The sequence below is a fragment of the Rhodanobacter sp. K2T2 genome (assembly GCF_013408815.1).
GTDB lineage: Bacteria > Pseudomonadota > Gammaproteobacteria > Xanthomonadales > Rhodanobacteraceae > Rhodanobacter.
Genome location: NZ_JACCCA010000004.1, coordinates 1 through 383,001, shown reverse-complemented (window position 1 = coordinate 383,001; position 383,001 = coordinate 1). Strand labels below are relative to the sequence as shown.

Sequence of the window (383,001 nt, the reverse complement as noted above, 5' to 3'; positions counted from 1 at the left end):
AGCGCGATCGCCGCCGTGTGGGAGGAACTGCTCGGGGTCACTCGCGTCGGTCGCCGCGATCACTTCTTCGAGCTTGGTGGCCATTCGCTCTTGGCGATTACCGTGGTCGATCGTCTGCGTCGGCTTGGATACGCTCTGGATGTGCGCGATGTTTTCGCCGCACCCGTTCTCGGCGATCTCGCTGCCATCAAGGGACGCGATGGCACGGTCGTCGTGCCGCCGCAACGCATTCCGGCGGATTGCGAACGCATCGTGCCGGACATGCTTCCGCTGATAGATCTGAACCAGGACGACATCGACCAGATCGCGCGACATGTGCCGGGTGGCATGACGAACATCCAGGACATCTATGCACTATCGCCATTACAGGACGGCATTCTGTTCCACCACATGCTCGCCGACGCTGGTGATCCCTACCTTCTCACCACGACAATGTCGTTCCCGAATCGGGAACTGCTGCAACGCTTCTTGCTAGCCGTCCAGCATGTCATCGATCGGCACGACATCCTGCGCACTGCATTCCTGTGGCATGGGCTTTCTCATCCTGCGCAGGTTGTCCTTCGCAGCGCTCAACTCAACGTCAGAGAGATCGAGCTGGATTCGGCCGATGGTCCCGTGGCTGAGCAGTTGGCCGAGCGCTTCGATCCGCGCCGCGAGTGCCTCGATCTCGGCAAGGCGCCGTTGCTCGACTTCATCGTGGCGCACGATGCCGATGGCGACCGGTGGGTGGTTATCCAACGGCTTCATCATCTCATCGGTGACCATTCCACCCTCGACGTGCTGCGTGATGAAGTTCATGCGATTCTTCGTGGCCGAACCGGCGATCTGGCTATGCCCGTGCCATTCCGGGACTTGGTGGCCTATGCACGGCTTGGCGAGCCGGACGAATCGCACGAGGCGTATTTCTCGCGCATCCTCGGTGATGTGCACGAGCCGACACTCGCCTTCGATCTGGCTGACGTGCAACAACAGGGTGGTGGCATCGAAGAGTTTCGACAGGCATTGCCGGCATCGCTCAACAACGCACTGCGGCATGCTGCACGACGTCTCGGCGTAAGCGTTGCGAGCCTGTGCCATCTCGCGTGGGCGCATATTCTGTCCAACACCAGTCATCGTGATGACGTGGTATTCGGCACAGTGTTGTTTGGTCGCTCGCTCGGTGGCGAAGGTATCGACCGTGCGGTCGGTTTATTCATCAACACGTTGCCGTTCCGCCTTGATGTCGGTAAGCGCGACCTGGCCAGCGCCGCACGTGACACCCACGACCGGCTTACCCAGCTGATCGAGCACGAGCACGCGTCACTCGCGCTTGCTCAGCGTTGCAGCGGAGTCGTGGCACCGATGCCGCTGTTCAATTCGGTGCTCAACTACCGGCACAACGAGGCGCCGATCGAGCTCAACGACGGTCATATATCGAACGCGACGCATCCGATGGCTGGCGTGAAGGTGCTCAGCGACGAGGTGAGAAACAATTACCCGTTGACCATGTCCGTCGAGGACTTCGGTGACAGCCTCGCTTTGACGGCACTCGTATCGTCGAGTCTGTCGGGTCAGCACATCTGCAGTTATATGCAGTGCGCACTCGAGAAGCTAGCCGAGGCCATCGAGGGCGGCGATCGCGTCGTCTCGCCTTACCGTCTGGATATCGTGCCAGCCACCGAGCGCGCACTTATCGCCGCATGGAACACGACCGCGCGCGTGTTCCCGACAGCCTGCCTGGGCGAGCTTTTCGAGCAACAGGTCCGGCGCACACCGGCGGCGATCGCGATCCAGGCCGACGGCGTGGCGTTGAGTTATGCCGCGCTCAATGCCCAGGCCAATCGGCTGGCTCATCGTCTGGTTCGCCTCGGCGTCGGCCCGGATCGACGGGTCGCCATCTGCACCGGTCGTAGTGTCGCCATGGCGGTCGCCATGCTGGCCGTGCTCAAGGCCGGCGGTGCTTACGTGCCGCTCGATCCGGTCTATTCCTCCGACCGGCTGGGACGGATTCTCGGGGATGCCGCAGCCTCGGTACTGCTGCTCGACGCCGACGGTCGCCATGCCTTGGGCGGCGTTGTCGCCACGCAGACACACGTACTCGCCCTCGACGAACTACCCAACGCATGGGCAGACGAGCCCGAGAGCGACCTGCACATCGACGGACTGACGCCGGATCACCTGGCCTACGTGATCTATACCTCCGGTTCCACCGGCGAGCCCAAAGGCGTGATGGTCGAACACCGTTCGGTGGTCAACTTCTGGGCCGCCATCCGCGGGCCGATCTATCCCGACGACGACACCGCCTTGCGCGTGGCCTGGAATGCCTCGTTCTCGTTCGACATGTCGATCAAGGCCTTCAGCCAGTTGCTGTCCGGGCACACCGTCGTGTTGCTGCCGCAAGCCGTGCGCGTCTCCGCACCCGCCCTGCTGGCCTTCCTGCGCGACGAACGGATCGATGCCTTTGATACCACGCCCTCGCAGCTGCGTGGCCTGCTCGCCGAAGGGCTGCTCACCCTGAGCGACCGCCCCCGTCGCGTGCTGCTAGGCGGCGAGCCGATCGATGCGGCCATGTGGTCCCAGTTGGCCACGGCACCCTGGTTGCAGGCATACAACATGTACGGTCCGACCGAGTGCACGGTCGACGTCACGATTACCGCGATCCGCGACCCCCACGGCCCCGTGCATATCGGCCGGCCGCTGGCCAACATGCGCGTCCACCTGCGCGATGCACAAGGCCGGGACGTTCCGCTTGGCGTGGCCGGCGAAATCTACGTGGCCGGTATCGGCATGGCGCGCGGCTACTTCGACCGTCCGGCGCTGACCGCCGAACGGTTCATCGCCGATCCGCTGGACGCGGCCGGCCGCCTGTACCGCACCGGCGACCGCGGTCGTTACCTGCCGGACGGCCGCATCCAATACCTGGGCCGTCACGACGACCAGGTCAAGGTTCGCGGCTTCCGCATCGAACTGGGCGAAATCGAAGCCCGCCTGAGCGAGCACGGCGCCGTTCACGAGGCGACCGTCCTGGCCCAGGCCGATGCGCAGGGCGACACCCGCCTGATTGCCTATGTGATTCCGGCGTCCGCGCAGACCGTCTCGGCCGCGTCGTTACGTGACCACCTGGCCGCGCGCCTGCCTGAGTATATGGTGCCGTCTGCCTTCGTCAGCGTGGAACGCTGGCCGCTCACCCGCAATGGCAAGCTCGATCGTCGGGCATTACCGGCACCGGATGAACGGGCCTTTGCCAACCGCGATTACGAGCCGCCGCGCGGTGCGGTCGAAACGGCCATCGCGAGTCTCTGGTCGGAGTTGCTGGGTGTCGAGCGGATCGGGCGCAACGATCATTTCTTCGAACTCGGCGGGCATTCGCTTAGCGTGGTCCAGCTGATGGTCAAGGTGCGCAAGCGTTTTGCAATCGAGCTGGCTATGCGCGACATGTTCGCCAATCCGACCTTGCGTGCTTTCGCGATTCTTGTCGGGACCCGGATCGTCAAGCCGGCCACGACGAATATCGTGCCGATTCGTACGGCCGGCTCGGCACCGCCGATTTTTCTGGTGCACCCGGGGGGGGGCGGTATCGACTACGTTCGCTTGCTCGCACCGTGGATTCGCGTCGATGTGCCTGTCTATGGCATAGAAGCTGACGGCATGCTTCCGTGGCAGACAGGCTATGCGTCGGTCGAGGAAATGGCCGCGTCCTATGTGGCCGGCATCAAGCAGGTTGCGCCATCGGGCCCTTACCGGATTGCCGGATGGTCGGCGGGTGGCGTCATCGCCTACGACATGGCCAGGCAATTGTCTGACGGTGGCGACGAGGTTGGCTTCCTCGGTCTCATCGATACGACTTTCCCCTCGGCGGACACGACGGCGAGACCGCCGTTCGATCCGCGCAGCGAAGTCATCACGTTGCTATCCCGTCTCGTCGACAGCAAGCGCTTGGCCGAGATCGTCGCCCACACCGATGCGATGAGTTTCCCCGAACTGGTCGCCTATGTGTATACGCAACAGGATATTCGTCTGGCCGATGGCAGTGCGTTGCCAGTGTTCGACGAGGAAACGCTGCGATCGCTGCTACAAGCTCGACATGCCATTGTCGATGCCGTCAGCGAGTACGCACCCGCGCCTACGACGGAGAAAATTCATTTCTTCGAAGCGGTCGAGAACACCCATCCCAGCTCGCATGCATGGGTAGAGCATCACAGGGAGAACATCGAGGTGATCGCCGTGTCGGGGAACCATCTCAGCATGATGGACGATCCCGCTCATCTAGCTTTCCTCGGTGCATCGCTCTCCGAAGGATTGGATCAATCGACACTTCAACGCGTCTGACACGACAGCTTTGCCTTTAGACAGATTTCGGAGCCTACCCATGTTGGATATCACGCCGCTTTTCCCCGAACACACTGGCCCGATCCTGGCCAGGCCCACGCAGGGGCGTCTATCGTTACTCGATATTGTGGTCCCTCAGCGCGACAACTTTCGATCTCGGCTGACCGAGCATGGCGCCATTTTGTTTCGCGGCTTTCGTGTCGACGATGTTTCCGATTTCCATGCCCTCGTGGACGGGCTGACCTCGGATCATATGCGTTACATCTACCGGTCGACACCACGCAGCGTCGTGACCGATCGCGTATCCACGGCGACCAGTTATCCCGCGCAACTTGAAATTCCCTTGCACAACGAAAATTCGTACAGCGACAACTGGCCTCTGACGGTGGCATTTTGCTGCACGAAGCCGGCGGTCGAAGGAGGCGAGACGCCGGTAGCCTGCATGCGCGACGTGACCCGGGACATTGGGTCGGCGCTACTGAATAAATTTCAGGAGCTGGGTGTCGAGTACATAAGGCATTACCACCAGGGAGTCGATCTGCCTTGGCAAGATGTTTTCCAGACAACCGACAAAGGCGAACTCCAAAATTATTGCGACAGCAACGGCATTTCGACCGAATGGCTCGACGGCGACCTTCTGCGCACGGTAAGTCGTGCTCAGGGAGCCGCCGAGCATCCGGGAACCGGTGACCGGGTTTTTTTCAACCAGGCACATCTTTTCCACGTATCGAGCCTGGGTCAGGGGCATGCGGAAGCACTCACTGAATTATTCGGGCTCGACCGTCTTCCTCGCCATGCTCGTTTCGGCGACGGAAGCGAGATATCCGCGGAGGAACTTGCCCGGATAAATGATGCATTCCGAAAAAACACACTTGCCTTTCCATGGCAGACCGGCGATGTCCTGTGGGTCGACAACATGCAATACGCCCACGGCCGTCGACCGTTCAAGGGTGAGCGCGCGGTGTTCGCGTCGTTGATGGAGCCCTACCACCCGAAGCTCGCCGAGGCTGCTGCTTGAGTACCTCAGGACAGGACGCCAAGGTCACGGCGCGCACACCTGCCACATCGATCGACGCGTTGATTCCACTTCACTCCACTCACAGCCGTGCCGTGCCGGTAATCTGCATACCTGGCGCGGGAGCGAGCGTTACTTCGTTCATGCCGTTCGCCTCGGCAATCGGACACCAGCGGCCGACCTTCGGGTTACAGCCGTTGGGCATCGGTCCGGGCGAGACGCCGTGTGAATCGGTAGAAGACGCAGCCTCCTATCACCTGGATGCAATTTGCCGTATCGCTTCTCGCCCATTCCACTTAGTTGGTCACTCGCATGGCGGGCGCGTTGCTTTCGAACTTGCGGTGCGGCTACAGGCCGAAGGTATCAACCCGGCATCGCTCACCCTCATCGACTCGGAAGCTCCAGATCCTGTGGGGACGGAGAACCTCTCGCTGGATGAGGCCGCCATCCGCGGCGAGTTCGTCCACGTTTTCGAAAAAATCCATGCGATAGAACTTCCACTATCGCCCGGGATACACGCGTCGACCGATCGCGAAACTTTTCTATCTGCATTGCATGGATTGCTTGTTGCGCATGGAAGGTTGCCGGCACGAAGCGCCAGTTCGCTGCTCTTGGGGCCACTGGCTACGTTCGCCGCGGCAAGACGCGCGCGCTATCGGCCCACGCGAGTCTTCGAGGGAATACTTCGGCTCGTGCAGGTGCGTGATGTGGACCTCACTCTCGACGACGACCTCGCTCAACGCAATGCGTATGTCGAGGAGTGGGCAAAGCACGCACGAGATACCGATGTATGGCACGGGCCGGGTGATCATTTTTCGATCCTCCAGCAACCGCAAATCAAAACCATGGCCTGCTGGTGGCATGACGGCTTAAAGTCTTAAGGGAGTATTGGTTCTATGTTTGCCTACTACGTAGGAATAGCAGTCAGGAACTTGCGACGAAGCTGGGGGCTGACTCTGCTCATGGTCTTGGCCATTGGTCTCGGGGTTGCCGCTTCAGTGACCACTTTCGCGGTATTTCGCGCGGTATCCGGCGATCCGGTACCCGACAAGTCGTCGCAATTGTTCGTACCCTTGTTCGACATGTGGGGGCCGCGCAATGGCGTTGCGCGCAAGGACCCACCTGACGCGCTCGATTACTTCGATGCGATGAACTTGATGCGCGACCATCGCGCATCGCGCCAGTCGGCCATCTATCCCATCCAGCCCGCGCTCGCTCCAGCGGATAGCAATCACCATTCCAAGAATATAGACGGCAATGCTGTTTACAGCGAGTTCTTTCCGATGGCCGAAGTGCCGTTGCGCTTTGGCAATGGATGGTCAGATAACGATGATCGCCAGCATGCTACGGTCGCGGTCATCAGCTCGGCGTTGAACGACGAACTTTTTGCCGGAAAAAACAGTGTGGGACGCACGATAAATATCGCCGGAAAGGATTTTCGTGTCGTCGGCGTGCTCGATAACTGGAATCCGCAGCCGCGTTTTTACGATGTGCACAACAGCGGCGGCTTCACGACACAGAAGGTCGATATCCTGGTGCCGTTCCAGACAGCCATTACGGCAGGCATCAAGAATACCGGCAACACGAACTGCAACAGTGCGATGAATAGCGCCGGCTTCGATGGCCTCATCCAGTCCAACTGTGTCTGGATCTCATACATGGTCGAGCTGCGCGACGCTTCGGCCGTGCAGGCATTTCGCGGCTACCTCGATGACTACGTGAATCTGCAGAACCGGGCAGGACGTTTCCATTGGAAATCCGACACCCGTTTGATGGGCTTGCGCGAATGGTTGGAGTTCGAAGAGGTTGCACCGAGCGATACCCACTTGTCCTTGTTGGTCGCCATCGGCCTGCTCGCTGTCTGCATCATCAATACCACCGGCCTATTGCTGGCCAAGTTCATGCGTCGTCGCGGTGAGGTCGGCATACGTCGGGCCTTGGGCGCCACGAAGCGTTCGGTCTATCTCCAGTTCGTCACCGAAGCTTCGTTGGTAGGGCTTTCCGGTGGCGTATTCGGGCTGGCTCTGACCGCGCTCGGCGTCGCTGGTGTGCATGCGTTGTTACCGAAAGACATCGCTTCGCTGGCACATCTCGATGCAGGCCTACTCGGCCTTTGCCTCCTGACAGCCGTTGTCGCAACGACACTCGCAGGTCTTTTCCCGGCAGCCCGCGCGTCTGCCGTGCAGCCGGCTCTCCAGTTGAAGATGGACTGAGATAAGTTTGACTATGAAACTACATCCCATTATTGCGGCCATGCGTCGGCAGTACGCCGGCGCCATACTTATCGCTCTGCAGATTGCGCTGACCCTGGCCATCGTCTGCAATGCCATGTTCATCATCGCCCAGCGAGTCTCTCGGATCGATCGTCCGACCGGACTGCAGGAAGATGGCTTGTATTGGGTCACTCAGCAGTGGGTACTTCCGGCCGCCGACGATCCGACGAAAAAGACCGCTCAGCTCGATGCCATGCAGGTCGAAGACATGGCCGCACTTCGGCGGATTCCTGGGGTGACCTCGGTCGCATCGGTAAACACATTGCCGTTACTCAATTCGAGCCGCGACGGTGGCGTCGCATTAGAGCCCAATCAAGCGAGCCCACTGGCACGAACGGTCTACTATTACGGTGACGAAAACATGCTGTCGACGCTTGGCGCGCACCTGGTCGAGGGCAGGGAATTCACCAGTGGCGACGTTTTGCATGAAGCTGCGCAGGCAAGCCATACACCATCGGTGGTGATCATCACCAAGGAACTGGCTAAGAGCGTATTCGGCGAATCGAGTGCGCTGGGTAAATCCATCTACCTCGACGGATCGGGCTCGCCATCCCGTATCGTCGGAATCATTGACCGGCTCCAGGTATCCACCACGCATAGTTGGGCTGATACGTTTACCTATCACTCCACCCTCGTGCCGGTCCGGCTGAGTGACGATAGCAGTACTTATGCGGTTCGTACCACGCCCCAAGCATTGGACAAGGCGATACGAGCTACCGCATCAACCCTCTACGGCGTGAGCAGTGCACGGGTTATCGCAGAAGACGGCATTCGTTCGTACGCGGCTATTCGCGAAGATGCTTATCGTGCCGATATGGGCATGGCGATTCTGATGGCCTCCATCTGCGCGATTCTGCTTGCCGTCACCGCTGCCGGCATCGTCGGACTGACGAGTTTCTGGGTAGCGCAGCGAGGTCGACAGATCGGTATTCGACGCGCGCTGGGTGCCCGAAAAATCGACATCTTCCAGCACTTCCATCTCGAAAACTTGTTTATATCGAGCGTCGGCGCCGTCGTTGGAATCGTCGTCGCGTTCGCACTCAATGCTTGGCTTATTGAACACTATGAGATGCGGCGTATTCCGATTGCCTTCGTGTTGTTGGCCTCGCTGCTGGTTGTCGCCACGGGGCAATTCGCTGTGTTCGTCCCTGCGCGTCGAGCATCGAAAATTACGCCGATGGCGGCCATGTCCAACCGCACGAACTGAATCTGCCGCGATTGCTGAAATCGACACTAAGGAATATTCGAATGAATCAGAGCAATTTTGATGTGGGGTGTGCAACGTCGGGAATTTCTGCATGAACCCTCTCCACATTGGTTCGCATGACAGACGTCCGTGGCTCGCGTTATCCGGGATCGCCGTGTTGGCTATCGTTGTCTGGCTTCTCCTGGGCCCTTTCGATACGGTCGCCTTGGTTCCCGCCAATGTTCAGAGCGAAGTGTTTTCTGCCGAGAGGGCGCTCGATTTCGCGCACACCGTCATGCCCGACGAGGTGCCGCATCCGCTGGGCAGCAAGGCAAATGCCGCGATTCGCCAACGGACTATCGCAGCGTTCAATCGGCTCGGTTATTCCACACAGGATCTGAGTCGTCCCATTTGCGAATTCAGGTACGACGGCGCGCGCTGCGCCATCGTGCATAACATCGTTGCGCGCCTTCTCGCCAAAGACCAGTCCGCGCGTCCGGTGCTTCTCACTGCGCACTACGATTCGGTTCCTGCGGGGCCAGGCGTGGCGGACGACATGTCGAACGTTGGTGCGCTACTGGAAATTGCACGGCTCCACGCCATCGGGGCGTTGAAGGTGCCGCTGATTTTCCTGCTGACGGATGGCGAAGAACCGGGAACTCTCGGTGCCAAGGCTGCATCAGAAATGGGCATCGACGCAGATCACGTGACGCTCGATCTCAATCTCGAGGCGCGGGGAACTGAAGGGCCGTCCATCATGTTCGAGGCCGGTCCGGCAAGCGGCGAGCTAGTGGATGCATTCCTGCGGAACGTGCGTCCGATCAACACGGCTTCTTACATTTCGTCAATTTACCAACTGCTTCCCAATGACACCGACTATTCGGTGTTCAAGAAGGTTGGCATGCATGGCCTCAATTTTGCCTTCGGTGGCGGTCTTTCGCGTTACCACACGCCTCGCGACGACTTCGCTCATCTCAGCTTGGCCAGCATGCAATTGCAGGGTGCTGCCGTGGTGGGCACCCTACGCGGCTTGACGGATAAACACGGTGACGTGTCGCCTCTCGCTTTACCGGGTTTCGTCGATCTGTCGCATGCGTTTGTCGTTCGCTGGCCGGCGTCATGGACCTGGCCTCTTGTGGCGTTGTGCGTCGTGTTTGCCGTGCTGGGCTTGGCGATATTGTTTTACACGAAGCGCCTGCGCTATCGCGAATGGTTGGGATCGACCGCGAAGATGATCTTCTCCGCCGCCATCGCTTTGGCCCTCGTGGACGGCGTCATGATGTTGCTGCGGATAACGACCGGCACACCAACGCCTTGGCTGGCGCATACGTCCATCACCTGGGCTGCCGTCTTTGGCGTAGCGTTATTCGTGGTGTTCATGTTTTGGCGCGTTCGCGAGAGCAGGGATGCGGTGCGTGCCATGGCGGGGCTGGTCACGTTTCAACTGCTTGGCTTGATTGCGCTTACGAGTTTGAACGCGGGGCTCAGCGCGTTGCTGCTGGTACAGACGATAGTCATGGCTGCTGGCTTGATAGCCTTGGCGCGCGCTCGAAGCGAGGTGGTGCGTGATTTGGTTTTCCTTTCCAGTTGGATAGTCTCGTGCTTGGTTTTTGTTCCGGCGACTCGACTTTTCACCATGATGCTGTCACCGGATGAGGCGGCGATCGCGGCCGTGCCCTCGGTACTCATGATGTGTGCCAGCGTGCTCGTCTTCGGGCGGATGTTTGCCGGACGAATGCGCATGATTGCCCTCGCCATTATAGGTCTGGCTTCCGTTGGCGCGTTGGTCTTTGTGATGATGGCGCCGCACGAGACGGTCAACGATCCAATGGAGGCCAACGTGTATCAGGTGGACGATGTAACCGCCGGAAAGTCATGGATTGCGAACGGGTCGTCGAGTCATCCCTTGCTGACAACGCTATCGGCGGCCGCACGCTTTTCCCATGCCGTGCAAGCGCCATGGCCTCGAATGCTGTTGAATGCCCGCTACATATCACCCTTGTCGGCACCGCATTCAGCGGCTCCTATGATGGATGGCTGCGGAACGAGACCTGTCGATGCGGATGCCTATGCCCAGTGTGTGCACTGGGTGGCCGCATCAGGATACGACGAGCTGACAATGACCGTAGGAGCGGGCCACGGAATCACGACATTGCGTTTTAGCGGTCAAGACTTCCCAGTCGACGCCAAGCTCAGGCAACGCGGCATGTCGATTCATTTCCTCGGGACGGAGGCAGCAGATCAGCCTGTAGAGCTAATAATCGATAGAGCGGCGGCCACCCGCGAAATCATACTATCGGGAACCCGTTACAACTTGTCGGGGAGAGCGTTAGAGATCGCTTCGCTGCGAACCGCCGCACAAGTGCCAACGCAGGAGGGCGACAAGACAATCGTATACGTGCGTCAGTCGCTCGACGGATTTGTTGGAAGAAAATGAATCGAAAGCGTACCCATGATTCGCTAGTGCTTATTGGCCTAGTCTGAACACTGTTATCGAGTCACACGGCGCCGAAGACGGAATTTCTAGCACACCATGAGAAACCGAAATAGCAGAGAATTGCCGAAACGACTAAGATCTGAGAGCGCTTGAACTGCTAGCGCAATCGAAATATGACAGTAACCGTGACGGTAGGTCGATTTTAGAAACGTTTGGAAACCGCGTAGCACAAGGCTTTTTGACCTTGTGCGAAGCACCCATATCAAAAGCTAAAACTCATACGAAAGATTTTTTAGCTGACGCTGACAGAGACAGCTGATTTCACCCTTATAAGTAGCGTCCAAGGTCATCCAGCAAGTTTGGAGGCATTTCTGGGGCACAGATACTGCCGCCGATCTTACCGATGCTTGCATATCAATGCTTTGTGCGACGAGTTTGGATCCGACCGGGAGCATGCCGACTTCTCGGTATGTCTCACCAAGTCTCAACATCCACAAAGCCGCCACTATGCGGGCGTTGCCGTTTTGTCGTCATGGTTTAGGCCTGTCGACAACGGATATTCGACATTTAGGCTGATACCTTTTTGAAAACGCATCGTTCGATGCACATTAGAAGTAAAAATCGATGATGAGCGCATGGATGGCACAATGCTTATATTGACCCGCGTTATTGGCGAATCCCTGATCATTGGCGATGACATCGTCGTGACCGTGTTGGGCATCCGGGACAGTCAGATCCGTTTGGGTATTTCGGCTCCCAAACATATATCGGTACATCGAGAAGAAATCTACAAACGCATTGAGCGTGAGCGAAGGCCGATGCGCGATGAATTGGATCGTCTCCCCGAGCCGTCGTCCTCGGCTGTTCTCTCGGCGCCGTCTGCGCGTGATGTCACGCAGATACCAGTGACGTCTCGCGGCCGCCGGCCACCGTCCAAGTAACGTTATCCCACCGACGTGGCGTGACATGCGTGCATCCGTCGGCGCAACACGACAACGGGCGTGCGACGACGGACGGATTCAACTACGAAGTGCGCCTCGGTTGAAAGAAGCATCGAAAATTTGTTGTGGCGTGCGCAATCCCAACCGCTTGCGCGGTCGCTAGTCGAGCTTGTCTCCATCGCCTGGATATCGACGTCGGAGTAAGCGCTCAGATCGCTACGCTTGGGCAGGTGCCGCCGGACCAAATCATTGGTATTTTCGTGGCTGCCGTGCTGCAGGATGCGTAGGGTTAGGCGAAGTAGCTTTTGGCGTGCAGGGCGATATCGATCACCGTATGCTTGACGAATTCACTGCCTTTGTCCCTGGTCAGGTATGCACGCGAGTCTGCACGGCATGCAGAGCATGGACGACGGCGCGTATGACCGTGTCGCCTCACCGTTGGGTACACGGCGCATCCACAGCAGGGTGGGCCGAGTCTGTTGTGCAAGCCGCTTTTTGCGGACGGCTCGTTTGTACGTGCCCCGAGCGGCGGATTCTTCCCATGCGACATGGAGCGCGCGGTCGCGCCGGGTACCGCGCTCAAGTATTGGTATCGTCGGCCGTTGACTAACGAAGCGTGTCGACGGGTCTCTGGCGTGGCATCGGCGAGCGGCAAATGCGGTGGCGGTTAGTTAGGGCCGGGTTGCTGCAGCGGAGGATGCGGCGGCCTATGGGGATTGAGCGGAGGCCCGCATCGGGGCGTAAAACATGGCAGGAATCTGGAAGCGACTGTTTACGAGCGATGGGCCGCAGGTCCGATCGGTCGTCGTGGCGGCAAAGAGCGGTGCCTCAGCATCGAGTGCTTCAACCTCCAGCATCGACCTGGCGACGGTGCCAGAGGCTCCGGCTCTTGACGGTGCCGACATCGACGACCGCTTTTATCGCCTGATCCTGGGCATGGCCGACTCGACGGTCACCGATATGCGCCTGCCGGAAGTGGCGATGCTCAAGCGGCTCGACAAGCTGTGCGGCGCGGATCGCTTCGACATCGCCAGTTTGCCGCGATTGCCTGCGATATTGCCGCAGCTTTTGCGTCTGCTCAAAAGTGAGCAGGCCGATGGCATCGGGATCGCCCGACTGATCGGACGTGATCCCGTATTGGTAGGCGAAGTGATGCGCGTGACCCAGAGCGCGCATTTCCGCACGCTCAAGCCGATCGTGAGTTTGCAGCACGCCGTCGTGCTGCTGGGCCATGACGGCCTGCGTACGATGGTGACGCTGCACGTGATGAAGCCGATCCTGCAGGGCAGTGCCGGTATGCTCGGCCATTCGGCCGGCCAACTCTTGTGGGATCACGCCGAGCAGTGCGCGCATGCCGGGATGTTTCTGGCGAAAGGTCACAGCGACCCGTTCGAAACGTATCTTGCCGGTATCGTCAGCCATGCCGGTTTCGGCGCGATGATCCGCTTACTCGACCAGGAAGTTTCGCCCACACTCGGTGCTTTCAGTGCGGAGTTTCTCAGCAGCTGCGTGAGGATAGGCAATTATCTGTCCCTGCGTGCCGCGCTGCATTGGGAGTTGCCGGCCAACGTTATCGAGGCATTGCGCGAGCGCATGGAGGCGCGCAGCCAGCCGCCGTGCAGTGGGCTCGGCAAGGTGCTGCTGGCAGCCGATCACCTGGCGATGCTGCAACTGCTCAGTCTCAATGGCCGGATCGAGCGTGGAACGCCGCTGGTCAAGGAGCGGGTCGACGGCCTGTCGGCGGTGCACGTGGAACGGGCGCGAAGCGATTTGTGGCGCCGCTTTGGTTCGTCCGACGGCTTTGGCCGGTAAACCGCGAGCCCGCATTCGCGCGCAGTGGAAATATGTGTGGCCTGCGGCGATGCGCGCCGCTTGCGGCACGATAGCCCTGGGGCTCTCAGTACGCTTGCCGGTTGGCGAAGTTGTAGACCTGATCCGCCCACTGCGTGGATTCGAGATAAATCGCGGACATTCGTTCGATGTCCTGCGGCTGCGTGTCGGTGGCGCCCAGCTCGCCGGCTTCCCATAGATAGATCTGTCGCAGAGGTACCGCGAATGGGCCGCGATTTTCCACCAAGGCTTCGTGGATTTCCGGAGCCAGCGGTAGATGGCTCAGCAAGAACGTCATCGGAGCGCACATGAGTGTGTCCAGCAGCGAGAGCAAGCCGGCCATGAAGGCCATGTCCCGAAAATGGACCGGCATGTCCTGCGAGAGCTTTTCGCACATGTGGGCGCGAATCAATGCTGCGCGCAACAGCTCCGGCGGCCGGTCGTCCATGCCGCCCAGCGCCATGGTGTAGATCCAGTTGCGCATACGCGCTACACCGAAGAAGATCGCTGCCTGCTGAATCGATTTGAGCTGACGCGGCAGCGCAAAATAGGCCGAATTGACGCAGCCGAGCAGTTTGTAACTCAGTACGGCATCCTCGCGGATAATCTCGCCCAGTTCCACCGGCCCGGGATTGTTTTCCTGCAGCGCCTTCATCAGGCGCAGAAGGTTTAACCGGCTCGCGGTGAGCACCGGCAGGTCGAACTGCTCGGGCAGTAGCAGGTAGCGCCCCTGGATGCCCTGCACTGGCAGGTTTTCGCAACGGCTGTAGATCTCGGGGTCGTCGACGAAGCCGGCAATCACGTTCAGCCCGCGCGCATGCAGCTCGGCGCTGCGTAAAGCCAGGGCCTTCGCATCGATGGCACCCGCGTCCAGCCGCACCCAGGTGGCCATGGCCAGCAGCGGCTCCAGATTGCCGTAGGGCCGCTCTGCCTTGGCGTCCAGTTCGCAGAGGTCGAGCATGAGCGCGCAGCCGCGATCGGCCAATTGCTGCAGACGTGGAACCAGATCCACATCGGCGATGCTGACAGGGTCCACGATGATGCCCAGCCGCGGATGCTGAGCCAGCACGTCGGTCTGCTCCATCAGCAAATCGCGCGACAGGCGAACGAAGGCGCGATTGCCGCGCACGAGCTGCCCCATCCCACCATCGGTGATGGCGGCAAGCAGTCGGCGCATCAGCGTCGCTTCGGCATCGACCCCCAGTTCCTCGCGATGAAACAGCAGCTCATAGGCGACCAGTTGCCCGCGGTGGTCCAGCATGGGACTGCGCACGATCGGCAGCGGCATGTCGACGTCGAGCGTGCCGGCATCATCGTGGCGATGCGTATTGGCGGGAGTTGAGCTCATGATCTTTCGTCAGCTCGGGCAAATGCTTTGTCGTTGCCAATGATCGGCAAACGAGGGTCGCGGCCGTCGCACGAGTGGTACCGCACGGCTCAGGCTTCGGCCAAAGGCAACGAACGGTGTCCGATATGCAAGGTTCCGCTATGACCGTAGATACCGCTGTCGGAACCATTTCCGGTCAATACGGAAAGCGCCCGGCGCACTTGCAAGAGCCGCTGCCCGACCAGGGCACCGTTGCGCTGGTTCTTGTCCCGGCAGGCGGTGAGATTCTTGAGCAGCTCGCTCCATGCCGGGTCGACCGTTCGCGCCGTCTGTGCGGATGCGGCGCTCAAGTGCAGCCGCTCCGCATCGAGCTGCTCAAGTCTGCGAGTCAGCATCTGCTTGGCTTCGCCGGAGCGATTCAGGGCTTCGGCATCGGCCTGGATCAGCGCCTCGCGTTCTTCATCGAGCACCAGAATCAGCTGCATCGTGGCTGCCCGCATGTCGGCCACGATGGCCTGCAGGGCGCTGTCGAGTTCGGCCTGCAGAGGAGGGGTCATGATGTGCCGTTGATCTGGCTTTCGATCGACGCGAGACGGTCGGCGATCTTGCCGGCGTCGACATGATAACTGCCGTTGGTCAGCGCCTTGCGAATCTGCTCGACTTTGGCCGTATCGACCGGGCTCTGCGCGCTCACGCTGGTCGCCTGATGCAGCGCGTGGGCCGAGTCGGTCAGCTTGATGCTGTCATCGGACTGTGGCGCGGCGGAGCCGCTGGTGCTGGCGCTGCCGGTCTGATTGCTGGCGCTTCCTTGGCTGGTCGTCGCCTGCGGCAGAACGGGCAATCCGTTGGATGAAATGGTCGTGTTCATAGGTCTTAGGATTCTCTTGTGCGTTGAGCCCTGTAGTGAGCTTATCGGCATCAGCGTTGGAAACTTTAAGGTCGCCGATCCGACGCGGGTATTCGGTCCATTGCCACTTTAGGGTAATGCCTTCACTTCGCCTGCGGCCAGCACCACGCCAGGCACGATCAGCCCCGAATGCCCGTTGCGTACGCGCAGGCGCGTTCCGGTGTCGCCGCCGTCCAGCGCCTGGCCTGTGGTGCGCACTTCGATACCGTCGAGCTGGGCGATCAGTTCCACTTGATCGCCCGCCCGCACCATCTCGCGACCGTTCAGCTGTCCGGGCTGGAGCACGGTGCCTGGGCTCAACGGACGCGCCAGCGAACGGCCAGCCACCTGATCGAGGCTCTCGACATAGCCGTAGCCCAACCGAGTGACGTCGCGTTCTTCGCTATGCACATCGCCGGCACCGACGCTGTCCCCGCGCGCCAGGGGCCGGGTGGTGACCAGCACCTGCCGGTAAACCTGCATCTGGACCGGTACGCGGATAGTCCAGCCTGCTTGGGTCGGGCAGCTCACCGACACCGCCACGCGCGAACTGACCTGCGGACCCGTGGGCAGGCGCGCCAGCAACGGCTGCGGACAGGGCGCAAGCCGCAACCGCGGGTTCAGCGGCTGCGGCACGATGACGAGTCGCGTGCCGGCTTTGTCGTATTGCGTGCGCACCGCCTGCTCGGCGACGGTGCGCACGTCGGAAGAAGACATATCCGCGCCGCGCGCCGCGCCGTTCGCCGTCATGGCCAAGACCCATAAAAGAGTGATCAGCCGCGGTCGGGTCATGGTCGATCGTCCGCCAGCATGCTGGCCAGGTGGGTATTCAGGGCTTCTCGCTCGCCTTCGAAGACTCTCGACAATTGGGCGGCCTGATCCAGCTGGCCGCTGCCCAGCAATTCGAGAAAGGCGTTGCCCTGTTCGTGCAGCCGAGCCGCGGATTCACGCAAGCTCTGGCTTGCCGGATGGTTGTCGTGTCGTGCCGCCAGCCGCCCCAGGCTGCGTTGAAGCGCATCGGTATCGAACCAACGGCGGTCCAGAGCGGTGGGTTCCTGCAGCGCCAGCTCCATGCCATGGCGCAGCCCCTGCACGGATTCGCGCACGGTCAGGCTGAGGCTGGCTAGGTCATTGCCGCTTTCGCTTTCGAGCCAGCTCAGGCACAACCGATGCGCCAGCACGGCGGCGCGGTTGAGCCCGTCGCCATGACGACGTACCTCGTTGGCGCGGCGCTGAAGTGCGCCAAGCGATGCCTGGATGGTGGTGGTACGCACCTGCAGGCCGTCCTGATTTTCGCGCAGCGTTTGCACGCGGCCGCGCGCCGTCTGCAGCGCTTCCTTACCCTGCTGCAGCTGGATTTCAGCCGCGCCGATGCTGCTTTGCGCACGCTCCAGCCGCTGCAGTCCGGCTTGCACATCGGTATCCATATGCAACGAGAATTCGCCGATGGCGCCGGTCACGCTTTCGATTTCGGCCGTGGCCAGCGCCGTCTTTTCGGCCAGCTGCTTGACCTCGTCGGCGACAACGGCGAACCCACGCCCGGCTTCGCCAGCGCGAGCCGCCTCGATCGCCGCGTTCAGCGCAACCAGGTTGGTTTGATGAGCGATCTCCTGCACGTTGGTCGTCAAGGCGCGAATCTGGGCGACCTGTTTGGTGAGGTGGCTCTGGTTGTGATTCATCGCCGACAGTGCGCTGCGCAGCAGCCTCAGCTGACCATTCAATTCGCCGACCGTGGTCCGGCTGCATTCGTCGGCCACGCCAGCCGCATCGAGATTGCCCTGCACCTGCTGCAGCGCGGCGGTGATGCCGGCGCTGCCATCCGTCAAACGGCCGACGCTATCGCGGCATTCGCTCGCCGACTGTTCCAGTGAGGCTTGTTCGCGCTGGAGCGCCTGCGCGTTGGTCAGCACAAGACTCTGCTGTTCCAGCGATTGCAGCGCGACGGAGGCGGGTGGACGGGGTGCCAGCTTTGCCAGCAGCGGCGCCAGTGCGCGGGCCGCGGAGGGATGCTTGAGGCTTAGCGCGGTCACCTGCGCCTCGTTTCCGGCGAGTGCGGCTTGCGTCAGGGCGGCCAGATGCTGGCTGAAGATCAGGCTCATAAGCAAAGCAATTCCTAAAGGTCGTGCACCAGAGATCGTCTGGAAGCGCAGAAACTTGAGCAAGCAAAGCACATGCCATGGTCGAGCGGATGAGCGGCGAGGCAACCCGCAGGGCCGGGTCTGTGTGCCCCCTTCCTGCGTCATCGCTCGGTCGTGGTCTCTCGTTCTTCCTTGGCCTGCGCGCCAACAGTTCCCGGCGCGGGCCACGCGGAGACGTTGAACAGGCTCTAAAGATTCGTCCGAAATACGGCAGCGCCGCGGAGAACAGCCACCATCACTGCGCTCAAGTCTGTGCTCAGCGCGGCCGATAGCCGTAGATAGGCCGCGCGGTAAAACGTGGCCCAGCATCTTCGAGGATTCGTATGGCTGCCGCACCGCTGTTGGAAAGCGTGGAAAACCACACCCGGCTGGCCGGACACAATCGGGTGGCGATGCTGCTGTTTCGTCTCGGCGATACTCAGCTGTTCGGCATCAACGTGTTCAAAGTGCGCGAGGTATTGCGCAAGCCGCCGCTGGAGCGATTGCCCAGTATGCACGACCTTCTGGCGGGCAGCTGTGACTATCGGGGCAAGACCATTCCAGTGATCGATCTGGGGCTGGCGATGGGTTATCCGCCGTTGACTGCGATGGACTGCGCCCATCTCGTGGTCACTGAATTCAGTCGCTCGGTACAGGGCTTTCTCGTAGCCGACTTCCAGCGCATCGTGCACTGCAGGGGTGAGGCTCTGGAAGCGCCATCTTCTACCCTGGGCTTTGGCAATCGAGTGAGTGCGGTGACTCGCATCGACGGCCAGCTGATGGCGGTTATCGATGTGGAGCAGGTGCTGGTAAGCATCGACGATCCGGTGATCGAGATATCGAGCCGCCTGCAGCAGGCAGCCGAAGAGACGTCGAAACGGCCGCATCGCATACTTGTCGTGGACGATTCGCTCGTGGCGCGGCAGCGTTTGCTCAGCATCTTCCGCCAGATGCACCTGGATTGCGTCGTCGCCTTCGACGGTCGTGAAGGTCTCGATCGCCTGATCCAAGAAGCGGATGCGCCTGACGGGCAAGGCATCGACCTGGTGGTTTCCGACATCGAAATGCCATGCATGGACGGCTATGCGCTGACACGGGCCATTCGCGAATCTCCTGCCCTGCGAGGGATCAAGGTGGTGCTGCACAGTTCCCTCAGTGGAGTGTTCAACGAATCCATCGTGCGTGACGTGGGTGCGGATCGCTTCATCGCCAAATTTCAACCGGATCTGCTGGCGCAGACAGTACTGGAGCTGTTGACCACGTCAACAAATTGACGCCGGTTCATCGAATCGGACAGCGTCGGGATTTCGTCTCGAACCGTCGGCATACCGTCGCCATCGTGGGTGAGGCGGGCGGCTGCACGCGTCTGACAGGGGCGTAGACCGCCGCCCTGCGCGGCTTTATCGGGATGGCATGCAATTTGCTCCTGACTTCCGGGCGACCATCGCCGCGGGAGTTTGCCCATGACCATCACCACCGACAGCGTGTTCGGACTCAATGCGCCGGCGCTCGAGCTGTGGCAGCGTCGATCCGAAGTGCTGGCCTCCAATCTGGCCAATGCGGATACGCCTAGTTACCAGGCGCGCGACGTCGATTTCCGCGCCGCTCTAAAGCAAGCCGGTGGCGAGTCCGACCAGCTCGCGATGAGCACGCCTAGCGCGGGACAGATGGATGCGAGCAGCGCCAGCGCCGACGCGCTCAAGTATCGCGTCCCCATGCAGCCCAGCATGGATGGCAACACCGTCGACACCCAGGTCGAACAATCCGCCTTCGCGTCGAACACCGTTCACTATCAGGCCAGTCTGAGCTTCATCAATGCCACCATTCAGACGCTGCGCCTGGCCATCACCGGAGGTACCAGCTGATGTCGCTCATGAAGATTTTCGATACCGCCGGATCCGGCATGGCAGCGCAGTCGCTGCGGCTCAATACGGTGGCCAGCAACTTGGCCAACGCCGACAGCGTCAGCAACAGTCCCGACTCGGCCTATCGCGCAAAAGAACTCTTGTTCGCGCCGATGCAGAGCGCGTCGGCGGGCTCGGTCGCACAGGATGCCAGCGAAGGCACCAACGGCGTGCGCATGCTCGGCGTTACCGAAAGCCAGCAGCCGGTTTCGTCGCGCTACGAGCCGGGCAATCCCATGGCCGATGCCAACGGCACCGTGTACGGCAGCAACGTCAACCCGATCGACGAGCTGGTCAACATGATTTCGGCATCGCGCTCGTACCAGAACAACGTTGAAGTGATGAACAGCGCCAAGCAATTGGCGATCAAGACGATCGAACTTGGCAGCTAATCAGAGGAATCATCGGTGACCATCGGTAGCGTTTCATCCACCAACCCCAGCTCGCTCAGCCTGACCGGCAGTACGGCGACGACGCCCACGTCGGGTTCGCAGCTCACTCAGGCGGACTTTCTCAAGCTGATGACCGCGCAGCTGCAGGCGCAGGACCCCACCAGCCCGATGGACAACTCGCAGTTCGCCTCCCAGCTGGCGCAGTTCAGCCAGCTGTCGGCGACGCAGGATCTCGACACGAACGTGCAGTCGCTGAGTAGTTCGCTGGGCACGTCGATGCAGACCTCGCAGGTGCTCAGTTCGGCCAACCTGGTGGGTCGTCAGGTGATGGTGCCCTCGAGCACGGCGGCCTACAGCGGCACGGCAGCCGTCAAGGGCGCGGTCAATGTCGCCAACGCCGGCGATATCCAGGTGCAGATTACCGATAGCACCGGCACCGTGGTGCGCTCGATCGATCTGGGTACGCAGCAGGTCGGGCTGGCCAACTTCAGCTGGGATGGCAAGGACAACAACGGCAATGCCGTCGCCGCCGGTAGCTACGCGCTGTCGGCAAACAATTCGGGAAGCACGACGGCGCTGACGACCTACGTTTCTGCCGCCGTCACCGGTGTGGGGTACGCGGGTAGCGCGGGTACGTATTTGCAGGTAGCGGGAATCGGCGGCGTTCCGCTGAGTCAGATCGCACAGATCAACTGATCGCGGCACCACCTTAATCACTTTTCGGAGAAACCAGCATGGCTCTCAATCAAGCGCTCAGCGGCATCGTCGCCGCTCAATCCGATCTCAACGTCATCTCCAACAACATCGCCAACGCCGGGACCACCGGCTTCAAGGGCTCGCGCGCGGAATTCGCCGATGTATTCTCGGTGACCGGGCTCAACCTCGCCGCTACAGCGGTCGGCAGCGGTGCGCGGCTGACCGATGTGGAGCAGCAGTTCACCCAGGGCGACATCCAGACCACCAACAACAGCCTGGATCTGGCGATCAGCGGCAATGGATTCTTCGCGGTCAACAACGGCGACGGCGTCTCCTACACGCGCAACGGCGATTTTCACCAGGACGCGACCACGGGCTTCGTGGAAACCCAGGATGGCTCGCGCCTGCAGGTCTACGCGCCCAACGGCGCCGGCGGTTTCGATACCAGTTCGCTGACCAACCTGCAGCTCAACACCGCGCAAAGCAACGCGACGGCGACCAGCGCGATCAGCATCACGGCGAACCTGCCGTCCAGCGCCACGGTTCCGACCAATACGCCGTTCAACCCGAGCGATTCGACGACGTATAACAATGCCACGTCGCTGACGGTTTACGACTCGCAGGGCGGTTCGCACCAGGCCACGGTCTATTACGCCAAGACCGGCAACAACACGTGGAACGCGAACCTGTATATCGACGGCGCCAGCGCAGGAACCCAGGCGATCACGTTCAATACCTCCGGCCAGCTGGCCACGCCGGCCAGCGGCAATCTGTCGTTCACGCCGACCCAGCCGACCAACGGCGCCACGTTTCCGGCCAACATGACGGTCAACCTGTCCAACACGACCCAGTTCGGTACGGCGTACTCGGCAGGATCGACCAGCCAGAACGGTTTCCAGGCCGGCACGCTCTCGTCGATCAATATCGATGCCAACGGCATCGTGACAGCGTATTACTCGAACAATCAGAGCAGTCAGCTCGGCCAGGTAGCGATGGCCAACTTCACCAACCTGGGTGGCCTCGATCAGATCGGCAACACCAGCTGGAAGGCCAGCTCGGCCTCGGGCAGCGCCATCATGGGCACCGCCAGCACCGGCCAGTTCGGCACGATCCAGTCGGGCGCGCTGGAAAGCTCCAACACCTCCGACACCACCGCCCAGCTGGTGGACATGATCCAGGCGCAGCGCGACTACCAGGCCAATGCGCAGGTGCTCAGCACCGACAGCACGCTGGCGTCCACACTGTTCCAGGCCGTGTCCAGGTAATCGGCCGGCATGGATCGCTCTGTCTACATCTCGATGACCGGCGCCACGCAGACGCTGCAGGCGCAGGACGCGGTGAGCCACAACCTCGCCAACGCATCCACGGTCGGGTTCAAAAGCGAGCTGAGCGCTTTTCAGAGCATTCCGGTGCAGGGCGACGGCGCGGCGACGCGGATCAATGCGGTGGCTCAGGGCATCGGCGAAGACGAGTCGCAGGGTACGCCGCTGACGACCGGCCGATCGCTGGACGTCGCCGTGCGTGGTAACGGCTGGATCGCGGTGCAGGCGCCGGATGGCAGCGAGGCCTATACGCGAGCGGGCGATCTGCAGCTGACGCCCGATGGCGGGCTTACCGATGCGCGTGGCAACCCGGTGCTCGGCAACGGCGGTCCGATCAACGTGCCCAACAGCGCGCAGATCAGCATCGGCAACGACGGCACGGTATCCACCGTACCGTTGGGGCAGGGACCGAGCACGGTCGCCGAAGTGGACCGGATCAAACTGGTCACCGCCGATCCCGGTCAGCTGACCAAGGGCGGTGACGGGCTGATGCATGTCGCCGGCGGCGGTCAGGCGACCGCCGATCCCAGCGTGCTGCTGACGCCGGGAGCGCTCGAAGGCAGCAACGTCAACGCCTCGTCGGAGCTGGTCAAGATGATCTCGCTGTCGCGCCAATACGAAATGCAGGTGCGATCGATCAAGACGGCCGAGGACGATTCGGACGCCAGCACCAAACTATTGCAGACGAGCTGACCGCGGTCGCCTCGTCCCCATGCACTCGGAGTAAGCCATGTTTTCCTCTCTCTGGATCGCCAAGACAGGTCTCGACGCGCAGCAGACGCGGATGGACGTGATCTCGAACAACCTGGCCAACGCCAGCACCACCGCGTTCAAGACCTCGCGTCCGTCGTTCCAGGATCTGATGTATCAGAACGATGGCCAGCCCGGCGGCCAGACCACCGAGCAGACGCAGTCGCCATCGGGTCTGTTGCTGGGCACCGGCGTGAAGGTCGCCGGCAGCGAAAAGCTGTTTACCCAGGGCGCGATTTCGCAGACCGGCAACTCGCTCGACGTGGCGATCCAGGGCCGCGGCTTCATCCAGGTGAGTCTGCCCGACGGCACCGTCGCCTATACGCGAGACGGCTCGCTGCATCAGGACAATACGGGCCAGATCGTCACGGCCGACGGCTATCCGCTGTCGCCGGCGATCACGCTGCCCAGCAACGTGCAGAGTCTGACGATCGGTACCGACGGTACCGTCACGGCCACCACCAACGGCTCCACCACGCCGGCCACTGTCGGCACGATCCAGCTGGCCGACTTCATCAATCCGGCGGGCCTGCAGGCCATGGGACAGAACCTTTATCTCGAAACGGCGTCCAGCGGCACGGCGCAAACCGGCCAGGCCGGCGTCAACGGCATGGGTACGCTGGCGCAAGGTTCGCTGGAGTCCTCCAATACCAATGTGGTCGAGGAAATGGTCAACATGATCGAAGCGCAGCGCACTTACGAAATGAATTCCAAGTCGATCAGCGCCGTCGACGACATGTTGCAGTTCGCCATCAATAAAACCTGAGTTCCCGTCATGTCGCGCCTGCCTATCTTATTCACTCGTTTCCTCATGGTCGTGGCTCTGGCCGCGCTGGCTGGCTGCGTCATGGAGCCGACCCATCCGGACGATGGCAATTGGGCGGCGACGCCGCCGCCGGCACCGCCGCCGGCGACCCAGGCCGACGGCGCGATCTATCACGACATGCAGAACATGGAACTGTTCACCGATGCGCGCGCGCATCGCATCGGCGACATCCTCACCATCAATCTGGTCGAGAGCACGCAGGCCAGCAAGAAATCCGAAACCAGCACCGGCAAGACGGACAAGAGCACGATCGGTGCGCCGACCATCCTCGGGCAGTCGCTCAGCATCGGCGGCAAGACCGCGGACACCAGCACCAATGCGGCGCGCAGCTTCGACGGCACCGGCAGCAGTACGCAGAGCAACCAGCTCAGCGGCGCGCTGACGGTGACCGTGGCACAGCGCCTGTCCAACGGCAATCTGCTGGTGCGCGGCGAAAAGTGGCTGACCATCAATCAGGGCCAGGAACTGGTGCGTATTTCGGGCATCGTGCGCGCGCAGGACATCGAACAGGACAACTCGGTCTCCTCTACCCGCGTGGCCGACGCGCGCATTGCCTACACCGGACGAGGCACCCTGGCCGATGCCAACACGCAAGGCTGGCTGTCGCGCTTCTTCAATTCCAAGTGGATGCCTTACTGATGAACACAACGTTCCGTCGGCGGCGGTTCTCCGCTCGCATCAGTATGGCCACCGGCCTGCTGCTTGGGCTGTTCTGCGCGCCGCTGGCGCATGCGGACAAGGTGCGTGATCTGGTCGAAGTGGCCGGGGTGCGCAGCAATCAGCTGATCGGCTACGGGCTGGTGGTGGGTCTGGACGGCACGGGCGATCAGACCACGCAGGCGCCATTCACCACGCAGAGCCTGGAGAACATGCTCAAGCAGTTCGGTGTCTCGGTCCCGGCGACGGTACAGCCGCAGCTGAAAAATGTGGCGGCGGTGACGATCACGGCCCAGCTGCCGCCGTTCGCCAAGCCGGGTCAGACCATCGATATCACGGTGGCGTCGATCGGCAACGCCAAGAGTATCCGCGGCGGCGAACTGCTGATGACGCCGCTGCGCGGCGCGGACGGCGGCGTCTATGCGATGGCGCAGGGCAGCGTGGTCGTCGGCGGCGTCAGCGCGCAGGGTAAAAGCGGTTCCAGCGTGCAGATCAATATTTCCGCCAGCGGGCGCATACCCAACGGCGCGATGGTGGAACGCAGCGTGGCCTCGTCGTTCGGCAGCGGCGGCGATCTGATTCTCAACTTGAATACGTCGGACTACACCACCTCGGCGCGTATCGCCGAGGCGATCAATCGCTCGTACGGTGCAGGTACGGCGCATCCGCTGGACGGTGGCTCGGTCGCCGTGCGTGGGCCGCTCGATCCGGGTCAGCGCGTGGCCTGGCTGGGCGCGATCGAATCCCTGGATGTGCAGCCTGGCGATGCGCCGGCGCGGGTGGTGGTCAATTCGCGCACCGGCACGGTCGTGATCGGCTCGGATGTGCGGGTGACGGCGGCTGCCGTCGCCCACGGTGCAATCCAGGTCAGCATCAGCGAACAGCCGCAGGTCAGTCAGCCCAATCCCTTGAGCGGCGGCCAGACCGCGATCGTGCCGAACAGCACCGTATCCGTCAGCGAAGACGGCGCGCACATGTTCAAGTTCGGCCCCGGCGTCAGCCTCGATTCGATCGTGCGCGCGGTGAATCAGGTCGGCGCGACGCCGAGCGATCTGATATCGATTCTGGAAGCGCTGAAGCAGGCCGGAGCGCTGCATGCCGATCTGGTGGTGATCTGATGGCAGGCGCGGGCGACGTCGGTGCGCAGACGCTAAGTACTTGGACCAATCTATCCGGGTTCAATGCGTTGCGTCAGCAGGCGCAGACCGACAGCAAGTCGACCCTGCCGGCGGTCGCCAAGCAGTTCGAGTCGATTTTCACGCAGATGATGCTCAAGTCGATGCGCGCGGCCAGCTTCGGCGATTCGCTGTTCGACAGTCAGGCCGGCGACGAGTGGCGGGACATGTTCGATCAGCAGCTGTCGCTCGATCTTTCCCAACACGGCAAGGGTCTGGGCATCGCCGACATGCTGCTGCGTCAGCTCGGCGGCAAGGATGCGCAGAGTGCGCAGGCAGCGCACGCGCCGGGCGATCCGGCCGCGGCAGGTCTCGTCGATGGCTGGCGTCAGCGTCTTTACGAAGTGGCCGATGCGACGCGTTCGGCGGGACGTACGCTGCTTTCGTGGCTGCCGGCCGACGCCGAGGAATTCGTGCGCGAACTCGCCCCGCAGGCCAGCATCGTGGCCAAGCAGCTCGGCCTCTCGGTGCGAACCGTACTGGCCCAGGCCGCGCTGGAAACGCAGTGGGGCAAGCACATGCCGAAGCATCCCGACGGCAGCAGCAGTTTCAATCTGTTCGGCATCAAGGCCGGCAGCAGCTGGGATGGCGAACGCGTCAACGTGCCGACACTCGAATACGAAGGCGGGGTCGCTGTGCGCAAGCAGGCACAGTTCCGCAGTTACCGCTCGTCGGCCGACTCGCTGGCCGATTTTGCCGACCTGATCAACAACAACCCACGCTATGCGCAGGCTCGCGGTCACGGCGACGACGTGGTCGGATACGCCCAGGCGTTGCTTGAAGGCGGCTATGCGACCGATCCAGGGTATGTGTCGAAGGTGGCATCGATCGCCAACAGTCCGATGATGCGTCAGGCGCTCGATGCGCTCAAGAAAGCCGTCCCGTTGCCGACACCGTGATAGGTCACGAGTTCATTTCAGGGCGCCGGTACGCCACAGATTTTGGTTCTAGAGGGAAGTCGTGATGTCGAACATGCTCAGCAATGGCATCTCCGGATTGAATGCGGCGCAGGTCGCATTGAGCACCGTGAGCAACAACATCGCCAATGCGGGCACCACCGGTTACAGCCGCCAAAGCGTGCAGCAGGTCGAGAGCATTGCGCCGAGCAACGGCAAGTACACGATCGGCAGCGGCGTCGATGTCGTCGGCGTGCAGCGCGCCTACAGCCAATACCTCACCGGCGCGCTCTGGAGCAGCAATTCCAGCCTGCAGGCGGCCACCACCGCCAGCGGACTGACCACCACGTTGAACAGCCTGCTCAGCAACAGCGGCAACCTGCAGAGTTCGCTGGACACGTTTTACGGCGGTTTCAGCAGCGTGGCCAGCTCGCCAGGGTCTAGCGCGGCACGTCAGGCGCTGCTCGGCAATGCTTCGTCGTTGGCGACGGTTTACAACACGCTTGGTCAACAGCTCAGTCAACAGCGCACGCAGGTCAACAGCCAGATCGGCGACGCCGTTGCCAGCATCAATACAGTGAGTCAGCAGATCGCCACACTCAACGGTCAGATCACCGTCGCCAGCATCAACGGTACGCCGAACGATCTGCTGGACCAGCGCGACACTCTGGTGCAGCAGTTGACGGGCTTGACCGGCGCGTCCGCGGTGACCGAGGGCAATGGTTCGATCAGCATCTACACTTCGGCGGGGCAAACCCTGGTGAGCGGCACGCAATCGTATGCGCTGTCGACCAAGAGCAATCCGTACGATCCGACCACGACGGACGTGGTGGACAGCGCGGGCAATGACATTACCTCGCAGCTCAGCGGCGGCTCGCTGGGTGCCTTGATCAACTATCGCGACACCACGCTGGTGGCGGCGCAGAATCAGTTGGGCCAGTCGGCCGTGGCACTGGCGGACAGTGTCAATCAGCAACAGGCACAGGGTCTGGATCTCAACGGTAAACAGGGTCAGGCGATTTTCAGCGTCGGCAGCCCCGGCGTGCTGCCTTCCAGCAGCAACTCCTCCGGCGGCGCTACTGTTGCCGCGTCGGTGACGGATGTGTCGCAGCTGACCAGCTCGGACTACGTGCTTCGCTATACCGGTGCAGGTACCGGCACCAATGGCTGGAGCCTGGCCACGACCGGCGGCCAGAGCGTGTCGTTGACGGCCAACGCCGATGGCTCGCTATCCGGCGCGGGGCTGACCTTCAATACCTCGGGCACTGCGCAGGTGGGCGACAGCTACGAAATTCAGCCGACCCGCAACGCCGCCAGCACGCTGGCCGTCAGCCTGACCGACCCGAACGGCGTGGCGGCTGCGGCCGCACTGACGGCCACCGCGACAAAAACCAATACGGGTACCGGCGTGCCCGGTGCCGTCAGCGTCACCGATGCCAACAACGCCAACCTGCTGGCCGGCGCCAAGATTACTTTCGGCGCCGGCAACAGCTACAGCATTACCGATGGCAAGGGCAATACCACGTCGGGTACCTATGCAGCGGGACAACCGATCAGCGCGGACGGCTGGAGCCTCAGTCTGAGTGGGACGCCCGCCAGCGGCGACAGCTTCAGCGTGGCGGCGAATACCAACGGGCTCAACGACAGCACCAACGCGCTCGCGCTCGCCGGTCTGGCCGACGTCGGCATTCTCAATGGCGGCAAGACGTCGATCGTGCAGAGTTACGCCAACCTCACGACGCAGATCGGCACGGCAGGCAGCCAGGCGAATGCCGATCTGACCACGCAGACCAGCCTGTACAACCAGGCGCTGGGTAATCAGCAGAGCCTCTCGGGCGTCAACCTCAATGAAGAGGCGGCCAACCTGGTGAAATTCCAGCAGGCCTATCAGGCATCGGCGCAGGTGATTTCCACGGCGCAGTCGATCTTTTCCAGTCTTATCACGGCCATTCAGGCGTAATCGCGATGATCCGTATCTCTACCAGCTGGACGTACCAGCAGTCGCTGAACACGATGCTCAGTCAGCAGAGCGCGCTGGCGGATACGCAGAATCAAGTCAGCAGCGGCAAGCGCATCGGTGTGGCCTCCGACGATCCTGCTGGCGCGGCACAGGTGGTGACACTTGGACATATTCTTGCCGACAACACGCAGTATTCGAGCAATATCGACAGTGCCAATACGCGGCTCTCGACCGAAGCCAACGCGCTCGATTCGGTCACCAGCCTGCTCAACAACGCCAATGACCTCGGCCTGCAGGCGATCAACGGCGCGTTGAGCGCCAGCGATCGCAACGGTATAGCCACGCAGCTGGTGCAAATCCGTAATGCGATGGTGCAGTTGGCGAATACCACCGATGCCAACGGCGCCGCCCTGTTCGCCGGGACCAGCACCACCAGCTCGGCATTTACCCTCAACGCCAGCGGCAGCGTGACTTACAACGGCAACGACGCGCAGTCCTTCAGCGCGGTTGGCGCGGGCGATCAGGTGGCGAATGCCGATCCGGGAAGCGCGATATTCATGAATGTCCCCGCAGGCAATGGCTCTTTCGTGGCCAGCGCCAGTGCATTCAATACCGGTACGCTGGTGGTCGGCGCCAACAGTGTCAGCAGCGCCAGCGATTGGAGCGCGGCCAGCGCGGCCGGGCCGGTCAACGACACCATTACCTTCGGTGCCAACGGCAGCTACGCCGTTACCGATGCCAGCGGCAATCCGGTCAACGACGCCAGCGGCAACCCGATTACCGGCACCTATCAGGACGGCGACTCCATCGAGGTCAACGGCGCCTCGATCACCATGAGCGGCGTACCGGCTGCCGGCGACAAGGTCAGCCTGACGTCGGACAGCGCGCAGAACACGCAGGACGTGTTCAGCACGCTCAACAACATGATCAACGCGTTGCAGAGCGGTGCGAGCACCACCGCCTTGAACAACACGCTCAATCGCCAGCTGGAGTCGCTCAACCAGGCGATGAACAACGTCACCACGACACAGGTGTCGATCGGAGGCCGTCTCGATACCTTGCAACAGCAGCAGACCAGCTACGCCAACCTCAACGTGACCTACCAGAGCGCGCTGTCCGATGTGCAGAACGTCGACATGGCGACCGCTATCAGCAACCTCTCGCTGCAGTCGACGGCCCTGCAGGCTTCGCAGCAGGTATTCGCCAAAGTCCAGTCGCTGAGCCTGTTCAACTACATCCAGGGTTGAGCACCGCACACTGTTTGAAAAGCGTCGGTCGCGCGGCGCCTTGGCTATGGGCGTGTCATTGCCTGCCGTAAACGCCTTCCAACGCGACGACCGCCGTGTTGACGCGTTGTATGCCGGCTGATTGCAGCAGCGAGCTTTCGCGTATGTCGCCGACAATGGCGCTGACTTGCGAGACGGATGCCAGGATCTCGGTCATCGCGTCGCCGGCGCAATCCACCAGATCCGATCCTTCGTTGACGCGTTCGCCGGCGGCACCGATAAGTGCGTGAATGTGGCTGGCGGCCTCCTTGCTTCGTTTCGCCAGGTTGCGCACTTCGTCGGCCACCACGGCAAAGCCTTTGCCAAGGGTACCTGCATGGGCCGCTTCGATGGCGGCATTGAGCGAAAGCAGATTGGTCTGAAAGCATATCGAATCGATGAGTTCGGCCATGTCGTTGACCGACTTCATGCTTTCCTCGATGGTTTGCATGGTGCGCATCACATCGCGCACGACCGTGTTGCCGTGCTCGGCCACCTGTCGAGCTCCGCTGGCCATATCGTTGGCTTGAACCGCTTTTTGCGCGTTGTTCAAAACCGTCGTCGACAGTCCGACCACTTCGGCCTGCAGCGTGTGCGCGGCGAGCGTCTGCGGCGTAATGTCGGTCGCGTATTTGATGACTTTCAAGGGCCGGCCGCTGGCGTCGAGAATCGGGTTGTAAGTGGCCTGAATCCATACCACGCGGCCATTCTTGCCAAGCCTGCGATACACCGCGGCGTCGTGGACGCCATGACGCAGCCGCTCCCAGAACTCCCGGTAGGCCGGCGAGCGGCTTTCCGTCGCATCCACGAAAAGGCGATGATGTTGTCCGACCACGTCGGCCAGGTCGTATCCCATCGTGCGCAGGAAGTTGTCGTTGGCATGCAGAATCGTGCCGTCCAGGGCAAACTCGATGACGCCCTGCGCGCGGTCTATGGCTTGCAGACGTCCATCCATATCGGCCGCCATGACGCGATCGACGGTGACATCGGTGGCGAACTTCACCACGCTCGTTATGCGCCCGTGGCGATCGAATGTGGGGTTGTAGGACGACTGCAGCCAGACGTCCTGCCCCTGCTTGTGCCGGCGTCGATAAAGCCCTTTTTCGTGCCGGCCTTCGTTCAATTTTTGCCAGAATTCCACATATTCCGCGCTTGCCGCGTATTCGCTATCGACGAAAATCCGATGGTGTTTGCCCACGATCTCCGGCAGCGTGTAGCCCATCGTGGCGAGGAACAGCTCATTGGCGTGACGGATCGTGCCATCGGGCCGAAATTCGATGACGGCTTGTGTCTTGTCGATAGCGGCCAGTTTTCCGCGCATATTGCCCTGGCGCCTGCGCACGGCCTGTAAATTGAGCATTTGCCTGGAACTCCGAGTTAAACGACAAGGCAAAAGTTCGGCTGGACCAGGAAATACTTGAGCCGCCATCATCCGTGATGATTGCGGCCGCCTGCGTGGTCGTTTGTCAGCCAGGCAGCCATGCATTGCGCCAGTCGACCAGGTGCTGACCCTCGAGCATCCAGTCGCGGTGCACCGCATCGCGCAAGGCGTCGCCGGCCCTGGCGGTCGAGTCCATGTCGTCCAGGTGCATGCGGATGCCTGCCATCCAGTCCTTGTAGCGATTTTTCACGCGCGTCACCGGCAGGTCGTTGTCGTAGCAGACGATGTCGCTGCAGACGACCGGAAAACCGCAGGCGCCGTACTCGAGCAGGCGCAGACTGCTCTTGCAGGCATTGAATACGTTGTCTTCCAGCGGCGCCAGCGCGAGATCGAGATCGAGCGAGGCCAGTTTGGCCGGGTACTCCCCGATGGGGACGCCCGGGTGGAATTCGTGAACATAGGGACGAAGCTTGTCCGGGCACATCCCGAAAAAGACCCATTCCACCTCGTTGGCCAAGTCGCGCACCACATCGGCAATCAATTCCAGGTCGCCGCGATGGCTCGCTCCACCGCCCCAGCCTACCCGCGGCTTAGCGCCGATCCGTCGACGATTTTTCAGCTCGCTCCACCACCGCGGCGGCAGCCGGTTTTCCACCACGCGGATATCGGCATGAAACCCCTTGAACTGCTCGGCCAGCACGGCGGTCGATACGATGAAACGATCGACCGTGCCGATCGCCCGGCGAAGCGACTTCACCACATCTTTCGGCATGATGTTGTGGAACGCGCTCTTGACCGGGATATTGGGCAGGTAGTCGTCCAGCTCGTAGATCCGGAACGCGCGCGAAAAGTCGCGATAATTTTCCAGCAGTTTGATCTGCGTATCGGTGACCTGCCGCTGCAGCACCAGCGCCGTCGGCTGGAAACGCTCCATCGCCACCGGCAGCAGATGCTCGGCGGCCACGATGCCTTCGGCCAGTCCCTCGCGCCGCATGGCGTCGAACGGCTGGCGGACACGGTAGTGGCCGCAGCCCGTCTCGTCGGCGGCCACACAGAACAGGCGTGGCAGCAGCGGTTGCACGAACGGTTGCCACGCCGTGCTGCGCTGCTGCTCCAACTCGAAGCCGATGCCATCGATGCTCAGGTTGACGCTATAGGCGGGATCGCGCGCGAGCAGCGGCAGCCACTTGCGATACATCGCGTTCTGTTCGCCCTGGAAGCGTTTCTGTTTTGCCTCCTGCGCGGTCTTGTCGACCTTGTTCTGGCTCACGCTGCCTTCGTGCATCAACCGTGCATACGGCGTCCATACGATGAGATGGCCGGCCTGATGCACCTTCAGGCAGAAATCGACATCGTTGTAGGAGACTTTGAAATCCTGCTCGTCCAGGCCGCCCACCTCGTCGTAGATGGACTTGCGCACCATCAGGCAGGCGGCGGTAACGGCGGTGTAGTTCTGGTCGACCTGCAGCCGGTGCATGTAGCCATGCGCATCCATCGGCTGGCCGATGAACGGGTGATCGGCCGGACCGCGCAGACCGAGCACCACGCCTGCGTGCTGGATACGGCCATCGGGATAGTGCAGCTTGGCGCCGACGATACCCACCTCGGGGCGCTGCGCATGGTTGAGCAGCGCTTCGATCCAGTCCTCGTGCAGCACCGCGGTATCGTTGTTGAGGAGGATCAAGTATTCACCGCGCGCCTGCGCCGCGGCGAAATTGTTGATGGCCGAATAATTGAACGGATGCGGATAGCGCAGCACCCGCAGCTGCTCGCTGCGCAAGCCCTCGATGCCGTCCAGGTACGCGCACGCGGCCGGTTCCTCGCTGCCGTTGTCGACGATCAACAGCTCGTAGTTCGGGTAGCTCGTCTTGGCCAGCAGGCTGTCGATCAGCCCGTTGAGCATGGGCAGCTGGTCGCGGGTCGGGACGATGATCGAAACCATCGGCTGCCGCGCGTGCAGATAGCGTACGCGATTCATGCCGGATGCCGCGCCTGGCAGCATGTCGTGCTCGATATTGAGCCGCTGCAGATGCGCACTGACCACCGCGGCCGATTCCCTGCCTACCTCGGGCGAGGCCAGCCATTGCGAGAACGGCTGGCTGGCGTGATAGAGCACCTCGGCGATATGGCCGACCGCGGCCAGGTCGAAGCGCTCCACGATCCGCAGGACGAGGTCACAGTGGGCAAGCGGCCCAAAGATCGGATTCAGGCCGCCCAGTGCCAGCAGCGCCTGCCTGCTCATCGCCAGCGTGCGGCCGATATAGGGGTAACTGCGCAACAGGTCGAGGTTGAAATCGGGTTTGAACAGCGGCTGGTCGTAACCATCGCCTTGCCAGACATCTTCATCGACATAGCAGCAGGCCAGTTCCGACTGTGCGCCAATGCGATCGGCCAGCAGGAGCAGCGCGTGTTCGGCCAGCTCGTCGCCGGCGTACAGCGGCAGCAGCCATTCGGCATCGGTATCGTGTATCAGCTCGTTGAGCTGGGCGATCCCGTCATCGCGCAGAGGTTGCAGCGATACGCCATCGGCGAGGGCGGGGCTGTCGACCGACAGCACGCTTATGCCCCACGGCTGATACAGCTGCGCGCTCAGGCTGGACAGGCTGCGCTGCAGTCCGGGCATATCGCCGCTGGCATCGATCACCACCACATGGACGCTGCGCAGTCCATGACGCGCCTCTTGCAGCGACACCTGCAAGGGGCTCAACCGCATCGGTTGCAGCCACTGACGATAGGCTTCGGTAGGCGTAGGCGCGCGATGGACGATGCTGATCGCCAGCTCATTCTGGCCATTGACGACGTCACTGCGGAAATAATCGCCGTGGTGGATCGCCGTGGCCTGCGCCACATGCGTATGACTGACGCCCATTTGCAGCAGGCGCTCCCACAGATCCCAGTCGCCTGGATAGAAATACTTCCAGCAACCGGGGTTGTAGCGAAACGTCTTCAGACCGGCGTGATAAAGGCTGCCGATGCGCGAAATGACGCCGTGTACCGGTATCTCGCTACCGACCAGACCCTGCTCGCGGCCGAGGTCGTCGATAAACCGTACTTTGCTGTGCGCCCATTCACTGCGCTGGGTTTGCGCGGCGTGCAACAGGCTCGACAGGTGCTCGGGCAAGAACTCGTCATCGTCGTCGAGATGGGCGATCCAGGCGCCGCGCGCGCAGCGCAAGCCGAAGTTCATCGGTTTCGTGCCGGCGACGTACCACATCGGTCCTTTCAGCGACGGATACTTGCCGCGTCGTTTGAGATTGTGAAAATGCACGCGCGGATCGCTGTCGGCGGCATCGCGCAGCATCGCCGCCTGCGCCTCGTCCATGCGGTCGGCGACGATCAGCAGTTCCCAGTGCGGGTAATCCTGGCGCAGCACGCTGGGCAGGGTGCGCTCGATGATGATCTTCGCGCGGTTGTACGTCGGCACGATGATCGAGATCAGCGGTTGCGCGGCATACGCCGCGGCGTAGTCGGGGCTCGTGCGAATCCGCTCGAGCCGGGCAGCGTCGTTGCGGCGCAGGTACGTTTTTTCGCGCAGGCCATGCTCGTTGAAGAATTGCTGCATCAATTCGATGCGCTGTTGCGCCTGCAGCAGCTGTGCCTGCTGTATCTCCTGGATCGACGGTTGCGGTCCGCTCATGGGCAGCTCTTTGCAATGGTGATGAGATGATGCAAGGCGCTTAAGCGATGCATTGAAAAGGGTGGCTGGCCTGCAAAGCCGCCTCCTGCGCCAGAATTTGCTCGCTCGGCCGCTCGCGGATGCGCCGCGCGGGGCTGCCGACATAGATTCCCCAGGGCGCCAGATCGCGGTTGACCAGGCTGCCGGCGCCAACCACGGTGCCTTCGCCGATGCGGGTGCCGGGCAACAGCACGGTGTTGGTGCCGATCATGGCGTGACGACCGACATGGACATACGAGCGCGAGACATGCCGGAACGGTGCCGGAATCGTCGAGTTGGTCAGGCCGCCGCCAAGGAAATCATCCGAGCCGGTCAGTACCCGCACGCCCGAGGACAGCGCGCAGAAATCGCCTATGCGCAGTTCGCCACCCCCCACCAGCGAGCAGAACGAGGCGATGTGCACATGGCTGCCGATGACCGTCGGGGCCGTGGCGTAAATCATCACAAAGTCGTCGATGATCACGTTGTCGCCCAAGGTGATGAATTCGGCGCCGATGATTTTTGCGCCGGAATAAATCCGCACGTTGCGGCCGTGCTGATGCAGGCCGAGCGTGGTCGTATCAAGCAGGCTCATGCGTGTGCCATTTGCATGGATTCGGCCATGCCGCTGGCCACGCGCCGCATTTGCGCCTCGTCGATATCCACGAAGAAAGGCAGGCCGAGCAGACGTTCGGCCAGCTCGTGCGCAATGGGCAGCGGCCCGGCGGCACACCCGACGAATGCCGGGTGCCGATCCAGCGTAGGGCAATACCATTGGCGTGTTTCTATGCCGCGCGAAAGCAGTTCGGGTTGCAGATCGCGCGCGTGCTGGCCCGGCGGCAACAGCACCACCAGGATCGGGTAGATGCCGTTTTCCGCCCGGCACTGCAGGCGCAGATCGGGACAATAATGATCCAGCATGCGCTGGTAGCGGAACTGCACCGCGCGCCGCCGCTCGACCATCACCGGCCATTGATCCAGCGCGGCATGCGCCACGGCGGCATGGTATTCGCTGAGCTTGCCGTTTTCGCCGGCGACAAACACCTGGCTGCCGCGTTCCAGGTCGATCCCGAAATTGCTCAGGCGACGCACGCGCGCGGCCAGTATCCGGTCGTAGCTCACCACCAGGCCGCCTTCGCCGGCGGCCAGCGCCTTGGTGGCATGCAGGCTGAACACGACATGGCAATGTCGGCCGATGCGTTGATTGCCGTAGGCACCGGCGGCATCGATCACTACGGGTATGCCGGTGTCGAGCGTAAAGGCATCCCAGGCGTCGACATCCTGGGGATTGCCGAAAGTGGCCACCGGCATTACCGCGGCGACGCGATGGTTCGCGACATAGTCGCGGGCGGTATCGGGCGTCAGCAGCCAGCTCGATGCATCGACGTCGCCGATCAACGGCCGATAGCCGGCACGGATCACGGCGGTGGCGGTGGCGACGAAGGTGAGCGCCGGCAGCAGCACGCTGGAGCCGGGCGGCAGTTCCAGTGCCCCCAGTACGAGTTCGAGGCCGGCGGTGCCGCTGGCGGCGGTAATGACCGTCGGCGCGGTCGGCGTCGAGGCAAAGCTTGCCGCGAAGCGCTGCTCGAGCTGCACCACCAGTGGGCCGAAGTTGGTGTACCAGCGATTGGCATCGATCTGTCGCAAATAGGGCAGCAATGCATCGGCGTCGGGTAGCTGCGCCACCAATAAGGGAATCTTGCCGGGTGCGTTCACTGGCGGCATTTCCGATACGCCACGATGATGCGTTCGCATGAATCACTGCCCTGCGCTGGTTGTCGCGTGGCGATCGATGACATCGTGGCGTTCCCTTGGTTGGTCGACAGTATCGGGACCCATGCCGATGCGACGGTTTTCCGTCGCATCGGCATGGGCATGCGAAACCGTGAGCAAACATGATGCCAATCACTTGGGCGTGGATGCCGCGATGCGGTCCAGCCGCGCCGTGTTTCGCCGATAACGGTATTGATCCAGGAGGCAACGCCGAGAAAGTGGCGTTATTGAGCCATGCCATCAATAGAGCGCAGGCGGCCTTGAAATCTGCTGCTTGACATCTTGTCGCGAACTCAGGCTCTAAAGTATTTGCGGGGGATGCCGAAAAACTTACCGAGGCGGCTGGTACTCCGTTTTTGCCGGAAACCCCGCCGGAATGCGTCCAACTCGACAAACCGGCTTTCGGTTCCCAAGGAGACAATCATGTCACTGGTCATCAACACCAATATCTCTTCGCTGAATGCGCAGAACAACCTCAACAAGTCGCAGAGCGCGCTGGCAACAGCGACCGAGCGCCTCTCTTCCGGCCTGCAGATCAACAGTGCCGCCGACAACGCGGCCGGCTTCGCCATCGCCACCCGCTTTCAGACCCAGATCGGTGGTCTCTCCACGGCCAGCACGAATGCCAGCGACGCGATCAACCTGGCCCAGACGGCCGGTTCGGCGCTGACCCAGGTCACCTCCAACCTGCAGGCCATCCGCGATCTGGCGGTGCAGGCGGCCAACGGTACCTATCAGGCGTCCGATCGCGCCGCCATCAATACCGAAGTGCAGCAGCGCCTGTCGGAAATCACCCGCATCGCGAACCAGACCAGCTTCAACGGCACCAACGTGCTCAATGGTCAGGCGGGTAGCTTGTCCTTCCAGATCGGCGCCAACGTGGGCCAGACGATCGACGTAAATCTGGGCCAGGGCGTAACGACCAGCCAGGTCGGCAAGGTTTCCGAAGTGTCCACCGGCAGCCTGAGCGGCGATTTCGTCGATGCCTCCGGCAACGCGACGACGCTCGATCTTTCCAGCATCAGCCTCACCGGTGCCAACGGTGCCACCGTGACATTGTCCGGTACCGCAAGCAGCGCGCAGGACGTGGCCGATGCCATCAATGCGACGGGACTGTCCGGCGTCAGTGCGGCCGTGAACGCCAGTGGCGGCGTCAACATCTTTTCCTCCGGCACGCTGGCAGTCTCTGGCGGTGCGGCGTCTGCCTCATCGGTTGCGGGCACCGGCAGCAGCCTGACGACCTCGGCAACCTTCAATGGCGTCACCGGCAGTGGCGCGAACTCGCCCACCGTCACGGGCTCGTACACCGCGGGCAACAGCATCTCGGCAGGCGGTTCGCTGCAGGGCGGCGACGTGCTTACGGTAGACGATGCCAATGCCTTGATCTCGCGCGTCGATGCCGCGCTGACCACGGTGAGCAATTTCTCCAGCACGCTGGGCGCGATCCAGAATCGCTTCCAGTCCACCATCTCCACGCTGAGTGCGCAGTCGACCAACCTGCAATCCTCACAAAGCTCGATTCAGGACGCGAACTTTGCCCAGGAAACGGCCAATCTGAGCAAGGCTCAGGTGCTTCAGCAGGCGGGTATCTCGGTGCTGGCCACGGCCAATTCGCAGCCGCAGCAAGTGCTGAAACTGCTCCAGTAACAGCTGTGACCCGGCCATGGCGCGACGCCATGGCCGGGTTTTTGCTTGGGGTGTTCCGGCGGTGCGATTTCCGTCAGAAATCCCACTCGAGTGGCAGGTAAAAACTTCGCATGGCGTGGTTTTTTCCGGCTACTTGGTGATGACGGCGAATAACGCCGCAATGAACCAGAGTTCGATTTTGCGAGGCTTCCATGAGCAGCATCTCAAGTACCGGGTCGGGGCTTAGCGCGGTAACGTCGAGTACCTCGACGTCATCCACTTCGGCTACGGGAAGCGCCGCCAGCGGTGGCATCAGCGGTACCGGCCTGCTCAGTTCGCTCGGTATCGGTTCCGGGCTGAACGTGACCGCGATCATCACGGCGCTGGTCAACGCCAAACAGGCCGGCCCGCAGGCGCAGATTGCCGCGCAGACCCAGCAGGACCAGAACCAGATCGCCGGTCTTACCGGGCTGAGCACGGCCTTGAGCGCCTTGCAATCGGCCTTGGCCGAGCTGACCTCCAGTACGACTTACAGCACCTATAGCGCCAGCCTCGGCACCGCTACCGTGGGGACGGCGTCGACGCTGCCCAATGCCACGGCCGGCACCTACAACCTCAACGTTTCCGCGCTGGCCAGCGCGCAGAAGCGGCTGAGCGGCGCGCAAAGCAGTTCCACGCCGGTCGGCAGCGGCACGCTGAACATCACGGTTGGCGCCAACACGCTGAACTTGGCGGTGTCGTCGACCGATACCCTGAGCAGCATCGCGACGTCGATCAACAACGCTACCAACAACCCCGGCGTGTCGGCCAGCGTCGTCGTCGGCGTGAACGGGTCGCAGCTGGTGTTGACCTCGACCAAGACCGGCGTGGCCAACGGGTTCAGTATCAGTGCCAACGCCACCAGCAGCAGCGGCCTGACGAGCCTGGCCAATTCGCTCAATACGCCCGGCAGCAACGAGGCCAGCGATGCGAAGCTCACCATCGACGGTGTCGCGGTCAGCAGCGCGTCCAATGCGGTCAGCGGCGCCTTGACCGGCGTGACGATCAATCTGGCCGCTACCGGCACGTCGACGCTGACCGTCGCGCAGAACACCGCGCCGATCAGCTCCGCGGTGAATGATCTGGTCAGCGCATACAACAGCTATACCAGCATGGTCGGTACGCTGAGCAGCTACGACACCAGCACCGGCGCGGCCGGCGTGCTGCTGGGCGACAGCACGCTGGCATCGATCCAGCGGCAGATTTCGGGCATCGTGGGCGGCACGGTCGGCAACAACAGCATCGGATCGCTGGCCAATCTGGGCGTTACCCGCAATGCCGACGGTACGATATCGCTAGACAGCAACAAGCTCGCGACGGCCCTCAGCAATCCCAGCGCGGTGCAGAATCTGTTCGCCAGCACGAACGGCATCGCCACCAAGCTCAGCAGCGCCATCAACGGCTATACGAGCAGCGATGGCATTCTGCAGACCCGCATCAATGGCCTCAACACCGACCTGACCAATCAGCAATCGCTGACGACGGCGCTCAATGCGCGCATGGCGGTCTACCAGCAGCAGCTAACGGCGCAGTATACGGCGCTCGATACGCTGATTTCCTCGCTCAACAACACCAGCACCTTTCTGACCCAGTCGCTGGCTTCGTTGAACAGTACCAGCAGCAACAGCAAGAACTGACTTTCTAAGGAAGCGCCATGAGTTACGCCATGATGCGAAGCGCAGGCTCGCTGTATCGCCAGACCAGCGCGCAAGGCAGCGTCGAGGGTGCCGACCGTCACCAGCTGATCGGCATGCTGCTCGATGGTCTGGTGGACCGGGTCAATCAGGCACGCGGTCATATCCTGCATCGGGACATACCGGCCAAGGGCCAGAGCTTTTCCAAGGCCATCGCCATCCTGACCGAGCTGCGGGAGAGCCTCGATCACACCGTGGAGCCATCGTTGACCGGTCGGCTCGATGGCCTCTACGACTACGTGACTCGTCGCCTGCTGTTCGCGCAGCTGAACGATGACCTGGGGGCGCTGGATGAATGTCAGCGCTTGATCGCGCCCATTCGCGAAGGATGGCAGAGCATTCGCAGCGACTTTCTTGCTCAGCAGGCATCGACGCCGGTGGCATCTCGATGAGCGATATCGCATACGCTGGGCTGCAAAGGGCGTTGGAGATTACCTTGCAAATGCTTGCCGCCGCCGCCGACGGGCAGTGGCAGCAGGTGGTCGAATTGGACGCCGAGCGCCAGCCATGCATCCGGCAGCAGCGTCACGACCCTCGTAGCCGCGAACTGCTGACGACGCTTCACCAGCACAACGAAGATCTCCTGAAGCGTGCGGATGCCGCGCGCGATACGCTGGAAAGTGAACTGAGCCGGCATAAGTACAACCATCACGCCTTGAGCGTATATATCGCCTCGTCTGGCTGAATAACGAACGGAAGGTATTCGCTGAATGCGCATCGGTCAGAACCTGCGCCGCAGCAATGCACCTTTCGATCGGTTGCAGCAGGGTCGGTTCATGGGCAGCGGCAGGAGGGGTGGATGCAAGACACGAAATGGCAGGAATTCTCGCAGCGGATGGCCTACGAGGGCAGTTTGCATGTGAAGGTGGAGCCGCTGGATAGCTCCCCGGATCTTTTGGCGGGCTACAACGAGCGGAATCTGCACGTGCTGCGGGCGCTGGCGTCGCTGGATGAGCGGCGGGTGGACGGCGGCAGCGAGGACGACAATCCGCTGATGCAGGAACTGCTGCGCATGGACAGCAAGATCAACGTCCTGATGGAAGTGGTCAATCGGCTGCTGATCCCGATCGCGCAGCTGCCGGCGCAGCGCACCATCCGTTTCAACGCGCTCGGCATCGTCGTGCCGCAGGATGCATTGCCGGCGGCCGAACAGTTGCTATTGGTCTGCCTGCATTTCGACGCCTGCCGTGCTTTACCGCTCGAACTGCCGGGATCGTTGCACTGTCGGCTCGATGACGGTTCAGCCTATATCGCCTTCATTGAACCCAGTGAGATGGTCGCGGATGGGTTGGAAAGGTTCGTTTTTCGTCACCACCGACGAAAAGTGGCAGAGGCCCGCGCCACGGCGATGTGAAAACGCTATTCCTGGCGGCCTAAAAAATGTGACCGGTATCACTTATCCGGGGTCTGGTGGCAAAAATTTTGACGCAACTGTTTTATCCGCCGCTTTTGTAAGTTTCTGTGCATTTCCTTTGACGCTCTTATGCTTGGGTTCCCATCGCCGATCCATGGGCACTTCATGCGCCGTCTTTTTGCGATCGTCGATAGCTTCATGTCGCCTCTTCACATGTCGAGCTGAACCGACGAGAAAAATCTTGGCCTGGTTCTTGCTGATAGACCCTTGCAGGTGTCGCGATGGATCGTTGACGCTCTAGGGGGCAACACGGTTCGGGATCGTTCCGTGTTCGTTCGGCGGTATGGAAGTCGGGTTTTTGATTATGCAAAAAGGCAGTTTTCTGGTGATGGAGCGCGATGATGCACGCGCCGTCAGTATCGTTTCAGCATTGCAATTTCTGGGCTACTACGCGGAACGGTGGGATCCAGCTCGCGAGATTGATTTGGCGCAGGATGACTGGCGCTTCATCTATCTCGGTAGTTTCCTTGACGAAGAGGAAGGGCGTCACGCGCTGGGGGAGCTGCGAAAGCGCAGCGACAGCCTGCTGGCGCTGGTTTGCGCCGATGTTCCGCACACCATTTCGCTGGTCGCGCCGGGGGCGGGCTTTACGGGGCGGATGGAATTGTTGGAATTTCCGCTGCGCTATGAGCGTCTGTCGGAGGCTATTCGCAGTTTGCAGACGTCCCAACCGCTGGTGCCGGCTCCGGCAAGCCAGTTGCTGGTGGGCGGATCGGCCGCGATGGGCAGGGTCAACGCCTTGATTCGCCAGGTCGCACCGTTCGACTCGAATGTGCTGGTGCTGGGTGAATCCGGTACGGGCAAGGAAATGGCCGCACGCAGCGTCCACGATTGCTCGCTGCGTCGCGACAAGCCCTTTATCGCAGTCAACTGCGGCGCCATTCCGGCCGAATTGCTCGAGAGCGAATTGTTCGGCCACGAAAAGGGCTCCTTCACTGGCGCGATCAGCGCACGCAAGGGACGCTTCGAACTGGCCGAGGGCGGCACTCTTTTCCTGGACGAGATCGGCGATATGAGCCTGCCCATGCAGGTCAAGCTGTTGCGCGTCCTGCAGGAACGGGTTTACGAGCGCGTGGGCGGCACGCGTACGCTGCGTACCAACGTTCGCATCATCGCGGCGACGCATCGCAATCTCGAGCAGGCCATAGTCGATGGGCGATTCCGGGAAGATCTCTATTATCGGCTAAGCGTTTTTCCGCTGGAAATGCCTTCGTTGCATCAGCATCTGGAAGACCTGCCCATGCTGATCGCCGAATTCAATCAGCGGCTTTTGCGACGAGGCCTGGTCGGCGTTCGTTTCAGTAGCAGCGCGCTGCAGGCGCTGCGCCAATATCGCTGGCCGGGTAATGTGCGTGAGCTTTCGAACCTGGTGGAGCGGTTGGCGATTCTCTACCCGCAAAGTGAAGTGCGTGCCGCCGACCTGCCGGAAAAATATCGCGGCGCACAGTCCGCCGAAGACGCCGGTGGCATGGCCGCAACGGCGTGGGTGGACATGGTCATGCCATCGGCATTGGCCAGTTCCAGCATGTCATCCGATACCGACATGCTGCTGCCTGAGGGAGGCGTGGATCTCAAAGACCATCTGGCGGACATCGAAGTGGGGTTGATAAGGCAGGCACTGGATGTCACCGATGGCGTAGTGGCGCGCGCGGCAAAACTGTTGCGTATGCAGCGCACGACGCTGGTAGAGAAGTTGCGCAAATACGGCTTGCAGGCCAACGCGCTTGCGCCGTAACCCGCTTTCGTCGCGTGGCATGGCTTGTGCTTTAACACTCTCAATCACGGTCTAGCGTTGGAAAACCGACATGAGCCAAATTGACGTCAATAGCGTTCTCCTGCAGCTGCGGCAGCTTGGCAGTCAGGCGACGTCCATGGCATCGGAGACGCCGATCGGGACGGCAGGAAACGCCGTCGCCGGCGTCGGCGGGCTCGACTTCGGCTCGCTGCTCAAGCAGTCGATTTCGGCCGTGGCGGATAGTCAGTCCGCCGCGCAGTCGCAGGTCAACGCGTTCGAGCGCGGGGACGCCGGGTCGGACATCGGACGCACCGTCATTGCCGGTCAGAAAGCCGATCTTTCTTTTCGTGCCCTGGTGCAAGTGCGCAACAAGCTTACTGATGCCTACACCAACATCATGAACATGCCGGTCTGACTCCGGATCATCCCCTGACGCTCATGCGTCATCACGATTAGAGTATTCATGGCCGACAACGCCATCACATCGTCAGGAAACGGCTCGCGCCTGGACCCGCTGAAAAGCCTGCTGCGCAACCCGGCGACTCGGCTGCTCATGCTGTTGTTCGGTGTCGCTGCCGCCGTGGCGTTTGGCGTGGCCATCGTGCTGTGGTCTCGTGGTCCCAACTATGCCCTGCTTTACGCCGGGCTCGATCCGAAGGATGCGTCCAGCGTCACGCAGGCGCTGCAGGCCAGCAACACGCCCTACAAGTTGGGTGCCGACGGCGCCTCTATCTCTGTCCCTGCCGAAACGATCGCCGACACGCGGATTCGATTGGCCGGCCAGGGGTTGCCGCAGGGCAGCACCGCTGGCGGCGTCATGCCGGCCAGCGATTCGCCGTTCGGCATGAGCGATCTTGCCGAAAGCACGCGTTACCAGCAGATGCTCGAAACCGATCTCGGTAGCACCATTGCCGGCTTGCAGTTCGTGCGAGCGGCACGCGTCCATCTGGCTTTGCCGAAGACTTCGGCATTCATTCGCGACAACCGGCCGGCCAGCGCATCGGTACTGCTGACGCTTTATCCCGGCCGCCAACTCGACAGCAGCCAGATAACCGCGATCGTGCATCTGGTGTCGGCCAGCGTTCCCGATCTCGATCCGGCGCAGGTATCGGTGGTCGACCAGCAGGGCGCGCTGCTTACCGTAAGCGATCCAGACAGCCCAGGCGCCGTGGGCGACATGCGTCTACGCCTGGCTACGCGCATGGAGAACAGCTACGCGCAGCGCATCGAAACGCTGCTTACACCGCTGGTCGGCGCCGGGCGCGTCCGCGCTCAGGTGCATGCCGATCTCGATTTCAGCCAGACCGAAAAAGCCACCGAAAGTTACGACAGCGCCAATCCGGCGGTGCGCAGCGAGCAGACCAGCAGCGAGCAGAAGCGCGACGACGCAGGTGGCGCCATCGCTGGCGCGTTGAGCAATCAGCCGCCCAATGGCGCACCTCAGCCGACCGCGGCCAAGCCCAATGCCGGCACCAATGCCAATGCCAAGGCGGGCGCGGCAGCTACTGCACAGGCTTCCACGCCCAGCGAAACCTCGTCGAGTTCGACGCGCAATTACGAGTTGGGCCGCACCGTCAGCCACGTCAGCGATCCCGCCGGCCGACTGGTGCGATTGTCCGTTGCCGTGGTGGTCGACAACAAGGCGGCACTCGACGGCAAGGGCAAGAGCGTGCCGTTCGCAGCGCAGGATCTTCAGCACCTCACCGACCTGGCCAAGAATGCCGTCGGTTTCGATGCGAAGCGCGGCGACACGGTCAGCGTGATCAATCAGGCATTTACCGAGACGCCGGCGGATGCGGCGCCCTTCGTTCAGCCGTTCTGGGAGCGCCCGGGCATGATGGATCTGATCAAGCAGGGCGCCGGTATTCTTGTCGCCCTGCTGATTGCCTTCGGCCTGCTGCGCCCCCTGCTCAAGGGTCTGATGCGGGCGCCCGAACCGCTACCGGCGCTGGCCGGACCGCTACCCACGGTTTCGGTGCGCATCGGCGATGACGATCGCATGGACGAGCGCGATGATCCTGTGCGCATCAGCTCGCCGCAGATTCAGTCGATGGCCTACGAACAGAAGATCGGCCAGGCCCGCAAGTTGGTCCAGGAAAATCCAAAACAGGTAGCGCAAGTAGTCATGAACTGGGTAGGCGACGATGGCAGCTGAGTCGATCGATCTTGGGGGCGCTCAGCGCGCCGCGATTCTTCTACTCACGCTGGGTGAGCAGGACGCGGCGGAAGTTCTCAAGCACCTCAGTGCGCGCGAGGTGCAGGCGGTAGGCAGCGCGATGGCCACGCTGACGAACGTGTCGCGCGAACAGGTCGAAAACGTGCTCGGCCGTCTGAACGATGACATTGGTCGGCAGACCTCGCTGGGCATCGGCACCGAGGAATACATTCGCAAGATGCTGGTCAGTGCCCTGGGCGAAACCAAGGCCGGCAGTTTGATCGACCGTATTCTTCTGGGTCGTTCGGCCAAGGGTCTGGAGTCGCTGAAGTGGATGGAAAGTCGGGCCATTGCCGAAATGATCGGCATGGAACATCCGCAGATCATTGCGCTGGTGCTTGCTCATCTGGAGCCCGATCAGGCCGCCGAAGTGATCGGTTATCTGCCCACGCGCACGCGTAGCGACGCGGTCATGCGCATTGCCAATCTCGACGGTGTGCAGCCGCATGCGCTCAATGAGCTGGACGAGATCATGGAGCGTCAGTTTTCCGGCAACTCGAACAAGCTGAAGTCGTCCAGCGTTGGTGGCCTGAAGGCAGCGGCGGATATCCTCAATGCCATGGAAACGAGCCGCGAAACGGAGTTGATGGCGGCGATCCGCAGTCAGGACGCCACGCTTGTCGGCCGTATCGAGGAGTTGATGTTCGTCTTCGAAGATCTCGCCGATCTCGACGACCGGAGCATGCAGGCCCTGCTGCGCGAAGTGCCCTCGGCCCGGCTGGTGACGGCGCTGAAAGGCGCCGAACCGGCGGTGCGCGAAAAGATCTTCGCCAACATGTCCAAGCGTGCGGCCGACATGCTGCGCGACGACCTCGAGGTCAAGGGACCGGTCAAGCTCAGCGAAGTCGATGCGGCACAAAAAGAAGTGCTCACCATCGCACGCAAAATGGCCGACGCCGGTCAGATCAGTCTCGTGGCCAACGGCGATGAGTTCGTCTGATGGCCGGCGTCGTCGGCTGCGACAAGGCGGCTGATTTCGAGCGCTGGGTGCTGCCGCAAATCGGCATCGTTCCCGCGGCGCTTGCCGCACCGGCTCCGCCACCGCAGCCGACGGTTGTCGAACTGGAGGAGATCGAGCGCGTCGCGCGGGAGGAAGGTTACGCTGCCGGTTTTGCCGAAGGCCGCGCCGCGGCCAAACAGCAGATCGACGAACAGCTGGCGCGCCTCGAGTCGCTTTGTGCCGCGGCCGCCCGTCCGCTCGATGCACTGGACGACATCACCGAACAAGAGCTTGCGCGGCTTGCCACGGTGATGGCGCGTCGTGTGGTCGGGCGCGAATTGCAGCTCGATCCGTCGCTGATCGAACTGGCCGTCCGCGAGGCGGCCGCGGCGCTGCCGTCCGCCACCCGCGAACTGCGGGTATGGGTACATCCCGACGACCTGACGTTGTTGCGCGAACTCGGCGTGACCGAGGCGACGTGGCAACTGGGCGCCAGGTCGACGCTGAGCCGTGGCGACTGCATGCTGGAAAGCGAGCGCTCGCGGCTCGATGCGCGCGTCGATACGCGTCTGGCGGCGGTCATCGACGTGGTGCTCGGCAACGATGTCGACGATGGTATCGACGAGGTGGTCGCTTGAGTCCGGCGCTGTCGCTCGAAGCACGCCGGCACCGCTGGCAGCAGCAGCTGGCGAAACGAGCCCAGCGTGCAGCCGCCAGTTCCCTGCTCACCGTTGAAGGCCGCCTGCGCCGTGTCGTCGGGCTGACCCTGGAAGCCGAAGGTTGCGAAGCGGCGCTGGGTTCGCGTTGCCTGGTCGATACCGCGGACGGTACGGTGCTGGATACCGAGGTGGTGGGCTTCACCGACGAGCGTTTGCTGTTGATGCCGGCAAGCGAGATGCACGGCGTGCTGCCGAATGCGCGCGTGCGTCCGTGTTCGCGCGCGGGCGGTTTGCCGGTGGGCGAGGCGTTGCTGGGGCGGGTCATCGGCGCCGATGGCGTACCGCTGGATGGCCTGGGCCCGGTCGAGGTCGACGAGCATGCGGCGCTCAAGCGCGCGCCGATCAATCCGATGTCGCGCAAACCGATCGATACGCCGCTGGATACCGGCGTGCGCGCGATCAATGCACTGCTTACTGTCGGCCGCGGTCAGCGTCTGGGCCTGTTCGCAGGCTCCGGCGTCGGCAAATCGACGCTGCTGGGCATGATGACGCGCTACACCGATGCCGACGTCGTCGTCGTCGGCCTGATCGGCGAGCGCGGTCGCGAGGTGAAGGAATTCGTCGAGCAGACGCTAGGCCACGAAGGGCGTGCGCGTGCGGTCATCGTCGCGGCCCCGGCCGATGCGCCGCCGCTCAAGCGACTGCGCGGCGCGCAATACGCCACCGCCATCGCCGAGTGGTTCCGCGATCGTGGCCAGCGCGTGCTGCTGCTGATGGATTCGCTCACCCGCTATGCGCAGGCGCAGCGCGAGATCGCACTGGCCATCGGCGAGCCGCCGGCGACCAAGGGCTATCCGCCGTCGGTATTCGCGCTGATGCCGGCGCTCGTCGAACGCGCCGGCAACGACGCCGAAGGACGCGGTTCGATTACCGCCTTCTATACCGTGCTGACCGAAGGCGACGACCATCGCCACGATCCGATCGCGGACGCCGCGCGGGCCATTCTCGATGGCCATATCGTGCTGTCGCGCGATCTGGCCGAAGCAGGTCACTACCCGTCCATCGATATCGAGGCGTCGATCAGCCGCGTGATGCCGGCGGTGATCGACAAGGAGCAGATGCGCGCGGCGCAGCGTTTCCGCCAGGTGTACTCGGCGTATCGCCAGCAGCGCGATCTGATCGCCGTGGGTGCCTACCAGAAAGGCGCCGATCCGCAGGTCGATCAGGCCATCGCCCTGTGGCCCCGGATACAGGCTTTTCTGCAGCAGGAAGTCGACGAGCCAATGTCGCTACGCGAGGCGCAGGAACGGTTGAAAGAACTGGTGGCCGAGGTCAGGGCATGACCCGGTCGGAGCGATTGCAGCCGGCAGTGGATCAGGCCGAACGCCGCGAGCAGGAGGCCCTGCAGCGACTTGCCGAACAGCAGCAGCGGTCGGCCTATGTGCAACAACAGCTGGACGAACTGGAACGCTACCGCAAGGAATACAGCCTCAGTGCTGGCGGTCTGACGGTCAGCGCGCTGCTCAACCGTCAACAATTTGTCGAGCGCATCGATCAGGCGATCGTCCAGCAGCGCCGAGAAGTGGAGCGGCAGCAGCAGCTGACCGAAACCACACGGCTGCAATGGCTGCAGGCGCATGCTCGTGAAAAGGCTCTGGACAGCGTGGTCGGCCGCTATCGCACGCTCGAGCGGCAGAGCGAACAGCGTCAGGAGCAGGCCGACATCGATGAACGCATGCAGCAGCGTCGGCGCCCCGCCGCCTCGACCTGAATCGCGTTTCTGCGCTGGCCTGGTTTTTGCTGCGCTCACCGGTAATCCGTCGAGCAAGAGTGCCACCGCATGAGCGCCATTCCGATAATCGCACCTCGACCCGCTCCAAGCCCGGCGAGTTCGACCACGCCGCCGTCGCCGGTCGATCAGCGTGCCGACAGCGCAACGTTCAACGCGCATCTGCAGGACGTGCAGTATCGGCAGTCGCAGGCATCCGACGGTGTCGACGCTGTGGACAGCCGCTCCTCCAGCGCCCAGTCGTCGCCAGCCAACGTGGCCAGCACGGCCAGCGCCAACGCGAACGGCAAGGCGGACCAAACAACCGACGACGATGGCGCCGACGCCGACAGTTCGGTCCCGACGGCCACTCAAGTGCTGGGGTTGATCCAGCAATCGTCGGGCGATGCCGCTGCGCCGACAACCGCGCCGACCGATGGCAAGTCGGCGGGCAAGACACCGCCCCAAGGCGCTGAGGCCAAGCCCGGGCAGCCGGCGGTGACCGGCATGCCGATGTCATCGCCGATGCCGGCGCCTGTTTCCACCAGCCAGATGGCTGCATCGTCGAACGACAGCGGCACGCCAACATCCGCTACATCACTCTCGATCACCGCTGCGGTGGCGCCGATGCCGGGCAAAGCGACCGGTGCATTCTCGGCCACGGATGATGCTGAAACGGCGTCCGCCGACGATGCCGGCGACGACAACAGCGACAGCGCCACCGTGCCTGCGGCCAGTACCGATGCTTCCGCCCAGCCCTCGGTCAACAGCCTCTTCGGCAACGCTCATAACGCACCGGTCGCAGCGGCGGATGCCACCACGCCAGTGGCTGGACCGGCACAAGACGCGGGCGACCTGGCCACCCTTCGTGGCGCGCTCGCGACGCCGGTATTGATTGCGTCCACGAGCAACAGCGCGGCGCCGCACAGCTTGAACATCTCCGCGAACGTGACCTCGCCCACTTTTTCGCAGGAGCTCGGTCAGCAGGTCAGCTGGCTCGGTGGGCAGGAGGTCAAGCAGGCGCAGATCCGTCTGAACCCGCAGGAGCTCGGCCCGCTGGACGTGAAAGTGAGCGTCGAGCACGGCCGTGTCGATGTGGTGTTTGCGGCACAGCATCCGGCGACGGTCGCGGCCGTGCAGCAAAGCCTGCAGCAGCTCAACCAGATGCTAGGCGGCCAAGGCCTGTCGTTGGGGCAGGCCACCGTCGGCCAGCACACGGCGCAGCAACAGTTCGACCATTCGCAGCGGCACGCATCGTCGGCGCCTGCGCAGGCGAACGACGTCGAACCGATCGACACCGCCGTTTCTCCGTTGTCGGCGCCGCTGGCCATCGGCCTGGTCGACGCCTTCGCCTGAGCGGGGCCGCCAGTTCGCCTTTTGCTTGGATGAAAGCTGGCTCTTACATCGACTATCGATGAGCTCGGTTTTAGCCGGCGCTCATCGGTAGCGTGCCGGTAGCAAAACGCGCCGCCTTCCGGCGAGCGATGTTGGCACGACAACGTCGTCGGATTCCGACGGAATCACCACGCCGTGGCAGTGTCTGCTTGTCGACACGCGTCAAGAAAACGTTGCTCACCGGGGCGGGCTCTCCCTAACGCCCGCCGCAGCGGCGTTCGCATCGATGGCATGGCGTTTGCTAAACGATGTCTACGAGGTCCGATCGGGATTCTCTCGTTCCTGTCGATTCGTCCATCCCGGTTTTGTTTGCAGCACAGCGTCGAGTCATTTTTCCAGAGATTGAGTTCGTTCATGGCCAACGCAGAAATTGATGAAGTCGAGTCCACCACCGTCGCCGCCAACGAGGGCGGTCGGCGCAAGAGCCGTACCAAGCTGATCATCATCGGGGGCATCGCGCTGGCCGCGCTGGTCGCAGGCGGTTTCGTATTTTTCCACATGCGGTCGGCCCCGAAAGCGGCCGGCGGCAAGGCGTCACCGGTGAAGATGGCGGCGTTATATCTGCCGCTGGATCCAGTATTCGTGGTGAATTTTCAGGACGGCGACGGCACGCGTTACCTGCAGGTCGGCGTCACCGTCATGGCGCACGATGCGGCGGTGATCCAGACCATCAAGGACAACGATCCGGTCATTCGCAATGCGCTGGTAATGCTGTTCAGCAGCCAGACGTTCGATCAGCTCAGCACCACCGCGGGCAAGCAGAAGCTGCAGTCCGAAGCCTTGGCGGCCATTCGCAAGATCGTCGACGACAAGCTCGGCGGGTCCGGAGTCGATGCGCTGTACTTCACCAGCTTCGTGATGCAGTAAGGGAGATCACGGCAATGAGCGATCTACTCTCACAGGAAGAAATCGATGCGCTGCTCAATGGCGTCGACGACGGCCACGTCGAAACCGCGAGCGACGTGCCGCCGGATCCGTCGGCGATCCTCGACTACGACTTCACTCAGCAAGACCGTATCGTGCGCGGCCGCCTGCCTACGCTGGAAATGGTCAACGATCGTTTCGCGCGGTTCTTTCGTACGTCGCTGTTCGGCGTGCTGCGCAAGACTTGCGAGGTCTCGGTGCTCGGTGTGCGGATGCTCAAGTTCAGCGAGTACGTGCAGGGTCTGGCCGTGCCGAGCAATCTCAACCTGATCAAGCTCAAGCCTCTGCGCGGCACCGGACTGGTAGTGATGGAGCCGCGGTTGGTGTTCACCGTGATCGACAATTTCTTCGGCGGCGATGGCCGGTATCACGCGCGCATCGAAGGCCGCGATTTCACGCCGACCGAAAACCGCGTTATCCAGATCCTGCTGGCGGAAGTTTTCACCGCGATGGTTGAAGCGTGGGCGCCGGTCATGGCGGTGCAGTTCGAATTTCTCAATTCCGAAATCAATCCGCAGTTCGCCAATATCGTCAGTCCGACCGAGACCGTGGTGGTGTCGCGCTTTCACATCGAACTCGATGGCGGTGGCGGGGAGATCCACCTCACGCTGCCCTACTCGATGGTGGAGCCGATCAGAACGATGCTCGATGCGGGTGTGCAGAGCGATCGGGTGGAGCGCGACGATCGCTGGATCAACAACCTGCACGAGGAAGTGATGGACGCCGAGTTGGAGATCAGCGCGCTGCTGCTGGAAACCCACATAAACATCGGCGAGTTTCTGTCGCTTCGCGTTGGCGACGTGATCCCGTTGAGCCTGCCCGAACTGACCACCGTATTTGCCGAAGATATCCCGATATTCCGCGGCCGTTACGGTCAGTCCGGCGGCCGGTACGCGGTGCGATTCAACTCCCAGGTACGTCGTCGCGAATTGCGACCCACCCTCGACTTTAGCGAAGAGAAAGCCCCATGAGTCAGAACATCGAGAGCGGCCCCAGCACGGGCAGTCCCCTTTCTCCCGGCGACGGGCGCGTTGAATTCGATGCCTTGAACGAGGCGCCTGGCGAAAGCGCCGAAGTGAGCCTGGACATGATTCTCGATGTGCCGGTAACGCTTGCCATGGAAGTGGGGCGTACGCGCATCAGCATCCGCAATCTGCTGCAACTCAACCAGGGCTCGGTCGTGGAACTCGATCGGGCTGCCGGTGAACCGCTGGACGTATTCGTCAACGGCATGCTGGTGGCGCATGGCGAGGTGGTGGTGATCAACGAGAAGTTCGGCATCCGTCTGACCGATGTGATCAGTCCGTCCGAACGCGTGCGCAAGCTGCGATGAGCATGTTGTCTGTCGCGTTGCCGGTCGCTGCGTCGAGCACGCCCGACATCGATGTCGGTGGCGAGCTGTTGCGCGTGGTACTGAGTCTGGCCGGGATCGTGCTGCTGATTTTCGTGGCCGGTTTGATGAGCCGCCGATTGCAGGCACGTCAGTTCACCGGTGGGCGACGTCTGCGCTGCCTGGAAACGCTATCGGTCGGCACCCGCGAACGCGTGCTGCTGCTGGAGGCCGATGGCAAGCGTCTGCTGATCGGCGTGGGTACGGGCGGCGTGCGAACGCTGCACGTCTATGACGGCGTGGCGCCAGCGGTGGCCGCCGAACCGACGCCCATGCCGAGCTTTGGCGAAGTGCTGGGCCGCTGGAGGCGTCGTTGATGAATCGACCCATGCTGCGCCTGTTGCTGTGTCTCTTGCTGGCCCTGCTGCCGCTGGCCGCTTCGGCCGCGCAGAGCGGCGCGATCGCGCCGGTGGCGCCGATCGCCCAGACGCCCTCATCGTCGGCTGGTATCCCGGTATTCACGGTGCAGAACGTCGGCGGTGGGCAGAACTGGAGTCTGTCGCTGCAGACGCTGGCGCTGATGACCGTGCTGACCATGTTGCCGGCCGTGCTGCTCATGATGACGTCGTTTACGCGCATCATCATCGTGCTGAGTTTTCTGCGTCAGGCGCTGGCGACACAATCGACGCCGCCCAATCAGGTGCTGCTCGGGCTGGCGTTGTTCCTGACCCTGTTCGTGATGTCGCCGGTCATCAACCACGCCTATCAGGATGGCGTCAAACCGTATATGGATCACCAGCTGGGTGCGGAGCAGGCGATCCCTCTGGCCGCGGCCCCGTTCAAGCATTTCATGCTGGATCAGACCCGCGACGCCGACCTGCAGCTGTTCACGCACCTGGCCAAGGAGAAACCCTACGCCAACAAGGAGGAGGTGCCGTTTCGCGTGGCGATGCCGGCATTTCTCACCAGTGAACTGAAAACCGCCTTTCAGATGGGTTTTCTGCTGTTCATTCCGTTTCTGATCATCGATCTGGTCGTGGCCAGCGTGCTGATGTCGATGGGTATGGCGATGGTCTCGCCAGCGATCATCTCGCTGCCGTTCAAGATCATGCTGTTCGTGCTGGTCGACGGCTGGTCCCTGCTGATCGGAACGCTTGCCGGGAGTTTCTACACATGACGCCGGAATGGGTACTGCAGTTTGGTCAGCACTCGCTTTATGTGGCGATACTTGTCGCTGCGCCGATGCTGCTTACGGCGCTGGCCGTGGGTCTGCTGGTGGGTATTATCCAGGCCGCCACGCAGATCAACGAGATGACCTTGAGCTTCATTCCCAAGCTGATGGCGATGGCGCTGGTCGGGCTGATTGCCGGTCCATGGATGCTGCGTACGCTGGTGCAATTCACCCACCAGCTGATCGTCGGCCTGCCCGACGCCATCAAATGAACAGCGTGGAGCTGGCCACGGTGATGAGCTGGCTCAACGGCATGTTGTGGGCGCTCGGTCGCGTGGGCGGCTTTTGCCTGGTGGCGCCGATCTTCGGTGCCACCGTGCTGCCGACGCGAATCCGCGTGGCGACCGTGGTTCTGCTGACCTTCGTGCTGGCGCCCTTGTCGCCGGTCCAGCGCGATATGTTCAGCGCTGCCGGCGTGGCCACGATCGCCAGTCAGATGCTGATCGGCGGCAGCGTCGGCTTTGTGCTGCAGCTGGTGTTTCAGGCGGTCTCCTACGGCGGCATCCTGGTCGGCCAAAGCATGGGCCTGGGCTTTGCCGAACTGATCAATCCCACTTCCGGCGGCAGCGTGCCTGTGCTGGGTCAGTTCTACCTGCTGCTGGTCACCTTGCTGTTTCTGGCGATGAATGGCCATTTGCAGGTCATCGCCTTGCTCGCCGACAGTTTTCGGACGCTGCCGCCGGGTGTGTCGGGGCTCAGCAACAATGCCTTGTTCGCGGTGCTAGCTGCCGGTGGCGACCTTTTTGCGGGCGCCTTTCGCGTGGCCTTGCCGGCGATGACCGCGCTGCTGCTGGTGAATATCGGCTTTGCCGCGATCAGCCGTTCGGCGCCGTCGATGAATCTTTTCGCGGTCGGTTTTCCGATCAGCATCTGCATGGGCTTCATCGCGCTGTGGCTGGCCATGCGCGGTCTGGCCAGCTCGTACGGCGCGTTGCAGAGCGCTGCGTCGGCGCTGATGCGTCAGCTGCTCGGCGGCTGAGGCGCGCGTATGGCCGAGCAGGAAAACGAAGACCGCACCGAACAGGCCTCGGAAAAACGCCTGCAGGATGCGCGCGACAAAGGCGAGGTTCCGCGTTCGCGCGATCTGGGCGGCGCCATGATCGTGCTGGCGGGAGTCACCGCACTGCTGGCCAACGGCCAGCCGATGTATCGCCATGCCCGGCAGATCTACCGGCTGGGCATGAGCTATCCGCGCGAGGCGCTGTTCACCGATAAGTTGCCGCTGCGCGTGTTGTCCGCGGCGGGACATGAGGCCATAGCGCTGCTGCTGCCCGTGCTGATGGCGACCGTGCTTGGCACCCTGGCCGCTCCGATCCTGATCGGTGGTCTGAGCTTCAGCGCGCAGGCGCTGCAGCCGAAGTTCGATCGACTCGATCCGATCGCCGGCATCGGCCGGCTGTTTTCCATGAACGGTCTGGTCGAGTTGGGCAAGTCGCTGCTGAAACTCGGCTTTATCGGCGGGGCGCTGGTCTTGCTGCTGCGACATGCCGAGTCCGCCGTGCTGGCGACCGGCACCGGCTCGGTGCGTGCCGGTATCGGCGAAATGCTCAAGCTGTTGGGACAAGCCGGACTGACGTTCGGCCTGGTGCTCGGTTTTATCGGTGGCATCGATGCACTCTGGCAGCGCTTCGATTACAACCGTCGTCATCGCATGACCAAGCAGGAAGTGCGCGACGAGCATAAAGACAGCGACGGCAGCCCGGAACTGAAGAATCGCATTCGGCAGGTGGCGCAGCAGCTCTCACGCCGCCGCATGATGCAGGAGTTGCCCAAGGCCGATGTCGTGGTGGTGAACCCGACCCACTTTGCGGTGGCGCTGAAATACGACGACAGCCGCATGCGCGCGCCGCGCGTGATCGCCAGGGGCGCCGACGTGCTGGCCCAGCAGATTCGTCTGGTGGCTGCAGCGCATCGCATCCCTCTGGTCGAAGCGCCGCCGCTGGCGCGGGCCTTGTATGCCACCACCCAGCTTGGCCAGGAGATTCCTTCGGCGCTGTACGTCGCGGTCGCGCAGATTCTTGCCTACGTCTATCAGCTGCGGCAGGCGACCGAACACGGCGACCCCATTCCGCCGCCGCCGCGACCCGAGGTCGATCCAGACTTGCAGGGCCGTTACCGCGAACCGTAACAACGCAGCACACCACCAGGGCAGCATGGCATGGCCACGACAAGCGCATTCGAAACATTCAAGCAGGTGAGCCGCCGCGGCGTCGGTGCGCCGGTGGTGATGCTGGCGATGCTGGCGATGCTGATGCTGCCGCTGCCGCCGTTCATTCTGGACATGCTTTTCAGCTTCAACATCGCGCTGTCGCTGGTCATTCTGCTGGCGGTCGTCTACGTGATGCGGCCACTCGAGTTTGCCGCGTTTCCGACGGTGGTGCTGATGGCGACACTGCTGCGGCTGGCGCTCAACATCGCCTCGACCCGCGTGGTGCTGCTGCACGGTCACGATGGTCCCGGCGCGGCAGGCAAGGTGATCGAGGCCTTCGGCGAGTTCGTGATCGGCGGGAATTTCGCGGTCGGTCTGGTGGTGTTCGCGATCCTCACCATCATCAACTTCGTGGTGATCACCAAAGGCGCCACGCGCGTGTCGGAAGTGACTGCACGCTTCACTCTGGACTCGATGCCCGGCAAGCAGATGGCGATCGACGCCGATCTCAACGCCGGCCTGTTGACCCAGGATCAGGCGCGCGATCGCCGGCAGGAGGTGCGCGAAGAAGCGGATTTCTACGGTTCGATGGACGGTGCGTCGAAATTCGTTCGCGGCGATGCCACGGCGGGCATTCTGATCCTGCTGATCAATATCGTCGGCGGCTTTTTCGTCGGCATCATGCAGCACGGTCTTTCCGCTGGCGAAGCGGCGCGTACGTATACGCTGCTGACCATCGGCGACGGTCTGGTGGCCCAGGTGCCGTCGCTGATGCTGTCGGTCGCCACGGCGGTCATCGTCACGCGCGTTTCCAAGTCGCAGGACATGGGCAAGCAGGTGATCGGCCAGGTGTTCGCACAGCCGCGCGCGCTGGCCGTGGCCGGCGTAGTGCTGCTGGTGATGGGGCTGATTCCCGGCATGCCGAATATCGCCTTCCTCATCCTGGCATCGGCATGCGGAGCCGCCGCCTGGATGATGAAGCGCCGCGACGCGGAAGCGAAAGCCGGCGTGGCCAAGGCCGCGGCCGAGGCGCTGCCGGCACCGCTGCCGGCCGAACGGCTCGAATTGGGTTGGGAGGATGTTGCCAGTGTGGACCCGGTCGGCCTGGAAGTCGGCTACAGATTGATTCCGCTGGTCGACAAGAATCAGGGCGGCGAGCTGATGGGCCGGATCAAGTCGGTGCGCCGCAAACTGTCGCAGGAGCTCGGCTTTCTGGTTTCTGCGGTCCATATTCGCGACAACCTGGATCTGGCTCCCAACACCTACCGGATCACCTTGATGGGTGTGCCGATGGGCGAGGCCGAGGTGTATACCGAGCGCTACATGGCGATCAACCCGGGCCGCGTCCATGGCACCCTGCAAGGCTTGACCACACGCGATCCGGCCTTCGGGCTGGAGGCGGTGTGGATCGAAGGCAGCCAGCGCGACCACGCGCAAAGCCTGGGTTATACGGTGGTCGACCCGGCCACGGTGATCGCGACCCACTTGTCGCATTTGCTGCAGAACCATGCGCACGAATTGCTCAGTCATCAGGATGTCCAGCAGTTGCTGGACCGCCTCGCCACGAGCGCGCCAAAGCTGGTGGAAGATCTCGTGCCCAAGCGGCTCGCGCTGGGTGTCGTGGTCAAGGTGCTGCAGAACCTGCTGGCGGAGCGGGTACCGATCCGCAACATGCGCAGCATCGTCGAGTCTTTGGCGGAGCACGCCGGGCAGAGTCAGGATCCCGGCACCTTGACGGCATCGGTACGCGTTGCGCTGGGTCGGCAGATCGTCCAGGAAATCGCCGGTTTGGGTACCGAAATTCCGGTGCTGACGCTGGCACCGGAGTTGGAACAGATTTTGCTCAGCTCTCTTTCGAGCAGCGGCGTCGGCGGTGCGGCGGTGGAACCGGGCCTGGCCGACCGTTTGCAGCAGACAGTGGCCGAGGCCGCCCAGCGTCAGGAAGTGAGTGGCGAACCGGCCGTGTTGTTGGTTCAACCGCAGCTCCGACCGTGGTTGGCCAGGTTCACTCGGCATGTGGCGCAGAACCTGCATGTGCTTGCCTATAACGAGGTGCCGGACAACCGCCGAGTCAGGCTGGTCCAGGCCCTGGGGCGTTGAGGGACGAGGTCGAACGATGGGTAACGGAGCGCGGCATGAAGTTTGAAAAAATCACGTTGAAGGCGCGAGTCGATCCATCGGCATTCGACGTTCTTAAGGCATCGCAAAGGCTGCGCCGGAGCCGTCCATGAAGATCAAGCGATTTCTTGCCGCGGACATGCGCCAGGCGATGCGTGAGGTGCGCGCGGATCAAGGCGCCGATGCGGTGATTCTTTCTACTCGCCGACTCGACGATGGCATCGAGATCATCGCGGCCATCGACTACGACGAAACGCTGGTTCGTGAGGCCGCACGGCACGGTGCACCGATGCCTGAATCCGTCGCCGGTCCCGCGACGGCCGAACGTCGTGCGCAGGTTTCGCCGCCGCCGATGCCGGTACCGCCGAGCGAACTGTCCACGCTGCAGCCGATCGTCGAACAAAACGTGCTCGAGGCGGCGCGCATGCGCGCTGAGCTGGGCGGCCTGCGCGAGTTGCTCGAACAGCAGTTGTCGAGCCTGGCCTGGAATGACATGGAGCGCCGTCGCCCGATGCGTGCGCGCGTGCTGCGCGACATGACACGCCTGGGTATCGAAACGGATGTGGCGCGGCAGTTGATCGAAGAATTGCCCGAGCAGCTGAGCGCCGATCAGGCGCGCTATTTGCCCCTGGGTCTGCTCAGCCGCAACCTGAAAGTCAGCGGCCGCGATCTGGCTGAGACCGGTGGCATTACCGCGTTGGTCGGGCCTACCGGCGTGGGCAAGACCACCACCGTCGCCAAACTCGCCGCGCGCGCGGTCATGCGCCACGGTCCGGGCAAGGTCGCGCTCATCAGCACCGATCATTACCGTATCGGGGCCGCGGCGCAGCTGGAACACTATGGGCGCCTGCTCGGCGTGCGCGTCTATTCGGCGCACGACGCCGCCAGCCTGACTAGGGCGCTGGACAGTCTGAGCGAGCATCACACCGTGCTGATCGACACCGCTGGCGTTGCCGGCAGCGACCCGCGTCTTGAACAGCAGCAGGAGGTATTGCGCCAGGCCAACGGCGACGGTCGCTTGCGTACCTGTCTGGTGCTGGCGGCGAACGCGCAGGCGTCGTCGCTGGACGATTCGGTGCGCGCCTACCTTCCGCTGCAGCCGCAGGCGTGCATCGTGACCAAGCTGGACGAAGCGCCGAGCCTGGGCGGCGTGCTGTCGGTGCTGATTCGTCACCGTCTGCCGCTGGACTGCACGACGGACGGCCAGCGTGTGCCCGAAGACATCAGCGCCGCCGATGCGCGCGTGCTGGTGTGCCGGGCCGCGCAGGTTCAGCGGCGCCTCGCTCCGGCTGTCGACGATGTGGAAATGGCCGAGCGATTCGGTCTGGCGGTGGCAAGTCTATGAACGGGGCTATTCCGGTGGATCAAGCTTGGGGTTTGCAGAATCTGTTTGCGGCACCGCCGTCGCCGCGGCCGCGCGATGCGGAAGTGCTGCATCAGGCATCCAGTCTTCGCGCGATGACGCCACCGCGGCGCCCGACACGAACGCTGACCGTAGCGGCCGGCAAGGGCGGCGTGGGCAAGACGACCGTGGCGGTCAATCTGGCCATGGCGATGTCGATGGCCGGTCGCGACGTGATGCTGCTCGATGCCGATATGAGCGTCGCCAACGTCGATGTGCAGCTGGGCCTGACGCCGTTGCGGCACGTGGGACATATGCTTGAAGGCAACTGCTCGCTGCAGGACCTGATCATCCCGGGGCCGCATGGGCTGAAAGTGGTGCCGGGCGGCTCGGGTGCACGCCAGCTGGCGCAGATGTGCAACGGCGAGCACGCGGCCGTGATCCGCGCCTTCGACGATCTGATCGTTCCGCCGGAGTACCTGGTGGTGGACACCGCCGCCGGCGTATCGGACGACGTGATGATGTTTGCGGCGGCGGCCGACGATGTGCTGGTCGTGGTGTGCGACGAACCGGCCTCGCTCACCGATGCGTACGCGTTGATCAAATTGCTCAGCCGGGATTTCGGCGTGCGGCGATTCCATATTGTCACCAACATGGTCCGGCACGCGGGCGAGGCGAGGCTTCTTTACGAGAAACTGGCTCGCGTCAGTGAGCGCTTCCTCGATGTGGCGCTCAGTTTGATGGGCGTCGTACCGCATGACGAGCGGCTGCGACAGGCGATCAAGCGCCAGGGTGCGGTAGTCGATCTGTGGCCATCCAGTCGTTCAGCCATGGGATTTAAGCAAATGGCCAGTGCGGTCGATACATGGAAAGAGCCCGTGTATCCGGATCTTGGTCGGATCGCCTTTTTCAGCGGTCAGAACGCTTCGGCAGCGGGGTGGTGAGGATGAGTGTCGCTTCGGAATACCTACAGCTACAGCGTGCGGAAGCCGATCAGCTGGTCAGGCAGCATGCGCCGCTTGTGCGTCGCATCGCCTACCACTTGATGGGGCGTCTGCCGCCCAGCGTGGATGTGGGCGATCTGGTGCAGGCCGGCATGATCGGCTTGCTGGAGGCCGCGCGCAATTTCGCCACCGATCGCTCCGCGAGCTTCGAAACCTATGCGGGTATACGAATCCGCGGCGCGATGCTCGACGAATTGCGGCGCACCGACTGGACCCCGCGATCGGTGCATCGCAAGGCCCGGGAAGTCGCCGAGGTGGTACGCAAGATAGAGAACGAGACGGGCGCAGATGCCGACGCTGCCGAGGTGATGCGGCGATTGGGCATGAGCGTCGAGGAGTATCACCAGGTGTTGGCCGATGCTGCCGGTGCCCGCTTGCTGAGCCTTACGGCGCCTGACGATGGCGACGGTGGCGAAGGCAGCGGCGCGATGGACATCGTCGACCAGAGCGGTCTGAGTCCGCAGGAGCGGATCGAGCGCAGCGGGATGCGCACGGCGCTGGCCAAGGCAATCACTACCCTGCCTGACCGCGAGCAGCTGGTGATGTCGTTGTATTACGAGCAGGAGTTGAATTTGAAGGAGATCGGTTTGGTACTGGGTGTGACCGAGTCGCGCGTGTGTCAGATCCATGGGCAGGCGCTGATCAGACTGCGTTCGCGGATGGGCGCATGGTGCGACGACGCCAGCCCGTAATGCGCCGATCAGCGCCGCTTGAATGAGGGACGTGGGAAAGAACGACGGTTGACGCGCGGCGCATGGCAAACAAAGTGGTGTGTTGGATTCGGTATCGCCTCAGGACCGACTGGTCTGTGCAGTGCCGATATCCACCGCAGGTCGTGGATTTTATGTGCTGCCTCAGTCGCCCTGGACAGGGCTAGTGGAGAGAGTGTTTGGACAAGAATATGAAAATCCTGGTGGTCGATGATTTTTCCACCATGCGCCGAATCGTTCGCAACCTCCTGGTGGAGCTCGGTTTCAGCAATCCGCTGATCCAGGAGGCCGACGATGGCGAGAATGCGCTTGCCCTAATGCGGACAACGGCATTCGACATGGTCGTCACCGACTGGAACATGCCCAACATGACTGGCATCGACCTGCTGCGCGCGATTCGCGCCGAACCCAAGTGGAAAGGATTACCGGTACTCATGGTGACCGCGGAAAACAATCGCGAGCAGATCATCGCCGCCGCTCAGGCAGGCGTGAACGGTTATATCGTCAAACCTTTCACGGCCATTACGCTTCGTGAAAAGTTGGAAAAAATCTTCGAACGGCTGGCCGCCGCAGGAGCCACGGCATGAGCGCGATCCAGTCCGACGTCATCGAAAACCTGCCGCCCGAAGTGCTGGCCTTGCTCAACAGCGAGGATGGGCTTGCCTTCGAGCAGGCGCTGGACAGGATCGTGCGAGAGCGCGAACAGCATTTGTTCCGTGCGCTGGGCCGGCTTGCCCGCGATCTTCATGGCGCCATGCGCCGCCTCGGTGGCGAGCTGACGTTCGAAGGTGTGCCGGAAAGCATGGCAGACGCACGCAAACATCTGGTGGAAGTGCTCGACATGAGCGCGAAGGCCGCCCATCGCAGTCTCGACTTCGCCGACCGCATGCGCCCGGAAGCAGTGGCGCTGTCGGCCAATGCCGCCGAAGTGCTCGACTTCGCCAAAGGCACGACCGACCCGGCCGCAGTACTGGCTCACCAGGCCATCGCCTTTGCCGAAAAATGCGGCGAAGGGCTGGATGACATGGTGATGGCGCAGTCCTGGCAGGACTTGTCCGGGCAGCGCATCAAGAAAGTGGTCAGCTTCATCGAATCGGTCGAAACCTCGCTGCTCGAGCTGGTGCGCCTGACCGGTTCCCTGGCATCGGGCGACAAGCCCGAGGCCGTGGCCAAAGTTTCCAGCCAGGACGAAGCCGATCGCCTGCTCAGCGAGTTCGGATTCTAAGGGACGCCAGCTGATGGATCCCACGCTCGACCGTGAACTACGCGACGATTTTCTGGTGGAGGCCGGCGAATTGATATTGCGGCTGGGCGAGCAGCTGATCCAGCTGGAAACCGCGCCGCTGGACCGGGAACTACTGAACGCGGTATTCCGCGTTTTCCACACGGTCAAGGGCGGCGCCGGGTTTCTGGCGATCGAACCGATGGTGCAATTGTGTCATTGCGCGGAAGAATTGCTCAACGAGGCGCGCAACGGTGCCGTGGTGCTCGGTTCGGCGCAGATGGATGCCCTGCTCGAAGCGCTGGACCAGCTCAACGGCATGATGGATGCGCTGAACGCATCGACGCCGTTGACGCCCCCGCCGATTTCGCTGCTGGATCGTTTGCGACCCGTCGCCGCGAAGCCGGACATCGGCAGCGCCCGGGTCGTGAAAGGCAGCATCCACACCGATACGGTCGAAGAGGCTTTCGAGCGCATGCTGGATCAGTTGAGCGAATCCCCATCGGCTACGGCGAGTGCGTCCGACGCGAATATCACCGAGAGCGAGTTCGAAGCGCTGCTGGACAGTCTTTACGGTACGGGCGGTGCGCCTGGGGCGGATGCTGCCGAGGTGCCGATGGCACCGGCGGCAAAAAGCAACGTGCCGTCCTCTGGCGCTGGCGTGATCGAGGCGGACGAATTCGAAGCGCTGCTCGACCAATTGCACGGAAAAGGCGTGGCGCCCGGTGTGACCGAAACGGCGGCTGCCGACCCCATGCCGGAGCCTGTTGCCACGGCGATGGTAGAGCCTCTCCCGACGGCCGCGGCCGCAAGCGCCTCGACCGCGGCGCCAGCCAAGCCGACGGCCGCCGCGGAAACCACTGTGCGCGTGGACACCGCCAAGCTCGATACGCTGCTCAATCGTGCCGGCGAGCTGGTGCTGGCGCGCAATCGGCTGTTGACCCTGGCTTCGCGCATCGACAGCGAGCCGCTGAGCGTGGCCGCCGGCGAGCTCGATCGGATTTCCAACGAGCTGCAAACCGCCGTGCTCGGCATGCGGATGCAGCCGGTGGGCCGACTGTTTCAGCGCTTTCCTCGGATCGTGCGCGACCTCGCGCGACAGCTGGGCAAAGAGATCGAACTGATCCAGGAAGGCGAGGACACGGATCTCGACCGCAGTCTGGTCGAGGCCTTGGCCGATCCGCTGGTTCATCTGCTGCGCAATGCGGTCGACCACGGTCTGGAGACGCCATCGGAGCGCGAGCGGGCCGGCAAGCCGCGCAAGGGCAGCGTGCGCCTGGCGGCGAGCCAGCGCGGCGAGCGCATCGTCATTTCGGTCAGCGACGACGGCCGCGGCATGGACCCGGAGGTGCTGCGACGCAAGGCGGTGGAGAAAGGCGTGATCGATGCCGCGCAGGCGGCGCATCTGTCCGAGGTCGAATGCTATGAATTGATTTTCCGCCCCGGTTTCAGCACGGCCGCCACGATTTCGGATATTTCCGGTCGCGGCGTGGGCATGGACGTGGTCAAGACGCGCGTGGCCGAGCTAGGCGGCACGTTGCAGGTTCGTTCGCGTCTGGGTCATGGCAGCACGCTGGAGCTGACGGTGCCGCTGACACTGGCGATCCTGCGTGTGCTGATGGTGCGCGTGGGCGACCGCTTGTTCGCGCTGCCGCTGGGCAACGTCAGCGAGGTCTTCGAGCTGAACGCGGCGCAGGACCATGCGCTGGACGGTCGTCGCGTCGTCGCCCATCGCGGTCGTGCCCTGGTGCTCGGCGACCTCGCCGGCTGGGCCGGGATCGACGATGACGCGGGCGGCCATGTGGTGGTGCTGCACGTCGGTCATCTGCATCTGGGCTGTCTGGTGCACGAGGTCATCGGTCGCGAAGACGTGATGGTCAAGCCGCTGGGGCCGCTGTTCGACGGCGTGCCCGGCGTGGCCGGCGCCACCGTGACCGGCGACGGTCAGCTCGCCCTGGTGCTCGATCTGGCGGTGCTGGCCGGGGACGGTGATCGACTGCTCCCCTCGCTGAAGGTCTCCGCCTGACATGGATCTGATCAGCATCATCGGCACCATTCTGGCGTTCGCCGTACTCATCGTGGGCGCCATCCTCAAAGGTACCGACGTATCGGCGCTTTGGAATCCGGCCGCCTTCACCATCGTTTTTGGCGGCACCATCGCGGCGATAATGCTGCACACGCAGGGGCGCGTGCTCAAGCAGGCGATGGGCATGCTGATCATGGTGTACAAGCCGCCGATGCTGCAGCCGGAAAATCTGATCAGCCGGGTGGTCGGCTGGAGCGAAATTTCCCGCCGCCAGGGCCTGCTCGGCCTCGAGCCGCAGATCGACGCCGAGTCCGACCCGTTCATTCGAAAGGGCATGCAGATGCTGGTCGACGGCAACGAACCGGAGGCCATTCGTAGCGTGCTGGAAGTCGAACTGGAAACGCGCGAACACGCGGATCTGAATGCCGCGAAAGTCTATGAAAATGCGGGAATCTATTCGCCCACGATGGGCATCATCGGCGCCGTGCTGGGCCTGATGGCGGTCATGCGCGATCTCACCGATCCTAACAAGCTCGGTCACGGCATCGCTGCGGCCTTCGTTGCGACGATCTACGGCATCAGTCTGGCCAACCTGCTGCTGCTGCCGATCGGTTCGCGCCTGAAGGCGCTGATCAACAAACAGACCCAGGTGCGAGAGATCGTCATCGAGGGACTCGTGTCGATCGCGCAGGGCGACAACCCTCGCCAGATAGAAAGCAAGCTGCAGGGCTATCTCGCATGAGACGCAAAAAAAAACACGAAGAGCACGTCAACACCGAAGCCTGGGTGATTCCCTATGCGGACCTGCTGACCCTGCTGCTTGCGCTGTTCGTGGTTTTGTATGCCATGTCGAGTGTCAACACGAGCAAATACAGAGCGCTGGCGCAGTCGATCTCCGAAGCCTTCAACGGCACGCGGCAGGTGATTCGGCCGGTGCCGTCGGGCAATTTGCCGGCGAGCGCCTCGATGCAGGCCACCGTACCGTCACCCATACCCAGCGCACCGTTGGCGCGCATTCCGCCGCCGGTACCGACGCGTGCCATGCTCGTTCCGATCAAGCCGCAGGCGCAGGCAAGCCAAGACAAACCCGGTAACGATCGACAAGATCTGGAGCGCATCCGCAGCCAGGTCGAACACGCGTTGCAGCCGCTGATCGACAAAAACATGGTGGTCGTCAGGCGCACCAACAACTGGCTGGAAATCGAAATCCGCACAGATATCCTGTTTCCCAGTGGGGTGGCAACGCTATCGCCATCGGCCAATCAGATCCTCGCCAATCTCGGCCAGATCCTTGCGCCTTTTGCCAACCCGCTGAGGGTCGAGGGCTATACCGACGATGTGCCGATCAATACGGCGCTGTATCCGTCCAACTGGGAATTGTCCGCTGCGCGCGCAGCGAGCGTGGCGCGGCTGTTCGCCGATCATGGCGTAGAGCCGGATCGACTCGGGATTGTCGGCTGGGGCCAATACCATCCGTCGGCGGACAACCTCAGCCAGGACGGCCGCAATCGCAATCGCCGTGTCTTGGTCGTCGTGTTGAGCAATCCCGAGGCGCCGACACGCTTTTACAGCCACAGCGATCAGATCAATCACACGGCGGATACCGATCCCAACGTGCCCGATGGCCGATCATCGGTTCCGATCGCCACTTCACCGCCGATAACCGCGCCCACCGCGGTGCAAGCCTCCGCTTTGTCTCCTACCGTGATGCCGCCAGCTATAGCGCCACCGCTCGTCATCGCCGGCGCAGATAGACCGGCCATGGCGACGGCGCATCTGGACGCCAAGGACTGACGCGTGGATATCTGGGCTATCGCCAATCAAAAGGGTGGGGTGGGCAAGACCACCACGACTGCCACGCTGGGCGCTTTGCTTGCGGAAGAGGGCATGCGCGTGCTGCTGGTGGATCTGGACCCGCACGCATCGTTGAGCGGGTATTTCTCACTGGAAGACCTCAGCGGCATGGGCAGCGTGTATGAGCTCTTCCGCCAACATCATCCGCCCACGATCGCCAGCCTGGCGCGGAGTACCGGACACAGTGGTCTGTGGCTGCTGCCGGCGGCGGCACCGATGGCCACGCTGGATCGTCAACTGGCCGCACACAAGGGAACCGGAAGGATTCTCGCCAATGCGCTGACCATGCTCAACAATGTATACGACTACGTGCTGCTCGACTGTCCGCCCACGCTCGGCCTGCTGATGATCAACGCGCTGGCCGCGGCGCAGCGGTTGTTGATGCCGACGCAGACCGAGGCACTTGCTCTGGACGGACTCGAGCGCATGCTGCGCAGTATGCAAATGATCGAGCGTTCGATGGGGCGCGTGCTGCCGCATTGGATCGTGCCGACCATGTACGACCTCGGCGCAGCGCACAGCCGGGTCTCACTGATGAGCTTGCGTGAGCGCTATCGGCACACGGTGACTCGACAGGTGATTGCAGTCGATCCGCAGATTTGCGAGGCAGCCGAGCACGGTCAGCCGCTGACGTGCTGGCCGGCGGCCCGGCAAAGCACCGAAAGTTACCGCGCTCTCCTGCACGAACTGCTTGCGGCCGGACGAACTTTCACGGAAGCCTCGGCATGAATGGCGACACGCTACCCGCATTCCAGGCGGTCGACGATTATCTGGACGACCTGCTCAGCGACGCGCCGTCACCGCTGCCTGCCGCCGCCGTGGAGCGGGACTCGTCATGGCCGCCGTCGACCAGCGGTTACCTCATATGCACCGCAGCCGGTGTCGTGGTCGCCATACCGATGAACCAAGTCGCCGACATCCTGCCGGCGTCTTCCGTTGAAGGCGATAAGGTGCAGGCCGACGACGGTGAAACCCGTCGATCCGTACGCGTTGTCGACCTCGCGCGCATTCTTGCCGACCATCTGCATGAGCCTGCGGCCGATATGCTGGTCGTGCTCCACGGCTGGCGCTGGGCTCTGGCCTGTCGCAGCACCGAAGAGGAAACCTCGCGCATCGCCAGTGCGGATATCGACTGGCGGGTGGCGCGCCCCGAACGCCGTCATCGCCCATGGCTTGGCGGTATGTGCAAGAACGGCCGCCGCGCGGTGCTTGATGTCGTGGCACTTCTGGATATGCTGGATCGCGACCACCGAGGTAATCCAAGCGTATGAGTCATCCCTACCATGCCGACACGATCGCGCGGCAGCCTTGGCTGGCGTTTCAGTTGGCCGGGCAGCATTACGCCGCACCGTTGAGTCACGTCAGTGAAGTCATTCACGATCATGCTCCCACGCCGGTGCCGGGCGCAGCAGACGATCTGCTGGGTATCTGCCAGTTGCGCGGCAACATCGTGCCGCTGATCGACGGCCGCCGCCGCCTCGGCCTGGATGCCGCGCCAACGGGCGATGCCGAGTCCGTGCGCATCGTGGTGTTTGCCTATGAAGGCCATCGGGTGGGTTTGCGAGTGGATGCGGTCGGCGACATCCTGCGACCGACGGCCGAGGCGATCGATGCCCCGCCGCCGAATCGATCGAAACACGACGACGATCCGGTACAGGCCGTGCTCGCCTGGCAAGGGCACTTTGTGGCGCTCCTCGATGTACCCCGACTGTGTCGGCTGGCCCCGGATTTGCACCGTGTGGCTTGAGGCAGCGTTGCTGATTTTGCTGGTGCTGTTGCAAGCCGGTTCTTTTGCGCTGCTCTGGTATCAGGGGCGCCGGTTGCGGCGCGATCTGATCACGCAGGCCAACAACGTGCCGGCCCTGTTGACGACCAGCACCCTCGGTAAGATCGAGCATCGGCTGGACGCTCTGGATGAACGCCTGCGGCGAATCGATGAGCGCAGCCGAAGCGTCACCCGCACCTTACCGCTCACTCCTGCGCCTGCGCCGACCGGCCCCGTCCAGCATGCCGTCATGCACAACTACGAATTGGCCCAGCAGTTGGCCCGGGAAGGCAGCGCGCTGGAGGTTCTGATGGAGCGTTGCGGCCTGTCGCGCAACGAAGCGGAGCTGGTTCAACGTCTCTACGCCGACCGTAGCTGACGGCGGACCCAGCCATACCGAGTCTTAGCCTTCGGTGGATGCGGCATACACGCTCGCCAGCACTGCTGCCGCCGCGTTATAGAGCAGCGGCGGCACGTCCTTGCTCATGCGCAGCGAGGTCAGCAAGGCGGCGATCTGGCCGTCATGGTGCAAGGGCAAACCCAGCGCGCGGGCGCGCTCGAGCAATGTCTCCAGTTCATCCGCATTGAGGCTTGGCGGTATCGGTGATGCCTCGGTGCCGCTGGACAGGCGAAGCACGACCTTGCGTTGCGGCGACGGTAGCAGCGGCTGATTCATGCGGTGGCCTTGAGAAACACGGCGCTGCGGCTGGCTTCTGCCTGAGGCAGGCCGGTCTGGCAGCTCAACTGATCCAGGCTCAGGCCGCTGACGGCGAGCGCCGCACGCAGGTTGTCGAACTGCTGCTCCAGCCGCGCGGTGCTCTCGCGCAGCAGGGCCCACAGTCGAACGGACAGATGCAGGCCGCGCAGCACGAGTTCGCCCTGGACCGGACCCAGCGACGGCAGATCGAGAGCGAAGCCGAGCGTCCAGTGCTGGCGTTGTTCGCTGTCGCCGTCGTGCTGCTCCAGCCTTATCTGAAGAACGTCGGCACCTTGCTCACCCTGCACCGGAATCTCGATCATCCAGGCCGGTACTTTGCTGGCCTCCAGTTGCGCCACTTCCAGCCTGGCCAGCGCGGCCTGTACATCGGTGCGCAGCCGCGGGAGGAAACTGGCGGCCTCGCTGTTGTCGGCCAGTTCGGGCGGCAGGGTCAGACGGCCTTGTGGCGTCATCCCGCGCGACTGCAGCGGCGGTGCGACGCTGCCGGCGCTATCGTCGCGCAGCGCGGGTTGATTGTTCAAAGCGTCGAGCAAGCGCAGCAGGGCACCCTTCCAGTCGCCCTGGCCGGCGCTCGCCTCATCGCCACCAGGTTGGACGAGCTGCGATTCCAGAAACAGCCCGCTGCGTTCGATCGCGCGACGCAGTCCATCGCCGGTGGCCAATTCGTCCGTCGTGCTCATGCTGTGTTCGAGCAGCGCCAGCGCATTGCGCACATAGGTGGGAAGCTGACGCAGCACCGGCCATTGTGCCAATGCGGAAACCGTGGCCAAGAGCGGAGCGTAGCCGTTCTGCTGCGGCAGTCGCTCGCGCATGGCCTGATTGACGCTGGTATCCGCAGCGGCTTGCGCCCCGATGATCTCCAGCAGCGGCTGCGGCCCCAGGCTCAGCACCCGAACCTGAAACTGCGACGGTAGCTGAGTGCCGGGCGCCTCGGCTTCGACGGTCAGCGCGCCGATTTGCAAGACGAGCAAACCCTGGTCGTTGAAACCCAGTGGACGCGCGGACAGCACGTTGCCCATGCGCCAACCTTCGGCGCTGGCACCGGCAGCGGCACCGAGCCAGGTAAGTGCGGCGACGCTAGTTGGTTGAATGATCACGCGCGGCTCCTCCGCCAGTGATCGCGTCAAGTTTCTTCTCCCCGCGATCGTCAGGAAATATCGGCCGATTTAGCAAGAACTTGAGTTTGGTCGCCGGCCATGCGCGTGGATCGATCCTAAAGCTGTGGCCGTGCCGGCCGATAAGTCCAACGCACAGACATATTCGGCGAGGTTAAGCGCGTGGGCAAGAGCAGTAGAAGCGGTGCGGCAGACTGTCCGACGGCGACGATCGAACTACCCGCCGATTGCCGTATGGCGGAACTCCCGGCGCTGCGCGAGCAGTGCCTGGCCATGCCGTCGAGCACGCTCGATGCGGCGGCTGTGACGCGTGTCGACACGGCGGCGTTGCAGCTGCTGGTGGCGGTTCATCGCGATGCGCAGACGCGTGGCGAGCATGTCGCCTGGGCCAACGTGAGCGCGCCGCTGCGCGAGGCGGCAGAACGGCTTGGCCTGACCCAGGCCCTGGTATTACCGGCTGCGATGCCAGCCTGAACTTGAGGAAAGACGATGGCAAAGATTCTTGCGGTAGACGATTCGGCTTCGATGCGCGGCATGGTGGCATTTACCCTGCGTGGGGCCGGACATGAGGTGAGCGAGGCGGAGAACGGGCAGCTTGCGCTGGATGCGGCGCGCGGCGCGCGCTTCGATCTGGTGCTGGCCGACGTCAATATGCCGGTGATGGACGGCCTCAGCATGGTGCGGGAGTTACGCACGCAGCCTGACTACAAGGGCGTGCCGATCCTGATGCTGACGACCGAATCGACGCCTGAAAAGAAAATGGAAGGCAAGGCCGCCGGCGCGACTGGCTGGCTGGTCAAACCGTTCGATCCCGAGCAGCTGCTGGCGACCGTTCGTCGCGTTCTCGGCTGAGCGGAGAACGCCATGAGCATGGTCAGTCTGGAGCAGTTCCACCAAGTCTTCTTTGAAGAAAGCCTGGAAGGTCTCGAGGCCATGGAAGCGTCGCTGCTCGCGCTGGATCAGGGCGCCGTCGATGCGGAGCTGATACACCGCATTTTTCGCGCGGCGCATTCGATCAAAGGGGGGGCGGCAACCTTCGGCTTTCCGGATATGGCCGCGTTCACCCATGAGGCCGAATCGCTGCTCGACGAGTTGCGCGACGATCGACGGGCGATCGACGGGCCGATCATCGAACTGCTGCTGCGCACGGTGGATTGTCTGCGCGGCATGTTCGATCGCGCCCAGACCGGGCAGCCGCTGGCCAATGCGGAAAGTGACGATCTTCGCCGGCAATTGGCAGCGGCCGTCGGCCGCACCGCTTCGGCCGTGCCGGGACCAACCGCTGCCGCCGCGTCGACGGCCAATGGATGGATCATCGAGTTTCGGCCGCACGCCGGCATGCTGGCCGGTGGCAACGATCCCCTGCGCCTGTTCGGCGAACTGGCCGAATTGGGCTCGCTGTCGGTCGAAGCGCAGCTCGATCGCGTGCCCGCACTGAACGCACTCGAGCCGTCCGAATGTTATCTGGGCTGGCGTCTCGAGCTGACCGGCACGGCGGGCCGGGACGCCATTGCGGCGGTGTTCGACTGGGTCGAGGGCGAATGCGATCTGCGCATCGAACCCATGAGCGCGACGGTGAGTTCGGTCGAGCCGACGCTGCCGGCCAAAGATATCGATGTGGCACCCGCGCCAACGATGCCGAGCGGCGCGCCGAAAAATACGCCGGCCAGCAGCAACGATGCCGGCTCGGTTCGCGTCGGCATCGACAAGATCGACAGCCTGATCGACCTCGTCGGCGAATTGGTGATTACGCAGGCGATGCTCGATCAGTTCCGCGAAGATTTCGATTCCACGCGACTCGCGCTGCTGCAGCAAGGCCTGGCGCAGCTGGCCCGACACACCCGCACGCTGCAGGAAAGCGTGATGGGTATACGCATGCTGCCGATCGGCTCGGTCTTCAACCGCTTTCCGCGACTGGTGCGCGATCTGAGCCAAAAACTGGGCAAGCAGGTGAAGCTGGACATGGTGGGCGAGCACACCGAGCTGGACAAAACCGTGCTCGAAAAAATCGGCGACCCGCTGGTGCATCTGGTGCGCAACGCCATCGATCACGGCTTGGAAACGCCGGAAAAACGCCGCGCGGCTGGCAAGCAGGAAAGCGGTACGCTGCGACTGGAGGCGTTTCACCGCGGCGGTTCGATCGTGGTGGAAATCGTCGACGATGGTGCCGGTCTCAACCGCGACGCCATCGTGACCAAAGCCATGCAGAAAGGTCTGATTTCGTCCGCTGACAATCTGTCCGACGATGCTGTCAACGAGCTGATTTTTCAGCCCGGCTTTTCCACGGCAGCCACCACCACCGATTTGTCGGGACGTGGCGTGGGCATGGACGTGGTACGCCGCAACGTGGTGGATCTGGGCGGCAGCGTCGCCATCGCGAGTCGTCCGGGCCACGGTACGACCTTCACCATCACGCTGCCGCTGACGCTGGCCATCATCGACGGTTTGAGCGCGGCGGTAGGCGAGGAGTGCTACATCGTGCCGCTGGTATCGATCGTCGAATCGGTACAGCTGAAAGCGGATGCCGTGCGCAGCGTGATCGGCGGCGGTGAACTGTTCCGCTTTCGCGACGCCTACCTGCCGATCGTTCGTCTGCATGAGCATTTCGGTTGCGTCGGTGCAAAACAGCAGATCGAGGATGGTCTGGTGATCGTGGTCGAAGCGGACGGCGGTCGGGTAGGCCTGTTCATCGACGGCCTGATCGGCCAACAGCAGGCGGTGGTCAAGTCGCTCGAGGCTAACTATCGCCGCATCGAAGGTATTTCCGGCGCGACCATTCTGGCCGATGGATCGGTGGCATTGATCATCGATGTCGCCGGACTGGCGCGCATGCAGTCCCGACGTCGAGCGGCGTAATACGCGCCGATCTACCGATCCCCGCTCAAGCCCGCTTCGTACCGGTCGATACATTACCCAGCGCCTGACCTTTGTTATCTGGAATGCCCATGAGTCAGTCAATTTCCGACACCAATATCACTACGCAGTACCTCACCGTCAATCTTGCCGAGGAGGAATACGGCATCGACATCCTGGCCGTGCGCGAGATCCGCGGCTGGACGCCGGTGACACGCATCCCGCAGGCTCCGCAGTACGTGCTGGGCGTGCTCAATTTGCGCGGTGCGATCGTGCCGGTGCTCGATCTGCGGCTGCGCTTCGGCCTGAGTCGCGAGGCATACAACGCCACCACGGTGACGGTGATCATCACGGTCGCCAGCAGGCTGTTCGGCATCGTCGTCGATGCGGTATCCGATGTGCTCGACATTGAAGACACGCACCTGCGTCCTGTACCCGACATGGGCACGGCGGTCGACACCGAATACCTGAAGGGTCTGACCTCGATCGGCGAGCGGATGGTCTTGCTGCTCGACGCCGACAAATTATTGCAGCCGCAGGACGTGCAGCTACTGGATACCGCGCTTAACGCGGTTGGCGATGTGAAGGCTGTGGCCTGATTGGAGTTAAGAATGAGAATGCCCTCGTTTCTACTGAAGTTTTCCCTGCGTAGCGTGCGTGCGCGCCTCTACGGGCTGGTTGCCTTGCTCAGCTTTATGCTGCTGGCCGGCGCGGCCATCGGCCTCGGATCGATGGCGCGACAGAACGACGGCACGCGACAGATCTACGAAGGTGAGATGGCGCCGACGCTGATGGTGGCCCACATAGGGACCAGCGCGCTGCAGTGTTTCATCGCGCTTGGTGAGGCCGCTAACCTGGTCGGCAAGCCGGAGCAGATTAAGCAGAAGCTGACGGATTACGATCGTCTCGAGAACGAAGGGACCGACCTGATGAAGCGGTTCTCGCTGCAGCCGAAGAGTCCGGCGGTGGCCGCGGCATTAAAGGAGTATGAATCCACCGACAAGGACATGGCCCAAGCCAAGAGCGATGTTGTCGATGCGCTGAAGCAGAACGACCCGTCGGCGCAGGATTTGCTGCAGATGGAGATGCGCCCGCTGGTGATGCAGCGTCAGCAGGCGCTGGCGAAGCTGATGGAAGCGCAGCGCGTTGAAGCCGCGGCGATTTTCCAGGCGCAGGTGAGCAGCTATCAGCGTGTCCGCATGATCACCATGGCCGCTCTGCTGATCGGTCTGCTGTTTGCGCTGGTGAGCTCGGTCATCCTGGTGCGTTCCATTGTCAATACGTTGAACTACGCGACCAGGCTGGCCGGTGAAATAGCCGAGGGCAAGCTCGGGCACGATATCCAGGTGCGCGGTACCGACGAGCTGTCGCGTCTGCTGGCCGGCCTGCGTGCCATGGACATGCGCCTGGTGGATATTGTTAACGACGTCCGTCACGGTTCCGATGAAGTCAGCACGGCGGCGCAGCAGATCGCTCGCGGCAATGACGATCTCAGCCAGCGCACGCAGGAGCAGGCGTCGAGCCTCGAGGAAACGGCGTCGTCGATGGAGGAGATGACCTCCACCGTCAAGCAGAACGCCGAAAACGCCAGTCACGCCAATCAGCTCGCACGCGGTGCCCGCGAACAGGCCGAGCGGGGCGGTGAGGTGGTATCGCAGGCGGTCACCGCCATGCGCGAGATCAACAGTTCCAGCCGCAAGATTTCCGACATCGTGAGCCTGATCGACGAGATCGCTTTCCAGACCAACCTGCTCGCGCTCAACGCGGCCGTGGAAGCCGCTCGCGCCGGCGAACAGGGTCGTGGCTTTGCGGTAGTGGCCACCGAGGTACGCAACCTGGCACAGCGCAGCGCCAGCGCCGCCAAGGAAATCAAGCTGCTGATCAACGACAGCGCCGACAAGGTGCACACCGGCACAGCGCTAGTGGATCAGTCAGGCAAGGCGCTCGCGGAGATTGTCGACAGCGTGAAGAAAGTGACCGACATCGTTGCCGAGATCGCCGCGGCGAGCCAGGAACAGTCGGCCGGTATCGACCAGGTCAACAACGCCGTGTCGCAGATGGATGAAATGACACAGCAGAACGCCGCACTGGTGGAGGAGGCGTCGGCCGCCGCGCGTGCCATGCACGAGCAGGCGAGCGAACTGACGCGTCAGGTCGGCTTCTTCCGGGTTGTGGGCGATAACGACGCGGCTGCAGTCGCCCCGCGCGTGGAGAGCAAGGTGGCTGAGATCGAAACTCAGGCGGTATTCGCGGCCGTGCGCAAGACAGCCGCACCCCGTGCCCAAGCGCCGCGCGCCGCGGAAACCGCCGACAGCGGAGCATGGAAGGAGTTCTGAACTTATGTCCGCTCGCCCGACGCCCGAGAATGCCAGCTTGACGTCGACTGCAGCCTTTGGTTTCGTGCTGGCTGACGAGGACTTCGCGTTTATCTGCAGCTTCGTCTACCAGCATTGCGGCATCGTGCTGGGGGAGCATAAGCGCCAGCTAGTTCAAGGCCGACTCGGACGCAGGCTTCGGGCGCTTCAACTGCGGGGATTCGATGCCTACGTCGAACTGCTGCGTAACGATCCGCATAGCGAACTGGGCGAGCTGGCCAGTGCGATCAGCACCAACGTCACATCGTTCTTCCGCGAGATGCATCACTACGATTTACTGGTCGACGAGCTGTTGCCGCGCTGGCTCGACGCGAAGCGTAACGGCGAGAGGCTGCGAATCTGGTCGGCCGGCTGCTCCACCGGCGAAGAGCCCTACGCCTTGGCGATGGTGCTGGCGGAGGCCTTGGAGCAAAGCGGCAAGTCGCTGGATGCGCGCATTCTGGCGACCGATCTTTCGCCGCAGGCGCTTGAAGCCGCGCGTCAGGGCGAATATATGCTCGATCGTCTTGGTGGCGTTTCCGAGGCACGTCGCCGACGCTGGTTTCTGCGCGGCGAGGGAAGCTACCAGGGTTTCGCGCGCATCCACCCGCGTTTGCGCGAACTGGTCAGCATCGAACCGTTGAATCTGCTGCATGCATGGCCCATGCGCGGTCCGTTCGACGCTATTTTCTGCCGCAACGTGGTGATCTATTTCGACAAGCCGACCAAGCAGAAACTGTTCGAGCGCTACGCTGAACTGCTTTGTCCGGGCGGCTATCTTTTCCTCGGTCATTCCGAGTCGATGCACGGCCTCAGCGACGCGTTTGACCTGGTCGGCCGAACGGTCTACCGGAAGCGCGCGGCATGAATGACTATGCGTCCGGACTGGCTGCGCTGAGAGCTGCGCCGCCGGTGATACCCGGCTTCGAGCATATGCGCCGGTTCTGGGATCCCACCCATAGCTGCATGACGGTAAAAGTCCTGCCCGGCGAGTTTTACGTCAGTGCGCAGGAAGAGATGATTTCCACAGTACTGGGCTCATGTATTTCGGCGTGCGTGCGCGACTCTCATCTGCAGATCGGCGGGATGAATCATTTCATGCTGCCCGAGCCATTGGGTGAACGCGACAGCTGGTCGTCGGCGGTAGGGCGCGCGGCGCGATATGGCAGCGATGCCATGGAACAACTGATCAACGCGATCCTCAAGGCCGGCGGACGCCGGGAGAATCTGGTGGTGAAGGTCTTTGGCGGTGGCCGGGTGCTGGCGCAGATGACCGACGTCGGGAAGCGCAATATTGCCTTCATCAGGCGCTATCTGGCGACGGAAAGCCTGCCGCTGGCGGCGGAGGATCTTGGCGATATCTACCCGCGTCAGGTGCAGTTTTTCCCCGCCAGCGGCCGCGTGCGGGTGCGTCAGCTGCGTGCGGTGCGCGACGTGGCCGTAGCCAATCGGGAAGAACATTACCTCAAGCGTTTGGCAAATGATCCGATAAAGGGAGAGGTGGAACTGTTTTAGCCAGAGCGTGGTGGTCAGGCGGCACGAGCCGATGGCGCATCAACGGGATTTCGTATCCGTCCCTGGGCGGTTTCCATCCATACAAGAAGAGAAAAACAGCAATGGAAAAAGTACGCGTCCTTGTGGTCGACGACTCCGCGCTGGTGAGGAAACTGCTGTCGGCCATGCTCGAATCCGATCCCGGTATCGAGGTGGTGGGATCGGCGGCCGATCCGCTGATTGCGCGCGACAAGATTAAGCTGCTCAACCCCGACGTACTCACGCTTGACGTGGAAATGCCGCGCATGGACGGGCTGACTTTCCTGGAAAACCTCATGCGCTTGCGGCCGATGCCGGTGGTGATGGTTTCTTCCTTGACCGAACGTGGTGCCGAAGTGACGCTGCGTGCGCTGGAACTGGGCGCGGTCGATTTCTTCACCAAGCCATCGAGCGATCTGGCCAGCAGCTTTGCCGAAAGCGCTCAGGACATTTGCGCCAAGGTGAAGCTGGCCGCCATGTCGAAACCGAGGGCCTACACTGCTGTGCAGACGTTGGACGTGCCGCCAAGGCTTTCGGCCGATGCGGTGTTGCCGCGCGTGACCACCCCGGGAAGCCGCGGTGGCAGCAGGATCATCGCCATCGGCGCGTCGACCGGCGGCACCGAAGCGATTCGCGTCGTGCTCGCTGCAATGCCGCCGGATGCGCCGCCGATCGTCATCACGCAGCATATTCCGGCGGCTTTCAGCGGCCCGTTCGCCGCGCGCATGGACCATTGCTGCGCGATGCGGGTATGCGAGGCGCGCGATGGCCAGCCGATCCAGCCTGGTCATGCTTACATCGCGCCCGGCGGCCAGCATCTGCTGGTGATCTGGGACGGCGCCAAGCACGTATGCCGGCTGCACGACGGTCCTCAGGTCAATCGTCACAAGCCGAGCGTCGATGTGCTGTTCCGTTCCATGGCGGCGAACGTCGGTGCTTCGACGGTCGCTGCGTTGCTGACCGGCATGGGCGATGACGGCGCGCGCGGATTGCTCGAACTTCGCGATGCAGGCGCACCAACGCTCGTGCAGGACGAGGCTTCGTCGGTAGTCTGGGGCATGCCTGGGGCTGCCTGGAAGATGGGCGCCGCGAACGAAATGCTGCCGCTGCAACGCATCGCTGCGCGATTGCTTTTGCTGGCCCAACAACCCACTGCCGGCGCATCGCGCGCCGTCTCCTGAAGTATCGGAATTCCTCATGTCACTGCCTAGCGCGAACTCCATTGCACGCCCTTTCATCGGTATCGCCGTCAGTGCGATGGCGCTACTCATGTGCCTGTTGTGGCATTCGCCATGGCTGGCGCCGCTGCTGATCTTCGTCATTGCTGCGGTGTGGCTGTGGGAGCACGGGCGGCTGGCCAGCAAGGCGATGACCGCGACAGCCACGGTGTCCGTGGTCGACACCACGCCCGTGCGTGAAGCGCTCGAGGACGTGCGCGGTGCGCTGGTCGACGAGCTGGGCCATGCATCGCGTGAACTGCACCAAGCGCTCGATCTGCTGCGTGACGCGGTGTCCGAGCTTGGTGGCGGATTCGACGGCCTGTCGCAAAAGACCGGTCTGCAGCAGTCTTTGCTCAAGCAGATCATCGACGTTCAGAGCGGCGGCGTTTCGGTCCAGGATTTCGCCACGCGCACCAGTGATCTGCTCGAACATTTCGTCGGTCTGATCGTGCAGCTGTCGCGCGAAAGCCTGCGCATCGTCTATCGGATCGACGGCATGTCGAAGGAAATGGACGCGGTGTTCGCGCTGCTCAAGAACGTCAACACCATTGCGGAAGAAACCAACCTGCTGGCGCTCAATGCCGCCATCGAGGCGGCGCGTGCCGGCGAGGCCGGGCGAGGCTTTGCGGTGGTCGCCGGTGAAATCCGCAATCTGGCCAGCAACTCCAATCAGTTCAACGAACAGATCGGCAGCCATGTCGAACGCGCCCGCACGGCGATGGATCAAGTACGTGGCCTGATCGGTGCGCTTGCTTCGCAGGACCTCAATGTCGCGCTGTCGGCCAAAGGCGGTATCGACGCCATGATGGCCCACGTGACGGAGAGCGACATGCGGACCAATGCCGTTACCGACCAGGCAGTGGAGATCAATCGCGGCCTGAGCAACGATGTGTCGACAACGATCCGCTCGCTGCAGTTCGAGGACATTCTCAGCCAGCTGCTCAACCAGACCCGCACTCGCCTGGTCGAGCTGCAAGGTGTGGCGGCGGAAACGACCCGCGATATCGAGGATATTGCCTGCGCTCCGATCGATGCCGGTGCGCTGGAAGAGCGTGCGCAGCGTGTGCGAACCCGGCTGGCCTTGCAGCGCGAAAAAGCCCGCCTGCGCTCCCGTGGTCCTGCCTTGCAGAGCACGATGGATGCCGGCGAAATCGAACTGTTCTGAAGGAGCCCCATCCATGAACCTCAACATCCATCACGACACCGAGCAGGATTGCCTGACCCTGCAATTCGGCGAGCATTTCGACTTCACCGTACATCGCGCGTTTCACGATGCATGCCTGGGCGATCGCAAGCCGGCGCGAAGCTACATCATGGACCTGGCCGAAGTCGACACCATGGACAGCTCCGCCCTGGGCATGCTGCTGCTGCTGCGCGAACATGCCGGCGGCGACCGCGCCGAGATTCGCATCGTCAACGCGGGGCCGACCTTGCGCGGGACGCTGCGCGTAGCGGGCTTCGACAAACTGTTTGTCCTGCACTAAGAGCCTGTTCGAAGTCTCCGCATGGCCCGCGCCGAGAACTGTTTGCCCGCAGACCAATGAAGAACGAGGGTACGCGGGGAAGCGCCATGGATGGCGCCGGCTTTGAGGAGCGAGGAGTGGACGTCGGTCCACACCGAGTAATGACGCAGGAATGGGGGTAAACAGACCCGGCCCTGGGGGTTGCCTCGCCGTGGCCGCCAGGCGGCAGCGGGCGGCTTGACTTGCCAGCCAGGCAAGCGCTGCGCCACGCACCACCACCTGACGGCTATGGCAAGGCAACGCGAGCTACGTGGAGACTTTGAACCGGCTCTAAGCCATAGGGCAATGCATGTTTATCGCGTTCGAGGCTGCTGCTGGGGCGGTTGTGTCTCGATTGCCCAAGGTCCGGCGGCGACTGCCAAGTTTGCCGGAGCGAGCGTTTGTGACCATGGCCATTCGCGCAGCCAGTCCACCACTCGGCATCCAGGTCAGGCCCGGATGCCGAGTGGCGCAAAACGCCATCGAGCCCGCGCGGCATGCCATACAACTGAAGCGACTCAGGCCGACCGGCGAAGTTCGGATGGCTTGGCGGGAGTGTGACGGGCCACCACGCATGCCGCGGTAGAGCTTCGTGGCAGGGCAGTCAAATGACGTGGCTGGCCCTGCCACCAGTCAGTTACTTACCAGGTGCGCACATCGGTGATGGCTGCCGCGTACGTCTGCATATCGGGCTGATAACGAACCAGCCTGCCCAGGTCGAAGTCGACGGACTGTCCCGGAGAGATATTCGTGGTACCGCCGGGCCAGCCCTGCTTGGTGGCGAGAACGGCACCGCTGCCACTTTTTGCATCGACGCGAACCTGGGCAGCGGCCGGCGTTGCGCAATGATTGACCAGCTTGCCCTTTAGGATCAGGTGCATGGCACCGCCCGAACCGACCGTGCCTGCCTTGAAATCCTCAATCGAGAAATCGCTGGCCGAACAGGCCGCATGAGCGGCCATGGGCGTAAACAGCATGAGGCTTGTAACAAGAAGATATTTCATGATTGGTCCTTCGGTAGCGGATATTTTTCAACGACATCTCACGCTGCTTATCGGCCAAGTGGGCGCAAACTTTAGGTTGCGGTCTCGCTCGCCGAGGGGATGGCTGCGGCCGGTAATCCGCCCCTCTTTCGGGTAAGCGAAAACCGATGATCCCGGCGCGAGGCGCGGTGAGATCGTGAACAGGCTCTAAAGCAAACGCACTCGACAGCCGATGTCTGACGGTATCGTCGAGGAGCTTCGCATGCGTGTTGCCACCGCATTCAATAAGTACGTTCAATGCCGCCGCATTTCCTGCTGCCGTCGCAGCGCCCCGGTTGTGACGGCGTCGCAGAGGACACGAAGCGCAGGCAGCCGGCTTTACGTGGAAACGTTCTCTCGGGGAATGGCTTTCGCGCGAGGCAAAAAGCTAGCCAAGCTCATTGCCTCGGTGGCTCTCTTTGGAATGATGGGTGTACTGAAGGCCGCTACGACGTCGGCGTCGTTTAGCGTCAGCATGGTCATCCTGCCTACGTGCACGGTCTCGGCGGGTGATGTGGCGCTGAAGGTCGCCTGCGTGGCGAATGGCGTCGTTCCACTGTTGGTGCTCGGCGATACTCAGCACATGCGACAAACCGTTGTTGACGACAAGACCAGAAATATCACGATTACGTATTAGGCAGTCCCGATATCTGTGAAATGGGTGCCGCCGGAAAGGGTTATTCACCAACCCGAAACGAAAAGGTCTCTTTGTATCCGCCGCGAGGCCCTACTTTGAGTAGAGGTGCCGTTGTTCACGTAAGCGGATACACAAGCAAAAAGGCGCCCGATCGGGCGCCTTTTTGCTTGCGACAGGCTTGAGCCGGGATCAGCGCTTGCCGATCTGGAAGTCCTGGTCGGCGACGGTTTTGCCGTCGAGCGAGATTTCGACCTTGTACTTGCCTTCCGGCCACAGGTCCGGGTTCTGCACCTTGAAGGTGGTGATGGCCGGGCCGTCGGTGCTGATCGACTGGGTGATATTGCTGACCAGCACGCCGGCGCCCTCGGTATAGGTCCACTTGGCGTTGAGCTTGGCGCCGCTGGTGCTGCCGTCGGTGGCGACGCTGGCGTAGATGGTCTTGTCGGTGGTGGCGAAGCTGGTGCCCGGCTTGGTCACCTGATGGTCGTTATTGACCGCGTTGCCCAGGGTCAGCTTGGAGAAGCTCAGCGGCGCGCTGGCGGCAGCGGGCGCGGGCGCGGCCGCAGGAGCAGCCGTAGCCGCTGGGGTAACCGCAGGTGCAGTGGCGGCTGCCGTGCTAGCGGCGGCGGGCTTCACGGCAGTGCTGGCTGGCGCAGGCGCCGTAGCAGCAGGTGCGGGAGCGGGTGCTGCGGTGCTGGCGGCGGCCGGAGCCGGTGCGGGCGCTTCGCTTTTACCGCAGGCGCTGAGCAGGAGCATGCTGGCGAATGTGGCGCTGATCAGCGTGGCGGAACGCGGTGAAAATGACATGGTAAGGCTCCAGGGTTGATAACGTGATGACTGACGGGCCATGGTGACGTGCCCAGTGCGGCCAGTCCAGACGAGCTATTTGGCGCAGCACGCGAGATTACCGGCCTCGATATGAAGCGCCGATTACCGAAACATACGGTGTTATTGGCGGGCGCCGCGTGAATTTGCCGGGCTGGCCGGCACGCTGCTGCGAAATGGATTGATATCCAGGCCGCCGCGGCGGGTATAGCGCGCATAGACGCTGAGCCGCTCGGGTGCGCAGCGCGTCATCACATCCACATAGATGCGCTCCACGCACTGCTCGTGGAACTCGTTGTGATTGCGGAACGAGATCAGATAGCGCAGCAGCCCGGCACGGTCGATCGGCCAGCCGCGATAGGCGATCTGCACGCTGCCCCAGTCCGGCTGGCCGGTTACCGGACAGTTCGAGCGCAGCAGGTGCGAGACCACGGTTTCTTCGACGGTCGGAGCGTCGGCGTCGACTTGCAGAAAACTGGCTTCAGGCGGTCCGTAGTGGTCGATATCGATGTGCTGGTCGTCGAGCAGATGGCCGTCCAGATCGACCACGCTGTGCCTAGCGGCGGTGATATCGTTGAGCCGCACCTGGATATCCGCGCCGGCCGCGTGCGAAAGATCGCGCGTCAGCGTCGCGGCAAGCGTCGCCGCATCGGCCACGCGCTCCTGCGCAAAGCCGTTCAGATACAGTTTGAACGACTTCGATTCGATGATGTTGGGCGATGTCGCCGGCACGCGGAACTCGGCGATGGCAACGACCGGCTTGCCGCGCGCGTCGAGCCACGACAGCTCATAGGCATTCCAGATATCGACGCCGTGAAACGGCAGCGTGTCGCCCACGCCGATTTCCGCGCGCTTTCCGGCACGCGGTATCGGAAACAGCAGGCTGGGATCGTAGCGGTCGGCGTAGACGGTGCTCTGGCCGAGCGGGGACTGTTCGGGCGTGTTCATGCCGCTCAGTTTAACGGCTTTGCCGGTGGCGCCCGACGGCGACGCCGGCAAAGCCATGCGATCGACGATGGTTACACGTTGACCATGTGCATCATCGATTCGGCATAGCGCGTGCCGACCGCGGCATCGGGCGGGAACACCGCTTCGATCGCCTTCAGCTCGGCGGCGCTGAGCTTCACGTCGAGCGCGCCGAGGTTTTCATCCAGACGCGAGCGACGTTTGGTGCCGGGGATTGCCACCACGTCGTCGCCCTGTGCCAGCACCCAGGCCAGCGCCAGCTGCGCCGGCGTGCAACCCTTGTCGTTGGCGAGCTTCTGCACCCGATCGACCAGCTCCAGGTTGTGCCTGAAGTTGTCGCCCTGGAAGCGTGGGTTGTTGCGGCGGTAGTCGTCGGCCTCGAAATCGTCCGGCGAGCGAATCGCGCCGGTGAGAAAGCCGCGGCCGAGCGGCGAGTACGCCACCAGGCTGACGCCGAGCTTGTGGCAGGCGTCGAGCATGCCGTTGCTCTGCGGGTCGCGCGTCCACAGCGAAAACTCGCTCTGCAGCGCCGTGATCGGGTGCACTGCATACGCGCGTTCGATCGTGGCGCCGGAGGCTTCGGACAGGCCCAGGTAACGCACCTTGCCCGCGCCGACCAGCTCGGCCATGGCGCCGACGGTGTCCTCGATCGGCACGCTGGTATCGACGCGGTGCTGGTAATACAGGTCGATGGTGTCCACGCCCAGCCGTTTCAGGCTGCCCTCGCACGCCTTGCGCACGTAATCGGGGTGGCCGCTGACGCCGCGCTTGGTCGGGTCGTTCTGGTCGCGCACGATGCCGAACTTGGTCGCGATGAAGGCGTCGTCGCGACGGCCCTTGATCGCCTTGCCGACCAGTTCCTCGTTGAGAAACGGGCCGTACATGTCGGCGGTGTCGAGCAGGTTGAGGCCGCGGTCGAGCGCATGCTGGATCGTGGCGATCGATTCGACATCGTCGCGGCCGCTGTAGAAATCGCTCATGCCCATGCAGCCGAGGCCGAGGGCGGAAACCTTGGGGGCCGCGTTTGCGCCGATATCTTTGCCGAGAGTGCGCTTTTGCATGGTGATGTCCTTGAATGAGAGGAGGGCGTTGGCCGAGGACGGCACCGACAGTCAGACGTACAGCCTGATCGCCCGTGCGGTCGCGGATCTGAACGCATTGTCCCCAGTAGCCTGAATTGGATAAAGGAGGGTAAATTGGTATGTCTATCCAACAAGAATCAACAATGAGGCGGTGATGGATCGTTTCGATACCATGCGCGTGTTCACCCGCATCGTGGATCTGGGCAGCTTCTCCCGCGCGGGCGACGAGCTGGGCATTCCGCGTGCCACGGTCAGCCATGCGCTGCGTCAGCTGGAGGCCCGGCTCGGTACTCAGCTGCTGATCCGCACCACGCGCAGCGTGCGCACCACGCCTGACGGTCAGGCGTATTACACCCGATGCCAGCGCCTGCTGGCGGATCTGGAGGAAACCGAATCGGTCTTCAGCCACGTGGCGGCGCAGCCGCGCGGCTCGTTGCGCATCGATCTGTCGGGGCCGCTGGGTACGGCGGTGATCGTGCCGGCGCTGGCGGATTTTCGCGCGCGCTATCCGCTGCTCGAACTCGATATCGGTGCCAGCGATCGCTACGTCGATCTCGTCCACGAGGGCGTGGACTGCGTGGTGCGCGGCGGCGAGCAGGCCGATTCGGGCTTGATCGCGCGCCGCCTCGCGGTGCTGTCGCAGGTGACCTGCGTCAGTGCGGGCTACGTCGAACAGCACGGCATGCCGCAGGCGCTCGACGAGCTGACGGCGCATCAGGCGGTGGTCTGGCGGTCGCCGACCAGTGGTCGTGCGCAGCCGCTGGATTTCACCGTGGGCGGGGAACTGCGCATCATCGATGTACCCGGCGCGGTGACAGTGAACTCCGGCGATATCTACGCGGCCAGCTGCCGAGCCGGCTTTGGCATGATCCAACTGCCGCGCTACAACGTGGCGGCCGATCTGGCAGCCGGTCGTCTGCTCGAGGTGCTGCCGCAGTATCCGCCGCCGCCGATGCCGGTGTCGGTGATGTATCCGGCGCAGCGGCAGCTGTCGCCGCGCGTACGGGTGTTTGTCGACTGGCTGGTCGAGCTGATGGCCGATCTGCGCTAGCGTCAGCCGACGCGCAAGCGGTCAGTCGATGACGATCACGCCGCGCCGCGGCGGCGCGCCACCGCAGGTAGTGTCGGTCAACGGAGCGCCCATGGCCGCCAGCACGGCGCGCTGCTCCGACACCGGTGTGCGTAGCGCGCGATCCTCGAACGTGGCCAGTTTGGCAAACACCGGCAGCGCCAGCGTGCGTGCCACTAGGCCGGCGCAGCGCGGCCAGCGTTCGGCATCGATGGTGTAGCGCACGAAACCGGCCATGCGGAAAAAGCTGGCGATACCGATATCGGCGATGGACAGTTCGCCGAAGATGAAATCGTCGGTGGGCAGGTGGGTTTCCAGGTAATCCAGCGCGGCGGGAAGATCGATGTCGCGCGCCTGCTGCACCATCGCGTCATTGGTCTTTTCGCCGAACAGATGCGGTTTGATGCCCAGCTGGTAGAACAGCTTTCCGGCGATCGCATCGCCCAGCGCCACGTCGGCGTATTCCTCCAGCCAGCGCGCCCGTGCCCGATCGGCGATATCGACGGGATAGAGCGATACCTGCGGGTGCCGATCCTCCAGGTACTGGCAGATCACGCTGGAATCGTTGAGCAGAAGATCGCCGTCGCGCATCACCGGAATGCGGCGCAGCGGGCTGAGCTACGAAAACGTGTCGTTGCCGACAAACGGCGGGATCGGATCGATGCGGTAGTCGATGCCTTTGAGTTCGAGAAACACCAGCACCTTGCGCACGTACGGCGAGATATAGCTGCCGATGATGGTCAGTGGTTCGCACATGGCGGCGCTCGGCAGATAAGGAATCGGCAGGTTGGGAGGCGACCGCGGCCTGCGTCAAGCGCCCCGGATTATTCGGCGGTCGGCAGCGGCGGGATGGCGGTTGGCGAGCCGTTGGAATCCAGCGCGATCATCACGAAGCGGCCGGTGGTGCAGACCCGTCGGTCGCCGCTGAGCGGATCCTCGGCGGTCATTTCCACCTCCACCGTCATCGAGCTGCGCCCGACCTTGACCACGCTGGCCACTAGTTCGACCAACTGACCGCTGCGCACCGGCACGCGAAAGTTCACCTCTTCCGAGCGCGCCGTCACCACCGTGCGCCGCGCATAGCGCGACGCCACGATGAACGCCGCCTTGTCCATCCATGCCAGCGCCTGGCCGCCGAACAGCGTGCCGAGGTGGTTGGTATGGTCGGGGAAGACCATCTCCATCAGGCGGGCTTCGTGGGGAATCTTGATCATGGCATTCTGCTGGTTGAGTGGACCGGACGTGGTTCGACGATGTCTCGCATTGTAGTTTGTTGCGACTGCACAAATGTGCGCCGGCATGGACCTATGGCAGGGGTAGTCGGCCGGCTTACGCGCTAGCATCGGACGATTGAGTGGCGGCGATCGCCGACCGTTCGCCGCCTGTCCTGTTTTCATCCGGAGGTTGCATGCATTCGATAGTTCGCACGTCGTGCCGAGCTGGCGCAGTGATGGTGATCCTGGCGTCGTCAGGGGTGGTGGCCGAGAGCCGCACGCTGACCGCCAACGACTATGCACAAGCCGAGCGCTTCATGAGATACAACACGGCGCCGCTGGTCGATCATTCGGTGCGGAAAGTCAGCTGGCTGGACGATGGCCACTTCTGGTATCGCGACCACGACAGCGCGGGCGATCATTTTGTGCAGATGGATGCGGCCACCGGCACGGTCACGCCGCTGTTCGATCAGGTGAAGCTGGCCGCCGCGCTGGCCAAGGTCACGGGCAAGCCGGTCGACGACAAGAATCTGCCGATCAGCGCATACAGCGTGGCGCCGGACGGTCGTCTGGATATTGCCATCAAGGACAAGCACTATCTGTGCGATGTGAAAAACAGCGGCGCCTGCGCCGAGGTGGAACCCGGCAAGAACACCGGCAGCGAGCCGGGCGTGCTGTCGCCGGACAAGAAATCCGAGGCGTTCATCCGCCATTGGAACCTGTGGCTGCGTGACGTTGCCAGCGGCAAGGAAACCCAGCTCACCACCGACGGCGTGGAGAACTTCGGCTACGCCACCGACAACGCCGGCTGGAAGCACACCGACAACGCCATTCTGGAATGGTCGCCCGACTCGACGAAGATCGCGACCTTTCAGCAGGATCAGCGCAAGACCGGCGACATGTATCTGGTGACTACCAACGTGGGCCATCCGACGCTGCTGTCGTGGAAGTATCCGCTGGCCGGCGACAAGAACGTCACCATGATCGAGCGCGTCGTCATCGACGTGCCCAGCCATAAAACCGTGCGTTTGCAACTGCCGCCGGACCAGCACCGCTCCACCCTGTGCGACGACGTCAGCTGTGGCCCGGACGGCGGCTGGGACGATGTGAAATGGGCGCCGGACAGCAAGACCCTGGCTTTCGTTTCCACCTCGCGCTACCACCAGCACGAGTGGTTCCGCATCGCCGATGCGGCCACCGGCAAGGTACGCACCGTGTTCGAAGAAACCGCCAAGACCTACTACGAGAGCGGCCTGGGCACGGCCAACTGGGCATACCTGCCGGCCACACACGAAGCGGTGTGGTTCTCCGAGCGCAGCGACTGGGGTCAGCTGTACCTGTACGACCTCGACACCGGCAAGCTCAAGCACGCCATCACCACGGGCGAGGGCAATGTCACCGAGATGCTCAAGGTCGACCCGGCCACGCGCACCGTGTGGTTCCGTGGCGTGGGCCGCACGACGGGCGTCGATCCGTATTACCAGCAGTTCTGGAAGGTCAGCCTCGACGGCGGCCAGCCGACTCTGCTGACCCCGGAAGCGGCCGACCACACGGTCGATTTCTCGCCGGACCACAAGCTGTTCGTGGATGCCTGGTCCACACCTACGGAGCCGCCGGTGACCGTACTGCGCAGCGCCGAGGACGGTCACACTGTCGCCAGCGTCGCCAAGGCGGATATCTCGCGTCTGAAGGCTGCCGGCTGGGTGCCGCCGGTGCCGATCGTCGTCAAGGCGCGCGATGGCAAGACGGATCTGTACGGCATCATGTTCAAGCCATCGCACTTCGATCCGTCGAAGAAGTACCCTGTCATCGATTACATCTACCCCGGTCCGCAGACCGGTTCGGTCGATACGCGCAGTTTCTTACCCAGTCACGGCGACAACCAGTCGCTGGCCGAACTGGGCTTTATCGTGGTGGCCATCGACGGCATGGGTACACCGTGGCGTTCGAAGTCTTTTCACGACACCTGGTTCGCCAACATGGGCGACAACACGCTGCCCGATCAGGTTGCAGGCCTGAAGGACCTGGGCAAGCGCTATCCATGGATCGACTTGGACCGCGTGGGCATCTGGGGCCACTCCGGCGGCGGCAACGCGTCTACCGATGCGATGTTCCGCTATCCGGATTTCTTCAAAGTCGGCTGGTCCGAGAGCGGCAACCACGACAACCGCAACTACGAGGACGACTGGGCCGAGAAATACCAGGGCGAGCAGATCGTCGGTGCGGACGGCAAGAGCAATTACGACGACCAGGCCAATCAGAACCTTGCGGCCAACCTCAAGGGTCATCTGATGCTGGTGCATGGCACGCTGGACGACAACGTGCCGCCTTACGAGAGCCTGCTGGTGGTCGATGCGCTGATCAAGGCCAACAAGGATTTCGACATGCTGATGATCCCCAACGTGCATCACGGCTACGGTGCGGCGACGGCATACGCCACGCGCCGGCGCTGGGACTATTTCGTGACCAACCTCGCCGGCAATACGCCGCCGAAAGAGTTCGCGCTGAAACCGACGCCGATGCCGTGATCCGCGTGTTGGGGTTCGCTTTCGCTCACTGCCAACCCACGCTCGCTGTGTAGGTTGGCAGTGAGCGAAAGCGAACCCCAACGATAACGGGCGCTATAACGCGCGAGTCCAGCAAATAAAAAACGGCGCCGAAAGCGCCGTTTTTTATTCCATCAATCCAGTGCGGACATGGCTTAGAACGTATAGCGCAAGGTCACCATCGCCGACCAGCGGGACACCACGCGGCTGGGATCGTAGAAGCCGCCGTCGTAGTAGTTCAGCTGCTGCGGCTGGTAGTTGCCGTTCTTGTCGACGGGCAGCGTATACACGTACTGACCGGCGGCATTCACGCCGCCGTAGCTGGCGAGAGTGCGGGTGGGATAGGTGCCGGTGTACTTCACCAGGCCCCAGTTCTTGTCGATCAGGTTGAGGAAGTTATAGACGTCCAAACGGATCTCGCCCTTGTTGCCCGGGAACAGGCCCGGCACTTCCTGCGAGAAACTCATGTCCAGCTGGCTGACCCACGGCGAATGCGCGCCGTTGCGGTTGGCGATCTGGCCGCGGTGATCCTTCAGGTACTTGTCGCTGGCGAGAAAATCCTGAAACTGCTGGATCGTCTGCGCCTTGGTGCCGGCCGCGTAAGCCACCTTGGGATCGTTGAGGTTCGGAATATAGACCGGGTCCCATCCGGCAATGCTGTCGCCGTTGGCATCGTTGGCGAAAATCCAGGTGTATGGATTGCCGGTGCGGCCGCTGTAGAACATCGAGACCTGGGTGCGGTAGTTGTCGAAGAAGTTGTGCTGCCAGGTCAGCGACGCCTTCAGGCTCTTGGCCACGTTGTAGTTGGAGGTGGCGCTTTCATTGTCGTTGGGATTCAGGCGCGCCACGCGCTGGTAGCCGCTGTAGGCAATCGTGTCGGTACCCGGGTCGGCGTCGGTGGCGTGATTGAAGGTGACTGCCAGGTTGCCGAACACGCTGTCGGAAAACGGCTTGCTCAACGCCAGCGTAAGGCTGTCGGACTTGCCCTTGTGCGTGTTGGTCAGCAGGGTCGACGCGGTGCTGAAGGCGCGGTTCTGGTTGGCCAGCGCATCGGCCGTGGTCGGTGCCTCGCCTGGCGTTTTCCAGAACTGCTGGCGCCCGTCCGGCAGCACGCCGGTGGGCGCGCCGAAGTTGATGGCCTGGTACAGGATGCCGTCGCGCACTTTGATGTGCTCGTACTCGGCCGAGGCGACCAGCCCCCACCACGGCAGCTCGCGATCCAGCGCCAGGCTCATCTTCCACACGGTCGGCAGGCTGAAGTTCTTCGCCACGGTATCGATCGAACCGGCGCCGCCGCCGGCCGGAATGTCCTGGCCGAACGGGTTCGGGCTGAACGGCGCGAGAGCGGGATTGAACGTGGTGTACGACCGCAGGGTGACGCCGTTGTTCTGGTACGGGTTGGTCAGCCACACCGTGGGCGGCTGCGTCTGAAACAGACCGGCGCCGCCGCGCAGCTGGGTTTTGTAATCGCTCTCGAAGGTGTAGTTGAACGACAGGCGCGGCTCGACCACGCGATTGCTGGAACCGACCGTGTAGTCGTTCGGATAGCCGAACGCCTTTTCAAACGAGGCGTTGTAATCGGGCCGGCCGCTGGAGTTGGGAATGTCCATGCGCACGCCGTACTGCAGCGAAAGCTGCGGGGTGACCTGCCAGGTGTCCTGCAGAAACGGCGTGTACTGGCTGTAGGTCCACTTGCCGGCGATATCGTCCAGCGCATAGCCGGGCGCCGGGTGGTAGAGCACGTACTTGTTGTAGTTGCCGGCCTGGAAATTGTCGATGCCCCAGAAGTTGTACACGCCGAATTCGGACTGGCCGAACAGATTGTTGATCTTGGTGCGCGACGCGTCGACGCCGGCTTTGATGGCATGGTCGCCGACGTAATACGTGCCGGCCAGGAAGAACGAGAGCTTCTTGGTATCGATGTGGTTGTAGTGACGAAACTGCTCCTCGCCCAGGTTCACCGATGGGCCTTTGCCATCCGCTTGCAGGTTGACGTTGACCGACGGCTGCTGGAACGGCGCGGTCGTGTCCTGCACGAACTTCTGGTAGCCGATCTTCGCCTCGGTGGAGAAGCTGTCGGTCCAGTCGTCGAACACGTGGGCCACGTAGTTTTCGGTGCTGATCGTCTTGGTATAGGTGTAGCTGGTCAGGCCCACGCTGTTGGCGCTGTTGCCGCCCACCGCAGGCAGCTGCTCGTCGGTTTTCTGGTAGGTGAAACTGGCGCGGTGGTTGTTGCTGATGTTCCAGTCGATCTTGCCCAGATAACGCTTGTCGTCGTACGCCAGACCGGTACTGCCGCCGAAGGTGCCGGGCGTCAGGCCGAGCTGCTTGGCCACGCCGATGATTTTCTGCAGGTCTCCGGGCGAAACCTTGTTGCTGGTCGACGCGCCGTTGCCGAGCGATTCGTCCAGCCCATTGGCGGAGTCGGCGCCGATGCCGGTGGTTTTTTCATGCTCGGCCGAGACGAAAAAGAACAGCTTGTCCTTGACGATCGGACCGCCGAGGGTGAAGCCGTAGGTCGAGTCCTTGTCGTAGCCGTTGTAGCCGTAGTTGGCGTTGTTCTTCGGCAGCCAGCCGGCGTTGCCGACCAGTTTGTTGGCGTTGCGGTAGGCGTCGTAGATCGAGCCGTGAAACTGGTTGGTGCCGCTCTTGGTGACCGCGTTGATATCGGCACCGACGGTGTCGGAGATCACGTCGAAATTCGCGGTGGAGATGTTGTACTCGGCGATCGTCTCCGGCGAGATCGGCGACTTCTGATAGGGCAGGCCGTTGGCGTTGAGGCCGAACGGATCGCCCTGGGTCACGCCGTCCACGGCAATATTGTTGTAGCGGTTGTTCTGGCCGGCGGCGGATATCGAGCCGGTGCCCTGGTCGGTCACGGTCACACGCGAGTCGAGTCGCGCCACGTCGTCGATCGATCGGTTGCCCTGCGGCGTGGCCTGCAGCTGGCGCTGTGAGATCGTGGTCGACAGGCCCTTGTTCTCCGAGGAAAAGGTCTGCGCCAGCGTCGACGCGCTCACCGTCACGGCCGACAGGTTGCTGGCCGCCTCGGCGCCCGAGCTCATGCCCAGGTTGATCGACGACGGTTGGCCGAGCTGCAGATAGACGTCGTTTTTTTCCACCGTGGCCATGCCGCTTTTGCTGACCTTGATCTCGAACGGGCCGCCCACGCGCAACCCCTGCGCGGTGTAGCGGCCTTCGGCGTCGGTGGTCACCTGCTTGGTCGTGCCCGAGGGCTGATGCACGATGTCGACCGTGGCGCCGGCCACCGGCTGCCCCTTGGCATCGAGCACGCGTCCGCTGACGCCGGACGTGGTGATGTTCTGAGCGGCCACGGGCGCCGCCGCGAGCAGCGTGGCGATGGCGAATGAAAGCAGGTTCCTGCGAATGGCGGGTGTCATCGTCAATCCTTCTGAATACGCGGGCGGATGGGAAACGCCGCTCGCACAGACGCCCGCCCGGAGGGACTGCCCGGGGGAACTGACTTGGATGACTTTCCCTTTGTTGACCGAAAACCCCGGCCTGAGTCAGGCAAGGAGCAGGTCGTCGCAGAATATTACGTGTTTTGGATGACAGTTTCACGAAAAAGCCGCCACTTCCTGCGAAGTGGCGGCTTTTCTTTCGATCTATGAATCGTGCGGGCTGCCGTTCGACACCACGTCGTGCCGCCCGCAGCGTGGTGCATCAGAACGCCATATCGAACGCCACTTCGCCCTGCACGCCGACCTGATAGGCCGAGACGCGGCGCTCGAAGAAGTTGGTCACTTCCTGCACGTCCTGCAGGTCCATGAAGTCGAATGGGTTCTTGGCGCCGTATTTCTTCGGCATGTCGAGTTGGGCGAAGCGCTGGTCGGCGCAGTATTCGAGGTACTGGCGCATGTCTTTCGCCGACAGGCCGACCACGCCACCGGAGAGCACATCGTCGGCGAACTGCGTTTCGCAGGCGATGGCGTCTTCCATCATTTCTTCGACCTGGGCCCGCATGGCGTCGTCGAACAGCTCCGGCTCCTCGTCGCGCACGGTACGCACCACGTCGAAGGCAAACGCCATGTGGCCGCTTTCGTCGCGGAACACCCAGTTGGTGCCGGCCGCCAGGCCGTGCAGCAGGCCGCGCGAACGCAGGTAATAGACATAAGCAAAGGCGGCATAGAAGAACAGCCCTTCGATGCAGGCGGCAAAGCAGATCAGGTTGAGCAGAAACTGCCGCCGATGCTCGCGCGTTTCCAGCCGCTGCAGATGCTGGATCGAGTCGATCCACTTGAAGCAGAACTCGCCCTTCTGGCGGATCGACGGGATCGTTTCGATCGCCGCGAACGCCGCGTTGCGTTCGGCCGGATCGGGGATATAGGTGTCGAGCAAGGTGAGGTAGAACTGCACGTGCAGCGACTCCTCATACAGCTGGCGCGACAGGTACATGCGCGCCTCGGGCGCATTGATGTGCTGGTAGAGATTGAGCACCAGATTGTTCGACACGATGGTGTCGCCGGTGGCGAAAAAAGCGACCAGCCGCTGGATCAGGTGGCGATCGGCTGGCGACATCTTCGTGCGCAGGTCGGAGGTGTCCATGGAGAAATCCACTTCCTCCACCGTCCAGGTGTTCTTGATCGCGTTGCGATACATCTCGTAAAACGCGGGGTAGCGCATCGGCCGCAGCGTCAGTTCAAAACCGGGGTCGAGAATCTGCGCGTTGCGGAGGGGCTGGGCTGACATGGATGGCTTCCTCTGAATAACGATGGTTGACGCGGCGTCGCGACGATCCGGCGTGGTGACGCCGGATCGCGCTCGCGCTTACTGGCAGGCTTCGCAGTACTCGGGATTTTCCAGCGAGCAGAACACCGCGGCGTTGGCCTGCGCCTGATCGTCGATGACCGGCTCGGGCGCGCTGGTCCGGCTGGCGGTGACCGTGGTCTTGGTGATCTTGGTCGCCGGTCGCGAGCGCAGGTAGTAGGTGGTCTTGATGCCGGCCTTCCAGGCGTACATGTACATCGAGCTGAGCTGGCCGATGTTGGGGTTTTCCATGAACAGGTTGAGCGACTGGCTCTGGTCGATGAAGGCGCCGCGCGCAGCGGCCAGTTCGATCAGCGCCTTCTGCGGCAGCTCCCATACGGTGCGATAGATCGCACGCAGGCGTTCGGGGATCGCGGCGATGTTCTGGATCGAACCTTCGGCCAGCTTGATCGCGTCGCGTACTTCCGGCGTCCACAATCCCAGCGCCTTCAGCTCGTCGGCCAGGTAACGGTTCACCTGCAGGAAATCGCCCGACAGCGTCTCGCGCTTGAACAGGTTGCTGACCTGCGGCTCGATGCACTCGTAGCAGCCGGCGATCGAGGCGATCGTCGCGGTCGGCGCAATCGCGATCAGCAGCGAGTTGCGCAGCCCGTGCTGCTTGATGCGCTCGCGCAGCGCGTCCCAGCGCGCGCTGTCGTGGGTCTGCGCCTGCGGCCAGTAGTCGAACTGCAGCTCGCCGCTGGCGGCGCGGCTCTCGGCAAAGCCGGGGTGCGCGCCGACCTGCGCTGCCACCTCGTTCGACATCGACAGCGCGTGGAAATAGATCTCCTCGGCGATGCGCGTGGAGAGCGCCAGCGCCTCGGGGGAATCGAACGGCAGGCGCAGCTTGAAGAACACGTCCTGCAGACCCATCACACCGAGCCCGACCGGACGCCACTTGATGTTGGCGGTGCGCGCGGTGTCGATCGGATAGAAGTTCAGATCGATCACGCGATCGAGCTGGCGCACGGCCGTGCGCACGGTGGAGGCGAGCTGTTCGAAATCGAAGGTAGGGCTACCGTCGGCCGCGTGCACCACGTGCCGCGCCAGGTTCACCGAGCCCAGATTGCACACAGCCGTCTCGGTCGCCGAGCTGACTTCCAGAATTTCGGTGCACAGGTTGGACAGGTGGATCACGTTGTCCGCTTTGGCCGTCTGATTGCTGGTGGCGTTGCAGCGGTCCTTGAAGGTCATCCAGCCGTTGCCGGTCTGCGCCAGGGTGCGCATCATGCGCGCGTAAAGCTCACGCGCCTTGACCGTTTTGACGGCCAGACCTTCGGCTTCGGCCTTCGCGTAGTGCTGTTCGAATACCGCCCCCCAACTGTCGACCAGATGCGACACGACCTTGGGATCGAACAGCGACCAATCGCCGTCTGACTCGACCCGGCGCATGAATTCGTCGGGAATCCAGTTGGCGATGTTGAGATTGTGCGCGCGGCGCGCATCGTCGCCGGTGTTGTCGCGCAGCTCGAGGAAATCCTCGATGTCGGCGTGCCACGATTCCAGGTACACGCAAGCCGCGCCCTTGCGCTTGCCGCCCTGATTCACCGCGGCGACCGAAGCATCAAGGGTTTTCAGCCACGGCAGCAGGCCGTTGGAATGGCCGTTGGTGCCCTTGATCAGCGACCCGCGCGAACGCACGCGGGTGTAGGCCAGGCCGATGCCGCCGGCGAACTTGCTGAGCTTGGCCACGTCGGCATATTTGTCGTAGATCGACTCCAGCGAATCGACCGGCGAGTCGAGCAGGTAGCACGAGCTGAGCTGCTCGTGGTTGGTGCCGGCGTTGAACAGCGTGGGCGAGCTGGCGATATATTCCAGCGAGGAGAGCAGGCGATAGAGCTCCAGCGTTTCGCCGATTTCGTTGCCGCCCAGGGCGCAGGCGATGCGCATGAAGAAATGCTGCGGCGTTTCGATCACGAAGCGCTTCTGTGGATGGCGCAGCAGGTAGCGGTCGTACACCGTGCGCAGGCCGAAATACTCGAAGCGGCGCGTGGCCAGCGGATTGATCGCATCGTTGAGCTTGCGTGCGTTCAGCGCCACAAAGTCGCGCAATCGCTCATTGAGGATGCCCAGTTCCGCACCGCGTACGATCGACTGCGAAAAGCTCTGGATCTCCTGGCCGCTCACTTCCTTGTCGATATACGCACCCAGCAGCCGCGCGGCGAGCTGGCCATATTCGGGCTCCTCGGCGGTCAGCGCGGCGGCGGTGCGGATCGACAGCTGGTCGAGTTCCTGCGTGGTGGCGCCGTCGTACAGGCCGCCGATGGTCTTCAGCGCCACACGCAGCGGATCGACGCCGTGCAGGCCTTCGGCGCTGCGGGTCACCGCGCGCACGATCTTGTTGACGTCGACGATCTCCTGGCCGCCGTTGCGCTTGGTCACGCGCATCTGGCCCGGGTTGTGCGGCGGCGTCAGCGCGAACGTTTCGTCCGAGCCTGCGGCGCCGACGCCGGCAGTCGGCGCCGTGCTGGCATGTTCGACCACGGTCGACTCGATGACCGGCGTCTCGCCGACGGGAACGTTAAAAGCATCGACGCGGGCGACGGTGCGCTCGCTGACAGCGTTTTCGAGGGGTTGCATGGCGGTGACTCCGGGCATGAAAAAATCAAACACCCGCTCCCGCGCGCAGGGCCTGCAGCAACACATTCCTTGGGCGGTCGCGGAACGAACGCCACGCGGCGTTCTCCCATCGACGCACCTCCCCACGGAAGCCGTCACTACGCACCGGGGCATGTTCGCCCCGATGTGTCGGCAGGTCTTCGGACTTGCGGACATGGATCTTGCGATCCGCCTACTTGCCCCCGCTTCCCAGCCGTGGACGACCAGTGCATGTGGAGGCGTTCGTTTCCGCTTTACCGCTGCGGGGCAGTTCCGGATTTACACCGGATTCCCTTTTAAGCCCGACCGACCCATTGTCTGGACGAGCACCGACGGACACAACATATCGGGTGAGCCGGGCGTGGTCAACCCAACAAGTTGTGGATGGTTCTGGGGATAAGTGGCGTGCGGCCAGCGCGCGGGCGGCTTGCCGACCGGCAAAATTTATTTCCGAGCCGAGCATGGCCACCGGCGCATTTGGGCCGACCCGAGTCAGCCATGCGGACGGAGATCAGAGCGCGTCGTGATCCATTTCGCCGGTGCGGATGCGGATGACCCGTTCCAGCGAGGTGACGAAGATCTTGCCGTCGCCGACCTTGCCGGTGCTGGCGGAATGCTGGATCGCTTCGAGCACGCGTTCGAGCTGATCGTCGGTGATCGCCAGCTCCATCTTGATCTTGGGCAGAAAATCGACCACGTACTCGGCGCCGCGATAAAGCTCGGTATGGCCTTTCTGTCGGCCGAAGCCTTTGACTTCCGACACCGTCACGCCCTGTACGCCGACCTCGGCCAGCGCTTCGCGCACGTCGTCCAGCTTGAACGGCTTGATGATCGCCACAACCAGTTTCATGGTATTTCCCCGTCAAGATGCGTTGGCCAAAAGCATTCGGCCCTGAAACGCGGCAGGCGGGCTGGATGCGACAAACCATTTTGCCTGCCGGGGCGTCGCTTGTCGCCTGAATAACGATGCCTGTAGGACAATCCCTACAACTTCTGGTGGAGCATCCCGATGGCAGACCCGATTTCCGTTCACCTACTATTTACTCCGACGAGCTTGAGGCGCTATCCATGATGGATAAGCAGGTTATCGACAAGATTGCCGCGCGACTTGTGTCGTTGGTACCGCCAGGATTGGCTGAGGCGCAACAGGATTTGCGGGCTAACTTCCAGGATGTTTTGGCGCAGGGATTGCGCCGCCTCGATCTAGTCACCCGCGAGGAATTCGACGTCCAGAGCCAGGTGCTTGCCCGCACCCGTGCGAAGGTCGACGAGCTGGAACGACACGTGGCCGAACTCGAGGCCGCCATCGCCGCCCGCGGAACCTAGCTGCACCAGTCTCCCGGGAGCCGCCCCCGATCCGTCACCCTCACCCCGAGAACGATCGGGGGCGGTTAGTTTTCGCTGAATCTGGAGTCGCTCGATCATGTCAGCCGGGAGCGACCCATCACTGCGCCGGCGACTCCTCGTCGCATGAGCCTTGCCACATGAGTCTTGCCGTCACCCTCAGTCGCGCCCAGGAGGGTATCGCTGCGCCGCAGGTGATGGTCGAGGTGCATCTGTCCGGCGGTCTGCCCGCCACGAATATTGTCGGCTTGCCCGAAGCGGCGGTGCGCGAGGCGCGCGATCGGGTGCGTGTGGCGATCCAGAACACCGCGTTCGAATACCCCAATCGCCGGGTGACGGTGAATCTCGCGCCGGCCGAACTGCCCAAGGACGGCGGCCGTTTCGATCTGGCCATTGCGCTCGGCATTCTGGCGGCCAGCGGGCAGGTGCCGCGCGAAAAGCTGGACGACTGCGAATTTCTCGGCGAGCTGGCGCTGACTGGCGCCCTTCGGAGCGTCTCAGGCGTCCTGCCGGCCTTGCTGCGGGCGCGCGCCCGCGGTCGCAGCGTGGTGGTGCCGCTGGAAAACGCGGCCGAAGCGGCGCTGGTGCCGGATGTCGATGTGCGCGTTGCCGCCACGCTGGCCGAAGTCTGCGGCTGGCTGCGCGGTGCGCAGGAGCTTTCGGCGCCGATCGGCACGCCGAGCAACGGCGGTGCGTATGACGGGCCCGATCTGCTCGACGTACGCGGCCAGCAGCAGGCGCGCCGCGCGCTGGAGATCACCGCGGCCGGCGGCCATCATCTGCTGCTGGTCGGTCCGCCCGGCACGGGCAAGACCATGCTGGCCGAACGCCTGCCGGGCATCCTGCCACCGCTGTCCGAATCCGAGGCGCTGGAAACCTGCGCCGTGCTCTCGGTGGCGGGGCAGCAGACCGATCTGCTGCAGTGGCGCCGCCGACCTTTTCGGGCGCCGCACCACACGGCGTCGGCGGTGGCACTAGTCGGTGGCGGCTCGTATCCGCGGCCGGGTGAAATATCGTTGGCGCACAACGGCGTGCTGTTTCTGGACGAGCTGCCGGAATTCAGCCGGCACGTGCTGGAGGTGCTGCGCGAGCCGATGGAGTCCGGGCATATCGTGATCTCGCGCGCGGCCCGGCAGTCGACCTTTCCCGCCCAGTTCCAGCTGGTGGCGGCGATGAACCCGTGCCCGTGCGGCTACGTAGGCGACCCTCGCCAGCGCTGCCACTGCACGCCGGATCAGATCCTGCGCTACCGCTCGCGTATTTCCGGTCCGCTGCTCGATCGTATCGATATCTGCGTGGAGGTGCCGCAGGTGCCGCTGGCCGATCTCGGTGGGCCGCGCAGCGGACAGGATGAAGGCTCCGCCGCGGTGCGCGAGCGTGTCTTCAAGGCGCGCCGCCAGTCGCTGATGCGCGCCGGCCGGCCGAACGCCGAAATCAGCACGCTGGAGCTGGAGCGCGATTGCGCGCTCGGGCCGGCCGAACGCCGCTGGTTCGAAACCGCGCTGGAGCGGCTGGGCCTGTCGGCCCGCGCGTATCACCGCGTGCTGCGCGTGGCGCGCACGATCGCCGATCTCGACGGTGGCGTGCCCCTGCTGGAGCGCGAGCATCTCGCCGAGGCGCTGCAATATCGGCGGTTCTAGCTTCATCGAACGCCGCGTCGTCGTCGCATTCACTGGACGCATCCACCAGTGCATGCTCCGATAGGCGCTCGCGTTCACCCAAGGACAATGAATGACTATCGAGCTCGGCCTGGTGCTTGCCGGGATGCTGATGATCGGCTTTCTGGCGCAGTGGCTCGCGTGGCGGGTGAAGCTGCCGGCGATCCTGTTTCTGCTGCTGGCCGGCATCCTGCTGGGGCCGGTCACCGGCCTGGTCAATCCGGACAAGTTGCTCGGCAGCCTGCTGTTTCCCATCGTGTCGTTGGCGGTGGCGCTGATCTTGTTCGAGGGCAGCCTGAGCCTGCGCTTTCACGAGCTGCCGGGAATCGGTCGTGCAGTGCGCGGCCTGGTCAGCTACGGCGCAGTCGTCTGCCTGCTGTTGCTCGCCCTGGCCGCGCACATCGTGGCCGGGCTGAGCTGGTCGATCGCGCTGCTGTTCGGCGCGCTGGCCTGCGTGACCGGGCCGACCGTGATCGCGCCGATGCTGCGCACGGTGCGGCCGAATGCGCGCATCGGCAACACGCTGCGTTGGGAGGGCATCGTGATCGACCCGCTGGGCGCGCTGTTCGCCGTGCTGATCTACGAGGCGATCGTATCGCGTCAGCAGGGCCATACCATCGGCATTTTTCTGGCGACCATCGGCTGCGGCATCGTGATCGGCGCGCTGGCCGCCTTCGTCATGGCGTTTCTGCTGCGCCGGCAGGCGATTCCCGAATACTTGCAGAACTTTGCCGTGCTGGCGGCCGTGCTGCTGGCTTTCAGCGTGTCCAATACGCTCACGCACGAATCCGGCCTGCTCGCGGTGACGATCATGGGCATTGCGCTGGGCAACGCGCGCGGTGTGCATATCGAGGACATACTCGATTTCAAGGAAAACCTCACCACCGTGCTGGTCTCGGTGCTCTTCATTCTGTTGGCCGCGCGACTGCACTGGCCGCTGCCGCCCGGCATGCTCGGCGCGGGCATTGCGCTGTTCGTGATCGCGCAGCTGGTGGTGCGGCCGATCACAGTCATCGTGTCGAGCATGGGCAGCGGACTGAGCTGGCGCGAGCGCGCTCTGATCGGCTGGATCGCGCCGCGCGGCATCGTGGCGGCCTCGGTATCGGCACTGTTCGCACTGCGACTCAATGCGTTGGGCGTGGCCGGCGGCGACGCGCTGGTGCCACTGGTGTTCACGCTCATCATCGGCACCGTGGTGCTGCAGAGCGCCACCGCAAGGCCACTGGCGCTGTGGCTGAAAGTCGCCGAGCCCGAGCCGCGCGGCGTGCTGATTTTCGGCTCCGACAACGTCGCGCGCACCATCGGTACGGCGATTGCCGAAGCGGGCTTTCGCGTGGTGCTGGCCGACGACGACTGGAACCAGATTCGCCAGGCGCGCATGGATGGCCTCAACACGTTCTACGGCAATCCGGCGTCGACGCACGCCGAACGCAATCTCGATCTCACCGGCATCGGTCGGTTGCTGGCCATGTCGACCCACCGCGAGCGCAATTCGCTGGCCTGCGTGCATTACCGGCAGGAGTTCGGACGTCAGAAAATCTATCGTCTGCGCAACCTCAGCCCGCAGGAAAATACCGATCGCGCCGCCTTGCCCGGCAGCCTGCTGGCACCGCCGCTGTTCGACGAGCAGATGACGCACGGACGCTTCGCCGAGATGCTCGAGCAGGGCTGGCGGGTCAAGTCGACCAAGCTCAGCGCGACCTTCGACTGGCCGCATTTCATCGAGCAATACGGCTCGCATACCGTGCTGATGTTCGGCGTCGAGGAAAAGGGTTCGCTGCAGGTCGCCTCGACCAAGCGCGAGCTGGAGCCGAAGGCCGGCTGGACGGTGATCGCGCTGGTGCCTCCTGCCGCGGAGCCGGTGAGCGACAAACTCGTCGCGGCCTGAGTGTGTCCGTAAGCAGGTAATGGAAAACGCCTCCACTACGTGAGCAGTGGAGGCGTTCTGTTTCACGTTGCAGACTGGTGCGTATCGCCCCGAATCAGGCCGCTTCGTGGTGGAACTGCGCTTCTTCGGTCGAGCCGGTCAGCGCCGTGGTGGAGGATTGACCCTGCTGGATCGCCTGGGTCACCTGGTCGAAGTAACCGGTGCCCACCTCGCGCTGATGCTTCACCGCCGTGAAGCCGCGATCGGCCGCCGCAAACTCCTTCTCCTGCAGCTCGACGAAGGCGCTCATCTGGCGGCGCGCGTAGCCGTGCGCCAGATCGAACATGCCGTAGTTGAGGCTGTGGAAGCCGGCCAGGGTGATGAACTGGAATTTGTAACCCATCTTGCCCAGTTCGATCTGATAGCTGGCGATCGTCGCGTCGTCCAGATTCTTCTTCCAGTTGAAGCTCGGCGAGCAGTTGTAGGCCAGCATCTTGCCCGGGAACTTGGCATGGATGGCCTCGGCAAACTTCCGCGCGTCGTCCAGGTTCGGCTTGCTGGTTTCGCACCAGATCAGGTCGGCGTAGGGCGCATAGGCCAGGCCTCTGCTGATCGCCTGGTCGAGGCCCGGACGCACGCGATAAAAGCCTTCGACCGTGCGCTCGCCGGTGATGAAATCCTTGTCGTTGGCATCGACGTCGGAGGTCAGCAGATCGGCCGCATCGGCGTCGGTGCGAGCCACCAGCAAGGTCGGCACGCCGCAGACGTCGGCGGCCAGGCGCGCGGCGTTGAGCTTGTCGACGGCCTCGCGGGTCGGCACCAGCACCTTGCCGCCCATGTGGCCGCACTTCTTCACCGAGGCCAACTGGTCTTCGAAATGCACGCCGGCGGCGCCCGCCTCGATCATCGCCTTCATCAGCTCGAACGCGTTCAGCACACCGCCGAAACCGGCTTCGGCATCGGCCACGATCGGCACCAGCCAGTCGGTGTCGTCCTTGCCTTCCGCGTGATGCAGCTGGTCGGCGCGCAGCAAGGTGTTGTTGATCTTCTTCACCACCAGCGGCACCGAGTTAGCCGGGTACAGCGACTGGTCGGGATACATCTCGCCGGCGACGTTGGCGTCGGCGGCCACCTGCCAGCCACTCAGGTAGATCGCCTTCAGGCCGGCCTTGACCTGCTGCATGGCCTGATTGCCGGTCAGCGCGCCCAGCGCATTGACGAAGTCTTCCTTGTGCAGTGAGGTCCACAGGCGCTCGGCGCCGCGGCGGGCCAGCGTGTGCTCGACGCCGATGGTGCCGCGCAGGCGCACCACGTCTTCGGCGGAGTAGTTGCGCTCGATGCCGGCCCAGCGGGGGTTGGTTTTCCAGTCCTGCGAGATCTGTTCAGCGGTTGGCAGTGTGTTGCTCATGACGTGCTCCATACAAAGGTGAGACGAGGACGGCTCAGGCGAGCTGTTCGTAGGCGGGCAGGGTGAGGAAATCGCCGAGCTGGTCGGCATGCGTCAGGGTGGAAATCAAGGCGGCGGCGGCCGCAGCGTGTGCGGCGCCGGGGAAATCGCTTTCGCCCACGCGGTGCGTGTGGGCAGCGAGGATCTGGTCAAACAGGGCGAAGTCGATCGGTGCGTGATCGGGAAACTCCAGGCCGCCGTGATGCAGCCACTGCCACAGCTGGGCACGGGCGATCTCGGCGGTGGCGGCGTCCTCCATCAGGTTGTGGATGGGCACGCAGCCGAGGCCGTCCATCCAGGCAGCGGTATAGCGCAGGCAGACTTCGATGTTGTTCTCGAATCCCTCGCGGCTGATCGTGCCCAGGCACGGCTCGATCAGCTGATCGCGGGTGACCTGGACGTCACTGCGCAGCACGTCGAGCTGGTTGGGCGTTGGCATGTGTTCGTCGAAGATGTCCTGCGCGACCGGCACCAGCGCCGGATGCGCGACCCAGGTGCCGTCGTGGCCCGCCTTCACTTCGCGAAGCTTGTCCGCGCGCACCTTGGCCATCGCCGCCTCGTTGGCGGCATCGTCACCCTTGATCGGAATCTGTGCGGCCATGCCGCCCATCGCGAAAGCGCCTCGGCGATGGCAGGTCTTGATCAGCAGCTCCGAATAGTTTTTCAGGAACGGCACCGTCATCAGCACCTGGCCACGCTCCGGCAGCAGGCGGTCGCGGTGACCGCGCAGCGTTTTCAGGTACGAGAAGATGTAATCCCAGCGGCCGCAGTTGAGTCCGACCACGCGGCCGCGCAGCGCGTGCAGGATCTCGTCCATCTGGAACACCGCCGGCAGCGTCTCGATCAGCACGGTGGCCTTCATCGTGCCGGTCGGCAGGTTCAGTTCGGCTTCGGCCACCGCCATCACGTCGTCCCACAGCGCGGCTTCTTCCATCGCCTCGAGCTTGGGCAGATAAAAGTACGGGCCGAGGTCGCGCTGGTGCAGTGCCCTGGCGTTGTGGAAAACATACAGACCGAAGTCGACCAGCGCGCCGGCCATGATCTCGCCGTCGACGGTGACGTGGCGCTCCGGCAGGTGCCAGCCGCGCGGACGCACGACCAGCACGGCCGGATTGTCCTTGACCGTGTACTGCTTGCCTTCCGGCGAGGTGAAGCCGATGCTGCCGTCGATCGCGTCGCGTAGATTGATCTGGCCGACCAGCTGATTGGCGAAGGTCGGCGAGGAGGAATCCTCGAAATCGGCCATGAACACCTTGGCGCCCGAGTTCAACGCATTGATGATCATCTTGCGTTCGACCGGCCCGGTGATTTCGACCCGGCGATCCTGCAGGGCGGCCGGAATCGGTGCCACGCGCCAGTCGCCGTCACGGATGGCCTTGGTGTCTTGGCGGAAATCGGGCAGGCCGCCGGCGTCATAGCCGGCCTGGCGCTCGCTCCGGGCGGCAAGCAGGTCCAGGCGACGGTTGTTGAAGCCACGATGCAGCCTGGTCAGAAACGCCAGTGCGGCCGGCGTCAGCACGCTTTCATAACCGGCCCAGTCCGCGTGAATGGCGATGGCGCCGTTATCGGCCGCGCGGATATCGATATTTTCCTTGGGGACTGCCATGACCGCACCTCGTCTTCGTGGGAGCTCCAAGCTAGGCTAAGCATCAGTGTTTGACAAAGTGAATGTTTCAATCATATGTATTAGCATTGATAATACATACGCTAACGTATTGAAGAAACGCCATGAAAAAGCCCGCTGTCGCGATGAATGAAGGGAAAACCATACGTAAGCGCACGGTAAAAAAAGCAGGCGCGGGCGACTTAGCCAACGAGCAAGGCGCGGAGCGCTTCTATTACAAGGGCAATCGCCACAAGCAGCTCAAAGCCTTTGTCGCCATGGTGAAACTGGGCTCGCTGACCCGCGCGGCCGAGTCGCTCTACCTCTCGCAGCCAACCATTACCCTTCAATTACAGGCGCTTGAACGCGAACTCGGTGCGAGCCTGGTCGAACGCCGCCGCCGCCGCATCAATCTCACCGATGCAGGCGAAGCCCTGTACGAATTGGCGCGCCCGCTGGTCGAAGGCTGGGACACGCTGGACCGCGATTTCCAGACGCGGGTGAAAGGCCTGCAGGGCGGTCGTCTGACCATCGCGGCCGGCACCTCGACCATCCAGTACCTGCTGCCCGAGCTGGTGCGGCGCTATCGCGATCGCTATCCGGCCGTGCATCTGCAGCTGGCCAACGTCACCGGCAAGGACGGCCTGGCGATGCTGCGGGCGGACGAGGCGGATTTCGCCGTCGGTTCGATGCTCGACGTCCCCAACGACATCGCGTGGGAACCGGTGCATCACTACGACCCCATGCTGATCATGCCGCTCGATCATCCGCTGGCGGCCAAGGAGAAAATCGCGCTGGAGGATCTGTCGGCCTTCGGCCTCATCCTGCCGCCGCAGCGGCTGTCGACCTATCGTCTGGTCGATCTGGTGTTTCAGCAGCGCCAGGTGCCGTATCACGTGGCGATCGAAGTGGGCGGCTGGGATGTGATCAAGGAATACGTGGCGATGGGGTTGGGCATCTCCATCGTCACCGGCATCTGCATCACCAAGGCCGATGCCGGTCGACTAGCCGTGCGCAACATGAAGCAGTATTTCCCGCAGCGCAGCTACGGTGTGGTGATCCGCAAGGGCAAATTCCTCAGCACCGAGGCGCGCGCCTTCGTCGATCTGATTCGTCCGGGCCTGCTGGCCCGCGACTATGACGAGTCGGGGCACTCCCAGCGCTGAGGATCCTGTTGAGGCTTATTCGGTGTCGCGGTATTTACCGTGATAACCACGGAACAGCGCGCGTATCGCGAGCATGTCGGCGTCGAGGTCGCCGGCCGGATAAAACGGCTGGCCGAGCGTAAAGGTCTTGCTCGGATAGTCGAAAAACACAGGCAGCACCGGCACCTTCGCCGCATAGGCAATACGCAGGAAGCCGGTTTTCCATTGCGTCACCGGTTTGCGCGTGCCCTCGGGCGTGATGCCCAGCCACATGCGCGGCTTGCGGGCAAAGCGCGCGGTCATCTGGCCGACCACGTCTGTCGCTGCGCGGCGGTCGATGGGGATACAGCCGATCGGGCGAAGAATCAGGCCAAGCGGGCTTCGCAGTACCTCGCGCTTGATCATGATGTTGACATCCACGCCGAGCGCCACCTTCATCAGCAATCCCCACACGCCGTCCCAGTAGCTGGAGTGCGGAGCGCCGATGACGATCAGCTTCGGCAGATCGGGAAACTCGCCTAGCAGGCGCCAGCCGCCGAGGTGGAGCAGTCCCCGGCACAGCCAGGGCCAGAAGCGGCTGTCGATGCGCGGTGCCTGCGGCGGCAGCGGCGGTACCGTACTCACTCGGGCGACCACTGGCGCGAGCGGTTCTGCTTGGTCTTGCCGCGCTGCTGCTTGCCGACCAGGCGGCGCTCCTTCGAGGCGCGGGTGGGTTTGGTCGCCAGGCGCTTTTTAGGCGGCACCAGCACGTCGCGAATGATTTCGACCAGCCGCTCGCGCACGTCGTCGCGGTTGCGGCCCTGATCGCGAAAGCGACGGCCCTGTATCACCAGCACGCCATCGCCGGTCAGGCGGCGATCGCGACGCGCCAGCAGGCGCTCGCGTATCGCTTCGGGCAGCGACGGCGAGTGGACGACGTCGAAGCGCAATTCGACCGCACTCTCGGTGCGGTTCACATGCTGGCCGCCCGGGCCGTCGGCGCGCAAAAAGCGCTCGACCAGCTCGGACTCCGGTACGCTGATGCTGTGGCTGACGATCAACATGCGCGGAGTTTAGCTGGCGCGCGCGTCCGCTGCCGTGGATGGATCGGGCGGCATGGCGGCCGCGTCAGTGAAATCGTGGTCGAGGGGTGGAAGCGACCAGCCGAACCGCGCCAACAGATCGCTGTATTCGCGATCCAACGCAGCGTCGATGACCATCGGCCGCCCGTCCAGCGGATGCGCAAACTGCAGTCGCCGCGCATGCAGCAGCATGCGGTGGCAGCCGAAATACTGCTTGTACAGACGGTTGTGATCGCCGCGGCCGTGCTGGCAGTCGCCGATCACCGGATGGTGGATATGCGCCAGATGCTTGCGGATCTGGCGAAAGCGCCCCGTCAGCGGCTCGGCCTGAACCAGCGCATAGCGCTGCTGCGGATAGCGGCCCAGCTCGATCGGCACCTCGATCGTCGCCAACCGCTGATAACGGGTGCTGGCCTCGCGTCGTGGCCCGGTTTCGCGCGAACCCGGCAGGGCATAGTCGATCAGCCCTTCCTCGGGTTCCGGCCAGCCGCGCACCACGGCGAGATACTGCTTGCGCACCGAGCGCCCCATGAACTGCTCGCCGAGCGCGGCGGCCATCTCACTGGAGCGGGCGATCAACAACACGCCGCTGGTGGCGCGATCGAGCCGGTGCGCAAGGTAGACGTTGCCACCGAGCTTCTCGCGCAGCCGGTCGATCAAAAATTCCTCGGCGTTGCCGACCATCTTCGACCGATGCACCGCCAGACCAGCCGGCTTGTTGACGGCGATCAGCGCGTCGTCCTGATACAGAATCTCGATCATCGACAACAATCAGCGCGAGCGCGGCCAGCCGACGGCAAAGGCGATCAGTCCGGCGATGCTCTCAAGCATGGGCGGCAGCGAGCCGTGCTGCGGCGCCAGCGTCCACAGCAGGGCTGCGCTGATCATCAGCGAGCTGCCGAGCAGGCTGCAGGCAATCAGCCGCTGCTGCTGGCGTGCGCTGTCCTGCTGCAGTTTCAGCCACTGCGGATCGGGCACGCTGCGCTGTTCGCCGCGACCGAACTGGCGCAGCGCGTCGCGCACGAGCTCGGGAAACTGCGGCGCGTCGTGCAGCCACACCGGCAGGCGTTTGCGCACTTCGCGCAACGTGCGCAGCGGACTGTAGCGTTCGCGCAGGATGCGCTTGAGCACCGGATGCGCCACAGCCCAGATGTCGATATCCGGATCGAGCAGGCGACCGACGCCTTCGATATTCAACAGGGTCTTCTGCAGCAGAATCAGCTGCGGCTGCAGGGTCAGCTCGAAGCGCTGGGCGGTGCGGAAAAGCTTTACGACGAGGTCGGCGAGCGAAATCTGCGACAGCGGCCGGGTGAAGTAGGGCTCGCACACCGTGCGAATCGCGGCCTCCAGTTCATCGATCCGCAGATTTGCCGGCATCCAGCCGGCTTCCACGTGCAGCTGCGCGATGCGCGCGTAATCGCGCTCGAACAGCGCGATGAAATTCTGCGCCAGAAAATACTGGTCGGTTTCCGGCAGCGATCCCATGATGCCGAAGTCGAGCGCGATGAAGCGTGGCTCTTCCAGCCGCGCGGGGTCAACCCAGATATTGCCCGGGTGCGCGTCGGCGTGAAAAAAATTGTCGCGAAACACCTGCTCGTAGAAAATCCGCACGCCCTTGACGGCCAGCTTCTTGCGATCGAGTCCCGCCGCGTCGATGGCCGCCACGTCGTCGGTGCTGATGCCGTAGACGCGCTCCAGCGTCAGCACGCGCTCGGCCGTCAGGTCCCAATACACGGCCGGCACGTAGAGGTCGAAACCGCTGGCGAAGTTGCGCTTGAGCAGGCTGGCGCTGGCGCCTTCGCGCTGAAGGTCGAGCTCGTTCTCGAGCATCTTCTCGACTTCGGCCACGATTTCCAGCGGGCGTATCTTGTCGGCCCTCGGATGCCAGCGCTGCGCCAGCTCGGCCAGCGAACGCAGCAGGCGCACGTCGCGCGCGATCCGTCGATCGATGCCCGGCCGCAACACTTTGACCACGACCTTGCTGCCGTCGTGCAGTGTCGCGGCATGCACTTGAGCGATTGAGGCCGAGGCCAGCGGCGTTTCATCGAAATGGCCATACAGAAGGCCAATCGACGACTTGAGTTCACGCTCGACGATGGCGCGCGCCTCGCTGCCAGGAAACGGCTCGACCCGATCCTGCAGCAGCGACAGCTCGTCGGCGATGTCCGCTGGAATCAGGTCGCGTCGCGTCGACATTACCTGGCCGGCTTTGACGAAGATTGGCCCCAGCTCGGTCATGGCCAGCCGCAGGCGTTCGCCGCGCGACAGCGGGCCAACGTCCACGCGCGGTTTGGCAGCGAGCGGACGGAAGAACTTCAGCGGATTGACGCCCTTTTCCTCGCCGACCATTTCGTCGACGCGGTACGCCAGCAAGATCGAGATGACCCGCAGCAGGCCCGGCACCACGCGCAGGGGCATCATGCGGCGTTGTCCTGCAGGCGGCGAGCCAGCCGCTGCACGCGCGATTCCAGTCGCTCGCTGCGCTCGCGCAGCGTATCCACTCCGTCGAGAAAGCCTTCGACTTCGCCCGGTGCCAGTGCGAGACGAGACTCTTCGCGCAGCCAGTCGGCGCTGTCTTCGGTCAGGTGTGCGGCGGTTTCCTTCGCGTGGGCGAGCGCCTTGCGCACGGCCTTGGCGATGGGTACGCCGAGCACATCGCCGAAGGTGCGCGCAAACGCCTCTTCGAAATCGGGCGCGAAGGCGGTAGCGAGTTTTTCAAGTCGCCTCGCCAGTTCGGCGTCACCGGCAATGTCGACCTTGCCCGGCGAAATGCCGTCATCGTCGCGTTTGAACAGCATCGCCAGCAGGCTGCCCGGCGTGGCGGCAACGCGCAGCTGGCTACCGGATGCGTTTTCGTCGGGCGGACCGACTTTCAGATGTCCATCTTCCACGGTGACGGCCAACGCGATTTCCGGTCCGCGAAGATGCAGCAATATGCGGCGACCGTTCAGCGCGATCAGCCGCTGCTGCGTATCCGGATCCAGCGACAGCGTATGGTTCAGCGCAGTTTCCAGCGCGCGGCCGGCGAGTCGGCGCAGCGGTGGCGGCAGCCAGGAGTTGGGAGTGGCGTCGGTCATCCGTCGATTGTAGCCGGCCAGCCGTGTTCAGACCTGCATCGCGCCATCGAAGCCCAGCTGCCGCCATGCTTCGTATACGGCAATGGCCACGGTGTTGGACAGGTTGAGGCTGCGGCTATCGGGGCGCATGGGCAGGCGCAGACGCCGTTCGGCGGGAATCGCTTCGAGCACCTCGGCCGGCAGCCCAGCCGTTTCGCAGCCGAACAGCAGGGCATCGCCTGCGGCAAAACGCGCGTCCACATGGGCGACCCGGCCCTTGGTGGTGAAGGCAAACACGCGTGGCTGGCCGATGGACTCAAGGCAAGTAGCAAGGTCGTCATGCACCTTGAGGCTGGCGTACTCGTGATAATCCAGCCCGGCGCGGCGCAGGCGCGCGTCGTCCAGTTCGAAGCCCAGCGGGCGGATCAGATGCAGCGCGGCGCCGGTATTCGCACACAGGCGAATCACGTTGCCGGTGTTCGGCGGAATCTCGGGACGGAAGAGGATGACTTGCAGCATCCGCCCATTATCGCTTAGCCCGACGCGTATCGCGGCTAGGCAGCATCCGACAGACTCAACCGTGCACTGCGGGGCAAACAACACCGTCGGGCTTCATCGCGCACGCGGTCGGTGCCGTCAGCAGGGCGCTGGCCACTCGATTGCCATTGGCATGCTGCAAACCCTGCGGTCGGGCATTCAACATGGCACCCATGATCAGCGCGCACACGGCGAAGCACGCAACGAACAGGCCGCGAAGCATAAAGGTTTCAAATTTCATGGCGTTTCTCCTGGGAAAAGGCCGGTTGGCCTGTACCCAGATATGGCAATCGCCGTGCCAACCGGTGCGATGGCTGCGAAGCCCCGCTGCAGCTGGCTTTTCGTGTTTTGGCATGATGCGGGGCCGTTGTCCGCGGACAGCGGACGGACGCTTCCCGAACAGAGCTCCGGACACGTTTTCGACCAACCCGAGGCGAGTGGCGCGAGCAACGAAAAGTCGGCTTGAAAAATCTGGCCGTAAGCTATTGCGGACGCATCCCCTCGCCGATAGCCTCGGCGGTCTTCATCCACGCAACAAGGAGTACGACCGTGGCACGAAAATCCCTGGCTCTCGCGATCGTCGGCCTGCTAGCTCTCGCCGGTGGCAGCATGCTTCCCGCGGCCGCATCGGCGAATAACGAGGCGGCGCTGCAAATTCCGGACATTGCTTACACCCGCTTCGTGTTGCCCAACGGCCTCACCGTGGTCGTGCATGAGGATCACAAGGCGCCCGTGGTCGCGGTTGGCATCTGGTATCACATCGGCTCGGCCGATGAGCCCGCGGGCAAGACCGGTTTTGCGCACCTGTTCGAGCACCTGATGTTTTCCGGCTCGGAGAATCACAAGGGCACCTATTTCCAGCCGTTCGAACTGGCCGGCGCCACCGACCAGAACGGCACGACCTGGTTCGATCGCACCAATTACTTTGAAACGGTGCCGACCACCGCGCTTGATATGGCGCTGTGGATGGAGTCCGATCGCATGGGTCACCTGCTTGGCGCGATCGGCCAGAAGGAGCTGGACACCCAGCGCGGCGTCGTGCAGAACGAGAAGCGGCAGGGCGAAAACCGTCCCTACGGTCGCGTGGACGAAAACATCCTAGCCAAGACCTATCCGGCCAACCATCCGTACCACCACGACACCATCGGCTCGATGAACGATCTCAATGCCGCGTCGCTGGATGACGTCAAACAGTGGTTCAAGAGCAACTACGGCGCCGCCAACACCACGCTGGTGCTGGCTGGCGACATCACCGTGGCGCAGGCAAAGCAGAAGGCGGCCGAATATTTCGGCGATATTCCGGCCGGGCCGCCCGTAGCGCGCCAGCAGCCGTGGATCACGCCGCTGGCCGCGTCGACCCGCGGCGTGCAGCACGATCACGTGGCGCAGCCGCGCATCACGCGTACCTGGGTGGTGCCGCAGCTGGGTACCGACGCGGCGATCCAGCTCAATCTCGCGTCGACCGTGCTCGGCGGCGGCAAAACTTCGCGGCTCTACCAGCGCCTCGTTTATCAGGACAAGCTGGTGGACGACGTATCCGCCAGCCTCAGCGATTTTGCGCTGGCGAATCAGTTCCAGATTCAGGCCGATGTGAAGCAGGGCGTCGACCCGGCCAGGGTCGAGGCGGTGATCGCCGAAGAGCTGAAAAAATTTCTCGCCGACGGTCCGACCCAGGACGAACTGGACCGCGCCAAAGTGGCCAGCCGTGCCAACTTCATCCGCGGCCTGGAGAAAGTGGGTGGCTTCAGCGGCAAGGCGGTGATTCTGGCGCAGGGGCAGGTGTATCGCGGTGATCCTGGCGCGTACAAAAAGGATCTGGCGCGCACCGCTGGCGCGAGCATCGCCAGCGTCAAGCAGGCGGCCGATCAGTGGCTGAGCAAGGGCGATTACGAGCTGACCGTGCTGCCGGCCGGCAAGGATTTCGATCCCGCCGTTGAAGACAGGGCTGTGGTGGGCCTGAGCGACGCCGCCAATCGCCCGGCACCGCTGCTGCCGCCGAAGCAGGCATACAGCGTGGGCAAGTCGCTGGTCGATCGCCGCAAGGGCGTGCCCGAGGTCAGCCAGTTTCCTGCGCTGAGCTTTCCCAAGCTGGAACGCGGCAAGTTGAAGAACGGTATCGAGGTGATTCTGGCCGAACGCCACACCATTCCGGTGACTCAGGTCGAGCTGCTGTTCGACAGCGGATACGCGGCGGATCAGGGCCACAAGCTTGGCACCGCCAGCTTCACCTCGACGCTGATGAACGAGAGCACCAAGGATCTCGATTCGGTCGAAATCGCCAAGCGCCGTCAGCGTCTGGGTGCCATGACCTCGGTGGGCTGCGGTTTGGACACCTGCTCCGCGTCGCTCGACACGCTTAACGATCAGCTGCAGCCATCGCTGACGCTGTTCGCCGACATCGTGCGCCATCCGGCGTTCAATAACGGCGACATCGAGCGCGTCCGCGGTCAGTGGCTGGCCGGCATCGCACAGGAAAAGACTCAGCCGATTGGCCTGGCGCTGCGCACGCTGCCGCCGCTTCTCTACGGCAGCCAGCACGCCTACGGCATTCCGTTCACCGGTACGGGCAGCGAGGCGGCGATCCGTTCGCTCACGGCGGCGGATCTGGGCACCTTTCAGCAGGACTGGCTGCGGCCGGACAACGTGAGAATCCTGGTCGCCGGCGACACCACGCTGGCCAAGATCATTCCGCAGCTCGACGCGGCCTTCGGGGACTGGAAGGCGCCCGAGTCCGCCGTGCCGAAAAAGAACGTTACCGCCGTGGCGGCGCAGCCCAAACCGCGCGTGTTTCTGATCAATCGGGCCGATGCGCCGCAGTCGCTGATTCTCGCCGGTCTGCTGGCGCCTTCGTCAAAGGCGGTCGACGATTTGGCCATCCAGACGGCCAATGGCGCCTTCGGTGGCACCTTTACCTCACGGCTCAACATGAACCTGCGCGAAGACAAACGCTGGGCCTACGGCGCACAGAGCCTGCTGATGGACGCGCAAGGCCAGCGGCCGTTCCTGTTTTACGCGCCGGTGCAGACCGACAAAACGGCCGAGTCCGCTGCCGAGGTGCTGAAGGAGGCGCGTGCGGTGATTGCCGACAAGCCGCTGACCGATGCCGAAGTCGCCAAGATCAAGGATCAAAGCATCCGCTCGCTGCCGGGCAGCTACGAAACCACCGGCGACGTGCTCGGTGCGATGCAGGGCATCGTGCTTTACGACCGACCCGATGACTACGTCCAGACGATGAAATCGCGCTTGGAAGGCATCAGCCCCGCGGCGGCCGAGACAGCGATCAAGGAGATCGTGAAACCCGACGCGATGACCTGGGTGATCGTCGGTGATCTGAAAAAAATCGAGGCGCCGGTGCGCGCGCTGAATCTGGGCGAGGTGCAGGTAATCGACGGCGATGGTCAGCCGGTGCACTGACGCAGCGTCGTTTTTCAGCGTTGATCACCCGCCACATGGTCGCCGCCGCGCGGAAGGTTGGTGCGGCGGCGATCAAGCGATATGGCGGCGTGCTAGGTTAGGATGCAGCCCGGGCGTTGAACCGCCCGGCCTTCATTCGTTGACCCATCGCGGAGCATGTCATGCGCAAGACCCTGTTGTTGCTCGTTCCGGTACTGCTGAGCGCCTGCACCTACGGCATCACGCTGGATGATGCGGCCAAGAACGTGCGTACGGTGTGGGGTGGCGATGTGTCGGGTTGCCGTGACATGGGCAAGGTCACCGTGTCCGTGCAGGATCACATTGGTCCGGTGGATCGCAACAACATCACCGTACGCGACGAGCTGGAAGTGCTGGCGCGCAATCAGGCGGCCGAGCTGCACGCCGACACCATCAAGCCGCTGGCCGATCCGACCGACGGCTCGCAGCCGTGGGGCGCCTACCAGTGCGGTTCGCGCCCGATCAACCCGCAGGCGCGTCCGCCGGCAGCGCCGAACAACGGCGCTTCGCCGCCGGGCAACGCGCAGACCTTTCCGGTCCACGGCGGCTGAAGCGCTTGTCTGCATCGTCATGCTCGGGCGGCGTGCGGCGCTGCAGGCGTGCTGCTGACCGCAGGCTTTCATGAACAAGCTGATGAAGGCGCCGCAGCGCCTGGCCAAGCGCATGCTGCCGTTTCGGCAGAAGGCGGCGTCAAAGACGCTGCTGAGCGGGCTGCCGGCGTTTGCGGTACCGGCCGATGCGATCGAGGTGCTGCCCGATCCCACAGCGTTCCGGCAGACCCTGCTGCGGCAGATTGCGCAGGCCACGCGCCGCATCCTGATCGTGGCGCTGTATCTGCAGGACGACGACGGCGGCCGCGAAGTGCTCGACGCGCTGTACGCGGCGTACGCGAAAAACCCGTCGCTGCAGATCCACATCTTCGTCGACTGGCATCGCGCGCAGCGTGGGCTGATTGGCAACGCCAAGAGCGAGGGCAACGCCGGCATGTACCGCGAGTACGCCGAGCGCTTCGGGCCGGGCGTGGCGATCTACGGCGTGCCCGTACAGAATCGCGAGCTGTTCGGCGTGCTGCATCTGAAGGGCGTGATCATCGACGATACCGTGCTCTATAGCGGCGCCAGCTTCAACGACGTCTACCTGGCCAAGCAGGGCCGCTATCGCCTCGATCGGTATCATCGGCTGCTGCATCGTGAGCTGGCCGATGCGATGGCCGGTTTCCTGCGCCGGCATTTTGTCGAAAGCGAGGCCGTGCGCCGGTTGAATGTGCCCGACGTGCCGAGCACGCGCAGCCTGTATCCGGCCATCCGCGCGTTGCGCGACGATTTGCAGGGCGCCCGCTACGATGTGCCGCACGATGTGCTGGGCCACGCGGATGTGGCGGTGACGCCGCTGCTGGGATTCGGTCGCGCGGACAACCTGCTCAACGACGTGTTGCTGGCGCTGCTGCGCGGCGCGCGTCGGCGGGTGATTCTGCTGACGCCGTATTTCAACCTGCCGCGACCGGTGCGGCTGGTGATCGGCCAGCTGCTGCGCCGCGGCTGCGAGATCCACATCATGGTCGGCGACAAGACAGCCAACGATTTCTATATTCCGCCGCCGCAGCCGTTTCGCACCATCGGCCTGTTGCCGTATCTGTACGAAAACAACCTGCGGCGCTTCGCGCGTGCGCATCGCCAGCAGATGGCCAGCGGCCAGCTGAATATTTACCTGTGGCGCGACGGCGACAACAGCTACCACCTCAAGGGCGTGTTGATCGACGACGATGTGGCCGTCATCACAGGCAACAATTTCAATCCGCGCGCGTGGGCGCTGGATCTCGAAAACGGCCTGCTGTTGCGCGACCCGGGCCACCTGCTCACGGCCAAACACGAAGCGGAATGGGCGGCATTGCGACAGCACGCCGTGCGGCTCACGGACGATCTCGCGCTGGAAAGCACGCGCAGTTACCCGGCCGAAGTGCGCAAGAATCTGAAGCGGCTCAACCGCACGCGGCTGGACCGGCTGGTCAACCGAATCATGTAAAGGTCTTTCGCTTAGCGCGTTCTCGCGTTGACCAGGCGATCCAGCCGCATGCCAAGCCAGCGATCCACGTCCGGCCATTCGTCGGCGAGGATGCTGTAGCAGACGGTGTTACGCAGCGTGCCATCGGGGCGGCGCTTGTGCGCCCGCAGTACGCCGTCGCGCTGTGCGCCCAGCCGTTCGATCGCGCGCTGCGAATCGAGGTTGCGATGGTCGGTGTGAAACTCCACGGCCACGCAGTTGACCGTTTCGAACGCATGGCGCAGCAGCAGGCGTTTGCAGGCGGTGTTGAGATGGCTTTTCTGCCAGCTTTTGGCGTACCAGGTGTAGCCGATCGCCAGCCGCGGCAGCTCCGGTGCCATGTCGTAATAGCGGCTGGTGCCGACGATCGCGCCGCTGGTTTTTTCGCGAATCGCGAACGGCAGCATCAGGCCGTCGGCGTGGCCCTTGAGCGCGGCTTCGATATAAGCGTGTGCCTTACCCGGCGCCGGCGCGCTGGTGAACCACAACTTCCACAACTCGCCATCGGCGGCGGCCGCTTCGAGTGCTCTGACGTGATCGAGGCTGAGCGGCTCGAGCGCGACGTGATCGTCCTGCAGCGTGATCGGGGCGAGTGGTGGCATCGGTAGTCCTTGAGAGAAGCCGTGCTCGAGCGAGTGCGGCGGCGACCTTATTCCGGTCATGCATCCAGGTCGGGAATCAGCTTGCTTTCGAGCCGGGCAATGCTGTCTTTCAGCAGCAGCTTGCGTTTCTTCATCCGGGTCAGCTGCAGCTCGTCGCGGCTGAGGCCGGCGGACAGCTGGTGAATCGCCGTATCGAGATCGCGATGTTCTACCCGCAATTCGGCCAACAGGTGAACGATGGCGGCGTGATCCTTGACCTGCATGGCAACGGGCAACGGCTGGGGAGTAAGCCTCCTAGTCTAGCTCCGATCGCTGACGCCGTTCGCTGCAGCGAGGGTGCAAACGGCGGTCGGCTAGAATGAGGTTAATCTTTGCGTTCAACCTGCCGCGCCACGAGTCGCCATGTCTGCTCAACCCGATACCCGCCGTTCGCCCGCCGCCGAGGCCGACAAGCTGGCACGCCGCTTGCGTCATCAGGTCGGGCAGGCGATCGGCGATTTCGGCATGATCGAAGACGGCGACAAGGTGATGGTCTGCCTGTCCGGCGGCAAGGATTCGTACACCCTGCTGGAGATGCTGCTGCAGCTGCAGGCCAAGGCCCCGGTGCGATTCGAGCTGATCGCGGTGAACCTGGACCAGAAGCAGCCGGATTTCCCCGCGCACGCGCTGCCGGATTACCTGCGCGCCCGCGGCGTGCCGTTCCACATCATCGAACAGGACACCTACAGCACGGTGACGCGGGTGATTCCGGCCGGCAAGACCATGTGCAGCCTGTGCTCGCGCCTGCGCCGCGGCGCGCTTTATACCTGGGCGGCGGCCAACGGCATCAGCAAGATCGCGCTGGGCCATCATCGCGACGATATCCTCGCCACGTTCTTTCTGAACATGTTCTATCAGGCGCAGCTGAAGGCAATGTCGCCCAAACTGCGTTCGGACGATGGCCGCCACGTGGTAATCCGCCCGCTGGCGTACTGCCGCGAGAGCGACATCGCCGACTACGCCGCGCAGCAGCAGTTTCCGATCATTCCCTGCAACCTCTGCGGTTCGCAGGAAAACCTGCAGCGCAAGGCCGTGCAGCGGATGCTGGACGAATGGGAAACGCTGCAGCCCGGCCGCAGCGAGAACGTTTTTCGCGCGCTGGGCCGCGTGTCGCCTTCGCATCTGGCCGATCGCGCGCTGTTCGATTTTTCCGCCGGGGACATGCATGCTGTGGGTTCGTCCGCGTGGAACGTCGACGCGGCGGGTGAGACGGCATTCTCGTAAGCTTGGGTGCTGACCCACCCCAGATCGATCCCATTCCCTGAGTAGAGTACGCACCGTGTCTTTTTTTGCATCCGTTGAAATGGCCCCCGGCGATCCGATCCTGGGCCTGACCGAAACTTTTGTGGCCGACGCTCGTCCGGGCAAGATCAATCTCGGCGTGGGCATTTACGTCGACGAACAGGGCCGTGTGCCACTGCTGCGTTCGGTCTATGAGGTGGAAAAAGCGCTGGCCTCGGCGGCCAAACCGCGCGGCTATCTGCCGATCGACGGCATGGCCGTGTACGACAAGCTGACCCAGCAGCAGCTGTTCGGCGCGGGATCGCCGGTGCTGGAAGCCGGGCGCGTGGTCACTGCGCAGACCGTGGGCGGTAGCGGCGCACTGCGCGTGGCGGCCGACCTGCTCAAGCAGGTGAGCGGCGCCAGCGGAAAAGTCGCCATCAGCAACCCGAGCTGGGGCAATCACCATGTGATTTTCCGCACCGCCGGTTTTCAGCTGCTCGACTACCGCTATTACGACGATGCCAGCCACGGCCTGGATTTCGCCGGCATGCTGGAGGATCTGGGCAAGCTGGAGCCGGGCACGGTAGTACTGCTGCATGCCTGCTGCCACAACCCAACCGGCGTCGACCTCGATGCGGCGCAGTGGGCGCAGACCATCGAGCTGCTGAAAGAGCGCAAGCTGCTGCCGTTCGTCGACCTGGCCTATCAGGGCTTCGACCAGGGTTTGGATGCAGATGCGACCGCCGTGCGCCTGCTGGCCGCCTCGGGCATCGAGGCGTTCGTGGTGGCCAATTCGTATTCCAAATCGTTCTCGCTCTACGGCGAGCGCGTGGGCGCGCTGTCGATGGTGGCGGCCAACCGCGACGAGGCGGCGCGCGTGCTGTCCAAGATCAAGCAGACCATTCGCGCGAATTACTCCAGTCCGTCGACCCACGGTGCGGCGCTGGTGGCCGGCGTGCTCGGCAGCGCCGAGCTGCGGGCGCAGTGGGAGCAGGAGCTGGGCGAGATGCGCGAGCGCATCCACGCGATGCGTGCCGGCATGGTCGAGCGGCTGGCCGCACACGGCGCCACGCAGTTCGCCTTTATCCCGAGCCAGGCCGGCATGTTTTCGTATTCCGGCCTGAGCAAGGCCCAGGTGCACCGCCTGCGCGACGAGTTCGCCATCTACGCGCTGGACAGCGGCCGCATCTGCGTGGCGGCGCTCAATCGCGACAATCTGGAAACCGTGGCCGCAGCGGTCGCTACCGTCAGCCGCTGAAGTCCCCGTTCGCCACCCGCCGGCGATCGTCAGGATCGCCGGGTGGCGGTGCAGCCATTTCCGCCTTCGGGCGACCATCATTCGGATATCCATGTTTTTTCGCAATCTCACGCTGTTCCGTTTTTCCCCCGCTGTTGCCGCCGATCTGAAGCGCCTCGACGAGGTGCTGGCCGAGCACCGCCTGCGCCCCTGCGGGCCGATGGAAATGTTCACCAAGGGCTTCGTGCCGCCGGTCGGGCGCGGTGAGGAGGCACCGCTGACCCATGTGGTGAAGCAGTGCACGCTGATGACCGTCGGCGGTGAGGACAAGCTGCTGCCCGCGCAGGTGATCAACGAGGAGCTTTCGCGCAAGGTGCAGAAAATCGCCGAGGAAGAAGGCCGCAAGGTCGGTGGCCGCGAGCGCAAGCGCATCAAGGAAGACCTGCTGAACGAGCTGCTGCCGCGGGCCTTCGTGCGCACCTCGCGCATGTCCAGCTACGTCGACATGAAAAACGGCTGGCTGGTGCTGGATACGTCCAGCCGCAAGTCCGCCGAGAACGCGCTGACCCAGATCCGCGAGGCGCTGGGCAGCTTTCCCGCCGTGCCGCTGGCGCCCGAAGAAGGCCCGCGCGTGCTGATGACCGACTGGCTGGCCAACGGCAATCTGCCGGCTGGCCTCACCCTCGGCGACGAATGCGAGCTGCGCGATCCGGCCACCGCCACGGGCGCCATCGCCAAGTGCCGCCGACAGGATCTGGATGCCGAGGAAGTGAAGGAGCACCTGCGCAACGGCAAGCAGGTGTTTCTGCTCGGCCTGACCTTCGACGATCGCATCAGCTTCGTACTGGGCGAGGATCTGATCATCCGCAAGCTGAAATTCCTCGACGTGGTGATGGACGAGCTGGGCGACAGCCAGCAGGACGCGCAGGCCGAAATGGACGCGAGCTTCGCCCTTTTGACGCTGGAACTGGAGCGTTTGCTGGGCAAACTCGAGGAGTGGTTTGGGCTGCCGCGCCCCGCTGATGGCTAAGAGCCTGTCCAGCATCTCCCCATGACCCGCGTTGAGTCGTGGCGAATGCCACGACTCAACCCTTCGGGCCGGGCCGGTTTGCGCCCAGGCCGGCGTCATCACTCGGTCGTGTACCGACGTACACTTCCTCCTTCTTCCTTGTCCTGAACGCAAACCGCCACCGGCGCGGGCCACGAGGAAATGATGGACAGGCTCCAACAAGAAATCCGCCCCATTTGGACGGCTAAAGCGGCATACTGGCTGTCCGGTGTGCTCGCGCGATTGGCGAAAACATCTCCGCGACAACAGCACGACGAGGCTCAAACGGGCAGCCGTATGGCGCAACATCTCGAAGGCGATTGGCTGGAACTGGCGACGGTCAGCGGCAACAGCATCATGGTGCTGAAGGCCGCCCACCCGCGCGCGCGGCGGCTGCGCCTCACCGTGACCCCCAAGGGTGCGCGGGTGTCGTATCCGTACGGCACGCATCCGGCCCAGGTCAATGCCTTTCTGCGCAGCCACGCGGAATGGCTGGAGAAAAAGCTCGCCGAGCTCAACCTCATCGTCGACCCGACTCCGCCGCTCCGGCTCGGTTACGCCACCGAGTTCCCCCTGCGCGGCGAAACGCTGACGCTGGACTGGGCCGAAGGCCCGTATCCGCGCATCGAGCCCAGCGTGACCGGCCTGACCCTGGTGATTCCGCGCCCGCATACGCGCGCGCTGCCGATCGCCCGTGGACTGCTGGCCTCCTACCTGGAAGGGCAGATGCGCCGCGACGTCTCACGTTGGCTGGCCACCTACGTGCCCTTGCTCGGCCTGGCGCCGACCGCGCTGAAAATCCGTCCGATGAAAAGCCTGTGGGGCAGCCTGGATACGCGCGACCGTATCAATCTCGATCTGGCGCTGGCCCTGGCGCCGTCGGCCGCGCTGCGCTACGTGCTGGTCCACGAGCTGTGCCACCTCAAGGTGCGCAACCACTCGGCGCGCTTCTGGGCGCAGGTGGCCAACCTCTACCCCGACTGGCAGGAGCAGCGCGACTGGCTGCGCGTCAACGGCGGCATGCTGAAGGCCGAACTCGATCGCCTGGTGGCCGACGTCGCCGACTGAGCCGGCCGTTGCTGCGTTTCCGCGGCACCGTTGCCTTCGATGCCCGTTCCGCGCACCATCCGCAGCGAATGCCGCATGTCGGCCATGCCAGCAGGGACTGATCATGCAACCATCGATTACGACATTGGCCGCTGCGGCGTGGCTGCTGTTTCTGTTTTACTGGCTTTGGAGCGCGCGGCGGGTTAAGAGTTCGGCCCGCGGCGAGCCGGTCTGGTCGCGTTTTTTCAAGTACTGGCTGCCGATCATCGTGAACCTGGTGCTGATGTTTCCGACCTCGCTGTACGAAGGCACCCTGCTGGGCACACGATTTATTCCCGACGTTTTGTGGCTGGCCGCGCTGGGTCTGCTGCTGGCCGTGGCCGGCCTGCTGTTCGCCTGCTGGGCGCGCGCCATTCTGGGCAGCAACTGGAGTGCGGTGGTGCAGGTAAAGCAGGACCACGAGCTGATCGAGCGCGGCCCCTACCGCTACGTGCGCCATCCGATCTACACGGGCCTGCTGCTGGCGCTGGTGGGTACGGCACTGCTGCTCGGCGAGTGGCGCGCCGTGCTGGGCTTCGTGATCATGTTCGTGTCGTTCTGGCGCAAGCTCAGGCTGGAGGAAACCTGGCTCAGCGAGTACTTCGGGCCGGCTTATGGCGAGTATATGCAGCGGGTCAAGGCGCTGATTCCCGGCGTGCTTTGAGCTTGCTCGGTACGAACGGACGCTCTGTTAAAGCGGCTGGAAGCCCGGTCAGGGTTTGCGCGTCTGCCGTACGTAGCGCGTGCCCAGCAGCACATCCCACAGCGGCGTGGTGACGCCGAAATTGCTGTCCGGGTGATAGTGGTGCACGTGGTGCGAACCGGCCCAGCGCCGCATCAGCGGATGCTTGAAGCGAACGTGGTGAATGGTGAAGTGGCTCAGGCCGTAGGCGATATAGCCCAGGGTGACCGCGCCCATCATCAGAAAAGCGAAGCCGACCGGCAGGATCAGCACCAGCAGGCCCGTCAGGACGAACAGCACCGCGCCAGGGAGAAAAAAGGGCAGCGAGTCGTAGCCCAGCGGCTTTTCGTGGTGAAGCTGGTGGCCCTGAGCGAACAGCGGTATGCGCGTGTGGAACATCCAGCGATGGAAGAAGTACTCCACGAAACTGAAGGCGAACAGCCCCAGCACGATCGCCGCCAGCCCTTCCATCAGGCCGCCGGTCAGGTGACGCCAGCCTTCGAAGAAGAGCATCAGGGCCAATGTTCCGTCCACAACCACCTCGGCCCAGTAATTGGTCCGCGTGGAAGACATCCGCATGACCGCATCCACGAAGGAGCGCCACAGGGTACGTCTTATCGGTGATGGCACCATGCCGTCTTCTTGCAAATACACACGCATGTCTCCGTATCGATAGTGTCATTGTCACATGTTGCTGTGCGCAAATCACAATGGCTGGCGATTTGCCGCTGATGCAAAGATAACCAGCACGACCTGACTGGAAGCGTGAATGCGGCCGCTATGAGCTGGCAGCCACTAGTGCGACAGCGCAAAACCCGTAAGGATCTGCGCCGTGGCCTCGGGCTTTTCCAGCATCGGAATATGGTTGCAGCCGTTGAGCGTGCTGCTGCTGATGGCGGCCGAATGGGTCAGACCGTCGCGCAGGCTGTCCAGCGCCGAGATATCGATAATCTTGTCGTCCCGGCACCACACGCCCAGCACCGGCATCGTGAGGTCGCCGAGCCGATTTTGCACGGCGAGATATTGCGAGGGTTCGCGCAGCTCCTTGAAATTCTGCTCGATGAACGCCCGATCGGCTTGATTGCGCTTGATCAGCACGTCGACAAAGCGGCCGGGCAGGTCCAGCGGTTTGTTCAGGGCCAGGGCAGTCATGCGCTCGAAGCCGGCGCGATCGTCGAAAATGAATGGGTCTTTGCCGGCCATGGCGTCGCGCGCAAACGCGTTCTCCTTGTATTGCAGGCCGAACGAATCGATCAGTGCCAGCTCGCTGACGTGGTCCGGGTGCTCGGCGGCATACACCCCCGCAATCGCCCCACCCAGCGAATGGCCGACCAGAATAACGCGCTGCAGCCGTAACGCCTCCACAAAGGCATCCAGCCGCGCCGCCTGGGCGTCGACGTTGTAGCTGGCGCCGACCACCCGCGTCGATTCTCCCCAGCCGGGCAGATCGGGGATGATCAGATGGAAGTGCGGCGTCAGCAGCTTGGCTACGTCCAGCCATACCTCCTTGCTGTCGCCCAGGCCGTGCAGCAGCACGATGGTCTGACCCTGGCCGCCCTCGTAATACACCCACTTCGTGTCGCCGACCTCTACCGAATGCTTGTCCAGATTTGCCGCCATCGCCTGGCGCATGAAGTTCGCCTTCATCAGCCACTGCGGCGCAAACAGATAGCTGCCGCCCAGCACGACGATCAGAATGCCCGCGATCCACCCGAGAAACTTCAGTCGCCGCAGCAGCAGGCGTTTCCACAGTGGACGGGTGGCTGGGATTGGCTTGGTCGAGGGAGGAAGAGCCATAGCAGAATTCTTTGAAGTGTTTCAGTGAATACAAACGTGTCGGTGATACGTCTCGACTGACACGAGCATATACGTGGCGCCGTTTACTTTTTAGCAGGGCTCGCTTTTGCCAGGATTCCTTCGACTGCTTGCTGGGTCAGCGGGTGATAGCCAGCCATGGCTTTCGCGTAAACCTGCTTGGCATAAGCCAGGCCCTCGGGCGTTTTCGCGAAGGCCTTGTACAGCGGCAGCGTGAGATAGAGACGTCCGATGCGGGTCATGTGTTCGGCCGCGGCGGGCCATACGTCCTTGTCGCCGGCGACGATGGCATGCACATACCAGCGCATGCCGATTTCCGCGTTGGGGGTGCCGGTGAGGTGCCAGGCGTCGTCGAGCGCTTTGATCTTCGCCAGCGCCGTGACATCGGGCAGGCGGTCGAGGAAGTACATCCACTCCTGTGTGTTCCAGCCTTTCGCGTCGAGCTTGTCGGCAGTGAGCTTGTCGGCGAGAAACGCCGCGCGCTCCGTGTCGATGGCGTCGAAGCGCGGCGAGTCGGGCAGCGGCGCGTCCTTGGGAATGCCGCTGCCGTAGACCCAGTCCTGCACCTCGGCCCAGCGCATCTTGCCCGGGTATTTGTCGATCAGATTGGGCTTCATATAGGCCAACATCTGCTCGGTGGTGATGCTCTGAAACGCGAAGTGGTCGAAGTAGCTGCGCAGGTAGGCATCGAAGTCGGCCCGGCCGAAGCGCTGCTCCAGCGTGCGCAGAAACCACGATCCCTTGTCGTAGGCGACGTCGGACAGCGCGTCGTCCGCGTCGACGCCGCGCAGGTCGGGGGTCAGCTTCTGCGCGTTGGCCGGCATGCTGCCGATGCTTTTTTCCAGCGCGCGCGCCGACAGCAGCGCCTCTTCGTCGGCCAGCGACTTGCCGTAGACGGCTTCGGTGATGCGCCCCTGCACGTAGGTGGTAAAGCCCTCATTGAGCCAGCCATCGCGCCAGGTAGCGTTGGTTACCAGATTGCCCGACCACGAATGCGCCAGCTCGTGCGAGATCACCGATGCCAGGCTCTTGTCGCCTACCACGATAGTCGGCGTGGCGAAGGTCATGTTGGCGTTTTCCATGCCGCCGAACGGGAACGACGGCGGCAGCACGATGAGGTCGTAGCGGCCCCAGCGATACGGGCCGTAGAGCCGCTCGGCCGTGGCGATCATCTTTTCGGTGTCCTCGAACTCGTGCGCCGCCTTGTGCACCATCGAGGGCTCGGCATACACCGCGCTGCGCGGGCCGGTCGCTTCGGCGGCGATGTCGCCCGCGGCAATGGCCAGCAGGTAGGACGGAATCGGATGCGGCTGGTCGAACGTGTAGTCGCCGTCGAGCGGGTGCTGCGCGTCGTTCAGCGCGCTCATCACCACGCGCACATCGCTCGTTGCCTTGATGTGGGCGTCGTAAGTGATCCGGATCGCCGGCGAATCCTGGATCGGCACCCACGAGCGCGCGTTGATCGACTCGGACTGGGAAAACATGAAGGGCAGTTTTTTGCCGGCCGTCTGCGCCGGCGTCAGCCACTGCAGGCCGGCCGCGTCGGGCGAGGTAGCGTAGACGATGCGCACACGCGTCGGATGCGTCGGCGTGGCGATGGTGAGTTTGCTGCCGAGCGCCTTGTCGCGCGGCGCCAGCGCATAGTTCAGCGGCGCGGTTTTGCCATCGGCCGAGACGGATTCGATCGAGGCGATTTTCAGATCCCGCGTGTCCAGCACCAGCGAGGGCGCCTTCGGATTTTTCCAGTCCAGTTTCAGCGTCGCCTGGCCGCTCAACTCACGCTGCGGAAAGTCGATGGTCAGATCGAGATCCAGATGCGTGACGCGGACCTGATCCGGCTGCGCGTACGAGTAGGGTTCGGCCGCCATGGCGGTCAGCGGCAACGTCGACGCCGCAACGGCAAACAGGGAAAGCAGACGCATGCAGACTCCGGAGAAAGCGAAATGCAAACGTTGAGTATGGCACTGGGGCGCTTCAGACGACTTGTGCCGAAAGGTGTGGATCGGCTGCGCGGGCGCCGCGAGAAAGCCGGGCTGTGCTTCAACGCGTTTGATCCACGCGCGAAATGCAGGGAGTGCTCCAGCGGAATGTCGAGCCATGTCGGCGACGGTGTAGTCGTCGCTGGCGATGAAGGGCCTCGTCGTCAACTGATCGTCAACAATCGCCAGCGCACGCCGTGCGGTCCGGCGCATGTTTTCGATCAATGGCGGGGACTGACTCGGTCACTGGCCGGCATTCCAGCGGGTGGGTCTTCGACTCGATTGGTTTTTGCTCGAAGCGCAGCCACTGCAACACCTTGGCTTGGTCAGCCGCATCGGTCTGCAACATGTCCCGCTGGCATCGACAAGATCGCAGGCGTTCTTGGCTAAGTAAGTGATGTCGTGGCGGTCGTGGATGGGAATGTCGAAAGTCGTGAAGCAGGTACCCATATTTTACCCGGGTGTTATTTACTTTTAATTATACCCGGGTATAATTTGCGCCTTACTAACTCGGGACATCGGCATGAGAAATGCGCTCTCGCACTCCTGGACTGGCTTTGACGGATACGACCGCATTGCATCTGGTCCGATTCACGTGGTCGCGGTGGCGGTGAAACGTGCCATCCAAAAGGGAGCTGCCGGTCCGGTACTTGTCTTTGACGACAGCAGCGGCCAGCAGATCGATATCGATACGAGGGGCACGGATGAAGAAGTCGTCGCCCGATTGGCAGACATGGGGCCGATGGATACGGGCGAAGAGACGGCAGAGTTTGGTCTCTCCGCACTTCCCACGGAACATATGGCTGGATCGTCGCTTCCGGCCGACCAACGTCGAGGACGGGGGCGACCGAAATTGGGCGTGGTGGCCCGAGAGGTGACGCTGTTACCACGCCATTGGGAATGGCTGGCGGCGCAGCCCGGCGGTACGTCCGTAGCCTTGCGCAAACTGGTCGAGGAAGCGCGGCGCGTCCATGGTCACAAGGACAAAGCTCGCAAAGCACAAGAGCGCGCCTACAGTTTCATGTCTGCGATCGCCGGAAACCTCGCCGGTTTCGAGGATGCTGCCCGAGCGCTGTTTGCGAACGATCGGCCCAAACTGGATGGATACATTGCCAGCTGGCCGCAAGATGTGCGTGACCATGTCATCCGACTCGTCTCTAGCGAAGGTACGCAGGTCGCTTCTTCAAGGCCGGATGAAAGGACAGCTGGCAAATGACGAATCCGACTTCTATCGAAGGCTATCTTGCGCCGTCACAGGAATCGGGACGCGCGTTCGGCATGCGTCAGATGACCGGAAGCGTGGTCATGCTGAATCTGCTGCGCTTTCGTGAAACGGCGGACTACTCAGCGACGCCCGGGTTGGCCCCACAAATGCCCATTACCGGAGCGGCGGCTTTCCGACGATATATAGAACACACCTTGCCCTATTTGCGCGAAACCGGGGGCGACTTGCTATTTCTCGGAGTCGGCGGCGCGTTTTTTATCGGGCCGTCAACCGAACGCTGGGACATGGCGATGCTGGTGCGGCAGCGAAGCGTCGAGTCATTTCTGGCGTTCGCCAGTCATGAAGACTACATGGCCGGCATGGGGCATCGAACCGCAGCTATCGAAGATTCGCGTCTGCTGCCGCTCTCGCAAATCGATCTGCCGTATACCAAGGAGTGATACATGACCCATCAAGTAACAGCCTTGCACGCCATGGACTCGACCGCGCCAGTTAGGCATCAGAAGGCGAGTGGCAACGTAACGATGCTGCCTCGTCATTGGGAGTGGCTGGCTCTTCAGTCACGCAGTGCAAGCGGAACACTGCGTCTATTGATCGACGACGCGCGTCGCGACCGGAACGGCGTGTACCGCGTGCAGGAATCGAAAGAGAAGTGCTATCGGTTCATGCGTGACATGGCCGGCAACCGTCCTCATTTCGAAGAGGCGATTCGGGCCTTGTTTGCAGCCAACGCTCCCATGTTCCACGAAAAAATTGCGCTATGGCCTACAGCTATCCGCGAGGAAATCGGAATACTGTCGGCGCCGATATGGGCAAGCGTTACTGAAGCGGAGAATGGGTTGTGACGGACCGGGCCAGAAGAAAAGACCTCGTCTTGGCCTACAAACTGGCGTTGCCGCGAATGGGCATCTTCTCCATCCGTAACGTGGTCACCGGCAGGATGCTGCTGGATCAAAGCAGCAATCTGACGGGGTCATTGAATCGCCATCGGATGGAGCTTCAATGGGGCGTCCACCGAAATCGGTTATTGATGGCGGACTGGCATGCGTACGGGGAAGCGCGATTCTCGTTCGAGGTGGTCGAACAAATCCATGAGCGTCACGAACCTGATTTCGATTACCGGGCGGAACTCGTGCGACGGACGGCATTCTGGAGAGCCAAGATACCTCTCGGCTCATCAGGTTCTTACCTTTGAAGTAGTTCGCGTCTCTAGCCTAAGCCAATCGCAGGCTCCGGCTCCTCATCGTAAGACGGTGCTTGGAAAGTCGACTGTCTGCCCGGGTTACAAGCAGGCATGGATCGATCGCGTTGCGCACCCGCCTATCTGCTGACACCTGGAGTGTGGGGACGGTGCAGAAAGTCATCTAGACGTATCGATCCGCCAGCCGCTCCGTCGCCCTCACCAGCTGGTCGACGATCGCCGGTTCCGATGCGGCGTGTCCGGCCAGCACGATATGCAGTTCGGCTTCGGGCCATGCCACGGCCAGGTCGCAGGCGCTTTTGACCGGGCAGATGATGTCGTAGCGGCCGTGGATGATAGTGGCAGGAATGTGGCGGATGCTGTCGACGTTGCGCAACAGCTGATCGGGCTCGAGCCAGCTGCCGTTGCGGAAGTAGTGGGCTTCGATACGCGCAAGGCTGAGTGCAACCTCGGGCGCGGCGAAGCCGGCTTCGGTCTCGGGGCTTTCGGCCAGGGTGATGCCGCCGCCTTCCCATGCGCCCCAGGCCTGCGCGGCGGCAAGCCGAACGGTTTCATCGTCCGAGGTGAGCCGGCGCCAGTAGGCTTCCAGCATGTTGCCGCGCTCGTCGGCGGGAATGGCCGCGGCGTAGCGCTGCCATTTTTCCGGCAGGATCCACGAGGCGCCGCCCTCTTCGTAGTACCAGCGAATTTCCGCCGGCCTGCACAGAAAGATGCCGCGCAGCACCAGACCGAGCGCGCGCTCGGGATGCGTCTGCGCGTACGCCAGCGCCAGCGTGGAGCCCCACGAGCCGCCGAACACTACCCAGCGTTCAATGCCGAGCTGTTCGCGGATGGTTTCGATATCGGCGACGAGGTGCCAGGTGGTGTTGTCGGTGAGATCGGCAAACGGCGTCGATTGCCCCGCGCCGCGCTGGTCGAACAGCACGATGCGGTAGCGCGCCGGATCGAAGAAGCGCCGGTGATACGTGGCCAGCCCCGCGCCCGGACCGCCGTGCAGAAACACCACGGGCAGGCCGTCGGGGTTGCCGCATTCCTCCACGCGCAGGGTATGCACGGCATCGACGGCCAGGTGCTGTGTGCGGTAGGGCTCGATCTCCGGGTACATCTCGCGCATGGTCAACATCCGGTCTCGGTCAGGTCTTTTTCGCTGTCGCGAAGTTCAGGGCGGCGGTGAGATCGCCGGGCGGTGGCCCGCCGGCGGCCACCATCGCGTTTTCGCGCACCGTCAGGCCGGGAAGTTTCTCCAGTCCGAAGCGACGGGTGATGAAGCGCGCGATCGAGCCGGTGTCGTAGATGGTGTGGTCGACGTGGCCGCGTTTGGCGAACGGCGACACCACGAGCGCGGGAATGCGCGTGCCCGGTCCCCAGCGATCGCCCTTGGGTGGCGCGACGTGATCCCACCAGCCGCCGTTTTCGTCCACCGTGATCACCACCAGCATGTTCGGCCACTGCGGGCTCTTCTGCAGCGCGTCGATCATGCGCGCGAGGTGCCGATCGCCGGCTTCGATATCGGAGGATCCCGCGTGCATGTTGAGGTTGCCCTGCGGCTTGTAGAACGTCACCGCAGGCAACTCGCCCGCGGCCACATCGACCAGGAAGCGATTGTCTGGTGCGGTCTCGCCCAGGCCACCGTCGCGCAGGTGCCGACGGCGCGCCTCGCTGCCGGGTGCCAGGCCGACAAAATAATTGAACGGCTGGTGATGCGGCTGGAAATTCGGCCGGTCCGGGTATTCGCCGAGCGGGCCGTCGCCGTGGCCGTCGAGCGCGGCCTGCCAGGCGCCGCCGTACCAGGCCCAGTCGACCGACTTCGCGGTGAGCATGTCGCCCAGATGCTTGTGTGTCTGCGGCGGGCAGGTGGCGGGATTGCTGGCATCGGCAAGCGTCGGATCATGCGGGTCGATCTTGAAACTGGGGGAGTACGGCGGCCCCATCGTGTTCACCGCCCAGAAGTCCGGCGTCAGCATATTGGGCGTCACAAACTTGGCCTTGCCGTCCATCGCGCTGGTTGGGGAATCCTCGGTCAGCTTCAGCCGATGATCGGTGACGTCGCCGCTTTCGGTCACCGCGATGCGGGCCTTGGCCACGCTCCGATCCGCGTTCGGATAGAAAGGCGGCTGCGCGGCAATCAGATACTGGTGATTGAGGAACGAGCCGCCAAACGCACCCATGAAAAAGTTGTCGCACAAGGTGTACTGCTCGGCCAGCCGCCACAGCCGAAGGTTGACCGAGCTGTCGCCGTAATGGCCCATCGGCATCGCGCCGCTGTCGCCCCAGGCGACGAAGCGATCGTTCTTGCCGCCGTTGATCTGCAGCTGGTTCTGGTAGAACGCATGGATCAGATCGCGCGTCACCAGCCCGTGCGGCAGCGGTTCGCCGTCGGGCGTGTGCAGGGCGAACGGCGCGTTGGGCAGGCCGGTGATATCGGCTTCGCCGATCTGGTAGGCGCGGTGGTTGACGACTTGCTTGTGCGGCACCAGCCCCTGCCAGATCGGCGGCAGCGTCTGCAGCACTTCGCCGTTGCGATCGCGCTGCAGATAGTCCTGCGGCTTCAATGCGCCGAGCGGTTTTTCCAGTCCCGGGAAATCGGCGAACAGATTGTTGAAGCTGCGGTTTTCCGCGTAGAGCACCACGACGGTTTGGATATGCTCGCGAAGCAGGGCGTCCAGCGCATCGTCGGGCAGCGGATGCGGTGCCGCGGCGGTACGGTCGCCGGCCTTCGCTGCACCTGCGCCTGCGAGCGCCACGCCAGCGCCCGCCATGACCAGCCCGCCAAGCAGACGGCGGCGTTGCGGGTTGGGCGGCGCCTCGTCGTTGGAAACGGGCGGTTTGTCGGTCGGTTTGTCAGTCATCGGATCGTTCGGGATGAAGCGGATTCAGGACTTCGGTACGGCCTCGTCGTAGAAGCGCGACAGGTCGGCCTTGACCTGCTTCAGCGCATTGACGTCGAAATAAATCATGTGGCCGGAAGGATAGAAACCGAATTCGATGTTCTTGCTGATCGACGGCTCCAGCCCGAGGTGGCCCAGATCGAACTGCGTCGCGTAAAACGGCGTGGCCAGATCGTAGTACCCGTTGGCCGAAAATACCTTCAGATGCGGGTTGCGACGCATGGCGCCGGCCAGGTCGGCCCCCACGTACGGCGCCTGGGTGAAGCCGTGGCCTTCCGTACGTTTCCAGTCCCAGCCGCGGTTGATCACGCCGTAGTTGTTCGGTAGGTACGGACGCTCTTCGTTGAACTTCAGCTGCTCGCTGGCGTACTGGTTGAATGCGGCTAGGTAGGCACCGGTGGCGGCATCGCTCGCGGCGTCGCCTTCGGGATTCTCCCCTGCGGCGTCAGGATCGATACCGACAAAACGGCCGTCCAGACGGCCAACTGTGCGACGCTGGTCGCGCAGCAGCTCCTTGCGGAAGCGGCTGGGATCGATGCGCAGATTGGCTTCGCGGATGTAGCTCGGCGACAGGCCGATGTACTGGCTCAACTGATTCGCCACACGGTCGGCCTCGGCCGACGTGATCGCGTCGCCCTTGGCCAGCGCCAGCGTGTAGTCGGTATTGGCGAACTGACGCACGCTGGCCAGAAAGCTGGCGATGTCGGCCGGCTTGTTGGGTACCTTGTCGTGATACCAGGCGATCGCCGCCTCGGTCGGCAGGTTGACGATAAACGCATGATCGTCGCCGGTGCTGGCCCAGACGTTGAAGTCGAGGATCGACGACATCAGCACCACGCCGTTGAACTCCATGCCCTGTTCCTGCAGCGTTTTTACCAGCACGGCCGAGCGTGTGGTGCCGTAACTTTCACCGAACAGGAATTTCGGCGAGTTCCAGCGATGGTTGGTGCTGACGTAGCGAGTGATGAATTTCGCGAACGCATCAGCGTCCTGATCGATGCCGTAGAAGTTCTTGCCCTCGGCGCCACCGACCAGCTGCGAATAGCCGGTGCCCGGTGCATCGATGAAAACCAGGTCGGTCTTGTCGAGCAGGCTGTCGTCGTTGGCGACGGTCTGATACGGCGGCGGCGGAATCGGCTGGTCGCCCTTGTTGGCCACGCGCACCGGGCCGAACGAACCCATGTGCAGCCACATGCTCGACGAGCCCGGGCCGCCGTTGTACATGAAGGTCACCGGGCGCTTGCTTGGCTTGCCGTCGTCCACGGTGTAAGCCACATAGAAAAAGCTGACCGTCGGCTTGTCCTTGTCGTCCTTGATCAGCAGCGTGCCGGCGGTGGCCTTGTAATTGATGGTGCGGCCGCCGATGCGCACGCTGTGCTTGGTCATCACGCTGCGTTCGGGCGGGATGGGCAGTGCGTCTTTCTTGCTGTCCTTGTCGCTCTGCGCCTTGGCGTCCGCGGGCTTGTCGTCGTCGGCGTGCACGGCAGTGCCTAGCGTCAGCAGCAGCGCAAGGGCGAGCGGGGCGAGAATCTTTTTATGCATGGCGATCATTCCGTGTCGATGGGTTGCGATCAGTGCGCGAGCGCGGCGCGATCGTAAAAGCCCGTCAGGTCGCTCTTCAGCTGCTTCAGGGCATCGGTATTGAGATAGATCATGTGACCCGACGGGTAATACAGAAACTGCAGGTTACCGCGCAGCGTCGGGTCGAGATTCATGTGCGCCAGATCGTATTCGGTGATGAAGAACGGCGTAGCGAAATCGTAGTAGCCGTTGACCGAGAGCACTTTCAGGCCCGGGTTGGTGCGCATGGCGTGCGCCAGATCGCCGGCCACGTAGGCCGTGGGCAGGGGGCGGCGCTGGTCGGCCGCCTTGTGCTTCCAGTCCCAATCCTTGCCGATGTCGCCGAAGGTGGGGCGATAGTCGAGGTCGCTGTGGTAGTTCAGCTGGCCGTCCAGATAGTCGTGGAATGCGCTGACGAAGGCGCCGCTGATGCCGCTGTCCGAGGCGTCGTAATCGGGGGTTTCGCCAGCCGCATCCGTGTCCATGCCGGTGAAGCGGCTGTCGTAGCGGCCCAGCGTCAGGCGCTGGTCGCGCAGCAGCTCCTTGCGAAAGCGGCCGAGGTCGATGCGCAGGTTGGCCTCTTCGATGAACGGCACCGACAGCCCCGTGTACGCGGCGAGCTGACGCGCCACGGCGTCGCGCTGGTCGTCCGGCAGGTTCTGCCCCTGGGCCAGGGCCGCCGCGTACGGGCCGCGCGCGAACGTGCGCACCTGATCGAGAAACGCCTTGAGATCGGCCGGCTTGTTGGCCAGCTTGTTGTGATACCAGGCCGCCGCCGCATAGCTGGGCAGATAGCCGATGTAGATTTCGTCATAGCCGGGCAGGCGGATGCCGTAGTTGAGGATCGACGACATCAGGATCACGCCGTTGAAACTCATGCCGGCATTCTGCAGCGCATCGACCAGCGCGGCCGAGCGCGTGGTGCCGTAGCTTTCGCCGTAGAGAAACTTCGGCGAGTTCCAGCGTTTGTTGATGCTCACATAGCGCTGGATGGCGCGGCTGAACGCGGAGATGTCCTGGTCGACACCCCAGAAGTCCTTGCCGGTGGCCTTGCCCAGCGGGCGCGAATAACCGGTGCCCACCGCGTCGATGAAAACCAGGTCGGTCTTGTCTAGCAGGCTGTCGCGGTTGGGCACCAGATGATACGGCGCCGGCGCGGTGGCTTCGGGGCTGGCGGTTTCGATGCGCACCGGCGCGAACGAGCCCATGTGCAGCCAGACGCTCGACGAGCCGGGGCCGCCGTTGTACAGAAACGTCACCGGCCGCTTGTCGGCCTTGTTGCCGTCAACCGTATAAGCCACATAGAACACGCTGGCCTGCGGCTGGCCCTTGTCGTCGCGGATGATCAGCGTGCCCGCCGTGGCCGTGTACTTGATCGAGTGCCCGCCGATGCTGGCACTGTGCTGCGTGCGCACGGCGCTTTCGGTGCTCGGTACCGCGGTTTCGTCGACCGCTTGCTTCTTGCTGGCGTCGGACTTGGTTGGCGCGGGTGCGTCGTCGGCATGGCTGGGGATGGTCGGCGCCAGCGCCAGTGCGCCAGCCAGTAGCAGTGAAATCAGGTAACGCATGAAGGCCCCGTCTCGATAAAGCGTCTTGGAAGTATGCGTGGGTGGCTGCCGCGGCGACCGTGACAAAAGTACTGGTTGCATCGATCGGGCCGGATAAATGCGTCGCGTGCCGCGGCCTCACGAATTACGATGAGTGCCTGTCCAAGCGTGAGTCCCTCCTGTGAATTTTCTTCGATGACCGGCACCGAACGCCTCGACGGTCGTACGCTCGCCTGTATCGGCACCGCCTTGCTGACGTGGTCGTCGGCGTATGCATCGATCGCCTATGCGCTGCCCTCGTTCACGCCGGGCGAAGTGGCGCTGGCACGGCTGGGCATCGCATCGATCTGCTTTGCGCTGCTGCTGGTGATTCGGCGCGTGCCCCTGCCGGCTTGGCGCGACTGGCCGCAGCTGGCGCTGTTGGGGGTGATCGGGCTGACGGCGTATCACATCTGTCTCAACTACGCGGAAACGCGCATTGCCAGCGGCACGGCGTCGATTATGTTGTCGCTGATTCCGGCAGCGACGGTTGCGGTATCCGCCGTGTGGCTGCGAGAACGGCTGCCCGCGCGCACGCTCACTGGGTTGGGTATCGCCCTGCTCGGCGTGGTGCTGGTGGTGCTGGCCAGCGGCAATCAGGTGAAATTTCAGCCGATGGCCCTGCTGGCGCTGGTCAGCGTGATCGCCTCGGCGATTTATTTTGTCGGGCAGAAGCCGCTGTTCGCGCGCAACAGCATGCTGGGCGTCACCGCGTTCACGTTTTTTGCCGGCACGCTGGGCGCGCTGCCGTTCGGCTGGCAGCTGCCGCAGGCGCTGGCCGTGGCGCCGTGGTCGCGCATCGCAGCGCTTGTATGGCTTGGTGTGGCTCCCACCTTTATCGGCTACCTGGCGTGGAACGCGGCGCTACGCCGTACGTCGGCGTCGCAGGTCTCCAGCTTCATCTATTTCTCGCCGCCGATCGCGGTGCTGATCGGCATGCTGTGGCTGCACGAGCAGCCCGGCGCGCTGACGCTGGTGGGTGGACTCATCACTATTCTCGGCGTGGTGCTGGCCAATACCCGGCGGCGTATCGTTGCGGTAGTTGTGACGGAGCCGCAGTAAGCTCGAACTTTGGGCGGACCTCGATGGATCAGACAAGGATCAGACACATGCGCAGAACCGATTTGCCCCACGGCTTGTTTCGGCTCGGCTTCGCCTTTTCAGTCGTGCTTTTCGGCCTGGGGTTTGCGCCACGATCGATCGCAGCTGCGGATATCGCCGCAACGACGGCTTCCATCAGTGTCATCGTGAGCGGAGAGGTCGGCCATCCGCTTACGCTCGATGCAACGGCGCTGGCCAAGCTGCCGCGCGTTACCGTGCAGGGTAGCGATCACGGCGTCAGCGGCAGCTGGTCGGGGGTACCGCTGAGCGCGATTCTTTCGGCCGCCGGCTTGCCGCTGGGCGAAGCGTTGCGCGGTAAGAACATGGCGCTGTATGTGCGCATAAGTGCGGCCGACGGTTATCGCGTGGTGTATGCGCTGGCCGAGCTGGACCCGCAGTTTCGCAACGAACCGGTGATTCTGGCCGACCAGCACGACGGCAAGGCGCTCGGGGCGAAGGAAGGGCCTTTGCGCGTCATTGCTCCGACCGACCAGCGACCGGCGCGGTGGATACGCCAGGTGACGCGCATCGACGTGCTGCGTGCGCCGGATGCGGTCGATCCGTCGCGTTGAGGCCGTCCCGCGATCGCGCCGATCGATAGTCGATGATCAGCGCTCGAATGCTTTCGACATACGGCGGGCCTGCCGCCTTGCGACTGCCACCAGCACCAGCGCCACGGCGACGAAGGCCAGCAGTATCGCTACCGCGTTGATCAGCACCTGCAGATAGCCGAGCTTTGGTACATCGAGAAACGGATACGGGTACGAGCCGTTCAGCGCGCCGCGTGCCAGCGCATAGACGAAATAGGCGGTCGGATAGATCTGCCAGGCGCCGACCTGGCGCCAGCGCAACGATGCCTTGGGTATGACCAGCCACCAGTGCAGCAAAAACAGCAGCGGCATGACGTCGTGCAACAGCACGTCCGCCAGCAGATGCCATCCCTGCGGATGCCACAGCTGGCGCAGCAGAAGGTTGTAGATGATGCTTACGATGACGATGCTCATCGCAGTCATCGAGTGGACGTCTGGACGTCCAAAGAATCGGCTTGTCGAACCGCGCGGGCCGAGCGCCGACGCGCTCAGCGCCAGGGCAACCAATACATTCGTGGTAATCGTGAAATAACCGATCCATTGCCACAGCGCGGCCGGCACGCTACGGTCATGATCGATCGCGAGTTGAATCGTGAGAATCAGCTGCAGGATCAGCGCGTACCAGCCGAGCAGGGCGGCGGTCGTCGAAAACGCCCTGGTGCGGTTCGCCATCGGCGTCGGCTCAGAGCTTGTACGCCCGATGGATGGCTACGATGCCGCCGCTGAGGTTGCGCACTTCCACGCGGCCGTAGCCGGCGCGTTCCATCATGCCCTTCAGGGTCTGCTGATCGGGGTGCTTGCGAATCGACTCGGCCAGATATTGGTAGCTGTGGGCGTCGCCGGCAAACAGCTGGCCGAGCTTGGGCAGCACCTTGAACGAGTGGAAGTCGTAGAGTTTGCCGAACAGCTCGCTCTGCACCTTGGAGAATTCCAGCACCAGCAGCCGACCGCCGGGCTTGAGCACGCGCAAGATGTCAGCCAGCGCCTTGTCCTTGTCGGTCACGTTGCGCAGGCCGAAGGCCATAGTCACCGCGTCGAACGAGTTGTCGGGAAACGGCAGCGCCTCGGCGTTGAGCTGGGTCCAGCGCAGGCCGCTGACCAGGCCGCGATCGGTCAAACGGTCGCGGCCGACGCCGAGCATGGCGGCGTTGATATCGCCGACCACCACTTCACCGGTCTCGCCGATCACCGGCTTCAGCAGCGCGGCGATATCGCCGGTGCCGCCGGCCAGATCCAGCACGCGATCACCGCGGCGCACGCCGCTGACGGCGACGAAATGGCGTTTCCACAACCGATGGATGCCGAACGACATCAGGTCGTTCATCAGATCGTAACTGCGCGCGACCGAGGTGAATACCTCGCCGACCAGTTTTTGCTTTTCGCCGACGGGTACGTCGCGGAAGCCGAAATGAGTGGTGGAATCGGTGCTGGGTTTGGGCTGCTCGTTCATGCCGGCAATGCTACAGGAATGGGGCGTGACGGGGCCTGTGTTGAAGGTCGCGTCGGGTGGCGGCTCGTGAAAGCCGTCGTGGCTGCATGTTGGGTTTCGCCTTTGTCTCAACCCAACCTACGAAGAAGTTTGGTCGTGGTGATGTTCGTGCTTGTGATGTTCGGTGGCGACATGGCGATCGTGCAGGTCGGCGCTGGAAGCGTCGGTGAGTACGGGTTCGGCGGTCGGCCGGGCTCCGGCATCGACGGGGTCGGCGAGCAGCGCGGGCGAGACCGGCGCTGTGGCTTCTTCCTCGTCATCGAGCCTGCTGCCGGCGGCGGCGTCCTTCTCGTTGTTGCCAGGGGTAATCTTGAGAATCGAGTGGCGCACTTCGCGCGACAGGATCACGCGCGCGTCGCGCACCATGCCTTCGAGCGCGACATCGTAATCGAGCTTGCCGGCGTCGTCGGTCCACACCACGCGGCGTTCGCGCAGCTTCTGGATGAAGCCGCGGAACAGCGCCTTGTCGAAGAACTCCGGTGAGGACAGTTCCTGCAGCAGGCTCAGCCGCTGTGCGGTCAGTGTGCATGCGCTTTCCAGCTCGGCGCTGGTCAGCGTGTGCGGGCCGTTCTTGGTCAGCGCCGCGATGGTGATGTAGTAACGCTCGAAGGCCTGGATCAGGCTGCGTGCGATCACCTTCAGCTGGAACGCGCCGTCGTCCTGACCGGCGCTGCGCTCGAGCACGCGACCGTCGCCGCTGGATTCGAGCAGGCCACGGCGCACGAAGAAATCGATGGTGTCCTGCAGCTGCGCGCCAAAGCCGTCGTCGTCCCACGGCAAGAACAGCTCGCCCTGGATGAACGGATAAATGATGCGGCCCAGCCGCAGCACCGACGCGCGCGACATGCGGCGGTTGTTGAGGAAGCAGCAGGCGACCCAGGCGGCCGCCGCGTTGAGGTGCAGCACGTTGTTGCGGAAGTAGCTGAGCATCGGCGCCTGCTCGGCGCTGACCGTCAGCACGTCGCCCAGCGGATGCTTCACGCGGGCGATCCAGCCCATCTGCTCGCCGTAGGCGATCATGCCAGCCGGGTTCATCGGCGTCATCGTGATGCGATCGGAATACGGCAGCTCTTCCATCAGCGACTTGCTCAGCGCCAGCTGCTCCAGCAGGTCGCTTTCGGCCATCGCGTGCTTGGGCGTGGCCAGCAGGGCGAGCGCCAGCAGATTGATCGGATTGATGTCCGCCGCGCGATTGACGTTGACCTGGATTTTTTCGGCCAGCCCGTCGACCACCTTGCGCAGCCAGTCCGGTTTGGCATCCGGGTCCAGCGTGGTTTCGCGCCAGTCGGGGCTGGCGGCATCGAGCATCGGGTTCAGTTCGATCGGCTCGCCGAAGTTCAAGGCCACGTGGCCATAGCGCTGGCGCAATACCTTGAGTCCGCGGATCAGGCCGATCAGCGATTCCTTTTCCTTTTTCTTGCCGCTGAGTTCGCCAGCGTACGACTTGCCCTCCATCAGCTTTTCGTAGCCGATGTAGACCGGCTGAAACAGCACCGGCCGGCGCGGCGCGCGCAGGAACGCGCGCACCGTCATCGAGAGCAGGCCGGCGTGCGGCGTCAGCAGGCGGCCGGTGCGCGAGCGGCCGCCTTCGATGAAGTATTCGATCGGCACGCCGCGGTCGATCAGCTGAGCCATGTATTCCTTGAACACTACCGAGTACAGCGGGTTGCCGGTAAAGCTGCGGCGCATGAAGAACGCGCCGCCGCGGCGCAGGATCAGTCCGACGATCGGCAGGTCCAGATTCACGCCGGCGGCGATGTGCGGCACTACCACGCCCGACACGTGCAGCTGGTAGGACATCAGCAGATAGTCGGCGTGGCTGCGGTGGCTGGGCACGTAGATCACCTCGAAGCCGGGCGCTGCGGCGCGCGCCTTGTCGAAGTGATGCATCGAGATGCCGTCGTACAGCTTGTTCCAGAAGTTGGACAGCAAGAATGACGCCGATCGCACGACCGGATGCGCGTAGTCGGCGGCGATTTCCATCACCATCTTCTGCGCTTTCTGCCAGGCCTTGGCGTGCGTGATCTTTTCCTTGGCCGCCGTGGCGGCAATTGCCGCGCGCACGGGTTCGGCATTGAGCACCGAGTCGACCACCGTGCGGCGATGCGACAGATCGGGGCCGATCACCGTGGCACGGATGCGATGGAAATGCGTGCGCAATACGCGGGCGATCTTGCGGGTGAGGCGCTCCGGCGCGATCTGGCCGGCTTCGTCCATGACGCTGCGCAGCGAGATCGGCGCCGAAAAGGTCACCACCGTGTCGCGGCCATTGAGCAGCAACGCCAGCAGCCGGTGAAAGCGCCCGACCATGACCCAGTTTTCCGAGAACAGCACGCGGAACCAGCCGGAGTCGCGCGTCGGTGCGCGGCCGACGTAGATCGACACCGGAACAATCTGGATATCGCGGTCGGGCACGCCCTCCAGCGAGCGCACCAGCTGCGCCAGCGGTTCGTTGGGGCTGCCCTTTTGATGACGCCCGAAGATCCAGCCCTCGCGGCGCGTGAGCGCGAACACCGAACGCTTGCGCCGGGTGCCGGCGAGCGACTGCATCGGGTTGGGCAGGCCGGCCTCCAGGCAGGCGCGCTGAAGAATCAGTGCGTCGGACAGGCTGTCGCGTTCGATCACGTAGCAGACCGGCGCGCCAGCCTGCAGCAGAGCGGCAGGCTCGGCCGGGTCACGCCGGATGCGCACCCACGGCTGCAGCAGCTGACCGGCCAGGTGGAACCACCACGGGGCGCGTTGGCGAGCGGGATGATCCGCGCTGGACATAGTTTGCATCCGACTATTCTAACGGCTGCGCTGATTAGTCTTTTGTTGGCGCGCTGCCGGCACCTGCCGAGGCGGGCGCAAGGGCGCTTGTGCCGCTGGCCACCGGGCTGAATGGTGCACTGGTAGCCGCTACCGCCGGAGCCGATGCGGCGCTCGCGGGTTGGCTTAAACGCTGGTGAGCTTGCCGGACGTTGTCAACCATGTCCTCGCTGTACCAGCGGTTGTCCACCTGCACCAGCTTGGATTCGCTCGACAGCGGCTTGCCCAGCAGGGTGTAGTCAATCTTGACCCGCGCGTGGCCGTTGCTGTTTTCAAGCTCGGTTACCTTGATCGAATCCAGTGTGTCGTCCACCGACAGGCCATAGTTCACCAGCAGCTGTTTCAAGCCGGCGTAGCCGATCGCGTACTTGGTCATCGTGGTATCGAAATTCATCGCGCGCAGTTGATCGGCGCTTTTCAGATCCAGCTTGCGCGCGGTGTCCACCGCAATACTCACCGTCTGCTTCGCCTTCGCCGCGTCGAACCACGGCGCCTGCTGCGCCCACGGCCCGAGCACATCAAGTGCGGCGTTGACCTGGGTCTTCTGCTCGGCGGTGACGCTTTTACTCTGCGCCACGGCGTTTTTCATCATCGCCTCGCCGACGCTGATCAGTACCGGAATCTGATCCTTGTATTTCGATTCCATCATGGCCAGCTTCGGCTGCAGCTCGGCATACAGCTTGTTTTCGGCGTCCGGCCCGGTGAGCTGCTGCATGGTGTCGTTGAAGCGGGCGCGGTCCTGATCGGTAACCGGCGGCTGCATCTTCTGCTGAGTGGCCCAGTCGGTGCGCAAGGTTGCGTAGTCGGCCGGCGGTAGCGCGTGCTTCCACAGGCCGTTGAAATCGCCGCTCTTGATCAGCTCGACCGAACTTTGCACCGCCGATTCCGGCGTGCTGCCGCCAGGCTGCGACGGATCGTCCTTGCTGTGGCAGGCCGTCAGAGCCAGCGCCGAAAACAGCGGCAGCAAGGCGTAGCGAAGGGTCGGTACTCGCATGGTGACGTTTCTCGCAGGGAGCTGGGCCGAAGGGCGGCGCCGGACCGGTCAGGGTAGAGGCCGGCATGGTGCTGAGCAAGGGCGGCACGAAGGATTTTGCGGCATCACAAAAAGAAAACCCCGCGGACCGAAGTCTCGCAGGGAAATCCGGCAGAGCCGGAAGGAAATGGCCTTGCCTGCAAAGCGCGTTGGTCAGCAGGTGTCGGCGGAGAGATATTAGCCGCCGATTGAACTTAAGGCAACGCTTTTCTTTAGTTAAATAAGTTATTGAATAAATTGACTTTTAAATAGAGCTTATTGATAGCGCAGTGCATCCAGCTTTTGCTGCCGCCGCTGATCGCGCGGGCTGCCGTAGTCGTTGTTGAACAGCGCCGGCTCCCATGAACCGTAAGTAGGGTTGGGCAGCACGAACCAGCGCGTGCCGATCCACGGCAGATAACGAGCTACCGTCTGGCGACGCGCGGCGACCGTATTGGTAGAGACATCCAGAAAATCGCCCAGCTGATCGCCGAACTGCATCAGTACGCGATAGCGGCGGCTGACCAACTGCCGACGGCAGCCTTTTTCGCTGCCGGCCTGCTCGCATCCATCGACCACCGTGCCGAGTCCCAGAAACGCATCCGGTCCGCTGACCGGGAAACCTGCCTGGCGCAGATTGCGCAGGGTGACCTCATCCAGATCCTTCGCTCGATTGGAGATGTAGATCACCGCCACGCCGTGGCTGGCCGCGAACCGGGTGAACTCGACCGCACCGGGCAGCGCCCTTGCCCTGGCCTCCCGACACCATGCGGCCCAATCGGCCTCATTGAACTCGCCGCCGCTCTTGATTACGCGCGCCTGATACGGCGAATTGTCCAGCACGGTTTCGTCGATATCCAGGATCACCGCGGGCGGCAGATGCTCGAAAGCGCCAACCCGATCGGTCTTGCTCAGCGCATCCCATTCGGCGTCGTGCACGGCCGGCAGCAGGCGCGCTTCGGCGTCGCGATAGGTTTGCAGATAGATAAGGTCGTGCTCGACCGCGGTCTGGCTCCACGCGACGGCGTTGAGATTGTCATCCGCGGGAACTGTCGCGGTCGATACCGCCGGTGCTGGGGTCGCGAGGGAAGAATGCTCCGCTTGCTTCGGCGCGCCAGCGCAGCCGGTCAGCAGGGCCATGGCCAGTGCAACGTTAGAGAGGCGCAGGGCCATGAGAATCCTTGAACAATCCGTCGGCGAGCGTGCCAGTTTACGACAGCCGACGATCCAGGCTGGCAGGGTCGTCCGCGTACTGACAGACTGCAGGCTCCGCATTATCTTCCGGTGCCATGACATGAACTCTCTGTCGTCCGATCTGCGCGAGCCGTCGCCCGCGATCGTCACCACCAGCTACGTTCTCGCCGCTGTCGCGCTGGGCGTGATTCTCGGACTGCATATGCTGTCGGCCTTGTTGGCCGGGCTGCTCGTCTACGAACTGGTCAACTCGATGTCGCCGCTGTTCGGCAGGCGGATCTCAGGCGCGCGCGCGCGGGTCATCGTGGTTGCCGCGCTGGGGGTGATCGTGGTGGGGCTACTGATCCTGCTGATTCTGGGCGCCATCAGCCTGTTTCGCACCGAGATCGGCAATCCCGAATTGCTGTGGCAGCAGCAGCTGATGCCGCTGGTGGAAAAAGCGCGCCAGCAGCTGCCCACGGTTATAACCAGTCATCTGCCCGACAGCGTGGACGACCTGCGCGTCGGTGCCGTCGACTTGGCGCGCAAGCACGCCGAGACGCTGCAGATTGCCGGTAAGGGCGCGGCGCGAGCCTTCGCGCATATTCTCATCGGCCTGGTGCTCGGGGCGATCGTAGCGCTGAGCCGAACCCGGCCCGCGCACCAGGTCGGGCCGCTGGCCGCAGCCCTGAGCCTGCGCTGCCAGCGGCTGGCCGAGGCGTTTCACAACATCGTCTTCGCGCAGGTCAAGATTTCGCTGATCAACACGATTTGCACTGCGATATTTTTGCTCGGCGTTCTACCTATTCTCGGCATCCACGTGCCGCTGGCCAAGACGCTGGTGGTGCTGACCTTCGTGGTCGGCCTGCTGCCGGTCATCGGCAATCTCTTATCCAACACGGCCGTCACCATCGCTGCTCTTTCCGTTTCGCTAGGCGTCGGTATCGCGGCGCTGGTTTTTCTGATCGTCATCCACAAGCTGGAGTACTTCCTCAACGCCCGCATCGTCGGTACGCAGATTCATGCGCGCGCCTGGGAGCTGCTGATCGCCATGCTCGTGATGGAGGCCGCCTTCGGCCTGGCCGGCGTCATCGCTGCGCCGATTTATTACGCGTATTTGAAATGCGAGCTTGAGGCGCGGCGGTTGATCTAAATCGATGGATCTAAGTGGCCGAAGCGATTGGTTTTTTAAGTTGATTTAATTCGGCACCCATTGATTTCCTGACGCATTTTTAGAAGCTCAACGATCAGGATCTCTCACTCTCAGCGATCAAACTCTCTCTGTGCCCATCACACACAGAAGCGTTGGTAGCGATGCTTTTGCCATCGAAGTGCCGTTGGTCTAGCGGAGGGCGAAATTTGCACTCAGCCAACGTTCTACAGCAAAGCGCAAGCAATTGAAGTCTTGCTCGGAATATCGTAATTCCATTCAAGAAACAGCAATATTTTGTGATTCTGTGGCTACGAAGACAGCAAGAAATAACTTGCACTTAGGAAAATCATGAAATTACGATTTGGCCGTCTATACGTCTAAATATTACGACTATAAAATGAGTCATTATGTCGCGGCATTCCAGATTTGTTAAAAACAAAAAACGCTGATAAACAGTTATGCCAGGGAAAAGACAAAGACTACCTTCTAGTCGCACGACGCGACTCTTGGGAAGCTTTGGACCACCACGGCAATAGGATGGTCGTATTTCGACAACGCTCGGTTTTCTAGGGGAATAAGAATGCTTAAACGCAAGCTAGTTGTTGCGGTGATGGCCGGATTGGCCGTAGGTTTCGTGTCAGTAGCGCAGGCGAATTCCACCTCTTCGGCCACGGCTCCTGCGAGTCAGTCGAACACAGCGCCATCGGATGCGAACCAGCCGGCTTCCGGTCAATCCACGCAGGATCAGACTCAGGACACGGGGCAATCGGCCCAACCTACGCCAGAACAGAAGAAGGCCAAACGCCTCGATGAGGTGGTGGTCAGCGGAACGCTGATCAACAATGCACAAATTCAGACCGCAACGCCGACCTACACGATTACCGCCGCAGATATCCAGTCGCACGGATTCAACAGCGTCCAGCAGGTTCTGCAGAGCGCGGTGCAAGCGACAGGTTCGGTACAAGGTCCGCAACAAAGCGGCGGCTTCACTCAAGGCGCTCAGACGGTCAGCCTGTATGGCTTGAACCCCGAATACACGCTGACCCTGATCGATGGCAAGCCTATCAGCCAGTTTGGACAGCTGTACAACGGCAGCAGCAACTTCACCAATATTTCCAATATCCCCATTTCGATCATCGATCACATCGACATCATTCCCGGCGGCGGTTCTTCGATCTACGGTTCTGCCGCCATCGCTGGCGTCATCAATATCGTCACCAAGGAACATATGGATGGTGCCGAAGTGACGGTTCGTACTGGTAACTACGACGGCGGCGGCGCCGCGGAGCAGCGTATCGCCTTTGCGTTTGGCCACGACTTTGGCAACCTCAATGTGCTCGGTGCGCTGGAGTTCAACAACCAGTCGACACTCTGGGCCTACCAGCGCTCGTTCACGGCGACGAGTAAAAATCCCTCGGCAGTTGGCCTCATTGCAGACTACGGCTCGATCGAGAACGGTACCTACACGGGCAACGAGCTGGGTTATGTCAGCCCACCGAATGGCTGCGGCGCCATGAGCGGATTGTTCAATGGCAGCACCTATCAGACCGCGTCTAGCGTGGCCACCCGCACAGGGACTTTCTGTGGCTCCAAGGACGTGCTGGGTTACACCACGCTGCAAAACCAGAGCCGCAGTTACGACGGACTGCTGAAACTGAAGTACGACATCAACGACAAGGTTCGTCTGTACAGCGATATTCTGGTCGATTGGCAGGGCCAAAAATTGACGCCGGGCTCCGATTTCAATTTCTGGGGTCCAATAGATCAACAATATGGTGGTTACATCGAGGATGCAAAGACCACCGATATTCTCTATCCGGAACGTGTTTTCGCGCCCGAGGAAGTCGGTAACAACTACTACAACCAGTTGGGTCGGCAGGACGATCTAATGTACCAGGCCGATCTGGGAGCCAAGGGGCAGTTCGGCGAGTCGAACTGGGATTGGGATGTGTATTTTCTGCGTTCCGGTGACCGCACCACTACGAGTACGCCAGAGCGTCTGGCCTCGGCCGTGGATGGCTATTTCAACAGCATTTTCGGGCCTTCGCAGGGAGTCGATCCCAATACCGGGCTGAACAAATACAACCCGAACTACGCGGCCTTCTTCACTCCGCTGACACCGGCGCAGTACGCCAGCTTTTCGCAAAATATCAGCGGCTCCAGCAACACCTGGGTCAACAATACGCGGGCCACGGTCAGCAACGATGCGCTGTTCGCCCTGCCGGGCGGCAACGCAGGTTTCGCGTTCCTGGTCGAAGGGGGCGGGCAGGCCTGGTACGAGCCGCTTAATCCGTTAATTGCCAATGGCGATATCTGGGGTCTTACTGGCACTGGCGGTGGCGGCACGCGCAGCCACTACGGTACCGCCTCCGAATTGAATCTGCCGTTGTTCAAGGAGCTGACGCTGGATCTTTCCGCGCGCTATGACCACTACAAGGTCAGCGGCGGTACCAATGGCAAATTCACCTATAAGGCGGGTCTGGAGTACCGACCATTTGAAACCTTGTTGCTGCGCGGGAACTACGCAACCTCGTTCCTGGCGCCGGATATGGCTGCGCTATTCCTAGGGCCCAGCGGCAACTTTCAGGACGTGACCGACTATTACTTGTGCGCAACGCAGGGCGGTAACCAGGGCTGTCAGGCAAATTACGAAGAGCAAGTGAACGGTACGCTCTACGCGAATAAGCAGCTCAAGCCCACGACAGCTACAAGCTGGACCGGAGGTTTCGTGTGGGCTCCGGTCGATCGTGCGAGCTTGAGTGTCGACTATCTGCATATCGCTATCGTTAACGAGGTGGCGCCACAATCCGCGGATCTGCTGATGAGACAGGACGCACAGTGCCTACTTAGCCAGCTTCCGGCCGGCTCTCCTATTTGTACGGCCGCACTGGCGCAGGTCACGCGTGATCCCCTTACGGGTCAGGTCACCAATATCGCTCAGTACTACGTTAACGTTTCCAACGAAGTAACCGACTCGCTTACAGCCGAGGCCAAGTACAAGTTCGACCGCACATCGTTCGGGCAGTTCGGTCTGCAGTTCGATTACAACGACATGCTGAAGCACTCTTACCAGATATATCCTGGCAGCCTGCCAATCAACCAGCTAACTAACCCACTCTACAGTTCAGAGTTCAAGACCATCTTCAGCGGCGCTCTTAGCTGGTCGCTGAATGACAGCTGGTCCAGCACGCTGTACGGCCATCGCTATAGCCCCACGCCGAATTACACCGCGTTGGTGGACGGTGCCGGCTACCCGGGGGCTGGTCGAGTTGCACCCTGGATCACATGGAACTGGAGCCTGACCTACACGCCGATCAAGGGATTGGACCTGTCGCTATTGGTCAATAACGTGTTCAATAAGATGCCGCCGAACGATCCGACGTACTCCAGCTTTCCGTACTACAACACGCAGAACTACAACGTGTACGGACGTGAAGTCATGGCACAGGTCGACTGGAAATTTGGTGGTGCGCAGAACTGAGTCAAGGCGAAGATCAAGTGTCTCTATAACGGGCCCTACATGGGCCCGTTTCTCTTCGTGGCCAAGCTTCTTCTAAATCGTCTTGACCCTGCTGCCAGTGACTTGTGAGTTTTGCAATGCCGCCAGTTCGCCACTTTGATGTCTCTTGGCGTTGCCGCGAACACTGGTAGCCATGGGCTACATGGTTTGGCAGCCCACCTCCTAAATTTCTAAAGGTGTCCGAAACAAATCGGTATCAAAAAATCACTTCGCTATCGTGGTCATTTAGCTAAGTCTTTTCTCTATAGAACACCTTTCCAACCGTGGTGCCAACGCCAGGTAGCAGGCATGCGCTTGCTCAGTTCGGCGTCGACGTCCCTCAGGTGCCGCGCTTGCAACACGTCTCGCCGACCTTTGCCTCCTGGCCTTCACCCCTTGAAGATCCTAACGATCGGTTAACTCGCCGAACTTCGATTTCTTCGCGCGTAGGCGTAAGAAAACCCCCTTAGCCATCCAAGTGCCGCGACGCGATATCGTTAAGATGGTCTTACGAATTGCGTAAATAATTGTTGCGATTTTTTCCGCCTCCATGATATTACTTAACACGTCATGAACTTAGATAAGTAAGAAATGGCAGTTAACGCGGCTGCAGATCTGTGCAGACGCCGAGCTCTATGAAGGTAAGTTGATATTTTTTAACAAGTTAATGACTCTGAGGGGAGTTTGAAAGATGATCAAGTCAAAAATGGCTGTCGCCATTGTGACCGCGCTTACACTTGTTTACAGCTCCACGCACGCGCAGTCGACGCCCGAGACCGATCAAACGGGTACATCGCAGCAAAATACGGACAGCGCACCAAGCTCGAAAAAGGCCAAAAAGCTTGACGAGGTCACCGTTACGGGCTCGCTAATCCCGCAGAGTCAGATCGAAACGGCTCAGCCCATCACGACGATTACTGCGCAGGACATCAAAGCCAAGGGTTTCACTACGGTGGCCGAGGCGCTGCAGGCAACCTCTTTCGCGGTAGGCAGCGTGCAGGGACAGCAAAACACGAACTCGTTCACCAACGGTGCCGAAACACTGAGCTTGTTCGGTCTGCCCGTCGGATTTACCAAGTACCTGATTGATGGCCGCCCAATGGGCAATTTTCCGGGCTTGTACAACGGCAGCGATACATTCAACAGCATTAGCGGCATCCCTGCCGATCTGGTCGATCACATCGATATATTGCCGGGTGGTCAATCTTCGCTTTATGGGTCGGATGCCATAGCGGGCGTCATCAATATCGTTCTTAAGAAGCATGTCGATGCACCAACGCTGGATTTGCGCTACGGATGGAGCAAGGACGGAGGTGCTGCGGATCGTCGTGTCAGTTTTGCTGACAGCTTCAGCGCTGGAAAATTCAACTCCCTGATAGGCATCCAATTTGAGAGTACCCAGCCACTGTGGACTCAAGACCGTTCGGTAACCAGTCATTATTTCACTCAGGGTACAAGCCCGGCAGTAGCCCAGCGTGACAGCGTTGTTGTTAACGCAGGCGGCGCTGATCCCGCAGGTTACCTGTTCTTGGATCCGTCAAATTGCGGCACCTCAGCGGGGCTTTTCGACGGCACGCTAGCAAAACAACATCGAGCCGGAAAGGGCGATTATTGCGGCACGTTTAGCCCCCCGAACGGAACGATCAAAAACGGTACGAAAACGGCGAATCTCTATACGCACAATACTTTCGACGTGAGTGATAACCTGCAGTTGTATGGCGACCTGCTCTACAACTACTCAGAAGAAAAGTCCACCACTGGCACAGGCACCTCTTTCTGGAGCAACCTCTACGCTGCGCCCGGTGGCTATTTCTATGATGATAGAAGCAAGGACTTGATTTCGGTCCAGCATATTTTTTCGCCGGAAGAAGTTGGCGGCTATGCGAATACCATGAATTCTCAGACGGAGAATTCCTACATGCTTACCCTGGGTGGCAAGGGCACTTTCGGACAATCCAACTGGGACTACGATTTGGGCTTTACTCATTCGGACGACCATCTGATCAATCGTGATTTTCAACGATTCACCGGGCCGTTAGAGACATACTATAAAAATCACGTACTGGGCGCGCAGATGGGCACCTACTACGGCTACCCAATATTTGAGCCAACATACGAAAATCTGTATAAACCGGTATCGCAGGCGGATTACGCAAGTTTCACTGGCTACACGGACAACCGTGCCAAGACATGGGACAACCTTGTCCGCGGGCAGTTGACTAACGCCTCGCTGTTTACTTTACCGGGTGGCGATGCCGGTGTCGCTGTGGTGGTGGAGGGTGGAAACGAAGGTTGGAATTCGTCCCCCGATCCGCGTTTGCTGGAAACCATTTCCGATGTTTACGACAATGGCAACCAAGATCCGTATGTTTGGGGCAACAGCGCAGTACCGGGTGCTGGTCATCGCTCACGCGTGGCGGCAACTACTGAGTTCCGGGCGCCGCTGTTCAGCCAGTTGACTCTGGACGTGTCTGGTCGTTACGACAAGTACAACGTTAATCCCCAGGACTTTAGCCACAAAACCTACAATATTGGCCTCGAATATCGTCCCTTTGACACTTTGCTTTTGCGTGGTCGGTACGGAACAGCTTTCAAGGCGCCAACGCTGTCGGATGAGTTCCAAGGCAAGAGCGGTTATTTCAGCACTGTCCCCGACTATCTCAACTGCGGTCGCCTGGGATTCAATCCCGCCAACATAACAAGCTGCACCACGCCATATGACAACGAGCAGTTCAACGGCCTGACTTATGGCAACCCGGCGTTGAAGCCCATCACGGCGAAAGTCTGGAGTTATGGTTTTGTCTGGGCTCCAATTGAGCGCATGTCGCTCAGCGTGGACTATTTGCACTTCGACATTAATAATGAAGTCGCACAGTTGAGTGCTAGCCAGCTTTCCAATACCGAGTACTTGTGCGATATCGGAACGCTTGACCCGGCTTCCGGTACATGCGCGCAGGCATTTTCAGCCATAACCCGCGGTCCCGGTAAAACGGTCGACGTTAATGGCGTGCCTACACAGCTTCTGGGTCAGATCACTAACATCTCGACGCCAAAACTGAATGTGGCCAACGAGCAGGTCAATGCAATCACGGCGGCCTTCAACTACGCATATGACTTCGGGAACTTCGGGCGCCTGAGTTACAACATGTCCTACTCGAATGAGTTGAAGCATGATTATCAGGATTTCATCACCGATCCCAAATTGGACGAGCTTCGTCACCCCAACTTCAGCACCGATTTCAAAACCAAAGTCAATGCTTCGCTTACTTGGTCGAAAGGCGACTGGAGCAGCACGGTATACGTCAATCGCTACGGGCGTACGCCGAATTATCTGGCTCAGTTGAATGATAACTATACGGCAAAGGGCGCCGGCAAGTTGGGCGCCTGGATTCTCTGGAATGCCAGCGTTACTTACACCCCAGTGAAGAATCTGGATCTGTCGCTGCTCGTGAACAATGTATTCAACAAAATGCCGCCAGTAGATCACAGCTATCCCGGTCTAACCGCGCAGCCCTACAATACGCTTGATTACAACGTTTATGGCCGAGCTATGTTCCTGGAGGCAAATTACAAATTCGGTTCCAATTAATCTGATTTGGTGAAGGCTTGAAAGTAAAAAAGAGCCCCGTTTTTACGGGGCTCTTTTTTATTAACATTAACGGAATGTCCATTTATCCGATCCAAGCCAAAATTCTAGCAATAGAACTCTAATGTGCTGTCGTTACGACGTTTCAGTAGCAACGCCGGCGTTCTCCAGCAGCTCCTGCAAAGCATCCAGTTGCGCGCCATATTTTTTCCAGCGATTCAAAGCGCTTCGGTAAATAGGTGCACGCACCTGCACTGCGCTGGCGGTGGCGATCGGTGACGGATTTTTCTCGAACCGGAGACAGCGCTCGTCCCACGGTAAACCGCAGAACTCGATAAGCCGCCTTGAATGAAGTTCCTGCGAGTCAACCAGTTCTTCGTATTGCACTTCCATGATGCGTCCGGGTAAAACGCGCTGCCAATGCGCCATCAATCGATCAAAGAGAACGTAGTATCTGCCCACGTCCAATAGATCGAATGAATAATCGAAGAAGGGCGATTTGGGCGCAAAGAGCTGGCGGAAATTACTGAGGCAGGTATCCATCGGGTTGCGTCGTAGGCAAACGATCTTTGCGTCGGGCAGCGCTTGGGCGATAAATCCGGCGTATAGAAAATTATGCGGAAGCTTGTCGATAAATTGCGGTTTCTGCCCAGTGCTTGGACGCGTGCTCGATAGATACATCTCGCCCAGTTTCGCCCAGTCGATATCGGCGGCGGCCTGGATCACCTCGGCATCGATAAGGGTCGCAGAATGGCTATTTGAAAAATGTCGGAAGGACATGGCAAAGTTGAGAAGCTCACCCGCCGATTGCACATATGGGTGGCTGGAAATGATCCGCTCTACCAGCGTGGTGCCGCTGCGTGGCATGCCGATGATGAATATCGGCTCGCTGGTCGCGTGGCCGCCAGAGGCAACGACGGGCACTTGGACAGAATCGGTAATTGCAGCAAAGATGGCTTCGTCGCGATGAATGGAATAGTCGCGCCCCGCACCGGCAGCTGTTTTTCCTCTCACAAGGTGGTCCAGCGCCTCCGGATAGCAGGCCAGGTCCTCGTACTCTTTCGAGAGCGCCAGGTGCAGACAGGTAAGCGCGGAAGTATCGCTGTTGGTCTGGCCAATGCCTGACAGAAGCGAGACCAAGCGCTCCACGTGATTTGCATCTGGTGTCTGGCGCCTTAGCTGTGCAAGCGTCAGATGCGCGCGCCAGTAATTCGGATTCAGGGAAAGACAAGCATCGAGTTCTACTTCGGCGTCGTCGATGTCACCGGCCGCGACCAAGGCTGTGGCGAGGTTGTATCGATAAGGAGCGTGGTTCGGTGCAAGCGCAACGACCTTGCGGAAAGTGGATGCCGCAGATTCGTAGCTGCCGATCTGCGAATAAATGACACCAAGCGTATCGAGTGACAGATGATCCATAGAATCCAGCGACGATGCATGGTCGGCAGCGACCTTTGCCTCGCGGTTCCGATTCGCGACGGTCAGTGCCTTGGCAAACTGAACGGCGTATTCGGCGCGCATAGGCTCCAAGGCCGATGCGCGGCGCAGGCATTCTATGGCCTGGGGTATTCGCTGTAGCTCAAGGTTCGAGATCCCCGCGATGTAATAACCCCCGGGATGACGAGGAGCCAGAGGCAGTAGCTCCGCCGCCATATCCAGTGCGGCGCCCCATTCGCGCTGATTGAATAGCCTGGTTAGCTGCGAGTACAGCGCGTCGGGATTGGTCATGGCTGCTCAAATCTGGACTTGTTCCGGAGAGGCTGTTTCAGCGCCGCCAGATGCACAGTGTCCATGTTTCGAAGCGTCTTTGAAACCGAATTCAGTGGAAAAATGCAATATCCGACTGCTTAAGTAAATCGAGCAAATCGGCCATCTTGGGTTGGTAATGTTTACAGCGATCAATGGATGTTGAGTAAAGCGGCTCGCGCACCTGGAAAACCATCTTGCATCTTGCGAGTTTCCCCTTGCAACGCGATCAAACGGAGAAATCGACACCAGCCTCAACCAGCAGTTTTTTTAAAGCTTCTGCCTGCGTTTCGTAGCTTTTCCAGCGCGTCAGCGAAGATCGATAGATTGGACGTCTTACCTGAAGCGAACTGAACGTGGCGACAGGTGCAGGATTGTTCTCGAAACTCAGGCAGGTGTCGTCCCAAGGCAGTGCGCAGAACTCCAGCATCTGACGTGAAGTTGCTTCCAGGTCATTCACCAAGTCTTCATAATGAATTTCCAGGATGCGTCCGGGAAAGGCTTGCTGCCAGTGTGCCATCAACTGCCGGAACTTGAGATAGTAGCGGCCGGTATCCAGAAGATCGGCGGAGTAATCGAAAGTCGACGTGGATCTGTCGAAGAGCTGACGAAAATTGCTGATACAGGTGTCCATCGGGTTCCGTCGCACGCAGATGATTTTGGCGTTGGGAAGTGCTTTGGCGATAAACCCGGCGTAGAGAAAATTATGTGGAAGTTTATCGACAAAGTACATCTCATCACGATTGAGAGGGCGGGCGTGATTAAGGTAGTCGTCGCCAAGCGATTGCCAGTCGAGATTTTCCGCGGCGGCTGCCATTTTTTCGTATGAATGAAGAAATGAGCCGCCATTACCTGAGGCACGCTGAAGCGCCATCGCAAAATTCTGCAATTCACCGGCGGAGTAAACGTCCTGATGACTGGTAAGGATGCGCTCGGCCAACGAGGTACCCGAACGAGGCATGCCCATGATGAAAATGGGTTCTTTCGTCGGATGGCCAGCAGTTACCGATTCCGTGATCGGAAAAGCACGCATCAGGTTGTCGAACATTGACGCATCGCGCGCCGACGAATAGGGGCGGCTGCGTTTCAGCGCGGCCTTTCCGAGCGAGAGATGGTCGAACGCCTTCTGGTAGTCCGAAAGGTCTTCGTACTCCTTGGCCAGCGCCATGTTGAGGTGAATTCCTGCTTCCACATCGGCGGGGTTCAGCGCCATCAGCGAGCGCAGGGCCTTAATGTGATTTTGCTCGGGCGTTTGCCGTGTGATATGCGCCAGTGACAGATGCGCTTGCCAATAGCGTGCATCTGTGGCGATGGTTTTCTGCAACTCGGACTCCGCTGCATCCACGCAGCCGAGCGCTATAAGCGAAGTGGCAAGATTGAAGTGCAGCGAAGCTTTGGCCGGAGCGATGTTTATCGCCTGCTCGAACGCCTCGACCGCCTTGCCGTGTGCCTGCGCCTTGGCAAAAATGATTCCCAGAGTGTCCAGCGTGGCGGGATCGTCGGGGGACAAAGATAGCGCTCTCTCGGCGGCTGTTCGCGCCTTATTCCACTGGCCTGTGGCCGAGAGGGCCTTGGCATGAAGCGTTGCGAAATCGGCTCTTGTCGGGTCAATGGCGCTCGCGCGTTCCAGATATTCCGTAGCTTGATCCATTTGCTGCAACTCCATGCATGCGACGCCGGCGATGCCATAGACGCCAGCGTGATTTTGAGCGACGGGGAGCAGCTTGGAGGCGAGCGTATCTGCGTCCCGCCATCGCCCTGCGCGAAAGGCTGTTACAAGCTCTGCGTAGAGTTCAGATGGATTGATCATTTGGACTCACCGGTGCTCCGATTGCACAGTCCGATCGATGCTGGCATTTGTGGATGCCGCTTGATAGTAAGGATTATCATGCTGGCGGCAGTCATCCACCCGCCAGCATTGCCGCAATTTTCGCCATATGCGATTGCGCCGTTTCGCGGGTGACTTCCTTATCCGCTTCGGGATCTTTGCCTTGCCAGTGCAGGTCGACTTGCGGCAGTTCCTGCAGGAAGCGGCTGGGCTGGTTGCTGTAGACGTCGCCGTAGCGCTTGGTCTTGGCCGACCACGAGAGGGTGAGGAGTTCCTTGGCGCGGGTAATGCCGACGTACATCAGGCGACGCTCTTCGTCGATGCGGCCTTCGTCGATGGCGCCTTCGTGCGGCAGGGTGCCGTCCTCGCAGCCGACGATGAAGACGAAGCGAAACTCCAACCCCTTGGCCGAATGCAGGGTCATCATGCGTACGGCGTTGCCCGGTTCGTCGCGATCAGCGTGGCTGAGCAGGGCGAGCTGGGCGGCGAGGTCACCCGCGCTGTTGCCTTTCTGCATGGCGCGAAACCAGTCCGCAAGTTCTTTCAAATTGCCGAGCCGACGCTCGCGCAGGCTGGCGTCGGGCGTGCTGGCGATGATCTGCGCGGCATAGCCGGTGCGGGCCAGGATCAGCTCGACCAGATCGGCGGCGTTCTGATGCAGAGAAGCGCTGCGCAGTTCGTCGAGCAGGTTGGCGAACGAGGCCAGCGCGGCGGCCGGGCGCGGCGTGAGCTGGCGTAGCACGCTGTCGCTGCGGGTGGCGTCGAGCAGCGACGTCTGCCGGCTTTGCGCAAGCTGGCCGAGTTTTTCCAGCGTGGTCGAGCCGATCTCGCGCTTGGGCACGTTGACCACGCGCAGGAACGCTGCGTCGTCGCTGGGGTTGGTCAGCAGGCGCAGGTAGCACATCACGTCCTTCACCTCGGCCCGGTCGAGAAAGCTCAGCGCGCCGGTGAGGTGATAGGGAATGCGCGCCAGGCGAAAAGCTTTTTCCAGCGGACGCGCCTGGAAGTTGCCGCGGTAGAGGATGGCGATGTCGTGCCAGCGCGCCTTGTACTTTTCCGCCAGCGTGGTGGCGATCGCGGCGACGCGCTCGGCCTCGTGCTCGGCCTCCTTGCATTCCAGTACGCGGATCGGTGGCCCTTCGGGATGCTCGCTCCACAGTTTCTTTTCGTGCAGGTGCGGGTTGTTGGCGATCAGCTGGTTGGCCGCGCGCAGGATGCGCTTGCCGCAGCGGTAGTTCTGCTCCAGCTTGATCACGCGCAGGTTGGGCCAGTCGCGGCCGAGCTGGTCGATGTTCTCGGGGTTGGCGCCGCGCCAGGCGTAGATGGACTGATCGTCGTCGCCGACGCAGGTGATGCCGCCGCGCTCGCCGGTAAGCGCCTTCAACAGGCGGTACTGGGCGTCGTTGGTGTCCTGGTATTCGTCGACCAGCAGGTAACGCAGGCGCTCCTGCCAGGTCGCGCGGCATTCGGCGTCGCTCTCCAGGATGCGCAGCGGCAGCCGTATCAGGTCGTCGAAATCCACCGCGTTGAAGGCCGCCAGCCGCTGCTGGTACATGTCATAGATGGTGGCCGCCTCCAGCTCGCGCGCGCTGCGCGCGGCGGCCAGCGCTTCTGCCGGCGACAGGCCGCCGTTCTTGGCGCGGCCGAGCAGGTTACGGATGCCGAAGAGCACGTCGTTCTTCGCACCCTTGGGCGCCAGCTCCTTGACGATGGCGCCGCTGTCGTCCGAGTCGAGTACCGAAAAGCCCCGGCGCAGGCCGGCGCGGGCGTGCTCGATCTGCAGAAACTTCAGACCCAGCGCATGGAAGGTGCACACGGTCAGCGCCTGTGCGTCATCGGCGCTGACCAGCTGACCGACACGCTCGCGCATCTCGCGGGCGGCCTTGTTGGTGAAGGTGATCGCAGCGATTTTCGAGGCGCTGAGGCCCCTGCGCGCGATCAGCCAGGCGATTTTCTGGGTGATCACCGAGGTCTTGCCGGACCCGGCGCCAGCCAGCACCAGAAGCGGGCTGTCGCAGTGTTCGACGGCGGCCAGTTGTTGCGGATTGAGCATGGTGGGATACGTGGCGTGGGCTGGTGATGGTAGCAAAGGGCGGGGGTGGAGCAGGGGCGAGGGATGAGTAGCGAGGGCGCCCGTTGTTGCTGTTGGTCATTCATCAGCCCCCTGCGGGTGCAGAACAGACCGAGCTGGCCAAACTAGTCTCTCGTCTCTCGCCCCTGCTCCGGCACCCAACGCGCACCCGTCTCCGCGCTACCATGCCCGTCCGACCGTCCGACGCGTGCCCATGGCCAAGCTCTATTTCTACTATTCGGCGATGAATGCCGGCAAGACCACCTCGCTGCTGCAGAGCGCGTACAACTATCACGAGCGCGGCATGCGCACGTTGATTCTTACGCCGGCGCTGGACAATCGTTACGGCGAGGGCGTGGTGGCGTCGCGCATCGGTCTGAAGGCGCAGGCCCGGCGCTTTGGCAGCAAGGAAAATCTGCTTGCTCTGGTCGAGGCCGACGTCGCCGCCAACGGTGCCCTGCATTGTGTCTTCGTCGATGAAGCGCAATTTTTGACGCGCGCGCAGGTCTGGCAGATCAGCGACGTGGTCGATCGGCTGACGATTCCGGTGCTGGCATTCGGCCTGCGCACCGATTTCCGCGGCGAGCTGTTCGAAGGCAGCCAATATCTGCTGGCCTGGGCGGACAACCTCGAGGAGATCAAGACCATCTGCCATACCGGCCGCAAGGCCACCATGGTGGTGCGGGTGGACGAACACGGCCGCGCGGTAAAAGATGGCCCGCAGGTTGAGATTGGCGGCAACGAACGCTATGTCTCGGTCAGCCGCGCCGAATTCAAGAAAATCAGCGAGGGCAGCGCCAGTATCGAGCTGCAGCAGACGGTATTGCCGCTGAACGACTAGTGCGCTGCGCACGTCACCCGAACACGAACCATGACCAGGAAACCCGCATGAGCCAACCGATCATCATCCCCGCCTGGCAGCGCCCGCACTGGCAGCCCAGCGACGAGGAGGTCCTTCTGCAGTTCTACGTGTTCGGCAAGTTCGAGGCAGTGCGTGTGCCTTCGGCGGATTACGGCAGTCCGGGCCTGCCCGCCGGCATCGAGGCGGTGAACCACAATCACGCCAGCCTGCGCCAGTGGGAGGGCTATCCGCTGAAGGGCGGCATGGGCCGCATGTTCAAGGACGATGCGCCCGATGCGTACAAGCTCGCGGTGGACTCGCCCGAGGTGATGGTCGTACGCGGTACGCTCGCGGACAGCGAGGCGACCGGCTACCTGCGCGACACCTTCGGCGTGCTGGCTGGCCTGCTCGATATCGGCGGCGTGGCGATTCTCGATCCGCAGACCCTGAGCTTGCTCGACGCCGATGCGTGGCGGCGCCGTTTCCTCGTGCGCGATGGCGCGCCGATCCGTAACCATGTGCTGATCATGCGCGACGCGGAGTCCGAGCCGGATCATTCATGGATCCATACCCGCGGCATGCGCAAGTTCGGTCGGCCCGACATCAGCATCCGCGGCGTGCCGGATGCGCTGAGCAATCACGCGGGCATCCTCTGCGAGAAGCTGGTCGAACTCGAGGCGCTGGGCGCGCATTTCGTCGATGGTCAGGTGCTCGAAATCGACGGTCTGGGTGCCAGCGTAGTCGCGCAGCTGGGCGGCGGCCTGGATGACGAGGACTTCAACAATACGTTTGTCGAGTTTGAGTGGCCTGAGTAGAGAAGAGCAGGGGCAAGGGATGAGTAGCGAGGGGGTATCAGTTTATGCCGCGGCGGGATTGGTCCATTGAGGCAATTATTCATCTGTCGAAATGCGCGCGTTCTTACTAACCCCTCGCCCCTAATCCCTCAACCCTTTTTTACCTTCACTTCTGACAGCGCGGACACCAGAACGTCGACCGCTGCCCAAGCACCGCCTGTTTGATCGGCGTGCCACATACCTTGCATGGTTCGCCGGCGCGACCGTAGACGTTGAGCTCGCGGAAAAAATAGCCGGGCGCGCCGTCGGGGTTGAGAAAATCGCGCAGGGTCGTGCCGCCGCGTTCGATCGCCCAGGCCAGAATGCGTTTGACCTCGGCGGCGAGCGACGCGTAGCGCTCGCGCGACACCTTGCCCGCGGCGCGGCGCGGGTCGATGCCGGCGGCGAACAAGGCTTCGCTGGCGTAGATATTGCCTACGCCGACGACGTTGGCGTTATCCATCAAGAACAATTTCACCGCGGCAGTGCGTCCGCGCGCGCCGCGCCACAGCGTGTCGCCGTCGAACGCGTCGGTCAGCGGTTCCGGTCCTAGTGTCGCCAATAGCGGGTGCAGTTCGCCAAACGGCTGCCACAGCAGACTGCCGAAGCGGCGCGGGTCGGTAAACCGCAGCACGCGGCCGCGCTGTTCGGCGGTGCCTTCAAGCACGATGTCGACGTGGTCGTGCTTGCCGATCGGCGCTTCGGGCGGCAGCACGCGCAGCATGCCCGACATGCCCAGGTGCAGCATCGCGCTGCCGGCTGCGGTGTGGATCAGCAGATATTTGGCGCGCCGCTCGACGCTTTCGATCACCTGCCCCGGAAGTCGCTCGCTGATTTCCGAGGGAATCGGCCAGCGCAGGTCGTTGCGACGCAGCGTCACTGCCGCGATGCGTCGACCGGCCAGATGCGGCTCGATACCGCGTCGGGTGGTTTCGACTTCGGGCAGTTCAGGCACGCATCAACTCCAGTCGGCGTGAAAGCTGCCCAGCTTGTCGATGCGCTCGAAAGTGTGTGCACCGAACAGATCGCGCTGCGCCTGAATCAGATTGGCCGGCAAGCGCTCGGAACGGTAGCCGTCGTAATAGGCGATGGCCGAGCTGAAGCCGGGCACGGGCACACCGATGCGCACGGCCGTGGCCACGACTTCGCGCAAGGCCTCCTGGTACTTCTGCGCGATCTTGCCGAACGTCGGCGCCAGCAGCAGGTTGGCCAGTTTGTCGTCGTGCTTGTAGGCGTCGGTGATGTCCTGCAGAAAGCGCGCGCGAATGATGCAGCCGCCGCGCCAGATCTTGGCGATGGTGCCGTAATCGAGCTTCCACTGGTACTCCTCGGCAGCGGCGCGAAGCTGGGCAAAGCCCTGCGCGTAGGACACGATCTTGCTCAAGTACAGCGCGCGGCGCACCGACTCGATGAAGGCCTTGCGATCGCCTTTAAATGCCTTGGTTTTCGGGCCGTGTAAATAGTTGCTCGCGGCGACGCGCTCGTCCTTCAGCGACGACAGCACGCGTGCGAACACCGCTTCGGTGATCAGCGGCAGCGGTACGCCGAGATCGAGCGCGCTCTGGCTGGTCCACTTGCCCGTACCCTTCTGCGCGGCGCGATCGAGAATCACGTCGACCAGGTCCTTGCCGGTTTCTTCGTCCTTCTTCTGGAAGATCGTGGTGGTAATTTCGATCAGATAGCTGTCCAGCTCGCCCTCGTTCCACTTGCGGTAGACCTTGGTCAGCTCCTTGTTGGACAGACCCAGCACGTGCTTGAGCACCGAGTAGCTTTCCGCGATGAGCTGCATATCGCCGTATTCGATACCGTTGTGCACCATCTTGACGTAATGGCCGGCGCCGTCGTCGCCCATATAGGCCACGCACGGTGCGCCATCGGGCGCCTTGGCGGCGATTTCGGTGAGGATGGGTTCGACCAGGTCGTACGCATCGCGCGGGCCGCCAGGCATGATGGATGGGCCGTGCAGCGCGCCCTCCTCACCGCCGGAAACGCCGGTGCCGATGAAGTGGATGCCGGCCTTGGCCAGCTCCTGGTTACGCCGGATGGTGTCCTTGAAGAAGGTGTTGCCGCCGTCGATCAGCACGTCGCCCTTGCTCAGCAGGGGCTTCAATTCGGCGATCACCGCATCGGTACCCGCGCCCGCCTGCACCATCAGCAGAATGCGTCGTGGTTTTTCCAGCGAGGCGACAAACTTTTCGATCGTGTAGCTGGGGACGAACTTGGCGCCCGGGTTGTCCTTGAGGACTTCGTCAGTCTTCTCGCGACTGCGGTTGAAGATCGACACCACGTGACCGCGGCTTTCGATATTCAACGCCAGATTGCGGCCCATCACCGCCATGCCGACCACGCCAATTACGCCCTTGCCGGTCGAGGCAGCGTTTTTGCTAGCGACTTTTTTGGCGGCGATGCTTTTCTTGGCAACTGCTTTTTTGGAAACGGTCTTCGTGGCGGATTTAGCCGCTGTTTTTTTGCTTGCTGCCGGTTTGCGTTTGACGGGCGTGGCCATGGGTCGGACTCCTGCTGTCGGTGCATGAAAGATGGGGCGCACACTGCGCCGCGCAAGGTGAAGCTAAGGTAGCTTGCCGGCCTGGCCGCGTGATGCTCGGGGCATATAGCGAACCGATACTAGCGCCACGCGCCCGTCCACGCGCACGTAGCACTGCGGGCCGGTGACCGATATCTCGCCAAAATCCAGCGAGTGGCCGTCCAGTGCCAGGGTGGCACTGGGCGGCGTCAGGCCGATGCGGGCGGGATCGAAATCGCTGGCTGGGCGCCAGCGCAGTACCGGAGCGGCTGCCGTTTCGGTGAGCTCGCCAAGGCGCCCGTCGTCGGCGCGCACGGCGGCACCGTCGATGCGGTACCAGTGCCCGTCCCGCTTGGCGTAATGCTCGGTCGGCGCATTGCCGGTATGCACTTCAACGTGCGAAATGGCGGATGGCTCCAGTGCCAGCAGGGTGCCGGGTGCTTCGCGATTTTCCTGTCGCCATTGCCACGCCGCGAAGGCCAGCACAGCGGCCGCAGCAAGCAATAAAAGAAGGCGTTTGCGAACGGAACGACGCATCCTTCAACGCCGCCGCCGGCGCCACACGATGAGCGTGCCGATCAGCAGCAACAGCACCGGCAGCACGATCAGAAAGCCGACGCTCACCGCGCTGAGCTCGCCCTGCGAGATCTGCATGATCCGGTCCGGTGCGCCGCGCGGCGGCAGGTCGACCAGCTTGTCGTCACCGAGCAGCCAGTCGAACACGCGTTCGCCCAGCGCACGGTTGCCGCCGTTGCCGAGGAAGCTGTTGGAAAGAAAATCGCCGTCGCCGATCACCACCACGCGCTGCTCGCTCTTGTCCGGGCTCGGTGAGAGCCGGCTCAGGGCAAAGCCGAAATCCAGCGGGCCCTTCAACTCACCGGAGGCCGCATCGAAGCGAATTTCCGAAGGCTGGCTGTCGTCGATCGGCTTGAACTCGGTCCAGCTCTGCGGACTGGAGCGCAGGAAGGCATGCACGGCCCAATCGCCCTGCGCGATCTGCGCCAGCGCCGACACCTGCGGAAACAGCGTGGTCAGCGTAAAACCGCGAGTGATGGCATTGGGCACGTAGTCGCCGAGCGCAATCATGCGGGGATCCTTCAGACCCAGCGCGGCACCCGAGCCATCGACCAGCACGCCTGGCAATACCCGAACGCTCAGCGCGGCGGATAGCGGGCCGAGCCCCAGATCGCTGTTGCCCGGTTCGGTCAGCCACAGCAGGTTGCCCCCATTCTGGACATAAGTCACCAGTGCCTGCACCGCGCCGGGTGGCAAGGGCAGGGTCGGGCTGGCAAGCACCACCAGATCGGTGTGTTCCGGCACCGCTGAGACCTGCGAAAAGTTGAGCGGCACGGCGCGCATGCCACGACCTTCCAGCTGTGCCATGAAGGTGCCGAGGTCGGCGTTGGCCTTGCCGTCGGCGCGTCGCTCGTCGTCGCCGGTGACGAAGGCCACGATGCGGTCGTTGCCGCGCACCAGGCGCTCCAGCGCATTGGTGAGACTTCTTTCGGACAGCTCATCCAGCCGCTGCTCGCGGCCGCGGTAGTGGACGATCAGCGCGCCATCCACGGTGAGGCCCAGCTCGCGCATCTTTGCCGGGTCCAGCTGCGGGTCGACGAAACGCAGCGTCAGATCGGGCTTCACCTGCTGATAGCGCTGCAGATAACCGGCCACGGTCTGGCGCAGGTCGCCCTGCGGATTGGCGTAGCTGACGATGTCCACCGGACCGTCGAGCGTGGCGAGCACCGCGCGGCTTTCCGGCGACAGGCTGCTGCGCCCGTTGGCGGTCCAGTCCGACTCGTGAAAAATGCGCGTGCTGAGGTAGCCCACAGCGCCGGCTACGAGTAAAAGGATCAGCGCAAACAGCCAGCCGTCCAGACGTCTAAACAAAGTGCGCATCAGCCGCGCTCCCTTTCGGCGGACAGTCGCTGCGTGGCCAGGGTCAGCGACACCGCGATCAGCAGCAAGAACCAGACGATGTCCGTGGTCGACACCAGCCCGCGCAGCATCGGCTGGAGATGCGAACTCATGGCCAGCCAGTTAATGGCGCCGCCGTTGATCCCGGCCATCTGTGCACCCAGGTTGACGTACCACAGCGCCAGCGTGATCACCAGCGCGGCGGCCGCGGCGATCGCCGGGTGCGAAGCAAACGTCGAGCAGGCGATGCCCAACGCCGCCAGCGCGGCGAGCGTCAGAATGAGTCCCAGCGTGGCCGCGGCCAGCTTGCCCCAGTCGAGGTTGACGAGATGAGCCAGTGCCAGCGGCATCGCCAGCGTCAGCAGCAGCCACAGCAGCAGCCATCCCAACACGGCCAGATATTTGCCAAGCACGATGCGCGAGGCCGTCACGCCTGCGGCGAACAGCAGCGGCAGCGTGCCGCTACGCCGCTCGCCGGCGATTACCGACATGGTCAGCAGCGGCACCACCATAAAGCCGAGTTGGACCAGCTGGGCCAGCAACGGTACGGCCACCAGGTCGGTAAAGCCCGGACTATCGGGCAGCGCCGCGCGCTGCATCTGCGACGAGAGAAAGGTACCCATCAGCAGGGTGAAGTTCCACGCCAGCCAGGCCAGCGTGATGGCGGCCAGCACCCAGGCCAGCGGGCGCACGATCAGGCGACGCCATTCCAGCCGCGCCACGGCGGAGGTATTCGTTCCAAAAGAACTCATGCGGCGCGCGCCGCGCCGGCGTTGCCGTGCATGGCGATGTCGAAGAAGGTTCGCTCCAGCGCCCCATGATCGTCGCCATGCACGAGGCCGTCGTGGCGCAGGGTGCCCTCATGCAGGATGGCGACACGGTCGCAGACGGCGGTGACTTCGGTCAGCAGGTGCGTGGACAGGATCACCGCCGTGCCGCTCGCCGCCTGTTCGCGTATCACTGAGCGCAAGGCGGCAACCTGTACCGGATCGAGCGCGTTGGCCGGCTCGTCCAGCACGAGCAGGGCCGGGCGGTGCAGCAGGGCGCAGGCCAGCCCGAGGCGCTGACGCTGGCCCTGCGAGAGCACGCCGGCCAGGCGATGCGCCAGCGGCTGCAGTTCCAGTCGTTCAATGATCGCCGTTCGGGCCTCGCGAAGCGCCGCGCCTTTGAGTCCGCGAAGGCGGCCGTGGGCGTCGAGGTGTTCGCCGACGGTCAGTTCAGGCCACAGCGGCGCACGCTCGGGCAGCCAGCCGATCAGTCGGCTCGCCAGCTCGGGATATTCCAGAAAATCCTCGCCGTTCAGCTGGATGCCGCCACTGTCAGGGCGCAAGGCGCCGGCGATCATCGACAGCGTGGTCGACTTGCCGGCGCCGTTGACCCCCAGCAGCCCCAGCACCTGGCCCGGCTGTAGTTGAAGGTTGAGGCCTTCGACGGCGCGGCGACCGGCGCGGCGGCGGGTGAGATGGTCCAGTTGCAGAACAGGAGCTGACGATCGGGTGTTGGCGGTCATTGCCTGATTGTCATCGCGACACCATGGTTAAACAACAGGTGGCGAGCATGGCGGCGCCATATACCTTTTTCACATCCTCTCGCTTGACCAGCTGTTACTATTATGGTGAGACCATGCTGGCGAGTACGGGATTCGCCATCTAGACTCATCTGACTCACTACCTCTTGGTGTCTCTCATGCTCGACGCGGTGCTGAATTTCCTCAACAACGGTGTCACCGGCGCAAGCTGGGGCGACATGTTGATCTACCTGCTGGTCGCGACCCAGCTCACCATCTTCACGGTGACGCTGTATCTGCACCGTAGCCAGACTCACCGCGGCGTGGATTTCCATCCGGCGCTGGCGCATTTCTTCCGCTTCTGGGGCTGGATCAGTACCGGCATGGTGACGCGCGAGTGGGTGGCCGTGCATCGTAAGCACCACGCCAAGGTCGAGACGGTCGACGACCCGCATAGCCCGATGATCTACGGCATCAAGAAGGTCTTCTGGGACGGTGTCTCGCTGTACCGCGAGGCCTGCTACTCCAAGCAGGACATGGAGCAGTACGGCCGCGGCACGCCGGACGACTGGGTCGAAAACCATGTTTATGGCGCCCATCCCTATTGGGGCCCGACCCTGATGCTGCTGATCAATCTCGCCCTGTTCGGCGTCATTGGTGCGGCCATCTGGGCGATCCAGATGATCTGGATCCCATTCTGGGCGGCCGGCTTCGTCAACGGCATCGGCCACTGGTGGGGTTACCGCAACTTCGAGAGCGCCGACACCGCCCGCAACCTGATTCCGTGGGCGTTCTGGATCGGCGGCGAAGAGCTGCACAACAACCACCACGCTTTCCCCAGCTCGGCCAAGTTCGCCCTGCGCAAGTGGGAGTTCGACATCGGCTGGGCCGCGATCTGCGGCCTGCGCGCCATCGGTCTGGCCAAGGTGCTGCGTGTGGCGCCGTCGCTGGACGTGCGTCCGAACGTGCCGCTACCGGATGCCGACACGCTGCGCGCCGTGCTGACCCATCGCTTCCAGGCCATGACGGATTTCTATCGTGGTGTGATCGTGCCCACGATCGGTGAGGAAGCGCAGCATGCCGGCGAAAGCCTCAAGGCCGTACCGCGTCGCCTGCGCCGCGCGCTGGCCGACGGCGGTCGCTGGCTCGACAACGAAGGCCGCGATCACCTGCAGGCGGCGCTGGCTAAGCGCCCCACGCTGAGCACGGTGTACGACTTCCGCAATCGCCTCGCGGCGTTGATGGAGCAGCGCGGCGCCGATCAGGCGCTGCACGGACTGCAGCAGTGGATCCGCGAAGCCGAGGAAAGCGGTATCCGCGCGCTGCAGGATTTCGCGCAGAAGCTGAAGGGCTACGCGGTCGCCGCGCACTAAGCTCAGCGTTAGCTGTTTCTAAAAATACCCGCCATCCCGGCGGGTATTTTTTTGTCCACAATACGGGCGAAAGAACGTTATCAGCGAGTAACCCCCCTTGGTCGCGGTGGTTTTAAGCGAGCTGGCCTGCTTTGCGAGTTGCCTTGAGCAGTGCGGGTGTCAGTTCGCGTCTGGCGTGTCGACGATTCAGAAACCGTTGCGCGTTTCAGCCTCTAGCTGAGTATCAGTCGAGAAAGCGCTCGACGTATGCGGGATCAGGCAGGCGGCAGTGCGTGCGTCGACCGAACAGACGATAGCGATGCCGGGCGACCCTATAGGTTGGATCGCGGACGAACCGCGGCACGGCGCGGATCATCCAGGCGACGATCTGCCAGCCCCGGCCAAGCCCGGCGAGCACGCGGATGAGTGCCTCGGTATCCGTGAATCCGAGCCCATCTTGCACCAGTAAAAACGACGAGGGGTCGTCCGCCGAAAGCCCGTGCGTCAGCAGCAGGCGTCGGCCGTGGTTACCTTGCATGGCTGCGAGACGATAGCGGCCGACGCGATCGTGCCGCAGCAAAAAATCGACCCAGCGGTTGCACAGTAGGCAAACGCCATCGAATACCACGATTGGCCGATTCTCAATATTCATCAACGATCTCCAGCCGGACGCGATATGCCACCAGGTGTCCGAGCAAGGGTAACCGGGCATGAGTGTGGAACGTGTAGCGTCCGTTTTCGACGCGCAGCGAACAGCAGACGGAGGCGGAAGCGAGCCAGGCTCGCCGTCATATCTCGATGATGCGTGCTGCCTGATGGCCGCAGCGGGCGCCAAAAGAAAACCCGCCACGAGGGCGGGTTTTCTATCGCGGCCTTGAAGCCGCTGCTACCTGGAAGCTTGCGCTTGCGCGCACTCGATTACTTGATCTTGCCTTCCTTGTAGATCACGTGCTTGCGCACGACCGGATCGTATTTCTTGAACTCGAACTTTTCCGGCGTGTTCTTCTTGTTCTTCTGCGTGGTGTAGAAGTGGCCGGTGCCGGCCGAAGAGATCATGCGGATCTTGTCTTGTGTCTTGTTAGCCATGGCTCAATCCTCAGACCTTGTCGCCGCGGGCGCGCATCTCGGCAATCACGGCTTCGATGCCGTTCTTGTCGATGGTGCGCAGGGCATTGTTGGAAACGCGCAGCTTGATCCAGCGATTCTCGCTGGCAACCCAGAAGCGGCGCTCGTGCAGGTTGGGCAACCAGCGACGGCGGGTGCGGTTGTTCGCATGCGAGACATTGTTGCCGGTCTGCACACCTTTACCGGTGACTTGACATACACGGGCCATAACGACCTCCTAGATTGGGTTTCAAGGCCGAGGCGCGTTGCCAGGATCCATGAGAACCGCGGATTTACCGCCCGTTAGCCAGGGCAGTATCGGCCCAGCGGCGACTGGCGCCACGCGATGCTGGAGGGTGTTTCCAACGCAATGACCGCAAGGCCCGCATCGCGTGGCGGGCTCCCCAGAGTATCTGGGTCGGCAGTGGCTAGCCGCGCATTCTCGCAGAAAAATCTCGCGCCGCGCAATCTACGGCGCAATCTGGCCGATCAGCCGGCGTGCGTGCCGCGGGGATGTATGGAACAATCCACCTCTTTTTTGTTCCACATAGACTCAACGACCGAGGAAATTCCGATGGCAGAAATTATCACCAACGGCCAGGCCAACGGCCAGGCCGACCAGCCGCAGCTGGTGGTGCAGAAGATCTATGTGAAGGATGTTTCCTTCGAAGTGCCCAACGCACCGCAGATCTTTCAGGACGTCAACGAGACCGAGCAGCCGCAGGTCCAGCTGAATCTGGGTCAGAAAGTCACCGAGATGGGCAACGACCAGTACGAAGTGGTGCTGAGCCTGACGTTGACCTGCACCGTCGGCCAGCGCACCGCCTACCTGGCTGAAGTGGAGCAGGCCGGTCTGTTCGGTATTGCCGGCTTCAACGAGATGGACAAGGCCGGCATCATCGGCAGCTACTGCCCGAACCTGCTTTTTCCGTATGCCCGCCAGACGATCTCCTCGCTGGTGCTGGAAGGCGGTTTCCCGCCGTTCCTGCTGCAGCCGATCAACTTCGATGCGTTGTTCGCCGAGCAGCAGCGCCGGATTATGGGCGGCGACGAGGTTCCGGCCACGCTCAACAGCTGAATCCGGGCGCTCGACATGGCTGAACGTTCCACACTGGCGGTACTCGGCGCCGGCTCCTGGGGTACCGCGCTGGCGGCACTTACTGCTCGCAACGGTGTGCCGACCACGCTGTGGGGGCGCGATCCGCGAGCCCTGGACGAGATGGCAGCGAGTCGCTGCAATCGGCGCTATCTGCCGGATATCGAGCTGCCGGCCTCGCTTCACTATGAAAGCGATCTGGCTGCCGCCGTGCGCGGCACCAGCATCGTGCTGATCGTGGTGCCCAGTCACGCGTTCGCCGCCATGCTGGTCGAGCTGGCGCCGCTGCTCGACGCCGATACGGCGATTGCCTGGGCGACTAAGGGCTTCGAGCCGGGTACCGGCCGATTTCTGCATGAACTGGTGGCGCAGCAGCTGCCGGGTCGGCCGGCGGCCGTGGTCACCGGGCCCTCGTTCGCGCGCGAAGTGGCGGCGGGTTTGCCCAGCGCCGTGACCGTGCATTCGGACAACGCGGCATTTGCGCAAACCGTCGCCAGCCTGCTGCATGCGCCGAATCTGCGCGCGTATTCCGGCGGCGACATGCTGGGCGCCGAGCTCGGTGGCGCGATGAAAAACGTGCTGGCCGTTGCCACCGGCATCGCCGACGGCATGGAGTTGGGCCTGAACGCCCGCGCCGGCCTGATCACCCGCGGCATGAACGAGATGCTGCGCCTCGGCGTGGCGCTGGGCGCGCGGCCGGAAACGCTGATCGGCCTGTCTGGCCTGGGCGATCTGGTGCTTACCTGCACCGGCGATCTCTCGCGCAACCGCCGGCTCGGTCTGGCTCTTGGGCGCGGCATCGCGATCGACGAGGCCGTTCGGCAAATCGGTCAGGTGGTGGAAAGCGTGCTGACTGCCGACGAAGTCGCCCGGCTGGCCGACAAGCACGGCCTCGATCTGCCGATCAGCGCGGGCGTGCGCGCCGTGCTGCACGGCGAAGTGACGCCGGTCGACGGCCTGCGATCGCTGATGGCGCGCGAACAGAAGCCGGAATATCCGCGCGGCCTGTTCGGCACCGTTTAGCCGGTCCGGCCGGCCCGGTGCCGGCCGTTCGCTCGACTGTTCATAAAGACCGCGGCGGAACGACGGTTGCAAGTCTCCCTGCACTGCTAAGCTCAGTGTTTTGGTCGTCGCCACGGACCGCATGCGCATGCAGCAACCGGACGAAAAAGAGCAGGCCGCGGCGCTCGCCGTCGGCGAAGAGGATACGCTGCCGCTGGCGTGGCGGCGCCTGCTGGCTGCGCCCAAGCCGGTTGCCACCGAAGACCACGGCGTGCTCGGCTTTTTTCTGGAAGTGATGCCTGAAGAGGGTGCCGTCTACGCGCACATCGATGTGGCACCGGTGCTGCTGTCGCAGCTCGAGAACGGCCGTTACACACGCCCGGTGCCGCTGGACAGCAAGCATCTCGGGCAGTTGTTGCTACAGCCGCACGAGCAGCGCCTCGCCGCCACGGTGCTCGGCCTGCCCCAGAGCCTGCGCAAGAGCCGCAGCTACGCCCGGCTCAGTGGCCACGTCGGCGACACCTTGCTGGCCGAAGTGCTGGATACCGCGCCGTGCTTTCTGGGCGGCTTGGCCGGGCTGCGCCTGTCGCGCGGCAAGTCGCACCCGCTCAACTGGCACTGGGTGATGGAGGCCGACGGCAGCCAGCGACTGCTGCCGCAGCTTTCCAGCAATCAGCGGCTGCTGCGCATCGACAGCCTGTGGTATCTCGATGCCGAGCGCGCCACGCTGGGCATGCTCGACGCGGCCGCCGAAGAAACGCTCTGGCTGGAACTGCCGCCGCTGAAACACGAGCACGGCAAGCGCCTGCGCAGCTGCCTGCCCAACAGCCGCCTCGCCACGCGCGTGCCGCTGCCGCAGGTCTTCGGCGAGCTGCGCCGCTCGCAGCTGGCGCCCAAGCCGGTGCTGACCCTGCATGCGCTCACCCGACACGCGCGGCTGGCCGCGGGCACGCCGCCGCTGGGCTACGCGCGGCTGGCCTTCGACTACGCCGGTGAGCGTCTGCCCGGCCGCGGTGGCGATCCGCTGGTGCGCCGCGTGCGCAACGGCCAGCTGGTGGAAATCACCCGTCGCCGTGCCGACGAACTCTCGGCGATGGAGCAGCTCGAGCATGCGGGTCTGACGCCTGGCGTCGATACCGAAGGCCTGCCCTGGGACGTCGCCGACACCTTGCCCGACGACGCCTGGTTGTTTCCCGGCACCGGTTACGCCGGGGCGCTCGAGGTCAACACCCCGGCGCGCTGGCTGGCGCTGCGGCCCAAGCTCGAGCAGGAAAACTTCCAGGTCGAATACGCGCCGAGCTTTCCGTTCGAAGTACTGGAAGGGCCGGTGCGCTGGTATGGCCACGCGGTCGAGGACACCGACGATCACGCCTTCGATCTGGAGATCGGCATCGAGCTGGACGGCCAGCGGCACAACCTGTTGCCCGCCGTCGCCCAGGCGCTGACGGAAAATCAGCTGAGCCTGCGCCCCGCGCCGAATGAGCCCGACGATGCCGTGTGGTACGCCCCGGTCGACGCGCGCCGGCGCGTGCCCGTGCGCCTGAAGGAGCTGCGCGGCCTGCTGGCACCGCTTGCCGAATACCTCGAAAAGCCGCGCAAGAAACTCCATCTGCCGCGCGTCCAGGCCGGTCGGCTGGAAGAGCTCGTCGACGCCATGCCCGGCGGCAGCGCTCTGGAGGCCTCCGAGTCGCTGCGCGGGTTTGCCGGGCGCCTGCGCCATGCAGCCGAGCGCGCCAGCGACGAGGTGCCCGAAGGCCTCACCGTCGAGCTGCGTCCGTATCAGCGCGAAGGTCTGCGCTGGTTGAATGCGCTGGCCGAGGCGGGCGTCGGCGGCGTGCTGGCCGATGACATGGGCCTGGGCAAGACGCTGCAGCTGATCACCCATCTGCTGTCGCTGAAGCAGGGCGGCGCGCTGAGCCAGCCGGCGCTGATCGTGGTGCCGACCAGCCTGATCCCGAATTGGCAGTCGGAAATCGCCCGCTTTGCGCCGATGCTGAAAGTGCTGACCCTGCACGGGCCGCAGCGCGCCGAGGAATTCGCCCAGCTCGGCGCGCAGGACATCGTGCTGACCAGCTATGCCCTGCTGCCGCGTGACGTGGTGCCGCTGCGCAAGCAGCCGTTCGCGCTGATCGTGCTGGACGAGGCGCAGCAGGTGAAAAATCCGCGCACGCAGGCACGCCGTGCACTGCTCAGCCTGCGCACGGCGCGCTACGTCTGTCTGACCGGCACGCCGCTGGAAAATCATCTCGGCGAGCTGTGGTCGCAGGTCGATCTGGCGGTGCCCGGCTTACTGGGCGACGAGGGCGCGTTTCGCCGCTTCTATCGCGTGCCGATCGAAAAGCAGCACGACGAGGAGTGCCAGCAGCGGCTCAATCTGCGCTTGGCGCCGTTCATCCTCCGACGGACCAAGGCGCAGGTGGCGCAGGAGCTGCCACCGAAAACCGAAATCACCCGCCGCGTAGTGCTCGAAGGCCGCCAGCGCGATCTGTACGAAGGCCTGCGCCTGTCGCTGGCCGAAGAGCTGCGCGAGGTCATCGCCCAGCGCGGTATCGCACACTCCGGCATCGTGGTGCTGGACGCGCTGCTCAAGCTGCGCCAGGTCTGCTGCGATCCGCGCCTGGTGAAACTCGAAGTCGCGCGCGGCGTGCACGAGTCAGCCAAGTTCGAGATGCTGATGGATATGCTGCCGGCGCTGCTCGACGAGGGCCGCAAGGTGCTGCTGTTCTCGCAGTTCACCGGCATGCTGAAGCTGATCGCGGCCGAGCTCGACCGGCGCCGCATTCGCTACGTCACGCTCACCGGCGAAACGCGCGACCGCGCCGAGCCGGTGCAGCGTTTTCAGAACGGCGAGGTGCCGCTGTTCCTGCTGTCGCTCAAAGCCGGCGGCGTCGGCCTCAACCTCACCGCCGCCGACACCGTCATCCACTACGACCCGTGGTGGAACCCCGCCGCCGAAGCGCAGGCCAGCGACCGCGCCCATCGCATCGGGCAGGACAAGCCGGTCTTCGTGTTTCGCCTGATCACCAGCGGCACCGTCGAAGAGCGCATCGAAGAACTGAAAGCACGCAAGGCCGAACTCGCCGCGGCCGTGCTCGAAGGGGGCGGCAGCCGCGAAAAGCTCAGCTTCGATCAGGGCGATCTGGATGCGCTGCTGGCGCCCGGTTGACTATCTGAATCCAGATTTTTGACGTCATCCTCGCGGTTTTTTTTCGGTGAGGTGCACCACTCAATCGCGTCAATCGCGCGAGGCGATCTCGTCGATATGGTGCAGCATGTCGGCCGGATCTTCGTAGACGCGGAACGCGCCGGCCTCCTGCAGTTCGGCAATGCCATAGCCGCCGGATAGCAGACCGACGCCGAGCGCGCGTGCGCGCTGCGCGGCCAGCATGTCCCAGACGCTGTCGCCGATCACCAGCGCGTTGCGGATGTCGACGCCCAGTCGATCGGCGGCGGCGATGAACAGGTCGGGGTCGGGTTTCGCGTGGCGCACCTGATCGCGCGTGACCACCGGCACCTTGGTGGGGTCGACGCCGAGCGCGGCCAGATTGTGGCGCGCGGTTTCCATTCGACCGCTGGTCGCGATGGCCCAGGGGAATTTGTTTTCGGTCAAAAAATCCAGCAGCTCGCGCGCCCCGGGTAGCGGCTGCACCGCATCCGCTGCCGCCAGCCGACCGAAGGCCGCAGCGTGGTTGTGGCGTAGGCGCAGCAGCGAGTCCTCGCTGAGGGTAATGCCGGTTTCGCGCAGCAGCATGTTGAGGAACAGGCCGCCGCTCATGCCGATGCGGCGGTGAATGCGCCACACCGAGACCGGCACGCCTTCGGCATCCAGCGATTCCTTCCACGCCAGCACGTGCTGGTAGACGCTGTCGACCAGGGTGCCGTCGAGATCGAACAGGAACGCGGTTTTATCGAGCGGCATGAGTACTCCTGCAACGCCAAATCAGCGTTGGATTATGTCAGGCCGGATGTGACGACAACGCAGCGCGCCGCGACGATTTCGCATCGCGGGCGCCGAAGTTCTAGTCGCGGCGATTCAGCAGCGAGCCGCCCGATTCCACGATCGCGAGCGCCGCGGCGCCCACCAGGCCGGGCTCCGGATTCATGATCGCCTGCGTCGGCACCTTCTCCATCGTGTCGCGGAAACGGCCCTTCGCTTCGAAGCGCTCGCGGAAGCGGCCGCGCTCCATCCACGGCAGCAGGATCGGCACCAGGCCGCCAGTGAGGTATACGCCGTCCCAGGCGCCGATGGTCATCACCAGGTCGCCGGCGACGCTGCCGAAGATGCCGGCAAAGGTTTCCACCACCTGCACGCACAGCGGATCGCTGTTGCTGTTGGCGCGCTGGCTGATGTCTTCGGGCTTCAGCGATTCGGGCGTCTTGCCGGCGATCTCGCACAGCACGTCGTACAGGTTGACCAGGCCGTTGCCACAGATCAGCCGCTCGTTCGACACGCGGCCGTAGCGCTGGTTGAGGCGCTTGAGAATTTCGATATCTTCCGGCGAGTGCGCCGCGAAGCCGGCGTGACCGCCTTCGGTCTGCAGCACGCTGCACTTGCCCTGGCGGATCAGCAGGCCGCCCACACCGAGGCCGGTGCCGGGGCCGACGATGACGAAGGTCTGCTCGTCCTGTGTGCCGGGTTTGGGCAGCGGCAGGCCGCCGACGGGCACCAGATCTTTCGGCTGCAGCAGCATCACCGCCATGCTCTGGGCGGCAAAGTCGTTGACCAGGTGTACCGACTCCATCCCCAGCTCGGCCTGCAGCCTCGGCGCGGAAATGGCCCACGGATTGTTGGTGATCTGCACCGTCTCGCCTTCGCTGATGCGCCCGGCGGCGGCGATCAGCGCACGGTTGGCTTCCAGTCCGCTGTCCTTGAAGTACTGGCGTATCGCGTCGGCCAGCGAGGCGAAGTCGTTAACGTGATAGCGCCGTACGGTGTCCATCTGCAGCGGCGTGGCCCCGTTCGGGTCGGACAGGGCAAATCGCACATTGGTGCCGCCGAGATCGGCTAGCAGGGTCGGGGCGGAAACACGCATCAGAGCTCCATCGGACAAAGCGGAAAACGCCAAGCCTGCCGGGAATGCCGCCCATCGTCCAGCGTTACGGTCAATGACACCCCTTTTCAAAGTGCTGCCGGGCGGAAAGTCCGCCCGGCTCACGCCTTATTTCTTGCCGTTTGCGCTGCCACCCGAGGCGCTGCGCAACGCCGTCAGCAGGGCCTCGCCGTTCGGGCTGCCCAGGCCGGTGCAGGCGTCCCAGCCGGCCGCCGCCTTATAGGTGCCGTTGTTGCCCTCGGTAATGTCGTGAAAGGCGGCCTTGCCGGCCTGATACAGCGCCACATGGCCATCGCCCAGCGTGGTGCCGAGCGCCTGGTTGAGTCGCGCCACCAGCGCCGCCCAGAGTGGCGCGACGGCGCTGGTACCGCCGTACACCAGGTCCTTGCCGTCGACGCGTATCTGATAGCCCGTGAGCGGGTCGGCGTCGCCCGCCACATCGGGCACGCCGCGCCCCTTGAAGCTGGCCGCGCCGGTTGGCACCTTCGATGAGGCCTGCCATGTGGGCAGCGGATAGACCGTACTCACGCCGCCGCCGGTGGCGCCGTTGCCGGTGGCCGTTTCGTTCCACACGACTTCGCTGGCGATCTTGCTGCCGCTGGCGGTGAGCTTGGTGCCGCCGCAGGCCAGCACGCTCGGGCTCGAGGAGGGAAAGTCCACGTGCGGCTGGCCGTCGGTCTCGCCATCGGTAGAGCCGGCGTCGCCCGCGGCCACGGTGACGGTAATGCCCAGCGCGATGGCGTCCTGCAGCGCCGACTCCAGCGCGTCGCGACCCTGCGGCGCCCAGCTGTCCTCCTGGCCACCCCAGCTGATCGACATCACCGTGGGCTTGTTGGTGGTGTCGTGCGCCGCCTGCGCGATAGCGTTGTAGAAGCCCTGATCGGTATTGGTGGTGAAGTAGACGACGAATTTCGCGCCGGGCGCCAGCGCGCCGGCCACCTCGATGTCTAGCATCACCTCGCCATCGGCATCGCCGCCGGGCGTATTGCTGCCGCCGTCGACGGACACGCTCGTTACGGTCGGCCCCTTGATGCCCAAACCGGAAAAATACGTATCCAGATCGGCCTGCTGATAGCCGCCGCCCAGCTCGATGATCGCGACGGTCTGGCCGGTGCCATCGGTACCGGCGGGAAACTGGTACAGCTCGCCCAGCTGCAGCGGCGTAAAGCTGTTGATGGGTTTCGCCAGCGGCTTGCGGAAGTGCGCGGTGGCGACCGGACGCTTGTCCAGTCCAAGCACCGCGATGATCGCCGGGTCGGGCAGGGTCGGTTCCTGCGCGCACCCGATGAAGTGCGCGCCGCTGCTGCCGATCGCGTATTGGCCCAGGTCCACGCCGAAGGCGTCCTTCATGCTCTGCGCGGTGCCGCTGAGATGCAGCGTGCGCCGGTCCATGTGGCAATCCAGCTCGCGCATGCCGTGCTTTTTGCTGAGCGCTCGCACGCGCTCCACGTCGGCCGGGTCGGCGCCGTGCCGATCGGCATAATCCGCGCGGGACATCGCCGCGTGCGGCCACGCGGCGGCAGGTGGCGCGGCGCGGTGGCGAAAAACCAGGGTCACGTCGACGGTGGCGTTCGGATCGTGCGGCCCGATGTAGCGGACGTCGGTGGGCAGGCTGGAGCGAGTCGTAGCATTCATGAACTTACCTCGGAGCAGTGGCGATCGATGGAGGACACGTCGAGCATGCGCAAGACTGCGCTCATGTGGCGAGATGCAGGACACGTTCGAGATTCGGCGTTCAGCCCAGGGTGAGGTCTGTGCAGGTCGCGTGTGCTGTGAAAGCTGCGGCCAGCCGTCGCGCCTGCATCGGCGCGATCTGGCCTAAAATGAACGCCTTATTCAACGTCTGGATTTGCGATGAGCTTTCCTGCCATCCGCATGCGCCGCATGCGCCGCGATGCGTTTTCCCGCGCGCTGATGCGCGAGCACACCCTGCACAGCAGCGATCTGATCATGGTCGCCTTCGTGATCGAGGGCGAAAACCGGCGCGTGGCCGTGCCATCGATGCCGGGCGTCGAGCGGCTCTCGATCGACCTCCTGCTGCAGCTGGCCGGCGAATGCGTGGAGCTAGGCATTCCGGCATTGGCGCTGTTCCCCATTACCGACGCGCCGAAAACCGAGGACGCCGCCGAAGCGTGGAATCCCGACGGCCTGATGCAACGCGCCACCCGTGCGCTGAAAGCGACATACCCCGAGCTGGGCCTGATCGGCGACGTCGCGCTCGACCCGTACACCTCGCACGGCCAGGACGGCCTGATCGACGAAAACGGCTACGTCGTCAACGACGCCACCGTCGAGGCGCTGATCAAGATGTCGCTGGCGCAGGCCGAAGCCGGCATGGATTTCGTTGCGCCCTCGGACATGATGGACGGCCGCATCGGCGCCATCCGCGATGCACTGGAAGAAGCCGGCCACATCCACACGCGCATTCTCGCCTACTCGGCAAAATACGCCTCCGCGTTCTACGGGCCGTTCCGCGACGCCGTCGGCTCGTCCGCCAATCTCGGCAAGGGCAACAAGCACACCTACCAGATGGACGTGGCCAACAGCGACGAAGCCCTGCGCGAAGTCGAACTCGATATCCAGGAAGGTGCCGACGCCGTCATGGTCAAACCCGGCCTGCCGTATCTCGACATCGTGCGCCGCGTAAAAGACACCTTCGGCGTGCCGACCTTCGTCTACCAGGTCAGCGGCGAATACGCGATGCTCAAAGCCGCCACGCAAAATGGCTGGCTGGATGAGAAGGCGGTGGTGCTGGAGTCGCTGACGGCGATGAAGCGGGCGGGGGCGGATGCGATTCTTACGTATTTTGCGATCGATGCGGCGCGGTGGATTCGGGGGGATTAGTTCTTACTCTTTTTGATGTGCTGTATCGATCACACCGTTTGCTGTAGGACTCATTTCGCTATTCACTTTTTTGACTTCGTAAATCTGACGCCAAGGTCAGGTATTGATGTCACGAGGGCTTTGGATTCCATGAGCGACCCATTAATTACTCGTCAGGACGTCCAGGGGCGCGCGCAGGTAGATGCATTGGCGCCAGTTGAGCCAAAGGAAGCGCTAAAAGTCGCTCGAAAGATTTGTCATCCGTGGTACAGATGCCAGTCGCTAACGAAAGTTGCAGAGCACTGGGGTACAAAATCGCAGCGGATGGCGATTCTTATCGAGGCTCTCGAGTCTGCCCAGTTGCAGGAGGAGATCAATAGGATAGTGACTGTGTCCGCTTGGCCCTTACGGCTTATGGCTTCTCTGGAAATCGATACAACAGCGGCCTACTTGGTGAAACTTGTGGAGCAGGCAAATGAAGAGCCTCACGGACTGCGCAGGGCAGACGCGCTATTTGCGGTGGTATCTCGTCTTGAGAATTATCCAACCTTGCAAGCATTAGTCGCCCCATCTCTTATCGCCGCGCTCTTACAGAGGCATGGGAATCGCGTTGATCGACTAATTCGGTTTACTGTAGGAACTCTAAAAGACACAATTCCCGAGATGCTTTCGCCTTTGATTGCCCACCATCACGAAGGAAAGCAAAAGCAATTACTAGTTGCGTCTCTCAGGAAAGAGTAGCGCACGTAGGTTGGATTGAGCTTGCGACCGTGGAATGCCGAAACGAACATTCGCGCAGCGAATGGCCCGCAGGGCGGCTCGCCGAGGCGAGCCGTCAACCCAACATCTTCGTGGCCTGATGTTGGGCATCGCTTTGCTCAGCCCAACCTACGACGATCCTTTCCGCTATTCACTACCTGAGTTTTGCCATGACACCCACGCGCCTTGAAATCACCCGCCCCGACGACTGGCATCTGCATCTTCGCGATGGTGATGCGCTGGCTTCGGTGATCGGCCATACCGCGCAGCGGTTTGCGCGCGCCATTGTGATGCCCAACCTGAAGCCGCCGGTGACCACGGTGGCGCAGGCCGAGGATTATCGTGGGCGGATTCTGGCGAGCCTGCCTGCGGGTATGCGCTTCGAGCCGCTGATGACGCTGTACCTCACCGAGGACACTTTGGCCGAAGAGATTGTGCAGGCCAAGGAAAGCAGCAGCGTGTTTGCGGTGAAGTATTACCCTGCGGGCGCCACCACCAATTCGCAGTCCGGCGTGCGCGAGCTGTCGCGCGTCTACCCCGTGCTCGAAGCGATGGAGCGGCACGATCTACCCCTGCTGTTGCATGGCGAGGTCACCGATCCGGATATCGACATCTTCGATCGCGAACGCGTTTTTATCGAGCGTCATTTGCTGCCGCTGCAGGCCAGGTTTCCGGCGCTGCGCATGGTGCTCGAACACATCACGACGCGCGATGCGGTCGAGTTCGTCAGCGGTGCCCCGGCGAATGTGGCCGCCACAATCACGGCGCATCATTTGCTGCTGAATCGCAATGCACTGTTCGAAGGCGGCATGCGCCCGCACAACTACTGCGCGCCGATCCTCAAGCGGGAGACGCATCGCACGGCGTTGCTTCAGGCGGCGACCAGCGGCGACACGCATTTTTTCCTGGGCACCGACAGCGCGCCGCATCCGCGCGAAGCGAAGGAAACGGACTGCGGTTGCGCCGGGCTCTACACGGCGCACGCGGCGCTGGAGCTGTATGCCGAAGCATTCGAGCAGGTAGGTCAGCTCGATCGGCTCGAAGCTTTTGCCAGCTTTCATGGCCCGGATTTTTATCGCTTGCCGCGCAATAAGGAACGCATCGCGCTCGAGCGCGCGCCGTGGATCGTGCCGGCCGAATATCCGTTGGCGGGGTCGACGTGCAAGCCGATGCGCGCTGGTGAGTCAGTCGCCTGGTCTATCGCGACGTAGGTTGGGGTTCGCGCCAGCGAAACCCAACAGGATGCGCGACGGTTGTTGGGGTTCGCTGGCGCTCACCCCAACCTACGCGATTGCGCCGCGGGCTGTCTCAGTACGCGAACTCGCGGAAAACCGGATCGACGCTGCCGTTCCAGGGGCCGTGAAAGAGTTCAAGCTTGCGCTCGGCGGGGGTCTGGTTGGCCTGGACGATTTCGATCATCGGCTCGAGGAAGATGCTTTCGTCAGCGCCGTGCTGGTTGAGGCGTGCGCGGCGTTTGAGGCCGGCGCTGGCGATCTTCAACGCTTCTTCGGACAGGTCACGCACGGTGCCGTTGCGGAACGGCAGCTTGAGGCCATATTTCGGCACGCCATCGCGCAGGGCATGACGTTCCTCGCGACTGAAGTCCTTGACCAAGTCCCACGCGGCGTCCAGTGCCTCGTCGTCGTACAGCAGGCCGACCCACAGCGCGGGCAGGGCGCATAGCCGGTTCCACGGGCCGCCGTCGGCACCGCGCATTTCCAGGTACTGCTTGAGGCGGACTTCCGGAAAGGCGGTGGTGAGGTGGTCGGCGAAGTCCTTCATGGTCGCCTTGGTGCCCGGCAGCTGCGCCAGTTCGCCGGCCATGAACCGCTTGAAGTCCTGCCCGGCCAGATCGATGTATTTGCCGTCCTGAAAACTGAAATACATCGGCACGTCGAGGATGTAATCGACGTAGCGCTCATAGCCAAAGCTGTCGTCGAAGACGAAGTCGAGCATGCCGGTGCGATCCTTGTCGGTATCGGTCCAGATGTGCGAGCGATACGACAGATAGCCGTTTGGACGTCCTTCTGTAAACGGCGAGTCGGCGAACAGCGCAGTGGCGATCGGCTGCAGAGCCAGGCTGACGCGGAATTTCTTGATCATGTCCGCCTGGCTGGAAAAATCCAGGTTCACCTGCACCGTGCAGGTGCGCGTCATCATGTCCAGGCCGAGCGAACCAACCTTGGGCATGTATTCGCGCATGATCTTGTAGCGGCCTTTCGGCATCCACGGCATCTCGTCGCGCTTCCACTTCGGCTGAAAGCCCATGCCGAGAAAGCCCAGGCCCATCCCGTCGGCGATCGAGCGCACTTCTTCCAGGTGCGTGTTCACTTCGGTGCAGGTCTGGTGGATGGTTTCCAGCGGCGCGCCGGACAGCTCCAGCTGGCCGGCCGGCTCCAGCGTGATCGAGGCCATGTCGCGCGACAGCGCCACCGGGTTCTCACCCTCGCGCGTCACGTTCCAGCCGTAGCGGGTGGCGATGGTTTCCAGCAGATGCTTGATGCCGCGCTCGCCCTCGAAGGTCGGCGCGCGCAGGTCGTCGGTGCGGAAGCCGAACTTTTCGTGCTCGGTACCGATGCGCCACGCCTCGCGCGGCTTTTCGCCGGCGGCAAGGTAATCGATGAGCTGCTGGCGGCCCTGAATCGGCGTGTTCTTGACGGCGCTGGGTATGGACACGGGGACTCGCCTTGCTTGGATGTGCACAGACTAATGGGGGGCGCGGCATGACAACAAAAGGGCCGGCCGACGGATAATTGTACGCGAGAGTTCAGATGATGCTCGCGGTCTATGCGGCGTGGATTGGCGCACCGCAGCCGCCCGCCCTTCGGTGCGACAGCTAGAAACGAAGAGGCCGGCAATTCGCCGGCCTCTTCGTCTAGCGCCTGTCTCAGGCGATTAGCGCTTCATCGAATTGAAGAACTCGTCGTTCGACTTGGTGTTCTTCATCTTGTCGAGCATGAATTCGATGGCGCTCAGTTCGTCCATCGGGTGCAGCAGCTTGCGCAGGATCCAGATCTTCGCCAGCAGGTCGGGATCGATCAGCAAATCCTCGCGGCGGGTGCCGGAGCGGTTGATGTCGATCGCCGGGTACACGCGCTTCTCGGAAATGCGGCGGCTCAGATGCACTTCCATGTTGCCGGTGCCCTTGAACTCCTCGTAGATCACCTCGTCCATCTTGCTGCCGGTTTCGGTCAGCGCGGTGGCGATGATGGTCAGGCTGCCGCCTTCCTCGACGTTGCGGGCGGCGCCGAAGAAGCGCTTGGGCCGCTGCAGCGCATTGGCGTCGACGCCGCCGGTCAGCACCTTGCCGGAGCTGGGGATCACGGTGTTGTAGGCGCGCGCCAGACGCGTAATCGAGTCGAGCAGGATGATCACGTCCTTCTTGTGCTCGACCAGGCGCTTGGCCCGCTCGATCACCATCTCGGCGACCTGCACGTGGCGCACGGCCGGCTCGTCGAAGGTCGAGGAAATGACCTCGGCGCGCACGGTGCGGGCGATCTCGGTGACTTCTTCCGGACGCTCGTCGATCAGCAGCATGATCAGATGCGCTTCGGGATGGTTGTACTGGATGGCCTGCGCGATGTTCTGCAGCATCATCGTCTTACCGGACTTCGGCTGCGACACGATCAGGCCGCGCTGGCCCTTGCCGATCGGCGCGATCAGATCGAGCACGCGGCCGGTGATGTCTTCGCTGGAGCCGTTGCCGCGTTCGAGCTTGAACGCCTTGCGTGGGAACAGCGGCGTCAGGTTCTCGAACAGCATCTTGTTCTTCGACGCTTCCGGCGGATCGCCGTTGATGTCGTCGACGCGCAGCATGGCGAAGTAGCGCTCGCCTTCCTTCGGATGACGCACGCGGCCGGTGATGTAGTCGCCGGTGCGCAGGTTGAAGCGGCGGATCTGGCTGGGCGACACGTAGATGTCGTCGGGACCGGCCAGGTAGGACTCATCGGCCGAGCGCAGGAAGCCGAAGCCGTCCTGCAGGATTTCCAGCACGCCTTCGGCCCAGATGCCGCCGCCGGAGCGGGCGTGCGCCTTGAGCACGTTGAAGATCACGTCCTGCTTGCGCGCGCGCGCCACGCCTTCGTAGACGCCGAGCGACTCGGCGAATTCCAGCAGCTGCGGCGCCTTCATGCGCTTGAGCTCGGTGAGGTTGATGACGCGATCGTTGCTGCCCGGATCGGCGTTGTCGTCGTCGACCGGCAGACCGTTCGGATTCGGCCGCGGATTGTTCTGCGGACGCTGCGAACCCTGCTGCGGACCGCGCTCGTTGCGCTCGTTGCGACGGCGGCGGCCGCGCGGGTCGCGGTCGCGTGGGTTGTTGGGGTTGTTCGGGTTATTGCCCTGGTTCGGATGCTGCCCGGCGTTCTGGCCGCCGTTGGAGCCGCCGTTCGGATTCTGACCCTGGCCGCCGTTCGGCTGGCCCGGGTTCGAGCCATGCTGGCTGGGCTGGCCCTGGTTCGACGAAGGTGGCGTCGACGATGGCTGGCCAGACGAAGGCTGATTCGAAGACGGCGGTGACGCGCCCTGATTCGATGAGCCCTGGTTGGATGACGTCTGGTTTGATGAATTCTGGTTGGCGCTGGGAGCGTGCGGCTGCGCCTGATTCCCATCGCGAGGCGCCGCGTTCGGGTTCGGCGCCTGCGCCGTATTGCCCGGCTGGGCGGACTCGTTGCCGTGGCTATTGCCGTGAGACGGCGCCGGTTCGCGCGGCTCATGCGAGGCGCGAGGCAAAGGCAGAGGCGGTTGATGGGAAGACGATGCTGCAGGCGGCGGATTTGCCGGTGCCGACGCCTGTGGCGTGGAGCGCTCTACGTTCGGCTGCTGGGCCGGCGGTGCGTGCGCTGCGCCGGACTTCTCAGCCGCCGCGGCCCGCGCGGCAGCCATCTCCGCCGCGGTGCGGCGCGGCGCGCGCTGGCGCGGCTCGGGCTTGCCTTCGGATGCAGGCTTGGTATCGGCGCTTTTGGCGTCGTTGGGGTTTTTATTTTCGTTATCAGACACGGGCTATCCTCGCGGGGCGCCGTTGAACTTCAGGAGGGGTGTTTGTGCGTCGCGCAGAAGGCGCTCGGGGACAGGACTGTCCCGACGGACTGATTGAATCTAGCACTCGTCAGGTGCCGGCGTAAAGCCTCGTGCGCCTACCTGACTCGGTCAGACAGGCGCGGTAAAGCGGTTTGGCTCTGAGCTAGCTCAGATGGCCTTGTCGATCATCTGGGTCAGCTGACCCTTGCTCACGGCGCCGATCTGGGTCGCTTCGACCTTGCCGTTCTTGAACACCATCAGGGTGGGGATGCCGCGCACGCCGTAGGTCCGCGGCGTCTGCTGGTTCTGATCGATGTTTACCTTGACCACCCGCAGCTTGCCTTCGTACTGCTTGGCCAGCTCGTCCAGCATCGGCGCAATGGCCTTGCACGGGCCGCACCATTCGGCCCAGAAATCGAGCAGCACGGGCGTATCGGACTTGAGCACCTGCTGTTCGAAGGCGTCATCGGTTACATGGGTAATCAGGTCGCTCACGGGAATCTCCGAGGCTGTGGGGCGAAAATCGCAGAAGGAATAAATGGGGCGGCGGGCGAATAAATGCAAGGAGTGACGGCGGCAGGCCTTCATCAGCTACACTCACGTGCCCATGAAGCCAGAGTTGGGGCTGAATAGAGGCATCGCCGAACCGGCGGAGCTTCATTGCAGCGTAACTCCGGGCACGATTCAAGGGCGGCCTTGCAAACCGCCCGTCGGACCGCCGTCAAACCCGGCGTCGCCAGCCGCGGCGCGACCTTGCCGACTATTCGACAGTGAACCAAGGCTTCACTGCGCCCCGCGCACCCGTCCTGCACCGCCATGTGCCGATACCGGCAATGAAGCGGGTGCAGCGCATCACGTCGCCACGACGGCAAGCTGCCGTTGCGGCCAAGGCCCTTATTCCACTTATGTCACAGACCGTACTCACCGATACCTTTTTCACCAACTTCGATCTTCATCCGCTGCTGCAGCAGGGCCTCGACGAGAGCGGCTTCACCCGCTGCACGCCGATCCAGGAAATGACCCTGCCGCTGGCACTTGGCGGGCGCGACGTCGCCGGCCAGGCCCAGACCGGCACCGGCAAGACCTGCGCCTTCCTGGTCGCGATGATGAATCGCCTGCTCACTACGCCCGCCGTGGCCGAGCGCAAGGACAGCGATCCGCGCGCGCTGATCATCGCACCGACCCGCGAGCTGGCCATCCAGATCGACAAGGACGCCAAGGCGATTGGCCGGCACACCGGCCTGCGCAGCGCGCTGATCTACGGCGGCGTCGATTACGAGAAGCAGCGCCAGCAGCTGAAGGACGGCTGCGACATCATCATCGCCACGCCGGGTCGCCTGCTCGATTATCACAAGCAGGGCGTGTTCGGCCTCAACGGCGTCGAGGTCATGGTGATCGACGAAGCCGATCGCATGTTCGATCTGGGCTTCATCGCCGACGTGCGCTTCATCTTCCGCCGCCTGCCGGCGCGCGAGCAGCGCCAGGTGCTGCTGTTCTCCGCCACGCTGAGCCATCGCGTGCTGGAGCTGGCCTACGAGCACATGCACAACGCCGAAAAGCTGGTGGTCGAGAGCGACAACGTCACCGCCGACAAGGTGCGCCAGCTGGTCTACTTCCCGGCCAAGGAAGAAAAGCTGCCGCTGCTGCTGAACCTGCTCGAGCGCACCGCGGCCGAGCGCAGCATCATCTTCGTCAATACCAAGGCCGCGGCCGAGCGCGTGACTGACCGCGTGAAGCGCCAGGGTTACCGCGCCGGCGCGATCTCCGGCGACGTGCCGCAGCTGAAGCGGCAGAAGCTGCTGCAGCGTTTCCAGGAAGGCCAGCTGGATATCCTGGTGGCGACCGATGTGGCCGCCCGCGGCCTGCACATTCCCGCCGTCAGCCACGTCTTCAACTACGACCTGCCGCATGACGCCGAAGACTACGTGCACCGCATCGGGCGTACTGCGCGTCTGGGCGCCGAGGGCGATGCGATCAGCTTCGCCTGCGACCTGTATGCGATGTCGCTGCCGGATATCGAAACCTATATCGGCCAGAGCATCCCGGTCGCCAGCATGGATGCCGATCTGCTGATCATGCCCAAGCCGAAGGCAATGGACGCCGAGTTCGCTGCCAACACGGCCGCCGACAGCGCCGAGTTCGGCGACATCGTGCCGCCGCGTCCGGGCGAGAAGCCGCGGCGTTCCGGCGGTGCCGGTGGCGGCAGTCGCGATGGCAGCCGCGGGACGGGTGGTAGTCGTAGCGCCGGCGGTTCGCGCTCGTCTTCCTCCGCTTCGCGTCCACCGCGCGAGCGCCGGCCGGACGTGGCGGCAGCTGCCGTTGAATCCGCGCCGATCGACGTGCCGGTGCATGCGACCGAAGGCGTCGCTGTTTCGGCGTCCCCCGATCCGGCGGGTGCCGGTGGTGAGGTTGGCGATGCGGTGCGCAAGCCGCGTCGTCGTCGCGGTGGCCGCAACCGTCGCCGCGAAGGCGTGGCGGAATCCGTCGGCGCAGCGATCCAGAGTGGCGATGCTCAGACGCTGGTCGGTGCGAAGGAAGGCAGCCGCGCACCGCGCGGCGAGCGCCGTCCGCCGCGCGAGCGCAGCGGTGCAGAAGCTTCGTCGAACGGCGGCCGTCCCTCGCGCCAGGTCGCAGTGACCTCCGGCAACGCAGCGAGCAAGCCTGCCGGCGACGCGCCGAGCGCGAAAAAACCCGGCTTGTTCAGCCGGCTGACGCGACTGTTCACCGGCCGCTGATGGCACCATCCCTTTCGCAGCCTATGCCGCGAAGGGGATCAGAAAAATCGTGAGCAGGATCGCGGTCGTCCTGGCTGAAGCGGCGGCGACCGCAACGCATGCGGGCCAGCCATTGGGCGCGTGCTTCCCTTATCCTTGCCGCTGGCAACACGACACGCAGGTTCGGGGACGCTCGGTGATCCATTTTGATCAAGTCAGCAAACGCTACGACGGTGGGCACGAGGCGCTGTCGCAGCTTTCCTTTGAGGTGCCTACGGGCGAAATGGCTTTCGTCACCGGCCATTCCGGCGCGGGCAAGAGCACGTTGCTCAACCTGCTCGGACTGATCGAACGGCCGTCGCACGGCGTGATCATGCTGGACGGACAGAACCTGGCGAAGGTTCGCGGCGGCGGCGTGCCTAAGCTGCGCCGGCGCATCGGCATGGTGTTTCAGGATCACCGGCTGCTGATGGAGCGCACGGTGTTCGCCAATGTCGAGCTGCCGCTGACTATCGGCGGCGTCGCTCGTCCCGAGCGCGCCCGCCGCGTGCGCGCCGCGCTGGAGAAAGTCGGCCTTCTAGCCTATGAGCGTCAGCTGCCGGCGACCCTCTCCGCCGGCGAGCGCCAGCGCGTCGGTATCGCCCGCGCCATCGTGGCGCGGCCGACCCTGCTGATCGCCGACGAGCCCACCGGCAATCTCGATCCGCAGCTGGCGATGGAAATCATGGGTCTGTTCGGCGAATTTCAGCAGGTCGGCACCACGGTGCTGATCGCCAGCCACGATTTGCCGCTGATCAAACGCATGAAGAAGCGCGTCATCGTTCTCGATCATGGCCGTCTGGTCGCCGATCTGGCCGCACAGGAGGTGCTGTGAGCATGCCGCCGGAGAACTTCCCCGTCGATCAGGCCTCATCGCCGCGCGCCGAGAAAACCCAGGGCCGACGCTTCGCCAGCTGGCAAGAGCATCACGGCTGGAGCGCGGTCGCCAGCTTGCGCCGGCTCGGCTCGCGTCCGCTGGGCAGCCTGCTGACGATCGCCGTGATGGGCCTGGCGCTGGCCTTGCCGCTGGCGTTCTACCTGTTGCTTGGCAATGTGCAGAAGCTGGGCGAGACCTTGGGCCAGAGTCAGGCCATCAGCGTGTTCCTGCAGCCCGATCAGAGCGCGCAGCAGGCTCAGCTACTGGCCAAGCAGCTCGGCGAGCGGCCGGAAGTGGCCTCGGTCAGCGTCAAGACGCCGCAGCAGGGTATGGACGAGCTGGCCAAGATGCAGGGTTTTACCGGCGCCCTGAAAACGCTGGACAACAATCCGCTGCCCTACGTGCTGCAGCTGCAGCCGCACGAGGAGCTCGGCGCCGCGGCGATCGGCCAGCTGGTCACGGATATTCGGGCCATGCACAGTGTCGACATGGTGCAGGACAGCGGCACCTGGCGGCAGCGCCTCGATGCGCTGCTGGCGGTAGGCAATCGCGCCGTGCTGGTGTTGGCCTCGTTGCTGATTCTGGCGGCGCTGTTGGTGGTGGGCAATACGGTGCGCGTCGATATTGCCAGCCGGCATGAAGAGATCGGTGTGCTGCTGCTGATCGGCGCCAGCGGGGCCTTCGTGCGCAGGCCGTATCTTTACGCAGGCATTTGGTACGGCCTGTTCAGCGGCATGCTGGCCGCCCTGCTTGCAATCGGCATCGAGTTTGCCCTGGCCGACCCGGTGGCGCAGCTCAGTCAGGCCTACGATGGCAAGCTGCAGGTCGGCGGTCTGCCGCTGTGGCTGCTGCTGGCGGTGCCGCTGGCCGCGGCCTTGCTGGGCTGGTTTGGCGCTCGGCTGGTCAGCGCCTGGCAGTTGCGCAAGGCGGCTTGAGCATCGGGTCGGCTGACAGTAGTGACGCGCGTCGCAGGCATCGCCGGGTGTTCCGGGCACTCTCAAGGTCAAACGACGGCTCAGACCAGGCATGCTCGCGGTTCGTTCGCGTACATGTTGAGATAGTAGGGTTGAAGATTCACGTAGCACGTACGGCAACGAGTAAGGCAAGTTGAATAACGCAATGATCGCGACCATCAGCAACCGTCTCACCACGACAGCGCCGCGCGTATTGGTGGTCGACGGTTCGCGCGTGGTGCGTCAGCTGCTGACCCGCGTGCTGCTGGCCGAGCTACCCGAAGTCGAGGTCATCGGCAGCGGCAGCGGCGCCGACGCGCTGAAGCTGCTGCAAGAGAGTGCCTTCGACTTCATTACCATCGCGCTGCGTCTGCCCGACATGGACGGGCTCGACCTGGCGCGATCCGTGCGTTCCACCGCGTCGCAGGCCTACGTGCCGATCGTGGTGGTTTCCGGCGATGTCGACGATCGCCTGCTGCGCCGCTCGCTCGGCGAGGACGTCACCGATTATTTCGACAAGGCGCTGGGCTTGCAGGCGCTGGCCGAATTTATCCGCGGCTATGTCAGCCCGCAGATGCAGGCCGAAGGCACCGTGCTGTATGTCGAGGACAGCCGCGTGGTGGCATTGGCCACGCGCCGCATGCTCGAAAAGATCGGCCTCACCGTGCGTCATGTAGTCAGCGTCGAAGACGCGCTGGCCATGCTCGAAACCGACAAGGTCCTGGGCTGGACCGGTGCCGACGTAGTGCTTACCGACGTGAGCCTGAAAGGCGAGCTCACCGGCGGCGATCTGCTCGAGCGCATCCGCAACGAGTTCGGCTACGGAAAGGGCCGGCTGCCGGTGCTGGTGATGACCGGTGATGAAAACCCGGCCAACCAAGCCGCCCTGATCAAGGCCGGCGCCAACGATCTGGTCGAAAAGCCGGTCGAGGAGAAACTGCTGGTGACCAAGCTGCTGTTTCAGCTGCGCGTGGCCCAGCATTTGCGCAGTCGCGCCACCGGCGCGTAAGTGAGTTCGACGGCTTGAGCGACGAACAGGTCAAACGCGATCACATCAAACTGGAGCCGTCGTGGAAGGCGCGCATCGGCGATGCCTTGCTGACCCCGGCCATGCAGTCGCTGGCTGCTTTTCTGCGCAGCGAAAAACAGGCCGGCAAGAAAATCTATCCGCCCGGCCCGGAAATTTTCGCCGCCTTCGAACACACGCCATTCGACAAGGTGCGCGTGGTGATTCTCGGACAGGATCCCTATCACGGCCCCGGTCAGGCTCACGGCCTGTGCTTTTCCGTGCGACCGAGCGTGCGCGTGCCGCCGTCGCTGGAAAACATCTTCAAGGAAATTCAGCGCGATCTCGCCATTCCGCGACCCGATCACGGCTGCCTCACCTCGTGGGCCGATCAGGGCGTGCTGTTGCTCAACAGCGTGCTCACCGTGGAAGAAGGGCAGGCCAACGCGCATCAGGGCAAAGGCTGGGAAGGCTTCACCGACCGGGCGATCGACGCGCTCAACCGCGAGCGCGAGGGCATCGTGTTTCTGCTGTGGGGCTCGTACGCGCAGAAGAAGGGACAGCTGATCGATACCACGCGCCACTGCGTGCTGAAATCCGTCCATCCGTCGCCGCTCTCCGCCCATCGCGGCTTCATCGGCTGCGGACATTTCTCCGCGGCCAATCGCTATCTGGAAGAGCGTGGAAGCGCCCCGATCGACTGGTCGCTGCCGCGCGCAGCGTGCTAGAAGATGACGAAAACGGCGTGCTCGACGTGTTGATTAGATGGCAGCCGACCATTGGCGCCTGCTTCAAAAACTTTGCGGATCTGACGTTTTCGTCGTTGCCCATTACGTGCTCTACCGGTTTGTCTGATGTATTCGTTCCCTATGTCGGTGGCCGCGCGCAAAGACGATCTCGCGCTTAAAATCCGGTTCGATTCGAGCATCAAGAACGACACGGCACACCTTCGGGCGATCTGAAAAAAGCATGTCGTGCAGGTGTCCGGTCATGGTATCCACAGCGCGCAGCACGATACGCCTGCTCTGTGATTCCTCCCATGCCCTGCCCACCATTTTTTTATGGAGTGCATGCCTCATGATCAAACCGCTACGGAAAGTGTTGAGCCTGTTTTTTTGCGCAACATCGCTCTTTTTCCACGCCTTTGACGTCCATGCAGCCAGTTCCAATATGTCGGACGGCCAAACTGAAGCCCAACCCAGCACACTGGCTGCGGCGAGTGCATCGAAGTCGGGTGCCAATGCTGCGGTGTCGATGAATACATACAAGGACATCCACGGCAGGAGCGTGCAGACCGATATCGCGGTGTTCACTGCCGCGGATCAGACCAGCGTGACGCCGGCGGTTTCCCATGGCTACGAGAAGTACGGCGCCTACTGCTTCCGCTGCCATGGCAAAGATGCGGTGGGCGGCGTATACGCGCCGGATCTGCGCAAGTCGATGGCCAATGGCATGACGTACCCGCAGTTTCTCGGCACGGTGCTCGGCGGCAGGTCGGCCAAGGGCATGCCGTCATGGGCGGGAGTGCTCGGGGAAAAGGACATCCACGCGATCTACGACTACATCAAGGCACGCCAGCTCGATCTGATTGCCGGTGGGTCTCCGCCGTCCGGCTGATCGACGCGAAGCGCTCCGATCAGGGTTTGTCTGTCGAAGCTGTTTGGCAAATAGTCGTGCTCTTGTGGCCACGCGCTGTAGCTGCGTGGGAAGCACGCACGCTGCCGCCGCCGGTGAGCGGGTCAATGCCGGCGCTCAACTTCCCCTGCGATGAACTCACTCCGCCTCTTCTTTGATTGTTGTCATGTGACCGGTACAACGATGTACCGGATTCGTGACACCCATCGAGACAACCCCGCAGCGGTGTCTCCAATGCGTTGAATCTAGGCGCTATTTCGGCATTGGCATCTGGCACGCAATCTGCAGTTACCAACGCAGTAATACAACGGCTGCGTGCAGGATGCCGGGGTGCGGCCGCCAATAGCTGTGCACCCGGTGCGCTACAGGAACCAAAGACCGGTATGCGGCCATCCCTGGATCAATGTCCAGAATGATTTTCAGTGACACGCAGAGGAGAGGAAATCACCATGAGTTCTCAAAACAGTGGCCGTTCACGGCGGTTTACGTGGTGCGTCACCATGCTGGCCGGCCTGGGGTTGACCGTCGGTGCGACGGCGGTGGCCCAGACAAGCGATATGAGCGCGACGTCAAGCATTGCCAAGAGCGCAGAAAACCCGGACTTGTGGCCCGCGCCGGGTCGCAACAACGAGTTGACGCGTTTCAGTCCGCTGACGCAGATCAACGCCGGCAACGCAGGCAACATGCAGTTCATGTGGAGCCAGTCGCTCAGTTCATTGCGTGGCCAAGAAGGTCAGCCGATCGTTGTGCAAGTGGGCGGCAAGCCGATGATGTTTCTGGTCAGCGGCTGGCCGAACGTCGTGCAGGCGCTGGATCTGTCCAACCCGGATGAGCCGGTGACGGTCTGGAATTACGTCAAGAAGGACGGCCGTGACGACAGCGCCGTCGCCATCGCCTGTTGCGACACCGTGAACCGCGGCCTCAACTATGCCGACGGCAAGGTGATCTTCCATACCCTGGACGGTTACCTGATCGCGCTAGATGCGTTGACCGGCAAAGTGGACTGGAGCGACAAGCTCGCCTCTCCGGAAAAGGGTCAGACCATGACCGGCGCGGGCGTGATTGCCGGTAAGAACATCATCATCGGCTACGGCGGTGCGGAGCTTGCGGCGCGCGGCAGCGTTGCGGCCTACTCGATCGACGATGGCAAGAAGGTCTGGGGCTTCTTCAACAACGGTACGGCCAAAGATGTCGGCATGACGGCGGACACCAATAAGGCCGTACCGAAGCATGGCACCCTGAAGACCTTTCGCGGCGTCGATGAGTATCCCGGGGACGAGCATACGCGCGGCGGCGCCACCGTCTGGGGCTGGATCAGCTACGACGAGAAGCTGAACCTGATCTACTACGGCACCAGCAATCCCGGCACGTGGAGCCCTTCGTATCGCTGCAAGAACGACACGTGGGAAAAGTGCAACGACGGCACGCAGGACAACAAATGGTCGCTCTCGCTCATTGCGCGAAATGCTTCCACGGGTGAGATGGTGTGGGCCTACCAGCTGACGCCGTTCGACGAGTGGGACTACGACGCCATCAACGAAAGTGTTCTGGTCAACATGGACATCGACGGCCAGAAGAATCGCCCGGTGCTGGTGCATTTCGACCGCAACGGCTTCGCGTACGTACTGGACCGCAGAGATGGCAAGCTGCTGCGCGCGCACAACTTCGTTCCGGTGAACTGGGCCGAGAAGATCGACGTGGGCGGCACGGATCGCCCAATCAAGGTCAAGGCGCATTCGCCGTTCGGCGTTGACAAGGCCGTGCAGGCTTGCCCGGGCGCCATGGGCGGCAAGGATCAGCAGCCAGTGGCGGTGGATCCGAGTAACCCGCAGGTGTTCTACGTGCCGACCAACCAGTGGTGCATGGAAGATACGCCGTTGAAGCGCACCAGCACGCAGCAGGGCTCCGGCTACGCGTTCGCCAACGTGTACATGTACGAGCCCACGGCGGGCCTTGCGGGCCAGGTCCAGGCCTTCGACGTCGACACCGGCAAGATCGTGTGGAAGAACCCCAACAAGTACCAGACCTGGAGCGGTGCGCTGGTTACAGCTGGCGGCGTGGTCTTCTACGGCGACATGGTCGGCAAGTTCCGCGCGGTGGATTCCAAGACCGGCAAGGAGCTGTGGGCGCGTAACCTGGGCTCGGGCATCATCGGCAACCCGATCAGCTACAAGATCAACGGCCAGCAGTACGTGTCGGTGTTCGCCGGCATCGGTGGTTGGAGCGGCCTGCCGGTTTCTGCGGGTCTGAACTTCAGCGACAAGTACGGTGCGATTGGTGCGACGGCCATGGCCAAGTCCACCAATCTCAACCTCGTGCCGCTGGGTGGCACCCTGTATACGTTCCGCCTCGGCGGATCGGAACACCAGGCCGTCGACACCACAAAGTGAGAGCGTGTGCAGCGTTGATTTGTAGAAGTGTACGAATCAACGCTGCATGTTGAAGTCGGGCCGGGGTTGCTGTGTGCAACCCCGGCTTCGATGCGCAAACGTCACGTGTCGGCGACGAACGTGGAAAGTCCTTTCAAAGTGCGGTCAATGAAATGAAATTCGGCACTGCAATATTCGCTGGAGGCCTCGCGCTGATGGCGGCCGGACTGGCGCCGGCGCAGGAAAAAACCTATTACAACCTCGACCAGAAGTTCAGCGAGATGACGGCGGCCGACCAGACCGCTGCAAAAGACGCCGCCCTGCACCAGCAGATGCGGCCGCTGACGGCCTGTGCAGATCCCGCCAACATGCCGTTTTCGGACCGCAATGGCGACGGCATCGACAACCAGATCGTCAAAGTGCTGGCCGACGCCATGCACACGACGGTGCGGTTCTACTGGATGTCCTATCTGGAATCCGGATTCGTGAAAAGAGCATTCGGCAGCGCGGCCGAGCCGCTGGGAAACTGCGATCTCGTGGTCGATATTCCGGACAGCGTTTCCGGCGTTTTGATGACCGACCCGATCTACCGTTCGACCTACGTTTTCGCATATGGCAAGGACAGCGGCATCCATATCAAGAGCCTCACCGACCCTGCGCTGAAGAAGCTGCGCGTCGGCGTGTATGAGACCTCGGCCGTGCGCCAGGCGCTGGCCGAAAACGGTATCAAGAACGATGTCCACGTGCTTAGCGTCAGCTACGACACCGAAAGTAACAATGGCGCCCTGCAGCAGTGGCGACAGGTTGAACAGGTGCTGGATGGCAAGCTCGACGTGGTGGGCACATGGGGGCCGTTTGCCGCTTACGCCCAGGTGAAGAAACACGCGCCGATCGTGCTGCAACCGGTGAACCTGATGTCCGACCACGTGCAGCTGGAATACGCCATGGCCATCGGCGTGCGCGAAAACGACGTGGTTCTCAAATATGCGCTGGACAACGCGCTGGATACATCGGCAGACAAGATCAAGGCGATTCTCGACGACTTTGGCGTGCCGCTGGTCCAGTGCAGCGAATGCGTGGTGCAGGGCAACCTGCCGTCGCACGGACCCTATTCGATGGGCGCCAGCAGCTACGCGCGCTATCAGCAGCCGCTTGATACGGAGCTGATCCACGTCGACACATCGCAGACGGCGCCCGGCGAAACCGTCACGCTGCAGGACATCAAGAAATCGCTCGCCGCAGGCGCCGACCGCAGTGCCGAACTGGCGCAGGCGGTGGTGGCATCCGACGCTGCGCGCATCAAGTTTCTCGCCGCGCATGGGGCGGATCTCAATGCACGCGACTCCATGGGCGCCACCCCGCTGACCAGTGCCGCCGGCGCCCGCGACTCCGACACCGTCAAGCTGCTGCTTCAGCTGGGCGCGGACGCCAACGCAAGCAACGGAGACGGCGTGACGCCGCTGATGACCGCGGCGCAGCGCGATCATGTGCCGTCGATGGAGGCGCTGCTGCAGCACGGCGCCAGCCTGACGGTGAAAGATGCCAAAGGATTGACCCCGCTGTGTGGCGCGCTCGAAAACCGCAGTTTTCTGGCCGCCACCACGCTGCTCAATGCGGGCGCCTCGCCCAACGCGGCCTGCGGTGCCAACGGTCTGACGCCGTTGATGATCGTGGCCACGCACCTGGAGGCGGAGCGCAGCGGCAATGTTCCCGTCGACGACGGCCTGTACCTCAGCGATGGCGTTGCGCCGCAGCAGGTGGGCAAGTTGCTGGTTAGCAAGGGCGCTGATGCGAACGCCCGCAGCAAGAGCGGACTCACCGCCCTGATGGTCGCCGCCGGCCACGACAACGCGCCGCTGATCGGTTTGCTGATCCAGGCCGGCGCGAAAGTCGACGCGCGTTCCGACGACGGCAAAACCGCGCTCGATATCGCCAAGGAAAATGGCAGCGACGCGTCCATACAGACACTCGACGTGATGAGCCGCTTCGCGCCCGTGCAAAGTCCGAGCGGTGCTGCAGCGGAGCCGCCACGATGAGGCGACGCATCGCCATCATCATCGCCACCGTGTTTGCATCGGCGCTCGCTGCGGCAGGCCCGGCGGCACCAGTGAGCAAACCAGCCAGCAAGCAGGCCAATAAGCCAGCCGCAAGCAGCGCAGCCAAAAGCAACGAATTCGTTACGCATTACGCGTATCTGGGCAAGGCCTACCGGGAGCCGGCGCCACTGTCGCTGCTCAAACCCGCGGTCATTCCTGACGAAGGGCTTGCCGGTGTGCGTCTGGGAACCAACTACAACAACCAAGCGGGAAAATTCCTGGACCTGAAGTACGTGCTGGACGAGACGATGCTGCCGGAGGATGGCGACGTGGTCGCCGCAGCAAAAAAAATGCTGGCCGCCGGTGAGCATCTCATCATCGCCGACCTGAAAGCGCCGGACCTGCTGGCGGTCGCCGATTTGCCGGAAGCAAAAAACGCGATCATCCTGAACATCCGCGCGCGCGACGACGTGCTGCGCCAGACCCAGTGTCGCGTCGATGTTTTCCACCTGATTCCCAGCGACGCGATGCTCACCGATGCGCTGGCGCAGTATCTGGTGTGGAAGAAATGGACGCGCTGGTTTCTCGTGCGCGGCCAGCATCCGGAGGATGTGGAGTACGCCAACGACATCACGCGTTCGGCCAAGCTCTACGGCGCCAAGATCGTGGCCGAGCGCGCATACGAGCTGCAGACCGGCGCACGCCGCGTGGATACCGGTTATCAGGAAATCCAGACGCAGATGCCGATGCTGACGCGCGGCGTACCGGATTACGACGTTGCCTTCGTCGCCGACGAAACCAATTCCTTCGGGGTCTACCTGCAATACCGGACCACCGATCCGCGGCCCGTCGTGGGCACCGACGGCCTCGAGGCGACGGCGTGGGGCGCCGCGTATGAGTCCTACGCGGCGCAGACGCTCCACGACGATTTCCTGAAGCTTGCGAATCGCGAGATCACGGTGCGTGACTACGAAGGCTGGCTCGCAGCCAGTCTGCTGGAGATGGCGGTGAAGCAGGGCAGCGCTCGCAACGTCGATGCGATCCGCAAATACATCAGCGCCGACAGCCTCAGGCTCGCCGGCTACAAGGGCGAGAGCATGAACTTCCGCAGCTGGGATAACCAGCTACGTCAGCCGATCCTGCTGATGGATCAGCTGTCGCTGGTGTCGGTCTCGCCCCAGCCGGGTTTTCTGCACCCCGTGTACAACACCGACACCCTCGGTATCGACCAACCGCAAAGCCAGTGCAAGTTCTCCAAATGAAAACAGCCAACCCCAAGCGACCTCACGCGCGCTTTGCCGCGATGTGTTTGCTGCTGCTGATGCTGGCCGCCCCACCAGGATGGTCGGCGACGCTGTTCGTCACCAACGAGCGCGGCAATACGGTGACGGTGCTGGACAGCATCACGCTGAAGACGATCAAGACCATCCCCACCGGCCAGCGCCCGCGCGGCGTGGTGGCGTCGCCGGATGGCAAATGGGTGTACGTATGCGTGGGTGACAGCAACCGCATCGATGTCATCGAGGTGGCCAAGCTCGCGGTGACGCGTACGTTGCCATCGGGGGCCGACCCGGAGTTGCTGGCGCTGAGCAACGACGGCAGCCGCGTCTACATCGCCAATGAGGACAACTCGCAGGTCACCGTGCTCGAAGCGATGACCGGCAAAGTGCTGGCGCAAATTCCCGTGGGCTCAGAGCCCGAGGGCATGCGCGTGAGCCCGGACAACCAGATCACGGTGGCGACCTCCGAAGGCAGCAGCCTGGTCCATTTCATCGACAACAAGACGCTGAAACTGGTCGCTACCGTGCTGGTGGGTGCGCGTCCGCGCGTGGCCACGTTCACGACCGACGGGCGCTACGTCTGGGCATCCTCCGAGGTCGGCGGCACGGTGTCGGTGATCGACGGGCGTACGCATCAAGTCGTGCAGACGATCAACTTTGCCATTCCCGGGATGCGCGCCGAGTTCATCCAGCCGGTGGATATCGTGATGTCGAAGGACGGCTCGCAGGCGTTCATTGCGCTGGGGCCGGCGAACCACGTCGCCGTAGTCGATACGAAGACGTACAAGGTGAGCGATTACATCGTGGTGGGACAACGGCCGTGGCACATGGCGCTGTCTCCCGACGGGTCGAAGCTTTATAGCGTCAACGGCTTCACCAACGATGTGACGGTCGTCGATACCAAATCGCTCAAGCCCGAGGTTTCAGTAAACGTCGGTCGCTTGCCTTGGGGCATTGCTGTGGTGCCGTGACTGGCTGGCGACGCGGAGTTCGGTGATGGTGCGCAAGCGCACGCAGAAGATGATTGATTCATACAGCTATTCGAAGGAGAGGCCCATGTTACGAAAGACCGTGTATAGCTTTACTGCTGCTGCTTTTGCCGTAGCCGGTATCAGCCTGGCGCTCGCCACCAACAGCCTGGCCGGTTCGCCCGCGGGGCAAGCCGGTTCGTCGGCGGCTCCGGCGGGTGCCGCCAGCATTCATGTCCCGGCAACGTACGAGTCGATGGACACCGGCCACACCGGCATCGTGACCGAAAAGGAAGCCCTGGCCGCCATGCCCAACCTGAACTTCAAAGCCGCCGATGAAAACGGTGACGGCCAGCTGGATCGGGTCGAATTTTCGGATTTGCAGGACAAGGTGGCGAACGGAACCTGGACCAACGCGGTCGCCAAAACGGAAGCCGTCAACGCGATAACCGGCTACGACGACAACCCGGTGGACGTGGTCGCCAAGGCCGCGAAAGGTTCGCTGAAAAACCCCTACGATCCGAAGAACGGCACCATCGCCGCCCAGGGTCACGAGCAATTTCTCAATCACGGCTGCAATGCCTGCCATGGTGGCAACGGCGGTGGCGGCATGTGTCCGCCACTCAACAACGGCGTGTGGATCTACGGTCCGAGCGACGACACCTTGTTCCGCCTCGTTGCACTGGGAAGCCAGAAACTGCAGGAGGCGGGTTTCGCACGGATAAGCCCGGAAACCCCCGCCCTGATGCCGCAGCAAGGCGGCACGACGATTACCAAGGCGGGTGACCTGTGGAAGATCATCACCTGGATCAAGTCGATGAACACGAAGGACCAGGCAAGCCTGGATCGTGCACCGACGCTCGATCCCGGTGCCGCCGTTGTAGCGTGGGCCACCGCGCACCGTGCGACGGCGAAGGTATGTCATGCCAGCACGGCCTCATCGTGGGATGGCGCGAACGCGCGGTAAGTCGCGATGCAGGTGAAGGCTCAATGACCTCGCCCCGAGTTACGACGCAGCACGGGCTACCGTCCGTGACTGCGCGTGTCCGGCATCGCACAGCAAACGTCGCACGGCCAGTGGTCTAAGCTGCGATACGAAGGTCACATCGGCGTGTATCGGGAAAGCTCAGCATGACTCGTCGCGTTGCGCAGGAGCGGTATTCATATGAAACGCGGACAGGCGAGAGTGAACATGGCATCGACTCATTTCATCACGCGCATGTTCGCGCTGTTCTGTGCCGCGCTCCTCACGATGATGCCAACTCCCGCTGCGCGCGCCGAGGTTGCGCACGACGTTCCCGAGTTGCGGGTCGGAGTGCTGGAGTTCGGCTCGGTCGGGTGGGAAATCGATACCGTCCAGAGGCTCGGTTTCGCGAGCAAGCATGGCATCCGGTTGGCGGTGGTGCCGCTGGCGTCGGAGAACGCCTTGAAGGTGGCGTTGCTGGGCGGCAGCGTCGATCTGGTCGTCTCGGACTGGTTCTGGGTCGCCACGCTGCGATCACGCGGTCAGGACTACCAGTTTGTGCCGTTTTCCCGGACGGTCGGCGAGGTCGTTGCCAATCCGAAGGCGGGCATCCGTTCGCTCGCCGACCTCAACGGCAAACGCTTCGGTGTGGCGGGCGGCCCGGTGGATAAAAGCTGGTTGATCGCGCGTGCCTACGCGCGCAAGACGTACGGCATCGATCTGCAGTCTGCAGTGAAACCACAGTTCGCCGCAGCGCCGCTGCTCAATCACCTGATGCTCGATGGCGAGCTTCCGGCCGTGATCAACTTCTGGCAGTACGGCGCCAGCCTCGTTGCACAAGGCATGCGGCCGGTGATTACGGTGGAGCAGATGCTCAAGGGGTTGGGCGTCAAGACCGACCCGCCGCTGCTGGGCTGGGTATTTTCGCAACGCTGGGCAGAAACTCACGGCGATGCCCTGCGGGCCTTTATCGCCGCGACCTACGATGCCAAGCAGGAGCTGGTGCGCTCGGATGCCGCCTGGCAGCCGCTGCGCAGCAAGGTCAAACCCGAAAACGATGCGGTCTTCGCCGCGATCCGGCAGGGTTACCGGGACGGCATCGTCAACCGCTTCGGCGCACCCGAAATCCAGGCCGCCGGACAACTGTTTCATCTGGTCGCCGAAGAAAGCCACGGCGAACTTACGGGTGGCACGAGCGAGCTGCCGGCGGATGTGTTCTGGAGCGGATTCCGTCGGCCATGAGTTCTGTCCGTCATCGCGCGGGTACTGGCGAACTGCCTCGAGCCGGCGGCAGGTCCGAGACGCAGGTGGTGGCGCTGACACGGTGGCGTGGGTCACTGCCGTCGGGGCGCGGGTGGCTGTGGCGCGTCGCGTCGCTGATCGGTCTGGCGGTGGTGTGGGAAATCGCGGCGCAACTGGCGGGCAGCAATATGCTGCCCACGCCGGTCGCGGTGCTCGCCGCGATGTATCGCGATACCCGCAGCGGTCAGCTTGCGTTGGAACTGGGTATCACCATGGCGCGCGTGCTCGCGGCGTTCGTCGTCGCCATGAGCATAGGCACCGTGGTCGGTTTCATGATGGGCCGTTCGCGCAGGCTCAACTTGCTGCTGGACGGCCCGCTGGTGCTGGCGCTGAACATTCCGGCGCTGGTCATCACCATCCTGTGTTACTTGTGGCTCGGACTTACGGAAGTGGCCGTGATCGTGGCTGTGGCCCTCAACAAGATTCCGGTTGTGGTGGTGACCGTGCGCGAAGGGTCGCGGGCGATCGACGCGCGCCTGCTGGCGGTGGCGCAGGTATATCGCGTACCGCGCACGGTGACGCTCAGGCGGGTGATCCTGCCGCAGCTTTATCCGTACCTCATCGCCTCGGCCCGCAATGGTCTGGCGCTGATCTGGAAGATCGTGCTGGTGGCCGAGCTGCTTGGACGCAGCAATGGCGTGGGTTTTGAACTCTCGGTCTTTTTTCAGTACTTCGACATCACCAGCATTCTGGCGTACACGCTGGCGTTTGCTGCGCTTGTCATGATCATCGAAGCCGGCGTGATGCGGCCTTTGGAAAAACGCGCGACGCGGTGGCGCGAATGAAAGGCTTGAACATTCATGTCATCGAAAAACGCTACGACGATGTCGCGGTGCTGGCCGATGTCGACATCACCATCGCCGACGGAGAATTCGTCGCCATCGTCGGGCCTTCCGGCGTGGGCAAGACGACGCTGCTCAGCATGGTCGCCGGTCTGGACGCCGACTACAGCGGATCGATTCGCTACGACGGCGTGCCGCTGGCCGCGCCCGGTCAGTCACCGCCGGGCCTGGGCATGGTGTTCCAGGAACCGCGGCTGATGCCGTGGCTCACGGTGGGCGAGAACGTGCGGCTGGCGGAAGCCGAGCGCCTGGCGCGCGACCGCAGCTATGTTTCGTGCGCGGATCGCTTGCTCGACGAAGTCGGGCTGCGCGCTTCCCGCGATGCGTGGCCACACCAGCTCTCCGGCGGCATGCAGCGTCGCACGGCGCTGGCGCGGGCGTTTGTGGTCGAGCCCTGGCTACTGCTGATGGATGAGCCGTTCGTATCGCTTGACCCGCTGGCAGCCGATCAGCTGCGCGCGCTGCTGCGGCGGCTGTGCGCGCGCGTGCGGCCGCTGGTGCTTTTCGTTACCCACAACTTGAATGAGGCGCTGGTGCTCGCCGACCGCATACTGTTTCTCGGCGATACGCCGGCGCGCGTCGTACTGGACTATCGCGTCGAGCCGACGGATAGTCATGATCTGGACAGTCCCGAGATCGCTGCTCTCAGCCGTCAGCTGCTGGCGCGCCATCAGGGGCTGCTATCCGAGATGGCCGGGTCTGACCCGGACGAAAGCTGGCGTCGCAAGGAGGGTGTGTGAAGTCTGTTGCCTCGGTGTGGTGGTGGGCGTTGTGGGTCGCGCGGCCGCAGCAGAGCGTGGCGCGATGAATGCGCACAGCGAGGTATCCACGCCCGCGTCGGCACCATCCGAAGAGGCTGCACTCGCGCTGGCAGTGGAGGAGGTCAGCAAATCCTACGGCGCGGTCAAGGCGCTGGACCGCGTGTCACTGCACGTGGCACGGGGCGAGTTCGTGGCCCTGCTCGGCCCCAACGGCGCTGGCAAAAGTACGCTGTTCCAACTGCTCACCGGATTGTTTGTGCCCGACGCCGGGCGCATCGAGGTGGCGGGCTTCGACATGCGCCATCAGGCGCGCAAGGCACTCGCGCGCCTGGGCGTGGTGTTCCAGCAGCCGACGCTGGATTTGGACTTGAGCGTGGTGGCCAACCTGCGCTTCCACGCACGGCTGCATGGCATGGGTCGCGGCGCGCGCGCGCGCATCGATGCCGAGCTGGAGCGCATCGGTTTGACGGAGCGGGCCAGGGATCGCGCGCGGGCGCTTTCCGGCGGTAATCGCCGCCGCGTCGAACTGGCCCGCGCATTGCTGCACGACCCGGTCGTGCTGCTGATGGACGAGCCGACGGTCGGACTCGATCCCGCCTCGCGCGAGCAGCTGGTGGCGTATGTCCACTCGCTGTGCACGCATCGCGGCGTCGGCGTGCTGTGGGCAACGCATCTGGTGGACGAGGCCGAATCCGCCGACCGCGTCATCATTCTGCACAAGGGTCACTGGATCGCTTCGGGCACCGCGGCGGAACTGCGTGAGCGCACCGGCCAGCGCTCGCTGCGCGACGCCTTCCTCGACCTGACCGGCGAATCGTCGGTCGCGCACGAGGAGGCGGTGTGATGGCTACGAAACCCGAATGGCAGCAAGGCGTGCCGGCAAGGCGCTCCGGTTCGATCGTGAGCCACGCCCTGCAGGCGCTGCTGGCGCTGTCCTCGCGCGAAACGATCAAGTTCCTGCACCAGCGCGGGCGACTGCTTTCCGCGTTAGTGCGGCCGAGCCTGTGGCTGCTTATTTTTGCGGCCGGTTTCCGCGACGTTTTCGGCGTCTCGGTGATTCCGCCGTACTCGACCTATATCGAGTACCAGGTTTACGTGGTGCCGGGACTGCTGGGCATCGTGCTGTTGTTCAACGGCATGCAGTCGTCGCTGGCGATGGTCTACGACCGTGAGATGGGCTTGATGCGGCTGTTGCTGACAGCGCCGTTGCCGCGCTCAGTATTGCTGACGTGCAAGCTGCTCGCGGGCACCTTTTTGTCGATCCTGCAGGCATACGCGTTTTTCGCGATCTGCGCGCTGTTCCGGCTCGACCTGCCGTGGTGGCCCGGTCTGCTGCTGGTGCTGCCGGCGATGTTCCTGACCGGGCTGATGCTCGGCGCGCTGGGCTTGCTGGTATCGGTGTACATCAAGCAGATCGAGAACTTCGCCGGGGCGATGAACTTCGTGATCTTTCCGATGTTTTTCCTGTCGCCGGCGCTGTATCCGCTGTGGAAGTTGCAGGAATCCGGGGCCACCGTGGTCTATCAGCTGGCGCGCTTCAATCCGTTTACCTACGGCATCGATCTGATCCGCTACGCCATGTACGGGCAGATGAACTGGCTTGCGTGCGGTGTGGTTGCCGCGTCGCTCATCGTTTTTCTGGGGCTGGCGATATGGGGCTACGACCCGCAACGCGGCGCGGTACGGCACAAGCGCCAGGGCAGCTGAGCTACTTCTGCAAAGCGGTCATCTGCCACGGCAGTGCGCACTTCCTTGGTGTCGGCTGTCCCGCACGCGGCACACTGATCTGTCACGAATCCGATACAGCACGCGGATTACGCCGCGACACGGTCGCCGCAAGTGGCTGAATCACGGTGTCCCGGCGTTTTCGCCATCTGGCATCTGATGTGCATGATACGTTCCTGACTGCCCACCTAAGCGGAGGGTTAATGGTTTTGTTGATAGTTATAAGGAACGATGGATTATGAAGTCACGAGCTGCAGTTGCATGGGAAGCGGGCAAGCCTCTGTCGATCGAGCAGGTCGACGTGGCGGGACCCAAAGCGGGCGAGGTGCTGGTGCGCATCGTCGCCACGGGCGTATGCCACACCGATGCCTTTACGTTGTCCGGTGCCGATCCTGAAGGCATGTTCCCGGTCATTCTCGGTCACGAGGGTGGCGGCATTGTCGAAGAGGTGGGACCGGGCGTGACGTCGCTGAAAGTCGGCGACCACGTCATTCCGCTGTACACGCCCGAATGCGGCGAGTGCGAATACTGCCTGTCGGGCAAGACCAACCTGTGCCAGAAGATCCGCATCACCCAGGGCAAGGGCCTGATGCCGGACGGCACCAGCCGTTTCTCGATGAACGGCAAGCCGATTTTGCACTACATGGGCACCAGCACTTTCAGCGAATACACCGTGCTGCCGGAGATCTCGCTGGCCAAGATCAATCCGGCCGCGCCGCTGGAGAAGGTGTGCCTGCTCGGCTGCGGTATCACCACCGGCATCGGTGCGGTGCTGAATACGGCGAAGGTGGAAGCGGGCGCCACGGTAGCGGTGTTCGGCATGGGCGGTATCGGCCTGTCGGTCGTGCAGGGCGCGGTGATGGCGAAAGCCTCGCGCATCGTCTGCATCGACATGAACCCGGAAAAGTTCGTCATGGCCAAACTGCTTGGCGCGACCGACTTCATCAACCCGAAGGATTACCCCGACACGCCGATCCAGCAGGTGATCGTGGATCTCACCAACGGCGGCGTGGACTATTCGTTCGAGTGCATCGGCAACGTGCACGTGATGCGCTCGGCGCTGGAGTGCTGCCACAAGGGCTGGGGCGAGTCGATCATCATCGGCGTAGCCGGCGCGGGGCAGGAAATCAGCACGCGTCCGTTCCAGCTGGTGACCGGCCGCGTGTGGCGCGGCAGTGCGTTCGGCGGGGTGAAAGGTCGCAGCCAGCTGCCGGGCTACGTCGATCGCTACATGAAGGGCGAGATCAAGATCGACGAGATGATTACCGAAGTGCTGCCGCTGGAGCGCATCAACGATGCCTTCGAGCTCATGCACGCCGGCAAGGTCATCCGCTCGGTGATCCACTACTGAGCGATGGGCTGATCCTCATGCTCGACAAACACGGCGCGCATCGACGCGACGCATCCGGGTTAAACGCCGCGTTAGCGCGCATGCCCGGCGTGGCGACGACGTGTGATCAGCTTTTTTCCAGTCCATTCAAGCGCACGACATCGTGCAGACGCGGGAAGGCCCGCGGCGTTTTGCTTTGCATCCATCGGCGGTCATCAGCCGCTAGCCACCCTCGTGGCCGGCGTAATTAAGGCCGGTTGAATCCAGTGATACCTCTATCAAGGAGAGACACCATGGCAACTCATATTCATCCCGCGGTCGACAACGGCGTCAAGCCGGGCAAGGACAACTTTGCCGGTGGCACGCTGACCTGTCATTGCAGTGACAAGCCGGTCAAGGTCAAGGTCGGCGCACAGACCGCGCACAACCACGTCTGCGGCTGCAGCAAATGCTGGAAGCCCGAAGGCGCAACGTTCGCGCAGATCGCTGTCGTATCGCGTGACAAGGTCAGCGTGGAAGAGAACGGCGACAAGCTCGCCGTGGTGGATGGCAAAGCAGCCATCCAGCGGCACGCTTGCAAGGTCTGCGGCACGCACATGATCGGCCGCATCGAGGACACCGGGCACCCGTTCCACGGCCTGGACTTCGTGCATACGGAGCTGTCGTCCGAAGAGGGCTGGTCGGCGCCGACGTTTGCCGCATTTGTCTCCTCGATCATCGAGCAGGGCTACGACCCGAGCAAGATGGATGCGGTGCGCGGCCGCCTCAACGAGCTGGGCCTGACGCCGTACGACTGCCTGTCGCCGCCATTGATGGACGCCATTGCCGCGCATGTGGCGAAAACCAAGGGCACGGCCTACGCCGGCTGAAGGTCCGCCTTGGAAGGAAACGCCAAGCCAGCGCTGCGGGTCGTCCTTGCCGACGACCACGCGGTGGTGCGTGCGGGCTACCGGCGGTTGCTGGAGCTGGAGCCGGGGCTGCGGGTCGTCGCCGAATTCGCCGATGGCGAAAGCGCCTACCTGTGGCTGTCGGAGCAACCGGCCGATGTGCTGATCCTCGATCTGTCGATGCCGGGCCAGGGCGGCCTGGCAACCCTGCAGCGTCTGCATCAGCGCGTGCCGCGGCTGCGCGTGCTGATCTTTACCATGCACGACAGCCCGGTGCTGGCGGCGCAGCTGCTCAAGGCCGGTGCGAGCGGCTATCTCACCAAGAGCAGCCCACCGGAATCGCTGATCGACGCCGTGCATCAGGTGGCGGCCGGTGAGCAGGTGCTCTCGGTGGATATTGCGCAGGCCATGCGAAAAGGCGAAAGCGACCTGCCGCATCAGCAACTGTCGCCGCGTGAGTTTGACGTTTTTCTGCTGTTGGCGCAGGGCATCGCGGTAGAGCAGATCGCCAGCCAGCGCTGCCTCAGCGTGAAGACAGCGGCCAATTATCAAACCATCGTCCGGCATAAGCTCGGCTTGAACAGCGCACTGGAAATGTATCGTTACGCGCAGACCTGCGGGCTGCTTGCCCAGGTTCCCTGAGAGAACCGCGCACGCCATCGCGAGACTTCAGGAAGGATAGTCCGGCTCACCATGGGCGAGTCGATCGTTCGTTAGCGACGTCGCCGATACAGGCTGTAGCGGCAATCGTGCCCGGATGGTCAGCCCCGGTCGCGAGCTGTGCGGGTGAGTGGCGAACATGTCGATCTCACCGTGCAGCGCCCACACGCGTTCGCGCATGCCGACCAGACCGTTGCCGCGATAGGCCGCCTGCCCGGGATCGGTCAAGCCGTTGCCGTCGTCGCACACGGACCATTCCAGTCGACCGTCGTCGTGCAGCGCGAGCCGAATGCCGACGCGCGTGGCCTGCGCATGGCGCGCGATATTCGTCAGTGCCTCCTGCGTCAGCCGGTAGACGGTCAGCGCGACATCGCCGCCGACGGCATGCTCATCGATCGCCATAGCCAGTTCGAAACGCGTGCCCTGATCGGGCATGTCGCGCCAGCTGTCGACCAGCTCGTGCAGCAGACGATGCAAGGGCAGCGGTTCGTCTTCGTCCTCATACGGCTGACGTGCGCGCAGCCGCTGCAGCAGATCGCGCAAAGCGTGCCGCACGTGTTCGCAGTGCTCGGCGAGTGCGTTGGCGACATCGGCCAGCGGCGGCTGACCGAGGCTGCGGCGCACCAGCCATGCGGTGTCCGCACGCATCGCCGTGAGCCGCTGGCCCAATTCGTCGTGCAGCTCGCGCGCCAGTCGGCTGCGTTCGTCCTCGCGCAGGCTGCGCAGCTGCAGGTCGAGCCGACGGCGTGCCTCCTGCGAGGACGCCAGCGACTGCGCCATGTGGTTGAGCGCTTGCCCGATCGTGTGCAACTCCAGCAGGCGCAGCGGCGGCAGCCGATAGTCGTAGCGATCGCGCTGGTACTGACCGATCGCGTAGATGATCTTGCGCATCGGTCGCAGCGCCAAGCGCAGCGCCACGTAGACCGCCAGCAGCGTCAGCGCGCCGTAGCCGAGCAGAATGCCAAGCAGGCCGGCGATATCGGTCAGCGACTCGCTGCGCTCGCTGCCCGGGTCAAGCAATAGTGTCACGTGAAATCTCCGGCCATCCGCGCGCTGCAGGTTCCATTGCGGCGTGGTGGGCTTGACGCCGCCGTAGGCGGGCGGCAGCAGCCACGCGTAGCCGCGCTGCAGCGGTGTGGATGTTTCCGGCAGTCGCGGTAACAGATCGTTGCCGTGGTCATCCTGCAGCTGCAGCTGCAGATGCCGCAGCCGGCCTTGCGCGCTGATCTGGCGCAGCGCGCTGAGGTGCGCCGGCATATCGCCGGCCGGCCCGCTTTCCAGGCCATCGAGCTCGTCGAACAGGCGCGCTGTTTCGGTGGCGCCGCGCTCTTCGCGCGCGATGTTCAGCCGTGCCTGCCACAGCGCCAGCAGCAGCGCGCATGCCATCATGGCGAGCGAAACAGCGGCGATGCGCAACATCAGGAATCGCGATAGACGCATGCTGTGGCCGCTCGCTGTCGGGGACTCAGCGCATGGTAGCGGTTCGGCATTCGGGAGTTCTTCCCGTAGTCAAAAAGGCCTGCGCTGCTTTAGCTTTGCGCAATGCATTCGCTCGCGCGTCATTGCACGACGCGCGAGCGAATGCGTTGACCGTCAAACCGATCAGGCTGGGGTATCCGATACGATGGGTCATGTCACCGATCATCACGCAGTAATGAACGGATGTTCTCGCCTGCGCATGCTGCCGCGCGCGCTGCTGTTTCTGGCATTGACTGGCGCAGGGTTTGCGCAGGCGCAGGAGGCGCCTGGCAGCAACGCAGCGACGCCCACGGCATCCACCTCGCAACCGCCGACGAATCAAAACACGCCGGCCGAAGCCAAGCAGCTGGCGACCGTCGTGGTGCAGGCCACGGCCTTGCCGGGCGGCAAGGCGCTGGACGCCGACAAGGTGCCGGGTAACGTGCAAAGCCTGTCGGCCGCCGACCTCATGCGCAACGGCTCGGCCAGCATGACCCAGGCATTGAACTCGCAGCTCGGCAGCATCAGCGTCAACGACAACCTCAATGATCCGTATCAGCCGGACATCCTCTACCGTGGCTTCGAGGCATCGCCGGTGCTGGGCACGCCGCAAGGTTTGGCGGTGTATCAGAACGGCGTACGCATCAACGAGGCGTTCGGCGATACGGTGAACTGGGATCTGTTCCCCGACATGGCGATCAACCGCGTGCAGCTGGTCAGTTCGAATCCCGTGTATGGATTGAACGCGCTGGGCGGCGCGATCTCGGTCGAGATGAAAAACGGCTTCAACTATACCGGCGGCGAACTCGAGCTTTCCGGCGGCTCGTTCGGCCAGCGCTCCGCGGGCGCACAGTACGGCGCCAACAACGGCACGTTCGGCATCTACGCGGCGGCCAAGACGCTGAATTCGGACGGCTGGCGTGATTTCTCTTCCGATGCGCTGCGGCAGTTCTATACCGACCTCAGCATGCGCACGGACAAACTCTCGCTCGACCTCAGCTACACGCATGCGGAAAACCATCTGGACGGCCAGGGCTCGGCGCCGGCGCAGGAGTTGGCCGTGAGTCGACGGCTGGTGTTCACAGGCCCACAGGCCAACGACAACGAACTGAACTTCGTCACCTTGAACGGCACCTACCAGGCGACCGACCACTGGTCGGTGCAGGGCGTGCTGTACTACCGCCAGTTCACCCAGCGCGTCTCCAACGGTAACACCACCGATTACACCGCCTGCACCGATGCTGCCTTAGCCGGTTCGCTGTGCCAGTCCGACGGCGTGACGCCGGTCAGCAACGCGGCGGGGCAGCTCCTGCCGGATATTTCGCAGGGCGGCACGGTGCCGATCGGAGAAAACGATTTCGAGACCATCGACTCCTACAGCCACGGCGCGACGCTGCAAATCAGCAACGATCAGTCGATCTTCGGGCACGATAACCAGTTCACCGCCGGCGCCACGTTCGATTATGCGCACACCCATTTTTATTCCGGCGCGCAGATCGGCGTGATCGATGACCAGCTCACCGTGCTGCCATCCAATCTTTATGTCGATACGCCGGAGAGCTCGCCATTTGGCGCCGTGCCGGTGATTCTCGCCGCCAACAATCGTGACATCGGCGGCTACCTTACCGACACCTTCAACGTGACGCCCGATGTCGCCCTCACCGCGAGCGGCCGCTACGACGTAGCGCACATCGACCTGCAGGATCAGCGCGGCACCAGCCTTAATGGCAACAACCGCTTCAGTCACTTCAACCCGGCCGTCGGTGGCACCTACAAACTATCGCCGACCCTCACCGCGTACGCCGGCATCGCCACCAGTACCCGTACGCCGACGGCCAGCGAAATCGAATGCTCCGATCCACTGAAGCCGTGCCTGCTGCCGTCGAACCTTGCGGGCGACCCGCCGAACCTGCGGCAGGTGGTAGCGCATACCGCCGAGTTCGGTTTGCGTGGAAATATCCCGGATGCGTTTTCCGCCGGCGGCGTAGCGACGTGGAACCTCGGCGCGTTTCGCACCAATTCGTTCGACGACATTTACGGCATTTCCACCTCGGTCAGCAGCGGCTTCTACCAGAACATCGGTTCGACGCGGCGCGAAGGTATCGAAGCCGGCTTCAACTACACCACCGACAAGTGGTTGATCTACTTCAGCTACAGCTATGTCGACGCCACGTTCCAGTCCGCTCTGCAGCTGCCGTCGCCGTCCAACCCCTTTCAGGATGCGGACGGCAATATCGAGGTGCGTCCCGGCGACCGCCTGCCAGGCATTGCGAAGAATCGGGTAAAAGCTGGCTTGGACTATGCCGTCACGCCGCAGTGGAAGCTTGGCGCTTCCATCATCATCGCCAGCAATGAGTATTACTTCGGCGATGAGTCGAACCAGAACAAGCCGCTTCCTGGCTATCACGTGGTGAACCTGCATGCGAGCTATCAGCTGGCCAGAAACGTGGAGCTGTTCGGGTCCATCGATAACGTGTTCAACGCCAAATATGCGACGTACGGGATTTATAGCGATCCTACGGGCGTGAATGCGCCTGGCGTACCTGTCGACGGGGTGAGCAACGGCCCCGGTGTCGATAACCGCTTCTACAGCCCGGCGGCACCCACCACCTTTTACGGCGGCGTGCGCGTGACCTTCTGATCAGCCAGGCAGGGCGATATCGTGTTTGCGCATCTTGCGGTACAGCGTATTGCGACTGACGCCCAACGCACTGGCGGCGCGGCTGATATTCCAGTGCAGCCGTTCGAGTTCGCGCAGCAGCGCATCGCGTTCGGCCGACTGCAGCGGCGCCGCGGCATCCTTGCTCGGCTGGCTGGCGGCGGTCGACGCATCGCCCTCGGTGATCTCGTGCGGCAGGTTGCCGATGCGAACCACGCCGTCGCTGCACAGCGCCGCCGCCGTGCGCAGCGTGTTGCGCAGCTGGCGGATGTTGCCGGGCCATGGATAGTCCAGCAGCTTTTGCATCGCATCGTCGTGGATGCTCGGGATCGGCTCGTTGTTGTCGTCATCGGCCAGCAGCGCCGTGATCAGCTCGCGCTTGTCGGTGCGCTCGCGCAGCGTCGGCAGCTGCAGGGTGATGCCGTTGAGGCGGTAGTAAAGATCCTCGCGGAACTCGCCGGCCTGCACCATCTGCAGCAGGTCGTGGTGGGTGGCGCTGATGATGTGCAGATCCACCGGTACTGCCTGCTCACCGCCCAACGGCACGACCTCGTGTTCTTCCAGCACCCGCAGCAGCCGCGTCTGCATGTGCAGCGGCATGTCGCCGATTTCATCGAGAAACAGCGTGCCTCCGCTGGACTGGCGAATCTTGCCCAGATGTCCCTCGCGCGCGGCGTCGGTGAACGCGCCGCGGGTGTAACCAAACAGCTCGCTCTCGATCAGCGCCTCGGGAATCGCGGCGCAGTTCACCGCCACGAACGGCTTGTCAGCCCATGCACTGGCCAGGTGCAGCGATTTGGCAAACGCCTCCTTGCCTGTTCCGGTCGCCCCCTGCAGCAGCAGCGGTACCTTGCGTGCAAACAGATGGTGGCCGCAGTGAATGTTGTGCTGCATGCGCGCGTCGGCCACCACGTGCTGGCGCGTGGTCGAGTGAACGCCGCTGGTTTCCTTCTTCGGCCCGCGTGAGATGGAGGCGGACTGCGTCGTGGGCGTGCGCACGCGGGCAAAAAAGCGGCGCCCGTAGGCGACATCGCGCACCGGCCAGAGCAACGAAGCATCCGTGGCCGCACGGCGCTGCACGGTTTCGAAATCGAACGGAAAAATCGACGTCAGCGGTTTGCCGACGAGCTGCGCGCGCGACATGCCCAGCTGCGCCATCGCGCTGTCGTTCACGGCGCACACGATGCCGTCGCTGCCCACGGCCAGCAGCGCTTCGTGCAGCAGGCCGACAAACTCCGGGCGGCTGTGAAAGCGCAAGACCCAGGTCGCGGCGCATTCGCGCATGAAACGGCAGCGCGAAATCAGGTTGGCCGACATGTTGACCAGCGCCATCGTGTGGCGCTGGATCAGTCGCGTATCGCCGGCGTTGACCGTCGAAGCATCGAGTACGCCGAGCACCTTGCCCTGAGCGTCCACCACCGGCGCGCCCGAGCACGACAGGCCGATATTGAAGCGGCGAAAATGCTCATCGCGATACACGGTGACCGGTACGCCTTCGGCCAGGCAGGTGCCCAGACCGTTGGTGCCTTCGTACTGTTCGCTCCACATCGCGCCGATGCGCAGGCCGGCGTCGCGGAACTCGCGCGTCAGGGTCGGGTCGGTGATCGCACCGAGGATCACGCTGTCGGTATCACTGAGTATCACCGCGTAGCCGGAGCCTGCGATCATCTCGTACAGGCTTTCCATCTCGGCTTTGGCCACGTTGAGCAGTTCGCCGAACTGCTGCTGGCGCTCTCGTACGGCCTGCGCGTTGAGCACCGGTGTGGCGCGAACCGCATCGGGAGCGGTGCCGAAATCCTCGACGCAGCGTTGCCAGGATTTACTCACGTGCGGCGCAACGTTGATGCGGCCCAATCGCTCCAGCAGTAGCCCGTCGACGTGCGATGCCGCGTGGGTAATCTGCATTTGGCTGCTCATGCGTGGCTCTCTCGACGATGGACAGCCGTGTCTCAGCGGCACGCGGCCAGCCCCATGGTGGTGTCGTTTGGATCGATGCACCGAAGAATGGTCCCGGCGGCGCCGGTAAGCAAACTGCAGCGCAACATTTGGTACGCAGTGTCACCACCGCTTGTGCCAGAACAGCGACACTGGGCAAGCGTCTTTTCGCGCCGGATGGCCTGGCGCCTGGCGTTGAGCGAGCGGGCAAGGTTGGCTCGGGTTTTGCGTGACTCCAGGCGATCTGCCTCAGCGAACAAGCGCCGTTCGCCGATGGGCTATATCGATCAAGCGACGGGGCGCCGCGCCTGATACTTCGCCCGGCGATTAAGCAAAGGAGGGGCTATGACGCAGGTAAGGGTCGTGCAGCACCTGGCCAACCCGGCAGACCTGGTGTGGGCGATGGTCGGCGACTTCGGCGGCCTGCACCGCTGGCATCCGCAGGTTCGTAGCGTCGATTTATCGTGGGAGGGACGTATCCGCACCGTCCACTACGCCGACGGTAGCCGCGCGGTCGAGCGGCTGGAGGCACGCAGCGACGCTATGCGCCGATACGTCTACGTGGTCGTCGATGGCAAAGTACCGGTCAACAACTGCCGCGCCACCCTGCACGTCAAAGACAGTAAAGGCGGCAGTACGGTCATGTGGTCATGCGAATTCGAACCGCTCGGCGACGGCGAAGCCAGCGCCAGCGAATCACTGCAGGCGCATTATCACGAAGGGTTGATGGCGTTGGTGTCGGCGTTGGATGGGCCGTAACGCAGAGCGCTGACGTTTCCAATTTCCGGAGTTCGCTCTGTGCAGGTATCGCTTTCGACGATGACGAGAAGTGCCGCAACCACAGACCCGCGGCGCTATTGCCCATTCACCGCTGCGCCGAGGCCTTCCCGGGATCGCTAAGCTCGCTCGCCGACCAGCTGCCGCCGACGTCGCCGATCAGCGAGACGGTGTCGAGCAGGCGCTGCTGCTGCACGTTGAGCGCGCTTTGCTGGGTGCTGAGGCTGGTGGCCTGGGCGGTGGATACGGTGGTGTAGTCGACGGTGCCGGCCTGGTATTCGTTGAAGGCGATCTCGGCGCCGCGGCGGGCGTCGCGTACGGCGGCATCCAGCGCGTCGCCCTGCTGAGCGAGGATGCGCAGGCCGGAAAGGTCGTCTTCCACGTTCTGAAACGCGGTCAGCACGGTGCCGCGATAGTTGGCGACCGAGGCTTCGTAGGCGGCTTTTGCCGCAACGACATCGGCATGGCGTGAGCCGCCGTCGAAGATGGTTTCGCTGACGTCGGCGCCGAGCGACCAGATGTGGTTGGCGGCGTGCAGCAGGCCGGCCAGCGGCGATTGCGAAAAGCCGTCGGCGCCCGATAGCGACAGGCTGGGGTAATAGGCCGCGACAGCGACACCGATGGCCGCATTTTCCGCCGCCATCTGGCGTTCGGCCACGGCGATATCCGGGCGTCGCTGCAGCAGGGTGGAAGGTACGCCGGCGGGTACGGTCGGCAGCGCGGGCAGGCCAGTGCTGTGCGGGATATCGAGATCTTCGGGATTCTTGCCGACCAGCACGGCGATGGCATGCGCGTACTGCGCGCGGGTCACGCCGAGCGCGAGCAGGCTGGACTGGGCGTTTTCCAGCTGGGTGCGCGCGCTGATCGCATCGGACGGCGGTATGGTGCCTGCCGCATCCTGATTGCCGACCACGCGCAGCGACTCTTTGTACGTGTCGACTGTTTTCTGCAGCAGGTCGATATTCGCGTCGGCAATGCGCAGCTCGATTACTGCCGTCGCCAGAGCGGTCTGCTCGGTCAGGGTGGCGTTGGCCAGGGTCGCCTCGCTGGCCTGCGCGGTCGCCTTGTTTTGCTCGATGGTGCGACGGACCTTGCCCCACAGGTCGGGCGCCCAGCTGACGTTGCCTTCGAGCGAGCCGGAGTTGATCACGCTGCCGCGCGTGCTACCGGCCGCGTTCGTCGCCGTGCCGGTGCTTACGCTGCCGCTGCGTTCGCGCGTGCCCGAGCCGGTTACGCCAACAGTGGGAAATAGCCCGCTGCGCGCCTGCTGCACTTCGGCCAGCGCTTCCTGGTAGTTGGCGTAATCCTGGCGCACGGTCTGATTGGACACGGACACCATCGGTTCGAGCTGGTTGAGCAATGGATCGTTGAAGCCGGTCCACCAGTCGGTCTTGGGCGCAGCAGCGGAGGGCTGCGCCACCGTCCATCCGGGCAGCTCCTTGTACTGGGTCGGCACGGCGACCTTCGGCCGCTGGTAGTCGGGGCCGACCATGCAGCCGCCGAGGAGCAGGGCGAGCGAAGCGGCTAGAGCCGTCAGCGGGATCTTTGTGTTCATGCGCGTACGTCCGATCGTTTGTTCCACGGCAGCGTGTCCGACCATTTGGCCAACCTGGCGCGCAGGCGGTCGAGGTAGAGGTAGATCACCGGCGTGGTGTACAGCGTGAAGACCTGGCTCAGAATCAGGCCGCCCATCACCGTGATGCCGAGCGGCTGGCGCAGCGAAGCACCCTGGCCGATGCCGATGGCCAGCGGCACGGCGCCGAGCACGGCCGCGGCGGTGGTCATCATGATCGGGCGCAGACGCACCACGGCGGCGTCGTGGATCGCCCGCTGCGGCTCATAGCCTTCGTCGCGCTGCAGGTGGATTGCCACGTCGATCATCATGATCGCGTTTTTCTTGACGATGCCGATCAGCAGGATGATGCCGATCATCGCGATCACCGAAAACGGCGTGCCGAAAATCAGCAGCGCCAGCGTGGCGCCGATGCCGGCCGAGGGCAGGGTGGAAAGAATGGTGATCGGATGCACGGTGTTTTCGTACAGCACGCCGAGCACGATGTAGACCGCACCCAGCGCCGCGAGAATCAGCAGCGGCATGGTCGACATCGACTGCGCGTACACCTGCGCGGCGCCGGCGAAGCTGCCGTGGATCGAGGCCGGCAGGCCGAGCTGCTGCGATACCTGGTTGATCGCCTCGGTGGCCTTGCTCAGCGAACCGCCCGGCGGCAGGTTGAACGAAATGGTAGCGGCGACCAGGCCGCCCTGATGGCTGACCTGGGTTGCCGTGTGGTTGCTCACGTAGGTTGCCAGCGCGGGAAACGGCACCAGCGTCTCGGCGGCCGTGCTGTCGGCGCTGCCGCTGGAGCTGCCGCCCTTGGCGTTGGAGATCGCGTTGGTCAACTGGTTGGCCTGCGCGTTTGCGTTGAGCGCATTGGTCGACGACGACGTTTCCGTGGTGCTTTCGGCCGACTCGGCGGTGACGCCCTTCACCAGCGCGCTCGACATCTGTGTCTGCGCCGTGCCGCTGGCATTGCCAGCCGCGGTGCTGAAGCGCATGCGGTCAAGCATCTGCGGGTATTGCCAGTATTTCGGCGCCACTTCCATCACCACGTAATACTGGTTGAGCTGGTTGTAGACGGTAGACACCGTGCGCTGGCCGAAGGCGTCGTACAATACGGTGTCCAGCTGGTTCGGCGCGAAGCTGTAGCGCGCGGCCGTGGCGCGATCCATGTTGACGTAGATCTGCAGGCCGTTCTGCTGCAGGTCCGAGTTGACGTCGGACATCTGGCTGCGCTGCTTGCCCAGCGCATCGACCAGCTTGGGAACCCAGGTGAACAGTGCGGTGGGGTCGTCGCTGGTCAGCGTGTACTGGTATTCCGCGGCGGACGAACGGCCGCCGATATGCAAATCCTGCGCAGCCTGCAGAAACAGCTTGGCGCCGGACACGCCGTTGAGCTTGGGCCGCAAGCGATCGACCACTTCGGTCGCCGAGAGCTTGCGCTCCGCCAGCGGCTTCAACTCGATAAAGACATTGGCGGTGTTGAGCGCGCGACCGCCGGTGAACCCTGCCACCGATGCCACGGCAGGGTCTTTCTTCACGATCGCCTGCAGCTGGGCCAGCTTCTTTTCCATCGCCTGAAACGAAATGCTCTGGTCGGCGATGATCTGACCCATCAGGATGCCGTTGTCCTGCTCCGGAAAAAACGTCGACGGCAGCAGCTTGATCAGAAACACGTTGAGCACGATCAGCCCAACCAGGGTCAGTCCGACCAGCAGCGCGTGATCGAGCACGGTGGTCAGCGAGCGCGAATACGCGTTCTGGAAACGCTCGAACTGCCGCTCGTACCACAGCGCCCAGCGCGCCTTGGAGTGCAGCGTCTTTCGATTCAGCACGAATGCTGCCATCGTCGGCGTAATGGTGAGCGAAATCACCAGCGAAATCATGATCGCGATGGACAGCGTCACCGCAAACTCATGGAACAGCAGGCCGACGATGCCGGGCATCAGCAGGATCGGCAGAAATACCGCGATCAGCGACAGGCTCATCGAAATCACCGTGAAGCTGACTTCGGCGCTGCCTACCAGCGCGGCCTCCTGCACATCCATGCCGGCCTCGACGTGGCGCACGATGTTTTCCAGCACCACTACCGCGTCATCCACTACGAAGCCGGTGCCGATGGTCAGCGCCATCAGCGACAGGTTGTCGATGCTGTAGCCGAGCAGGTACATCGGCCCGAACGTGCCGACGATCGACAGCGGCAGCGCTACCGCGGGCACCAGGATGGCGCGCGGCGACTGCAGGAAAATAAACACCACGCCGATGACCAGCAGCACGGCGATGAACAGCGTGCGCTCGGTGTCGCCGACCGCTGCGTTTACCGACTGCGAGCGATCCACCGCAATGCCCACATGCACATCGTGCGGCAGCGTGGCCTCGATCGACGGCAGCACCTTGCGGATCTGCGCGACGGTTTTCACGATATTGCCGCCGGGCAGCGGAAACACGATGACCAGCACCGCGTCCTTGCCGTTGTAGAGCCCGGCGTTGCGAATGTTTTCGGCGGAATCCTGCACGTCGGCCATGTCGCTCAACTTCACCGCGGCATTGTTGCGATAGGCGATGATGAGGTCGCGATACGGCGCGGCCTTGTTGATCTGGTCGTTCGACAGCACCTCGAAACGCTGATCGCCCTGATCGATATGGCCCTTGGCACTGTTCGCATTGGCCGCGCTGATGGCTGCGCGCACGTCTTCCAGGCCGATGCCGTAGCTGTTGAGCTTGTCGGGCTCCAGCTCCACGCGCACCGACGGCAGCGCGCTGCCGCCCAGGGTGATCTGGCCCACGCCGTCGACCTGCGACAGCTGCTGCTGGATGACCGAATTGGCGGAGTCGTACAGCTGCGCGCGGGTCAGGGTTTCCGAGGTCAGCGCCAGCACCATGATGGGCGAATCGGACGGGTTGTATTCGCGGTAGGTCGGGTTGTTGCGTAAGGTGGACGGCAAGTCGGCGCGCGAGGCCTGCAGCGCGGCCTGCACGTCGCGCGCGGCGCCGTTGATGTCGCGACCCAGGCCGAACTGGATGGTGATCTGCGCTGAGCCGACCGAGCTGGTGGAAGTCAGTTCGGTGACGTCGGCGATCGTGCCCAGGCGGCGCTCCAGCGGCGCGGCGACGGTGGAGGCCATGATGTCGGGGCTGGCGCCGGCCATGCTCGCCTGCACCACGATCACCGGAAAGGTGATGTTCGGCAGCGGCGCCACCGGCAGCTGGAAATACGCCAGCAGACCGGACAGCAGGATGGCAACGCCGAGCAGGGTTGTCGCCACCGGCCGCTTGATGAAGACGCCTGGAATACTCATCGGCGCGCGCTCACGGGCGGTGCTCGATCGCCTGATCCGACGCCGGTCCGGAGGAAGGCGCCGTCGGCTTGCGGCGGAAACGCAGCGACAGGCGGTCGAACAGCAGGTAGATCACCGGCGTGGTGAACAGCGTCAGCACCTGGCTCAGGGTCAGGCCGCCGATGATCGCCAGGCCCAGCGGCCGGCGCAGCTCGGAACCGGTGCCGGTGCCCAGCAGCATCGGCAGCGCGCCCAACATAGCTGCCAGGGTGGTCATCAGAATCGGGCGGAAACGCAGCAGCGAGGCTTCGAAAATCGCCTCTTCCGGTGACTTGCCGTGCTCGCGTTCGGCTTCGAGCGCGAAGTCCACGATCATGATCGCGTTCTTCTTCACAATACCGATCAGCAGCACGATGCCGATGATGCCGATCACGTCCAGATCCTCGCCTGCGATCATCAGCGCCAGCAGCGCGCCGATGCCAGCCGACGGCAGGGTCGAGAGAATCGTCACCGGATGGATGAAGCTTTCATACAGCACGCCGAGCACGATATAGACCGCGATCAGCGCGGCGATCAGCAGATACACCTCGCTCGACAGCGAATCCTGGAACGCCTGCGCGGCACCCTGAAACGACGAGGTGATCGACGACGGCAGATGCACGGCCTGCTCGGCCTGATTCACCGCATCCACTGCCTTGCTCAGCGAGGCATCCTTGGCCAGATTGAACGAAATCGTCACCGCCGGGAACTGCGCCAGATGGCTGATCGCCAGCGGCGCCTTGGTGATCTGGATCGCGGCGATGCCCTTCAGCTGCACCTGGCCGCTGCTGCCGGTCTGGCTCGGCAGGTAGATATTGCCCAGCGATTCGATCGTCGGCAGGCTCTCTGGCTTGGCGACCAGGATGACGCGGTACTGGCTGGACTGGTCGAAGATGGTCGAAACGATGCGCTGGCCGAGCGCGTCGTACAGCGCGTTGTCGATCGTGGCCGGCGTGATGCCGTAACGCGCGGCCAGCTGGCGATTGACCTCGACGTTGACGCTGAGGCCATCGTTGTTCAAATCGCTGGTCACGTCGGTGATCGACGGAATCTGTTTCATGCGCGCGACCAGATCGGGCACGTACTGCATGAAAGCCTGCTGGCTCGGTCCGCGCAGCACGAACTGGTACTGGTTGGGCGAGATGGTGGTGTCGAGCGTGAGATCCTGCTCGGGCTGCAGAAACAGCTTGATCCCCGAAACATTCGCCGCTTCGGTCTGGATGCGCCGGGCGATTTCGGCGGCGGTCGAGGAGCGATCCCCGCGATCCTTCAGATTGATCAGAAAGCGGCCGTTGTTGAGCGTGGTGTTGGTGCCGTCGATGCCGACATACGAGGTGAGGCCGGCGACGTCGGCATCTTTCAGAATCGCCTCGGCCAGCGCCGACTGCCGCCGCACCATCGCCGTGTACGACACCGAATTGTCGGCCACGCTGATGCCTTGGATCACGCCCACGTCCTGCGTGGGAAACAGACCCTTGGGGATCACGATATAGAGAATAACGGTCAGCGCCAGCGTGCAGAGAAACACAATCAGCGTGAGCGTCTGCCGCGCCATCACAAAGCGCAGACCGCGCTCGTAGCCGGCCAGCGTCTTGTCGAACAATCCCTCGCTGATCCGCTCGAAGCGGCTCGGGTGACGATCGGACTGCGCGCGCAGCAGGCGCGCACAGAGCATCGGCACCAGGGTCAGCGAGACGATGCCTGACAGCACGATGGTCACGGCCAGGGTCACCGCGAATTCGCTGAATAGACGTCCAATTACGCCGCCCATAAACAGCAGCGGGATCAGCACCGCAATCAGCGAAATGGTCAGCGACAGGATGGTGAAGCCGATCTGTCCCGCGCCTTCCAGCGCCGCTTCGAGCGGAGTGCGGCCTTCCTCCAGATAGCGCACGATGTTCTCGATCATCACGATCGAGTCGTCGACGACGAAGCCGGTGGCGATGATCAGCGCCATCAGCGACAGGTTGTCGATCGAATAACCCAGCTGATACATCACCGCCAGCGTGCCGATCAGCGAGACGGGCACCGAAATGCTGGGGATGATCGTGGCCGGCACGTTGCGCAGGAACACGAAGATCACCAGCACCACCAGCGCGATGGCCAGAATCAGCTCGAATGCCGCATCGGAAACGGATGAGCGAATCACGCCGGTGCTGTCCGAGACGATCTCGACTTTCATGCCCGCGGGCAGGGTGGACTCCAGCTGCGGCAGCTGCTGCTTGATCTGATTGACCGTGGCGATGACGTTGGCGCCCGGCTGGCGCTGCACGTTGAGCACGATGGCCTGGGTCTTGTTGTACCAGGCGCCCTGTTCGGTGTTCTGCGCCGACTGGGTCACCCGCGCCACGTCGCGTAGGTACACCGGCGCGCCGTTCTGATACGCCACGACCGTGGCGAGGTAGTCCTTCGGGTCCTCGATCTGATCGTTGCCGTTGATCGTGTAGTCCAGATTCGGACCGTCGAAGTTGCCCTTGGGCTGGCTTACGTTGACGTTGGCGATCAGTGAGCGCAGGTCGTCGATATTGAGCCCGTAGGCGGCCAACTTCTGTGGGTCCGCTTCCACGCGAACGGCCGGCACGTTACCACCGGCCGGCGTCACCAGGCCGACGCCCGACACTTCGGAAATCTTCGCACCGAGGCGGTTGTTGGCGACGTCCTGCAGCTGCGGCAGCGACATCGAGTTGGAGGTGACCGCGAGCGTGAGGATCGGCTGGTCGGCCGGGTTGACCTTGGCGTAGGTCGGCGGCGCGGGCAGGCTGGTAGGCAGTAGGCTGTTGGAGGCGTTGATCGCCTCCTGCACGTTTTGCTCGGCGATATCGAGATTGAGCGAAAGGTCGAACTGCAGCGTGATCACGGACGCGCCGGCCGAGCTGCTCGATGTCATCTGCTGCAGGCCGGGAATCTCGCCCAGCTGCACTTCCAGTGGCGCAGTCACCGTGGTCGCCATTACCGTGGGGCTGGCGCCGGGGTAGAAGGTCTGTACCTGGATCGTCGGGTAGTCGACGTCGGGCAGCGAGGACACCGGCAGAAACTTCACCGCCACCAGGCCGACCATCACCACGGCGATCATCAGCAGCGACGTCGCCACCGGCCTGAGGATAAACAGGCGGGAAATATTCATCGGATCGCCTGCCTGCCGGTTACGAGGCGCTATCGGCGGAGGCGGTAGCGTGTTTGCGCCTGCCGTGGGGCGGCTGCGCGCTGCTGGCAGCGGCGGCCGGCGCGTCGGTGCTGCCGGCGGCGGCCGGGTTGGCCGACTTCTTCGCCGAGGCGACCTTGATCTTGGCGCCGTCGCTGAGCCGATCCATGCCGTCGGTCACCACCTGCTGGCCGGCGGAAAGGCCGGAAAGAATCACGGTGTTTTTGCCGTCGCTCGGTCCCTGGGTGATCTTGTGTACCGAGACGGTGTTGTCGCTGCCGACCAGATAGACGTAATCGCCCGGTGCACCGCTTTGCACCGCCGGCGTCGGCACCAGCACCGCGTTCTGCAGCGTATCCACCAGCAGCTTCACGTTGACGAACTCGTTCGGGAACAGCGCTTCGTCGTCATTGGCGAAGGTGGCGCGCAGATTTACCGTACCGGTGCCCGTCGCCATCTGATTGCCCAGCGCGTACAGCGAGCCGGTGGCGATCTGCTTGGTATTGTCGCTGTCGTACGCGGTGACCGGCAGCGCGGCGTTGGCACCTTTGAAACGCGCCAGCACCTTGCTCAGCGAGTTCTGCGGCACGGTGAACTGCACCGTGGTCGGCTTCATCGTAGTGATGGTGACAATGCCCGGCGAGGTCGACTGTGTGACGTAATTGCCCGGATCCACCAGGCGCAGGCCCACGCGTCCGGCAACCGGCGCGGTGATATGGCAATAGGCCAGGTCCAGATCGTATTGCGCAATGCTGGCGCGATCGGCCTGTACGGCGGCCTCGTCCTGCTGCACGGTGAATTTCTGATCGTTATAGGTCTGCTCGGCAATCGACTTCTGCTCGTGCAGCTGGGTGTAGCGGGCGAGATCGGAGCGTGCCTGGGCCAGCGTGGCCTGATCTTTCGCCAGCGTCGCCTGCGCCTGCTGCTTGCTGATTTCATACTGACGCGGATCGATTTGCGCCAGGAACTGGCCCTTGCTCACGTCCTGGCCTTCCTGATAGCCGACGGCCGTGAGGTAGCCGCTGAGCTGCGGCAGCACGTTGACCGTCGCGGTCGGCGTCACCGTGCCCAGTTCGCTGAGGGTCTCCGGCATGCTGCCGAGCGTTGCCGTCGCCACGCTGACGACCTGGGCCGGCGTGCCGACGCGCGCCTTTTTGCCGTTGAGCAGGTGAAAAATCACGACAATCACGAGGACGACGACCACCAGGATCGCGATCCACAATCCGCGTCGTTTGCGAGGGGGATGGCCGGCTGCTGCGGGGGGCGGGGCGGTCATACGCGTGCTGCCTGGTATGGGTGTGTCATAGCTAAAGCGCTTTCACTCATCAAAACAGCGTCATCCTGGACGGCGCGGAGCCGTCATCCGTGTTCTATCGACAGAGTAGCGTCACAGGAAGAGTTTGAACGGCTTAATGCCGATTCGGTTGACACATCAACGACATGCCATGCCCGACGGCCATGCTCGCAACCGGGACGCACGTGGGTGAATTGCCGCACTAGCGCTATCTACACATCTAGAGGTTCATGCTGCAGGTGCAGCAAGGCCAGGCTCGGGCATCGTGGATTGGCACTTGCTTCATGCCTGCGATATGGACTTGCCAGAGCATTTGTTGTACCATCTAGTACATTAAAGGCCGAGAACTTGTGCGGCCTTTGGCACTCATAGATGGCGAGTGCTAAATTGACACGTAGTTTTGGAGGTTCGACCCATGTCTCAATCTTTGGTGACCGCCAGCCTGCCACTGCCGAGCGTCGTTGGCAGCCTGGATGCGTACATTTCGGCCGTTCACCGCATTCCGGTGTTGACGGTGGAAGAGGAACAGTCGCTGTCGCGCGATTATCTCGAAGAGGCCAACCTGGCTTCGGCGAAAAAGCTGGTCATGTCGCACCTGCGCTTTGTGGTGCATGTGGCGCGCGGCTACAGCGGCTACGGCCTGCAGTTGGCCGATCTGATCCAGGAAGGCAATATCGGCCTGATGAAGGCGGTCAAGCGCTTCGATCCGGATCAGGGCGTGCGCCTGGTGAGTTTTGCCGTGCACTGGATCCGCGCCGAAATGCACGAGTTCATCCTGAAGAACTGGCGCATCGTGAAGGTGGCCACGACCAAGGCGCAGCGCAAGCTGTTCTTCAACCTGCGCAAGAGCAAGAAGCGCTTGGGCTGGATGAATGCCGCCGAGGTGAGCTCGGTAGCGAAGGATCTGGGTGTGCCCGAGGCGACTGTGCGCGAGATGGAGTCGCGCCTGTCCGGCCGCGATATCGGCTTTGAAGCGCCGACCGATGCCGACGACGACGCCAAGCCGGCACCGGCTGCGTTCCTGATCGACGAAGGCGCCGATCCGTATGAGAACGTGTCCGACGCCGACCACGCCGACAACCAGATGCAGAACCTGACCGACGCGCTGGCGCACCTGGACGAGCGTTCGCGTCATATCGTCCAGCGCCGCTGGCTCGACGACGACAAGGCCACGCTGCAGGATCTGGCCGACGAGTACGGCGTGTCCGCCGAGCGCATTCGTCAGGTCGAAGCCAACGCGATGAAGAAGATGCGCACCCTGTTTGCCGCCTGAGCACTGGCGCATCGTTGACCACGAACGGCCTCCTTCGGGAGGCCGTTTCGTTATGCTAGCGGCTGCCCTTCCTGCATAGATCCACATCGATGCCGCGCATTCTGGTGATCGAAGACGACGACGTGACCGCCCGCGAAATTGCCGCGGAGCTGACCGGTCACGGCATCGACGTCGATCGCATCGCCGACGGCAGCGAGGGGCTGCTGCGCGCGGCCGACCCCTGCTACGACGCGATCACGCTGGACATGATGCTGCCCGGCATGGACGGCCTGAGCGTGGTTACGCGCCTGCGCGCGCAGGGCGTGGCGACGCCGGTGCTGATGATCAGCGCGCTGTGCGACGTGGACGAGCGCGTGCGCGGCCTGCGCGCCGGCGGCGACGATTACCTGACCAAGCCGTTTGCGCCTGATGAGATGCTGGCGCGTGTCGAAGTACTGTTGCGCCGGCACCGGCCGCAGTCGCCGCAGACCGTGCTGACGGTGGCCGATCTCGAGCTGGATCTGGTGCGCCACGTGGCGCGTCGTGCCGGCAAGGAACTGTCGCTGCTGCCGACCGAGTTCAAGCTGCTCGAATTCCTGATGCGTAACGCCGGGCAGGTGCTGACCCGCACGATGATCTTCGAAACCGTATGGGGTTTTCATTTCGACCCCGGCACTAATCTGATCGATGTGCATATCGGCCGGCTGCGCCGCAAAATCGATACTGCAGGGCTGGCGCCGCTGATCCACACCGTGCGCGGCTCGGGGTACTGCCTTGCGCAGAATGACTGAACGATGGCGCTCCACTACGGCGCGCCTGATCATGATCTACGGCGTCTTTTTTGCGCTGTGGGGCGGCGTGGTGATCGGCCTGATCTACTGGCAGGCGGCCAGCTATCTGGGCCGCGTATCGGATGAGCTGATCGGTCGCCAGGCGGCGTATTTTTCGATGCTCGACGAGCCGACGCGCCTGCGCGCGCTGAAGGACTACGACACCCTCGAAACGCGGCGACTCAACGCCTGGGGCGAGTTCGACGCGCGCGGAAATTACCTTTCCGGCACGATCACGGCGTTGCCATCGCATGTGCCGATCAACGGCGCTGTAGCCTTGCTGCCCGAAGGCGTTTCGCGCAACGACGTCAGTGGTAACGACCACGGCCGCGTGCGCGCGGCGGCCGTGCGTTTGCGCGACGGCCGCGTGCTGATGATTACGCGCGACACCAGTATCGTCGACCGTATCGGCACCATCGTTCTGCAGGCCCTGCTGTGGGGGCTTTCGCTCACTGTCATACCCGGTTTTCTCGGCGGCTGGCTGCTCAGCCGCGGGCCGTGGCGCCGGGTGCATGCCATCCGCGAGGCGACGCTGCCGATCATGCAGGGCAACCTGTCCCAGCGTCTGCCGGTCGGTCGCCGCGGCGACGAGCTGGACATGCTGGCCGGCATCGTCAATGCGATGCTCGACGAAATCGAACGCCTGCTCGGCGAAGTCAAAGGCGTGTGCGACAACATCGCGCACGATCTGCGCACACCGCTGACCCGGCTGCGTTCACGGCTGTACCGTCTGCAGCAGCAGTTCGGCGAAGGCAGCGAGGAGGCGGCGGCCATCGACGCCTGCATGATCGATACCGACGCGCTGCTCGATCGTTTTCGGGCGCTGCTGCGTATCTCCGAACTGGAAAACCAGCGCCGCCGCATCGGCTTCGGCGAGGTCGATCTGGCCGAAATTCTGCGTGAGGTGCACGCGCTGTATCTGCCGCTGGCGGAGGATCGCGGCCAACAGCTGGCGCTGGAGCTGCCGGTGCTTCCGCTCATCCATGCGGATCGGCATCTGCTGCTGGAGGCATTGAGCAACCTGGTCGCCAACGCGATCAAGTTCACCCCCTCCGGCGGCCGGGTGGAAATCCGCGCACGGCCGGCCGATGATGGCCCGTGGGTCGATGTCGTCGACAGCGGGCCGGGCATTCCGCCGGATCAGCGCGATGCGGTGATTCGTCGCTTCTACCGCACCGAAAGCAGCCGCAGCACCCCCGGCTCGGGGCTGGGATTGAGCATCGTCAGCGCGATCGCGCGGCTGCACGGCTACACGCTGGAAATCGCCGGCAGCGACCGGGGCGCTCAGCTGAGCCTGCACTGCCGCGCGGCTCGGGCGGTATAAGAGCCTGTTCACGATCTCCGCGTGCCGAGTCGGCAAGGGCCATTCGTAACGCTTTTCGCACCGTCGCATGAAAATATCTTCATGCCCGGAATCGCGGTGGAAAAGGCGCCTCGTGGCAAAATTCGCTGCTACGCAACATTTCCGCGGGATACTCCATGCAGGCCCTCGTCCGGATCGCGCTGTCGCGACCCTACACCTTCGTCGTTCTGGCGCTGTTGATCCTGATCATCGGCCCGCTGTCGGCGATGCGCACGCCGACCGACATTTTTCCGGACATCAACATCCCGGTGATCGCGGTGGTATGGCAGTACACCGGCCTGCCGCCGGACCAGATGGAAGGCCGAATCACCTCGCCGTACGAGCGCGTGCTGACCACCACGGTCAATGACGTCGAGCACATCGAGTCCAAGTCGATCGCCGGCTTCGGCATCGTCAAGATCTTTTTCCAGCCGACCGTCAACGTGGCCACGGCCAACGCGCAGGTTACCGCCGTATCGCAGACGCTGCTGCGTCAGCTGCCCGCCGGCACCAATCCGCCGCTGATTCTCAACTACAGCGCATCGACCGTGCCGATCATCCAGCTGGCGCTGTCGGGCAAGGGCCTGAGCGAACAGAACCTGGGCGATCTGGCGCTCAACATCCTGCGTCCGCAGCTGGTGTCGGTGGCTGGTGCGGCGGTGCCCTATCCCTACGGCGGCAAGACCCGTCAGGTGCAGATCGACGTCGATCCGTCCGCGCTGCAGGCGCGAGGACTGTCGGCCAACGATGTAGCCAACGCGCTTGCGGCGCAGAACCTGATCACCCCGGTGGGCACGCAGAAGATCGGCGATTTCGAATACACGCTGCAGCTCAACAACGCGCCCGACGAGCTGCAGGGGCTGGCCGACCTGCCGGTCAAGACCGTCAACGGCACCACCATCTATATCCGCGACGTGGCGCACGTGCTCGACGGCGCGCCGCCGCAAACCAATATCGTGCACGTCGACGGCGGCCGCTCGGTGCTGATGAGCGTGCTGAAGAACGGTTCGGCCTCGACGCTGGCCATCGTCGCCGGTATTCGGCAGCGGCTGGAAGATGCCAAGGCGACGCTGCCGGACAACCTCAAGATCGCGCCGATCGGCGATCAGTCGATCTTCGTGCGCGCCGCGATCTCCGGCGTCGCGCGCGAGGGCATCATCGCCGCGGCGTTGACCAGCCTGATGATTCTGCTGTTCCTCGGCAGCTGGCGCTCGACGGTGATCATTGCGGTGTCGATTCCGCTGGCGATTCTCTCCTCCATCGCGGCGCTGTCGGCCATCGGCGAAACGCTGAACATCATGACCCTGGGCGGTCTGGCGCTGGCGGTGGGCATCCTGGTCGACGATGCCACCGTGACCATCGAAAACATCAACTGGCATCTGGAGCAGGGCAAGCAGGTCGAGCAGTCGATCCTCGATGGCGCCCAGCAGATCGTCACGCCGGCCTTCGTGTCGCTGCTGTGCATCTGCATCGTGTTCGTGCCGATGTTCTTTCTCGAAGGCGTGGCGCGCTTCCTGTTCGTGCCGATGGCCGAGTCGGTGATCTTCGCCATGATCGCCTCGTTCATCCTGTCGCGCACCCTGGTGCCGACGATGGCCAAATACTTGTTGCATCCGCACGTCGATGCCGACGGCAAACACGAAGAGGTCAAGCCGACGCGCAATCCGCTGGTGCGCTTCCAGCGCGCGTTCGAAGCCCGCTTCGAAAAGGTACGCGCCAGCTACCACGGCCTGCTGGCGCTGGCGATGGAGCATCGGCGCCTGTTCGTGACCGGTTTCATGGTCTTTGTGGTGCTGTCGTTCGCACTGGTGCCGACGCTGGGCCGCAACTTCTTTCCCGATGTGGACGCAGGCCAGATCCTGATGCACGTGCGCGCACCGGTCGGCACGCGCCTGGAGCAGAGCGCGCAGCTGTTCGCGCAGATCCAGCGCAGCGTCAAGCGCATCATCCCCGCCGAGGAGCTGGGCACAGTGGTCGACAACATCGGCCTGTCGAACTCCGGTATCAACAACACGTACAACAACACCGGCACCATCGGCGAGCAGGACGGCGATATTCAGATCGCGCTGAATGAGGGACACCACCCGACCGCCGACTACGTACGCCAGATGCGCGAGAAACTGCCGCACGAGTTCCCGGGCGTGACGTTCTCCTTTCCGCCGGCCGATATCGTCAGCCAGATCCTGAACTTCGGTTCGCCGGCACCGATTGCGTTGCAGATCCGCGGCCCGAAACTGCCGGCCAACTTCAAGTACGCCGACACGCTGCTGCGCGAGATCAAGCGGATCCCCGGCATCGCCGATGCGCGCATCCAGGAGTCGCAGGCAAGCCCCGGCTTCAAGATCGACATGGATCGCACGCAGGCACAACTGCTCGGCATTACCGCGCGCGACGTCACCAACAGTCTGGTGGTGAATCTGGCCGGCTCCAGCCAGGTGGCACCGACGTTCTGGCTCAATCCGCAAAACGACATCTCCTATCCGATCGTGCTGCAGACGCCGCAATATTCGCTCGATTCCCTGGCCTCGCTGCGCAACCTGTCGATCACCGGCAGCAACGGCAATTCGCAGGTGCTCGGCGGCCTCGCCACGGTAAGCCGGCAGGCCACCAACGCAGTCGTCGATCAGTACAACATTCAGCCGGTGGTGCAGATCTTCGCCACCACCCAGGATCGCGACCTCGGCGGCGTCTCGGCCGATATCCAGAAAGTCATCGCCGCGCACGACAAGGAGCTGCCCAAAGGCTCGCACGTCGAGCTGCTCGGTCAGGTCAAGACAATGAACAGCGCGTTTTCCGGCCTGCTGTTCGGCCTGCTCGGCGCGCTGGTGCTGATCTACTTGCTGATCGTGGTGAACTTCCAGTCGTGGGCCGATCCGTTCGTCATCATTACCGCCTTGCCTGCGGCGCTGGCTGGCATCATCTGGATGTTGTTCGTCACGCATACCGCGCTGTCGGTGCCGGCGCTCACCGGTGCCATCATGTGCATGGGCGTGGCGACGGCCAACTCGATTTTGGTGGTGAGCTTCTGTCGCGAGCGCCTGCACGATCACGGCAATGCGCTGGATGCGGCACTGGAAGGCGGTTTTGTGCGCTTCCGCCCGGTGCTGATGACGGCGCTGGCGATGATCATCGGCATGGCGCCCATGGCGCTCGGCCTCGGCGAGGGCGGCGAACAGAACGCGCCGCTCGGTCGCGCGGTGATCGGCGGCCTGATTTTCGCGACAACCGCGACCCTCCTTTTCGTGCCCGTGGTGTTCAGCATGATCCACGCGCGCTATGTCCATAAACCCGATCCCCACAAACCCGATCCGGCGCCAGCTTCCGGAGAGCCTGCCCATGTCTGATACAAGCCGGTCCGAGTCGAACTCAACCTTTCCCACGCCCAAGCCGCCGTCGCGTCGAGGGGTTCGCATAGCCGGCGTGATCGCGCTGGTGGTGATCGTCGTCGTCGTGATTCTCGGCCTCGCTACGCGCGTGTTCGAAGCCAAGCATTTAAAGACCTGGACCGACGAGCAGAACGTGCCGACCGTGAACGTCGCCGCGCCCGAGCAAAAGGGTGCCGGTGCACCGCTGCAGCTGCCCGGCCGCATCGAGGCGTATACGCAGGCGCCGATGTATGCGCGCACCGGCGGTTACCTCAAGTCGTGGAAGGTCGATATCGGCGGCAAGGTCAAGGCCGGCCAACTGCTCGCCGAGATCGAAACGCCCGATCTGGATCAGCAGCTGCTGCAGGCCAAGGCCGACCTGGCCAGCGCGCAGGCGAACGAGTCGCTGGCGGCAACGACCGCCAAACGCTGGCAGGCGATGCTGGCCTCCGATTCGGTAGCCAAGCAGGAGGTGGACGAAAAAACCGGCGATTACACCGCCAAGCGTGCGCTGGCCAATGCGGCCAAGGCCAATGTCGATCGCATCGAGGCGACCAAGGGCTACGCGCGCATCGTGGCGCCATTCGACGGCGTGGTCACCGCGCGCAATACCGACGTCGGCGCATTGATCAACGAAGGCAGCAGCGGCGGCGGTCAGCCGCTGTTCGTGGTGTCCGACGTCAGCAAACTGCGCGTTTACGTCCAGGTGCCGCAGGCTTTTGTGCCATCCATTCCGGCTGGCGCCACCGCGCAGTTGACCGTACCGGAATATCCAGGTCGCACGTTTACGGCCAAGGTCGACGCGTCGGCGCAGGCGGTCAACGCCAGCTCGGGCAGCACCTTGCTGCAGCTGTCGGTCGACAACGCCGACGGCAAGCTGATGCCGGGCAGTTTCACCAACGTGCAGTTCAAGCTCGATGCCAATGCGGCCGGCCTGCGCGTGCCGGCCAGCGCGCTGATCTTCAATGCCAGCGGTCTGCATCTGGCGACGGTGGGTAGCGACAACAAAGTCACCTTCAAGACGGTGACGATCCAGCACGACTACGGCAAGACTGTGGAAATCGGTTCGGGCATCAGCGCCAACGATCGCGTAATCGACAGTCCGCCCGATGGGCTGGTCGATGGCGACCAGGTGAAGATTGCCCAGCCGCAGGCCAAGGACAAGCCCGATGCCAAAGCCTGAGATGTCGGGCCGCAACCGCACCGTGCGTTCGGCCGTGGCTTTGCGCTGCCTGCCGCTGGCGATTGTCGTGGCGTTGGCCGGCTGCTCGCTGGCGCCGCCATACAAAACCCCGGCCGTGCCCGTTGCGCCGTCTTACCGGAACGCACCTGCCGACAGCGGCATGTGGCAGGCCGCGCAGCCGTCCGATCAGCTGCCGCGCGATCGCTGGTGGCAGCTGTATCACGATGCCCAGCTCGATCGGCTGCAGCAGCGCCTGCTGGCCAGCAATGCCGACATCGCCGCCGCGCTGGCGCATTACCGCCAGGCACAGGCGTTCGATCTGCAGTCGCGCTCGGCGCTGTTTCCCACCGTCAGCACGAATGCCAACGGTCAGCGCGATCGCGAGTCGGATACCAAGCCGCTGCGCGGCGCCACCTCGCCGGCGGACTACAACTCGTTCACTGTCGGCGCCGAAGCCGATTACGAGCTGGATCTGTGGGGCCGCATCCGCAACACGGTCGAGGCGAGCAAGGCCGAGACGCTGGCATCGGCCGCCGACCTGGCCTCGGCTCAGCTGAGCCTGCAGGCGCAGCTCGCCGACAATTACATCCAGCTGCGCGGTCTCGATCAGCAGATAGCCCTGTTCCAGCAAAGCATCGATGCCTATCAGAAAGCGCTGAAACTGACCCAGAACCTGCACACCGGCGGCATCGTGTCGGGGCTGGACGTGGCGCGTGCGCAGTCGCAGCTTTCCACGGCAAAATCGCTGTGGTCGCAGGCGCAGGCGCAGCGCGCGCTGATCCAGGACGCCATCGCAGTATTGGTCGGCGAATCGGCCAGCACGTTCGAGCTTGCCTCACAGACCGACACCATCGACCTGCCGCCGGTGCCGACCGGCGTGCCGAGCACCTTGCTGCAGCGTCGTCCGGATATCGCCGCGGCCGAACGCCGCGTGGCCGAAGCGAACGCGCGTATCGGCATTGCGCGCGCCGCCTATTTCCCGTCGCTGACGCTCAGCGCACAGGGCGGTTTCCAGAGCGCGCAATATCCGGGTCTGCTCACTGCGCCCAATCATTTCTGGGCCATCGGCCCGTCGCTGTTCGAGACGATTTTCGACGGCGGCAAGCGCAAGGCTGGCGTGCGTGCGGCCAAGGCGGCCACCGATGAAGCCGGCGCGCGTTATCGTAGCGTGGCGCTCAATGCGTTCGCACAAGTCGAGGACAACCTCGCCCAGATCGATCATATCGGCGTCGCCCGCACCGATCAGAAAAACGCTGCCGACGCGGCGCAGCACTCGGTCGATCTGTCGATGGACCGCTACAAAGAGGGCGCCGTCGGCTATCTCGACGTGGTGCAGGCTCAGACCACCGCACTCGATGCCCAGCGCAGTCTGCTCGGACTCAACACCAACCAGCTGCGCGCCAGCGTACAGCTGATCAAGGCGCTGGGCGGCGGCTGGTCGACGGATCGGCTGTCCACCGTCACGCATTAAGGTTCATGATGCACGTCGAGTCTTGTGGTCGCGATGCGATCGTTCAGGCCGACATGCATGACTGCGGGTGAAAGTATCGGGTAGGGCCTCAAGCGGCATGCCTTTTGCATGGTTCTTTTGCATGATTCCAGAGCGTCGCCGTGCCCGGATCGGACGTTGCCGTTATCTTTCGGGATCCACCGGGGCTTGCGGTCGACGATTTGCCGATTGGACCGCAAACCAAGCAGGCAGCGTCATGAATTTCTTGCCAGGAATAGATTCCATCCATGTCTGAGCACAAACCGCCTTCAAAAAAAACGGCTAGCCGGGTCGACTGGAGCGAGCCGCATCTTGAGGCGTTGCTGAAAAAGACCGAAGGCTGGCTGTTGGACAACCGCGGGAGCTTTTTGCCGCAGGACATTGAAGTCCGGATAGGCTGGGTCGACACCATGACCAGCAGCAGCGTCGACAGCGCCCGACCAGGCTCGCTGGTGTGGGAGCATGATCAGGTGATGGTGATCGAGACGAATTTCACGATCGAGCAGGGTGAGCTTATTCGTATCGAAAGAATGGCGGGCGCGAGCGTGCAAACGGTGTGCGGCACCTTGATCGAAAGTCGGCCTGGCAAGCGAGTCAACGATGTCGAAAAAGGTATCCATCTTCATTGGGTGAATATGCGCTGATTCGTCGCCTGGATCGCCATCCGGCAATCAGACGATGGGGAGACAGCCGCCGGTCGAAAGATTCGGTTGGGCCGATGCGGTACGGTCGTTCGGACCGATGCTCGGCCGATACCTCAGCGATGCGAGCTCGCCCCTCGTCCCAGCGCAATACCCTTCAATACGTTGAGCGCCTGCGACAGCGCATAGTCGCCGGTGGCGAGTTTGGCGTCGTCGGCGCTGCCGTCGTCATTGATGTCGTCGCCGGCGTTCTTGTTCTCGTTGGCCAGATGGTTGGGCAGATCGGATTCGGAATTGATCAGCGCGGCCGGGCTGTCGGCCTTCTTCACGGTGAGATCGGCCAGCGCGATATCCGGCTTGATGCCTTCGGCCTGAATCGAGGTGCCGTTGGGCGTGTAGTAGCGCGCCGTGGTGATCTTGACTGCATGATCGGCGTCCAGCGGCAATACGGTCTGCACCACGCCCTTGCCGAAGGTGCGCTGGCCCATCAGCAGCGCGCGATGGTTGTCCTTCAGCGCGCCGGAAACGATTTCCGCAGCCGAGGCGGTGCCGTTGTTGGTGAGCACGATCATCGGCGCGCCGTTGAGCAGATCGCCCGGATGCGCGCTGAAACTCATATTGGAATCCTGCAGCCGGCCGCGCGTGCTGACGATCACACCGCTGTCGAGGAAGTCGTCGCTGACCGCTACCGCGGCCGTGAGCAGGCCGCCGGGATTGTTGCGCAGGTCGAGCACGGCGCCTTTCTGCGGGCCGTTTTTCTTGATCAGTTCGCCCAGCTTCTTGTCGAGATCTTCGCCGGTATCGTCCTGGAACTGGCTGATGCGGATGTACGCATAGCCAGGCTCCAGCTCGCGCACCTTGGCGCTGCTGACCGCGATGTTTTCGCGCACCAGGTGCAGATCGATCAGCTTGTCGCTCTTCGCATGCACGATGGTCAGCTCGATCTTGCTGCCGGGCTTGCCGCGCAGCTTGGCGTACATGTCGTCGATGTTTTCCGAGTTGATCACGGTGCCGTCGATCTTGACGATGGTGTCGCCGGCCTGGATACCGGCGCGCGAGGCTGGCGTGTCATCGATCGGCGAGACGATGCGCAGCACGTCGCCGTCCTGCAGCACCTCGATGCCGAGGCCGCTGTACTGGCCGGTGGTATCCTCGTTGAGCTGGGCCAGGCCGTCCTTGTCGAGGTATTCGCTGTGCGGATCGAGTCCGCTGAGCATGCCGGTGATCGCCGCCTTCATCAGCGTCTTGTTGTCGACCTTTTCTACGTACGCCTGTTTCACCACCTCGTAGACGCGGCTGAAGTTGCGAATGTCGTCGAGATCGACCTGGTCGGCACCGGCGGAGCTGGCGCTGGCCGGCGTCGCCGCGGTGCTGGCCGATGCCGGAATGTCGGCAGGCGCGACGCTGGACGAGGCGGCGGGCGCGGTCTGCGACTGCGCAAACGGTAGCGCGAGCAGCAGCGGCAGTGAGGTCAGCAGAGCGATCTGGCGGCGAAGCGGACGACGCATGGAATGACTTCCTGTAACCATTAACGATGAAGCGAGGGGACACCGCGCCGTAGCGCGACGAAGGGGGTTGGAGGACGGTACCGCCAGGCGTGTGACAACCGAATGCCGGCGTAATTCATCCTCCGCACGATGCTAGCCTGCGTCGCCATGCCGGCGGCGTCAACGGCGCTGGCTCAGCCAACTGCGCGGGTCCACCGGCTGGTTGTCGCGGCGCAGTTCGAAGTACACGCCGGTATTGACGCCGGTGGTCGGGCTGGCGGTGCCGATCGCGGCGTCCGCTTCGACCTGATCGCCGACGCCGTGCAGCAGGGTTTCGTTGTTACCGTACATGCTGAGCCAGCCGTTGCCGTGGTTGACGATCAGCAGCATGCCGTAGCCGCGCAGAAAGCCGGCGTAGATCACCTTGCCGCGCGCCACCGCGTGCACTTCGCTGCCGCCGGCCGCCTTGATCAGCACGCCGTTGCCGAAGGTATTGACCACACCCGCGGCCGGCCATGGCAGATTGCCGCGGATATTGGCGCTGGCCTTGCCGACGTCGATCGGCGGTGGCGGTGCGTTCTTGCCCGGGTGGTTGCGGCGTGCCGCTTCGCGCGCGACGGCGGCCTGCGCCTGGGCTTCGCGCGCGGCATCGTCGATGGCTTTCTGCAGCTTGGCGACCAGTTCGTTCAACGCCTGCGCGTTCTGCTTCAGTGCGGCCAGCTTCTGCGCCTGATCCTTGTATTGCGCGTCGGTGTCGGCCGCCAGCTTCTGCTGGGCGAGGCGCTGCTGCGCCAGCGTCTTGGCCTGCTGCTGGCGCCGATCGCGGGTGGCCTCCAGCGACTGCTGCTCGGCGGTGATGGCGGTCTGTAGTTCCTGCAGCTTGGCCAGGTCGGCCATCAGCTGCTGTACGCGCTGCACGCGATCCTGCTGGAAATACTTCGAATACATCAGTGCGCGGGAAATCTGCGCCACGTCCTCATCGCCCAGCAGCAGGCGCAGGTCCGAACCCTGGCCCAGCGCGTAGGTGGCGCGCAGCAGTTCGCCGATCGCCGCGTGCTGGCTGTCCAGACTTTGCTTCAGCGTGGCCTGCTGTTGCTGCAGATCATCCAGCTGCCTCTGCTTGGCGGCCAGCTCGGTATCGGTCTGATGCACCGCGCGCGCGGCCGTCGCCAGCGCGGCGGCCTGTTTGGCCAGCTCGGCATTGGCGCTGTCGCGGCGCGCGGCCGTGTCGGCCTGCTGCTTGGCGAGCGCATTCATCTTGGCTTGGATATCGGCCAGCTTTTGCTTGGCGTCCGCCTGCTCGCTGCCGCTCTTGCCATCCTGCCGCGCCTGCGCCGAGGAGGCGACCAGCGCACAGCCCAGCGCGACGGCGACCAGCAGTCCACGGATGAGGGGTTGGGGTGCAAGCGGTCGGGCAAGGCGGGCAGTTGGAGGCATCCGGCAATTATCACCGAGCCGGGGATGTGTAGCGAGCCGCCTGACGAATCGGCGCCGTCAAGCGGGTGTGGCCGTACAGGCCGCACCCGCGAAGGGTTGGCGCTGTTGTTAAACAAACGTAGCAGCGCGCAGGCCGTGCGGGCGGCTGTGGTGCGCAGGCCCGTCGCTTCGGCAACGTGCCGCGGTTGCCGTATGGCCGTCCAAATGCTTTGACGCTTCGCAACAAGTGTGTTTTAGTCGGGGCAACTCCGTTCGCAGCCAAGGCGCTATCACCTCGCCGGCTTCGTGCGCTCAATCATTCCATCTGCCGCGGAGGCCCGATGGCGCAGTCAATCTCCACCACGTTGTACGACCCGGCTTTCGAACACGACAGCTGTGGGTTCGGTCTGGTCGCGCAAGTCGACGGCCACGCCAGCGCGTGGGTGGTCGATACGGCATTCGAAGCGCTGGCCAAACTGTCGCATCGCGGCGGCGTCAACGCCGACGGCATCAGCGGCGACGGTTGCGGTGTACTGATTCATACGCCGGCACCGTGGCTGCGCGCGCTGGCCGAGGAGGCCGGCATTGCGCTGACCGAACGCTTTGCCGCCGGCCTGGTGTTTCTCGATCCTGCCGGCAGCGACGGCAGCGCGGTGCTGGAAAATTATCTGTTCGAAGAAGGCCTCAGCGTGGCCGGCTGGCGCGAGCTGGCGGTCAACGCGGATGCCTGTGGCCCGATGGCGTTTTCGAGTTGCCCGCGCATGCGGCAGGTCTTCGTCAATGTTGCCGACGGCATGGACGACGAAAAGTTCGAGCGTGCGCTGTTTCGCGCCCGGCGTCGCGCCGAAACGGCATTGCAGGACGATCCGTCGTTCTATGTGGTGACGCTCTCCTCGCATGTGATCGGCTACAAGGCGATGGCCGCGCCCGGTCATCTGCGCGAGGTCTTTGCCGATCTTCGCCACCCCGCGCTGGTCAGCGATGCGGTGGTCTTTCATCAGCGCTTTTCCACCAACACCTCGCCGCAGTGGCGTCTGGCGCAGCCGTTTCGTTTGCTGGCGCACAACGGCGAAATCAACACCATTCGCGGCAACCGCCGCTGGATGCAGGCGCGCGAAGCGATCCTGCATTCGCCGCTGGTCGACCTGAGCGACATCGGTCCGCTCGTGCGTCAGATCGGCTCGGATTCGGAGAGCCTGGACAACGCGCTGGAAGTGTTGCTCGCCGGTGGCCTGGACATGCTTACCGCGATGCGCGTGCTGGTGCCGCCGGCCTACGCCGCGCGCGAGGACATGGACGAAGATCTCGCGGCGTTCTACGAGTATTACGCGCTGCACATGGAGCCGTGGGACGGCCCCGCGGGTCTGGTGATGTGCGGCAGTCATTACGCTGCGTGTGCGCTGGATCGCAACGGCCTGCGCCCGGCGCGCTGGGCGCTGTCGGATGACAATCATCTGATCGTGGCTTCCGAAGCCGGTTTGTGGGACATGCCTGCTTCGAAAGTCGTCGGCAAGGGTCGGCTCGGGCCGGGCCAGATGCTGGCAGTGGATTTTCGCGCCGGCAAATTGTTGTTCGACGCCGACATCGACGAGATCAACCGCAAGCGCGCGCCGTTCCAGCAGTGGTTGCGCGAGGGCATCACCTACCTCGAATCCGACCTGATCGATCCCAGTCTGGCGGCCGAGCCGCTGCCGACCAACGAGCTGCATCGTTGGCAGAAGCTTTACGGGCTCACGCGCGAAGAGCGCGAAACCGTGCTCAAGGTGCTCGCCGAAACCGAGGCCGAGCCGACCGGTTCGATGGGCGACGACACGCCGATGGCGGCGATGTCGCGTCAGGTGCGGCCGCTGTTCGATCGTTTCCGCGAAGCCTTTGCGCAGGTCACCAATCCGCCGATCGATCCGCTGCGCGAGCTGCTGGTAATGTCGCTGATGACGCAGATCGGCGCCGAGGGAAACATCTTCGAGCTGTCGGCGAAAAACGCCAAACAGATCCTGCTCAATTCGCCGATCTGCTCGCAGCGCAAGCTGCGTCAGATTCTGGCGCTGCCGCAGTACGTCAACGGCACGGTGCAGGTCGACCTTTGTTACGCACCCAGCGAGGGACTCGAGGCGGCGCTGCGGCGCTTTTGCCGCGAGGCCGAAGCCGGCGTGCGCGGCGGCGCGGGCATCGTCTTCATCACCGATCGCTACCCGAACAAGAAAACCCTGCCGGCGCACGCGCTGCTCGCTGTCGGCGCCATCCATGCGCACCTCACCGAAAGCGGCCTGCGCTGCCAGTGCAACCTGCTGGTCGAGACAGCTACCGCGCGCGACGCGCATCAGTTCGCCTGCCTGATCGGCTTCGGTGCCACCGCGATTTATCCATGGCTCGCATATCAGAGTCTGTTCGAACTCGGCCGCGATGGGCATATCCATCATGGTGACAACAACCAGCGCGAAATCGGCCGCAGCTATCGACGCGGCATTCGCAAAGGCCTGCTGAAAATCCTCTCGAAAATGGGCATCTCCACCGTCGCGGGCTATCGCGGCTCCCAGCTGTTCGAGATCATCGGGCTGGCGCCGGAAGTGGTCGCGCTGTGCTTCCCCGGCACGCCGTCGCGCGTCGGCGGCGCGGGTTTTGCGGAGCTGCAGAACGATCAGCGCCTGCTCGCGGCCGAAGCGTGGAATGAGGCCAAGCCGCTTCACGCCGGCGGACTGTACAAGTTCGTCTACGGCGGCGAGTACCACATGTACAACCCCGACGTGATCGACACCTTGCAGCACGCGGTGCGCACCGGCGAGATGGCCGACTATCGCCGCTATGCGCAGCAGGTCGATTCGCGGCCGCCGTCGGCGCTGCGCGATCTGCTGTTGCCGCACGGCATGGGCGAGCCGATTCCGCTAGACGAGGTCGAACCGGTCGAGGCCATCCTCAAGCGCTTCGACTCCGCCGGCATGTCGCTCGGTGCGCTGTCACCCGAAGCGCACGAGGCGCTCGCCACCGCGATGAATCGCCTCGGCGGCCGCAGCAATTCCGGTGAGGGTGGCGAAGATCCCGCGCGCTACGGCACCGAGCGCATGTCCAAGATCAAGCAGGTGGCCTCGGGCCGCTTCGGCGTTACGCCGACGTACCTGATCAATGCCGAAGTGCTGCAGATCAAGATCGCGCAGGGCGCCAAGCCCGGCGAGGGCGGCCAGCTGCCCGGTCACAAGGTGGATGCGACGATCGCGCGACTGCGCTTCGCCAAGCCCGGCATCGGCTTGATTTCGCCGCCACCGCATCACGACATCTATTCGATCGAGGATCTGGCCCAGCTGATTCACGATCTCAAGGAAGTCAATCCGACCGCGCTGATTTCGGTAAAGCTGGTCTCGCACGCGGGCGTCGGCACCGTCGCCGCCGGCGTGGTGAAAGCGGGCGCAGATCTGATCACCATTTCCGGTCATGACGGCGGCACCGGCGCCAGCCCGCTCACCTCGATCAAGTACGCCGGCACGCCGTGGGAACTGGGCATGGCCGAAGTGCAGCAGACGTTGCGCCGCAACGGCCTGCGTGGCCGCGTGCGACTGCAGACCGACGGTGGCCTGAAGACCGGACTCGACGTGATCAAGGCGGCGATGCTGGGCGCTGAAAGCTACGGTTTCGGCACCGGCCCGATGGTCGCGCTGGGCTGCAAGTACCTACGCATCTGCCATCTGAACAACTGCGCCACCGGCGTGGCCACGCAGAACGAGCGGCTGCGCAAGGATCACTTCATCGGCCTGCCGCAGATGGTGATGAACTACTTCCGCTTCGTCGCCGAGGACGTGCGCCTGCACATGGCTGCGCTGGGTGTGCGCACGCTTGGCGAACTGGTGGGGCGCAGCGATCTGCTGACCCAGGCCGAGGGCAGCACGCCGGTGCAGCGCCAGCTCGATCTGTCGCGGTTGATTTCCAGCGATGGACTCGGCGTCGAGGTGGACAGCGCCTGCGTGATGGCGCGCAACCCGATGCGCGATCCGGCCGCGCTCGCCTCGCGCATCAGCGCCGACGCCGACGAGGCGATCACCAGCGGGTACAGCGCGACCTTCAGTTATGCCATCGCCAATACCGATCGCGCGATCGGTGCGCGGCTGTCGGGCGACATCGCGCGCCTCTACGGCGACCACGGCATGGACGCCACGCCGATCACCCTGAAGCTGGAAGGTGCCGCGGGTCAGAGCCTGGGCGCGTGGAACGCGGGCGGCGTGCAGATCGAACTCACCGGTGAAGCCAACGACGGCGTCGGCAAGGGCATGACCGGCGGACGCATCATCGTGCGGCCACCGCCGGAGTCGCCATTCGCCAGCCAGGACGCCTCGATTCTCGGCAATACCTGCCTGTACGGTGCGACCGGCGGTGAACTGTTTGCGGCCGGCCGCGCGGGCGAACGTTTCGGCGTGCGCAATTCCGGCGCGCTGGCGGTGATCGAAGGCGCCGGCGACCACTGCTGCGAATACATGACCGGCGGCGTGGTGGCCGTGCTCGGCGCGTGCGGTTTGAATTTCGGTGCAGGCATGACCGGCGGCTTCGCCTACGTGCTCGATCTGCAGCGCACGTTCGTCGACTGCTACAACCACGAGCTGGTCGACATCGTGCGCATTTCACCCGAGGGCATGGAGCATTACATGCAGCATCTGCGTGGGCTGATCGCGCAGCATGCCGAACACACCGGCAGCGCCTGGGCCCGACATTTGCTGGGCGATTTCCGCGGCCTGCTGCAGCGCTTCTGGCTGGTCAAGCCGAAAGCGGCCAGCCTGGCCGCCTTGGCCGACGAACTGCGGAGAGCCGCGTGAGCCATAAGCTATTCCGTTTCATGGATCTGCCGCGACAGCCGCCGCGCTACGTGCCGGTGGCCATTCGCGTGCTCGGCTACGGCGAGATCAGCGGCGACTTCGCCTCGACTGAAGCCAGCGCGCAGGCCGGGCGCTGCATCGACTGCGGCAACCCGTATTGCGAAAACACCTGCCCGGTGCACAACTACATTCCGAACTGGCTGAAGCTGGTCGAAGAAGGCCGCCTGTTCGAAGCCGCCACGCTGATGCACGAGACCAATCCGCTGCCGGAAATCTGCGGCCGCGTCTGCCCGCAGGATCGCCTGTGCGAAGGCGCCTGCACGCTGGAGCAGGGCGACTTTGGCGCGGTGACCATCGGCAGCATCGAGCGCTCGATCACCGACGAGGCGTTTCGCCAGGGCTGGCGGCCGGATCTGTCGCACGTGGTCGAAAGCGGTCGTCGTGTCGCGGTCGTCGGTGCCGGGCCCGCCGGGCTGGCCTGCGCCGATCGGCTGCGCCGTGCCGGCATCGCCGCCGACGTGTTCGATCGCCAGCGCGAAATCGGCGGCCTGCTGACGTTCGGCATTCCACCGTTCAAGCTCGACAAGAGCGTGGTGCGCACGCGTCGCGACGTGCTCGAAGGCATGGGCGTGCAGTTTCATCTCGGTGTGGAGATCGGTCGCGATATCGCGTTCGAGCAACTGCTCGCCGACTACGACGCCGTATTCATCGGCACCGGCGCCTATACCTTCGTCGATGGCCAGCTGCCCGGCGCCGAGCTCGACGGCGTGCATTACGCGCTGCCGTTCCTGATCGCCAACGTCGATCGCCTGATCGACGAGCAGCCGGTGCCGGCCGCCCTCGACCTCAACGGCAAGCATGTCGTGGTGCTGGGCGGCGGCGATACCGGCATGGACTGCAACCGCACGGCGATCCGCCTTGGCGCGGCCTCGGTGACCTGTGTCTACCGCCGCGACGAAATGAGCATGCCCGGTTCGCGCCGCGAAGTCGGCTCCAGCCGCGACGAGGGCGTGCAGTTTCTGTTCAATCGCCAACCGACCGCATTGATCGGTGAAGGCAACAAGGTGCGTGCGGTGCAGGTCGTCACCACCGAACTCGTCGACGACGGCAAGGGCGGCGTGCAGCTGCGCAATGTGGAAGGTAGCGAGAAAGAGCTGCCTGCCGACGTGGTGATCCAGGCCTTCGGTTTTCGCGCCAGCCCGCCGGCGTGGTGCGACGCTTACGGCATCGATCGCGATCGCAGTGGCCGTATCCTCGCCGGCCACGAGGGCCGGCTGCCGTTCCAGACCAGCCATCCGAAGGTCTTTGCCGGCGGCGACAACATGCGTGGCGCCGACCTGGTCGTGCGTGCGGTCTACGACGGGCGCGAAGCAGCCGGTTCGATCGCGCAGATGTTCAGTGAGCTGGAGCTGGCGGAAGTCGAATACGCCGTCTGACCGGATGTGGAACGTGCCTGCTCAGGCGATGCTGGCGGTTAAGGTGATCGTGTCGAGCGTGAAACTTCCGTCCGCGGCCACGGCGAAATGCTCGCGCACTTCGGGTGGCGCATGGCGCTGCAGGCTGTGGATGGCGGCAACGTGTTCCGCGGCAGTCTTCGTGCGAGCGACCCAGTCGTCGAAGCGCAGCGGCAGCCGGCGGGGCGTGAGGCTTTCGATGGCAAAGCCGGCCTGCGCCAGTGCGGCGATCCATTCGGTCAAGCGGTAGTTGCGCACGTGAGAAATATCCCGCAACACCTCGATCGCCTGCAGGTAGGTATCGAGCAGGGGGTCCTCCGGCGCGATGACGTCGATGAATACCGCGCGCCCACCGGGCTTCAGCACCCGCCTTGCCTCCCGCAGTCCGTTATCCCGCTGTTGCCAGTGGTGCGTGGTGAAACGCGCAACCACGATATCGAAGCTGGCGTCGTCGAACGGCAGTCGCTCCGCCGGTGCCTGTTGCACCGTGATATTAGTCAGGCCCTGCTCGATCGCGGCGGCCTGCACGGTAGCAAGCATGCTAGCCGTAACGTCGCAAGCCATGACCTGATCGACCAGGGGTGCGGCGCGGTAGCTGACGTGCCCGCCGCCGCAGCCCAGGTCGAGCAGGCGCGCGGGTCGATGGTCTCTCAGCAGGCTTTCGATCTGGTCTAGATCGGCGCCCCGGCGGTGGACTTCGCTGGTCAGGTAATCGTTCGCGCGCGCGCTGTATTGTTCGGCGGCAAAAGAAGGTGGGGATGTGCTCACTATGAAGACCTCCATCGGGTGGTTCCGGGATTCTGCATCCGGCGCGCCGCTGGTGTAAGTTGCGTCATTATCCCGGTATGAAAACTTCCCCTCTCGACACGGCTGACGACGCGCGCCACCTGCTGGGCCGTTTTCTGCGCGCGCGCCGAGAGGCGATGCCATGGAGCGCGGTTGGCGCATCGGCCGTGTCCGCGCGGCGCCGCACGCCGGGTTGGCGCCGCGAGGAAGTCGCCGAGCGCGCCGCCATCAGCACCACCTGGTACACCTGGCTCGAACAGGGGCGCGAGATGTCGCTGTCGGCATCCGCGCTGGCGCGTCTGGCCGATGTATTGCGGCTTTCCAGGGCTGAGCGTGCCTATCTGTTCGAGCTGGCGCGCCGCCGTGATCCGGCACCGCCGTCCATTGCCGACGACACGGCGGCAGCGCCGGCCTTATGCGCCGCCGTCCACGCGATGCGCATGCCGGCCTATCTCCTGGATCGAACCTGGCGCCGCTGCGCCTGCAATCCCGCGGCGGCGGAGCTGTTCGCGCCATGGCTGGCCAGTGGCGAGCCTTGTCTGCTGCGCTACGTGTTTCTCGATCACTCGGCGCGGAATTTCATTCGCGACTGGGACGAGCGCGCGGGTCGCCTGGTGGCCGAATTGCGCGCCGAAAGCGCGCTGTATCCCGACGATGCGGCGCTGGCCGGGCTGATTGCAGCGCTGCAGCGGGACAGCGCCGCCTTCGCCGATTTCTGGAGCCGGCACGGCGTGCTGGCCCGCGAGGGCGGACTACGCACGTTCGACCATCCGCAGCGCGGGCTTGTCTCGTACGAGCAGATCACGTTGGTGCCGTCGTGCAGCCCCGATCACAAGCTCGTGCTTTTGATGGCGGTCGGCGATGTTTCCGGCAACGAACGTCGGCGGCCCTGACCGCATGCTCAACAGACTCTGGTTCGGTTTTTTCCTGGTCGCCGCAGTGGCGGCACTGTCGCGCTGGCTGATCGGTGGCGACGAGACCGTGTTCGCCGCGGTGGTCGGCTCGCTGTTCGACATGGCCGATCTGTCGGTGAAGGTGATGCTGCTGCTGTTCGGCACGCTGGCGCTGTGGCTGGGCTTTCTCAATATCGCCGAGGATGCCGGGCTGGTCGAACGCACGGCACGCATACTGGGTCCGCTGTTTTCGCGCCTGATGCCGGGCGTGCCGCGTGGCCATCCGGCGATTGGATTGATCACAATGAACTTCGCCGCGAACGCGCTGGGTCTGGACAACGCGGCCACGCCGATCGGCCTGCGCGCGATGCGCGAACTGCAGACGATCAACCCGTCGGCGGATACGGCCAGCAACGCGCAGATTCTCTTTCTCGTGCTGAATGCCTCGTCGCTGACACTGCTGCCGGTCACCGTATTCGTCTATCGCGCGCAGGCCGGCGCGCACGACCCGACCCTGGTGTTTCTGCCGATCCTGCTGGCGCACTTTGCGGCCAACCTCACCGGACTGTTGTCGGTCGCCTACATGCAGCGCCTGAAGCTGTGGGACCCGGTGGTGATCGCGTGGCTGGGCGGGGGCGCCTTGTTGCTCGGTGGTTTTATCGCGCTGCTGACCTCGCTCACCGCCATGGCCCTGGCATCGTTCTCGTCGCTGCTGGGCAACCTGATGCTGTTCGGCGTAATCCTCGTGTTTCTGTGCGCCGGTGCGTGGCGACGTGTGCCGCTGTTCGAAAGCTTCATCACCGGCGCAAAGCAGGGCTTCGACGTGGCGAAGGACATCTTGCCGTACATGATCGCGATGCTGTCCGCCGTCGGCGTGCTGCGCGCGTCGGGCGCGCTGGACTTCGTGCTGAACGGCATTCGCTGGCTGGTGCTGCATGCGGGCTTGGATGACCGTTTCGTCGATGCGCTGCCGACTGCCCTGGTCAAGCCGTTTTCCGGCAGCGCGGCGCGCGCGATGCTGATCGAGACGATTCATCACTCCGGCGTGGATAGCTTTCAGGCGCTGCTCGCGGCGGTGATCCAGGGCAGCACGGAGACGACGTTCTACGTGGTCGCCGTGTACTTCGGCGCGGTCGGCATCAAGCGCGTGCGGCACACCATCGGCTGTGCGCTGCTGGCCGATCTGGCCGGCGTGCTGGCGTCGATCGGCGTGTGCTACTGGTTTTTTGGAGCGATCAAATAATGCGGGTGCATGAGTCTGCTGGAGCGCCACGTCCGTGTGCGTAATTGCGCTGGCCTGGAACGCGCATCCACGCTGGCGACTCGTGCTGGCCGGCAATCGCGATGAATTTCATGCGCGGCCCAGCGCGGCGCTGGCGCGCTGGCCTGACGCCGATATCATCGCCGGACGCGATCTGGAAGCCGGCGGCACATGGCTCGGGGTAACGGCCCAGGGCCGCTGCAGCGTGGTCACCAACGTGCGCAATCCCCGCGATGCGCAAACGGGTTTGTCGCGCGGTCTGTTGGTGACGGATTACCTTACCCACTCCGATGACGCCGCCATGCACGCGGCGCGATTGCAGTCGGTGGCGGCGGACTACCGCCCGTTCAATCTGCTGATCTTCGACGCGGATCGGGCGTTTCATATCGGCAACCGTCCGCGGCCAGCCCTGCATGCGTTGAGCGATGGCATACATGGCCTGTCCAACGCCGAGCTTGATACGCCATGGCCGAAAACACGCCGGCTGTGCGTGCGCATGCGGGAGTGGATCGACGCGGATCGTGGTATGACCGATGCCGGAGATGTCACGGCGCTGTTTACGGCGCTTGCCGATGAGGAAATTGCCGCAGATGCCGATCTGCCGGACACCGGTGTCGGCCTCGAACGGGAGCGATGGCTGTCGTCGGCGTTTATCCGCGGCGAGTCGTACGGCACGCGCGCCAGCACGATCGTGGCGATCGGTCACGATGGCCGTGGCGCGATCGTCGAACGTCGCTTCGGCCCGAACGGGCGCTTCGATGGTGAAACGCGGCTGCCCATCGAAGGGCGCCGCCATCACGACGCCGTGTTGAGCTAGCACGCACCGATCGTCGCGTCGCCAGCCTACGCAAGTTGTCGGTGCGTTCGCCTTGGTGTCGCATAGCCTGCGGCCTAGGCTTCGGTATCCACCATGGACGGGTGATATCGATGCGCAAGACATGGCTGCTGCCGATGATGTTTCTCGCCGCATGGTGCATCACTGGCGCGCGCGCCCAGGACTGCCCCGCCTGGCCGCCCACGCAGGCGCGTGCGGAGATGCTTGCGCTGCACGATCGGTTGGATAGCTGGAATCGCGCGTACCGGGCGGGCGATCGGTCGCCGGTCGACGATGCGGTTTACGATCGGGCCTTGGAACGATTTCTGCGCTGGCGACGCTGCTTCCCCGCGCAGGCACCGGCAATTCCTGCGCATCTCGCCGACGCCACCGGCAATGTACGTGCGCCGGTCGCGCAGACCGGCCTGGCCAAGCTGCCCGATGCGGCGGCAGTCGGTGCATGGATGCAGGCACGTGGAAACACGGATCTCTGGGTACAGCCCAAGGCCGACGGTGTGGCCGTGACGCTTTTGTATATAAACGGCCAATTGAGCGAAGCCATTAGTCGCGGCGACGGACTGCACGGCTCGGATTGGACAGCTAAAGCACAAGTTATCGAGGCGATTCCCAAGCGTCTGCCGCATGCGCCGGCGCGCGTGGTGCTGCAGGGTGAAATCTACTGGCGCATTCCCTCTCACATTCAGGCCAGCGACGGCGGCATCAACGCACGCTCGGCCGTTGCCGGCGCGATGGCGCGCGACACGCTCGATGCCGCCACCGCCGCACGCATCGGCCTGTTTGTCTGGGACTGGCCGAGCGGTCCCGCCGATATGTCATCACGACTGGCAGGCATGCAGGCCATGGGCTTGATCGATAGCGTGAGCTATACCCGCGCGGTGGGTTCCATCGACGACGTGCAGCACTGGCGCGCGCAGTGGTATCGCCAGGGCATGCCGTTCGCCGCCGATGGCACCGTGGTGCGTCAGGGCCGCCGACCGGCCGCATCGACGTGGCCGGCCACGCCACCGGCGTGGGCCGTGGCGTGGAAATATCCGGCCGCGCAGGCGCTGGCCGAAGTGCGCGCGGTAACCTTCACCGTAGGTCGCAGCGGTCGCATCACACCCGTGCTGGAACTGGAGCCGGTGCAGCTGGACGATCATCGCGTGCAGCGCGTCAGCATCGGTTCGGTGGCGCGCTGGAAGGAGCTCGATATCCGCCCCGGCGATCAGGTCGAGATTGCCCTCGCGGGCTTGACCATTCCGCGCCTGCAGTCGGTAGTCTGGCGCACGCAGGTGCGCGCGCCGGTGACCGTGCCCGATCCGCAGACGCACGATCCGTTGAGCTGCTGGCAGATGGCGCCCGGCTGCGAAGCGCAGTTCCGCGCGCGACTGGTCTGGCTCGGCGGCAAACGCGGCCTGCATCTGGATGGCCTCGGTGCGGATACCTGGCAGGCCTTGATCGACGCGGGGCTTATCCATGATCTGCTGGACTGGCTGAGCCTCACGCCTGCGCAGCTGGTCAAGGTGCCGGGTCTGGGGCAGGCGCGCGCGGCGTCCCTGGCACAGACCTTTGCCGATGCGCGCAAGCGGCCTTTCGCCGACTGGCTTCGTGCGATGGGCATGCCGCCGACCGCGGATATGGCGCTGCCCGACTGGGCGACGCTTAGCCCTCGCAGCGCGGAAGACTGGCAAGCGGCAGGCGCCGGTCGCGCGAAATCGGAACGCCTGGCGGCGTTTTTTGCGCATCCTCAGGTTCGTGCGCATGCCATAAAGCTGCACGCGATCGGGGTGCAGGGTTTTTGAACGCGTCTACCGAGTCAGCTTTTCATCTGGCCGTCGAGGTAATACCACTGGGCGTCCTCCCGCACGAAGCGACTGGTCTCGTGCTGGCGCTGCGCCCGCCCGCCACCGAGGCGATAGCGCGCGACGAACTCCACGCTGGCGTGGTTTTCATCCACGTCGTGATGCTGGCGAATGTCCAGTCCCAGCCAAGTGGGTAGGGGTTGCTTTGCATCGAGGCCCAGTGACACGGGCCGAGAGGAGGCGTGCCAGCTGGCCAGAAGAAAATCCTCGCGTTTCAGCACGTAAGCGCTGTAGCGGGCGCGCATCAATTGCTCGGCGGTGATCGCGAGCTGGCCTTCGTGTAGGCGGCCGCAGCAGCCTTGGTATCCGGCCGGGTTGCCGCAGGGGCAGGGCGTGGTGTCGGTCGATGTCATGGCGTCTTTTTACGCGAATCGCCCGGTTTTCCCTAGCGGCGTTTCAAGTGCCTTGCCTGCGCCAGACCCGGCAGCGGTTATTGGCCGGCATGGCGATGTCGTCGATCAGGGTGAAGCCGGCGCGTGTCGCCAGCGCATCCACGGCTTCGGCGTCGCGTATGCCCATGTGCGAGCCGCGTGACTGCAGCGATCGATCGAAGGCTGCGTTGCTCTCGCTGCTATAGCGTCCGGCATCATTGAACGGGCCGTAGATGATCAGCGTGGCGCCGATGTCGGTCACGTGCGGCAACCGGGCGAAAAGCTGCTCGACCTCGGACCACGCCATGATGTGCAGCGTGTTGGCGCTGAATACGGCGTCGAAGCGATCGTCAGGCCAAGGGCTGCTCACGTCCAGCATCAGCGGCGGCGGGGTATTCGACAAGGCGGCCTCGTCCAGCCACGCGCGAATGCCGGGAAGATTTTCTTCACGGTCCGAGGCCTGCCAGATCAGCTGCGGCAGATGGGCGGCGAAATATGCCGCGTGCTGGCCGGTACCGCTGCCGATTTCCAGCACCCGTCGGGCACCGGCAAAATGTTCGCGCAACACGGCGAGGATCGGATCGCGATTGCGTTCGCACGCAGGCGAATGCGGCTTGTTCATACCGTCAGTGCAACCGGAGTGGGACGGCCAAGCCAGGCGCGGCCGCCGGAAGCGCGCGAGCTACTCAGGCCGGATGACCGCGCAGCACGCGTGCCGGCAGAAACAGAATGGCAGTGAGCAGCGCAAACACGGCGCCGACGGTGATGCCGACCAGCCGGAACGGCAGGGCGATCAGCCAGACGATGGGATAGAGCACCAGCGCCAGCAGCGCCAGCGGCCAGCAGAAAACCAGCAGCAACAGCCAGAGCACGAACCCGACCATGTCACGCCCTCCGCGTAGGTAGTGCGACAACTCTAGCGCAGACGGCTGGCGCTGCGTAGATGACTCTCGACACCCCGGTCGGAGACGTTCGATATCGGCTGCGCCGCCAGGGCTGATGTCAGAGCTTCAAGCCTTTGGACGAATGCGGATCGCGAGCGCAACGGCGCCGTCGCGAAGCGTTACCTGGCTTCGCCCGGAACCGTTTCGCCAGGTATCCCCGGCGTGCAATACGCCGACGGCCGTATCGATCTCAGCGCGTGCCGCGTAGACAAGAACCACATCGGGCTCTAGTCGGTAGGTGCCGGGTTCTGCCATGACGACGACGTCGCCCCAGGCTTCTGCCCGGCGCACCATCAGATTGAAATCACGGGTCGCGCCATCGACCAGCGTCACGGCTATCGTGGCTTCGCCGGCAAACGCGAACGGTACGAACGGCGTATCCAGTGCGTGCTTGCGATCGTCGTCCAGCGTCATGATGAAACCGGCCCCTTCGAGCAGCACGATATGGCGGTCGATACCCGGGAAGGATGAGAATGGCGCGGCGCTGTTTACTTCGGCGACGCTGACTCGCCACAGAAAGTGGTCGGTATGTGATTCGGACGGCTGGACGGCTATTTCCTGCGTCGTTCCCATGCCGTTTTTCCACGGCACGGAAAGACAATCGCTGCGGCGAATGATCGATGAATCGTCGGAAGGCTTGCTCATGCGGTGCGCTCGATCACGCGTTGAAACGGCGGTAGGGCGCGCAGCATGCCGGCGCCGTAGCGCTTCAGTATCACGCGGCGATCCAGCAGCACGATGCGGCCCTGATCGGTTTCGTTGCGGATCAGGCGGCCGCAGTACTGCGTCAGCAGCCGTGTCGCCTCGGGAACGCTCACCTCAAGAAACGGATTGCGGCCGCGCGATTCCAGCCACTCCGCATACGTGGCGCCGACAGGGTCGGTCGGCACGGCGAACGGCAGCTGGGTAATCACCACCGTCTCGCACAGCTTGCCTGGCAGATCGAGGCCTTCGCCGAACGAGGCGAGGCCAAAAAGCGTGCTGCCCTTACCGGCCTCGATATCGGCGCAGTGCTCGGCGACCAGCTGCGATTTGCCCAGTGAGCCCTGCGCTCGCACTTTGCGCACGTTCGCGATTGGCAGCTTCTGCAGCACGCGATCGAGCTTGGCGCGCGAGGTGAACAGCACCAGGTTGCCTGCGTCCCAGTCGAGGTTGTCGGCGAGCCATTCGCTGATTTCCTCGGCATGCGCTTCGCGCGCTTCGGGCAGGGTGCGCATGGCCGGAATTTCCAGTCTGGCCTGGCTGGCCAGATCGAACGGCGAAGGCAGGCTCACGCACACCGCGTCATCGGGCAGGCCGACCGAGTCGGCGAAGCCGCGGAAGTTGCCGCCCGCGCTCAGCGTGGCCGAGGTCATCACCACGCCGCTGGCATTGCCCCACAGCACGGCGCCGAGCATGCCGCCAGCAGATACGGCCGAGGCATGACAGACCAGCTGCTGGTCGGCGGTGAGGGTGACCCAGCGCGCCAGTGGCGGCGCGTTGTCCACGTCGCTGGCAGCCCAGGATCGCCAGCAGCGCGCCTGCTTTTCCAGACGTTCCAGCGCGATGCCGAGTTCGCGCGACAACGCTTCCTGGGTCGGGCCGCCGTCGGTCATTTCGACCACCGCACGGCGCACCGCATTCAACCAGCGCTGGATTTCATCGGTGTAGACGCTCAATACCCGCGCGTGCTCCACCCACGGTTCGGGCAGTTGGCCGAGCGAGCCGCGGTACATCGGCTCGGCCTCGGCCGGATCGGGGAGCCAGCCGAGGCGAATCTCGCGTTCGAGTTCCTCCAGCGCATTGCTGAGCTCCTGCAGTTTCTCGTCGCCCTTGTCGAGGCTGAGCTTGCCGATCGACTCCTTGTCCGTCAGCGAGTAGGCCGCATGCACCTGCCGGCCGAGTCTGCTCAGCTGGCGGGCGCTGAGGGTCATGTAGACCTCGGCGGTGCCGCGATCGATCGCCTTGGCCGCCACATGATGGCCTTCGTCGAAGATGTAGAGCGTTTCGTCCGGCCGCGGCAGGATGATGCCGCCCCAGCCTTCGTCCTCGCCTGGCATGGTGAGGTCGGCCAGCACTAGATCCTGATTGGCGACGATGATCTCGGCATCGTCCACCGCGCGGCGCGCGGCGAAAAACGGGCAGACCATAAAGTGTGCGCACTTGCGGCTGGTGCAGCCGCCGGCGCTGGTGGTGATCATGGGCCGAACCAGGTCGCTCACCGGTTCCGGCGCGGTGTCCATGTCGCCGTCCCACTCGCGGCGATCGAAGGCGGCGCTGAGCTTGACCAGCGTCTGCTTGTCGCGCGCTGCCGGCGGTTTGCTCCAGATCGCCAGGTCGGCGTCCATGCCGGCCAGGCCCATCTGGCCGGAATCGTCGAGGCTGGCGGTGGCCATGGCCAGATTGCGCGGACAAAGGTAGCGGCCGCGGCCCTTGGCCAGCGCTACCTTGGCCTCGATGCCGTTAAGCCGCAGATACTGCGGGATATCCCGCTGCACCAGCTGCTCCTGCAGGGCCACGGTGGCCGTGGCAATCAGCAGCCGCTTTTTCTGGAAGCGCGCCACTTCCAGGCCGGCGATCAGGTACGCCATCGATTTGCCGGTGCCGGTCGGCGCCTCGATCACCGCCACGCCGCCGGTCTGGCCCAGTGCCTTGGCTACCTCGGCAATCATCTTGCCCTGCGACGCGCGCGGGCGGAAACCCGGCAAACCGTCCTTGATGCGTGCATAGGAAGCGCGGATGGCATCTTTCGTGCTGTCAGCGAGCATGGATGAGTGGTTCAGCCTGTGGCGCGAGTGAGGTGCGTAATGGTCGGGGAGCGAGTGAATCATTCAGCGGCATCGACGAGTCGTGCATCGCCATCGGTGCGTGCATGGGCGCGCGGACGGCGCAAGAAAATCCGCTGCGGAAACCATTCGTTAGTTTATCGCCATTGTCGTCGGGCGGCTTTGTTGGTTTGCCCGAAGGGGTATGCTAGTCAAATGGTGAGCGTTGGTAAGCACGGGCTTGGGGGAGTCCATCGATGAATGACGTGGACGTGAAGTCGGCCCACAGCTCCACGCATCTGCTATGGCTGACGCGGCTGATCGCGGCCAATACGCCCGAAGAAGTTGCCACGGTGATCGCTGGCGCCTTGCTTGAGCACCCTCATTGCGCGGCCGCCTCGGTGGTGTGGGCGCTGGATCAACCGGGCAAGCATCGCTGCGTGCCGCCGACTCGTTTTGCTGATGAAGACTGGACTTGGCTCTACGCGGCGGCCAGTTCCGGCAAGCCGCAGTGGAGCGCGCAGGGCGATCGCATGGCCCTGCGCCTGTGCGAAATGCCCGAGTCGGCGCTGATAGTGGTGGCATTGCATCCGGGCTACGAGTGGTCCGACGTTCCCGACGAGCTGAAGGCGCCGATCGTATTGGCCGGCCAGTACCTGCGTCGCGCGCTGGAGTGGTCCGAACTGCAGTACTCGCACCTGCAGTTGGAGCGTTCCGAAACGCTGCAGCGCGCGCTGTTCGCCATCTCCGACATGGCCGGCTCCGATCGCGATATGCCCGACATGCTGCGCGGCATCCACGCTATCGTCAGCACGCTGATGTATGCGGAAAATTTTTTTATCGTGCAGCTCAATCGCGAGCGCGACACGATTCGCTTCCTGTATTTCGTCGATACAGAGGATTCGACTCCGCCGGGCGACTTTCAGGACATGCCGCTGCAGGACATTGAGCACTCGCTGACCTGGTACGTCATCAAGGATGGTAAGGCCCGCATGGGTACGGCCGAGCAGCTGTTGGCCCAGGTTGCCGGCCCGGTGATTCAGATCGGTTCGGACAGCCACGAATGGCTCGGCGTGCCGATGCTGCGCGACGGCCAGCCCGGCGGCGCGCTGGTGGTGCAGAGCTATCAGGCCGGCATCGGTTTCACGCAGGACGATCTGAACCTGCTGGAGTTCGTCGGCAGCCATATCCTCACCGCGTTGGAGCGCAAGCAGACCAAGGAGGATTTGGAGCGCCGCGTGCAGCTGCGCACGCTGCAGCTGGCCGAGGCCAATCGTGGGTTGCAGCAGGAGGTCCTGGAGCGCCAGCGCGCCGAATATCTGCAGACGGCGCTGTTTCGCATCGCGCAGCTGGCGACGGCCGACATCGATCAGCAGGAGTTCTATCGCCGCGTGCACTCGGTGGTGGGCGAGCTGCTGAATGCGGAAAACTTTTTTATCGGCCTGCTTTCCGATGATCGTCAGCAACTGATGTTTCCCTATGCGGTCGATGCGGTGGATGAGCCGCCGCCGAGTCGCCGGCTCGGGCGCGGGCTCAGCGAGTTCGTGCTGCACAGTGGCGTCGCGCTGCGCGCCGACAATACCGACATCGGGCGAATGGAGACGCTCGGTCAGATCGCTTCCGGGCGCACCGGTTCGCCCGCGCGCTGCTGGCTCGGCGTGCCGCTCATCGTCGGCGACGAGGTGATCGGTCTGGTCACGGTGCAGAGTTACACCGAGGAAAATGCCTACGATGCCGCCGACGAGGAGCTGCTCACCTTCGTCGCCACGCAGATCGCCAACAGCCTGACGCGGAGGCGTGCGGCCGAATCGCTGCGTCGGGCCTACGAGCAGCTTGAGCATCGCGTGGAAGAGCGCACGCAGGCGCTGCGCAAGGAAATTATCGAACGCGAGCGGATCCAGGATCAGCTCAAGCACCAGGTCATGCACGACTCGCTCACTGGGCTGCCCAACCGCAGTTATCTGCGTGACCGCATCAATCGCGTGCTCAACCTGCTCAAGCACGAACCGCTGCACCGCTGTGCGCTGCTGTATCTGGATATCGATCGGTTCAAGATCATCAACGACAGCCTGGGTCATCTGGCTGGCGATGACGTGTTGAAAGAGGTGGCGGCTCGATTGGCCAGCTGCGTGCGTCATCCCGATCTGGTGGCGCGACTGGCCGGCGACGAGTTCGCCATTCTGCTGGAAAACGTCGAAGACGCCTCGATCGCCACCGCGGTGGCGCAGCGCGTGCTCGATGCGCTGAGCGCGCCGATGCCGGTGGCCGGCAAGGAATTGCAGCCTACCGCCAGCGTCGGTATCGCCATTGGCGACAGCCACTACCACGACGCCGACGAAGTGCTGCGCGACGCGGACATCGCGCTATACCGCGCGAAGGAATTGGGCCGTAAGCGTTACGAGCTGTTCGACGAGACGCTGGCGAAAAACGTGGTCGACGTGCTGGCGATGGAGGTCGACTTGCGTCGGGCGCTGCAGCAACAGCAGTTCGAGCCTTACTTCCAGCCGATCTGCCGACTCGACGGCGGTCAGGTCGTGGGATACGAGGCGCTGATCCGCTGGAACCACCCGCAGCGCGGACTGCTGCGGCCGGCGGATTTTCTCAAGATCGCCGAGGACAGCGGGCTGATCGAGGAGATCGACTGGCGCATGTTCGAACTCAGCTGCGGCCTGCTAGCTGGCCACGGCTCGGATGAGATCTTCATGACGTTCAACGTGTCGGCACTGCATCTGCGTCACGCCGATTTCGACACGCGGCTGATCCAGCTCCTGCAAAAAACCGGGCTGCCGCCGCCACGACTGGTGGCCGAGGTGACCGAGGGTGCGCTGCTGGACAATCCCGAACGCGTGCGCGGCACGCTCGACCGGCTGCGCAGCATCGGTGTCGGCGCGGCGCTGGACGATTTCGGCACCGGCTATTCGTCGCTGAGTTATCTGCACTCGCTGCCGCTGCGCATGCTGAAGATCGATCGCGCCTTCGTGCTGGAGCTGGACAAGGAAGGCAATACCAACAGCACCACCGTGGTGGCTGCCATTCTCGCGCTGGCGCGTGCACTCAACATCCAAGTGATTGCCGAAGGCATCGAGACGCAGGCACAGCGCGATGCCCTGCTGGCGATGGGCTGCGAGATGGGCCAGGGCTATCTGCTCGGTCGCCCCGCGCCGATCCGGCAGTGGCTGGAGCCGCACAAGCCGACCGCATAGGTTGCTCGCTCGGCAGGCATCGAACCCAGGCAGAATCAGGCCGGCTGAATGATCTGCCGCAGCGCCTGTTCGAACGCCTCCGGCGGCTGCCCGCCGGAAATCAGATGACGATCGTTGATGATCGTGGCCGGCACCGACTGGATGCCGTGCTGCAAGTAGAACTGCTCCTGCGCGCGCACTTCATCGGCATACACATTGCTGGCGAGAATGCGCTTCGCCTCGGCCGCATCCAGGCCGACTTCCTCGGCCAGTCGCTGCAGCACCGCATGGTCACTGACATCGTCGCCATCGGTGAAATAGGCGCGCAGCAGCACCTGCTTCAGCGGCACGTGCCTGCGCTCCAGCTCGGCCCAGTGCAGCAGCCGGTGCGCGTCGAAGGTGTTGTAGACGCGGGTGTGGCGATCCATGCGGAACGTCACGCCCAGCGAAGCGCCGCGAGCGCGGATGTTTTCGCGATTGACGTCGATCTGTTCGGCCGTGCTGCCGTACTTGCGCATCAGATGTTCGGTGGAATTCTCGCCTTCGCGCGGCATGTTCGGATTCAGCTCGAATGGCTGGAAATGAATGTCGGCAGCCACCTCGTCGCCGAGACTTGCCAGCGCCTGGCGCAGCGAGGCCAGTCCGATCGCGCACCACGGACACGATACGTCGGAGACGAAATCGATCTTGATCGGAACGGGTTTGACGGGCGCCGGCTTGGCAGCGGCGGTTTTGGCTGGATCGGTCACGGAGATACCTCGGTGCGTGCTTGAAACCCACATATAGGGACGCTTGACGCAGCAATCAATTCCGCGAGAACGATTAACCGATCAGTGCGCCACGATACTGAGCGCCACCGCTTCGGCGACCTTGATGCCGTCGACGGCGGCGGAAAGAATGCCGCCGGCGTAGCCCGCGCCTTCGCCGGCGGGATAGAGGCCGCGCGTATTGAGGCTTTGAAAACTGTCGTCGCGCTTGATGCGCACCGGTGACGAGGTGCGCGTTTCCACGCCGGTGAGTACCGCGTCGTGCAGGGCGAAGCCTCTGATCTGACGGTCGAACGCGGGCAGCGCTTCGCGAATCGCTTCGATCGCATAGGCCGGCAGCGCGCTGTCGAGGCTGCCCAGCGTAACGCCGGGCTTGAACGAGGGTTCGACGTCGCCTAACTCGCGCGACGGCTGCGCGGCAATGAAATCGCCGACCAGCTGGCCGGGCGCGTTGTAGTTTTCGCCGCCCAGCGCATACGCGCGACTTTCCAGCGCCCGCTGCAGCGCGATGCCGGCGAGCGGGTGGATCTGCCCGTCGGTGGATGCCGGATCGAATGGTACGAAGTCCGCCGGCTCGATGCCCACCACGATCGCGGCGTTGGCGTTGCGTTCGTTGCGCGAGTACTGGCTCATGCCGTTGGTGACCACGCGTCCGGGCTCCGACATCGCGGCTACCACGGTGCCGCCGGGGCACATGCAGAAGCTGTAGACCGAGCGCCCCCTGCCGGCGTGATCGCCGGTGACGTGATGCACCAGCTTGTAATCGGCGGCGCCGAGCAGCGGATGGCCGGCCTGCGCACCGAAGCGCGCGCGGTCGATGATCGATTGCGGATGCTCGACCCGAAAGCCGATCGAGAACGGTTTGGCTTCCAGGTAGACGTTGCGTTTGTGCAGCATCTCGAAGGTGTCACGCGCGCTGTGGCCGATCGCCAGCACCACGTGATCGGCGAGGATTTCTTCGCCGCCTTCCAGGCTCACGCCGCGCAGCTGGCGCTTGCCATCGGCACCGATGTCGATCAGCAAATCGTCGACGCGGCGGCCGAAGCGGATCTCGCCACCCAGCGACTCGATCGTGGCGCGCATGTTCTCCACCATCGTCACCAGCCGAAAGGTGCCGATATGCGGCTTGCTGACGTAGAGAATTTCTTCCGGCGCACCGGCCTTGACGAACTCGGTGAGCACCTTGCGGCCGTGATGCTGCGGATCGCGGATCTGGCTCCACAGCTTGCCGTCGGAAAACGTGCCGGCGCCACCCTCGCCGAATTGCACATTGGATTCGGGATGCAGGTTGCGCTTGCGCCAGAGATCCCAGGTGTCCTTGGTACGCTCGCGCACGGCCTTGCCGCGGTCGAGGATGATCGGACGAAAACCCATCTGCGCCAGGATCAGTCCGGCAAACAGCCCGCACGGCCCGGTGCCGATGACAACGGGCCGCCGCGGCAGCTGCGTCGGCGCCTGCGTGACGAAGCGGTAGCTCGTGTCCGGCGTAGGCCCGATATTCTTATCGCCGGCAAACCGCTGCAGCAGTTCGGCTTCGCGCGGCGTATCGACATCCAGCGCGTAGATCAGCAATATCGCGCCGCGCTTGCGCGCGTCGTAGCTGCGCTTGGCCACTGTGAAGCTCAGCGGCTCTTTCGCATCCAGTTTGAGCCGCGCACGGATCGCCTTGGGCAATGCCTCGTCGGGATGGTCCAGCGGCAGCTTGAGGTCGGTGATTCGCAGCATGAGGGGTGGGAGGCAGTCGATCGGCGCGGCTGAGCGCAGCGGCTCGGTCGGCTATTGTCGATGCGATCGCGTGAGGCGACAAGGCGCGCTGTAACTTCGGTCTTACATGGCAAACCGGGATGGATATGCCGTGGCGCGTGGAAATCGGTCGCGCTGGGAAAATTGAGCGGCCACGCTGCGAACAGGTGCCCCGCCGCGTCACCTCACGCGGCCAGCATGGTCAGAAATTGCTCGCCGGTTGCCTGCGGGTGGAGCAGCAGATAGCGCGTGCCCTGACTGCCGTGGCGGCGTGCAGCCGCCCTGCAGATCAGACCATCGCAAGCCGCTTCCGCCGGCAGCATGGGCGAATCGGCTTGGCGTGGACCGCGGCTGATCGAACCGTGCTGCGGTCCACCAACGATGATGTATTCGATATGTTCCATGAGAGCTCCCTCGCCGAATGGGTTTTCGTGGTACGCCTCAGTTGATGCAGGGGGCGCGCCAGCAGGCGAGGGCAAATCGAGGTACGCATCACAGTTCGGCAAGGTGCATGACGGCGGCGAGCCGCCGTCATGCAGACACTTTGAACAGGCTCTCAGGCCTTGCCGATAAAGTCCTGCTTGCCCAGTTCCGCGCCGGACTCGCGCAGGATGTTGTAGGCGGTGGTGCAGTGGAAAAACACGTTCGGGAAAACGAAATCGAGCAGGTAGCTCTGGCCTTCGAAGTTCAGCTCGCCATTGCGGGTCTTCATGGTGATCGCGCGCGTTTCGCTGCCGTCGATCTGCTCGGGGGTAAAGGTCTGGATGTACTCGACCGCGCGGGCGATGCGTGCCTGCAGCTCGTCCAGCGTGGTTTCGGTGTCGTCGAACTTCAACGGCTCCACGCCCGCCAGGCGAGCCACGCCGTTCTTGGCCATGTCGGTGGCGATCTGTACCTGCTTGACCAGCGGCAGCATGTCTGTGATCAGCCGCGTCTGCAGCAGGGTCTGGTCGGTGACGCTCTTCACCGCAGCGTGCTCGGCACCCTTCTTAAGGACATGGGCAAGGTTTTCGAGCGCGCGAACGGTGACGGGTACAGCGGTCTGATACATCGAAATGGTCACGGTGGTGTTTCCTTTGAGTCGTGCTGAAAAGATGTGAGGGGACGGTCATTGCTGGCCAGCGGCTCGTCGCATGGCGGTTCGGGCGTAAAGTGCTTGAACGGCATCACCGGCGCGAGTTCATCGCTGGCCGCTGGCGCGACAATCTTGTCGGCGCGCGTCATGCTGAAGGCGATCAGCGCGGAGACCAGCAGCAGCGCCGCACTGAGAATGAACGCCGCGCCCGGCAAGTGAACCGGCGCATGGTCGCTGATGAACAGCGCGAAGATATTGGCGAACAGCGCCGGTCCGAAGATACCGGCGAGGCTGGCCAGGCTGGTCAGCGCGCCCTGCAGCCGGCCCTGCTCGTGTGGATCGACCTGCTGGGTCATCATCGCCTGCGCCGGCGGACCGGCCAGTCCGCCCAGGCAGAGAAACGGAATGCCGGCCAGAAAAACCCAGGCGACAGGCGCCAGCCCTAAGAAAAAGTAGCCGACCACGCACAGCAGCAAGCCGCCGATAATCAGCCGGCGCTCGCCGAACGTCGGCATCAGTCGGCGCACCAGTACGGCCTGCACCAGCCCGCTGCACAGGCCGACCAGGGCCAGCGTATAGCCCACCGCCTGCGGCCCCCAGCCGTAGCGGTAGTCGGTATAGAGCACGTAGGTCGAATTGAGCGAGAACTGCGCCAGGTTGATCAGAAAAAACACCGCGGCCAGGCCGAACACCTGCGGATAGCGGCGCAGCAGGATCAGTGCGCCCAGCGGGTTGGCCTCGCGCCAGGCGAATCGCACCGTGCGTTTTTCCTTTGGCAGCGATTCGGGCAGCACGAACAGGCCGTAGGCAAAGTTGATCAGCGACAGCACGCCGGCAATCCAGAACGGCAGGCGGATCGACAGATGACCGAGAAAGCCGCCCAGTGCCGGGCCGATGATGAAACCGACACCGAAAGCCGCACCCAGCGTGCCGAACGCGGCGGCGCGCTTCTCCTTCGGCGTGATGTCGGCTATGTAAGCGTTGGCGGTCGAAAAGCTGGCCGCGCATACGCCGGAAATCGCGCGTCCGACAAACAGCAGCCACAGCGACGGTGCAATGGCCATCACCACAAAATCGACACCAAGGCCGAAGCTGGAAATCAGGATCACCGTGCGCCGCCCGTAGCGATCAGACAGCGCGCCCTGCACCGGCGAAAACACGAACTGCATCAGCATGAACAGCGCGCCGAACGCGCCCGACCAGACCGCCGCCTTCGCGATGCTGCCGCCGATCAGATCCACGATCAGATGCGGCAGCACCGGAATGATGATGCCGAACGCCAGCATGTCGACCATCACCGTGACAAAGATGAAAGTCAGCGCGGCGCGACGGTGGGTAGATTCGGAGGTCGGCAGCGGGCTCATGGGTCAGGGCTGGGCAATGAGACGTGCACGATAACCGAACGCCGCCGCACAATCCTGCGGCTGAAAGGCATTTGGGCCTGAGGTTCGGGTAACGGGCGGCGCTAGGCAGGCGCGCCGATCCAGTCCGCGACGGCGGCCGGCTGTTCCAGATGCAGATGATGGCCGCCGGCCAGATGGTTGACGACGATGTTCGGCACGCAATCGGCGCGCGCCTGCATCGGGGCGCTGGGCAGGTAGGGCGTCGCGGGCTCGGCGAGCAGCAGCGCGCTGGGCGCTTCGATACCGCGCAGGATGGCGTGGATTTGCGACTCGGCCTGGCGCATGGCGCTGGTCTGCATTAGCCGCGGATCGCTGCGCCAGCGCCAGCCGCCCTCGGTTTCGATCAGGCCGCGCGTGACGATCGGTCGCGCCAGCTCTGCCGCCAGTCCGCTGGCCATCACCCGCGCGCTCACCGCTTGTTCGACATCGCGAAACACGCGCAGCGGTTTGCGGTTGCCGACATGTGGCGTCAGTGCCTCACGAAAGCGCTTCAACGTCTGTGTGCCGTCGTCGCCGAGCGGACCGAGGCCCTCGATCAGGCAAAGGCGTTCAATGCGCTGCGGCGTCGCGGCGGCAACCAGGGCGGCGATGCCGGCACCCATCGAGTGGCCGAGCAAGGTGTAGCGATCGAGCTGCAACGCGTCCGCCGCGTCGAGCACGGCGCGCACGTAGTCGAGGTAGTAGTAGCTGGCGCCGCTCGCCAGGTGATCGGAATGGCCGTGACCGGGCAGATCCAGCGCGATTACCTTATATCGCTCGGTCAGCCGCGGCGCGAGCAGCGCATAGCTGCCGGCGTTGTCCAGCCAGCCGTGCAGGGCCAGTAGCGGCGGCGCGCTATCGTCACCCCAGACCTGCACCGCCAGCGCGAGATGCGGCAGGGCGATGCGGCGTTCAGTCGGCGCGATCACGCAAGGCCTTGGCGCGGCGGTCGGCATCGACGACGCGCTGTTTCGCGGCGGCGGGATCGTAGTCGGTGGCAAACTCGTCCCAGCCCTGGCCGTGGCGTAGGATCAGCGCCGCGAGACTGCTGACCTGCTCGGCGCTGTCATTCAATGCGGGGATGTAGCGCAGCGTGCTGCCGCCGGCTTCGATAAAAAAATCCCGGTTCTGCATGGCGATTTCTTCCAGCGTTTCCAGACAGTCGACCGAAAACCCGGGGCAGGCGACGTCGAGACGTTTCACGCCCTCGGCGGCGAGCTTGCGCACGATCTGGTCGGTGTACGGATGCAGCCAGCGCTCGCGCCCCACGCGCGACTGAAAGCTGATCACCAGCTTGTCCTCGGTCAGACCCAGCCGTTCGCGCAGCAGGCGCGCGGTGGCATGACACTGGCAGAAATACGGGTCGCCGGCATGCAGGTAGCGCTCGGGGATGCCGTGGAAGGACAGCAGCAGCTTGTCGCCGCGGCCGTTAGTCTGCCACCAGCGCTCGATGCTGGTCGCCAGCGCGCCGATATGCAGCGGATCGTTGTGGTAGTCGTTGATGATGCGCAGCTCGGGCGGCCAGCGCAGCGTTTTATAGGTGTCCATCACCGCGTCGATGACCGAGCCGGACGACGTCGCCGAATACTGTGGATACATCGGCAGCACGAGCAGCTTGCGTACGCCTTCGCGCTGCAGTCGTTCGATGGTGCTGGCGACCGACGGTTCGCCGTAGCGCATGGCTAGCGCCACGCGAATCGGGCCGTTCGGGCGCTGGCGGCTCAGCTCGGTCTGCAGTCCGGCGGCCAGCGCCTCGCTGCCGACGCGAAGCGGCGAGCCCTGTTCGGTCCAGACCTTGGCGTAGGCGTGGGCCGAGCGCGTGGGCCGCAGCCGAAGAATCACACCGTGCAGGATCAGCCACCACAGCCAGCGGCGCACTTCGATCACGCGCGGGTCGCTGAGAAATTCGGCCAGATACGGCCGCACGGCTTTGGCCGTGGGCGCGGCCGGTGTTCCCAGATTGACCAGCAGCACGCCAGCCTGAACGGGCGGCAGGGGCTGCCCGTTGGAATGACCGGCAACGCCGGTATAGTTGTTGTAGGGCATGGTGGCGTCGCGCTTGAAGCAGGCGCATGAGTCTGCCACAAGCCTCGCGCGCTGCGGTGCGCGGCGTCATTAGCTTATTCATCTCCAGCCTCAACTCTTCCACCCTCACGCGGAGCCATCCATGTTCAAGACACCACTGCATCGCCTGCTGCTGATCGGCGCGGCCCTGTTGCTGCCTGCCATGGCCGTGCATGCCGAGGATCCGCCGCTGGTGCGCGCCAAGAATGCCGTGCGTGTGCTGAGCGAAATCATGGAAGCGCCGGACAAGTCGATTCCGCAGGATCTGCTGCGCGACGCCAAGGCGATCGCGGTGATCCCCGACGTGCTGAAGGTCGGCTTCGTGTTCGGCGGCCGCCGCGGCGAGGGTCTTATTTCGGTGAAGTCGCCGGACGGTACCTGGTCCAATCCCAGCTTTGTCACCGTTACCGGCGGCAGCATCGGTTTCCAGGCCGGCGTGTCGTCCACCGACCTGGTGCTGGTGTTCCGCACGCAACGCGGCGTGGATTCCATCGTCAACGGCAAGTTTACCGTCGGCGCCGACGCCTCGGCTGCCGCCGGCCCGGTTGGCCGCACGGCGACGGCTTCCACCGACGCGCAGATGAAGGCGGAGATCTACTCCTACTCGCGTTCGCGCGGCCTGTTTGCCGGCGTAGCCATCGATGGCGCGGCACTGCGCATCGATTACGACGCCAACGAGGCGGTATACGGCGCAGGCATCACGCCGCGTCGCATCTTCGAAGGCGGCGTCAGCAACGTGCCCGGGCCGGTCGTGGATTTTCGGGACCGTCTTGAGGAGTACACTTCACGCTAGTTGTCGGGCTCGGGTTGCTGCCTGAGCTCCATGGGTTCATTCGGATCGGTTCAGAGGTCATCATGGGTTTTGACAGTATGTGGCACTGGATCATCTTGCTGGTCGTGGTGCTGCTGGTATTCGGTACCAAGAAGATTCGCAACCTCGGCCCAGACCTCGGCGCCGCCATCCGCGATTTCAAGAAAAGCGTCAGCGGCGATGACGAAGCCAAGCAGAAGGAGGCCGAGGCCAAGCGTCAGGACGCGGAGCACTTGCGCGCCGACCCGCCGGTGGACAGCACTCGCACCGGCACCACGCAGGGTCAGCGCGACTCCAGCGAAACCAAGTAAGCGCGCGGCGGGCGGAGCGGGGCCATGATCGAGAGCGTCGATGATCGAGCTTAGTCTCGGCAAAATGGTGCTGCTCGCACTGATCGCCTTGATCGTGCTGGGCCCGGAAAAACTGCCCGGCGCGGCCCGTACCGCTGGCGCGTTGCTGCGCCGCGTTCGCAGCGGCTGGGACAACGTCAAAGCCGAAGTCGAGCGCGAGCTGGAGATCGAGGAGATCAAGCGCAGCGCGCGTGAAGCTGTGGCCAGTGCTGAGGCCGCACAGCAGCACGTCAAGAACACCTTGAAAGAAACCCACGACCCGTTTGCCGAAGCGGCCGCCATGGTGAAGCTGCAGCCGCCGGCACCGGATGCTGCGCTGCCATCGCAAGACGCAGCACTACAGGAGCCGGTCGCCGGCGGGCATCTGGTAGCTTCGCAGCCGGCCGGCGCCACGTCCGCGAGCCCGTCCCCCGCAAGCGCAGCGCGCGCCGCTGAAACATCAGGCGAGCATGTTAGCGATAGCAGTCAGGCACCGGAGGGTGTGCAGGCCGAGCTGCCGCTGGACGCGCCGCTCACCAGGCCGGAGCGCGATCCCACACATGACAGGGATACGCCGCATGGCCACGCCTGAATCCGACGCCCCCGATGCGGAGGAAGGCCTGCAGGGGCTTTTTTCGCACTTGCTGGAGCTGCGACTTCGCCTGATGTGGGCGGTGGGCACGGTGCTGGTCGTACTTATTGCGCTGGTGCCGTTTGCCAACCGACTCTATGCCGAGCTGGCCAAGCCGCTGGTGGCGCGGCTGCCGCAGGGTGCGCATTTGATTGCGACCGAAGTCACCAGCCCGTTCATCACGCCGCTGAAATTGGCCTTCTATACGGCTCTTTTCATCAGCATGCCGATGGTGCTTTATCAGTTGTGGGCGTTTGTCAGTCCCGGCTTGTACAAGCACGAAAAGCGGCTGGCGCGGCCGCTGCTTGCGGCAGCGCTGGTACTGTTCTACATGGGCGGCGCGTTCGCGTATTTTCTGGTGCTGCCTGCGGCGTTTCGTTTCCTCACGGCGGTGACGCCGCAGGGCGTGGAGATGATGACCGACATCACCCACTACCTCGATTTCGTGATGCTGATGTTCTTCGCCTTCGGCCTGTGTTTCGAGGTGCCGGTGGCCGTGGTGATCATCGCCGCGATCGGCCTGGTCGATCTGGAAAAGCTGCGCAGCGCGCGGCGCTATGCGATCTGCGGCGCGTTCGCGATCGCTGCGCTGATCACGCCGCCGGACATCACTTCGATGCTGATGCTCGGCATTCCGATGTGCCTGCTTTACGAGCTGGGGATTCTGGCGGTGCGCTGGTTGGTCAAGCCCGGATCGCTGCGGCGCGATCTGACGGAATAATCGTGTTGCCGATCGTTCGACCGATCAGTAAAGATCGATCGGATCGACGTCCAGCGACCAGCGCACGTGCCGCGCCTGCGGCATCGCGATAAGTGCCAGCCGCCACGGCCGCAGCAGGCCATGCAGCACGCTTCGGCTGGCCGCCTCGAGCAGCAGCTGGCCGCGATGACGGCCGGCGCGCAGCGGCATCGGCGCGGGCATCGGCCCGGCGATCTGCAGTTCGGCACTTTCCGGCAGCGCCGCATGCGCAGCGGCAAGAAACGCATCGACCGGCTCGCGCGTGGGCGCATCGGCGCGCAGCAGCACCTGATGGCTGTACGGTGGCAGCTGAATTTGCCGGCGTTCGGCCAGCAGTTCGCGCGCGGCCGCGGCGTACCCGTGAGCGAGCAGCCCACGCAGCAGAGGATGCTCGGGCTGATGGGTTTGCAGCAGTACGCGGCCGGGTTTGCGTGCGCGCCCGGCACGCCCGGCCACCTGCACCACCAGCTGCGCCATGCGTTCGCCGGCGCGGAAATCGACGCTGTGCAAACCCTCGTCCACGCCGACGATCGCCACCAGGGTGAGGTTGGGCAGATCGTGCCCCTTGGCCAGCATCTGCGTGCCGACCAGGATCGCCGGCTGATCGTTCTGCAGCGTGGCCAGCAGCTGCTCGAACGCGTCGCGCCGGCGCGTGGTTTCGCGATCGACGCGCAGCACCGGCACCTGCGGAAAGTGTGCGATCAGCGCCTCTTCGAGGCGCTCGGTGCCCTGTCCCTGCGGCTTCAGGTCGGCCGATGCGCAGACCGGGCAGGCGACAGGCACGCGCTGGCGAAAATCGCAGTGATGGCAGAGCAGCTGACGGCGGCCGGCGTGCAGGGTCAGCGGTCGGTCGCAGCGTGGGCAGTCGGGGTGCCAGCCACAGCTGCGGCACAGCAGCACGGGGGCGTAGCCGCGGCGGTTGCGAAACACCAGCGCCTGCTCGCCACGCGCCACGGTTTCCGCTACCGCCGCCAGTAGGGCCGGCGACATGCCGTGCTCCAGCCGCTGTGCGCGCATGTCGATGATCTGCACCTGCGGCGGGCGGATCGCACCGGGCCGCGCGCGCAGATGAAGCGTCCGGTAGCGGCCCGCTTCCGCATTTGCCAGCGACTCCAGTGACGGCGTACCCGAGCCCAGCAGCACCGGCACGTTCAGCGCGCGTGCGCGCACCACGGCCAGATCGCGCGCGTGGTAGCGGAAGCCTTCCTGCTGCTTGTAGGCGCTGTCGTGCTCCTCGTCGACGATGATGATGCCGGCCTCCGGCAGCGGCGTGAACATCGCCGAGCGCGTGCCCAGAATCACCCGCGCGCTGCCGGCGCGTGCGCGCAGCCAGGCGCGTGCGCGATCGCCTTCGGACAGGTTCGAGTGCAGCACTTCCACGATGACGCCCAGCCGCTCGCGCAGGCGACGCACGGTCTGCGGTGCCAGGCCGATTTCCGGTACCAGCAGCAGCGCCTGCTTGCCCTGCGCCAGCACCTGTTCGATCAAGGCCAGATAGACCTCGGTCTTGCCGCTGCCGGTGACGCCATCAAGCAGGAACGGCTGATATTCGCCCAGATGTGCGCTGACGGCGGCAACCGCCTGCTGTTGCTCGTCGTTCAACTGCGGCGGCAGCGAAGCGGGCAGGGCGTGATTCAGCGGCGGCCGTTCGCTGCGCTCGATCAGGCCTGCAGCAGCCAGCCGCCGGCTGGCATCGCGCCAGCCTGGCAGGCGCTCGGTCAGTTCCTGCGCGCTGAGGGCGCGTTCGGCCAGCAAGGCCAGCAGCTGCTTGCTGCCGCCGCGCCGGCTGCCGGCATCGTGCGCGCTCTGACCGGCGGCGCTGAGCGACCAGTATTCATCGCCGATGGCCGGCAGCGGCCGCGGTTCGCGCAGGGCGAGCGGCAGCGCGTTGGTATACGCCTCACCCGGAGCGCCCAACCAGTAGTCGGCGGCCCAGGCCAGGGTCTGCATCAGTTCGGCATCGAGCAGCGGCGCGTCGTCCAGCAACCGGATGGCCGGCTTCAGTCGGCTGCTGCCGACTGCGGCCTGCGCATCGATCTCCACCACCACGCCAACCAGCTTGCCTCGACCGAACGGCACCCAGACACGGCTGCCCGCCTGCGCCGACCCTTCCGCAGGCGGCAAGTAGTCGAACAGGGTCGGCAGGGGCACCGGCAGGGCAACGCGTAGAACGGCAGGCATGCTTTCCTCGTGATCGGGCAGTGTAGCCGGGGATGTGCCGCTGACCATCCGCCGAGCCTTGCGCCCGCGGGTAAAAAGCGGCGAGTGGAGCTTGCGCGCACTAGCTCCTTAAATATCGAGAAACGAAGGCTAAGTGACTCACCCTGGTAAGGTTTTACGCTTATCCACAAGACCTGTGGATAAGTCTGTGGATGTAAAGGGGAGCGGAGGCCTCAAGGCCCGCCGTGACGCCCTTCGGGACGGCTTGACCAAGTTTTCATCACGAAAAATAAATCTTTGAAATCAATAATTTGAAATTTTGCGTCACCTGGCATTCACACAATTGACCCAAGCCATTCACACCGCTTGACAGGCAGATGACGCTGTGCAAAACCGACGAAGAAGGGCTTCTTGAGAGCGCATTCCTAGATCGTCCATACCCACCGCAGCCGGCGTCAGTAGGCAACGCTGAGCACGCCGGCAATCGCGAGTGCGAACGTCAGCAGCACGCAATAGCACCAGCCGATAAACAGGTATTTGAGGATCGTCATCGGCCAGCCTTGCCGATAAACACGCTTCTGCATGATCAGCAGATAGATCGGCGCCCAAATCCACAACGCCAGATTGATCCAGCCAAGCGGCGTGGCCAACCACGGAGCGGCCGGTTTGACCCAGGCGGCGAGCATGCCGACCAGGGCGCCCAGCATCAGGCTGAGAAAAAGAAAGGCATGGCTGTGCAGCGCCACGATCAGGTGCTCGATGTAAAGGCGGTGCTTGAACAGGTAGACCAGCTTCAGCAGCAGCGCGAAGACGGGCATCAGCACAAACATGGTCGGCGGAAGAACGCCGAAGAAGCCGGTGATCATGCGCTGGACGGATTCCTCGCGCGCGGCCGCGTCGCCATGCCTGAAGTTGTGCAAATTCGCTTGCATGTGCTGGCCAAGCAGGTTGAGGCGCGCGTTGGCCGCATCGGGCAGCCAGTCGATGTGCATGGTCGCCATGCGGGTCATGCCCTCATCGTCATCTTTGCCGCGCCCATGGGCGCGCTTGCCGACCGTCGTATCGGTATCGCTCGCGGTGGATGACGTCGATGTCGGGGGCGACGCCTGCGAGGCGGCTGGCGCGGGCGCTGCCCCCAGGGCGAGCAATCGTTGATTCGCCGCGTCGCGCATTTTCTGCGCAGCCATGTCCATATCCGGCTTGGCTACGTTTGGCAGCGAGGCGCGCGCACGATCCAGTTCGGCCAGTTGCTGCTTCAGCTGTTCGCGTACTTCGGCTTGCGTGTGAGCATCTTCAAACGCGTTGCCGTTGGTCACCACCGGAAGGTTCCCGCGAATCATTTTTTTGCTCAGTGAATCGAGCTGCAGGTGGATCATGAAAAACGCCAGCAGGCTGAGGACGAACATCAGGCGGAACGGCGCGATGTAGCGCACGCGACGGCCACTGAAATATTCCAGGGTGAGAAAGCCGGGTTTCAGCAGCAGCGGCGGTATGGTGTGCACCGCGCGGCCATCGACGTGAAACACGATGTCCATCGTGTCTTCGAGCATGCCGTGGATCGGCTTGAGCACGCTGTGGATCGACTGACCACATTCGTGGCAGAACTCGCCGTGCATGGCCGCGCCGCAATTGGCGCAATGCTGCCCTTCGTAGCTGGTGAGCTTGTTCATGGAATCCCCGTCCGGTCGTCTCCGGCTCAACCACCGATCTTTGCACAGGCTGCGCCGTGTGGCAGCAAGCGTGGCTCAGCAGCGATGCAAAGAGGGGGCGCGCCGCTCGGTCGGGCTGCTCGGTTAGAATGCGCCGCTCATGAATACGCCACGTCGATGAAAGCTTTTCGCCCCGAACGCGTGCGTCTGATGCACGAGCTGCGCGCCACGGTGCGTCTTGCGCTGCCGCTGGTATTCGCCCAGCTGGCGGCGATCGGCAGCAACGTCATCGACGCGCTGTTGGCCGGACATTTCAGCGCGCACGTGCTCGGCGCGGTAGCGGTCGGCGCAAGCATCTGGTCGCTGGCCATCGTCAGCGGCATCGGCATGATGATGGCGGTGCCGCCGTGGGTGGCGCAGCTCGACGGCGCCGGTCGGCGGCTTGAAGTCGGTGCGGTGTTCCGTCAGGCGCTGTGGCTGGCGCTCGGCATGGGCGTGCTGCTGTGGTTTGCGGTACGTCACGCCATGCCGTTGATCGAGCTGATGGGCGTCACGCCGAGCCTGCGCCACGACGTGCAGGCGTTTCTGCTGGCGATCAGTTGGGGTGCACCGGCGCTGACCTGTTATTTCGCCCTGCGCGGTTTGTCCGAAGGCTTGTCATTGACTCGGCCGTCGATGTATTTCAGCCTCGGCGGTCTGGCGCTGCTGGTGCCGCTGGGCTATGTGCTGATGTTCGGCAAGTTCGGTTTGCCGCCGCAGGGCGCGCACGGTTGCGGCATGGCCACGGCCGCCGTTCTGTGGATCGAGATGATGGGACTGGGCCTTTACGTGCTGAAGCATCCCAACTACCGCGGCCTGGGTCTGCTCGATCATTTCGAATGGCCGCATCTACGCCGCATTGCGGCGCTGGCGCATGTCGGTCTGCCGATGGCCGTGACCTTGCTGGCCGAAGCGGGATTGTTCGTCGCCACGGCGCTGATCATCAGCTCGCTGGGCGAGGATGTGATCGCCAGCCATCAGGTGGCGATCAATATCGCCTCGCTGTTTTTCATGATCCCGCTGGGGCTGGCGATGGCGATCACGGTGCGGGTCGGTAACGCGGTGGGACGGGGCGACGCGCGCGGCGTGCGCTACGCGGGCTTTTGCGGCATCGGTTTGACCCTGGGCACGCAGCTGGTCTCGGCGGCGCTGATGCTGGGCCTGCCGCACTTCATCGCCTCGTTATATACGCACGATCCCAAAGTGATCGCGCTGGCGGTGCAGCTGATCATGCTGGCCGGGCTGTTCCAGTTTTCCGACGGCATCCAGGTCGCGTCGAACGGCGCGCTGCGCGGGCTGAAGGACACCCGCGTGCCGATGGCGATTACCTTGTTCGCCTACTGGATGATCGGCATGCCGCTGGGCTGGTGGCTGACATTTCAGCGCGGCATGGGCGCACGTGGCATGTGGATGGGTCTGATCGCCGGGCTGTCGGTGGCAGCGGTTTTGTTGTTTATGCGATTCTGGCGCAGCGCCTGGCGCAAGCGTTGGCACCGTGCCGCAGTGACCGAGTCGGCCTTACCCGCTACGCTTGAAGTCTAGTGCCACTCCGTATCCACCCCATGACCTCACACGAGCAGCACGCATGACGCCACCACTGCCGCCGCCACGCCGCCCGCGCGGCTTCTGGGCTTTCATCCGCTCGCTGGGGCGGGGCATCAACGTCGTGCGGCTGGTGATCATCAACCTGCTGTTTTTCACGCTGCTGTTCGTCGTGTTTCTGGCGATCGTCGGCGGCCTAGCCGGCGGACGCATGGCGCGCACGCTGCAGAACGACAGTGTGCTGGTGCTCAAACCGCAAGGCCAACTGGTCGAGCAGTACAGCATCGACCCGTTGCAGCGCACGCTCGACGGCCTGTCGGGCAACGAACCGAAGCAGGTGCAGCTGCGCGATATCGTCGGCGCGATCGACGCCGCGGCCAAGGACAAGCGCATCACCCGCATCGTGCTGCTGCCGGATGATTTGCAGGGCGGCGGTTTTGCCGCGCTGCGCGAGGTCGGTGCCGCGCTGGACCGGTTTCGCGCCACCGGCAAGCCGGTGATCGTCTGGGCGGTGAATCTGGATCAGGGCCAGTATTACCTGGCCGCGCATGCCGACCGCGTGCTGATCGACCCCCAGGGTGGCGTCATGCTCACCGGCCTGGCCGACTACCGTCTTTTCTACAAGAATCTGCTGGACAAGCTCGGCGTCGACGTACACCTGTTCCGCGTAGGCCAGTTCAAGAGTGCGGCCGAGCCGTACATCCTCGAGCAGGCATCGCCGGAAGCGAAACAAGCCGACAGTTACTGGCTGGGCGGCCTGTGGGATCAGTATCTTGCCGAAGTCGCCACCCTGCGCAAGATCGATCCGGCGACGTTGCGCGACGACATCGACAACCTGCCGCAAACCATCGCCAGCACGCAGGGCGATCTGGCCCAGCTGGCCTTGAACGAACATCTGGTCGATGGCCTGGCCACGCGCGCCGACCTTATCGCGATGCTGCGCAAGGAAGGCGTGCCGGCCGACGACAAGGGGCATAGCTTCCGCCAGGTGGATCAAACCCGTTATCTGGCCAGTCAGACGTCTTCGCCAGGCGGGTTCGAACCTGGTGTGGCGATCGTCGTGGCTGAAGGCGAGATCGCCGGCGGCAAGCAGTCGCCGGGTTCGATCGGTGGGGAATCCACCGCGGCGCTGATTCGTCAGGCGCGTGAGGATCGCAAGACCAAGGCGTTGGTGCTGCGGGTCAATTCACCCGGTGGCGAGGTGTTCGCGGCCGAACAGATTCGCCGCGAGGTGCAGATGACGCGCGATGCTGGTATCCCGGTGGTCGTGTCGATGGGCGACGTAGCGGCCAGCGGCGGCTACTGGATTTCGATGAACGCCAACAAGATTTTCGCCGAGCCGAACACGATAACCGGCTCGATCGGCATCTTCGGTCTGTACTACTCCATTCCCAACACACTGGCCAAGTTCGGTGTGCAGAGCGACGGCGTGGCGACCGGACCGATGGCCGGAGCGTTCGACATCACCCGGGCGTTGGACCCGAAAGTCGGTGCGGTGATCCAGGCGATCATCAACAAGGGTTATCACGACTTTGTCGGTAACGTGGCGACGGCACGCGGCAAGAGCTATGACGCGATCAACGCGATTGCGCAGGGCCGCGTATGGACCGGGCAGCAGGCGCTCGATCGCGGTCTGGTCGATCAGCTCGGTGGCCTGGGCAACGCGGTGGCCGATGCCGCAAGCCTGGCGAAGCTGGGCAGCGACTATCCGGTGCGCTACGTCGAGCCGCCCGCGGGCGGGTTCCAGCGTTTTCTGCTCGGTCTCAATCAGAGCGCCAGCGTCCGCATCCTGCAGTCGTGGGGGTTGCGGTTGCCGAACTGGGTAGCCCAGATGCCGGCACTGGCACCGGAGCTGCAGCTGCTGCGCACGGCCAAGGCGGGTACGCCCAATATCTATGTGGACTGCCTCTGCAGCCCGCACTAAGAAGGTGTGTCCGCCGCGCGTTCTATAGACGCGCTTACGGCTACTGCTGCTGCGCCTCGATCTGCTTGCGCTGTTCCTCGGCCTGCCTGTCGACGATTTTCTGCACGTCCTTCGCCCGTTGCTCTTCGGCGCGCATCGCATCGAAGGGCGTCGCTATCGGCGGGGCTTTTGCCACCGGCTCGGGCGGTTTGCTGGAGCAGGCGGCCAGGACAAGCGCGCCGAGCAGAATCGGTAGCGGCTTCATGAGGTTTCTCTGGCGGGTTCGATGGATCCAGTGTCCTGCCATGGACTTGCCTCGGCAAGGTTTGTCTTGCCGACGACGATGCGCGCGAGCGGCATAGGCTTTAAGCTGAGCGCATGAACAGCCGCATCGACGCTTGGCAACTGCAGGGCCATACCGCTTTGATCACCGGTGCCAGCAAGGGCATTGGTTACGCTGCCGCGCGCGAGTTGGCTGGGTTGGGTGCCAACCTGCTGCTGGTGGCGCGCGATCCGAATTATCTCGAACAGGTGATGGTCGAGCTGACCGACGATTTCCCCGAGGTCGAGGTGTTGGCTTTCGGCGCGGACCTGACCCAGGCCGAAGAGCGCCTTGCCGTGTTCGACTGGATTGCCGACCTTGGCGCGCCGCTGTCGCTGCTGGTCAACAACGCCGGCGGCAATCAGCCGCTGGCCACGCTGGACTATCGCAGCGACGAATACCGTCAGATTTTCGAGCAGAACGTGTTCGCCGCGTTCGAGATGTGCCGTCTGGCGCACCCGCAGCTCGTGCAGCATCCGAACGCGGCGATCGTCAATGTCGGCTCGGTGTCCGGCGTCACGCATGTGCGCACTGGCTCGGCCTACGGGATGAGCAAAGCCGCGTTGCACCAGCTCACCCGCAACCTTGCCGCCGAGTGGGCGGTGGACGGCATCCGCGTCAATGCGGTCGCGCCCTGGTATATCCGCACCCAGCGCTCGGAGCCGGCGCTGGCCGACGCAGATTATCTGGACGAGGTGTTGGAACGCACGCCGCTGAACCGGATCGGCGAGCCGGAGGAGGTCGCCGCGGCGATCGCTTTTCTGTGCCTGCCCGCGGCCAGTTACATCACGGGGCAGGTGCTGGCGGTCGATGGTGGTTTCTTGAACTACGGGTTCTGAGAGCTTCTGGCGGCGCTTTGAGTGCCCTTTCTAAAAATCCGCTTCGTGTTCTTCCGCAGCGAAACCCAGAGTGACCGCACCTTCGCCAACATTGACCATACCGGTGATGCCCATCGGCGCCTCCATCAGCTCCACGCCGGATTCTTGGCAGGCCGCCTGCAAACCTGCATAGCCCGGCAGCGTAGCCAGCACCCCGAGATCGCCGCCGTAGCTCACGCATACAAAAGGAACCAGCAGGCCGTTCCGCACGCGCTGCGCGGCATAACCGAACAGCGCCTCCGCGCCGTGCTCGAAGCCGCGTACCTTGCCCACCGGCCCGGTTTCACCGCGATAGCCGCGCAATAACGGCTTGATGTCCAATGCCGAACCCAGTACCGCGCTGAAAAGGCTGACGCTGCGATCGTTCTTTTTCTTGGCCCGCGCGCGGAGGTAATAGAGATCTCGCGGCAGCATGTAGCCATAGCTGTTATTGGCGATGTACGTAAGACGCTCGCGAATCGCCGCAGGCGTCTCGTGGGCCTCGATCATGCGCGCTGCTTCGTAGGCCGCAGGCGCCGACCCCGCAAAAATATTCCGCGTGTCCACTACCCGCATCATGAAAGGCCCCGGTACCCCGGCGGCTTCGCGTACTTTGCGATAGTTCTTGAGGACGGCAAAGCTCGCCCGGTTCACGCGTTCGTTGATCGCGCTGCGCGTTGCCATGATGGTGAGGCAGAACATGCAGTCGTGATCGAGCACGAGCTTTTCCAGGAACAGGCTCTCCACCTCTTCGACTGAGCAGGGCTCGGTTTCCGCCGAGTGGCTGCGGCTGCCCAGGCGGCGGTCGATAAAGCGCTGCATCTCAGCCGGCTCGCGGTCGTCCATGAAAACGTCACCGTCCACCCGCACTGTAATTGGCATCACGACGATCTTGTGCCGCTGCAAAAACGCCTGCGACAGATCGCAACCTGCGTCGATAGCCAGACCCATCCGCATCTCGCGTCCCCTCATGAAAGGCAGGCGAAACATAGCATGCAATGTAATCAATGGCGCAGACTAGGAGGGGGGCGCTGCCAAGTCTCAACTAGCTGGAGTTGCGGCCTTAAGGGAGGGCTAGCCGCGGTGCACGGGTACGTTGCTTCTGAAAATAAAGTCCGGGATTGAGCTATGTCGGCGAATCAGCCCAAGCTAATGACTACCTGTGAAGGATCAAATCAGCCTTAGTTTTCATCGTTGCGTGATGGGCCACGTCACCAGCGCGGTACTGCAGAAAGAGACCATAAGAGACTGTTTAACAAGGCTGTTCATGTACAAAATTTGTTGACAACGCGTAAAATACGCGTGATAAATAGGATCTGGGGTGAAGTCTCGTTAACCGCGGTTACACGGCGTCAAAATTTTGATTTTGCGGCTACGCCTGAGTTTGTGAGTCTCTAGCATGTGCAAAGTGTTCACGAAACGTTACTTCCCTGTTAGTATCGGGACGAAATTAGGGTTTAGTGGGTTTGGAAGCATTGGCTTAGGGGAACTTTAGGCCGGCTGGCATTTTTTGGGCAGACCATTTCTGACCCATGGTGATAATTAATCGGAGGGTGTCGTAATGAAACTTGGGGTCACAAAACTTTCTTCGTCAGTTCGCCTGGCGCTCTCGCTGGGTGCCGTGCTTGCTGTAGGCGCCACCAGCAACGCTGTATTTGCCCAGGACACGGGTAGCCAGCCCGCCTCGACGACACAGTCGCCGAGCGACAAAAAAACGTCCGACCTGCAAACCGTTGTCGTTACCGGTTCGCTGATCCGCCGCGTCGATCTGGAAACGGCCAGCCCCGTCGTAACAATCGATCGCGCGCAAATCCAGGCAACAGGCAAGGCCACCTTGGGTGACTTAATCCAACAGCTGCCGACGATGACGGGCGGCAACGTGAATCCGCAGACCAATAACGGTGGCGGTACGGGCGCCTCGTCGATCAACCTCCGCGGCCTCGGTTCGCAGCGCACGCTGATCCTAGTCAACGGCCAGCGTCTGCTGAGCGGCGATCCGAACGCGATTCCCGCCGACGCGATCGAGCGCATCGACGTGCTGACTGTCGGCGCGTCGTCGGTCTACGGCTCCGATGCCATCGGCGGTGCGGTCAACTTCATCCTGCGCAAGGACTACCAGGGCGCTACCTTCACAACCAATGTCGGCGAGTCGGACCACGACGACGGCGACACGTCCGGCTACACGTTCACCTTCGGCCAAACGGGCGACAAAGGCAGCATCATGGCCGGCGTCAACTACCAGAAGACCGACGGCATCGAAGCAGGCGCACGCAACTTCTCGAAGAATGCGTTGAGCCTGATTTCCACGGGCCACGTCATCGTGGGCGGCTCGTCGTCCACGCCGGTCGGCCATATCCAGATTCCCGGCGACAACGGCGATGGCACTTTTGCTCCCGGAAGTCTGGCGGCACAGTTTGGATGCGGCACCATCTCGCTCAATTCGGGTGGCAACGCGACCGTGCCGACCGCGGCCAACTATCACTGCTATGGCAACGCCGACAAATACAACTACGCCACGGTCAACCTGATTGAAACCCCCCAGGAGCGCACGGGCGCATTCCTGAACGGGGATTACAATCTTACCGATCACGTATCGGCCTACATGGACGCGACCTACCAGAAGACCTCGTCCAATTTCCAGCTGGCTCCGGGTGTGTACGGCACGGACACGTCGGGCGCAACGCTTGACGCGCACAACGCCTTCAATGTGTTTGCTCCAGGTACGGCATACAATGCGAGCACCGGCTATGGCTTCCGCACGCGTACCACTGGCCTCGGCAATCGCTACGCGTTCTCCGGTCGCGAAGACGCTCAGATCAACACAGGCCTGAAGGGCGACTTCAACATTGCCGACAATAACTGGCAGTGGAACGTGGGCGTGAACTACGGCCATGAGAGCGTCACCACCACCACCGAAGGTCTGATCAACGCGAACGACCTGTACACGGGGCCCTCGGTGCTGAATGCCGATGGCACTGCGACTTGCCCGACCGGCATCAGCGCCGTGGCTTGCCAGTTCAACCCCTTTGCCATCAATTCTCCTGGCAGCCTCGCCGCCGAGAAAGCCGCTTCGGCGGTGGCCACCAGCAACGCTTACAGTCAGGAAAAGGTCTGGCACGCCGATGTGAACGGCGAATTGTTCAGCCTGCCTGCGGGCGCCGTGCAGCTGGCCGTTGGCGCTCAGTACCGTACCGATCATGAAACGGTTAATCCGGATACCGAGTTGCTGCTCAACCCGAACACCGGCACCTGCGCCTTGGGCAGCCAGTGCGTGGCGGGTCTGTCGGGTGGCTACAACGTGAAGGAAGTCTATTCGGAAGCCTTTATCCCGGTGCTGGCTGATTTGCCCTTCGTCAAGTCGTTGAATGTGGATATCGGTGACCGTTATTCGCGCTTCAGCTCGTTTGGTAGCACCAACAACTTCAAGTTCCAGGTCGAGTGGAAGCCGTTCGACGACCTGCTGCTGCGCGGCACGATGGCCGACGTGTTCCGTGCGCCAACGATTGGAGAGCTTTACTCTTCCGGTTCGGATGCGCCCTATCTGACCAGTGACCCGTGTAACGGCTACACCGGCCAAGCTAACTTGGCAGCGGCATGCCAGTATGTGCCGACGAATGGCACGTTCGTGAACAAGTCGGTTACGTCGGCCACGCAGATCAGCACGATTACCGAGGGTGCCGCGGTTGCCGGTTTCCCGATCAAGCCGGAAACGGGTAAATCGTTCGATCTGGGCCTGGTGTACAGCCCTTCCTGGGCGGAAGGACTGTCCACAACGGTCGACTTCTGGCATATCTACCTGGACAACACCATTTCGTCGATCGGTGCGCAGGCTGTCCTGAATCTTTGCGCCGGTGGTCAGACGGTGTATTGCCAGTACATCAAGCGTATTGCCTCGGGCCCGAACGCGGGTCAGATCGGCTTGGGCTTTATTGAACCGACGGGCAATCTGGGTAGTCTGGCCACTGGTGGCATAGATTGGTCGGCTCGTTACAAGTTGCCGCAGTATTCCTTCGGCAAGTTCACCGTCGGTGTGGATGCTACGTACCTGAATTACTTCAACCAGCAGGCCGGCGGCACCACTTATAAGGATGCCGGCCAGCTGCTTGCCTACGGTTCGAGTGCGCAGGCCGCCTGCCCGACAAATGCCGGCATCTGCCTGTTTCCCCGCTGGCGCGCTTCGGGCTTCGTCCAGTGGCAGCTGGGCAACTGGGAAGCCGAGTGGCGCCCACGTTACATCGGCACCTATTCGCTGCAGGACAGCTACGGCGGCGTGCAGGGACCGCTGTTCCACGAAGGATCTACGCTCTATCATGACTTCTCGTTCGGTTATAATCTCGAGGTCATCAATAGCCGCATCGATTTTGGCGTCAACAACGCGTTCGATAAGCAGCCGCCGATCTTGTACGCCAACAATACGCTGAACGCCAATACCGATCCGAGCGACTTTGACCTGATCGGGCGCTATTACTGGGCTCGCTTCACCGTCAAATTCTAAAAAATCGTTCGTGTAAAACTTAACCTTATAGGCCGCGTGACTTTTTTCACGCGGCCTTTTTTATGCCATGAATCTTGAAAATACTCTTACCGAAATAGTTGCGGCCATCCAGAGCGGCCAGCCGCACCGCGCAGAAGGGCTGGCGCGCGCTATGCTGCCGTCTCATCCACATAACGAGAGCCTGCTCGTGTTGCTGGCGTTGAGCCTTCAGTATCAGCAACGGCAGCAAGAGGCCGTTTCCGTCTACGCCGAGCTGACCCGCATATATCCTCACAGCGCTTTGCACTGGGGTAACTACGCCGTTGCACTGAACGGTGCGCAGGATCTCGACGGCGCGAAGGCTGCCTACGGGCGTGCGCTTGACTTGGATTCATCAAACCTCACCATTCGTGACCAGTACGGAATGTTGCTGTTCGACTGCCGCGAATATTCGGCTGCCCGCGAAATGCTGCTTGCCGCTCATTTGTTGAATAAGGATGCGATTACGGTACGCGTGCATGCGGCCAAGGCATGTTGCTTGTGCCAGGATTTTGAGAGCGCTGCCGAGCTACTCAGGCATTGGCGCGCATGGTTGCCTCTGGGGGACGACAGCCTGCAGCTTGAGCTGGCCCGAACGCTAAGTCTGCGCAACGAAACGGTGGGTGCGGCGTGGCTGCTTGAAGATCTTCTGATTCATCAGCCTGACCATTTCGAAGCGAAACTCCTGCTGGCCACTATCTACGAGCGGCAAAATCGGCTCGACGATTCCGAGACGCTCGCGCAGCAAATTATCGATTCAGCCGGAAATTCGCGTTCCCAAAAAAACGAGGTCGAGCACCTTCTGGCGAGCCTGGCTCTGCGTCGTAAACAGCCGGAACGTGCGCTCCGTCTCCTCTTGGGCGCCGGCGCGCAAGATGATGATGATGCCGAGCATTATTTCCAATTGGCCGCTGTTCACGACAAACGTGGTGATGTTGCAGCAGCCCTGCAGGCTTTGCAGAAGGCCCACGATATTTCCGATAGATTGTTACGCATCGACGCGCCGGAACATTTCGCTCCAGGTGTTGCGGCGTTGCCGTCGGAAGCGCCTCGGATAAGTGCCGAACAATATCGACGTTGGCCGGTGCTGATGGCGCCGGACATGCTCGATTCCCCGATCTTCGTGGTTGGTTTCCCGAGGTCTGGGACTACCCTGCTGGAGCAGATGCTGGACGCTCACCCGGGGCTGCAGTCGATGGACGAGAATCCGTTCTTCAACCGCCTGATCAACATTTTGCGCAATCACGACGCTCGCGTTCCGAAAGACCTCAGCTTGTTGTGTCAATACGATTGCGATGAATTGCGCAAACGCTATCACACCATGGTTGGCGAACGGATCGAGCGAAATTCGGCCGCACGTCTGGTGGACAAGAATCCGCTGAACATGCAATGGCTACCAATGATTCACCGATTGTTTCCGGCCGCCAAGATCATTCTGGCGGTACGTCATCCGTGCGACGTGATCCTGAGTTGCTACATGCAGCATTTCCGCTCCCACGTTCTGGCGACGGCGTGCGGATCGCTAGAGCGGCTGGCGCAAGCCTATGTGGATACGATGCAGCAGTGGTGTGCCGATGTACAAGTGTTCAAACCCGATGTACTGGTGTCGCGCTACGAGGATCTGGTTGGTGACTTTGCCGGCCAGGCCGAACGCATCGCGAATTTTCTGGATCTTGACGACTGCGCACCGCTGATGCAATTCGACAAGCACGCTCGCAGTAAGAGTTACATCGGCACCCCGAGCTATTCTCAGGTCATCGAGCCAATCAACCGGAAGGCGATTGAACGTTGGACGCGCTACCGCGAGGTATTCAGGCCGGTTCTACCGATTCTTCAGCCGATGCTGGAGTACTGGAGCTATCCAGTCGAGTCGAATTTCTAGACGGCTTGTGAGGTGCCAGAAAAGCGGGTTCAGGAATCGAAGCGGAGAAGCTCAGGAAAAAACTTCTCATACGTGCGCCAGCGGCCCACAGAAGTTTGATAGATCGGCTGACGTGCCTGCCACAAGCTGGCGGTGCTGATCATCCCAGGCGACGTCCTCGTCTCTGATTCGACCTTCGAGTCTGCGTTCAGCCATTTTCCGAGCGACGCGATTTCGGCATCTGGTGCCGCGACCATGGTCTCGTAAGAAACCAGCCGAACGGATGCGGGATAGCGCGCCAGCCAATGTCTCGTCAGCCGATGACAGCCTTGGATGACGGCAGCGATATCATTGAAATTGTAGGCATAGTCGTGTGCGGGATCACCAAAGCGCTGCGTCCAAATCGATAGTGCGTTATCCCTCGTATTGCGCACGCAACAGACAATTTTTGCGTCTGGCCACAGGGCCAGAATGAGATCGATATGGAGTAGGTTGAGTGGTTGTTTGTCGATGAACCAACGCGCATGACGGTCATCCTGACGCAGTTGCAGCTCATATTGCTCTGCCAGCAACGCCACCTGCGCTACGTCGGGCAGCTGCGCGGCCAGTTCAGGCAGCCAACGCAATTCGCCACGCTGCACGATGTCCGATAAAGAAGTCAGTCGCTGCGCTAGTAGGGTGGTGCCGGAACGCGGGACGCCAACGACGAATAGCGGTGCCCAGCCGCGAGATTCCCGCGGACGCTGCGTCATAGGTGCCGCACGAATGCGCGCGTCGATCATACGTCGCCAGTTTTTTCGCGACCAGCGTGAATGCGCATGAGCTAGCGTGTTGGCTTCGCGCCACGCCTCGGCTGCCGCAGCCGCATCACCGAGATCGTCATGCAGCTTGCCCAAAGCAAACAGCAGTTCGATGCGCGCTGTGGGACTGATATCGTTGCGACGCAGCGCTTGCTGGAATCGTTGCAGATCAACGTCAGCAGGTTGCACATAGCGCTGCGACTGGCTCAAGCCTCCGGCGATATGCCACTCCCAGGCCCTCGGCTCGCCAGCGTGTTCAAGCACCGCTTCATAGTGGGCGCGCGCCTGTACAAACTGCCCCAACTGGAGAGCCAGCATGCCGGCATAAGCATGCAAGCGTGCGTCATCAGCACACTCCGCGTTCAACGCACGCTGACATAAGGTGTAGGCCTCCATCTTGCGGTCGGCATCGTCGAGCGCTTCGATCGTCTTGATAGCGAGTTCGGCATCGAGGCTATGCTGAGACACGGCGGCAACTAACTGTTGCGCCATTTGGTTGAACTGGCCTTGCGCCCTCAACACGCGCGCAAGCATGAATGCTGCTCCCAGATGGCTTGGATGTTCCTTCCGAATCGCGTTTAACAGCCTCTCCGCCTCGACGTATCGTTGCCGGTCAAGATAAAACCCGGCCAAGGCAAGCGATAAGCCACTGTCGTAAGGGCAAGAGGCGTGGCCCGCCTCAAGCAAGGCTAGCGCCTCCTGCCCGTAACCGCCTAGCGTCAAACTTTGCGCAGCCTCCAGCCATTCCGCTGGGGGCCGCCCCGGTAGCGACGTGCGCCATGAGATCGACCGCATGTTCACGATCTAGCCTCGAATCTTGCGAGAGTCAAATGTGTTCACGCCCGGAGATCGCCGCCAAAGCGTCACGCAATGGATCGAGCATTGCGCCGTAGCGCTCCAATCGCGCCGTATCCCGGCGTAACGGCTCGCGCACTTGTGTGGCACTGGGGGAGCGCACCGTGCGCGTGCTGGTGTGAAACGCAAGGCACTCTGGCTCATACCTGAGGCTACAGAAAGCCAATAGGCCGCGCACTACGCGCTCTGGCTCGGCAAGTAGATCCTCGTATACATGTTCGTGCACACCGGTCGGCCAACGACCCAAAGCCTCGCGCAGGCTTAAGTCATAGTCGCCCCAAAATGCAGCCAGATCCTCAAAGCGGTTGGCGTAGTCGCTGTTTTGCATGTACTGGCGATAGCACGAAAAGCACGTTTCGAGCGGATCGCGACGGCAGCTGATCACGCGTGCGCCCGGAAGCATGGCGCGGATCGCGTCGATATACATCCAATTGTTCGGCAGTTTGTCGATAAAGATGGGTCGCATATGTCGCCAGTGCGCCGTGCGCTCCAGGTAGCGCCTGCCAAGCCGTTCCCAGTCCGCCGGTTGTGTAGTGGCAACCCAGTGCGGAAAAGGCTGATTGCGGCGTCGTGATTCTTCGGCGATGACCAAGGGCAGATCCGGCAATTCACCAGCGCCTTCCACTTGGGAGTGCGAGGCCAGAATCTGTTCGACCAGGGTGGAGCCGGATCGTGGCAGGCTGACTACAAAGATTACCTCGCGGCCAAGCGCGCTTGCCGCGGGCGTCGGCGCCAATGCAAAAGCCTGACGGATACGAGCCAACGCACCGGACATTGCCGCTGCGTTCCATGGACGCCGTTGCCATGCCAGCGCATGGGCCTGATGCAGCGTCTGCAGCGAATCTTCAAATCGTCCTGTGTCGTCGAGAGCTTTGGCCAATGCCAGCCCGATGGCGATACGATCATCTACGCTCGCCTCGCGACATTGAAGCGCAGTTTGCATGGCTTCAACTTCGTTGGAGTCGAAGCGCCGATGCTTAAGATCCGCCAGCCCCCACCAAGCTACGCCTGACCAAGGCCGATCCAGAATCAGCTGCTGATAGCTCTTTTCTGCGTCGACGATCTGACCCTGTGTACGCAGTAGATCTGCAAGCAGGGCGGATGCGTCCGTGCTGTCGGGCTTTAAGCGCAACGCCTCGCGTAGAGCGACCATCGCCTCATCATTGCGCACAGCGCGGGTCAGCATCACGCCGAGGTTGTACCAGGCCAACGCAAATTGTGGCTGCATAGAGCAGCTGTGCCGGAATGTCTGGATCGCTTCGTCGTAGTCGCCGGCAGCACCAAGCACAGTGCCCAACGTATTGTAGTAAAGCGGATCCTCGCCTCGGCGGCTCAACGCCAGCCGCATGAGCTGAACTGCTTCGGCGTGACGACCGCGCTGGCTAAGCAGGCCGGACTGCAGCCGCAAGATTTCCGGATGCTCCGGCGTATCGCGATACGCTGCCTGCAGCAACTGTGCGGCTTCATCGAGACGACCTGCCTCCAGCGCCTGGCTGGCACTGCCTAGCCTGGCAGCATTCACCGCACTCAATCCTTCTAATTGGCCAAGCATGGGCACGGTTGCGGGTATATGATCGAAACAGGTAGGGGACGAATATGTTGTCGGCGTGCTAGCCGCCCGCATCGAATTCGAGGCAACTGTCATGGTACTCAAAAAGCCGAGCGTTGTCCCAGCCGATAGGATCCACTACGCCACCGTATCCCGCGCAAGGGTGTTGGGACGCCATACCGAACAATAGCGGTTGATAGAGCGCCTTCCGATTGGCTCTCGCATATCGATAGTGCGACGTTATGCAAGTCACGTGAATTGCCGACTTTCACTTGAGTACAGCGCTGCAGAGAGTGCAGGCGCCTGTTCCCAGTTATCGTGATCTCGACATGAACGCGCCTGCCTTTGGCCGTTGGATTAAACGTCGATGCGCCATTTTGGAATGAGGAGAAACGGTGTGGCCGGGCGTTTGGGGCGTGTCGCCTTGCCGCACCACTGTTACGGTGTACGGTGCTGGCATCGTTTCGATCGTCTCTTACGCGATTTTCTCAAAACGGCAGATGAATTGCGCTGGCAGCAGGCGTAGCTGAATCGTCGTGCGCACCGGCAGCTGGACCAGCCAAATCGTAATAGTTGTCCGATGCTAATCCTTGGCGACGCATAAAATGCCATTTCGCACCAGCCGCGCCTCATCGTCAGAGATCCGCTGTAGGTGATACGCGTGACCACACTCCCCTTTCGTCGCTGGTTGTCATACAAACCGCGATGCCCTTCAAGGCCGACGGAAAGTCTTGCTTTATTCCTTGGACCTATAATCTGGTGAACTCCGAGCAGGCGGCTGGTTATGGGTATCGAATTTGAGCATTCGGCTGATGCGCTGCGCGTGCGCGCGCTGGAATATCTGCGTGCCGGCAAGCCGGGTCTGGCCGAGCACGCTTTTCGCAACATCCTGGAGCAGGATCCGAATGACGTCGATGCATTGAGGTTTCTTGCTGCCCGTCATCTCGAGCGGAATGAACGTGTCGCGGCCATTGAGCTGTTCGAGCGCGCAGAAAACGTGCGGCCGGGCCATGCGGCGACGCTGCATCAGTTGGGCATGGCGTATGCCGTGGAAGGGCGTCTTGCCGATGCGATCGCCGCGTTGGGGCGTTGCCTGGAGGCCGACGAAAATGATTTCGTTGGACGCTTGTTTCTGGGCGTGGTTTTGGAACGCCATGGCCAAAAGCAGCGTGCGCTGACACAGTATTTCAGCGCCATAAACAGGGCTCAGGCGAAAGGCTACTGGCTCAGTGACGAAAGCACGGCACCGGCGCTCCGCAAGACGGTGGTCGCTGCCATGCGCACTCTAGACGCGGGCCGGCGTGAGCTGTTTCATAAATTGCTGGAACCCTTGCGTGGCAAGTACGGTGCAATAGCGCTGCGCAGGGTGGAGCACGCGCTATCGATCTATCTCGGCGAACGGCAGCCGCAGTGGCCTGATCCGCGGCAAAAGCCTCTTTTTTTGTATTTTCCGGACATACCTAGTCTGCCGTACTACCCGCGCGAGCGATTTCCGTGGATTGACTCACTAGAAGCCGGGGCTGCCTTCATTCGCGAAGAGCTTCTCAACGTGTTGTCGCATTCACACAATCTGGAGTCGTTTCTGCAAACGGATTCCCCGCATGACGCGTCTGAACTGCTCCGGTCCTCAAACAGCCAAGACCCGGCCTGGGATGCTTATTTTTTCCACCGCCATGGCGAACGCTTTGAGGAGCACTGTTTGAAATGCCCGCGTACCGCCGGTCTGCTTGATACATTGCCTCTCGCATATGTACGCGAACATTCGCCAGAAACCCTGTTTTCGGTATTGAGTCCGGGCACCCACATTCTGCCGCACCGTGGTGTAACCAACACGAGGCTGGTCACGCATCTTCCGCTTATCGTGCCGGCTGATTGCGCGCTTCGCGTAGGCGGGGAGACTCACGTGTGGGAAGAGGGCCGTTGTGTCACGTTTGATGACACGTTTGAGCACGAGGCCTGGAATAAAAGCTCGGAAACGCGCGTCGTGCTGATCGTCGATAGCTGGAACCCGGATCTCAGCGAAGCCGAGCGCGAGGCCGTAGCCGACCTCGTTGGCGCTATCGGAGACTTTAATCGTGCCAGCGAGCTACCCGCGGCTGGCTGAGGTTGGTTCGAGAAGCCATTTAAGAGCTTTGCCACATAACACTGTTATGCATCTTACGGCAAACGTAGCCGAAAATAATCAGATTCAATAAATTGCAGTATCCATTAAAAAATTTTAATGCGAAATATATTGCGGATATTCCACCTCGGGATTTTCTAACTCATTCTTTCCGCTTGGATCTGTTCATTGCCCTGTGAACAATCGAGTTAAAAAACGCAATTAAATACGAATTAAAACTGTTGACTTTTTGTTATTCCAAAGTCTATGGTCGGGTTGCGTTCAGATTGCTACAAGCGTGTGAAAGTAAGGCGACCGTTGCGGGTGTTTTTCGCCTATCTCTTTGATTCTTTAAAATTACTGAAGCTTTGGATTTGGCGTTGGCATAACAGCCACATGCCCGCTATTGGATTGGCTTCATTTGTTTTTGGGTCGAAATTTTTGCTACTGGGGATCTATTTGATGAATGCTAAAAAGCTTGCACTCGCATCTGATGGGAAGGGCGCGCGACGTAACCGTGTCACGGTGAGTCGTACCGCATTGGCAGTCGCTATTGCCGTGGGATTTGGTGTTTCTGGGCAGGTGTTTGCGCAGGCCACCACGGGTTCGGTGTTCGGTACGGCTCCGGTGGCGGCTGGTGAAACAGTCAGGGTCGTCAGCGCTCAGACCGGCCTCACGCGCGAAGTGGCAGTCGGCAGCGACGGCCGCTTTGGTGCCAACCAGTTGCCAGTGGGTAAATACACCGTTTCGCTGCTGCAGAACGGCAAGGTTGTGGCGGCGCACGACAATGTGCAGGTAAGCGTCTCCGGTGGCACGGCAGTGCCGTTTGCCGCATCCGAGATCGGCGGCGGAAGCGTTAATGCTCAGAATCTTTCGACCGTGACGGTGTCTGCGAACAAGCTGCCGCCGATCGACGTATCCTCCACCCGACAGACCCAGGTGATCACTGCGGAGCAGCTGAAGTCGCTGCCGCTGGCTCACACCGCAGAAGACATTGCGCTACTGTCCCCGGGTGTGAACATGGGTGGTTCCAGCCTCGGTACGGGTCCGACCGGTACGCCGCTGGTCTCCATCGGCGGCAACAGCGTCGTGGAAAATGCCTATTACCTCAACGGCTTCAACACCACCGATCCGATTGGTGGCGCGGGCGGCGTGGCGCTGCCGTACTTCGCGATTGCCGAGCAGCAGACCATCACCTCCGGTTATGGTCCTGAATATGGTCGTTCGACCGGTGGTGTGATCAGCCAGATCGGCCAGCGGGGTAGCAACGACTTTCATGCCGGTGTGTACGTGTCGTGGCAGCCGGAGTTTGCCCAAAGCAACTTCGACAATATTCACTATAACAACCCAAATACACCGGTCGGTTCCGTGGACAATACCGGTACCCCTTATTTGGCCAACCAAGGCACCACAAACTATCCTGCCGGCTATGGCCAGATTGCTGTAGGAAGAAAGCAGAACGACAACTGGGAGACGGTGTACGACGCCTACCTTAGTGGCCCTCTGATCAAAGACAAACTATTTTTCTACATTACGGCCGAATGGCAACATGACAGCTCACAAGGCGGTATCCAGACCGGCGCGTCGGGCTTCAACAACGGTCTGACAACGCCGGCAGGCTTTTATCAGTCGCAAGCTGTGAAATCGCCCAAGCTTTACGGCAAGCTGGACTGGAATATCAACGATAGCAACGTGCTGGAGTTCACCGGCGTCCAGACCCAGCAGAATCAGACCAGCAGCAACTACTACAACTACGACTACACGGACCAGAAAGTTGGCTCGCTTTACGGCCCAGGTATAACGACCAAGAACACCTTCAAGGTAGGCATCCTCAAGTACACCTCGTACATCACCGACAACCTCACGCTAGAGGCTCAGTACGGCGTGATGACGGGACAGTATTACGCCAACTTTGCGGGTGAGGCGGGCGTGGCGCCGGTATCTTTTTCAGGGGTCCCCGTGCCTGCGGGCGTTACCGTTCCTAACCTCATCGATCAACAACTCCCGAACCCGGATCACAAAACCAAGACCGCTAATCTGCGTGTAGATCTTGACTGGAAGATCACATCCGACCACGACCTCAAATTCGGTATCGACAATGTTCAGTACCGTGATGACCACGATGGTTTCTCCACCCTTGGTGGCGGTAGCTATACCTACTTCAACGGTTTTCCGCCGAACAACACTGGCCCGAACGCGGTGCCCTATATCGGGAATCCCGGCTCCGGCAATTACGTCGACGAGCAATTTTACGGATCGGACGTAAGTCTAGCCGTGCGACAGAAAGCGCAATATGTTGAAGACCGCTGGCAGGTCACCCCCAACCTGTTGCTTGACCTTGGCGTGCGCAATGATCAGTTCAAAAACCTCGGTATCGGCGGTGTCGCCTACGTGAACGAAGAGAGCCCGCAATGGGCGCCTCGCCTGGGTGCGAGCTGGGACGTGTTTGGCGACAGCACGTTTAAGGTTTTCGGCAATGCAGGACGTTACTACTTGGCGTTGCCGGCAGGCCTGGCTACCCGTAACCCGGCATTTGGCACGATCTATGGCGATGTGATCTATACCTATACGGGCATTGATGCGAATGGCGTTCCGACCGGTCTAACCCCCGTCCCCGTGGCCTTGGCGCCAGGTGTGACGAAGCCCGGGTTCTATTCGTCCGATGGTGAGAACGGTGTCCCCGGCAATACAAAGGACTATGCCTCGACCAATCTCAAGGCGGAGTATCAGGACGAATACGTGCTGGGTTTCCAGAAGATGCTTGGCGAGACCGGTCTGGTGTTGGGCATGCAGGGCACTTATCAGAAAACAGGCAACTTCGTGGATGACACGGATCTCAACGATCCGTATGGCTGCGCTTCCGGTCTGGTTAATCCGGGCAAGACCAACTACATCCCGTGCGCAGGGGCACCCGGGGGCGTGGTGACCTGGAATCCGAACACCGGGCAGGGAGTGCTGGCTGGTTTCCTCCCGACGTACCCCGTAAAACCGACGCGAAAGTACTATGCCCTGGATACGTATCTGGAGCACACATGGGATGGCAAGTGGTTCGGCAAGCTCGACTACGTGTTCTCCCGGTCGTACGGTACTGACGAGGGTCCGACCGATACCGCGACGGGGCAAATCTCGAACTCGCAGGGTCAACATTTTTCCGGTACCACCACGGCGAACTGGGATTACACCGACATCGAGGCAAACAGCAATGGTGTTCTGGCCAACGATCACAAGCACACGTTCAAGGCGTTCGGCTCGTATGCCATTACGCCGGAGTGGATGGTCAGCGGCACGGTCATTGTGCAGTCGGGAGCGCCAAAGGTCTGTCTGAGCGGTTACGGCTACACGATTAATGGAGATCAGTACGGTGGCGCTTATGAGCACTTTTGCGGTGGTGTGCCGAGCGGCATTTCGACTGTTCCTGATCCAGACAACCCAGGCCAGACGATCGGCTATGGTGGTGTACCCTCTCCTGCGGGCGCCACTGGCTTTACGCCGTGGACCCACCAGATCAATCTGAGCTTGACGTACACGCCGGACTGGGCAAACAAGCATCTCACCTTGCAGGCAGAAGTCCACAACTTGCTGAACGAGCAAAAGGCGACGCTGTACACTTCTGCTTATGCTAATACCGAGTTGGGTAATAACCGGGGAGTGACTGTATATAATCCAACTTACAATACCCCGGTCTCGACGGAGTCGCCTCGCTATGTGACCTTCAACGCGAAGTACGACTTCTAAACCGATAGTCCAACCACACGCCGTCGTACGCGGCGGCATATGGGAAAGAGTCGAAAAAACAAAAAAGTCGCCGGGTAGCCGGCGGCTTTTTTTGTGATTGAGTTGATGCCAATGATCGCGAAAAACCGGGTCGTGCGATGCGCTATGTCTGTTTCGACAGCCGCTGCCGCAACGGCTGCAGCCACTCCAAATACGGTGCGCTATGCGCCGTATCCGCACGGATCGGTTCGCGCACCTGCGCTGCGCTGGCGGTACTGAGCACTTCGCGTTTGGTGTGGTGAGGTGTGAGGCAGGCGGCGTCGAAGGTCAGGTCGCAAAAGGCGAGCAGGCGACGTATCTGGGGTTCGGGTTGCTGCACCAGAATTTCGTAGGGGAAATCCAGCACGTGTTGCGGGTGGCGCGTGAGCCAGAACGCGCTGAGGCGCTGGTAGTCGTGGTAATGCTCGGCCATTTCTTCGAGGTTGTAGCTGTAGTGCAGGCCGTCGCGGAACAGCTGGCGATAGCCGGAGAAGCACGTCTCCACCGGATCGCGGTGGCATTGAATGATTTTTGCGCCGGGCAGCATCAGGCGTGCGGCGCCCAGCAGCGGCCAGTTGACGACGTTTTTGTCGGTGAAGCGCGGGCGTCGTTCGCGCCAGCGGGCGGTGCGGGTGAGGTAATCCTGCCCCAGTCGATGCCAATCGTCGGCGGTGGCGGCGGTTACCCACTGCGGGAACGGCTGTCCGCGGCGGCGCGATTCGTCCTCGATGACCTGCGGCAGATCGGCAATTTCGTTGGCGCCCTCGACCTCGGGATGGGTGGCGAGGATGTGTTCGACCAGGGTGGAACCCGAGCGCGGCATGCTGGCGATGAAAATGACTTCCTTGCCCAGCGTGGCATCCGGCGGCGCGGGCAGCCGTCCCTGGAACGCTTCGATGATGCGGTCGATCTGCGCCTGCTCGGCGGCGGCGTCCCACTGCACCTGCCGTCGCTTTTCGGCGTTGGCCTGGCGCAGCGCGTCGAAAGCGCCGGCATAATCGTGCTGGTCTTCCAGCGCGCGGAACAGGCTGAAACCGAGCATGACCCTCGTGTCGGGCGGCAGGTTGGGTTGACCCAGTGCTTGTTGGATCAGGCCGATATCGGCCGGCCCGAGCGGCTCGGTCTTGAGATTGGCCAGCCCATGCCACGCTTCGGCGCGTCCGGGTTGCTGGCGCAGCACGTGCCGGTATTCGGCCACGGCGCCCGGGATGTCGCCCTGCATGGTGGCGATGTCCGCCACGCCGAGGCGGGCCAGCACGTGTTGGGGATCCAATGTCAGTGTGTGGCGAAAGGCTTCGTCGGCATCGCTCAGTTGGCCGCGTTCCTTCAGCGCCTTGCCGAGGTTGTAGCGGAGCTTGGCCTGTTGCGGCGCCAGTTCGCATGCGCGGCGCAGGTGGATCAGCGCTTCGTCGAACGCGCCGGCATCGTGCAGGGCGCAGCCCAGATAGGTCCGCATATTGGCATCGGCGGGCCGTTGCTCGACGGCCTTGCGCAGCCAGTCGACGGCTTCGACGGCTTGGCCGCGCATCAGGCAGGTAATCCCGTAAAGATAGCGCGCGTCGGCCAGCACCGGATTGGCCGCCAGCGCCTGCTTCAGCAGGCGCTCGGCGTCATCCAGCTTGCCCTGGCCAAGCGCCCGGCCGGCTTCCGCCATCCACTGGCTGATATGAGTGGAGGTCGGATGTGCGGACATGCAGCTGGGATCGGCCGATCAGGCCGAATGCCACGCCTCCATGCCGCCCGCCACGTTGTATACGTTGCTGAAACCGTGCGCAGCGAATCGTTCAGCCATGCTCTGGCTGGAGATGCCGACGTTGCAGATAAAGGCCAGCGCCGTGTCCTTGGGCAGGGCGGCGAGGCGCTCGTACCCTTCGTCGTCCAGCACACGTGCCTGCGGCAACGGCGGAACGGCGGCGCGGTTGTGGGCAGGGCGCACGTCGATCAGGGTGACGTCGCCAGCGGCCAGTCGGGCCTTGAGCTCCTGCACGGTAAGCGATTTGATTTCCTGCGGGCCCGGAAATTTCAGGCTCAGGCCTTCGCCCTGCACGGTGGACACCCAGTCGATCACGATGCCTTTGGCGCGTTGGGCGCTGGCGGGATCGAAATGCACCTCGAGGCCGTTGCTGTGCGCCACGATGTCGTGCTCGCCGGCCGGCGCGAGCTGGAAACCGGCGCTGTGGTCGGGGCCGATTTCAAGATGCAGCGCTACGCCCTGCGCATTGGCCGTGCCCTGGCGGATCGCCTCGGCCGCGGCATCGGTGATGGTGATTTCCGGCGGCGTGCGGTCGGGCTTGGCCGCGCCGAACAGCTCATGCAGCTCGCCGCTGGTATAGAGCTGGCGGATGATGTCGGCGCCGCCGATCAGTTCGCCTTCGACATACAGCTGCGGAATGGTCGGCCATTCGCCGTAGGCCTTGATGCCCTCGCGGATTTCCGGGTCTTCCAGCACGTTGATCGTGTGGTAGTCCGGCAGCAGCTCGTTGAGCATGTTGGTGGCCGCGGCGGAAAAGCCGCACTGCGGCTGACGGCGGTCGCCCTTCATGAAGAGCACCACGCGGTGATCCTTGAGCACGGTTTCGATACGTTCGCGGGTGGCGCTGTCGAGGGACATGGGAGGACTCCGGTAGAGAGGTCAATGATCCCACATGGCGCCGCTGCGCAGCAGGTTCAAGCAAAAAGACGGGGTCAAGCCGGCCTTTCTGCGGCAGCCTGGTTGGTTTCAGGCCGCCGGCCGAAGCTGCTCCAGACTGCGCCGGCGTGCCGCCAGCGGGGCCAGCGCGAGTGCAGCGGTGGGTGAGGGCATCAGCAGCTCCCGGCTGGCGCGGCCCAGCGCCGTGGGCTGTTCGCTCCAGTGGATCAGCTCCATCGCACCGGTGTGATCCTCGGTCAGCGCCGTGCAGTGCTCGACCCAGTCGCCGTCGTTGAGATAGAGCACACCACCGATCTCGCGTACCTGACCGTAGTGGATGTGGCCGCAGATATGGCCGTCGAAGCCGCGCTCGGCGGCATCGACGGCCACGCGATCCTCGTAGGCGCGGATATATGCCAGCGCCTTGCCGATGTGCGACTTGATGATGATCGACAGCGGCACGTAGGGCAGTTCCAGCCGTCGCCGCATGCCGTGCAGGCGACGGTTGCTCCAGCAGATGAACCGATGCATCGCTTCGCCCAGATGCATCATCCAGCCGCGGCCGACCTGCTCGGGATCGAACTCGTCGCCGTGACTGACGTGATAGCGGCGGCCGTCCGCACCCTCGTGGATCGCATCGAGGCGAATCTTCACACCGCCGATGGTTTGGCCCGCCATGCCACGGACCGGGCAGTCGTGGTTGCCGGGTATATAGGTGACGTCGACGCCGCGCCGGGCCATGGCCATGATTTCGGACAGCACCGCCGTATGGTCGGCATGCCACCAGTGTCGGCGGGTCAGCGCCTCCATGTCGATGATGTCGCCGACCAGATAGAGCTTTTCGCAGCGCAGCTTGCGCAGAAAGTCGAGCAGGTAGCTCGCCTTGCAGTCGGGCGTGCCCAGGTGCACGTCGGAGATGAAGGCGCTGCGGCAGATGAAGTTCGCCATGACGAGGACTCCGGTAGTTACCGGGTGCTCAGTGTCGGGCCTTCAGGTCACCGTGGCGTGGCGAAATGGTTGCAGTGGTGTTGCGCGAAAGCCGCCGGCGCGAAACGGCAGCACCTTACTCGCGGGTGCGCAGAGCCTGGACCACCACCGGCAGGATCGCCTGCAGCCACAGCGTGTATTGGGCGGAGGAAGGATGGAGCCCGTCGCCGGCGACCAGATCGGCGTGCTGGCGCGATATGACGGTGATGTCGACCCAACGGGCGCCGGCGCGCGATGTTTCGTCGCGTGCGATAGCGTTATAGACGTCCAGCTCGTCGGCGATGCGTCTGACGCCGCGCTTATCGTTCTGCGCAAACGGCGTGGTGCCCCAGTCTGGAATCGATACCACCACGACGCGGTATGGCCGATGCCCTGCCAACTGGATGGCACGCTGCAGCAGTGCGGCAAAGGCGGGGCGGTAGGCACCCGCCGGGCGTCCCCGATACTCGTCATTGACGCCGATCAGCAAGGTCACCAGATCGTAGCTGATGGTGAGACTCGCCTGATCCATGCCGGTGGCGAGCTCATCGGTGGTCCAGCCGGTGACCGCTACGAGGTACGGGTCGTCGATGACGATACCGCGCCGGCGCAGCTGCTGGACGAGTTGCGCCGGCCACCGATAGGCGGCCGGCGCCGACTCGCCGATCGTGTAGGAGTCACCTAGCGCGAGATAATGAAGCGATGGGGCAACAGGCATCATGGCGAGATGGATCGATAGCGGTAGTTTGGACCGGCTTGGCGCGTGCCGGCGGCAGTCTGGTTCACGCGACTGCCGCCACCGGGCGCAATGGCAGCTTGTCCGCCATGCGCGCCAGCACCCGCTCCATACGCACGAACACCTCGCGCAGTTGTGCCGGTTGCGGCAACAGGGTCAGACGGATGTGTCGACTTGCCGCGACGTTGAAGCTGGAGCCGGGCACCACCAGCACCGATTCCTCTTCCAGCAGGCGAAGGGCGAAAGCGTTGTCGTCGAAGCTGGCGATGCGGCTGGCGCGAATGTGCGGAAATGCATACAGCGCGCCACCGGGTATCACCATGTCGAGATAATCGCTGCGAGCGACGCCGTCGATCACGGCCTGGCGCGCATCGTGCAGCCGACCGCCGGGCGCGGTCAGGCCTCCGATAGTCGGCGCGTCCTGCAGCGCCGGAATCACCGCCCATTGTGCGGTGACGTTGGCGCACAGGCGCAGCGCGGCGAGCAGTTGCAGGGCGTCGCGGTAGGCTGAGGTAAGCCTCGGATCGCCCGACAGGCTCATCCAGCCGACCCGATAGCCGCAGGCGCGATGCACCTTGCTCAGGCCACCGAAGCTGATGCACGGCAGCTCCCCGGCCACGGCGGCCAGCGGCTGGAACACCACATCGTCGTAAAGGATCTGGTCATAGATCTCGTCGCACAGCAGCAGCAGGCGATGCCGTGCGGCTACAGCCACCAGCCGCTCCAACAGCGCGGGCGGGTATACCGCACCCGTCGGGTTGTTCGGGTTGATCAACACCAGCGCACGGGTGCGCGGCGTGATCAGCGCCTCGACTTCGTCGGGGTCGGGCAGGTGGCCGTTGGCCGCGGTGCAGCGGTAATAGCGCGGCCGGCCGCCGTTCAAGATTGTGGCGGCGCTCCACAGCGGATAGTCCGGGCTTGGCAGCAGCACTTCGTCATCGGACTGCAGCAGGGCGCGCAGGCTGATGTCGATCAGCTCGCTGACGCCGTTGCCGATGAAGATGCGCTCCGAGTCGACGTGGCGTGCACCACGGGCGCGCTGCTGGGCGGCGATGGCGTCGCGCGCCATCTCCAGGCCCTGCTCGTGGCCGTAGCCTTCGCTTTCATGCAGATGGCTGGCGATGGCCCCGCGCAGATTCGGTGGTGTCTCGAAGCCGTAGCGGCTGAGGTTACCGATATTGAGCTTGATGATGTCCTGGCCGGCCGCTTCCATGTCGCGCGCGCGACGCGTCAGTGCGCCGCGAATCTCGTAACGCACCTCGGCCAGGTGAGAACTGGGCACGATGGCGCCGGGTGTGATTGAGCCGTCTGTCTTCGAAGCCAACGCCGCATCCTTCATCGCAACTGCCGGCGCCTTGGCCGAAACGGCGATGCTAGCAGTGCCTCGCCGTTGGGCGCGAGCTGGATTCTGGCGAAGCCGAGGCAAATCGCGGTTCACGGACGGGCCATGGCAAGGCAGGGCATAATCAGGACACCCGTGAAGCCAGATCTCCCCCATGAGTGATGCCGAATCGATCGAACGCCTGCGACGCATAGGCTGGCGTGGCGACACGCTGCCCGGCGAAGGTCGGCGGCTGGCCCGCGTGGTCGCGCAGCATCGGGCCGGCTACGAGCTGCACGACGGCGAAACGCTGTTCGGCGCCCAGCCCGACGGCCGCTTTCTCAAGCGCGGCATCGATCCGGGCGAGCGGCCGGCCGTGGGCGATTTCGTGGAGGTGGCCGACGGCGCGCCGCCGCATATCGTCAGCGTGTCGCCGCGTCGTACCGTGCTGTCGCGCGCGGCGGCGGGCGAGCGCTACGAGCGGCAGATCATCGCGACCAACATCGACTATGTGCTGGTGCTTACCGGACTGGATGGCGACTTCAATCCGGCGCGTATCGAACGCTATCTGTCGCTGACCGAGGATTCCGGTGCGCAGCCGGTGGTGCTGCTGAGCAAGCTCGATACCCGCGACGACGCGCAGGAGCAGATCGATGCCCTGCGCGCGCGCCTGCCGCACAGTACGCCGATCCATCCGCTCAACAGCAAGGACCCGGCCAGCGTGGCGCTGCTGGCGCAGTATCTGAAACCTGGCGACAGCGCTGTGCTGGTGGGCTCTTCCGGCGCGGGAAAATCCACGCTCACCAACACGTTGCTGGGTGCTGATCGCATGGCGACCGCCGCAGTGCGAACGCACGACAGCCGCGGCCGTCACACCACCACGCATCGCGCGCTGCTGCAGCTGCCCAGCGGCGGCTGCCTGATCGATACGCCCGGCATGCGCGAATTGAAGCTCACCGGCGAGGAAAACCTCGACCTGTTTGCCGATATCGAAGTGCTGGCCGAAGCCTGCCGCTTCGCCGACTGCGGCCACGGGAGCGAACCGGGCTGTGCGATCCAGGTCGCGCTGGATACCGGCGAGCTGACGCCCGAACGCTGGCGCAACTACCTCAAGCTGCACGACGAGCGCGAGGAGCAAGCAGCGACGCTGGAAGCCAGGCTGCGCCGCCAGCGCGGCGGGCGGCCGATCGAGCGACCCCATGGGCATCGCGGGCAGCGTGATCGGGATTGATTTGCTGTGTTTGGCCGTTTAGACGGCTGAGACTGCACGGTTTGCAGTCCACCTTTTACGTCGCAAGATGGCCCTTCGACTCCGTTTCACTACGCTCAGGGTGAACGGCAAAAAAAGAGTCACGCAGCACTGGGCTTGCGAGCGGTAAATCGTCGGGCGAATCAGGGATTTTTTTAGAGGATCGTTGACAGGCAGCCCGGCCGAAGGATTCTTGCTCGCCTCTCGCCTCTCGCCTCTCGCCTCTCGCCTCTCGCCTCTCGCCTCTCGCCTCTCGCCTAGCGCAACGCCTCCAACGTGGCCCGCGCCCCAACCCGATGCAGCGAGTCCAGCGCCCAGGTATAGGCGGCCACAAATCGCGGTTGCTCCACCAGATCGCCGAACAGCTCACGGTTTTCGATGAAGGCCAGCGGATGGCGGCGATTGTTTTGCGCGATCGCATGCAGCTGATCTTTCAGCCGGTCGACGATCTCGATCGGCTCGCCCTGCTCGTCGACGCCCTCGTCATAGCGCGCCCAGCTGGCGACCACGGCGGCGCTGCGCTTGATCTCGCCGTTGTGCGCCAGCTGGTGACGAATCACCGGCACCAGCCATTTGGGAATGCGGTCCGAGCTTTCGGCGCACAGGCGCGCCAGCGTGTCGCGGATCTGCGGGTTGGCGAAGCGCTCGATCAGCGTCTTGCGGTAGAGATCGAGATCCACGCCGGGCAGCGGTGAGAGCGTGGGCGAGCCTTCCTCGACCATATAGCCGAGCAAGAAGTCGACGAACAGCGGATCTTGGCAGACGTCGTGCGCGTAGCGGTAGCCGGCGAGGTAGCCGAAATACGTCAGCGCCTGATGGCTGGCGTTGAGCAGCCGCAGCTTCATCAGTTCATACGGCATGACCTCGTCGACGATCTGTACGCCGACGTCCTCGAACGCCGGGCGACCTTCGTTGAAATGGTCTTCCAGCACCCACTGGGTAAACGGCTCGCAGACGACCGGCCACGCGTCGTCGATGCCGAAGCGCTGCCTCACCTCGTCGCGATCGGCATCGGTGGTCACCGGCGTGATGCGATCGACCATCGAGTTGGGAAACTTCACGTGCTCGGCGATCCACTCGCCCAGTTCGGCGCTCTTGCGGCGCGCGTAGGCCGTAAAGGTCGCTTTGGCGACATCGCCGTTGCCCTGGATGTTGTCGCACGACATCACGGTGAATGGCGTGATGCCGCGAGCCTTGCGCCGTGCCAGCGCTTCCGTCACCAGGCCAAAGCTGGTCTTCGGAGCGGCGCCTTCAGCGAGATCGTGCTTGACGTCGGCGTTATCGAAATTGAATTCGCCGCTGACGTGGTGAAAGTTGTAACCGCCTTCGGTGATGGTCAGCGAGACGATGCGAATTTCGGGGCTGGCCATTTTCTCCAGCACCGCCTCGACGTCGTCCGGCGCGTAGAGATACTCGACGATGGAGCCGATGACCCGCGGCTCGTAGCGGCCGTCGGGATGTTTGACGACTAGCGTGTAAAGACCGTTCTGCGCGTCCATCACGGTTTTCATGCGCTGATCCGCCGGCATCACGCCGACGCCGCAGATGCCCCAGTCCAGTGCCTTGCCATCGTTCATCAGCCGGTCGAGATACATGGCCTGGTGCGCGCGATGAAAGCCGCCCACGCCGAAGTGCGCGATGCCGACGCCGACTTTGCTGCGATCGTAGCTGGGCACGGCGACAGCGGTGTCGAGCTGGTGGAGCGTGCTGGCGTTTAGCTTGTGCATGGAAAAAATCTTCTTGGATCGAGAGAGGGGGCGCGGGTCAACGGCGCACAACGAAGCCGATGCGGTGCCTGTCAGCTGGCCGCGGGCGCCTGTAGCAGAGACTGCTCGCTGGTGGCATCGAACACCTGCAGCTTGTCGGTCTGGCAGCGCAGGCGGATCGGCTCGCCCATCGCGACCGTCAGATGGCTTTCGATCTGTGCGGTGACGCGATACGGTCCAACCTGCACTTGGATCATGGTGACCGAGCCCAGCGGCTCGACCACTTCGACGACGCCGGACAGCACGTTGTCTGTGATCGGGTCGTTGGGTGCCAGATAGCTCAGATGCTCGGGACGGATGCCGACCACTGCCTCGGTGCCCGCATGAGCCGCCAATGCGTCGCCGCGCGCGCCGGTCAGGGTCAGGTTGAAATGCTCGTTCGCCACGCTGCGCTTGTCGGCGCCGACCTTGCCGCGCAGAAAGTTCATCGACGGGGTGCCGATGAAGCCGGCGACGAAGATATTGGCCGGCCATTCGTACAGGCGCTGCGGCGTATCGATCTGCTGGATCTTGCCGTTGAGCATCACCACGATGCGCTGACCCATGGTCATCGCCTCGACCTGGTCGTGCGTAACGTAGAACGTGGTGACGGCCAGCTTGCGGTGCAGCTTGACGATTTCCGCGCGCATGTCGACACGCAGCTTGGCGTCCAGATTCGACAGCGGCTCGTCCATCAGGAACACCTGCGGCTGGCGCACGATCGCGCGGCCAAGCGCTACCCGCTGACGCTGGCCGCCAGACAGCGCACGCGGCTTGCGCTCGAGCAGGTGGGCAATGTCGAGTACCTTGGCCGCCTCCTGCACGCGTGCGGTGATTTCCGCATCGGGCAGCTTTTTCAGGCGCAGGGCAAAGGCCATGTTTTCGAACACGTTCATGTGCGGGTACAGCGCGTAGCTCTGGAACACCATCGCGATGTCGCGATCCTTCGGCGCCACCTGGCTGACGTCGCGCCCGTCGATGCTGATCGTGCCGCCGCTGATGCTTTCCAGGCCGGCGATCATGCGCATGGTGGTGGTCTTGCCGCAGCCGGAAGGCCCCACCAGCACGATGAACTCGCCGTCCTTGGTGGTCAGGTTGAAACGGTCCACGGCGTTGTCGGCGGCATCGCTGCCCTTGCCTCCGTAGTTTTTGACGACGTCCTTCAGTTCAACGATGGCCATGAATAAACCTTTCAGCAGATGGGGATGACGCGCTACTTCACGGCGCCGAAGGTGAGCCCGCGCACCATCTGCCGCTGGGCAAACCAGCCGAGCACGATGATCGGCGCAACGGTGAGCACCGAGGCGGCCGACATCTTGGCCCAGAACAGGCCTTCGGCGCTCTTGAACGAGGCGATATAGACGGCCAGCGTCGCGGCGGTGTGATCGGTCATGGTGAGGCTCCAAAACGACTCGTTCCAGGCCAGAATCAGCGCCAGCAGTCCGGCCGAGGCAATGCCGGGCAGGGCGAGCGGCAGGATCACCTTGCGCATCGTCTGCAGGGTGGTGGCGCCGTCGATGTCCGCCGCCTCGACCAGATCCTTGGGAATATCCTTGAAGTACGAATAAACCATCCACACCAGCAGCGGCATGTTCATTGCCGTGAACAGCAGGGTCAGTCCGGCCAGGTTATCCAGCAGGCCAAGCTGCTTGTAGACCAGGTAAATCGGGATCAGCACGCCCACGGCCGGAATGAACTTGGTCGAGACCATCCACACCAGGGTGAAGTCGGTGCGCTTGGTCGGGAAGAAGGCCATCGCATACGCGGCCGGAATCGCCAGCAGCAGCCCGACCAGGGTGGACACCACGGCCGAGACGACCGAGTTGAGCGCGTAATGCAGATAGCCGCTGCCCTGCTCCAGCGCCACGCGGAAACTGTCCAGCGTGGGCACGAACAGGAAATGCGGGTCGATGGTGAACGCGTTCTGCTCGGTCTTGAAGGCCGTCAGCAGCATCCAAAGGATCGGGAAAAACATCACCAGCGCCACGAAATACGCCAGCGCCGTCAGCAGGATGCCGCCTATGGTCCTGTCTTTCATCGACGGCTCCCTGCGTTCAAGTTGCCCGCCACGAAGCGGATCAGAAAGATCGAGAAGATATTCGCCAGGATGACCGCGCCGATCGCCGCTGCCGACGAGATGCCGATGTCGTACTGGAAAAACGCCGATTGATAGATGTAATAGGGCAGGTTGGTGGTTGCCGTACCGGGGCCGCCGGATGTCGTGGTGTAAATCTCGGCGAATGAAGTAAGAAAGAAAATGCTTTCCAGCATCACCACTACATATAGAACCTGACCCAGATGCGGCACCACGATATGGCGAAATTCCTGCCAGCGGTTGGCGCCGTCCAGCCGCACGGCCTCGATCTGGTCTTCGGGCAGCGACTGCAGGCCGGTCAGCAGGATCAGCAGGGCAAACGGAATCCACTCCCACGAGACCATGATGATGATCGACAGCATCGGATACTGCGCGAGCCAGTCGATCGGGTTCAGTCCGAGATGGCGAAACACCCAGGCCAGCAGGCCGTAGACCGGATGGAACAGCATGTTCTTCCAGATCAGGCCGGTGACCACCGGCATCACGAAGAACGGCGCGATCGCCAGCGTGCGCGCCACCCCGCGGCCGACGAAAGTGCGATTGAAAAGTATCGCCAGCCCCAGCCCGACGCTTACGGTGATGACCAGACTGGCGCCCACCAGCACCAGCGTATTGATCAGCGAATCCCAGAAGGTGGGATCGGTGAACATCAGTTTGAAGTTGGTGATGCCGGCAAAGCCGGTGACTTCCGGCATCATCAGGTTGTAGCGCCGGAACGCGTAGTACAGCGTCATCACCAGCGGCACGATCATCCACACGAACATGAAGATCACGGCTGGCGCGAGCAGCCGGCGCACCGGCGCGCCGGACAGGTTGGCTTTGGCTTTGGAAGCGGCCGGCTTGCTGCGAGACGGTACGGCGACGGCGGGGGACGACATAGGCGAATCCAGTAGTGTGCGGACCGCCGGCGCGAAAGAGCCGGCGGTCGCGAGGTCGCTTTACTTGGCTTTACCCGACTGGATCATCATGCGCTGGGTGAACGTCTGCGCCACCTGCAGGCCCTGATCCACCGTGGTCTGCCCGGCCAGGATGCCGGCCATGATCTGGCCGACCCGGGTGCCGATCGCCTGGAACTCGGGGATGTCGACGAACTGGATGCCGACATAAGGCACCTGTTGCACCGACGGCTTGGTCGGATCGGCCGTACCGATAGCCTGTGCGACCAGTTTGGCGAACGGCGCGACCTTCAGGTATTCCGGATTGGCATAGGTCGACTGGCGCGTGCCCGGCGGGACGGCGACCCAGCCCTTGGCCTTGGCCACCGTGGCGATATAACCCTTCGAGGTCGCCCAGTCGATAAAGGTCTGCGCATCGGCGGCGTGCTTGGACGATTTCGGAATCGCCAGCGCCCAGATGTACAGCCAGTTCGAACCGGCCTTGGTCACCTCGTGCGGCGACTGGGCAAAGCCGACATTCGCGGCCACCTTGGAGGTCTTCGGATCGGCCAGATAGCCCGCCGCGACCGTCGCATCCACCCACATCGCGCATTGGCCGTTGGCGAACAGCGTTTCCGATTCGGTAAAGCCATTGGAGGTCGCACCCGGTGGGCCGTATTGCGTCAGCAGGGTCTTGTACTGGTTGGCGGCATTCTTCCACGGCGCGGAGGTCAGCTCGGGCTTCCAGTTCATGTCGAACCAGCGGCCGCCGTAGGCGTTGACCATGGTGTCGAACAGCGCCATGTTCTCGCCCCAGCCGGGCAGTCCGCGCAGGCAAATGCCGTACGTGCCCTTGGACTTGTCGGTGAGCTTGGCGGCGAACTGGCCGATCTGGGTCCAGGTCGGCTCGGCCGGCATGGTCAGCTTGGCCGCGGCGAACAGGTCCTTGCGGTAATACGTCATCGACGACTCGGCGTAGAACGGCAGCGCATAGATCTTGTCGTTGTACGACAGCCCCTTGCGAACGGATGGCAGCAGATCGTTGACGTCGTAGTCCGCGGTCGGGGCCATCGGCGTCAGCCAGCCGTTTTTCGCCCAGATCGGCGTTTCGTAGTTGCTGAGCATCACCACGTCGTACTGGCCGGCGCTGGTGGCGATATCGGTGGTGACCTTCTGGCGCAATTCGTTTTCCGGCAGGGTGACGAAATTCACCTTGACGTTGGGATGCAGCTTGCTGAATTCGCCGGACAATTTCTGCATGGTCACCATGTCGGGGTTGTTCACTACCGCGACCGTGATGGCACTCTGCGCGGAGGCCGCCGCTGTGGCGCCCATGCCTGCGATGAAAAGCAACGTCTTGATGGTCATCATTGGTCCTTGTGCGGCGTGATTCGAGGGTGGTAATTCATGCATCGGGTCAATCATCATCTTGGAACATTGGTAAGCCAATGCACGTGATGGATCGATCTAAATGATTTTGCTGCGTGCGCAACAATAAACACCCTGGATCGATGGAATGGGTCGGATATCGGGCCGGGGAAAACCTTTCCGATGGGCCGTCGAGCGGCTTCCGATGATCGATTCGAAGGCGTCGATCGATGTTGCAAAGCGGGATCGTGCGGGTGGCCGTGCAATTTCATAAGGCGCTGCAGCGTTTCGCGTAAAGCGATGCCGCGGTGGAGCGCACGGGTTCCGCCATCTTCCCTCGGCGGCATTCCGCATTGACGCCAGTCGGGGTTCCACACCGTGGTTTCCAGCATGGACATGTCGGTGGGTTTTTCGTCGACGCGGCGGTTCGATTGCGCCTGCGCCTGCGCTTGCGATCGGGGACAGGGCCGCAGACGGCCCGTCGGTCGAAAATTGTCGCTCGAAATACGTACTCGGCCCCGCCGACACGGAGTCTGGCACTACTATCGAAGCATCGTCATTGCGGATCGCGCCATGCGCCGTTTGTCTTCTACGTTCCACAAAGGGGTGTTTCCACCGATAGGGCTGCTGATCCCGATACTCTCGGGACGGACGCCGTGGAATGCATCGATGCACAGTCGAGCATCGATAGGCTTGCTGTCGATGCTGCCGTCGATCCTCATTTTTCTGGTCGGCTTGGTCATATACCGCAAGCCGATTTTCGATCCGATCGCTGCCGATGTGATCGGGCGTAGCGATGCGCTGCGACAGGTGCGCGAATGAGCGCTCCAACGAGCGCCGTCAAACCCGAGTTGCAGCGCTACGCCGATCTGGACAAACGCCTGCTGGCGGCCGCGCGCGGCATCACCATTCTGCCCACGGTGGCGTGGTCCGCGTCGCTGGAAAACCGCATGATCGCGGCGTATGCCAAGGGCCAGTTTGCGCTGCCTGAGGTGACCTACAAGCGTCCGGATCTCTCCGCGGCGCGCGCAGAGCTGGCGGCGATCGAAGCCGATTCCGGCGGTCGCGATCCTGCCGATATCGATCCGCTGGGCGAGTATCTGCGCCGCACCGCGGAGTCGTGGCGGATCGCCGCCGAAATGCTGGAAGCCGTGGGCACCGCAGGTGTCACGGCGCCGTCGATCGTTCTGTATGGACGTCCAAACGATACGCTGCCCGGCAGCAAGCGCAGCAACCTCGATGCCGCGCGCTATTTCGTCGAGCTGTCCGACGAGTTGGGCGCCGATCTGCTGTCCGATGGCGTGCATACCGACATCAGTTCCGAAGCGCTGCGCGACGAGTTGAGCAGAACGCTGGACGATTTTTTCGGTGCCGGCACGATCAGCGTCGAGGTCGATCCCGAACTGACCGCGAAGGCCGCCGCCGGCGCCACGCGCATCCGCCTGCGCGGCGAAACGCACTTCACCGAATACGACCACCACCAACTGCTGGCGCACGAGGCCTTTGTGCACTCGCTGACTGCGTTGAACGGCCGCCGTCAGCCGCTGCTGACCTCGCTGGCGCGCACCTCGCCGCGGGTCACCGCCACGCAGGAAGGTCTGGCCGTGTTCGCCGAGCTGATGTCCGGTGCGATCGACATCACTCGGCTCAAGCGCATCAGCCTGCGCATTCTGGCGATCGATATGGCGCTGGGCGGGGCGGACTTTGTCGAGGTCTACCGCTACTTCAGCGACTGCGGTCAGAGCCCGGCCGATAGCTTCCATTCGGCCCAGCGCGTGTTCCGCGGCGTGCCGCTGACCGGTGGTTCGGCCTTCGCCAAGGACAATGTCTATCTGGCCGGCCTGCTCACGGTGCACACGTTTTTCCGCTGGGCGCTGAAGGAGCGGCGGATGGATCTGCTGCGCTGCCTGTTCGCCGGCAAGCTGGCGCTGCACGACGTGGTGGCGCTGCAGCCATATTTCGAATCCGGTGCGATTCTGCCGCCGCACTGGCTGCCGCCGTGGATGCAGCACGTGCATGGGCTTGCCGGCAAGCTGGCCTTTTCGGTATTCGTCAACGGCATCCACATGAACCGGGTGCAGGGCGACGAGCTGTCCCTAAGCGTGTGACCGCGGCAGCGCCGGCACCCGCCGCCGCGGTGATACCATGAAAAGCCACCCGCCAAGGCGAGTGTCGCCCCTTCCCCACTCAAATAAACGCCGCCGATGTCCCTCCCCGAAGAACTGCGTCTTGCCGCACTCGAGTATCACCGCCTGCCGCGCCCCGGCAAGATCAAGGTCACCCCGACAACGCCGCTGCTGACCCAGCGCGATCTGTCGCTGGCGTACTCGCCGGGTGTGGCCGCGGCCTGCGATGCGATCGTCGAGGACCCGAGTACGGCGGCCGAATACACCGCGCGCGCCAATCTGGTTGCGGTGATCACCAACGGCACCGCGGTACTCGGCCTGGGCAATATCGGCCCGCTGGCGGCCAAGCCGGTGATGGAAGGCAAGGGCGTGCTGTTCCAGAAGTTCGCCGGCATCGACGTGTTCGACATCGAGATCGACGAGTCCGATCCGGACAAGCTGGTCGACATCATCGCCTCGCTGGAGCCGACCTTCGGCGGCATCAATCTGGAAGACATCAAGGCGCCGGAGTGCTTCATCGTCGAGCGCAAGCTGCGCGAGCGGATGAAGATTCCGGTATTCCACGACGATCAGCACGGCACCTCGATCATCGTCGGCGCCGCGCTGACTAATGCGCTGGTGGTGGTCGGCAAGCGCATCGAGGACATTCGCATTGCGACGACCGGCATGGGCGCGGCGGGCATTTCCTGCGTCGACATGCTGGTGGCGCTCGGCGCAAAACCGGAGAACATTCTGGCATTCGATCGCGACGGCGTGCTGCACAGCGAGCGCACCGATCTGGACCCGGACAAGCAGCGCTACGCGCGCGATACCAAGTTCCGCACGCTGGCCGAAATCGTGGACGGCGCGGACGTGTTTCTGGGTCTTTCGGCCGGCGGCATTCTGAAGCCCGAGATGCTGGCGACGATGGCCTCGCAGCCGATCATCTTCGCGCTGGCGAACCCGAATCCGGAGATCACCCCGGAGGAAGCCAAGGCCGTGCGGCCGGACTGCATCATGGCGACCGGGCGCTCGGATTATCCGAACCAGGTCAACAATGCGCTGTGCTTCCCGTATCTGTTCCGCGGCGCGCTGGATGTCGGCGCCACGGTGATCAACGAGGCGATGAAGATCGCCTGCGTCAAGGCGATCGCCGCACTGGCGCGGCGTGAATCCTCCGACGTCAGTGCGCGCGCCTACGGCGGCAAGCCGCCGAGCTTCGGTCCTGAATATCTCATTCCGCAGCCGTTCGATCCGCGCCTGCTGCTGCAGCTGCCGCCGGCGGTGGCGCAGGCGGCGATGGATTCGGGCGTGGCCACGCGACCGATGACCGACTTCGTCGCCTACAACGATCACCTCACCAGCTTTGTCTTCCGCACCGGTCTGCTGATGAAGCCGGTGTTCGAGCGCGCCAAATCTGCGCCGCAGCGTCTGGTGTATGCCGAGGGCGAGGAGGAAACCGTACTGCGCGCGGTGCAGGTGGTGGTCGACGAAGGCGTGGCCAGGCCCATTCTGATCGGCCGCCCGGACGTGATCGAAAAGCGCATCAAGCGCGCCGGTTTGCGGCTGAAGGTCGGCGTGGACATCGAGCTGTGCAATATCCACAGTGATCCGCGCTTCGACGATTACTGGCAGCACTATCACCGCCTGATGGAGCGCCGCGGCGTGACGCCGTCGATGGCCAAGGCGCTGGTGCGCACGCGGCCGACGATCATCGCGGCGCTGATGGTCGAGCGCGGTGAGGCCGACGGCATGATCTGCGGCCTGATCGGCCAGTACCAGAGCAAGCTGACCAACATCGAGCAAATTATCGGACTGGACGCGGGCGTCAGCGGGACATCGGCGATGGCGGCGGTATCGACCGAAAAGGGCGCCTTCTTCTATCTCGACACCCACGTGCAGGACGATCCCACGCCCGAGCAGATCGCCGAGGCCACGCTGCAGGCGGCGATCCGCCTGAAGCTGTTCGGCATCACGCCGAAGATCGCGCTGCTGTCCGCCGGCAACTTCGGCAGCCGCGACAGCTGTGGTGCGACCAAGATGCGCAAGGCGCTCGAACTGATCCGTGCCAAGGCGCCGCGGCTGGAAGTGGAAGGCGAAATGCAGGCCGACGTGGCGCTGACGCCCGAACTGCGGGACAAGCTGTTTCCGAACTCGCGGCTGGAGGGCAAGGCGAACGTCTTCGTGTTCCCGAACCTCGACGCCGCCAACATCGCGTACAACATGACGCGCATGCTCAGCGACGGCGTGGTGATCGGTCCGATCCTGATGGGCGTGGCCAAGCCGGCGCACATCCTGATGCCGCAGTCGACCGTGCGTCGCATCGTCAATATGAGCGCGGTCGCGTGCGTCGAAGCGCAGATTCGGGCGAGCAATCGCCAGGTGGAATGATGGCGACGCCGGATCTCGTTAGGTCGAGATATCCGGCGTAAATGCCGCATCACCATGCGCCGACGCATGGATTATCGAATTGGCGGCTCCCGCTGCCAGCGGCTAGAATGGGTGTTTGGTCCCGACGATCCCCGCGTCGGGCATCCCCCTTCAGGCCTGGCGCCGCCATAGCGCCGCGGAGAATCCCCCATGGATCAGCTCGACGACATCCTCAATCAGGATATCGATCCCACCGAAACCCGCGAGTGGATGGATTCGCTCGACGCCGTGATTCAGCACGACGGCACCGAGCGCGCGCACTTCCTGCTCGAGCGCATGGTCGACAACACGCGCCGTTCGGGCGGCTATCTGCCGTTCGATCCGACCACCGAATACGTCAACACCATCGCGCCGGGTCACGAGGCGAAGATGACCGGCGACGCCGCGATGGAATGGCGCATCCGCACGCTGATCCGCTGGAACGCGATGGCGATGGTGGTGCGCGCCAACCGCAAGCCCGGCGAGCTGGGCGGCCATATCGCCAGCTTCGCCTCCAGCGCCACGCTGTATGACGTCGGCTTCAATCATTTCTGGCGCGCGCCGTCGGCCGATCATCCGGGCGATCTGGTGTTCCATCAGGGCCATTCCAGCCCGGGCATCTACGCGCGCTCGTTTCTCGAAGGTCGCCTGGCCGAGGATCAGCTCGATCTGTTCCGCATGGAAGTCGCCGGCAAGGGCCGCGCGCTGTCGTCGTATCCGCACCCGTGGCTGATGCCGGATTACTGGCAGGTGCCGACGGTGTCGATGGGCCTGGGTCCGATCCAGGCGATCTATCAGGCGCAGTTCTTCAAGTACCTGGAGCATCGCGGTCTGGTGCCGCCCAGCGACCGCAAGATCTGGTGCTTCCTCGGCGACGGCGAAACCGACGAGCCGGAGTCGCTCGGCGCGATTTCGCTGGCCGGTCGCGAGGGTCTGGACAATCTGATCTTCGTGATCAACTGCAATCTGCAGCGCCTCGATGGTCCGGTGCGCGGCAACGGCAAGATCATCCAGGAACTCGAAGGCGTGTTCCGCGGCGCCGGCTGGAACGCGATCAAACTGGTCTGGGGCAGCTACTGGGATCCGCTTCTCGCGCGCGACAGCAAGGGCGTGCTGCGCAAGCTGATGATGGAAACCGTCGACGGCGAATACCAGGCCTGCAAGGCGTTCGGCGGCGCGTATACGCGCGAGCACTTCTTCAACAAGTATCCCGAAACGCGCGAGATGGTCGCCAGCCTCAGCGACGACGACATCTGGCGCTTGAATCGCGGTGGCCACGATCCGCACAAGGTGTACGCGGCGTACCACGCGGCGTCCAACACTAAGGGCATGCCCACTGTCATTCTGGCCAAGACGGTCAAGGGTTACGGCATGGGCGCGGCCGGCGAATCGCAGAACCCCACCCATCAGCAGAAGAAGCTGGACGAAGAGGCAGTGCGCCACTTCCGCGACCGCTTCCAGATTCCGATCACCGACGAGCAGCTCAAGGACGTGCCGTACTACCACCCGGGCAAGGATTCGCCGGAAGTGCAGTACATGCTGGAGCGCCGCAAGGCTCTGGGCGGCTCGCTGCCGCAGCGTCGTCGCAAGACCGAGGTGAAACTGAAGACGCCCGAGCTGGCCGCCTTCGAGCAGATCACCAAGGGCACCGGCGAGCGCGAAATCTCCACCACCATGGCGCTGGTGCGCGGCATCAACCTGTTGCTGCGCGACAAGCAGCTTGGCCAGCGCGTGGTGCCGATCGTCGCCGACGAGGCGCGCACGTTCGGCATGGAAGGCATGTTCCGGCAGATCGGCATCTACGCGCCGTTCGGCCAGAAGTATCGCCCGCAGGATTCCGATCAGCTGCTGTATTACCGCGAAGATCAGAAAGGCCAGGTGCTGCAGCAGGGCATCAGCGAGGCCGGCGGCATGGCCTCGTGGATGGCCGCGGCGACCAGCTATTCGATCAGCGACCAGCCGATGCTGCCGTTCTTCATCTACTACTCGATGTTCGGCTTCCAGCGCATCGGCGACCTGTGCTGGGCGGCGGGCGACATGCGCTCACGCGGCTTCCTGATCGGCGGCACCGCCGGCCGCACCACGCTCAATGGCGAGGGCCTGCAGCATGAGGACGGCCACTCGCACCTGATGTCCGGCGCGATCCCCAACGTGAAGTCGTATGACCCGACGTTCTCCTACGAGGTCGCGGTGATCCTGCAGGACGGCACGCGCCGGATGATGCAGGAGCAGGAAGACATCTACTACTACATCACCGTGATGAACGAGAACTACAGCCATCCGGACCTGCCCGAAGGCAGCGAGGAAGGCATCATCAAGGGCATGTACCTGTTCAAGGACGGTGGCAAGCCGAAGAAAGGCGAGCCGCGCGTGCAGCTGCTCGGCTCGGGCACGATTCTGCGCGAGGTGATTGCCGCGGCCGAACTGCTGGAGAAAGATTTCGGCGTGAAGTCCGATATCTGGTCGGTGCCCAGCTTTATCGAAGTGCGCCGCGACGGTTTCGACGCCGAGCGCTGGAACCGCCTGCATCCGGAAGCGACGCAGCGTGTGCCGTACATCACCGGCTTGCTGGAAGGTCGCCAAGGTCCGGCGATTGCCGCCACCGACTACGTGCGCGAGTTCGCCGATCAGGTGCGCGCCTTCATGCCGGACGGCATGCGCTACACGGTGCTCGGTACGGATGGCTACGGCCGTTCGGATACGCGCGCCAACCTGCGTGGTTTCTTCGAGGTTGATCGCTACTGGATTGCGCACGCGGCGCTGGCGGCGTTGGCGAAGGACGGCAAGGTCAACGCCAAGGACGTCAGTCGCGCCATCAAGGAGTACAAGCTCGACCAGGACAAGCCCAACCCGCAGACGGTTTGACCGTTACGGGGGCTTCGAACGAGCAAAAAAAACCGCCATGACGGCGGTTTTTTTTTGGCGTCCATTCCGGCAGTAGTCACACGGCCGGAATGCCGTGCCGCTGATCAATCCTCGTCGCTGCGGAACGCGCGGCGAAGCAGGATGAAGGCACCAATCGTTCCGGCCACGATCGCCACGGTGGCGCCCGGATGGCGGTTCACCTGACGACGCAGACGACGGTAGTGGTAGTTGGCCTCGTCGGCAAAATCTTCCGCGGCGTTGGTCAGGCGGCGGCTGTAGCTGTCGCCCTTCTTGCTGAAACGCTCGACCGCACGCTCGGTAACGCTGCGGCCGCGCTCAAAAAGGTTTTGTGCGCCGCTGGCTGCGTCGTCGGCGTAACCGCGCACGCGGTCGCCAGCACGTTCACCGGCGGCGCGAATCTGACGTTCAATATCTCGGTTACCCATGACTGCTTTCCTCCAAGTGTGGACGAAAAGAATGCCCAGCGAATCGTGAGCACGACGTAGACGGCGAACGTCGTCGCTACCTTTCGTTCAGCCTTCAGCCCAGGCTGTATTCGCCGCCACGTTCCAGCGCGCGCTGATAGGCCGGCATGGCGTGAATGCGCTGCAGGAACGCCCACAGCCGTGGCGTGCTCTGGGCATCGAGACCGCCGCGCGCGGCAAATGCTTCCAGCGGAAAGCTCATCTGGATGTCGGCGGCACTGAACGCGTCGCCGGCAAACCAGGCGCTCTTGCCCAGTTCGCCCTCCAGATATTCCAGATGCAGCTTCAGCTGTGGATCGACAAAGCTGTCCTGCACCTTGTGCGCGATGCCCTTGGCGATGGGTTTCACGAAGAACGGCATCGGCGTGGTTTCCACGCGACGAAATATCAGCTTCAGCAGCAGTGGCGGCATCGCCGAGCCTTCGGCGTAATGCAGCCAGTAGGTGCAGCGCAAACGGTTCGACGTGCAGGCCGGCGGCAGTAGACGACCGTCGCCATAGGTTTCGGCGAGGTATTCGATGATCGCGCCGGATTCGGCCAGGGTGACGTCGCCGTCGGTAATCACCGGCGATTTGCCCAGCGGATGGATTTTCCGCAGCTCCGGCGGCGCCAACATCGTTTTCGCATCGCGTTGGTATCGCTTCACTTCGTACGGCACGCCAAGCTCTTCCAGCAGCCACAGGATGCGCTGCGAGCGCGAGTTGTTGAGGTGATGAAGAACGATCATGGCATGGGTTCCATCGGTGGCTTTACGACAGGGAGGGGCGACGTCGTGCGTCGGAAGGGCTGCAGCGTAGCGAACTCGCGCGTGGCGGTTTGATGATTGTGCTTCGCCCATGCTTGCGTAGTCGGGGCACTATAAAGCCTCGTTCGAAGGCTGCTCGGCGGCAACCGTTTCCGTCTGCAAGCGCTGGCGTCGACGTAAGGTGGGAAACATCACCATCCACAGCCCCACCACCACCAGCGTGCCGACGCCGCCGAGCACGGTGGCATGCACCGCGCCCATCCATGCCGCCAGCATGCCGGATTCGAATTCGCCCAGCTGGTTCGAGGTGTTGATGAAGATCGCGTTCACCGCACTGACGCGCCCGCGCATCTCGTCGGGCGTATCGAGCTGCACCAGCGCGCCGCGGATCACCATGCTGACCATGTCGAATGCGCCCAGCGCAAACAGCGCGGCCATCGACAGCCACAGCGTCGTCGACAGCGCGAACACCAGCGTTGCCACGCCGAAGCCGGCCACGCAGGCGAACATGATCGCGCCCACGCGGCGCTCCATGGTGTGCTTCGCCAGCCATAGCGACATCAGCAGCGCGCCGACCGCGGGCGATGCGCGCAACAGGCCCAGGCCCCAGGGACCGGTGTGCAGAATGTCCTTGGCGAAAATCGGCAGCAGCGCCGTGGCGCCGCCCAGCAGCACCGCGAATAAGTCCAGCGAAATCACGCCCAGCACGTCCTTGCGCGCACGGATGAAATGCACGCCGGCGAACAGCGTTTTCAGCGTGGCCGGTTCGCGCCGCGGCGGCGCCTGCTCGTAGCGCAGGCGGCTCATCATCACGGCGGCGACCAAATACAGAATGGCGGAAACCGCGTAGACCACGCCCGGGCCGGCGACATACAGAAAGCCGCCCAGCGCCGGCCCCATGATCATGGCGGCCTGACCGGCCGAGCTGTTGATCGCCATCGCCCGCGACAGAATCGCTGGCGGCACCAGCGCCGGCAGCATCGACTGCAGCGCCGGAAACTCGAACGCCTTGGCTACGCCGATGACCAGCACCAGCGCGAGAATGCCGATTTCGTGGATGTTGTGCGAAAGCGTCAGCGCGGCCAGCGCGGCGATCGCCACCCATTCCACGATCTGGCCGATCAGCACGATGCGGCGACGGTCGAACTGATCGGCCATATGCCCGGCCGGCAGCGCCAGCAGCACCGAGGGAATGAACTGCACCAGCCCGATCAGGCCCAGATCGAACGCGCGGCCGGTGATGGCATAGATCTGCCAGCCCACCGCCACCGAAAGCATCTGGAAGCCGAAGCCGGAGGCGATCCGCGCAAACCAGAACGCCACGAAGGCGGGATGGTGGAACAGCGAATCCGAACGTAGTGGGCGGGCTGGCATCGAATGTCCTGGTCAGGCCAGACAGTATCGTGCCATCGCGCTGGCTGGCATAGCGCGGCAAATCGTCAGTGCCCGCATCGGTGGCTAACGTGCTCCTGCAAAAAGAAGGTGCCGCATCCAAGCCCTTATTTCACGCCTGCTGTCAGCACGGTGCTGACAGCAGGCCGCTCGCGTGCCGGCAGCGGATTGAGCCCGAACAGCGGCCTGAGCCAGCGCGTGCGCCGGATCAGGCACTCGTGCAGCAGCGCGCAGCCAGCCACCGTGCCCAGCAGAATCAGCAGCGGTTCGGCCAGCGGCCCCAGATGCAGCGGCATCACCTGCCAGGCGAAAAACAGCAGCAGGCTCTGATGCAGGATGTACCAGGGATACACCGCCTCGCGCGCATACGGTAGCCAGCGGAATGGGCGGTTGAGCAGCGTGTGGCCCCAGCCGAGTACGGCGGCGATCGCGATCCAGGTATAGCTGTAGCGCAGCCAGACGTGGAGCAGCTTGAGCAAGATGAGCACCGCGTAGTTATGGATGTTCTGATCGATGTACTGACCGGCCAATTTGTCGAGGAACAGATACAGCGCGAAACAGCCCAGCGCCAGCGTCGACGAATAGCGCCGCAGCCGCGCCAGTTCGGTCCACAGCGCGGTGTCGGTGCCGAGCAGGTAGCCGTAGAAAAACATGGTGGCGTAGAGCGCCATCGCATACCAGTCGCCGACCAGCGCATGGGTCTCCGGATAGCGCCAGGACAGCAGCACGCCGTACGCGAACAGCGGCAGCACCGGGTGCACCAGCAGGCTCGCGCCACGCAGCCGCAGGCAACTCGCGTGAAGGCGCCTGCCAAGGCGCGACTCCAGCGCCGGCAGCAGGATCAACAGCAGCATCGTGTACAGCCAGACGTAGGGCAGGTACCACAGGTGCGCCCAGGTCAGACCGGCTGCACGGCCGCCGGTCCAGTAATGCAAAAGAAAGGGGCCGAAGCCATCGACGGCAGTGCCTTCGGTTACCGCCTGCACATATGGCTGGATCGGCATCACCACGAGCATGCCGAACACCAGCGGCAGCAGCAGGCGAACGGTGCGCTTCCACGCCAGCCGAGACAGGCTGAGTCTGCCGCGTAGAAAGTGCACGGCCAGGCCGGAAATCAGAAAAAGCAGCTCCATCCGCCAGCGGTTCACGAACAGCATCGGGTACTGCAGCCACTGCGCCATATGCGCGCTGTGCAGGGGCATGCCGCGCCAGTCGGACAGCGGCGCTACGTACAGCATGCCGAGGTGATAGAAAATCAGCAGCGCAAAGGCGAGCACCCGTAAAGCATCGATATCGTGGCGGCGGTTCATGGCAGGGTCCGGTGTTCAAGAAGTGACCAGCGTGAAGCCATCGCGGGTTTTTGCCTCGTCGAAAGTGACCGGTGGCGAGGTTTGAGTGACGAACGGTGGATGGCGGGGACGAAGGCCGGCCCAAAGCGTCATCCACTCCGTAGAATGCCCGGCATGATTTCCCGGCATCGTTTTACTCTGGACGATTACCTGCGCTGGCGCCGACCGTTCGAGATCGGCCTGTGGGCGGTTTCCTACGTGCTGAGCATGCTGTTCAACTCGGTGACCGCGCAGATCGACCACCCTGCGCTGCCGGCCTGGCAGCCGTGGTGCTGGGAATGCAGCAGCTCGCTGTTGTTGCTGGCGCTGGTTCCCGTCGTGATCGCGGTGGAGCGGCGTTGGCCGCTGCGGGTGAGTGCATGGCGACAGACGTTGCCGCTGCATCTGATGGCCAGTGTGCTGTTCAGTCTGGCCCACGTCGGCGGTATGGTCGCTCTGCGCAAGCTTTGCTACGCCTACGCCGGTTCGCACTACGATTTCGGTCCCTGGTGGCGCAACTTCGGGTACGAATACCTCAAGGATGTGCGCAGCTATTTCGGCATCATCGCTACGGTCTGGCTGTATCGGCTGGCCTTGCTGCGGCTGCAGGGCGAGGCGCGGCTGCTGGCGGCGCCGGATGCGGGCCCACCGGTGGAGCCGATCGAGCGGCCGGAGCGCTTTCTGGTGCGCAAGCTGGGCAAGGAGTTTCTGGTCAACGCGTGCGAGATCGAATGGCTGCAGGCTTCGGGCAATTACGTCAACCTGCACGTACGTGGGCGCGACTACCCGCTGCGCGCCACCATGGCGACGATCGAGAACCGGCTCGACCCAACGCGTTTCGTTCGTGTGCACCGCAGCTACTTCGTCAATCTCGACTACCTGGCCGAGATCGAGCCGCTGGACACCGGCGACGCCCGATTGCAACTGCGCGATGGCGCGAAAATTCCCTGCAGCCGACGCTACCGCGCGGCCCTGCGCGATCGCTTCGGCGAAGCGCCGATCACTCCCGCCCGAGTGGCCCCGGTTGCATGAAGCCGCCGGCTGGTTCCACTCTACGCTCCTGTCGTTGATGGATGCCTGCCGATGAAATCCTTTTCGTATCGCTCCACCCTGGCCTTGCTTGGCGCGGCCTGGCTGCTCGCCGCCTGTTCGCCGCAGGGCGGCCAGTCGAATGCGCCCGCAGCGCCCAACGCGCAGCAGGCGGTGAACGCCGAGGCGGCGGACAAGCTCAACACGTATCGCGAGCTGCTGCGCATCAAGAACGACGAGATGGTCGTGTCGATGGGCCACGACATTCTCGACCATTACCCAAATACCCCAGCGGCCACCGAAGTGGCGCAGAGCCTGCCGGCGATCGAGGCTCGCTACAAAACCTTCAGCGAAAAGAACCGACTCGCAGCGCTGTGGCTTTATCAGGTCTCGCCGATGGAAGGCGGTACCCAGTCCACTGCCACCATCGACAGCAGCCAGCCCTCCGGCGACGGTCGGGTGCGGCTGGTGCTGCGCCGACATACACAGTGGGGTCAGAACGCGTTTCTGTACGGCGAAGGCCACGGCTTCGTCTGTCGCGCCAACTGCACCATTGCCACTACGGTCGACGGCAAATCGGTCGGCATCAAGGCATTCGCGCCGACCACGGGCGAACCGGCGCTGATGATCCGCGACGACAAGGCGTTTATCGCCATGCTGCAAAAGGCGAAAAGAATCACCATGAACGTGACCCTGGTCGACGGCGAAAAGAAAGAGGCGCTGGTCTACGAGGTCGGCGGGTTCGATCCGTCGAAGTGGGTCAGCGTAGGCAAGGGCAAGAAAAAATAGCCGCGTCATCGGCTTCGGTTCAGGCGCCGCTGGGCCTGAGCGGACTACAACAGCGTGAATGTCGCGCATGGCGTCAGCCGGTCAGCCGCTGGCGCGTTGTCGGTAGCGCCCATCACCTCGTAGAGCGGAGATTCGCCATGAAAAGTCGGTCTTTTATCGCGGCATCGGTTCTCGCCGGCCTGCTCGTTGCCTGCTCCAACGTGCCCTATGCCAAGCGTACCAGCGATCGTTTGGCCGCCTATACGGCCGCCGCTGGCGCGCCGGTGAAAAGCTTTCGCTTCTTCAGTCCGCTGTATTCCTGGGAGCCGCTGAGCGATACCCAGCTGGTGGTCTACACCAAGCTCAAGGAAGCTTATCTGCTCGATCTGGATGCCTGCGCCAATCTGCAGGTGACCAACGGCATCGGGCTCACCTCCAATCTGGGGCAGGTCCAGGTGGGCTTCGATCGCGTCATCACCCGGTCTCCCCGTATACCCTGCGTCATCTCACAGATACGGCCGATCGACATGGCACAGCTGAAGGCCGTGCAGCAGGCGCAGCGGAAGGTTGAAGAAGATCAGCGCCCGGCAGCCTCGGGCGCTTGATATCGTCAGGCGCCTATCGCTCGCCGACCGGGGCGCTCAGTGCAGAAAGAGCTTCTCGGTGATGCGCGCCAACGGTTTTTCCAGCGCCGATAGCAGTCGGGCCGGCAGGTCGAGCGGCTTGAGCAGCATCTTTACCGTCATCTCGGCCGGCAGGTGCCGGCGCAGCAGCCCCTGCGCGCGATCGCTGATGCGACGAAACTCCTTTTCGTCGCCCAGGTGCTGCGGATAGCACTGGTTGAAGACGTGGCGCAGGGCGATGTCGCTGTCTTCGCTCTTGATCTCGTTGACCCGGCGAAGGATTGCGCGAAATACCTTGTAGCGCCCGAAGCCCTCGCGTTCGCGGTAGGCGCGGTAGTGCTGGTAGAAGTGCTTGTAGTGGCGCACTTCATCGCTCTTGATGTGGTTGGTCAGCTGCTTCAGTACCGGCTCGTCGGTGATGTCGTGCAGCGCGCGATACAGGCTGGCGGTGCCGGTTTCCACCACGCAGCGCGCCGCCAGTTCCAGCCCGCGGTTGGATTCCAGCTGCTCCGACGTGCACACGGCGGCGTAGTCGTTCCAGAACGCGGCGAAGCCTTTGTCCCAGTCGAATTCCGGCCAGACCTTGCGCACATAGGCCGTCAGCGCGCGGCCGTGCTGCAGCTCTTCGTGTTCCCAGTGCTCGCTGAGCCAGCGCTGCAATTCTTCATCGCCGGCAAAGTGGTCGACCAGGTTTTGCGTGTACAGATCCGAACCGCTTTCCACGAACGAAGAACTGCACAGCAGAAAAAACAGATCCTCGTTGTGGCGTATGCGTGCGACCTGGATGTTGTCCAAATCGAGACTCTCCAGAGTCCAGGGCAGTGGGTGATAGCTCAACGTGCCGTTTCCCGTCAGTGATGCGTAAACGCTGCCGCGGCAAGGTCTGAGGCTCGCAGGCCGCGCGTTCGAAAGTCGATGCGACAGCATACGGCCTGATCCGCGCATTGGATTAACGCTCGCCCACCTGTCTTGCGCGCTGAGTTCTGCCGGCAGGTGCAGGCAACCGCGTTATCGTCGACAGGGTGAGCGCGCTCCGCTACGTGCGGTGCCGTGATGTTCCAGCGTGCGACCTTTAGCGAACCACGGTGACCGGCACATGCGCGCGGGCCAAGACGTTGCCCGACACCGAACCCATCAGCCAACGCGCCAGCGCGCCTCGCTCGGTATGGCCGATCACGATGTGGTCGACTCCGTGCTGATCGATCTGGCCGAGCAGCACGTCGCCGGGGCTTCCATGAATCAGCTCGATGTCGAGCAAGGTCGCGGCATCCGGCACGATTTGCGCCAGTTCGTCATGCAGCTCCTGTACACGCCGGGCGCCGGAGTCGGCCATCATCAGCGTGCATGCATCCACCCCGCCCTCGGCTACCTGCAGCACCGACACCACGCGCACGCGCCCGCCGCTCACGCGCGCCAACTCAACCGCAAAATCCAGCGCGCGCCGCGATGCCTGGGAACCGTCGTAGCCAACCAGCGAATACCTGACCATAAGTTTCCTTGTGTCACGATGGGCGAAGACTGGCGAAAAAATGGGCGCACCTGTTACTCGCGACGATGCCAGAAAGTCGGCGCTCAGGATTACTTTGCCGCGAAACAAGCCGGTTGGAAATGCCATGCCGTCGCGCCACTCGGCGTCTCGGGAGCGCCGGATCGCCGCGCTCGGTCAGGAACCTGAATGATCGCAGGTTCGTGCACATCGCCATCACGCGCATCTGAACAATCTTGACTCCCCTGACGCGGCTTCACTTTTGTGAAGGCTCCAAAATCGCATCGGCACGATATTCCACCAAACCCTCATGCAATCAAATTAAGGAGATGACGATGATCAAGCGTACTTTTGGAACGGCCGCCCTCGTACTGGCCCTTGCTGCCGGCGGCATGACCATTCTGCCAACCTCCAGCGCCCGTGCCGATACGGCCACGGTGAAGTGCCATCTGCGCTTCAACCTCTCGGGCTGGTCGCTGATCTACAAGCACGCTGAAGGTAACGGTACGATCCGTTGCGACAACGGTCAGCGCTCGAGCGTGAAAATTGCCGTCGTCGGCGGTGGTCTGACCGCCGGCAAGTACAAGATCACCAACGGCACCGGCGAAATCAGCACGGTCAACGGGATCAAGGACGTGTTCGGCGATTACGCACAGGCTGGTGCGGATGCCGGTCTCGTCAAGAGCGCCAATGCTCAGGTCCTGACCAAGGGCACCACCTCGCTGGCGCTGGCCGGTACGGGTGAAGGCGTGAACCTGGGCATTTCGGCCGGCAAGTTCACCATTTCGCCGCGCTGATCACTGGCATATAGCTGGATTGGATGATCCGACGAAGGGCGCCGCATGGCGCCCTTCGCTTTTGAGCGCGTACACTCTCCCGCTGGCTTTTGCACACCTTCCTGTTTGGAGATTCGGTTATGCGTCGTCTGTCCCGTTTGTTGGCGTGGATTCTTTGTCTGGCGCCGATCGCTGGTATCGTCACGCCGGCCCTTGCGGCCGATAGCGTCGCCGGACTGCAGGTCGGGCAGAAAGCTCCCGCTTTCCGTCTCGAGGATCAGAGCGGCAAGTGGGTCACGCAGAGCGGTTTCCACGGTCATTACTTGGTGATGTATTTCTACCCCAAGGATTTCACCGGCGGCTGCACAACGGAAGTCTGCACTTTCCGCGACGATGTCCTCAAGCTTCGTAAGGCCGGTGCCAGCGTGGTCGGCGTGAGCCTGGACGATGTGAAGTCGCACGCCGAATTCGCCGCGAAATACCACGTACCGTTCCCCCTGCTGGCCGATTCCGATCATTCGGTGGCAACGGCTTATGGCGTGTTGACCTCGGACAACGGCGTGCATTACGCCAAACGCACCACGTTCCTGATCGACCCGCAGGGCCGGATCGCCAAGATCTACGTCGACGTCGATCCCGAGAAAAACGCCGGTCAGGTGCTGACCGATCTAGCCGCACTCAAAGCCGCGCCGTAATGGCTGTCGTCGCTCCTTCCGATCGGCCGGCACGCGCGCGTCGACCGATGCTGTGGCGCGTGGTGGTGTGGATGCTGCTGCTGGTATCGGCGTTCGGCTCTCTGCAGTACGTCAGGCATATGCAGAATGTGTGGGAACAGCTGCGCGATAACCTCTCTCTGCAGCCCGCCGAGCTCGATGCGCTTCATGGCATGCTCGGGTGGGACGCGGCGTATCTGCTGGTTGTGTTCGCGCTTATCGTGATCTGCGCCGGCTGCATCATGCGCCAGGCCTGGGCCAGGCCGTGCATGCGCGTGGCGGCAGTGCTTCTGACCATCTGGCTGCTGATCACCGGATATCTGCAGCTGCGCGATCTGCAGGCCCTTGCTGCGAATAGCGCCGCCATCCTGGCGCAGGCCCAGCAGCAGGGCACGGCTGCTGGGCAGATGCTGGTGCGATTGCAGCGAGGCTATCAGCTGGCGCTGGCATTCAAGGCGATCGGCTGCCTCGCGTCGCTCTGGCTGGCCTGGAAGCTTGGTAACCCCGCCGTGCGCGCGCAGTTTCGGACGCGGCGTTAGAGCCCGTTCACGATCTCCCCTTGCCTCGCGCTGGGAGCTCGTCAACAGGCTCTTAGGCTAAAGTCGGCTATCACCAAGGAGAGGCGTTATGAAAAAGTCGCTGTCGGGTCTGTTGTTACTGTTGTTGTCGTGCGCGGCGCTGGCCGCCGGCCCAAGTGAAGTACTCAAGCAGGCTCAGGCGAGCATGCTGGTGACAGGCCAGATCGACGTCACTCCCGAGGGAAAGATCAAAAGCTTCGCCATCGATCAGCAGGACAAGCTGCCGGCGCCGGTGGTCGACCTGCTGCAGAAAAATATCCCAACCTGGGAGTTCAGTCCGGTCGTCGTCGATGGCGCTCCGGTGGAAGCGCGCGCGAAAATGAGTTTGCGCGTGGTGGCGAAACGCGTCGACGATCAGCACGCTTCCATCGACATCGAAGGTGCGCATTTCGGCCAGAGCGGTGAGACACCCGGCGAAACCGTCAGCAAGAAAACCGCCGAAAATCCGAGATATCCCGATCGCGAGATCCAGTCGCGAGTGACGGGCACGGTGTATGTGCTGTTGAAGATCGGCCGGGACGGCAACGTGATCTATGCCGCGACCGAACAGGTCAATCTCGGCGTGTATGCCAGCGAACGCGACATGAATCTGTTTCGCCACGATCTTTCCCAGGCGGCGCTGAGGGCGTTGCGCCAATGGACGTTCAATCCGCCGTCCGTCGGCAAGCACGCGGCTGACCCGTACTGGGTGGCGCGTGTGCCGGTCAATTTCAATCTCTCGGTCAACGGCACTCCACCACCGCAAGATACCTACGGCAAATGGCAAAGCTACATACCCGGTCCGCGCGAGATCATCCCGTGGTCCGATAAAAATCGGCTGATGTCGGCCAGCCCCGATGCCTCCCCCGCCGGCGGCATCTATCAGTTGGATCAGGGACTGGAGCTGAAGACGCCACTGGCCGGCGCGTGATGTCGGCGACCCGTCGCGCCGCCGCGCGGGCCGACATGCCGGTCAGATGAGAAGGCATGTGCCCCGTGCCGCATTCAGCAGGGGTTCGCCGCTCGCGGGGTATCGCTGACGCACTTTCTCAATGAATAACACCCATGCATTTTCCACGTTTCGCTGCCGCGTCCATGCTCCTGCTGAGCGCTGCACCACTCAGCGCGCAGGATCTCGCTACCACCTGCCATGCGACCAGCAGCTACGACGTCACGCTCAATGCCGACAGCGTCGTTTTCGACCGCGCCACGCCCGCGCCATCGCGGGTCGAGATTCAACGCGGCTTACTGCGCACCGATGGCGTCACGGTGCGGCTCAATGCGGAAAATCAGGATCGCATGACTTTGTTCGAGCGGGACCTGCGAGCGCTGGCACCGCGCGTGCGTGCTGTCGCGCAAAACGGCGTGGACATGGCGGTGCAGGCGGTACGCGCCGAGGCCAGTAGCATGCATCTGAGTGCGGCCACGCGAGCCGAGCTGGATCAGCGACTGAGCGACCACGCCAGAGAACTCAAGCAGCGCATCGCCGCCAGCCGCAGTACGCACGACTGGAACGGCGATGCCATCAACCAATACGCCAATCAGATTGCCGGCGACCTGATGCCGCTGATTGCCAGCGACATGGGACAGCAGGCTATCGATGCGGCGTTGAACGGCGATCTGCAGGCGGCGTCGGCCCTGCGCGATCAGGCCGCCGGCCTTGCTACGCAGATCCAGCCGCGCCTGTTGCGGCGCATGCAGGCGCTGCGCCCGCAGATCCAGTCGCTATGCCCGTCGATTGAGGCGCTGAGCGAATTGCAGGAGGGCGTGCGCACCAGCAACGGTCAGCCTTTGGACCTTATCCAGACCAAGCAGTAATCGGCTTTCAGGCAGCACCTGCGGCACGCAGCCGACTGCAGCCTGACCGGAGTTCTGCCGATTACAGCCGATTTATGTGTTGCTAAGTCGCCCGGGCAGAGGATATAGGCAGGAATAACAGCCCATCCTCAGGAGGTGGCCATGTCCTCGATATCCCCGACGTTGCCGCAGAGCACCTACAACACCTTGATCCAGCGCAGCATCGATCTGCTGCAGCTGTATCGGCACGCAGCATCGTCTTGCGAACCCGGCTTAAAGGTGGTCCTCGACGAAAACGCCCAGACGCTGGCCGCCATGATCGGCGACTTGCAGGCGCAGCTGCACGCCAGCGGCGGCAAGCCCAGCCGATCCGGCACCATGCGCGGGGCCATGCGACGTCATATTGCAGGCTCGTTGACCCGTATGGCTTCGCATCGCGATGTGGCCTGGATTCGCGAACTGTCGGACGGCGAAAGCAGTCTGCTGCATGCCTTTGAAAGGGTGGTTGCCGAACTGCCACCCGAGTCGGCGCTCGCTCTGCGCAGACAGCTACCTCGACTTAACAGCATCCATCTGGATATGGACAACCTGGCCGGCACGGCGTCGTAACTCTTTGCAGCGGTGGGCGGATGAAACGCGCAGTGGACGGCTTGGCGCGCTGGAGACGTTGACCGGCGTATGCCTATAAAGGTGTTCGTGGCGATTCGATCATCAGGTAGAGCGGCATCGCTTCAACTGGCCGGCGCATTCCTCCCAGGGGCGGGGGTAGTCAGGGTCGATGCAGATATGATCGCCGTGAAAACGAGTTGTCGAACAGAGGTTTCTGATGAGCCGTGCTGGCTTCGGACAGGCAGTCATTTTCGGATATGCTGCGACGGGAGCGCGGACTCATTCGCCACGCAACTAGGGAAGCGAGGCAGGATCCTTCGATCGGCCGATGACATACAGGAGTGAGCACCATGCGTCCATTACTGTGGGTACCGCTATTGGCAATCAGCCTCGGCATCCATGCGAATGACACCTTGCGCATCGGTCAGCAGGTGTTGACTGCCGGCGACCCGGTTGCGCATGTGATCGACCTGCTGGGTACGCCGGTCTACAAGGAACCCTTGCAGAATCAGTACGGCGCGTATGTCGGCGAACGCTGGCAGTACAAGCGCGATAGCGGGCGCGTGGTGACGATCACGATTGTCGGTGGCCGAGTCGCCAATATTGAGGAAAGTCAGACGTATTAAGAATACTCAGACCTACTAGGCTGGCGGCACAAGCCTGACATCGAAGCGCCACGATCTCGCTAGGCTCGCAATAAACTCAGGACTTCAAGCAGACAAGGAGATGTCATGCGTATTCCGCGTAACGTTGTGTTTTCCGCATGTGGTGCAGCGCTTGCGCTGAGTACCACCGTTCAGGCCGTCAGCACCTTGCGCGTCGGCAACCAGGTATTGACCGCTGGCGACAGCGAGGTTCGCGTGACCGAGCTGTTGGGCAAGCCTTCGCATAAATCACGCAGCCGCAGTTCGCGGAGCAGTCACTCCATCAACGGCTGGCGGAGCAGGCGCGGCAGAGTGCGCGTTCTATCCGACGAAGGCATTGGCGAAAAGTGGCAATACCGGCGCGACGATCACGTCACCACGGTGACGATCGTGGACGGCAAGGTCAGCGATATCGAAGATCGTCGCCTCTGAGTAGGGCGCCGTATCTGCGTCCGAAGAACCCGGTGGTGAATTCTGCGGCATCGTGCGATAAACGCGAGCAAGTCGGCGAACAGTCGGGGGGTCTTACACGTGCCGTACCCATCATCAGGCCACTCCCGGTTCGCGCGCGCCGGCCTGCCGCCGCAGGTCAGCTTGCTGCGCCAGCGCGGTGAGCACCTGGAAAGCAAGGTCACCAATATCGAGCTGTTTTTCGATCTGGTCTTTGTCTACGCGGTGACCCAGCTCTCGCATACCCTGCTGCACCAGCTGAATTTGGTCGGCGCGCTTCAGGTGCTGCTGCTGTTTCTGGCTGTGTGGTGGGTCTGGATTTTTACCGGCTGGGTAACCAACTGGCTCGACCCGGAGCGGTCGATGGTTCGAGTGGCCTTGCTGACTCTGATGCTGGCGGGTCTGCTGCTGTCGATCGCTATTCCAGATGCATTCGGCGAGCGTGGCATGTTGTTCGCCGGCGCCTATGTCTTTATGCAGGTGGGTCGCACGCTGTTCATGCTTTGGGCTATTGGCGATGCGGCGCCGGCGAATACGCGGAATTTTCAGCGCATCGCCGTGTGGTTGCTGGTATCGGGCATTCTCTGGCTGATCGGTGGCTGGTTGGACGGCCAAACGCGTGCGGCGTGCTGGGTGGCTGCGCTACTGCTGGAGTATCTCGGTCCGGCCATGACGTTTCGCGTTCCGGGCCTCGGGCGGTCGAGCACCGCCGACTGGAACGTCGATGGCGGCCATCTGGCCGAGCGCTGCAGCCAGTTCGTGATCATTGCACTGGGCGAGTCGGTCCTGGTAACCGGCTCGAGTTTTGCCGAAACGCTGCGCCAACCCACTGCACTGCTCGCCTTCATCAGCGCGTTTATCGGCAGCGTGGCCATGTGGTGGATCTACTTCGATCTCGGCGCCGAGCGGGGCAGTCGCGCGATCAGGCAGTCGGACGATCCCGGTCGAACCGCGCGCGTGGCCTATACCTACCTGCATCTACTGATCGTGGCAGGCATCATCGTGTGCGCGGTGGCGGATGAACTGACACTGCGTCATCCGCAGCAGCGCACCGATGTAATCACGGCCGCCGTATTGATCGGCGGGCCGGCGTTGTATCTGCTCGGCAATGCGCTATTCAAGAAAACGGTCAACCACACCAACTTGCCGCTGTCGCATCTCGTCGGTCTGGCCTTGCTGGCCGCGCTCGCGCTGACGCTCGCCTGGTGGCCGATTGCCGCGCTCGGTGTGGCAACCACCGTCGTACTGCTGGTGGTAGCGATTTGGGAGGTACGCTCGCTGCGGCATGTGCGTGAGTCGATGGAAGAGGGATCGACCCACTGAGGCATTCAGCAAATTTTTCATGCTTGGTTTGCTAGCTTGAATTCGATTTTTTCACGCGAGCCGATGCCATGCATGATTTTCTCGACCGATTGCTGGGAGCGAAGCTTTCGGAAAGCGTCATCCACGTGGGCCTGAATTTGCTGCTCGCGCTGCTGGTGCTGCTGATCGGCATTTGGGTAGCCGCGCGGCTTGCCAACGTGTCCGAACGCGCGCTGCATCGGGCCCAGGTCGACGTGACGCTGAGCGGTTTTTTACGCAACCTTATCTACGGCGTGTTGGTGGCCGTGCTGATCGTGATGGCGCTGATCACTGCCGGCGTGTCGGCGGCGCCACTGGTTGCCGCGCTGGGCACCGCGGGCTTGGCCATCGGGCTCGCGCTGCAGGGCTCGCTGAGCAATCTTGCCTGGGGCGTGCTGCTGATCGTGTTCCGGCCGTTTCGCGTCGGCGACTACGTGACCGCGGGCAGCATCGAAGGCACGGTGGAGGCGATCAACCTCATGCATACGCTGATCGTGCTGCCCGATAACCGCGAAGCGATCGTGCCCAACGGCAAGGTCGGCGGCGATGCGATCCTCAACTTCAACCGCCGCGGCACGCGCCGCTTCGAGCTGCCGATTGCGATCGGTTACAAGGACGATATCGGCGCCGTGATGGCCGAGATCAAGCGGCTGTTCGACGAAGACCCGCGCATTCTCAAGGATCCCGCGCCCGGCGTCTGGACCGGCGCGCTGGGCGATAAATCCGTCAGCCTGATCGTGCGCGGCTGGACGCGCTCCGCGGACAACTGGTCGGTGAAAGCCGATCTGTTGCGCGCGATCAAGGAGAACCTCGAAAAGGCCGGCGTGACGCTCGCGTTCCCGTGATCCGGGAGACTCGATGGATCAGGGCTGCTGGATGGTGACCGGCCTGCGGTTGTCAGCCGACACCCGGTCGATCAGTTCGTTGTACGGATCGATGCCGGCGTCGAAGGGTTTGCCGGGCACGGTCAACGTGATCGTGCTGTCTCCACTGGGCAGCGTGCGTTTCTGCAGGTAGAGCGGCTGGCCGTCCATACCTGCCTGCGCCGGGGCTGCGAACACACCGATTTCGATAGGCGTGTTCGGCGGCGCATCGGTTTCCTTGCCGGTACCGTCGACATAGACCTTGCCGGCGTGAACCTTCATCGTTACTTCGTATTTGCCGTCGGACAGTTTTTTCGCTGTCGCGTCGGTGATGCGGTTATCGAACAGGGTGATATTCCAGAACAGGTCGTCCAGCAGCGGCTCCCACTTCGGGTCGACGGCGCGGCCCAGCGCATCCATGAATTCCTTTGAGGTGGTGTAGGGCGGTTGTTGAAAGCCCTTGTCGATCAGAAACTGCTTAAGCATTTTGTTCAGCACGGCTTCGCCGACGTAGTCCTGCAGCGCATAGAACACCAGCGAACCTTTACGGTAATGTATGTACTGCTGGTTCTCCACTTTCGCCAGCGGCTCCTCGGCGACCTTCTCGGTGCCGCGGCCGGCCAGATAGGCGTCCAGCTCGTACTTCAGAAACTTTCGCATCTGGGTGGCGCCATACTTTTGCTTCATCACCATCAGCGCCGAATACTGCGCCAGTGATTCGCTCAGCATGGTCGAGCCCTGCATATTGGCGCCAATTACCCGGTGCGCCCACCACTGGTGCGCAACCTCGTGCGCGGTGACGTAGTAGACATAGTCGATCTTGCGGGTGTCGCGCAGATCGGCGATGAAGCCGATCGATTCGGAGAACGGAATGGTGTTGGCGAACGACTGCGCAAAACTGCTGTAGTTGGGAAACTCCAGAATGCGCAGCTGGTGGAACTGGTAGGGCGTGTAGTTGGCGTCGTAATAATCGAGCGCATCCTTGGCGCCCTGGATCATTCGGTCGACGTTCCAGGCGTGCGCGGGGTTGTAGTAGACCGAAATATCCACGCCTTTCCACAGCTCGTGTTTCACCGCATAGCGCGCGGAGAGGTAGGCGAAGAACGGCAGCATCGGCTGATCCACGCTGTCTTTGGTATTGGCGTCCTGATTCATGGTGTAGTGGAAATAGTGCCGGCCGTTCGCCGTCCACTCTTTTTGCAGATAGCCCGGCGCTACGGCGATCTGATCGGCTGAGGTCGATACCGTGGTATCGAAGCTGATCCAGTCCGCGTCGTTGCTGAGATAGGTATTCGCACGCGCTTTTTCGTCGCCGAGCCTGGGCATGCGCGGCACTTCAGCGCTCAGGCCGTATTTGCGGCGATCGTTGCGGTCGGTAATCTGCTCGCTGCTCTGGTAACCGAACTGCGGCATGACGCTGTTGTTGAAGAAGGTCCCGTTGTACGCAAGGAACTGGCCTTCCGGGCTGTTCGTGAAACCTCTGGGCGCGTATTCGAGTGCGAAGTCGAAAGTCATTGAGGCGCCCGGAGCCAACGGCGTTTTCAGCCGGTAAATCGTGTAGCCAAGCGACTTGTCTTCGCTCACCGTTTCATGCGGCGCAAACTGAAGCGACTTGACGGTGAACTGATCGGCAAAGTTCACATGCAGTTCGCTGATCGGTGCAGCGTGTTTGTTCGTGAGCGTGTACTGGCCGCGAAACGCCAGCCTGCGTTCGTTCGGATAGATGTCCACGTCGGCCTTCACCGCGGTGATGCGCGGCTGCGGTAGATCCTTGTATTTCGCGTATTTCTTTTCGTAATCGGCGTGCTGCTGCAGCTTGTCGGCGCTGCTCTGGTAGTGGTTGAGCACGTTGGTGTTGTAGTAGATCCAGGCACCGCTGCCGACAAAGGCAAGCAGGGCCAGAATCAGCGCAGACGCAGCCGGCGCGCGCAGGCGCATACTTGCTTCGCGCAGGCGGTCGCGCCAGGCATCAGCGGTGCCACGCACCCAGAACAGTGCGGCCAGCACCAGCAGTACGACGGCGCAGCTGGCCCAGTAGAAGTCGAACCACAGTGCGGCTTTCAGGAAATGGCCGAAGCCGTTCATATCCGAATATGGCGTGTCCGGCGCGCTGCCGTAGTTGTACAGATTCTGTTCCCAGTGCAGCAGGCCAAAGCCGATCTGCGCGACCAGCCATACGATGGTCAGCAGATAACCGAGAAACTTGTTGTTCGAGATCACCTGCAGAAACAGCGCCAGCGCAGCCAGCAACAGGAAAGGAATGGCATCCAGCGCCACCGAGCCAAGATAGAGGCCTGGCTCGATATGCGTATAGCCGTGACCTAGCTGCCAGACAACCCCGACCAGCGCGCCGACCAGCAGGAACGTCGCGACGACCGTCGTCAGCGCACCGAGCTTGGCGCTCAGCGGTATCCAGTTAGGCAGCGGAAAGGCGTCGCTGACTTCGGCCGAGCGCTGGCTGCGCTCGCGCCACACCAGCTCGCCGGCGTAGAAGGTGATGATGATGTACAGCAACCACTGATAGCCGCCGCGAATGTTCTCCAGCACCTGATGCGTGACGGGATAGGTCGAGGTGCCGTAGATCTGGCCGGACAGCAGAAAGGCGCCCATCACGTTGGCCACGCCAAGGACCAGCATGATCAGGAACGGCGCGCCGCGCAGTACGCCCAGCGTGTCGAACACGAACAGTTTGCGCAGCTGCAGCCAGTGCGTTCGCGCGTCATCGGAGAGGTGCACGGCTGGCAAAGTCAATGACGCGGCGGTAGACAGCGGCCGCAGCATGGGCGGCTCCGCGCGCTTCTTGCGGCGGGGCAACTGCATGCCTTCGCGATTCGGCCGAAACAGCGCAAAGGCTGCTGCCAGCATCACCACGCTGACGGTACTCCATAGCAGCCGGTTGAACAGCAGCACGCCCTCCAGCGCCGGTAATTCGTGGTTGGACTGATATGCCGACCAGTAGCGTGTGACCAAGGACATGGTGCGCGCGCCGAACGGATCGAGCATCGCCGCGACGAAATGATTGTTGACGTCCTTGGTCAGCTGGCCAACCACGCTTTGCAGCACGAAGTAGACGATCACGCCGACATAGGTCGCCAGCAGCGAGCGCGTGGTAGTGGCCAACAAAAACAGCAACGAGGCGATGAACAGCATGTCGGGTATCACCATCACGCCGAACGCCCAGGCATAGCCGTGCCAGCTGGCGGGGCCGAGCCTTACCGTGTCGATCCACGGCATAAAACCGCCGACAGCGATGCCCAACGCACAGGCCAGCATGATTGCCAGCGACGCCAGATAGCCCGCGGCGAAGCGCCCGCCGAGATAGGCGCCGCGGCTGATCGGCGTGCTGAAAAAAAGCTCGGCGGTGCGCAGGTCAAAGTCGCGCAGCGCTGCGCCGGCGACGAACAGCGTCACCAGAAACATGCTCAGTACGGTGAGCGCGCTCAATAGCCGCACGATCACCGTAGGCGCATTGCGCAGCACATTGCCGCTGGCGCCGCCGATGACGACGGCATCGGTGCTGACCAGGGTAAACGCCAGTGCGCCGAAGACCAGCGCAACGACCCAAAACAGCGGTGCCTTCAGCTGCTGGCGCCATTCGAATCGGAGGATTTCGAAGAACATCAATGTTCCTGTCGCTGTGCGGTCGTTGACGGTGAGATAAGTGAGTGCGGAATAAGGGCGCGAGAAAGCGAAAGCATCAAGCCGCCTGCGCCACGGCGCCCTGGGCGCGCAGCCTTCCGAAATACACGTCTTCCAGATCAGGCGCCACGGACTCGAAACCCTCGCCTGGCTGTGAATCGGCTAGCACATGCAGCACGGTGCGACCGCCGGCAAGTCGGGTCGACAGAATGTTCATGCGCGCGCGATAGCCGTCCAGTTCGGCCTTGTCGATGCTGCGGCGCCAGACGCGACCGTCGAGCGAGCGGATCGCTTCCAGCGGCTCGCCGCTGAGCAGTACCTGGCCCTGCGCGATGATCGCCATGCGCGGGCACAGGTCGGTCACGTCCTCCACGATATGCGTGGAAAGAATCACCACCACGCGTTCGCCGATTTCCGCCAGCAGATTGAGAAAGCGGTTGCGCTCTTCCGGGTCGAGCCCGGCCGTGGGCTCGTCGACGATCACCAGTCGCGGGTCGCCGATCAGCGCCTGGGCGATGCCGAAGCGCTGGCGCATGCCGCCGGAGTAGGTGCCGAGCTTGCGCTTGCGCACGTCCCACAGATTGACCTGACGCAGCAGCGACTCGACCAGTTCGCGCCGTTCGGTCTTTACCGTGACGCCTTTCAGCACGGCGAAGTGATCGAGCATCGCCTCGGCCGATACCTTCGGATATACGCCGAACTCCTGCGGCAGATAGCCGAGCTTGCGCCGGGTGGCCTGTTTGTCGGCCAGCAGATCGACGCCGTCGAGCGTGATGCTGCCGGCATCCGGATCCTGCAGCGTGGCGATGGTGCGCATCAGCGACGACTTGCCTGCGCCGTTGGGGCCGAGCAGGCCGAACATGCCGTGCGGAATCTCCAGCGACACGCTGCGCAGCGCGCGCACGCCGTTGGCGTAGGTCTTCGACAGGTCGCGAATGGTCAGCATGCTTGGCTTCCTTGGCCGGGTGCGCAGCGTGCGCGTAGTGGCGAGAGTGAGTTCAGCGTAGGGCATCGATCGAGGTTTTGCGTGCGCTCAAGGTCATGCATACGCACGCGCATGGTGACTGCCTTCAGGCTCCGATAGTGCTGTCAAGGCAGACGTATGGCGCAGGCGTTCGTTATGATGGTGGCCTTGCCCGCGACCGCCATCCCCAGGCGGCACGCCACCCCACAGCAGGAGTCCCCATGGCTGATCTGAAAGAAGCCCGCGTTCCCGATATCGGCCAGTCCGACGTTCCGATCATTGAAGTGCTGGTCAAAGCCGGCGATCGCGTCGAAAAAGAACAAAGCCTGATCACGCTGGAATCGGACAAGGCCACCATGGAAGTCCCTGCGCCGTTTGCCGGCATAGTGAAGGAAGTGAAGGTCAAAGTGGGCGACGAGGTGGGCGAGGGCACGCTTATCGCCATCATCGAAGCCGATGACGCGGGTTCGGCAGCCGCTGCGCCCGCCAAGGCCGCCGCGCCGGCTCAGGCCGAGGCACCGAAGGCCGAGCCGGAAAAGGTTGCAGAGACCCAACCGGTTGCCGAAAAACCCGCGCCCATCGGCGGCCGCGCCGTGCTGCCGGGCAATGCGCCCGAGGGCGACGCTGCCCCGAGCGCGCGTCCGCCGCTCGATGCCACCATCGTGATGCCTGGCGACGCGCCGTACGCGAGCCCAGCCATCCGCGCATTCGCCCGCGAGCTTGGCGTGGACATCGCTCAGGTCAAGGGCAGCGGCCGTGGCGGCCGCATCCAGCGCGAGGACGTCAGCGATTACGTGAAGCATGCATTGGCGTCGGGCGCTCGCCCGGTCGTCGGCAATGCCTCGGCCTCGGTCGGAGGCCTCAACCTGTTGCTGTGGCCGAAGATCGACTTCTCCAAATTCGGCGAGATCGAAGAAAAGCCGCTCTCGCGCATCCAGAAGATTTCCGGCGCCAACCTGGCGCGCAACTGGGCGATGATTCCGCACGTCACCCAGCATGACGATGCCGACATCACCGAGCTGGAGGCCTTCCGCAAGAAGCTCGGCGAAGAGAACAAGGATCTGAAGGTCACCCCGCTGGTGTTCCAGATCAAGGCCGTAGTCGCGGCGCTGAAGCAGTTTCCGCAGTTCAACGCCTCGCTGGACGAGTCCGGCGAAAAACTCATTCTGAAAAAATATTTCCATATCGGCATCGCGGTCGATACGCCCGATGGCCTGGTCGTGCCGGTGATTCGCGATTGCGACAAGAAGGGTCTGCTCGACCTGGCGCGCGAGCTGGGCGAGATCTCGAAAAAGGCGCGCGAAAAGAAGCTGGGCCCGGCCGAGATGTCCGGCGGCTGCTTCTCGATCAGCTCGCTGGGCGGCATCGGTGGCACCGGCTTCACGCCGATCGTCAACGCGCCGGAAGTGGCGATTCTCGGCGTCTCCAAGGCCGCGATGAAGCCCGTCTGGAACGGCAAGGAATTCGCGCCGCGTTTGCTGCTGCCGCTGTCGCTGAGCTACGACCATCGCGTCATCGACGGCGCGCTGGCCGCGCGTTTTGCGGCCTTCCTGGCTATTCAGCTGGGTGATATTCGCCGCCTGCTGCTCTGACGTTTCGGCGCCTCTCCCGGTGGGGGAGGCGCCAGGGTGAGAGCGGTCGGTCGACCTCCTCCTGCCTGTGCCAGACCCATACTCAAGCTACGCGCCGTTCGTGCCGCGAGCGACTAAAGAAGGATGCTCTCCCATGGCCAACACTATCGAAATCAAAGTCCCCGACATCGGCGGCAACGGCAGCGTGCCGGTCATCGAAATTCTGGTGCAGGTCGGCGACGCGGTCACCAAGGAACAGAGCCTGGTCACGCTGGAATCGGACAAGGCGACCATGGAGATTCCGACCAGCGTCGCGGGCGTGATCAAGGAGATCAAGCTCAAGGTCGGCGACGAGGTTTCCGAAGGCAGCGTGATTGCCATCGTCGAGACGGCGGCCGATGCTGCAGTGGCTCCGGAAGCTGCACCATCCGACGCGCCCAAACAGTCTGCCCCGAAAGCGGAGCCAAGCAAGCCCGAAGCGTCCCAAGCCGCGCCTTCGCCGGCCGCCGACAGCAGCAAGCCGACCGCGCCAGCAGTGAAGGCCGCCGGTGAATCCGGTCGCAAGGCCGATATCGAATGCAAACTCGTCGTGCTGGGCTCCGGCCCGGGCGGCTATACCGCCGCATTCCGCGCGGCCGATCTCGGCGTCGACACCGTGTTGGTCGAGCGCTATGCCACGCTCGGCGGCGTCTGCCTCAACGTGGGCTGCATTCCATCCAAGGCCCTGCTGCACGCCGCTGCCGTGATCGACGAAGCCGAGGCGATGGCCGTACACGGCATCACCTTCGGCAAGCCGACCATCGAGATCGACAAGCTGCGCGAGTTCAAGACCAAGGTGGTGGGCAAGCTTACCGGCGGTCTCACGTCGATGGCCAAGCAGCGCAAAGTGCGCACGGTCGAGGGCACCGGCGCATTCATTTCGCCGAATGAACTGGAAGTCCAGACGAAGGATGGCAAGAAGCTTATCCGCTTCGAAAACGCCATCATTGCGGCCGGCTCGCAGTCGGTGAAGCTGCCCTCGTTCCCGTGGGACGACGAGCGCATCATCGATTCCACCGGTGCACTCGAACTGAAGGACGTGCCGAAGAAGCTGCTCGTCGTCGGTGGCGGCATCATCGGCCTGGAAATGGCCACCGTGTATTCAGCGCTAGGAAGCGAAGTGACCGTGGTCGAGTTCATGGATCAGCTGATCCCCGGCGCCGACGCCGACCTGATCAAACCGCTGGCGCAGCGCATGGGCAAGCGCCTCAAGGGCATCCATCTCAAGACCAAGGTGGTCGAGGCCAAGGCGACCAAGAAAGGCATCGAGGTCAGCTACGAAGGTGACAGCGTGCCGGAAGCGACGCTGTTCGACCGTGTGCTGGTATCCGTCGGCCGCTCACCCAACGGCGGCAAGATCGGCGCCGACAAGGCTGGCGTCAGCGTCAGCGAGCGCGGTTTCATCACGGTCGACAATCAGATGCGCACGAACGTGCCGCACATCTTCGCCATCGGCGATCTGGTCGGCCAGCCGATGCTGGCGCACAAAGCCACGCATGAAGCCAAGGTCGCCGCCGAAGCGGTGGCCGGACACAAGAGCTATTTCGATGCGCGAGTGATTCCGTCGGTGGCGTACACCGATCCGGAAATCGCCTGGGTCGGCGTCAGCGAGCGCGAAGCGAAAGAAAAAGGCCTGAAGGTCGGCGTGGCGAAATTCCCCTGGGCCGCCAGCGGTCGCGCCATCGGCAACGATCGCACCGAAGGCTTCACGAAGCTGCTGTTCGATGAGGAAACTCATCGCATCGTCGGTGGCGGCATCGTCGGCCAGCACGCCGGCGACCTGATTTCCGAAGTGACGCTGGCGATCGAGATGGGTAGCGAAGCGGCCGATATCGGCCTCACCATCCACCCGCACCCGACGCTGAGCGAGTCCGTCGGCATGGCCGCGGAAATCTACGAAGGCACGATCACCGACTTGTACATGCCCAAGAAAAAATAGGAATTTTCCTGTGGCACGTCGTTCGATTTTTTGTGCTGTCTTACTGGCTACCTCTATCGTCGCGTCACACGCCAGTGACGCCGTTCACGCGCCAATTGAACAGCGTTGTCCAGGTTTGTCCGCATGGGAAAGCGCTCACCCGCAATGGTCAGAGAACAATCAGGCGGCACGCCTTACGGCGGCTTTTGGAAAGCCGACTAATCCTCAGTTACGCCGGCAACTTTTGGCTATGGTGAAGCCCGATCAAGCTGCACGAGAGGCTGTCGCAAAGTCGGGCTTTCAATCACAGGATGCTCTCAAGAAAATGTTGGCGGTCGATGCTAAAAATCTGGCGGCATTCAAGCCGATCATCCAGCGGCAGGGATTTCCGAAGCCCTCGCAAGTCGGCGTCGACGGGTTCAAGGCCGCGTTCCTGCTGATTCAACACGCTGATCTAGACCCGGTGCTGCAGTCGCAGGTTTTGCCTCAGCTGGTGGCGCTTCATGATCAAGGGATGATCAGTGGAAGCGATGTGGCTTTACTGACTGATCGCGTATTGCGCGCACAGGGCAAGCCCCAGCGCTATGGAAGTCAGTTCGATCAGGATACCGATGGTTCAAGCATGAAACTTCAACCGACTGAAGATATGGCGAATCTGGACAAACGCCGCGCAGCAATGGACTTGCCGCCTATGGTCGATTACGCATGCATGATGTCGGCTTATACGGGAAAGAAAATCAAGCTGGAGCCCTGACGGGTGAGCTCACTCTGCGCTGGGCGTCCCACTCCCGATGCGATGCGCGAAGCGTTTGCCGTCTACCGCTGCTAAGGTTCCCCTCATTCGAGATACGCAAGCTGAGGCGTCATCCGGCGACCTTCAACTTTCTAGAAATTGCAGTTTCTTTTCCCGCGGCAGTTGCTTGATCTGCCATTCTGCGCGCGACGCGCTTGATCGATCAGGGAAACTGCGAAATCCAAGCAGTCGCAGCGGTGGGTTGGCGCGTGTATAGCGTGCGCCGCGACCGGCGACATGGGCGGCGTAGCGTGCGTCGAGCCGATTGGTGATGCCCGCGTAGTAGCTGCCGTTGCGGCACTCGATCAGATACACACACCAACTCTTGAGGGGCTTGGTGGTGTGGGCTGCTGCAGGTTGGGTTGAAATGGTCATTAAGTGTCGTTTTTGCTGCTGACAGATATGGCTACCCGAAATTCATGTCCCATTCGTCCAAGCCGCGCTGAAGCGGGCAGCGCCGGGCTTGACTCACCCGTCACGCAGTGCAGGCTATCAATAGTTTCTACGTGATTGGAGAGTTAGCGATGAAAAAGACACTAGTTCTTACAGCTGGTCTGGCGCTTGGGATGTTTGGGGCGACGTCGTTGCAGGCGCGACAAGTCTGTCACAACGTGCGAGTCAAACATATTCAGTCGCAGGACAACCATCGTCTCATCGGCACCGGCGTCGGTGCGGTCGCGGGCGGTCTGCTTGGACATCAGGTTGGCGGTGGCAAGGGCAAGACCCTGGCGACCGTCGGTGGCGCTGTGGCCGGCGGCGTTGTCGGCAATCAGGTGCAGAAAAACGCGCAGAACAAAAAGGCTTACTACACGACCGAACGCCGCTGCGAAGAAGTCAACGACTGACGAACTGGGTTCGAGAGTTCGCCACTCATAGCCCGGACGCGCCTATCGTCCGGGCTTTTTTATGGGTGTTTGTCGGGGTGCAGCCTTCGTCAGTACGGGGTACCCAACGCACGCTCCCGCTTCAGCGCACGCGCGTACCAGAAAAATTCCTCTAGGAAACGATCGAGCGATTTCTGCGTGTGCGGATCAGTCGGTTTGCCGCCCTCATCCAGCGTTTTGCCGATATGCGGAATCGGGCAAAGGCTAGGCACGCTGGGCATGCCCAGTTCTGCCAACGTCGCTCTCAGCGCCATCGCTGCGCGAACGCCGCCGAATTGGCCCTGCGAATAGCAGACGATGCCGGACGGCCGCCAGAAATATTCCTCGAGGAAGTGATCCAGCAGATTCTTCATCGCTGGCGGTATGCCGTGGTTGTATTCGGCGCTGACGATCAGAAAACCGTCGACGCGGCGGTACAGCGTCGCCAGGGTCTCCAAGACCTCAGGCGCCGTGCCGGCGTCGTACTCCTTGTACATGCGGTCCAGCAGAGGCAGCGGCGGACGCATGGGGTCGACCAGCACCGCTTCGTGGCCGCGTTCTTCCAGCGACCTCATGACCAAGCTTGCGGCGCGTATGCCCATGCGTTCGTGGCGTACTGTGCCGAGCAATACGGCGATGGATAGGGGCTGGGATTCAGTCGTCATGGCAGGCTCCGTGGCTGTGCTCACCTTAGCCGTTTCGAGGTTGTTTTCGCGCATATACGGAACAAAAAATGCCGGCTCGCATCGAGTGCGGCCGGCATGGTGTTTTGAGAGCCACCGACGTGCACGGAGCACATCGGCATGACTCACTGCTCGCTTAGGCAACCGTCAGCGTGACGTCGATATTGCCGCGCGTGGCGTTCGAGTAAGGGCATACAACATGCGCCTTCTCCACCAGCGCTTCGGCCTGGGCATGGTCGAGGCCCGGGATGGTGATCTTCAAAGCCACTTCGATGCCGAAGCCGGTCGGGATCGGGCCGATACCGACATCGCCTTCGACCGTGGTGTCGGCGGGCAGGGCGATTTTCTGCTGGCCGGCCACGTACTTCAGCGCGCCGAGGAAGCAGGCGGAATAGCCCGCGGCAAACAGCTGCTCCGGGTTGGTGCCGTCGCCGCCGGCGCCGCCGAGTTCTTTCGGTGTGGTCAGCTTGACGTCCAGCACCTTGTCGGACGACACGGCGCGACCGTCGCGGCCACCTTGGGCCTTGGCATGAGCGCGGTAGGCAACTTTTTCGATAGACATGGGGCGTCTCCTTTTGGGGGTGGGTGAGTCAGTGGAACATGGGATGGAAAACCGGTCGATGTGCTTGAGCGTCTTCGGTTCGTTGTGCATTTCTGGCTGTTTAAAGTTCGTGCAGCGTGCGCTCAGCTGTTGTTGGCCAGCCGTTCGCGCAAGCCGTTCAGCTGCGTTTTGAGAGCCAGCAGTTCGTCCACCTCACAGCCGGTGGCGCAAAACACTTCTGAAGGCACACTGCCCGCCTGCCTTTTCAGCGCGCGGCCCTCCGCCGTCAGCGAGATGATCACCTGACGTTCGTCCTCGGCCGAACGCGCGCGGTCCAATAGCCCCGCTGCTTCCAGCCGTTTGAGCAGCGGTGTCAGCGTGGCGGAATCGAGGTAGAGGCGTTCGCCGATCTCCGACACGGTCAGCGCATCGCGCTCCCACAGCACCAGCATCACCAAGTACTGCGGGTAGGTGAGTCGGAGCTTGGCCAGCAGCGTGCGGTACACCTTGTTCATGGCGAGGCTCGCCGAATACAGCGCAAAGCACAGCTGCTGATCGAGCTGCAGCATCGACTTGGTGGATGGTGTGGGCATAGTCTTTGGCTTCATGGGCTCGCAATATACATAGCGCGCTATTTAATTGCAAGCTATATATCGTGCGCTGTTCAGGAGCCGACATTTAATGAGATTAAAAAGTCCGGCTCGCCGCTAGCCAGCGCTGTGATGGCTTATCCCGCAGCTAACCAGTGCTCAAGCGCTATCGGCGTTAGACTTCAGCGACAAAACGTATCGGGAACGACGATGACGAAGCTCGCTAGCGGCACCTTCGAAGTGAAGATGACTCCCCAGACGCCGGAGAAAAACGTCGGCGACGCCAGCATCGCCCGCATGGCGCTGGACAAGATATTCAGCGGCGACCTCGAGGCGACGAGCAACGGCCAGATGCTGGCGGTACGCACCGCGGTCGAAGGCTCGGCAGGGTATGTGGCGATGGAGCGCGTCACCGGCACGCTGCACGGCCGCCGGGGCTCGTTCGCCTTACAGCACAGCGGCACCATGGCGCAGGGTACGCAGTCGTTGAGTGTTACCGTGGTACCCGATTCGGCGACCGACGAGTTGTCCGGCCTGTCCGGTACGCTGGCGATCAAGATCGTCGATGGCCGGCATCATTACGCGTTCGATTACCTGCTGTCCGACAGCCCGTTGCCCGACGCCGAGTGATCGGGCCGGCCGTCAACCAGGGTGGTCGAAAAGATCCGTTTGCGCCTGATAACTGTCCCGCTCCACGAAGCCGGCCAGGCCGACGCCGACGAGTCGATAAAGCGCATCTTCCGGGCGCTCGACGCGAGCGCGCAGTGCGCAGGCGATGTCGCCGAGCTCCGTTGCCGACTGCGGGTGCTGTACGGGCGTGAGGCTGCGCGTCAGCGTGCGGAAGTCGGACGTCTTCAGCTTCAGCACGACAGTGCGCGCCACACGGGCCTGCGCCGACCCCGCGTTGTTGCGCAGGTAGCCGGCCCAGGTTTTTTCGGCAAGCCGGCGGATATGCGGTTCGAGTTCGTCCAAGGTGAGGTCTTGTTCGAAGGTGTCCTCGGCGGAAATCTGCAGACTCGCCCGCTCCGGCTGCACGGCGTGATCGTCGATGCCGCGCGCCAGCTCGTAAAGGCGCCGGCCCCATCGGCCGAAGCGCTGCTCCAGTTCAGGCAGGTCGAATGCGCGCAGCTCGCCCACCGTGGCGACACCGAGCACGGCGAGCTTCGCTTCCATCACCTTGCCCACGCCAGGCAGACGGCCGACCGGCAGCGGCATGAGAAACGCATCGATCTGGTGCGGCCGAATCACGCATAGCCCGTCGGGCTTGTGCCAGTCCGATGCGATCTTGGCGAGAAACTTGTTCGGTGCCACGCCGGCCGATGCGGTCAGCTGGGTTTCTTCGCGTATCGCGGCGCGGATTGCCTCGGCCGTCGCCGTAGCCGATGGCAGGCCGGTCAGTGTCGTGGTGACGTCGAGATAGGCCTCGTCCAGCGACAGCGGCTCGATCAGTTCGGTGTGCCGCGCAAAGATCTCGCGGATCTGGCGCGACACCGCCTTGTAGCGCGCGAAGTCCGGCGGCACGAAGACGACCTGCGGGCACAGCCGCTCCGCGCGCAGCGCAGGCATCGCCGAGCGGATGCCGAACACCCGAGCCTCGTAGCTCGCTGCACAGACCACCGAGCGCGCGCCGCGCCAGGCCACCGCCACCGGCTTGCCGCGCAGCGAGGGATCGTCGCGCTGCTCGACCGACGCGTAGAACGCATCCATGTCGATATGCAGAATTTTTCGGGGTGGGGCGATCATGCGCGCTGGCGTATGGCCGATGAAACACGGGACACGATTCTAGACCGTGCGACTGCGCGTATTTCGTGTGCAGGGGTGAGGCGGACGACTTTCGTGTCAGTTCCTGGCCGGCAGCGTTCGCTGCTGTGAGCGGCCGTCGCGATCGCGCCAGGACGCATGCAGGGTGAGTCCTTCAAAACTCACCTGCAGCGTGTCCGCGACGATGTTGGAGGGCAGGGGCAGCACGGCCAGATCGCGACGGTTGGTATCCGTGTCGCCGGCAAACATCGCGCGAACGCGCAGCTGGCCGTCGCTGTACAAAGCGACCCGCTGCTGCGCGATGTCATAAGCTCGAACTTGCGTGAAGGGCACGCTGAGCTTTTGCGGCGGTACAAAGAAGCGCAGTTGCCGAGACGCTTTGTCCGTACCTGACGCCAGCACCGCCACGCCGTTGCTCCAGCTGACGCTGGGCGCCGAAGCGAGCTCGGCCAGTTGGAAAACAAGAATGCCCTGGCGCGCGCGTACCAGGCATCGATGCGCTGATGGCGCACCTCGATGGCAGAAACTTTCGATATGCCAGGGTGGCTGCGTGCGGCCCAGAGCATGCGCTGGCGACATCATGGCGCACAGGAGCAGGAGCGCAGCCGTGGTGGAGGCGAGCATCGTGCAGCCGATGCGGCGGCCTAATCGGTGTAACGTGCCGAGCGGAATCATGCGATGGGCCTGTGCCGTTGCCGGCGCGCCGATGTTTCTCGATGGCTCGCCAAAAGCTAACTATGCGCCCACGCGCCGGATGGTCAAGCGTGCGAGCCATACTTTCCACCATGGTACTGACGCGCCCGCCCACTCGCCGGTTTGTTCGAGCCCGAACGGTGACGACGATGACCCTGCCACACGGGACTAGCTGAAACACCGCGCACAATGGCAAGGTAGCGCTCATGTCGATTGAACCTGCCAATGCCTATGTGCGGCGCCTGACGACCTGGGACGCCGCGATGATCGTGATCGGCGGCGTGATCGGGGCCGGCATTTTCCGCAATCCCGCCACCATCGCCCAGCAGACGTCGTCCGGTCTGCAGGTGCTGAGCCTGTGGGTGATCGGTGGCCTGCTCACCCTGGCCGGGGTGCTCTGCTATGCCGAGCTGGGCGCGCGGCGGCCGCAGGCGGGCGGTACGTACGTTTATCTGCGCGAGGCCTTCGGCCAGCTGCCGGCGTTTCTGTTCGGCTGGACCATGGCGCTGATCAACTATCCCGGCAGCGTCGCCGCGGTGGCGACGATCTTCGCCGATTACTTCTGTACGGCGACAGGTTTGTCCGAACTGTGGGTAAAGCCGGTAGCGGCCGGCGGCATTGTCTTTATCGTGGGCATCAATCTGTTCGGTATTCGAGCCGGCGCCTGGGTGCAGAACGTTTTTACCGTGCTGAAGATCGCCGCGATCGCGCTGCTGGTGGCGGTCGGCCTGGTGCTGGCGCGTGGACATCTGGGCACGGCGCTGGCGGTGGACACGTCGCACCCGGTGTCGTCGTGGGCCTTTGTCGGTGCGCTGCTGCCGGTGTTGTTTACTTACGGTGGGTTTCACTACCTCAACGATTTGGCCGGCGAAGTGCGCAACCCGCAGCGCACGCTGCCGCGCGCGCTCGGCATGGGCATGGCCGGCGTGGTGATCTGCTATGTGTTGGTCAACTTTGCGTATCTGGCGGGCCTCGGTCACGCCGGACTGGCCGCCAGCCACGCGCCGGCGGCGGACTTGATGCGTCGGCTGTTTGGCGAAAGCGGTGCCACGGTGATCGCCATCGGCATCGCCTGTTCGGCGTTCGGCTATTGCAACATCGCCATCGCCGGCGGCGCGCGCGTGTTGCAGACGATGGGCGCCGACGGCATGTTCTTTCGCGCGGCCGGGCGCATCGATCCGCGCACGCGCGCGCCGCAAATCGCGCTCGCCGCGCTGGGTGCGTGGGCGATCGTGCTGACCGTCTCCGGCAGCTTCAACCAGCTGCTCGACTACACCACCGTGGGCGAGTGGCTGGCGCACGTGTTCGGCATCGGCACGCTGTTCTGGTATCGCCGGCATTTCGCCGATCAGCCGTCGCCGTATCGGGTGCCGCTCTATCCGCTGCTGCCGCTGGTGTTTGTGATCACCGTGTTCAGCGTGATCGTGGCCACGGCGATCCGTACGCCGGGCGACGCCGGCATGAGCCTGCTGATCATCGCGCTCGGCGTGCCGGCGTATTACGGCTGGCGCCGGGTCTCGCGGCTGCGCTAGCGCGCACCGTTTCGCCGCATCGAATGGTCCGAGCTGGCGGGCTGCGCTTCAGCTGTCGGCGGCATACTTGGGCAACTATCGATCGAGCCGCCCGCCCATGAAACGTTACGCACTGCTCTGGCCGCTGTGCCTGTTGGGACTGAACGCCTGCCATGCGAAGGAAGCGTCGGCGACGATCGATCTGGCATCGGCCTTGCCTGCCGCACACGTGACGCTCGCGCAGGTGCAGCGCACGGGCAGCGCCGAGCATGCGAGCGATGGCGTGACGCAGCAGCGTTACGCCTTTCAGCCATCGGCTCAACCGCAGATCACGATCGCGCCCGGCGATGGCAAGACGTGGGACTGGATCGGCAAGGGCGAGCTGCGTCTGCGCGTGCAGAACGCGATGCCGTGGGCGGTCACGCTGAATCTCGATATCGACAGCGCTGCCGGCGCGCAGCATCTGCACGCGACGGTCGGCCTGCCGGCTGGTCCCGCGCAGACGTTGGTGCTGCCGCTGCACGCCGAGTCGCCGCGCGGCGAAGGCATGCAGGCGCCGCCGCCCATGCCGTTCGACGACCGCGGGCAGCTGACCCTGCTGGCCACGACGGTGCAGGGCGCGGTCGATCTGCGCCAAGTCGGCGCGATCCGGCTAAGCATGCCGACACCGCAGGCGGCGCAGACGCTGCTGCTAGGTCGTGTCGACACCGCAGCGGGCGAGGCAACGCTGCACGATACCTACGCCGGCATCGTCGACCGCTACGGGCAGTTCACTCGCGCTCAGTGGCCGGAAAAAATCACCGACGACGCGGCACTGCGCGCGGCCCATGCGGCCGAGCAATCGGCGCTGGCTGGGGCGTCGGACAAGCTCGCTGGTATGGATAACTACGGCGGACGTCTGGACGTCCATAATCTCACTGCCACCGGATGGTTCCATGCGCAGAAGGCCAACGGCCGCTGGCAGCTGGTGACGCCGGACGGGCACGCGTTTTTCTCGCTCGGCGTCAACGCTGTGGTGGCCGACGGCGGCCGCAGCTATGTCGAGGGCCGTGAGTTCATGTTCAAGGATCTGCCGCCGACCAGTGGCGCATGGTCGCCGTTCTACGGCAGTGGCGACAGCCGCCAGCCGGATCAGGGCGCCAGCCAGGGCATCGGCTACAACCATGGACGCTGGTTCGATTTTTACGCGGCCAATCTTTACCGGGTCGATGGTGACCCGTGGATGGACGCTTGGCGTACACGCACGTTGAATCGACTGCGCGACTGGGGCTTCAATACCGTTGGCAACTGGAGCGATGCGTCGCTCGGCCGCGCGCATCGTGTGCCGTACACGCGCCCCATCAATATCGCCGGCGACTACGCCAACGTATCCGCCGGCTACGACTACTGGGGCCGCATGCCCGATCCGTTCGATCCGCGCTTCGTGCAGGCGACCGAGCGCGCGGTGGCGAATGCCAGCCGCGACGTGCGCGACGATCCCTGGCTGCTCGGCTATTTCGCCGACAACGAACTGGCCTGGGCCGGCGTCGGTCCGCAGGGTCGCTGGGGGCTGGCGCTGGGCACCCTGCGCGGCGATGCCAAGAGCCCGGCCAAGCAGGCGTTCATCGCGATGCTGCGGAAGAAGTACGTGGAGCCCGAAACGCTGGCCAGCGCCTGGGGCATGGCGCTGGGTTCGTGGGATGCGCTGAACGTCACGGCGTTCGCCGCTCCTGTGCCAAACGAGTCGCACCCGGCGATTGCCGCCGATTACAGCGCCTGGCTTCGCCGCTACGCCGACACCTATTTCCGGACCGTGGCCGAGGCCATCCATCGGCACGACACGCACCATCTGTTTCTCGGCGGCCGCTTCGCGGTCAATACGCCCGAAGCTGTGGCTGCCTGCGCGCAGTATTGCGACGTGGTGAGCTTCAACGTCTATGCCGATCTGCCGCAGCATGGCTTCGACGCGGCCGCGATGCACCAGCTCGACAAGCCGGTTTTGATCAGCGAGTTCCATTTCGGCTCGGCCGACCGCGGCCCGTTCGGCAAGGGCGTGGTGTCGGTTTATACGGAACAGCAGCGTGGCGAGGCCTATGCGAAGTTCGTCGCTGCTGCAGCGGCCGACACCCACATCGTCGGCGCGCACTGGTTCGAATACGTCGATCAGCCGGTGACCGGCCGATTGCTCGATGGCGAGAACAGCCATATCGGTTTGGTGGGGATTACCGATATTCCGTTCGGCGGCTTTGTCGAGGCGGTGCGTGCAGCCAACCGCCAGGTCTCAAGTCCGCGTTGACGATCAATCTGACTTGCTAACGTCGGTCTGGCTAGCATGGGTTCCCACGTACCACTCACCTTCGGAGGCATGTCATGGATTTTTTCTTCAATGAACCTGGCCGGGTCGTCGATCAAGTATTGGGATCGCTGGCGCGGTCGCAGCCGCTGATCGTCGCTGAGCCGAGTTCCGGGGTGCGCATTCTGGCGCGCGCCGACTGGCGCGGTGAACGGGTTGCCGTGCTGTCTGGCGGCGGTGCTGGGCATGAACCGTCGCATGCGGGTTTTGTGGGGCGCGGCATGCTCACCGCCGCGGTCTCGGGCGAAGTGTTCGCCTCCCCCAGCGTCGCCGCGGTACTGACCGGCCTGCGGCACTGCGGCGGCAAGTCCGGCTGCTTGCTGGTCGTGAAAAATTACACCGGCGACCGACTCAATTTCGGTCTGGCTGCCGAGCAGGCGCGACGCGAAGGCATCGACGTACGCATGGTGATCGTCGCCGACGACATCGCGCTGGCCGATGCAAGCCAGCCGCGCGGCATTGCCGGCACGGTGCTGATGCACAAGTATGTCGGCCATCTCGCCGAGCAGGGCCTAGCGCTGGATGAGCTAGCCAAGCGCGCCGAGCATTTCGCCGGCCAGCTGATCTCGCTGGGCATGGCCTTGTCCAGCTGCACCCTGCCGGGGCACCCGATCGAGCGACGTAGCCCCGAGTTGGGCTTGGGCATTCACAACGAGCCGGGCGCCGAGCAGGTGGCGCCCGGGGATGCCGGCGAGGCGGTGGCCATCGTGCTCAAGCCGCTGCTGGCCGAGGCGCAGCGGCGCTACGGCGAGAAGCGCCGGCTGATCGTGATGCTCAACAATCTCGGCGGCTGTTCCACGCAGGAAGTGGCGGTGCTGACGGATGAGCTGCTCACGCGCATCGGCGTTGAGCGCATCGCCATGCTGGTACGCCCGGCGGCCCTGACGACCTCGCTCGATATGCACGGTTTTTCGATCACCCTGCTGCCAGCCGATGACGACTATCTGGAGGCACTCAGCAGCCCCGTCGACGTGGCCGCATGGCCGGGCGTCTGCCAGCCGCACGCGCAGCAGACGTTCGCTGTCGCAGGCGATGCCGACGATGAGCCTGCTGTCGGCGAGCGCAGTTCCACCACGGAACAGGCGATTCAGCGAGTCACTGCCGCGCTGCGCAACGCGGAACAACAGCTCGACCAACTCGATGCGCGCAGCGGCGACGGCGATGCCGGCAGCACATTTGCCGCTGGCGCACGGGCCGTCGATGCCAAGCTGGCCAACGGTGCGCTGAGCAGCGCGGAGCCCTCGCGTCTGAATGACGAGCTGGGACGCCTGCTCGCTCGCGCTATGGGTGGTTCCAGCGGCGTGCTGTTGTCCATTTTGTTCACGGCTACCGGCACGGCGCTAGCGGCTGGCAAATCATGGCCCGATGCCTTGGGCGACGGGGTCGAGCGGGTGCAGCACTACGGCGGCGCGCGGCTCGGCGACCGCACCATGCTGGATGCATTGATTCCGGCGATCGCGGCATTGCCGCAGGGGCTTGCGGCCGCGGCGGCCGCCGCTCGCGCCGGTGCTGATCACACGGCCACGATCACTCGCGCCCGCGCGGGGCGCTCGGCCTATGTGCCGGAGCATGCGCTGGTGGGTGCGGTCGATCCCGGGGCCGAGGCGGTAGCGCTGGCGTTCGCCGCGCTGGCCACGCACTGAAAGATTGAGCGTCCGCATATCGCGGCTGAACTTCGCTGACTCGACCGGCCTTCAATCGCCCTTGCGCTTGCGATCCTTCTGCCGGTGCTGGCCTTCCGCCAGCACCTTGAAGCGGTTCAGCGATTGCAGCCAGAGTGCGTTGTGGCTGGCGTCGCTTTCGATGCTGGCTTCGTTTTCGCTGAGGGTGTCGGGAATGCGGTTGAACGGAATGCGCATCGGCGCCGCGTCGTGTTCCAGCGCCAGCTGCATGCTGCCGAAGTAGACCTTGTTGTAGCCGAACTTGGCGTTGATCCGATCGACCAGCGTATCGATGCTGCCGGCGTTGATTTTGCGTGGGTGCTCGACGGTGGGAAACAGCGAACCGCTGCTCTGCGTGCGCGGTACCAGCCGCAGCAAGGTCACGCTGACCGACAGCGGCACGGCATTGGCAGGGCCGGGCAGCAGGCGTGTACGTTGACCACTGTCGAGCATGCCGTTGAGCAGCTGCAGCAGTTCGCGGCTGTCGTCGGTGTGATCGAAGGTGAGATCGCGCTCCCAGCGCAGCTCGTGGCCGATAAAGCGAATGCGCACGGCCAGCGCGCCGCCCAGCATTTCCTCGCGGCGCATGCGCATGGCGGCTTTGACCAGCAGCTTTTTCAGCACGGCGCGGGCGCCGACGGCGTTGCGCAGCTCCGGCCCGAGCACGTGCGAATGGCCGATCGAGCCACGCACGGTCGCTGCGACCGGCAGCCACGCACCGCGCAGCAGCCCCCACATGCGCTCGCCCTCGATGCCGCCCCACACATGCCGCAGGCGATGCTTGTCCGCGGCGGTGAGCTGCGCCACCGTGGCGATGCCGGCGTCGTGCAGGCGCGCTTCCATGGACTGGCCGATGCCGCACAGATCGCGCAATGCCAGCCCGTGCAGCGCCTGCGGCAGCTCGGTTTGTTCGATCACGGTGAGGCCGTCGGGCTTGCGCATATCCGACGCCGTCTTCGCCAGAAAGTCGTTGGGCGCAACGCCGATCGAGCAGCGGATCGCGCCGCCCGGGGCGGCCAGCGCCACCTCACGCTTCACCTGCGCAGCAATCTCCTCGGCCACGGCGCGCTGCCGCTGGCGGCCGACCAGTTCGCACGCCACTTCATCGATGGAGCCGACGCACGCAATGGGAATGGCGCGATCGATCGCTTCGATCAGCCGATGGTGCCAGTACACGTAGCGCTCCGGTCGTGCGACCCGAATCTGGATGCCCGGACACAGCCGCCGCGCGTCGCGCACCAGCGTGCCGGTACCGACGCCGAAGGCCTTGGCTTCGTAGCTCGCGGCGATCAGACTCGTCGTTTCGGCGGCCACCGGCACCACGCCCACCGGGCGCCCGCGCAGCGTTTCGTCCTCGTGCTGTTCTACCGAGGCAAAGTAGCTGTTGAAGTCGACGAAAAGGCTGCGCAGGCTCATGCAAATCTCGTAAGCGAGCAGATGTTATAGCGTGCGCCGGTCTCGCGTGCGGAGACAGTGTCGTCGCACAGTTGCGATTGAATCAGCTAGGCTGGCGCCAGAGGTCTGTGCCGGTAAACCGGAGCTTTCATTCAAGGAGGAAATTTATGAACACTTCCGCATTCGGCGCGCTTGGGGCAATCAGCTTCGTTCCCTTGCTGGTGATGCTTGTTGTCGTTATCCCGCTGGGCGCTTTGCTGCTTTGTCTGGCATTTCGCATCATGGTCGGCCACATGCCGTCTTACCCTCGCGCCATCGGCGTCATGCTGCTTACCCTGATCGTTTCTCTGATTGTTTCCCTGGTCATTGCGCTTGTATGGAACACGACTTCTGCCTTTGGCTGGAGCGCCCTGATCAAGCTCGTCGTGCAGTTTTTAGTGGGTTCGGCGGCAATCCATTACCTCTTGCCCACTCGGGACGGAAGGCAGATCGGTTACGGCCAGGCATGTCTGGTACAGCTGATTTATCTGGTGATGGCCGTTGTTCTAGGTGTGATCGTGGCGGTAATTCTTGGCCTTCTATTCGTTGGACTCTTTGCCGGGACGCACTGATGCGCGCGCCTATTTGAAAGCATTCGAATGGAAGAGCTCACACCAGGCTTGTCGCCACCCCGAAACCGATCGCCATGATCGCGGCCACCGCCATACAGGCGCTGCCGGGGCGAATGCGGCGGGCGTCGATGCGCGGGGTGAGTCGCCAAAGCAGCACGGTGCCTATCAGCATGTCGAACACCAGGGCCACGCGCAGCAGGCCGGAGGCGAGCAGCGGCGCATACGGTGGATGCAGATGGCCTTCAGCGCCGGCCACGCCGAGGATCAGCACGAGGCCGATCAGGTTCCACAGCAGGCAGGCGAGATAGACGCGGTTGAACAGCACGCGGCTGCGCTCGGTCCAGCGCAGCACGGCGTAGGCGATCAGGGCGAAGAACAGGGCGAAGATGGAGCTGTACAGCACCCACCACAGCAGGCTGCTGAGCAGGGTGAGTAGGGTGATCATGTGACCTGCTGAAAGCCCAGTTTGCGCAGCACCTTGGCCATCAGCCAGGCCGGTCCGATCAGCAGATACGACAGGTCGGTGAGGAAGCTTGGTTTGCGCCCTTCGTATTTGTGGCCGATGAACTGACCGATCCACGCAACCACGAACACGGCGACCGCCAGTTCGCACAGCCTCGTCGCGCCCAGCTGGTAAAACAGCGCGTTGGTGAACAGCCCCAGTACGACGAACGCGATCAGCAGCGCGGCGGCCAGACGATGCGAATGTTTCCAGTACCAGTAGAACGCGGCGACCATGGCCAGCACGGCCCACGACCCGGGTCGCAGGAGGCTGGCCGGTACGGGAATCGCCCACAGCAGCGCGATCACGCTCCACACGATCGGCGGCACGCAGATCCAGTGCAGACGCTTGTTGGTCGGGTTCTGATGGTCGCTGCTGTAACTGTCGAGCCAGTTCTGCATGGTGCGCACGGTGCTTGCCTCGTATTCGCAGGATGGAAGCCGGCGGCTTGGTTGCCGCGCGTGTCTCAACGCTGTGCTGAGCTTAATCCAGCTCGTGCCGGGCGCAACGTCGCGTTGCACCACGCGCGCATCCGCGCCGCGGGAGTCAGTCCAGCGTGATGCCTGCCAGTTTATGCAGCGCCTCGGCATACTTTTCGGCCGTCGCGGCGATCACGTCGTCGGGAATGGTCGGGCCGGGAGCTTTTTTGTTCCAGCCCATGGCTTCCAGGTAGTCGCGCACGAACTGTTTGTCGTAGCTGGGCGGGCTGATGCCGACCTGGTAGTCCTCGGCGGGCCAGAAGCGCGAGGAGTCCGGCGTCAGCATTTCGTCCATCACGTAGAGCTTGCCGTGGGCATCGGTGCCGAACTCGAACTTGGTGTCGGCGATGATGATGCCGCGCTCGGCCGCAAACGCCGCCGCCCACTGGTAGATTTTCAGCGTGGCGTCGCGCACTTCGTTGGCAGTGGCGTTGCCGACCGCCGCGACGACGGCATCGAAGCTGACGTTCTCGTCATGATCGCCCACCGCCGCCTTGGTCGACGGCGTGAAGATCGGCGCAGGCAGCTGCTGGGCCTGCTGCAGGTCGACCGGCAAAGTAATGCCGCACAGCGTGCCGGTGGCTTGGTAGTCTTTCCAGCCCGAGCCGATCAGGTAGCCGCGGGCGATCGCCTCGACCGGCACCGGCTTCAGGCGGCGCGCCACCACGGCGCGCTTCTCGTACAGCGCCAGATCGGTGCCGGGCGGCAGCACGTCGGCCAGTGGCACGTCGAGCAGGTGGTTGGGTACGAGGTGCGCCGTCTGCGCAAACCAGAAGTTGGAGATTTGCGTCAGCATTTCGCCCTTGCCCGGAATCGGGTTGGGCAGCACCACGTCGAACGCGGACAGGCGATCGGTCGCCACGATCAGCAGGCGCGCTTCTTCCGGCGTGCCATCCGGGCGATGGCTCGGCGGCAGCGCGTAGACGTCGCGCACCTTGCCGCGATGGAGCAGTTCCAGGCCGGGCAGATCGGATTGCAGCAAGCTGGTAGGCACGACGTGGGTTCCGCTGGCGGTGTAGAACGAGCATTGTAACTGCTGTGGCCGCGCCGCCGGAACGTCGCACCTCACAGGCCGTGTGGCGGGCACTGCTAGAATTGGGCGTCTTCAACCCCATGTCCTGCCGATGCGAACCCTTCAGATTGCGGCATGTTGCCTCGCCGCGGCCCTTCCTGTGCTTGCCCAAAGCCAGTCCGCCATGCAGCCGCCCAGCCGGCTGGGCCTGTGTGCGGCCTGTCACGGCGCCAACGGGCAAGCCAGCCAGCCGGGCGTGCCGAATCTGGCCGGGCAGCATCTGGATTATCTGCGCAGCGCACTCAAGCAATACCGCGACGGCAGCCGCAACGTGGCGCTGATGCGCGCCGCCATCGGGCCGGTCAGCGATGTCGAGCTCGATGCGCTGGCGCGCTGGTACAGCGCCCAGCCGCCGCAGGTGCCGTCGCGATGAGTTACTCCTATACCCTCTGGTTCGCCTTTTTCGGCCTGCTGATCGGTCATGCGCCGGGCGCGATTACCGGCGCCATCGTCGGTTTCATTTTCGACAACCTGCGCCATACCCAGCGCAAGAACGCCACGCCGGAAGCGGGCGGCTTTATCGGGCCGCTGTTCACCCTGCTGGGCGCGGTGGCGAAATCCGACGGCCGCGTGTCGGAGGCGGAAATCGCCATCGCCGAACGGATGATGACGCGCATGAACCTCGACGCCGACCAGCGCAAGCAGGCCGCCGCCAGCTTCAACGCCGGCAAGCAGCCGGAGTTCGACGTCACCCGAACGATCAACGAGCTGCGTGGCTGGGTCGGCGCGCGCCGCGACCACGCGTTCCCCGTGCTCGACGTGGTGATAGACACCGTGCTCGCCGAAGGCAATCCGGCGCCGGAAAAAATGGCCATCCTGCGCCAGCTCGCGTTCGCCCTGCGGGTCAGCGAAATGGAGCTGATGGCGCTGATGGCGATGAAAGGCTACGCCTGGAACGGCGGCGGCCAGCGCGGCTACAGCCGCGGCACCGGTTACGGTTCCGGCGGGAGCTACGTGCCGCCGCAGCGCACGGCGCAGGGTCCGGATCCGTACGCCGTGCTCGGTATCGATCGCAGCGCCGACGACCGCGCGGTGAAGCGGGCCTATCGCAAGTTGATTTCCGAACATCACCCCGACCGCTTAGGTGATCTGCCCGAAGACATGCGCAAGCGGGCCGAGTCGCGCGCCAGCGAGATCAACGCGGCGTACGACCGGATCAAGGAGCAGCGGGGGTTTAAGTGAACAGCCATGGTCGAGGGGCGAGTGACGAGGGCGCGCTGCATGCTTCACCGTGGCAAACTTGCAAGTCAGCATCAGCGCCAGCACGTTGGCGTCGAAGGTCGGTCCTCGCGCCCTCGCTACTCGTCTCTCGCCCCTCGTCTTCCAATCAGGTTCTCCCATGAGCAAGCAAGCCCCGATGATCGCTCCGTCCATCCTCGCCGCCGATTTTGCGCGGCTGGGCGATGACACGGCCGCTGCGCTGGCCGCGGGTGCGGACTGGGTGCATTTCGACGTGATGGACAACCATTACGTGCCGAACCTCACGATCGGCCCGGCGGTGCTGGAGTCGCTGCGCAAGTACGGCATCACGGCGCCGATCGACGTGCATCTGATGGTGAAGCCGGTCGATCGCATCGTGCCGGATTTCGCCAAGGCGGGCGCGACCAACATCAGCTTTCATCCGGAGGCCAGCGAGCATATCGACCGCACGCTCAGCCTGATCAAGGATTCTGGATGTACCGCCGGGCTGGTGTTCAATCCGGCGACGCCGCTGGATCACCTGGACTATGTGATGGACAAGCTCGACCTGATCCTGATCATGTCGGTGAACCCGGGTTTTGGTGGGCAGAAGTTCATCCCCGGCGCGCTGGAGAAGCTGCGTCAGGTGCGTCGCCGCATCGATGACAGCGGCCGTGCGATTCGGCTGGAGATCGACGGCGGCGTCACGGCTGAAAATATCGCTGCTATTGCCCAGGCCGGTGCGGACACCTTCGTGGCCGGTTCGGCGATCTTTCACGCCAAGGATTACCGCGCCGAGATCGACGCCATGCGCAAGGCCATCGGCTGAGCTAAATGTCGCGAAGGGCTCCTCGAGCGCCCAATAAAAATCCCGGCGCAGGGCAGCACCGGGATAAACGTCGTCAGACGTGAGAGGAAACATCAATGATTGGCGCGGGTCGATGCGAGCGCATCGGAGGGAGGGGTCAACGCCCGCATCGACACATTCCACGGCTATGGAAGCGCGCCAATCACAGACTCAGACCGCGGGTTTTGCGGTTTGGTTCCCGGTGTCGTCGAAATAATCTGCGAACGCTCGCGTGGCCGGCTCGCGCTCAAAAAGAGCTCCCCCCGTTACCGAGGGGAGATCAAGTCATCATCGTCGAAAAACAAACTGATACAGCATTACAGCGGCTGCCAGCTGGGGTCCGGGTCCTGCCGCGTCGTTGCATCTGGCGCGCTTCCGTTCGCGCCAGATGCCCGCTCGCCTTCTATGGCAGCCCAGTCGTCGGAGCCTGAGTCGATAAAACCTGAACAGAATGAATGGTTCAGCACGGCCGCGGCCTCAGTGAAAGCCGAGAATCACGCCTAGCAGCAGCGCGCCGATCGCGAGCGACACCCGCAGCGGTTCGAAGCTGCGCAATTCGGCGTTGGGGTCGCGTTCTTTGGATTCGTTGCCCTGCATTGCCGTTCTCCGTGCGTGGTTCATGGTGGCCATCACACCGCGTTTTCGGGCGCTGGCGCCGACGCAATCGGGCGCACCTGCCGCTGGGTTGTGGCAATACGCGGGCAGTGACGACGAATGGCTTGCGCCAGTGCCCTTCACATAGCACGCTGCGCCCACCACAAAGGAGCGCGCCATGGGCCGCAGCATTGCCATCGTTGAAGACGAACCGCTGATTCGCGCCAACTACGTCGAGGCCTTGAACCGTTTTGGCTACGACGCGCGCGGCTACGGTTCACGGCAGGAAGCCTCGAGCGCGTTCGCCATGCGTCTGCCGGAGCTGGTGATTATCGACATCGGCCTGGGCGACGAGCCGGAGGGCGGCTTCGACCTGTGCCGCGAGCTGCGCGCCAAATCGGCCACGCTGCCGCTAATTTTTCTCACCGCGCGCGATTCGGATTTCGACGTGATCTCCGGCCTGCGCCTGGGCGCCGACGATTACCTCAGCAAGGACACCAGCCTGCATCAGCTGGCTGCGCGCATTGCAGCGCTGTTTCGCCGGATCGAGTCGCTGAAGGCGCCGGCCTCCAGCGAAACGGTGATCCAGCACGGGCCGCTGAAGTTGGAGTCCGAGCGCATGCGCATCACCTGGAACGGCGAGGAGATTCCGCTCACCGTCACCGAGTTCTGGATGGTGCACACGCTGATCCGCTTCCCCGGCCACGTGAAGAATCGCGACCAGCTGATGCGCGAGGCCGAGCTGGTGGTGGACGACGCCACCATCACCTCGCACGTCAAACGCATCCGCAAAAAATTCATCGCCGTGGCGCCCGAGTTCGACGGCATCGAAACCGTGCACGGCGTCGGCTACCGGTGGAAGCCGTGATGCGCGCGACGCTCATCGCGCTTGCACTGCTGCTGGTCGCCACGACGGGGCATTCCGTCGATCGCACGGCGGTCGCTCCGGTGGCTGCATCGTCCGCCACGTCGCCGATTCCGCTGTCGACGTCGCATGGCGCCTCGCACGTCTCGCCTCGCGCTGCGACCGCAGCGACCCAGGGTGACGCAAAGACGGTAACTGTCAGCGGCGGTGCCGACGAATCGGTACCCGGCTGGTCCATCGTGACCGTGCCGCCGGCGGGCTGGACCAGCGACTGCTGCCAGTACGCCCGCGCCATCGGCGTCAATCTAGTGATCTACCAGGGCGACTGGACCGGCAACCCTGACCGCGTGATGGTGCTCAACGTGTGGCCGCGCAAGCTGCCTTCGCTGAAGGCGGAGCGGGCGGCCGACCAGGCCAGCTATGTGAAGAAAGATCCGAAAGCCGCGGTCAGTGCGTTCCCGGTCACCGGCACGGCCATGACCTGCGACGGCGTGCTGTATCAGGGCAGCGACCACATGGACGATGCCGTGGTGTTCTGCGATCCCGGCAAAGCTACCGGCATCCGCCTGAGCTGGTCGATGACGGTGGCCGCCAAGGACCCGCAGCGCGCGTCGGTGCTGGCGCTGCTGCGGCAGGTGGTGCAGAAATCGACGTACACGAAATATCAGCGCGGCTACAAGTCCACCAGCCGAACGTCAGCGCCGTGATGGCACGCCGATGCCTGCGTCGCGGCTAGTCCGCCGATGAGCCTGCGTAAAAAGCTGGTGCTGGTGGCGCTGTGCACGCTGGCGCTGCCGATCGCGGGTTGGTTATACGTGCGGCAGATGGAGACGCTGTTGCGCGAAGGGCAGGCCGATGCCTTGCTCGCCTCGGCACGCGCGGTGGCGCGCAGCCTGGTGGTCACCGGCGCGGTGCTGCCGGAGGATGCCAACGGCTGGTATGTGCAGCAGGCGACCAGCCCCATCACGGTAGATGGCTACGGCGACGACTGGGCGCCGCTGACGCCTTGGAGTCAGGCGCTCGGCCCCGCATCGAATCCTCGCGGCAAACTGCTGCTGGCCCAGGACGGCGAGTGGCTTTACCTCTACGCCGACGTGCGCGATACCCGCCGCACGCGCGCCGATGCGAGTGACGCCAATGCGCTGGCCGCCGACCATCTCATCCTTACGCTGGCGAACGCGGCGGGCAAGCAGCGCTATCTGCTGGCCAGCGCGGCGCCCGGCCCGCTGACCGCACATTCGCTCGATCCGCCGGTGGCCGGCTTTCCCGATCCGCTGACCGCGCAGTGGCAGGAGGACGGCAGCGGTTATCGCGTCGAGCTGCGTTTGTCGCGCAGCCTGAAACTGCGCGCGCTGGGCGTGGGCGTGTACGACGCCTCGGCCGGTGGTGATCCCACAGCGGCGGATACGCGACCGCTACTTGCCTACTCGACACTCTTGTCCGGTGAACTGGGTCGGCTTGCGCCGGACGACGCGCAGGCGCGCCTACTGGCGCCGCAGGGCTGGCTGCTGGCGCGCAGCGGCCGGCTGAATACCACACCGGGCACCGACGGCCAGCCCGGCTGGTTCGCCTCGATCATCTATCGCTCGCTGCTCGGCAAGCGGCTGGAGGACGCCAGCCTGTGGTCGCAGGATGTGCCTCGACTGGATACGCGCGAAGTTGCCCATGCCGGTGCAGGCAAGCCGGTCAGCGTATGGCGCAGCGGCGAGCAGCGCGGCAGCGTGGTGCTCACCGCCGCCGTACCGATCGGGCAGGGCGGCAAGGTCGATGGCGTGCTGCTGCTGGAGCAGGCCAGCCGCACCGTGCCGCTGCTGGCCAATCGCGCGCTGCTCGGCCTGCTGTTGACCAGCTTTGGCGTGCTGCTGGTTGCCGGCGCGATCCTGCTGGCGTTTGCCACTCGGCTAAGCCTTCGACTCGGTCGATTGCGCAATGCGGCCGAGCGCGCTCAGCTCAACGATGGACGTCTGGACGGCCTTTTCGAGGATGGCCGTTTTCCGATGACCGATTCGATGGATGAGATCGGCGACCTCGCGCGCAGCTTCGAGAAACTGTTCGGCATGGTCGGCAGCTATACCGATTATCTGCGCACGCTGACCTCCAAGCTGTCGCACGAACTCAACACCCCGCTGGCGATCGTCAAATCGTCGCTGGACAATCTGGAGCACGCGGCACTGACTCCCGAAGGGCGGCCCTATCTGGAACGCGCGCGTGACGGCGTGGCTCGGCTCGGTGCCCTGGTGCGTGCGATGAGCGAGTCCAGTCGTATGGAACGCTCGATCACCAGCGCCGAACCCGAAGACGTGGATCTGCGCGATGTCGTGCGCGGCTGTGCCGACGCCTATCGCGCATTGATCGGTGCGCGCCGGCTGGACTGCGTGCTGCCCGACGCCCCGCTGGTGTTGCACTGCGCGCCCGAACTGGTGGCGCAGGCGCTGGACAAGCTGTTCGACAACGCGCTGTCGTTCACGCCCGAGCAGGGCTGGCTGCGGCTGAGCCTGTCGCCGATCGAAAACGGCGCGCAGATCGAGCTGGCCAACCAGGGCCCGTTGCTGCCCGAAGCCATGCAGGGTCGCCTGTTCGACACCCTGGTCAGCCTGCGCGACAAGGCCACGCCGGGCGACGTGCCGCATCTGGGGCTCGGTCTTTACGTGGTGCGGCTGGTGGCCGAGCGCCACCATGGCGTCGCCACGGCGCGCAATCTCGACGACGCCAGTGGCGTGGCTTTCGCCCTGCAGCTGCACGGCATGTCGAGGCAGCGTCTGGGCGGCTGAGCCGATGTAAGTCGAAAAAGCCCGGCTGGATGCAAACGCGAGAACTCGCACCCTGCGGTTGAATTCAGCGGCGGCAGCTCACGGGCAGATCCCGCGCCGGTACCGTGCTCTCCGCGCTGCACGTCCAGGTGATCTGGCCGCTGCTGGTTTCCGGCGTCAGCACCAGCGCCTTGTCGCGGATCGTCCCGTTGGCGCCGTCGCCGTCGAACGTGACCGTGATCTTGCCGCCGGAGACATCGACGCTGGAGACGTATTTGCCGGTGATCGATGTCGCCGGCGCGAGGCCGGCGGCGGCGTTGTCCGTCGGCACGGCATGGTGGCTGTCGTAGTACGCGCTGAATGCCGTCTTGGCGCTATCGGCCAGCGACAAACCTTCGGTCACCTGCATGCGGACGATGTAACTCTGATAAGCGGGAATGGCGATGGCGGCCAGTATGGCAATGAAGGGCACGATCAGGACCGTGGCCCAGATAGATCCCTTCGATGCGGCCGGAAAGGTCTGGCCGGTCTGCCGCCAGCGCGCCAGCCACGTCAGCTGTGCCTGCAGGTAGAACATCGGAAAAAAGAACAGGGTGATGCGGCCGATCTCCGAACGGATGCCGTACTGGCCAACCAACCTCTCGATGGATCCGGCCATCGAGAAATAAGCCACCAGATAAAGAATCCAGCGCGCCAGCAAGATCATCCCGCCCAGGCCGGCCGCTCCGCTGTTGCCATGCATTTGAGCCGCGACCCCGATCCAGTAGATCGGCTCACCGATCAAAAAGCAGACCAGCGCGATGACCAGCAGCAGCCGGCTCTTGCTTTGCGGATCGACCCTGCGAATCCAGCTGGCCTGAATAAACGGCCAGATCAGCGAAAAAATACCGAGGGTGAGGATCGAGTACAGCAGCACCAGGCCCCAGTGCAGCGAAGGTGGCTCGGGAATATCGGCACGGTTTGCCTGGGTGCGGCCGGTGTCACCGTAACGCTGGGCCGAAAAAGAATCGCCGCCGAAACCACCGTCTTGCGTTCGAAAGGCCGGCGGTGGTGCCGGCTGTGGCGTCATGCCGGGAGCCGCATAAAAAAAGTGGCTCAGCGGCACCCAGTCCGGCATGCCCTCGCGCCATGCCAGCGCATCGGGAGCGAATTTTCCTTCGGCCAGCCACTGGCGCACCGTAGCCTCGCTGTAGGGCCCATATTTTTCGCCGTTCTGGCCTATCCATACCTGATCGTCAATGGTCACGCGGCGTCCCCTGTCTTCGTGAAGTGAGCTGTGTGCTGCGACGCTCGGCGAGCAAGCCCGCAGCGAACGACGATGTATCTCCCCTGTCGCTGAGTGTGGAGAGTAGAGGCGCGTCGGAAAGCTGTCGAGCATGGGCCGACGCCGTGCCTGTCCGCCCGCAGCCTGCTATCTTCAGCAGCCGCTTCCCTTCAGTCAGAGCCGCTTGTGATTTCCCGAGACGAATTCGACGTGCTGGTGGCCAAGGGCCATACGCGCATCCCGCTGGTGCGCGAGGTGTTTTCCGACCTCGATACGCCGCTGTCGGTGTACCTGAAGCTGGCCGATGGCCGCTATACGTTTCTGTTCGAATCGGTCGAGGGTGGGGCGACCTGGGGTCGCTATTCGATCATCGGTCTGCCGGCCCGGCGCGTGTATCGGCTGCGCGGCCACGAACTCGAAGTGGAGGATTCGGGCGAGGTGACCGAGCGCCGCCACGTCGCCGATCCGTTGGCCGAAATCGAGGTGCTGCGCCAGCAATACGACGTGCCGCAGCTGCCCGAGCTGCCCGCTTTCAGCGGCGGTCTGGTCGGGTATTTCGGTTTCGAGACGATCGGCTACATCGAGCCTCGGCTGGCGCAGTGGGACCGCCCCGACGAGCTGGGCACGGCCGATGTGTTGCTGATGCTGGCCGAAGAGGTCGCGGTGTTCGACAACCTCAAGGGCCGCCTGTACCTGATCGTGCACGCCGATCCCACGCAGCCGCAGGCCTATGCCAATGCGCAGCGGCGGCTGGATGCACTGGTCTACCGCCTGCGTCAGGGCGGTGCCTCGTATCCGTCGCCGACGCCATCGGTCGAGCTGGTGGACGAAAGCGATTTCACCTCGTCGTTCACCCGCGAGGAATTCGAGGCGATGGTCGAGCGTGCGAAGGAATACATTCGCGCCGGCGATATTTTCCAGGTGGTGCCGTCGCAGCGATTGAGCGTGGGTTTCAACGCGCGACCGATCGATGTCTATCGTGCATTGCGCGCGCTCAATCCGTCGCCTTACATGTACTTCGTCGATCTGGGCGATACGCAGATCGTCGGCTCGTCGCCGGAAATTCTGGCGCGCCTGAAGGATGGCAAGGTCGTCGTGCGTCCGCTCGCCGGCACGCGCAAACGCGGCGCGAGCGAGGCGGAGGATGCGGCTCTGGAAGCCGAGCTGCTGGCCGATCCGAAAGAGCGCGCCGAGCATGTGATGCTGATCGATCTGGGGCGCAACGACATCGGCCGCATCAGCGAAACTGGCAGCGTGGAAGTGAGCGAATCGTTCGCGATCGAGCGCTACTCGCATGTGATGCATATCGTGTCGCAGGTGCAGGGCAAAGCGCGCCCCGGGCTAAGCTATATGGACGTCCTCAAGGCGACGTTCCCGGCCGGTACGCTCAGCGGCGCGCCGAAGATCCGAGCGCTGGAGATCATTCAGGAGCTGGAGCCGTACAAACGCAATATCTACGCCGGTGCGATCGGCTGGATCGGCTGGTGGGGCGATGCCGACACCGCCATCGCGATTCGCACCGCGGTGATCCAGAACGGTCGTCTTCACGTTCAGGCCGGCGCTGGCATTGTCTACGACTCCGATCCTGCGGCCGAGTGGGAAGAGACCATGAACAAAGGCCGTGCGCTGTTTCGTGCGGTGGCACAGGCGGCGAAAGGCTTATGATGAAGAATCGGCGGGCATCGACAATCATCGTCGGACTCTTACTATGCTGTCTGGTCGGCGGCGCCTCGGCGCGTGATACGACGACAGCATGGCCGGATACGCCGGTAGGCCGACTGGAAGCTTTGGCGCTGCTGCAGACCTTCAACGCCGATCTGCTGAGTCACGACAGCGCCACGCTGACGATGGAGCGCTGGTGCGGCGATCACCACATGGCCGAGCCGGCCAAGATCAGCGCACAGCGCGTCACCGGTGAAGACAAGCCGCTGCCTGACGATCTACGCACGCAGCTGGCGATCGGACCGATCGAGCCCGTGCGCTATCGCCGCGTGCTGCTGCGCTGCGGCTCGCATGTGCTTTCCGAAGCGGACAACTGGTACGTGCCGTCGCGGCTCACGGCCGCGATGAACGAGCAGCTCGATCACACCGATACGCCCTTCGGACGCGTGGTACTGCCGCTGCATTTTCGTCGGCAGACGCTCGACGCGAAGTTGCTGTGGTCGCCATTGCCCGCTGGCTGGGAGTCGGCCGATAACGCACTGCCTGCCGGCCAGGGCACCTTGTCGATTCCGCACCAAGTGCTGCAGCATCGTGCAGTTCTCTACGCGGCCGACAATCGGCCGTTCAGTACGGTGATCGAGACCTACACCGAGCAGGTGCTGGCGTTTCCGGCGCCGGCCGGTCGCTGACTCGCGATCAATCCGCTTTCGCCAGCTGCTTGCGCAACGCGCCCGCCTGATCGCGAATGGCCTTGCGCTCATCCTCGCTCAAGCGCTCCAGCGACTTCCACTGCAGCGCGGCGCGCGGGTGATGGGCGAAGCGCGTCTGATGACGGTCGAGAAAATCCCAGTACAGCGTGGTGAAGGGGCAGGCGTCGTCGCCGACGGCTTTATCGGGTTTGAAACGGCAGTCGTCGCAGTAGTTGCTCATGCGCTGGATATAACGACCGGATGAGCAATACGGCTTGGACACCATCTTGCCGCCGTCGGCAAACTGGCTCATCCCCATCACGTTGGGTGCCTCGACCCATTCCACGGCGTCGACATAAATGGCCAGATACCACGCGTGGATCTGCGCCGGCTCCACGCCCAGGATCAGCGCGAAGTTGCCGGTGACCATCAGCCGCTGGATATGGTGCGCGTAGCCGTGTTTCAGCGTCTGCCCCAGCGCTTCGCGCAGGCAGTTCATGTGGGTGTCGCCGGTCCAGTAAAACGCGGGCAGCGGCGCGTGCACCTTCAGCGCATTACCCTGCAGCAGCTTCGGCATGTCGCGCCAGTACATGCCGCGGATGAATTCGCGCCAGCCCAGCACCTGCCGCACGAAACCTTCCACCGCGGCCAGTTCGGCGCGTCCGCTCTTGAGGGCGTTGACAGCAGCCTGCACCACCTCGCGCGGGTCGAGCAGCTTGAGGTTCAGCGCCGTGGACAGTCGTGCGTGATACAGCCACGGCTCGCCGCTCCACATCGCGTCCTGCCACTGGCCGAAGGCGGTCAGGCGGTGATCGATGAAATCCTTCAGTGCCTGCGTAGCCTGTTTCGGCGTGACCGGCCAGTCGAAAGCCTCCAGACTGCCGGGATGATCGCCGAACCGCTCGGCCACGAGATCGAGTACTTCCCGGGTGATCGCGTCCGGCGGGAAACGCTTGGGCGCGGGCAGCATGCCCGGACCTTTCTTGCCGAAGCTCTTGCGGTTGTCGTGGTCGTAGTTCCACTGGCCGCCGGTCGGCTGGTCCTCGTCCATCAGCACGTCGAAGCGCCGACGCATCCAGCGATAGAAATGCTCCATGCGAATTTCACGGCGCGCGCCGACCCATTCGGCGAAGTCTTCCGGCTCGATGAAGAAATGGCGGTCGGGACGCTCGGCGTATTCGACGCCTTCGTCCCTTGCCACCGTGCGCAGCGCTTCACGTACACGCCACTCGCCGGGGCGTACCAACACAACGCGTTCGGGTTTCAGCTTGCGCAAGTCTTCGCGCAGCACGTCATCGAGTTGCGCATGCGTGTGCTCGCCCAGCGCCTGATAGTGCAGCGGCCAGTCGCGCGCGCGCATGTCGTCACGAAAGTGCCGCATCGAAGCGAGAAACAAGGCGATGCGCGCCTGGTGTGACCACACGTGCGTGGCCTCACCGGCGCATTCGGCCATCCACAGCGCATCAAGCGCGGGGTCAAAATCTTCCAGCACGGTTGATTCGCGATCCAGTTGGTCGCCAAGCACCACGATCAAGTTACGCATCGGATAGCTGCCCTGTTTGTACTGCAATCGTAGTTGCTCTGGCACGGCAACCGGAATGCGTGCGACATCAGCAGCGCAGAAAAAATACTCGGTAGAGCAGTCGGGCCTGAGACGGCTAGGCTCGGGATGCAGAAATCCTAAAGTCTCCGTCGGAGTTCGCCACATGCTTCTGTAAGGTAACGCGCCTGCGCGATGGTTGGAGATCAGGCTGATTCACGACACGCACAACCGCGAATTCATCTGAGCAGACTTCACTCCATTTAACGCCGCAAAATCTTTCGATGCGGCCATCGAATTAAATAGTCGAAATTCCCCACGCGTTTCTGCAAGAATCAGCGGGCACGATGACTGGGGGGTAATCGTGCCGAGGCATCAAGTCGCTTCTACGCGACAACCTGGGCTTCTTCGCCGGGCTCTGGTGCAGGCGTTTCACACTTCCGGTGACTTTTTCAAGCAGGCGTTCTTTCGAACGCCGTGCGTCCGTGTGCATATCACTACTCAAGGAGCGGGAACGATGCATCATTTGTCCAGTAAGAAAGCCATGACGTTGCTGATGATTTGCGGCCTTTCCGGTTGCGCATCCATCGTGGGCGGTACACATCAACACCTCAGCGTGGAGGCTCGTTCGGGCGGCCAAAGCGTCCAGGGCGCCAACTGTTCGGTGACGAATAACCGGGGAACACAAAGCGTCACGACGCCAGGTACAGTTACCGTGCACCGCGACAGCAGTCCGCTCGACGTCCAATGCGTGAAAGACGGCGCTCCGGTCGGAAGCCAGATGACTTACTCCAGCGTGCGCGGCATGGTCTGGGGCAATCTTCTTTTCGGCGGGGTGATTGGCCTGATCGTCGATTTCGGCAACGGCGCGGCGCATCACTATCCGAACACGATCTCGGTGATGTCGAATGCTCCGTCTTCGCACGCCTATTCTTACATCAGTCCTTCGGTGCCGTCGCCGATCAGCTACAGCCAGCCGCAGAATTCACCACAGGTGGATCTGGCCAGTCTCGATGGGCGCATCAGCGCTTCCATGTTCAATGCGGCGCAAAACGTTGCCGCTACGCGGCAGTGTGACCGGGCGATCCGCGTGTTGATGGCAGACGGTCAGCGTGCGTTGTTCGAGTCAACATGCCCGACAACGGCCGCGCTGCAGATCGAGTGCACCGGTGCGTCATGCAAGGCCATGCACCCGGAGGGTTGATTCAGTAGTCGGACCAGCCACTGGCGGGCGATAGTCCGCCAGCGGTTCGCTTCGGTGGCTGCGCAAAAACGTCAGCTTCCCGCAATTATGAAGCGGAACGCAGCCGGCGGCTGCACTACGCAATGCCCATTGCCGCTCTATAACCTTTTTGTCACAGCATTACCCCGTCGAACTGGCGGGATGACGACAGCATGCGTCATCCCGCACAATGACGGCCTGCAGATGCGAGCGGCGGCGGTCCAGGCAGACTTGCCGTTGTCGCACAGCCGGCACGCGCCGTTGGTGGCCCGCGCTGTTTTACCGACAGGATCCGCCATCCCATGCTGCTGATGATCGACAACTAGCATCAGCATCCAAGCGTATCCATGATAGTCCGCGCGATCGCATGAAATGCCTTTAAAGCACTGACTTCTTCGCCGTAGGTGTCCGCGAGCATCCGTTGTAAGCTAGAGAAATTGCGGGTACCGTTGCGGGTATCGAATCCCGATACCCGCACCATGTCGCTGACTGACGCCAAGATCCGCAACACCAAACCTGGTCCAAAACCCATCAAGCTGGCAGATGGTGGTGGCCTCTATCTGGAAGTGCGTCCGACCGGGGCGAAGCTCTGGCGTTTTCGCTATCGCATCGCTGGCAGGGAGAACGTCTTCGCCATTGGGGATTACCCGAGCATCGCTCTTGCCGAGGTGCGGGCCGAGCACGGAAAGGCACGGGCACTCGTCAAGCAGGGTATTCATCCTTCACATAGCCGACAGGCCGAACGGCTATCGAACCATGCGGCGAACGCGAACACGTTCGAAGCTGTTGCGAAGGAGTGGATTTCCAAGAAGTCTCCCGGGTGGACACCGTACTATTTACGCCAGGTGGAGCGGTTCTTGGAGTCAGATGTATTTCCCCAGGTAGGCAGGTTGCCGATTCGCAGCGTCACGGCGGCACACCTACTTGAAATCATCCGCCGCATCGAAGGGCGGGGAGCGGAGACCGTGGCTTTGTTGGTTCGCCAGTGGTCTTCGGCCATCTTCAGATATGCCGTAGCCACACTGCGCGCCGACGGCGATCCCGCGGCCGCATTAAAAGGGGCCATTCATCGCCCGAAGGTTGAGCATCACAAGCCGCTTTCGCGCAGTCAGATCGTTGACTTCACCAAAGCGTTGGGAAAGTACGGTGGGTATCGCACTACCGTAATCGCACTACGACTGATGCTGCTTACCTTTGTGCGCACCGTCGAGCTTCGCAAGGCCGAGTGGTCGGAGTTCGACCTGGATAACGCCGAATGGCGCATACCCGCAGAGCGTATGAAGATGCGCGAACCCCACATTGTTCCATTGTCAAAACAGGCCGTAAGTCTGTTGTGTGAGCTACAGACCTATACCGGGGGACGTGATGCCCTGTTCCCGAACTACCGCAGGCCAAACGAGTGCATGACCGCCACTACCTTGAATCGCGCACTGGAGCGCATGGGATTTAATGGCAAGGACAGCATTGGCTTCTCGGCTCACGGCTTCCGCGCCACGGCGTCCACCATCCTCAATGAGATGGGCTATCGCTCAGATGTGATCGAGCGTCAGCTGGCTCATGCCGAACGCAACAAGGTGCGTGCTAGCTACAACCATGCAGAATACATGGGTGAGCGTATATCGATGATGCAGGAGTGGGCGGATTTCCTGAATAACCCGATGCGGAGCACTAAGCAGGGTGCTGCATCCCGGAAGGCCAGAACTCCAGGTTAGAAACACATGTCAGCCGAAGCGAGCACCTCTAACGAGGAGCAGGTTGCCAGATTGTTGACCAAATAAAGGTCAGCACAGTTGCCTAGTCTCGCCACACTGCTTACGGAACGATGCTCGTTCATGGACATCGGAGCGGGGAGGATAATTCTTTGGCGTTCTCGACGTTACCGCCGTGTGAGCAATTCTGTTGGACAGTTTCGCGCAAGTTCGACTCGGTTAGTAATCGTTCTTGGCGAGCGCGGCTAGTTACGCTGGCGGTGGGCTGCGCATTGGTAAGGATCGGTAGCGTGGCCTTCGGCCATTGGCCGTGGTCGGATTTCTAAGGACGCTGGTCAATTACGGCGACGGCGAGCATCGCTGGCGTTTTGCACTTTGCGTGATGAACGCTGTCGATGCCAAAAATCTTGAAACCCATATCACCCCATGGAGAGGAGCGAGAAGCCCGATCAGAAGAGCTGCCTTGTCAGTCTCGAATCCAACCTTCATGGGAGAAATCGTGATGTACAACTACCCAGTACTCGAATGTCTTGTTGCCTTCGCCATCGTGTTTTCGATCGGCTACCTGGTCGCCGATAGCAATAGCCGCGAGGAGGCCGTCGCACCAAAGAGCGAGGTCGCACGCACATGACCCTATCGTGCCCACGCTGCCATACCGCGTTTGTCGTCCCCCGGCGAGCGGGTGCCATCCGGGGTGCCTCGAGCGCGATGACGTAGGCGAAGGGCGGTGACCTCCTGAACATTATTGCCAGTGCGATCCTTGGCGAATTGCTCGGCTGAGCCGTAGGCTGGGTGCCAGGTTCGACAATCGGCGCGCCGATTGACCGCTTGCTGCCAGATAGCTCTAGTTGCCAGGCCTTCGTGTATGTCTTTGATGTCAGTCGCATGGATCCGGCTCTGAGCTAGCGCCACAGGCGTCAGCTGTGACGAGTCGTCCCTGCTCGAATCCCTTCGCTTTCCCCACCTTTTCTCGCGACCACGCATAGAGCCCGGCCTCACGGCTGGGCTCTATGCGTTTGTGTCGCTCACAAGGAGCTACTCATGAAAGTTATTCGATCCATGGCTTACACACGATACAAACTCGCCAGCGAAACCTCTGAGCAAGACGTGCTCGCGGCGGCTGAAGGCATTCTCGGGGAAAGGCTCAGGCGTCAGGGAAGTATCGGCAGCCCGACCGATGCCAACGACTTCCTGCGCATGCGTCTTGGTGCCCTCGCGCATGAAGAATTCCACATCCTCTGGCTGGACAATCGGCATCGCATCATCGATTGCCAGAAGCTCTTCACCGGCACCATCGACGGAGCCAGCATATATCCCCGTGAGGTGGTTCGGGCGGCACTGAGCGTCAATGCATGCGCGGCCATTCTGGCGCACAACCACCCCAGCGGTATTGCCGAGCCCAGCGCCGCCGACCGGGCAATCACCAGCGAGCTCCGCGACGCCTTGCGGCTGATCGGTGTGCGGATTCTGGACCACATCGTCGTAGGTGCTGAGTGCGTCAGCATGGCTGGTAGAAGGCTGATGTGATGGATACCAATTTGAAGTCAGTGACCTTCGGCTTCGCGTCTGGACGCTCCGCATCGCAGCGTTCCCCATGTGTACCCGAGGACATGAGCAGCAAACTCGATACGGTCTACTGCATCCTGGTGGTTGCTACCGCGGTTCTGGTTGGCATCATCAAGTGCACCAGCTGCGGCAACGACAAATCTCCCTGATCCGCTCCACCCCAAGCAAAGCGCACAAAGCCCGGCATGTCCGGTCCTTGTGCGTTTATGCCGCCAACTAACGAGGAAACGACAATGCACCTGGTTGAAACGATGGCCTATGCCGGCGAGACGCCGTGGCATGGTCTAGGCAACAAACTGGCCCCGCAGCAATCCATTGACACATGGAAGAGGCAGGCGGGTATGGACTGGCAGATCGAGCAATCCGAGGTCCGCTACATCTCCGGCAGTAACCACCTGGGAGTCATCAACGCCTTCCCAGAACAGAAGGTGCTGTATCGGTCGGATACCAAGGCACCGTTGGCCGTGGTGTCCAAACGCTTTCACGTGGTGCAGCCAGGCGAAATTCTGGAGTTCTATCGTGACCTCACCGATATTGGTGGGTACGAGCTGGAGACCGCCGGTGTCCTGAAGGAAGGTCGCAAGTTCTGGGCACTCGCCCGTACTGGGCAATCCGTGTCGCTGAAGGGCGGTGATCAGGTCAACGGCTACCTGCTGCTTGCCACGGCCTGTGATGGCAGCCTCGCGACGACTGCGCAATTCACGTCGGTGCGCGTTGTCTGCAACAACACGCTTGCAATTGCCCTGGCAAAGGGTGCTGGAGCGGTGAAAGTACCTCACCGATGTCAGTTCGACGCTCAGGCCGTCAAACGCCAGCTCGGGATCGCGATTGCGTCGTGGGACGACTTCATGATGCAGATGAAGGCGTTGTCCGAGTGCAGGGTCAATGCACACACAACCGAAGCGTTCCTACAGCGCGTACTAACCTACCCGGTAGCGACGCTCACCGAACGCGGCGCGACAGTCGTCAACGACCTTGCAGTCAAATCGGTACGGGAGCTCTTCGTGGGGCGCGGCAAAGGCTCGAACCTAGCTTCTGCGGCTGGTACAGCGTGGGGCTTGGTCAACAGCGTCACGGAGTTCGTCGACCACCATCGACGGGCTCGCAGTGATGGCCATCGACTGGAAGCCGCCTGGTTCGGGCAGGGCGCAATGCTGAAACAACGAGCATGGAATGAAGCGTTGAGGCTAGTCGTATAGGAACCGACAAAGCGTGCGCGCCAAAAGGCTCGCACGCCGTTCCGCCAAGCCGCTTATTGAGCTTTGGCGACCACGCCTAAAAGGGTGGGCTAGTACTAGCGGCTACTTACGACGGCGTGATGGCGACACGTTCCCTTCCAGCAAATCGCCGACATCAGTATTCAACACCAGCCCAAGCTTGCACAACACGAGCAAAGAAGGGTTGCCAATTCCACGTTCGATCTGACTGACGTACGTTCGGTCAACGTCGGCGTCAAGAGCCAGCCGCTCCTGTGAGAGCTGCATACCAGCCCTCAGCGTTCGAATGTTGAACGCCAACTGTTCGCGCACTTCGTCGAAGTCCCTTGCCATGCAAGCAAGGTGCCGATTGCGAGACTATCAATCCACGGGATATATTCTACAAAAGGAATTGATTCCGCCAGGGTGATTCAGCCAAAGAAGGCCATCGAACTACCAATGTGAAGCCGCGCAAGCTCGGTGCTCGACCGACGAAAGGCCTACACCTCGATCAATTGAAACGACATCGAGTCGGGCTGCGGCCTGACCCTCGTCGAGCGCCGCTGCGCACTTGATTCAACACAACCCAACTTACCCAACCCAAAGAGAGACTACGCATGGAGCCACTAACTAAGATCCTGCCGCGGATGAACGGCATTCAGAAGCTTGGCGTCGCACGCTGTTTTATCGTCATGCCCTTGCTGCTCTTGTCCTTCACGTTAAGCAGCACGCTCCTTATGCTGCTTGCTCCCGTCGTGTTGCCATGGTGTTTGTACATGGCATACAACCACGGCCGAAGCAGCCATCAACTGCAAGCCGTCAACGGCTTTCAACAGGCGGCCGCCAATCCAGTGTATTGGGGCATGACGGCCAAGCACTGGTACGTTGCCGCAGCTATTGCCGGCATTGTCATGGCAATCGGTGTTTTGGTCTTGCATCCCGAAGACTCCAGTGCCAGCGCTCCCGAGGCGTTGTACTTCGCGATCTTCTGCAGCTTCTGCGGCTGTACGTTACTGACTAGGGTCGGTCTTCGCATGGGATGGAGCAGCGTAACGGAATGCGAGCCGGGTACTGAACCAACGAAAGTGTTGCGGCTGGTCAATGCAGACGCTGTGAAGCGTCAGCAGTTGATCTACACGATAGCAGGCCTTGTCGTGCTGTTCGGTGCACTGTCGAGTTTGGCTACGTCCTATCCGGTATGGGTGAATGGCAGCTCCAGTACATCGCAGGCTTTGACTCCCGAAGAGCAAGGGCTTCGCAACGCTTTGGGAAACTGAATTAAGTCGCACCTAGCACCGCTTAAGGCTCGAAGCTCTTCAACGCCGAAGCCGTCCAATCAACATGCTGCTGCTCTAGAGCTGCAGTATGTCCAGCACATTAAACGGGGGTCTAAACGTGAAACGTACTAAACATGCAATCTGTGTATTTTTAACTTGCGCGGTGTTCGTTGCCCTCACCGGGTGTGGTGACAACAAACAGGTCAGCGAAGTAAAGGTTCTTCCTTTCGGCGACGCCAACATGACCGTTGACCAAGCGCTGGACAATCGGGTGATATGCGATCCGAAGTGGACGACAAGCCAAGACGACCACAGCCGGACCGTCGTCGAATACGACTGCAATTACAAAGGCGTCGATGATTCGCTGTTCGTCAAAAACGGCGGCATGGATGTCGTGTCGGCTGGCGATGATTGGCAGTGGACCTACGGTCCTGATGGCACGCCCTCGTTGACCGGAGTTGGTCTCGTCATCCACCACAAAGACGGAACCGCTACCACGACAAACTATGGCTCCTTGATGGTTGAAGGGCTATCCAAGCTGGTCGTCGACAACAAGGTCAAAAACTTCGATCAAGCTTATTCGTGGCTGACGAACACCCGCATTCCTGGACCGCCGGAAGCGACAAAGTCGGCATCGCCGATTCCGGACACGACTTACGGCAACAAGCTGACTCCATTCTTTCCAGGCCAACCACCGTTAGACGCTGTGACACACGCTTACCTCCAGAAGGGATTGCCGGCCTCATCAATCAGCCTGTACGGTATCGATTCTCTCGGTTATCTCCAATTAGTGGACTCGACCGAAGGCAGAAAGGCGGCATACCCTGTTGATCCATCGGATGTTCAATTCGCGTTGACGATGCAACCACCGACTGCCACTGGAGTCGGCATCGGTGCGCCGCACGGACTCTCGGATAACAAGCTAATTTGCTTGAGCAGCGTCTGCTACAACCTGAGCGGTCGTCTCGTTGGAACGGCTCCTCCAGCTGTTGTAGCAAAGGAGGTCGGGGGTGCAACCATCGATGGGTATGGCGATATACAGCCAGTGCCTCAATCGCAACAATCCATACAAGCTCCAAGTCAGCAAGCGATGCAGCAGGCTGTCCAGCGAGACACGACTTCACCTGCAAGTGTCAGTACTCCGGCTGTGGCTCCTGCCAGTGCATTGACGGCCGATCCTGACCTTCCCACGGGAGCTGGCACTGATTGGCCAACGGATACACCGTGCATCACGAAGCTGCGCAACGCGTACGTCAAGGACGCGGATGCTAATGGGCGTGATGACTCGGTCTCTATGGACCAGGCGAATGAATGGGCAAGCACTTGCAAGGCGCTGGGCCAGTAAAAAGCTCGTAATTGCGGGCTAAGTATTGGCTTACGGTTTCACCCAATACGGGCCGATGAAATAATTGCAAGATCGGCGTGACAGGCGTGATATCTAGCGAACATAGTGACAAACACGGGGGAGAGGGCGAAAGCCCTCCCCCCCGCACTGGGGTGTGCTTTTTTCTTTTGCTCCAATGAGCAAACACGAAACACTGCTGATGCGGGCGGAAACAAAAGATTGGATAGTAGTTCCAAGCCCTTTGAAAACAGGCGCGAAGCTTCTTTCCGCCCATCGTCATCAGGCAAGTCATCATCCTGCTGAAGGTCTCTTGCCGACCCATTTGAGTCGGTGGCGAACGGCTGCTTTGGGGATGACCAGTATGGCTCAAACCGAGCCACCTCCAGAGAAACCGGAGCGGTTCACTTGCTGATTGGCGACGCGCACATGGCGTCCACCCTTCCTTTTTGTCGCATGGCTTGATGTAAGGGAAGTTGGTAATATAAGCCACTCTAGAATTTTCAGCTGGCTACTTGTCATGCATCGGATTGGATTCTTCGTTTGCCGTGGTCACGATAATCTTGATCTTGCCGGACCACTTTCGACTTTCAATCAGGTGGCCACGGCCGCTGGCCATATGCCATATGACCTTCGTGTCATCTCACAGTCCGGAGGGCCTGTTGTTAGCAATGCAGGCCTTCCGATCGAGACACTGCCAATCGGGAGGCGCACATTTGACACTGTTGTGTTCGTGGGTGGTGATATCGATCCCATGCAGACATCAGAGAACATTGCCGCTGCTAAGAAATTGGGCGCCAGGGCCTTGCGGGTGGCAAGTGTTTGTACAGGCGCATTTTTGCTTGCGGAAACCGGCTTGTTGGACGGTCGTAGAGCAACGACGCACTGGCGATACGCTGCTCAATTGCAGTCGCTCTTCCCTCGAACCAGGGTCGAGGGCGATAGTATCTATATAACGGACGGTCACATTTGGACGTCGGCGGGTATCGCTTCCGGAATAGACTTGGCGCTTGCCATGATTGAAAAAGATGTCGGTTTGGAAGTTGCGCGCGCTGTCTCTAGGCTCTTGGTCGTTCCGTTTCGTCGGCCCGGAGGTCAATCCCAATTCTCTGCGATGTCGCAAATGGAGCCGGAATCCGATCGCATCCGCATCGCTCTGAATTTTGCCAGGGAACATCTGGCGGAAGCCCTACCTGTTGATCGACTCGCCGATGCCGCGAGGTTAAGTCTGCGACAATTTGGACGGGCATTTCGCCGAGAAACTGGTGAAACGCCTGCTAAGGCCATCGAGCGCTTGCGAGTCGAATCTGCGCGGCTCCGCCTGCAGGATGGTAGCGAACCGATCGAGCAGATTGCTCTGGCTGTGGGATTCGCCGATCCGGAACGGATGCGTAGGGCTTTCATCAAACTGCATGGACACCCGCCGCAATCGATCCGGCGCGAGAGCAGATTGAACGGTGAGCGCTGATCTATCGCCAGCGGCCCAATCCCCCCGTGCCTACCCCAAGTTGGGTGTCGATGTCCGCGACAAATGGGGCGCCGAAACTACGCGCACGTCGAGTCGACGGATTGTCCGGATGCGGGTGCGGAACGGCGCATGGAAAGCCTTTGGGTTACGGTGAGGGCGGCTGTTCGCGGCTGGACGAATCTAGAACATGCTAGATGAATGATCAGGTTTCCACGGTCGCAATACGTGGCGCGATCAGCCATCTCACGGCGAGCAGGCCTAGTTCATAGAGCAGATACATGGGGACCGCCAGCATAATCATTGAGGTGATATCTGGTGGCGTAATAAAGGATGAAATGGTAAACGCACCAACTACAACGTAGCGACGTACACCACGCAGCCGGGCGAGATCGACGATACCTGCGGCGGCCAGAATCACCACAACCACCGGCACTTCGAAGCACAAACCGAAAGCGAAAAAGACCAGCATGACGAAGTCGAGGTAATGATTTATGTCGGTCATCATCTCCACTCCGCCCGGGGTCACTGCCGCAAAGAACCGAAATGCCGCCGGTAATACCAAGAAGTAGGCAAACGCACAGCCCAGATAGAACAACAGCAGCGTGGCCACCAGAAGGGGCCGCGCGAGGCGCTTTTCGCTTTTGTACAAGCCGGGACTTATGAATGCCCAGAGCTGATACAGAATCACCGGCATGCCGGCGAACAGAGCCACGTAGAAGGCCAGCTTCAACGGCGTAAGGAATGGGCTAGTGACCTCGGTGGCAATCAGGTGGGCACCATGTGGCAAGCGGGCGACTAGCGGCGCGGCAAGCAACGAGTACAGTCGGTTGGCCACCGGAAGCAGCGCCACCAGAAGAAGTAGAACGGTGGCGGCGGCCTTGATCAGGCGAGAGCGCAGCTCCAGCAGGTGTGAGAACACACCGGTTTGAAGACTTTCCATGATCCCATCATCGTCCAAGTTTGTCACATTTGGTGCTCCACATATTTCACCGTAGACGCAGCCTTAGCAGCAGCCGGTGGCGAGGGCATCACCATTTCGGCAGCCGTCTTCTCGACCGCTTCAGGACCGATCTTCGCGGACTGTTCAAACTCAGTCATCGCTGTTTGTACGGGTTCCCGCACGTCACGAATAACATCGTCCACGGCATCTTTGGCCGCCATGCCTTGCCTAACTACTTCACCGGCTGCGCGCTTTAATTCCTCCAGTTGCAGCTCTCGTTCCACTTCGGCGCGGACGCTGTCCCAGCCGCAACGTACACGACGAAGTACAGCGCCGACGGTTCGAGCTGCGCCAGGAAGCTTCTCCGGTCCCAGCACGATCAGTGCAATCAAGGCGATCAACAAGAGTTTGCCCAAGCTGAAATCAATCATGAGGGGTCGCTTACTTTGATTTCACGTCCAAAGGCTCTCGATGTCCCGACCCATTGCCATCGACTGACTGCTCATCGGCACGCAGTAAGGTGGCGTCATCGCGTTTGGGTGTGGTGTCCTCGCCATCCAGGCTTTTCTTGAAACCGCGAATGGCGGACCCGAGGTCCGGTCCGATCTTGCTTAGCTTGCCCGTACCGAAAATCAGCAGGACAACGACCGCGAGGATTAGTAGGTGCCATATGCTCATGGATGCTCCTGAAATCGCGTCAGATGAAAGAAATGTATGCATGGGGCGCTACGCGGTAAGCCGGGCATAACAGCAGCAAATTCGCGGCCAATCGATGTGGCAGCTTTGCCAAAAATTCGGGCTTTCGCGCATGCATGACCAGCATTCGCTCTGCTCAGTAGGGCTTCTTTCCTGCCGACACAGAGGCGCGGCGCTCTCGTCGATTGATGCCATTAGATATTGAATGCCTCATTTGCAGACCCCCGGCATGTTCGCTTGACTTTACCGACGACGGCTTCGCGGGTGGAGGCGCCTCGGTAGAGGTCTTCGCCAAGGCAAACGGCGGATAGCCAGCACAGTCGGGTAGAACACGTCGGATTGGAAAAACCTAGATCCGAGGTCAACACCAATGGCACCGCGATTGAATAGTTCGCCGTCAGCACGCGAGGTCACCGCATTTCGCGCTGCGTCTATGGCAGTCTCAATGGGTGCGCACCAAGCTTCCGCCATTGGCCCCAACTTCTGTAAACCCAAACGTTGAGGTAAGCTTCAAGCATCGGATGTCAGCCGGCTGCATTCGCGATACGCTCCACGAGCGCATATCGTTCTGCCATCGGTTGCGCAATCCGTGCCTGATAGACGTCCACTATGTGTGGTGGTGCAGTTTCTGGTCGCCCGGCATGAAATGGTGGTTCAGGCGAGTATTCCAATCCAAGCTGGATTGACTGGGCAACATCCGGACCGGCGAGTTCGGCAATCAGTATCAGCGCGAAGTCGATTCCCGCAGTCACTCCGCCCCCAGTGATGATCTCCTTGTCTCGTACCACTCGACCGGCATCTGGAGTTGCGCCGAAGAGCGTCAGCATGTCTCTCCAGGCCCAATGGCTGGTAGCGCGCCGCCCCCGAAGCAGGCCCGCGGCACCCAAGATCAGCGATCCCGTACACACCGATGTGACGTAGCGCGCCGTTGCCGCCAAACGCGAAATCGCAGCCATATAGATGGGGTTCTGCATGGCATCCGTGCAGCCGGCACCGCCCGCACCCGGAACGCAAAGTACATCGCAGCTCTCAATCGACTGGAGATCTGCAAGATCGGAAAAGGTGAGTGCCTCGGCGGTTGTAACTGCCGCGGCATCAACCGATGCGACAGTCACTTTGGCGTTGGGAAGCCTTGATAGGAACTGGTGGGGGCCGGTGAAATCAAGGTGAGTGACGCCCGTGTAGATGGGAAACACTATCGTGATTGGGGTTGTCATGGGGTGACCTCTACGTTGGAAGCGGTACAATAGGCCCGCAGACGCATGGCGTAAATGTCATATATCCCTTCATTTAAGCCATGACCATCAAAGTCGACTTCTTCATGTCATCTGGCTTTCAAATAACAACGTGTGACCATCTTCAGGCGCTGACTTGAGCAGCAACTTGCAGGCCCCAGCGGCTCGTCAAACGTCAACACCCAGCCCGGATGCGAACGCTAGCCTGCTAGGAGCCCGGGCGGCAGAAATTTTGACGCGCCACGTACATGGCTTCTGAGGAACTCGTGGTACGAAAGTGCCTCAGAAATAGCGCAGCAGGTTCGGTTTTGGTCAACTTGTAACCACATTTGTGCGCTTTATTTTCTGGCGCCCAGGCTCCTAGGCGGCCATACCGCCCATCGTTGCCCACTCTCGAAACCGAACTCGGTCAATCATCAATATCGAAACTAGTCAGCCTGGCCAAGAGCGCTGATCAGTTGAGCCGAGCGGGAATTTGGAAAGCGAGTTTCAAGACTACCAGCTAACTATTAGGCCGGTCGGACGGGCCTAGCGTGCTTAGCGAAGCGATCATTCGATACTCATTGAGCACCACCTGGTGGAGATTTCCAGGTAGATGGGGATGAGCTGGACAAGCGAGAATCGCGTTTGAGCCGATGCGGTGGGAGGGCGCTATAGCGATGCTATAGACACGCCAATATAGCGGCGCTATATTCACGCCATGACTATGCGAGAAACTTTGATCTCGGCCGCACTGAAGGTTCTCGAGACGCAGGGCGAGGCGCAGTTTTCGACCCGTTCGGTCTGCGCCCTGGCGAATGTCACAGCGCCCACGCTTTATCATCACTTCGGTAGCGCTGACGGGCTGTTGAGCGCGGCGATCACCGATGCCTTCGAGCAATTTCTGGCAGCGAAGAAGACCGCCATCCAGTCTCTCGATCCGGTCATGGCGCTTGTCGAGGGCTGGGACGATTACGTGCGCTTCGCCGCCGATCGCCCGCGCATTTATGCCGCGATGATGGGACGCGTTCTGCATGGGGCAAACATCCCCGCCGCCGGGCAGGCATATGCGCTGCTTGTGGAGAAAATCGGCGCCATTTTGGCCGCAGGGCGGCTCGCCGTTCCGAAAGAGGCGGCAGCCCAGCTCGCCTGGGCCTCGGCGAACGCAGCGTCGCTGCTCTACGTGACTGCAACGTTGGAGGTTGCGGAGCAGATGCAGGCGCCTGAGCCCGACGTCGTCGCTGGGCTGCGCGAGAGCGCCATGCAACTCATCATTTCACCCAGGCGGAAAAGGAAATGAGTAAGAAGATTCTTGTGACCGGAGGCTCCGGTTTTCTTGGCTCGCGCTTAATACCCGGCCTCGTCAGGGAGGGGCACGAGGTGTTCGCGCTGGTGCGATCCGCCTCGTCCGACGAGAAGGTGAGAGCATTGGGCGCGAAGCCCGTGCGGGGCGACCTGGAACAGGCCGAGCCGCTATCACTTCCAGTGATAGATGCGGTCATCCATGCGGCGGCACGCTTTCGCTTTGCTGGCCCACGCGAACCGTATTTCCGCGCCAACGTGACCGGCACCAGAGTTCTTCTGGAGGCGGCCGAAGTCAGCGGAGCGAAAGTTTTCGTCTATGTGAGTGCCGCTGGCGTGATCATGGATGATCGCGGCTCGCCCATCCGCAACGCCGATGAGACTGCGCGGACCTTCCCGACCAGCTTTTCCGGATACCTTGCCAGTAAGGCGCAAGGGGAAGCGGCGGCGCTGGCGGCGGACAAGCCCGGGTTTCGCACGATCGCATTGCGCCCCTCGGCTATGTGGGGGCCGGGAGATCCGTTCAGCCGCGAAATTCCGGGAGCGATCGGTTCGGGCCGCTTTGCCTTCATCAACCGTGGCGATTATCCCTTCTCCACATGCCATGTCGACAATGTGGTCGAAGCGGTGCGCTTGGCGCTCGACAACGGAATCGGTGGGCGCGCCTACTTCATCAACGACCGCGAGACGACGACCTTTCGCGACTTCATCGCCAAGCTGGCAGCGTTGCAAGGCTTGTCTATCGAAAAGGTGCGCGCGATACCTTACCGTCCCGCGTTTACCCTCGGCCGGCTCATGGAAATTGGCGCAGCCCTGGTTCGCTCCGCCGATGACCCGCCACTGACGCGCTCCATGATCCGCATGATCGGTCGGGAGATGACGACCAGCGATGCGGCGGCGCGCCGCGACCTGGGCTATGTCGGCAAGGTGTCACGTACCGACGGATTGGCGGCGTACCGCGTTTGAACCAAAATACGCGAAGACGTTAGATCGTGGCGTCCGGTATCAATGATGGGGCGGGCATTGCAACCGTGCTCAAACTGGGTGTAAGCGCTGCGCAGCTAGGCACGCGGTTGTTGCCAGCTCCGGGACCGCTGGACTCCAAGCGGACGTCCACTACTCTGTGGTCAACGTGCGAAAAATGTTAATGCACGGCAACACGAGACGAACAGCTGCATCGCCGTGGCCTCACAGCTTAAAGTAACACCTATTGCTTGCACTCCATGCTATTTCGCTTGCGCGCTGCCTTCGCATCGACTTTTTTCTGAGGCATTTCGCTGACCGCGGATGGCAATTGTGAACCGCTTATCCAAGTCCCGGTGAAAGAGGAGCGCAATCAGGATCGCTCGCGCGAAGTGCGCCAGCCCACGGGTCCTTATGCGGTCGGACTTGGCCAGTCGGCGGCAAGCCTTGGCGAAATCGCGTGCCTGACTTCGGAATGACCACCCGCCAGGCAACTTGGCCACTAACGGAAGTCGTTTGCCAAATTCGTAGAGCTCACGCCAGCGGTTAGCAACAGAGCCAAACAAGCGCTGGCTACGTCAATGGCGAATGCCGATGAACGTGCGGGTGTCGATCATGGCTGACTCTCCGGGTCCTCCAGCCTTGCCGGGACGGGCCCTCAAGCACTGGCGACAGTTCGGGATGTGAAGAGGGTCCCTCACTATTACCCAAGCTCTTGTGCGGTCTCGAAACCAGCGGCAGTCGATCTCTGGTAACGCAAGAACAACTTGCAAGCGACAGGATCGCTACAAGAGGATGGCGTGTATTGAGGGTTATATGTCATTTACGCCATAGTGCCCGCGTTCCATAATTTGCTCGGAAGACGGTCAAGACAAGCGCAAACATGATTGCGTTTTTTAAACCTTGGGCTTGATCAATCACGAAGCAGACATAAGGAACAGAAGATGAGGCTTAAAAACAAATCAGCTTTGATCACGGGCGGTACAAGTGGTATCGGGCTTGCCACCGCAAAGCTCTTCATCGCGGAAGGAGCCCGAGTAGCGGTTACTGGTCGCGATGATGCCGTGTTCGAGGGCGTGAAAGCTGAGCTTGGCGAGAATGCGCTCGTCCTCAAGGGCGATGTACGTTCGATCGAGGACATGCGGGCGATTGCCGCTGAGGTGAAAGACAAGTTTGGCGGGTTGGATGTCGTGTTCGCCAACGCTGGCCGCGCTTTCCCATCAGCGGTCAACGACATCGACGAGGAACTCTATGGCGAGATCATGGACATCAACGTCAAGGGCGTGGTGCTCACGCTCCAAGCGGTGCTACCAGAGCTGCGAGAGGGTTCCTCCGTCATTCTCAATACATCATTCGTCGCGCAGACCGGCAAGCATGGCATTTCGTTGACTGCGGCGGCGAAAGCTGCCGTACGATCACTTGCCCGTAGTTGGTCCTACGAGTTTCTAGATCGCAAAATCCGCTTCAACGCAATCGCTCCCGGCGCGATGGACACGCCCCTGATCAGCAAGTGGGGGATGTCTGACGAGTGGGTTCGCGACCGAAAGGCCGAGTTCGCAAAAGCTATCCCCGTGGGCTACATGGGCAAAGCCGAGGACATCGCCTACGCGGCGCTCTATCTCGCTAGTGACGAATCCTCCTATGTCGTCGGCACCGAACTGGTCGTCGATGGAGGCGCCTCGCAACTTTAAGGCTTGGATTTCCATCCCGGAGCCCTGCACGTCATCGAGGCTCCTCCACGTCTTAATTACACGCCCGCATAGTCGTGGTGGTTCTTGAATCTGGTCCAACCTGGTTTCGCTTACAAAGCGACTCCGAAGTACAAGGAGAAAATTATTTTGACCGACAACAGCGAAAACAACGCCGCCGGCGAGCAAACCGTCAGCGCGGGCCATTCCCGCCGCGAATTTCTAAAGTTCGGAGGCATGGGTGCGCTCGGCGCCATCTTGGGAGGGGGAGCGTTACTTGGTAGCGCGAATTCAGTTCTTGCGCAGGCCGTCGGTGGAGCCCTGCATAGCAGCGCCACCTCCGCTGTCGCGCAAGCAAGCCGCGGGGGAGTTCTTGACCCGAGCCACCCTCTCGATATTGTTATTGTCGTTTACGACGGTGGAACGCTGCTTGACTTTGCTGGCCCAAGCGAGGTCTTTCATTGGATGCCGAATACAAAAATTCGCTACGCGAGCCTTGATGGCGGATTCGTGACCCTCGAGTATGGTGTCGTGTATGGCAAAGTCGAACGACTCGCCGATATTGATAAGGCCGACCTGCTACTGGTTCCTGGCGGATCTAATCTGACGGCGCCCATGGGACGAGGGTATCAAACCCATATCCGGCGTCTTGCCGAGAACGCCAAATATGTAACATCAGTTTGCAACGGATCACTCGTGCTTGCCGCAACGGGCATTCTTAAAGGCAAGCGAAGCGCCTGCCATTGGGCCTTCCTTAACGATCTGACCGAATATGGAGCCATCCCGATTGCCGACCGCTATGTGGAAGACGACAACGGTCGGTTCATGAGCGGCGGTGGCATTACGGCAGGTATCGATTTCGGTCTTCGAGTCGCCGCTAAATTACGAGGTCAACAGATCTCAGAATTCGCGCAACTCCTAATGCAATATGATCCCGAACCCCCGTTCCACTCGGGCACTCCCGAGACTGCCCCGCCCGAAATAATTGCGATGGTGGACAAGATATTGCCTGGTGCAAGTAAGGGTCTTGCCAAAATACCTGGCGTTCGTTGAGGTTGTAAATCGGCATTGCGCCCGAGGCCGCTATGTGGCCTCCACGAAAATCTTAATCGAAGTTATCGGTTAGCAGCATCTGTTAAATCAGGTGCCGCCCCTTCTAGTCCATGCCACATAGGAATACGTTCAATGCGAAAGATTTCCCTTTGCGTCGCCGTTCTTACAGCCTTCCTTCCACTATTCGCATTAGCCGCGCCGGCAGCATCCAATCCGAGCCCCCAGACCGAAGCAGCCATTAGAGCTCAAAATGCACTTTGGTCTGAGTCCTTCAAACAGGGTGACTATCAAGCGATTGGTCGCCTCTACACCAAAGACGGGACTCTCCTACAAGCTGGAGGTGACCGAGTCGTAGGCCCCGCGGCGATCGTGAACTACTTCACGAAGGGGGCCGAAGGGAAAGCTCCCGCCACGGTGACCTTCAGTGATTACGAATTTTACGGTAATGAGAAGGTCGTGGCTGAGGTTTCCGACTACACAATTCGCAGTCATGACGGAAAGTTGACGTCACGCGGCAAGCAGATGCTCATATTTCTCAAGCAGGGCGGCGCATGGAAACTTCATCGGGATATCTGGAACGACAATGGTCCCCTTAAGCCAGGTGATCACTGATTCGACAGTGCCCTTAGAGGTATCGCGTACCAAAAAATGTTCTCATCGTCTCGCCGTCCCCCACTTTCAATAGTGGGGCAATTTGGAATACGGGATTACTCTAGCAGCTTCTCTTCCAATTCTCTGGCGTAGGGGCAAGTGTCAGACCCACGAACGCCGTTCACGGTTGCTCCTCGTTGCGTTCCCTTCGCCAGCCTTTGAGTTCGGCACGTGCTTCCAGCGGGTTGGGGAACAGTTGCATGCTAGTGAAACCGTTCGGGATCAAGCTGCTCAAGCAGACCGGACTCAGTGGACGGGACGATCAGCCGGGTCCTACCTCTTGACTGAGGCTGATCATCGGCAATACCCCCAAATAGGCGATTCTCCAACGTCTGCTAACAGATGACCTAGCTCATGACGCGACCGGCAGATAATGGTCGGTTAGCGACCTTTGGCTGGAGGTTAATCGTTGGCCCGTTCGCGGCTCTTGCCCCATGGTCGCTAACCGACCCATTGCTACCGGTCGTGGAACAGAAAGAGAGAGAATTCCTCTCCCTCGCACAATAGCCTGCACGGCCGAAACCGTGTTCCAAATTCCAACTGGCCTACCGTGAGGTAGCCACTGGGGTTAAGCCGCCTCACGGCACTACCGACATGGCGAGATTAGACGGCTGGATTAGGCTGCAACAATGTCATCAAGTCGTTGATTTCTTTAGGCCGCAGCTACCACTAAAAAGCTGCTCGTCTGGGATAGGCTGACGGGATTAGACTTCAGCTTGAAATCTACTTAGCGTTCAACGGCAATAGCGCTGAGTGCGGGCTTCTTAAAGAGCTTTCGTCCGACACAGTGAAGTGGGATCGCCTGATTGACAGACTCTCGCAAAGATCGATACTGGGTAAGCGCCGCGCGCTGCCGGATAACTCTTGTTGATCCGGCAGCGCGCGGCGCTTACCGATCTTCAGAAGCTTCGAGCCCGTCGCATCGGAGCCACTTCGCACTACGGGGCACAGAAATGTTTTATCGCCATCAGCGCTCTTGCCGTCGAACAGCGCGTTGAAGTTGACCGCGATGAAGCGCCGGTATGAAAATCGAGCCGCCTCGCGCGGCAACTTAACTCAGTAGCGTTAGGCCGCAAGGAGGGCTTATCGTGAACCTCAACCAAGTCACGCTTCCTGTTAACGACTTCGACCGTTCCGTGACGTTCTATCACGACATGGGATTCTCGCTCATCGTGCATTCGCCACCACGCTATGCCCGCTTTGAGTGTCCGGAAGGCGATTCAACCTTTTCGATTCATACAGTAGAGCAGGTTACGGACAACACAGGCGTGGTGGTCTACTTCGAGTGCTTCGACCTGGATGCACGCGTTCGGCGCTTACTCGACGCGGGATTCGAGTTCACTCAACTCCCCATGGACGAGCGTTGGTTATGGCGTGAGGCGCGACTCACAGACCCATCAGGCAATGTGCTTTGTTTATTCTGGGCCGGCAACAATCGCAAAAATCCGCCTTGGCGCGTTGCGGCCTAACTATGCGCTCAAGCGGACCGTGCGGGAGGAAGTTTCCGAGTAAAATCATGCGCTACGGCCCGCACGGCCGCTTAGCTTCGGCGTTAAATCTCAGAGGGAAGCCGATGGAGTATCGAGTGCAATTCGATTTCACCGTTCACTTCACGAATGGCGGGAGCCTGTCTGCCACGGACTTTCGATTGGATATCCCGGAAAACTCTATATCCGACGACGAACTGGCGGCCTATATCATTCAGGACATGCGATTGCTCATGGCTGGTCATGTGGACATAGTCCATAAGAAAATCATCACAGAAGCGCACAAACGCGCCCCTATAAACACTCGCGACTTACCCCGCCGAACCCTCGATTTGAGAGCCGAAGACTTTCCAGCCAGCCGCCTTGTTGATCTTGCAAAGGAAGGCGTCGTGCGCATCATTGGTGACGACGGTGAAAGCTATAAGCTCGAACGGTTAGTCGTCTAACCACTCATCCAAGCGGACACCTGCGATGCCGCTTAACTCAAGCGTTAGGCCTCATATGGAAGTTCCCGCGCCCTCAAACGCCTCAATGTTTCTCGCTCACACGGTCGAGCCTACAGTTGCGGAGTTCGAGAAGGCGCCGTACGACATCCGTCGCGGCAGGCTCGCTGCAATTGTCCTGTATCACATGGCAGACCATTTCGCGCTCGACGGTTTCGCAAACCGCGAGCGCAAGCTCATGGACCAAGAGATCGCGAATGTGCGTACGGGCGTACAAGCCAAGTGTCCGGATTTCGCAATAATCCGAGACGTGGCAGATGCGTCTAAACATGCGAAGTTGGCTTCCTCAATAAAGGTTCCGCGCCAGCTCTCATCGGCAGAGCAATTGTCGGCCACCCCAGGAGTCTTTCAAGCACCGTTCGGCTACGGCGTGTTCGGCGAGGCAGCGGAGGTTATCGTCACGTTGGATGACGGCACCACGCTCTCTTTGCTGTCAGCCGTCCGCACAGTGCTTGCTACATGGAGGTCAATGCTGTGCCCATCGCGCTAAGATGAGGCCTAACCACTCGTCCAAGCGGACGCGCGAAAAGCCGCGCGCCGCTTAACTCAAGCGTTCAACGGCAATAGCGCTGAGTGCGGGCTTCTTAAAGAGCTTTCGTCCGACACAGTGAAGTGGGATCGCCTGATTGACAGACTCTCGCAAAGATCGATACTGGGTAAGCGCCGCGCGCTGCCGGATAACTCTTGTTGATCCGGCAGCGCGCGGCGCTTACCGATCTTCAGAAGCTTCGAGCCCGTCGCATCGGAGCCACTTCGCACTACGGGGCACAGAAATGTTTTATCGCCATCAGCGCTCTTGCCGTCGAACAGCGCGTTGAAGTTGACCGCGATGAAGCGCCGGTATGAAAATCGAGCCGCCTCGCGCGGCAACTTAACTCAGTAGCGTTAGGCAGCAGGATGCAGGTTCAATGCAGCTACACATTATCTACACCGAAACAGCCATGCTGCTTTCAAAGCGAAACTATGCTTCATGGCTCGACATTCAAGATGAGTATCGAAGTTACAAGGCTTCACTCGGCCCTTGGGAGCAAGATGAAGTTGCTGAGTACTTGAGCGCTGAGTACTCGGCTTTGTCACCGCCGGCCAAAGAACAAATTGCTACATTGCTATCAGCTTCAAGCGAGACAATAGAGCTTACTTTTCGCAGGCCGCTGCCAGCTGCCTAACATTTCGTTCAAGGCGGACGGCTTCGCCGCCGCTTAACTCCAGCGTTAGGCTTAAAGGAACAGCGATGGAACCAACACTCGAGGCCAGAGAGGAAGCCAAAGGCAACCCAGGTGGTTGGGTTTACGCCATGGATGCCCGCTATGATCGAAACGGGGCTGTTCCGCCGGAGGCAATTAAGGGGGCATGGCAAGTCAATGAAGCTGGCGAAATTGTTGGCAAGTTCATTCCAAATCCTAATTACGTACCCGATCACCCCAAGCTAGAGGGCTGGCAGCATGGTCAAGGGCGCGCCTAACAAATCGTTCAAAGCGGACGGCTTCGCCGCCGCTTAACTCAAGCGTTAGGCCTTACAGGACACTGAGGACATGGAATGGTCGTACTAGATCACGAGCCGCACTGGTGGTTCCTCTTACAGGACCGTGAAGCACTCCTGCTAGACGTGCACTGTAGCCACAGTGCTGTCGATTACGACTGGGCTATGGCATTGAACGACGACGAGCTAGCTCAGTTTCATGCAGTCGGCCGAACCTTCATCAACTCTCTCGCCAAGGACGTGCAGTGGACTGCACCAGGAACTCGTGGCAATAGTTCTCCTTACCTTGGCCGCAACCTAGATCCAAACACGCGTCAATACATATCGGCAGCCATTATGGAATGGCGGAGAAGTCATAATGTCTAATCGGGCTATAGGGCCTAACAATTCGTTCAAGGCGGACGGCTTCGCCGCCGCTTAACTCCAGCGTTAGGCCTATGAAATCTTTCAAGCTCGCAGCTCACGAAATCGTCGCACTCGCACCAGGCCATGGTGGATGCTTGGCGACCGACCGCGTCACCGTCGATGGCGCTCCTGTTGGTTACTGCTATCGGGAAGCCGCATCCGACAAAATGGACAGCGGCTGGCGCTTCTTCGCGGGCGACGGGAGCAAGGAATACATGGGCAGCAGCGGCAACCACGGCATCTACGATATCAACACAGTGGCAAACTACGACCAAGCAATCATTCCAGTGCTAGGCGCACCTCAAGGTTCTGCGTTCGAGCGTATCGGCAACAAGCTCGTACCAGTTGAGGGCGCGTAGCCTAACCAGTCATCCAAGCGGACGGCTTCGCCGCCGCTTAACTCCAGCGTTAGCGTGCAAGGGGAAGCCACATGGATTCTGGTGAAGAAAAAGCTCTGGCAGACATTGCTGAGTATGGTTGTCATGTGCTGCATGTTATCGCTGAGGGAGATCAGCCTCCTTTCTCTTACACGGTCGGCATACAGCGCACATCTTCGGCACCCGAATTGGTAGTCATCGGCCTTAAGCAGCCCATCGCTCATTTCGTGGTTAACGAGTACAACCGGCGCGTCCAATCAGGCGAGCAATTCAGTCACGGCCAGATGGCTCCCGGCTTCGTCGAAGGCTTCGATTGCCAGTTCCGTGAGGTGCATCTATCCCACTATCGCGAGTACTTCGGTTGGGACATTTGGTTGTACGGCGGCACTGAATTTCGTGTATTGCAACTGGTATATCCCACGGTCGACGGGATCTGGCCGTGGGACCCGTCGGCAAGCAATTGGTTTGTTGCTTGGCAACCAGTCCTAGACGTTGACGCGGCGGCAATTGCGCGCTAACAAGTCATTCAAGGCGGACGGCTTCGCCGCCGCTTAACTCAAGCGTTAGGTGAGGGTTAGTCAGCATGACCGCCAACCAGAAGGTGCGTATCTTCTTTAGAACCGGAACAGTAGACCGTCCGGTTTGTTGGTTCGAGATGCGCGAAGCGGATCTCTACTATGGGCCATCTGATTCGAGCGGAATTGATGTTGAGCCAGTAGACATATCCGGTAAAAGCGTTCAAGTCACTATGCCTGACTCGGTTCGCCGGATCGAAGGCGGCGGATTTAAAGCGTCGTATCACGCCAGCGGAGAATTTCATACTAAGGTCAGCGGGCGTGGCAGTCGGGGTCTTCAGTCTTGGCCAAAAAAAGCAGAGATAGATGAGCCGTTTCGCGTTGCGGCTCTCATAACTCGCCTCCCGCACAAATACGCCGCGTCGAATCGTAGCCATACTCGTGGCGGAGCATCTGCAATCATCTTAAATTTGCCGGGAGACCAAGAGCCATCACGGCACTATTTGGAGTTCTTCATATCTCCGCCCGGACAGTTCCCGATTCCGACGACTTTAATCGAGTCGCACGGAACAATCGGCGATAGCCCCATCTGTCACTCGATGAACGATGAATTGATATTGGTCATTAGGCATCTTGTATTTGCGCAAACCATGGATATTCATCGATGGCAACCAGATCGCGAAATCTGGTTATTTGCGCAGCCGGTCAACGACGATGGCGCTGGCACCTAACTACTCGTTCAAGACGGACGGCTTCGCCGCCGCTTAACTCCAGCGTTAGGGTTCAAGCCATGAACATCGACGGTATGAAGGGACTCATTTTCCGCTCGCCGCTAGGCCAAGAGTTTGGCCAACTCCGTTCACTTCATGGCCAGTTGCCTCAAGAGCTGCAAAACTCGCCGCTCCGTGCCTTCGCGCAGGATGAGTCTGGCAACTACTTCGTGGTCATGGATGGCGCTGTCGGCTTCTGGGATCATGAAACCTCCCAAGTCCAAGAGCTAGCCTCATCGCAAGCCACATTCATCGCGGGTCTTGTAGAGCCATCACCCACCACCTTGCGGCATGGCCAGGTGAAGTCCGCTTGGGTTAGCCCAGAGCTTGCAAACTTGGTCAAGGGTAACCTCGCGGGGAAACCCTAACTACTCGTTCAAGGCGGACGGCTTCGCCGCCGCTTAACTCCAGCGTTAGACCTTCCACGTCACCCACCAAACTAGAGCAGGCACGGACGCACATGTCATTACTCTCCGATTTGTACGTTGCCGCACCCGAAGCAGCCATTGCTTACGATACGAATCGTGCTCTCCCAGATTCCGAGCGCGCCGAATTCAGCGGGCTCACCTACAACGAGCTGGCTGATCTCTGGGCCATCCTCCAGGGCACCGAAGCCACGCCGGAACACGCAGAGGCTTTCGAGTCAGTCTTGGTTGTCGCTGGCGGCGAGCGCCTTATCAACCGCTTCCCAGCCGAGTTCGTATCCAAGCTCGCATCACTTGACGACGCCAGCACTTCGACCGCCGCCGCCAAATGGGTCCATACAGGAGAGCTTTCCTACATGTCGTGCGAGCCATCCCATGTCATCCCGATCATCAACGCCGCATCGCGATTGGCGCGCAATGCACAACAAAACGGCAAGTCGCTATACCTCTGGATGTGCGTCTAACATCTCGTTCAAGGCGGACACCTTTGGTGCCGCTTAACTCTAGCGTTAGAAGTCATATGGAACCTGAGGCACGCATTCTTGTAATAGCAGCTCTAGCTCCTATTGGCGGCTTCGTTGCTTACCTCTTGGCCGAGTCGCTTGCTTCTAGGAGCGAGTTATCTATGTTGCTGACTGCGGTGGGTATCTTGATCACTTTTCTGGTCTGGCTAATTTCTGCGTGCGCTGCGCTTATCGCGGGCTCCGTGCTTTACATAGTAATTCGCAAGCTTGCGTTGCCTTCAATCACAATCTTGTTTCTCTTTTCTTCCGTAGCAGCGGTCATGTCATGGCCGCTGTCTCAGGGCGCTGGTCAAAATCCATATTTGATGGTTCTCGGGGTTGGCACCGCTGTCACAGCTTGGGCTCTGTACTGTCATAGCTCATTGCGTGTACAACAACGTCACAAGTCGGCAGACTTCTAACTAATCGTTCAAGGCGGACGGCTTCGCCGCCACTTAACTCCAGCGTTAGCCCTATGACACCAGCGCAAGAAGTGGCTCGAAAAAAGCAGCTAGTCTCAGCTGCCAAAGCTCTGCTTTCCTTGCAAGTAGGCATTGGCGTTGGTTGCGTGCGTATAGGAAAAATTCTCCATTGGTTGGCCCTTCAAGACGATAGGCGGTATCACGTTTTCCATCAGTTCTTGAGTGCAACGCTCGGCCTTCCCCTCGGCAACGAGCGTCTACTTTGGGCACATCCGGCCCTGTTGGAACATGATGCAAAGCTCGCCAAACTTGAGGCTGAGTTCAGGCCAAAGCTTCTCAGTGCTTGTATCGACATCATCAGCACCTATGGCTAACAATTCGTTCAAGGCGGACGCCTCCGACGCCGCTTAACTCCAGCGTTAGGCTATGAAAACCAAAGCAATCCGTGACCCTAAAATTATTGCGGCATGGCAGCTAGCGGCCACAGGCTCTAAGTGGCAATTCAAATTGGTAATCGCTTCTCTGTTCATAGCCTTCCTTTGCCTGGGCTTCGGAATTTTCCTTCAAAACATTTTTGTTATTGGTTTCTTCTTCGCCATGGCGTTTATCGCGCTCGCAGCCAATGCAGCAATTCGTCTCAATCTAGCGTGTCCTCACTGCACTCAGTGCCCCTTAAATCCGTTTATCTTAAGTCAGCCTGCATCTATCGAATTTTGCCCGCATTGCTTTTACTGGTTAAAGTCACCGTGGTAGGCATACGGTCGCCTAACAAATCGTTCAAGGCGGACGGCTTCGCCGCCGCTTAACTCAAGCGTTAGATGCCCATGAATCGCACTGATGAATTTATCGCCGAACGTAAGCTGGTAGCGGAGCATCCTAAGAAGGGAAAATTCCCGCTTCATATCAGGATCGGTAGGCCATATTCAGAGCTCAACGGAGAGCGTTGGGCCTGCGACGTCCCCCCGGTTTTGAGTAGCACGATGATTTGGAGTCCAATCCCACCATCGAAGGAGATTGGACGTGAAGAAGCGATTTACCGACGAACAGATCATCGGCTTCCTACGTGAAGCGGACGCGGGCCTGCCGATCAAGGAACTGTGCCGCCAGCACGGCTTCAGCGAAGGCTCCTACTACCTATGGCGCAGCAAGTTCGGCGGTATGAGCGTGCCGGAGGCCAAGCGTCTGAAGGAGCTGGAGACCGAGAACGCCCGGCTGAAGAAATTGCTCGCCGAGCAGATGCTTGAGAACGAGGTGATCAAGGACGTCCTGCGAAAAAAACCGTAGGCGCACCGGCCCGACGCGTGTTGGTGCGCCAGTTGATCGACAAGGGATTGAGCGAGCGACGCGCGTTGCGCGTCGTGGGCATGAGCGCGAGTGCCTACCGCTACGCACCGCGCCCGGATCACAACGTG

At 62.7% G+C, this 383,001-nt stretch carries 330 protein-coding genes, 4 pseudogenes and 1 riboswitch; of the genes and pseudogenes, 203 read left to right on the top strand and 131 right to left on the bottom strand.

Annotation, left to right across the window (positions count from 1 at the left end; all coding sequences use genetic code 11):
• The coding region (locus tag HDE78_RS21070) for a hypothetical protein (RefSeq protein WP_255457718.1) at window positions 1-315 on the bottom strand (315 nt) is incomplete at its 3' end.
• On the opposite strand from HDE78_RS21070, the gene HDE78_RS09170 reads away from it, so the two are divergent.
• The 8 genes and pseudogenes from HDE78_RS09170 (at window position 262) to HDE78_RS09135 (ending at window position 13,972) form a co-directional block, all read left to right on the top strand.
• The gene (locus HDE78_RS09170) at window positions 262-4,308 is read left to right on the top strand and encodes an amino acid adenylation domain-containing protein (protein WP_345776046.1); all 4,047 of its coding nucleotides are present in this window, start codon (window positions 262-264) and stop codon (window positions 4,306-4,308) included. The two genes, HDE78_RS21070 and HDE78_RS09170, sit on opposite strands and share 54 nt — an antisense overlap.
• Window positions 4,309-4,348: 40 nt before the next feature.
• Window positions 4,349-5,326: a TauD/TfdA family dioxygenase gene (locus tag HDE78_RS09165; RefSeq protein WP_179478470.1), complete on the top strand. Its 978-nt coding sequence runs from the start codon at window positions 4,349-4,351 to the stop codon at window positions 5,324-5,326.
• Window positions 5,323-6,204, top strand: coding sequence for an alpha/beta fold hydrolase (locus HDE78_RS09160; protein ID WP_179478460.1), 882 nt, complete (start codon window positions 5,323-5,325; stop codon window positions 6,202-6,204). Before HDE78_RS09165 ends, HDE78_RS09160 begins: the two co-directional genes overlap by 4 nt.
• Window positions 6,205-6,219: 15 nt before the next feature.
• Window positions 6,220-7,536, top strand: a complete 1,317-nt coding sequence (locus HDE78_RS09155; RefSeq protein WP_179478458.1) for an ABC transporter permease — start codon at window positions 6,220-6,222, stop codon at window positions 7,534-7,536.
• 13 nt (window positions 7,537-7,549) lie between these two features.
• The gene (locus HDE78_RS09150; protein WP_179478456.1) at window positions 7,550-8,803 is read left to right on the top strand and encodes an FtsX-like permease family protein; all 1,254 of its coding nucleotides are present in this window, start codon (window positions 7,550-7,552) and stop codon (window positions 8,801-8,803) included.
• 91 nt (window positions 8,804-8,894) lie between these two features.
• Complete coding sequence (locus HDE78_RS09145; RefSeq protein WP_179478454.1) at window positions 8,895-11,219, top strand: M28 family peptidase; 2,325 nt, start codon at window positions 8,895-8,897, stop codon at window positions 11,217-11,219.
• A gap of 647 nt (window positions 11,220-11,866) precedes the next feature.
• Window positions 11,867-12,031: pseudogene (csrA, locus tag HDE78_RS21065) on the top strand (carbon storage regulator CsrA); the annotation flags it as partial.
• Window positions 12,032-12,907: 876 nt separating this feature from the next.
• A complete protein-coding gene (locus HDE78_RS09135) occupies window positions 12,908-13,972 on the top strand; it encodes an HDOD domain-containing protein (protein ID WP_179478450.1) in 1,065 nt (354 codons plus the stop codon).
• Window positions 13,973-14,057: 85 nt separating this feature from the next.
• Here HDE78_RS09135 and HDE78_RS09130 read toward each other — a convergent pair whose 3' ends face one another.
• From HDE78_RS09130 to HDE78_RS09110, 5 genes are all read right to left on the bottom strand, one after another.
• Window positions 14,058-15,338 carry an HDOD domain-containing protein gene (locus HDE78_RS09130; protein ID WP_255457717.1) on the bottom strand — a complete coding sequence of 427 codons (1,281 nt, stop codon included), beginning with the start codon at window positions 15,336-15,338 and terminating at the stop codon, window positions 14,058-14,060.
• A gap of 89 nt (window positions 15,339-15,427) precedes the next feature.
• Entirely contained in the window at window positions 15,428-15,874 is a 447-nt protein-coding gene (locus HDE78_RS09125; protein ID WP_179478448.1) for a flagellar protein FlgN, read from the bottom strand.
• A complete protein-coding gene (gene flgM, locus HDE78_RS09120; RefSeq protein ID WP_179478446.1) occupies window positions 15,871-16,185 on the bottom strand; it encodes a flagellar biosynthesis anti-sigma factor FlgM in 315 nt (104 codons plus the stop codon). Before flgM ends, HDE78_RS09125 begins: the two co-directional genes overlap by 4 nt.
• Before the next feature lie 108 nt (window positions 16,186-16,293).
• Window positions 16,294-16,995 (bottom strand): flagellar basal body P-ring formation chaperone FlgA, encoded by a 702-nt coding sequence (gene flgA / locus HDE78_RS09115; RefSeq protein WP_179478444.1) that lies wholly within the window; start codon window positions 16,993-16,995, stop codon window positions 16,294-16,296.
• On the bottom strand, window positions 16,992-18,302 hold the full coding sequence (locus HDE78_RS09110) for a methyl-accepting chemotaxis protein (protein ID WP_179478442.1): 1,311 nt from the start codon (window positions 18,300-18,302) through the stop codon (window positions 16,992-16,994). Before HDE78_RS09110 ends, flgA begins: the two co-directional genes overlap by 4 nt.
• Before the next feature lie 362 nt (window positions 18,303-18,664).
• On the opposite strand from HDE78_RS09110, the gene HDE78_RS09105 reads away from it, so the two are divergent.
• From HDE78_RS09105 to flgL, 12 genes are all read left to right on the top strand, one after another.
• Complete coding sequence (locus tag HDE78_RS09105) at window positions 18,665-19,594, top strand: chemotaxis protein (RefSeq protein ID WP_179478440.1); 930 nt, start codon at window positions 18,665-18,667, stop codon at window positions 19,592-19,594.
• Window positions 19,595-19,783: 189 nt separating this feature from the next.
• Complete coding sequence (gene flgB, locus HDE78_RS09100) at window positions 19,784-20,185, top strand: flagellar basal body rod protein FlgB (protein ID WP_179478438.1); 402 nt, start codon at window positions 19,784-19,786, stop codon at window positions 20,183-20,185.
• Window positions 20,185-20,616, top strand: a complete 432-nt coding sequence (flgC, locus tag HDE78_RS09095) for a flagellar basal body rod protein FlgC (RefSeq protein WP_179478436.1) — start codon at window positions 20,185-20,187, stop codon at window positions 20,614-20,616. The genes flgB and flgC overlap by 1 nt, the downstream gene beginning before the upstream one ends.
• 15 nt (window positions 20,617-20,631) lie before the next feature.
• Entirely contained in the window at window positions 20,632-21,312 is a 681-nt protein-coding gene (locus HDE78_RS21245; RefSeq protein WP_343205722.1) for a flagellar hook capping FlgD N-terminal domain-containing protein, read from the top strand.
• A gap of 38 nt (window positions 21,313-21,350) precedes the next feature.
• Entirely contained in the window at window positions 21,351-22,577 is a 1,227-nt protein-coding gene (flgE, locus tag HDE78_RS09085) for a flagellar hook protein FlgE (RefSeq protein WP_179478434.1), read from the top strand.
• Between the two features lie 9 nt (window positions 22,578-22,586).
• Window positions 22,587-23,327 carry a flagellar basal-body rod protein FlgF gene (flgF, locus tag HDE78_RS09080; RefSeq protein ID WP_179478432.1) on the top strand — a complete coding sequence of 247 codons (741 nt, stop codon included), beginning with the start codon at window positions 22,587-22,589 and terminating at the stop codon, window positions 23,325-23,327.
• Window positions 23,328-23,364: 37 nt separating this feature from the next.
• A complete protein-coding gene (gene flgG, locus HDE78_RS09075; RefSeq protein ID WP_179478430.1) occupies window positions 23,365-24,150 on the top strand; it encodes a flagellar basal-body rod protein FlgG in 786 nt (261 codons plus the stop codon).
• Between the two features lie 9 nt (window positions 24,151-24,159).
• Complete coding sequence (gene flgH, locus HDE78_RS09070; RefSeq protein WP_179478428.1) at window positions 24,160-24,849, top strand: flagellar basal body L-ring protein FlgH; 690 nt, start codon at window positions 24,160-24,162, stop codon at window positions 24,847-24,849.
• A gap of 44 nt (window positions 24,850-24,893) precedes the next feature.
• Window positions 24,894-25,985, top strand: coding sequence for a flagellar basal body P-ring protein FlgI (locus tag HDE78_RS09065; protein WP_179478532.1), 1,092 nt, complete (start codon window positions 24,894-24,896; stop codon window positions 25,983-25,985).
• Entirely contained in the window at window positions 25,985-26,941 is a 957-nt protein-coding gene (gene flgJ, locus HDE78_RS09060) for a flagellar assembly peptidoglycan hydrolase FlgJ (RefSeq protein ID WP_179478426.1), read from the top strand. Before HDE78_RS09065 ends, flgJ begins: the two co-directional genes overlap by 1 nt.
• Window positions 26,942-27,005: 64 nt before the next feature.
• On the top strand, window positions 27,006-28,898 hold the full coding sequence (gene flgK / locus HDE78_RS09055; protein ID WP_179478424.1) for a flagellar hook-associated protein FlgK: 1,893 nt from the start codon (window positions 27,006-27,008) through the stop codon (window positions 28,896-28,898).
• Between the two features lie 5 nt (window positions 28,899-28,903).
• The gene (gene flgL / locus HDE78_RS09050; protein WP_218862183.1) at window positions 28,904-30,145 is read left to right on the top strand and encodes a flagellar hook-associated protein FlgL; all 1,242 of its coding nucleotides are present in this window, start codon (window positions 28,904-28,906) and stop codon (window positions 30,143-30,145) included.
• 55 nt (window positions 30,146-30,200) lie between these two features.
• Here the strand turns inward: flgL and HDE78_RS09045 are convergent, their stop codons facing one another.
• The 4 genes from HDE78_RS09045 to HDE78_RS09030 all read right to left on the bottom strand — a co-directional run bounded on the left by HDE78_RS09045 (window position 30,201) and on the right by HDE78_RS09030 (window position 36,954).
• Window positions 30,201-31,523: a methyl-accepting chemotaxis protein gene (locus HDE78_RS09045; RefSeq protein ID WP_179478422.1), complete on the bottom strand. Its 1,323-nt coding sequence runs from the start codon at window positions 31,521-31,523 to the stop codon at window positions 30,201-30,203.
• Between the two features lie 106 nt (window positions 31,524-31,629).
• Window positions 31,630-35,181: a glycosyltransferase gene (locus HDE78_RS09040; RefSeq protein ID WP_179478413.1), complete on the bottom strand. Its 3,552-nt coding sequence runs from the start codon at window positions 35,179-35,181 to the stop codon at window positions 31,630-31,632.
• Window positions 35,182-35,221: 40 nt separating this feature from the next.
• Entirely contained in the window at window positions 35,222-35,794 is a 573-nt protein-coding gene (locus HDE78_RS09035; RefSeq protein WP_179478411.1) for an acyltransferase, read from the bottom strand.
• Window positions 35,791-36,954, bottom strand: a complete 1,164-nt coding sequence (locus HDE78_RS09030) for a DegT/DnrJ/EryC1/StrS family aminotransferase (RefSeq protein ID WP_218862181.1) — start codon at window positions 36,952-36,954, stop codon at window positions 35,791-35,793. Before HDE78_RS09030 ends, HDE78_RS09035 begins: the two co-directional genes overlap by 4 nt.
• A 441-nt stretch (window positions 36,955-37,395) precedes the next feature.
• On the opposite strand from HDE78_RS09030, the gene HDE78_RS09025 reads away from it, so the two are divergent.
• The 3 genes from HDE78_RS09025 to fliS all read left to right on the top strand — a co-directional run bounded on the left by HDE78_RS09025 (window position 37,396) and on the right by fliS (window position 40,723).
• Window positions 37,396-38,619, top strand: a complete 1,224-nt coding sequence (locus HDE78_RS09025) for a flagellin (RefSeq protein ID WP_179478407.1) — start codon at window positions 37,396-37,398, stop codon at window positions 38,617-38,619.
• 191 nt (window positions 38,620-38,810) lie between these two features.
• Window positions 38,811-40,274, top strand: coding sequence for a flagellar filament capping protein FliD (fliD, locus tag HDE78_RS09020; RefSeq protein WP_179478405.1), 1,464 nt, complete (start codon window positions 38,811-38,813; stop codon window positions 40,272-40,274).
• 17 nt (window positions 40,275-40,291) lie between these two features.
• Window positions 40,292-40,723 (top strand): flagellar export chaperone FliS, encoded by a 432-nt coding sequence (gene fliS, locus HDE78_RS09015; protein ID WP_179478403.1) that lies wholly within the window; start codon window positions 40,292-40,294, stop codon window positions 40,721-40,723.
• On the opposite strand, the gene HDE78_RS21055 is transcribed toward fliS, so the two are convergent.
• Window positions 40,690-41,049 carry a hypothetical protein gene (locus HDE78_RS21055; RefSeq protein ID WP_255457716.1) on the bottom strand — a complete coding sequence of 120 codons (360 nt, stop codon included), beginning with the start codon at window positions 41,047-41,049 and terminating at the stop codon, window positions 40,690-40,692. The genes fliS and HDE78_RS21055 overlap by 34 nt on opposite strands.
• An 81-nt stretch (window positions 41,050-41,130) precedes the next feature.
• Here HDE78_RS21055 and HDE78_RS09005 point away from each other — a divergent pair, with 81 nt between their 5' ends.
• From HDE78_RS09005 to HDE78_RS08860, 30 genes are all read left to right on the top strand, one after another.
• Window positions 41,131-41,685, top strand: coding sequence for a PilZ domain-containing protein (locus HDE78_RS09005; protein WP_179478399.1), 555 nt, complete (start codon window positions 41,131-41,133; stop codon window positions 41,683-41,685).
• Window positions 41,686-42,049: 364 nt separating this feature from the next.
• Complete coding sequence (locus HDE78_RS09000) at window positions 42,050-43,480, top strand: sigma-54 dependent transcriptional regulator (RefSeq protein WP_179478526.1); 1,431 nt, start codon at window positions 42,050-42,052, stop codon at window positions 43,478-43,480.
• Between the two features lie 136 nt (window positions 43,481-43,616).
• Window positions 43,617-43,895 carry a flagellar hook-basal body complex protein FliE gene (gene fliE / locus HDE78_RS08995; RefSeq protein ID WP_255457715.1) on the top strand — a complete coding sequence of 93 codons (279 nt, stop codon included), beginning with the start codon at window positions 43,617-43,619 and terminating at the stop codon, window positions 43,893-43,895.
• Window positions 43,896-43,943: 48 nt separating this feature from the next.
• Entirely contained in the window at window positions 43,944-45,635 is a 1,692-nt protein-coding gene (gene fliF, locus HDE78_RS08990; protein ID WP_179478395.1) for a flagellar basal-body MS-ring/collar protein FliF, read from the top strand.
• Window positions 45,625-46,635, top strand: coding sequence for a flagellar motor switch protein FliG (gene fliG, locus HDE78_RS08985; protein ID WP_179478393.1), 1,011 nt, complete (start codon window positions 45,625-45,627; stop codon window positions 46,633-46,635). Before fliF ends, fliG begins: the two co-directional genes overlap by 11 nt.
• Window positions 46,635-47,273 (top strand): flagellar assembly protein FliH, encoded by a 639-nt coding sequence (locus tag HDE78_RS08980; RefSeq protein WP_179478391.1) that lies wholly within the window; start codon window positions 46,635-46,637, stop codon window positions 47,271-47,273. Before fliG ends, HDE78_RS08980 begins: the two co-directional genes overlap by 1 nt.
• Window positions 47,270-48,637 (top strand): flagellar protein export ATPase FliI, encoded by a 1,368-nt coding sequence (fliI, locus tag HDE78_RS08975; protein WP_255457714.1) that lies wholly within the window; start codon window positions 47,270-47,272, stop codon window positions 48,635-48,637. The genes HDE78_RS08980 and fliI overlap by 4 nt, the downstream gene beginning before the upstream one ends.
• On the top strand, window positions 48,634-49,065 hold the full coding sequence (gene fliJ / locus HDE78_RS08970) for a flagellar export protein FliJ (RefSeq protein ID WP_179478389.1): 432 nt from the start codon (window positions 48,634-48,636) through the stop codon (window positions 49,063-49,065). Before fliI ends, fliJ begins: the two co-directional genes overlap by 4 nt.
• Before the next feature lie 69 nt (window positions 49,066-49,134).
• On the top strand, window positions 49,135-50,418 hold the full coding sequence (locus tag HDE78_RS08965) for a flagellar hook-length control protein FliK (protein ID WP_179478387.1): 1,284 nt from the start codon (window positions 49,135-49,137) through the stop codon (window positions 50,416-50,418).
• Between the two features lie 393 nt (window positions 50,419-50,811).
• A complete protein-coding gene (locus HDE78_RS08960) occupies window positions 50,812-51,324 on the top strand; it encodes a flagellar basal body-associated FliL family protein (protein WP_179478385.1) in 513 nt (170 codons plus the stop codon).
• 14 nt (window positions 51,325-51,338) lie between these two features.
• The gene (fliM, locus tag HDE78_RS08955; protein WP_179478383.1) at window positions 51,339-52,352 is read left to right on the top strand and encodes a flagellar motor switch protein FliM; all 1,014 of its coding nucleotides are present in this window, start codon (window positions 51,339-51,341) and stop codon (window positions 52,350-52,352) included.
• A complete protein-coding gene (gene fliN / locus HDE78_RS08950) occupies window positions 52,349-52,714 on the top strand; it encodes a flagellar motor switch protein FliN (protein ID WP_179478381.1) in 366 nt (121 codons plus the stop codon). Before fliM ends, fliN begins: the two co-directional genes overlap by 4 nt.
• Window positions 52,711-53,088 (top strand): flagellar biosynthetic protein FliO, encoded by a 378-nt coding sequence (locus HDE78_RS08945; RefSeq protein WP_255457713.1) that lies wholly within the window; start codon window positions 52,711-52,713, stop codon window positions 53,086-53,088. The genes fliN and HDE78_RS08945 overlap by 4 nt, the downstream gene beginning before the upstream one ends.
• Window positions 53,088-53,888 carry a flagellar type III secretion system pore protein FliP gene (gene fliP, locus HDE78_RS08940; RefSeq protein WP_304624650.1) on the top strand — a complete coding sequence of 267 codons (801 nt, stop codon included), beginning with the start codon at window positions 53,088-53,090 and terminating at the stop codon, window positions 53,886-53,888. Before HDE78_RS08945 ends, fliP begins: the two co-directional genes overlap by 1 nt.
• Window positions 53,885-54,154 (top strand): flagellar biosynthesis protein FliQ, encoded by a 270-nt coding sequence (gene fliQ / locus HDE78_RS08935; protein WP_179478378.1) that lies wholly within the window; start codon window positions 53,885-53,887, stop codon window positions 54,152-54,154. Before fliP ends, fliQ begins: the two co-directional genes overlap by 4 nt.
• Window positions 54,151-54,921 (top strand): flagellar biosynthetic protein FliR, encoded by a 771-nt coding sequence (gene fliR, locus HDE78_RS08930; protein ID WP_179478376.1) that lies wholly within the window; start codon window positions 54,151-54,153, stop codon window positions 54,919-54,921. The genes fliQ and fliR overlap by 4 nt, the downstream gene beginning before the upstream one ends.
• A 9-nt stretch (window positions 54,922-54,930) precedes the next feature.
• Window positions 54,931-56,070 carry a flagellar biosynthesis protein FlhB gene (gene flhB / locus HDE78_RS08925; protein WP_179478374.1) on the top strand — a complete coding sequence of 380 codons (1,140 nt, stop codon included), beginning with the start codon at window positions 54,931-54,933 and terminating at the stop codon, window positions 56,068-56,070.
• A 30-nt stretch (window positions 56,071-56,100) separates the two neighbouring features.
• A complete protein-coding gene (gene flhA, locus HDE78_RS08920; RefSeq protein ID WP_179478372.1) occupies window positions 56,101-58,191 on the top strand; it encodes a flagellar biosynthesis protein FlhA in 2,091 nt (696 codons plus the stop codon).
• A gap of 127 nt (window positions 58,192-58,318) precedes the next feature.
• Window positions 58,319-59,554, top strand: coding sequence for a flagellar biosynthesis protein FlhF (flhF, locus tag HDE78_RS08915; protein ID WP_179478370.1), 1,236 nt, complete (start codon window positions 58,319-58,321; stop codon window positions 59,552-59,554).
• Complete coding sequence (locus HDE78_RS08910; RefSeq protein WP_179478368.1) at window positions 59,551-60,495, top strand: MinD/ParA family protein; 945 nt, start codon at window positions 59,551-59,553, stop codon at window positions 60,493-60,495. Before flhF ends, HDE78_RS08910 begins: the two co-directional genes overlap by 4 nt.
• A 2-nt stretch (window positions 60,496-60,497) precedes the next feature.
• Window positions 60,498-61,247, top strand: a complete 750-nt coding sequence (locus tag HDE78_RS08905) for an RNA polymerase sigma factor FliA (RefSeq protein WP_179478366.1) — start codon at window positions 60,498-60,500, stop codon at window positions 61,245-61,247.
• Window positions 61,248-61,444: 197 nt separating this feature from the next.
• Window positions 61,445-61,852 carry a chemotaxis response regulator CheY gene (locus HDE78_RS08900; protein WP_179478364.1) on the top strand — a complete coding sequence of 136 codons (408 nt, stop codon included), beginning with the start codon at window positions 61,445-61,447 and terminating at the stop codon, window positions 61,850-61,852.
• Complete coding sequence (locus HDE78_RS08895) at window positions 61,849-62,490, top strand: protein phosphatase CheZ (RefSeq protein ID WP_179478362.1); 642 nt, start codon at window positions 61,849-61,851, stop codon at window positions 62,488-62,490. The genes HDE78_RS08900 and HDE78_RS08895 overlap by 4 nt, the downstream gene beginning before the upstream one ends.
• A 13-nt stretch (window positions 62,491-62,503) precedes the next feature.
• Window positions 62,504-64,513: a chemotaxis protein CheA gene (locus HDE78_RS08890; RefSeq protein ID WP_179478360.1), complete on the top strand. Its 2,010-nt coding sequence runs from the start codon at window positions 62,504-62,506 to the stop codon at window positions 64,511-64,513.
• Between the two features lies 1 nt (window position 64,514).
• Window positions 64,515-65,255 carry a flagellar motor protein gene (locus HDE78_RS08885; protein WP_179478358.1) on the top strand — a complete coding sequence of 247 codons (741 nt, stop codon included), beginning with the start codon at window positions 64,515-64,517 and terminating at the stop codon, window positions 65,253-65,255.
• Window positions 65,252-66,307, top strand: a complete 1,056-nt coding sequence (motD, locus tag HDE78_RS08880) for a flagellar motor protein MotD (protein WP_179478356.1) — start codon at window positions 65,252-65,254, stop codon at window positions 66,305-66,307. The genes HDE78_RS08885 and motD overlap by 4 nt, the downstream gene beginning before the upstream one ends.
• Before the next feature lie 3 nt (window positions 66,308-66,310).
• Complete coding sequence (locus tag HDE78_RS08875; protein ID WP_179478355.1) at window positions 66,311-67,096, top strand: ParA family protein; 786 nt, start codon at window positions 66,311-66,313, stop codon at window positions 67,094-67,096.
• Window positions 67,093-67,638 carry a hypothetical protein gene (locus HDE78_RS08870; RefSeq protein WP_179478353.1) on the top strand — a complete coding sequence of 182 codons (546 nt, stop codon included), beginning with the start codon at window positions 67,093-67,095 and terminating at the stop codon, window positions 67,636-67,638. Before HDE78_RS08875 ends, HDE78_RS08870 begins: the two co-directional genes overlap by 4 nt.
• Window positions 67,635-68,114, top strand: coding sequence for a chemotaxis protein CheW (locus HDE78_RS08865; protein ID WP_179478351.1), 480 nt, complete (start codon window positions 67,635-67,637; stop codon window positions 68,112-68,114). The genes HDE78_RS08870 and HDE78_RS08865 overlap by 4 nt, the downstream gene beginning before the upstream one ends.
• Entirely contained in the window at window positions 68,104-68,511 is a 408-nt protein-coding gene (locus HDE78_RS08860) for a DUF2802 domain-containing protein (RefSeq protein WP_345776045.1), read from the top strand. The genes HDE78_RS08865 and HDE78_RS08860 overlap by 11 nt, the downstream gene beginning before the upstream one ends.
• Window positions 68,512-68,535: 24 nt before the next feature.
• Here the strand turns inward: HDE78_RS08860 and HDE78_RS08855 are convergent, their stop codons facing one another.
• Window positions 68,536-68,808, bottom strand: a complete 273-nt coding sequence (locus tag HDE78_RS08855) for a flagellar biosynthesis protein (RefSeq protein WP_179478347.1) — start codon at window positions 68,806-68,808, stop codon at window positions 68,536-68,538.
• Window positions 68,805-69,947: a flagellar hook-length control protein FliK gene (locus HDE78_RS08850; RefSeq protein ID WP_179478345.1), complete on the bottom strand. Its 1,143-nt coding sequence runs from the start codon at window positions 69,945-69,947 to the stop codon at window positions 68,805-68,807. Before HDE78_RS08850 ends, HDE78_RS08855 begins: the two co-directional genes overlap by 4 nt.
• Before the next feature lie 180 nt (window positions 69,948-70,127).
• On the opposite strand from HDE78_RS08850, the gene HDE78_RS08845 reads away from it, so the two are divergent.
• The 10 genes from HDE78_RS08845 to HDE78_RS08800 all read left to right on the top strand — a co-directional run bounded on the left by HDE78_RS08845 (window position 70,128) and on the right by HDE78_RS08800 (window position 79,409).
• The gene (locus HDE78_RS08845; protein ID WP_345776044.1) at window positions 70,128-70,439 is read left to right on the top strand and encodes an STAS domain-containing protein; all 312 of its coding nucleotides are present in this window, start codon (window positions 70,128-70,130) and stop codon (window positions 70,437-70,439) included.
• A 15-nt stretch (window positions 70,440-70,454) separates the two neighbouring features.
• Window positions 70,455-70,817 carry a response regulator gene (locus HDE78_RS08840; RefSeq protein ID WP_179478341.1) on the top strand — a complete coding sequence of 121 codons (363 nt, stop codon included), beginning with the start codon at window positions 70,455-70,457 and terminating at the stop codon, window positions 70,815-70,817.
• 12 nt (window positions 70,818-70,829) lie between these two features.
• Complete coding sequence (locus HDE78_RS08835; protein WP_179478339.1) at window positions 70,830-72,821, top strand: chemotaxis protein CheA; 1,992 nt, start codon at window positions 70,830-70,832, stop codon at window positions 72,819-72,821.
• 89 nt (window positions 72,822-72,910) lie between these two features.
• Window positions 72,911-73,417: a chemotaxis protein CheW gene (locus HDE78_RS08830; RefSeq protein WP_179478337.1), complete on the top strand. Its 507-nt coding sequence runs from the start codon at window positions 72,911-72,913 to the stop codon at window positions 73,415-73,417.
• Window positions 73,418-73,429: 12 nt separating this feature from the next.
• Window positions 73,430-75,154 carry a methyl-accepting chemotaxis protein gene (locus HDE78_RS08825; RefSeq protein WP_179478335.1) on the top strand — a complete coding sequence of 575 codons (1,725 nt, stop codon included), beginning with the start codon at window positions 73,430-73,432 and terminating at the stop codon, window positions 75,152-75,154.
• 4 nt (window positions 75,155-75,158) lie between these two features.
• Window positions 75,159-76,040 carry a protein-glutamate O-methyltransferase gene (locus HDE78_RS08820; protein ID WP_179478333.1) on the top strand — a complete coding sequence of 294 codons (882 nt, stop codon included), beginning with the start codon at window positions 75,159-75,161 and terminating at the stop codon, window positions 76,038-76,040.
• On the top strand, window positions 76,037-76,687 hold the full coding sequence (gene cheD, locus HDE78_RS08815) for a chemoreceptor glutamine deamidase CheD (RefSeq protein WP_179478332.1): 651 nt from the start codon (window positions 76,037-76,039) through the stop codon (window positions 76,685-76,687). The genes HDE78_RS08820 and cheD overlap by 4 nt, the downstream gene beginning before the upstream one ends.
• 101 nt (window positions 76,688-76,788) lie before the next feature.
• Window positions 76,789-77,886, top strand: coding sequence for a chemotaxis response regulator protein-glutamate methylesterase (locus HDE78_RS08810; RefSeq protein ID WP_179478330.1), 1,098 nt, complete (start codon window positions 76,789-76,791; stop codon window positions 77,884-77,886).
• A gap of 16 nt (window positions 77,887-77,902) precedes the next feature.
• Window positions 77,903-79,090 (top strand): methyl-accepting chemotaxis protein, encoded by a 1,188-nt coding sequence (locus HDE78_RS08805; protein ID WP_179478328.1) that lies wholly within the window; start codon window positions 77,903-77,905, stop codon window positions 79,088-79,090.
• Between the two features lie 13 nt (window positions 79,091-79,103).
• Window positions 79,104-79,409 (top strand): STAS domain-containing protein, encoded by a 306-nt coding sequence (locus HDE78_RS08800; RefSeq protein ID WP_179478326.1) that lies wholly within the window; start codon window positions 79,104-79,106, stop codon window positions 79,407-79,409.
• Between the two features lie 659 nt (window positions 79,410-80,068).
• On the opposite strand, the gene HDE78_RS08795 is transcribed toward HDE78_RS08800, so the two are convergent.
• Window positions 80,069-80,431 carry a hypothetical protein gene (locus HDE78_RS08795; RefSeq protein WP_179478324.1) on the bottom strand — a complete coding sequence of 121 codons (363 nt, stop codon included), beginning with the start codon at window positions 80,429-80,431 and terminating at the stop codon, window positions 80,069-80,071.
• Between the two features lie 241 nt (window positions 80,432-80,672).
• Between HDE78_RS08795 and HDE78_RS08790 the strand changes: the two genes are divergently transcribed.
• Window positions 80,673-81,086 (top strand): hypothetical protein, encoded by a 414-nt coding sequence (locus tag HDE78_RS08790; protein ID WP_179478322.1) that lies wholly within the window; start codon window positions 80,673-80,675, stop codon window positions 81,084-81,086.
• 189 nt (window positions 81,087-81,275) lie between these two features.
• Here the strand turns inward: HDE78_RS08790 and HDE78_RS08785 are convergent, their stop codons facing one another.
• The 3 genes from HDE78_RS08785 to HDE78_RS08775 form a co-directional block, all read right to left on the bottom strand.
• Entirely contained in the window at window positions 81,276-81,893 is a 618-nt protein-coding gene (locus HDE78_RS08785) for a hypothetical protein (RefSeq protein WP_179478320.1), read from the bottom strand.
• Between the two features lie 141 nt (window positions 81,894-82,034).
• Complete coding sequence (queF, locus tag HDE78_RS08780; RefSeq protein WP_179478318.1) at window positions 82,035-82,859, bottom strand: NADPH-dependent 7-cyano-7-deazaguanine reductase QueF; 825 nt, start codon at window positions 82,857-82,859, stop codon at window positions 82,035-82,037.
• 71 nt (window positions 82,860-82,930) lie between these two features.
• Window positions 82,931-83,938, bottom strand: coding sequence for an aldo/keto reductase (locus tag HDE78_RS08775; RefSeq protein ID WP_179478316.1), 1,008 nt, complete (start codon window positions 83,936-83,938; stop codon window positions 82,931-82,933).
• A gap of 175 nt (window positions 83,939-84,113) precedes the next feature.
• Between HDE78_RS08775 and HDE78_RS08770 the strand changes: the two genes are divergently transcribed.
• Entirely contained in the window at window positions 84,114-85,010 is an 897-nt protein-coding gene (locus HDE78_RS08770) for a LysR family transcriptional regulator (RefSeq protein ID WP_179478314.1), read from the top strand.
• A gap of 21 nt (window positions 85,011-85,031) precedes the next feature.
• Here the strand turns inward: HDE78_RS08770 and HDE78_RS21240 are convergent, their stop codons facing one another.
• The 3 genes and pseudogenes from HDE78_RS21240 to HDE78_RS08760 all read right to left on the bottom strand — a co-directional run bounded on the left by HDE78_RS21240 (window position 85,032) and on the right by HDE78_RS08760 (window position 86,242).
• A complete protein-coding gene (locus tag HDE78_RS21240; RefSeq protein ID WP_345776047.1) occupies window positions 85,032-85,394 on the bottom strand; it encodes a glutathione S-transferase domain-containing protein in 363 nt (120 codons plus the stop codon).
• Between the two features lie 165 nt (window positions 85,395-85,559).
• A pseudogene (locus HDE78_RS21235) lies at window positions 85,560-85,784 on the bottom strand (glutathione S-transferase family protein); the annotation flags it as partial.
• 68 nt (window positions 85,785-85,852) lie between these two features.
• On the bottom strand, window positions 85,853-86,242 hold the full coding sequence (locus tag HDE78_RS08760) for an acyl-CoA thioesterase (protein ID WP_179478312.1): 390 nt from the start codon (window positions 86,240-86,242) through the stop codon (window positions 85,853-85,855).
• A gap of 194 nt (window positions 86,243-86,436) precedes the next feature.
• On the opposite strand from HDE78_RS08760, the gene HDE78_RS08755 reads away from it, so the two are divergent.
• Complete coding sequence (locus HDE78_RS08755) at window positions 86,437-88,770, top strand: S9 family peptidase (protein WP_179478310.1); 2,334 nt, start codon at window positions 86,437-86,439, stop codon at window positions 88,768-88,770.
• 173 nt (window positions 88,771-88,943) lie between these two features.
• On the opposite strand, the gene HDE78_RS08750 is transcribed toward HDE78_RS08755, so the two are convergent.
• The 4 genes from HDE78_RS08750 to glnK all read right to left on the bottom strand — a co-directional run bounded on the left by HDE78_RS08750 (window position 88,944) and on the right by glnK (window position 97,003).
• Complete coding sequence (locus tag HDE78_RS08750) at window positions 88,944-92,189, bottom strand: carboxypeptidase regulatory-like domain-containing protein (protein WP_179478308.1); 3,246 nt, start codon at window positions 92,187-92,189, stop codon at window positions 88,944-88,946.
• Window positions 92,190-92,472: 283 nt separating this feature from the next.
• Window positions 92,473-93,498, bottom strand: coding sequence for a ribonucleotide-diphosphate reductase subunit beta (locus HDE78_RS08745; RefSeq protein WP_179478306.1), 1,026 nt, complete (start codon window positions 93,496-93,498; stop codon window positions 92,473-92,475).
• 78 nt (window positions 93,499-93,576) lie between these two features.
• Complete coding sequence (locus tag HDE78_RS08740) at window positions 93,577-96,135, bottom strand: ribonucleoside-diphosphate reductase subunit alpha (protein WP_255457710.1); 2,559 nt, start codon at window positions 96,133-96,135, stop codon at window positions 93,577-93,579.
• A gap of 152 nt (window positions 96,136-96,287) precedes the next feature.
• Window positions 96,288-96,502, bottom strand: a riboswitch (cobalamin riboswitch).
• Between the two features lie 162 nt (window positions 96,503-96,664).
• Window positions 96,665-97,003, bottom strand: a complete 339-nt coding sequence (glnK, locus tag HDE78_RS08735) for a P-II family nitrogen regulator (protein WP_179478304.1) — start codon at window positions 97,001-97,003, stop codon at window positions 96,665-96,667.
• Between the two features lie 218 nt (window positions 97,004-97,221).
• Here glnK and HDE78_RS08730 point away from each other — a divergent pair, with 218 nt between their 5' ends.
• The 3 genes from HDE78_RS08730 (at window position 97,222) to HDE78_RS08720 (ending at window position 101,043) form a co-directional block, all read left to right on the top strand.
• The gene (locus HDE78_RS08730) at window positions 97,222-97,479 is read left to right on the top strand and encodes an accessory factor UbiK family protein (protein ID WP_179478295.1); all 258 of its coding nucleotides are present in this window, start codon (window positions 97,222-97,224) and stop codon (window positions 97,477-97,479) included.
• Window positions 97,480-97,637: 158 nt separating this feature from the next.
• Window positions 97,638-99,137 carry a YifB family Mg chelatase-like AAA ATPase gene (locus tag HDE78_RS08725; protein ID WP_179478293.1) on the top strand — a complete coding sequence of 500 codons (1,500 nt, stop codon included), beginning with the start codon at window positions 97,638-97,640 and terminating at the stop codon, window positions 99,135-99,137.
• A 91-nt stretch (window positions 99,138-99,228) separates the two neighbouring features.
• Window positions 99,229-101,043, top strand: a complete 1,815-nt coding sequence (locus tag HDE78_RS08720; protein ID WP_179478291.1) for a sodium:proton antiporter — start codon at window positions 99,229-99,231, stop codon at window positions 101,041-101,043.
• A gap of 94 nt (window positions 101,044-101,137) precedes the next feature.
• Here HDE78_RS08720 and aceA read toward each other — a convergent pair whose 3' ends face one another.
• Window positions 101,138-102,430: an isocitrate lyase gene (gene aceA / locus HDE78_RS08715; RefSeq protein ID WP_179478289.1), complete on the bottom strand. Its 1,293-nt coding sequence runs from the start codon at window positions 102,428-102,430 to the stop codon at window positions 101,138-101,140.
• 34 nt (window positions 102,431-102,464) lie between these two features.
• Window positions 102,465-104,075, bottom strand: a complete 1,611-nt coding sequence (gene aceB / locus HDE78_RS08710; RefSeq protein WP_179478287.1) for a malate synthase A — start codon at window positions 104,073-104,075, stop codon at window positions 102,465-102,467.
• 122 nt (window positions 104,076-104,197) lie between these two features.
• On the opposite strand from aceB, the gene HDE78_RS08705 reads away from it, so the two are divergent.
• Window positions 104,198-105,238, top strand: coding sequence for a LysR family transcriptional regulator (locus tag HDE78_RS08705; RefSeq protein WP_179478285.1), 1,041 nt, complete (start codon window positions 104,198-104,200; stop codon window positions 105,236-105,238).
• Window positions 105,239-105,253: 15 nt separating this feature from the next.
• On the opposite strand, the gene HDE78_RS08700 is transcribed toward HDE78_RS08705, so the two are convergent.
• The 7 genes from HDE78_RS08700 to HDE78_RS08670 are packed head-to-tail and all read right to left on the bottom strand — an operon-like array spanning window position 105,254 to window position 110,112.
• Window positions 105,254-105,841, bottom strand: a complete 588-nt coding sequence (locus HDE78_RS08700; protein ID WP_179478283.1) for a 1-acyl-sn-glycerol-3-phosphate acyltransferase — start codon at window positions 105,839-105,841, stop codon at window positions 105,254-105,256.
• Complete coding sequence (arfB, locus tag HDE78_RS08695; RefSeq protein ID WP_179478281.1) at window positions 105,838-106,260, bottom strand: alternative ribosome rescue aminoacyl-tRNA hydrolase ArfB; 423 nt, start codon at window positions 106,258-106,260, stop codon at window positions 105,838-105,840. Before arfB ends, HDE78_RS08700 begins: the two co-directional genes overlap by 4 nt.
• A 9-nt stretch (window positions 106,261-106,269) precedes the next feature.
• Window positions 106,270-107,040 carry a pseudouridine synthase gene (locus HDE78_RS08690; RefSeq protein ID WP_179478279.1) on the bottom strand — a complete coding sequence of 257 codons (771 nt, stop codon included), beginning with the start codon at window positions 107,038-107,040 and terminating at the stop codon, window positions 106,270-106,272.
• Window positions 107,041-107,049: 9 nt separating this feature from the next.
• On the bottom strand, window positions 107,050-108,699 hold the full coding sequence (gene ubiB, locus HDE78_RS08685; RefSeq protein ID WP_179478277.1) for a ubiquinone biosynthesis regulatory protein kinase UbiB: 1,650 nt from the start codon (window positions 108,697-108,699) through the stop codon (window positions 107,050-107,052).
• Entirely contained in the window at window positions 108,696-109,355 is a 660-nt protein-coding gene (locus HDE78_RS08680) for an SCP2 sterol-binding domain-containing protein (protein ID WP_179478275.1), read from the bottom strand. The genes ubiB and HDE78_RS08680 overlap by 4 nt, the downstream gene beginning before the upstream one ends.
• A 27-nt stretch (window positions 109,356-109,382) precedes the next feature.
• The gene (gene trmL / locus HDE78_RS08675) at window positions 109,383-109,853 is read right to left on the bottom strand and encodes a tRNA (uridine(34)/cytosine(34)/5-carboxymethylaminomethyluridine(34)-2'-O)-methyltransferase TrmL (RefSeq protein WP_179478273.1); all 471 of its coding nucleotides are present in this window, start codon (window positions 109,851-109,853) and stop codon (window positions 109,383-109,385) included.
• A 55-nt stretch (window positions 109,854-109,908) separates the two neighbouring features.
• Window positions 109,909-110,112 (bottom strand): hypothetical protein, encoded by a 204-nt coding sequence (locus HDE78_RS08670; protein ID WP_179478271.1) that lies wholly within the window; start codon window positions 110,110-110,112, stop codon window positions 109,909-109,911.
• Window positions 110,113-110,480: 368 nt separating this feature from the next.
• Between HDE78_RS08670 and HDE78_RS08665 the strand changes: the two genes are divergently transcribed.
• From HDE78_RS08665 to pssA, 3 genes are all read left to right on the top strand, one after another.
• Entirely contained in the window at window positions 110,481-113,285 is a 2,805-nt protein-coding gene (locus HDE78_RS08665) for a pitrilysin family protein (RefSeq protein ID WP_179478516.1), read from the top strand.
• Window positions 113,286-113,446: 161 nt separating this feature from the next.
• Window positions 113,447-113,854, top strand: coding sequence for a DUF4156 domain-containing protein (locus tag HDE78_RS08660; RefSeq protein ID WP_179478269.1), 408 nt, complete (start codon window positions 113,447-113,449; stop codon window positions 113,852-113,854).
• A gap of 70 nt (window positions 113,855-113,924) precedes the next feature.
• Window positions 113,925-115,325 carry a CDP-diacylglycerol--serine O-phosphatidyltransferase gene (gene pssA / locus HDE78_RS08655; RefSeq protein WP_179478267.1) on the top strand — a complete coding sequence of 467 codons (1,401 nt, stop codon included), beginning with the start codon at window positions 113,925-113,927 and terminating at the stop codon, window positions 115,323-115,325.
• A gap of 11 nt (window positions 115,326-115,336) precedes the next feature.
• On the opposite strand, the gene HDE78_RS08650 is transcribed toward pssA, so the two are convergent.
• Together HDE78_RS08650 and HDE78_RS08645 are read right to left on the bottom strand one after the other, a co-directional pair.
• Window positions 115,337-115,945, bottom strand: a complete 609-nt coding sequence (locus HDE78_RS08650; protein ID WP_179478266.1) for a GNAT family N-acetyltransferase — start codon at window positions 115,943-115,945, stop codon at window positions 115,337-115,339.
• Window positions 115,946-116,001: 56 nt separating this feature from the next.
• Window positions 116,002-116,208 carry a YdcH family protein gene (locus HDE78_RS08645; RefSeq protein WP_179478264.1) on the bottom strand — a complete coding sequence of 69 codons (207 nt, stop codon included), beginning with the start codon at window positions 116,206-116,208 and terminating at the stop codon, window positions 116,002-116,004.
• Window positions 116,209-116,347: 139 nt separating this feature from the next.
• On the opposite strand from HDE78_RS08645, the gene ttcA reads away from it, so the two are divergent.
• The 5 genes from ttcA (at window position 116,348) to HDE78_RS08620 (ending at window position 121,243) form a co-directional block, all read left to right on the top strand.
• Window positions 116,348-117,208 carry a tRNA 2-thiocytidine(32) synthetase TtcA gene (gene ttcA / locus HDE78_RS08640; RefSeq protein WP_179478262.1) on the top strand — a complete coding sequence of 287 codons (861 nt, stop codon included), beginning with the start codon at window positions 116,348-116,350 and terminating at the stop codon, window positions 117,206-117,208.
• 55 nt (window positions 117,209-117,263) lie between these two features.
• Window positions 117,264-118,466: an amino acid aminotransferase gene (locus tag HDE78_RS08635; protein ID WP_179478260.1), complete on the top strand. Its 1,203-nt coding sequence runs from the start codon at window positions 117,264-117,266 to the stop codon at window positions 118,464-118,466.
• A gap of 91 nt (window positions 118,467-118,557) precedes the next feature.
• Entirely contained in the window at window positions 118,558-119,475 is a 918-nt protein-coding gene (locus HDE78_RS08630; RefSeq protein WP_179478258.1) for a recombination-associated protein RdgC, read from the top strand.
• A gap of 315 nt (window positions 119,476-119,790) precedes the next feature.
• Complete coding sequence (locus tag HDE78_RS08625; RefSeq protein ID WP_179478256.1) at window positions 119,791-120,561, top strand: SprT family zinc-dependent metalloprotease; 771 nt, start codon at window positions 119,791-119,793, stop codon at window positions 120,559-120,561.
• A gap of 103 nt (window positions 120,562-120,664) precedes the next feature.
• Window positions 120,665-121,243, top strand: a complete 579-nt coding sequence (locus HDE78_RS08620) for an isoprenylcysteine carboxylmethyltransferase family protein (RefSeq protein WP_179478254.1) — start codon at window positions 120,665-120,667, stop codon at window positions 121,241-121,243.
• A 48-nt stretch (window positions 121,244-121,291) separates the two neighbouring features.
• Here HDE78_RS08620 and HDE78_RS08615 read toward each other — a convergent pair whose 3' ends face one another.
• The 4 genes from HDE78_RS08615 to HDE78_RS08600 all read right to left on the bottom strand — a co-directional run bounded on the left by HDE78_RS08615 (window position 121,292) and on the right by HDE78_RS08600 (window position 125,404).
• Window positions 121,292-121,840, bottom strand: a complete 549-nt coding sequence (locus tag HDE78_RS08615) for a sterol desaturase family protein (RefSeq protein WP_255457709.1) — start codon at window positions 121,838-121,840, stop codon at window positions 121,292-121,294.
• Between the two features lie 216 nt (window positions 121,841-122,056).
• Entirely contained in the window at window positions 122,057-123,058 is a 1,002-nt protein-coding gene (locus tag HDE78_RS08610; RefSeq protein ID WP_255457708.1) for an alpha/beta hydrolase, read from the bottom strand.
• A gap of 83 nt (window positions 123,059-123,141) precedes the next feature.
• Window positions 123,142-124,998 (bottom strand): M1 family metallopeptidase, encoded by a 1,857-nt coding sequence (locus HDE78_RS08605; RefSeq protein ID WP_179478252.1) that lies wholly within the window; start codon window positions 124,996-124,998, stop codon window positions 123,142-123,144.
• A 232-nt stretch (window positions 124,999-125,230) separates the two neighbouring features.
• Window positions 125,231-125,404, bottom strand: a complete 174-nt coding sequence (locus tag HDE78_RS08600; protein WP_179478250.1) for a hypothetical protein — start codon at window positions 125,402-125,404, stop codon at window positions 125,231-125,233.
• 174 nt (window positions 125,405-125,578) lie between these two features.
• Between HDE78_RS08600 and HDE78_RS08595 the strand changes: the two genes are divergently transcribed.
• From HDE78_RS08595 to HDE78_RS08580, 4 genes are read left to right on the top strand one after another with little or no spacing between them, the layout of a single operon-like run.
• A complete protein-coding gene (locus tag HDE78_RS08595; RefSeq protein ID WP_179478248.1) occupies window positions 125,579-126,271 on the top strand; it encodes a DUF2239 family protein in 693 nt (230 codons plus the stop codon).
• Window positions 126,268-126,720, top strand: coding sequence for a DUF1330 domain-containing protein (locus tag HDE78_RS08590; RefSeq protein WP_179478246.1), 453 nt, complete (start codon window positions 126,268-126,270; stop codon window positions 126,718-126,720). Before HDE78_RS08595 ends, HDE78_RS08590 begins: the two co-directional genes overlap by 4 nt.
• Window positions 126,721-126,723: 3 nt before the next feature.
• Window positions 126,724-127,125 carry a DUF2239 family protein gene (locus tag HDE78_RS08585; protein WP_179478244.1) on the top strand — a complete coding sequence of 134 codons (402 nt, stop codon included), beginning with the start codon at window positions 126,724-126,726 and terminating at the stop codon, window positions 127,123-127,125.
• Between the two features lie 29 nt (window positions 127,126-127,154).
• Window positions 127,155-127,475 carry a GIY-YIG nuclease family protein gene (locus tag HDE78_RS08580; protein WP_179478242.1) on the top strand — a complete coding sequence of 107 codons (321 nt, stop codon included), beginning with the start codon at window positions 127,155-127,157 and terminating at the stop codon, window positions 127,473-127,475.
• 169 nt (window positions 127,476-127,644) lie between these two features.
• Here HDE78_RS08580 and pip read toward each other — a convergent pair whose 3' ends face one another.
• From pip to HDE78_RS08560, 4 genes are read right to left on the bottom strand one after another with little or no spacing between them, the layout of a single operon-like run.
• Window positions 127,645-128,595 carry a prolyl aminopeptidase gene (gene pip / locus HDE78_RS08575; protein ID WP_179478240.1) on the bottom strand — a complete coding sequence of 317 codons (951 nt, stop codon included), beginning with the start codon at window positions 128,593-128,595 and terminating at the stop codon, window positions 127,645-127,647.
• A gap of 19 nt (window positions 128,596-128,614) precedes the next feature.
• Entirely contained in the window at window positions 128,615-130,330 is a 1,716-nt protein-coding gene (acpA, locus tag HDE78_RS08570) for an acid phosphatase (protein ID WP_179478238.1), read from the bottom strand.
• A 24-nt stretch (window positions 130,331-130,354) separates the two neighbouring features.
• Entirely contained in the window at window positions 130,355-131,911 is a 1,557-nt protein-coding gene (locus HDE78_RS08565; protein ID WP_179478236.1) for a peptidase S10, read from the bottom strand.
• A 29-nt stretch (window positions 131,912-131,940) separates the two neighbouring features.
• Window positions 131,941-133,497 (bottom strand): peptidase S10, encoded by a 1,557-nt coding sequence (locus HDE78_RS08560; RefSeq protein ID WP_179478234.1) that lies wholly within the window; start codon window positions 133,495-133,497, stop codon window positions 131,941-131,943.
• A 174-nt stretch (window positions 133,498-133,671) separates the two neighbouring features.
• Here HDE78_RS08560 and HDE78_RS08555 point away from each other — a divergent pair, with 174 nt between their 5' ends.
• The gene (locus HDE78_RS08555; RefSeq protein WP_179478232.1) at window positions 133,672-134,577 is read left to right on the top strand and encodes a DMT family transporter; all 906 of its coding nucleotides are present in this window, start codon (window positions 133,672-133,674) and stop codon (window positions 134,575-134,577) included.
• Between the two features lie 47 nt (window positions 134,578-134,624).
• Complete coding sequence (locus HDE78_RS08550; protein ID WP_179478230.1) at window positions 134,625-135,188, top strand: molybdopterin-dependent oxidoreductase; 564 nt, start codon at window positions 134,625-134,627, stop codon at window positions 135,186-135,188.
• Between the two features lie 36 nt (window positions 135,189-135,224).
• Here HDE78_RS08550 and HDE78_RS08545 read toward each other — a convergent pair whose 3' ends face one another.
• From HDE78_RS08545 to HDE78_RS08525, 5 genes are all read right to left on the bottom strand, one after another.
• Complete coding sequence (locus tag HDE78_RS08545; protein ID WP_179478228.1) at window positions 135,225-135,878, bottom strand: Pr6Pr family membrane protein; 654 nt, start codon at window positions 135,876-135,878, stop codon at window positions 135,225-135,227.
• 10 nt (window positions 135,879-135,888) lie between these two features.
• A complete protein-coding gene (ubiE, locus tag HDE78_RS08540; RefSeq protein ID WP_179478226.1) occupies window positions 135,889-136,656 on the bottom strand; it encodes a bifunctional demethylmenaquinone methyltransferase/2-methoxy-6-polyprenyl-1,4-benzoquinol methylase UbiE in 768 nt (255 codons plus the stop codon).
• 117 nt (window positions 136,657-136,773) lie between these two features.
• Window positions 136,774-139,473 (bottom strand): glycerol-3-phosphate 1-O-acyltransferase PlsB, encoded by a 2,700-nt coding sequence (gene plsB / locus HDE78_RS08535; protein ID WP_179478224.1) that lies wholly within the window; start codon window positions 139,471-139,473, stop codon window positions 136,774-136,776.
• A 25-nt stretch (window positions 139,474-139,498) separates the two neighbouring features.
• Complete coding sequence (locus HDE78_RS08530) at window positions 139,499-140,497, bottom strand: hypothetical protein (protein WP_179478215.1); 999 nt, start codon at window positions 140,495-140,497, stop codon at window positions 139,499-139,501.
• A 294-nt stretch (window positions 140,498-140,791) separates the two neighbouring features.
• Window positions 140,792-141,688, bottom strand: coding sequence for an HAD family acid phosphatase (locus HDE78_RS08525; protein WP_179478213.1), 897 nt, complete (start codon window positions 141,686-141,688; stop codon window positions 140,792-140,794).
• A gap of 121 nt (window positions 141,689-141,809) precedes the next feature.
• On the opposite strand from HDE78_RS08525, the gene HDE78_RS08520 reads away from it, so the two are divergent.
• The 3 genes from HDE78_RS08520 to HDE78_RS08510 all read left to right on the top strand — a co-directional run bounded on the left by HDE78_RS08520 (window position 141,810) and on the right by HDE78_RS08510 (window position 149,929).
• The gene (locus HDE78_RS08520) at window positions 141,810-142,841 is read left to right on the top strand and encodes a hypothetical protein (protein WP_179478211.1); all 1,032 of its coding nucleotides are present in this window, start codon (window positions 141,810-141,812) and stop codon (window positions 142,839-142,841) included.
• A 580-nt stretch (window positions 142,842-143,421) separates the two neighbouring features.
• A complete protein-coding gene (locus HDE78_RS08515) occupies window positions 143,422-146,322 on the top strand; it encodes a TonB-dependent receptor (protein ID WP_179478209.1) in 2,901 nt (966 codons plus the stop codon).
• A 709-nt stretch (window positions 146,323-147,031) separates the two neighbouring features.
• Window positions 147,032-149,929 (top strand): TonB-dependent receptor, encoded by a 2,898-nt coding sequence (locus tag HDE78_RS08510; protein ID WP_179478207.1) that lies wholly within the window; start codon window positions 147,032-147,034, stop codon window positions 149,927-149,929.
• A 132-nt stretch (window positions 149,930-150,061) separates the two neighbouring features.
• On the opposite strand, the gene HDE78_RS08505 is transcribed toward HDE78_RS08510, so the two are convergent.
• The 3 genes from HDE78_RS08505 to HDE78_RS08495 form a co-directional block, all read right to left on the bottom strand.
• On the bottom strand, window positions 150,062-151,651 hold the full coding sequence (locus HDE78_RS08505; RefSeq protein ID WP_179478205.1) for a sulfotransferase: 1,590 nt from the start codon (window positions 151,649-151,651) through the stop codon (window positions 150,062-150,064).
• Between the two features lie 247 nt (window positions 151,652-151,898).
• Window positions 151,899-153,479 carry a sulfotransferase gene (locus HDE78_RS08500; protein ID WP_179478203.1) on the bottom strand — a complete coding sequence of 527 codons (1,581 nt, stop codon included), beginning with the start codon at window positions 153,477-153,479 and terminating at the stop codon, window positions 151,899-151,901.
• A 91-nt stretch (window positions 153,480-153,570) separates the two neighbouring features.
• Window positions 153,571-155,550, bottom strand: a complete 1,980-nt coding sequence (locus HDE78_RS08495; protein ID WP_179478201.1) for a UvrD-helicase domain-containing protein — start codon at window positions 155,548-155,550, stop codon at window positions 153,571-153,573.
• Window positions 155,551-155,782: 232 nt separating this feature from the next.
• Here HDE78_RS08495 and HDE78_RS08490 point away from each other — a divergent pair, with 232 nt between their 5' ends.
• Window positions 155,783-156,409 (top strand): thymidine kinase, encoded by a 627-nt coding sequence (locus HDE78_RS08490; protein ID WP_179478199.1) that lies wholly within the window; start codon window positions 155,783-155,785, stop codon window positions 156,407-156,409.
• 47 nt (window positions 156,410-156,456) lie between these two features.
• On the top strand, window positions 156,457-157,224 hold the full coding sequence (locus HDE78_RS08485; protein ID WP_179478197.1) for a hypothetical protein: 768 nt from the start codon (window positions 156,457-156,459) through the stop codon (window positions 157,222-157,224).
• A 145-nt stretch (window positions 157,225-157,369) separates the two neighbouring features.
• On the opposite strand, the gene mutM is transcribed toward HDE78_RS08485, so the two are convergent.
• The 6 genes from mutM to HDE78_RS08455 all read right to left on the bottom strand — a co-directional run bounded on the left by mutM (window position 157,370) and on the right by HDE78_RS08455 (window position 163,190).
• Window positions 157,370-158,197 (bottom strand): bifunctional DNA-formamidopyrimidine glycosylase/DNA-(apurinic or apyrimidinic site) lyase, encoded by an 828-nt coding sequence (gene mutM, locus HDE78_RS08480; RefSeq protein WP_179478195.1) that lies wholly within the window; start codon window positions 158,195-158,197, stop codon window positions 157,370-157,372.
• 3 nt (window positions 158,198-158,200) lie between these two features.
• Entirely contained in the window at window positions 158,201-159,748 is a 1,548-nt protein-coding gene (gndA, locus tag HDE78_RS08475) for an NADP-dependent phosphogluconate dehydrogenase (protein WP_179478193.1), read from the bottom strand.
• 63 nt (window positions 159,749-159,811) lie between these two features.
• Window positions 159,812-160,303, bottom strand: coding sequence for a hypothetical protein (locus HDE78_RS08470; RefSeq protein WP_179478191.1), 492 nt, complete (start codon window positions 160,301-160,303; stop codon window positions 159,812-159,814).
• 3 nt (window positions 160,304-160,306) lie between these two features.
• Window positions 160,307-161,662: a GldG family protein gene (locus HDE78_RS08465; RefSeq protein ID WP_179478189.1), complete on the bottom strand. Its 1,356-nt coding sequence runs from the start codon at window positions 161,660-161,662 to the stop codon at window positions 160,307-160,309.
• On the bottom strand, window positions 161,662-162,432 hold the full coding sequence (locus tag HDE78_RS08460; RefSeq protein WP_179478186.1) for an ABC transporter permease: 771 nt from the start codon (window positions 162,430-162,432) through the stop codon (window positions 161,662-161,664). Before HDE78_RS08460 ends, HDE78_RS08465 begins: the two co-directional genes overlap by 1 nt.
• A complete protein-coding gene (locus HDE78_RS08455; RefSeq protein ID WP_179478184.1) occupies window positions 162,429-163,190 on the bottom strand; it encodes an ABC transporter ATP-binding protein in 762 nt (253 codons plus the stop codon). Before HDE78_RS08455 ends, HDE78_RS08460 begins: the two co-directional genes overlap by 4 nt.
• Before the next feature lie 176 nt (window positions 163,191-163,366).
• On the opposite strand from HDE78_RS08455, the gene HDE78_RS08450 reads away from it, so the two are divergent.
• Window positions 163,367-164,560, top strand: a complete 1,194-nt coding sequence (locus HDE78_RS08450) for a fatty acid desaturase (RefSeq protein ID WP_179478182.1) — start codon at window positions 163,367-163,369, stop codon at window positions 164,558-164,560.
• Between the two features lie 223 nt (window positions 164,561-164,783).
• Here HDE78_RS08450 and HDE78_RS08445 read toward each other — a convergent pair whose 3' ends face one another.
• The 3 genes from HDE78_RS08445 to rpmB form a co-directional block, all read right to left on the bottom strand.
• Window positions 164,784-165,191, bottom strand: a complete 408-nt coding sequence (locus HDE78_RS08445; RefSeq protein ID WP_179478180.1) for a DCC1-like thiol-disulfide oxidoreductase family protein — start codon at window positions 165,189-165,191, stop codon at window positions 164,784-164,786.
• 266 nt (window positions 165,192-165,457) lie between these two features.
• Complete coding sequence (gene rpmG / locus HDE78_RS08440; RefSeq protein WP_072759007.1) at window positions 165,458-165,625, bottom strand: 50S ribosomal protein L33; 168 nt, start codon at window positions 165,623-165,625, stop codon at window positions 165,458-165,460.
• Between the two features lie 10 nt (window positions 165,626-165,635).
• Window positions 165,636-165,872 (bottom strand): 50S ribosomal protein L28, encoded by a 237-nt coding sequence (gene rpmB / locus HDE78_RS08435; RefSeq protein WP_179478178.1) that lies wholly within the window; start codon window positions 165,870-165,872, stop codon window positions 165,636-165,638.
• A gap of 345 nt (window positions 165,873-166,217) precedes the next feature.
• Between rpmB and secB the strand changes: the two genes are divergently transcribed.
• The 3 genes from secB to HDE78_RS08420 all read left to right on the top strand — a co-directional run bounded on the left by secB (window position 166,218) and on the right by HDE78_RS08420 (window position 170,907).
• Window positions 166,218-166,721: a protein-export chaperone SecB gene (gene secB / locus HDE78_RS08430; protein WP_179478176.1), complete on the top strand. Its 504-nt coding sequence runs from the start codon at window positions 166,218-166,220 to the stop codon at window positions 166,719-166,721.
• A gap of 15 nt (window positions 166,722-166,736) precedes the next feature.
• Window positions 166,737-167,762: an NAD(P)H-dependent glycerol-3-phosphate dehydrogenase gene (locus tag HDE78_RS08425; protein ID WP_179478174.1), complete on the top strand. Its 1,026-nt coding sequence runs from the start codon at window positions 166,737-166,739 to the stop codon at window positions 167,760-167,762.
• A 127-nt stretch (window positions 167,763-167,889) separates the two neighbouring features.
• On the top strand, window positions 167,890-170,907 hold the full coding sequence (locus HDE78_RS08420; RefSeq protein ID WP_179478172.1) for a DEAD/DEAH box helicase: 3,018 nt from the start codon (window positions 167,890-167,892) through the stop codon (window positions 170,905-170,907).
• A 69-nt stretch (window positions 170,908-170,976) separates the two neighbouring features.
• Here the strand turns inward: HDE78_RS08420 and HDE78_RS08415 are convergent, their stop codons facing one another.
• From HDE78_RS08415 to HDE78_RS08405, 3 genes are all read right to left on the bottom strand, one after another.
• Window positions 170,977-171,660: an HAD family hydrolase gene (locus HDE78_RS08415; RefSeq protein WP_179478171.1), complete on the bottom strand. Its 684-nt coding sequence runs from the start codon at window positions 171,658-171,660 to the stop codon at window positions 170,977-170,979.
• A 100-nt stretch (window positions 171,661-171,760) separates the two neighbouring features.
• On the bottom strand, window positions 171,761-172,774 hold the full coding sequence (gene glk / locus HDE78_RS08410; RefSeq protein ID WP_179478169.1) for a glucokinase: 1,014 nt from the start codon (window positions 172,772-172,774) through the stop codon (window positions 171,761-171,763).
• A gap of 126 nt (window positions 172,775-172,900) precedes the next feature.
• Window positions 172,901-174,427: a S53 family peptidase gene (locus tag HDE78_RS08405; RefSeq protein ID WP_179478167.1), complete on the bottom strand. Its 1,527-nt coding sequence runs from the start codon at window positions 174,425-174,427 to the stop codon at window positions 172,901-172,903.
• Window positions 174,428-174,646: 219 nt separating this feature from the next.
• Here HDE78_RS08405 and hemB point away from each other — a divergent pair, with 219 nt between their 5' ends.
• The 3 genes from hemB to pyrC all read left to right on the top strand — a co-directional run bounded on the left by hemB (window position 174,647) and on the right by pyrC (window position 177,585).
• Entirely contained in the window at window positions 174,647-175,636 is a 990-nt protein-coding gene (gene hemB / locus HDE78_RS08400) for a porphobilinogen synthase (RefSeq protein ID WP_179478164.1), read from the top strand.
• Between the two features lie 129 nt (window positions 175,637-175,765).
• Complete coding sequence (locus tag HDE78_RS08395; RefSeq protein WP_179478162.1) at window positions 175,766-176,356, top strand: hypothetical protein; 591 nt, start codon at window positions 175,766-175,768, stop codon at window positions 176,354-176,356.
• Window positions 176,357-176,544: 188 nt separating this feature from the next.
• Complete coding sequence (pyrC, locus tag HDE78_RS08390) at window positions 176,545-177,585, top strand: dihydroorotase (protein ID WP_179478160.1); 1,041 nt, start codon at window positions 176,545-176,547, stop codon at window positions 177,583-177,585.
• Between the two features lie 97 nt (window positions 177,586-177,682).
• Here the strand turns inward: pyrC and HDE78_RS08385 are convergent, their stop codons facing one another.
• The 3 genes from HDE78_RS08385 to trxA form a co-directional block, all read right to left on the bottom strand.
• Window positions 177,683-179,050, bottom strand: a complete 1,368-nt coding sequence (locus HDE78_RS08385) for a glutamate--cysteine ligase (RefSeq protein WP_179478158.1) — start codon at window positions 179,048-179,050, stop codon at window positions 177,683-177,685.
• A 219-nt stretch (window positions 179,051-179,269) separates the two neighbouring features.
• On the bottom strand, window positions 179,270-181,258 hold the full coding sequence (gene rho, locus HDE78_RS21050) for a transcription termination factor Rho (RefSeq protein WP_255457722.1): 1,989 nt from the start codon (window positions 181,256-181,258) through the stop codon (window positions 179,270-179,272).
• 303 nt (window positions 181,259-181,561) lie between these two features.
• The gene (gene trxA / locus HDE78_RS08375; protein WP_179478156.1) at window positions 181,562-181,888 is read right to left on the bottom strand and encodes a thioredoxin TrxA; all 327 of its coding nucleotides are present in this window, start codon (window positions 181,886-181,888) and stop codon (window positions 181,562-181,564) included.
• A gap of 410 nt (window positions 181,889-182,298) precedes the next feature.
• Between trxA and HDE78_RS08370 the strand changes: the two genes are divergently transcribed.
• From HDE78_RS08370 to ung, 5 genes are all read left to right on the top strand, one after another.
• Complete coding sequence (locus HDE78_RS08370; RefSeq protein ID WP_179478154.1) at window positions 182,299-184,128, top strand: DEAD/DEAH box helicase; 1,830 nt, start codon at window positions 182,299-182,301, stop codon at window positions 184,126-184,128.
• A 175-nt stretch (window positions 184,129-184,303) separates the two neighbouring features.
• Window positions 184,304-184,981, top strand: a complete 678-nt coding sequence (gene ftsE, locus HDE78_RS08365; RefSeq protein WP_179478152.1) for a cell division ATP-binding protein FtsE — start codon at window positions 184,304-184,306, stop codon at window positions 184,979-184,981.
• Between the two features lie 2 nt (window positions 184,982-184,983).
• The gene (ftsX, locus tag HDE78_RS08360) at window positions 184,984-185,958 is read left to right on the top strand and encodes a permease-like cell division protein FtsX (protein ID WP_179478503.1); all 975 of its coding nucleotides are present in this window, start codon (window positions 184,984-184,986) and stop codon (window positions 185,956-185,958) included.
• Window positions 185,959-186,142: 184 nt separating this feature from the next.
• Complete coding sequence (locus tag HDE78_RS08355; RefSeq protein WP_179478150.1) at window positions 186,143-186,985, top strand: response regulator; 843 nt, start codon at window positions 186,143-186,145, stop codon at window positions 186,983-186,985.
• Window positions 186,986-186,999: 14 nt separating this feature from the next.
• Window positions 187,000-187,710 carry a uracil-DNA glycosylase gene (ung, locus tag HDE78_RS08350; protein WP_179478148.1) on the top strand — a complete coding sequence of 237 codons (711 nt, stop codon included), beginning with the start codon at window positions 187,000-187,002 and terminating at the stop codon, window positions 187,708-187,710.
• Between the two features lie 111 nt (window positions 187,711-187,821).
• Here the strand turns inward: ung and HDE78_RS08345 are convergent, their stop codons facing one another.
• The gene (locus HDE78_RS08345; protein ID WP_179478146.1) at window positions 187,822-188,250 is read right to left on the bottom strand and encodes a hypothetical protein; all 429 of its coding nucleotides are present in this window, start codon (window positions 188,248-188,250) and stop codon (window positions 187,822-187,824) included.
• On the opposite strand from HDE78_RS08345, the gene HDE78_RS08340 reads away from it, so the two are divergent.
• From HDE78_RS08340 to HDE78_RS08275, 14 genes are all read left to right on the top strand, one after another.
• Window positions 188,237-188,599 carry a c-type cytochrome gene (locus HDE78_RS08340; RefSeq protein ID WP_179478144.1) on the top strand — a complete coding sequence of 121 codons (363 nt, stop codon included), beginning with the start codon at window positions 188,237-188,239 and terminating at the stop codon, window positions 188,597-188,599. The genes HDE78_RS08345 and HDE78_RS08340 overlap by 14 nt on opposite strands.
• A gap of 467 nt (window positions 188,600-189,066) precedes the next feature.
• On the top strand, window positions 189,067-191,007 hold the full coding sequence (locus tag HDE78_RS08335; protein WP_255457707.1) for a PQQ-dependent dehydrogenase, methanol/ethanol family: 1,941 nt from the start codon (window positions 189,067-189,069) through the stop codon (window positions 191,005-191,007).
• 152 nt (window positions 191,008-191,159) lie between these two features.
• Window positions 191,160-193,022, top strand: coding sequence for a quinoprotein dehydrogenase-associated putative ABC transporter substrate-binding protein (locus HDE78_RS08330; protein WP_179478142.1), 1,863 nt, complete (start codon window positions 191,160-191,162; stop codon window positions 193,020-193,022).
• On the top strand, window positions 193,019-194,284 hold the full coding sequence (locus tag HDE78_RS08325) for an ABC transporter substrate-binding protein (protein ID WP_179478140.1): 1,266 nt from the start codon (window positions 193,019-193,021) through the stop codon (window positions 194,282-194,284). The genes HDE78_RS08330 and HDE78_RS08325 overlap by 4 nt, the downstream gene beginning before the upstream one ends.
• Window positions 194,281-195,273 (top strand): PQQ-dependent catabolism-associated beta-propeller protein, encoded by a 993-nt coding sequence (locus HDE78_RS08320; protein ID WP_218862172.1) that lies wholly within the window; start codon window positions 194,281-194,283, stop codon window positions 195,271-195,273. The genes HDE78_RS08325 and HDE78_RS08320 overlap by 4 nt, the downstream gene beginning before the upstream one ends.
• 85 nt (window positions 195,274-195,358) lie before the next feature.
• Complete coding sequence (locus tag HDE78_RS08315) at window positions 195,359-196,237, top strand: c-type cytochrome (protein WP_218862170.1); 879 nt, start codon at window positions 195,359-195,361, stop codon at window positions 196,235-196,237.
• Between the two features lie 225 nt (window positions 196,238-196,462).
• The gene (locus HDE78_RS08310) at window positions 196,463-197,476 is read left to right on the top strand and encodes an ABC transporter substrate-binding protein (RefSeq protein WP_218862168.1); all 1,014 of its coding nucleotides are present in this window, start codon (window positions 196,463-196,465) and stop codon (window positions 197,474-197,476) included.
• Window positions 197,473-198,321, top strand: a complete 849-nt coding sequence (locus HDE78_RS08305) for an ABC transporter permease (protein WP_179478138.1) — start codon at window positions 197,473-197,475, stop codon at window positions 198,319-198,321. The genes HDE78_RS08310 and HDE78_RS08305 overlap by 4 nt, the downstream gene beginning before the upstream one ends.
• Window positions 198,318-199,118, top strand: coding sequence for an ABC transporter ATP-binding protein (locus HDE78_RS08300; RefSeq protein ID WP_179478136.1), 801 nt, complete (start codon window positions 198,318-198,320; stop codon window positions 199,116-199,118). The genes HDE78_RS08305 and HDE78_RS08300 overlap by 4 nt, the downstream gene beginning before the upstream one ends.
• 64 nt (window positions 199,119-199,182) lie before the next feature.
• Window positions 199,183-199,983: an ABC transporter ATP-binding protein gene (locus HDE78_RS08295; protein WP_179478134.1), complete on the top strand. Its 801-nt coding sequence runs from the start codon at window positions 199,183-199,185 to the stop codon at window positions 199,981-199,983.
• The gene (locus tag HDE78_RS08290; RefSeq protein ID WP_179478132.1) at window positions 199,983-200,846 is read left to right on the top strand and encodes an ABC transporter permease; all 864 of its coding nucleotides are present in this window, start codon (window positions 199,983-199,985) and stop codon (window positions 200,844-200,846) included. Before HDE78_RS08295 ends, HDE78_RS08290 begins: the two co-directional genes overlap by 1 nt.
• 256 nt (window positions 200,847-201,102) lie before the next feature.
• Window positions 201,103-202,215 (top strand): S-(hydroxymethyl)glutathione dehydrogenase/class III alcohol dehydrogenase, encoded by a 1,113-nt coding sequence (locus HDE78_RS08285; protein ID WP_179478130.1) that lies wholly within the window; start codon window positions 201,103-201,105, stop codon window positions 202,213-202,215.
• 272 nt (window positions 202,216-202,487) lie between these two features.
• Complete coding sequence (gene gfa, locus HDE78_RS08280; protein ID WP_179478128.1) at window positions 202,488-203,063, top strand: S-(hydroxymethyl)glutathione synthase; 576 nt, start codon at window positions 202,488-202,490, stop codon at window positions 203,061-203,063.
• A 9-nt stretch (window positions 203,064-203,072) separates the two neighbouring features.
• The gene (locus HDE78_RS08275; RefSeq protein WP_218862166.1) at window positions 203,073-203,723 is read left to right on the top strand and encodes a response regulator transcription factor; all 651 of its coding nucleotides are present in this window, start codon (window positions 203,073-203,075) and stop codon (window positions 203,721-203,723) included.
• A 27-nt stretch (window positions 203,724-203,750) separates the two neighbouring features.
• Here the strand turns inward: HDE78_RS08275 and HDE78_RS08270 are convergent, their stop codons facing one another.
• A complete protein-coding gene (locus HDE78_RS08270) occupies window positions 203,751-205,181 on the bottom strand; it encodes a histidine kinase (RefSeq protein ID WP_179478126.1) in 1,431 nt (476 codons plus the stop codon).
• 214 nt (window positions 205,182-205,395) lie between these two features.
• Between HDE78_RS08270 and HDE78_RS08265 the strand changes: the two genes are divergently transcribed.
• Entirely contained in the window at window positions 205,396-207,840 is a 2,445-nt protein-coding gene (locus HDE78_RS08265; protein ID WP_179478124.1) for a TonB-dependent receptor, read from the top strand.
• On the opposite strand, the gene HDE78_RS08260 is transcribed toward HDE78_RS08265, so the two are convergent.
• A complete protein-coding gene (locus HDE78_RS08260; protein WP_179478122.1) occupies window positions 207,841-209,775 on the bottom strand; it encodes a sigma-54-dependent Fis family transcriptional regulator in 1,935 nt (644 codons plus the stop codon).
• 363 nt (window positions 209,776-210,138) lie between these two features.
• Here HDE78_RS08260 and HDE78_RS08255 point away from each other — a divergent pair, with 363 nt between their 5' ends.
• On the top strand, window positions 210,139-210,552 hold the full coding sequence (locus HDE78_RS08255; protein WP_179478120.1) for an SRPBCC family protein: 414 nt from the start codon (window positions 210,139-210,141) through the stop codon (window positions 210,550-210,552).
• A 106-nt stretch (window positions 210,553-210,658) separates the two neighbouring features.
• Here HDE78_RS08255 and HDE78_RS08250 read toward each other — a convergent pair whose 3' ends face one another.
• The 4 genes from HDE78_RS08250 to HDE78_RS08235 are packed head-to-tail and all read right to left on the bottom strand — an operon-like array spanning window position 210,659 to window position 219,863.
• Entirely contained in the window at window positions 210,659-212,125 is a 1,467-nt protein-coding gene (locus HDE78_RS08250; protein WP_255457706.1) for an efflux transporter outer membrane subunit, read from the bottom strand.
• Complete coding sequence (locus tag HDE78_RS08245) at window positions 212,122-215,427, bottom strand: efflux RND transporter permease subunit (protein WP_179478116.1); 3,306 nt, start codon at window positions 215,425-215,427, stop codon at window positions 212,122-212,124. Before HDE78_RS08245 ends, HDE78_RS08250 begins: the two co-directional genes overlap by 4 nt.
• Before the next feature lie 10 nt (window positions 215,428-215,437).
• Entirely contained in the window at window positions 215,438-218,569 is a 3,132-nt protein-coding gene (locus HDE78_RS08240; protein WP_179478114.1) for an efflux RND transporter permease subunit, read from the bottom strand.
• Window positions 218,570-218,588: 19 nt separating this feature from the next.
• On the bottom strand, window positions 218,589-219,863 hold the full coding sequence (locus tag HDE78_RS08235; protein ID WP_179478112.1) for an efflux RND transporter periplasmic adaptor subunit: 1,275 nt from the start codon (window positions 219,861-219,863) through the stop codon (window positions 218,589-218,591).
• A 433-nt stretch (window positions 219,864-220,296) separates the two neighbouring features.
• Between HDE78_RS08235 and rpoH the strand changes: the two genes are divergently transcribed.
• The 7 genes from rpoH (at window position 220,297) to HDE78_RS08200 (ending at window position 229,986) form a co-directional block, all read left to right on the top strand.
• Window positions 220,297-221,154, top strand: coding sequence for an RNA polymerase sigma factor RpoH (gene rpoH, locus HDE78_RS08230; RefSeq protein ID WP_179478110.1), 858 nt, complete (start codon window positions 220,297-220,299; stop codon window positions 221,152-221,154).
• An 89-nt stretch (window positions 221,155-221,243) separates the two neighbouring features.
• The gene (locus tag HDE78_RS08225) at window positions 221,244-221,924 is read left to right on the top strand and encodes a response regulator transcription factor (RefSeq protein ID WP_179478108.1); all 681 of its coding nucleotides are present in this window, start codon (window positions 221,244-221,246) and stop codon (window positions 221,922-221,924) included.
• Entirely contained in the window at window positions 221,917-223,287 is a 1,371-nt protein-coding gene (locus HDE78_RS08220; RefSeq protein ID WP_179478106.1) for a HAMP domain-containing sensor histidine kinase, read from the top strand. Before HDE78_RS08225 ends, HDE78_RS08220 begins: the two co-directional genes overlap by 8 nt.
• Window positions 223,288-223,442: 155 nt before the next feature.
• The gene (locus tag HDE78_RS08215) at window positions 223,443-226,649 is read left to right on the top strand and encodes an efflux RND transporter permease subunit (RefSeq protein ID WP_179478104.1); all 3,207 of its coding nucleotides are present in this window, start codon (window positions 223,443-223,445) and stop codon (window positions 226,647-226,649) included.
• Window positions 226,642-227,853 (top strand): efflux RND transporter periplasmic adaptor subunit, encoded by a 1,212-nt coding sequence (locus tag HDE78_RS08210; protein ID WP_218862164.1) that lies wholly within the window; start codon window positions 226,642-226,644, stop codon window positions 227,851-227,853. The genes HDE78_RS08215 and HDE78_RS08210 overlap by 8 nt, the downstream gene beginning before the upstream one ends.
• Complete coding sequence (locus HDE78_RS08205; RefSeq protein ID WP_255457705.1) at window positions 227,840-229,324, top strand: efflux transporter outer membrane subunit; 1,485 nt, start codon at window positions 227,840-227,842, stop codon at window positions 229,322-229,324. The genes HDE78_RS08210 and HDE78_RS08205 overlap by 14 nt, the downstream gene beginning before the upstream one ends.
• A 266-nt stretch (window positions 229,325-229,590) precedes the next feature.
• Window positions 229,591-229,986 (top strand): hypothetical protein, encoded by a 396-nt coding sequence (locus tag HDE78_RS08200; protein WP_179478100.1) that lies wholly within the window; start codon window positions 229,591-229,593, stop codon window positions 229,984-229,986.
• A 113-nt stretch (window positions 229,987-230,099) separates the two neighbouring features.
• On the opposite strand, the gene HDE78_RS08195 is transcribed toward HDE78_RS08200, so the two are convergent.
• Both HDE78_RS08195 and HDE78_RS08190 read right to left on the bottom strand, forming a co-directional pair.
• The gene (locus HDE78_RS08195; protein WP_179478098.1) at window positions 230,100-231,491 is read right to left on the bottom strand and encodes a S41 family peptidase; all 1,392 of its coding nucleotides are present in this window, start codon (window positions 231,489-231,491) and stop codon (window positions 230,100-230,102) included.
• Window positions 231,492-231,650: 159 nt separating this feature from the next.
• The gene (locus HDE78_RS08190; protein ID WP_179478096.1) at window positions 231,651-232,907 is read right to left on the bottom strand and encodes a peptidoglycan DD-metalloendopeptidase family protein; all 1,257 of its coding nucleotides are present in this window, start codon (window positions 232,905-232,907) and stop codon (window positions 231,651-231,653) included.
• Window positions 232,908-233,227: 320 nt separating this feature from the next.
• Here HDE78_RS08190 and gltB point away from each other — a divergent pair, with 320 nt between their 5' ends.
• On the top strand, window positions 233,228-237,682 hold the full coding sequence (gene gltB / locus HDE78_RS08185) for a glutamate synthase large subunit (protein ID WP_179478094.1): 4,455 nt from the start codon (window positions 233,228-233,230) through the stop codon (window positions 237,680-237,682).
• Entirely contained in the window at window positions 237,679-239,118 is a 1,440-nt protein-coding gene (locus HDE78_RS08180; RefSeq protein ID WP_179478092.1) for a glutamate synthase subunit beta, read from the top strand. Before gltB ends, HDE78_RS08180 begins: the two co-directional genes overlap by 4 nt.
• A 21-nt stretch (window positions 239,119-239,139) precedes the next feature.
• Here HDE78_RS08180 and HDE78_RS08175 read toward each other — a convergent pair whose 3' ends face one another.
• A complete protein-coding gene (locus HDE78_RS08175; RefSeq protein ID WP_218862162.1) occupies window positions 239,140-239,904 on the bottom strand; it encodes a methyltransferase domain-containing protein in 765 nt (254 codons plus the stop codon).
• A 77-nt stretch (window positions 239,905-239,981) separates the two neighbouring features.
• On the opposite strand from HDE78_RS08175, the gene HDE78_RS08170 reads away from it, so the two are divergent.
• From HDE78_RS08170 to ligB, 4 genes are all read left to right on the top strand, one after another.
• A complete protein-coding gene (locus HDE78_RS08170; protein ID WP_179478088.1) occupies window positions 239,982-240,815 on the top strand; it encodes a helix-turn-helix transcriptional regulator in 834 nt (277 codons plus the stop codon).
• A 4-nt stretch (window positions 240,816-240,819) separates the two neighbouring features.
• Window positions 240,820-242,058 carry a spore maturation protein gene (locus tag HDE78_RS08165; protein ID WP_179478086.1) on the top strand — a complete coding sequence of 413 codons (1,239 nt, stop codon included), beginning with the start codon at window positions 240,820-240,822 and terminating at the stop codon, window positions 242,056-242,058.
• Window positions 242,059-242,092: 34 nt separating this feature from the next.
• Window positions 242,093-242,893, top strand: a complete 801-nt coding sequence (locus HDE78_RS08160) for an NRDE family protein (protein ID WP_179478084.1) — start codon at window positions 242,093-242,095, stop codon at window positions 242,891-242,893.
• A gap of 110 nt (window positions 242,894-243,003) precedes the next feature.
• Window positions 243,004-244,692, top strand: coding sequence for an NAD-dependent DNA ligase LigB (gene ligB / locus HDE78_RS08155; protein WP_179478082.1), 1,689 nt, complete (start codon window positions 243,004-243,006; stop codon window positions 244,690-244,692).
• 14 nt (window positions 244,693-244,706) lie between these two features.
• Here the strand turns inward: ligB and HDE78_RS08150 are convergent, their stop codons facing one another.
• The 5 genes from HDE78_RS08150 to dinG all read right to left on the bottom strand — a co-directional run bounded on the left by HDE78_RS08150 (window position 244,707) and on the right by dinG (window position 248,814).
• Window positions 244,707-245,105, bottom strand: a complete 399-nt coding sequence (locus tag HDE78_RS08150) for a YchJ family metal-binding protein (RefSeq protein ID WP_179478080.1) — start codon at window positions 245,103-245,105, stop codon at window positions 244,707-244,709.
• 43 nt (window positions 245,106-245,148) lie between these two features.
• Entirely contained in the window at window positions 245,149-245,745 is a 597-nt protein-coding gene (locus HDE78_RS08145) for a DUF938 domain-containing protein (protein ID WP_179478078.1), read from the bottom strand.
• Window positions 245,746-245,809: 64 nt separating this feature from the next.
• A complete protein-coding gene (locus HDE78_RS08140) occupies window positions 245,810-246,007 on the bottom strand; it encodes a hypothetical protein (RefSeq protein ID WP_179478076.1) in 198 nt (65 codons plus the stop codon).
• A 126-nt stretch (window positions 246,008-246,133) separates the two neighbouring features.
• Window positions 246,134-246,712, bottom strand: coding sequence for a HutD family protein (locus HDE78_RS08135; protein ID WP_179478074.1), 579 nt, complete (start codon window positions 246,710-246,712; stop codon window positions 246,134-246,136).
• Window positions 246,709-248,814 (bottom strand): ATP-dependent DNA helicase DinG, encoded by a 2,106-nt coding sequence (gene dinG / locus HDE78_RS08130; protein ID WP_179478072.1) that lies wholly within the window; start codon window positions 248,812-248,814, stop codon window positions 246,709-246,711. The genes HDE78_RS08135 and dinG overlap by 4 nt, the downstream gene beginning before the upstream one ends.
• 254 nt (window positions 248,815-249,068) lie before the next feature.
• On the opposite strand from dinG, the gene HDE78_RS08125 reads away from it, so the two are divergent.
• Entirely contained in the window at window positions 249,069-252,014 is a 2,946-nt protein-coding gene (locus tag HDE78_RS08125) for an EAL domain-containing protein (protein WP_179478070.1), read from the top strand.
• 35 nt (window positions 252,015-252,049) lie between these two features.
• On the opposite strand, the gene HDE78_RS08120 is transcribed toward HDE78_RS08125, so the two are convergent.
• The 7 genes from HDE78_RS08120 to hemH form a co-directional block, all read right to left on the bottom strand.
• Window positions 252,050-252,742 carry a DsbA family oxidoreductase gene (locus HDE78_RS08120; protein ID WP_345776043.1) on the bottom strand — a complete coding sequence of 231 codons (693 nt, stop codon included), beginning with the start codon at window positions 252,740-252,742 and terminating at the stop codon, window positions 252,050-252,052.
• An 81-nt stretch (window positions 252,743-252,823) separates the two neighbouring features.
• Complete coding sequence (locus HDE78_RS08115; protein ID WP_179478068.1) at window positions 252,824-254,485, bottom strand: NAD(P)/FAD-dependent oxidoreductase; 1,662 nt, start codon at window positions 254,483-254,485, stop codon at window positions 252,824-252,826.
• A 203-nt stretch (window positions 254,486-254,688) separates the two neighbouring features.
• Window positions 254,689-254,907, bottom strand: a complete 219-nt coding sequence (locus HDE78_RS08110) for a hypothetical protein (RefSeq protein ID WP_179478067.1) — start codon at window positions 254,905-254,907, stop codon at window positions 254,689-254,691.
• A 152-nt stretch (window positions 254,908-255,059) separates the two neighbouring features.
• Window positions 255,060-255,566 (bottom strand): DUF1993 domain-containing protein, encoded by a 507-nt coding sequence (locus tag HDE78_RS08105; RefSeq protein WP_179478066.1) that lies wholly within the window; start codon window positions 255,564-255,566, stop codon window positions 255,060-255,062.
• On the bottom strand, window positions 255,563-256,942 hold the full coding sequence (locus HDE78_RS08100; RefSeq protein ID WP_179478065.1) for a TCR/Tet family MFS transporter: 1,380 nt from the start codon (window positions 256,940-256,942) through the stop codon (window positions 255,563-255,565). The genes HDE78_RS08105 and HDE78_RS08100 overlap by 4 nt, the downstream gene beginning before the upstream one ends.
• A gap of 101 nt (window positions 256,943-257,043) precedes the next feature.
• Window positions 257,044-257,889 carry an alpha/beta hydrolase gene (locus HDE78_RS08095; RefSeq protein WP_179478064.1) on the bottom strand — a complete coding sequence of 282 codons (846 nt, stop codon included), beginning with the start codon at window positions 257,887-257,889 and terminating at the stop codon, window positions 257,044-257,046.
• Window positions 257,873-259,006 carry a ferrochelatase gene (hemH, locus tag HDE78_RS08090; RefSeq protein ID WP_179478063.1) on the bottom strand — a complete coding sequence of 378 codons (1,134 nt, stop codon included), beginning with the start codon at window positions 259,004-259,006 and terminating at the stop codon, window positions 257,873-257,875. The genes HDE78_RS08095 and hemH overlap by 17 nt, the downstream gene beginning before the upstream one ends.
• Before the next feature lie 121 nt (window positions 259,007-259,127).
• Between hemH and HDE78_RS08085 the strand changes: the two genes are divergently transcribed.
• From HDE78_RS08085 to tatC (HDE78_RS08070), 4 genes and pseudogenes are all read left to right on the top strand, one after another.
• Window positions 259,128-259,817, top strand: a complete 690-nt coding sequence (locus HDE78_RS08085; RefSeq protein ID WP_179478061.1) for a lipid-binding SYLF domain-containing protein — start codon at window positions 259,128-259,130, stop codon at window positions 259,815-259,817.
• Between the two features lie 62 nt (window positions 259,818-259,879).
• Window positions 259,880-260,146 carry a twin-arginine translocase TatA/TatE family subunit gene (gene tatA / locus HDE78_RS08080; RefSeq protein WP_179478059.1) on the top strand — a complete coding sequence of 89 codons (267 nt, stop codon included), beginning with the start codon at window positions 259,880-259,882 and terminating at the stop codon, window positions 260,144-260,146.
• 40 nt (window positions 260,147-260,186) lie between these two features.
• Window positions 260,187-260,408: pseudogene (gene tatB / locus HDE78_RS21045) on the top strand (Sec-independent protein translocase protein TatB); the annotation flags it as partial.
• A 334-nt stretch (window positions 260,409-260,742) separates the two neighbouring features.
• On the top strand, window positions 260,743-261,516 hold the full coding sequence (gene tatC / locus HDE78_RS08070; RefSeq protein WP_179478055.1) for a twin-arginine translocase subunit TatC: 774 nt from the start codon (window positions 260,743-260,745) through the stop codon (window positions 261,514-261,516).
• A 24-nt stretch (window positions 261,517-261,540) separates the two neighbouring features.
• Here tatC (HDE78_RS08070) and HDE78_RS08065 read toward each other — a convergent pair whose 3' ends face one another.
• Together HDE78_RS08065 and HDE78_RS08060 are read right to left on the bottom strand one after the other, a co-directional pair.
• Window positions 261,541-263,715 (bottom strand): primosomal protein N', encoded by a 2,175-nt coding sequence (locus HDE78_RS08065; protein ID WP_179478053.1) that lies wholly within the window; start codon window positions 263,713-263,715, stop codon window positions 261,541-261,543.
• Between the two features lie 434 nt (window positions 263,716-264,149).
• Window positions 264,150-265,364, bottom strand: coding sequence for a DUF3667 domain-containing protein (locus HDE78_RS08060; protein WP_179478051.1), 1,215 nt, complete (start codon window positions 265,362-265,364; stop codon window positions 264,150-264,152).
• Window positions 265,365-265,520: 156 nt separating this feature from the next.
• Between HDE78_RS08060 and HDE78_RS08055 the strand changes: the two genes are divergently transcribed.
• Window positions 265,521-266,924, top strand: a complete 1,404-nt coding sequence (locus tag HDE78_RS08055; protein ID WP_179478049.1) for an MATE family efflux transporter — start codon at window positions 265,521-265,523, stop codon at window positions 266,922-266,924.
• 43 nt (window positions 266,925-266,967) lie between these two features.
• Window positions 266,968-268,848, top strand: coding sequence for a signal peptide peptidase SppA (gene sppA, locus HDE78_RS08050; RefSeq protein ID WP_179478047.1), 1,881 nt, complete (start codon window positions 266,968-266,970; stop codon window positions 268,846-268,848).
• Between the two features lie 40 nt (window positions 268,849-268,888).
• Here sppA and HDE78_RS08045 read toward each other — a convergent pair whose 3' ends face one another.
• Entirely contained in the window at window positions 268,889-269,092 is a 204-nt protein-coding gene (locus HDE78_RS08045) for a hypothetical protein (RefSeq protein ID WP_179478045.1), read from the bottom strand.
• Between the two features lie 113 nt (window positions 269,093-269,205).
• On the opposite strand from HDE78_RS08045, the gene HDE78_RS08040 reads away from it, so the two are divergent.
• A complete protein-coding gene (locus HDE78_RS08040; protein WP_179478043.1) occupies window positions 269,206-269,988 on the top strand; it encodes an SDR family oxidoreductase in 783 nt (260 codons plus the stop codon).
• A gap of 30 nt (window positions 269,989-270,018) precedes the next feature.
• Here HDE78_RS08040 and HDE78_RS08035 read toward each other — a convergent pair whose 3' ends face one another.
• A complete protein-coding gene (locus HDE78_RS08035; protein WP_179478041.1) occupies window positions 270,019-270,963 on the bottom strand; it encodes a DegV family protein in 945 nt (314 codons plus the stop codon).
• A 604-nt stretch (window positions 270,964-271,567) separates the two neighbouring features.
• On the opposite strand from HDE78_RS08035, the gene HDE78_RS08030 reads away from it, so the two are divergent.
• The gene (locus HDE78_RS08030) at window positions 271,568-274,501 is read left to right on the top strand and encodes a TonB-dependent receptor (RefSeq protein ID WP_179478039.1); all 2,934 of its coding nucleotides are present in this window, start codon (window positions 271,568-271,570) and stop codon (window positions 274,499-274,501) included.
• Window positions 274,502-274,568: 67 nt separating this feature from the next.
• A complete protein-coding gene (locus tag HDE78_RS08025; protein WP_179478037.1) occupies window positions 274,569-276,401 on the top strand; it encodes a sulfotransferase in 1,833 nt (610 codons plus the stop codon).
• A 29-nt stretch (window positions 276,402-276,430) separates the two neighbouring features.
• On the opposite strand, the gene HDE78_RS08020 is transcribed toward HDE78_RS08025, so the two are convergent.
• Entirely contained in the window at window positions 276,431-277,975 is a 1,545-nt protein-coding gene (locus HDE78_RS08020; RefSeq protein ID WP_343205723.1) for a sulfotransferase, read from the bottom strand.
• Window positions 277,976-278,006: 31 nt separating this feature from the next.
• On the bottom strand, window positions 278,007-279,587 hold the full coding sequence (locus HDE78_RS08015; protein WP_179478490.1) for a tetratricopeptide repeat-containing sulfotransferase family protein: 1,581 nt from the start codon (window positions 279,585-279,587) through the stop codon (window positions 278,007-278,009).
• Between the two features lie 781 nt (window positions 279,588-280,368).
• Between HDE78_RS08015 and HDE78_RS08010 the strand changes: the two genes are divergently transcribed.
• Both HDE78_RS08010 and HDE78_RS08005 read left to right on the top strand, forming a co-directional pair.
• Window positions 280,369-281,688 carry an aspartyl/asparaginyl beta-hydroxylase domain-containing protein gene (locus HDE78_RS08010; RefSeq protein WP_179478033.1) on the top strand — a complete coding sequence of 440 codons (1,320 nt, stop codon included), beginning with the start codon at window positions 280,369-280,371 and terminating at the stop codon, window positions 281,686-281,688.
• Between the two features lie 321 nt (window positions 281,689-282,009).
• Entirely contained in the window at window positions 282,010-285,420 is a 3,411-nt protein-coding gene (locus HDE78_RS08005) for a TonB-dependent receptor (RefSeq protein WP_179478031.1), read from the top strand.
• 142 nt (window positions 285,421-285,562) lie between these two features.
• Here the strand turns inward: HDE78_RS08005 and HDE78_RS08000 are convergent, their stop codons facing one another.
• From HDE78_RS08000 to HDE78_RS07980, 5 genes are all read right to left on the bottom strand, one after another.
• The gene (locus HDE78_RS08000) at window positions 285,563-287,131 is read right to left on the bottom strand and encodes a tetratricopeptide repeat-containing sulfotransferase family protein (RefSeq protein WP_179478029.1); all 1,569 of its coding nucleotides are present in this window, start codon (window positions 287,129-287,131) and stop codon (window positions 285,563-285,565) included.
• Window positions 287,132-287,149: 18 nt separating this feature from the next.
• The gene (gene grxD, locus HDE78_RS07995; protein ID WP_179478027.1) at window positions 287,150-288,049 is read right to left on the bottom strand and encodes a Grx4 family monothiol glutaredoxin; all 900 of its coding nucleotides are present in this window, start codon (window positions 288,047-288,049) and stop codon (window positions 287,150-287,152) included.
• A 108-nt stretch (window positions 288,050-288,157) separates the two neighbouring features.
• Entirely contained in the window at window positions 288,158-289,015 is an 858-nt protein-coding gene (locus tag HDE78_RS07990; RefSeq protein ID WP_179478025.1) for a UDP-2,3-diacylglucosamine diphosphatase, read from the bottom strand.
• Between the two features lie 115 nt (window positions 289,016-289,130).
• Window positions 289,131-289,751, bottom strand: a complete 621-nt coding sequence (locus HDE78_RS07985; protein ID WP_179478488.1) for an SGNH/GDSL hydrolase family protein — start codon at window positions 289,749-289,751, stop codon at window positions 289,131-289,133.
• Between the two features lie 64 nt (window positions 289,752-289,815).
• Window positions 289,816-291,108, bottom strand: a complete 1,293-nt coding sequence (locus HDE78_RS07980; RefSeq protein ID WP_179478023.1) for an aminotransferase class I/II-fold pyridoxal phosphate-dependent enzyme — start codon at window positions 291,106-291,108, stop codon at window positions 289,816-289,818.
• A 157-nt stretch (window positions 291,109-291,265) separates the two neighbouring features.
• On the opposite strand from HDE78_RS07980, the gene rsgA reads away from it, so the two are divergent.
• Window positions 291,266-292,321, top strand: coding sequence for a ribosome small subunit-dependent GTPase A (gene rsgA, locus HDE78_RS07975; RefSeq protein WP_179478021.1), 1,056 nt, complete (start codon window positions 291,266-291,268; stop codon window positions 292,319-292,321).
• 275 nt (window positions 292,322-292,596) lie between these two features.
• Here rsgA and HDE78_RS07970 read toward each other — a convergent pair whose 3' ends face one another.
• The 5 genes from HDE78_RS07970 to HDE78_RS07950 all read right to left on the bottom strand — a co-directional run bounded on the left by HDE78_RS07970 (window position 292,597) and on the right by HDE78_RS07950 (window position 298,422).
• Window positions 292,597-294,066 (bottom strand): mannitol dehydrogenase family protein, encoded by a 1,470-nt coding sequence (locus HDE78_RS07970; protein WP_179478019.1) that lies wholly within the window; start codon window positions 294,064-294,066, stop codon window positions 292,597-292,599.
• Between the two features lie 71 nt (window positions 294,067-294,137).
• Complete coding sequence (gene ugpC / locus HDE78_RS07965; protein ID WP_179478017.1) at window positions 294,138-295,265, bottom strand: sn-glycerol-3-phosphate ABC transporter ATP-binding protein UgpC; 1,128 nt, start codon at window positions 295,263-295,265, stop codon at window positions 294,138-294,140.
• Window positions 295,266-295,297: 32 nt separating this feature from the next.
• Entirely contained in the window at window positions 295,298-296,122 is an 825-nt protein-coding gene (locus HDE78_RS07960; RefSeq protein WP_179478015.1) for a carbohydrate ABC transporter permease, read from the bottom strand.
• Complete coding sequence (locus HDE78_RS07955) at window positions 296,119-297,057, bottom strand: sugar ABC transporter permease (RefSeq protein ID WP_179478013.1); 939 nt, start codon at window positions 297,055-297,057, stop codon at window positions 296,119-296,121. Before HDE78_RS07955 ends, HDE78_RS07960 begins: the two co-directional genes overlap by 4 nt.
• Window positions 297,058-297,117: 60 nt before the next feature.
• The gene (locus tag HDE78_RS07950; protein ID WP_255457704.1) at window positions 297,118-298,422 is read right to left on the bottom strand and encodes a sugar ABC transporter substrate-binding protein; all 1,305 of its coding nucleotides are present in this window, start codon (window positions 298,420-298,422) and stop codon (window positions 297,118-297,120) included.
• 390 nt (window positions 298,423-298,812) lie between these two features.
• Here HDE78_RS07950 and HDE78_RS07945 point away from each other — a divergent pair, with 390 nt between their 5' ends.
• From HDE78_RS07945 to aceE, 4 genes are all read left to right on the top strand, one after another.
• On the top strand, window positions 298,813-299,244 hold the full coding sequence (locus tag HDE78_RS07945; protein ID WP_179478010.1) for a hypothetical protein: 432 nt from the start codon (window positions 298,813-298,815) through the stop codon (window positions 299,242-299,244).
• The gene (locus HDE78_RS07940) at window positions 299,241-300,530 is read left to right on the top strand and encodes a flavohemoglobin expression-modulating QEGLA motif protein (RefSeq protein WP_179478009.1); all 1,290 of its coding nucleotides are present in this window, start codon (window positions 299,241-299,243) and stop codon (window positions 300,528-300,530) included. Before HDE78_RS07945 ends, HDE78_RS07940 begins: the two co-directional genes overlap by 4 nt.
• 96 nt (window positions 300,531-300,626) lie before the next feature.
• Window positions 300,627-302,918, top strand: coding sequence for an NADP-dependent malic enzyme (locus tag HDE78_RS07935; RefSeq protein WP_179478008.1), 2,292 nt, complete (start codon window positions 300,627-300,629; stop codon window positions 302,916-302,918).
• A 189-nt stretch (window positions 302,919-303,107) separates the two neighbouring features.
• Entirely contained in the window at window positions 303,108-305,801 is a 2,694-nt protein-coding gene (aceE, locus tag HDE78_RS07930; protein ID WP_179478007.1) for a pyruvate dehydrogenase (acetyl-transferring), homodimeric type, read from the top strand.
• Between the two features lie 104 nt (window positions 305,802-305,905).
• Here aceE and HDE78_RS07925 read toward each other — a convergent pair whose 3' ends face one another.
• The 4 genes from HDE78_RS07925 to HDE78_RS07910 all read right to left on the bottom strand — a co-directional run bounded on the left by HDE78_RS07925 (window position 305,906) and on the right by HDE78_RS07910 (window position 309,733).
• Window positions 305,906-306,247: a hypothetical protein gene (locus tag HDE78_RS07925; protein ID WP_179478006.1), complete on the bottom strand. Its 342-nt coding sequence runs from the start codon at window positions 306,245-306,247 to the stop codon at window positions 305,906-305,908.
• Window positions 306,248-306,341: 94 nt separating this feature from the next.
• Window positions 306,342-307,013, bottom strand: a complete 672-nt coding sequence (locus HDE78_RS07920; RefSeq protein ID WP_179478005.1) for a glutathione S-transferase — start codon at window positions 307,011-307,013, stop codon at window positions 306,342-306,344.
• A gap of 129 nt (window positions 307,014-307,142) precedes the next feature.
• The gene (locus tag HDE78_RS07915) at window positions 307,143-308,405 is read right to left on the bottom strand and encodes an MFS transporter (RefSeq protein ID WP_179478004.1); all 1,263 of its coding nucleotides are present in this window, start codon (window positions 308,403-308,405) and stop codon (window positions 307,143-307,145) included.
• A 125-nt stretch (window positions 308,406-308,530) separates the two neighbouring features.
• The gene (locus HDE78_RS07910; RefSeq protein ID WP_179478003.1) at window positions 308,531-309,733 is read right to left on the bottom strand and encodes an acyltransferase family protein; all 1,203 of its coding nucleotides are present in this window, start codon (window positions 309,731-309,733) and stop codon (window positions 308,531-308,533) included.
• Between the two features lie 153 nt (window positions 309,734-309,886).
• Between HDE78_RS07910 and HDE78_RS07905 the strand changes: the two genes are divergently transcribed.
• The 3 genes from HDE78_RS07905 to HDE78_RS07895 all read left to right on the top strand — a co-directional run bounded on the left by HDE78_RS07905 (window position 309,887) and on the right by HDE78_RS07895 (window position 312,153).
• Window positions 309,887-310,783, top strand: coding sequence for a LytTR family DNA-binding domain-containing protein (locus HDE78_RS07905; protein WP_179478002.1), 897 nt, complete (start codon window positions 309,887-309,889; stop codon window positions 310,781-310,783).
• 51 nt (window positions 310,784-310,834) lie between these two features.
• Window positions 310,835-311,569 (top strand): hypothetical protein, encoded by a 735-nt coding sequence (locus HDE78_RS07900; RefSeq protein WP_179478001.1) that lies wholly within the window; start codon window positions 310,835-310,837, stop codon window positions 311,567-311,569.
• A 137-nt stretch (window positions 311,570-311,706) separates the two neighbouring features.
• Window positions 311,707-312,153, top strand: coding sequence for a DUF6491 family protein (locus HDE78_RS07895; protein ID WP_179478000.1), 447 nt, complete (start codon window positions 311,707-311,709; stop codon window positions 312,151-312,153).
• Between the two features lie 36 nt (window positions 312,154-312,189).
• On the opposite strand, the gene HDE78_RS07890 is transcribed toward HDE78_RS07895, so the two are convergent.
• Window positions 312,190-313,008 (bottom strand): ferritin-like domain-containing protein, encoded by an 819-nt coding sequence (locus HDE78_RS07890; RefSeq protein WP_179477999.1) that lies wholly within the window; start codon window positions 313,006-313,008, stop codon window positions 312,190-312,192.
• A gap of 235 nt (window positions 313,009-313,243) precedes the next feature.
• Window positions 313,244-313,660 (bottom strand): universal stress protein, encoded by a 417-nt coding sequence (locus HDE78_RS07885; RefSeq protein ID WP_179477998.1) that lies wholly within the window; start codon window positions 313,658-313,660, stop codon window positions 313,244-313,246.
• A 332-nt stretch (window positions 313,661-313,992) separates the two neighbouring features.
• On the opposite strand from HDE78_RS07885, the gene HDE78_RS07880 reads away from it, so the two are divergent.
• The 10 genes from HDE78_RS07880 (at window position 313,993) to HDE78_RS07835 (ending at window position 321,389) form a co-directional block, all read left to right on the top strand.
• Window positions 313,993-314,454: a hypothetical protein gene (locus tag HDE78_RS07880; RefSeq protein WP_179477997.1), complete on the top strand. Its 462-nt coding sequence runs from the start codon at window positions 313,993-313,995 to the stop codon at window positions 314,452-314,454.
• Between the two features lie 119 nt (window positions 314,455-314,573).
• Window positions 314,574-315,128, top strand: coding sequence for a peroxiredoxin (locus HDE78_RS07875; protein ID WP_179477996.1), 555 nt, complete (start codon window positions 314,574-314,576; stop codon window positions 315,126-315,128).
• Window positions 315,128-315,685 carry a hypothetical protein gene (locus HDE78_RS07870; RefSeq protein ID WP_179477995.1) on the top strand — a complete coding sequence of 186 codons (558 nt, stop codon included), beginning with the start codon at window positions 315,128-315,130 and terminating at the stop codon, window positions 315,683-315,685. Before HDE78_RS07875 ends, HDE78_RS07870 begins: the two co-directional genes overlap by 1 nt.
• An 88-nt stretch (window positions 315,686-315,773) precedes the next feature.
• Complete coding sequence (locus HDE78_RS07865) at window positions 315,774-316,634, top strand: energy transducer TonB (protein ID WP_179477994.1); 861 nt, start codon at window positions 315,774-315,776, stop codon at window positions 316,632-316,634.
• 134 nt (window positions 316,635-316,768) lie between these two features.
• A complete protein-coding gene (locus HDE78_RS07860) occupies window positions 316,769-317,521 on the top strand; it encodes a DUF2884 family protein (protein ID WP_179477993.1) in 753 nt (250 codons plus the stop codon).
• 141 nt (window positions 317,522-317,662) lie between these two features.
• Complete coding sequence (locus HDE78_RS07855; RefSeq protein WP_218862157.1) at window positions 317,663-318,109, top strand: PA2169 family four-helix-bundle protein; 447 nt, start codon at window positions 317,663-317,665, stop codon at window positions 318,107-318,109.
• Window positions 318,110-318,459: 350 nt separating this feature from the next.
• Window positions 318,460-318,735, top strand: a complete 276-nt coding sequence (locus tag HDE78_RS07850) for a DUF2845 domain-containing protein (protein WP_179477992.1) — start codon at window positions 318,460-318,462, stop codon at window positions 318,733-318,735.
• A 105-nt stretch (window positions 318,736-318,840) separates the two neighbouring features.
• Window positions 318,841-319,185 (top strand): DUF2845 domain-containing protein, encoded by a 345-nt coding sequence (locus tag HDE78_RS07845; protein WP_179477991.1) that lies wholly within the window; start codon window positions 318,841-318,843, stop codon window positions 319,183-319,185.
• 99 nt (window positions 319,186-319,284) lie between these two features.
• Window positions 319,285-320,526 carry a low temperature requirement protein A gene (locus HDE78_RS07840; RefSeq protein ID WP_345776042.1) on the top strand — a complete coding sequence of 414 codons (1,242 nt, stop codon included), beginning with the start codon at window positions 319,285-319,287 and terminating at the stop codon, window positions 320,524-320,526.
• A gap of 68 nt (window positions 320,527-320,594) precedes the next feature.
• Complete coding sequence (locus HDE78_RS07835) at window positions 320,595-321,389, top strand: mechanosensitive ion channel domain-containing protein (RefSeq protein ID WP_179477990.1); 795 nt, start codon at window positions 320,595-320,597, stop codon at window positions 321,387-321,389.
• Window positions 321,390-321,407: 18 nt separating this feature from the next.
• Here HDE78_RS07835 and HDE78_RS07830 read toward each other — a convergent pair whose 3' ends face one another.
• Both HDE78_RS07830 and HDE78_RS07825 read right to left on the bottom strand, forming a co-directional pair.
• On the bottom strand, window positions 321,408-325,028 hold the full coding sequence (locus HDE78_RS07830; RefSeq protein WP_179477989.1) for a M1 family aminopeptidase: 3,621 nt from the start codon (window positions 325,026-325,028) through the stop codon (window positions 321,408-321,410).
• 76 nt (window positions 325,029-325,104) lie between these two features.
• A complete protein-coding gene (locus HDE78_RS07825; RefSeq protein WP_179477988.1) occupies window positions 325,105-325,992 on the bottom strand; it encodes an ABC transporter ATP-binding protein in 888 nt (295 codons plus the stop codon).
• A 95-nt stretch (window positions 325,993-326,087) separates the two neighbouring features.
• On the opposite strand from HDE78_RS07825, the gene aceF reads away from it, so the two are divergent.
• The 3 genes from aceF to HDE78_RS07810 all read left to right on the top strand — a co-directional run bounded on the left by aceF (window position 326,088) and on the right by HDE78_RS07810 (window position 330,292).
• A complete protein-coding gene (aceF, locus tag HDE78_RS07820) occupies window positions 326,088-327,602 on the top strand; it encodes a dihydrolipoyllysine-residue acetyltransferase (protein WP_179478482.1) in 1,515 nt (504 codons plus the stop codon).
• Between the two features lie 133 nt (window positions 327,603-327,735).
• A complete protein-coding gene (lpdA, locus tag HDE78_RS07815) occupies window positions 327,736-329,559 on the top strand; it encodes a dihydrolipoyl dehydrogenase (RefSeq protein ID WP_179477987.1) in 1,824 nt (607 codons plus the stop codon).
• Between the two features lie 10 nt (window positions 329,560-329,569).
• A complete protein-coding gene (locus HDE78_RS07810) occupies window positions 329,570-330,292 on the top strand; it encodes a DUF6624 domain-containing protein (RefSeq protein WP_179477986.1) in 723 nt (240 codons plus the stop codon).
• Between the two features lie 123 nt (window positions 330,293-330,415).
• On the opposite strand, the gene HDE78_RS07805 is transcribed toward HDE78_RS07810, so the two are convergent.
• Window positions 330,416-330,706 carry a GIY-YIG nuclease family protein gene (locus HDE78_RS07805; RefSeq protein WP_179477985.1) on the bottom strand — a complete coding sequence of 97 codons (291 nt, stop codon included), beginning with the start codon at window positions 330,704-330,706 and terminating at the stop codon, window positions 330,416-330,418.
• Window positions 330,707-330,855: 149 nt separating this feature from the next.
• On the opposite strand from HDE78_RS07805, the gene HDE78_RS07800 reads away from it, so the two are divergent.
• Window positions 330,856-331,176, top strand: coding sequence for a glycine zipper 2TM domain-containing protein (locus HDE78_RS07800; RefSeq protein ID WP_179477984.1), 321 nt, complete (start codon window positions 330,856-330,858; stop codon window positions 331,174-331,176).
• An 89-nt stretch (window positions 331,177-331,265) separates the two neighbouring features.
• On the opposite strand, the gene HDE78_RS07795 is transcribed toward HDE78_RS07800, so the two are convergent.
• The 3 genes from HDE78_RS07795 to HDE78_RS07785 form a co-directional block, all read right to left on the bottom strand.
• Window positions 331,266-331,859 (bottom strand): NADPH-dependent FMN reductase, encoded by a 594-nt coding sequence (locus HDE78_RS07795; RefSeq protein WP_179477983.1) that lies wholly within the window; start codon window positions 331,857-331,859, stop codon window positions 331,266-331,268.
• Window positions 331,860-332,013: 154 nt separating this feature from the next.
• On the bottom strand, window positions 332,014-332,439 hold the full coding sequence (locus tag HDE78_RS07790; protein ID WP_179477982.1) for an organic hydroperoxide resistance protein: 426 nt from the start codon (window positions 332,437-332,439) through the stop codon (window positions 332,014-332,016).
• A gap of 122 nt (window positions 332,440-332,561) precedes the next feature.
• The gene (locus tag HDE78_RS07785) at window positions 332,562-333,026 is read right to left on the bottom strand and encodes a MarR family transcriptional regulator (protein WP_218862155.1); all 465 of its coding nucleotides are present in this window, start codon (window positions 333,024-333,026) and stop codon (window positions 332,562-332,564) included.
• Between the two features lie 192 nt (window positions 333,027-333,218).
• Here HDE78_RS07785 and HDE78_RS07780 point away from each other — a divergent pair, with 192 nt between their 5' ends.
• On the top strand, window positions 333,219-333,638 hold the full coding sequence (locus tag HDE78_RS07780) for a DUF3224 domain-containing protein (RefSeq protein WP_179477981.1): 420 nt from the start codon (window positions 333,219-333,221) through the stop codon (window positions 333,636-333,638).
• Window positions 333,639-333,650: 12 nt separating this feature from the next.
• Here HDE78_RS07780 and dinB read toward each other — a convergent pair whose 3' ends face one another.
• A complete protein-coding gene (gene dinB, locus HDE78_RS07775) occupies window positions 333,651-334,751 on the bottom strand; it encodes a DNA polymerase IV (RefSeq protein WP_179477980.1) in 1,101 nt (366 codons plus the stop codon).
• Between the two features lie 96 nt (window positions 334,752-334,847).
• Window positions 334,848-335,444 (bottom strand): hypothetical protein, encoded by a 597-nt coding sequence (locus HDE78_RS07770; protein WP_179477979.1) that lies wholly within the window; start codon window positions 335,442-335,444, stop codon window positions 334,848-334,850.
• A gap of 224 nt (window positions 335,445-335,668) precedes the next feature.
• Here HDE78_RS07770 and HDE78_RS07765 point away from each other — a divergent pair, with 224 nt between their 5' ends.
• The 3 genes from HDE78_RS07765 (at window position 335,669) to HDE78_RS07755 (ending at window position 340,948) form a co-directional block, all read left to right on the top strand.
• Complete coding sequence (locus HDE78_RS07765) at window positions 335,669-336,994, top strand: amino acid permease (RefSeq protein ID WP_179477978.1); 1,326 nt, start codon at window positions 335,669-335,671, stop codon at window positions 336,992-336,994.
• A gap of 97 nt (window positions 336,995-337,091) precedes the next feature.
• Window positions 337,092-339,248 carry a beta-agarase gene (locus HDE78_RS07760; RefSeq protein ID WP_179477977.1) on the top strand — a complete coding sequence of 719 codons (2,157 nt, stop codon included), beginning with the start codon at window positions 337,092-337,094 and terminating at the stop codon, window positions 339,246-339,248.
• Window positions 339,249-339,322: 74 nt separating this feature from the next.
• Window positions 339,323-340,948, top strand: coding sequence for a dihydroxyacetone kinase subunit DhaK (locus HDE78_RS07755; RefSeq protein ID WP_179477976.1), 1,626 nt, complete (start codon window positions 339,323-339,325; stop codon window positions 340,946-340,948).
• A gap of 51 nt (window positions 340,949-340,999) precedes the next feature.
• Here HDE78_RS07755 and HDE78_RS07750 read toward each other — a convergent pair whose 3' ends face one another.
• Entirely contained in the window at window positions 341,000-342,382 is a 1,383-nt protein-coding gene (locus tag HDE78_RS07750) for a DNA polymerase (protein ID WP_179477975.1), read from the bottom strand.
• Between the two features lie 146 nt (window positions 342,383-342,528).
• Here HDE78_RS07750 and HDE78_RS07745 point away from each other — a divergent pair, with 146 nt between their 5' ends.
• Window positions 342,529-342,972 (top strand): hypothetical protein, encoded by a 444-nt coding sequence (locus HDE78_RS07745; protein WP_179477974.1) that lies wholly within the window; start codon window positions 342,529-342,531, stop codon window positions 342,970-342,972.
• 37 nt (window positions 342,973-343,009) lie between these two features.
• Here the strand turns inward: HDE78_RS07745 and HDE78_RS07740 are convergent, their stop codons facing one another.
• From HDE78_RS07740 to HDE78_RS07730, 3 genes are all read right to left on the bottom strand, one after another.
• Window positions 343,010-343,417 carry a hypothetical protein gene (locus tag HDE78_RS07740; protein WP_179477973.1) on the bottom strand — a complete coding sequence of 136 codons (408 nt, stop codon included), beginning with the start codon at window positions 343,415-343,417 and terminating at the stop codon, window positions 343,010-343,012.
• The gene (locus HDE78_RS07735; protein ID WP_179477972.1) at window positions 343,414-343,884 is read right to left on the bottom strand and encodes an Mpo1-like protein; all 471 of its coding nucleotides are present in this window, start codon (window positions 343,882-343,884) and stop codon (window positions 343,414-343,416) included. The genes HDE78_RS07740 and HDE78_RS07735 overlap by 4 nt, the downstream gene beginning before the upstream one ends.
• 136 nt (window positions 343,885-344,020) lie before the next feature.
• Window positions 344,021-344,947 carry a phosphoribosylaminoimidazolesuccinocarboxamide synthase gene (locus HDE78_RS07730; protein WP_179477971.1) on the bottom strand — a complete coding sequence of 309 codons (927 nt, stop codon included), beginning with the start codon at window positions 344,945-344,947 and terminating at the stop codon, window positions 344,021-344,023.
• 202 nt (window positions 344,948-345,149) lie between these two features.
• On the opposite strand from HDE78_RS07730, the gene HDE78_RS07725 reads away from it, so the two are divergent.
• From HDE78_RS07725 to rpe, 3 genes are all read left to right on the top strand, one after another.
• On the top strand, window positions 345,150-345,398 hold the full coding sequence (locus HDE78_RS07725) for a c-type cytochrome (RefSeq protein WP_255457703.1): 249 nt from the start codon (window positions 345,150-345,152) through the stop codon (window positions 345,396-345,398).
• Window positions 345,395-346,207 carry a co-chaperone DjlA gene (djlA, locus tag HDE78_RS07720; RefSeq protein ID WP_179477969.1) on the top strand — a complete coding sequence of 271 codons (813 nt, stop codon included), beginning with the start codon at window positions 345,395-345,397 and terminating at the stop codon, window positions 346,205-346,207. The genes HDE78_RS07725 and djlA overlap by 4 nt, the downstream gene beginning before the upstream one ends.
• 157 nt (window positions 346,208-346,364) lie before the next feature.
• Window positions 346,365-347,033, top strand: coding sequence for a ribulose-phosphate 3-epimerase (gene rpe, locus HDE78_RS07715; RefSeq protein WP_179477968.1), 669 nt, complete (start codon window positions 346,365-346,367; stop codon window positions 347,031-347,033).
• Window positions 347,034-347,528: 495 nt separating this feature from the next.
• Here the strand turns inward: rpe and HDE78_RS07710 are convergent, their stop codons facing one another.
• Complete coding sequence (locus HDE78_RS07710; RefSeq protein ID WP_179477933.1) at window positions 347,529-347,825, bottom strand: hypothetical protein; 297 nt, start codon at window positions 347,823-347,825, stop codon at window positions 347,529-347,531.
• Here HDE78_RS07710 and pdsR point away from each other — a divergent pair.
• From pdsR to HDE78_RS07695, 3 genes are read left to right on the top strand one after another with little or no spacing between them, the layout of a single operon-like run.
• Complete coding sequence (gene pdsR / locus HDE78_RS07705) at window positions 347,824-348,513, top strand: proteobacterial dedicated sortase system response regulator (protein WP_179477967.1); 690 nt, start codon at window positions 347,824-347,826, stop codon at window positions 348,511-348,513. The two genes, HDE78_RS07710 and pdsR, sit on opposite strands and share 2 nt — an antisense overlap.
• Complete coding sequence (locus tag HDE78_RS07700) at window positions 348,513-349,217, top strand: hypothetical protein (protein WP_179477966.1); 705 nt, start codon at window positions 348,513-348,515, stop codon at window positions 349,215-349,217. Before pdsR ends, HDE78_RS07700 begins: the two co-directional genes overlap by 1 nt.
• A 36-nt stretch (window positions 349,218-349,253) precedes the next feature.
• Complete coding sequence (locus HDE78_RS07695) at window positions 349,254-351,281, top strand: histidine kinase dimerization/phospho-acceptor domain-containing protein (protein ID WP_179477965.1); 2,028 nt, start codon at window positions 349,254-349,256, stop codon at window positions 351,279-351,281.
• A 64-nt stretch (window positions 351,282-351,345) separates the two neighbouring features.
• Here HDE78_RS07695 and HDE78_RS21230 read toward each other — a convergent pair whose 3' ends face one another.
• Window positions 351,346-352,506, bottom strand: a complete 1,161-nt coding sequence (locus tag HDE78_RS21230) for a pilin (RefSeq protein ID WP_179477964.1) — start codon at window positions 352,504-352,506, stop codon at window positions 351,346-351,348.
• Window positions 352,507-352,710: 204 nt separating this feature from the next.
• Between HDE78_RS21230 and trpE the strand changes: the two genes are divergently transcribed.
• Both trpE and HDE78_RS07680 read left to right on the top strand, forming a co-directional pair.
• On the top strand, window positions 352,711-354,189 hold the full coding sequence (gene trpE / locus HDE78_RS07685; protein WP_179477963.1) for an anthranilate synthase component I: 1,479 nt from the start codon (window positions 352,711-352,713) through the stop codon (window positions 354,187-354,189).
• Window positions 354,186-354,875: a hypothetical protein gene (locus tag HDE78_RS07680; RefSeq protein WP_255457702.1), complete on the top strand. Its 690-nt coding sequence runs from the start codon at window positions 354,186-354,188 to the stop codon at window positions 354,873-354,875. Before trpE ends, HDE78_RS07680 begins: the two co-directional genes overlap by 4 nt.
• Before the next feature lie 7 nt (window positions 354,876-354,882).
• Here the strand turns inward: HDE78_RS07680 and HDE78_RS07675 are convergent, their stop codons facing one another.
• Entirely contained in the window at window positions 354,883-356,418 is a 1,536-nt protein-coding gene (locus HDE78_RS07675; protein ID WP_179477962.1) for a cryptochrome/photolyase family protein, read from the bottom strand.
• Window positions 356,419-357,196: 778 nt separating this feature from the next.
• On the opposite strand from HDE78_RS07675, the gene HDE78_RS07670 reads away from it, so the two are divergent.
• From HDE78_RS07670 to HDE78_RS07650, 5 genes are all read left to right on the top strand, one after another.
• Entirely contained in the window at window positions 357,197-357,619 is a 423-nt protein-coding gene (locus HDE78_RS07670; RefSeq protein WP_179477961.1) for a hypothetical protein, read from the top strand.
• A gap of 497 nt (window positions 357,620-358,116) precedes the next feature.
• Window positions 358,117-359,349: an integrase arm-type DNA-binding domain-containing protein gene (locus HDE78_RS07665; RefSeq protein WP_179477960.1), complete on the top strand. Its 1,233-nt coding sequence runs from the start codon at window positions 358,117-358,119 to the stop codon at window positions 359,347-359,349.
• Window positions 359,350-359,656: 307 nt separating this feature from the next.
• A complete protein-coding gene (locus HDE78_RS07660; RefSeq protein WP_179477959.1) occupies window positions 359,657-359,977 on the top strand; it encodes a hypothetical protein in 321 nt (106 codons plus the stop codon).
• Between the two features lie 410 nt (window positions 359,978-360,387).
• Window positions 360,388-360,873, top strand: a complete 486-nt coding sequence (locus HDE78_RS07655; RefSeq protein WP_179477958.1) for a JAB domain-containing protein — start codon at window positions 360,388-360,390, stop codon at window positions 360,871-360,873.
• 272 nt (window positions 360,874-361,145) lie between these two features.
• Complete coding sequence (locus HDE78_RS07650; protein ID WP_179477957.1) at window positions 361,146-362,111, top strand: DUF932 domain-containing protein; 966 nt, start codon at window positions 361,146-361,148, stop codon at window positions 362,109-362,111.
• Window positions 362,112-362,213: 102 nt separating this feature from the next.
• Here the strand turns inward: HDE78_RS07650 and HDE78_RS07645 are convergent, their stop codons facing one another.
• Window positions 362,214-362,462 (bottom strand): helix-turn-helix transcriptional regulator, encoded by a 249-nt coding sequence (locus HDE78_RS07645; protein ID WP_179477956.1) that lies wholly within the window; start codon window positions 362,460-362,462, stop codon window positions 362,214-362,216.
• Window positions 362,463-362,725: 263 nt separating this feature from the next.
• Between HDE78_RS07645 and HDE78_RS07640 the strand changes: the two genes are divergently transcribed.
• The 3 genes from HDE78_RS07640 to HDE78_RS07630 all read left to right on the top strand — a co-directional run bounded on the left by HDE78_RS07640 (window position 362,726) and on the right by HDE78_RS07630 (window position 366,195).
• Window positions 362,726-363,385 (top strand): hypothetical protein, encoded by a 660-nt coding sequence (locus HDE78_RS07640; protein WP_179477955.1) that lies wholly within the window; start codon window positions 362,726-362,728, stop codon window positions 363,383-363,385.
• A 118-nt stretch (window positions 363,386-363,503) separates the two neighbouring features.
• Window positions 363,504-364,730 (top strand): hypothetical protein, encoded by a 1,227-nt coding sequence (locus HDE78_RS07635; protein WP_179477954.1) that lies wholly within the window; start codon window positions 363,504-363,506, stop codon window positions 364,728-364,730.
• Between the two features lie 517 nt (window positions 364,731-365,247).
• Window positions 365,248-366,195: a GlxA family transcriptional regulator gene (locus HDE78_RS07630; RefSeq protein ID WP_179477953.1), complete on the top strand. Its 948-nt coding sequence runs from the start codon at window positions 365,248-365,250 to the stop codon at window positions 366,193-366,195.
• A gap of 202 nt (window positions 366,196-366,397) precedes the next feature.
• On the opposite strand, the gene tatC (HDE78_RS07625) is transcribed toward HDE78_RS07630, so the two are convergent.
• From tatC (HDE78_RS07625) to HDE78_RS07610, 4 genes are all read right to left on the bottom strand, one after another.
• Window positions 366,398-367,135 carry a twin-arginine translocase subunit TatC gene (gene tatC, locus HDE78_RS07625; protein WP_179477952.1) on the bottom strand — a complete coding sequence of 246 codons (738 nt, stop codon included), beginning with the start codon at window positions 367,133-367,135 and terminating at the stop codon, window positions 366,398-366,400.
• A 23-nt stretch (window positions 367,136-367,158) separates the two neighbouring features.
• Window positions 367,159-367,566: a Sec-independent protein translocase protein TatB gene (gene tatB / locus HDE78_RS07620; protein WP_179477951.1), complete on the bottom strand. Its 408-nt coding sequence runs from the start codon at window positions 367,564-367,566 to the stop codon at window positions 367,159-367,161.
• Window positions 367,567-367,576: 10 nt separating this feature from the next.
• On the bottom strand, window positions 367,577-367,813 hold the full coding sequence (gene tatA / locus HDE78_RS07615; RefSeq protein ID WP_179477950.1) for a twin-arginine translocase TatA/TatE family subunit: 237 nt from the start codon (window positions 367,811-367,813) through the stop codon (window positions 367,577-367,579).
• Between the two features lie 542 nt (window positions 367,814-368,355).
• Window positions 368,356-369,048: a DJ-1/PfpI family protein gene (locus HDE78_RS07610; protein WP_179477949.1), complete on the bottom strand. Its 693-nt coding sequence runs from the start codon at window positions 369,046-369,048 to the stop codon at window positions 368,356-368,358.
• Window positions 369,049-369,784: 736 nt separating this feature from the next.
• On the opposite strand from HDE78_RS07610, the gene HDE78_RS07605 reads away from it, so the two are divergent.
• The 8 genes from HDE78_RS07605 (at window position 369,785) to HDE78_RS07570 (ending at window position 377,182) form a co-directional block, all read left to right on the top strand.
• Entirely contained in the window at window positions 369,785-370,345 is a 561-nt protein-coding gene (locus HDE78_RS07605; RefSeq protein WP_255457701.1) for a TetR/AcrR family transcriptional regulator, read from the top strand.
• Window positions 370,342-371,313, top strand: a complete 972-nt coding sequence (locus HDE78_RS07600; RefSeq protein ID WP_179477947.1) for an NAD-dependent epimerase/dehydratase family protein — start codon at window positions 370,342-370,344, stop codon at window positions 371,311-371,313. The genes HDE78_RS07605 and HDE78_RS07600 overlap by 4 nt, the downstream gene beginning before the upstream one ends.
• 941 nt (window positions 371,314-372,254) lie before the next feature.
• Window positions 372,255-373,001 (top strand): SDR family oxidoreductase, encoded by a 747-nt coding sequence (locus HDE78_RS07595; RefSeq protein ID WP_179477946.1) that lies wholly within the window; start codon window positions 372,255-372,257, stop codon window positions 372,999-373,001.
• Between the two features lie 84 nt (window positions 373,002-373,085).
• Window positions 373,086-374,051 (top strand): DJ-1/PfpI family protein, encoded by a 966-nt coding sequence (locus HDE78_RS07590; protein ID WP_218862152.1) that lies wholly within the window; start codon window positions 373,086-373,088, stop codon window positions 374,049-374,051.
• A 132-nt stretch (window positions 374,052-374,183) separates the two neighbouring features.
• Window positions 374,184-374,663, top strand: a complete 480-nt coding sequence (locus HDE78_RS07585; protein WP_179477945.1) for a nuclear transport factor 2 family protein — start codon at window positions 374,184-374,186, stop codon at window positions 374,661-374,663.
• A gap of 1,127 nt (window positions 374,664-375,790) precedes the next feature.
• Complete coding sequence (locus tag HDE78_RS07580; protein ID WP_179477944.1) at window positions 375,791-376,171, top strand: VOC family protein; 381 nt, start codon at window positions 375,791-375,793, stop codon at window positions 376,169-376,171.
• Window positions 376,172-376,218: 47 nt separating this feature from the next.
• A complete protein-coding gene (locus HDE78_RS20830; RefSeq protein ID WP_218862150.1) occupies window positions 376,219-376,635 on the top strand; it encodes a hypothetical protein in 417 nt (138 codons plus the stop codon).
• Window positions 376,636-376,690: 55 nt separating this feature from the next.
• Window positions 376,691-377,182 carry a hypothetical protein gene (locus tag HDE78_RS07570; RefSeq protein ID WP_255457700.1) on the top strand — a complete coding sequence of 164 codons (492 nt, stop codon included), beginning with the start codon at window positions 376,691-376,693 and terminating at the stop codon, window positions 377,180-377,182.
• A gap of 56 nt (window positions 377,183-377,238) precedes the next feature.
• On the opposite strand, the gene HDE78_RS07565 is transcribed toward HDE78_RS07570, so the two are convergent.
• Entirely contained in the window at window positions 377,239-377,562 is a 324-nt protein-coding gene (locus HDE78_RS07565) for a hypothetical protein (protein WP_179477943.1), read from the bottom strand.
• A gap of 38 nt (window positions 377,563-377,600) precedes the next feature.
• Between HDE78_RS07565 and HDE78_RS07560 the strand changes: the two genes are divergently transcribed.
• From HDE78_RS07560 to HDE78_RS07515, 10 genes and pseudogenes are all read left to right on the top strand, one after another.
• Complete coding sequence (locus HDE78_RS07560) at window positions 377,601-377,858, top strand: hypothetical protein (protein WP_179477942.1); 258 nt, start codon at window positions 377,601-377,603, stop codon at window positions 377,856-377,858.
• Between the two features lie 65 nt (window positions 377,859-377,923).
• Window positions 377,924-378,154: a hypothetical protein gene (locus tag HDE78_RS07555; protein ID WP_179477941.1), complete on the top strand. Its 231-nt coding sequence runs from the start codon at window positions 377,924-377,926 to the stop codon at window positions 378,152-378,154.
• A gap of 455 nt (window positions 378,155-378,609) precedes the next feature.
• Complete coding sequence (locus HDE78_RS07550; RefSeq protein WP_179477940.1) at window positions 378,610-378,936, top strand: DUF2185 domain-containing protein; 327 nt, start codon at window positions 378,610-378,612, stop codon at window positions 378,934-378,936.
• A 71-nt stretch (window positions 378,937-379,007) separates the two neighbouring features.
• Window positions 379,008-379,472, top strand: coding sequence for a DUF4262 domain-containing protein (locus HDE78_RS07545; protein WP_179477939.1), 465 nt, complete (start codon window positions 379,008-379,010; stop codon window positions 379,470-379,472).
• Between the two features lie 65 nt (window positions 379,473-379,537).
• On the top strand, window positions 379,538-380,200 hold the full coding sequence (locus tag HDE78_RS07540; RefSeq protein ID WP_179477938.1) for a hypothetical protein: 663 nt from the start codon (window positions 379,538-379,540) through the stop codon (window positions 380,198-380,200).
• Window positions 380,201-380,259: 59 nt separating this feature from the next.
• A complete protein-coding gene (locus HDE78_RS07535) occupies window positions 380,260-380,607 on the top strand; it encodes an SMI1/KNR4 family protein (RefSeq protein WP_179477937.1) in 348 nt (115 codons plus the stop codon).
• Window positions 380,608-380,699: 92 nt separating this feature from the next.
• A complete protein-coding gene (locus tag HDE78_RS07530) occupies window positions 380,700-381,128 on the top strand; it encodes a hypothetical protein (protein ID WP_179477936.1) in 429 nt (142 codons plus the stop codon).
• A gap of 514 nt (window positions 381,129-381,642) precedes the next feature.
• Window positions 381,643-381,963 (top strand): DUF2489 domain-containing protein, encoded by a 321-nt coding sequence (locus HDE78_RS07525; RefSeq protein WP_179477935.1) that lies wholly within the window; start codon window positions 381,643-381,645, stop codon window positions 381,961-381,963.
• 52 nt (window positions 381,964-382,015) lie between these two features.
• Entirely contained in the window at window positions 382,016-382,342 is a 327-nt protein-coding gene (locus tag HDE78_RS07520; protein WP_179477934.1) for a hypothetical protein, read from the top strand.
• A gap of 267 nt (window positions 382,343-382,609) precedes the next feature.
• A pseudogene (locus HDE78_RS07515) lies at window positions 382,610-383,001 on the top strand (transposase); the annotation flags it as partial.

What these genes read in the sequence shown, in the direction of transcription:
- HDE78_RS07800 (WP_179477984.1), top strand. Translation starts at nt 330,856, where the DNA reads ATGAAAAAGACACTAGTTCTTACAGCTGGTCTGGCGCTTGGGATGTTT.
- HDE78_RS07870 (WP_179477995.1), top strand. Translation starts at nt 315,128, where the DNA reads ATGGCTGTCGTCGCTCCTTCCGATCGGCCGGCACGCGCGCGTCGACCG.
- rpe (WP_179477968.1), top strand. Translation starts at nt 346,365, where the DNA reads ATGAGCAAGCAAGCCCCGATGATCGCTCCGTCCATCCTCGCCGCCGAT.
- gfa (WP_179478128.1), top strand. Translation starts at nt 202,488, where the DNA reads ATGGCAACTCATATTCATCCCGCGGTCGACAACGGCGTCAAGCCGGGC.
- HDE78_RS08645 (WP_179478264.1), bottom strand. Translation starts at nt 116,208, where the DNA reads ATGCAGGTCAAGGATCACGCCGCCATCGTTCACCTGTTGGCCGAATTG.
- HDE78_RS08830 (WP_179478337.1), top strand. Translation starts at nt 72,911, where the DNA reads ATGAGTCAGTCAATTTCCGACACCAATATCACTACGCAGTACCTCACC.
- HDE78_RS08680 (WP_179478275.1), bottom strand. Translation starts at nt 109,355, where the DNA reads ATGACCGACGCCACTCCCAACTCCTGGCTGCCGCCACCGCTGCGCCGA.
- HDE78_RS08415 (WP_179478171.1), bottom strand. Translation starts at nt 171,660, where the DNA reads ATGCCGCTCGATAAAACCGCGTTCCTGTTCGATCTCGACGGCACCCTG.
- flhB (WP_179478374.1), top strand. Translation starts at nt 54,931, where the DNA reads ATGGCCGAGCAGGAAAACGAAGACCGCACCGAACAGGCCTCGGAAAAA.
- fliF (WP_179478395.1), top strand. Translation starts at nt 43,944, where the DNA reads ATGGCCGACAACGCCATCACATCGTCAGGAAACGGCTCGCGCCTGGAC.
- flhA (WP_179478372.1), top strand. Translation starts at nt 56,101, where the DNA reads ATGGCCACGACAAGCGCATTCGAAACATTCAAGCAGGTGAGCCGCCGC.
- HDE78_RS07745 (WP_179477974.1), top strand. Translation starts at nt 342,529, where the DNA reads ATGAACACTTCCGCATTCGGCGCGCTTGGGGCAATCAGCTTCGTTCCC.
- HDE78_RS08260 (WP_179478122.1), bottom strand. Translation starts at nt 209,775, where the DNA reads ATGAGCAGCCAAATGCAGATTACCCACGCGGCATCGCACGTCGACGGG.
- HDE78_RS08355 (WP_179478150.1), top strand. Translation starts at nt 186,143, where the DNA reads ATGATCGCGACCATCAGCAACCGTCTCACCACGACAGCGCCGCGCGTA.
- HDE78_RS08305 (WP_179478138.1), top strand. Translation starts at nt 197,473, where the DNA reads ATGAGTTCTGTCCGTCATCGCGCGGGTACTGGCGAACTGCCTCGAGCC.
- HDE78_RS07765 (WP_179477978.1), top strand. Translation starts at nt 335,669, where the DNA reads ATGTCGATTGAACCTGCCAATGCCTATGTGCGGCGCCTGACGACCTGG.
- HDE78_RS08945 (WP_255457713.1), top strand. Translation starts at nt 52,711, where the DNA reads ATGAGCATGTTGTCTGTCGCGTTGCCGGTCGCTGCGTCGAGCACGCCC.
- HDE78_RS08820 (WP_179478333.1), top strand. Translation starts at nt 75,159, where the DNA reads ATGTCCGCTCGCCCGACGCCCGAGAATGCCAGCTTGACGTCGACTGCA.
- HDE78_RS08840 (WP_179478341.1), top strand. Translation starts at nt 70,455, where the DNA reads ATGGCAAAGATTCTTGCGGTAGACGATTCGGCTTCGATGCGCGGCATG.
- HDE78_RS08100 (WP_179478065.1), bottom strand. Translation starts at nt 256,942, where the DNA reads ATGAGCCCGCTGCCGACCTCCGAATCTACCCACCGTCGCGCCGCGCTG.
- HDE78_RS08910 (WP_179478368.1), top strand. Translation starts at nt 59,551, where the DNA reads ATGAACGGGGCTATTCCGGTGGATCAAGCTTGGGGTTTGCAGAATCTG.
- HDE78_RS07725 (WP_255457703.1), top strand. Translation starts at nt 345,150, where the DNA reads ATGCAGCCGCCCAGCCGGCTGGGCCTGTGTGCGGCCTGTCACGGCGCC.
- grxD (WP_179478027.1), bottom strand. Translation starts at nt 288,049, where the DNA reads ATGTCCCTCGACAGCGCCACCCGCGAACGTATCGAAACCGTGCTCAAG.
- pyrC (WP_179478160.1), top strand. Translation starts at nt 176,545, where the DNA reads ATGACACCCACGCGCCTTGAAATCACCCGCCCCGACGACTGGCATCTG.
- HDE78_RS07950 (WP_255457704.1), bottom strand. Translation starts at nt 298,422, where the DNA reads ATGACCATCAAGACGTTGCTTTTCATCGCAGGCATGGGCGCCACAGCG.
- HDE78_RS09150 (WP_179478456.1), top strand. Translation starts at nt 7,550, where the DNA reads ATGAAACTACATCCCATTATTGCGGCCATGCGTCGGCAGTACGCCGGC.
- HDE78_RS08705 (WP_179478285.1), top strand. Translation starts at nt 104,198, where the DNA reads ATGAAAAAGCCCGCTGTCGCGATGAATGAAGGGAAAACCATACGTAAG.
- HDE78_RS08760 (WP_179478312.1), bottom strand. Translation starts at nt 86,242, where the DNA reads ATGATCAAGATTCCCCACGAAGCCCGCCTGATGGAGATGGTCTTCCCC.
- HDE78_RS08550 (WP_179478230.1), top strand. Translation starts at nt 134,625, where the DNA reads ATGCGCAGAACCGATTTGCCCCACGGCTTGTTTCGGCTCGGCTTCGCC.
- glk (WP_179478169.1), bottom strand. Translation starts at nt 172,774, where the DNA reads ATGCGTGTTTCCGCCCCGACCCTGCTAGCCGATCTCGGCGGCACCAAT.
- HDE78_RS07825 (WP_179477988.1), bottom strand. Translation starts at nt 325,992, where the DNA reads ATGCTGACCATTCGCGACCTGTCGAAGACCTACGCCAACGGCGTGCGC.
- HDE78_RS09005 (WP_179478399.1), top strand. Translation starts at nt 41,131, where the DNA reads ATGCAAGACACGAAATGGCAGGAATTCTCGCAGCGGATGGCCTACGAG.
- HDE78_RS08015 (WP_179478490.1), bottom strand. Translation starts at nt 279,587, where the DNA reads ATGCTTGGCCAATTAGAAGGATTGAGTGCGGTGAATGCTGCCAGGCTA.
- HDE78_RS07925 (WP_179478006.1), bottom strand. Translation starts at nt 306,247, where the DNA reads ATGGGTAACCGAGATATTGAACGTCAGATTCGCGCCGCCGGTGAACGT.
- flgK (WP_179478424.1), top strand. Translation starts at nt 27,006, where the DNA reads ATGTCGAACATGCTCAGCAATGGCATCTCCGGATTGAATGCGGCGCAG.
- HDE78_RS08770 (WP_179478314.1), top strand. Translation starts at nt 84,114, where the DNA reads ATGGATCGTTTCGATACCATGCGCGTGTTCACCCGCATCGTGGATCTG.
- HDE78_RS07990 (WP_179478025.1), bottom strand. Translation starts at nt 289,015, where the DNA reads ATGGCGAACTTCATCTGCCGCAGCGCCTTCATCTCCGACGTGCACCTG.
- HDE78_RS08510 (WP_179478207.1), top strand. Translation starts at nt 147,032, where the DNA reads ATGATCAAGTCAAAAATGGCTGTCGCCATTGTGACCGCGCTTACACTT.
- fliP (WP_304624650.1), top strand. Translation starts at nt 53,088, where the DNA reads ATGAATCGACCCATGCTGCGCCTGTTGCTGTGTCTCTTGCTGGCCCTG.
- HDE78_RS08630 (WP_179478258.1), top strand. Translation starts at nt 118,558, where the DNA reads ATGTTTTTTCGCAATCTCACGCTGTTCCGTTTTTCCCCCGCTGTTGCC.
- HDE78_RS09000 (WP_179478526.1), top strand. Translation starts at nt 42,050, where the DNA reads ATGCAAAAAGGCAGTTTTCTGGTGATGGAGCGCGATGATGCACGCGCC.
- HDE78_RS08690 (WP_179478279.1), bottom strand. Translation starts at nt 107,040, where the DNA reads ATGATCGAGATTCTGTATCAGGACGACGCGCTGATCGCCGTCAACAAG.
- tatB (WP_179477951.1), bottom strand. Translation starts at nt 367,566, where the DNA reads ATGATTGATTTCAGCTTGGGCAAACTCTTGTTGATCGCCTTGATTGCA.
- HDE78_RS07650 (WP_179477957.1), top strand. Translation starts at nt 361,146, where the DNA reads ATGCACCTGGTTGAAACGATGGCCTATGCCGGCGAGACGCCGTGGCAT.
- HDE78_RS08030 (WP_179478039.1), top strand. Translation starts at nt 271,568, where the DNA reads ATGAAACTTGGGGTCACAAAACTTTCTTCGTCAGTTCGCCTGGCGCTC.
- HDE78_RS08190 (WP_179478096.1), bottom strand. Translation starts at nt 232,907, where the DNA reads ATGCCTCCAACTGCCCGCCTTGCCCGACCGCTTGCACCCCAACCCCTC.
- HDE78_RS07630 (WP_179477953.1), top strand. Translation starts at nt 365,248, where the DNA reads ATGCATCGGATTGGATTCTTCGTTTGCCGTGGTCACGATAATCTTGAT.
- HDE78_RS08000 (WP_179478029.1), bottom strand. Translation starts at nt 287,131, where the DNA reads ATGTCCGCACATCCGACCTCCACTCATATCAGCCAGTGGATGGCGGAA.
- HDE78_RS08515 (WP_179478209.1), top strand. Translation starts at nt 143,422, where the DNA reads ATGCTTAAACGCAAGCTAGTTGTTGCGGTGATGGCCGGATTGGCCGTA.
- flhF (WP_179478370.1), top strand. Translation starts at nt 58,319, where the DNA reads ATGAAGATCAAGCGATTTCTTGCCGCGGACATGCGCCAGGCGATGCGT.
- HDE78_RS08460 (WP_179478186.1), bottom strand. Translation starts at nt 162,432, where the DNA reads ATGAGTTCTTTTGGAACGAATACCTCCGCCGTGGCGCGGCTGGAATGG.
- HDE78_RS08555 (WP_179478232.1), top strand. Translation starts at nt 133,672, where the DNA reads ATGACCGGCACCGAACGCCTCGACGGTCGTACGCTCGCCTGTATCGGC.
- plsB (WP_179478224.1), bottom strand. Translation starts at nt 139,473, where the DNA reads ATGCAAACTATGTCCAGCGCGGATCATCCCGCTCGCCAACGCGCCCCG.
- HDE78_RS09035 (WP_179478411.1), bottom strand. Translation starts at nt 35,794, where the DNA reads ATGAGCCTGCTTGATACGACCACGCTCGGCCTGCATCAGCACGGCCGC.
- HDE78_RS09110 (WP_179478442.1), bottom strand. Translation starts at nt 18,302, where the DNA reads ATGAGCCTGATCTTCAGCCAGCATCTGGCCGCCCTGACGCAAGCCGCA.
- rpmG (WP_072759007.1), bottom strand. Translation starts at nt 165,625, where the DNA reads ATGGCTAACAAGACACAAGACAAGATCCGCATGATCTCTTCGGCCGGC.
- secB (WP_179478176.1), top strand. Translation starts at nt 166,218, where the DNA reads ATGGCAGAAATTATCACCAACGGCCAGGCCAACGGCCAGGCCGACCAG.
- flgH (WP_179478428.1), top strand. Translation starts at nt 24,160, where the DNA reads ATGTCGCGCCTGCCTATCTTATTCACTCGTTTCCTCATGGTCGTGGCT.
- HDE78_RS08490 (WP_179478199.1), top strand. Translation starts at nt 155,783, where the DNA reads ATGGCCAAGCTCTATTTCTACTATTCGGCGATGAATGCCGGCAAGACC.
- flgE (WP_179478434.1), top strand. Translation starts at nt 21,351, where the DNA reads ATGGCTCTCAATCAAGCGCTCAGCGGCATCGTCGCCGCTCAATCCGAT.
- HDE78_RS08025 (WP_179478037.1), top strand. Translation starts at nt 274,569, where the DNA reads ATGAATCTTGAAAATACTCTTACCGAAATAGTTGCGGCCATCCAGAGC.
- tatC (WP_179478055.1), top strand. Translation starts at nt 260,743, where the DNA reads ATGGCCACGCCTGAATCCGACGCCCCCGATGCGGAGGAAGGCCTGCAG.
- queF (WP_179478318.1), bottom strand. Translation starts at nt 82,859, where the DNA reads ATGAACACGCCCGAACAGTCCCCGCTCGGCCAGAGCACCGTCTACGCC.
- HDE78_RS07830 (WP_179477989.1), bottom strand. Translation starts at nt 325,028, where the DNA reads ATGTTCTTCGAAATCCTCCGATTCGAATGGCGCCAGCAGCTGAAGGCA.
- HDE78_RS08755 (WP_179478310.1), top strand. Translation starts at nt 86,437, where the DNA reads ATGCATTCGATAGTTCGCACGTCGTGCCGAGCTGGCGCAGTGATGGTG.
- HDE78_RS07540 (WP_179477938.1), top strand. Translation starts at nt 379,538, where the DNA reads ATGACCGCCAACCAGAAGGTGCGTATCTTCTTTAGAACCGGAACAGTA.
- HDE78_RS08525 (WP_179478213.1), bottom strand. Translation starts at nt 141,688, where the DNA reads ATGGCCCTGCGCCTCTCTAACGTTGCACTGGCCATGGCCCTGCTGACC.
- HDE78_RS08395 (WP_179478162.1), top strand. Translation starts at nt 175,766, where the DNA reads ATGAGCGACCCATTAATTACTCGTCAGGACGTCCAGGGGCGCGCGCAG.
- HDE78_RS08125 (WP_179478070.1), top strand. Translation starts at nt 249,069, where the DNA reads ATGAATGACGTGGACGTGAAGTCGGCCCACAGCTCCACGCATCTGCTA.
- HDE78_RS07535 (WP_179477937.1), top strand. Translation starts at nt 380,260, where the DNA reads ATGAACATCGACGGTATGAAGGGACTCATTTTCCGCTCGCCGCTAGGC.
- HDE78_RS09040 (WP_179478413.1), bottom strand. Translation starts at nt 35,181, where the DNA reads ATGAGCGGACCGCAACCGTCGATCCAGGAGATACAGCAGGCACAGCTG.
- HDE78_RS08240 (WP_179478114.1), bottom strand. Translation starts at nt 218,569, where the DNA reads ATGAATATTTCCCGCCTGTTTATCCTCAGGCCGGTGGCGACGTCGCTG.
- fliM (WP_179478383.1), top strand. Translation starts at nt 51,339, where the DNA reads ATGAGCGATCTACTCTCACAGGAAGAAATCGATGCGCTGCTCAATGGC.
- HDE78_RS08835 (WP_179478339.1), top strand. Translation starts at nt 70,830, where the DNA reads ATGAGCATGGTCAGTCTGGAGCAGTTCCACCAAGTCTTCTTTGAAGAA.
- flgA (WP_179478444.1), bottom strand. Translation starts at nt 16,995, where the DNA reads ATGACCCGACCGCGGCTGATCACTCTTTTATGGGTCTTGGCCATGACG.
- HDE78_RS07905 (WP_179478002.1), top strand. Translation starts at nt 309,887, where the DNA reads ATGATTTCCCGGCATCGTTTTACTCTGGACGATTACCTGCGCTGGCGC.
- HDE78_RS07670 (WP_179477961.1), top strand. Translation starts at nt 357,197, where the DNA reads ATGACTTACTCCAGCGTGCGCGGCATGGTCTGGGGCAATCTTCTTTTC.
- HDE78_RS08220 (WP_179478106.1), top strand. Translation starts at nt 221,917, where the DNA reads ATGACTGAACGATGGCGCTCCACTACGGCGCGCCTGATCATGATCTAC.
- HDE78_RS08665 (WP_179478516.1), top strand. Translation starts at nt 110,481, where the DNA reads ATGCTTCCCGCGGCCGCATCGGCGAATAACGAGGCGGCGCTGCAAATT.
- HDE78_RS08520 (WP_179478211.1), top strand. Translation starts at nt 141,810, where the DNA reads ATGAACTCTCTGTCGTCCGATCTGCGCGAGCCGTCGCCCGCGATCGTC.
- rsgA (WP_179478021.1), top strand. Translation starts at nt 291,266, where the DNA reads ATGAGTGATGCCGAATCGATCGAACGCCTGCGACGCATAGGCTGGCGT.
- HDE78_RS08865 (WP_179478351.1), top strand. Translation starts at nt 67,635, where the DNA reads ATGAGTCATCCCTACCATGCCGACACGATCGCGCGGCAGCCTTGGCTG.
- HDE78_RS08320 (WP_218862172.1), top strand. Translation starts at nt 194,281, where the DNA reads ATGAAAACAGCCAACCCCAAGCGACCTCACGCGCGCTTTGCCGCGATG.
- djlA (WP_179477969.1), top strand. Translation starts at nt 345,395, where the DNA reads ATGAGTTACTCCTATACCCTCTGGTTCGCCTTTTTCGGCCTGCTGATC.
- HDE78_RS21055 (WP_255457716.1), bottom strand. Translation starts at nt 41,049, where the DNA reads ATGCGCATTCAGCGAATACCTTCCGTTCGTTATTCAGCCAGACGAGGC.
- HDE78_RS08810 (WP_179478330.1), top strand. Translation starts at nt 76,789, where the DNA reads ATGGAAAAAGTACGCGTCCTTGTGGTCGACGACTCCGCGCTGGTGAGG.
- HDE78_RS08300 (WP_179478136.1), top strand. Translation starts at nt 198,318, where the DNA reads ATGAAAGGCTTGAACATTCATGTCATCGAAAAACGCTACGACGATGTC.
- HDE78_RS08265 (WP_179478124.1), top strand. Translation starts at nt 205,396, where the DNA reads ATGAACGGATGTTCTCGCCTGCGCATGCTGCCGCGCGCGCTGCTGTTT.
- HDE78_RS08245 (WP_179478116.1), bottom strand. Translation starts at nt 215,427, where the DNA reads ATGAGTATTCCAGGCGTCTTCATCAAGCGGCCGGTGGCGACAACCCTG.
- ubiB (WP_179478277.1), bottom strand. Translation starts at nt 108,699, where the DNA reads ATGATGCCCCTGCGCGTGGTGCCGGGCCTGCTGCGGGTCATCTCGATC.
- HDE78_RS08530 (WP_179478215.1), bottom strand. Translation starts at nt 140,497, where the DNA reads ATGCGAGTACCGACCCTTCGCTACGCCTTGCTGCCGCTGTTTTCGGCG.
- HDE78_RS08040 (WP_179478043.1), top strand. Translation starts at nt 269,206, where the DNA reads ATGAACAGCCGCATCGACGCTTGGCAACTGCAGGGCCATACCGCTTTG.
- HDE78_RS07750 (WP_179477975.1), bottom strand. Translation starts at nt 342,382, where the DNA reads ATGAGCCTGCGCAGCCTTTTCGTCGACTTCAACAGCTACTTTGCCTCG.
- HDE78_RS07755 (WP_179477976.1), top strand. Translation starts at nt 339,323, where the DNA reads ATGGATTTTTTCTTCAATGAACCTGGCCGGGTCGTCGATCAAGTATTG.
- HDE78_RS07920 (WP_179478005.1), bottom strand. Translation starts at nt 307,013, where the DNA reads ATGATCGTTCTTCATCACCTCAACAACTCGCGCTCGCAGCGCATCCTG.
- pdsR (WP_179477967.1), top strand. Translation starts at nt 347,824, where the DNA reads ATGGGCCGCAGCATTGCCATCGTTGAAGACGAACCGCTGATTCGCGCC.
- fliS (WP_179478403.1), top strand. Translation starts at nt 40,292, where the DNA reads ATGAGTTACGCCATGATGCGAAGCGCAGGCTCGCTGTATCGCCAGACC.
- HDE78_RS08730 (WP_179478295.1), top strand. Translation starts at nt 97,222, where the DNA reads ATGATGGATAAGCAGGTTATCGACAAGATTGCCGCGCGACTTGTGTCG.
- HDE78_RS07885 (WP_179477998.1), bottom strand. Translation starts at nt 313,660, where the DNA reads ATGGTCAGGTATTCGCTGGTTGGCTACGACGGTTCCCAGGCATCGCGG.
- pip (WP_179478240.1), bottom strand. Translation starts at nt 128,595, where the DNA reads ATGCGCGAGATGTACCCGGAGATCGAGCCCTACCGCACACAGCACCTG.
- HDE78_RS08340 (WP_179478144.1), top strand. Translation starts at nt 188,237, where the DNA reads ATGAATACATACAAGGACATCCACGGCAGGAGCGTGCAGACCGATATC.
- HDE78_RS08445 (WP_179478180.1), bottom strand. Translation starts at nt 165,191, where the DNA reads ATGAATATTGAGAATCGGCCAATCGTGGTATTCGATGGCGTTTGCCTA.
- HDE78_RS08600 (WP_179478250.1), bottom strand. Translation starts at nt 125,404, where the DNA reads ATGTTGCAGACCGATGCGGCTGACCAAGCCAAGGTGTTGCAGTGGCTG.
- HDE78_RS07555 (WP_179477941.1), top strand. Translation starts at nt 377,924, where the DNA reads ATGGAACCAACACTCGAGGCCAGAGAGGAAGCCAAAGGCAACCCAGGT.
- HDE78_RS08450 (WP_179478182.1), top strand. Translation starts at nt 163,367, where the DNA reads ATGCTCGACGCGGTGCTGAATTTCCTCAACAACGGTGTCACCGGCGCA.
- HDE78_RS07865 (WP_179477994.1), top strand. Translation starts at nt 315,774, where the DNA reads ATGAAAAAGTCGCTGTCGGGTCTGTTGTTACTGTTGTTGTCGTGCGCG.
- HDE78_RS07610 (WP_179477949.1), bottom strand. Translation starts at nt 369,048, where the DNA reads ATGACAACCCCAATCACGATAGTGTTTCCCATCTACACGGGCGTCACT.
- flgJ (WP_179478426.1), top strand. Translation starts at nt 25,985, where the DNA reads ATGGCAGGCGCGGGCGACGTCGGTGCGCAGACGCTAAGTACTTGGACC.
- HDE78_RS08590 (WP_179478246.1), top strand. Translation starts at nt 126,268, where the DNA reads ATGACGAATCCGACTTCTATCGAAGGCTATCTTGCGCCGTCACAGGAA.
- HDE78_RS08855 (WP_179478347.1), bottom strand. Translation starts at nt 68,808, where the DNA reads ATGAATCAGCCGCTGCTACCGTCGCCGCAACGCAAGGTCGTGCTTCGC.
- HDE78_RS07770 (WP_179477979.1), bottom strand. Translation starts at nt 335,444, where the DNA reads ATGATTCCGCTCGGCACGTTACACCGATTAGGCCGCCGCATCGGCTGC.
- aceB (WP_179478287.1), bottom strand. Translation starts at nt 104,075, where the DNA reads ATGGCAGTCCCCAAGGAAAATATCGATATCCGCGCGGCCGATAACGGC.
- HDE78_RS08255 (WP_179478120.1), top strand. Translation starts at nt 210,139, where the DNA reads ATGACGCAGGTAAGGGTCGTGCAGCACCTGGCCAACCCGGCAGACCTG.
- HDE78_RS07960 (WP_179478015.1), bottom strand. Translation starts at nt 296,122, where the DNA reads ATGAAAGACAGGACCATAGGCGGCATCCTGCTGACGGCGCTGGCGTAT.
- rpoH (WP_179478110.1), top strand. Translation starts at nt 220,297, where the DNA reads ATGTCTCAATCTTTGGTGACCGCCAGCCTGCCACTGCCGAGCGTCGTT.
- HDE78_RS08110 (WP_179478067.1), bottom strand. Translation starts at nt 254,907, where the DNA reads ATGGAACATATCGAATACATCATCGTTGGTGGACCGCAGCACGGTTCG.
- tatC (WP_179477952.1), bottom strand. Translation starts at nt 367,135, where the DNA reads ATGGAAAGTCTTCAAACCGGTGTGTTCTCACACCTGCTGGAGCTGCGC.
- HDE78_RS07695 (WP_179477965.1), top strand. Translation starts at nt 349,254, where the DNA reads ATGAGCCTGCGTAAAAAGCTGGTGCTGGTGGCGCTGTGCACGCTGGCG.
- HDE78_RS08660 (WP_179478269.1), top strand. Translation starts at nt 113,447, where the DNA reads ATGCGCAAGACCCTGTTGTTGCTCGTTCCGGTACTGCTGAGCGCCTGC.
- HDE78_RS07985 (WP_179478488.1), bottom strand. Translation starts at nt 289,751, where the DNA reads ATGCCTGTTGCCCCATCGCTTCATTATCTCGCGCTAGGTGACTCCTAC.
- HDE78_RS07935 (WP_179478008.1), top strand. Translation starts at nt 300,627, where the DNA reads ATGTCCCTCCCCGAAGAACTGCGTCTTGCCGCACTCGAGTATCACCGC.
- HDE78_RS07915 (WP_179478004.1), bottom strand. Translation starts at nt 308,405, where the DNA reads ATGCCAGCCCGCCCACTACGTTCGGATTCGCTGTTCCACCATCCCGCC.
- HDE78_RS07710 (WP_179477933.1), bottom strand. Translation starts at nt 347,825, where the DNA reads ATGGCGCGCTCCTTTGTGGTGGGCGCAGCGTGCTATGTGAAGGGCACT.
- HDE78_RS07900 (WP_179478001.1), top strand. Translation starts at nt 310,835, where the DNA reads ATGAAATCCTTTTCGTATCGCTCCACCCTGGCCTTGCTTGGCGCGGCC.
- rpmB (WP_179478178.1), bottom strand. Translation starts at nt 165,872, where the DNA reads ATGGCCCGTGTATGTCAAGTCACCGGTAAAGGTGTGCAGACCGGCAAC.
- HDE78_RS08455 (WP_179478184.1), bottom strand. Translation starts at nt 163,190, where the DNA reads ATGACCGCCAACACCCGATCGTCAGCTCCTGTTCTGCAACTGGACCAT.
- HDE78_RS08115 (WP_179478068.1), bottom strand. Translation starts at nt 254,485, where the DNA reads ATGCTGCGAATCACCGACCTCAAGCTGCCGCTGGACCATCCCGACGAG.
- HDE78_RS07600 (WP_179477947.1), top strand. Translation starts at nt 370,342, where the DNA reads ATGAGTAAGAAGATTCTTGTGACCGGAGGCTCCGGTTTTCTTGGCTCG.
- HDE78_RS08425 (WP_179478174.1), top strand. Translation starts at nt 166,737, where the DNA reads ATGGCTGAACGTTCCACACTGGCGGTACTCGGCGCCGGCTCCTGGGGT.
- HDE78_RS07740 (WP_179477973.1), bottom strand. Translation starts at nt 343,417, where the DNA reads ATGATCACCCTACTCACCCTGCTCAGCAGCCTGCTGTGGTGGGTGCTG.
- HDE78_RS08740 (WP_255457710.1), bottom strand. Translation starts at nt 96,135, where the DNA reads ATGCAACCCCTCGAAAACGCTGTCAGCGAGCGCACCGTCGCCCGCGTC.
- HDE78_RS08615 (WP_255457709.1), bottom strand. Translation starts at nt 121,840, where the DNA reads ATGCGGATGTCTTCCACGCGGACCAATTACTGGGCCGAGGTGGTTGTG.
- HDE78_RS08470 (WP_179478191.1), bottom strand. Translation starts at nt 160,303, where the DNA reads ATGCGTCGTTCCGTTCGCAAACGCCTTCTTTTATTGCTTGCTGCGGCC.
- aceE (WP_179478007.1), top strand. Translation starts at nt 303,108, where the DNA reads ATGGATCAGCTCGACGACATCCTCAATCAGGATATCGATCCCACCGAA.
- HDE78_RS07780 (WP_179477981.1), top strand. Translation starts at nt 333,219, where the DNA reads ATGACGAAGCTCGCTAGCGGCACCTTCGAAGTGAAGATGACTCCCCAG.
- HDE78_RS07560 (WP_179477942.1), top strand. Translation starts at nt 377,601, where the DNA reads ATGCAGCTACACATTATCTACACCGAAACAGCCATGCTGCTTTCAAAG.
- HDE78_RS08870 (WP_179478353.1), top strand. Translation starts at nt 67,093, where the DNA reads ATGAATGGCGACACGCTACCCGCATTCCAGGCGGTCGACGATTATCTG.
- HDE78_RS07790 (WP_179477982.1), bottom strand. Translation starts at nt 332,439, where the DNA reads ATGTCTATCGAAAAAGTTGCCTACCGCGCTCATGCCAAGGCCCAAGGT.
- HDE78_RS08270 (WP_179478126.1), bottom strand. Translation starts at nt 205,181, where the DNA reads ATGCGTCTATCGCGATTCCTGATGTTGCGCATCGCCGCTGTTTCGCTC.
- ubiE (WP_179478226.1), bottom strand. Translation starts at nt 136,656, where the DNA reads ATGAACGAGCAGCCCAAACCCAGCACCGATTCCACCACTCATTTCGGC.
- HDE78_RS08720 (WP_179478291.1), top strand. Translation starts at nt 99,229, where the DNA reads ATGACTATCGAGCTCGGCCTGGTGCTTGCCGGGATGCTGATGATCGGC.
- HDE78_RS08745 (WP_179478306.1), bottom strand. Translation starts at nt 93,498, where the DNA reads ATGTCAGCCCAGCCCCTCCGCAACGCGCAGATTCTCGACCCCGGTTTT.
- hemH (WP_179478063.1), bottom strand. Translation starts at nt 259,006, where the DNA reads ATGCCCTACAACAACTATACCGGCGTTGCCGGTCATTCCAACGGGCAG.
- HDE78_RS08010 (WP_179478033.1), top strand. Translation starts at nt 280,369, where the DNA reads ATGGGTATCGAATTTGAGCATTCGGCTGATGCGCTGCGCGTGCGCGCG.
- HDE78_RS07880 (WP_179477997.1), top strand. Translation starts at nt 313,993, where the DNA reads ATGATCAAGCGTACTTTTGGAACGGCCGCCCTCGTACTGGCCCTTGCT.
- HDE78_RS08330 (WP_179478142.1), top strand. Translation starts at nt 191,160, where the DNA reads ATGAAATTCGGCACTGCAATATTCGCTGGAGGCCTCGCGCTGATGGCG.
- HDE78_RS08610 (WP_255457708.1), bottom strand. Translation starts at nt 123,058, where the DNA reads ATGGCTCTTCCTCCCTCGACCAAGCCAATCCCAGCCACCCGTCCACTG.
- rho (WP_255457722.1), bottom strand. Translation starts at nt 181,258, where the DNA reads ATGGCTGCCGCGCGGGCCGCGGCGGCTGAGAAGTCCGGCGCAGCGCAC.
- HDE78_RS07805 (WP_179477985.1), bottom strand. Translation starts at nt 330,706, where the DNA reads ATGACCATTTCAACCCAACCTGCAGCAGCCCACACCACCAAGCCCCTC.
- HDE78_RS08800 (WP_179478326.1), top strand. Translation starts at nt 79,104, where the DNA reads ATGAACCTCAACATCCATCACGACACCGAGCAGGATTGCCTGACCCTG.
- pssA (WP_179478267.1), top strand. Translation starts at nt 113,925, where the DNA reads ATGAACAAGCTGATGAAGGCGCCGCAGCGCCTGGCCAAGCGCATGCTG.
- HDE78_RS08145 (WP_179478078.1), bottom strand. Translation starts at nt 245,745, where the DNA reads ATGAACAAGCCGCATTCGCCTGCGTGCGAACGCAATCGCGATCCGATC.
- cheD (WP_179478332.1), top strand. Translation starts at nt 76,037, where the DNA reads ATGAATGACTATGCGTCCGGACTGGCTGCGCTGAGAGCTGCGCCGCCG.
- HDE78_RS21240 (WP_345776047.1), bottom strand. Translation starts at nt 85,394, where the DNA reads ATGGTGCAGCAGGCGCGCGACATCGATCTTCCCGCCGCGCTGGATTAC.
- HDE78_RS08370 (WP_179478154.1), top strand. Translation starts at nt 182,299, where the DNA reads ATGTCACAGACCGTACTCACCGATACCTTTTTCACCAACTTCGATCTT.
- fliQ (WP_179478378.1), top strand. Translation starts at nt 53,885, where the DNA reads ATGACGCCGGAATGGGTACTGCAGTTTGGTCAGCACTCGCTTTATGTG.
- ugpC (WP_179478017.1), bottom strand. Translation starts at nt 295,265, where the DNA reads ATGGCCATCGTTGAACTGAAGGACGTCGTCAAAAACTACGGAGGCAAG.
- HDE78_RS08495 (WP_179478201.1), bottom strand. Translation starts at nt 155,550, where the DNA reads ATGCTCAATCCGCAACAACTGGCCGCCGTCGAACACTGCGACAGCCCG.
- HDE78_RS08200 (WP_179478100.1), top strand. Translation starts at nt 229,591, where the DNA reads ATGTCTGAGCACAAACCGCCTTCAAAAAAAACGGCTAGCCGGGTCGAC.
- HDE78_RS07785 (WP_218862155.1), bottom strand. Translation starts at nt 333,026, where the DNA reads ATGAAGCCAAAGACTATGCCCACACCATCCACCAAGTCGATGCTGCAG.
- HDE78_RS08205 (WP_255457705.1), top strand. Translation starts at nt 227,840, where the DNA reads ATGCCAAAGCCTGAGATGTCGGGCCGCAACCGCACCGTGCGTTCGGCC.
- HDE78_RS07940 (WP_179478009.1), top strand. Translation starts at nt 299,241, where the DNA reads ATGAGCGCTCCAACGAGCGCCGTCAAACCCGAGTTGCAGCGCTACGCC.
- HDE78_RS08335 (WP_255457707.1), top strand. Translation starts at nt 189,067, where the DNA reads ATGAGTTCTCAAAACAGTGGCCGTTCACGGCGGTTTACGTGGTGCGTC.
- HDE78_RS09105 (WP_179478440.1), top strand. Translation starts at nt 18,665, where the DNA reads ATGGCTGCCGCACCGCTGTTGGAAAGCGTGGAAAACCACACCCGGCTG.
- HDE78_RS07640 (WP_179477955.1), top strand. Translation starts at nt 362,726, where the DNA reads ATGGAGCCACTAACTAAGATCCTGCCGCGGATGAACGGCATTCAGAAG.
- HDE78_RS08060 (WP_179478051.1), bottom strand. Translation starts at nt 265,364, where the DNA reads ATGAACAAGCTCACCAGCTACGAAGGGCAGCATTGCGCCAATTGCGGC.
- HDE78_RS09165 (WP_179478470.1), top strand. Translation starts at nt 4,349, where the DNA reads ATGTTGGATATCACGCCGCTTTTCCCCGAACACACTGGCCCGATCCTG.
- ttcA (WP_179478262.1), top strand. Translation starts at nt 116,348, where the DNA reads ATGTCTGCTCAACCCGATACCCGCCGTTCGCCCGCCGCCGAGGCCGAC.
- HDE78_RS08405 (WP_179478167.1), bottom strand. Translation starts at nt 174,427, where the DNA reads ATGAATGCTACGACTCGCTCCAGCCTGCCCACCGACGTCCGCTACATC.
- HDE78_RS08420 (WP_179478172.1), top strand. Translation starts at nt 167,890, where the DNA reads ATGCAGCAACCGGACGAAAAAGAGCAGGCCGCGGCGCTCGCCGTCGGC.
- HDE78_RS08895 (WP_179478362.1), top strand. Translation starts at nt 61,849, where the DNA reads ATGAGCGCGATCCAGTCCGACGTCATCGAAAACCTGCCGCCCGAAGTG.
- HDE78_RS07855 (WP_218862157.1), top strand. Translation starts at nt 317,663, where the DNA reads ATGTCCTCGATATCCCCGACGTTGCCGCAGAGCACCTACAACACCTTG.
- gndA (WP_179478193.1), bottom strand. Translation starts at nt 159,748, where the DNA reads ATGGCCACGCCCGTCAAACGCAAACCGGCAGCAAGCAAAAAAACAGCG.
- HDE78_RS07665 (WP_179477960.1), top strand. Translation starts at nt 358,117, where the DNA reads ATGTCGCTGACTGACGCCAAGATCCGCAACACCAAACCTGGTCCAAAA.
- motD (WP_179478356.1), top strand. Translation starts at nt 65,252, where the DNA reads ATGAGACGCAAAAAAAAACACGAAGAGCACGTCAACACCGAAGCCTGG.
- HDE78_RS07525 (WP_179477935.1), top strand. Translation starts at nt 381,643, where the DNA reads ATGACACCAGCGCAAGAAGTGGCTCGAAAAAAGCAGCTAGTCTCAGCT.
- HDE78_RS07895 (WP_179478000.1), top strand. Translation starts at nt 311,707, where the DNA reads ATGAAAAGTCGGTCTTTTATCGCGGCATCGGTTCTCGCCGGCCTGCTC.
- HDE78_RS08825 (WP_179478335.1), top strand. Translation starts at nt 73,430, where the DNA reads ATGAGAATGCCCTCGTTTCTACTGAAGTTTTCCCTGCGTAGCGTGCGT.
- HDE78_RS07655 (WP_179477958.1), top strand. Translation starts at nt 360,388, where the DNA reads ATGAAAGTTATTCGATCCATGGCTTACACACGATACAAACTCGCCAGC.
- HDE78_RS08670 (WP_179478271.1), bottom strand. Translation starts at nt 110,112, where the DNA reads ATGAAATTTGAAACCTTTATGCTTCGCGGCCTGTTCGTTGCGTGCTTC.
- HDE78_RS08585 (WP_179478244.1), top strand. Translation starts at nt 126,724, where the DNA reads ATGACCCATCAAGTAACAGCCTTGCACGCCATGGACTCGACCGCGCCA.
- HDE78_RS07955 (WP_179478013.1), bottom strand. Translation starts at nt 297,057, where the DNA reads ATGTCGTCCCCCGCCGTCGCCGTACCGTCTCGCAGCAAGCCGGCCGCT.
- flgB (WP_179478438.1), top strand. Translation starts at nt 19,784, where the DNA reads ATGACCATCACCACCGACAGCGTGTTCGGACTCAATGCGCCGGCGCTC.
- HDE78_RS08225 (WP_179478108.1), top strand. Translation starts at nt 221,244, where the DNA reads ATGCCGCGCATTCTGGTGATCGAAGACGACGACGTGACCGCCCGCGAA.
- hemB (WP_179478164.1), top strand. Translation starts at nt 174,647, where the DNA reads ATGAGCTTTCCTGCCATCCGCATGCGCCGCATGCGCCGCGATGCGTTT.
- HDE78_RS08625 (WP_179478256.1), top strand. Translation starts at nt 119,791, where the DNA reads ATGGCGCAACATCTCGAAGGCGATTGGCTGGAACTGGCGACGGTCAGC.
- HDE78_RS08045 (WP_179478045.1), bottom strand. Translation starts at nt 269,092, where the DNA reads ATGAAGCCGCTACCGATTCTGCTCGGCGCGCTTGTCCTGGCCGCCTGC.
- HDE78_RS07520 (WP_179477934.1), top strand. Translation starts at nt 382,016, where the DNA reads ATGAAAACCAAAGCAATCCGTGACCCTAAAATTATTGCGGCATGGCAG.
- HDE78_RS07845 (WP_179477991.1), top strand. Translation starts at nt 318,841, where the DNA reads ATGCGTATTCCGCGTAACGTTGTGTTTTCCGCATGTGGTGCAGCGCTT.
- arfB (WP_179478281.1), bottom strand. Translation starts at nt 106,260, where the DNA reads ATGTTGATCGTCAGCCACAGCATCAGCGTACCGGAGTCCGAGCTGGTC.
- HDE78_RS07545 (WP_179477939.1), top strand. Translation starts at nt 379,008, where the DNA reads ATGGATTCTGGTGAAGAAAAAGCTCTGGCAGACATTGCTGAGTATGGT.
- HDE78_RS07595 (WP_179477946.1), top strand. Translation starts at nt 372,255, where the DNA reads ATGAGGCTTAAAAACAAATCAGCTTTGATCACGGGCGGTACAAGTGGT.
- ligB (WP_179478082.1), top strand. Translation starts at nt 243,004, where the DNA reads ATGCGCAAGACATGGCTGCTGCCGATGATGTTTCTCGCCGCATGGTGC.
- dinG (WP_179478072.1), bottom strand. Translation starts at nt 248,814, where the DNA reads ATGCTCGCTGACAGCACGAAAGATGCCATCCGCGCTTCCTATGCACGC.
- HDE78_RS08965 (WP_179478387.1), top strand. Translation starts at nt 49,135, where the DNA reads ATGAGCGCCATTCCGATAATCGCACCTCGACCCGCTCCAAGCCCGGCG.
- HDE78_RS08020 (WP_343205723.1), bottom strand. Translation starts at nt 277,975, where the DNA reads ATGCGGTCGATCTCATGGCGCACGTCGCTACCGGGGCGGCCCCCAGCG.
- flgF (WP_179478432.1), top strand. Translation starts at nt 22,587, where the DNA reads ATGGATCGCTCTGTCTACATCTCGATGACCGGCGCCACGCAGACGCTG.
- HDE78_RS08565 (WP_179478236.1), bottom strand. Translation starts at nt 131,911, where the DNA reads ATGCATAAAAAGATTCTCGCCCCGCTCGCCCTTGCGCTGCTGCTGACG.
- HDE78_RS07795 (WP_179477983.1), bottom strand. Translation starts at nt 331,859, where the DNA reads ATGACGACTGAATCCCAGCCCCTATCCATCGCCGTATTGCTCGGCACA.
- fliR (WP_179478376.1), top strand. Translation starts at nt 54,151, where the DNA reads ATGAACAGCGTGGAGCTGGCCACGGTGATGAGCTGGCTCAACGGCATG.
- HDE78_RS07850 (WP_179477992.1), top strand. Translation starts at nt 318,460, where the DNA reads ATGCGTCCATTACTGTGGGTACCGCTATTGGCAATCAGCCTCGGCATC.
- HDE78_RS07970 (WP_179478019.1), bottom strand. Translation starts at nt 294,066, where the DNA reads ATGCACAAGCTAAACGCCAGCACGCTCCACCAGCTCGACACCGCTGTC.
- dinB (WP_179477980.1), bottom strand. Translation starts at nt 334,751, where the DNA reads ATGATCGCCCCACCCCGAAAAATTCTGCATATCGACATGGATGCGTTC.
- HDE78_RS08150 (WP_179478080.1), bottom strand. Translation starts at nt 245,105, where the DNA reads ATGACATCGACCGACACCACGCCCTGCCCCTGCGGCAACCCGGCCGGA.
- HDE78_RS09170 (WP_345776046.1), top strand. Translation starts at nt 262, where the DNA reads ATGCTTCCGCTGATAGATCTGAACCAGGACGACATCGACCAGATCGCG.
- HDE78_RS08500 (WP_179478203.1), bottom strand. Translation starts at nt 153,479, where the DNA reads ATGATCAATCCATCTGAACTCTACGCAGAGCTTGTAACAGCCTTTCGC.
- HDE78_RS08210 (WP_218862164.1), top strand. Translation starts at nt 226,642, where the DNA reads ATGTCTGATACAAGCCGGTCCGAGTCGAACTCAACCTTTCCCACGCCC.
- HDE78_RS07700 (WP_179477966.1), top strand. Translation starts at nt 348,513, where the DNA reads ATGCGCGCGACGCTCATCGCGCTTGCACTGCTGCTGGTCGCCACGACG.
- gltB (WP_179478094.1), top strand. Translation starts at nt 233,228, where the DNA reads ATGGCGCAGTCAATCTCCACCACGTTGTACGACCCGGCTTTCGAACAC.
- HDE78_RS08235 (WP_179478112.1), bottom strand. Translation starts at nt 219,863, where the DNA reads ATGACCGCCCCGCCCCCCGCAGCAGCCGGCCATCCCCCTCGCAAACGA.
- HDE78_RS20830 (WP_218862150.1), top strand. Translation starts at nt 376,219, where the DNA reads ATGCGCTACGGCCCGCACGGCCGCTTAGCTTCGGCGTTAAATCTCAGA.
- tatA (WP_179477950.1), bottom strand. Translation starts at nt 367,813, where the DNA reads ATGAGCATATGGCACCTACTAATCCTCGCGGTCGTTGTCCTGCTGATT.
- HDE78_RS09130 (WP_255457717.1), bottom strand. Translation starts at nt 15,338, where the DNA reads ATGAGCTCAACTCCCGCCAATACGCATCGCCACGATGATGCCGGCACG.
- flgG (WP_179478430.1), top strand. Translation starts at nt 23,365, where the DNA reads ATGTTTTCCTCTCTCTGGATCGCCAAGACAGGTCTCGACGCGCAGCAG.
- HDE78_RS08065 (WP_179478053.1), bottom strand. Translation starts at nt 263,715, where the DNA reads ATGCCTGCCGTTCTACGCGTTGCCCTGCCGGTGCCCCTGCCGACCCTG.
- HDE78_RS07675 (WP_179477962.1), bottom strand. Translation starts at nt 356,418, where the DNA reads ATGCGTAACTTGATCGTGGTGCTTGGCGACCAACTGGATCGCGAATCA.
- fliN (WP_179478381.1), top strand. Translation starts at nt 52,349, where the DNA reads ATGAGTCAGAACATCGAGAGCGGCCCCAGCACGGGCAGTCCCCTTTCT.
- HDE78_RS09155 (WP_179478458.1), top strand. Translation starts at nt 6,220, where the DNA reads ATGTTTGCCTACTACGTAGGAATAGCAGTCAGGAACTTGCGACGAAGC.
- fliD (WP_179478405.1), top strand. Translation starts at nt 38,811, where the DNA reads ATGAGCAGCATCTCAAGTACCGGGTCGGGGCTTAGCGCGGTAACGTCG.
- sppA (WP_179478047.1), top strand. Translation starts at nt 266,968, where the DNA reads ATGACGCCACCACTGCCGCCGCCACGCCGCCCGCGCGGCTTCTGGGCT.
- HDE78_RS07760 (WP_179477977.1), top strand. Translation starts at nt 337,092, where the DNA reads ATGAAACGTTACGCACTGCTCTGGCCGCTGTGCCTGTTGGGACTGAAC.
- HDE78_RS09045 (WP_179478422.1), bottom strand. Translation starts at nt 31,523, where the DNA reads ATGCTCAATTTACAGGCCGTGCGCAGGCGCCAGGGCAATATGCGCGGA.
- HDE78_RS09125 (WP_179478448.1), bottom strand. Translation starts at nt 15,874, where the DNA reads ATGACCCCTCCTCTGCAGGCCGAACTCGACAGCGCCCTGCAGGCCATC.
- HDE78_RS08750 (WP_179478308.1), bottom strand. Translation starts at nt 92,189, where the DNA reads ATGACACCCGCCATTCGCAGGAACCTGCTTTCATTCGCCATCGCCACG.
- HDE78_RS07945 (WP_179478010.1), top strand. Translation starts at nt 298,813, where the DNA reads ATGGACATGTCGGTGGGTTTTTCGTCGACGCGGCGGTTCGATTGCGCC.
- HDE78_RS08295 (WP_179478134.1), top strand. Translation starts at nt 199,183, where the DNA reads ATGAATGCGCACAGCGAGGTATCCACGCCCGCGTCGGCACCATCCGAA.
- HDE78_RS09145 (WP_179478454.1), top strand. Translation starts at nt 8,895, where the DNA reads ATGAACCCTCTCCACATTGGTTCGCATGACAGACGTCCGTGGCTCGCG.
- fliE (WP_255457715.1), top strand. Translation starts at nt 43,617, where the DNA reads ATGGCATCGGAGACGCCGATCGGGACGGCAGGAAACGCCGTCGCCGGC.
- HDE78_RS08165 (WP_179478086.1), top strand. Translation starts at nt 240,820, where the DNA reads ATGCTCAACAGACTCTGGTTCGGTTTTTTCCTGGTCGCCGCAGTGGCG.
- HDE78_RS08285 (WP_179478130.1), top strand. Translation starts at nt 201,103, where the DNA reads ATGAAGTCACGAGCTGCAGTTGCATGGGAAGCGGGCAAGCCTCTGTCG.
- HDE78_RS09030 (WP_218862181.1), bottom strand. Translation starts at nt 36,954, where the DNA reads ATGCGAACGCATCATCGTGGCGTATCGGAAATGCCGCCAGTGAACGCA.
- HDE78_RS08195 (WP_179478098.1), bottom strand. Translation starts at nt 231,491, where the DNA reads ATGCGTCGTCCGCTTCGCCGCCAGATCGCTCTGCTGACCTCACTGCCG.
- HDE78_RS07980 (WP_179478023.1), bottom strand. Translation starts at nt 291,108, where the DNA reads ATGAAGGATGCGGCGTTGGCTTCGAAGACAGACGGCTCAATCACACCC.
- HDE78_RS09065 (WP_179478532.1), top strand. Translation starts at nt 24,894, where the DNA reads ATGGCCACCGGCCTGCTGCTTGGGCTGTTCTGCGCGCCGCTGGCGCAT.
- HDE78_RS08055 (WP_179478049.1), top strand. Translation starts at nt 265,521, where the DNA reads ATGAAAGCTTTTCGCCCCGAACGCGTGCGTCTGATGCACGAGCTGCGC.
- HDE78_RS07835 (WP_179477990.1), top strand. Translation starts at nt 320,595, where the DNA reads ATGCATGATTTTCTCGACCGATTGCTGGGAGCGAAGCTTTCGGAAAGC.
- fliJ (WP_179478389.1), top strand. Translation starts at nt 48,634, where the DNA reads ATGACCCGGTCGGAGCGATTGCAGCCGGCAGTGGATCAGGCCGAACGC.
- HDE78_RS08170 (WP_179478088.1), top strand. Translation starts at nt 239,982, where the DNA reads ATGAAAACTTCCCCTCTCGACACGGCTGACGACGCGCGCCACCTGCTG.
- HDE78_RS08290 (WP_179478132.1), top strand. Translation starts at nt 199,983, where the DNA reads ATGGCTACGAAACCCGAATGGCAGCAAGGCGTGCCGGCAAGGCGCTCC.
- HDE78_RS08890 (WP_179478360.1), top strand. Translation starts at nt 62,504, where the DNA reads ATGGATCCCACGCTCGACCGTGAACTACGCGACGATTTTCTGGTGGAG.
- HDE78_RS08620 (WP_179478254.1), top strand. Translation starts at nt 120,665, where the DNA reads ATGCAACCATCGATTACGACATTGGCCGCTGCGGCGTGGCTGCTGTTT.
- HDE78_RS08725 (WP_179478293.1), top strand. Translation starts at nt 97,638, where the DNA reads ATGAGTCTTGCCGTCACCCTCAGTCGCGCCCAGGAGGGTATCGCTGCG.
- tatA (WP_179478059.1), top strand. Translation starts at nt 259,880, where the DNA reads ATGGGTTTTGACAGTATGTGGCACTGGATCATCTTGCTGGTCGTGGTG.
- flgL (WP_218862183.1), top strand. Translation starts at nt 28,904, where the DNA reads ATGATCCGTATCTCTACCAGCTGGACGTACCAGCAGTCGCTGAACACG.
- HDE78_RS08650 (WP_179478266.1), bottom strand. Translation starts at nt 115,945, where the DNA reads ATGCCACCACTCGCCCCGATCACGCTGCAGGACGATCACGTCGCGCTC.
- lpdA (WP_179477987.1), top strand. Translation starts at nt 327,736, where the DNA reads ATGGCCAACACTATCGAAATCAAAGTCCCCGACATCGGCGGCAACGGC.
- HDE78_RS08545 (WP_179478228.1), bottom strand. Translation starts at nt 135,878, where the DNA reads ATGGCGAACCGCACCAGGGCGTTTTCGACGACCGCCGCCCTGCTCGGC.
- HDE78_RS08560 (WP_179478234.1), bottom strand. Translation starts at nt 133,497, where the DNA reads ATGCGTTACCTGATTTCACTGCTACTGGCTGGCGCACTGGCGCTGGCG.
- HDE78_RS08905 (WP_179478366.1), top strand. Translation starts at nt 60,498, where the DNA reads ATGAGTGTCGCTTCGGAATACCTACAGCTACAGCGTGCGGAAGCCGAT.
- flgM (WP_179478446.1), bottom strand. Translation starts at nt 16,185, where the DNA reads ATGAACACGACCATTTCATCCAACGGATTGCCCGTTCTGCCGCAGGCG.
- HDE78_RS08805 (WP_179478328.1), top strand. Translation starts at nt 77,903, where the DNA reads ATGTCACTGCCTAGCGCGAACTCCATTGCACGCCCTTTCATCGGTATC.
- HDE78_RS07585 (WP_179477945.1), top strand. Translation starts at nt 374,184, where the DNA reads ATGCGAAAGATTTCCCTTTGCGTCGCCGTTCTTACAGCCTTCCTTCCA.
- HDE78_RS08035 (WP_179478041.1), bottom strand. Translation starts at nt 270,963, where the DNA reads ATGCGGATGGGTCTGGCTATCGACGCAGGTTGCGATCTGTCGCAGGCG.
- HDE78_RS09135 (WP_179478450.1), top strand. Translation starts at nt 12,908, where the DNA reads ATGGCAGGAATCTGGAAGCGACTGTTTACGAGCGATGGGCCGCAGGTC.
- HDE78_RS08215 (WP_179478104.1), top strand. Translation starts at nt 223,443, where the DNA reads ATGCAGGCCCTCGTCCGGATCGCGCTGTCGCGACCCTACACCTTCGTC.
- HDE78_RS08605 (WP_179478252.1), bottom strand. Translation starts at nt 124,998, where the DNA reads ATGCGTCTGCTTTCCCTGTTTGCCGTTGCGGCGTCGACGTTGCCGCTG.
- glnK (WP_179478304.1), bottom strand. Translation starts at nt 97,003, where the DNA reads ATGAAACTGGTTGTGGCGATCATCAAGCCGTTCAAGCTGGACGACGTG.
- aceA (WP_179478289.1), bottom strand. Translation starts at nt 102,430, where the DNA reads ATGAGCAACACACTGCCAACCGCTGAACAGATCTCGCAGGACTGGAAA.
- HDE78_RS08310 (WP_218862168.1), top strand. Translation starts at nt 196,463, where the DNA reads ATGGCATCGACTCATTTCATCACGCGCATGTTCGCGCTGTTCTGTGCC.
- HDE78_RS08250 (WP_255457706.1), bottom strand. Translation starts at nt 212,125, where the DNA reads ATGAACACAAAGATCCCGCTGACGGCTCTAGCCGCTTCGCTCGCCCTG.
- HDE78_RS07570 (WP_255457700.1), top strand. Translation starts at nt 376,691, where the DNA reads ATGGAAGTTCCCGCGCCCTCAAACGCCTCAATGTTTCTCGCTCACACG.
- fliG (WP_179478393.1), top strand. Translation starts at nt 45,625, where the DNA reads ATGGCAGCTGAGTCGATCGATCTTGGGGGCGCTCAGCGCGCCGCGATT.
- HDE78_RS08485 (WP_179478197.1), top strand. Translation starts at nt 156,457, where the DNA reads ATGAGCCAACCGATCATCATCCCCGCCTGGCAGCGCCCGCACTGGCAG.
- HDE78_RS09025 (WP_179478407.1), top strand. Translation starts at nt 37,396, where the DNA reads ATGTCACTGGTCATCAACACCAATATCTCTTCGCTGAATGCGCAGAAC.
- HDE78_RS07910 (WP_179478003.1), bottom strand. Translation starts at nt 309,733, where the DNA reads ATGAACCGCCGCCACGATATCGATGCTTTACGGGTGCTCGCCTTTGCG.
- HDE78_RS08135 (WP_179478074.1), bottom strand. Translation starts at nt 246,712, where the DNA reads ATGAGCAAGCCTTCCGACGATTCATCGATCATTCGCCGCAGCGATTGT.
- trmL (WP_179478273.1), bottom strand. Translation starts at nt 109,853, where the DNA reads ATGCTGCAAGTCATCCTCTTCCGTCCCGAGATTCCGCCGAACACCGGC.
- HDE78_RS07550 (WP_179477940.1), top strand. Translation starts at nt 378,610, where the DNA reads ATGAAATCTTTCAAGCTCGCAGCTCACGAAATCGTCGCACTCGCACCA.
- HDE78_RS07645 (WP_179477956.1), bottom strand. Translation starts at nt 362,462, where the DNA reads ATGGCAAGGGACTTCGACGAAGTGCGCGAACAGTTGGCGTTCAACATT.
- flgC (WP_179478436.1), top strand. Translation starts at nt 20,185, where the DNA reads ATGTCGCTCATGAAGATTTTCGATACCGCCGGATCCGGCATGGCAGCG.
- HDE78_RS08505 (WP_179478205.1), bottom strand. Translation starts at nt 151,651, where the DNA reads ATGACCAATCCCGACGCGCTGTACTCGCAGCTAACCAGGCTATTCAAT.
- HDE78_RS07530 (WP_179477936.1), top strand. Translation starts at nt 380,700, where the DNA reads ATGTCATTACTCTCCGATTTGTACGTTGCCGCACCCGAAGCAGCCATT.
- HDE78_RS07680 (WP_255457702.1), top strand. Translation starts at nt 354,186, where the DNA reads ATGATGAAGAATCGGCGGGCATCGACAATCATCGTCGGACTCTTACTA.
- HDE78_RS08775 (WP_179478316.1), bottom strand. Translation starts at nt 83,938, where the DNA reads ATGCAAAAGCGCACTCTCGGCAAAGATATCGGCGCAAACGCGGCCCCC.
- HDE78_RS07875 (WP_179477996.1), top strand. Translation starts at nt 314,574, where the DNA reads ATGCGTCGTCTGTCCCGTTTGTTGGCGTGGATTCTTTGTCTGGCGCCG.
- HDE78_RS08140 (WP_179478076.1), bottom strand. Translation starts at nt 246,007, where the DNA reads ATGGTCGGGTTCGTGCTCTGGCTGTTGCTGCTGGTTTTCTGCTGGCCG.
- HDE78_RS08885 (WP_179478358.1), top strand. Translation starts at nt 64,515, where the DNA reads ATGGATCTGATCAGCATCATCGGCACCATTCTGGCGTTCGCCGTACTC.
- HDE78_RS08595 (WP_179478248.1), top strand. Translation starts at nt 125,579, where the DNA reads ATGAGAAATGCGCTCTCGCACTCCTGGACTGGCTTTGACGGATACGAC.
- HDE78_RS08960 (WP_179478385.1), top strand. Translation starts at nt 50,812, where the DNA reads ATGGCCAACGCAGAAATTGATGAAGTCGAGTCCACCACCGTCGCCGCC.
- HDE78_RS08085 (WP_179478061.1), top strand. Translation starts at nt 259,128, where the DNA reads ATGTTCAAGACACCACTGCATCGCCTGCTGCTGATCGGCGCGGCCCTG.
- HDE78_RS08325 (WP_179478140.1), top strand. Translation starts at nt 193,019, where the DNA reads ATGAGGCGACGCATCGCCATCATCATCGCCACCGTGTTTGCATCGGCG.
- HDE78_RS08790 (WP_179478322.1), top strand. Translation starts at nt 80,673, where the DNA reads ATGCGTGTTGCCACCGCATTCAATAAGTACGTTCAATGCCGCCGCATT.
- acpA (WP_179478238.1), bottom strand. Translation starts at nt 130,330, where the DNA reads ATGACTGACAAACCGACCGACAAACCGCCCGTTTCCAACGACGAGGCG.
- HDE78_RS08315 (WP_218862170.1), top strand. Translation starts at nt 195,359, where the DNA reads ATGTTACGAAAGACCGTGTATAGCTTTACTGCTGCTGCTTTTGCCGTA.
- HDE78_RS08795 (WP_179478324.1), bottom strand. Translation starts at nt 80,431, where the DNA reads ATGAAATATCTTCTTGTTACAAGCCTCATGCTGTTTACGCCCATGGCC.
- HDE78_RS07860 (WP_179477993.1), top strand. Translation starts at nt 316,769, where the DNA reads ATGCATTTTCCACGTTTCGCTGCCGCGTCCATGCTCCTGCTGAGCGCT.
- aceF (WP_179478482.1), top strand. Translation starts at nt 326,088, where the DNA reads ATGCATACGCACGCGCATGGTGACTGCCTTCAGGCTCCGATAGTGCTG.
- HDE78_RS08465 (WP_179478189.1), bottom strand. Translation starts at nt 161,662, where the DNA reads ATGCGCACTTTGTTTAGACGTCTGGACGGCTGGCTGTTTGCGCTGATC.
- ftsX (WP_179478503.1), top strand. Translation starts at nt 184,984, where the DNA reads ATGCCGCCGGAGAACTTCCCCGTCGATCAGGCCTCATCGCCGCGCGCC.
- HDE78_RS08785 (WP_179478320.1), bottom strand. Translation starts at nt 81,893, where the DNA reads ATGTCATTTTCACCGCGTTCCGCCACGCTGATCAGCGCCACATTCGCC.
- HDE78_RS08980 (WP_179478391.1), top strand. Translation starts at nt 46,635, where the DNA reads ATGGCCGGCGTCGTCGGCTGCGACAAGGCGGCTGATTTCGAGCGCTGG.